The following is a 461,373-nucleotide window of genomic DNA, read 5'->3' as shown; positions in this document are numbered from 1 at the left end:
GCCTGATCCTGCGCATCGATGGCCTGCTGCTCATTTTACTCCCCGCGGTCACGCTCGTCTCGCTGGTCGCCGCCGTGTTTCCGCAGGGCTATATCGTGGCTCACGCCCATAACGACTGGCTGCGCGCGCACCTGCTCATTGCGCTGACAGCCTACGGGCTCATTACCATCGCAGCGCTGCATGCCATACTCATGATCGCGCTGGACCGCCATCTGCATCGTCCCGTCGAACAGGAAGCCAACCGCAATTTCATCAGCCGGGCGCTCGACTCCATGCCGCCCCTGCTGGTGCAGGAGCATCTGCTGTTTCGCCTGATCTGGGTAGGTTTTTTCGTCCTGACTCTGGCGGTCATTTCCGGCGCGATCGTTTCCATGGGCCTGACAGGCAAAATGTTTCCCCTGGATCACAAGACCGTATTCACCCTGTTGTCGTGGCTGACCTTCGGGGGCCTGCTGCTGGGCCGCTATGCGCGGGGCTGGCGCGGCCGCATCGCCCTGCGCTGGACCCTGGTGGGGTTTGCCTTTTTATTGCTCGCCTATACAGGCAGCCGATTCGTGCTCGAAGTCATACTGCAACGAGGTTAAAGTGGGAAAAGTATTATTCTGGATAGTGCTGATCGTCGGCGGCATGCTGCTGGCCCGCATCCTGGCGCAACACAATGCCAACAACCAGGCGGGCACCCGCCAGCCCAAGCAGGCGGCCCGCCGCGGCGCCCCGCCCATCCAGCATCCTGAATCCATGGTGCGCTGCGCCCACTGCGGCATACACATGCCGCGCTCCGAAGCCGTTCTCATCAACGGCCAGACCTGGTGCAGCCAGGAGCATGCCAAGCTGGGCGTACGCTCGTGAGTTCGCTGGCGCTGGACCGTCACGGCTGGCTGCGGCGCCATCCGAAAGTAGCCCATGCTCCCTCGCCCAACCACGATGCGCGCCCGCAAGGCATCGATCCCATCCTGCTGGTCGTTCACAATATCAGCCTGCCTCCGGGGCAATTCGGCGGCACGGAAGTGGTCGATCTATTCCTGAACCGCCTCGATTACTCCAGCCATCCCTGGCTGCCGCGCCTGCGCGGCCTGCGGGTGTCGGCGCACTTTTTCGTGCGCCGCGACGGCACGGTGGTGCAGTTCGTCTCAAGCGACCAGCGCGCCTGGCATGCAGGCGTATCGTCTTTTGAAGGCCGCGAGCGCTGCAATGATTTTTCCATCGGAATCGAGCTGGAAGGCACCGATTGCACGCCCTATACCGAAGACCAGTACCGGACACTGGCCGACTTGAATTCGGCCCTGCGCTGCCGGCATGCCCTGAAGGCGGTGCGCGGCCACGAACACATCGCCCCCGGCCGCAAGACCGACCCCGGCCCCGGTTTCGACTGGAGCCGTTTCGGGCAAGAGTGCGGCTGGTTCAAAAGGCAGATGCCACCGGTTTAATTGAATTTGTCGACAGCGCCAAGGCTGGTAAGGGCGGCCTTGCGCCCGTACACGTCACGATACGTCAACGAGCGGCGGCCACCAGGGCCGCCGCTACGGTGAATCAACAATATTCACGCATCAAGAGTAGGGGTGGGCCTTGCGCCCACCCGTTCAGGCATTGAGCAGCAAACGGTTCATGCGCTTGACGAACGAGGCCGGGTCGGCCAGGTGCGCGCCTTCGGCCAGCATGGCCTGGTCCAGCAGCAACTGGGCCCATTCGCTGAAATCGCCGTCGGCGGCATCCTGCACGCGACCGATCAAGGCGTGTTCGGGATTGATTTCCAATATCGGCTTGACCTGCGGCGCTTCCTGCCCGGCCGCCTGCAGCATGCGCATCAGGTGCGGGCTGAGCTCGTTTTCATCGACCACGACGCAGGCCGGCGAATCCACCAGGCGCACGGTCACCCGCACGTCTTTCACCCTGTCGGCCAGCGAGGTCTTCAGGCGTTCGATCAAAGGCTTGAAGGTTTCGGCGACTTCGGTCTGATGCTTTTTCTCGTCTTCGTCGGCCAGTTGATCGAGGTCCAGGCCGCCCTTGGCGATCGACACCAGCGACTTGCCCTCGAATTCGCGCAGATGCGACAGCATCCATTCGTCTACGCGATCGGACAGCAGCAGGACTTCCAGCCCTTTCTTGCGGAAAATCTCCAGGTGCGGGCTGTTGCTGGCCGCCGCGTAGGAATCGGCGCTGACGTAATAGATTTTGTCCTGCCCTTCTTTCAGGCGGCCGACATAATCGGCAAAGGACACGGTTTGCGCGGCGCTATCGGCCTGCGTGGAGGCAAACCGCAACAGCTTGGCGATGCGCTCTTTATTGGCGGCATCTTCGCCCGTACCTTCCTTGAGCACCTGGCCGAACTGTTCCCAGAACTCGGCATACTGCTCCGGCTTGTTTTCGGCCAGGTCTTCCAGCAGGGACAATACCCGCTTGGCGGAACCCTCGCGGATCACGCGCACGTCGCGGCTTTCCTGCAGGATTTCGCGCGATACATTCAAAGGCAGGTCGGCCGAATCGATCACGCCGCGCACAAAGCGCAAATACATGGGCAGGAGCTGTTCGGCATCGTCCATGATGAAGACGCGTTTCACGTACAGCTTGACGCCGCGCCGCCCTTCGCGATCCCAGAGATCCATGGGCGCATGCTTGGGGATGTACAGCAACTGCGTATATTCGCTGCGGCCCTCGACCCGGTTATGCGTCCAGGCCAGGGGGTTGTCGAAATCGTGCCCAATATGCTTGTAGAACTCCTGGTACTGCTCGTCGGTAATATCGGACTTGCTGCGCGTCCACAAGGCGTTGGCCTGATTGACGGTTTCCCATTCGGTCTTCTTGACCTGCTCGGATTTTTCGCTGTCCCATTCTTCCTTCAGCATCTGGATAGGCAGCGAGATATGATCGGAATAGCGGCGCAGCACTTCACGCAGTTTCCAGCCGCTTAGAAAGTCGTCTTCGCCTTCGCGCAGATACAAGGTAACCGAAGTGCCGCGATCGGCTTTCTCGACCTGCATGATCGAGAATTCGCCCTGGCCGTCCGATTCCCACAAGATGGCATCGGTTTCCACCGCGCCGGCGCGGCGGCTCAGCACCGACACTTTTTCGGCCACAATGAACGAAGAATAAAAACCTACGCCGAACTGGCCGATCAGTTGCGCATCTTTTTGCTTGTCGCCGGTCAGGTGCGAAAAGAATTCCTTGGTGCCCGAGCGCGCTATCGTGCCCAGGTTGGCCACCGCCTCGTCGCGCGACATGCCCACGCCGTTATCGGAAATCGTAACCGTGCGTTGCGCCTTGTCGTATTCCACTCGAATGCGCAGATCGGTATCGCCTTGCAGCAAATCCGGCTGGTCTATGGCCTCGAAGCGCAATTTATCGCACGCATCCGACGCATTGGATACCAGCTCGCGCAGGAAGATTTCCTTGTTGCTGTACAAGGAATGAATCATCAAATGCAGCAGTTGCTTGACCTCGGCCTGGAAACCCAGTGTTTCGGCGCCTTGAACGGAAGTATCGGATTCGCTCATAATCTTTGAATTAGTAAATGATTTAATGGACAGAAGCCCGCCTGGCGGGCCGAACAGGTTTGTATATGGGGGCGAAGGCGCAATTTTCAAGAGCCCATCCCCGCGCATTGCAATACCGATAATACTTCCGGCACGGCATGGTTTGCCGGCGCAACACGCTATCATGATCCGGCCCGGCTACCGCGGTACAACCCCATTTTCCGATTATCCCTATGTCCAAGACCACGCCGAACATCAATGCCGGCATCTGCTGTCTGCTCCTGGGCACCCTGGCGCTGAGCCTGAGCGACGCCGCGGTCAAATCCCTGGACGGCCGCTATAACGCCCTACAAATCCTTTTCCTGCGCTCGGCGGTCGCGCTGCCCCTGGTCACCGCGCTGGCCCTGAGCCTGGGCGGGCGCTGGACCCTGCGCACCCGCCAGTTGAACCTGCATGCCTGGCGCGGCCTGCTGAATGTGGTCGGGGCTTGCGCCTTCTATCAGGGGCTGGTGCATTTGCAACTGGCCGAAACCACCGCCATTGCCTATGCCGCGCCGGTCTTTGTCGTGCTGCTGTCCGCCTGGCTCCTGAAAGAAAAGCTCGATATCTACCGCACAATAGCCGTCGCCCTGGGCTTTACAGGCGTGCTGATCATCGTCCGCCCCGGCAGCAGCGCCTTCCAGCTTGCCTCGATCTACCCGCTGATAACGGCTCTTACCTACGCCTGCATGATGGTCAGCGCGCGGCGCATCGACGCAGGCCACAGCTTCCCCACGCTGATGTTTTATTCCGTCCTGCCCCAAGTCGTGTTCAGCATCGTCCTGATGCCGTGGCTGTGGCAACCCGTTGCCGGCGGCGACTGGATAAGCATCTTTGCCATCGGCATTTTCAGCACACTGGGGGTCAGCCTGATTTCCCAGGGTTTTCGCCTGGCCCCGGCCTCTGTGGTCGCCCCCTTCGATTACTCGGGCCTGTTATGGGCCACGTTCTTCGGCTGGCTCGTCTGGGACGAATTGCCCGACGAGTACAGCTATATAGGCGCGGTCCTGATCATAGCGGCGGGCCTGACAGGCGCCCTGCGCAAGAAGGCCTAGGGCCTGTCAACGCGAAAAGGGCAGCCGCACCGGCCCTAGGGTAATCACCAACTGTTTTGTATTGACCCTCGCGCCGATTTGCTCAAGAATTCTCATATTCGAAAATTCTCATATCAGATAATTTTCCACGCCAGCGCCACGGTACCCGCCTGCCCGGCCCCATCCAGGCATCGCCCGCCGCAGCCTCGATCAGGCGTTGAAGCCACACCACAGGACGCAACAGCCGCTTATCCATGCTCAAGCAACACTACGACTATTTAATCATCGGCGCCGGCATTGCCGGCGCGTCACTGGCCTACAGGCTGGCTGCGCAGCAGGCCAGCGTGCTGGTGATCGAACAGGAAAAACAGGCCGGCTACCATTCCACAGGGCGCTCGGCCGCCATGTTCATGGAAAGCTACGGCACGCCGACCATACAGGCCCTGACCCGGGCCAGCCGCGCCTTCCTGGAATCGCCGCCGCCTAACTTCTGCACGCACGAACTGATCAAGGATCGCGGCGTTCTCTATATTGCGCACCGGGGCCAGGAAACCCTGCTGGAGGAAACGCTCAAGGATCTGCGGGCCTGCGGGGCCAGCGTCAAGCGGGTTTCCAGCAGCCACGTCCTGGCCAAAGTCCCCTGCGTGAAAGCGCAGGACCTGATCGGCGCCATCGAAGAACCCGACGCCAAAGACATCGATGTCGACGCCTTGCACCAGGGCTTCCTGAAGGGCGCCCGGCAGGCCGGAGCCGAAATCCTGCTCGGCACGCGCGTCACGGCCGCCCGGCGCCAGGGCCAGGCCTGGAACCTCAGCCTGGCGGGCCACGGCGATCTAACCGTGTCGTCGGTCATCAACACCGCGGGCGCCTGGGGCGACAGCGTTGCCGCGCTCTTTGGCGTGCAGCCCGTCGGCCTGCAGCCCAAGCGGCGTTCGGCCTTTACCTTCAAGGCCAACGCCTACCCCGACACGGAACACTGGCCGGCGGTGGTCGATATCGACAACAGCTTCTATTTCAAGCCAGACGCCGGGCAGCTGCTGGGTTCGCCCGCCAACGAAGACCCGGTCGAGCCCCACGATGTGGTGCCCGAAGAGCTCGATATCGCCATCGGCATCGACCGCATCCAGTCGGCCACCACCCTGGAAATCCGCCGACCCGGCCATGTGTGGGCCGGCCTGCGCAGCTTTGTGCCGGACGGCGAACTTGTCATGGGCTGGGATCCTGAACAGGCCGGGTTCTTCTGGCTGGTGGCGCAGGGCGGATACGGCATCCAGACCTGCGTGGCCGCCTCGCTCCTGGCCAGCAACCTGGTGCTCGGCCAGGCGCTCGACCCATCGTTGGCCGCCGAACGGATCCGCCCCGAAATCATGTCGCCGCGCCGCTTCCGGTCGGCCCCCGTCGTTTGAACTCTTCCCCTGTTACCTGGCAGCCCAGCATGAAAATATTCACCGCAGCGATCGCAACCGAAACCAATACCTTCTCGCCCATCCCCACCGGCCTGGACTGTTTTCATGCCCGCGGCTATTTTCCCGCCGGGCAACATCCCGACCAGATGATGCATTTTGCCGGCCCCACCTGGGCAACCCGGCTGCGCGCCAAGGGCACCGACTGGCAGGTCGTGGAAGGCACGGCGGCCGGAGCCATGCCGGCGGGCCTGACCACCCGCCACGCCTACGAAACCCTACGCGATGAAATCCTGGCCGACCTTAAAAAAGCCGGCAAAGTCGATATCGTGCTGCTGGGGCTGCACGGCGCCATGGTCGCCGACGGCTACGACGACTGCGAAGGCGATATTCTCAGCCGCGTGCGCGCCATCGTCGGCAAAGAGGTGGTGATAGGCGCCGAGCTCGACCCGCACTGCCATTTCACGCCGCTCATGGCCGACAGCGCCGACCTGCTGATCTGTTTCAAGGAATACCCCCACACCGACATTCTCGATCGCGGCCTGGATCTGGTCGACCGCTGCGTGGCCATGCAGCAGGGCAAGATCAAGCCCAGCGTCGCCGTGTTCGACTGCGAGATGGCGTCCATGATGCATACCTCCCGCGAACCCATGCGCAGCTTCGTGGACCGCCTGTTCGAACTTGAAAAACAGCCCGGCATCATTTCCATTTCGATTGCCCAGAGCTTCCCCTGGGGCGATGTGCCGGAAATGGGCACCAAGGTCATTGTGTATACCGACGACAACCCCGCCAAGGCCGCCGCCCTGGCCCAACAACTGGGCCGGGAAATTATCGAATTCCGCGACCTCCTCCAGGCGCCTTACCCCAGCGTTTCGGCGGCCATCGACCAGGCCCTTGCCGGCCCGGTATTCCCCGCCATACTGGCGGACTCGGCCGACAATCCCGGCGGCGGAGCGGCCGGCGATTCGACCTTCATTCTTGAAGAACTGCTGAAGCGCCATGTCAAGGACGTGGTGCTCGGGCCGCTCTGGGATCCGGTCGCCATCCAGATCTGCCAGGACGCGGGCATGGGCGCGCGCCTGCCCTTGCGCATCGGCGGGAAAACCTCGCCCGCCTCCGGCAATCCCGTGGATGTGATGTGCATGGTCAAGGAACTGAAAAAAGAAGCCATCATGACCGGGCTGTCGGGCTCGCCGTCGCGGCTCGGCAACGTGGCGGTCATCGAAGTGGAAGGCATCACCATTGTGCTGGTCACGGCCCGGAACCAGGCCATAGGCACAGACCTGTTCACCCAGTTCGGCATCGACCTGGCCAGGCAGAAACTGATCGTGGTCAAGTCCTCGCAGCATTTCCAGGCCGAATTCTCAAAAGTCTCCGGCAACATTATTTACGTCGACTCGCCGGGGTCGGTGCCCAGGGACCTGGCCATCCTGAAATACAAGAAGGTCCGCTTCCCGAAATGGCCCGTCCGCCGGCAAGAACACTGATCGCTCCAAAACGAATATATCCAGAGAGGAATGACATGAAAGCAAAACAATACGGCTTCTACAAAAGACTGGCGCTGGGCATGCTGATAAGCGGCGCGCTGCTTGGAACCGCCTCGGCCACCACGCTGAAACTGGTGCCCAACGGCGACCTGAAGATTCTCGACCCCATGTTCACCACCGCGTACATCACGCGCAACCACGCCTACATGGTCTTCGACACCCTGTTCGCCCAGGACAGCAAAGGGGACATCAAGCCCGAAATGATCGACAAATGGTCGACTTCCGCCGACGGCAAGAAATGGTCGTTCACCCTGCGCGACAAGCTGGTGTTCAGCGACGGCACGCCCGTCACCGCCGAGGACTGCATCGCATCGATCGAACGCTGGGCCAAGAAAGATTCCCTGGGCAAGGCCATGATGAAGGCCGGCGCGCAGTTCAAGGCGGTGGACGCCAAGACCTTCGAAATGACGCTCAACGAGCCTTTCGGCTTTGTACTCGACGGCTTTGCCAAGCCCTCGGGCTATGCGCTCTTCATCATGCCCAAGCGGCTGGCCGACACCGAGCCCAGCGTCGCGATCAAGGAAATGGTCGGTTCCGGCCCCTTCCTGTTCAAGAAAGACGAATGGGTGCCCGGCAGCAAGGCGGTCTATGTGAAGAACCCCAACTACGTTCCGCGCGCCGAACCGGCCGACGGCCTGGCCGGTGGCAAGGTTGTGAAAGTCGACCGCGTGGAATGGAACTACATTCCCGACGGCAACACAGCCACGGCCGCGCTCATGAACGGCGAAGTGGACATGATCGAGCAGGTTTCGCCCGACTTCCTGCCGGTGCTGGAAGGCAACAAGGACATCACCTTGAGCACCTCGGTCTCGTCCGAAGGCCTGATGGTTCCCAACCAGTTGTTCCCGCCCTTCAACAATCCCAAGGCCAGGCAGGCCCTGTACTACCTGGTGAATCAAAACGAATACCTGGCCGCGGTCGGCGTTCCTGAAAAATATCGCGTCAAGTACTGCCCTTCGCTGTACTCCTGCGGTTCGCCCTACGCCACCGATGCCGGCGCGGCGCCCTTCAAGGACATGAATATCGAGAAGGCCAAGGAACTGCTGAAAGAAGCCGGCTATCACGGTGAAAAGGTCGTGGTGCTGCACCCCACCGACACGGTGATCGCACCCGCCACGCTGGTCATCGCCCAGAACCTGAAGAAAGCCGGCGTGAACGTCGACGTGCAATCGATGGACTGGGCCACGCTGTCGGCGCGCCGCATCAAGAAAGACGCCCCCGACAAAGGCGGCTGGAACATCTTCCTGACCCAGGCCGGCTACTTCGACGTCAACAATCCGCTGGCCAGCCCCTGGCTGGCGGCCGCCTGCGGCAACAGCCTGCCCGGCTGGCCCTGTGACAAGAAACTCGACGAACTGCGCACGCAATTCATGCAGACGGCGGACGCCGCAAAACGCAAGGCGCTGGCGGCCGACATCCAGGTCGAAGCCTACCAGACCGTGCCTTACGTCATGTGGGGCGAATACAAGCAGGTCTTCGCCACGCGCGGCCTGAAAGACTACGCCCCCATGAAATCCGGCATCGCTGTCATGTGGAACGTGGAGAAAGCCAAATAAACCGCGCCTTCGCGGCAGGACACAAAGCCACAGAAAGGAATCCATAACGTGCTTTATGTATTGAGACGACTGCTTTCAACCATACCGGTCATGCTGGTGGTGGCGGTCTTTGTGTTCCTGCTGATACACATTTCGCCCGGAGACCCCGCCGCCGTCATGGCGGGCGACCAGGCGACCGCCGACGACATACAGAAAATCAGGACCAACCTGGGCCTGGACAAGCCCCTGCTGGTGCAGTTCGGCACGTGGTCGGCGCATGTGCTGCAGGGCGACCTGGGCACCTCCATTACCACCGGCGAACCGGTGCTGAAGCTGATCGGCCAGCGCGCTGGCCCGACCCTGTCGATTGCCCTGTTCACCATCCTGTTTGCCGTATTCGCCGCCATCCCGCTGGGCATCCTGGCCGCCTGGCGGGCTGGCGCAATCACCGACAGGCTGGTCATGTTCCTGTCGGTGCTGGCTTTCTCGGTGCCCGTGTTCCTGATCGCCTACGGCTTCGTCTATGTGTTTTCCATCAAGCTGGGCTGGCTGCCGGTGCAGGGCTACCGAACCTACGCGCAAGGGCTGGGCGCCTACATCAGCCACCTGGTGCTGCCCTGCGTGTCGCTGGGCCTGATCTATATGGCGCTCATCACGCGCATGACCCGCGCCACCATGCTGGAAGCCCTGTCGGAAGACTACATCCGCACCGCCCGCGCCAAGGGCCTGGGCAGCCGGCAGATCATCTGGCACGCCTTCAAGAATGCCGCCAACCCCATCGTCACGACCGTGGGGGTGGGCATCGCCATGCTGATCGGCGGCGTGGTCGTCACCGAAACCGTGTTCGCCATTCCCGGCATCGGACGGCTGACCGTCGATTCCGTACTCAGCCACGACTACCCCGTCATCCAGGGCATCCTGCTTCTGGCATCGGCCGTGTATGTGCTGATCAACCTGGTGGTAGACCTGTCTTATCGCCTGTTCGACCCCCGCGTCGACCAATAGCGCCGCCGGATCACAGGTACCCATCCCATGAAATTGCGAACCCGTTTTTGTTATTCCTTCAGGCAGCATCCCATGATGTACCTGGGCATGCTGGTATTGCTGCTGCTGGCCTTCATTGCCGTGGCCGCCCCCTGGCTGAGCCGCATCGACCCGCTCGACATCGATCCGCTGGCGCGCATGAAGCCGCCCTCGCTGGCGCACTTCTTCGGCACCGACGGCCTGGGCCGCGACGTGTACGCCCGCACCCTCTGGGGCTCGCGCGTGTCGCTCATCGTGGGCATCGCCGTCTCGTTCATCAGCGTTGCGGCGGGCGTGGCCATAGGCATGATCGCCGGCTACTTCCGGCATATCGACATGTTCATCATGCGCATCATGGACGGCCTGATGGCCATCCCCGGAGTGCTGCTGGCCATTGCCCTGATGGCCGCCTTTCGCGGCGGCCTGGCCACCGTCATCTTCGCCATCGTGATTCCGGAAATTCCCCGCGTCGTGCGCCTTGTCAGGGCGCTGGTCATCATCATCCGCAACCAGCCCTATGTGGAAGCGGCGGTGGCGCTGGGCTCGCGTACGCCCAAGATCCTGCTGCAGCACATCCTGCCCAATCTGTTCGCGCCGCTGATGGTGCAGGCCACCTTTATCGCCGCCTCGGCCATCATCACCGAAGCGGTCCTGAGTTTCCTGGGGGTGGGCATTCCGCCGCAGATTCCCAGTTGGGGCAACATCATGGCCGAGGGCCGCAACTACCTGGCCATCGCCTTCCATATCATCCTATTCCCGGGCCTTTTCCTGGCCGTGACGGTGCTGGCCATCAATATGCTGGGCGACGGCCTGCGCGATATGCTGGACCCGAAGCTGGCCAAGAAAATATAGGATCGCCCATGCACGACACCCGCAAGAAAATACTCGATGTGCAGAACCTGAGCGTGCATTTCCAGGGGCTGGAACGCTCCGTCGTGGCCGTGAAGAATCTGTCGTTCCACGTGGGCCGCGGCGAGATCCTGGGCATTGTCGGCGAATCGGGCTGCGGCAAAAGCGTGACCTCCCTGGCCATCATGGGCCTGCTGGGCAAATCCGCCAAAATCGCCACCGGCGCCATCCTGCTCGAAGGCGAAGACCTGCTGCGCAAGCCCGAAGCGGAACTGCGCAAGATTCGCGGCAACAAGGTTTCGATGATCTTCCAGGAACCCATGACCTCGCTGAACCCCGTGTTCAGCGTCGGCCAGCAGATCATCGAACCCATTGTCCTGCACCAGAAAAAATCCAAAAACCAGGCCCGGGCCGATGCCATCGAACTGCTGAAACTGGTGCAGATCTCCGACCCCGAGCGACGCCTGAACAATTACCCCCACGAACTCTCGGGCGGCATGAGGCAGCGCGTAATGATCGCCATGGCCCTGGCCTGCCAGCCCGACGTCCTGATCGCCGACGAACCCACCACCGCCCTGGACGTGACCATACAGGCGCAGATCCTGGACATTCTGCGCGACATCCGCCAAAGGCTGGGCACCGCCATTATTCTGATTACCCACGACCTGGGCGTCGTGGCCGAGGCCTGCGAACGCGTCATGGTGATGTACGCCGGACAGAAAATAGAAGAAGGCCGCGTCGCGGAAGTGCTGTTCCAGCCCAGCCACCCCTATACCCAGGCCCTGATCCATTCCCTGCCCGCCTATTCCGACTTCCAGGGCGAAAGCACGCGGCTGGTCGAACTGCCGGGCATCGTCCCCACCATGACGCCGGACTCGCAAGGCTGCCCCTTCTACTCCCGCTGCAGCCAGGCGCTGGACGCCTGCGCCAGCCGCGCCCTGACCGAGCTGGCCGTGGGCGGCACGCACCGCATCTGGTGCCGCGACGGCCTGCCTGGCCACTAAGCGCACCCAAAGCGAGACTCCTTATGCACACACAGCCCGCCGACCACGACGCCCGCCACCCCTACGTGGAAGTCCGCGACCTGAAGAAATACTTCAAGGTCAAGAAAAGCCAGGGCACCGCCCTGCTGAAAGCCGTCGACGGCGTATCCCTGGTCGTTCGCAAAGGCGAAACCCTGAGCATCGTCGGCGAATCCGGCTGCGGCAAATCCACACTGGGCCGCTGCCTGGCGCGCCTGCTGGAATCGTCCGCCGGCGAAATCCGCTTCAACCAGCAGGACATCACCGGCCTGAAGGGCCATGAACTGCGCGCACTGAGAAAGAAAATCCAGTTCATCTTCCAGGACCCGTTTTCATCGATGAACCCCCGCATGCGCGTCGAATCCATACTGATGGAGCCCCTGCGCAACTTCAACTACGCGCGCAAAGACGCCGACCGGCGCATCGCCGAGCTGCTCAAGCTCGTCAGCCTCAAGCCCGAGGCCCTGAAAAAATACCCGCACGAATTTTCCGGCGGCCAGCGCCAGCGCATCGTCATCGCCCGCGCCCTGGCCCTGGAACCCGAATTCATCGTCTGCGACGAACCCGTGTCGGCGCTGGACGTATCGGTGCAGGCCCAGGTCATCAACCTGCTGACCGACCTGCAGAAATCCCTGGGCCTGACCTATATTTTCATCTCGCACGACCTGAGCGTGGTCAAGCACATCAGCCACCGGGTCGCCGTCATGTACCTGGGCCGCGTCGTAGAAACCGGCACCCGCGACGCCATCTTCAACCACCCCCGGCACCCCTACACCCAAGCCCTGATCGCCGCCGTGCCGCGATTTGCCGACGTTAGCGGCAAGGCCGACGCGCAGCGCCTGGAAGGCGAAATCCCCAGCCCCATGAACCCGCCCTCGGGCTGCGCCTTCCGCACACGCTGCCCCATGGCCCAGGCCCGCTGCGCCCAGGAAACACCCCTGCTTAGAACCATCGAGGGCGAGCAGCAGGCCGCCTGCCACTTTGTATAAAGCCCAACCTATACAATGCATGCCATGAGCGCGCACCCCGCCAAACCCTTTTCCGAAATCGTCTCCAAAGAAGCACTGGGCCTGCGCCTGCGCGCCATCCGCAAGAAAAAGGGCTTCACACTGAAGGCCCTGTCCGCGCAATCCGGCGTCGCGCTATCGACCCTGTCCAAGGCGGAGCTTGGGCAAACCTCGCTAAGCTACGAGAAATTCGTGGCCATTTCCTGGGCCCTGGGCGTGGACATGTCGGAACTGTTCGAGTCCAAAGGCCCCCACGACGACGCGCACGACAGCATACTGACCTCTGCCGACGCCACTCCCAAGACCTACTCCACCGACAACTACGAAATCAAGTTCCTGTTCGGCGACTCCGCCCAGCGCATCATGATCCCCATGCAGGCGAAAATCCTCTCGCGCAAGCTGGAAGACTTCGAAGACTATATTCGCCACCCCGGGCAGGAATTCGTCATGGTGCTGAGCGGCGCCGTGCAGATCCATTTCGAGAATGCCACTATCATTACCCTGAAGAAAAGCGAATCGGCCTACTTCAACAGCACCCTGGGGCACAAGTATTTGTCGATCAGCAAAGAGCCGGCCGATATATTGACGATATGCACCAATATCGACAACACCAAGGCCGTGCCGCCGCCATAGCCCCTACGAGCTGTTCGGGCTGGAAAGCGCTCCGCCAGCAACCCGCAACACCCCTCATTTCAGGAGATATTGGCTGTGGAACTACGTCATTTGCGGTATTTTCTCAGTGTGGCGGAAACGCTGAACTTCAGTCGCGCGGCGGAACGCCTGCATATTGCGCAACCGGCCCTCAGCAAGCAGATACGGAATCTCGAAGAACTGATCGGCGCTCAGCTGTTCACCCGCTCCAAGCACCAAGTCGCACTGACCAGAGCGGGCGAAGCGTTCCGGGAGCAAGCCATCCTGATCCTGGAGCAGACAAAACGGGCCTCGCATCTTGCCAGGCGGGTAGACAGCGGCGAAATCGGCCGGCTTTCCATAGGCTTCGTGGGATCGGCCAGTTATTCCTTCCTGCCCTGGGTATTGCGGGCATTTCATCAACAATATCCGGATGTCGAGCTGACCCTACGCGAAATGGACGGCCCCACCCAGGCCATATCGCTGCGCGACGGCCGCATCGATATCGGTTTTTTGCGCCTGCCGGTAACCGATAAAGACATCGCTTTCGAAACCATTTTCCAGGAGCGGTTCATATTGGCACTGCCCAGCGGCCATCGTCTTGCAACCCAGGACCTGGTATCGATGTACGACCTGAGCGAGGAACAATTCATTATGTTTCCCGAGCGAGGCGGATCGGGCTTTCGAATCCAGATCACGGACGCCTGCCAGGGTTTCGGGTTTTTGCCACGGATTGCCCAGGAAGCCGCCCCTATGCAGAATGTCATCGGACTGGTGGGTGCGGGCCTGGGGATTTCAATAGTGCCCGAGTCCGTTCAGAAGATACAAATGCCGGAAGTCGTATACAGGCCCCTGCTCGAAGAACTGCCTACGGCCGCCATTGCGCTGGCCTGGCACAAGAAGGACACCTTCAATACCATCCGGATATTCTCGGACGTGGCACGGGAAGTCGCCAGGTCCCGATCCACCACCAGCGCCGGGAACCAGCCCTAGTGTGCTGTTTGCGTAGTTCGTGTATTCAAATCAGCCGAACAGCACACCAGCAACCTTCAGGCCATGCCCACCTGCTCCAAAGGCGTCTGCCTGCAGTCTTGCGGCCGAGACGAAATCATATCGCGCATCTCTTGCCTGGCGGCCGCATACGCGGGATCATCGTAACGGTTGACCATTTCCCCCGGATCGTCGCTCAGGTCGTACAGCTCGCCCGCTTCAGAATTCAGTTCGACAGTCATTTTGCAATCGCGGGTGCGGACGGTGCGCAAGCGCAAATCCACACCGCAACGGGACGCGCGCAGATCCCACTCGTTGTAGGCAAAATCGCGCGAGCCCCGGCCCTCGATCAGCGGACGCAGGCTGCGGCTATGCAAAGGCCCTTGCGGGCTGGCCCCTGTGTAATCGCACATCGTATCCATAAGGTCCAGGGTGGAAACGGGGTCGCTTACCACATGGCCGGCAGGTATGCCAGGCCCTTTCATAATCATCCCCACCCTTAGCAGGCCTTCGTACATCATCGGCCCCTTCAGCAAAAGGCCGTGATCGCCCAGCCAATCGCCATGGTCAGTGGTGTAGATCACCAGGGTATTTTCCGCCAGGCCCAATTCCTGAAGGGCAATCATGATCCGTCCGACATTGTGGTCAATCAGGGAAATCATCCCATAATAATTGGCGATCAACTGGCGCAGTTGTTCATCGCTCTGGACGGGGATCCGGGAAAACTCTTCACGTTCCTTGCGGAATTTTTCTATGGTTACCGGCTTTCCTTCCAGGCTTGTACGATGCCACCAGGGGCGCTTGTCCAGATCCAGATTGCGATGCTGGGGGAGATCGACCTCATCCGGATGATGCAGGCGGCTCCAGGGTTCCGGCGCATCGAAGGGGTGGTGGGGATCGGGAAACGATGCCCACAGGCAAAACGGCTGGTCTTTATTGTTGCGCAGATATTCTATGGTTTGGTTGCCGATCCACGTCGAATTATGCCAAGCGGCCGGCAGTGCCGAATGCCAGGTTTGCACGGCGCTCGACAGCGGCGGCAGCCGCGTGGAGTACAGCCGTGTACGCTCGTCGCCACGGCCATCGGCATGATACCAATGCTCATAATGCTGGCCCGCCGGCGGCTTCATGGGGGGCCACTGATTGTGGCCCTCGAGCATCAATTCCACATGCTCGAACCCCATATAAGGACCGTACCAGTCGGGGCCGAAATGGGCGCTGCTGGCCCGGCACTCCGGCGTGCCGGTCGGCGCCAGCGTGTGGGAGGTGGAAAAATGCGCCTTCCCTATCAAGCCCGTTTTGTAGCCATGCGCGGCTAAAGTACCGGCGAAGCCGGCCCGGCCCGTTTCGGGCGGCAGATCTATACCGTTGTCACCCACACCATGCGTCAGCGGCAGCAAACCGGTCAACATCGATGCCCGCGATGGCTGGCACACCACATTCGGAGTGATGCACGCCGAAAAACGCGTGCCATCACGCGCCAGATCGTCCAGATGCGGTGTCTTGACCTTGCGGCCCTCGAAGCCATAGCAGTCGCCACGCTGCTGGTCCGAAGTAATAAGAAGGATATTCAGTTTCTGTTGCATGGTTTCCAGTCCACGTAAAATCATTCCAGCTTTATGCCGGAATTTTTGACTATGCTGCTCCAGCTATCGGCGTCCTGCCGGATGTATTGGGCGAATTGCTCCGGCGTATCGGCCACTACCGTTGCCCCCAGTTTCTCAAGGCTGAGCTTGACCTCCGAGTTCTTCAACACACCCACCACTTCACGATTCAGCTTCGAGATAACGGACGCGGGCGTGCCTGCCGGCGCGGCAACGCCAAACCATTGAACGGAGGAGAACCCCGGGAACCCCGACTCCGCAATTGTGGGAACATCAGGCAAAGTGGGCGAGCGCTCAATGCTGGTGACCGCTATGGCGCGCAGCTTGCCGGCCTTGATTTGCGGCAGTACCGGCGCAAGGCCGAACACGCCCACAGGCACCTGTCCGCCCAGCACATCGACCAGGGCCGGGCCGCCACCCTTGTAAGGCACATGGACCATTTCCACATGAGCAACGCGCTTGAACATTTCAACGGCAAGATGCTGCGCCGAACCTACCCCCGCCGTCGCATAATTGATAGCACCGGGCTTGGCTTTCGCCTGGGAAATCAGATCGGCAAGCGTCCGGATCGACGAGGCCGAGCTCACCACCAATACGTGCGGCCCCGTGGCGATTAGAGAAATCGGTGCAAAAGCCTTGACGGGATCATATTTCAACGAAGGATATAAACTTGGGCTGATGGTGGTGGCATCCGTCAATTGCACGAGAGTGTAGCCATCCGGCGCGGCGCGGGCGGCCATTTCAGCACCGATATTTCCACCGGCCCCCGGACGGTTCTCGACCACCACAGGCTGCGCCAGGGCCTTGCTCAGTTTATCGCTGATGATCCGGCCCACCGTATCGCTGGCCCCTCCTGGCGCCCAGGGGACCAGCCAGTACACGGCCCGGTCCGGGAAACTATCGGCAGCGGGCACAGGCGCCGCCATGGCCAGCAGGGAAAATGCGCAGAGTAGCCTGGGCAGTATTTTCATGATGTATTGCCTCCTTAGTCGATACCGCATCATTATTTGAATTTTGATAAATTCTAGGAACCATTCATCCCGCGGTCCAATACCTTAAAGTTACTGCCGCAGTATCTCTGCGCTATATATGCCGGCCCTCTATACTTGGACTACTTTTGATGGAGTTCGAGCCGGGCCAGGAAAAACTGTCCCCCTAATACACAGGCTTGCTGCGGAGACATGTTCGTGGACAAACAGGAAACCGGAATCGGGTCGCCGCCAGGCCTACCCTATCCAAGCCATGGCTCCCTGAACGAACCGGGCTTTGGATCTCGCCGGTTTCTCGTCGTGGCCGACGATCTTACCGGCGCCGCAGACGCCGCCGTCGCGCTGGCGGGCGCCAAATACTCCGCGGAAATATTCCTGGACCCCACCCTCGCGTACAACACGGACAGGGTGGTTACCGCCGTGGATCTGGACACGCGCCGCATGCCGCCCACCGAAGCGGCCCGTACCATCGCCAGTTTTTTTGCAACAAGGCAAGCAGGCGACACACTTTTATTCAAGAAACTCGACTCCACCTTGCGAGGCCATGTCGGAGCCGAACTCGACGCTCTACAACAAGCCATCGCACCGCAACGGACGCCCCAACAGCCTCCCGCGCTGTTTATCGTCGCCCCCGCGCATCCCCTGCTGGGGCGAGCCTTCATCAATGGAAAACTGGAACTCAAGGACGCATCGGCAGAACCCGGCGGACCAGGACGCGACAGCCCCCCATCCAATGAAGCCGTCTCGATCCGCTCACAACTGGAATCCTTCGGCTTCGACTGCACTTGCCTTGCGATTGAAAACCTCCAAGGCTCCGACATCCAGGAAACGGCCAAGCTTGTCCAGCACGCCGCTACCGGCCCCAAACCCGCCTTGCTTTGCGATGCCCGAACCGTAGACGATATGCGGCGAATCGTAGCGGCGGCATTGGCCGCCCGCACCCGCTGCATCTGGGTGGGCAGCGGCGGGCTCGCATCTGTATTGAGCGAATTCCTGCCCGGCCCTGACCTAGCTGAAATCCAGGCCTATCCAGGCAAGAAAACCTCGCCAGGCAGCACACTGTTCCTGGTCGGCAGCTTTTCCGCGACGGCCAGACGACAGATCCAGGAATTAAGCAAAACCACACAAGTCCAGCTCCTGCCGCTCACCATTGACGAGGTCGCCGGACACCCCGAACACAGTGCCGAACACCTGATCGACAAGGCAATCACCAACCAGCAGGACATGGCGGTATACATAGACCCCAAGCAGAGCCTACGCCCCGACCTATCGCCCGCGTACGCGGCCCGCATGGCGGCGCTGATCGCACCAAGGCTCGGACAACTGGGGGCGCTGGTTTGCTGCGGCGGAGACACCACGCGGGCCTTGTTCGATAAACTGCAACTCACCCATCTGCAAGCGCATAATACCCATGAGCCCGGCGTGACACATGTGTATTCCAGACACTGGCCGCAACTGCCCATTCTCATAAAAGCCGGCGCCTTCGGCGATGCACAAACCCTGCTGCGCCTGCGACAACACTTGGAACCCTCATGATCGAACCAGCGAGTATTGCTCCCGCACCGACAGTCATTGAAAAGGACGCGGACATGGAACCCCATACCAACGAAACAGCACAGGCGCAAAAGCGGCCCATCATCGCCATCACCATGGGCGATGCAGCCGGGATCGGCCCCGAAATCATCGTGCGCGCGCTATCAAACCCCGCTACCTATGAAGCATGCCGGCCCATCGTCATCGGGGATGCCAAAAGACTCGCCAAGGCAGCGGAAATCGTAGGCAAACACCCGTCCATTCATTGCGTTTCCGAACCCGCCCAGGCGCGGTTCATATCTGGGACCATCGATTGCATTGACCTCGAGCTGATTCCCGCCGATCAACCCTTCGGGCAACTTTCGGCCATCTGCGGCGACGCCGCCTACCAGTACGTCAAGCGCGCCGCACAGCTTTGCATGTCCCGCCAGGTCGACGCCATATGCACCGCCCCACTGAACAAAGAAGCCCTGCATGCCGGAGGCCACCGCTACCCCGGCCACACAGAACTGCTTGCCGACCTGACCGGAACCAAGGAAGTCTCAATGATGCTCTCCTCGGCCAAACTCAAAGTCATTCATGTCACCACGCATATCGGCCTGCTCGACGCCATAGAACGCATTGAACCCGGGCTAGTCGGCCGCACCATCGCACGCATACACAGCACCCTTCAGGCATCCGGCATAACCAAACCCCGCATCGGTGTTTGCGGCATCAACCCCCACGCAGGAGAAAACGGGCTTTTCGGCAGAGGCGAAGAAGCAAGCAAAATCATTCCCGCCATTCAAAAATGCATCCAGGACGGCATCGACGTCACCGGCCCGCTACCCGCGGACACCCTATTCTTTCGGGCGGCACGCGGAGATTTTGACGGAGTCGTCGCCATGTACCACGACCAGGGCCACGGCCCCGTCAAAGTCATGGGGCTGGAAGAAGGAGTCAACGTTACCATCGGCCTGCCCGTCATCAGAACATCGGTCGACCACGGCACCGCCTTCGACATCGCCGGCAAAGGCATAGCCGACGAACGCAGCCTGCTGGAAGCACTGAAACAGGCTATAGCGCTGGCGCCACAGAACTATCGATAGGCTGGGCGGCGGCGAGCTGCCAATAACAGCAAAGCTGCTATAATCACGTCCTTTCCTATCAAACGCATGGCATCAGTCATGCGTTCTGCTCCCTGGCCCGGGTGGTGAAATTGGTAGACGCAGGGGACTCAAAATCCCCCGCCGCAAGGCGTGCCGGTTCGATTCCGGCCCCGGGCACCAGCTTAAAATCTCTAGTGTTTATAAGGCTCTAGCGCGATTTATAGCTTCTACCCCAAGACTGGGGGATTTTCCAAGATTGCGAGTCAGGTACAGTTTCGGTACAGTGGTGCAGCGTTGAGCATCATTCGGAGCCTGTATGGCCACTATCGTCAAGACTCCTTCCGGTACCTGGAAGGCATTAATCCGCAAAACTGGCTGGCCTACTACCGCCAAAACTTTCCGCACTAAAAGAGACGCCGAAGACTGGGCGCGCCGTACTGAAGATGAAATGGTACGCGGCATGTACATACATCGTGCGCCGGCTGAACGAATGACTCTTGAGGCGGCGCTGAAGCGTTATTTGCGAGAAGTTACCCCAACTAAGCGCGCATCGACCCAGATTGGCGAACATAAAAAGGCCCTAGCGCTGATCAAGCATTTGGGTAAATATTCCCTGGCTGGCTTGAGCGCTGATATTGTTGCCCAGTACCGTGATGCCCGCCTGGCTGGTGATGAAGACGAGACTGGCAAGCGTGTACCGCGTAGCAATAACACTGTACGCCTGGAACTAGCCCTACTTGGCCACCTATTCACCATTGCGATCAAGGAATGGGGCATTGGGCTGCCGTTCAACCCCGTATCTAATATTCGCCGCCCCGCCCCTGGTGCGGGGCGTAACCGACGGCTGACACCGGCAGAGAATAAACGGCTACTGACAGCAGTGGATGCCTATTCCAATCCAATGTTTAGCTGGATAGTACGGATCGCGTTGGAAACCGGAATGCGCCTTTCGGAGATTGCCGGAGTGCGAGTTGGCCAGGTCGATATGCAAAAAAGAGTCGTCAGGCTGGAACATACCAAGAACTCATCGCCCCGTACCGTGCCGCTAACCAGGGCCGCGACCAGTTCGTTTCAAGATGCGCTGGATAACCCGTTGCGGCCACCGGAGACGGATCTGGTGTTCTTTGGTGAGCCAGGCCGGGATGGGGTGCGGAGGCCTTATCTTTTTGACAAGGCATGGAATGATGCGAAAAAAGCTGCCGACCTGGTGGATTTTCGGTTCCATGATCTACGGCATGAAGCGGTTAGCCGATTGGTGGAGGCCGGGCTATCAGATCAGGAAGTGGCTGCGATCAGTGGGCATAAGTCTATGCAGATGCTGAAAAGGTATACGCACTTGAGGGCCGAGGACTTGGTGGGGAAGCTGGATAAGCTTGAAAGCTGAGCGCCGTTTGTTTGCACGAGACGTCACTGATCAAATAGCAACCGTTCAATATTTGTAATATCAAACTCAAGATTTTTGTCCGATAGTTGGGCACAGTAACTTGCATACTTCAGTTCGATAAACTTGAATCCTTGCCCGACCGAGTTAATCACTCGGGGTTTAGAGGCCAGTTTTATCAAGGTTGCAAGGATGCTATCTAGATAAACATGCGTATGCTCAATTAGTGTTCTGGTGTAGTCTGGTGTTACCCCAGTATGGACGATTACATTTCGAGTTCTATAAATTCGACGAATCTGCCAATCAAGTCGCTGTTTGTGATTTTTCAATGCATCAATCACAGCCTCCGGACTGGATAATGTTGACTTAAAATACCCAACCCTATCCCTCAGAAGATGGAAGTCACGAAACGAATTTTCTAGCTGAGCGAGCTCAGCACTAAATTGTTGTAAAGCAAGTAATTTTGCGAGCTTATGCGTGAACTTCTTTCCCGGCACATTGCGCAGTGCAGTCTTCGTTGCGCGATGGTTCCAACGCAGCAAATCCCTTACCAGATTATCTAGAAGTCTCTCGATATATTCAAAATTTAAGAATGGCGTTATTGAGTTCGTGATGTGCTCGATATTGGACGTATCTGCGCTCTTGGTCTCCGAGGGCACCAGCGATTCCAGCGCGACCCAAAGATTGAGAATCTGATTTTCTTCGGTATCACTTGCGAGCGCCATCGAATGTAGTCGGGAACTGCTGATAAATTTAGCGAAAGATTGTCTTTCAAGCGAGAAATCTTGCATAAAGAGTTGGAGCTGTTTGGCAGCCAAAACTTCACGCATATCCAAACACTTATGCATCGAATTGATCGGCTGCGAGATTTTTCTTTGTTGGGAGTTCTCTTCATTTATGATAATGCTATCGGGTGACCAGCAGGCTTCCTTTTTATGATGGAATAATGAAAGAAAAGTGGATCCCATTTTCAAGCGACTTTCGGCTTCCATCCGTGCGCTATAGACATCACGCGCGGAAATCTTTTCTACAACAGCATAGATTCGTCCATGCGCCTGCGATGTGAACGCTGGCCACTTTGAGGTTTCAAAATTATCTGGCAAAGTCTCATGTATTTTCATACCGAGCGAGTCAAACGCAGTCGCTGCTCCAGCGAAGAGTTTGTCAACATGGAAAATTGCCGTAAATGAGCTATGCGCTCGAGGGATTAGCGCAAAGAATTCCATGATCGCGGCATTGTCAATGATATTGCCGGGGCCACGCCAAAAAAAATCCAGAGAAGTTTCATGTAAATATTTCTGGCTATAACCAGTTGAGACTAACGTGGTAATGTAACTTCTCGCGAGTCGTCGAATCTCAGAGTGTGCTTGTCTACCGCAGATTTCATTTGCAAGTAACTCTTCGTTTTTGTCGCGGTAAGACGTTGGCTTAAGTTGAACCAAAAGAAGCTTCAATACGTCTTTCAATTCTTTCAATGGAGTTCTGGTATTTTTTAGCTTTCCAAAAAATGCACCTGAAGGCAGCGGAACTAACGCTTGAGCGACAGAGTCTTTTTCAAAGCTTGCGCACAACTCTGAGGTTACGTGCCAGATATTTGGCTCTTTAATATTTCCCGCCTCGATGTCATCTATAGTTCTAATAGCTTCACTGCATAACGAGCCAGTTTGCATCACTGAGGCCTTATAAGTATCCAGAGAAAAGTCAAATAACAATTCCTCTAAGAGCTGCGCAAAAAAAAGCAATCCCGCTGTGTGGGCAGAGTCATTCCATTTGGATAAATTTCTGAAGCGCATGTCTTAATTCTTTCCGAAAGAACGGATGGTTAGGGGGCCGCTTTTAGCCGACAGTGGCTATTGCCACCCCACGCTAATGAATCCAACAGAATGTGTCAAGCCGTATCTCCAACAACAATTGCTTTACCGACAGACTAGCGCGCGACCCGTATGCGTCCGGTAAAACCATCTTGAGGCCGAGCGGCAGATCGTAGAGGATGGCGGCTCCACTAGTTTCTTGGTGGAGTAATTCATCCCAGTAGGTGGAGTAATGCATCCTTACGAGCTTTCCGCACAAGAAGGTCGGCGCCAACGGCGTCAGTTCAGTATCGAGTTCAAGACTGAGGTCGTCGCCAGTTGTCAGCAGCGTGGCGTTTCCGTAGCGGCTGTAGCACGGGCGCACGACCTGCATCCGAATTTGCTTCGCAAATGGATTCAGGAGCATGAGCGCTTCGGCGATCCTGAATCTGCGCCAATGCCCGCTGTGCGGCGTGATGTGGCTGCGCAGTTCATACCGCTGCAACGTGCGCAATCTGAAGCGGTACAAATCACGGCCGTAGTCCGCGAAGACATCGCGATTGAGTTCGAGCACAACGGCCTGAAGGCCACGATACGCTGGCCCATGGCTCAGTCCGAACAGTGTGCGACTTGGCTGCGCGCTGTGATGCGATGATTCGCGTCGACCAAATATGGCTAGCGGTTGAACCGATGGACATGCGCGCGGGCACCGAGATGGCCTTGGCGCGGGTGGTCAAGGTCTTCGGTGCGGCCCATCCTCACCATGCCTACCTCTTTGCGAACCGTCGGGCCAACCGCATAAAGGTACTAGTGCATGACGGCATCGGTATATGGCTGGCGGCCCGGCGGCTTAATAAGGGAGGCTTTACTTGGCCACGACTCGGTTCGCCCGACGTACCCCTGACCGATGAACAACTGCAGGCGCTGGTCATCGGCCTGCCATGGCAGCGCATCGGTCCGGGCGGGGTCATCGACGTCTTGTAATGCAATTGGGGCATCCGCCAATAGCTTACCCCTAGCAGGTCATGGCACACTGGTGGCTATGATTGCTTCTGCCCAAAACCTCGACGAACTTGATGCACACGCCTTGCGCGAGAAGGTTCGTGGCCTCATGGCCGAGCTGGGCGAGAACGAGCAGAAGCTGGCTAAAACGGCCGAGCAGTTGTTGCGCCACGAACAGGAATTGGAACAAACACGCCAGCTCTTGATGCGCCGCGAACAGATGCTCGCAGGCCACCGCGACGACATCCGCTTCAAAGATGCCAAGATCGCGCAGCTGACCCACGAGATTGCCAATCTGCGCCGCTACCAGTTCGGCAAAAAGGGGGAGCAGCTCTCGGGCGTGCAAGGCAGCTTGTTGGAAGACACGGTCGGCGCAGATATTGCGGCCATCGAAGCCGAACTCGATCTGCTACGCGGCCAACCGGCCGCCCGCTCCGTTCAGCAGCCCAAGCGTGCCGCGCTGCCCGAGCACCTGCCCCGTGTTGAGCATCGCCACGAGCCTGACAGTACAACTTGCCAATGTGGTTGCCAGCTGCAGCGCATCGGCGAAGACGTATCCGAAAAGCTCGACTACACCCCTGGCCTGTTCACGGTGGAGCGCCATATCCGTGGCAAATGGGCCTGCAAGAAATGCGAGACGCTGACCCAGGCGCCGGTGCCTAGCCACGTCATCGACAAGGGCATGGCCTCTACCGGCTTGCTGGCGCAAGTACTGGTGGCCAAGTACGCGGATCATCTGCCGCTGTACCGTCAGGAAAAAATCTTCGAGCGAGCCGGCATGAAGCTCGCCCGCTCCACCATGGCCGAATGGGTGGGCGTGTGTGGCGTGCAGCTGCAGCCCTTGGCCGATGCGCTTCGCGAAGCGATCCTCACACACCGCGTCGTGCATGCCGATGAAACGCCCGTGCAGATGCTCAAGCCTGGCACGAAGAAAACCCATCGGGCTTACCTGTGGGCCTATGCGCCGGGTGCATTCGAAGACCTGCGTGCGGTGGTCTACGACTTTACCGAAGGCCGGGCGGGCGAACATGCCCGCAGCTTCCTGGGCGATTGGCAAGGCAGTCTGCTGTGCGATGACTACGTCGGCTACAAAGCGTGCTTTACCCAGGGCATTACCGAAATAGGCTGCATGGCGCACGCCAGGCGCAAGTTCTTCGACTTGCATGTGGCGGCCAAGAGTCAGCTTGCCCAGCAAGCCGTGCACTACATGGGCCAGCTCTATGAAATCGAACGTCAGGTGAAAGACCTGACTACCGAAGAGCGAAGGCGAAGACGGCAGGAGCAGGCCAAGCCTGTGGCCGATGCCTTACAGGCCTGGATGCTGGCCCAGCGAGAGCGCGTGCCGGACGGGTCTGCCACGGCCAAGGCTCTGGACTACAGCCTTAAACGCTGGGTGGCGTTGACGCGTTACCTGGATGATGGGCAGTTGCCGATCGACAATAACTGGATCGAGAATCAGATCCGGCCGATCGCCATTGGCCGCAACAATTGGCTGTTTGCCGGTTCCTTGCGCGCGGGGAAACGGGCCGCCGCCGTCATGACCTTGATTCAGTCAGCCAAGCTCAATGGCCATGATCCGTACGCCTACTTAAAGGACGTACTCACGCGCCTGCCCACACAGCCGGCGAGCCGCATCGACGAGCTGCTGCCGCATAACTGGCGACCGACGACTGCACACTAAACGACAACGCCCGCTTTACGCGGGCGTGTCAATATGGTTTAGCCGGACGCTTACCGCGACCCCACCTATAGGTACCCCATGAACGAACCGCTCTCCGAGGTCATCCGCATCCGGGTGACCCAGTCTCATGCTGCGCGTCTAGGCGAAGCAGCTGTCCTATCCGGGTTGTCACTTTCTAACTACATAAGACGTCGGCTTTCCGCCGACGACACGCTGCAGGAAGAACTAACCCTGCTACGCCAGATCGTGGCCGACTTGGGGCAGCTACGCGATACCCGCCAGGCCGCCATCGAAACAGCTCATCTGGTGCGAGCTATGGCCAAACCTGAACAGATCGCCATCGCCCAACAATCTCTGCAGCGCCAACGCTAACCCATCCCCGGCCTGTTCCCTGGCCATCTGCTGTACCCCTTCCCCGGAGACACCTTCATGCAATCCTTTCCCGACCTGCGGGCTGGGACGCTAGCGCTCGCCTGCGTCCTGACCCCTGCCACCCATGCCGTCGCAACTGACTTGCTCACCGGCATCCCTCGTCTGGCCTGCGAAGCAACACTGTGCTTGTCCTCCGGCTTGCGGCCTAACGAATGCAGCCCATCGCTGGATCATTACTTCGACATCAAAAAGTACAGCAAACATGGCCTGGACTGGTCAGCAACCGTCGACGCCAGACGCTCCTTTCTATCTCAATGCCCAGCATCAACCGATCAGGGCATGCCAGAACGCATTGACGCCATCTCACGCGGGGCCGGGAAATGCGACCCAGAATATTTGAACCGTACCTATGCCGATACGGCCTACAAATGGCGTAAGCACGAGTACGGCGACGACAGCGGGCAGACCGTGTACGAAGTGCATCCGCTTCCCACCGTCACTCTCGACCAACTGCCCACCTATTGTGCCGTTTACAACGACCATGCCTGGACTCATGAGCTGTCTGTGCGCTACGTGGGTAGGCCAAGCATGGGCGGGCACTGGGTCGAAGCTCAGGAGTACGACGCAGCACAAGCCAAATGGGATGCCGATCATGGCGGTATTTGGGCCAGCGGCTGGAATTTCTCTCTAACGGATCCCAGACGTAAGGCCAATCACTGATAGGGGCTACTCCATGATCGCAGAACTTGCTGCCCTAGCCCTTGCCTGCGCACCCAATATTCACCCGATAACGCTACATGCTTTGATCAGTCATGAGTCTCGCGCCCGTCAGTACGCCATCGGCGTAAACCGCAAGGGCAAGCACCTGCGGCAACAGCCTCGAACGTTGGCAGAAGCCACCGAAGCAGCACAAGGCCTCATTGATCAAGGTATCGACTTCGATGCCGGTTTGGGGCAGATCAACGTACGAAACTGGGCCTGGCTAAATCTGGACACCAAAACCGTCTTTGATCCCTGCCGCAATCTTGAGGCTGCCCAGACGGTGCTTGCAGAGTGCTATGCCAGATCATTGTCTCGACACAAGGCCCCACAACAGTCCTTGCGTGCGGCACTGTCCTGCTACAACACCGGCAACTTCACGCGCGGCTTCACCAATGGGTATGTAGGCAAGGTCTTGGCCAAAGCCAACATCAAAGTACCCGCCTTGGCACCCCTGAAAGAGGCAGCGTCCCATCCCGCAAGTGAGGACGCACCAAGGAAGCCACCGTCAACACAGAGTCCAGATCCTGAACCCCCTGCACACCATCAAGGAACGCCAGACGGTTTCATTACTAATCCATCTATGGACGGCTTCGCTCAGCCTCAAGACGAAGAGTCAGAGGCAGAGCAAGGCGAGACCACCTAACGCCTGCATGGCCTAACCCACCCTATCTTCCTACCACCACCTAAGACCCCAACGCCACACCGCGTCCTGGGGCAGGAGTCCTTTCATGTCTCTACTACAGCACTTCAGAATGGCAGCACCTTTCCTGCGTGTGATAAACAAATTAGCTACGGCATGGCTGCTGATTGGTATCCATCAGGCTGCACTTGCTCAGTCCATCGGCGGCTTATCCAGGGCGCAATCCACACTACAGACACTCAAGGACAATTTGGACGTGATTCTGCCCATTGCCGCCATCATCATCGGCGTCATTATTTTCGTACTGTATTCCGCAGAGGTCATGCGCAAAGACGATGCCATCCGTTGGGGCATTGGAGTGCTGTTAGCGGGCTCTGCAGCAGAGCTGGTCATGCTGCTCTGGAAGTAAGCGATGGCTGCCAACTCCTATCCAGTCTTCAAAGGACTAGGCCGAAAGGCCACGTTTATGGGTATCCCCACCACACTGTTGCTCGGAGCCTTTGCCTGCGTAGCGATCATCGCCATGATGGCTGGCCTGTACAGTCTCTGCCCGCGCTGGGCGGGTATGTGGCCTTGGCGGGGGATTTCCCGATTGCGAGGGTGAGCTTGCCGTTCAGGACGTTTGCTGTGTCTGCAATGGCGTTTCAGGAGTTTGGGAAAGTGTTTAAGGCTGCTGCATCCATTACGGCACCATCAAACAGGTGAGGTGCCCGGCTATGCTTTTTCTTGAATGTCACAAATTGTACTAGGCAGCCACATAGAATTTTGATATTCTATCTAGTACCAATTACGCGTTTCGTTGGCTGCTGACTGAATTGTCTGTGAGCTGATAATGTCGGGCGTATCGCCAGACTGAAAAGGATTGGCAGCATTTTTGGCGCAAAGACGCTCACGCGTCCCAGCTCCTCCGCATGAATGCTCCTCCGCCGGGCCACGCGACCATCTTCGCGCCATATTTAGGTAGTTGGTATTTGTGCAACAGACTATAAAAAAATTTGCACAGTCTATTGATATCGCAAAAAGTCGAGTCTCTAGACCGTGGCATAGAATCACAGTTTTCGGGGGTGACATGGGGTCACGCCCGGAAGGTGGCTCGATTTCGCAACGTGGTGACTTTATTAACTACGTCATGGTAAATCACGCCCAATACAGTCCAATTCTTATTACACCTGAGTCCTACAAGGACTGGAACCACTTCGACGTTTACCAAGATCTATTGTCATTCGAGGAAGACTTATGCGCGTTCGTCGATGTCATCATTATATTTCTTGAAGGCGCTGGAGCAGTTGGTGAGTTCGGCGCATTCCTTAAAGATCCAAGTACGGCGAAGAAGTTAATTATTGTGATTCATGAGGATCACTGGGATACAGACTCTTTCATACGCCTTGGCCTTGTACTTAATCTTGAGATTCGGCACAAGAATGCTGCGTTTTCGGTGCCGGGAAAATTAAACAAAGAAGACGTTCATCAAATTATTGAAGAAGTTGAACTCCGTTTATCAAAACAGCCGAAAACCGAAGCGTTGGATCTCACGAATTCACGCCACTTACTTCTAACGATCGCAGATTTCGTCGAATTGATTCACGTAGCTCGTCTGACCGATATTTCAAACTTCTTGGAAGCGCTGGGCGTAACATTATCTCTTAAAAGGCTGCATCAATTAATGTTTGTTCTCGAAAGGCTGGAAGTCCTTAAGCTACGTCGGGCAGGCAATGAATCTTTCTATACTTTTCTACACTCTGGTGAACATTACGTTGAATATGGCCTAATTGAGAAACGCCTAGAACGGCCTCGGATTAAAAGCCAACTCTTTGATCAAACAGTAGCTGACCGCAGAAGGAAGGCAGCGTACGAACGATTTAGGGCTCCTGATACTGAGGTAGAAAATGTCGCTTAAGGTAGACCTTCTCCAAGCCCTCCCTTTCACAGCGCAGGAGCTGGATGTGCTGATAGCAACAGCTCCGCGGCGTTACAAAGAATATACAATTGAAAAACGAAATAAAACTGGGCGTCGAAACATTGCTCAACCAACGCCTGAAATAAAAACGTTACAACGCTGGCTGTCCAAGAACGTTCTTTCAAATTTTCCTATTCACGCCAGTGCGACGGCATATCGAACAGGCGTTGGGCTAGCACAAAATATCAGCCCCCATTTAAATAATCGATTTCTTCTTAAAATCGATTTCCAAAACTTCTTTCCATCGATCACATCAGATGACCTCCTCGCCTACCTGGAGAAAAGGAAAGAATTTACCGATGATGACCGCTACGTTTTGACGCAGATACTGTTCAAGAGGGATGCCGAAAGACGAAAGCTAACACTTGCAGTTGGTGCGCCAAGCTCGCCTCAGCTGTCAAACATTTTGCTCTTCCAGTTTGACGAAGATATTTCCGCCTTCTGCATTGAAAATAAAATTGCTTATACTCGTTATGCAGACGACTTGTCCTTCTCGACATCCACACCCGAGATACTGCGCGGCTGTCTTAATACTGTTAGACAAATTTTACGAGACTTGCAGCATCCAAGACTATTAATCAATGATGGGAAAACGGTCGAAACGTCAAAGAAACGAGGTCGGCGGATAACGGGCCTGACTATAACGAATGAAGGGGCTATCTCGGTTGGTCGTTTGCAAAAAAGGGAGCTGAGAGTGCTCATTCATCGCTTTCTAAACGGCCATCTTGATGCTTGTGAACAAGAGTCGTTACGTGGCTATTTAGCCTTCCTTTATTCGGTCGAACCCACACACATCGAGCGTCTCAAGGCGTCATTCGGCGCAAGTACCTTGGCCTCACTCTTGTAAGCTTAATCGGAACTCAGGTTAAATACGCCACGCTTTGCTCGAATCTTCGAAGCGATGAATCAGGGGCAAAAAAGGAGTCTTTTGATGCAGTTTTATGCGCTTCAGATGGCGCAATATCTGCAACCGCCGTGGTTTCCCGTATTTGGCGCGTTGCGAATTCAGTACGGCTGCTATGGGCCGCCACCTCTCGATGGACGGACATCATCCGCGCCCAATCACCTGCACATAGTCGCGACCTGCGTATAGGAGTTGTTAGCTGCCGTCCGCTATCCACAGAACCTGTGGATAAACGTGTGTAAATCCACTATCCCTCCCCTCAAGCGCTAGCACTGACGCATCCAAGCGCTCGCTGGCTAATCTCTCGCCACTACCCTCTCCCGTAGCACCCAGGACAGGCTGGCCCTTCCCATGACGCGCGAAGGCTGGGCCACAGAGGTCATACGCCTGCGCGGCCTGACCCAGGACAATGCTCGGCACCTCGTTGACCAAGCCATTGCCGAAGGACGCCTGTTGATGGAAAGCCCACGCTACGCGACTCAGAAAGCCTTTGAAGCCGAATCCAGGATACTGGCCGCCGAGCAAACAGGTCGCAGCGCCTGGCAGGCCACGATTGCCAATACCAGCACCGAAAGCAGCTTGGACACACGCCTGACGCCTGGCCAGCGCGAGGCTGTCATCCTGGTCGCGACCGGCACCGATCAGATTGCCGGCATCCAGGGTCTAGCTGGCACCGGCAAATCCTTCGCTCTGCAAAACACCCAGACCATCCTCCACCAACAGGGACACTCCATGACGGCACTGGCCCCTTACGGCGGCATGGTTCGCAACCTGCGCAAAGATGGAATACCGGCCAACACGATTGCATCAGTGCTTGCAGCTTCCGACAAACGCCCCTTCATAGACGCCCTGGGACCGAAAACCGTCGTAGTAATCGACGAGGCTGGAGTCGTGCCTGTGCGGCAGATGGACAAGCTGCTGGCCCTCATACAGCCGACAGGCGCAAAAGTGGTTTTGCTCGGCGACACCGCCCAGACCAAGGCCATTGAGGCAGGCCGCGCGTTTGCCATGCTGCAGGAAAACGGCATGAAAACTGTACTGATGGCAGACATCCAGCGCCAACGCTCTGAACGGCTGCGCCAGGCTGTGCAGTTGGCCGCAGAAGGCCAAGCCAGCCGATCCCTGCCGCTCCTGGATCAGGTGCTCACCATCCCAGATCAGTTCACTGCCGACGAGCATGGCCACAAAAGCCGGGACAGTTCCGCTCGATATGAGGCCATTGCTCAAGCCTATACGCGACTTCCAGCGGCAGACCAATCGGGCACTATCGTAGTGACTGGCACCAACGCTTCACGCGAAGCCATTAATGCACGGACCCATGCCCTGCTCGGCCTGAAAGATAAAGGACACCAATGCCAGCTACTGGCTCGCCATGACACCACTCGCGCAGAACGCAGCGTAGCGCGGTATTACACCGTGGGCGACATAGTGGTGCCCGAACGGGACTACCAGTGCGGCCTGAAACGCGGCGAGCTGTACCGCGTGACCGGCAGCACGCACCATGACCGCATCACCGTCGAACCGATCCAGCCCGACCCGTCACCCACGCAATCCGTAGAAATCATCCCGAAAACCATGAGCAAACTATCGGTCTATCACCTGAACCGGGCAGAGCTGTCTGTAGGTGACCATGTCCGCATCACACGCAACGATGCCCATAATGATCTGGTCAACGGACAACTGGCGAAGATCGCGGCGATTGATGCAACCAGCGTCACCATCGAAACCAATGGTCGCCACGTGCAGTTGACCACTGATCGACCGCTAAACATGGACTATGCCTACACCACCACAGCGCATAGCGCCCAAGGACTGACCTGCGACCGAGTGCTTTACAACGCCGAGAGCTTCAGCCGCACGACTGCACAAGACACGTACTATGTCAGTATTTCGCGCGAACGGCACGAGGTCGTTGTGTTCACAGACGATGCAAAAAAGCTGCCCGAGCGGGTGGATCAGCTGACGTACAAGGGACTGGCACATGACCTGCAGCCGGTGGTGACCCAAGACCCAATCCACGTTCAGCATGGCTACGACGTCGGGACGCAAGGGGCGGAATCAGAGCTGGAGATAGGATAACTACCCGCACCTTGTTCTCTATTCCACATACAGGCTGGTTAATCAAACAAGCACCCGCAGCTGCGCCAACGTGAATTTATTGTCATGCCCGGCAGATATTGGCCAGAAGCGGCTATTGGTGACTTGGCCTGATAGCGGACTTCCACGGAGCTTCCAGGTGTCCGCATTACTGGAGTTGTTATATCCAGAGCATAATGGGCACCTAAACATCAATTGTTATGTGGATTCGGCGGATTCATTTTCTAACTGTTGGGCATTAAGATAGCCATGGCCAAACCAAAGCGCGTACAAAGACCAAAAGACGAACTGAAGCGAGAGTTGGTCGAACAGCTTCAGCTCTTACGACACTCATGTCAAGCGTTCGATGGCGGACTTGAGGCCGTCGCGAAACATATCTCCTTGAGCTTGCGCGTACTACTTCACCACCACGGCCAGTCGCGAGCCCTTCTTGATCAGCTTGGCCTTCGTAATGGGCGTTACCTCACTTCGACTCCTCCACTGAATCCGAAAAATCTTTTGACTGAGTGTAACCTCGTGCTAATGCACCTAGGATCTACTGGCGCCCGTTACCTCCCCCTTGTCGCTGCTGGCGGCTCACCATTTCCAATGCAGCCCATTCCGTTCGTAGACTGGTGGAACAATCCGGTTCTGAAAGACAACCGTGGTCGAACGTTCTGTCGACGAGAGTTGGTACTCAACGTCACGGATACAGACGGGGGTGCTCATGTGGACCCAGAACTCGAGGAGGCCTATATGGCAATCTCTCGCGAGAACTCTCTGGGCTGGGTGTTTAGCACCGGCGCTGAAGATTCTGCGCTGGAAGGGCGTCCTGAATTAGCATGCATGCGGCAAATTGCCCACGAACTCCTAGCTACTATTCATCAGTTTGCGCCGGAGTTTAGCCAGCATGCCCAACCAGTCGTTCCAGCGGACGCGCCGCGAGCGGCGCTCCGCTGAATTCGCATTTTTAACGTCCGCTTTCCCGAGTTACGAGTTTCCGCTATGGGTCGAGTTCTGCCCTCTGGCTTTGGCTACAATCGGCCAGGAGCGGACGCTCGACGGACGGATTAGGCGTCATTTTCCGCGTGCGATGTCGATCTGCTGTTGAATATATGTGTCAAGTTGAGAGACAGATTCGTCAATTTTCGATCTGAATTCTTCGGTCTGGCGCATGAAGTCGCAGTACTTCTTCAAGGCAGCGTTCAAATCCTTCTCCGCCTTCAGTGAAACAAGGCGCTTTTGCCAGCCGCTGATTGGATCAGCTCGAACCGGCCACGGGTAGTTGGCAGAGAGCCAGTCGACATATCCGCCGACCGTGTCGGTTGGGCAGTGGTTGTTCCTTGCCCATTGCTTCCCTTCGTCCGAAAAGGCGAACGGCCACGCTTGGGCAGAAATGATCGCCTGCTTTCGGGAAGTGGTCTGCGGCGCTTCCGTTGTCAAAAAATCAATCATCTCGTCTACGCGTTCGATGGTGTTGTTCATGTCGGCTTGAAGGTCAGCGATCAATGTCTGGCCCAACGAGTTACCAACTTGCCGTAGGCGTGTGCAGGCACTTGCCATCACTTCCCGGTGCTCGAACAGCTTCGGTGAGCCAAGGTACTTGATAGCGCGATGAGAGATTTGATCTCGGCTGCCTGTAGACCACCACATTGGCTTGAAGCCCTCGAGGACGGAGCAGGCGTTCTGAAAGTAAAAAATTGCGAGGGAATGCAGGATTCCCTCGTGGCGGCGTCCCTGGTGATAGACCGTATTCCTGAAGGCGTGAAGATACTGAATGCTTTCGGCAACCTCAGCGGGAATCATCGACGTGGATCGAGCCAGACGTACCTTTGCCTCGAAGCTCTGGCCAAGCGCAGCTGCTACGACCTTCGGATCATTCTTCGGACTGGGCTCGTGCCTCCACATCTCGTTCTCACTCGCCTTCTCGCGGGCATGCCCATGAAGAGTCAACTCAACGACGTTGTCAATGAGCATCATTGCAAAGCGATCGAAGTTGCGGTCGCGGACGGCAAGTTGATCGAGTGCGAGGTCGAGTTGATCGACTTGGTCCGCGACAAACTGTAGCATTCGTGGCCGCCTAGCGGAGAAAATCCGGGCGCTCAAAGGGTGGGATAAACAAGTTTTTCATTACGTTCCCCCGCCTCGTCATTCCAAATAAGTCGCATGGGATGCTTACTTTTCGTGCCAATTGCTACCGCAGCGATCAACTCAACCGATTGATGAGTATCCAGGAGCTCCAGCGGGAACTTCGAGTCAATGTCCGACTGTATGAGGCATTCGTTCCCTTCCGGGAATTCAAGCGAGACGTTACGTGCAGACGCCTTCCCTTTGTTCCAAACTTTAAGTCTGTACTTGCTGCTGCCTAGTTTAATGAACGTAGCACCGAGATCGGCCTTCTTACTGTTAAGCGCTTCCCCTGTTTCTTTCTCCAAAAGAAGCTTATTTAAGCGATCTTGGCTATCGACAAGTTCATTCTGCCGTTCGTTAAACTTAAACGTTTTCCACGTCGCATAGCCCGACAAAAAGAGAGCGGCTAAAGCGATGCCATCACCAACGCTAATGGGGCTTTGCATTACCGTACCTTGATGTTCTTGTTGCCTCGGAAAACCCTTTTCAGCGACTCATGCAATTCTCGCTGAAGATCCTTGACAACTTCCTGACCAATTTCCTTGACGTGTTCGTCTACGTTTTCGCGGTTGGCGCGAATCAGGTCGTCCTTCGATAATTCGAGCCCACAGCCCACACATGTCACCAGCTCGCTGGTTTGGCCATCTTCCCCATCGTGCGCGAACTGGTCATTGCCGCAAGTTGGACACAGCAGCCTGATCTGCCGGTTGTACTTGTCTGATCTGAGATTCATGGTGCCTCCATGGAGTCATGCAAGAAAAGGTGAAGACATCGTGAAGCATCGGTATGCTCTTGTTATGTATAGCTACCGAACATCCGCCCTACCGCATTTGAACGGACAGCGAAATCTGCAATTAGATGGATCAATACCCGCATAAATAATACAAGATGCCACAAAATATGTCTTCTAAACAAAAATTCGAGGCAACGCCGCCTGGTACTCAACCCATGCTGTCCCCTTGAAGGACCGTTATTGCAGCAAAGCAGACTCCAGATAATGAATAGCGAAAGACTGCAATGGGTCGCTTTCTGCCCTTCAGATCTGGCAATACCAGTCTGCTCAAGTATGAATCAGTACCTCTGACAGTTCCCAGCACGCTTAATGCCACAACACTGTAAAGCCCTTGCCGCCCGCAGGTAATCATCACGCAGCACTCATGCTGTCGTCATGCAATCAAAATGCAGATGGAAGGTAGTCAGCGTGTAGTCGGTACGTTGCTAGCGGCAGGTGTCCACGCCGTCTACCAGAAACAAGAGTACAACTGTAGCCGGACATCCATTCAATAAATCAATCTCTTACACTGTTTTTTCGCTCTTTATGTCCTACAGCGCGGCTAACCGCCGTTTGCCCCCAATCCCTTGAAAACCAAACGCCTTTCCTACCCCACCAGGGGTGCGTCTTGTGTGGGACTTTTAAGGCCACAAATGAGCGCAGGCGAATTTGTGGCCTTAAAAGTCCCAGCCAGGCCGGGAACCGGGCTGGCATCGTCATCGGACAGGCTCCCAGGCCCGGCCTGGGAACATACCTTGACAGGTAATCCTGGCCCTGGTCAGGTGGTGCCAGAGCGCCAAACAAAAGAGCAACAGGAGCAATTCACAGGCCAAACACGACAGAGCCAAGAAGGCCGGGCTTCAGAAAAAGCGGTGCAGGTCAGTATCACGGGGCTAACAAACATCGGCCAATATGTATCATTTCTGTACAATACCACCGTAAAACTACTGTGCTTTGGGTTAGACAACCCAAAACCGCCTCAAAAATCCCCATAACGGTGGTGTCCGAAAAAGCCTTCCGGAAACCGCCGTACCGACCATGGCTGAACAGACCTTCTCTTATTATCAGAGAGCTCGGCCTTGAGGGGGAAGGCCTACCATGTTGGATCAGGGGACGAAGGAAGTGAGTGACCAATTTTTCAAGCAGCCTATCCTCAACTCGCCTTATGACTACCCGTTCCGGCACTGGGAGCTCGACGACAAGGGACAACCCACCCAGAAAATCGTCGAGTCACGTCGCGCATCTAGCTTTATTAGCCCGATCCCGAAGCCCCGTCGGGGTCGTAGCGAACAGGCTACTCTGGCGCTGGATGAAGTCGAGAACCTGGCTGACGACCAACAGCGTTACCAACATTCGGAACTAATCAATGCTGTGCGGCGCGAGGTCGATGCTTGGCGTCAATTGCCACCGTCACAATGGCGCGTTACGCCCGAGACAGCCCGTCTACTGGAGCACTGGCGCAATCACAAGTTCATGGGCGTACGCCCGTTCTTCTGCCAAGTCGAAGCGGCTGAAACTGCTATTTGGTTGACAGAAGTCGTCCCGCAGCTTGGAAAAAATGGTGGACGCTTTCTCGATCATTTGAAGAAGGTCAGCGATGATGCCAATCCTGGCCTGCTGCGCCTAGCGTTGAAGTTGGCCACTGGCGCAGGTAAGACCACAGTCATGGCCATGCTCATTGCTTGGCAAACGGTCAATGCTGTGCGGCACCCCCAGAGCAAGAAATTTACCCGTGGCTTTCTGCTGGTCGCCCCTGGCCTCACCATCAAGGATCGCCTGCGTGTGCTACTGCCTAATGATGCGGACAGCTACTACGGCAATCGCGAGATCGTGCCGCGCGATATGCTACCTGATCTGGACAAAACCAAGATTGTCATCACGAACTACCACGCTTTCAAACTTCGCGAGTGCATGGAGTTGTCAAAGGGAGGCCGGCGTTTGTTGCAAGGCCGGACAGGGAGCGAGCTGAATACGCTGGAAACTGAGGGCCAGATGCTCCAGCGGGTAATGCCGGAACTGATGGGGATGAAAAACATCCTCGCAATCAACGACGAGGCACACCATTGCTATCGAGAAAAGCCGCACGCTGTCGAGGACGACAAAGATCTCGATAAAGATCAGAAAGCCGAGGCCGAGGAAAACAATGAAGCTGCACGGTTGTGGATTGCTGGTTTAGAAGCTGTGAACCGGAAGCTGGGCCTGCAACAGGTGTTTGATCTTTCGGCCACGCCATTCTTCCTCGCTGGCTCTGGCTATGTGGAAGGCACTCTATTCCCCTGGACTATGAGCGATTTTTCACTGATGGACGCCATCGAATGCGGCATCGTCAAATTGCCGCGCGTGCCAGTGGCTGACAACATCCCAGGCGCGGATATGCCTATATACCGCGAACTCTGGAAGCACATCGGCAAAAAGATGCCGAAAAAGGGGCGCGGCAAGAACGCTCCGCTCGATCCATTGGCGATCCCGGTGGAGCTACAGACCGCGCTAGAAGCGCTGTACGGCCATTACCGCAAAACTTACGAAGCCTGGGAGCAAGCTGGCATTAACGTGCCGCCGTGCTTCATCGTAGTGTGCAACAACACCGCGACTTCCAAACTGGTGTTCGATTACATCTCCGGTTTCGAACGCACAAACGAAGATGGTTCCATCGCACGCGTACCAGGAAGACTAGAACTGTTCCGCAACTTTGACGAACATGGCGAGCCATTGGCGCGCCCCAATACCTTGCTGATAGACAGCGAGCAGCTCGAATCAGGGGAAGCACTGGATGACAACTTCCGAGCCATGGCCGCCGATGAGATCGAACGCTTCAAACGCGAGATCATCGAACGCACCGGAGACCGGAGGCAAGCCGAAAACCTAAGTGATAGTGAATTGCTGCGCGAGGTAATGAATACCGTCGGCAAGCAAGGTCGTTTGGGAGAGCAAATTCGCTGCGTCGTATCGGTGTCCATGCTCACAGAGGGATGGGATGCCAATACCGTTACCCACATTCTCGGTGTGCGAGCGTTTGGCACCCAGTTGTTGTGCGAGCAGGTCATTGGACGTGCCCTACGGCGCCAGTCCTATGAATTGAACGAGCAAGGCCAATTCGACGTGGAGTATGCCGACATATTCGGCATTCCTTTCGACTTCACCGCCAAGCCGGTTGTTGTCACACCGCCCAAACCTCGCGAAACCATCACAGTCAAGGCACTGCGCCCAGAACGCGATCATCTGGAAATCCAGTTTCCGCGCGTGCAGGGCTATCGCGTCGAATTGCCGGAGGAGCAACTCGAAGCCGAATTCAGCGCCGACCACCACCTCACCCTGACGCCGGATATGGTCGGCGCGACCAAGACCCACAACGCTGGAATTATCGGCGAAGCAGTGGAGCTGGACATCAAGCATCTGGGAGACGTACGCCAGTCCACCTTGCTGATGGAGCTAACCAAGCATTTGCTGTTTCAGCATTGGCGTGATCAAGGCCAGGATGCACCGATCGCTCTATTCGGCCAGCTCAAGCGCATCGTGCGCCAGTGGCTAGACGAGTGCCTGGAATGCAAGGGTGGAACCTACCCGGCACAACTGATGTATTGCGAACTGGCGGACATGGCCTGCCAGCGCATCACCAAGGGCATTACCGCGAAGGAGTTAGAGAAAGGTCGGAAAATCAAGGCCATCCTCGACCCGTTCAACCCGACCGGCAGCACCGAGCATGTGCGCTTCAACACCTCGCGCCCTAGCAGCGACCGCTGGGAAACCATCGGAGTGCATAACCAACCAAGGAACCAGGTCAACTGGGTTATTCTGGATAGTGGCTGGGAGAGCGAATTCTGCCGCGTTGCCGAATCGCACCCAAAAGTACTGACCTACACCAAGAACCACAACCTCGGCCTGGAAGTTCCTTATCGGTCCGGCTCGGCTAACCGCGTCTACATCCCGGACTTTATCGTGCAAGTGGACAACGGTTGCGGAAAGGAAGACCCGCTGAACCTGATCGTCGAGATCAAAGGCTACCGGCGCGAGGACGCTAAGGAAAAGAAGTCCACCATGGATACCTACTGGATTCCGGGCGTAAACCACCTCGGCACGCACGGACGCTGGGCCTTCGCCGAGTTCGGTGATGTATACGAAATGCAAGAAGACTTCGCCAAAAGAATAGAGGCACAGTTCAACCAATTGATCGAAACGGCTGCGCCGGGAAACAAGGAACACTGAGATGGCGACCAAGAAAACGCAAACACCCGGCAAGAGTATCGAGCAAATCACACACACCGAAGCCAAGCGCAAGAACATTCCGACGGTGGAGCACCAGTCGGTGATGCAACACCACGAGCAGGCACCGGTTCAGGTGACGTACCCGCGCGCCAACCGTCAATGGCTGGACGAATTGTGCGCCTTGCACGACACGGGCAAGATGCCTCTGGAATTCCAGCAGCGCCTTAACCGCGACCTTGACCCGCAACTTATCTGGCGTGGCAAGGATCAGCAAGACTGGTCTGATCTGGTCGTCAATGCGCCGCCGCTGTACATTCAGGAGAAGGTAAAACCCAAGGTGCTGATCGACGAACTGCGCCGCCAAACCGAAGAACAGCGCGAAGCCGTCGCGCCGCAGCCCCAGACGCTGGATTTGTTCGGTGACTTCAACGGCCTACCCGAAGGTACGGACCGCACCGAGTTTTATCAGCACGAAGGTCACTGGCAGAACCGCATGATCCTGGGTGACAGCCTGCAGGTGATGGCATCGCTGACAGAGCGCGAGGGGCTGCGCGGCAAAGTGCAGTGTATTTATTTCGATCCGCCTTACGGCATCAAGTTCAACAGTAACTTCCAGTGGTCAACCACCAGCCGCGATGTGAAGGACGGCAACGCCGCACACATCACGCGCGAGCCCGAGCAGGTAAAGGCGTTCCGGGATACTTGGCGGGATGGCATCCATACCTATCTGACCTATCTGCGCGACCGTCTGATGGTCGCACGGGATTTGTTGACCGAGTCAGGTTCTATTTTCGTGCAGATTGGAGATGAGAATGTTCATCGCGTGCGAGCAGTTCTAGACGAGGTGTTTGGTGATGCAAACTTCATATCTCTAATTACATTCACCAAGACGACCGGACACGCATCAACAACACTTCCAAATGTAACTGACTATTTGATTTGGTTTGCACGCGATCTAAAAAAATTGAAGTACAGACAGCCTTATCGAGTAAAAAATGTTGGCGGCGAGGGCGCTGCCGAATACACATTGCTGATGACTCCAGAGGGCGAGCTGAGGAATCTAACGAAAGACGAGAAGTCAGGGGCAGAGAGCATTCCTGATGGATATCGTGTATTTCGTATCGACAACTTGAGATCACAAGGTTCCACTCCAGATGGCTCTAAGCCATTCACTTTTCAAGGTGTCGAATATCCCTGTGGAAGTAACCAGCATTGGAAGACTTCGTTAGTTGGACTTAACCGTCTTTCTAATGCAGGAAGATTGTTTGGTAGAGGTATCGGGAAGACACTCACGTACTTGCGCGCAATAGACGATTTCGGTGCCTTCCCGCACGCTAATGTTTGGTCGGATGCTAGTTCTGGCGACAATCAAACATTGCAAAAACTGTATGTAGTTCAGACGCTTCCCAAGGTTATCGAAAGATGCTTGTTGATGGCTACTGACCCCGGTGATTTAATCCTTGATCCCACTTGCGGCTCCGGTACCGCCGCTTACGTCGCAGAGCAATTGGGGCGCCGCTGGATTACCATCGACACCTCGCGCGTGGCGCTGGCGTTAGCCCGTGCACGCATCATGGGTGCGCGTTACCCATTCTACCTACTCGCCGATTCCCTCGAAGGTCAGTTGAAGGAAGCCGAAATCACCCGTAGTGCGCCGGTCAGCCGGCCCACCTACGGCAATATCACCCACGGCTTCGTCTATGAGCGGGTGCCGCACGTCACCCTCAAATCCATCGCCAACAATACCGAAGTCGACGTCATCTGGGATACCTTCCAGTCCAAGCTCGAATCACTTCGCGAACAACTCAACACGGCACTAAAAACAAACTGGCAGGAATGGGAAATTCCCCGTGAAGCTGATGCCAAGTGGAGCACGACCGCCAAAAAATTGCACACTGACTGGTGGCAGCAACGCATCGCCCGGCAGAAAGAAATCGATGCCTCCATCGCCGCCAAGGCCGGGTTTGAATACCTCTACGACAAACCGTATGAGGACAAGAAGCGCGTGCGCGTGGCTGGCCCCTTTACCGTAGAATCGCTGTCGCCGCACCGTGTGCTGGGCGTCGACGAAGAAGACAACCTGATTGATCATGTAGCCGAGACGCAGGCCGAATACGGCCAGGACTTCGCCAGCCTAATCCTGGACAACCTGCGCACCGCCGGTGTGCAGCAGGCGCACAAGTCCGACAAGATCGAATTCATCTCATTAGAACCGTGGCCGGGCGAACTAGTCTGCGCCGAAGGCCGCTATCTGGAAAACGGACAGGTGAAGCGTACCGGCATTATGATCGGCCCAGAATTCGGCACTGTTACCCGCGCCGACCTGGTCGATGCTGCCCGCGAGGCGGGCGATGCCAACTTCGATGTACTCATCGCTTGCGCCTTCAACTACGACGCACCCGCCAGCGAGTTTAGTAAGCTGGGCCGCATCAATGTGCTTAAGGCGCGAATGAACGCCGACCTGCACATGGCCGAAGACCTGAAGAACACCGGCAAGGGCAACCTGTTCGTGATCTTCGGCGAGCCGGATGTGGACGTGCTGGACACCCAGGGCCGCAGCATCCGCCGATACGACGGCAAACGCGACATCATCGAGGTGCCCGCAGACGGACAACTGGTGGTGCGCATCAACGGTGTGGATGTATTCCATCCCAGCACTGGCGAAGTCCGCAGCGACGGCGCAGAAGGCATTGCCTGTTGGTTCCTGGACACCGATTACAACGAAGAGTCCTTCTTCGTACGCCATGCGTACTTCCTCGGCGCGAATGACCCATACAAAGCTCTGAAGACCACCCTCAAGTCTGAAATCGACGCCGATGCTTGGGCGACGCTCAACAGCGATACCTCGCGCCCGTTCCCGAAACCGAGCACCGGACGATTTGCGGTCAAGGTTATCAATCATCTTGGGGACGAGGTGATGAAGGTGTTCAAGGTGCAGTGATGGCGAATACAACTTGTCCGATCTGGGGAACCCCGGCCACACCTATTGATGTGGCCGGGCGTGATGGCGTCGCCGTTGATTCGCCGAGGGCTGGCGGAGAGTTCTTCATCTCTGGCACGGCGAACGCCATGCTTGCCAATCTGGACGATAAGGGGAAGGTTCTTCTGACCTCTTGGCTGATCAGGCAACATCGGCTTGGTGTCATCCGCCCGGAGATTTCCAACCAAACTCTTGAGGACTTGAAAGGCCTTAGTTTCCCAGCCGTCGACGAGAGGGCAGACGACCTGTTACGCTATCTCGCAAGCAGGAGCGAGCTACTGGGCACTGTCGTAATGTTTTGTGCGCCAGAAAAAGCCAGCAAACCGGATGACGGCAATGCACTGATGGCATGGACATCCTCTCGCAAACTTTCCGAGGTGATTACCCTCGCCGAATATGCACATACGGAAAAATGGATTGAGCAACGCGTCAAAAAACCGAGAACTCTTGACGAGGTTAGCGACACTCATGAACTAATGCTTAGACCGCCTGGGTATGCCCGGCTGGCAGCCCTAGATGGCAGCGGTACAGCATCGAGTCAAGCATTCGTTGCCATGTGGTTCGACCAGTCCATGAGCGAAGCGTATGAAAAAGGCATTGCCCCGGCCATTCGAGATGCTGGCTACGAGCCAATACGGATAGATCAGAAAGATCACAACAACAAAATTGACGACGAAATCATCGCGGAGATAAAGAGGTCGCGTTTCGTTGTCGCAGATTTCACGCAAGGAGATAGCGGTGCGCGCGGCGGGGTGTATTACGAGGCGGGTTTTGCACATGGCCTCAACATGCCAGTGATTTTCACTTGCCGCGCCGATGCGCTGAAGAATGTTCACTTCGACACGCGCCAATACAACCATATCGCGTGGGAAAATATTGATGCATTGAAAAACCAGCTTGCCCAAAGAATATCGGCCACCATCGGCGATGGGCCGAAGAGGAAGGCATGAGAATGGAATTCCGTATCGCCGACACGTTCACCACCAGCCTCGCGCGCCTGACCGGCGATGAGCAGAAGGCGGCTAAGACCACTGCCTTTGACCTGCAGATGGATCCTACCGGTAAGGGCATGAGCTTCCACAAGCTCGATAAGGCCAAAGACCCGAATTTCTGGTCGGTGCGGGTCAATCGTGACATCCGCCTGATCGTCCACAAGGCCGCCGGTAGCCTGCTGTTGTGCTACGTCAATCACCACGACAAGGCCTACCAATGGGCCGAGCGTCGCAAGCTTGAGGTGCACCCGACCACCGGCGCGGCACAACTCGTTGAAATACGTGAGCGTGTCGAGGAAATCCTTGTTCCGAAGTACGTCGATGACAGCAGGCCGTTCAAGCAGCAGGAGCCAAAACTGTTCCTGCCATATAGCGATACGCAGCTGCTAGCCTATGGCGTACCACAGGAATGGCTAGCTGATGTAAAGGTCGCCGACGAAAATTCACTGCTGGAATTGGCCGACCACCTGCCCGGCGAAGCTGCAGAAGCCTTGCTCGAACTGGCAACCGGTGGGACGCCCGCATTGCCCGAAATTGCAAGTAAGGGTGATGATCCATTCCTGCACCCGGATGCACAACGCCGTTTCCGCATCATGTCCGATACGGACGAGCTGGCTCGCGCCCTGGAATACCCATGGGATAAGTGGACAGTGTTCCTCCACCCCGCGCAGCGCCAACTGGTCGAACGCCATTACAACGGTGCGGCACGCGTCTCAGGCTCAGCAGGTACAGGCAAGACAGTAGTGGCTTTGCACCGAGCCGTGCATTTAGCACGCGAGGACGAAGACGCGCGTGTACTGCTTTCCACGTTTTCAGAAACGCTAGCCAACGCACTGCGGGGTAATTTGTACCGACTAATCTGGAACACCCCAAAGCTCGGCGAACGTATCGACGTAGTCGCGATGGATGCCATCAGCATTCGCCTGTATTCTGCGGAGTTCGGCAAGCCTGCACTCACCAGCCGCGATGAAATTTCTACACTGTTGAAGGCCGCTGCCACCCAGGTGGATGGCCTGAAAGCGAATAGCGCGTTCCTGCTATCTGAATGGAATGATGTGGTGGACGCTTGGCAAATTGACAGTTGGGAGGCCTATCGCGACGCGAAACGACTGGGCCGCAAGACGCGCCTGCCGGAAACGCAGCGCGCCTTGTACTGGCAGGCGTTCGCCACCGTAAAGGAGCAATTGAAGCTGGCTGGCAAGATCTCCGCGCCGGAAATGTTCGCCAAGCTGGCAGAATCTATGCTCAAACGCACGCACCCCGTATTCGATTACATCGTGGTGGACGAAGCGCAGGACATCGGAGTGCAGCAATTGCGCTTTCTTGCTGCGATTGCCGGCAACCGCGCTAATTCCCTGTTCTTCGCCGGTGATCTCGGCCAACGCATCTTCCAGACACCATTCTCGTGGAAATCCTTGGGCGTGGATGTGCGTGGTCGCTCACGAACGCTCAAGATCAATTACCGCACGTCGCACCAAATTCGTTCGCAGGCCGATCAGCTGCTCGGCCCTGAAGTATCCGATGTGGACGGAAATGCCGAAAGCCGCAAGGGCACGGTTTCAGTGTTCAATGGGCCGGAACCGGTCATCTGCAGTTACGCCGATGCCGAGGCGGAAATCCAAGCTGTCGGCGTGTGGTTGAAGCAATGCAACATCAGCGGCGTATCGCCGCAGGAAATCGGCGTCTTCGTCCGATCTGAAAACGAACTCTCACGCGCACAGGCGGCAGTAAAGGCTGCTGGCTTGCGGGGACGCGTGCTCGGCAAAGACATGGCGACGGAAGAGGGTTTCGTCAGCATTACCACCATGCACCTGGCAAAGGGCATGGAATTCCGTGTGGTTGCTGTGATGGCCTGCGATGATGAAATTATTCCTTCACAAGTGCGCATCGACACTGCCGCCGATGAAGCCGAATTGATTGAAATTTATAACACTGAGCGCCAGTTACTATACGTGGCATGCACCCGTGCGCGTGATCAACTGCATGTGTCCGCGATGAAACCGGAGTCAGAATTTCTGCAGGACTTGTTGCAAAAGTAGCTATGCATCTGCGGCACGCCTAAAAATGACCGGCCACATGGGCTGTATCAGCAGCAGCTCGCGTAGCGAGCAGTCAATGCACTCGATGTAAAACTGGCCGCACCGTGACCCCGGCAGAAGATAGTGATACCACAGCCCATGCAGATTGTCACAACGCCCTTGCCAAAGGCACCAACTGATAAATCCGATAAGGGTTGAATAACTCTGTGCACGATTTACTGCATACAAGCGTAGCACGGCGGCATAGCCGCATTGCTCACAGTACCAGCCTTACACTTGACCTCGCTCAGCCAACGAAGTTATTCCAGAGCCCGTCACGATGATGTGATCCAGCAAACGAACATCAATCAGCGCCAAGGCATGCTTTAAGTGGCGCGTCAGAGCCAAATCAGCCTCGCTGGGTTCGGGTACGCCACTGGGGTGGTTATGCGACATGATGATTGCAGCAGCATCAAGGCGAAGCGCTGTTTTAACGATTTCGCGCGGGTATACGCTGGCCTGCGTCAACGTGCCATGGCTCATTTCCATGTACCGGATTACCTTAAACTGGCTGTTCAAATACAGCACAGCGGCTACCTCGTGCCCCATGCCCGACAGTTTGGCCTGAAAATAATGTTTTACAGCACTCGGGTTTCCCATATCCGCCCGATCACCAATCAAGCTTTCAGCCGCAACCCTGGCGGCGGCCAATACGTGCGAATCGGTCGCGGCCTGATAGCGGCCTGACGGACTGCGCACATAAAGCGTCTGCCCTGCGTTCATGTTGTCATAGCCCAAAGCTGCATTGTGGTTAACGTGTTCCATAGTCCTATCCCTTCAAATACCGGTTGGTTTTCCTGCTGACCGGGGCCGAAGATTCCGAGCCTGATCGTAGGTTTTCGGCGTTCGCAGCAATACGGTTCCTGCGGGGTTGCCGCCGTTGCCGTGAGTTCGTCGCCTTGCCGTGCTGAACTGCTGGCCGGGGCTGATGAACAGGACCGTGGAATATATGGAGGGGACCCGCCTGGCGGGGAGGACGCCGTTTATGCCGCGAAAGCCAGGGCAGCGGACACGGTTGGCGGTACAGTCGGCGTTTTAGGCGGCGCACTCGCCGCGTATAAGTTTTTCCGATGCGCTCTTTTCTGGCACCAATGGGCTGGAACAAAACTTAGTTGTCCGGAAATTCCGGATAACTAGAGGCATCTACGTCAACAACGTGAATTGCTCGTACGACTGCCGCCGCGTAGCCTGCCTATGAAAACCCAACAAAATGATTAGATTTTGTGTTATTTTTCACTCATGGGTAGAAATACACGACATAATCTAATCAAACGGCTGCAATCCGACCTTCCACGCGGTGCGCCATTTGACTTGACCACCCTGGCCGCGCTAGGGGTGTCGCCCAAGCTCGCCGCAGACTATGCCAACAATGGATGGCTCGTGCGCTTGGCTCAAGGCGTCTACGCTTTCCCCAATGACCACTTCAGCGTCTACGGCGCATTACAGCTTCTCCAGCAACACGTGCCTGGCCTGCATGTCGGGGGCAAGAGCGCACTGGCCTTGCATGGCGTGAGGCATAACCTGGGCAGCCGCGATACGCTGATGCTGTGGGGCGACGTCCGCCACACCCTGCCCGCCTGGTTCACCGCGCGCTTTCCGGCACGCTACGTCTACGCCAGCCTTTTCGACTGGTCCGACAACGCGCTGCCTGCCAAGACCTTGGGCACGCCGCCCGGCCAACCCGATGGACTGCGCATATCGGTTGCGGAACGCGCCGTGCTGGAAATGCTGTACGACGCCGGTACCAGGCAAAGCCTGGAAGAAGCACGCAATCTTTTTGACGGCCTGCGTTCACCACGCAAGGAACTGCTCGGCCAGTTGCTAGCTTGCTGCACCAGCGTGAAAACCGTTCGCCTGTTCCTCACCTGGGCGCGGGAAACCGAGGAGGTGAACTCTGATGACCTCCTGGCTCGCTATCCCCTGCGCACGGGTAGCAACAAGCGTTGGATGAGCCAGCTCTCCGACGGCACATTATTAAGCCTGAACCCACAGGGATAAAACCTACGTTGATACGGTTCGCGTGCTGCTGGCCGTTACACCTGCCGTTTTCGACAACGATATTTTCGCGATGAAAGGCACGGCGATCAATCTTTTCATACAAGATATGCCCCGTCTATCCGTCGATATCGACGTGGTTCAATCGGCCTTGGCAAACACAACGCGATGAAGCGCTGAAAGCCATCAACGATGAACTGGCCGCTATCGCCCAACGGGTCGAACCGCTTGGAGTACAGACACGCCTGATTCGCAGCAAGGATCTGAGTGACACCAAGTTGATCGTCGAGAATGACACCAGCCAAGTCAAAATCGAAGTAAATATTGTTTTCCGAGGCACGGTGCTGCCGGTCGAACATCGCCCCTTAAGCGCCAGAGCCTGCGACCTGTTCGGTGTCGAGTTCGAGACACCTATCCTCGCTCGTGATGAACTGTACGCCGGTAAACTGGTTGCCGCCTTGGATCGCCAACATCCACGCGACTTGTTCGACATATGGCGACTGTACGAGTCGGGCGGCCTCAGCGACGACATGGCTGAATGCTTCGTGATCTACCTGGCTGGACACAATCGCCCACCGCATGAGGCACTGTTTGGCAACGACAAAGATATTACGGCAGAGTACGAACGTGCTTTTGTAGGTATGATCGAAGTGGACTGCTCGCTGGAGGTGCTACTTGAAGCACGCGCCCGGTTACGGCAAGACCTTCCCGAGCGATTGACTGACAAACACAAGCAGTTCCTGGCCGGGCTGGTGCGTGCAGAACCTGATTGGTCTTTACTGCAATGCACCCATGCTGCCGACCCTCCCGCCTTGCGCTGGAAGCTCGCCAATCTCGAAGCCCTCCGTAAACGCCAACCTAAAGATTTTTCTGTACAAGCCGATGCTTTGGTCGCTGGCTTGGATCCAGACTGGCTCCGTCTACTAACGGCAGTGGGCAGCCGACATGAATGTCCATTCCGTTAAAAAACGCAACTTAACTGATGACGCATATGAATTCACCAACAACACGATAACGATATTCGTCGTCGTTGCTAAGCTCAAGCGTAGCAAGGTTTGGATCGGTCGACCGTGGTTTCAAGCGAATTTGCTCGTGATGCCACCCCTCTTCAGTATCAATCTTGATACTTTCGTATTCCTTGACTGTGTACCGAGAGCCTGCATCACCATCTTGGGTGTCGGCGCACTCAACCAGCACGATTTTGCCGTTTCGGCTCCCGCCTGGATTCAAACGAAAAAGGCAGATTGAGCCATTAGGAATAATTTTATTCATTGATTCGCCCACAACCTGGCAGGCAAATAGGTTTTCACCCGCCACTACACCTTGTGGCACAGCAACCCAATTTTTATGCTCGACGTGCTGAAACTCGCTGAAACCGCCGGCAGCAGCCTGCAAGTCGTAGAAAGGCACGGCATTGACGTAGGGTACTAGCGTTGCAACTGGCTTGATCAACTTGCCAACGGCAGGTTTGTACACGGGTATATGCTGCTTCAAATAATCACGAAGACCATCATCACAAGCGTAAACAAAAGCACCCTTTATGCCGCGCAACATAATGGTTCGGTAAATATTCAGTATGTATTGCTTCAGCTCAGCCGGGTTTTTTATAGCTTGTTTGCCATAGCGGTCAAAATAATGGTCCTTATAAATAACAATCTGGCCGCTCTCTTTGTCATAGCGGATTTCTTTCCCAAAAATGACGCCAGTGTAGTTAAGGTCATAGCCTTGGGTAGTATGAATACAGCCAACGTCGTTTTCAGCGCCTGCGGAATTGATCCAGTCGATATTGGTGCGATTCCAGTAGAGCTGGACGCCGTCAATTTCGATATCGTGCTGATCCGGATCATCTTGTGATCGCCATTTCCACGCATAACCTGCGACCAAGCGCGCCAAACCATATTGTTTATTCCTCAGTCCGATTTGCTTCACCAGTTCGGACATGTCGTCGAACAACAAAAACTCGTATTTCTTTGAGCGGAATTCTTCGTCTATTGCCAAGCGTGTATTCAGAAGACCGTCAATGAACTCCACATAGTGCTGACCTCCCTGAACACGAAACTGGGAAACCAGAGCCATTACCTTCGATTCGGGCGACGATTTAATTTTCTGGAAATCGCTGGCATTGGCATCAGATGGTTTAATTGATTGGTTCGGGTCATAGAAGAAAACCGCCTTATCTGCCTGCTGACTTACCCAGTCAACCTCGCTGCAGGTGTGCTTATCCAGCCCAAGTGTCGTGCAGGCTTTGTCGAAGGCGCCAAAGTATGCCCCCAAGTTAACGCGCTTGCGCAACCGGTGTGACTCATCGACAAGCACAATATCGTATCGCTGCTTTGCCAGCTCCGAAGGACTGATGACCATGTCTGGATGCAAGCCAACCACATTCCTGAACGCCTTTTTCAAAGTGCTCCTGAACGAACCCATCGGTACGACCAGCGCCATGCGCGGCTTTATGTATCGTTGTTTAAGCCGCATCAGCAGGTCGCGCAGCTCAGTTTCTTCTTCAGAAAATTCGCGCAAGCTCAGGTCGGTATTATCGGAATGGATAAGCTTGAAAAGAAAGATGGCAAGAACTGACTTTCCGGTTCCCGCGCCACCTTCCACCACCAGATTCTTCAACCCAGGGTTCAGCAGGGCACGCATTATCTCTATTAAGCCTTGCCGTTGATCGACTGATAAAGATTTGTAGGGCGAGTACTTAAAGACATCAGAGTTATCGATGGCTTCGAGCGAGTGTTCTGCAACCCCTTGTGCCCGCAATTTGTTCCAGGTTTCACGAAAGATCGGCGAATAAAGCTCGTCTTTCTGGTAGTAATTGTGGTCGACCAGACCCAGATTGCCGTTCAGTAGCTTGAAGCGACCGTCGGCCGCGATATATTTAATAAGCCCCGACTCGATATCAAGCGTCGCTGATTTGTTGAAACGCTCACTGCTGATCAGGTGCACCGTAGTTAACGATTTTTTGTCTACATGCTTTAGATGCGTGCCTAAACGAGTGAGCGTGTCGGTGGTTTCGCCAACGTAGGCACGGTGCGTGATGCCATCGCTGAGTATATACACCAGAGGCCAATTATTGGTGGCGTAGGCGTTGGCCTTTATGCCGTTCAAAGTGTCGACCGAAAAACCGTATCGGTTCACTTCGACAAGATGCTGCTGACTCATAGCTCAGTATATTTTTTGGCGCTACCCTTGGCTTTATCTATAGGGTACTTTGCTTCGTTGCGCTCAATTTTATCTAAGACGATTTTTTGAACATCAAAACCGTAAGCATCGGATAGCAGCAGGGCATAGGCCAGCACATCCGCCAGCTCTTCCTTTACTTTTTCGGTATCGGCTGCTTCCGGTGCCTTCCATAGAAAAGCTTCTAACAACTCGCTGGCTTCAATGCTCAAGGCCATCGCCAAATCTTTAGGGTTATGAAATTGCTTCCAGTCGCGATCATCGCGAAACTGGCGCAACCTTTGCATGACTTGGTCCATTTGCTTAACCTGTTCTGGCTTAACCTAATAGAAGGGATAGTAACTTGCCCGAATCCAAGTTGCACTGAATAGCATCCCCTGGCGTTAGCATTGAAGGAGACACGCAGCAATTGACAGTCAGGCGAAAACACCCCATAATCACCGCATGAACTACGGTGAATATATCTGGCAATCGCCGCATTGGCCAAACTGGCAGTACGACCTTGCCGCCCTGGCTGAACCCTTGGCGGCGGTTAGCCGCGCCCAAGGACTGCTACTCGGTCGCTTGGCAGACGTGGGCATGGCCTTGCGTGCCGAAGCCAGCCTGTCTGCACTCACCCAAGATGTCGTCCAAACAAGCGCTATCGAAGGCGAAACACTGAATGTAGCTTCTGTTCGATCCTCGGTCGCTCGTCGCCTGGGCATAGACATCGGTGCTCTGGCCCCTGTAGATCGTCACGTCGAGGGCGTAGTAGATATGGTACTGGACGCAACCAGCCATGCGACCACCCCGCTAACTGCTGAGCGCCTGTTCGGCTGGCACGCCGCATTGTTTCCGACCGGCTATTCAGGCATGAGCCACATTCACGTCGGCACTTGGCGCGACGACTCCACCGGTCCCATGCAAGTAATTTCTGGCTCCATTGGTCGTGAGAAAGTTCATTTTGAAGCGCCACCGGCCAAACACCTGTCTGCAGAGATGGAGCGCTTCCTGGCTTGGCTGAATAACACCAACGTCAAAGAACCCACCCTACTGCGTGCCGGCTTGGGACACTTATGGTTCGTCACGCTACACCCATTAGATGACGGCAATGGACGGGTTGCCCGTGCCATAGGCGACCTACTCCTGGCACGGGCTGACGGAAGTACGCAGCGGTTCTATAGTCTCTCCGCGCAAATTCAGCGGGAACGCAAAGCCTATTACGACATTCTTGAACGCACGCAAAAGGGCGACATGGATGTGACTGGCTGGCTGGAATGGTTCCTGACAACTTTGCTAAAAGCAGTCGAACAAGCACATGGCACCCTGGATCAAGTGCTGGCCAAGGCGAAGTTCTGGCAACAGGCTGCGATTATTCCGATGAATGAGCGCCAAATTAAGGTGCTGAATCGGCTACTTGATGGCTTTGAAGGGAAGCTGACAACCAGCAAGTGGGCTGCGATTGCCAAGTGTTCGCAAGACACAGCACTTCGCGACATTACTGAGTTAGTGCAGTACGACGTGCTTCAGAAAACTGCCGCCGGTGGGCGAAGCACGAACTACGAAGTACGTCATTACGGTTTTCAGCGATGAAAAAAAGCCAAAGGGAACAGGGCATGAGTGAATTGATTCTGTACACCAGCGAAGACGGCCAAACCCGGCTTCACCTTCGGGTGGAGACTGAGACGATCTGGTTGAGTCAGTTGGAAATCGCCGAACTGTTTCAGACCACCAAGCAGAATGTCTCCCTGCATGCAAAAAACATATTTGAGGACAATGAGTTAGCCCCTGAGGCAACTGTCAAGGAATCCTTGACAGTTCAGTCTGAGGGTGGCCGGCAGGTCAAGCGGAAGATTACTTACTACAACCTCGACCTGATCCTGGCTCTCGGTTACCGCGTGCGTTCGCCTCGTGGCGTGCAGTTCCGCCAGTGGGCCAGCACCCACCTCAAGGAGTTTTTGCGCAAGGGTTTCGTGATGGATGACGAGCGCCTGAAAAACCCCGGCGGCTGGGATTACTTCGATGAACTGCTAGAACGGATCCGGGACATACGGGCCTCGGAGAAGCGCTTTTACCAGAAGGTTCGTGATCTATTCTCGCTCAGTTCTGACTACCGGGCTCGCGAGCGGGAAACGGCGCTGTTCTTTGCCGAGGTACAGAACAAGCTGCTCTATGCTACCACTGCTCACACCGCCGCCGAGCTGATTCTGAAACGCTCTGATCCCAGCCAGCCCAATATGGCATTGACCAGCTGGAGTGGCTCGCGGGTGCGCAAACAGGATGTCATCGTCGCCAAAAACTACCTGACAGCTGATGAGATAGACACACTGAATAGGTTGGTGGTGATCTTCCTTGAGCAAGCCGAGTTGCGAATCAAGCAGCAGAAGGAACTGACCTTGGACTTCTGGCGTAACAACATCGACAGGATGCTGGCTTTCAACGACCAGGCCGTCCTTGACGGTGCCGGCTCAGCTAGCCGCGAGAACATGGAAAAGATTGCTCGTGAGCGTTATGAGGTCTTCGATCAGCAGCGGCGTATTGCGGAAGCCAAGGCAGCGGATGCTACGGATTTGAAGGAAATCGAACAGCTGGAACAAGACCTTAAACACAAGAGTAAAAAGCACTGACAGGTATCATCCATCAGCGCTTGAAGGTCGCCGCGATTGTCGCGCAACTACTAAGGATTTCTTAGTAGTTCGAAAAGAAGGCCAACGTCAGGTTCGACGCCGCATCAAGCACTACAACCTGGATGGCGCCCATTAACCAACAGCGCGTCACAGAGATGACTGTACTGAACTGTACCTCTGCACCCTATTTCGGTACAGTACAGGTACACACATCAGTTCTTTCGGTTTTTACGAAATTACGCTAACCTGCTGATTTATAATTATTTTTAACTATATAAATCTACGCTCACTTTCACCCCGCTTCCCTACGAAAACGCCTTCGCACGCCAACTAAAAATCCCCCGCCGCAATACACACTTAACGCTGTTTCCTACCACAAAGGCCGTTGACCTCTTGTAAGCTCAAAGCCGTCAACCCCCACAACGCATCCCGGCAACACAACGCCGACCACAGGAATTGGCGACAATACCATCCTCCCATTCCCACCAATAAGACCATGCTGAACATCCTGGAAAACGATGGCGTGCGCACCCTGCATTTTGGCTCTCCCACCGTACAAGGCGCCATGCGCATCGATCACCCGGACGACATTGAACTGGAATATGTCCAGCAAATGATGATGTGGTTGCTGTTTCGCGGCAACGTCGCGCGCATTGTCCAGCTTGGCCTTGGCGCAGCGGCGCTAACAAAATTCTGCTACCACCGCCTGGCGCCGGCCACGGTCACCGCGGTCGAGCTTGATCCCGACGTCGTCGATATCTGCCGCACCCACTTCGCGCTGCCGCCCGACAATGAGCGCCTAAGCGTATTGAACATGAATGCCTTGGATTATGTGACGGACTTTTCCCGTCGCCGTTCAATCGACATTCTGCAAGTTGATTTGTACGACGCGCAAGCGAAAGGCCCGCTACTGAGCACTGATGCCTTCTATGCGGCATGCGCCAACTGCCTGACCGCCAAGGGCATGATGACTGTGAACTTGTACTGCGACTGGCCGGATCACCTGCACCATATCCAGATGATGGAAAAGTCCTTCGAGGCAGTGGCGTGGCTGCCTGAAGTACACGACGGCAACATGGTGGCGATCGCATTCAAGCAGCCACCCTCCGTAGATTTTGACGACCTCTATGCACGCGCTGTGGAAATACACGCGACGCTAGGCCTTCCGGCAGAAACCTGGGTTACCGGCCTGCATGGCTGGATGAGCCAGGACATGGAACACTCTTGACGACTGCTACATATTTGGCGCATCCGCCACGGATGGTCAAACCCCAGATCACTCATAACATGCCACACTCAGCAGGTCATAATGCGGAGCAAGCTCAATGCCCCCTTTCAATATCAGAAAGCTCAGATTTTTCAGATGAGCATCGCTATTGGCAACCTGCATTGCAGGCCAATATCCGACAAAGGCTTTTTCAATCATCAATCGTTTCATGCACAGCGTCAACACCTCGCTTCCAGTAGCTGGCTGCGCGAATACGTTTCTTGTCGATGCCGCGTTCGTCGCACAGCACCTGGCGCGCGGCGCGGATCAGGCTCGATTCTCCGGCCGCCCACACATACCCTTCCCCCTCGGGCATGGCGATCTCGCGCAGGGCTGCCAACAAGCCAGCGCCGGGAAACTCGGCTTCGCTGCGAAAGCGCCACTCCGCACTAAGATCCGCCTTTGTGTCGAATGGGATCCGAGCATCCGGCTGCCCAACTTCCATCAGCGCAATAACCCGCGTCCCCGCCGGCAATTCCTCGACACGCCGCGCAATCGCGGGCAGTGCCGTTTCATCCCCAATCAGCATATGCCAGTCAAAACTGGTCGGAATAATCATCGACCCACGTGGCCCGCCTATGCCCAGATACTGCCCCACCCGAGCTTGTGCAGCCCAGTGTGTGGCAGGCCCCGTGCCGTGCAGCGCGAACTCGATATCCAGCTCCCCCGCATCGGCGTCGTAGCGGCGCGGCGTGAAATCGCGTGACACCGGCCTGGGCTCCTGCGCGGAAAAAATCGGACCATTCGGCCCAAACACCGGCATAAGCGGTTTGTCTTCCCCGGGCACAGGAAAGAACACTTTCACATGGTCGTCGAACGACGCCGACTCGAACCCCTCAAGATCCGCGCCCGCCACGGTAACACGCAGCAAATGCGGCGTGACAGACTGCACACGCGTCGCCCGCAGCAAGCGCGCCTTCAGCGCATGCCGCACGCGCACGACGCTCAAATCCGGCTGCTGTATAGTCATGTCATTCATCGCGGTTGCCCTCCCGTGCAGGCGCGGCCACCGACTCTATCTCCGCCGTGGCTCGGGCAAGAATGCCCGCAAGCCGCCGCTGCTCTTCCGCCGAGGCGTTATCACGCAGCAGCAGCGCATGCTTCAGCGCACGCCGTGCCTGTGTGAACGCCGGCAACCATCCCCCAGGGTTGTCCGACGCATCGTCCGAACCGCTGTCGCCCGCAAAGGCACGCCGCACCGAATCCATCTTGCGCGCAAAGTGCCCCAGCTTCGCGAACATCAAATCGACCCGCTCGCGATTCGCCGCCAGATACGCCTGGCCCACCGCGGCCAGCGCATAGCGCTTGCGGTTGCCCTGCGCCTCCACGGTCACATAGTCCAGTTCTTCCATATGCGTGAGCGCCGGATACACCATGCCGGCGCTAGGGGTGTAAAAGCCGTTGGAACGCACTTCCAGTGCCTTGATCAATTCGTAGCCGTGACGCGGCTCTTCCGCCAGCAAGGCGAGCAGCAGCAACTGCAGATCGTCGGAAGTGAACTTGCGCCCGCGCGGCATGCGCCCGTCGCCCGAACCGAAACCGAAGTCGGCGCCGCCAAACGGACCACCGCCGCGCGGACCGTGGTGACCATGATGGCCGCGGCCTATGGCATGCCACAGCGCGTGCAGCGAAAAGCGATCGAGGGAAAGAAAACCGGCACCGCCGCCCTCGCGATCCGGCCGGGAATGGGAATGTTCGTATCTCATTTTGACTGTCCTTACATAAGATAATATATCGTACGATATATATCTTAAGATATAAAGTCAAGCGAAGTCATCCACGATGGTCTGCGCGCATTGCCTGCCCTCGATAAGGCGATACACGCTTGGTTAATCAACGAGGTAGCCCCACCCCATCAATTCAACCTCAACCCCGGCACCGGCCAATCATCAATGGCAATCAGGCGCCCCGAGGCACTCAAGGTCACGTACAGCGTCCTCATATCGGGTCCGCCGAAGCACATATTGGTTGGATAACGGTCTGGCAAAGGCAGGTGTTTGCAGATCAGCCCGTCGGGGGAGATGATGGTGATGCCGCCGTGCAGCAGGGTTCCTATATACAAATTGCCCAGCACATCCACCGCCATGGAATCGAAACGCTGGTACTGGCCACCAGGCGCTGCCGCCACCAGTCGGCCTCCTTGCATCGATGGCCAGGGCTCGCGCCTGACGCATCCGGGGCTTTCTATGTCGAATGCCCACAGGCGCGCCCCTTCGGTTTCCGCATAGTACAGTGTGGCCCCGTCGGGAGACAGTGCCACGCCATTGGCCGTCATGACGGGATAGGCGACGGCCTTGGGTTCGGCCCGGATTCCCGGTGCGTAAAAGACACCGCCCCAATCCAGGTTATGCGGCCTGGCCTTGCCCAGATCGGTAAAATAAAATCCTCCATGCTTGTCGAAGACGATATCGTTGGGCCCTTTAAGCCTTTCGCCCTCGACCGCATCGAACAGGCGTTCCACTCGTTTGGTGGCGAGATCGACGCGCTCGATTCGGCCGCCCGAGTAGTCTGCCGGTTCATGCCCGGGGCGCAAGGTGCCGTCGTCCAAACTTGTAAATTGCATGCCGCCGTTATTGCATATGATGACGCTGCCGTCGGGCGCGAGCGCGGCCCCATTAGGGCCTCCTCCCAATTCCACAAGGCGCTGGACCTTTCCATCTGCCGACACCCGGGTAAGCGTGCCGCCCGCAATTTCCACCAAAAGAATGGATCCGTCGTCCATGGCGATCGGGCCTTCTGGAAAGTGCAGCCCCGAGGCAATTTCACGAATTTTCATGGCTGGCGGAAGCTTATCCAAAAAAGGTTGAAGTCGGCGATTGGGCTCAAGCGGCTTGGACCAGGCGTCCAGACGGACTGCCCTTCAGTGTGGTTCGATGCATGGTGCGCCTTTCAGAATCGTCGTAGTCGGCCAGCGCGATATGCATTACACAGCGGTTGTCCCATAACACGGAGTCGCCTTTACGCCAGACGTGGCGATAAACGTTTTCATGCACGGTGCTTTGCCGATACAGGTATTCCAGGATAGGTTGGCTCTCTTCCCTGGTCAAGCCATCGATCTGGGAAGTGGTCATCTCGCTGACGTATAGCGCTTTTTTCCCTGTAGCTTCATGAATTCGACAGATGGGCTGATAGACACGGGGATTCCGCAGACGGATTTCTTCCAGTTCTGCATGCGTACGCTGTAGCTGCGTCTCGCGGGCGATGGTCATGTCGTGGATCGCGTCCCTGCCGGACAGCCATTCCTGCAACAAGGGCGACAGCCCGTCCCAGGCACGGTACATATTGCAGAACATGGTGTCCCCGCCGACCATGGGCAACTGGATCGCGTGCAGCAGCGACCCTTTGGCTGGCCGCAGGGTCGTGGAAAGATCCGAATGCCATTGGCGCCCGACGGACAGCCGCTTGTTGGTCGCCGCTTCGCGGTTGTTGACCATCAGTATCTCCGGGTGCTCGGCATGGCGAAATTTCGGGATGGCCGCATGGTCGTCCAGTTCGCCGAAATACCGGCTGAACGCAATTTGCTGCGTCGGCGTCAAGGATTGGTCCCGGAACAATAGAATCAGGTGTTCGGACCAGGCGGCAAGCAGCGCGGCGATGGTGTCGCCATCCAGTGTTTGCGTAAGATCCAGCCCTATGACTTCCGCTCCGAGTGCGGAGCCCAGTTTACGTACTTTGAAGCTCATACTTTCCCTCCCTAATAAAATCCGCGGATTGTTCAGGTGCCTGGAATCTTGTTCTGATCGGCCCAGAACAGCAGCTTTTGCTGCAGCCAGCGCATGATCAAGTGCAGTGTGATCCCTATGCTGGAAAGGCAAACCAGCACAGCGAAAACACCCGCGGTATCCAGGTTGATATTCATCTGCATGATCAGGTTCCCCAGCCCTTGCCGCGACCCCACGAACTCACCGACAATCGCGCCAAGCAGGCTGAAGATCACCGCGACCTGAAGCCCGGCGAAGATCATGGGCAAGGCGCTGGGCAGCATCACCATCTTGAAGATCTGCCAGCGAGAGGCCCGCAGCGAACGCATCAGTTCGATCCGTTGCGGGTCGGTGGAACGCAATCCGGCAATCACGTTCACCAGAATAGGGAAGAAGGCGATGATTCCCGCAATAATCACTTTGGATGAAATGCCAAAGCCGAACCAGATAATGAACAAGGGCGCGATAGCCACTTTGGGTGTGGTTTGAATCGCAATCAAATACGGGTAAATGACCCGCTCCATGAATCGCGATTGCGCAATGACACTGCCCAGGAATATGGCCAGCACGGAAGCACCCAGAAAGCCCAGAAATGCCTCGCCCAGGGTTACCAGGCCATTGGAAATAAAGAGTCCACTCGAAATCCCCCTGACCAATGACTGCCAGATGGCCGATGGCGCCGGCACGACATAGATGGGTATTTTGAGCAGTCTTACGGTTGCCTCCCAGCCGCCGACGACCACCACAAATAAAAGCGGTATGCACACCCATTCGAGCCAATTGCCACGACCACGCGGGTCGTCGGACGGCAAGGGCTCCAATGCCGCTTGTTGCGCTTGCTTGTTCACGGGTTCTCCTTGCGGAACACGGGTGTGCTTGGGTACGCTGGCGCCGCTCATTCGATAGCTCCATGTGAATTGAAGTGACGGCGTATGCGGCGAGTATAGGTGCCGAAGACATCGCTTGCGACAATATCCAGTGTGCGGTCATCGTCGAGGTCGACCTCGACAATCTCTGCGATTTGCCCTGGCCGGTTGGATAGCACCAGGACGCGGGTTCCCAGGAAAACCGCTTCTGGAATGGAATGGGTCACAAAAATCACGGTTTTCCCAGCTTCAGCCCATAAGCGTCGAATTTCAACGTTCATGTTTTCCCGGGTCATCGCATCGAGCGCGCCGAAGGGTTCGTCCATCAGCAGCGTGGAAGGCTCGTGCATCAGCGCCCGGGCAATGGCGACGCGCTGCTGCATGCCGCCCGACAGCTCATTCGGGTATTTGGCATGAAAATCGCCCAAACCCACCATGGACAAAAGGTCCAGGGCGCGAGCCTTGCTGCGGGTGGGGTCCTGCTTGTTTACCGCGGCCGGCAGCATTACGTTCTCGACCGCGGTTCTCCAGGGCAGGAGCACGGGCGATTGAAAGACCACACCGATGTCCTGCTGCGGGCCGAAGATCGCCTGGCCACGTATCCGAATGCTGCCCGAGCTTCGTTCTATGAGCCCGGCCAAAAGCCTGAGCAAGGTGGACTTTCCGCATCCGGACGGACCGACTATGGTCAGGAATTCCTTTTCGTGGATATCCAGCGTTATGGGGCCCAGCGCCCGGATGCTGCCGCCGTCCTGCGATCGATAGGATTTCTCCAGGCCTTCGATCTGAATCAGGGGCGTGGCTTGTGCCGGGTTTGGCATGGAGGCGACAGCGTGTCGATCTTTGATGTCAGGAATCATGCGAGGCTTCCATTGAGGCGGAGCGGGTGTGGCTCGTGCTTAAATAGCCCAAGCCGCCGCCGGCTTGAACGATCTGCAACAAAAAGGCCGGGAGGGGCGCTACCTCAACCTGCCGGTTGCGGCTCAGGTTGCTGATTTGGCCGGTCTCGAAATCGACACGCATCCGGTCTCCATCGTCGAACATTGTCAAAGCCTCATCGCCTATTTCCAGCAGCGGAACCCCGCAGTAAATGGCCAGGCGAAAAGGTGGGCGCAAAAGCCTGTGCGCCACCAATCCCAGCCCCATTGCTTTCATGGCCAGGAAGGGATGCGTATGCTGGCTGCCATGCGCAAATCGCTTGCCGGCGACGATGAGGTCCCCCTCCTTGGCTTCCTGCGCAAAGGCGGGGCGCAGCTCCGCCAGCAGGTGTTTGCGCAGCTGCTGGGGGTCGTACTCGAACACATGGCGCGCCGAGATCAGCTCGTCGCTGGAAACATCGGCGTCCAGTTTCCAGCATCGTCCTTCGTAAACTAGATTCATGCCCGGTCTATCCATGAGAAGAAAGGAAGGTGCGCACATCCGTGATGTGCCCGGTAAGCGCCGAAGCCGCGACGGTCAGGGCGCTTGCAAGATAGATGTTTGCGTCGGGGCTGCCCATTCGGCCGCGATCATTCCGCGTGCTTGTGCTGATGCGGACTTCGCCCGCGCCCAGCTGTGCCAGCCCGCCAAAGCATGGCCCGCAGGTGGACGGCGCCAACTGGGCGCCCGCGCGCATCAAGATACTCAGAGTGCCGTCCTGCATGGCCTGTTCATGTATCTTGCGTGTGGCGGGGATGATCAGGAGCTGGACTTCGGGATGAACGCGACGCCCGTCCAGCAATCGGGCGGCCTCCTGCAGCTCGACCAGGCTGCCGGAAGCACAGCTGCCTATATAGGCGTGGTCGATCCGCACCGCTTCCAGCTCCGTCACATCGCGAACCTGCGTGGGCGAGGGCGGAATGCTTACCTGCGGCGCCAGGCGGTTGGCGTCGATGTAGATCTCGTGGTGCACCGGCGCCGCGCTATCGCCCGCGAGTATTGCCGCATCGCTCACGCCCAACGCGCGCAAGGCCCGCACAGCGGCGGCGTCGGCCGGCACAATGCCCGTTTCCGCGCCGCAATCGATACTCAGGCCGGCGATCGTCATGCGCTCGGGAATGGACAGGGTGGGAATCGTATCGCCCACATATTCAATGACCCTGTAGTTCGCCATCTCTTCATCGATCTGTTTCAGCGCCGCCAATACAATGTCGCGCGCGCCGACGCCGGCCGGAAGCACTCCGTTCACCTGTACCCGCACGGTGCCCGGAACGCGAATCCAGATGTCGCCGCGGGCCATGGGCATGGTCACTTCCATGCCGAAGGGTATGGCCAGCGCACCGGTTCCGCCGATGCCCGAAGTATGCGTGTCCGCCCCGACGACGAACATCCCGGGAGACACCAGGCCGCGTTCGACAACGAGCGGATGCGTGATGCCCTCTCCGTCGAAAAAATGACCCACCCGGCACGACTCGGCCAACTGCCGGGTCAGGCGATTTCGCTCGGCGCCGGCCTGACTGTGCACCGGCACTTCATGGTCGATGGCCACGACGATGCGCTCGGGATAGGCAAACTTTGTTATGCCTATATCCCTCAAGCGCTTCACATAGGCGGGAAATGACACTTCGGGAACCGTGACCAGGTCTGGCTTGGCCCAGATAATTTCACCCTCTTCCACGACGGCTTTTCCACTTGCCCGTGCAAGGATTTTTTGCGCCAGCGACATTGCCATGGTTTACCCCGCCTTCGCAAGCACTTGCGATTCGAATTCAGCGTAGCGCCTGGCGCCGAGAAAATCAGAGAGCTGGGACAGGGGAAGCATGGCATCGACAAATGACGCCGTACTGCCGCGCTGCTTCAACTCGGACAGGATCGCGCGTTGCACGTGAACGATGGCCTGGATGAGCGAAATCGAGTACAACACCATGCCCAGCCCCGTCGATTCAAGTTGCGACTGGGTATAAAGCGGCCGCACGGTTTCCGCTACCGTATGCAGGACGGGTACCGGGGATGCCTGAACGACGCGCTCGATGTCCTCCAAAGAAGATAGCGAAGGCACCATGACCGCATCCACGCCGCTATCCGCCATGCTTTTGCATCGCCGGATGGCCTCCGGCAAGCCGGCGATGGTCAATGCATCGGTTCGTCCGATGATCAGCATTTCGCCGCGGGCGGCAATGGCGGCGCGCAGGCGCTGGGACATTTCCTCGTCCGAAACCAGGGACTTTGACGCCATCGCGCCGCAGCGCTTGGGGTTGAGCTGGTCTTCCAGATGCAGCGCAGCGACTCCTGCGCGCTCATAGGCTTTTACGGTCTCGGCGATGTTGCTGATGCCCCCGTACCCGGTGTCCGCATCCGCCACCACCGGCAGGGATACTATTTCGGCGATAGCCCCGGCATGCGCAGCCATTTGAGTTCCGCTGATCAAGCCGATATCGGGCTTGCCGTGGCTTGCGGCCACGGAATACCCCGACAGCGAGACAGCCTCGAAGCCCGCCTCCGCGATCAGTAACGCCCCCAAAGGGTCATGACAGCCAGGGGCCGGAACAGCGGATCGGCTTTCCAGCAGTGCCCTCAGGCGCGCCATGGGCGTCGGCGTTGCAGTTCGATTGTGCATAGACTGGACCTCTTCCGGAAGACCGCGGGATCACTTCCCCAGCGATGCCGCTTGTTGCTGGATAGACTGCGGATCAAACTTGTTGATGGCGGGAACAAACTGGTTGGTATACAGCGTTTCGGGGTCCAGCTCACCTTTCAGACGCTTGTTGGCACGCATGAAATCCACCATCACCTTTGCCGCCTTGGGAGGAAATTCACCCCAGCGCATGCCGGGCTCAAGCCGAAGGAATTCACTGCGAACCTTGATCAGATTGAGTGCCTGCTTCATGGCCTCCGCATCGCTCAGATTCGTCGGCTTGCTGCTGGGATAGACCTTCCAGTGCGCCTTGACCGCGCCTTCGGGATTGGCCAGCACCAGTGCGGAGCCTTCTGCCACGCAGCGCAGCACTTTCTCAATGACTTCCGGGTGACTTTTGACGTAGTCGTCTCGCACAAAGTAGGAACCGCCAAAAACCAGTTTCTCGGCTTCCGGGGTGGTGAAGCGGCGCAGCTTGATGCCCATGTTCTCCGCCGTTGCAATCTGCGAATCCCAGGTACCCCATACATCCACCCTGCCGCTGGTCAACGCCGCTATGGCTTGCGCGCCTGCACCGGTTTCCACAAAGGTAACATCTTTATTGGGATCCAGGCCGGCCTCCGCAAGCATGCCCTTGATGATCTCCACCAACTGCGCACCATAGGAAATCACGCCTATCGTCTTGCCCTTGAAGTCTTGAATGGATTTGATGGAGCTGGACGCGAGTACAACCGGAAACTGGAAGTTGCGGCGCATGTTCAGGTATACCGCCTTGATGGGCGCGCCTTTGGCCCGAGCGAGGATTGCGGCGCCCGGCCCCATGTTCACGAACTGTGCCTGACCCGAGAGCACGGCTTGCATGGCTGAGGACGAGTTGGTCGGCTGGATCGTCACATCCAGGCCTTCGCGTTGCCAACAGCCCGTGTAGATGGGAACAGAGGTATTGTTCGCCTGCGAGGCGTCTATGACGCTGGTGCCGATGGCGATGGTGACTTTAGTCCGCTCTGGAGCGGCCACCGCACTGCCGGCAATCAAGGCTGCCGCCAGCGCCACACATGCTGCGGGATTCCATTTTAAATTCATCACGATTTGTCTCCTTTTGTGTTTGTAAATTCAATCGCGCCGTCAATCTGCTAAAGCGGGGTGCTTGCATCCGCCCATTGGCTGAAGCGGCGCCCCACCAGCCAACCTGCAATCATTGTTCGGTGGATATCCAGCGGGCCGCCGGCAATCGAATAGCCGCGTACATATCGATAGCGGCGCTCGACGCCAAGGTCTTTGAGGTAGCCCGCGCCGCCCATTAACTGGATGGCTTCGTCCGAAACGCTCTTGGCCGTCTCATTGCCGAATACCTTGACCATCGACGACTCTTGCGCATCGGGCCAGCCCTCGCTTATACCCAATGCGTGATACAGCATCAGCCGAGCGGCCTGGATCTGGATCGCCATGTTTGCCAGCCGCATTTGCACAGCCTGGAAGGAAACAAGGCTTCTACCGAATTGTTCGCGGTGCGACACATGTTCCAGGGCCATGTCATAGGCACCGATGGCCGTTCCCAGAACCAGCGCCGTGCCGCCGCAGCGCTCCAGGTTGTAGCAATTGGTCAGTTCGGCAAACCCGCCTTCACCAACGAGCAGATTGCCGGCCGGTACTTCGCAATCCTCGAACAGCAGGTCCGCCTGGTAGCTTCCGGCCATATTCTCGCTGAGCCGGTCAATGGAAAATCCCGGGGTGCCGCGTTCGACAAGTATGGCGCCTATGCCTTTCGCGCGAGGCGCGTTGCTGACACGGCAATAAATAATGAAGAGTCCCGCATTGGGGACATTGGACACGTAGTGCTTGCGCCCATTGATGACAATGCGCTCACCCATGGCCGCGCGCGTCGTCAAGGCTGTCGAGGCAGTGCCCGCGCCGGGCTCGGTGATGCCGATGGCAACCGTGTACTTGCCGGCGCAGATTTCCGGCAAGTAGCGCCTGCGATGCTCTTCCGTGCCAAACGCGTAGATGTAATAGGCCTGGCCCAGGCTGGCCGCCGACATAAAACCGGCGGCATCCAGACTATGGCGAGCCATTTCTTCTATGCACATGGCCGCATCCAGGTGAGGCAGGCCTATGCCGCCATAGGTCTCGGGAATATCGAGCCCGAGCATGCCGGCCGATCCCAGCGCCGCCAATAATCTGGAGCCGTAGTCGGGATCATTCCTTGCTCTTTGCTCCAAGGGAAGCACTTCGCGTTGGGCAAAGCGTTTAACCTGTTCAACAAGCGCCTGTTGCTGCTCGGTGAGGCGAATAGTCATTAGATATCCTCTTTAACCTATTAAAGTGTTGATGCGTCTGTAGCCGATGGGCGGCGACCTATGACGCCCGTGCCGGCCAGCCGGGTGAGATCTTCCGCCGAATAACAAAGCAGTCCGCCCAGCACTTCGTCTGTGTGTTCGCCCAGCAGGGGCGGCCTGATATAGGTGTCGATTGGGTCGTGCGTAAACCGGATCGGATTCGCAATGACATCGAGCGGGCCACGGCCATCGTCGCGCACTGGCGCGCGCAATGTTCGGGCAGCAACTTGCGGGTCGGCAAAGGTCTGTGCCATGTTGTTGATGGCACCTGCCGGGATGTCCGCCGCCACCAGTGCCTGCAGGCATTCCGCCGCGTTGCGCTCGGCAAAATGCGCCTCCAGAATCGGAATCAGGGTGTCGCGGTTTCGGATACGCATGACGCCGGCCGAGAAGCGATCGTCGCTGGCCCATTCCGGGCAGCCCAGCGCCTGGCAAAATCGGACGAACTGCGCATCGTTGCCCACGGTGAGCATGATCGAGCCATCGCGGCACTTGAAGACCTGGGATGGCACACCGCCGTTACCCGAGTTGCCTCGGCGGGGAAGCATCTGCCCGGAGATAAGATAATGCATGGCGTAATGCGACATGGTGGCCACCGTCGAATCCAGCAGCGCGAGATCGATGTAATCGCCCTGGCCGCCGTTATGCGCACGTGCGTGCAAGGCCGCAACAATCGCCACATCGGCATACAAGCTTGTAATGACATCGGTAATGGAAAGGCCCGTGCGCAGAGGCCCGCCCGCCGGATGCTCGTCCGGGTAGCCGATGCTGCTCATCAAGCCCCCCATGGACTGGAAGATCGCGTCGTAGCCGGGGCGCCTGGCGTATGGGCCGGACTGGCCGAAACCGGTCAACGAGCAATAGACAAGCCCAGGGTTCTGCGCCGACAGGCTTGCATAATCCAGGCCGTGGCGCGCCAGCGTGCCGACACGAAAGTTTTCAATGACGACGTCTGATTTGGCCACCAACTGCTGCACGATACGGCTACCCTCAGGCTTGGAAAAATCCACGGCCACCGAGCGTTTGTTGCGATTCGCCGCCAGGAAAAACGCTGTTCCGCCTTCGTCTTCCTCCCCCAGAAAGGGCGGCCCATAGCGACGGGCCTCATCGCCCGTGCCTGGCTGCTCGATCTTGATCACCTCGGCACCCAGGTCGGCGAGCATCTGACCGGCCAGGGGGCCAGCCAGCACCCTGCTCATGTCAATAATGCGAACACCGTCCAACTTACCCATTGTCTTGCCTCCACGCATTCTTTGTCGGCCCGATCGCGCCGCGCCTTCTTTGATGAGGGAAGTTTCAATCCAACGGAGGCCCTTGTCAAATGTTATTCTTATATGAGATTATAAAATTCTCCATAGAAAATAAATATGACTAAATCTGAGATATTCGAAGGAGCGGGCCCCCTGGCCCGCACGCCGCAAGACCTGGATCTTGCCGCTGGAAAGGTGGTGGGCGCGGCCTTTCAGGCCACACGGCTCATGACCTACGCGGCCAACTGCCACGTGCCCTGGAGTGCCGCGGACGCCGCGCGCGAACTTGGCCTCAACCCCAGCACCTGCTTCAATCTGGTTCAAACCCTGCTTGCGGTGGGATGGATAGCGGGCGCCGATCTTATCGGCCCGGGAAAGCGTTATGTTCTGGGCAGCAGTTTTGTGAACCTGGCGCACCGGACAGCCTCGCGAACGGTCGATCTGCGCGAAGTTATGCCGCGTTTGCAGGGGTACGCCGATCGCTGGAAAGTCACCGCGACGATCTGGCAGCGGCAATCCTTGACGCGCATGGAATTGGTTGCCGTTGCCAGCTGCCACACAGCCGTGAATGTTCAAATGCCCATAGGCCAGCGTTTACCCATACTGATGGGAGGAATGGGACGCGTGCTGGCTCTGCAGAGCGGCCTGGAAGACGCCACGCGCGAAGCCATCTTCAATGAATTGCGATGGGATCGATCACTGACATTCGCCCAGTTCATGGCACAAGCCAGGAAAGCAAAGCGCGTAGGCTGGGGGCTGGACGAGGGGTATATGAACAGGTCGGTAACAGCATTGGCCGTTCCTGTTTCGTCCAATGCGGATCGAATCGTGGAATATGTGTGCAGTGCAACCATGTTCCGCCATCAGTACGCCACGGCGGTCTTGCCATCGTTGGCAAATGCCTTGATGCCTATTGCGAGTGGCGTATCGGAAATCGTTTATGGCAATCAGGTAGCGGGGGTTGACTGAAGCGTGAATACAGGCGAATCCAGCTTTCCAAACTAGGATTAACCCTAAATTCCCAGCAATCGTCCCCCTAAGTAAAAACCCTTAAATTTTTCATCGCCTCCTGCCACAAAGTCCTCAATCCACCTACTCTATAACCTTTTTGAATACGGTATGTAAATAAAGGACTTTGACTCATATTCTCCCCGAATCTAGCATGTGCCACTACAGCACTAAACCAACTGGATCGAGGAGACATCATGAAGCTGAATCTACTGCCCGCCCTGGCCCTGGTCGCGCTTGGCCTCTGCACCGTGCCGCCGGCACCGGCCCACGCGCAGGACACTCAACGCCCCACGCTGCGCATCAGCTCCGGCGCGGCCGATAACGCCACGCTTGACCCGCATCGCGCCACCTCCACCCATGACAAGGGCGTGGTCAGCCAGATGTTCAATGCGCTGGTTCGCTTCCCGCCCGGCAGCGCCGATCCCACCAAACTCGAACCGGACCTGGCCGAAAGCTGGGACGTGTCGGACAACAGCAAGGTCTGGACCTTTCACTTACGCAAGGGCGTGCAGTTCCACGGCGGCTATGGCGAACTGACCGCCGCGGACGTGGTTTACTCCCTGGAGCGCGCCGCCGACCCAAAGCGTTCGAGCTTTGCATCGACTTTCGTCGGCGTAGACAGGGTTGAAGCCCTGGACGACTACACGGTGCGCATCACCCTGAAGTACCCCGACGCACGCTTCCTGGGCCGCGTATCGAACTACCACGGCGGCAATATCGTCAGCAAGAAGGCCGCCGAAAAGCTGGGCACCAAGTTCGGTGCCTCGCCCATAGGCACGGGCCCCTTTGCTTTCAGCGAGCATGTTACCCAGCAGTATGTGAAGCTGCTTGCCAACGACAAGTACTACCGGGGCAAGCCGAAGGTTGCGGGCATCCTATACCGCATGATTCCCTCGGACAGCGCCCGCGAACTGGCATTCGACTCGGGCGAGGTGGATATTATCCAGGGCAAGCGCGAACAACGGTGGGTAGAGCGCGCACGCAAGCGTGGCTATGATGTTGATATTTTTGAACCGGCCGAATTCCGCATTCTGCACCTGAACCGCCACTTCAAGCCGCTGGATAATCTCAAGGTGCGCCAGGCCATCGCAGCCGCCGTCGATGTCGACCAAATCGTGAAGTATGCGGGCAAGGATGTTGCGACCAAGGGCTGCTCCGTGGTGCCCGAAGGGTACCTGGGTCATGACTGCAGCGCGGGTACCTATGTGCACGATGTAGCCAAAGCCAAGAAGTTGCTGGCCGAGGCGGGTTACCCCAACGGCATCGAACTCAAGTCTATAGTCTCGAACATTTCAGCCCAGCAGCCCATCATGGAAATCGTGCAGGCGCAACTGGCTGAAGCGGGCATCAAGCTGAATATGGAAGTGGTGGACCACGCCACCTACCAAGCGCGCAGCCGCAAAGACCAAAGCGCCATCGTCTTCTATGGCGCGGCCCGATTCCCGAACGCCGACGCCTATTTGTCCGAGTTCTTCGACTCCGCGTCGGAAATAGGTTCGCCCACCGCCATGTCGAACTTCTCGCACTGTTCGGTTGCCGATACAAGCATACGCGCCGCCCGTATCGAACCCGATCCGGCCAAGCAGCTTGCGCTTTGGAAGGACGCCCAGCGCAAGATTCATGACGATGTCTGCGGCATTCCACTGTTTGGCCTGAAGCAGGTGTGGCTTCATTCCGCCAAAGTGCACTACGGCTATGACCTGAAGGGTTCGCTGAATCTGGCGCCGCCCATCACCGAAAAGACCACGTTCGAGTCCAAGTAAGCGGAAAGCCATCACACATTATGGAACGACTCATCCGATACCTGTTGTGCCACGCTCCGGGCCACGTTCATGAAAGACTCGACCAGGTTTGCATTGCGGGTGCCTCGCCCGCGGCACAACTGAAAAGTGGCCACGATTTCCGGATCGAAACGCCGCAGAACAATGCGTTTGCCTACCCATTCCGCAAACAAAGGATGGACCAGCGACGCACCCAGGCCCGCCGCCACAAACTCGCACACCGTGGGCGCCGTCACGGCATTGAGCACGAGATTCAGGTGCGCCCCCTCGGCGCTGAAAATCTGCCTCACCAGTTTGTCTGTCAGGCTGCCAGACTCAAACGTGATGAAAGGAACGTTGTCCAGGTCGCTGGCGCGGATTACCCGCTTCTGCGTCAAGGCGTGATTCGGGGGCAGCGCGCAGAACAGAGGCGAAGAAAGCATGGGCTCCCGATCAATATAGGGGTTCTCGACAGCATTGCTGACCAAAGCCACGTCAATCTGTCTGGCTACCAGCCAGTCCGCCAGGAACTGCGAACTGCGTGCCTGTATGGACACATGGACGCCGGGATTGACCTTGAGAAAGTCCATGGTGACACGGCGCACGAACGAACCAGACAGTGCAGGCATAACGCCTATGCGCAGCTGTCTCTGCTCATCGCGGCGAATGGAATCCACCGCCACTTCGATCTGATTCAGACCGACAAATATACGGTCGATTTCTTCATACAAACGCATGCCGTGGGGCGTAGGCGCCAGCTTGCCTTTGACGCGCTCGAACAGGGCCAGGCCGGTGGCCTCTTCGAGTTTCATCAGCAGCTTGCTGACCGCGGGCTGAGACACGAACAAGGCTTCCGCCGCGCGATTGACCGTACCGTATTCGATCACGGCTTTGAAAGCCTCGACCTGGCGCAGGTTCAATGATTTTTTCATACACCCATCCAAAAGTACGCGAATGACCAAACTGGAATCTTATGACGTAATCGTAATTGGCGCCGGCATGGTGGGCGCGGCCATTGCCTACGGCCTGGCCGGGCGCGGCCGCAAAGTGCTGGTTCTGGACGGCGCCGATACCGACTACCGGGCTGCCAAGGCCAATTTCGGCTTGATCTGGGTACAGGGCAAAGGCCAGAATGCCCCCGCCTACCAGAAATTGTCGCGCCGCTCGGCACAGCTATGGCCCGGGTTTGCCCAAAGCCTGGAACAGGAAACCGGCATGGCCCTGGATTACGAAAGCCGGGGAGGCCTGCACTTCTGCCTGGGTGAACAGGATTGGACTGAACGCCAGGCCAGGTTGGACACCTGGCATGCGCAGGCCGCGGACGAACCACCCTGTACCCGCATGCTGGACCGGAATCAATTGCAGGCCATATTGCCCGGTGTGCGCCTGGGCCCCGATGTAAGCGGCGCAAGCCTGGGGCAGGCCGACGGCCACGTCAACCCTCTAAAGCTTCTCGCCGCGCTTCATCAAGGCTTGATGCTGCGCGGCGCAACAATCCTGGGTAACCGCCCTGCAACGGGTATCACAGCGCTGACGGGCGGCGGCTTCTCCGTCGCGGCCGGAGGTGAATGTTATGAAGGCGCGCAAATAATCATTGCCGCGGGACTGGGCTCCGCGAGCCTGGGCCGCATGGTGGGCCTGGATGTCCCTCTGCGCCCCCAGCGTGGCCAGCTCCTGGTCACCGAGCGCTTGCGTCCGTTGCTTCCCTTGCCGGCCAGCGGCCTGCGGCAGACAGCGGAAGGCACGGTCATGATAGGCGTGACCCAGGAAAATGTCGGCTACGACTTGCATACGACCTCCAGTGCCGCAACACGTTTGGCCCACAACGCCCTGCGCATACTACCCGACCTTACGCAGGCGCGCCTGGTGCGCCATTGGGCCTGCCTGCGCATCCTGACGCCGGACGGCTGCCCCGTCTATGCCGGCTCTGTTTCCCATCCCGGCGCCTGGATAGCGGTTTGCCATTCCGGCGTAACCCTGGCCGCGTTTCATGCGGGCCCTCTTTCGGACTGCCTGCGCGATTCGACCTTAACCGCCAATCTGGATTTCTTTCACCATGAGCGATTCGATGTTTCGACAACTGCCTGATTCCGGCGCGCAAGCGCTCACCCTTTATATCGATGGCCTGGCCGTCAAGGCACGCCCCGGCGAAACAGTCGCGGCCGTGATACTGCGCCAGGCTTCACCCGTAAGCCGTACGACGCCTGTGCTGGGCAATCCTCGCGCACCCTATTGCATGATGGGTGTGTGCTTCGAATGCCTGGCAATCGTGGACGGCGTAGCGTCAACCCAAACCTGCATGCTGCCCGTGCGCGAGGGCATGCGGGTTCAACGTCAACATGGCAAACGGAGCATCGCATGAACGAAAAGATCGACTTGCTTATTGTTGGCGCAGGCCCAGCCGGCATGCAAGCCGCGATCCAGGCCCGCGACCATGGCCTGAGCGTACTGGTGGCCGACGACCAGCCGGCCCCCGGCGGCCAGATTTGGCGTGCCGTGGAACGCGTTGCCGACCAGGCTACCGGCGCCATTCTCGGAGAAGAATATCGCGCGGGCGCGGCGGTGGCTCGCCGCTTCCGTGACTGTGGCGCGGACTACCGTCCCATGACCCAGGTATGGCAGATAGAACAGGGCTGGCATGCGTACATGACTCAGGGCGAGAAAGCGACCGTGGTGCAGGCGGACAATATTCTGCTGGCTACCGGCGCCCAGGAACGGCCCGCCCCCTTCCCGGGCTGGACCCTGCCTGGCGTCATGACCGTCGGGGCCGCGCAAATCCTGCTCAAGACATCGAACCAGGTTCCCGCGGACCCGGTATGGATTGCAGGCAGCGGCCCGCTGGTGCTGTTGTATATCAAGCAACTCCTCGAGGCGGGCGGCAGGGTAGCCGGCTGGCTGGATACGTCACCTGCGGACAGCAGGCGTCGAGGAATCCCGCATTTCCTGTCCGCCCTGCGCAACTGGCGCGACCTGCGCAAAGGCTACCGCTGGCTGCAGGCTATCCGGAAAGCGGGCGTTCCTGTCTATGCGGGCGTAGCTCAATTCCGCGCCGAAGGCGAAGGCCGTATGACAGAGATTGTCTTTTCCACCGGCAACGGCCCGGAACGACGCGTACCTGCCAAGCTGCTGCTGGTCCACGAAGGTGTGGTGCCCTCCATACATATGAGCAGTGCCATTGAATGCCAACACGCCTGGATGGACAGCCAACGCTGTTTTGCACCGCAAGTGGACGCCTGGGGCGCAACGAGCCAGCCGGGCATCTACGTAGCGGGCGATGGCGCCGGCATTGCCGGAGCGCGCGCGGCTGGCCTGCGCGGCCAGCTTGCGGGCCTTGCCATTGCAGCGCGTGCGGGCAAACTGAGCACGGCAAACGCCGATGCGCTCGCCGCGCCGCTACGCAAACAACTGCTGCGCGAACTGGCTGTGCGGCCCATGCTCGATGCCATGTATCCACCGCGCGCCAATACGGCATCGCCTTCCGACGACACCATAGTCTGCCGGTGCGAGGAGCTCACGGCCGGGGATATACGCGCCGCCGCGAAGCTGGGCCAGCCGGGACCGAACCAGATCAAATCCTTCACCCGCGCCGGCATGGGCCCCTGCCAGGGACGCCAATGCGGCTATACCATTGCCAATATTCTGGCCGAAGCCCAGCAGCGCCCGGTTCCAGAGGTGGGCTTCTATCGCATCCGTCCTCCGCTGAAGCCCCTGACGCTGGGCGAGCTGGCCTCCCTGACCGACGAGGCAGGCTCGCAATGACAGCCCCGATCTATGATGTCGCCGTCATCGGCGGCGGCCTGCATGGTTTGTCTTCGGCGCTGCACCTGAGCCGGGCCGGCAAGCGCGTGATCGTTCTCGAGCGCCACTGGTCGGGGCGCCATGCATCGGGAGCCACCGCGGCGGGCGTACGCACCTTGAACCGCGATCGCGGCGAACTGGATCTGTCCCTGGAAGCGATGGAAATGTGGCCCAGGCTGAACGAACTGGTGGGCGACGACTGTGGCTTTCATGCCAATGGGCAGGTCTGTGTGGCCGAAGACGAGGCCGCCCTGGCACAGCTGCAGGCACATGTCGATGCCCTGCGGCGCGATGGCTACACGCATGAAGAACTGCTTGGCCCGGATGAACTGCATCGCCTGCTGCCGGCGCTCAGTCCGCACTGCCGCGGCGCATCGATTGCGCGCCGCGATGGCGCCGCGGACCCGCACCGCGCATTGCGGGCTTTCCGCCTGGCGGCGCAAGCCGCCGGCGTCACCCTGCACGAGCATTGCGGCGTCAATGCCATCGAGCGGCGCGGCGCCGACTGGATGCTCATCACGGACAAAGGCAATTGGACGGTACCTGTCATCGTCAATGCCGCCGGGGCATGGTCGGCCCGCATCGCCGCCATGGTGGGGGATGATATTCCATTGCAGGCCAAATCATCGATGATGATGGTGAGCGAACGCCTGCAACCTTTTATCAAGCCCGTGGTGGCCATCGTTGGGCGCTCATTGTCATTCAAGCAGGCCGATCAAGGGACCCTGGTGATAGGCGGAGGCCTGCAAGGCATCCCCGACCTGGACAAGGAAACATCGACGGCCCGCATGCGCGTACTGGCCAAGGGTGCGCAAGCCGCCACGGATCTCTTTCCTGGTGTGAGGAATGTCCGTATCGTACGTGTGTGGGCCGGCCTGGAAGCTAAAACTGAAGATCTTCTGCCCATTGTTGGCCCTTCGCCGAATGCTCCTGGCGTGTTTCACGCTTTTGGTTTCTCCGGCCATGGGTTCCAGCTTGTGCCTATCGTCGGTGCGGTGCTGACCGACTTGATTGTACGCGGCAAAACCGACCGGGCCATAGCCGGGCTCGGCGCCCAGCGGCTGATGGGCACGCCGCCAATAAAGGAAGACACCCGATGATACGCTTTACCATCAAACGGCTGTTGCAAGCCATACCGACCTTGCTGGCCATGTTGACGGCCGTGTTCATTCTGGTGCGGCTGGTGCCGGGCGATCCCGCCGCGGTCATGCTCGGCGACCATGCAAGCGCCGAGGCGCTGCGGGCGCTGCGATTGCAATTGGGCCTGAACCTGCCCCTGCACGAGCAATACTTGAATTTCCTGGGCAATGTGCTGTCCGGCAACCTGGGGGTTTCAATGTCCACGGGCAGGCCTGTGCTGCAGGAAGTGGCGGCGGTGCTGCCCTGGACACTGCAACTGACGGCTTCGGCCATTCTGATAGGCACGATCCTGGGCCTTCCGCTGGGCGTGTGGGCGGCACTGCGGCGCAACGCATGGCCCGACTACCTGGGCCGCCTGTTGTCATTGACCGGACTCTCCTTCCCGGCCTTTGTCTCGGCCATCCTCATGCTGCTGGTCTTTGCCATTCAGCTCAAATGGTTCCCGGTCATCAGCCATGTCACGACAAACAGCTGGAAGGATCTGCTACTCAACCTCGCCTTGCCGGCGTTCAACCTGGGCTTGATCATGATGGCCTACGTCATGCGCGTAACGCGCTCGTCCATGCTCGGCGTGATGGGCGAGGATTACATCCGCACCGCGCGCGCCAAGGGAATACGCCCTTTGCGCCTGATCGTTCGCCACGGCTTGCGCAATGCGCTGATTCCCATCGTGACCGTGATTGGCCTGTATTTCGGGACACTGATCGGCAATTCCGTCCTGACCGAGATCGTGTTCAACCGCCCAGGCCTGGGCAAGTTGATCCTGGGCGCTCTGAACGTACGCGACTACACCCTACTGCAGGGCCTGATGATCGTGTTCGCCTCGTGCGTGATTTTCGTCAATCTTGCGACCGACCTGATATACGGGCTCGTCGACCCAAGGGTAAAGTATCAATGACTGCAATAGCTACCGCCGCCGCGCCGGCCGCGCCGCGCTCCAACGCCCTCTGGGCCGCACTGCGCCGCAACCGCCTATCCTGGATCGGGCTGGGCCTGCTGCTTGCCATTGTTCTGGTGGCAATTTTCGCGCCTTGGCTTGCTCCGCACGACCCGTTGAAACAGCATATTGTTTCCCGCCTGGAGCCCCCTTCTTCCGAGTTCTGGCTCGGCACCGACAGCTATGGTCGGGATGTGCTCTCGCGCATGATCTATGGCTCGCGCGTTTCACTCCTGGTGGGCTTTGTTGCCATCCTCATCGCCATGACCATAGGTTCCTGCCTGGGCGTCCTGGCCGGCTACCTGGGCGGCCTGTTCGATCGCCTGGTAATGGGCCTAGTGGACGTGCTTCTGTCCTTTCCCACTCTGGTGTTGGGCCTGATGGTGGCGGCGATGCTCGGCGCAAGCCTGGAAAACCTGATTATCGCGATTGCCATCACCGAAATAGCGCCGTTCGTGCGAGTGGCGCGCGCGCCAACCATCGCACTCAAGAACCGTGACTTCATCGAAGCGGGGCGTGCGCTGGGCTACGGCCCGCTGCGCCTCATGGGTGTGCATATCGTGCCCAACATGATTTCAGATGTCATCGTCCTGGGCTCGCTGTGGATGGCCTCGGCAATACGTACCGAAGCGTCATTGAGCTTCATCGGTTTGGGCGTACCACCTCCAACCGCGACCTGGGGCAGCATGATACGGGAAGGCTTCGAGCACATCCTGGATGCATGGTGGCTGACTGTATTCCCCAGCCTGGCGATCCTGCTGACAGTGCTGGCCTTGAACCTTCTGGGCGATGCCTTGCGCGACGCCATCGACCCCAAGCTACGTTCGGAGTAAACATGGCCACAGAAACCCCATCACTGGAGCTACGCGACCTGCGCACCGAGTTCCGCATCGGCGGAACCTGGCATGCCGCCGTGCGTGGCGTGTCGCTGTCGGTCGCCAAGAACGAAACCCTGGCCATCGTGGGTGAGTCGGGCAGCGGCAAGAGCGTGACGGCATTGTCCATACTGCGCCTGATGCCAAGCTCGGGAGCGCGGCATGGCGGCGGCCAGGTATTGCTGGAAGGCAAAGACTTGACCGGGCTTTCCGAGAGCCGGATGGCAGCCGTGCGCGGCAACGACATCGCCATGATCTTCCAAGAGCCCATGACCTCGCTCAACCCCACCATGACCATAGGCGATCAAATTGCCGAAGCCGTGCGCCAGCATAGAAAACTGGGCTGGAAAGAGGCCCGCAAGATTGCGCTGGAGGTTCTGGAGGAAGTGAAGATTCCCGCGGCGGCCCAACGCTTTAAAGATTATCCGCACCAATTCTCGGGCGGCATGCGCCAACGCGTCATGATTGCAATGGCGCTTGCCTGTCGCCCCAAAGTGTTGCTGGCCGATGAACCGACCACGGCGCTCGATGTCACCATACAAGCGCAGATCCTGACCTTGCTGGACGATTTGAGGCAGGCATATGGCATGTCGGTTGTGTTTATCACACACAACCTCGGGGTCGTGGCGCAAATCGCCGACCGGGTTGCCGTCATGTACGGCGGAGAGATCGTGGAACTGGCCGATGCCGACACCCTGTTCGCCCACCCCACCCACCCCTACACCGAAGCGCTTCTGCATGCCATGCCGCGCGTGGATACCGACTCGATCTCCTTGCAGCCCATACCCGGCAGCGTGCCGGCGATCAGCGCCATGCCCGAAGGATGTACCTTTGCGGCGCGCTGCCCGCTGCGCGAAAGCATCTGCGAAGCGGAACATCCACCGCTGGCCACGCTGGCAGACGGACGACACCAAGTGCGCTGCTTTGTGCGTGCACGCCAATCGGGAGAACAGGCATGAGCGCCCTCTTGCAAGTCAAGAACCTGGTCAAGCGCTTTGAAAGCGGCGGCGGCCCATTGGGCGGGCCGAAGCAGATAGTCCGGGCCGTCAACCATGTATCGTTCGATGTGGAGCGAGGTCAATCCGTGGGCCTGGTGGGAGAATCGGGCTGCGGTAAATCCACGGTGGCACGCACACTGCTGCGCCTGGTCGAACCCGACGAAGGCTCCATCCTGTTCGATGGCATCGAGCTGCGCAATGCCAATTCGGCGCAGATGCGCACATTGCGCCAACGCATTCAAATTGTGTTCCAGGACCCTTTCGCCTCTTTGAACCCCAGGCTTACGGTACGCCAGACGCTCTCGGAGCCCTTGCGTGTGCACAAATTGGGGACTTCACGTGAAATCGACGCACGCATCGGCCGGACACTGGATGAAGTGGGCTTGCCGCACACGTCGCTGGATCGCTACCCCCATGAATTCTCCGGCGGCCAACGCCAGCGTATCGGTATAGCGCGAGCCCTGGTGCTCGATCCGGAGCTGATTGTGGCCGATGAGCCCGTGTCGGCTCTCGATGTATCCGTGCAGGCACAGATACTGCAACTATTGGAGCGCCTTAAGCGGGAACGACGCCTGTCTTTCGTGTTTGTATCGCACGACCTGGGCGTAGTCAGGCATTTCTGCGACGAGGTCTGCGTCATGTACCTTGGCCGCATCGTCGAGCGGGGCAATACGGCGCAGGTTCTGGACTCTCCTTTGCATCCGTATAGCAGGGTGCTGCGGGATTGCTCGCCCGTACCCGACCCGGCCGCACGCATTACCCTGAGCAGGATCACCGGCGAGATACCCGCGCCCACGAACCTGCCCCCAGGCTGCACCTACCACCCGCGCTGCGCGGCAGCCCAGGCCGACTGCCGTGCTCAGGTGCCTGTGCTGAAGGAGGTTTCTCCCGGACGCGATGCCGCGTGCTTTCATCCGCTGATGAAGGCGTGAAACCCCAACCATGAAGCGGCCGGGGAGTCCGGGCGCAGCGGGAATTCAAACGCAAGAGCCGGAGTGTCTTGAAGCCATCGAAGATTTAAATTGCCCCTGACCGATGTATTCTTTAACCGCAAGGAGTCGGAAAATGGCATACGCATATAAAACGATGGATTCGCCCGTCGGGCAATTGAAGCTGGTAGCCAATGACGCAAAGCTCTGCGCCATTTTGTGGGAGCACGATAAGCCGAACCGGGTACGGCTGGGCCCCATGACCGAAGAGGTGAATAATCCGGTCCTGCTCGATACCGAACGGCAATTGAATGAGTATTTCGCCGGGAAACGAAACCGTTTCGAGCTTGAGCTGGAGTTTGCCGGAACCGAGTTTCAAAAGAAAGTCTGGGCGGCGCTGCTGACTATTCCATTTGGAGAAACGCGCAGCTACAGCGAAATCGCGGCGCAGATCGGCCACGCGAGCGCGGTGCGGGCGGTTGGCGCGGCCAACGGCAGAAATCCGATTTCGATTATCGCGCCGTGCCATCGGGTTATCGGCGCCTCGGGCAACCTGACCGGGTTTGCCGGCGGCCTCATGACCAAAAAACGGCTGCTGGCGCTGGAAAGCGATCAGGCCCCGCAAACCGCGGCCTGACTCCTGGCTGAGGAGCCGCGCGTCAACGCATAGGCGGTGTTTGACCACTCACGCCCCTATCCTGGCATTGCGGCGCACCGTCTGGGGCGGCTGGCCAAAGGCCCGCAAAAAGGCGCGGCGCATGCGCTCGCGATCGACGAAGCCGGTTTCATCGGCAATCACGTCCATCGAAAGACGGCCCTGCTCCATCAGCAGTCGCGCAGTTTCCACACGCAGGTTCTCGACCGCCTTGGCGGGCGACTGGCCCGTTTCCGCCCGGAAGGCGCGGCTGAACTGGCGCGGGCTCAGGTTTGCGGCATCGGCCAGATCGTCCACCGATAGCGTGCTTCGCAGATTCTGTTTGGCGAAATCCAGCGCCTTCTGGATGCGGTCCGATTTGGGTTCCAGTTCCAGCAGCGCCGAGAACTGCGACTGGCCGCCCGCGCGGCGATGATACACAACCAATTTGCGGGCCACCGAACGGGCGACTTCCGGCCCGAGATCCTTCTCGACCATGGCCAGGGCCAGGTCGATGCCGGCAGTCATGCCGGCCGATGTCCAGACAGGACCGTCGATGATGAAGATGCGATCCTCCTCCACCTTCAGACGGGGGAAACGCTTCTGGAGCTGGCGCGCGAAAAACCAGTGCGTGGTGGCCCGGCGGCCGTTCAGGACACCGGCTTCGGCCAAGACAAATGCCCCGGTGCAGGGCGCCGCAACGCGCCTGGAAGTTTGCATGGAACGGCGCACGAAATCCAGCAATGCCGGTGCCGAGGGTTCGATCTGTGCGCCGGCTCCGATGATGACGGTGTCAAAGACTTTTCCGTCGAAGGCTTCGGTTTCGACGGAAAAACCCGCCGAGGAGCGAACCAGCCCGCCCTGCTCGGACAGCAGACTCACGCTGTAGACGGTCTCCTGGGCGACAAAGTTGGCGACTTCGAAAACGGTGATGGCGGCAAAACCCATGACCTGGAAATTCGGGAAAACAACAAAACCTATGCTTTGCATGAGATGGCTCCTGACGATATCCTCATAATAGCAATGTCCTAAAACGTTGTATATATGACATTTGAGACAATCACCGCGGCACTTATCCTTTCTATTCCGAGACGCCGCTTCCGGCGTCGACTCAACCCGGCAAAGGAAAAAACATGGCCACTCACCCTCAACGCGGCACAGCCCTGATAACAGGAGCATCTTCCGGCATCGGTGCGATTTACGCCGATCGGCTGGCGCGCCGCGGCTACAACCTCATTCTTGTGGCACGCAATCGCGAACGCCTCGACAAGCTGGCGCGGCGCCTTGCCGATGAAACCGGACAAACGATCGAAGTCATCGCCGCGGACCTCGGCGACAAGTCCGACCTGGCCCGCGTCGAAAGCGTACTGCGGACCGATTCCAGCATCACCCTGCTGATCAACAACGCGGGCCTCGGGGCCACAGCCCCGCTTCTTGCCTCCGATATCGACAAAATGACCGCCATGATCGATCTGAACGTGACGGCGCTGACGCGGCTGACCTACGCCGCGGTTCCCGGATTCGTCGCCCGCGAAGGCGGCTCGATCATCAATATCGCTTCGATCGTCGGCATCGCGCCCGAAATCCTGAACGGCGTCTACGGCGCCACCAAGGCATTCGTTCTGGCATTCAGCCGTTCGCTGAACCATGAACTGGCAGACAAGAAAATCCGCGTCCAGGCGGTCGCGCCCGGCGCAACCGCCACCGATTTCTGGGAAATTGCCGGCATGCCGATCGAGCACGTGCCGAGCGAAATGGTCATGCGGGCGGAAGACATGGTGGATGCGGCGCTGGCCGGCCTCGACCAGGGCGAACAGGTCACCATCCCTTCGCTGCCGGACCTGGCCGACTGGGAGGCATACGAAACAGCCCGCCAGAAGCTTATGCCCAACCTGTCCAGGCAAGTGCCGGCCACGCGCTACCGCGCAGCCTGACCCGACAGCAGGGGCGAGGGAAGAAACGCCAGCGCCGCCCATCGCCTCCTGCACGCCACGTCCCTCTCCACACGCAAACCAACTGGCGCTATTGGCGCGTGCTTGTTCTTTCAGTCTTAAAAACCTATTATTAGGTCATTATGACTATTCGCCTTTCCGACCTGGCCCAGCGCTCCCATCTGCCTTTGTACGACCAGGTGGCAACTTTGATGCGCACACGCATCGAGCATCAGGAATGGTCCGTGGGCGCACAGATCCCCACTATCGACAATCTGGCCAGCGAATACGGCGTCGCGCGAATTACCATACGCCAGGCGCTGGACGACCTGGCCGGCCAGGGTTTGATTTCGCGCGGACGCGGGCGCGGCACGTTCGTGGCCAAAAACCTGGGTGACGAGCGCTGGTTCCGGCTGGCGACAAGCTGGAAAGACCTGCTGATCACCAGCGAAGGCCTGGCTCGCAAACTGCTCGAGTCCGAGCCCGTTGCCGGCATCGACCTGGTCGAGCCCGACGAAGGGCTGGCGGCCGACACCTACCAACGCATACGACGGGTGCATTCCCGTGAAAAAGTACCGTATTGCCTCATCGATATCTACGTTGCGATGGACGTGTTCGAACAGGCGCCGCATGAATTCGAAAACCAATTGGTATTGCCTTTGCTTGTCGAGCGAATGAACGAAGACCTGGCCTCGGCGTCCCAATCGCTGGTCATCGCCTCGGCCGATATGCACGTGGCCCTGCATCTGGATATCCCCGTGGGCAGCCCCATCGCACGCGTGCGGCGTATCGTGCTCGATCGCCACGGCCGGATCATCCACCTGGCCCACATCGCCTATCCCTCGCGCTTTGTACGACTGCAAATGGACCTTGACATCAACAACGCTGCGCTGCCGTGCGCATCCTGAAATCAGCCGGATTTTCCAAAGTAATTCGCAACGCGGACATCAAGCCCAACTGAAGCCCGCGCACCCAAAAGAGAACCCCGACAGACATGCACGAAAACCCATTCACCGATCTGCCCAGCCTGGCTGGCATAGAGATGGATCTGGTCCTCGCAAAGGTCGAGGCCTTTGCCTACCGCTGTTCAACGGACCGCCCCATACGCTCTTCGTTCGGTACAAAGCAGCACCGGCAGACAGTCATCGTCCGGGTCGAAGACCATTCCGGCCAGGAAGGCTGGGGCGAGGTATGGTGCAATTTCCCCCCTCACGGTGCGGAACATCGCGCCAACCTTATCGGAGCGGTCTTGCAGCCCTTGCTGATCGACCAGCCTTTTCCACATCCGTTCAAAGTATTTGAAACACTCGACGCCAAAACACACAAGCTGGCGCTCCAATGCGGCGAAAGCGGGCCGTTTGCCCAGATCGTGGCCGCGGTCGATACCGCCTGCTGGGATCTCGTAGCCCGACGCGCAGGCCGGCCGCTATGGCGCCTTCTCAATGGCGCCCCCACCGTGCCGGTTTATGCCAGCGGGCTCGAACTGCCCGACCTGCTCGAGGTCGCTTTACAGAAGTGGGAAGAAAGCTACCGGGCGTTCAAGCTCAAGATCGGCTTCGATGTACAGAGTGACCTGGCGAATCTGCGGACCCTGCGCGAATCGCTCCCACCCGAAGCACGGCTGATGGTCGATGCCAATCAGGCATGGACTATGGACGAAGCGATGAAACGAGTGCGCGAACTGGCGCCTTATCATCTGGAATGGCTGGAAGAACCTCTGGCTTGCGACCGTCCCAACCGGGAATGGCAGGCCTTGGCGGAACACTCCAAAATACCGCTGGCGGCCGGAGAGAATCTTCGCGGCCGCGCGAACTTCAATATGGCTCTGCAGGCCGGCTATCTGGACGTATTCCAGCCCGACATCGGCAAATGGGGAGGCGTAAGCGGCTGCTACGCTGTGGGAAAAATGGCTGTGGAAGCCGGCCGGAAATATTGCCCTCATTGGCTGGGCGGAGGCATAGGGCAGATGGCTTCAATGCACGTGCTGTCCGCCGTCGGCGCACCGGGGCTGCTGGAGATCGACTCCAAACCCAACCCCTTCCGCGAAGAGCTGGGCCTGGAATTCAAGGTTGAAGACGGAGCGGTGAGCCTGCCCGAGGCGCCGGGCATCTGCGGCGAAATCGACCTGACACGCATCGAACGCTTTCGCATACGGCCGTAGGATACTGTCCTGGAAATCAACGGGCGCAGACGCAGGGGCGGCCTTTACGCCACACTCATCAGGCAATAGTGTCGACCACGCCGCCATCGACTCGCAGCGCGGCGCCGGTAGTGGCCGATGCCTGCGGCGAACAAGCGTAGACGATCATGTTGGCTACCTCTTCCACGCTGGCGGGGCGTTGCAGGATCGACGATGGGCGCAGCGTCTTGACGAAATCGACGGCAACATCTTCGAGCGAGCGGCCGGTGGCCTTCACTTCATCGCCGAGCATGGCGGCCACACCTTCGCTAAGAGTCGGCCCAGGCAGCACGGCATTGACGGTGACGCCCGTGCCCGCCATGCGCTTGGCCAATCCGCGCGACACGCTCAGCAGCGCGGTTTTGGTAAAACCGTAGTGGATCATGTCGGCGGGAATATTCAGTGCCGACTCCGAAGACAGAAATACAACCCGGCCCCAGCCGCGCGCGGCCATGCCCGGCAGGTAAGCGCGCGACAGGCGCACACCCGACATCACGTTGGTTTCAAAAAAAAGGGTCCATTCGCTATCGGGTATTTCGAAGAAATCCTGCGGGCCGAAAATACCTACGTTATTGACCAGAATGTCGCAATCGGGGCATTGCGCAACAAGGGCGGCGCAGCCGGCAATATCGCCAAGGTCTGCGGCAATGCCGCTCGCCGCGGCACCTGGGACCGCCACGCGCACCGCTTGCACCGCCCGGTCGACCGCTTGCTGCGTGCGGCCGTTGACAACGACTGCGGCGCCCGCCGCCGCCAGCCCTTTGGCTGTCGCCAGGCCGATACCGGCGGTAGAGCCTGTCACGATCGCGGTCTTGCCCTTAAGATCAATATGCATATAAGGTCCTTGGTTAGTTCTGTGGTTACTTTTGCGCTGGCGGCAGCTTGCTCACAGCACTCGACCATATTGAGCACGGAGCATTAGGAAAGATTGTACTGACCACAAGATCATAAGCGCACTCCAAAAATTTGGGCAGACACATACCAAGGGGTTTTGTAGGGACGGCCCTTGCGGCCGTCTGAGCATGCCTATTGCCCGTTGACAGGATACCCACAAGAGGGGCCCTTGATGCGACGCGAAAATCCTGTGGCAAAAATTGACTCGACGCCGATCCCGGTCTATAAATACGAATCCTCGTCCGAGGACATTCAATTTACCCGGCAGTCTTCATGACTTCACTTGCGCACTCCGACTCTTGCACCACCGCAGCCGATCTGCCGGTTGGTCGCCCGTGCGCAGGCAATCCGCCCGTCGTTTCATCTGTCGCCCCTCCAGTCCGCATCGCCACAGCCGGCGCGCCTCCGCCGCCCGCTGTCGCTCATGGCTGATTTGCGGCCCATCTAGCGGCTCCGACTTCCTCTCGCCATTCCTGGCTGCCTGACGCTCACGCGCCAGGACGGCGTGCCGGAGCCTGTTGTTTCCCTGACAGGTGAATACGTATGATTTTCCACAAAACTTCCTGGACCGTTCACGGTTCAACGGCGCTTTTCGTGCTGCTCTGGAGCAGCGGTGCCATTTTTTCCGAACTGGGGCTCGAACATGCTTCGCCCTTCGCCTTCCTGGTGCTGCGCTTCGGCCTTGCGTTCAGCCTGCTGCTGACGCTTGCGCTGCGCCGGCATCGCTGGCTGCCCGCCCCGGGCTCTCGCGCACGAGCGGCGGCGACCGGCCTGGTGCTTATAGGCAGCTATCCAATCTGTTATCTGCTGGCTCTCGAACACGGCGTTACGCCTGGAGTGCTGGCCACCGTTCTGGGCGTGCAACCCATACTCACACTGGCGCTGCTCGAGCGGCACTATTCAATTCGACGCCTGCTGGGGCTCGGATTGTCGATGGGCGGACTGGTGCTGGTGGTCTATCAAAGTCTTCGGATAGCGCATTTCCCGCCAAGCGGCATGCTTTTTTCCCTGGCCGCGCTGCTCTGCATGACGGGGGGATCCATTCTGCAAAAAGGCGTCAGGCAGGCCCCCATGGATGTGCTGCCGCTGCAATACCTGGTTGCGCTGCTGCTATGCCTTGCATTCGTGCCGTTCAGGCCATTTGATGTCGACTTCAGCACGGGCTTTCTGATCGCCCTGATCTGGCTGGGGATCCTGATTTCGGTGGTGGCGCAATGCCTGTTCTACCGCTTGATCCAGGCCGGCAACCTGGTCAATGTCACGAGCCTGTTCTATCTGGTTCCCATCGTGACCGCCATCATGGATTACCTGGTGCTGGGCAACCGCCTGTCGCCGCTATCCCTGGCGGGCATGGGCGCCATTGTCCTGGGACTTATGCTGGTATTCAGAAGCCAGGCCGGCAGCCGCCATCATTAAGGCCCGGGCAAGGGCGGATCTGTTTGCCTGAATTCAAGCTGCGTAGGCCGCCTCGCTCACCCTACAGACCTTCCAGCCTGCGGACCAGGCTGGAGGTACTGCGCGGCCAGCCTACCGGGCCGAACCATGCGCCGCCGGCGATTGCGGTCGCATTGATGAGCCCATAAACAACCAAAGCGAGGGCCTGCGCCAGGAAAACACCGCCCAAGCCCGTGCCCCAGCGTATGGCCAGCCACCCCCCAAGAGCCGCCAATGCAAGCCGCGTGGTGCTGCCTATGACCGGCCAGAGCAACCGCCCCGCGCCCTGCGAGGCAAAGTACACGCTCAAGCCCAATCCGAAAAACCCATAAACCGGCCCGACGGTCCGCAAATAATGCGCACCCGATGCCAGCATCGTCGGATCGTGGCTATATAAAGACAGCCAGACATTCGGAAACGCGGCGGCGCACAGGCCTATGGTTTCAGTCATGGCAAACGCAAGCGCCGCGCCTATCCAGGTAATGCGCAAAGCCCGCTCCGTACGCCCCGCTCCCATGCATGTGCCTACCATCGCAACCATGGGCCCGCCCAGGCCGAACACGAGCGGAACCAGCAAGTATTCCAGGCGGGCACCCGTACCATACCCCGCAATGGCGGCCGGGCCGAACTCGCCCACCAGCGCCGTTGCAATACTTATCGCCAGATTAATGGCAATCGTCGAAATCGCCGCCACGAGGCCCACGCGCAAAATATCGCGAAAAAATTCACCGCGGAACTCCATATTCTTCAAAGACGGCCGCAACAGGCTTTTGCCGGAACACAAATAGGCGGTCAGGGCGATGCAGCCGAAAAGGTAATACAGCAGAAGCGCAATAGCACCCCCGGCTATGCCCAAGGCAGGGATAGGGCCCAGGCCGAAGATCAGGGTGGGCGACATGGGCACCAGCATAACGGTGCCGACGCAGGTTACCGTGGCGGGCAAAGCCATGTTTCCGGTGCCTCGTATCACGGAAGCCAGGGAATTGAACAGCCAAATCAGGGCGGCTCCGGCAAACACCCAATTGGAATACTTCATTGCCGCGTCCAGCGACGCCCCGACGCCACCCATCGCGGCGTACAGATAGCGCCCCCCGATCAAGCCCGTGACAGTAAAAAACAAACTGAACAACACGCCGATGGCCACGGCGTGCAGCACCAGCGAATTCGCATCGCCCCGCCGCCCCGCGCCCAAGGCACGGGCGATCGCCGACGAGATACCTCCCCCCATGGCCCCGCCCGACAGCATCTGCATCAACATCACAACGGGAAATACCAGCGCTACTCCAGCCAGGGCATTCGTACCCAAACGGCCGATAAAATAGGTTTCGATCAATCCCGCCGAAGCCTGTGCGGCCAGGACAAGAATATTGGGTACCGCAAGCCGCAGCAGCGTCGACGCGATGGGCGCTTCCAGGAGCAAACGCGTCCGGCGATCGGCCGATAGTACAGAACTCTCGCGCCCCTCGACGGGGGGTGGGGGTACAGCAGGCATGGATCGCTCTCAGTTTGTCCGGTGGCCATTGCGGCACGCATGCCCACCTGTTCATGATGAATGGATCGTGAATATAATAAATTATAATCATCATTTATTCAATCGGCACAGCGTAAATTTATAAAGATGGCCTGCGATTACGCAAAACACCTCAACGCAAGCGGGGGTGGCGGCCCAGGCAGGGTGGGCGAGCTTGAGTCCGCCGCGGCCCACGCCTGGATCGGGAATAAAGGGAGCGGTTGTCTGAGCGGGACGTTTGCGAACAGCCGGGGGCTGTTCGCTCCCGCGAGTTCCGCGACCGCCCGATCCAGGCGTGGGCCGCGGGCAGTCCTGGCAACGCCAGGACCGGACGATGCGAGCACCACCCTGCCTGGGCTGCCACCCCCGCGCCTTAAGAACGAGGACGACAGGCGGCCGCAATGGCCATCCCTACGCTACGGCCTATCGATTTCCGACTTGGCCTATTCCGCCCCCACAGCCACAGTCTCAGCCGCCTGCTCCACGGAGTCCTCGCTGACTGCCTTTTTCGTACGCATCAACAGCAAAAAGGGTATCGACGCCAGCGTCACCCAGAACATCAGCCGGAAATCATCCAGATACGCAATGAACGACGCCTGGTTCTGCAGCACCGCATCGAGCCCCGCCCGACCAACCGACGTGCTCATATCGAAGAACCCCGACAAAGGATCCGGACGGGACATCAACGTACCGGCCGTCACATACGCCGCCAGGGAACTATGCATAATGACCGTATTGCGGACCAGCATAGTCTGCATCACCGAAATCCCAATGCTGCTGCCTATATTGCGCGACAGGCTATAGATCGCCGTACCTTCCGGGCGCAAACGCTTGTCCAACGTAGAAAAAGTCATGGTCGTAAGAGGTACCGACGTAAACCCTATGCCCATCCCCTGGATGAACCCCGGCCAGGCCACATCCCATTCGGTGATCTGCGGCGTATACCCCGCCATCTGCCACAGCGACAGCGCCGTCAGGCCAAAACCCAGCGCAACAATCAGCCGGCTATCCATGCGCCCCACCAGACGCCCCGCACACATCATCGCCAGCATCGTCCCCAGGCCGCTGGGCGCGGTGACCAGCCCCGTGGTCATTACCGGGTAGCCCAGCAAAGTCTGCAGCAAAGGCGGCAACAGCGCACGCGTAGCGTAGAGCAGCAGCCCCAGCAGGAAATAGAACGCCAGCCCGGTCACGAAATTTTGGTCCTTCAACAGCTTCACATTGAAAAAGGAATCGCTGCCATCCGTGGCCGTATGCAGCACGAAGAAGGTGAATGCAATAAAAGCGCACACCGCCTCAACGCGAATTTCTATCGAACCGAACCAATCGGCCTGCTCGCCGCGGTCCAGCAGCAGCTGCAGCATGCCAATGGCAATCGCCAGCAGGGAAAAGCCGAACCAGTCGAAGCGCTTCGAGATCTTCGGCCCGGTTTCATGAATGTAGTAATACACCCCGGCAAAAGACAAAATGCCTACGGGCAAATTGATCAGGAAGACCCAGCGCCAAGTCATATTGTCCGTCAGCCAGCCCCCCAGAGTCGGCCCCAGGACGGGCCCGAGCATGACACCCATGCCCCATACCGCCATGGCCCGGGCATGGCGCTCGGGCGGATTTATGTCCAGCATCACGGCCTGCGACAAGGGCACCAGCGCCGCGCCGAACACACCTTGCAGCAGGCGAGCGCCCACTATCTCCAGCAGGTTTCCCGACATGCCGCACAGCAAGGAGCTCGCCGTGAAGCCGGCGATGGAAATCAGGAAGATCGTCTTGCGTCCGTAACGGCCGGACAGCCAGCCCGTGACAGGAGTGGCGATCGCCGCCGCCACAATATAGGAAGTCAGCACCCAGGTGATCTGATCCTGCGATGCGGACAGCCCGCCCGCCATATGAGGCAGCGCCACATTGGCAATAGTGCTGTCCAGCGTCTGCATGATTGTGGCAAGCATGATGGACAAGGTGATCATGAACCGTTTCGGTTCGAGGGAAGGCTCGCGGGTGTCGATCACAATGTTGCCGGCATGATAAGAGGTAATAACGTCCGTTACTATTCAGGCAAAAAAAACTAATCCAGCTTATGCAGCAGCTTGCGCAGCAGGCGTTCCAGTTCGTCTACCTCGTCCGCACTGAAGCCTTCCAGCGCCTGCTTGACATAGGCGCGACGCGGCGGCAGGAAGTCTTCCACGAAAGCAAGGCCTTTTTTGGTCAGTTGCAGGAACAACTGGCGCCGGTCGGTCTCATCGTCCACGCGGTCGACAAAACCACGCCCCGCCAGCTCGCGGGCGACGCGGGTGCTGTTGGTGCGCGAAGAGTTCATGAAAACGCTTAATTCCGATGGCTTGAGGCGATGGTCGGGGCTGGCATAAATCACCACCAGCGAGGTCCACAAGGTGGTGTTCAAGCCATGCGACTTGAACGGTTCGTCCATATAGTCGTTCAGCCGCAAGGCCACATGCTGGAACAAGCGCAAAATCACCGATTCACGCATTGCGCCGCGCGCAGAAAGGCGCCGCGACAGGCCCTGCATGGCCTGCTCGAAAGACTGAAAAGAAGATATTTTGTCCATATAGTAACGTACGTTACTACATATTCAGTGGAAAAATCCAGTTCGGCAGCAAGTCCGGCCCTATCCGCAGGGACGAGACCGCTACAATGAGGCAATAGATACCGTATTGCGCCGCAATGCAGAAAAATCCGGCCGGCTCAAAGTCGACCCAACGAGAATTTCATGAAAAAAACCGATCTGGAAAAAAACAAGGCACTCAAGCTTGTTGGAAAAATGAAGCAAAGCGCGACCCCTGGCCGCTTTGCCACCGACTCCGGCGCAGCGCTGGTCGATCGCCGCGAACAGCGCAAACTCGATCAGGCGCAGGGCCTGATTTCGTTTCCCGTGAAGATCAAGCAAGACATGGCCGAGAAAATCCGGGCGCTCGCCAAGGAGCAAGGGCTCAGCACCAATGAAATAGTGGATGGCCTGCTGGAGAAAGCCCTGAAGGCCTGATCGCACCGGAACCTCCCGGGGCTGGCGCCGGCCCCGCGCGCCAGCCTGGTGCCCTAGTGAATGATATCCGACAGGAACCTCTTTGCCCGCTCGTGCCGGGGTGCGGTGAAAAACTCCGCAGGCGTGGAGTCTTCGAGAATTTCGCCCTGGTCCATGAACCAGACGCGGTCGGCCACATCCTTGGCAAAATTCATTTCATGCGTCACGCACACCATCGTCATGCCGTCGGCAGCCAGTGCCTTCATGACGCTCAGCACCTCGCCGACCATCTCCGGATCCAGAGCACTGGTTGGCTCGTCGAACAATATGACCGGCGGTTTTTGCGCCAGGGCCCGGGCAATGGCGACCCGCTGCTGCTGGCCGCCCGACAAATTGGCCGGCATTTCATTGATTTTTGCGCTCAGGCCAACCTTGGCCAGCAACTCTTCAGCCAGCTCATAGGCCTCGGCCCTGGAATAGCCGCCGACCTTGATGGGCGACAAGGCAATGTTCTCTTTCACCGACAAATGGGGAAATAGATTGAACTGCTGGAACACAAAGCCGATTTTTGCGCGTAACTGATTGATGTTCAACTTCGCATCGGTAATATCCACCCCTTCCACCCGGATGACGCCGCTTTGAATTTCCTCGAGCTTGTTGATGGTGCGGATCATGGTGGATTTTCCGGAGCCCGACGGCCCGCAAACGACCAGCACTTCACCGGCCTTCACTTCACCGCATACATTAGTGAGCGCCTGGTATTTTTTATACCATTTGTTGACGTTTTCGAACTTGATCAATCGAGTCTCCCGAATCGGAAATCAGGCCAGGCCTATCCGTTTGTTGTCCAGGTGCGTTTCCAGCACTTTGGCGAGCTTTGAAAGCAGCGCGCACAGGAAGAAATAAAACAGCGCCAGGATCATATAGGTGCGCAAGGTGCCGGTCAGTTCGATGCTGTTGATCTGCTGCGCCGAAAACGAGGCTTCCTGTACACCGATGATGTAGGCAATCGATGTGGCCTTGATGGTCGATACGAACTGGTTCAGCAAGGATGGAATCATATTGCTCAAGGCTTGCGGCAACTGGATGGACAACAAGGTCTTGAAATACCCCAGCCCAAGCGCCCGCGACGCTTCCACCTGCCCAGCCGGCAAAGCCTCGAGGCCGGCGCGGATGATTTCAGCCAAAAACGCGGATTCATAAATGATGATGGCGCACAGCGCGGTCGAGAAGGCGGGCACCTCGGTGCCGATCAGCGTCGGCAGCAGGAAGTAGGCCCAGAAGATGATCATGATCAGGGGAATCGACCGGAACGTATACACCCACACGGTCGCGCCGATTTTCAAGGCCCTGATGGAACTTGTGCGCGCAACGCCTATCAGCAATGCGATCGGAAATGCGCCCATCAGGCCCAGGCCGGCCAGCAGCAGTGTTCCGGCGAAGCCGCCCAGCGGGCCGTGGGGCCAGGACCCCACCAGAAACATCAAGCCATACGTGCTCAGGAAATCAATCATGTCTAGCTCTTGAAGTTAGCCGGGAATTTCCTGGACACCTGGGCGCCCAGCGTGGCTATCAGCAACGATATGACCAGATAGATCAGCGTGGAAATCATGAAAATCTGAAAGGTCTGGAACGTGGTGTTCTCGATCTTCTTGACCTGGTAGGTCAGTTCGGTGACGCCAATGACCATGGCCAGGCTGGTGTCCTTGAAGACAATCAGCGAGCGATTGATAATGGGAGGAATGCTGATGCGCATGGCCTGCGGCAGAATCACGTAGCGCAGCGACTGCATCGCGCCCAGCCCTATGGATCGCGCCGCTTCGATTTGGGTCGCGGCAATGGCCTTGATGCCCGAACGAATATCTTCGTAGTAATAAGCGCTGACATTCAGCGACAAGGCAATCAGGGCAAACGAAAACTCGGTATTGCCCTGGTTTATCCATAGCCGGATCGCCTTGGGCAGCACTTCCGGCATGCCGAAGTACCAGACCATGATCTGCACCACAGTGGGCACATTCCGATGGTATTCGACATACAGGGCGATAATCCAGCGCAACAGCTTCGACGGAACCAGGTACAGGCCCGACAACAGCAGGGCAATCGTCAGCCCGCACACCAGCGCTCCGGCAAACAGCCGCAACGTTACCGACACCCCCCACATCAGCATGTGCAGGGTGTCGGGATTGGTCAGCAGGGAAAAAGAAAAATCCATAGATCAGCAGGGTTGCGCCGCAACCCTAATCCTCGAAGACTTAATTCGCTCTATCGACCGGCTGCACCTTGAAAGTACGGTTCAGCTTGTAGATGGAATCCTTGCCCATCCATTTATCATAGATTTGGCTCAGTTCACCCGACTTGTCGATTTTCTCGATCGCAACATTGATGGCATTTTTCAGATCGGTTTCGCCCTTGTTCACCACAACCCCTATGTGCTCGGTATAGGTCGGCTCGGACAGCAGTTCGGTAGGGGTGGAGGTTTTTTCCGAATCGTTCTTGAAACGCAGCAGAACGAGATCTCCGGCAGTCATGGCGGCGACCTTATCGTTTTGCAAACCCAGGTAGCACTGCGAAATGGTCTGGAAGGTAAGCACATCGGATTTTGTCAGCACCTTGGATGCAATGGCCGCCGAACTGGAACCCGACGAGGCGCACACTTTTTTTCCAGCCAGGTCGGCCAGGGTTTTGATGCCGGAATCCTTCTTGACCAACACCCCGATATTGCCTTGCAAATATTGAAGGCTGAAATCAACCTCTTTCGCACGGGTGGGCAAATAGGCCATGGAGCCCGCCACCATATCCACACGCCCCATTTTCACCTCCGGAATGCGCGCTTCGGTCGACAAGGGTTTATGGACGAGCTTCAAGCCCATTTCTTTTGCGATGGCCTTGCACATATCGACATCGTAGCCCACATATTCGCGTGTTTTCGGATCCTGGAACCCATAAGGCGAGCTGGCATTTTGCGTGCCGCACACAATGCTGCCCTTGGCCTTGACATCGTCGAGCCGATTGGCCTGTGCCGCGCCCGAAGCAAAAACGGCGGCTGTCGCCAAACCGGCCAAGATGGTACTTTTGATTATTGGATGATGCATGTTTGTCTCCCGTATAGACTAATTAATGATGCGCTTGAATCAAAAACGTATTTCTTTCCTGCTCATCGATTTGAGAAACCAGGTTGGTCTCCCACTGCAGATACTGCCGGGCGGCGGCCTTGTTGCCGTCATGCCGATCGTGCACAAAAAACAGGTAATCGATGCAGTCCTTGTCGCGCGGCATATCTTCGGTCTGCTCCAGCGGCAAGCCCGCCTGGCGTAGAACCTGGTCCGAGACCACGCAAAGATAGACATGCCGGTATTCGTGCGACTCGAGATCCTGGGCCAGCACTTGCAGGCTTTCAAGAGAGGACCCCAGCAGCAGTACCGGCGTAGCCACGCGCCCTTCAGTTCGCGACAATAGGCTGGGCCGAATTGCCCAGACCGAGCCTTCCAAATGATTCTTGCGGTACGCGACACTCTGGCGTGTATCGACGACCAGGACATCCCTGGTTCCGCGAATAAAACCGGCCAGTTCCGACGGATTCAGCACCGCCGTATTTTTCAATACGGGCGTAAACCGCTGCGGCTTGGGCAAGCCTGAAAGCGTCTCTGGATTGGGCCATAAATAGACGTCCCAGCCCAGTTGCTTCAACCAGCTTGCCACCACCGGAGCGCGGATTCCGTCGAAATCGCAAATCACCACTCTCGATTTGCGCACGCCTATGTACTGATCCGTGGCCTGTATCAACTGGCCTCCCGGCGTGTGCTGGACCAGCGCATCGGGCACATACTCCGACTCGGTGCGCACATCGCATAGAAAGGTGTTGCGGCCGTCATCGGCCACCCAGGCTTGCACTGTGGCGGTCGTAACGCCTGGCAGGTCGAATTTTTCTATCAGCCCCCCGGCCCGCTCCCGCAGGGCCGGCTTGGTGTCTTCCGGTATGGCTTCGGGATAGAGCCGATTGGACTGATGTTCGAGCGGCAGGTCGGCCAAAAACCATCCCTGGGTACCGTTTTCCAGCGCATAGACTTTGTTGGGCACATTCAGATTGATCAGTGTCTGAGCGCCGATAATGCTGCGGGTGCGGCCGGCGCAATTGACGACTATCGTGGTTTCGGCGCTGGGCACCAGGGCGCCGACACGCAAGGCCAATTCACCATTGGGGCAGCAAATCGCACCCGGGATGCTCATTTTCCGGTATTCCTCGATGGGCCGTCCGTCCAGCACGATCACATCCGTCTGGTCATCCTGAAGCATGTCATACAGCGCCGCGGCGGACACGCTTGGCGTGCCATAGGCGTGTTCGGCTATTTCCCCAAAAGTCTTGCTGGGCAGATTGACTCCGGCAAAGGTCTCGTAGCCGCTGCGCTTCCAGCTCGATATGCCGCCTTCCAGCACGTACACCTGGGTATAGCCAAGGCGAAACAGGACGCTCGCGGCAGCGGGCACGACGGCCTGGCTGCGCTCATCGGCATACACGACGATCCGGGTCGATTTGCTGGGCACCAGCCGGAAGATATTGAGTTCCAGCGTGCTGTAAGGCAGAGGCACGGCGAAGAACAGATGATCCTCGCCATATTGACCGTGCTCGCGAATATCGAGCAAGGCAAGTTCGGATGCGTCATGCACCCAGCTTTTTAATTGATGGGCGTCGACGAATTGCAAAGTGGGTTGAATCATGTAGTGGCGTAAAGAATCTGAGTGGGTGAATTATTGAACCGAGACCAGCAGAACTATTGAACCGAGACCAGCATTTTTCCCAGATCGGCCTTCAAGTCTTCCGCGTCTTCCAGGCCTATGTGCAGCCTTAGCAGATAACCGGCATCGGCATGGTCGAGCCGTGTTTTCCTGGCGTCGATCGGCAGGACCAGGCTTTCATATCCGCCCCACGAAGCCCCAATGCCGAAGATTTCCATCTGGTCGACAGCCTTTTCAATGGCATCGATGGAGAGCCCGGGCCGCAGCTCCAGCGACAGCAAGCCATTGCTGCCCTGGCAGTCCCGCTGCCACAAGGCATGGTTGCGATCGCCCGGCAATGCCGGATGAAAGACCGCGCGAACCGCCGGCTGACAGGCCAGCCAGCCTGCAAGGTTCAAGGCGCTTTGCGCATGCCGCTGCAGGCGCAGTTCGAGAGTGCGCATGCCGCGTAAAACCAAAAAGGCGTCTTCGGCGGACACTGTCTGGCCAAAATTGACACTGGCTGTCTCGATCGCCTGGAAAGCCGCCTGCGTCGTCGTTACGGCGCCCATCATCACGTCCGAGTGACCGCCCAGATACTTGGTGGCCGCGACAATCGAGATATCGGCCCCCAGGTTCAAAGGTTGGTAATTCAGGCACGAACCCCAGGTATTGTCGGCGCACAACAGAATGTTGCGCTGCCGGCATACGGCGGCCATGGCGGGAAGATCCAGCATGTCGTACAGCAGCGAACCCGGCGATTCGACATAGATCATGCGGGTATTGGTTTGCAGGCATGAGGCCCAATCGTCGTCGACGGCGCTGAAGTAGCCGAAGGTGATGCCGTAATGGGCCAACTGGGTAGTGCAGAACTTCTTCACCGGCTCATAAGCCGAGTCGGAGATCAGGACATGATCGCCCGACTTGAGGTAGGCCAGCAGAGTGATCGAAATGGCCGCCAGCCCGGTCGGGAACAACTTGGCCCGATGTCCGCGCTCCAGCGCGGCAACAGCGTCTTCCAGCGCATAGACCGTTTCGTTGCCGCGCGCCCCATAAGACAGCTGGCGCTCATGCTCGCGCTTGATCCGGGTGCTGCGCCAGTGTTCGAGGTTGTCGTATAAATACGTGCTGCCTTTGACTATCGGCGTATTGGCCCAGCCCGTGTCGGGCCGGCCAAGCCGGGTCAGCGCAGTCGCGCGGGAACGCTCCGACATTACGCAGCGCTCCGTTTGGTCTGGACGCCGACCGTCATCAGCTTATAGGTATTGTTTTCGGTGTCGAAGACCAGGCGTTCTTTCAGTTTCTCGAGCGCCAGACCATACATGTGCAGATGACGGATGCCTGTCTCGTCTTCGATCCTTACCGAATGGATATCGTCGGCCAGCAACGCAATGCCGCCACCGGGCGATACGGGGTGTTTCTTCACCAGCGACAGCTTGGCCGCGCCGGGTTGTGAGCCATCGTCGACCCGGTCGTAGAGATAATTGTTCTCGGTGCCCTGGACCGCCGCGATACAGGCCCAGGTCGTGTGGTTGTGGGGATGAATCAGTTTCCCCGGCTTCATGACATTCAGGTAAAGCGCATACGTGCTGTCGGGCTCTTCATGAATCAGGTAGCGCGCCTGCAACTCGCCCTCTTCAGGGCCTGGAAAATATTCATCCGACCACCATTTCTTGTGCGAAGCCAGATCGATCAGGGCAGTCAGGATCACGTCCAGATCCTGGCGGGTCACTTCCTTGGCGGCGGTGTGTTTTGCGGTATCGATAAAGCGGCCGACGGCGGCCGATCTTTCTGCAGCGTGAGTCATGTAGATCTCCTTTAATGAACGAAAATATAGGCGGGTATGGCTACTCTAACAAATTAATAATTATAAAAAACACATAAGTAATACTAATGTATTATCTATGAGAGGCTGTTTATATTCTTTGTTTTATAAGGGATTTCCCTATGAGAAATCTGGACCTTGATTTGTTGCGCACCTTGGTAACCATAGAAAAAGCTAATACATTTTCTGGCGCGGCAAATGAATTGTTCAAAACCCAGTCCGCCGTCACGCAGCAGATGCAGCGCCTTGAATCATTGATAGGCTTCCCCTTGTTCGAAAAAAAGGGCCGGCGCCGTGTTTTGACGCCGCAAGGCAGCAAGCTGGCCGGATACGGGCGGCGCCTGCTGGCCATCAACGACGAAGCCTTGCGCACCATAGGGCAACAGCCGATGGAAGGAGACGTACGGCTGGGTGCCCCGCAAGACGTGGCCGACACCATCCTGCCGTCCGCCCTGACTCATATTGCGCGCTACGCGCCGAAAGTGCGCCTGGAAATCCGCGTAGACCGCAGCCCATTCCTGATGAGCGCCCTGGAATCGGGCGATCTCGACCTGACCATATCCACGCGCTATCAAAAAAACCTCAATGGAATAATCTTGCGCACCTCGCCCACCGCCTGGCTGTGCGCCGCCGACTATGTCCACAACAAGCGGGCCCCCGTGCCGTTGATCCTGGCCGACGAGCCCAGCATATTCCGCAAAACCGCCCTGATGGCGCTGGAACAGACCAAGCTGGAGTGGCATATCAACTACCTGGCCCCTACCCTGATCGGCATCAAGGCCGCCGTCCGCGCGGGGCTGGGCATCACGGCCCGCAGTGTCGAACTGCTGGAAGCGGATATGCGCGTGCTGGGAGAGTCCGACGGCCTGCCGCCTTTGGCACCTGTCAGCTATTACTTGTGGACGCGCAAAGACACCATCAGCCCCTTGACCCTGCACGTCTACGAAATCCTGAAACGCAAATTCGAAGACAAAATGGAAAGCGCGCCTTGATAACCGGCGGCAGGCACTGTTGAATCATGCGTGCGGGCCGGGGCCGTATCTGTAAGGCAAGAGCCTGGCCTCTACCCCTATGCAAACAACGCCGACGGCCCAATCTGATTGGCATGCGGCACGCCGCAAAGCTGCATGGTCCGGACGAATTCCTCGCGCAGGATGTCGATGGCGCGCGCGGCGCCGCACTGGCCCGCCGCCGCAACACCATAAAGAGTCGCGCGCCCGATCAGCACTCCTTGCGCGCCCAGGGCCCGGGCCTTGAAAATATCGCTGCCGCGGCGAACCCCGCCATCGATCAGGACGGGCGTTCGCCCCTCAACGGCCCGGACAACCGCCGACAAGGCGTTCAGGGAGGCAGGGACGCAGTCAAGCTGGCGTCCGCCATGGTTGGACACAACGATGGCATCGCAACCCATCGCCGACAGCCGACGGGCATCATCGGGGCAAAGCACGCCCTTCACGATAAGCTTGCGAGGCCACGCGTCACGCAATTGCTGCAGACGCGACCAATCGAAAGAAGGATCGTAATACCGCCCTACAGACGACGCGGCTTTATTAGCGCTATCGGCCGGCGCTGGCCGCAGGTTTTTCAGATTCTCGACAACCGGCATGCCATTGCGCAGCAAGGCCAGCGACCATCGCGGGTGGCAGGCGAAATCCAGCACATTGCGCGGTGTGAAATGAAATGGGAAAGACAGATGGTTGCGGAAATCGCGCTCGCGCTTTCCGCCCACGGGCAGATCCACGGTGATCATGAGCGCTTCGTAATCGGCCGCTCGTGCCCGTTCGATCAAGCCTGCCAGCGCTGCGCCATCGCGTAGGATATAGGCCTGGAACCAGAGCCTGCCAGGCGCCTGGCGGGCCACTTCTTCAATCGAAGCCGTCGCCGAGGTCGATAAAGTATAGGGAATACCGGCGGCGACGGCAGCCCGTGCAATGGCGATATCGCCGTTCGGCCAGCCGTACCCGGCCGCACCTGTGGGCGCAACCGCCATGGGCAAAGAGGCAGAGGCGGCAAGCAGTTCCACGCCGAAGTCAATGGTCGATACATCGACAAGCGTGCGCGGCATAAGCCGGACCCGCCCAAACGCGTCCCGATTATCGCGCAGAACGATTTCGTCTTCCGCACCGCCATCGAAGAAATCGAAGATGGCGCGAGGCAGCCGCCGCTGCGCCAGGCGGCGGAGGTCGTCAATCGAACGAGCACCAGCCAGCCTTCGCGCCATCGCCCGCCCATCGCTCATTTCGCGTCGATCTTTATATCGGCCGCTTTGATAACGTGCGCCCAGCGCTCTTTATCCTTGTTGAGGTAATTGCGGAACTCTTGCGGCGTATCGCTCTGCGTGATGGCTCCCAGGTCGTGCAGCCGCTTCTGGATCTCGGGATCTTTCAGCGCTTCGACAACAGCCTTGTTCAACTGCGCGACAATCTTGGCCGGCGTCTTGGCTGGTGCCAGCAAACCCACCCACGGGGCGGTGAGTTCAAACCCCGGGAAACCTTCGTGATTCATGGTTGGCACACCGGGAAAATCGGCAAGCGGCTTGGCCGTGCCCACGGCAAGCACTCTAAGCCGTTTTTGGTTTACATAATTGGATATGCCTATGCTTGGATAGAACATGAAATCCACACGACCCGCCATGACCTCCGCCAGGGCCGGCGCATTGCCGCGAAAAGGCACATGCAGCATTTTCACCTTCGCCATAATGCCCATCATCGCCGCGGCCAGATGCGCCGAACCGCCTACGCCCGAAGACCCGAAGGTCACCGCGCCGGGCTTGGCCCGCGCCTTGTCGATCAGTTCTTTGATCGACTTGACCGGGGAGTCGTAACGCGTGACGGCAACGAGCGGCAAGGTTGCAACCAGGGAAATCGGTGCAAAATCCTTGGGATCGTAGCCAGCTTTTTCTCCCAGCAGCAGGGGATTGACGTTAAGGGACAAGGAGGTGAACAACAGCGTATAGCCATCGGGCGCCGCACGCGCCACATCGCGCGTGGCAATCATCGAAACCGCCCCGGTCCGGTTCTCGACAACGACCGACTGCCCCAGTGTCGCCGTCATGCTCTTGGCAATCAGGCGGGCGATGACATCGGTAGGCCCTCCCGCCGAGTAGCCTACGATCATGTGTATGGGTCCGTCGGGAAAATCCTTCGCACTCGCTCCGGAAGCGGATAGGCTCATGGCCAAGGTGGCCAGCAATGCAATAAGTGTCTTCATTTGTCTCTTCCTTTTGATTTAATTTATCTGCTGCTTCTTGCTAAGCAATGCTGTGTTCCAGCACACCTACGCCCGACACCTCCAGCCTGACTCGATCTCCCGCTTGCAGATATTCAGGCGGCGTACGGAAAGCGCCGCTGCCCGCGGGTGTTCCAGTCGCCAATACATCGCCTGGTTCGAGCGTCATGAAGCGCGAAATGTAGGCAACCAGCGTGGCAACCGGAAACAGCATGTCGCGCGTACCGGCCTGCTGTTTCAGCACGCCGTTTACCCAGCTCGATACCATCAATGACTGCGGGTCGCCGATCTCGTCCGAGGTAAGCAGCCACGGCCCCATCGGGCAGAAACCGTCCATGCTCTTGGCGAATGTTGTCTGCGGCGGGGAAATATCGAACTGGAATTCACGCGCACTGAGATCGTTCAACACAGAATAGCCGGCCACCCATTCCAGGGCCCGCGACTCGGGAACGCAATACCCATAGTCGCCGATGACAACCGCGAGCTCGGCCTCGAAATCCAGTTTCTTCACGCCGTCCGGACATGCGACAATCGCGCCGGGCGAGCTCAGGCATGAGGCAAGCTTGCCAATAATCCGCGGCTTCTCAAAGGGCGCAACGCCTGTCTCCTTCGCATGATCCGCGTAATTCCTGCCCACCGCCACCACCTTCCCGGGCCGCGGAACGGGCGGGTACAAGCGAACGGATTCCAGCGTTTGATAGCGGGTCGCCGCCTGGGCCTGGCACTGCTCGACGTGCACGTGAAGACTCCGCATGACGTCAGCCCCGCCTTGAAGCAGCCGAAGCATGCCGCCCGAGGCGGCCGGGTGGCCGCTGCGCAGGCAATGTTCCTGTGTGCTGCCCGATACAGCCTGGGCGGCAATCCATTCGCTCACATCAAGAATGCCGGCCTCCAGCACCACCCCTGTTCTGGGTGCCTCGCCGTCGCCCCGATAGCTGACCAGTTTCATGCCGCCTCCGGAAAGTAACGGTCGGCGGCCACCTGGCAGCGCTTGATCAAGCGGTGCTCGTCCGGCGTGTAGTCCGCAACGGCATTGTGTATCGTGCCCATGTTGTCCCACATCAGTACATCGCCGACAGTCCAGCGATGCCGATAACGAAAGGCCTCCTGAGTCTGATGGGCGAACAGGAACTCCAGCATGCGATCGCTTTCCTCTTGAGGCATTTCATTGATTCGTATCGAGTAGCCTGGATTGGCGTAGAGCACCTTCCTGCCGCTGATCGGATGCACCATGAAAATGGGATGCGAAACAGGCGGTCGCGCCAGACGCTGGGCCTCGGTCAGGGGTGGGCGGCTGCTCCCCTTTTCACGCCGCATCATTTCCCAGAACTTGTTGAAATCGTGCAGGACTGTCATGCCTTCGAGCCGTACTTTCAGCTCTTGCGGCAATGCCTCGTAGGCCGCATGCATATTGCAGAACTCCGTACAACCCAAGGGTTCGCCATCCCGATGCGGAATCTGCATGCCGTACAGAATATTCACGAAGGCAATCAGCTTGCTATACGACATATCGGTATGCCAGTCCTGCCCCGCGTCGCTCAGGCCTATCGGCTTGCCGTTTTCGACAATATTCGACAAAGTCATCACTTCGGGCAATCCCGGCTCTTGATAGCTGTTCGCAACATTTACCTCCAGCGTGCCGAAATTCTGGGCAAACGTTTTGAGCTGCACAGCCGAAATATGCTGCGCCGGAAAAAACAGGACGCCGAAAGCCCCCAGCAGTTTTTCAATTTCAGCGAAATCTTCCGGCGCAAGCGCGGCGGACAGATCGAGGCCCTCGACCCGGGCCCCCAGGCTTGCTCCGCTTTTTGTGACCTTCATGAAATACCTCCGGCTACTGCGATGGTTTGCGATGGAACGGCTGCTACCACGCGGCGTCAAGAATGGCTTCAATGTCGTCCGGCTTATTGACCGGACGCGGATTGAAAGCCAGGCCGCGCTCATGCATTGTTTTTCGCGCAATATCGGGCAATGCCTCCCGGGCCACGCCAATATCGCGCAGGCTGCCAGGCAGGCGGCATTCCGCCTGCAGATTGGCAAGCCAGGAAAATAAAAACCCGTCATCACCTGGCGGCAATGCCGATAAGGATTCACCCAGAACGGCCTCGATCGGGCTCAGGCAATCCGGCGCCGCGCTCTGATTGAAACGCACGGTGTGCGGCAGCATGACCGTATTGGCAAGACCATGAGGCACTCCGCATGTGGCTCCAATCACATGGCACACCGCATGATGCAGACAGCTGCGCGCGGAAGCCAGAACCATGCCGGATAAATGCGCAGCCACCAGCAACTCGACACGGTACTCAATTGATTCCGGATCGCGAGCCACGGCGCGCAATGCATGGTCGAACCGCCTTATCCCTTCCAACGCCAGAGAGGTGGAAATCGGCGACCGGCTTGTCGAGTACAAGCCTTCCAGGCAATGGGCCAGGCCGTTCATGCCTGTGGCCAGCATGAGCGGCGCGGGAATCGACAGATTCAGCTTCGCATCCAGCAAAATGACGCGACTGGCAAGTTGTGGATCCCAGAACAGCAGCTTTTCACCCTCGGGCGTACGCACGCCGAAAGACGGAGTCACCTCGGCGGCCGAAGCCGTCGTTGGGATCGAGATGATTGGAACCTTCGGGCGCAGCAGATCGGGCGCCACAATCGTGGCCGGCAAGATGAAGCGCGATGCCAGATCGCGCAGTGTGCCGCCTTCCGCAAACAGCAATGCCGCGGCCTTCGCGCTGTCGGATACGCTTCCCCCACCCACAGCAACCACGCAATCGGCCTCATGAAAATTCATCCGCTCTGTGACTCGGCCAATCATTTCCAGATCGGAGTGCTGGGGAATATTGTCGAATTCAGCTACCGCCACATCGGACAACAAAAGCAGAAGGTCGGCATACAAACTGTGGGCACGCATGCTTTTGCTGGTCAGTATCAAAGGTCGCCGGCACCCAAGATGCGCCAGTTCGTCGGCCAGGGCGAGGGCGGCTCCCGGTCTGCAAACCAGGCGGGTGCGAAGTGCCTGATGCGTGAAATCGACACCTGCCATCTGTCCGCGATCTCCTTTGCCGCCTGGCGCCATAGTATCTAAAATAGAAACAGTGAGACGGCAGTATAGTGACCCTATTCCTGTATGCATAGAACCAAATCAGGAATATATTATTCTTGAAATGGAAACTATGGAGCCAAAATGGATAGGCTACGCAGCATTGAAATATTTATCGAAGTGGCGCAGCAGTTGAGCTTTTCGGCGGCCGCCCAACGATTGGGAATAGCAAAGAGCAATGTCACCAAACACGTGATATGGCTGGAAAAGTCATTGGGGGTCCAGCTGCTGACCCGAACCACAAAAAGCGTAAGCCTGACCGAGGCCGGCCTGTCGCTGCTGGAGAACGGCCGAAGCCTGCTTGAACATGTCGACAGCATAGAAGCACGCTTGCAGATGTCGGTGAAGGAACTCAAGGGTACCCTGCGCGTTGGCACGCCTCCTTCATTCGGCGCCCATCATCTGGTTCCCGCCATTACCGCTTTCGCCGACGTCCACCCGGATATCCGCGTGATCATGTATCTGGACGACGGCAGGGCCGATCTGGTGACCGAAGGGCTGGATATGTTGATTCGCATTACACCATCGTTGAAGGATACCAGCCAGATCGCACACCGGCTGGCTATCGTTCCGCAAGTGCTGGTGGCTTCGGCGGGCTACCTGAAACGGCGCGGCCACCCCCAGTCGGTGCTGGGGCTGGCCAGCCACGACTGCATGGTGCATTCGCTCAAATCCCCTACCAATTCGTGGAAATTCACCGGCCCAGGGGGAAACGTAGCGGTTCAGGTGCAAGGAACCATTCGCGCCAACTTCGGCGAACCATTGCGCCACGCTGCTTTGCTCGGCCACGGCATTTCAATGCATCCCCGCTACATGGTGGACCAGGACCTGAAAGACGGCCGCCTTCAAATAGTATTGCCCGAGTATCAACCCACCGAGCTGGAAATTTATGCCGTGTTCCCCAGCCGCAAGAATATGCCCGCGCGCGTCCGGACATTTCTGGGCTTCCTGACCGACTGGCTCGGCACTATGCAATGGGCCGGAAAATCCATTTAGCGTTTCTTCCGACCCTCTTTCTTCAGGCAGTCCGGCGCCTTGCCAGGCAAGGCAGCAGGGGCTCCAGCGCCCCGGGTGCGACAGGCTTATTGCACCGATATTCCGGTTTCCGCGACGATCTCCTGATACTTCTTCATCTCGGCGCCTATGAAATCCTTGAAGGCAGCGCCTTGCAAGGGCGTAGGCGTCAGCCCCTGGTCTTCCAGAGATTTCACAAAGCCCGGATCTTTGAACACCGCCATCACATCGTCGCTGATCCTGCCGGCCAGTTCCGCCGGTAAATCCTTGGGCCCGAACACACCGAACCAGTTCGTAAGCTGCAGCCGCGGCAAACCCAGTTCCACGGCCGTGGGCACATTGGGCAATAATTTTTCACGCTTGGGCCCGGCCACCAGAATGGGCCACAGCTTGCCGGCGCGGATGTGCTGGAGCAGCGGCGGCGTGGTTGCAAAAAACAAATCGATCTGGCCACCCAGCAGATCGTTGACCGCAAGAGAAGTGCCGCGGTATGGCACATGCATCAGCGGCAGGCCAGTGAGGCGCCCCAGCATCTCTCCCGCCATGTGCTGCTGGCCGCCCACGCCCGGCGACCCATAGCTGATCTGCCGCTGCGACCCTTTGTGTGTCAGCAACTCCTTCAAGTTCCTGGCATGCAGCTTGGGCCCGCTGACAAGAACCAGGGGCGCCGAGGCAACCAGAGCCAAGGCCGACAAATCGGTGATGGGGTCGTAGTGCATGCGCTTGAACACCAGCTTGTTGAGCGAGACCTCCGGAGTGTATCCAAGCAACAGCGTGTAGCCATCAGGAGCGGCGTGGACCGTCTGTTCGGCGGCAATCATGCCGCTTGCGCCGGTCTTGTTTTCAACCACTACGGACTGCCGCCATTTTTGAGTCAGGACCTTGGCGAGCAGGCGGGCCACAATGTCGGTGGACCCGCCTGGCGCATAGCCGACCAGAAGCTTGACGGGTTTATCCGGATAAGCGGCCCGGCTGGCGGGCGAAACAAATAGCATGCCCAGCAGCAAGGCCAGGGCTATAGAACGACACTGCATAGGTATTCTCCGATAAATTGAGATCCAGTAATGCGCCTTCATTCAAGCAAAATCAACAGCAACTGCAATTCATCAGCCTTCGCGGCCTCTGCACTTTCGAGCATGTCTATTTCAGTTTCAATCGTTTGCCGCAAGCCCGAGGCCAAGTCGTGGGCAATGCAGGCCGGTGGAAGCGTTTTGAGCAGATCGAGGGCTTGCCCCGTTTTCGCACAGATCAGCGCATAGCGGTTGGCGCCGGCACTGAATACAAGCGAACCGCCCGCATTCGGGATGTTCTCTTCCAGAGCAATGCTTGCGGCGCCGGAAAGCAGTGCATTGAGCGTAGTAAAAACGCTGGCGGCAATGCGCGGATTGAAGCGCCGGTCGATAAAAGCATGCCGGGGGAAATAGCCGCGATCGACGTCCATGAACGTATCGTAGACATAGCGGATAGCCGACGAAGCCTTGGAAAGGATCATGGCCTGCGCAACACTGGCCGCCACAGCAAGATCGTCCGCGCGTTCAATGGCAAGGCTGGGGCCGCTGAGCTTGAGCGACGCAAGCACATGGCAGCCCGTATCGCGGCTGAATTCCATGAGTCGCAGGGCCGCCGGCACAAGCTCCTGATCCGCCTCTATGCGTACCGTGACCCCGTCGATATCGCCCGCATGGAGCGCGGCGACAATGAATTCGCGGTGCACGGCCAGTTCATCGAGTGTGAAACCGGCTTTGACGAAATGACTGAAATGCGTGCCATCGTAATGAGAAAGATCGGCACTGAGGATCTTCGAATAATAAATCCCGACGCCGGTCTCCGAGCGGATGGCCCGCAAGGTGCCGCGCTGCCGCTCAAAACCATCCAGCGTGGCATTGACCTCGAATGCGGCCACACCGCATGCCGCCATATCCAGCGACAAGAGACCGGGCTTGGGCGCCCCCAGCGAAGTAACGATGTATTGATGGCCCATCCGGGCCATGAGCCGCATGCGTTCCCGGGATTCAATCTCGGCCAGATCCAGATCGGGCACTTTGGAGAGGCGCGCGCCCATTTCCCACAAGGCCAGCAGCGGGTAATCGTTGCGCGCCCATTTCCGGCCGAACTCCTGCACTCCGCCCGTGGCGGTGATCTGCATGCTTTCCGCCCAGGGGTGCCGCAGTTCGACACCGACATTATTGAAGGAAGACGTCTTGGGATGCGCCAGGAAGCGGGACGGCCGGGCAATGCGGGTCGTTCCGGCTTTGGCCTGGGCGCCCATGGTGCGGATCGAATAAGCGACATGGCCGTTGGCGAATACGTCCACCACGAAATAACCGAATTTGTCGACATCGCCCCGGCCAAACTCGACACTGGGAGCCACTCGGTAGAACTCGGAAAAATCGTGGCGCAGAAAAGCAGTGGAAGGCAGCATATAGAACTCTGCCTGGCCTATTCGGTCGTACCAGAAATTATGCACATGGCCGGCGAAAACGGCTTCCACCTGAGGCTGGCGCAACAACTCGAGCAGCCAGCTCCGGCCAGGCTCATCGACATTGTCGTAGCTGCCACGCTCATCAGTGGAATAAATATAGGGCGGGTAATGCATGAAAAGAAAGACACGTTTGCCGCCGGCTTCCGTGACCTGCCGCTGGAGCCAATGTTTTTGGCGCTCTTCATCGGGCAAGCCGGAATTCAGCAATAGCGAATTGATAATGACAAAGCGCAAATCCCCCTCGTCGAACGCAAAATAATCCTGGCCGAAAGCTGCTCGATATGTCTCGAGAAACGCCTCGCACACCTGGTCCGCCGGCATCCAATCCACATGCTTGTCACCCACGTCATGGTTGCCGGGCACCAGATGCACCGGCACCGTTAGCGGACTGGCAATGTCCTTGAAGCAGGCCACGGCATCCTGGAATGTCGGCAGCGATGGTACGGGATGCACGATATCGCCCAAATGCACGACAAACTTCGGCGCCGGTTCCATGGCGGCAATGTCCAGAAAGACATGGCGCGCACGCTCATTGGCCAACTGGTTGGTGCGATACGGCGAACTGGACACGCCATCGCTCTCGTTGACGTGGGTGTCGGCGACAACGACAAAAGAAAAAAGCGGCTGGCCGCTGAAGGACGACGAAGCGGATCGATTCATATTAATTGATGCTCTACGGAGTTTAATTCCATTAATTGGAATTTAATTTCATTTATTTGAATTGAATTATTGTTGCGATTCGCTAATATGTCAAGAATCAAATCAAGGAGCCCAGATGGCGGAACAGGAAAAAGACCGGCCCGAATTTTTAGATAGCGCGGCGTTGCGGGCCCATCCACAGTTTGCGTCCACCTTGGCTAACGGGCTGGCCGTTCTGGGTTGCTTCGCCAATGGCGCGGGAACCCTGGGCAACAAGGACATCGCGGAGCAATTGGCGATGTCGAGACCCACGGTTTCCCGATTGACATTCACCTTGGTGGGGCTGGGTTATCTGCGGCGCGACCGTCAAACAAGCAAGTACTCGCTAGGACCCGCGGTATTGTCGTTGGGCTATCCCTTGCTTTCCCAACTGACAATCCGTCAGGTCGCGGCCCCCGCCATGCTGGAACTGGCCCGCTATGCCCATGGCCCGGTTTCGGTGGGTGCACGCGATCGCTTCCAAGTGGTCTACGTCGAAACCGTGCAGGACCAGGAGTCCAACGACACCAAGCCCGGCGTCGGCTCAACCCGCCCGTTCCTGCGTACGGCCATTGGCAGAGCGCTTCTATATTGCCAGGACAAGCCAGAACGGGCGCTGATCCTCAAGCGCTTGCAGCAAGCTTATCCCGACGACTGGGAAAAATTCCGCCCTGGACTGGATACCGCTTTTTCGGAAATAGATACGCTGGGGTTCTGCGTCGTAGCCGGCGACTGGAGGCCAACCCTGGCCGCCGTCGCAGTCCCCATGAAAGGAAAGGTAAACGGCATGTCCCTGGCATTCAACCTGACAGTTCCAAGCTACGCCACCGATCGGAGCCGGCTGGAAAAAGACCTGGGGCCGCGCCTGCTGGGCCTGGTGCACAATATTGAATACAAATTAGGATTGAGCAAAGACTGAACGGCGGAGCTGGCGGCCATATTTGCCCACCGCCCCGCCATCAGACGAAAAACACTGAACCCTAGAAATTGTCCAGCACCGCCCCCGTGCTGGCCGTGGATGCATTGAACGCGAACTTGGCCTGCACTCCGCGCGTATAGCGCGGTGCCGGGGCCTGCCAGGCGGCACGACGCGCCTTGATCTCTTCTTCGGGAACGTTCAGTTGCAACAGCAGCCGATGAGCGTCGATGGTAATGGAATCGCCCTCGCGCACCAGCGCTATGCAGCCACCCACGGCCGCCTCAGGCGCGACATGCCCGACCACCATGCCCCAGGTGCCTCCCGAAAAACGGCCGTCAGTGATCAGGCCCACCGAATCGCCCAGGCCGGCCCCTACCAAAGCGCCCGTGGGCGCGAGCATTTCAGGCATGCCGGGGCCGCCCTTGGGGCCGAGGTAACGCAACACCATGACATCGCCGGCCTTGATCTTGCCATCCAATATGGCCTTGAGTCCGGACTGCTCGTCTTCGAAGACCCTGGCGGGTCCGGTCATGACCGGATTTTTAAGCCCGGTAATTTTGGCCACCGCCCCTTCCGGCGACAGATTGCCCTTGAGTATGGCCAAGTGGCCCTTGGCGTACAGCGCCTTGTCCAGGGTATGAATGACGTCCTGATCCGCGGACGGCGCATCGGGTATGTCCTTCAAGGTCTCCGCCATCGTCTTCCCGGTAATCGTCATGCAGTCGCCATTGAGCAAACCCGCGTTCAACAGGATTTTCATGACTTGCGGAATGCCGCCGGCGCGATGCAGATCGACAGCCAGGTACTTGCCGCTGGGCTTCAGGTCGCAGATGACCGGCACGCGCTGGCGCACACGCTCGAAGTCGTCGATGGTCCACTGCACATCCGCCGCATGGGCGATCGCCAATAGATGCAGCACGGCATTGGTGGAGCCGCCCGTCGCCATGACGACGCTGACGGCATTCTCGATGGAGGCCCGCGTAACGATATCGCGCGGCTTGAGATCGAGCTCGATCGCACGGATCAGGGTTTTGGCCGATTCCGCCGCCGAGCCGGTTTTTTCATCGTGCACATTGGCCATGGTGGATGAATAAGGCAGGCTCATGCCCAGCGCTTCGAAGGCGGAGCTCATGGTGTTGGCGGTATACATGCCGCCGCACGAACCGCTGCCTGGTATGGCATGCAGCTCGATCTGCCTTAGCTCTTCGTCGCTCATGCGGCCCGCCGAATTCTCGCCCACCGCCTCGAATACGCTGACGATGTTCAGATCCTGGTTTTTATAACGGCCCGGAAGAATCGTGCCGCCATAGACATAAATAGCCGGTACATTGGCGCGCAGCATGCCCATCATGCCGCCCGGCATGTTTTTGTCGCAGCCGCCGATCACCAGCACCCCGTCCATCCACTGGCCCTGCACACAGGTTTCGACACAATCGGCGATGACCTCGCGCGACACCAGCGAATACTTCATGCCCTCAGTGCCCATGGCCATGCCATCGGAAATTGTCGGCGTACCAAATACCTGGGCGTTCCCGCCCGCCTCCTCGATGGCGGCAATGGCGGCATCGGCCAGCTTCTGCAAGCCGCTATTGCAAGGCGTGATGGTGCTGTGGCCATTGGCCACGCCCACCATGGGCTTGGCAAAATCCTCTTCCTTATAGCCCAGGGCGTAATACATGGAACGATTCGGCGCGCGGGCCGAGCCCTGAGTAATATTCGCGGATCGTAGACGCTTGGCTTTATTCATATTTATCTCCTGGGAGGCTAGAGTGTGGCACCGGAATGCAAGTTTTTCAAACGCGGCCTAGCCGGAACCCGGCGCGCGCAGCGCCACAGGCGGGTAACGCCGGTAGCAGGTTCGGGAGTCAAGACTCGGACTCGATCGTCGGCTCGCACATAACGGGAAAATTGACGGAATTGGCGATAAAGCAGAAATGATGCGCCCGCTCGTGCAAACTGGCCGCCAACTGCGCATTGTCGCCGCGCCGGATTCTCACCTTGGGCCTCAAGGTGATTTGCGTAAAAAAACCCCCGCGATCCGGATCTTCCTGCATGATGCCCTGCGCCTCATCGGCATAAGCCAGAACGGCAATGCCCGCATCCGCGCATAGATGCAGGTACCAAAGCTGATGACAGGCGCTAATTGAGCCGACAAGCAGGTCTTCCGGATTCCACCGCTGGGCATCGCCCAGAAAATGCGCATCGGACGAACCCGCTATATCCGGCTTTCCAGCCGAACTCAGGGTGTGGCTGCGTTCATAAGACCTATACGCGGTTGTTCCCTCGCCCTTGTTTCCAGTCCAGTTCACCTGAATGTTATAACTGTGCGTTCGACTCATTTCCATTCTCGACTCAATCGGGGTTGAATGCGGCAACAGCCCTTATGGGGGCACGCATCGGTTTTACATTACTCCTTTTCACCACGATATGCCCGGCCCACAAAGTGACCAAGGACTTGCAGGCGAATGGACTGGTCGCAGTCTGGCGGCCCGAAAGCAAGACACGAACAATGTGATGACAATGTGTTGGGGGGATCTGTTGGAATGGCCTTTATGCGATAGCTCATTGTGATATCAGCCCACAAGCACGCAAAAACGCAGGTTTGCGATCGCCCAAAAAACCCCAACGCAAGCGGGGGTGGCGGCCCAGGCAGGGTGAGCGAGCTTGAGTCCGCCGCGGCCGGCACCTGGATCGGGATGCAAGGGAGCGGTTGTCTGAGCGTCAAGGGTGTCCACAGCCCGGGGGGCTGTGGACGACGCGAGTTCCGCGACCGCCCGATCCAGGCGCCGGCCGCGGGCAGTCCTGGCGCAGCCAGGACCGGACGATGCGAGCTCCACTCTGCCCGGGCCGCCACCCCCGCGCCTTAAGAACACTAAATAACACTAAAAAACGCGAATGACGAGCAACCCACAGACCCGCCGGCGCTTACCGCCGACCGCCATTCAACTGCGACACATCCCGCACCGCGCCGCGATCGGCGGAGGTCGCCATCGCAGCGTAGGCCTTCAAGGCCTGCGACACAACACGTTCCCTATCCACCGGCTGCCAGGCCTTGTCGCCGCGGGCCTCCATTTCAGCGCGACGCCGGGCGAGCTCCTCATTGCTGATGGCCAGATTGATCGACCGATTCGGGATATCGATTTCAATCGCATCGCCATCATTGACCAAGCCAATATTGCCGCCTTCGGCCGCTTCGGGCGAAGCATGGCCAATGACCAGGCCCGACGATCCGCCCGAAAAACGCCCATCGGTAAACAAAGCCGAGCACGCCCCCAAACCCTTCGATTTCAGATACGACGTCGGGTACAGCATCTCCTGCATGCCAGGCCCACCCTTGGGCCCCTCGTAGCGAATCACCACCACATCGCCCGCCTTGACGGCGCCGCCCAGAATGCCCTCAACCGAAGCCTCCTGGCTTTCGAACACACGCGCAATGCCAGTAAACTTGAGTATGCTTTCATCGACGCCCGCCGTCTTCACGATGCAGCCCTTGGGCGCCAGGTTACCGTACAGCACAGCCAGCCCGCCATCTTGCGAATACGCATGCTCCTTGGAACGGATACAGCCCTTCTGCCGATCCAGATCCAACTGCTCGAAATGACGATTCTGGCTGAATGCCACCTGCGTGCGGACCCCGCCCGGCGCAGCCTTGAAAAACTCATGGACTTCCGCGCTGGCCGAACCGCCATTCACGTCCCAGTCGCGAATCGCCTGGCCCAAGGTGCCGCTATGCACATTGCCCGCGTCTTCGTTGAGCAGGCCGGCACGCGACAACTCGCCCAAAATACCCAATATGCCGCCGGCACGATGCACATCTTCGATATGAAACTTGTCCGTTGCCGGCGCCACCTTGCACACGCAAGGCACCTTGCGCGAAATACGATCGATATCGGACATCGTGAAATCAACACCCGCCTCTTGGGCCGCGGCCAGCAAATGCAGCACCGTATTGGTCGAACCGCCCATCGAGACATCCAGCGTCATGGCATTTTCAAAGGCCTGGTACGTGGCAATGCTGCGCGGCAATACCGACGCATCGTCCTGCTCGTAATAACGCTTGGCCAAATCGACAATCAGCGTACCGGCTTTTTCGAACAGGCTCTTGCGGCGCGCATGCGTGGCCACCACGGTTCCGTTGCCCGGCAAGGCCAGGCCCAGGGCCTCGGCCAGGCAATTCATGGAGTTCGCCGTGAACATGCCCGAGCACGAACCGCAAGTCGGACAGGCGTTGCGTTCAACCTCGGCCGCCTCGGCATCGCTCACCTTTGAATCGGCGGCCTTGATCATGGCGTCGACCAAATCGAGCTTCATCAGTACTTTCTGGGTGCCCGCTTCAACAATCTTCCCGGCCTCCATCGGGCCACCCGATACGAACACAACAGGGATATTGAGGCGCATCGCAGCCATCAGCATCCCCGGGGTGATTTTGTCGCAATTGGAAATGCACACCATGGCGTCGGCGCAATGCGCATTGACCATGTATTCCACCGAATCGGCAATAAGTTCGCGCGACGGCAGCGAATACAGCATGCCTCCGTGACCCATGGCGATACCGTCGTCGACCGCGATCGTATTGAATTCCTTGGCCACGCCGCCGGCCGCTTCGATTTGCCTGGCCACCAATTGACCCATGTCTTTCAAGTGCACATGACCCGGTACGAATTGGGTAAACGAGTTCACCACCGCAATAATGGGTTTTTCGAAATCGCCATCCTGCATGCCGGTCGCACGCCACAGAGCGCGGGCGCCAGCCATGTTGCGGCCTTGGGTCGAGGTACGGGAACGATATTGCGGCATTGAAGTTCTCTGGTAGAAAGAAAAGGAATTAAAGGCTGAATATGATAATCGTCTTGGCGCCGTTGCGCGAATCAGCCCCGAAGTACCGGCGTTTTTGAGGAAAAGGCTCAAGCTATCGTATAGTTAGCGCTTGCGCCCGGCGCCTGCTTGCATAACCCCATCCAACCAAGGAGTCCCAGTGAACTTGCCCGCCCCCAGCAACACGGAACCGTCGTCCCACTTGCGTACCGACATACGGCTGCTCGGAAAAATACTCGGCGAAGTCATTAAAGAATGTGAAGGCAAGCCAATTTACGACGTTATCGAAAGGCTGCGCCGCGCCGCCGTTACCTTTCGCCGCGAAGGCAAGACCAAAGACAGCATCCTGCTCGAAAAGCAGATACAGAAGCTGGCCAGCCAGGATGCCACCTTGGTCATCCGCGCCTTTACCTACTTCCTGCATCTGTCCAATATCGCCGAAGACCGCGATCAGAACCGGCGCCAACGCCACTACGCCCTGACCGAAAGCGCGCCGCAGCGCGGCAGCCTGCAGCATGCTTTCGAGTTCCTGAAAAGCAAAGGCGTAAGCAGCGGGAAAATCCAGCGCCACCTCAGCGACGCGTGCATCATGGCGGTACTGACGGCGCACCCCACCGAGGTACAGCGCAAAAGCACCCTGGATGTGCACCGCGAAATCGCCCTGCAGCTGAGCCGCCGCGACACCACCCTCACCTCGTCCGAAGAAGAATGGCTGCAGCAGCGGCTTACCGGCCTGGTGGAGACCCTCTGGCAAACACGCCTGCTGCGCCGGCAAAAGCTCACGGTCCTGGACGAAATAGACAACGCCCTGGGCTATTACCAAAGCACCTTCCTGAGCGCCATACCGCGCCTGTACCAGGATCTCGCTCTCAAGCTGCGACGACCAGGCCGCTCCAGTTTCGACATCAATGCCAGTCCCTTGCCGCCTTTTATGCGCATGGGCAGCTGGATCGGCGGCGACCGCGACGGCAATCCCAATGTCAACGCATCAACCCTGGAACAGGCGCTGCTGCGGCAAGCCACGGTAGTCCTGCAGCATTACCTGCAGGAAGTAAAAGACCTCGGCACCGAACTGTCGATCTCGCAAACGCTCAGCGCCGTCAGCCCGGAGCTCCTTGCACTCGCGCAGGCCAGCCAGGATGCCTCGCCGCACCGCGCCGACGAGCCTTATCGTCGCGCCTGCATCCACCTCTATGCCCGGCTCGACGCTACGGCCCAGAACATCACGGGCCGGTCGCTGGCGCTGCGCCCCACCTACCCGGCACCGGCCTACGCCGGCGCCGCCGAATTCCAGCTCGATCTGCAGGTCATCGCCGATTCGCTGGAAACGCAGCACAGCGGCCTGATCGGTCTATTGCGGCTGAACGGCTTGATTCAGGCCGTCAGCGTCTTCGGGTTTCACCTGGCGACGGTGGACCTGCGTCAGAGCTCCGATGTGCACGAACGCGTGCTCGCCGAGTTGTTCAAGGCGGCAGGAGTCCGGTTCAAGGGCCAGGCCATCGATTATCCGACGCTTTGCGAAGCGGACCGCATCGCCGTACTGCGCAATGAAATCCAGGAAATCCGCCCCCTGGTGTCTCCCTGGATACAGTATTCGGACGAAACCGAAAAAGAACTGGCCATACTGCGGGCTGCCGCCGCAGCGCGTCAACGCTACGGGCGCCAGGCCATACAACAGACCATCGTGTCGCATACCGAAACCCTGAGCGACTTGCTCGAAGTCCTGGTGCTGCAACAGGAAAGCGGCCTGATCGCTCCGGCTGCCGCCACGTCCGGACTCAATGACGGACTGATGGTGGTGCCTCTGTTCGAAACCATTCCCGACCTGGAGCGCGGGCCCGAAATCATGGCGGCATGGCTCGACCTGCCCGAGGTGGCAACGCGCATACGCCACACCCAGGGCGGAATCCAGGAGGTCATGCTGGGCTACTCGGACAGCAACAAGGATGGCGGCTTCCTGACATCGACCTGGTCGCTCTACCAGGCCGAGCGGCAATTGGTCGAGGTTTTCAAGAAGCGCAAAACCCGGCTGCGCCTGTTCCACGGCCGCGGCGGCTCGGTCGGGCGCGGCGGCGGATCAAGCTTCGACGCGATCCTAGCTCAGCCCCCGGGCACGGTCAATGGCCAGATCCGGCTTACCGAACAGGGCGAAGTCATACAGAGCAAATACAAGGACGCCGAAGTCGGGCGCTGGCATCTGGAACTGCTTGTGGCCGCCACGCTCGAGGCCAGCCTCACTCCTCATCAATCGGCCTCTCAAACCGAAGACGAAAATATGGCCCGCTACGGAACCGCACTGAGCCTGATGTCGGTCGCCGCACAAAAAGCGTATAGAGATCTGGTCTACCACACCCCCGGATTCGCGGACTATTTTTTCGCTTCGACGCCTATCCTGGAAATCGCCGGCCTGAACATCGGCTCGCGGCCATCGGCGCGCAAACCGAGCCGGCGCATTGAAGACCTGCGAGCCATACCGTGGGGGTTTTCGTGGGCCCAATGCCGGCTGATGCTCACCGGCTGGTTCGGCCTGGGTTCGGCGATTCTGTCCTACCTGGAACACAAAGGCGACGATACCCCGGGCAGCCGCGACGCGCGTCTGGCGCAATTGCGCGGCATGGCCCGCGACTGGCCGTTTTTCTATACGCTGCTGTCGAATGCCGAAATGGTGCTGGCCAAAACCGATCTGGCCATTGCCAGGCGGTATTCGAAACTTGTGCCCGACAAGAAACTGCGTGAAAAGGTGTTTGAACGCATCGAACAGGAACATGCCCTGACGCTGGAAATGTTCAAGCTCGTCACGCAGCGCGAATTGCTGGACGACAATCTGCAACTACGGGCATCGCTGAGCGAACGTTTTGCCTATATCGATCCGCTCAATCACTTGCAGGTGGAGCTGTTGCAACGCCACCGCGCGGAACGTCGCAGAACCACGGAGGCCAACGAAGAAAGCCGCAGCCAGCGCGCCATACACATGACCATCAATGGAATTGCGGCAGGACTGCGCAACTCGGGCTGAAGCCTGCCGCCCATGCCAGTGCGGGCACGGGAACTCCCCATGCCCGCACCTTGCAAGGAACCGCTATTTGGACTTCAGGCAAGTGCTCATGAAGGCTTTGCGGGCATCGCCCTTGAGCGATTTCGCGGAAGCATCCGCATTGCAGGTTTTCATACGTTCTTGCGCCGCATTTGCGGGCTTGGCCGGTTCGGTTTCGCCTTTCAGGCAGGAACTCATGAACGCTTTGCGGGCGTCGCCGGTTTTCCCGGTGGCGTCTTTGTTGCAAGTGGTCATGCGCTGCTGCTGAGCCGTTTTGGCCGTGGGAGCGGCGGATGCGGCTGGCGTGGCTGCAAAAACAGGGGCTGCGACAAAGCCGCAAAGAGCCGTGGCAGCCAGAAAGACGCGAGTCGATGCAAACATGGAACACCTCATTAGGAAGTAAGGCACAAAAGGTGTTGATATATTGAGGCCACAGGTCGTTCTGCGCAAGAGGCAAGCCCATGCTGTGTTAAAACCCCAATCAATATAACAATTAAGTATATATTTATAACCAAAAATAATTATAATAATTCCTCCTTGTACATTCTCTCCTTTCCAGATTGCACTTACATGGCCGACCGTATGGATTCTGCAATAGAGCTTGTTTGTATGCATGGGTTGGAAAATCCATGCTCCTAGTCAGTTTTCTGGGCGTTTTCATAGGCCTGGTCATGGGGCTGACGGGTGCCGGAGGAGGCATACTGTCCGTACCCGCCCTGGTCGTAGGCCTGGGTTTCAGCATGACAAGCGCCGCCCCCGTAGCCTTGATGGCCGTGGGCATTTCCGCCCTGGTCGGCACACTCGACGGCCTGAGCAAGAAAATAGTCCGCTACAAGGCAGCCCTGCTGATGGCTATTCTGGGTGCCTTGTTCTCGCATCTGGGCATTACGCTGGCCCATATCATTCCCGACCTTTTCCTCATGACGCTGTTCAGCGCCATTATGCTGCTGGTGGCCTGGCGCATGTTCCGGCAGGCCCGCCAGATCAAAAACCCGGTCCAGCCCGGGGCTTCGGAACTGAAGCCTTGCGTGCTCAATCCCACCACCGGCAAATTGCACTGGACGCGGCGCTGCGCCGCCACACTGGCGGGCATAGGGGCCTTGACCGGACTATTCGCCGGCATGCTGGGAGTGGGTGGCGGCTTCATCATCGTGCCTGCCTTCAAACGCTATACCGATATAGACATGCACAGCATCGTCGCCACATCGCTCGCCGTGATCGCCCTGGTCTCGATGAGCACGGTGGCCGGCATAGTCCTGCACGGAACCCGTATTTCCGGCATGGGCTGGAACTTTGTGGGAGCCGCCGTGGCGGGAATGATACTGGGCCGCCTCGCTTCGCCGCATATTCCCTCTCGCCTGCTGCAAATCGGCTTCTCGGGCATAGCAACGCTGGTCGCGGTAATCATGCTGGTCAAAACGTATTGGCCGGCCGCCTTTTCCTGATCGCAAACAAATGACGCAGGCCAGGGCAAAGCCCATCCGGCCCGCGGGCCTGCTTAGGGCCCGAAGGAAAATGTTTCGAATATCAATTGGCGCAGCCACTGATTGCCCGGCTCGCGGTGATTCTTGCCGTGCCACAGCACATTGATGACGATGTCGGGAATCTTGATCGGACACGGCGCAAACATCAGATCGAAAGGCTTGAGCGTGCTTTCGGCGTAGGCTTGAGGCACCACCGCAATCATGTCGGTGCTTTGCAATATGTGTCCCACAGCCACGAAATGCGGTACGCGCAAACGCACGTCATCGACCAGGCCTGCCCGCTGTATGGCCTGGTCGACCATGCCGTGCCCGGTCCCGGCCGCCACAATCATCACACGCCTGGCGGCCTTGAACGCTTTCAGGCTAACGCCGTTCGTGGCCAGCCGGTGGCCGCGGCGAAATACGCACACATAGCGCTGGCGGAACAGCCTTTGCTGAAAAAAGCCGCGGTTCAGATCAGGCAAAAAACCGATCGCCAGATCCACCTGCCCGTTCTCCATTTCATTGCGCAAACTGGTCGTGGTATCCCGCACCGTACTGATGGACACACCAGGCGCCGCTTTTGCCAATCGCCGCATCAGTTCGGGGAGAAAATAGATTTCGCCGATATCGGACATGGCAATGGTGAAATTGCGCGTACTGGTTCCAGGCTGGAACACAGGCGATGTATTAAGGGACGAATAGATTGTGCCGAGCGCCTGGGCAACGGGTTCGGCCAGCTCGCTGGCAAAGGGCGTGGGCGCCATGCCCCGCGACACCCGAACAAACAATTCATCGCCCATCGTCTTGCGCAATCGGTTCAGCGCATTGCTGATTGCCGACTGCGACAGGCCCAGTGCCTGAGCCGCCTGCGAAACACTGCGCAAACGCTGCAGCTCGTTGAAGACAAGCAGCAAATTCAGGTCTATGTCCTTGAGTTCCATGATTTTATATTATCACTAATAGTGATAGATATTATTTACGTAATTCTATTTATAAATAGATTCGAATGGTGCATTATTTCCCAAACAAGCACAACGATGCCGGAGACCACAATGCACTCACTTCCCGACGCAGCCAGTCCTGAGCTTTGCTGGAGCACAGAGGGCTCCAGCCGAATACCGTTCCGGGCCTATACCGACGACGCCTTATACCGACGCGAACTCGAGCGCTTCTTCTATACCGCCCACTGGAACTACGTGGGCCTGGAGGCCGAAATCCCCAATCCGGGCGACTTCAAGCGCACCACTATCGGCGAACGCTCGGTCATACTCGTGCGCGCCCATGACCAGGAAGTGCAGGTCGTCGAAAATGTCTGCGCCCACCGCGGCGTGCAGTTCTGCCGCGAAAAATCCGGCAATCGCCAGGACTTCACTTGCCCCTATCATCAATGGAACTATGACCTCAAAGGCAATCTGCTGGGGGTGCCTTTTCGCCGCGGGGTCAAACAGAACGGCAAGATCAACGGCGGCATGCCGGCAGATTTCGATCCCCGCGACCACGGGTTGACCAGGCTCAAGGTCGCGCTGCGCAACGGTGTGATCTTCGCCTCCTTCGACCACTCGGTCGAATCGCTGGAAGAATACCTGGGCCCCGTCATACTGGGCTACTTCGACCGGGTTTTCGACGGCCGCAAACTGACCATCCTGGGCTATAGCCGCCAAAGAATCCCGGGCAACTGGAAACTGATGCAGGAAAACATCAAGGACCCCTACCACCCCGGCCTGCTGCATACCTGGTTCGTAACTTTCGGCCTGTGGCGCGCCGACAACCAGTCCGAGCTGAAAATGGATGAAAAATTCCGCCACGCGGCCATGATTTCAACCAGGGGTACGGGCGGCAAAGGAGCCGTCACGGCAGGCGTGTCCAGCTTCAAGGAGCAGATGACCCTGCATGACGACCGTCTGCTCGATGTTGTGCAGGAAGACTGGTGGAAAGGGCCCACGGCTGTCATGCTTACCCTGTTTCCCAGCGTCATCATCCAGCAACAGGTAAATTCGGTATCGACCCGGCACATTCAGCCCGCAGGCCCCGACTCCTTCGACTTCATCTGGACGCACTTCGGCTTCGAGGAAGATACAGCCGAGATGACGCGCCGCAGGTTGCGCCAGGCCAACCTGTTCGGCCCCGGGGGCTTTGTATCGGCCGACGACGGCGAGGTAATCGAATTTTCCCAGGAAGGATTCAGGCAGAAGCCGTCGCACAGCACGCTGGCCGAACTGGGGGGCCGCACAGTTGAAAACACGGACCACATGGTGACCGAAACCCTGATACGCGGCATGTACGACTACTGGCGCAAAGTGATGGAGTGCTGAAATGATCGACTTCCCCACCTACTACGAGGTCGTATCGCTTTATGCCGAGTACGCCTCGGCGCTCGACAATAACCGCTGGAGCGAATGGCCGGAATTCTTTACCGAGGAATGCACCTACAAGGTACAGCCCCGGGAAAACTACGACCGGGGCTATCCATTGGCTACGCTGTCCTTCGAAAGCAAAGGCATGCTCAAGGACCGCATCTACGGGGCCACGGAAACCATCTTTCACGAACCCTATTACCAGCGCCATGTGATCGGCTTGCCGAAAATCGGCAAGACAAGCGACTCCCGCATCGAGGCCGAAGCCAATTACTCGGTATTTCGCACGCGCTCGGACGGCGTCTCGATTGTGTACAACGTCGGCCGCTACATCGATATTATCCAGCGCGGCAACGACGGCCTGAAGTTCGAATCGCGCCTTTGCATCTTCGATACCGAAATGATCCCGAATTCGCTGATCTATCCAATCTGAGAACCTCATGGACGAAAACTGGAACCCGGCCATCGCCGCGACCGAAGTGCCCGCCGACGATGTGGTGGCCGTAAATGTGGACGGGCGGGAAATCGCCCTCTATCAGGCCGAAGGCGAGTATTTCGCCACCGACAATATCTGCACGCACGGCCATGCCCGATTATGCGACGGCTTTCTTTACGGTCACGAAATCGAATGCCCGCTGCACCAGGGCCGATTCGATATACGCAATGGGCACGCCGTTTGCGCACCGGCCACGCAGCATATCAAGTGCTATCCGGTACGGGTTGAAAACGGCCAGGTGCTGGTGAACCTGGCTTAGAGCCCGCCTGAAACCGGTCTATCGTAGAATGTCCAGTTTGGCCGTCGAGAAAGATGCTTGTCGGGCCGGCATCGACACTTGGCAGCCAGTGAGCACTGGACATCCATGAGTGGCGACCCCACGCAATCAACCGACAGAAACTCCCGAAATGCGGCCCTGGTGCTGGGCATGTCGCTACCTGCCGATACCGTTCTTTATCTGGTGTTGCCAATTTATGCGTCGCAATTCGGTATAAGCCTGGCCGAGGCCGGCATGCTGCTGGCAGCCAATCGGCTGATTCGGATAGCGGGCTACAGCACAGTGGCCAGACTTTATGCCAAGCATGGCGACCGCGCCGCATGTACCATCGCCGCGGTCATTGCATCGATTTGCGCCCTGGGCTACTCGTTTTTTTCAGGCTTCTGGGCCCTCGTCATAGTACGATTGCTGTGGGGGCTTTCCTACGCGGCCTTGAACCTTTCCACGCAGGCGCTCGCAACGGCCGATCTGGCCGGAGCCTCGCGCAGAACCGGCCAATCGCGCGCCCTGATTGCCCTGGGGCCCATGCTGGCGCTGCCGCTCTCCGCTTTTTTCGCCGAACAGTTTTCCCCGCGGCCGTTCTTCCTGGTGCTGGCATTGATCGCACTGTGTTCGATCCCGCTGGCATTGAAGCTCCCCGCGGGCCAGGGCCATGTCAGGCCGCAAGGTCGCCGCTTCAAACTGCCCGGCAGCCTGGACATTTGGTCCTTCGTCGAAGGCCTGGTCCTGGACGGCCTTTTCATTGTCGGGCTTTCATTTCTGGGGCAAAGCATCGCGCCTACCGGAGCGGTATTGATTGCCGGCCTGCTATTGGCCTTGCGTTATCTGGCGGAAATTCTGCTCAGCCCGGTGGGAGGTCAAGTGGCCGAGAAGTACGGCCCCGAACACATGCTGATCATGCTGTCGCTGATGACAGCGATTGCATTGGTGGGCTTCGGCGCCGGCTGGCTATGGGTCTGCGCGGCCGCGGTGGTTATCCTGCGCGCACTGCAACTACCCCTGATTGCGCCTATTGTTGCTCATCGGTACCCGGGCCCGCAAAGAGTGCATGCCCTGGCTGCCCGCTCGATCTGGCGCGATATAGGTGCCGGTGTAGGGCCCATCCTGGCAGGCTTCCTGCTGCCCGTCACGCCTTCCCTTGTTCTGTACGGAGCGGCGGCGGCCTGCCTGGCAATGGCCGCCCTGGCCTGCCGCAGCGACAGGCGCTGAACGCCGATCAGCGACGATCGCCATCCCGATGCTCGCCTCGCCCCCTGGACGGCCGTTCGCCGCCAGCCTGGGAATGCCGTTCTTCCCGCTGCTGCGCCGCCGGCCGCTGCTGTTGCTGGGGTCGCTGCTGCTGTTGCGGGCGCTGCTGCTGTTGCGGCCGTTGTTGTTGCTGCGGCCGTTGCGGCGTTTCTCGAGTGCGCGCGGCGGGCGGAGGCTGTGAAATATTCCGAAACGGCGTGGCGGAATGGTTAGGCCCCGCGTCGGGCCGACGCGTGCGATTGATATTGGCGGGCGCCTCCCCGGAGGGAGTCCGATGGCCGCGCGCATTGGGCGCCTGCAAATCGCGTCCATTGCCTCCGAAACCGCCGCTATTGCGATCGCCTCGTTGAGGGGACGACAAATTCGGCGTTGCCAGGCCATTTCCCCGCGCAGCGCCATTTTGACTGCGTTCTATCGCACGCTGTGCATCCTGCCGATTATGTGGATCGTTCAGCTGCCTGCGCCCCGTATCGGCGCGGTTGCGAAACTGCTCGCGCTCGCTGGCGCGCATCCCCGAAGGGCCGCTCTGTCCAAATCGCTGGCGAGCCCCCGGATCACGATATTCCACACCCCGGCGATGCCGCGGATCGTGCTCCCAGCGATTATTGACAATATGAGTGTGATTAAAATAGTTGTAACGATTGATGTTGATATTTACATCGCGGCGATGCCAATCGACATGGCCCCACAAGGCGTTACCCACCACCAGGCCGGCGCCAAAAGAAATAAAGACTCCGGGGGCCGGATAATAGTTCGGTGGATACCAGTAAATGGGCCGATAGGCTGGATATGGCCACGGGCCGTACACCACGAGCGGATTGTAAGTAGGCACATAAATGATATCGGGCTGGACCGGCACGATCTGAATAATGGCCGGACTGCCGTCGCCGACCAGAACTCTCTGCCGGCTACCCGACCTCAGATGCCCGGTCGCCTCGGCGCGCGCCCGCAAGCGCTGCACCGCATCCATCACGTCTTGCTGTTGGCCCAGAAAAGCATCACCCAACTGCTGCGTCCAGTCGATCTTGTCGCTCATCATGAGCAGGACATCGGGAAAGGCAGTCAGGGACTTGACGCTGGGATCCCATGGCTGGCCCTGCACAGCCGCCGATAGCTGCTGATCGGACATGTTTTTGGGTTGCGCCGCACGCCACCGCTGGGCTTCAACGACATCGAGTGGATAGGTTGACGCCATCAGCACTTGCGACAGCAGCGAATCCGGATACAACGCCACCGGCGCCACCAGTTGCTCCAGTTGCGGGGGGCTGAGCAATTCATCCGCCCGCGCGGGAACAAGTGCGGACATGGTTGCAAGCATCGTCAGCGCAAGCATTACCATGGATGCCAGCTTGCGCCACGGCGCATGCAAGGCCGCCCATCCGGCAAATACGGCTTTCGGCAAGCACAAGGTATTCATACTATTGGCTCCAAAACCAGGGAACTTCACGCACCGCCCACGATGCCTCAGAGTAAGACCTTGCGGCTGCCGTTTCGTTCACGCTTCTGAAACTTAATGAAACACCTCATCATGCCACCCGATGGGGAAGCCTGGGGCTAGTGTCTGACCTTGCAGGATTTGGCCAATATATTGTTCACGGGCATAGTCTTGCCGTTGACGTCCTGCTCGCCTTGTTGCGTCAGCATATTGCCATTGGCCTGGCCGACAGTGTCCAGCGTGAATTTATCGGTAGTCCAGGTATAGCCGCTGCCCGTAAAGGCAATGCCGACCATATCGGTTTTGCTGCCGGTGTCGCGGGTCAAGTCGATAGCCTGGTTGTTGTAGATCAGCTTGGCCGTCACGGCGTCAGTGCCCTGGAAGGTATATTGCACGCTAAGCGCCTGCTGGGCCTGGGCGGAACATGAATACTCCACCGTTTTCTGCGTCAATTCGTTGGCTTTCTTTCCTTCTTGCGGCGTAGAGCATGCGGCAAGCCCGGCACACAACACCAGACCAGTAATACGAGCCAGATGGTAATTTTTCATGTTTATTCCTTTAAGATTCTAGGCATAAGCACCTACTCTTGAAGTTTTTATACCACCCGCACCAGCCAGCTCCTGTAAGAGCGCGTGTCAAATTGACTCCGACTAAAACGTCGATGCCGGCCCGCAAACAAGCCCCGCACGCCCACACAGGACGGCAATACGTTCCCTACTCGAAGTCATGGATGCGCCCTCTCGCGCGGCCGTAACGGCAGGCGATCTGCTTGCATGCTGTTTCATGTCGCTTCTTTCTGTGTTGCAAAAAGAAAATCGGCGCTTACGCACGCAGCAGAATAATGGCGCCCGATATCAGCGCAAAGATCAGTACCGCCTTGCGCAGGATTTTTGCGTTGACGCGATGATGGATCAAATGACTCACCCACATGCCGGCCAGTAGCGCCGGCATCATGACCAGCGCCGACATGAATTGATGCGGGCTCGTGCGGCCACTCAAGGCCAGTACTGCCAGCGATACGATTTGCCCTATCAGGAAGCACAGTGCCACCGTCGCACGCAAGGTGGCTACCGGCATATGCTGGCACACAATCGCCAACGGCGGGCCGCCAATGCCCGTAGCGGTTTCCGCAACACCTGTGATTGCCCCGGCGATTGCCAGTGCCTTTTTACCAGGATTGAAGGCAGGAATCAGGAACGACGCCAGCGACGCAAGAACAATAGCGATTCCGATCAGCGTGCTTAACCATGCCAGGGGAATGGCGACAAGAATCCAAACACCGCCGAATGTGCCCAGAATGCGTCCCAGCGAGATCCATTGCGTAGCGTGATAGTCGATGGCGTGCCGCTCGCGCAGCACCACATAAATATTCAAAGGCACCATCATGATCAACAGCCAGACCGGCAGCAGGCCTGGCTCAACGAACGCAATCACCGGTGCGGAAATCAATGCAAAACCCATGCTGGTAGTGCCCTGGGTCAGGGCCGCGACAAACACGGTAAGCGCTACCAGCGCAATCTGGAATTCGGTCAAATCACTTGCCTAGTCGGAATGACGCATGCCAAGGCTGCGGAAAAGGCGCAGTTTAGCATCGGTGCAACCTCTCCAGGCGGCCGGAGCTCGTTCTTCGATTCCTTGTGTCAACAAGCGAGCAGGCCACACACTGCACTTCAATGAGCCCGTGCCGCCGCCCTTTGCCTGAAAAATAAAATGCAGGTCAGCATAAAAGCAAAAAGAGCAGCCGAAGCGGAATAACGGCTCAACGCCAGGCCACCGGCGCTGAGCGGTTTATCAAGAAAATCGCCAACCACCGCTCCAAGTGGGCGAGTAAGGATGAATGCCGCCCAGAACAGCGCGGTGCGAGATATCCTGGTCCGGTAGTACGCCACAGCAATCAGTGCCAACAAGGCGCTAAATACCAAGGCACCTCCTTCGTAGCCCAGCCCGGCGGTGTCGGCGGTCCAGTCGCCTAGCGCAGTCCCCAGAGTCTGGGAAAACATGACCGTCACCCAATAAAACATCTCTGCTTTTGGAGAGCTGACGGCCTCGACCGATACAGTCCCAAGCGACCGATGCCAAATAAATAGTGACGCCATCAGCAGGATAAACAGCAAGGACGATCCCCCCGCATATCCAATTCCAAGGGAACGATCCGCAAAATCGGCCAAGGTGGTCCCCACTGTCGTCGTTGCAATAATCGTGGCCCAATAAAGAAACGGATGAAAGCGCTTTGCATTGACTTGAGCGGCCACGGCAATCAGGAAAATTACCGCAAAAATTGCCGTCCCGACAAGGTATCCAAGATTCATGGACATGGTCACCGAATCACCACCCGTTTCACCCAGCGTGGTAGCGGCGATTTTTATAATCCAGAAGATCAAAGTGACCTCCGGGACCTTGCTCAAAGCGTGTGCAGTTGAATTGTTCACATCGACTCCATTTAATTTCCATTTTGGAAGCTCGACACGAAGTCTGACACTCTAAACTTAGGCTAGACATAGGTTAAAGGCAGCGCCGTTTCGCTACCCATCTGCTTCCGCAGTGCCCGAAAGTCCCGCGGCAAGCACCCGCCCGCCCTCCGCGCTCAGATGCAAGAAGGACTTGCGTCTGTCTTTCTTGTCGGCGGTATATGTGACCAAGCCTTTTTGAGAAAGTTCATATCCAGCCCGGCTTACCTGACTGTAGTCCAAGTGCGAAAACTGAGCGATATCGCCCGACGAGGATGGGCGCCCGAGCCGGCTAAGCGCACCACAGTACCTGGAGATGGACTATGCCTACTCTTCATGAGGGGCACGCCGGTAATACACAGCACATGTCGTGTGAAAGTGGATTTCGCGCGGCCCGACGCCGGCTTTAGTCCCAATAGCGTCGAAATACGACACACCCTCGCAATAAAAAACAAAAGCCCCTGAAGTATCAGGGGCTTTTTATCGGAATATATTGGTCGGGGCGAGAGGATTTGAACCTCCGGCTCCTGCGTCCCGAACGCAGTACTCTACCAGGCTGAGCTACGCCCCGATTTAATGCCAAATGATTTGCCGTGGGCCATATTGCTGCCTTTGTACCGGGCTATGTACCCAGGACTGACCCGCCTGCGAGCAATCCGCTTACCGGCAAATCCAACGGCAAGACGAGCATTTTAGCAAAACCCGGCGATTCCGTTTGAGAGCAACTAAATAACCCCGTCCACGAACAACTTAATGATTCCGTTCGACGGCGAAAGAGCAAAATTCTAACAAAGATTCCAGCTGAACGGAAACCGGATAGGCGGCCAGGGCCTCGCGGGCCCGCCCGGCTTCGGCGACCGCCGCCTGGCGCGTGTAGTCCAGCGCGCCGGTATCGTGGATGGCCAGCGCCACGGCTTCAAAGTCGGCCTCGCCGGTTTTGATGGCGTCCCGGATCAATGTCTTCTGGGCCTCGGTACCGATCTCCATGACACGAATCAGCGGCATGGTGGGCTTGCCTTCGCGTAAATCGTCGCCCACGTTCTTGCCCAGCGCATCGACATCGCCGCTGTAGTCGAGTACATCGTCGATCAGTTGGAACGCGGTGCCGATATGACGACCATAGGCGGCCGCGGCGGCCTCCTGTTCGGGCGTAGCCCCGGCAATGACGGCGCCGACCTGTGCCGAAGCTTCGAACAGCTTGGCCGTTTTGTACCGCACCACCTGCAGGTAGCGCTCCAGCGATACCTCGGGATCGTGCACATTCATGAGCTGCAGCACCTCGCCCTCGGCAATGATGGTGGTCGCCCCCGACAAGATGGACATGACCTGCATCTTGTCGGTTTCAACCATCATTTCAAAAGAACGGGAATACAGGTAATCGCCCACCAGTACGCTGGCCGCGTTGCCGAACACCGCATTGGCCGTGCTGCGGCCGCGGCGCATATCGGACTCGTCCACCACATCGTCGTGCAGCAAAGTGGCCGTATGAATGAACTCGACGACCGCGGCCAGCAAATGATGATGCGTTCCCTGGTAGCCCAGGGCCTTGGCAATCATGAGCAACAAGGCGGGGCGCATGCGCTTGCCGCCCGCGCCCACAATATAGTCGCCGATCGTGCGTATCATGACAACGTCGGAACTCAGGCGGGAGCGAATAACCGCATCGACCGCTTTCATATCCTCTGCAATGGGGGCAAGCAACTCGGCGAGATTCAAAACAGGGTCCGGGTTTAAAGTAAGCCAAAGGGCAAAATCAACAAGGCCGCCTTTCTGCCAATCATTTGGGCCGACAGCGCCGGCACGCGCGGCGTGAACCTCTGAACAGCAAGGTACGGCCGTGCAAATCCAAACAGTTACAAAATCTGGCGGATCAAGGCTGGGATTATACGTTCTTGCGCGAACATCACACATAACACGGCCCCGGATGCCAATGCACCCAAATCGCAATTCCTGCAAGACCGGGCATAAATTGGCGATAATAGCGGTTTGCCCCAATTCCATATGGAGAACTCAGTGAGTGCCACCGACTTAAGCACGCTTATTCAACGCGCCGAACGCGTACTGGCGCAATTAGAAGCGTGGCTTCCTCCGGCACCGCCGGAAACGGATTGGTCGGCGCATGCTTTTCGTTGGCGCAAACGCAGCAATCGCGGCTGGCTCGATGCCGTCAAGCATGTATCGCTCATCAACCTTGACGACCTGCAGCATGTCGAGCGCCAGAAAGGCATTATTGATCGCAACACGCAGCATTTCCTGCAGAAAAAGCCGGCCAACAATGTGCTCATGACAGGCGCCCGCGGCACCGGCAAGAGCTCGCTGGTCAAGGCCATGCTGGCCGCCTATGGATCACGCGGCTTGCGGCTCATCGAGGTCGACAAGGCCGATATGGGCGATTTGGGCGATATCGTCGACCTGGTCGGCCAGCGCAGCGAACGTTTCATTATCTTTTGCGACGACCTGTCCTTCGAGGAAGGCGAAGCCGGCTACAAGGCGCTCAAGTCGGTGCTGGATGGTTCGATCTCATCGTCGGGCGATAACGTGCTGATCTACGCCACGTCGAATCGGCGCCATCTCATGCCCGAATACATGAGCGAGAACCTCAGCGCTCAGCATCAGTCCGACGGCGAAATCCATCCCGGCGAAACGGTTGAAGAAAAAATCTCGCTGTCGGAACGATTCGGGCTGTGGCTGTCGTTTTACCCATTCAAGCAGGACGACTATCTGGACATTGTGTATTACTGGCTCAAAGAGCTCGGCTGCACCAATGCCGATATCGAAGCCTCGCGTACCGAAGCGCTGCAATGGGCGCTCGAGCGCGGTTCGCGTTCCGGCCGCGTCGCGCGTCAGTTCGCCCGCGACTGGTCGGCCCGTCATGTCTAAACCGCTCATCAATGTCGCCGCCGGCATGATCCAGCGTGCCGACGGCTCGCTGCTGCTGGCCGAGCGCCCCGCCGACAAGCCCTGGTCGGGCTGGTGGGAACTGCCCGGAGGGAAAATCGAGCCCGGCGAAACCGTGCTCCAAGCCTTGGCGCGCGAACTGAAGGAAGAGCTCGACATCGATATCACCGAAGCCACTCCGTGGATCACTCATGTGCACGAATACCCCAAGAACATCGTGCGCCTGGCGTTTTGCCGGGTTACCGCCTGGAACGGCACGCCCGTCGGGCGCGAAGGCCAGATCCTGGCCTGGGTCGACCCCCAGCAACCGATTACCGTAGGCCAGCTCTTGCCGGCCACCGAACCGCCGCTGCGCTGGCTGCAACTTCCCGACCATTACCTGCTCACCTCCATCGAGCGCAGCGAGAATCTGCCCCGCTTCATGGACTTGCTTACCCAGGCCCTCAAGCGAGGAGTAAGGCTGGTACAGTTTCGCGAACCCGCCTGGTCGGCCCACGCCGCCGAGCACGAGGTCTACTCCGGGTTCAGGCAGGTATTGCAGCGGTGTCGTGAATTTGAAGCGCAGTGCCTCGTCAACAGCAGCCACCCGGCACCGTGGCGAACGCAAGCGGACGGCACACAGTGGCGCGCGGCAGATGCCCGGGCACTGGCCGAGTCAGGCAGCCCGGTTCCCGCACCGGGCCTGATTGGCGTATCGGCTCACACGCTCGACGACCTGGCTGCGGCGCGCGCACTGAATGCTGATTTCGCCGTCCTTGGACATGTGCTCGACACCCCTTCGCACCCGGACCGACCCGGCATGGGCTGGGAACAATTTTCCCGACTGGCCGAGCAAGCCGGACGCCCGGTATTCGCCATCGGCGGACAATCCGCCCAAACCCGGCCGATCGCACGGGAACACGGTGCACACGGCATTGCCGGCATCCGTCATTTGCTGCTCGCCTGATGATTGTCGGCCGGCTGGGGCACCTGCCAGCCGCCGCCCAGCGCGGCAATCAATTGCACGCTGGCCACCAGTCGAGCCGCTCTGAGCGCCAGCGCCGAACGTTCAGTGCTCAAGGCGGTGGTTTCAACCTGCGCAACACTCAGGTAATCGATTATTCCGGCCTGGTACTGGTTTTCCGTCAGGCGCAGGGATTCGCGCGCCGAGGCCAGGGCCCGGTCCTGGGTCTGCTGTTCCCGGGCCATCACGCTTAATTGCACCAGGTAATTTTCGACCTCCTGCAAAGCGCCCAAAACCGTCGAACGGTAGGCGGCGACTTGCGCATCGTAGGCCGCGCGCGACTGTTCAATATTCGCCTGGCGCGCACCGCCGTCGAACAGCGTCATGGCCAATGCCGGCCCCAGGGACCAGAAACTGGCCGGCGCCGCCAGCCATAGCGCCAACTGGCTATTGCTGAAGCCGCCGCTGGCGCTCAGGGTCAGGTCCGGAAACCAGGCCGCCTGGGCCACGCCGATCTTGGCATTGGCCTCGGCGGTGCGGCGCTCGGCGGCGGCCACATCAGGGCGGCGCTCAAGCAATTGCGACGGCAGGCCGACTGGAATTTCAGGCACGGTTCCCACCGTCTGGTCTGGAGCAAGCGCGAAACTCGACGGGGCCTGCCCTGTAAGCACCGCCAGCGCATGCTCGTACTGCGCGCGCTGCCATTCCAGCGCCAATGCGTCGGTACGCGCGTTCTCCAGTTGAGTGCGGGCGGCTTCCACATCGGCCTGCGCCGCCACGCCCGCATGGTAGCGGTTCTCGGTCGTCGTCAGGGAACGCTGATAGGCGGCAAGCGTCTGGACGTATAGCCGTTTCTCCGCATCCAGCGCGCGTAAATTGAAATAGGTTTGCGCCAGGGTCGATTGCATGCTCAAGCGCGTTGCCGCCACATCGGCCGCACTCGCTTCAAGGCCCGCCCGGCTCGACTCCACCGAACGCCGCACCTTGCCCCAGATGTCGGGTTCCCAGCTTACCGCGCCGCTAAGCTCCGATTGGCTGCTCTTGCTGCTGCTGGAACCCGAACCGGTGTCGGGACTGCGGCTGCCGGAGCGCGTCGAAGACAAGCCCCCCGTTACGGTCGGGAAAAAGCCGGCCCTGGCGGATTTCACCAACGCTTGCGCCTGACGGTACTGGGCCTCGGCTTGCGCAATGTTCTGGTTGGATGCGAGCAAGCCATCCATAAGCCCATTGAGCACGGAGTCGTTGTAGCTGCGCCACCAGTCGGCACGCAAGCCCGTGTCGCCAGGCTGCGCGAGTTTCCAGCCTTTTGCTTCTTTGTACCCGTTCCCCACGGAAACAGTCGGCCGCTGATAATTCGGCCCCACCGCGCACGCGCCGAGCAAAGCCGTCAGCACGACAAGCGCCGAATTTCTCAAGATTTTTTTATGCAAATTAACCATGTGCAGGCTGCCCCCGCTTGCGTTTGGCCCACAAACGGAAGCGATCCAGATATAAATAAACAACGGGTGTGGTGTAGAGCGTCAGGATCTGGCTGAGGATCAGGCCGCCGACAATGGTCAGGCCCAGCGGCCGGCGCAATTCCACGCCGGCACCCGAAGCCAGCACCAGGGGCAGCGCGCCAAACAGCGCCGATACCGTCGTCATCATGATAGGGCGAAACCGGATCAGGCACGCCTGGTATATGGCATCGCGCGAGGACAGGTTCTGCTCACGCTCGGCCTGCAGGGCAAAATCCACCATCATGATGGCATTTTTCTTGACTATGCCGATCAGCAGAAATACTCCGATCAGCGCAATCAGCGTAAATTGTTCGCCCAGCAGCATCAGGGCCAGCAAGGCACCTATACCCGCAGACGGCAAGGTCGACAGAATCGTAATGGGATGCACATAGCTTTCGTAGAGCATGCCCAGCACGATATACATGGTGACAAGCGCCGCCAGGATCAACCAGGGCTGCTGCGCCAGAGACTGCTGCAAAGCCTGCGCATCGCCCTGGAAGCCCGCCTGTATTTCCCGGGTCGGCAAGCCGCTGCGCGCCACTGCATTGTTGATGGCCTGGAGCCCCTGGTCCAATGCCACGCCGGGCGCCAGGCTGAACGAAACCGTATCCGCGGCGAACAAGCCCTGGTGCTGCACACTGAGCGGCGAATTGCCAACCTCGAAATGGGCAAATGCGGACAGCGGCACTCTGTTGCCGCCGGCCGTGACCACCTGCACCAGCTTGAGCGATTCGGCATTCTGGGCATAGCGCTGATCCAGCCCCATGACCACATGGTATTGATTCAGCCGCCCATAAATGACCGAGATCTGCCGCTGGCTGAACGAATTATTCAGCGTCGACGCAATCAGGCCCATATTGACGCCCAGGCGGGTTGCCGCGTCGCGGTCTATAACCAGATTGACCTGAGTTCCCTTGTCTTCGACGTCGGTGTCCACATCGACCAGTTCGGGCAAGCCGGCCATGATTTTCTGCACCTTGGGCAGCCAGGTCTTAAGCAGCCCCAGATCGCTGGCCATCAAGGTGTAGTCGTAGGACGCCGTGCTGGTTTGACGGCTGCCCATCCGGATGTCCTGCTGCGGCACCAGTGTCAGGCGCGCGCCGGGCACGCCCTGGAATTGGCCGCGCAGGCGATTCACAACCTGCGTTGCGCTGATCTTGCGGACATCCAGCGGCTTGAGTTGTATAAGCAGGAAACTGGAATTGCTTCCGCCGCGACCGCCGGCATAGCCGGTTACGCTTGCAACAGCGGGATCCTGCAGCAGCACTTTGCGAAAATCTTCCAGCTTGGGCAGCATGGCCGTAAAGGAGGTTCCCTGATCGACACGAAAGAATCCCAATAGCTGGCCGGTATCCTGCTGCGGGAAAAAGCCTTTGGGCACGATCTTGTACAAATACACATTGAGTCCGATCGTGATGGCCAGCAACAACATCATGAAGCGCCCATGCGCCAGCGCCCACGACAAGGATCTTTTATATCCGTCCCACAATACTTCGCCCACCGATTGAAAGGTCCGGGCCAGACGGCCCGGCGGCTTTCGAACACGTTCCTGCCGACGCAACAGGCGCGAGCACATCATGGGGGTCAGCGTCAGGGAAACCAGCAGGGACACCATGATGGAAGCCGACAGGGTTACCGCAAACTCGCGGAACAGGCGCCCGACTATGCCGCTCATGAGCAGAATGGGGATGAATACCGCAACCAGGGACACGCTCATCGCCAGCACAGTAAAGCCCACTTCCTTGAGACCGCGTATGGCCGCACGCACCGGAGGCGCGCCCCGTTCTATATGCCGGATGATGTTTTCAAGCACGACGATGGCATCGTCGACCACGAACCCCGCCGCCACAATCAAGGCCATGAGGGAAATGGTGTTGAGCGTGAAATTGAACAACAGCATCAGGCTGAAGGTGGTAATCAGCGATACGGGCACGACAATGCTGGGAATGAGCGCCGCGCGCAGATTGCGCAAAAACAGCAGCACCACCAGCACCACCAGCACCACGGCGATTACCAGAGTCAGCTCTGCCTCGTGCAGGGAAGCGCGTATGCTCGGAGTGCGGTCCTGCGCCACGGTAAGCGTGACATTGGCCGGCAGCATGGCCTGGAAGCTGGGGATCTGGGCGCGAATCGCATCGACGGTCTCGATGATATTGGCATCGGACTGCCGCCGCACGATCAGTGAAATGGCTTTCTGATTGTTGAAGAATCCGGCATTGAAAAGGTCTTCGACCGAATCCGTGACTGTGGCGACATCGCTCAGGCGTATCGGCGCGCCATTGCGCCAGGCCACGATCAGCGGCCGGTACTGCGCCGACTGGGTCAACTGATCGCCTGAATTCAGCAGCCAGTGGTACTGGTCGTTTTCGACCATGCCGTTGGGGCGCAAACCATTGGCATTCACCAGGGCGGTACGCACATCGTCCAACGCCACTCCGGCGCTGTTGAGCGCCTGGGGATTCAGGTCAATGCGTATCGCCGGCAAGGAGCTGCCCCCGACATCGACCTCGCCCACACCTGAAACCTGGGCCAGCTTTTGCGCGAGAATGGTCGACGCCATGTCATACAGCTGCCCCTGCGTTACCGTGGGCGAGGTCAGCGCCAGGACCATGATGGGCGCCGACGCCGGATTGACCTTGTGGTAGGTGGGGTTGCTGCGCAGGCTTGACGGCAGGAGTGTGCGCGAAGCGTTGATGGCGGCCTGCACATCGCGCGCGGCGCTATTGATGTTGCGGCTCAAATCGAACTGCAGGGAGACGCGGGTGGAGCCCTCGGTGCTTCTCGAGCTCATGTCCGTGACCCCGGCAATCGAACCCAGGGCCTGCTCCAGCGGGGTTGCCACGCTGGAGGCCATGGTTTCGGGGCTGGCGCCGGGCATGCTGGCGGAAACCGAAATCATCGGGTAGTCCACCTGCGGCAAAGGAGATACCGGCAGCAGGCCAAAGGCCAGCGCCCCCGTCAGCACCAGCGCCAGGCTCAATAGCGTTGTTGCGACGGGCCGCATGATGAACAGGGCCAGGAACCTCATGGCAAGGCCTCGTCCGGAGCCCTGTCAGCCGCCGGCCTGGGCCGGAAACGACGCGCCAGGCGATCGAAGGCCAGATAAATCACGGGAACAGTAAACAGGGTCAGCAACTGGCTGCACAGCAGGCCGCCTACCATCACCAGGCCCAGGGGCTGCCGCAGTTCCGAGCCTGCGCCCGTAGCCAGCATCAGCGGAATGGCGCTGAACAAGGCCGCCAGCGTAGTCATCAGGATCGGGCGGAAGCGCAGCAGCGCCGCCTCGTGTATTGCCGCCCTGGGGCTCAGGCCTCTGTGACGCTCGGCATCGAGCGCGAAGTCGATCATCATGATGGCATTTTTCTTGACGATGCCGATCAGCAGAATAATGCCGATGACGCCTATCATGTCGAGCTCGGTCCGGCTGATCAGCAGGGCCAGCAGCGCGCCGATCGCGGCCGACGGCAAGGTCGACAGGATGGTGATCGGGTGGATGTAGCTTTCGTACAATATTCCCAACACGATGTACATCGCCACCACGGCAGCCAGAAGCAGCCAAAGAGTGCTGCTCAGCGAGGCCTGGAACGCCTTGGCCGCCCCCTGGAATCGTGTATCGATAGAGGCGGGCAGGCCCATGCCGGCCTCGGCTTTCTGGATCGCATCGACCGCGTCGGACAAAGCCACGCCCGACGCCAGGTTGAAGGACACCGTCGCCGCCGGGAACTGATCCAGGCGTTCGATGGACAGCAAGGTATTGGACTCGACGACGCGCGCCAGGCTGGTCAGGGGAACCGGGGTGCCGCCTGAGGTCGGGACGTAGATCTGCGCCAGCGCCGCCGGGCTCTGGCGATACTGCGGCGCGACTTCCAGCACGACACGATACTGCGACGATTGGGTGAAGATGGTTGAAATCAGCCGCTGGCCGAAGGCATCGTAGAGGGCCTCATCGATGGCCGCAGTGGTCACGCCCAGGCGCGCCGCCGCGTCGCGATCGATGACCAGCGAGGTCTGCAGGCCGCCATTTTGAAAATCGTCGGCCACATCCGTCAGTTGCGGCAGGCCTTGCAGCTTTTGCACAACCTTGGGCACCCATGTGCCCAGCACCGCGCTATCGGGGTCCGACAAAGTCATCTGGTACTGGGTCCGGCTGACCTGATCGTCGATGGTCAGGTCCTGCACCGGCTGCATATAGACTTTGATCTCGGGTATATTTTTCAGCGCCTGATTCAGCCGCCCGATGATGGCCATGGCATTGTCGCTGCGCTCGCCCGTAGGCTTGAGGGCAATCTGCAGGCGGCCCGTATTCAAGGTTGAATTGGTGCCATCGATGCCTATGAACGAAGTCACCGTGGATACTGCCGGATCTTCCAGGATTCGATCGACCGCCTGCTGCTGCCGCCGCGCCATGGACGGAAAGGAAACCGTCTGCGGCGCCTGGCTGATGGCCTGGATCATACCGGTATCCTGTTGCGGGAAAAAACCCTTGGGCACAAGCAGATACAACAAGCCGGTCACGGCCAGCGTACCGACAGCCACCAGCAGGGTGATGCGCTGGTGCGCCAGGACGAAAGACAGGCCGCGATCGTAGCCGCGCACCAGGCCGTCGATCATGGCGCCGGTTTTACGCTGGAAACGGCCGAATTTCATCTCGGACTCGGGCTTGAGCAGACGCGCACACATCATGGGCGTAAGCGTCAGGGAGATCGCCAGCGAAATCAGGATGGCCACCGCCAGCGTAATGGCGAATTCACGAAACAGCCGCCCTATTACGTCGCTCATGAACAGAAGAGGAATCAGCACGGCGATCAGGGACAATGTCAGGGAAACCAGCGTGAATCCTATCTGGGCCGCGCCCTTGAGGGCCGCCTTCAGGGCGGTTTCGCCGGCCTCGATGTGCCGCGCGATATTCTCGATCATGACGATCGCGTCATCGACCACAAAACCCGTGGCAATGGTGAGCGCCATCAGGGTCAGGTTATTGATGCTGAACCCGGCCAGATACATGATGCCGAAGGTGCCGACCAGCGACAAAGGCACCACCACGCTGGGAATGAAGGTTGCCGTCCAGCTGCGCAAAAACACAAAAGTCACCAGCACCACCAGCACTATGGCCAGCACCATCTCGAACAGGACATGGTTGATGGAATCACGAATGGTTTGCGTGCGATCGGTCGCCACGGAGACATCGACCCCAACAGGCAGAGACTGCTTCAGGGAGGGCAGCAGCGCCTTGATGCGGTCCACCACATCGATCACATTGGCCCCGGGCTGGCGCTGGATATTCAGCAGCACCGCGGGCGTCTTGCCTACCCATGCGGCCTGGCGGATGTCCTGCGCATCCTGTACCGCCGTGGCCACATCGCGCAGACGCAGGGGAGCTCCATTCTTATAGGACAAAATCAGCGAGTCATAGTCCTTGACGGAACTGAGCTGATCGTTGGCGTTGATGGTCGTGGAGCGTTCCGGGCCATCCAGGTTTCCCTTGGGCTGATTGGTGCTTGCGCTGGTGATGGCCGTGCGCACATCGGTCAGCGTCAGATTGTGCGATGCCAGTGCCTGCGGATTGACCTGTACGCGTACGGCCGGCCGTTGCCCGCCGGCGATGCTGACCAGGCCCACACCGGATACCTGCGACAGCTTCTGCGCCACACGTATATCGATCAGATCCCGGACCTGATACAAAGGCAAGGTGGGCGAAGTAATGGCCAGGCTTATGACCGGCGTATCGGCCGGATTCACCTTGTTGTAGGTGGGCGGCGTGGGCAGATCGCTGGGCAGCAGGTTCGAAGCGGCATTGATCGCCGCCTGCACTTCCTGTTCGGCCACATCCAGCGGCAAACCCAGATCGAACTGCAGGGTAATCATCGATGAGCCGCCCGAACTCGACGAGCTCATCTGGGACAATCCAGGCATTTGTCCGAATTGGCGTTCCAGGGGCGAGGTCACCAGAGAGGTCATCACTACCGGGCTGGCGCCCGGATACAGGGTTACCACCTGAATGGTCGGATAATCGACCTCGGGCAATGCCGATACGGGCAGGATCCGGTATGCGAGTATGCCGGCAATCAGCACGGCCAGCATTGCCAGCGTCGTGGCAACCGGCCGCATAATGAAAAGGCGCGATAGATTCACGGAAATCAGTGCCCAGTGCGGGTCCGGGAGCCGGCGGGAGCCTTCGGAGCAACAGCTCCTTTGGCCGGCGTACCAGGCACGGCGGCGCCAGTCATGATCTCTACCTGGGCGCCCTCGTTCAAACGATCCAGGCCTTCTGTTACCACCTGCTGGCCGATCGTCAGGCCAGACGTGACCGCAATGCTGCCGCCGTCGACGATTCCGGTCTTGATTGGCTGGATGTGGGCCTTGTTATCCGGCTGGATCACGTAGACAAATGGCCCGATCGAACCTTGCTGCACGGCAATCGTGGGCACCACCGTCGCCTTGTCGTCGGTGCTGACCAGCAAATGCACATTGACGAACTGGTTGGGAAACAGGGACTCGTCGTCATTGTCGAATTTGGCTTTGAGCTTGAGGGTGCCCGTAGCCACGTCGATTTGATTGTCGATCGACATCAGCTCGCCGCTGGCAATCTTGACCTTGTCGTCGCGGCCGTACAAATCGACGGGAAGCTTGCTGCCTTTGTGCCATTCGGCCAGTACTTGCGGCAACTGTGCCTGCGGCAAAGTAAATACCACGGAAATCGGTTGCGTTTGTGTAATGACAACCAGACCGGGAGCGGTCGACGCGGAGATCAGATTGCCCTGATCAACCAACCGCAAGCCCAGCCGTCCCGAAATCGGCGCGGTGATTCGTGTAAAACTCAGTTGCAGCCTGGCGTTATCGACAGCGGCCTGGTCGCTTTTCTGGGAACCCATGTACTGCTGGACCAGGGATGCCTGGGTATCCACCTGCTGCTTGGCGATGGAATTCTGCTTATATAGCAGTTGATAACGCTGCAGGTCGAGGCGCGCATTCTGCAACAGCGCCTCGTTCTGCTTTTGCTGGCCCTCGGCCTGTTCGAGCGCCACCTGGAACGAGCGCGGATCGATCTGCGCAAGCAAATCGCCCTGCTGCACTTTCTGCCCATCGGTGAACGCTATTTTCTGCAGTTCGCCGGCGACGCGGCTGAGCACGGTGACGGTATTGAATGCGGTCACTGTGCCGACGGCATTCAGCGAATAATTGATGCGCCCTGTCTGGACCGTGGCTACCCGGACCGGCACCACATCGGAGGCCCCGCCTCGAGCCTTGCCGGCCGAACCGCCATGCTGTTTGTTGAAGGCCCAATACCCTCCCGCCAGCGCAACTGCAATGACAGCAACCCAAACCCAGGCTCGGGCGGGGCGATGACGATTTGGCTCGGAACCTGGCTCCAACATGCACTACTCTCCGTTTCGGGACGCGATAACCTCGCTATTCTCGCCGATTTGAAGGCTTTCCGAGCACAAATATTGGCCGCATGAAATGGAACGCAACAACTTATTTCCCTTGGCGCGACAAAGCCGTACAAAATTGCGCCCGCAGGGCCTGGCCTATACGTTGCAGCGTGACAACTTGAAAGGAATATCGCGTGTAACCGGCTGAGGCTTCAGATCGCTGTCCTGGGAAGCAAAGCGTATCCAGATCACGTACTTGTTGGCGCTCATTTCGGGGAATACCGCCAGCTCGGGATCAACCCAGACACGCAAAAGCTGAAAAGTCTTGCCGCTGAGCATTTCCTGGTAGGCCCCTTGCCGCGCTTCGAGATTGGCGACATCACTGGATTCGCGCAACAGGCGCAGATTCAGGGAAAGACCTTTGTACAGGGATAAAAACGGGCTTATCCATTGCCGCAAATCGCTCATGCGGGCTTCGTAGGGCTTGATTTGCCAGGAGAAATACGAAGGCATGTCGACCTGCGACGACCCGCCGGGCACGGATATCCGGCCACGCAAACTGGCCAGCCATTCGTTATCGCGCAGGACTTGCCCAACGCGCCCCTGGGAGCTGAGTTCGGCGCTGCTGGCCTGGATCTCGTTGAGCAGGGTGTCGAGGGTGTCGGGGTCGACCCCCGGATGCTGGCGCAGCGCATTGAGCGTGGCGCGCTGCCGCTCGAGATCTTGCAGGATGGAGCCCTTGAGATCGGTTCGATCGCAGATATCGAGCACATCGAACAGTGTCGCAACCGCCACCTGCTGATAACGCGCGTCGGAGCCTTCGGCGAAAAAAAACAGCCTGTTAAACAAATGCTCGACTCTGAGCAGAGCCCTAACGCGTTCATTGCAAGGATATTCGTAAAGAATCACGCGACCAAGAACCTTTTTAACAATCGGCACCGCTTACCGATCAATTCTGTTGTATTGCCCAAAGACACCAGCGTTCATGCACCTGGCGCGCACGCCGGGAGAGCTCTGCCAGTGTCGTCTGCGCATCGTTGAGTACGACGTCGTCGGCAAGCGCCAGCCTATCCTTACGCGAAGCTTGCGCTGACATAATACGCGCAATAGCTTCGGACGTCAGCCCATTGCGAGCCTGAACCCGTGCGATCTGGGTAGCGGGATCGCAGTCGACCACGCAAATCCGGTCGACGCGGTCGCGCCATCGCCCCGACTCCACCAACAATGGCACGACAAACACAAGATAACATCCCTGCGCCCGATCGGCACGCTCTTGTGTAACGACACTTATCATTGGATGAAGAATGGCTTCCAGCTGCCCGCGCGCGTCCGGGCTGGAAAATGCCAGTTCGCGCATTTTTTTCCGGTCCAGCGAACCGTCGGCCGCAATCATTGCCCGCCCGAACCGGCGCCGGATGGGCTCAATGGCACCTCCCCCGGGAGCCGTGAGCTCATGGGCGATCACATCGGTGTCGATGACAGCGGCGCCCCATTCCTGAAAGAAATCGGCAACGCGGCTTTTCCCGGATCCTATGCCTCCGGTCAATCCTATCTTGTACATATGGCCTGACCAGATTTTCTACCAAAAACAAGAATGTACATCAGGACGGAGTATCAGCGCGGCCGCGCCGCTGGCGGCCAAAAACGGGCCGAAGGGATAGGAGGCGGCCAGCCCGAAGCTTTTCTGGCGGCAAAATGCCCACGACACGCCCGCAATGCACGCTGCCAGCAAGACATAAGGCAAGCTGACAACACCTACCCAGGCGCCCAGGGCGGCAAGCAGCTTGAAGTCGCCATAACCCATGCCTTCGCCCCGACCCATCCAGGAAAACGCCCGGAACAACAGCCATAAAAATCCGTATCCGGCCACCGCGCCCGCAACGGAATCGTGCAGGGAAACCGCGGATCCCATCCAGGCCACCGCCAGGCCCAGCCACAGCAATGGCAGCGTGAGCGCATCGGGCAGCAGGCCTAGCTGCACATCGATGACGGCCAGGATCAGCAGCATATTAAGGGCAATGCCGACAGCCCAGAACTCGGCATCGAGCCCCACCCTGCTTTGCAAAACAGAGGTCAGCAGCGCCAGGACCGCTGCCGCGCCATAGCGCGCGCAGGCCGGCAAGCGTAAGAACCCGGGGGTTGGGCTATCCGTGCCAAAACGGGCGGCAAGACGGACACCGTAGCCACAGGCAAAGCCCGTGCTCCACCAGGCCGACAATGCGCCAGCCAGTGCGCCGGCAAGGCCGCTCCCATACCCCGCCCACACATTGCCAGGAATCGATCCCATTGCCTGCCCCCCAACAATGGCAATAAATGCGTAGAATGCTTATTGCCTCTATTCGATGGAACTTCTGTCATGCATGCCTTCGCTTCACGCAAACTGCGCCCAATTCTATATGCCCTGAGCATCACGGTATCGGCTGTGATGCTCGCCGGCTGCGCACAGCAGCGTGCCGCCGGTTTTTACGATCAACCACGCGACAACACACAGCACGATGCCGAGGCCCAGGCACAGGGCCGGGCGTACACACGGGCGCCATCGCAGATCCAATTGGGCTTTGGCAATACCCAAAAACCGAATCAAGGCGGCGAAGCCAGCCCCCAGGCCGAGTCGGCCGTTCCGGCAAGCACCAGGCCTTTGACTGAAGCCAAAACCTTTTTAGGAACCATCCCGTGCCTGGCCGACAGCAACGCCTGCTCGGCCACCCGGATCACCCTTACGCTGGCACCCAGCGGCGAATGGCGGGCCCGCACCGCATTCCTTGGCGGCGCCACCGCCAACAAGAAAATAGTTCAACAAGGCTGTTGGGAAGTCGTAGGAACCACGCCCCTGCGGATTGTGCTGCAACTGAAAAACCGCAACACCAAGGCCAACCTGACTTTCGTCACCGACAACCTGCTGCGTATCAACAGCATCGATAGCATCACACCCAATCTGGACTACCGCCTGACCCGGCAAGCCGATGTCGATGCGATCAGCGAGCTCAATAAAGAACCCGCAATGCAATGCGGCAATTGAACGATAAAGGGCACTAGGCCATGGGGGCCCGGCACACAGCCGGCCGTCCCCAAGAACTACGCCGCCAGTACGCAATGCGTCAGCTCGACGGCGTTTCTGACCTGCAGCTTCTGGAAGACCCTGGCGCGATGGGCTTCGACGGTGCGCTGAGACACGCCGAGTTCGGCGGCAATAATTTTGTTGGGCTTGCCCATTACCACATAGGCCATGACATCCCGTTCGCGGGGGGTCAGCACGGCAAAACGCTCGCTGTCTGAATCGAAAACATTATTCATGCCGGTCTCCTCTGTAAAAACATACGGAGGATTCTGTCATGAGTTTCTGGGAAAGTCGCCTGTCATTTCTTACAGAAATTCAGATTTCCAGATTGTCGATCAAGCGCGTGCTGCCCAGCCTGGCCGCCGCCAGAACCACCAGCGGTTCGCCCGCCCCGATTTCTCCAACCGTCGGGGAATTGAGGTCGCGCTGCCGGCGCAAGGATACGTAGTCGACCTTCCAGCCGCGCTCACTCAGGGCAGCGACAGCCTGCCCCTCCAGGTCGGCCTGATCGGCGCGGCCCGACTTGATTTGCGCCTGTATTTTTTGCAAGGTGGCATACAGGACATGGGCCTCGCGGCGCTCGTCGGGCTTCAGGTACATATTGCGCGACGACAGCGCGAGCCCGTCGGTATCGCGCACTGTTTCGTGGGCCAGAATGTCCACCGGCAATTGAAACTGCCGGCACATATTGCGCACCACCATGAGCTGCTGGTAGTCCTTCTTGCCGAAAACCGCGACACGCGGCTGCACACAGGAGAACAGCTTCATGACCACCGTGCTGACGCCGGTAAAAAACCCTGGACGGAAGTGGCCTTCGAGTATGTCGCCGAGATCGGCTGGAGGCTGGACCTGGTAGTTTTGCGGCTCCGGATACATTTCCCGTTCATCGGGCGCAAACAAGACATACACATCGCGCTCGCGTTCCAGTTTTTCGATATCGGACTGCAAGGTGCGCGGATAGCGATCGAAATCCTCATTCGGTCCAAACTGCAGGCGATTGACGAAAATACTCGCCACCACAGGATCGCCATGCTGGCGGGCCAGTTTCATCAGCGACAAATGGCCATTGTGCAAATTGCCCATAGTCGGCACGAACGACACTCGCAACTGGCCACGCAGTTGATCACGCAGTTCTTCAATCGTGTGAACGACTTTCAAAAGGCTCTCCGTCTTGTAAGGGTTGGGCCGGATTCATGCCTGAGCACGGGTATACGACAAACGCACATAAATCGGCGCGTACGGCGCTGCCTGAGTAATATCGAGCAGAGACTCCCGTGCCAATTCGAGCATGGCCAGAAAATGGACGACAATTATCGCCGTTGTATCGCCTTCGTGGGCCCGCTCCATGAACAACTCGGTAAATTCCATGAAACGCACATCGCTCAAGCGGCGCAGGATCTGGCTCATGTGATCGCGCACCGATAACTGTTCGCGCGTAATGTGATGATGCGCGTTCAACCGTGCACGGCTCATGATGTCCAGCCAGGCAGTGCGCAAATCGTCGGGGCTGACGTCCGGCAGCATCCGCTCCACGCTCAAGTCCATCAACGCATGCGTACGCAAGAAATCCCTGCCTATTTGCGGCAGGGCATCGAGTTTTTGCGCAGCAAGCTTCATTTGCTCGTATTCGAGCAAACGGCGCACCAGTTCGGCACGCGGATCGTCGGGCTCTTCGCCGGTATCGGTCTTCTTGACCGGCAGCAACATGCGCGACTTGATTTCGATAAGCAAGGCGGCCATCAGCAGGTATTCGCCGGCAAGCTCGAGGTTCTGGTTGCGGATCTGCTCGACATACGACAAATACTGCTTGGTGACCTCGGCCATGGGGATGTCGAGCACATTGAAGTTTTGCTTGCGTATCAGGTACAGCAGCAAATCCAGTGGCCCCTGGAAGGTTTCCAGAAATACTTCCAGGGCATCCGGCGGAATGTAGAGATCCTGCGGCATGGCAAACAGAGGCTCGCCGTACAGGCGAGCCAATGCCACGCTGTCGACGACGTCGGGAGTGCTGTCGATCACAGGCTCGACCAGGGCATCCAGGTCGCCGACCGGCACGGAAGACACGGACATCGGGACCGCTTAGTCGGTTTGATAGACGTAGGGACGCTGGGGAACGCGCGCCACCCGAAAACCGTCAAGGGTCTCCGAATCGAGCTGTTTGTCCCACAAACGAGCCCGGCCGTCGCGCTGCCGCGCCTCGGTGTCGGGATGCTCGGATTTATAGTTCTTCAGAAACTGGGTAATTTCCGATTCGTAATTCTTGGCCATAATACCTAAGGAATTTGATAATCAGGTTTCAAGTTTACTTCAGTCAAACAAAGTTAGAATCAGGCAATGGATCCCAGCCCCCGTTTTTCCCCCACACAGCCCCTTTCCGATCGCGAACGCACTGCGATTCGAATGATTCCCTTCATCGTGGGTTGCGCTCTGTTCATGCAAATGCTGGACTCCACCGTCGTGGCAACGGCGCTGCCCGTCATGGCGACTTCGCTGCATTCGACGCCTGTACAGATGAACGTGGCCATTACCAGCTATTTGCTCGCCACGGCGGTTTTTGTACCGATCAGCGGCTGGGCGGCCGACCGGTTTGGCGCCAAACGGGTATTTATGGCCGCCATTCTACTATTTACCCTGAGTTCGATAGGCTGCGCCATGTCGCATAACCTGGCGCAGCTGGTCGTAGCCCGCATTGTGCAAGGCATGGCGGGCGCCATGATGGTGCCGGTGGGCCGAGTCATCATGCTGCGCAAAGTCCCGAAAACCGAACTGCTCAAGGCAATGGCCTTTTTATCGCTGCCCGCCCTGCTGGGGCCAGTCATCGGACCACCTCTGGGTGGTTTTTTAGTGACTTATGCCTCCTGGCACTGGATTTTCCTGATCAACATCCCGGTGGGAATCCTGGGAATTGCGCTTATCCTGCACTATGTACAGGACGATTACCCCGATTCCAGACCCAAACTGGACTGGCTGGGCTTTCTTCTCAGCAGCATTTGCCTGGCGGCACTGGTTTCCGGCTTCGAAGCCATAGGCCACAGCTCCATGCCGATGGTCAATCTGCTCTTGCTGGTGGGTACGGGCCTGGTCTGCGGCCTTTTATACTGCTGGCACGCCAAACATGCCGAATATCCAATTATCGACCTGAATCTGCTGCGCACCCCCACCTTTGCCATCTCCGTCCTGGGAGGCAATTTGTGCCGGTTCGCGGTCGGCGCCACCCCTTTCCTGCTGGCCATCCTGCTGCAGGTCGGCTTTGGCCTTTCCCCCTTTTCGGCCGGCATGATCACCTTTACCAGCGCCGTGGGCGCCATGATCATGAAATTCGTAGCCACCCCCATCATCCAGCGCTTCGGCTTCAAGCGTATCCTGATGTTCGACGCGCTGATCGCGGGCGCCTTCGTGGCCTTGTGCAGTCTGTTCCGGCCCGAAACACCCATATGGATCATGATCGCCATCCTGGTCGTGGGCGGTTTTTTCCGTTCCTTGCTTTTCACCGCCGTCAATACACTGACCTACGCCGACATCAGCTCCGAAAAAATGAGCCGGGCCAGCAGCTTTGCCGCCATGGCCCAGCAACTGGGCATCAGTCTGGGAGTCGGCTGCGCAGCCGTTACGCTCAACCTCAGCATGGGCTGGCGCGGAGCTACGCACCTGGATCTGATCGACATTATCTGGGGTTTTGTAGTCATAGGCGTGCTGACCGCCCTGTCGTTCTTTTCGTTCCGGCGCCTGGCGCCCAACGCCGGCGATCACTTGCACCAAAACAAGAAACTGCCTCGTACCTCCTGAAACAGTCTCCGTATTACATGACGAATCCGCGCCCTGGCCGTTAATGCCGCCGCGGGCGGCCACAAGGGTCGCTCCCGCCGACGCCATCACGCAAGGCCCTGGCCGTCCGTCAATAAAATCACCAATTTGCAGTCCGGGCGGGTAGCCAGGCGAAACGTGATTTGCCTGTAGATCAAGGCGCCCAGCTCCGGATGCCTGAACTCGCGCCGCCCGCCCTCGCGCTCCACGACTGTCTGGCGGGTCCACCAATGGGTGAAAACCGGGCTGGTCTGCAGCAGATCGTCAACCAAGGCCCGCACATCGGGCTCGTCGGCGTGCGGGCCGGCGTCGGCGCGGAACTCGGCGACCACACGGCGCGCGCGCTGCTCCCAATCGACCACCAGATCGCGCGCCGCGGCGTCCTGGAAAATATAGCGCAGCAGATTGGGCTGCGTACTGCGGTCGGGCCAGCCGTCGAACAGGCGCAGCAAGGGCTCATTGCGCGCCAGCACATTCCAGCAGCGATCCAGGATATAAGCCGGCGCGGTAATACTGTGAACGCACTCGGTCAGGTCCGAAGGCAGCTCGCCGGGCTGTTCACGGCCATGATCGGGATCGGTACACTCGGCCAGTTCAAACAGATATTGCCGTTCGCCACGGACCAGTTGCAGGACATTGGCCAGCCGCGCCCAGACCCCCGGCGAAGCCGACACATCGCGCCCCTGTTCAATCCAGGTGTACCAGGTGACGCTGATGCCGCACAGTTGGGCCAGCTCTTCGCGCCGCAAGCCGGGAGTGCGGCGGCGCGTACCCGCCGGCAGCCCCACAGTTTCAGGCCTCACGCGCGCGCGCACGCTGCGCAGGAAGTCGCCCAGGGCGCGCCGCCGCGCGGAGCTGGCCTGGATATCGGCGGCTGCCGACGCGCCGGGCAGTTTGTCGGGCATTATGGCGCCTCGGCTATCTCAGGGTGCTGGCCAGCGTCCGGCGCACGTCTTCCTCGCTGCGGCCGCTGCGCTGAACATAATCTTTGACCTGATCATCGCCTATGGAACCCACGTTGAAGTATTGCGATTGCGGATGGCTGATGTAAAACCCCGACACGCTGGAGGCCGGATACATGGCATAGCTGTCGGTCAGCTGCATGGAAATATCTTCGCACTCGAGAACCTTGAACATTTCTTTCTTGATCACATGTTCGGGGCACGCAGGGTAGCCCGGGGCAGGCCGTATGCCCTGGTATTTTTCGGCAATGATCGATTCGTTGTCGAGGGTCTCGTCAGGCACATAGCCCCACAAGTCCTTGCGCACCCGCGCATGCAGGCATTCGGCAAAGCCCTCGGCCAGGCGATCGGCAATCGATTTGAGCATGATGCTGGAGTAATCGTCGTTATCGGCCAGAAAGGCGGCGTCGTGTTTTTCGATCCCCAGTCCGCCAGTGACTGCGAACAGGCCGATATAATCGGCCACACCGGTTGATTTGGGGGCGATGTAATCGGCCAGGCATTTATTGTCCACGCCTTCACGCTTGACCGTTTGCTGCCGCACATTGCGCCAGGTAAACAGGACGTCGGAACGAGACTCGTCGCGATATATCTCGATGTCTTCGTCGTTGACCGTATTGGCCGGATAAAACGCCACCACGCCGTTGGCAGTAAGCCAGCGGCCTTCGATGACTTTTTTCATCATGGCCTGGCCTTCGGCAAACACTTTTTTCGCCTGTTCGCCCACTACCTTGTCCTCGAGAATGGCCGGATACTGGCCAAACAGGCTCCAGGTCTGGAAAAAGGGCGTCCAGTCGATGTAATGCAGAACATCGGACAAATCGTAGTTCTTGAACGTACGGCGTCCAATGAACTTGGGACGCGGCGGCGTGTAATTGGCCCAATCGATATGCGGCTTATGAGCACGCGCCTCGGCCAAAGTGACCAAGGGCGTTGCCTTGCGGTTGGCATGGCGGGTGCGCACCAGTTCGTATTCCTCGGCCACTTCGGCCGTGTACGCATCGACCTGGTCCGACATCAGGTTGGTGGCCACCCCTACGGAGCGGCTGGCGTCGGGCACGTAAATAACCGGGCCTTCGTAATTGGGCGCGATCTTCACGGCCGTGTGCACGCGGCTGGTGGTCGCCCCGCCAACCAGCAAGGGCAGCTTGCGGCTGCGGAAATACTCGTCGCGCTGCATTTCCGAGGCCACATAAGCCATTTCTTCCAGGCTGGGCGTGATCAGGCCCGACAGGCCCACCATATTGCAATTCTCTTCCTTGGCCTTGGCCAGGATGTCGGCACAGGGAACCATCACGCCCATATTGATGACTTCGAAATTATTGCACTGCAACACCACGGTAACGATGTTCTTGCCTATGTCGTGCACATCGCCCTTGACCGTGGCGATCACAATCTTGCCCTTGGCGCGCACATCGCCGCCGGCAGCGGCAATCTGCCGTTTTTCTTCTTCGATGAAAGGAATCAGATGCGCCACGGCCTGTTTCATGACGCGGGCCGATTTGACCACTTGAGGCAGGAACATCTTGCCGGCGCCGAACAAATCGCCCACCACATTCATCCCGTCCATGAGCGGGCCTTCGATCACCTCGATGGGGCGGCCGCCCTTGTCGGCGATCTTCTGCCGGACCTCTTCGGTATCGTCGACAATGAAGGTGGTAATACCCTGGACCAGCGCATGCGAAAGACGCGCCTCCACCGGCTGATCGCGCCAGGCCAGATCTTCTTCCTTCTTGGCCCCCGAACCCTTGAACGTTTCGGCCAGTTCGACCAGACGCTCGGTCGAGGTGCGCTCATCGGCCGGGTCGGTCTTGCCCAGCGGCTCGGCACGGTCGAGCACCACGTCTTCGACATACGCCAGCAGCTTCGGGTCGACGTTCGCGTACACGCCAAGCTGGCCGGCGTTGACGATGCCCATCGTCATGCCTTCCCTGATGGCGTAATACAAGAACACAGTGTGTATGGCTTCGCGCATCAGCTCATTGCCGCGAAACGAAAAGCTCACGTTCGAGACGCCGCCCGAAATTCGCGCGTGCGGCAGGTTGTGGGTGATCCAGCGGGTCGCCTCGATGAAATCGACCGCGTAGTGATTGTGTTCTTCGATGCCGGTGGCAATGGCGAATACATTGGGATCGAAAATAATGTCTTCGGGCGGGAAGCCGACTTCGTCGACCAGCAAGCGATAGGCACGTTCGCATATCTGCTTGCGCCGCTCGATACTATCGGCCTGCCCTTGCTCGTCGAATGCCATGACGACCGCCGCGGCGCCGTATTTGCGGCAAAGCCTTGCATGATGAAGGAAAGCGTCGACGCCTTCCTTCATGGAAATCGAATTCACCACCGATTTACCCTGCACACAACGCAAGCCCGTCTCGATAACCTCCCATTTGGAGCTGTCGATCATGACCGGTACCCGGGCAATATCGGGCTCGGACGCGATCATGTTCAGGAACCGATGCATGCACGCGGCCGAATCCAGCATGGCCTCATCCATATTGATGTCGATGATTTGCGCGCCGTTTTCAACCTGCTGGCGCGCCACCGCCAAGGCTTCTTCGTACTTTTCTTCACGGATCAGGCGCAGGAACATCTTGCTGCCCGTCACATTGGTGCGCTCGCCCACGTTGACGAACAGGGAATCCTCGTCAATAGTCAAGGCTTCCAGGCCGGACAAGCGGGTCTTGACTGGAATGACCGGCACCTGCCGCACCGGCAAGCCGCTGACCCGGTCGGCAATCGCCTTGATGTGTTCGGGGGTCGTGCCGCAGCAGCCGCCGGCCATATTGACCAGGCCGGTCCTGGCGAACTCTTCGAGCAGCGACGAGGTGTCGGCCGGCGTCTCGTCAAAGCCGGTCTCGGCCATGGGGTTGGGCAGGCCCGCATTCGGGTAGACGCAAATATAGGTATCGCATATCTTGGACAGCTCGGCCACATAAGGCCGCATCAACGCCGCCCCCAGCGCACAGTTCAGGCCTATGGTAATAGGCCGCGCATGCCGCACAGAATTCCAGAATGCCTCGACCGTCTGCCCGGACAGAATGCGCCCCGACGCATCGGTGACCGTGCCCGAAACCATGACAGGCAGCCGCACGCCGCGCTCTTCGAACACGGTTTCCACCGCAAAAATGGCGGCCTTGGCATTCAGGGTGTCGAAAATCGTTTCGATCAGCACCAGATCGATTCCGCCATCGAGCAGACCGTTCATTTGCTCGGTGTACGCTGCGCGCAACTCCTCGAAGCTTACATTGCGCGCACCCGGATCATTCACGTCGGGTGAAATCGAAGCCGTTTTAGGCTGCGGGCCCAAGGCGCCCGCCACAAAGCGCGGCCTGTCCGGCGTGCTGTATTCATCGCAGGCCGCGCGCGCCAGCTTGGCCGACTCCAGGTTCAGCTCGTAGGCCAGTTCGCCCAGGCCGTAATCGCCCTGCGCAATCGAGGTCGCCCCAAAGGTATTGGTTTCAATGACATCGGCGCCCGCCGCAAGATACTGTTTGTGAATTTCCAGAACGATGTCCGGGCGCACCAGCGACAACAGCTCGTTGTCGCCCCTGACGTCTTTGTAGTGATCCGCAAAGCGACTGCCCCGGAACTCGATCTCGCTGAGCTTGTACTGCTGGATCATGGTGCCCATGGCGCCATCGAGGATCAATATGCGCGAAGCCAGAAGACGCGCGAACTCGGCGCCACGGGTGTACGAAGTGATCGGATAGGGCAATGTAGGATAGGACACGTATTTACCTGAAAGCAGAAGAAGCGGGCACATTTGCGCCGGGACGGACCATGGCCGCCCAGGCCGGATTGATCGAAATTATCCCTGTATTGTATCTATATCGTTTCCGCGGCCGAGGCAAGACCCTGTCGGCACCACGGTTCTGGCAGGAACAGAGGGGGCCTGATGTCCTCCCGGCATCGCGTTGCAGGGCCACCCGTTGAAGTGGCCGTGACATGCTCATGGCGCCAAGGGCCGCTCCTACAGATGCAGCCCTGCGGGCATTCGATCAGGCCAGTTGTTATTTTCCATAGGACTGTTCCCTTAGAAACTCACTGGCTTCCTGGGTGCATTTGATAATTTCCTGAATGATGGCCTGGTCTTGATCGCAACGGCGGGCAATCACAAAATCGAGCCGTTCCACCGCCAATTCTTTCGAAATCGACAGCAGGCGCCCGTCCTTCATATGCTGGATCACCATGCTCTCCGGCAGAACTGCGATACCCACGTCATTGGCCGCAAGCTCGACAATACTCTGCACGCTGTCCGACGTATTGATATTTTTCGGTGCCACACCATACTTGCGCAGCATTTCAACCGCCAGCGGATACATATATGAAGGCCGGGCCACACACCAAATAGGATAGCTTTCGAGAATTTCCTTTACGCTCGCACATTTCTTCTCGGCCTCCGCCAGCAGCTTCCTGCCTATCAGCCAATGCAGATCGACTCCGCCCAGGTTCGTCGCAGTGATCTGGTTGCTATCGGCCACCGCGGCAAGGATCGCTACGTCCAACTGCCCGACTTCGAGCTTGTGCCGCATGTTCACGGTAAGCCCAACTTCAATCTCATAATTTACGCCCGGCATTTTTTCTTTCAAATGCGCCATCAGCCTCGCGAGCCAGGTGACAGCGACAATTTCGCCGACTCCCATGCGAATTAGTCCAGTGGCCGCAACGGGATTCTCAAGAGAAATGACCAAGTCTTCAAGCCGATTGAGCAGCGGCTCCGCCCGCTGCACCAAGTCGCGACCCTGTATCGTGAGTTCCATGCGCCTGCCTTGTTGCCTGAATACACGTACCCCCACGGCATCTTCCAAGTCTTTGATACGCTTGGATATGGCGGGCTGGGTTAAATTGAGCCGTTCGGCCGCGGCGGTAAAAGAACCGAGCCGGGCAATCCAGCAGAGTGTTTCGAGATTGACGAGGGTTAGCCGACGCATTAATAAAAGTTATTAATAAAGCAAAAAAAATGTCATTGGTAATTATACATTGCACTCAGTAAGATTCACACACAGAAAAGAATAGTCATGCGCAATCCGCACCCATGAATCCTTGGTAATGGGCTAAGTGCAAATCTGCGCGCAGGCAGTATCCACCGGTAGCTAAGGCCAGAGGAGGCACGCTGATGACTGAGGGATGGATAGTCATTGAGAATATGCTGCAGGCGCTATACAGCGGCATTGTCGTCGGAAGTGTCTACGGTTTAATGTGCGTCGGTCTTGCGCTCATCTTCAGCGTCATGCGGGTCATCAACTTTGCCCAGGGTGAATTCCTCATGCTGGGCATGTATGGGACTCTTCTGGTTTTCACCCAGCTTGGCCTTGGAGCGACGCTCGGCCCTTACATCGGCCCTTATGTTGCGAATTTGATCTCGGCGGTGGCAATGTTCTTCATTGCCAGCTTCCTTTATGAAGTGCTCCTGAGCAGGATCACCGGCCTGCGCGCCAGCGGCACAGAAGGCGACGGGCATTACGCTCAATTGATTCTCACCCTTGGCCTGTCGCTGGTTCTGCAAAACGGCGGGCTGCTCGTCTTCGGCGCAATACCCCAATCGGTCAATACGCCGCTCTCCTCCACGGCCTGGGAAATCGGCCCGCTTCCTGGCGGCATGACACTCTTTCTCAATCAAGCTCGAATGGCCGCGTTCGTCGTTGCCGTCATTGTCATTCTGCTCGTCGCGGCTTTCATTGGCCGCACGCGCCACGGCAAGATACTGCGTGCGGCCGCCGACAACCCTGAAGCGGCTACCTATATGGGCATCCACGTACGCCGGGCACACCGGCTGGCGTTTGGCATAGGCGGGGCGGTTACAGCCGTGGCTGGCGGCCTCATTGCCACGTATTATTCGTTCCAGCCTTATGTAGGCGTGGAGTTCGTCATTATCATGTATGCGGGCGTGGTGCTGGGTGGAATGGGCAGCACCATAGGTGCATTCTGGGGCGGCATGACCATCGGCCTTGTACAGCAGCTTGCAACCCTGATACTGCCGACGCAGTTGCAGAATGCGGCAATCTTCGTCGTCTTCCTGCTTATCATTCTCGTGCGGCCTCAAGGCTTGTTCGGGCGCAGCGTGGAGCGGGCATGAAGGCATCCACGCTCCTGCGCAACAACACCATCATCGTGGGCGCCGGCCTGGCCCTGTACCTGATTGGCGCCCTCCTGCTCAAGAATTCGTACTACCAGCTCATCTTCACGCTCGTCCCGATCTGGGCAATGATGGGTGTAGCCTGGAATATCATTAGCGGCTATTCGGGTCTGGTCTCTTTCGGGCATGCCTCATTTTTCGGTCTAGGGGCATTCGCCGTTACGCTGCTTTTTGTTCACATGGGCATCACGCCGTGGCTGGGTTTGATCGGGGCGGGCGCCATAGGCGCGCTCGCGGGCCTGCTGATTGGAATCCCCACATTCCGCCTGCGCGGCCTTTACTTCGCGTTGGCGATGTTGGCGTATCCCCTTGTCCTGCTCTATGTGTTCGATTGGCTGGGCTTGAACGAAATCACATTGCCGATGCAGCGCGTGGATCCGTGGAAATACATGCAGTTCTCGGACCAACGAGTTTATATTGTGATCGGCGTCGTACTGCTGGCAGGTTCGCTGCTGGTGAATCTATGGGTCGCACGGTCCAGGTTTGGCCTGTCGCTGCTGGCCATCAAGCAAAATGAATTGGCGGCGCAGGCTGCCGGGATCAATCCTTTTGTCTGGAAGCTCAAGGCTCTTGTGCTGTCCGGGGCGATTGCCGGTGTCGCCGGTGGCTTTTATGCTGTCGTCATGCTGATCGTTACGCCCGCAAGTGTATTCGGCATGCTGGTGTCGGCCGAAGCAATGATAGTGACGCTATTTGGCGGAGCCGCCAATATTGCGGGGCCGCTAGTCGGTGCCGTAGTGCTGATTCCACTAGGCGAGATCCTCAACGCGGAGTTCGGCAACCGCTGGCCCGGCATTCAAGGCGTAGTTTACGGACTGGCAATCATTCTGGTCATTCTGATTGCGCCGCAAGGCATACTGCCTAAACTTGCCCATGCATTCCGCCGCAAGCGCAATGGGCCGGCCCGTGCTCCAAACGCCTTCCATGCCGAACCCTACATGCGTAAAGTTCAGGCATGTACTGGAACGCCTATGAGCGATGTGCTCCTCGCAGTGCGCAATCTGTCCAAGTCGTTTGGCGGGGTTGTGGCGGTGAGCGAGGTAAGCTTCGATGTATACCGGGGCGAAATTCTCGGCATCATCGGCCCCAATGGCGCGGGCAAGACAACCTTGTTCAATGTGCTCAATGGTGTGCTTTCACCTACCCAAGGCCAGGTGAGCTTTGAAGGCAAGTCGCTGGAACGCCTGCCCCTGCATGGCATCTGCCGCGCGGGCATTGGGCGAACCTTCCAAGTGGTGCGATTGTTCCCGCGCCTTAGCCTGCTCGACAACATCGTGGTAGGCGCATTTTCCGCCCACCGCAAAGACGCGGCGGCCTATGACGCCGCGCGTACGGCGCTCGTCCGCGTCGGCCTGGCCAGCCATGAGGATGAGGTAGCCACCTCTCTGACAACACTCCAGCTGCGCCTGATGGAACTGGCCCGCTCGATCGTCTCGAGGCCGCGGCTATTGCTGCTGGATGAAATCCTGGCCGGCCTGGGTTCCGAAGAAGTCGAGCATGTGCTCAAGGTAATCGACGACCTGAGGAACAGCGGCATCACCATCGTCATCATCGAACACACCATGCAGGCCATGGTGCGGCTGGCCGACCGCCTGTTGGTGCTGAATCATGGCCGCATGCTCATCTGCGGCAAGCCGGCCTTGGTCACCAGCGATCCCAAAGTCATTGAAGCATACCTCGGAAAACGGTGGGCGACCCATGCTGCGCATTGACAATCTCGCGGTCTCCTATGGCGGCCTGCATGCGCTGTCGGACGTCAGCCTTAGCGTAGGAACAGGTCAGTTCGTGGCCATCGTCGGGCCCAACGGCGCCGGCAAATCCACCCTGTTCAAAGCCATATCGGGCACCGTGCCGCTGGAGGCGGGCGCCATCCTGTTCGAGGGCCAGGACCTGGCAACCGTCCTGGCGGCGGACCGCGCCGCCCTGGGCATTGCCCACGTCCCAGAAGGCCGTCAGGTCTTCAAGAGCATGACGGTGCTCGAAAATCTCGAAATGGGCGCGCAGTCGCGTGCGGCGCGACGCCAATGGCCGCGCTCACGCGACATGATATTCGGTTTATTCCCACAGCTCGCATCGCGGCAAAAGCAATATGCCGGCACGCTCTCCGGCGGCGAGCAGCAAATGGTGGCTATTGGCCGGGGCCTTGCGTCGACGCCCAAGCTCCTGATGCTGGATGAACCCTCGATGGGACTTGCGCCAGCGATCGCCGACCAGATTTTCGAATTGATCGAGCAGATACATAAAGACCACAACCTGACGGTCCTGCTTGTGGAACAACGCGTTGCTGAAGCACTCGAGGCTTGCAGCTATGGCTATGTTCTGGAATCCGGCCGCGTCGCGCTGGAGGGGACTCATGAGATTTTAATGAGAGATGCCAAGGTCAAGCGGGCATATCTTGGGATGTAGCAGGCAAATAACGACTAAGGAGACATCATGAACATCAAGATGACACACGGTTTTGTATTTTGTGCGGCACTGGCCATGGCGGGAACGCTGGGTGCTTCGGCAAACGCCTTTGCGGAGCCGAAACCAGTGAAAGTCGCAGTGATGGTTCCGCTGTCCGGGGCCTGGGCGCGCAGCGGCGAATTTCAGGTCAAAGGAGCGGAGCTGGCGGTCGCCCACATCAATGCCGAGGGCGGCATCAAGGCACTCGGAGGCGCAAAAATGCAGCTCGTCGTGGCTGATTCGGGGGACAGCACCCAGAAGGCCAAGATCGCCGCGCAGCGCCTAGTTGCGCAAGAGCCCGACCTGGTGGGGGGCACCGGTGTGTACGTCAGTTCTTTCACGCTCGCAGTCACCGAAGTAACCGAACGCGCCAAGCTGCCATGGCTGACCCTGTCGTACTCCGAAGCCATCACCAATCGCGGCTACAAATATGTGTTCCAAACCTCGATGCCGGGCGGAGCCCAAGCCGAAAACGCACTGCCGGTGATAGCCCAGGTTGCGAAGAAGGCCACCGGCGCCGCCCCCAAGACGGTGGGCATCATCATGGACAACACAGCCTCCCCGGCCAGTTTTACAAAGCCCATGCGTGAGGGCGGCTTTGCCAAACTCGGCATGAAACTGGTGGTCGACGAAATCTACACGCCGCCGCTGTCGGATGCGACCTCAATGGTGCAAAAGGTCCGCAACGCCAAACCCGACCTGCTGCTGCTCCTGACCACCAACGTGCCCGATTCCAAACTCATTCTTGAAAAGATGAACGAAATGGGCATCGGCAAGGGCAGGATTCCTGTCCTCGCCAGCGGCAGCTCGCTAGGCATGCCGGAACTGCTGAAGGTAATGGGCAAGGATGTGATCAATGGAGTCATGCTCATTTCGGGCAATTGGGGCGGCAAGGGCGAAGAGAAAATCACCGCCGACTGGAAAAAGGCGACGGGCGAGCCATGGATGACCCAGGAAGCAATTTCCAGCTACGGCGACATGTGGATACTGAAAGACGCGCTTGAAAAAGCGGGCTCCGCCGATCGCGAAAAAGTTGCCCAGGCATTGCGTGCGATGGATACCACGGAGGGAGCGGCGCGCTTTTATCCGGGTCATCGCATCAAGTTCGATGCCGAAGGCAGGCGCGTCGGTGCCGACATGGTGCTGGTGCAATGGCAGGACGGGGAACCGAAGACGGTGTATCCGCCGGCGCTGGCAACCGCCTCCGTGATGTGGCCCAAGCATTGAATATTGATTGCAACCACCCTCGCGTGCCGAATAGCCGGCATGCAATACAGGAGTACCGAAATGTCTGATGATGTTTATGAAAGCGGACTGGCCGTTCGCAAAGCAGTGGTCGGTGTCGATTATGTCAACAAGTCGCTGGCCGAAGCCGATGATTTCACCAAGCCCCTGCAAGATCTCGTGACCACCTACTGCTGGGGCGCCGTATGGACCCGCGACGGGCTATCGCGCAAGACACGCAGCCTGCTGAATGTGGTCATGCTTACCGTGCTCAATCGACCGCATGAATTGAAGATACATGTTCGCGGCGCCTTGCGCAACGGCTGCACCCAGGAAGAGATACGCGAAGCCCTGCTGCAAGCCGGCGTATACGGCGGCGTGCCGGCCGCGGTCGACGCCTTTCGCGTCGCCAAGGAAGTGCTCGCCGAACCCGCCCCGGACAAGTAAGACGGCCTCGGCAGACATCGACAGGAGAACATCATGGACCATTACGACTTGTACCTGGACGGCAAGCCTTGCCCACCTTCCACCGGCGAGTATTTTGAATCGTTCGACCCCTACACAGGCCGGCCCTGGGCAATGGTGGCCAAGGGCGGTACGGAAGACGTTGTGCGCGCTATCGAGGCCGCTCACCGGGCCTTTGTAGCACCGAGCTGGCGCGGATTGAGCGCCAGCGCCCGCGGCAATCTACTGCGGCGCCTGGGCGACCTCATTGCCGCCAATGCAGAACGGCTGGGCAGCATCGAAACCCGCGACAACGGCAAACTGCTCGCAGAGATGCTGGGCCAGGTACGCTACATACCCCAGTGGTTCTATTATTACGGCGGGCTGGCCGACAAGATCGAAGGCTCGGTGGTCCCCAACGATAAAACCAAGATGTTCACCTATACCAAGTCTGAACCCCTGGGAGTCGTCGCGGCGATCACACCCTGGAATTCACCTCTTTTGCTGGCTGTATGGAAGCTTGCGCCGGCACTCGCGGCAGGCAACACGGTGGTGTGGAAGCCTTCTGAATTTTCATCTGTCTCCGCGCTCGAATTCGTCAAGCTGTTCGACGAAGCCGGGTTCCCGCCGGGCGTAGTCAACGTGGTTACGGGCTTCGGCGCCGATATCGGCGAAACACTGGTGACTCATCCACTGGTGGCCAAGATCGCCTTCACTGGCGGCGAATCCGCCGGGCAGCGTGTCAACGAGCTGGCCGCGCGCCACTTCAAGCGCATCACGCTGGAACTGGGTGGCAAGTCCCCGAATATCGTCTTTGCCGATGCCAATCTCGACAATGCGGTCAAGGGGGTGATCTCCGGCATCTTCGCGGCCACGGGCCAGACTTGTATTGCCGGCTCGCGTCTTCTGGTGCAGCGCAAGATCCACGACGCCTTCGTCGACAAAGTGGTCGAGTTCGCCGGCACTGCCCGAATCGGCGATCCAAGCAAGCTCGAAACCCAGGTAGGTCCGGTCACCACGCGCCCTCAGTATGACAAGGTCCTGCGCTACATCGAGACGGCCAAGAGCGAAGGCGCCACATGCCTGCTCGGCGGAAGTCCGTCCCGGCGGCCCGAGTGCGGTACCGGCTGGTTTGTGGAGCCCACCATTTTCTCCGGTGTTACACCGGAGATGCAAATCGCACGCGAAGAGGTTTTCGGTCCCGTACTCGCGGTCCTGCCTTTTGAAGACGATGAAGAGGCGGTGCATATCGCCAATAGCCTGCCGTATGGCTTGGCGGCTGGCGTGTGGACCGAGAACATCGGCCGTGCGCTGACCATGGTCGATCGGCTCGAGGCCGGCACGGTCTGGGTCAATACCTATCGCGCGGTCAGCTACATGATGCCTTTCGGCGGCTACAAGCGTTCCGGCCTCGGCCGTGAGAACGGCATGGGCATGATCAATGAATATCTGCAAACCAAGAGTGTCTGGATCGATATGGGCAACGACGTGCCCAATCCCTTCGTGCTGCGATAGACACGAGTGAGCCCCAGAGAGTCGTACAACGGAGACTGAAGCTATGACCTGCATCGGATTTATCGGCCTAGGAAATATGGGGCTTCCCATGGCTACTCGCCTGCGCAACGCCAAGTGCGCCCTGATCGTACAAGACCTGCGCCATCAGCAGGCACTTGCCTTCGCAGGGCCCGAGGCCGCGGCGCGCACCCCAAGGGAGCTTGCCGATCGGGCGGATATCGTGCTGATGAGCCTGCCCACTCCCGCATCGCTGCGCGCGGTGGTCGAAGGAGCGGACGGCCTGGCCCAGGGCCGCCGCGCCAAGCTGGCCATCGATCTGTCCACCACGGGCCCGGCTACCGCAGTGGCCGTGGCCGAGATCCTGCAGCAACGCGGCATGCGCTTCCTGGATGCGCCAGTCAGCGGCGGCGTGTCGGGCGCCGCCAAAGGCACGCTGGCGATCATGGCGTCGGGTGCGCAAGCGGACTTCGAACGCGCCCAGCCTTTCCTGGAGATGCTGGGCCGCGTCTTTCTGGTCGGCGACCGCCCCGGCCAGGGCCAAGCCATGAAGGTGCTCAATAATCTCCTGTCAGCCAACGCCATGGCCGCCACGACGGAAGTCATGGCTTTAGGCGTGAAGGCCGGATTGGACGCCAGCGTCATGCTCGATGTTCTCAATGCCAGCAGCGGCCGCAACACGGCAACCACCGACAAGTTCCCCCGCTCGGTGCTCGATCGCAGCTTCAATTTTGGGTTTCGTGCCGTCTTGCTGAACAAGGACGTGCGTCTGTGCAAAGAGTTCGCCGATGAATACGGCGTACCGTTCACCATCGGCAGAGCGGTCGCCGAAGTGTGGGAAACGGCCGCGACGGAACTTGGCGACCAGGACTTCACCCGCATCGTCGAGCTGGTCGAACGCCGCGCCGGCGTCGTCATCGAAGGCAAAGCGAAGATGCCCGCCACCGCTTCAGAAAAGGCTGAATGAGCATGATTAGCAGAACAGGGACTACGTACCGGGTCGGCGTCGATACGGGCGGAACTTTCACCGATCTCATCGTCCTCGGCGATGACGGCAGCCTGTTCAGGCGCAAGGTACTCTCGACGCCGGAAGATTTTTCGCGTGGCATTCTTGGCGCACTGACCGAAGTCTTCGGCGAATTCAAGCTGAGCGGCGGAGATCTCAATGGCTTTATCCATGGCACGACCGTAGCCACCAACGCCATTCTGGAGGGCACCGGGCCGCAACTGGGCCTGCTTACCACCAAGGGATTCTGCGACGTCCTGGAGATAGGCCGTGGAGGCTGGGGAGCGGATGTGCACGATCTTCGGTGGGTCAAGCCCGCGCCTTTGGTGCAGCGCGCGCATCGCCTGGAAATCGACGAAAGAATGTCGGCGCGCGGCGAAGTGCTGCGCGCTCCGGAACGCGCAGACATTGAACAGGCATTCAAACGCTTGCAGGCCCAGGGGATAAGCAATGTGGCGATATGCCTCATCAATTCTTATGTCGATCCCACCCATGAGCAACTCGTGCAGACTGTAGGCCAGGAGCTCTTCCCCGACATGACGATCTGCCGCTCGACCGAAGTGCTCGGCGAGGCTCGCGAGTATGAGCGCACCAGCACAACCGTCATCAACACCTACCTGATGCCGGTGGTCGACCATTATTTGCGGCAACTCCAGGAGGCCCTCATTTCGATCGCATACCGGGGCGATGTCCTGGTCATGCAGTCGAACGGTGGTCTTATTTCCGCCGAGCTGGCCCGGCAGCGGCCCGTCAACATCGTTGAGTCGGGCCCGGCCGCGGGCGTTCTGGCGGCATGCTACCTGGCACAGCAAACCGGCGAGCGTAATTTGATCGCCTTCGATATGGGCGGCACCACGGCCAAGGCGACGCTGATCGAAAACGGCAAACCGTTTGAATCCTCCGAATATCATGTCGGCGGCGGCATGAGCCACTCTGGAGGCTCGAGCGGCGGACATGTCATCCGCGTGCCATCGATTGAAATCGCCGAGGTCGGCGCCGGCGGCGGCAGCATCGCCTGGCTCGATGCCGGCGGGGCGTTGCGCGTCGGCCCGCGCAGCGCCGGCGCGGCACCCGGCCCGGCATGCTACGACCAGGGCGGCACCGAACCCACCGTCACCGATGCCTACGCCACAATGGGTTATATCAACCCCAATGCAATAGCGGGCGGAGCGAAATCCATCGTGGTCGACTTAGCACGTGAAGCAATTGCCAAGAAAATCGCCCATCCCGCAGGGCTCAGCGTCGAGCAAGCCGCCTACGGCATCTATGCGGTGGCAACGTCGAACATGATACGCGCGGTGCGGGCCGTTTCAGTCGAACGCGGCCGCGATGCCCGCGACTATACCCTCGTCGCCTTCGGCGGCGCCGGGCCCTTGCATGCTGCGGAACTGGGACGCGCGATGGGGCTGAAGCATGTCCTTGTGCCAAACTCCCCCGGACTCTTCAGCGCCCTCGGCCTGCTGATGGCAGATGTGCAGCAGAAAGGCTCGCGAACCGTATTGCAACGCGTCAACGAGATCGATGACGCCGCGGTGGAGCGTCTTAATCAAATCTTCGCGGACCTGCAGGACAGTGCAATGGCCGACCTGTTGCGCGATGACCTCCGGTCAGCCGACATCGTAATCGAGCGCAGCGCAACCATGCAGTATGTCGGCCAGTCGTTCGAACTCTTTATCGACGCGCCCCTGGGCAAGCTGGATAGAAACAGCTTCCATCGGCTTGCCGAAAAATTCTGCGAGGAACACCAGCGCACCTACGGCTATCAAGAGGATCTGACGCATGTGCAGATTGTCAGTCTGCGCATCACCGCCCGCGACATCACCAGAAAAGCCTCTTATGCCGAGGTAGGGCGTCAGAGCATGCAGGAAACGGCAAACGCCGAAACCGTTACCCGCGACGCTTACTTCGGGCCCGATGCCGGCTGGCAGAAAGCCCGGGTGATCCGCCGCAGCGCGCTGCGCACAGGTTCCGTCATTGGGCCGGCCATCGTCGAAGAGCTCGACACCACTATCGTCATTCCTCCTCAGTGCAGTGCTTCGCTGGATGATTTTGGCAACGTCATCATCGCGCTCGATACCGTTGCGGCACAGACCGCGACGAGCGCCGAGACCGCGGAAATCAACGCGATGTCGCTCGAGCTGGTCAAGAACAGCCTCGATTCGATCACCGACAACATGGCGGGCACGCTGGCGCGGACGGCCCGTTCGTTGATTGTCCGCGATTCGCATGATTTTTCCGTTGCCTTATGCAATGCCGAAGGGGAATTGGTCACAGGCGGGGTCGGCATCGCGGTGCATCTGGGATCGATTCCCAATGCACTGATGTCCTTGCCGGCGGAGATTCGCGTGACCTTGGAAGAAGGCGACCTGATCATCATGAACGACCCCTACGCCGGCGGCATGCATCTTCCGGATTTCTTTGTGTTCAAACCGATATTCCTCGACGGAAAGCTCGCCGGCTTTGCGGCAGCGGTGGCCCACATGGCGGACGTGGGCGGCCGGGTGCCCGGAGGCAACGCCGCGGACTCGACCGAGATCTTTCAAGAGGGTATCCGCATCCCCCCCTGCAAGCTGTATGCGCGCGGCATACTCGACCAGAATCTACTCAATGTGATCCGCGCCAACGTGCGGCATCCAGACATCCTCATGGCCGATCTCTATGCCGAGATCGCCGCCTGCAACACCGCCGAAGCCGAGTTCCAGGGCATTGCCCGCCGCCTTGGGGCGGAATTGCTGGGCCACTATATGCACGAGCTGATCGACTATGGGGAGCGCATGGCGCGGGCGGCTCTGCAGGAACTGAAACCAGGGCGCTATTGTTTTGTCGATTACATCGACGATGACGGAGTAGGAGGAGACCCAGTCAGAATCCAGGTCGAGGTGAATGTCAGTCCGGAAGGCATCGCGGTGGATTTCACCGGCACATCGCCGCAAGTGCGTAGTGCCATCAACGCGCCGCTTTCGATTACCCGCACCGCCGTAGCCTTCGTCGTCAAAGCCATCATTGGGCGTGAAATTCCCAACAATTCAGGCTTCCTGCATCTGCTCTCGGTGACTGCGCCCAAAGGCTCGATCGTGAACATGGCCTTTCCTGCCGCCTGTGCCGCGCGTGCAGTCACAGCGTATCGCGTCACCGACGCCCTCTTTGGAGCATTCGCGCCATTGCGCCCCGAACGCGTCCCGGCTGCGGGCGACGGCGGCCCCGCCGTGATCAGTGTCGGCGGTGAGGACCAAGACGGCGTGCCATTTGTTTTCATGGAATTGATCTCGGGCGCATTCGGCGGCAGGCCTGGCCTCGATGGCCTCGAAGGTGTGGCCTCGCCCATAGTCGATGCCCAGAATACCAGTTGCGAACTGATCGAGGCGACCTACCCATTGCGCGTCGAACATTACGGTTTTGTGCCCAATACGGGCGGCGTGGGGCAATTCCGAGGTGGCCTGGCGGTGCGGCGCGATGTACGCTTCCTTGGCCGGCGCGCTGTACTGCAAATCCGTTCCGATCGTGCTGTCATCCGGCCTTGGGGACTAGCTGGCGGGGGTCCGGGCAGTAATTCGAAAAACGCGCTTTTCTCGCAAGACGGCGCAATGCGTGATTTACCATCGAAGATCGTCACGGAAATCGAATCGGGCTCGATGTGGCGCCATGTCACTGCCAGTGGCGGAGGCTGGGGCGATCCCCACAAGCGCACACATGCGGCGATCGATCAAGACCTGCAAGATGGGAAGATGCGCGCTGATGACCCCATTGCGAGGTATGACGATCTTCCCCAGTGAGGTTTGAATGCGCCAACAAATATGGCGGAATGCCATGAACAATTTCGCCGATGCTTTGACAGGAACCATAGCGAAAGACCGTGCGAAGCCTGGCATGATCTTTGTTCACGCTCCCGCAATGGCGCCGCAACCCTTTCTGTTGCACGCCAGGGATCCGCTTTGCGCCAGCGCAGCGGCAGACCCCTGGCGCTCAGCGGATATGTTGCGGCAAAAAGGTGGCCAGATCGGGGAACACTCCGACCAGCAGCAACACGGCCGCCATAATGAAGACATAAGGCATGGTGCCGACAATAATGCGTGTAAGCGGCACATCTTCCACGACGCCTTGAACCACGAACAGGTTCAAGCCCACGGGTGGCGTAATCAAGGCCATCTCCATGTTGATCACCATGATGATGCCAAACCAGATTGGATCCCAGCCGAATGCGAGAATGATGGGGATCAGAATGGGCGCTGTAATCACGATGATCGACAGCGTCTCCATGAAGCAGCCAAGAAAGATCAACAACAGATTGATCGTGATGAATGCGATCCATGGAGGAACACTCAGCTCGGCCACGACTCGGGAAAGCGTGGGTGCGACATTGCTGGTGGTCATGGCATAACCGAAGAGCATTGCACCGCCGATGATCATAAGGACCATGACACTGCCCTTGGCCGTTTCCCGCAGGATGATCACAATCTTGGCCCAGGTCAGCTCGCGATAGATAATGCCCGAAAGCAGCAGGCTGGCCAGGACACCCAGGGCGGCCGCTTCTGTGGGGGTGGCGATGCCCTGATAAATAGTGCCGAGTATCACCCACACCAAAATTGCCACAGGCACGATATGTTTCAGCGCGGCCAGCCGCTCCCGCAGTGTTACCGGCTCATGCGTTGCGGCGGGCATTTTTTTCGCCTCGCGCCTTGCAATCCACACCTGGTAGACAATAAAGCTGCACGCCATGATGATGCCAGGAACAATGCCGGCGATAAACAGCTTCCCGATCGATTCCTGGGCGATGATGCCGTAGACGATCAGCGGGATGCTGGGAGGGATCAGAATGCCCAGCGTTCCCCCCGCCGCAACCGCACCGCAGGCGGTTTCGTCCCGGTAGCCGAAGCGGCGCATCTCGAGCACCGAAAAACGGCCAATCGCCCCCGCTGTGGCCACGCTGGAACCCGATACCGCCGCCATGATCGTACAGGCCAGTGTGGTCGCCACGGTAAGGCCGCCGGGCACCCCTGCCATCAGGGTCGCCAGCGCGCCATACAGCCGGGCTCCCATGCCCGAGGCCGAAATTATGGCCCCCATCAGAATAAAAAGCGGCACCGCGGTCAGTGTAAAACTGGCGATGGAAGACCACAGGGTGGGCGCCACCAGACCCAGTGCATCAAAGCCACCGCCCAGTATCGTAATCGACGCCATTGCGACCGCAATCAGGGCGAAGGCAACTGGAATCCCAATAAGCAACACGACCAGCAATGACACGAACATTGCCAATCCGATCCATAATTCAATCATGCAGAGTCCCTTTTATCGGTCTATCGGCGCCAATGCCGCAAGGTTTGCGTGACCAGCACCGCCAACAGCCAGACCATCCCGATAAAAAAGGACAGATAAGGAATCCACAAACTGATCGACAAAAGGGTGTCCGACACTTCGTGGCTGGTCCAGGCATCCCAAAAAAACTGGAAACTGAGCCAGGCCAGCGTCGCAACAACCAGCAGCATGATCCCATCGGTGACAAAAACGAGTACCCGCCGGGCGGTGGGAGGCATCTTTTGCACCAGCAAGTCGACGCTGACGTGCGCGCCTTCTTTAAGAACGTAGGCAGCCCCCACAAACGTGATGTAGCCCATCAGATAGGTGGTGACCTCGGTGACCCATGAGTTGGTCATCCGGAATAAGGTCCTGGCCAGAACGTCGTACGTGACGAAAATACCGATCAGAAAGGTAGCCACCCCCACGGACATTCCGGAGAGGTCCACAAGCCGGTTGAAAAGGCTACTTTTTTTCACAGGCCGGCACTCGGAGGGAATCATTTGTATAAAGCAAGGACTTCATCGAGCAACGGTGCCGCCGCAGGATTATCTTTCTTGAATTTTGGAAATGCATGCTCCTGGAACAAATCGTGCCAGCGGTTCCAGTCTTCGAGCGTCATTTGCTGAACCTTCACACCATTGTCGGCGAAGATTTTCGTCACCCGCGCATCTTCTTTTTTGGCACCCTCGAGAGCGCCTTGCTCAAGGCTTTTACCGACGTCCGACAGGATCTTCTGTTGCCCTGGGGTCAGCTTATTCCAGGTTTTCATGCTGATGGCAATAGGCTCGATGGTGTAGTAGATGCTGTATTTTTCGGGAGAAACGTAATACTTGCTGACTTCGTAGAGCCGATAGGCTCCAAACGAACTGGATGAAGTCCAGACGGCGTCAAGCAGGCCCAATTGCATGGCGCTGTAGTTTTCCGATGACGGCATGGAAACCGTGCTTGCCTTGGCCTGTTGCAACGCATACGACATGTACTTTCCCGCGGCGCGTACTTTTGCTCCGGCGACATCGGCGGGCGATGCAATGGGTTTCTTCGTCGATGCCACGCCACCGGAAATCTGGATCCAGCTAAGCGTTTTAAAACCGTAGGCTTCGGCTTTGGCTTCCAGCTTCCGCCATGGCTCGCTGGTGCGGAAACGAAACACATCGTCATGAGATTTCCATATTCCCGGCATCAGGATCAGGTTCATCTCGGGAATGGCGCCGGCGGCATAGATATAGGGATAAATGGCAAGATCCACCGTACCGTTTTTCAGGGCGGTGTGGGTATTGCTGGCCTTGACCAGCGATTCTGCCGGGAAAAACTGAATCTTGATTTCGCCTTTGGATCGTTTTTCAACCTCGTGCGCAAACTTGATGCCAGTGGCCACGACATAATCGGATTCAGCCTGCGGCCATTGATGCGCCATTTTCAGGGTGATTGTTTTGGCCGATGCAAGACCCGGCAGGCACAGAGCGGCAGCCATGCCTAAAGCCATAAATAAATTATTGTTTTTCGAGTTCATCCCTGTCTCCTGTTTATGATTTTTGTGCCAACAAATTCAGTATATGGAAAAACTATTCAATTTTATTTTACATTCAGAATGTGAGTTTGGGCAAGGACAAATTTTCGGCCGCCCCGAAGCAAATTCGAAGCAGGGTCGGCCTGGTTGATTGTTTATGTGGCGGAGGGCGAGTTCGACTCGGGCTCACGGCCCCACAGCACGTCGCCACAGCCTTCGGCCTGATTGATAATTCGAGCCAGGACGAAACACAGATCGGAGAGCCGGTTCAAATATTGCCTTACCGGTGGATTGACGGCGGCGCTCCGCCCAAGCGTGACGACTGCGCGCTCCGCCCGACGACAAATGGTGCGCGCCAGATGCGCCAATGCGGCGGCTCGCGACCCGCCGGGCAAAATGAACTCTTTAAGCGGCCCAAGCTTGGCGTTATAGCGGCGAAGATTGCCGTCCAGGTACTCTACGTGCCGCGCGGCTATGACCACATGCCCTGGAATGCACAACTCCGCCCCCAAATCGAACAGATCGTTCTGAACATGCTTGAACAAAGCGTCCAAGCCCTCGGGCAGCGGTTCTGTGCGCAACAAACCGATCATGCTGTTGAGTTCGTCCACGCTGCCCATGGCTTCGATGCGTGGCGCATCTTTATCGACACGGCTTCCATCTCCCAGGCCGGTAGTGCCCGCATCGCCGGTGCGAGTCGCAATGATAGAAAGACGAGTTGCCATTTTTTTCGATTCCTTAAAATTTAAACGCCCGCAATGCGCCGATTCTGCCTGCTCACAGGCTTTTCCCAAGCCCATCGAGCACGGTCCGGTACTGTTCAACCAGCGACGATCCCAGGCAGGAGGGCGGCAGTTGATCAACGACGCGCGCGGCCTCCCGCTCCACAAGCCGCCGGATTCGATAACGGGCTCGCTCATGGAGAAGTTTCTCACGCACGCCATCTTGCTCGAGCAATCGACAATGCCGATCGATTTCGGCGGATAGATTCCGGATGCTCTCCGAGTCATCCGCCGCGGTAAGGAGCACCTGGGGAGTCCATCCCTTCAGTATGCGCTTGCTCATGCCGACGATGCGCTTGACATCCGCCGCCATTTTTCGCGCCCCCGGCAAATCGGATTTATTCACCACGACAATGTCCGCCATCTCCATGATGCCGGCCTTCATGGCCTGAATCACATCGCCGCTATCCGGCAGCAATACAAGTACCAGGGTGTCGACCTGCGGACGAACAGCGTATTCGGCCTGCCCCACCCCGACAGTCTCGATCATCACTTCATCGAATTCAAAGGCATCCATGACTGCCATGAGTTCCGGCAGATTGTCGGTGAGTCCGTCCGTTGCCGAGCGCGAGCCGAAAGAACGGATGTAAAGATCGCTTATCCCGGCCAATTCGTCCATGCGAATACGGTCGCCAAGAATAGCCCCGCCCGATTTCGGACTGGTGGGATCGATAGCCAATATACCAAGTCGTATACCTTCGGACCGTATTTGCGCAAGACGGCCGACCAGGCTGCTTTTCCCCGCGCCGGGCGGCCCGGTAAAACCAATACGGCGTGCCGTGTGCGTGAGGCACGCCCCACTGTCGGCCGCGAGGGCATCGTTGACCGTGGCATTAGCCAGGCGCGTCAGGGTCAGGCCAAGAGACCGGCGGTCGAGATCGGCTCGCTTCAACGCCCTTCCCCCGAAAGAATGTCGCCGCGATGCTCGTCGAGCAGCGGCGGCATGACATATTCCGGTTCCGAATCGCTGAACTTGATGGGGCTTCCGATTGCCCGCAGCCGCTCGCTGCCATCGCCCAGTTGAACGATAAGATTGCGGTACAGGGTAAGGTCATTGTCAAGGGCGTCGCTCAGGGTACCGATCTCGGCGACCACAATTCCAAGCGGGGCCAGGCGCCTGACCCAGTCGCCGGCCGACGCCGTCAGCATGACTGCGCTGATGTCGGCAACAACAAGCTCACGATTTTGGCGGCGGCCCGACATGGTGGCAAAGCGCGGATCGGTCAGCCATTCGTCCTTCCCGAGTTCAACGCAGAATTTCTGCCAGAACTTGTCATGAGTGATGAACAGGGTGAGCCAGCCATCGGCCGATTTGAAAATCTGCGCCGGGACAATGTAAGGGTGCGAGGAGTTCGCCAGACGCTCCTGGCGCTCTCCGGCATTGAGCGTGGCGCCGGCCAGATAATTCAATTGCGACAGCATGACATCGTACATGGCGACATCGACCTGCCCGCCTTTGCCATGAATGATTTTTGCCAGGAGGCCCAGCGCGGCCATTATGCCGGCGGAATTGTCGACTGCCGAGTAACCCGTCTTGGTGGGAGCCGAATCCGGATCTCCGGTCAGAGCCATAATGCCGGTCATGGCCTGGATTACGTAGTCGTACGCCGGCCTTTCGGCGTAGGGGCCTTCGAGCCCATAGCCGGTCAGGGCCACGCAGACCAGGCTTTCGTTCCAGACTTTCAGCGACTCGTAGGTCAGGCCCAGCTTCTTGATTGCGCTGGGCCGAAGATTGGTGATCAACGCCTGGGACGTCTTAAGAATCCCGCCCAGCGCGGCCTTCCCAAAATCGCTGGCGAGGTCCAGGACAATACTTTTCTTGTTGCGATTCAGGCTGGCAAAGTAAGCATTGTGCAGGCCAATCTGGTGAGGACTGATGCGCCTGCCAATGTCGCCGTCCTTGGGCTCGACCTTGATGATCTCGGCGCCAAGGTCCGCCAGCAACAGCCCGCAGTAAGGGCCGGCCAGCATGTGGCCGATTTCAACGATCCGTATGCCTTCCAGGGGCCTGTTCATGACAATGCCCGGGCCAATGAAGCAACGACATCGTCAAGAGGCATATCGCTTGTATAGACGCCGGTCACTCCCAGCGATCGCAATTGCTGCTGGTCTTCCGCCGGAATCGTGCCGCCCACGAATACCTTGATATCGCTGGCATTGAGGTCTTTCAATCTGGCGAATACGTCCTCGACGAGTTCCTTGTGGCTACCCGACAGTATGCTCAGCCCCACCGCATCGACGCCTTCATCCACGGCGACGCGCGCAATTTCCTGGGGGCTGCGGCGCAAACCCGTATAGATTACCTCGGCTCCCGCATCGCGCAGCGTGAGCGCGATGATCTTTGCACCAATGTCGTGCCCATCCAGCCCAGGCTTTCCAACCAGGATACGTTTACCCAGCAATGGGCGCTTGGTATCGAGTGCGTTCATAGATTTACCGGCTCCTTGAATTCGCCCCACTGTTTCTTCAGTGTGGAAACCATCTCGCCCACCGTCGCGTAGGCATGGCAACAATCGACCAGATACGGCATGAGGTTCTCCGTATCATTTGCAGCGGCCGTGGCCAGCCTGGCCAGCGTGGTATCGACGGCGTTCTGGCTGCGCGTATCCAGCACTTTCTGGAATTTTTCCAGCGCGCGTTTCGCTACGCTGTCATCGAGGCGGAAAATCTCATTGACGCCGGCCTGCTCGCCTTCCCGGCGGAAATGATTCTGGCCGACGATGACGCTTTCGCCCGAATCGGCCTTCTGCTTGCGCTCCAGCCCGCGCTGCGCCAGCCTTAATTGCAGCCAGCCGTCTTCGATGGCGGGAATGACCCCGCCATAAGCTTCTATCTCGTTCATCACGTTGACAATGGCTTCTTCCATCCTGTCGGTGTGCTGCTCCAGGAAGTAGCTGCCGCCCAGCGGATCGACCGTACGGGCAATCCCCGTTTCGTAGGCGATCATTTGTTGCGTGCGCACGGCAATTTCAGCGGAGAACTCAGTGGGGATCTGAAAGGCTTCATCGAAAGCGCACGTAAATATGGATTGCGCCCCGCCCATTACCGCCGCCATGGTTTCAACCGCCACACGCACGATATTGTTATAGGGCTGCGGAGCTACCAGGGAAGACCCGCCGCACACAACGCCAAACCGGAAATGCTGGGCTTTGGGATCCTTGACGCCATAGCGTTCCTTCATCAGTTTTGCCCACAGCCGGCGGCCTGCGCGGAACTTCGCTATTTCGTCGAAGAAATCCATGTGCACATAAAAGAAGAACGACAGGCGCTTGGCGAATTTTTCGACATCCCCTCCACGGCTCTGCAGCTCGTCGACATAAGCCAGGCCGTTGGCCAGCGTGTAGGCCATTTCCTCGACGGCGGTCGCCCCCGCGTCGCGCACATGGGCGCCGGCAATACTGATCGCGTTGAAACGCGGGGACACGTCGTTGGAATACAGGATGGAATCCGCGATGAGACGCATGGACGGCCGGACGGGGAATATCCAGGTGCCTCGCGCCACGTATTCCTTCAGGATGTCATTCTGAATGGTGCCGGTAAGTTTTTCACGCGCCACACCTTGCTTGTCGGCCACCGCAAGATACATGGCGTAGATGATGGCCGCCGTGCCATTGATGGTGAAGGAGGTCGAGATGCGCGATAAGTCTATCCCCTGGAAAAGAATCTCGGCTTCGCTCAGGTTGGATAGAGACACCCCGACTTTTCCGATTTCCGGCCGAGCCATGGAATCCGTCGGGTCAAAGCCGCATTGCGTCGGCAAATCGAGCGCAACGGATAAGCCCGTTTGACCTTGGGCCAACAAGAACTTGTAGCGCTCGTTCGACTCTTCGGCGGTGCCGAATCCGGAGTATTGCCGGATGGTCCACAACCTTCCCTGGTAGCCGTCCGGGAATATGCCCCGGGTAAAAGGATATTCCCCGGGCTTGCCAATATTTTCCGGGTGCACTGCCGAGGCATCCACTTGCGTGGGCACTTCAATACCCGCCGGGCTGGACAGCCCGACTGCCGGCGGCGCGAGTGCGCCCGCGTTCGATGTGGTTCCGTCTCGCGTCATTTCTTGCCCTTGGAAAGTATGTGGTCCGCTGCCTGCCAGTGATCGTCGTGAGTCCAGCTGGCGATCAAATGGCGCTGTTCGGCGTCGCGACGCTCGGTATAGGAGCGCCCCGTGCGCCAGGCATTTGCCTGTTCCTTGAGCGACCGCAAGATCAGACCGGAACGTTGAAGCAGGGGCTGGAGGAACTCCCGAACGTCCTGGCCTTCGGGCCCGTCGGTAATCACGGCATCGGCCAGACCCCAGTCGAGTGCCATTTCGGCATGGATCATTTCGCATCGCGACATCATGCGCAGCGCCCGGGAGGCCCCCACCAGACTGCATAAATCGGTGCCTCCGCCCCACGCCGGCGTAATGGCAAGCCTGGCATGGATAAAGCCAATGCGGGCTGGAGCGGAGATCATGCGCATATCGCAGGCCAGGGCAAGCTCGGCCCCGCCGCCGATGGCATCGCCATTCAGATAGGCGATCACGGGGGTTTTGCAGTTGCGCACGGAATCCAGCGCGCCGCGCGCTTCGCTGCTCATGGCCCGGGTTGCCTCCGGCGTGCGTACCGACGACAAATCGACGAGATCGCCTCCCGCCGCGAAATAGCGTTCGCCCGCTCCCTGTATGACAATGAACCGGGTATCGGCATCGTCGCCATAGCGCGTCACCGTATTCGATAACTCTTCAAGTACCGAGCGCGAGAGCGCATTGTGCTTGCCGGCGCGATTGATCGTCAGCCAAATCTGGCCGCCGCCGCGGTCAGTAACGAGTATGTCTTTGTTGCTTTCCATTGAGTATGCACTTCCGGTCTATGCCGTTTGACTACGCGATCATCAAAAATTGCGGTATCAGAGCTTGATATTCTGGATGCACGACAACAACTGCGCCGGAATGTCGCCCGCCTTTTGTTCCATCCGGTTAAGCGGCCCCGCAACGGCCACCGCCAGCGTCATGGAACCCCGTTGCAAGGGAGCCGCAATCGCCATCACCTCGTCCACGTTCTCGCCTCGCGTAATGCTGTAGCCCCTGTCACGGCTTGCATCGAGATCGGCCATCAGTTTCTTTGCCGAGGTAATGGTTTGATCGGTTGCCTGAGCCAACTCGCGCGAACCCAGCCAATTGCGCAGCTCTGTTTCAGGCATCAGGCTCAGCATTACCTTGCCGATGGAACTTGAGTGCAAAGGCTTGAAGTCGCCGGCCCGCGATGAGTAGCGGATAGTCTGCTGGCTTTCGACGACCAGCAGATACAACACGCGGTCATCCTGGCGCGTGCCGAGAATGACGGTTTCATTCGTTGCATCGCGCAAAGCCGTAAGCGCCGGGAGGCAGCGCGTGGCAATAGGATCATTGGCGTTGATTTCGCGAGCCATGTCCCATAGGCGCCGCGTTGGATAGGTTTCACGCGCGGACAGGAAATATAAAAGGCCATACTGTTCCAGGGAATGAACGACGCTGTGGCAGGTCGACAATGGGATGCTGGCCAAATGTGAGATTTCGGAGAGCGTCAATGGCCTGCCGGCGGCGCGAAAAGCCTCCAGCATGTCGAAAGGTCGGAGGGCGGAGCGGCTAGGGTTGGCGATCATGGAGTATTTACCTGTTGAAAGAATGGAAATAGATGGGGCCAAAAGCCATTGCGTGTTTCATTGGCTCTAGATTACATCCGATACGGTAATTTCACAATAATGAATTAATATCTATTAATATTCCAAATAAAGAATTAGAATATATTTAGCCACTTAAAGCCCACTATTTTTCCCATATAAGGAGCGCCAACAAGCACGTTGTAGTCTTGTGCTACATTTTCACCCTGAAAGAGGTGCTTTCGGAGCAGCAACACAACATCTTGACGAAGCCAGTACAAGAGCTGCCCTGCGAAAGTTAAACGGGAAACAGACTGCATGCTCCGCCCCCACAGGGCGGCGCGCGCACAAACTGTGCTGCCCCCGCAACGGTAAACATGCCCAGGCATGCCAGCCCGACACCGGCCCCGATCACGGCATTTAGCTCATTCGCCCGCTGCGCAAAAACGCGGCAAGTGGAATGATTTGTTCACCCATCAATAACGTGCGGGGACGCGCGTTATGTTCAGGCCACATAATGGAACTCAAACTCTCCCGGCGGACACTCGCCATTCTTTCCTGCTTTTCGCCCTTTGCCGCCTCGGCTCAGTCCACTCCCCCAGTACCCCAGCTCGGCAATATCGTCGTAACGGCCAGCCGCTCTGCGCAGCTGGAAAGAAACGTACTGGGCGACGTCACAGTGATCGATCACAATGAACTGCAACAAGCCGGCCAGAGCAGTGTGGCTGAAGTCCTGGCGCGACAGCCTGGTATCGAGTTCTACAATAACGGCGGCCCGCAAACCAATACCGGAGTATTTTTACGCGGGACCAACAGCAATCAGACCCTGGTCTTGGTCGACGGCCTGCGCATCAACGGCTCGACGACGGGTAGCGTCAACTGGAACACCATCGATCCCGCGACGATAGATCACATCGAGATCGTCCGGGGCGCCGCAAGCAGCCTCTACGGATCGGACGCCATTGGCGGCGTAATCAACATCATCACGAAAAAATCGGGCGAAGACCGCCCGCTCAGCGTATACGGCAATATCGGCTACGGCACCTACGATACGTTCAAATCCAGCCTGGGCTTTTCCGGGGCCAGCGATGGCTGGGACTACAGCCTGTCATCGAGCATGGCGGAAAGCAGCGGCTTCAATGCAACCACTGCCTCGAATTTCTCGTACAACAAAGATGCGGACGGCTATTCGCAGCACACCCTGGCGGGATCGCTGGGATATCGCTGGCGGCCAGGACATCATATCGGCATTACCGCCTATAACGGCTATATCCGCGGCGATTACGATGCGGGCGGCATCAGTCCCGCCTATGCCATTACCCGCCAGCAAATCTACTCCCTGACCAGCACCGATGACGTCACCGATTACTGGCAAAGCGTCTTGCGTTTCGGCTTCAGCCGGGATCAAGGAGACGACCGGGCCTATCAGTCTATCTATGGCAGCCTGCAGCGCTCGTATTCGTGGCAAAACAACTTTCAACTAAGCAAAAACCAGCGCCTGTCGCTCATACTCGAACGCCTCGAAGAAAGAGCCATAGCCTCTACCGCCTATTCGGCCGATGCACGCAATACCAACGCCGCCGGGCTGGTTTATCGCGGCGATTTTGGACGCAACCATGTTCAGGCCAGCGTCCGCAACGACAATATATCGGGCTACGGCAACGAAACCACCGGCGGACTGGCATACGATTTTGACCTCAGCGACCAGTGGCGAGTGGGTGTGGCGGGCAACACGGGCTTCAAGGCGCCCACCTTTGCCGACCTGTATACCCCCATGGCCTTCGGCTATCAGGGCAACCCGAACCTCAAACCCGAGAAGTCCAGGAATATCGAAGCGAGCCTTCGCTATGAAACCGACACCACTCGCCTAAGCGTGGTGGCCTATCAAAACAAGGTCCGCGACCTGATCAACGGTTATGTATGCCCGGCCGACTCGGCATTCTGCACCGCTGAAAATATTGATTCGGCCACCATCCGCGGCGTAACGCTCTCGGGCCAGCGGCGCTTTGGCAATACCACGGTCCGGGCCAGCGCCGACTTCCAGAACCCGAAAAACGACGCCGACAGCAATCAGTTGCCCTGGCGTGCGCGGCAGATCTACCGGGCCAGCGCCGATCAGCGCATCGGGCAGTGGACGCTCGGCACCGAATACATGTTTGTCGGAAAACGCTACGATAACGCGGCCAACACCACCCCTCTGGGCGGCTACAGCCTTTGGAACCTGACGGCGAACTATGAATTCAATCGACACTTCACCGTGCAGCTCCGCTGGAACAATGTGCTGAACAAAGACTACGCCAATGCCTATGCTTACAACACGCCGGGCTCCAATGTGTTCGTCAATCTTGCCTGGCGCATGTAGCTGGCTGCGGCCTTGCGTGCTGGCGCTTTGCAGCATGGCGTTCGCAGCCCGGGCTGCCACCGGCACCCCGCAAGCACCGCAGAGCATCGGCGCAATATCCCCCCGACCGGCGATGCGGGCTATTACGCTTGCGCCGCACCTGACTGAGCTGATGTACGCGGCGGGCGCCGGCAACAGAATCGTCGCCACCGTGACCAGCAGCGATTACCCCGCCAGCGCCAAACTCATACCAAGGATAGGCAACGGTTTGAGCGTCAACATCGAACAGGTCCTGGCCCTCAAGCCCGATATCGTATTGGCGTGGCAGCCATCGGGAGCGGCCCAGACTCTCGCCCCTACGCTCGCGGCGCTGCATATCCCGCTGATTTACATGGCTCCCCGGCAATTGCAGGATATTCCCGCGGACATCGTGAAGCTCGGTGAACTGTTCGGCACCCAGGCCAGTGCCAGGCCTCAGGCGGCCGCATTGAGCCGGCGGCTTGCCGCGTTGGCGGCAAAGTATTCGGGGCGCCGCGTCGTTTCGGCATTCATCGAGGTTGGAACGGCACCGCTCTACACGATAGGGCACGATCCCCTGATCAACGACACCCTGCGGCTGTGCGGCGGGGTGAATGTCTATGCGCATACCGCGCTGGCAGCACCCCAGATCAGCGTCGAAAATGTGCTGGTCAAGCAGCCGGATGTCATCATCACCGCGGCGTCCCAGCCCACAAGCCAGGCACAGCGGCTTGCGTATTGGTCGCGCTTGCGATTGCCGGCCGCACTCAAGCATCATGTTTACGCGATCGACCCCGATGAACTGTTCAGGCCCGGGCCACGCCTTATCGCCGCCGGCGAAAAGCTGTGCCGGGAGCTGGATTGGGCTCGCTGAGGCTCCCTGTCCCGCGCCTTCCCGATTCAAAGCCATCTTGCCGCTGCCGTACGCCACGGCGGTAAATCGTTTATTCTCTCAGCCTTGACGCGGCAGCGCGGCTCGCCCGGCCACGGAATGCCCGATTCCTAATCCAGATAAGCAAACCACATGATCCCCAATACGCTCACCATCGCCGGCGTAGACCCCTCCGGAGGCGCCGGCATACTGGCCGACATCAAAACCATGAGTGCCCTGGGGGCCTATGGCATGGCGGTCGTGGCCGCGCTGACCGCACAAAATACCCGGACGGTTGCCGGCATTTTGCCGATCCCGCCCGCTTTCGTCGCCGAGCAAATCGACACACTATTCGCCGATGTACGCGTGGATGCCGTGAAAATCGGCATGCTGGGCCAACAAGCCGTGATACGGGCCGTCGCCGAACGGCTTGCCCATTGGCAGCCGGGACATCTGGTCATCGACCCTGTCATGGTAGCCAAAAGCGGCGATCACCTGCTGGAGCGCCAAGCGATCCACGAACTGCGCGACAATCTGCTGCCGCTGGCCACGATACTCACACCCAATCTCCCGGAAGCGGGGGTATTGCTTGGCTCCAGTGCGGTGGAAAGCCTGAAGGAAATGCGCAGGGTCGCGGAAAAGCTGCGGCGGCTGCTCAACGACCGCGGCGAGCGCTGGGTATTCCTGAAAGGCGGCCATTTGCCGGGCGATGACACCATCGATATCCTGTACGATGGCGATCGCCTGATCGAATTGCCGGGACAGCGCATCGACACACCCAATACCCATGGAACCGGCTGCACCCTGTCGGCCGCTCTTGCCGCGCTCCTGCCCCAGGCAAACGATGTGCCCGAGGCGGCGCGGCGCGCCAAAGCGTATCTCGTCGCGGCCATCGCCAAGTCCTCGGCCCTGGCCGTCGGCAAGGGGCACGGACCCGTTCATCACTTCCATGAATGGTGGTAGCCCTATAATGCGCAGCACAGCCCTCGTCCCAGACGCCGGGGGCCGGGCCCGCCGCCCGTCGATTCGCCCCAATGCCCCGCGCTTTATTCAATTTTCCCGGCATCGGGCAATGACGGCAGCGAATTAGTACAATACCGTACCTTTGATCAGCCTTGCATGCCTAGCCTATGAACGTTACAGCCCCCTCCGAAATTGAACTCGCTCGCTTCAATATGATCGAGCAACAAATCCGGCCATGGGAGGTATTGGATTCCCGCGTCCTGGAAGGGTTGTTTGCAATCCGGCGCGAACGCTTCGTTCCTCCGGCCATGCAGGGCCTGGCTTTTTCAGACGTCGAACTGCCGCTGGAAATCAATTCGGTCAACACACGGGAAACCATGCTCTGCCCCAAGGTCGAAGCACGCCTGGCCCAGGAACTGCAGCTCAAGCCCAGCGATTGCGTGCTCGAAATCGGCACCGGCTCGGGCTATCAGGCAGCCCTGCTGGGATATCTCGCCCAACAGGTAACCAGTATCGAAATCAATAGCCGCCTGGCCGCCTTCGCGCAGCAAAACCTGCAGCGTAACCACGTTACCAATGTCAAGGTCGAAACGGGCGACGGGCATGCCGGATGGGGCACTACCGAATACGACGCGATCCTGGTCACCGGTTCGGTTCCCACCGTGCCCGACGCGCTCAAGTACCAATTGTGCATCGGCGGACGCATGGTGGTTGTGGTTGGCCAGTCGCCCATCATGACAGCCTGCCGCATCACGCGCACCAGCGCCGCCAGCTTCGATACCGTGGGCATTTTCGATACCGTCATCAAGCCTCTGCGCGGTGTATCGGTATCTCAGTTCAAGTTCTAGCCGAACCAGGCACTACTTTCGAATTCGATCCACCAGTGCTGTGGTAGACCGTTCAAACTCGAAAGGAATGGCCACCGCTTTGCCGCCCCAGCTTTTGACACTGGCGGTTTCAGGCAGGGTTTCCATATCGTAATCGCCGCCCTTCACGATAATGTCGGGCTGCAACTGCTCGATCAGGGCCTGCGGCGTATCCTCGTCGAAATCGGTAACGACCGTTACGCAAGCCAGGGCCGCCAGCAGGGCCGCCCGGTCTTCCATGCGGTTGAGCGGCCGCTCTGAACCCTTGCCCAGGCGCTTGACCGAAGCGTCGGTATTCACAGCCACGATCAGGGTGGCGCCCAATTGGGCGGCCGCGTCCAGATACGCCGCATGGCCTCGATGCAGAATATCGAATACGCCGTTGGTGAAAACGAGCGGCCGCGGCAGTTTCCCGGCCCCGACAGCGGCCACGCATGCTGCGCGCCCCAGAACTTTTGAATCGAAACGTGCCGGCATGCTCTGCAACTCTATTGGATGAACTGTCGCGCGAACGCGAATCAGGCGCCTGCCGGCTGTTCGCGCAACAGCCCCTTGCGGTAACGATTAAGGTCCTGCACCGTGTTGAAGGTACTGTCCATCAACAAGGACATATTGTGCAGAATGCGCGAGCTGACCTTGTTTTCCCAGTCGTTATCGAAGCAGATCTGGTTATCGAGCCAATTCTCCAGCCAGCCTGGCGTGGGCAGCTTGGACTGAACCGTGTCGGCGGGGAACATGTCTTTGTTGACATGCAGGTTGGTGGGGTGCAAAGCCTGGGGTGTACGGTGCGCCGATGCCATCAGGACGCCGATCTTGGAAAATGCGATGCGTGCCTGATGCCCAAGCTCTTTGCCCTGGTTGATCAGGGCTCGCTTCATATAGCGCAAATAGGCCCCCGCATGACGCGCTTCGTCCTGGGAAATAATGCGGTAAATGGCCTTGATGACCGGCTCGGAATGCCAGTCGGAGGCACGGCGATACCAGTGATTCAGGCGAACCTCGCCGCAAAAATGCAGCATCAGGGTTTCAAGCGCGGGAGCGGGGTCGAACTCGAAGCGGACGTTATGCAATTCTTCTTCGGTGGGAACGAGCTCGGGGCGGAATCGGCGCAGATATTCGATCATGGCCAAAGAATGCTTTTGCTCTTCGAAAAACCAGATCGACATGAACGCGCAGAAATCGCTGTCATTGCGGTTATCGCGCAAAAACATTTCGGTAGCCGGCAAGGCCGCCCATTCCGTGATGGCATTCATCTTGATGGTATAAGCCTGTTCGTCAGACAGTTTGCTTCCGTCGAAATCGTCCCAGGGGATATCGGTAGCCATATTCCAGCGCACCGCTTCCATGGATTTGAACAATTCTGGATAAAGCATAAAAATCTCTCTTAAATTTTATCGAGACAATCTGGCGACTATCAATTCCCCGAGGCCCGCCAAACGCTACCCGCTTTTGTCGTTTCTGGCGATTGCCGCCAGAACATCTATATTAAAACTACTATTTATCAAAGATATGTCAGCGCTTGCATTATCTGGCTATAAAAATCGAAGCCTGCATATCCCGTTCAATGGCGTGTCAGCGCCCAGATGGCCACGCCCAGCGCAAGTGCCAACACACCCGCCACCGCCGCCAGCAAACGATTGGTTTGTTCCTGGGCGCGGCGCAGGCGTTCGACCTCGCTGTGCAACTGCGGCGCCATATGGGGACGCATAAGGTTCGCATGGATCAGACGCGGCAATTGAGGCAGCATTTGAGCCCATTGGCCAGCCTCTTTGTCCAGACGCTTGCGCAGGCCGGTCAGGCCGACACGTTCATGCATCCATTTTTCGAGGTACGGCTTGGCCGTTTTCCATAAATCAAGGTTGGGATCGAGATCCCGCCCCATGCCTTCGACATTCAGCAGGGTTTTTTGTAACAATACCAATTGCGGCTGAATTTCAACATTAAAGCGGCGCGAAGTCTGAAACAAACGTAATAATACCTGCCCAAGCGAGATTTCGGCCAGCGGCCGATCGAAATAGGGTTCGCAGACTGCCCGCACAGCGCCTTCGAGCTCTTCTTCGCGCGTCTGCGGCGGGACCCACCCCGACTCGATGTGCAATTGGGCCACACGTCGATAATCGCGTTGAAAGAAAGCCAGGAAATTCTGGGCCAGGTAGTTTTTATCGAACTCCGACAAAGAGCCGACTATGCCGAAATCGAGCGCGATGTAGCGCCCCAATGTCGCCGGAGCGTCCGACACATAGATGTTGCCAGGATGCATGTCGGCGTGGAAAAAACCGTCTGTGAAGACCTGCATGAAGAAGATCTCGACCCCGACGCGCGCCAACTGCTTGATATCGATGCCCGCCTCTTTGAGCCTGTCCATCTGGCTCACCGGTATGCCATGCATGCGTTCCATGGTGAACACGGTGGTCGCGCTGTATTCCCAAACAACCTCGGGGACCATGAGCAAATTTTCACGTCCGGTGCCCGGAGCGAAATTGCGCCGCAGTTGGCTGCAATTGGACGCCTCGCGAATCAGATCGAGTTCATCGTGCAGGTACTTGTCGAATTCGGCCACCACTTCGCGCGGCTTCAAGCGCCGGCCATCCGGAGCCAGGCGCTCGACCAGGCCGGCAATGGCTTTCAGCAGGGTCAGGTCTTTTTCTATGATATCCAGCATGCCCGGCCGCAAGACTTTCACAGCGACTTCACGGCCATCGTGCAGCACAGCCAGATGCACTTGCGCTATGGATGCGGATGCCACCGGATCGGTATCGAACTGCTTGAACAATTCATGCGGAGAGGCACCCAGCGCCGCCTCGACGCAAGCCGCGGCCTGATCGGAAGGAAATGGCGGCACCCGGTCCTGCAAGCTCGCCAGCTCGGTGGCGATATCCAGCGGGATCAAGTCGCGACGCGTGGAAAGAACCTGGCCGAACTTCACAAAAATAGGCCCCAAAGACTCCAGAGCCAAGCGCAGGCGTACCCCACGCGGCATTTTAGGCGGGCGCCCAAAACGCACGACACGCAACAAACCGTTGGCGATCGGATGCTTGATCCCCGACAGTACCAGCTCGTCGAGACGATAGCGCAGCGCCACAAAAATAATGCGAACCAAACGTAGAAAAGTCAGCATCGTCAGGCCCTGCGCACCGTGCCGGACACCCCGGACTCTAGCCTGGAGACACGGTGTTCGAGCACGTCAAGCCTAGCCTGCGACGCCCGCAGCCGCGCGAGCCGCTCTTCAAAAGAGGGGCGCCCCACCAGCAGCTCGCCCTCTTCAGACAAATATTCGCCCACGTTGCCCGCCAGCCGCTCGCCGGCTCTTTGCAAGCTCGCGGAAACCGACTTGAAACCGCTCACCATGCGCAAGGCCGCCACATCGCCGAACAAGCGAGCCAGGTCGGACTCCACATCCCAGCGCAGGTCGCGCGCCAGGTCGGAAACCACGTGCGCCAGTCCGGCGTCGCCCTCTACGTGCATGAGGGCCGCTATTTCGGTTGGATCGCCGGGGCGCAATACGGCCGGAAGATGGCTGAGCTTGTCTGCCGGGATCGTCAGCGTTACATCCGGCACAATGGCAGGATCGGATGCCTCGACATAGCCGTCAGCCCGCAGAGTCAGGCTCAGGCTGATTCGCCCCAGTACAAACCGCAGGGTTTTACCGGCATGGCGACTTAAACGCTCCCGCGCCCATTCTTCGCGCTGCAACAACTTGTTGAGCGTACGCGCGAAAACGGCGGCCGGGGTCAGGAAAGACGGAATTGGAAGCATGCTCGGGAACATTCGCGACATGCGCGAAGCTATTTTTGGCTGGCGAAAGCTCAAGTTTAACGGTTTTGCCATGAAAAATGCCTGAGCACGCAGCTCAGGCACTGGAAGGAAAGCAAAACGCGCTTGCGAGCCAAGCGCGCAGTGTTGGCCAAAGGCCCTTATTTAGCTGGCAAACTCCAGCGGAATCTGCTGTATGCCGGCCAACAACCAGCCGGCGTTTTCGGCTTTGTACAGATTCCAGACCTCTTCGAAGCGGAATGCCTCGGCCTCTTTGGATTCGCGCAACATGCCCGAATACCGGACGCTTGCCAGATACCCGCCCGATACCGATTCGATGCCAAGCAGTTCGGCGTTGAGCAGCACCACCTCGGTTTGCGTGGTGCCGTCGCGGGCCAGCACCTGCGGCTTAAGCTCGGCAATCAGGTCGTCGGTCAGGTAGTCGGTGAGCTTTTTGACGTCGCCGCTATCCCATACGGCTTGGATCGCCACGAACTGCGCCTTGGCCTGGGCAAGAAACTCGGGCGTGTTGAAGTCGCCCGGGATGAACCATTTTTCATCGACGGGCGCGGCCGGTGCCGGCGCAAAAGCGGCCGCAGACGGCGCCGCGGCCGCGGGTATGTCTGCCTGACGGTGCGAATCTTGCTGATTTGCGTAGCTGCGATCGGGAGGCGCGGCAGCGCCGGCCGCCGCCCTTTGCATAAGGGAATTACCCGACGCGGCACGCACGCGGCGCACAATGTACAGGACGCCAAACACCAGGATGGCGATCAGGGCAAGGCTGGAGAGCATCTCTAGAAAAGCGCCCGACAGGCCAAGATGCGACAACAGGGACGCAATGCCCAGGCCGGCGGCAATACCCGCGATGGGGCCCAGCCAGCGCGACATGCCGCTTTTGGCCGCTGTGCCGGCTGCTGCGGCACCCGCCGTGCCCGCGGCCGCTGCCGGAGCAGCCGTACGCGGCATGGCCGTTGCCGCAGGCGGCGTAACAGCCTGGCGCTGCTGCGTAACATTGGACGATTGCCGGCCGAAACTGCCGCCACCGCCCATGCGCCGGGCCTCGGCGTCGAAGGACGTCGAAAGCATTGCGCCCGCCGATACCACCAGCATGGCAATGGCCAAAAGCCGTGAAAACCGTTGAGACATTAACTGTGCTCCTGTAGGGGCCGGGCAATATACCCGGCCGATCCATTAATTTAAAACCATCATAGGGCAGGCAAAGCAAGAAACTTACTAAAACCTGAATAGCATCTTAAACTAAGACGGACCAGGGAGCAATAAGTTCCGCATGTAAAGACCGCCCTGGAAATCAATGGATGGTAGCGTACACGGGGCCGCTCTACAGCCCCTTTTCGACCATATCCAGCAGCCTCTGCCCGATGGCATTCCTTTGTACCGGGGATGCGCCATGCAAAGGCCCGTCGGCGGCAAGCAAGGCCAGGCCGTGCACCGCGGACCACGCCAGATATTCCGCGCCAGGACGGCGTTCGGGTGGCAATGCGCCGGCATCCACAAGCGCGTCCAGCGCGGTGCTCAGCAATTGAAAAGGATTCAGGCCGCTTCGCCCGGTTTTGGCGGGATCGGTATCGCCTTCGACTTCTTCCACAACCGAGAACGCCGTGTGAAACAAACCCCGTTCGGCATCGGCGAATCGCAAATAGCCAACACCCACCGCCCGTAGTTTGGCGCGCGCGGATTCGACCGCGGGCAGGCTATTGTCAATCTGGGCCAATTCGGCTTCCATGGCAACAGCCAGTTCCGACAAGGCCGCGGCACGCACTGCTTCGAAGAGGTCCTGCCTGCTCGCAAAGTGCCTGTAGGCCGCATTGGGAACCACGCCCGCCTGCCGGGTCACTTCTCGCAAAACGACAGCATCGGGGCCTCCCCTGCGTGCAAGCGCGACACCGGCGTCCAGCAGCGCGCGCCGCAGATCTCCGTGGCGATAGCTTGTGCGCCGCTGCGGTTTTTTTATTGCAACTGGCATCGTTTCTCCATGTGTACACTGTCCATTATATATGCTACATTTTTGTGTACACCGTACACAATTACAGTAGGTGCGGGCAAACCCTCGGCCAACGGAAAACATTCATGAGCTCATTATTCGCATTCCTGCACCATATTGCCGCGTTTACCCTGATATCTGCGCTGGTCGTCGAATGCGTGCTGTTACGAGAGGCCGTCACGGTTTCAGCAGCACGCAAAATATTGACTACCGACGCCATTTTCGGCGTATCCGCAGGCATCATTCTCGTTATCGGGCTGATTCGGGTTTTCTATTTCGAGAAAGGCGCAGGCTACTATTTCAGCAACGGTCCGTTCCTGGTCAAACTGACGCTCTTTGCTCTTATCGGCTGCCTGTCGATTTACCCAACAAAACAGTTCCTGTCATGGCGCCCCGCGACCAAAACCGGGCAAGCACCCGCCATCGGCAGCGGCACTCTGCGAAAATTGCGGACAACCATTTACCTGGAAATGACTGCCGCCGTTTTCCTGATTCTTTGTGCCGCGCTTATGGCGCGCGGCGTCGGCAGCTTCTGACCCGCTTCTTTCATGAAGCCGGCTATCCCTGCTCTGCGGCAAACAATTTATCGTATGCCGCCAGCAGGGTCTGGTGCATTGCGCTGCCTTGCATATCGGCGCCCAGGGTCTGCAGCCCGAAAAACCGCTCGCTGCGATCGAGCAAGGCCTCGGCTTGCCTGACTGTTTCGGCGCCATACAGCAATATCAAGGAACGGCGATAGTTTTCGATATCCTCGACATTCAGCATGCTTTCAATGCAGCGATACACCAGCCGGCGTGCCGGATCCAGATCGTTGAAGTGATGGATCCAGTCGCAGCCTTCACGAATCGCCTCTTCGTCGCCAACGGCCAGCCCCAACAGCGTTTTCAGCTCACCTATACGCAGTTGCTTCCATGGCGTGCCAAGCGGGATCGCCAGGCCGAGGATTTCCCATAACGGGCGTTCGTCGTTCAGATTCATGGTTTGCAGATCGGATAGCAGCTCGGCGGCCTCGCCGTCGCTCAGCTCGGACAGGCGCACCAGCGCAGGACGAATCGCATTGCCGATGCTGTTGTTTTCCCATTCCAGGTCTTCCACCGGGTAAATCTCGGACATGCCGGGCACCAGAATGCGGCAACTGTATGCGCCCTGCTCGCTGAAATCGGACACATAAATGTCTTTGCCTTCACCATGAATGCAATTGACCAGCCAGTGATAGTCTTCTTCGGTGGTCGTGCTGAAGTTCCAGTCCGCAAAGGGGAAATCCGGCGCATCGCCCATGAAATTCCAGCTGATTACACCGCTTGAATCGACAAAGTGGATTTCCAGGTTGGCGACAGCATTGATTTCGCTCATGTCGAAGCCAGGCTCGGGGAAGCCCTCCAGGGAATCGAGCGCACGCCCCTGCAACAATTCGGTCATGGCTCTTTCAAGCGCGATCTCAAGGCGAGGGTGCGCGCCGTAGCTGGAAAATACGCCCTGATCCTTGGGGTGTACCAGTGTCACATTCATGACAGGATAGCGGCCGCCAAGCGATGCGTCCTTCACCAGAATACCGAAGCCGGCGCGGCGCAAACCGGCGATGCCGGCCTGGATGTTCGGGAACCGCGCAAGCACATCATCCGGGACTTCCGGCAAGCACAGCCCTTCGCTGATGATGCGATACTTGATGTGCCGCTCGAAGATCTCGGACATGGCCTGGGTGCGCGCCTCCATCATGGTGTTGCCTGCCGCCATGCCGTTGCTGACATACAGATTGCCAATAATATTGACCGGAATATAAGTCTGTGCACCGTCGCGCAGGCGGGTGTAGGGCAAGGCGCAGATGCCGCGCGCCACATTGCCGGAGTTCAGGTCGACCAGCACTTCGCCATCGATGCTGCCGTCCGGGTTGTAGAAAGCGTGCAACTCCGGGTTGAGCAATTCAGCCGGCCACTTGCCGTCGGCCGTTGGAGCGAACCAGCGCTCTTGCGGATAATGCGTAAAAGGGCTGTTGGCACGGGTTTCGCCCAGATAAAAATGGGTCCAGAAATAATGAGTGCCGAGACGCTCGAAAAACTCGCCGTAGGCGCTGGCGCGCGCGGCCAGTTCCGTTGCCCCCTTGCCGTTGGAAAACAGCATTGGGCACTCATCGTCTTTCATGTGTGTCGACCAGATGCCATCGACTTCATGCAACAAGGACGACTCGTTGAGGCGAAACCCGCGCGCGGCCAGCTTTCCCCTCATGGTTTCGATGGTCGACTCGAGGGAGGCGTCTTTGCCAGGAATAAAACTTTCGGTTTTCATACGGATATCTCGGTGGGGGAAGCGGCAAATGAGCGCGAACGGCTGGCAGGCGGCCGCCAGGAGGGCGGAATCAGGAGTGCAGGGTTTCAAGGCCTTCGATTTCGGCGCGCCGCCACCACAACAGTATCAGGCCTGGCATGGCAATGAATACCGTTGTGGTGAAGAACACCGGCCACCCAAGATGCTCCACCAGCGGCGGAGTCAACGGCCCGGCCAGGTAAGTGCGGCCCACCGCCGACAGGGCCGACAGCAAGGCAAACTGCGTGGCGGAAAACTCATGCTTGCAAAGCGCCATGAGCAAGGCCACAAACGCCGCCGTACCCAGGCCGCCGCATAGATTTTCGAAGGCAACCACGGCCGCCATGGAATAAAGATGGGGCGGTGTCACCGCGAGCAGCCAATAACCGAAATTCGACACGGCCTGGAGAATCCCGAACAGCATCAGGGATCGGTACAGGCCCAGGCGCGCCATCAATGAACCACCCATCAGGGCGCCGACAATCGTGGCGATCAGGCCGAACACCTTGTTGACAGTGCCGACTTCGGAAACGCTGAACCCGGCGCCGCGCAATAAAAAGGTGGTTGACAGCGCACCCGCAAAGGCATCGCCCAGCTTGTACAGAACAATCAGCAGCAAGATTGTGATGGCGCCGCGCCGCCGGAAGAATTCGGCCAGCGGTTCCACCACCGCCAGCGCCAACGTTCTGGGCGCCCGCGCTACCTCTTCGGGCTCGGGCGCCATGAGGGTCGCACACGCGCACACAACCATGAACAGGCCCATCAGGAAATAGGTATTGCCCCAACCAAGCCACTGATCGGCAAGAACCAGGGCCAGGCCGCCAGACACGATCATGGCCAGCCGATAGCCCAGTACCTTGACGGCCGCGCCGGCAGCCCGCTCGTGTTTGCGCAGTACGTCGGTGCTATAGGCATCGAAGGCAATGTCCTGGGTGGCCGATAAAAACGCCACTACCAGCGCCAGCGCCGCCAGCGCGCCCAGATTGTTCGACGGCGAAAGCAGGCCCATGCCCGCAATGGCCAGCGCCAAAAGGAGTTGAGTGAAGAAAATCCAGCTGCGACGCCGGCCCAGCATGGGCGGCGCATAACGATCGACAAACGGCGCCCACAAAAACTTGAGCGTATAGGCCGAGCCGATCAAGGTCAGGAAGCCGATATCCTGAAGGGACACATTGGACACAGTGGCCCAGGCCTGCAAGGTGCCGCTCGTCAGGGCCAGCGGCAAACCGCTGGCAAACCCCAGAACCAGCAGGGGAATGACGCGCGGACTGGCATATACATTGGACGAAGAAACGATGATTCCCCCTGTTTTTTTCAAGCGGCCCGTTTGGGCGATTCAAACCGGTACAGGGCCAGCGTACTGCGCCAGCTCGGCAGCAAACGAACTTCTTTGTTGAAATTGAAGGTTGCCAGATGCGTAATGCGCAAATCAAGCGAAGCCGCGAGATCCTGGAAATCTTTGAGCGTGCACAAATGAATATTGGGCGTGTCGTACCACTGATAAGGCATTTCGCCGGTAACCGGCATGCGCCCGCGCAAAATCGACCAGCCATGCGGCCAGTACCCGAAATTGGGAAACGACACGATCCCGAAGCGCGCCACCCGGGCCATCTCACGCAGGATATGCTCGGTATGGTGCATGGATTGCAGCGTCTGGGACAGCACCACCGTATCGAACTGCTGGTCGTCGAACAGCGCCAGGCCTTCTTCGAGATTTTGCTGAACCACCGATACGCCACGCTGTACCGAGGCGATGAAATGCGCACTATTCAGCTCGACCCCGGCCCCTTCGACTTCTTTTTTGTCGCGCAAATAGGCCAGCAGGTCGCCGTCGCCGCAACCCAGGTCAAGCACGCGGCTTTGCGGCATGATCCAGCTGGCAATACGTGCCAGGTCGGGCCGCAAGGGGCTCTGGTCCGCGGCAGATTGAATCGTGGTCACGCTAAGACTCCGGTGGTCGAGGTGCGCTCGGGCAGGCCAAGTTTATACGCAATCCGATCGTAATAACCCTGCACCACGGCATGATAACGGGGGTCTTCAAGCAGAAACGCGTCGTGGCCGTGCGGCGCATCGATCTCGGCATACGTGACCGGCCGCTTGTTTTTAAGCAAGGCACGGACAATCTCGCGCGAACGGGCGGGCGGAAAGCGCCAGTCGGTGGTAAACGAAACCAGCAGGAAGTCGGCGCTGACCTTGTCGAGGGCCTGGGCCAGATCGCCGCCATAATTGCGCGCCGGATCGAAATAATCGAGTGCCCGGGTAATCAGCAAATATGTATTGGCATCGAAATAGCCGGAAAACTTTTCGCCCTGGTAGCGCAGATAGGATTCCACTTCGAATTCGACGTCGTAGCCATAATGGAATTCGCCTCCAGCGGCCGGCGCGCGCTGGGTACGGCCGAATTTTTCGGCCATATCGTCGTCGGACAGGTAGGTGATGTGGCCCAGCATGCGGGCGACCGACAGGCCGCGCTTGGGCACGGTGTTGTGCGCCAGGTAATCGCCGCCGTGGAAATCGGGGTCGGAAATGATCGAGCGGCGCGCCACTTCATTAAAGCCGATATTCTGGGCCGACAGGCGCGGTGTACTGGCAATGACAATGCAGTGCCCAACCCGATCGGGGCAGGTAACCGCCCAGCTCAATGCCTGCATCCCCCCCAGCGATCCCCCCATGACCGCGGCGAATTTTTCTATTCCCAATGAGTCGGCCAGCCGAACCTGGGCGCGCACCCAATCTTCGACGGTCAGAACGGGAAAAGCCGCCCCCCAGGGCTTGCCAGTATCGGGGTGAAGGCTGACAGGGCCGGTCGAGCCAAAACAGGAGCCAATGTTATTGACCCCGATCACAAAGAAACGATTGGTATCGACAGCCTTGCCGGGGCCGACCATATTGTCCCACCACCCCAGATCTTTGGCGTCGTTGGCCGCCATCCCGGCCACATGGTGCGAGGCATTCAGGGCATGGCAAACCAGCACGGCGTTGCTGCGGGCTTCGTTAAGCACTCCGTAAGTTTCAACTGCCAGTTCGTAAGACGGCAAAACCTGGCCGCTGGCAAGCGGCAATGGATCGCTGAATGTAAAAAACCGGGGAGATACAAATCCGACTGAGCCGCTGGGAATGGGGACGTCGGGGGTGGAAGGGGGAAGTATGGGCTGTACGGCAGACGCGGAAACGGGAATATGGGCCATATGGACCTCTTTAGCTGGATTTATGAGGCGCCCGCAAGCAGATCAAGCAAATCGGCGCTGAATCGATGTAGGATTTTATCACTATCCGGCTGCCCAGGCATTGTTTTGTCCTTCTGCGTTTTACCGATATGAATAAAATTGATACATTAGTTAAATAAATGTAATCAAACTTGGCATCGATGTACGGAGAACGGACGCATGAATCCTCTTACCACCAAAGAACTCACCTGCTTGCGCTGGGCGGCAATCGGCAAGACCAGTTGGGAAATGGGAGTGATTCTGGGCATCGCCGAACGCACAGTCAATTTTCATATTCACAATGCCTGCAAGAAACTCCAGGTACACAGCCGGCAGGCGGCTATTACGGCAGCGCTCCAGGCCGGCTGGCTAAACGTACTTACCGAGTCAGCACCAGCGAGCGAAAAAATTCATCCGCTTCCGGCTGCGGGTAAGATCCGGCAGCCGCTGTCACCATACCCTCGACCAGGCCCTGCGGCAGCAACCAAGCCTTAGCTTCGAGCCTGGCAGGCCCTTGAGGCGTTGTGCCGTCGATAGCAAAACGGCTGCCGAAGTCTGGAAGAACCTCGGGTACCGCCACACCCAGGCCCTGGTACAGCGAGCGGATCACCCCTTGGCCGAAATCCCGCCGCAGTTGATCGTTATCGGGCAATCCCGCGGGCAAAGACGCATAGCCCACCGCAAACACCACATCGTTGACCTTGGCAGTCGTCAGGAAAAACTCGACCTGATGGCCGGAGAACTCGAGTTTCCGCTGCTGGGTAACAGGCCTGTCGGGGAAGATCGCCTTGGCCGCGCCGCCGGCCACCCGGGCTTCCCGCCAGTTGTACTGCGGCGAACACCCTGCCAGCAAGGCAAGAAAAATGACAACGATTCCGGCATACCTGAACACGGAACCTCCCTCTGCTGTTTAATTGATGGAAGAATCAGTTTACCGTTCCCTGGCCTGTCATCGAAAGGCCTGCGCTTGACCCCTCGTGCCGTGGCCCCTCTTCACCACAAATTCCGAAACACCCGTAAAATCGCAGGCTGAATTCATAAAAATACTCCTGCGATGACTCTTAGCTCCGAACGCCACGCCGCACTGCGCCAGAACCCCAGGCTGCTCAAAGGTATCTTGCGCGGTATCGAAAAAGAGGGCTTGCGCGTCGACAATCAAGGGGTGCTGGCCACGACGCCTCATCCTGTTGCCCTGGGATCTGCGCTGACCAACCCCCGGATCACGACCGACTATTCCGAGTCCCTGCTCGAATTGATTACCGGCACCCACGACTCCGTCGCCGGCCTGCTGGAAGAGCTGGAAGACACCCACCGCTTTGTTGCGCGACAGTTGCGCGACGAGCTGATCTGGAATCAATCCATGCCGGCGCACCTGCCCGAGGAAGCCGACATTCCAATCGCCTGGTATGGCAGTTCAAACACCGGCATGCTCAAACATGTGTATCGACGCGGTCTGGCCGAACGCTATGGCAAAACCATGCAATGCATTGCGGGCGTGCACTACAATTTTTCCCTGCCCGACGAAATCTGGGAGCACTTCGGCGTCGACGGGTCTTCGATCGAAGACCGGCGTTCCAAAGGCTATCTGGCCCTGATCCGTAACTTTACGCGCTATTCCTGGCTGCTGATGTACTTGTTCGGGGCCTCGCCGGCGGTATCCCGCAAATTCTTGCGCGACGCCAAGCACTCGCTGCTGAGCCTGGACGACGACACTCTGTATCTGCCCTACGCAACGAGCCTGCGCATGAGCGATTTCGGCTATCAGAACAAGGCCCAATCGGAATTGCAGCTCTGTTACAACGATATCGAAACTTTCCTGAACCGCATGTATAACGCGGTAACCAAGCCATGGCCCGCTTATGAAGCAATAGGCACGCACCGCAACGGCGAATGGATCCAGCTCAATACCCATATCCTGCAGATCGAGAACGAGTATTACTCGACCATCCGTCCCAAGCGCACCACCGGACGCTGCGAACGTCCCGCCACCGCGCTGGCCGCGCGCGGCGTGCAGTACATCGAAGTGCGCTGCCTGGATATCGACCCGGAGTCGCCAATCGGCATTTCAGCGCAGACCAGCCATTTCATGGATGCGTTCCTGCTGTTTTGCGCGTCCGAAGACAGCCCTTTCTTCCCCGAAACGGGAATGTGCCGCAATAGCCGCAATAATTTCAGCACGGTAGTGAAAGAAGGCCGCAAGCCCGGCCTGCAACTCGTCAAGGCAGACGCAACCGAGTCAGATCAAGCCATCGGCCTGGTCCAGTGGGGCAATGAGCTGCTCGAGCGTATTTTGCCCTACGCCCAGATGCTGGATGCCGCCCATGGCGGCGGCCAGCACTATGCCCAGGCCGTGCAGGCACAGGCACCCAAGCTTCAAGACAGCGAGCAGACCCCTTCGGCCCGATTGCTGCGCGCGCTGCGTGACGAACGAATCAGCCTGCACGACTACACCCTGCGGCAGAGCCAGCGGCACCGCGACGCGCTGCGGGCCGTTGCGCTCAGCCAGTCCAAGCAGCAAGCGCTTGCCGATTTGGCGGGGCAATCCTTGCAGGAACAGGTCAGGCTGGAACAAAGCGACACCGAAAGCTTCGATGCCTACGTGGCCCGTTACCATGCCGCGCTCAAGCGCCCCTGATCCGGGCACCGTGAATCGACCTGGCCGAATGATCAATTCATCTTCAGGCCGATTCTTTTAATGGTCTTCGACCAACGGTCATATTCGCTATTGATGTAGTCCTGGCATTGTCCCGGCGTTTTCTCCATGACTTCGGCGCCCTGGAAATGCAGGCTTTTCAACACCTTCGGATCTTTCAGCGCCTTCTGCAAGGCCTGATTCAGTGTTTCCAGAATCGCGGGGTCGGTGCCCTTCGGCGCCAATACCGTCTGCCACGTACCCGCGTCGAACCCCTTCAATTGGGGAATACTTTCGCTCAGCGTGGGCACATCGGGCAAGGCAATCGAACGTTTGGCCGACGTCACCGCCAGGGCCTTCACCTGCCCACCCTTGATAAAGGGAGTCGCACTATTAAATGAGCCTGAATACATGAAATTCGTATTTCCGGCGGCCAGGTCGGTCAAGGCCGGCCCGTTTCCTTTATAGGGCACATGCTGGAATTTCAGGCCCAGGGTATGGGCTATGTCCATCGCCACCAGGTGATCGATGGAACCATTCCCCGACGAGCCCATGAAATATTTGCCGGGATTGGCCTTCAGCAATTTATAAAAGTCCCGGGCATTGCCGACATCTATCTTCTTGGATACGAGCAATATCAGCGGCACCGCCGCGGTGCAGCCTGCCGCCACGAACGCCTTCTTGGGATTCAGGTCTTCACGGCCGAACAGCGCCGGCGCGGTGGTAATGGACGAACTTCCGTACATCAGCGTGTATCCGTCAGGCTTGGCCCTGAGCAGCTCCTGCGCGGCAATATTGCCGCCCGCTCCAGGTCGGTTTTCTATCACCATGGGAACTTTCAGCTCTTCGGCCACCTTGCTGAACAGCACCCTGCCAATGGCATCGGTAGGCCCGCCTGGAGCAAAACCGATAATGACCGTTACCGCCTTATCCGGATACTTCGCCTGCGCGCAGCCCTGGAATCCCATCAGGCCCAGTCCAGCCACAGCAAGAGCCATCACCATTTTTTTAAACATTGTCTTCTCCTTTTTTATTGGCATTTGCAAAACAACTCAACAGGACAGCCACGCAGGTTCATGCGCGCCGATCGGCGCGGGCGGCAAGGACCAATAGGCCTGTGTATGGGAAAAATGGGCAACGGGCGGCAATTGTTCCAGGACACCGTAGGCCGATTGCCGCTTCTCCAGAACCGGGTTCAGATGCTCGGCAAAATGCCTGCCCCTGGCCGCTTCATCGATCTCATTTTCCAGCCCCAGGCTTTGCACCCACATGGAAGTCCTGGTCAGGGAGACTTTCACGTGATAGCTGCCGCCCTCGGTGGCCCGGCGGATCAAAGCCAGCATGACGCCGGCCGCTCCCAGATAACCTGTCAGATAGTCGTTCAACAGATACGTGGGCACCAGGCGGGGACGGCCCGACCGACTTTCTTCCAGTGCGATACCGCTGACTACCTGCCCCAGTTGTTCAAAACCGCCGCGTGTCGCCCAGGGACCTTGATCGCCAAACGCGCTGACCGAAACATAAATGATTCCCGGCCGGATCGCCGCGGCCTCTTCAGGCCCCAAGCCTCGATTCTTTAAACTCTGCGAACGCCAGGATTGAACCATGACGTCCGCCCCGACTATGAGCTGCCTGATTTTCCGGCGGTCCAGCTCCGAGTTCAGATCGATGAAGGCCGAGCGCTTGCCTATATTCGTGTCGATCGTTTGCCGGAACGGATCCTGCCGCAAGGGCGGCGACACGCGCAAAACTTCGGCGCCGTGCTCCGCCAGCGACCTGGCCACGACCGGCCCGGCGATAACGTGCCCCATGTCCAGTACGCGCACATTCTCCAACGGCCTGCTCTGCGCCCTTGAATGCTCCACGTCGCTGTCGCCTATTTTTTCGATTTCGATCACCGGTGTCCGGGACAATTGCCGGCCTTGCGGATGCCGCAGCCATTCCTCCCGGGACCGGGCGAACACGCCGGGCAGCTTTTCCCGGGCAAACGCATCTTCCAGATCCTGCGCGTTCCATTTGCGGATCGCCGCCCCCAGGGCATCGGAACTATTGGAGGATTGCAGCAAGTCCAGCACGCCATCCCTCAAATGCGGATACGAACCTATCGGGAAAAACCAGCGCTCATCGGCCGTTTTATAGAAATCGGCCTTCAATTCCGTCAATAAGGACAGAGCGGGAAGCGCATAGCCGCTCTGCTTTTGGAAATGGCCCGGATTCAGCGAACTCGCCGCCTGCATCCAGTCGATGCCAACGACCTGATGCTGGCCGCTTGTCATGTGCCACCACTTCTCGACCGCCAAGGCATAGGCGCCTATGGCACCGGCCGCCGCCACGCTGAGTTTGTGCCGGCTATCGAATGGCGGCACCGAACCAAACAGGCGCAGCCTCTTTGAAGGATCCTCAAAAGACGAATGCGATTCCAGCAATTCGGATATCGACCGGCACGCTTCCTTGTATAACGCTGCTGACTTACTCATCACTGCGCCTTATCGATGCGGGGATGGGAAAGTGTATAGCCCTTCAAAACAAGGGTCTAACATATAATTCATCGTTCTGTAAGATAAAAAATGTCTTAAATGCTAAACAGCAGACTTCTCAAGCAATTTATTGCCGTTGCCGAAGAGCTCCATTTCGGGCGCGCCGCGGAGCGTGTGAATATTGCCCAGTCGCCTTTGAGCCAGGCCATGCAAAAGCTCGAGACTTATGTGGGAACAGCGCTTTTCCTGCGCAACAAACGAGCGGTTTCCCTGACCCCCGCGGGCAAGGTTTTCCTGGACGAAGCGTACCAATGGCTGAAATACGAGCAATTGGCCATCGAGCGCGCGCAATCGGCAAAAAACGGGGAAATCGGCCATCTATCGATTGGTTTCATAGGAAGCGCCGGCTACGGCTTCATGCCTACCCTGATCAACCATTTCCGCCAAAGCCATCCCAGGATTCGGCTGCGCCTTGTAGAAATGACGACCCTGGACCAGCTCGAACAACTCAAGAACCGGTATCTGGACCTGGGGCTGCTGCGCACACCCCTGGCCCAGAAAACATCGCTTATTCAAACCCACCTTTACGCGCACGACAAGCTCATGGTGGCGCTACCCAAGAAGCACCCGCTGAGCGGCCAGAAAACGATAGGATTAAAACAGCTGGCGCATGAATCGTTTGTGGCCTTCTCGAAAGAAAAAGTACCGGCGGCGCATGCGCAAATGATCGCAGCCTGTTCGACGGCGGGCTTCTACCCGGATATCGCCCAGGAATGCAGCCAGGTCGCAAGCGTCATCTGCTTTGTGGCCGCCGGGCTGTCCATTGCCCTCATCCCCAGTAACCTTACCGCCCTTATCCACCCCAAGGTCCAGTACATTCCTCTATCGGACAAAACGCCCTTCCTGAATCAGGAAATCTCCATCGCCTGGCGAAGCAACGACGATAGCCCGGCGCTGGCGTCATTCCTGAAAGCGGCTGGGTCCTTGCAGGAACAAATCGGTACAGTTCGCAAAGAACCCGGGCTGGCGCGCCTCAACCAGGCGCATCGCGCGGAGGGCAGCGTCTAACACCGTTTTCAAACTTCAGTTATCTGGAAATGGCACATTACAGCCCCAATGTTTTGGGGCCGGCCTTTACCACGAGCGACGAAAGGTTTGACGCCTACCGCACCTGATTAAACACTGCCTGCACATCACATAATGTGCTATGACTTGGCTAAGAGGGTGTTACAGTCCATACAAAATCGCTGCGGTAGCTGATGCAGCCACGAAAGCCTTTTTAAGGCCTTGAGAAAAACGACCCTGGAGACATTGTGCGCAAATCCGCCGTCGGCTTGAGTCAGTTGGCACCGCTATTTCTCATCATACTGATCGACAGTACGGGCTACACCATCGTGATCCCGACCCTGGCGGCCTTGCTGCTCGACGAACCGCCCATGCTCATGGGTGGCGACAGCCTCGCCATGCGCTACCTGGTATACGGAATCGCCATCGGCATTTACGAACTGATCATGCTGTACATGGCACCAGTTCTTGGTGAATTGTCGGACCGGCTCGGCAGGCGGCGGATTCTTATTTTGTGCCTGGTCGGAATTGCGGCGAGCTTTCTCCTGATTGCCGGCGCCATCGCGTTCAACCTGATCTGGCTACTCATCCTGGGGCGCATCATTGGCGGCGCCACGGCGGGTAGCCAGGCGGTAGCCCAGGCGGCGGCGGTAGACAATGCGCCGCCGCAAAAACGCCCACTGACCTTGAACATATGCCTGCTGGTCTCGTCCATTGGATTCATCCTTGGCCCCCTGGTTGGAGGCTCTCTATCGCATGACAGCGCCGTACAGGTATCGGATTTCATCCTGCCCTTCCTCCTGACTGCCGCATTGGCCATGGCGGTGCTCGCGCTGTTCTGCTATATGTTCAAGGAACCGCCGGTCTCACGAGCACCCGCAAAAAAAATTGATCTATTCATGGGCGTGCATGGTTTCCGGCGCGCCTGGGGCACGCCCGCCATACAGCGATTGGCCATCATTTTCGGCTTGATGCAGTTTGCCTGGGGTACGTATTTCCTGTTCCTGCCCAGTCTTTTGATTACGCGATTCAACGAAGACACCGGCACGGTATCGCTGCTGATGAGTGCCCTGGGCATCGGCTTTTGCCTGGCTTACGGTGTCGTCCTGCCCTTCCTCCAGCGCTACGTCAGTGCCCGGCAGCTGGCGTCGTGGGGGCTATGGGGCACAGCCGCGCTCATTGCAGTGTCCATTTCTACGCACAGCATGCTGGTGCAAATGGCCATCGCCGTGCCTATCGCTGTCCTGGTATCCGTTGCTTACGGCGCCATCATCGTGCTGTTCACCCATACGGTCGATGAACAGCAGCAGGGCTGGATTCTTGGCATCACCATTTCGATCAACGCCGCCGTATGGGGGCTGGCTTCCATTGCAAGCGGCGCACTCAGCGGCATCAATCCCATCGCGCCATTCCTGTTCGCTCTCGCGGCCATGGCGGCAAGTGCCGTAGCCATGTCGCTTCCCACCAGCCGTCTGGCCCAAACCAAGCAATAGAGTGCCCGCCATGTCTGAGAACTCAAGCTCGAATCCCCCCGATCTGCTGCACCGCATGTTCGAGGCCATGGCTGGCCGCATGCCACAGGCAGTTGCCCTGATCAGTGGCAATACCCAGGTGACTTACGCCGAACTGGATGCCATGGCCAACGGCATTGCGCATGACATCCACCGGCGGCTGGGGGACGCGCCTGCCAGTCAGGCCACCCACGCTCCGCTTATCGTCGGCCTGCATCTTGCGCGCAGCATCGAAGCCGTGGCCGCGATGCTGGGCATCATGAAAGCGGGCGCCGCATGGGTCTCGCTCGATCCCGCCTATCCTATGGACCGTCTCGAATTCATGCTGAAAGACACCGCGGCGCCCATCGTATGCGCTGTCGGCAAGCAGGCATCATCGTCGGGCCTGGGGGGCAGAACGGATGCCCAGTGGATCGATGTCGCCCAGGTATCGCCCAGCACAAACCCCCTGCGCAGCGTGACAGCCGATCCCGCCGACCCCGTGGCCTATGTGGTGTATACGTCCGGCTCCACCGGGACACCCAAAGGCGTGCTCGGTACGCATCGCTCCATGCTCAGCCGCTTTGTCTGGATGTGGGAATCCTATCCGTTCAACGCCCAGGAACTCGCCTGCCTGAAAACCTCCTTGAACTTCGTCGATTCCGTCTGGGAAACCTTCGGCGGCCTGCTGCAAGGCATACCTGGCGTCCTGGTCGATGACGCGACCGCGCACGACCCCCAGGCCTTGTTGTCCTTACTGGCGGAAAGCCAAGCGACCCGGCTGGTGGCGGTGCCTTCGCTGCTGGGGGCCCTGTTCGAAGCCCACGCACAAACGGACGTCGATCTGCCGTCCTTGCGCTACCTTACATCCTCGGGAGAAGCCCTGACCGGCAAGCTGGCGGGCCAAGCTGCGCAGCTTGCGCCCAATGCCGTCCTGCTGAATCTTTATGGCTCATCCGAAATGGCCGCCGACGCAACATGCTCTGAGATTGAACGAAGCGAGCAGGAAGAAGAAGTTGCTTCCATCGGACGCCCCATAGGCCGCATGAAAGTCCATGTGTTGAACGACAAGCTGGAACCCGTCAATGCCGGCGAACCGGGCGAACTCCATGTGTCCGGCCCCGGGCTGGCCTTGGGGTACCTTCGCCGCCCCGACCTGACCGCGCAAAAGTTCATCGCCAATCCTTTCAATCATTCCGCCGACCCCGAGCACGCGAAGCTGTTCCGGTCCGGCGATATCGTACGCCAAGAGGTGGACGGCACGCTGCATTACCTGGGCCGCAGCGATTTCCAGATCAAGATCCGGGGCGTACGCATCGAGCCAGGCGAAGTAGAGACCGCCCTTGCCAAACATCCGGCCATCCGGGCTTGTGCCGTCGCGGGCCTGGACGGCGCGGCAGGCAAACAACTGGTCGCTTTCTACGAGACACGCCCCGGCACCGAACCCGCCGCAGTCATCGCAAGCGAATTACGGTCTTTCCTATCCCAAAGCCTTGCCGCCTATATGGTACCGTCGCGCTTCATCCATATAGAACAATTGCCGCAACTGCCCAATGGAAAGCTCGATCGCAATGGTCTTCGGCTTCCACAATTCTCTGCGGTCGAAGACGCTGTCCAGGTCGGCCGCACTCCCACGGAAACAGTGCTGCTTGCCATCTGGAAGGAAGTGCTGGGGCACGGCAGCATCGATATCGACGACGATTTCTTCGCCGTGGGCGGCGACTCCATACTGGTTGCACGGGTATGCACGAAATCACGCCTTGCCGGATTTTTCCTGAGCCCGCGCGACCTCTATCAACATCCCATCCTTTCCGCGCTCGCCAGGCATGCGGAAAACGCCCGGACAGCCAAATCCACCGATACAAAGACGCCGCAGGGCACGCTGCCTCTCAGCCCGATGCAGCGCTACTACTTCAGCTGGGCCAAACCCAACCCCAACAAATTCAATGTCGGTTTCATTGCGCGCTGCGGACATGTCCTGGACATCCCCACGCTCCAAAGCGCCCTGCGCCGGGTGATACAGCAGCATGATGCAATCCGGCTCAGGTTTGAGCCGGACGCGCAGGGCAACTATACCCAGCACTTCGCATCAAGCGACGACGTCTATACGATTCCCGTCGACCATTTCACGGTCCCCGACGCAGATGCCCCCACCCGGCTGGCCTTCATCGATACCAAGGTTCAACAGCTGCACGACAGCCTGGATATCGCAAGAGGGCCGGTCATTCGGGCTGCCTTCTTTGAAGACCCTGCCAGCCTCGATCATCATTTTTTCTTTACCATGCACGAATTGGTCAGCGACGCCATTTCCCTGCAAGTCACGCTGGAAGACCTGCGCACAGCCTATACGGCGCTCAGCGAAGGCCGCGAGCCGGCGTTCCCGCATAAGACGACCCCTTTCCATACCTGGGTGGAAGGCGTGATCGACTACGCCAGGCAAGGCCAGGCGGCGCAGCAACTGGACTACTGGCTGGAGCAGGCACGCGACACGGCCGAGTTTCCCGAAGACGCCCCCAACGCCGCGGCCCTGCAAAGCGACATACAAGCGCATGCCTTCCAGGTGCTGGACCAGGCCCAGGTGAGCCAAGCGCGCCAGCACTGGGGAGGCATCTTTCAGGCCACATTGGTACATGCCATCGTTGCCGCGCTGGCGATTACCGCGCACCGGATATCCGGCCAGAAAAGCCTGATCTTCCACAAAGTCGCGCACGGCCGGGAAACCTGCATCCCTGAAATGGATGTATCGCGCACGGTAGGATGGTTCATTACCCATACCCCGATCACCGTCAGGCTGGAATCAGCCTTGACCGACCAGGGGCTATCACCCGCGCGGGCCCTGTCTTCCGTATTGGAACAATATCGCGCCATTCCCGACAATGGGCTGGGGCATAGCGCTCTGCGCTATTTCAGCGACGATCCACGCGCCAGGGAGCTGGCCAGGCACGACCAGGTCAAAACACTGTTTCAGTATATCGGCGACGTCTGGGAGGACAATTACGATGGCAGCCTGTTCCTGCCCCCCGACCCCGCGCTCATGGACCTGCCCGATACGGTGGCCGCACAGAACCTTGCCGATTACCACCTGCACGTGTATGCCTACCTGATGGATGGGTGCTTCCGGATGAAGTTCTTTTATACGCGCCCGAACTACCGGCCCGATACCATACAGGCCATGGCCGAGCTATTTTCGGATGCCATCAAAAGCATGTTGCTTGGGCCTGGCTAATGCTGAGCGGCGCTGTGATTCGAGAAGTGGTGCGCCCGACAGGAATCGAACCTGTATCAAGAGCTTCGGAAACTCTCATTCTATCCATTGAACTACGGGCGCAGGGGACGTCATTGTAGCGTGTTTTCATGTCGGCTTTTTTACGCCCTCCCGCACCCTCCCGATCTGCGGGATGTATTCAAAAGAAGCGCAATTCTGCATTTAAGCAGCAGTCTCGGTATAATCGCGGACTTGGGTGGTGAAAAAGCACGTAAACGCTGCTTGCCTCTGTCTTTCAACCATAGTAACGAGCATCAGGCCACGAAGCGCCTTGAATCACGTACACGCAGGATTCGACCATGAACAACACCGAAGAGCATATTGAAGAAACTATAGAGGACCACGAAGGCCTCATAAAAACCCCCAAACAGCTTATCGTGACTGTGGTTCTGGCGTTCCTGATCCCGATCATCCTTATCATCATGCTGGCCAATCTGGTCACCTCCGGCAACAAGGTCGGCGCCGGATCCGACACGCTCACGCCCGCCGCCATCGAGGCCCGCATCAAGCCTGTCGCCAGCTTCGACCTGGTCGACGCCAACGCGCCCAAGGTGTTCAAGACCGGGCAGCAGGTTTTCGACTCGACCTGTACCGCCTGCCATACTGCCGGTGCGGCCGGCGCCCCGAAAGTCGGCGATCACGCCGCCTGGGCTCCGTTCATCAAGACTGGCTACGATGCCATGATCAAGAACGCCATACACGGCATTGGCGCCATGCCTCCGAAGGGCGGCAATCCTTCGCTTAGCGATTATGAAGTAGCCCGGGCAATCGCCTACATGGCCAACAAGTCGGGCGCATCGTTCAAAGAACCTGCGGCTCCCGCCCCCGAAGCCAAGCAAGCCGAAGCCAAGCCTGTTGCAGTAGCCGCCGCAGCACCGGCACCCGCCGCCGCGCCGGCCCCTAAAGCTGAAGCTGCCAAGGTTGCAGCGGCCCCCGCCGCCGAAGCCGCTATCGATCCAGCCGGCGAAAAACTCTACAAAGCAGTATGTTTCGCCTGCCACGCGGTGGGTGCGGCAGGATCGCCCAAGTTTGGCGACAAGGCAGCCTGGGCGCCGTTCATCGCCACCGGCATCGACGCCATGGTTCAGAATGCCATCCATGGCATCGGCGCCATGCCCCCGCGCGGCGGCTCGCAAGCCACCGACGCTGAAATGCATGCCGCTGTCGAATACATGGTGCACGCCGCCAAATAAGGCCGCCCGCAAGGGCCAATGAGTCACCCGGCAAAAAGCCGCTACTTTTCTTCGTAGCGGCTTTTTGCTTTCCGGGGCCAAGCCGCCGGAGCGTGGCCCCCATGGACCTGAAAGCCCGGCTACCGCGCCTTGCAGACGGGCTCGGCGCGCAGCGACAAACCCAGTTGTACACGACGCTGCAGCCACAGGCTGGCACGGTAGCGGTCGTCGCCCGTGACGCGATACATGGCGCGCAGGATTTCCAGCACATGCGCCGAGCCCAGGCTATCACCCATCGACAATGGCCCGCCTTGGGGGTAGCCCAGGCCCAGCGAGACGGCCAAATCGATATCATGCGGTGTGGCAATCGTTTGCTGGGCAATATCGGCCGCGACATTGATGATGGTGGCCACTATGCGCTGCGCCACAAAACCCGCCGAATCGTCGATGACTGAAACAACCGTGCCATCGGACGCAAACAGGGCGTGCGCCGCATCGCGCCACTTGGGCTGTGTAGCGGGCGAGCACATCAATACACGGCGCTTGCCCTGCTCCAGGCCAAAGAAGGTGTCCAGGGCAACCGTGCGCTCGCCATCGAGCTGATGCGAGCCGACCACCGTGGCGGTATCTTCGCCGAAGGGTGTTACCACGATCAGGGCATCGACGGGAGGATGGTCGCTGGCAATGACATTGACGCCCAGCTCTTTCAACAAGGCTGAAGCGCGCTTGTGTCCCGCCGAATGATAAGGAGCCAGCCAGACTTTCAAGCCGCCCACCGTGGGGGGCACCGCCGGCTCGGCAGGAACCTGTTTACGGCCGTCCGGATATGTATAAAAGCCTTCGCCCACCTTGCGCCCCAGCAGCCTGCCCGCAGTGCGTGTGGCCGTGATCGGCGAGGGACGGAATCGGGGCTCGTCATAGAACTGGCGGTAAATCGACTCCATGACGGGGTGCGAAACATCGAGCCCGGTCAAATCGAGCAGTTCAAAAGGCCCCATGCGAAAACCAGCCTGCTCGCGCATGATGGCATCCACCTGATAAAACGGCGCCACCGCCTCCTGGGCCAGTCGCAAGCCTTCGATGTTCATTCCTCGGCCGGCATGATTCACGATAAAACCCGGCATATCCTTGGCGCGTACCGGCGTGTGCCCCATAGCGCGGGCCAGCGCCATTAGCGCATCGCCCGCGGCGGGGTCGCTGCGCAAGCCGTCGATCACTTCGACCACCTTCATCAGCGGCACCGGATTGAAGAAGTGGTATCCCAATACCCGGTCGGGCCGTACGCAGGCGGCGGCAATGGATGTGATGGACAGAGACGAGGTGTTGGAGGCCAGCAGGCAATCTTCCGGCACGATGCTTTCAAGTTTTTGAAACAGCTCGCACTTGACGTCCAGACGCTCTACCACGGCTTCGATGACCAAATCGGCCCGACTCATGGAATGCAGATCGGTGCACGCCTGGACGCGCGCCAGCGATGCGGCGGCGAGTTCGGGGGCAATTTTCCCCTTGCCCGACAGTTTGTCCCAGGTTTGCTTCAGATTATCCCGAGCCGCCGCGACGGCTTCGGCATTCAGGTCGAACAACAGGACTTCATAGCCGGCCTGGGAGGCGATTTGGGCGATTCCACGCCCCATCGCTCCTGCGCCGACTATGCCTATGACTTTAATATTCTTCATTTGAATTCACTCCCAACGCCTCGCGCCCACGCTGGGGCGCAAAATTAACAATAATTCCGTTCTTCAACGATAGCCCAGTTTCCATGCACGCATTGCCGTAAACGGGCCATGCCGACCACCTACGGCCTGCCGATCAACTGGCGGATCTCTTCGTCCGAGCGCCCCAGGCGGTCACGCAGTACTTGCTCGGTATGTTCGCCCAGCAAGGGGGCGGCATGGCGATAATTGACAGGGCTGCCTGAAAGCCGCAAAGGGCTTGCCCCCACCGGCGCATGCCCGGCGCTGCCGTGCGGCAAAGACATGTGCATGCCGCGCGACTGGACCTGGGGGTTTTGATAAACCTGATCGATAGTGTTGATCGGCCCGGCTGGAACGCCCGCCTTTTCAAGCTCGGCCAGCCAGTAGTCGCGCGCCTGCCCTTTCATGGCCTCGACCAACATGGGAACCAGCACCTCGCGATTGATGACCCGACCGGGATTCGTTTTGAAGCGCTCATCGGCGGCCAGATCCGGGCGACCGATCACCTGGGTGTACGCCCGGAACTGGCTATCGTTGCCCACCGCTACAATCAAATGACCGTCGGTGGCGGCGAAGACCTGGTACGGAACCAGGTTTTGATGGGCATTGCCGGCCCGCCTGGGTGCCACGCCGGTGGTCAGGTAGTTCAGATTCTGGTTTGCCAGCATGGCCACCTGGCAATCCAGCAAAGCCATATCGATATGCTGGCCCAGGCCGCTGCGGGTGCGCTCGTGCAAGGCAGCCAGAATGCCCACGGTGGAATACATGCCGGTCATCAGATCGGCCACCGCCACGCCTGCTTTTTGGGGGCCGCCGCCTGGAAGATCGTCGCGCTCACCGGTAATACTCATGAGCCCGCCCATGCCCTGGATCATGAAATCGTAGCCGGGCCGGCTCGCGTAGGGGCCGGTCTGGCCGAACCCTGTAATGGAACAATAGATCAAGGCCGGATTGATGGCCTTGATGCTGTCGTAATCGAGGCCGTACTTGCGCAGCCCGCCCACCTTGAAATTTTCCACCAGGATATCGCATTGCAGGGCCAGTTCGCGAATCAGGCTGGCGCCTTGCTTGGTGGACATATCCAGTGCCACCGACAGCTTGTTGCGGTTGGCCGAGGCATAGTAGGCCGCTTCGGTGGTGTCATGGCCGTTCTGATCCTTGACGTACGGAGGCCCCCAACTGCGGGTATCGTCTCCCGAACCGGGGCGTTCGATCTTGATGACTTCGGCCCCCAGATCGGCCAGGTTCTGCGTGCACCACGGCCCGGCCAGGACACGGGTAAGGTCTAAAACACGAATTCCAGTTAGCGGGGCGGGGCGTAAAGACATAGTGGTTCGCAGATCGTCCGGTTAAAGCGACTATTGTGCACTAACTCTCAATTAAAAGTTTCAAACTGGCATCCGGCACGGCATTGAATGCAAATGCAACCCCGCTGTCTGGCCAAACAGGTTTGGTCCTAGAATATATCCGCCCATAACCGAACACGCCAGAGACAGCCTGTCATGCCACGCACCAGCGCCCCACCCGCTTACGAAAAACCGATGCGAATCTTCGTCGCCTGGCACGGCAAAGTCGGAGAACCGCATCAAAAGGCCCGGCATGATCAATCGTGAATTCCTCAACGATCCCTACCCAGCCTACCGCGCTTTGCATGCGGCCGGACCGCTGCACTGGAATAGGGAGTTCTGCGGCGGCGCATGGCTATTGGTCAGACACGCCGATGTGGCAAGCGTATTGCGCGACCCGCGCTTCTCGGTGCGCCGTGCCGGCGGCTGGGTCAATAGCAGCGGGCTGGAGGCAAGGAACGAGTTGCGCGCCTTCAAGCGCATTTTCGCTCGTTCGATATTGTTTCTTGACGCCCCACGGCATGCGCGCCTGCGGCAGATCATGAGCGCAGGCTTCAAGCCCGCGGCGTTGCAGGCATTGATCCCGCAGATTCAGGCCATCGCGGATGGCCTGCTGGATCAGATCATCGCCGGGGTTCAGTCAGGCGAAACGGAAACGCAGGGCTCCTTTGAAACAACACAATTCGACTTCATGCACGATTTCGCCAGGCCTCTGCCGGCATTGGTAATCGCCGCCATGCTGGGGATCGATGCGGCCGATCGCAACGACTTCGTGGCATGGTCCGACGATATCGCCGGCTTTATCGGCAGCCCGACGCCAAGCATCGAAACCGCCCGGCGCGCCCAGGCCGGCCTGATGGCCATGAGCGACTATTTTCGCGGCCTGCTGGCTCAACGCCGCCTGCAACCCCGCAACGACCTCATCAGCCAATTGATCGTGGCAGAGGCCGATGGCGGGATCGCTACCTCCAAGGAACTGCTGGCCCAGTGCTGCACCTTGCTGTTTGCGGGCCACGAGACAACCCGGAACCTGCTGGGCAACGGCATGCTGGCGCTGCTGGCACATCCGCGGCAATGGCAGTTGCTGCAACAGACGCCGTCCTTGTTGCCCTCGGCGCTGAAAGAGCTGTTGCGCTTTGACAGTCCGGTGCAGTACACCGGCCGCCGCCTCAAGGTCGATGTGGAAATGCACGGCCGGCTGATGAAAAAGGGCGAGCTGGTAATTCCGCTGATCGGCGCGGCCAATCGCGACCCAGCCAAATTCAGCGCGCCCGATCGACTCGACATCACACGCAATGAAGGCTCGCACCTGTCTTTCGGTTATGGCCCGCATGTGTGCCTGGGAGCAACGCTGACGTATCTGGAAGCCGAGATAGCGCTGCGCAGTGTAATGCGGCGTTTGCCGAAACTGCGGTTGGCTGGCGACGTCCAGTCCTGGGGACTCAATGCGGTATACCGCAGCCTGAACCAGTTGCCGCTGCGCTTTGAATGCCGATCCAAGACACAGGCATCGCAAGAACAGGTATCGCATGCCTGACCTGATGGCTCAGATCGGCGATCAATTGACGCAATTGCAGGAGCGCCAGCTATTGCGCAGGCGCCGGACGGTCGAGGGCCCTCAAGGGCCGATATTGAATGTCGGCGACAAGCCGTATCTGGCATTCTGCAGCAATGATTACCTGGGATTGGCCAATCACCCCGCCTTGATTGCCGCCGCGCATGCGGGGCTGGATGCCTACGGCGTGGGTGCCGGCGCCTCCGCACTGATCAGCGGCCACACACGCGCCGTCGAGGATCTGGAAACCGCATTGGCCGAATTCGTCGGTGCGCCGCGCGCCTTGCATTTTTCGACCGGCTATATGGCCAACCTGGGCATCATTCCGGCCCTGGCCGGCCCCGGAGATACGATATTTTCAGATCGCCTGAACCATGCCTGCCTGATCGATGGCGCGCGGCTGTCCGGGGCGCAGTTCAGGATTTACCCGCACGCCGATGTCGCACGGCTGGAATACCTGCTGAAAAAAAACGCCAGCCCACGAAAACTGGTGATAAGTGATGCCGTGTTCAGCATGGATGGCGATATTGCGCCGTTGCAGGAATTGCTGGCCTTATGCGAAAAATACGACGCCTGGCTGCTGGTGGACGATGCCCATGGCTTTGGCGTGCTGGGGCCGCAGGGACGCGGCAGCCTGGCGCATTTCGGCCTGGCATCGCCGCGCATCCTGTATATGGGAACCTTGGGCAAGGCCGCCGGCGTCTACGGCGCCTTTGTCGCCGGCGACGCAAGCCTGATCGAATGGCTGCTGCAACGGGCGCGCACCTATATATTCACCACTGCCAGCCCGCCTTTGCTGGCCACCACGCTATTGGCCTCGCTAGAGCTGGTGCGCACCGAGGAGTGGCGGCGGCAGCATTTGCGGCAATTGATCGAGCGGCTGCGCGCCGGGCTGGCAAGCTTGAGCTGGCCTGTGCTGCCTTCGCAAACGCCCATTCAGGCTTTGGTGGTTCAAGACAATCGACTCGCGCTGGACCTGATGGAAGGCTTGCATAAACAAGGTATCTGGGTTCCCGCGATAAGGCCGCCGACCGTACCGAAGAAAACCGCGCGATTGCGCATTTCGCTGTCGGCCGCGCATACGGCCGAGCAGATCGACCGGCTTATCGACGGGCTGCACACACTCGCCAAACATTATGGATAAATACACGCAATCGGAATCGCAGTCGGACATGGTGCAACGCAGCCTGCATAGTGTCTGGCACCCCTGCACGCAAATGCAGCATCACGAATCGGTACCGCTGGTGCCGGTCAGCCACGGTCGGGGCGCATGGCTATATGGTTCGGATGGCAAGCGCTACCTGGATGCGATCAGCTCATGGTGGGTCAATCTGTTCGGCCATGCCAACCCGCGCATCAACGCGGCATTGAAAGATCAGCTCGACAAGCTCGAGCACGCCATGCTGGCGGGCTTGACCCACGAGCCGGTGATACGCCTGTCCGAAAAGCTGGCGGCGCTGACGGGCCATGCGCTGGGCCATTGCTTCTATGCTTCGGACGGCGCCTCGGCGGTGGAGATTGCGCTGAAAATGAGCTTCCATGCCTGGCGCAATGCCGGCCACAGCGAAAAGCGGGAGTTCATCTGTCTTCAGGGCAGCTATCACGGCGAAACCATAGGCGCGCTGGCGGTTACCGACGTCGCCCTGTTCCGGGATGCGTACGGCCCGCTATTGCACGGGGCGCACGTGGCCATGTCGCCCGATGCCCGTGCCGCGCAAAAAGGCGAAACAGCCGCCGATGTGGCATACCGCGCGGCCCACGCACTGGAATTATTGCTGCAGCAACGCAGCACCCATATTGCCGCCCTGATTATCGAACCCCTGGTGCAATGCGCCACCGGCATGGCCATGCACGACCCGGTGTATCTGGCGCAGGCACGGGCCTTGTGCGACAAGTACGAAGTCCATCTGATTTTCGACGAGATCGCCGTGGGCTGCGGCCGTACGGGGACTTTTTTCGCTTCCGAGCAAGCGTGCGGCGCAAGCCCCGAAACAGCAGCGGTCTGGCCCGACTTCGTCTGCCTGTCCAAGGGTATCAGCGGCGGTTATCTGCCGTTGTCGCTGGTCATGACCACCGATGCGATTTACCAGGCGTTCTACGATGCCGACACGGCCCGGGGATTCCTGCACTCCCACTCCTATACCGGCAACCCCCTGGCCTGCCGCGCGGCGCTGGCAACCTTGGCGATTTTTGATGAAGACGATGTGCTCAATGCCAATCGCGCGCGGGCACAGCGGCTGACGGCAGCGCTGCAGCCATTGGCCCATCACGATCGAGTGCGCAATTTTCGCCAGCGCGGCATGATCTGGGCCTTCGACGCGGTGATCGACGATGCGGCGGCAAGCCGATTTTCCCGCCGCTTTTTCACCCATGCGCTGCAAAACGAATTGCTGCTGCGCCCGATCGGCCGCACCGTTTATCTCATGCCGCCTTATATTCTGGACGACGCCGAATGCGATATCCTGGCAGCCCGCACGGCTTCTGTATTCGAAAGCACGATCGGCCATGAATAGCCCCGCATGCGCTTATTTTGTGGCCGGCACCGACACGGAGATCGGCAAAACGCTGATCGCCAGTTGCCTATTGCACGCGCTGGCCGCGGCCGGTGTCGCGGCAGCCGGCATGAAACCGGTCGCCGCCGGCGCGGAATGGCGAGATGGCGCCTGGCATAACGACGATGCGGATGCGCTGGCGGCGCACGCCGGCGTGTCGCTGCCGCCGGCACTGGCAACACCGTACCTGCTGCACCAGCCCACCGCGCCGCATATCGCCGCAAAGCTGGAAAACCACCCTATCGAACTACCGCTTATTTTCGAATGTTATCAACGGATTGCCGCACTCGCCGGCGCCGTCGTGGTCGAAGGAGTGGGAGGCTTTCGGGTACCGCTGAACGACACCATGGACACGGCGGACCTTGCCCGGCAACTAGGCTTGCCCGTGGTGCTGGTCGTCGGCCTGCGCCTTGGCGCCATCAACCATGCATTATTGACGACGGAAGCCATCGCGGCGCGAGGCTTGCCCCTGGCCGGTTGGGTCGCCAATACGGTCGACCCGGACCTGCTCAACAGCGAGGCCACTGTCGCCGCGCTGGCCTCGCGCATCGACGCACCTCTGCTGGGCTGGGTGCCGCGAATTTCCGCAGGATCGGCCCCGACCGCGATTGAGCGGGTTGCCGCGGCCGCCCGCTATCTGAATTTTTCAAAACTGCCTGGCTGGCCCACCAATCCACCCTCTATATAGTGATAGAGGGATCCTGAAAGGCCCTGGCCGAACGCAGCTGCACCTAAACCGGGATTCGAAAAGTAGAGTATTTGCAACGTCCCAAAACGTATTAGGGAAAACCCTTGACTATAGATTAGGGTTTACCCTATAATGACATCTGTCAGTACAACCTATAAAGCAGGTGACCAGCATGTCCAGCATTACTTACTACCAATACACTCGTTTAAGCGACTCGCTTGAGCGCAACCTTATGCGCGATGCACTCAGCTGCAACGAGCCGGTTTCGATTATTGCCGTGGTCAAGAATGTATTTTCCAAGGCCAAGGAAGGTTTCATCGACTTCATGGATTTTTGCACGGAAGTGAACAAAGCCATGTCTGAAGCCCGCGCCCGCAGCAGCTTCTACATGGGATCGCAGTGGTAAGTCGTGCTTTGCCTCGCAAGGGTCAGCCCGGTTTTCGATAAAAACTGATCCTGGTGATCGAAAAAACCTGCCTTTAGCGGCAGGTTTTTTTATAGTATGCGCTTACCCCGATCAAGCCTTGCTCAACAGGGCCTTGAGCATGCCCAGGCGCTGCTTGGGGCTGAGCGCCTGAAGCTCGGGATCTTCCTGCAGCTTCAACTCGCCCAAGCCCATTTCATCGATAAAGCGCGAAGGTTCGCGCACCACATCTTCGCGCGCCCGGCGCCGCTTTTTACACCAGGTCAGGTGCAGGCTGCGCTGCGCACGGGTAATACCCACATACATCAGGCGCCTCTCTTCCTGTATGCGCTGCGCCAGCGACTCGGCCGCCTTGGCCGGATCGCCGTCTTCCTCGTCGCGCCCCATATGAGGCAATAAGCCTTCCTCTACGCCCGCCAGGTAGACATGCGGGTACTCCAGGCCTTTTGACGCATGCAGGGTCGACAGCTTGACCGCATCGGGCTCTTCATCCTCGCCGCGCTCCAGCATCGTGATCAGGGCCACATGCTGCACCAGCTCAAACAGGTTCAGGCCGTCTTCCTCGGCTTTGCGTTTCAGCCAGCCGATCAGTTCCAGCACATTCTGCCAGCGCGTCTGGGCCGGACGCTCTTCAAGCGTGTCATACAAGTAACGTTCGTACTGGATTGCGCTCAATAGATCGTCCAGTATCGGCCCCGCGGCCTCGGCGGACGTCACCGCCTCGCCGGCCCGGCCACGCCCGGCGCGCCACTGGATGCGCTGTATGAAAGCGCCAAATACCTGCAATGGCTCCAGCTGTTTCGCCGCCAGACGCTCGGTCGAGCCGATTTCAAACAGTGCCGAAAACAGGGAAATTTGCCGTTCCGCCGCAAATTGCCCCAGGGTTTGCAAAGTTACCTGCCCTATCCCGCGTCGCGGCGTGGTCACGGCGCGGATGAAAGCCGGGTCGTCGTCATCGTTGGCGACCAGTCGCAGATAGGCCAGAATATCGCGTATTTCAGCTTTCTCGAAGAAACTCTGCCCGCCTGAAATCGTATAGGGGATGCGCAAATTCCGCAGCGCCTGTTCCAGCACGCGCGCCTGATGGTTGCTGCGATACAGCACGGCAAAATCCCGCCATTCGGCCCGACGCTCGAAACGCGCCGCAGATATCCTTACCGCAATCGACTCGGCCTCGGCCTCGTCGCTTTCCATGGGAGTAACCTGGATGGGCTCGCCCACCCCCAGGTCGGACCACAGCTTCTTGCCAAAGAGGTTGGGATTTTTACCGATGACCTGGTTGGCCGCCGACAGAATGCGTTGTACCGAGCGGTAATTTTGCTCGAGCTTGACGATTTTCAGGGCAGGGTAATCGGTCGTCAGCTTGGCCAGGTTTTCGACCGTGGCGCCGCGCCAGGCGTAGATCGCCTGATCGTCGTCGCCTACGGCGGTAAACATGGCCCGCTGTCCGGTCAGCGATTGCACCAACCGGTACTGGCACAGATTCGTGTCCTGGTATTCGTCCACCAGCAAATATTGCACACGCGCCTGCCAGCGCTCGCGCACCTGCTGGTTTTGTTCCAGCAAAAGAGCCGGGAGGCGAATCAGGTCATCAAAATCCACCGATTGATAGGCCGCGAGTGTAGCGTTATAGCTGCGATAGACTTTGGCTGCTTCGATCTCGTTGGGGGTCGCGGCAGCGCGCTCGGCGGCATCCGGATCCATGAGGGAATTTTTCCACAAGGAAATCATTTGCTGGACGGCACGCAAACGGCCCTTGTCGGTCGTGGCCAGCATTTCCTGGATAATCGCCAGTGCGTCATTCGCATCGAGTATCGAAAACTGGGGCTTCAGGCTTAACAGTTGCGCCTCTTCACGAAGAAATCGCACGCCCAGGGAATGAAAAGTGCTGATGGTTAGGCCTTTGGCCAGTTTGGAATCAACCAGTGTTTTGACCCGTTCGCTCATTTCGCGGGCCGCCTTGTTGGTGAAGGTCAGCGCCACGATATGCCGCCCCATATAGCCGCATTCGCGCAGAAGATACGCGATTTTCTGTGTAATTACCCGCGTCTTGCCGCTGCCCGCTCCCGCCAGGACCAGACACGGGCCGTTCAGATACAGCACGGCCTCGCGTTGCATTGCATTCAAACCGGTGGCGAGGGTATGGCCAGGAGACATCGCGGGTAACAGGTGAAGGAAAGGTCAATGATACGCGACTGGCCGGCTTAAATTTCCAGCGGGTCCACCTCAAGCTGATAGCGCACTCTGGCTTTTGCCGCCAACTCGGGCAGGGCGGCCGACCATTGCGCCAAAAACACCTGGAGGGTCGGCCGATGGAGGCTTTCGACCAACAACTGCGCACGCTCGATATTGGCCACCCGCACCACTCGCAAAGGAACCGGATCATACAGAGTCAGGGCCGCGCCGCCATCGCCGATTTGTTCCTGCAACCAGACCCGCGCCTGCGCCAGGAAATCCAGAGCCAGCTTCAGTTCGCGGGCCTCGGCCGTCAAGAGCGCCTGAAAAGCACAAGGCGGTAAACCAATCGATTCACGCTCGGCCAGGCTGTACTGGGCGAATCCGGCATAATCGTGCCGCACCAGCGACTGATAAACCGGCTGGTCGGGATAGTCGGTCTGGATAATGACCTCGCCCCCCTTTACATGCCGCCCCGCTCGCCCCGCGACCTGCATAAGCTGGGAGAACAGGCGCTCCGGCGCCCGGAAGTCCTGCGCAAACAGCATGGCATCCGCATTCAGGACCCCCACCAGTCCCAGATTTACAAAGTCGTGGCCTTTGGCGACCATTTGAGTACCTACCAGCAGATCGTATTCTCCGGCATGAACCTTGGCGAACAAGGCGGCCGCACTGCCTTTCAGGCGCGTGCTGTCGGCATCGATGCGCGCGATCCGCGCCTGAGGGAACAGCTCGGCCAGATGTTCTTCGACCCGTTGCGTGCCGCGGCCCATGGGCCGCAAATCCTGATCGCCGCAATCGGGACAGGCATGAGGTGCCTGCACCTGATAGCCGCAATGATGGCATTGCAAACGATGGCGCCGGCCCGAACCCCGATGCAACACGGTATACGCGCTGCAGCGCGGGCACTGGCTGACCCACCCGCAGGACGCACAATTCAGAACGGGAGCATAACCGCGCCGATTCAAAAAAATCAGAGCTTGCTGACCCTGATCGAGACGCTCTTGAATGGCGTCGATCAATTGAGGCGAAAACCCCTGCTGCAAAACCAGCCTGCGGGTATCCACCAACCGAACCACGGGCAGTTCCACCGCGCGGGCCCGGTGCGCCAGCGACAACTTCAAATAATGACCGCGTTCGGCGTGATACCAGGATTCCAGCGATGGCGTGGCCGACCCCAGAATGACCGGCACCTGCCGGTCGTGGGCACGCCATACGGCCAGGTCGCGTGCCGAATAGCGTAAACCGTCCTGCTGCTTGTATGATGCGTCGTGCTCCTCGTCGACGATAATCAGCCCTAGCTTCGGCATGGGAGTAAAAATCGATAAGCGCGTACCCAGCAAAACCTGCGCTTGGCCGCGCTGGACGCTTAGCCAGGCACGCAAACGCTCGCCCTCGGCCAGCCCGCTGTGCAAAACGGCCAAGGCATTCGCGCCGGCCAGTGCGGCCAGGCGCGCGCGCAGCGACTGTTCGAGCTGCGGCGTCAAATTGATTTCCGGCACCATGAACAACACCTGTTGCCCGCGGGCCAGCACCGCCTGGGCCGCATGCAAATACACCTCTGTCTTGCCGCTGCCCGTCACACCATGCAGCAACAGCGTTTTATGGCCGTCAAGAGCATTGATCACCTGAACGGCGTCAGCCTGCTGCGCATTTAAAACCGGGGTCTGATCGGCGGCAATAAGCGGCAGAGCCGGCGCCTTGCGCTTGTCGAGGCGCTGTACCGGCCCGCCCGCGGAACGCTTGCCCTGATAGGCGGTCACCTTGCGCAAACCGGCAGGCAAGGCAGGCAGCATGACTTCACCCAGCGGACGCTGATAATACTGGGCGGCAAACCCGGCCAGCCGAATCCAGTCGGACGGCAAAGGCGGCAAATCGTCGAGTATCTGATCAATGGCCTTGATCTGGGCGGCATCAAACGCCGGGGTTTCCGGGGTGTCGACGACAACACCAATAAGCTTCCGGTGCCCGAACGGCACAATCACCCTCGCACCGATCGGCACCGCCCGATCGGCACGATAATCAAACAGCCCTGCCAGGGGAACGTCAAGCGCCACGCTGAGCCAATGCACTGTGATGCCGGTTTCGCTGTCGATCGCCCCGGCGGCATCTTCGATCATCGGGCCACGTCCAACTTAAAGTGTTTTCTTAAGAAATATGCCGAACACATGAGAATACGCCACCTTTGGCGTTTCAGCCCAAGCCTGTGGATAACTTTGGGGAAAAGGAATATAACAACTCTTGGAAAGTCAACCATCACATTTGCGCAAATCAGCCAAAGGCAATAAAAAAATATTTTTTATTTATATAAAACAATATGTTATGCACACAACCGAAAAAGTAACTAAGGTATGAATGACCTTTGTGCAAAGCAATAAAGTTATGTGTACAACTTCTATCTTCAGCCTATAAAACAAGCGCTTATATCCGGCTTCACCGCAGCATCGGATGATTTGAGCGGCTATAGTTGTGAACTTCATCGACCAGCACGGAAACTGCGTCGGGTGGGGTAAATCGGGAAATGCCGTGGCCCAGATTGAATACATGCCCGCCTGCTTCGACCACGCCGAAATCGTCAATGACGCGACGCGCCTGGGCACGTATGGCGCCTTCGCCGCCAAACAAGGCCATGGGATCCAGATTACCCTGAAGCGCCACGCTATCGGCGGTACGTTGACGCGCCCGGTGCAGATTGACCGTCCAGTCCAGGCCCACGGCGTCGCAGCCACAGGCCGCGATTTCTTCAAGCCACTGCCCCCCGCCTTTGGTAAATACAATAACAGGGACCGCCCGGCCTTCGCGTTGCCGGGTCAGGCCCTGCACGACCTTGCGGGTGTAAGCCAGCGAAAATTCCTGGAACAGGCCATCGGCAAGCACACCGCCCCAGCTGTCGAAAACCATGGCAGCCTGGGCTCCCGCCGCAATTTGCGCGTTGAGATACTGAATGGTGGACTGTGCATTGATGTCGAGCATGCGATGCAATAAATCGGGGCGCCCGTACAACATGCTTTTGATCAGGCGATAATCGTCGGACCCCTGCCCTTCAACCATATAGCAGCCTATGGTCCATGGACTGCCGGCAAACCCGATCAGAGGCACCTTGCCGTCGAGCTCTTTGCGAATGAGCGAAACCGCATCAAACACGTACTGCAAGCGCGACATATCGGGAACTGCCAGCTTTTGGACATCGGCTTCGGTACGCACGGGATGTGCAAACCGTGGCCCTTCGCCCGGCAAAAAATCGAGTCCCAGGCCCATGGCATGCGGGACGGTCAGGATATCGGAAAACAGAATGGCGGCATCGAGCTGAAAACGCTCGAGCGGCTGCAGCGTGACTTCACAGGCGAATTCGGGATTTTGCGCCAGCGCCATGAACGAACCCGCCCGCGCTCGAGTCTGGTTGTACTCGGGCAAATAGCGCCCCGCCTGGCGCATGAGCCAGAGCGGGGTATACGGTACAGGCTGGCGCATGAGAGCGCGCAAAAAGACATCATTTTTTAAAGAAGGCAAAGACACGGCTATCCTTATTCGGAAACAGGCCTGATTTTAACCGTCTGGAGGAATAAACGGGGAGCACTCGCCCCGATAGGGAGCCGCATCGATCTGATGTTTGCGCATGAGTGCCCAAAAAGCGCGCCGGTGTTTTTGCGCGGCGCGGGCCGCCATGGCAATATTGCCCGAATGCCGGCCCAGGGCCGCAGTGATATAGGCGCGTTCGAAACGTTCCACCACCTTGCTTTTCGCTGCCTGGAACGACTCTTTGGAAGTGGCGCAACGCGACGCGGTGGCAACCGCGTAGGCCTCGAGCTCGTGTCCGCCACGCTCGAGTATGGTGGCGCACAAGGCTTGTTCGGTTGCCGAGCCATTCAGACCCGGACCCGCCGGATACGCGGTATGCGTTTCCTTGAGCCGCGCAGCGCCCGCCGGCTCGCGCATTGGGTAACGCCGTTCATCGAGCAGTTGTTCGATTCGAACGCGCAACTCTTCGGGACAAATGGGATCGCGTACAAAATCGGCCAGGCCCAGGGCATACAGGTCATTGAGTGCCGCCGCCTTCAACTGATGGACCAGGGCCAGTACCGGTGTTTGCAAAAGCCCTTGCGCGGCCGATAAGACAGTGCGTACCCAGGCAAGATTGGATTCGGACACAGGAACCAGGCAGACGTCGAAGCGCCGCAACGGCATGGCGACGCGAGCGAGCACCTCGCAGGAATCCGCGCCGCCGGCCTGACTGTCCAGCGCCTGCACATGTACGCGACCACCCGCGTGCCTGCCCAGCCATGGGCGCACCCAGTCGCTGGTTCCTGGAGTACTCAATATTGCACAATCCAGACGTTCTCTCATGAATCCCCTCCTTGTTTGTGGACTGATGAAGCTGGCAGGAACAAGAATAATCAGGAGACCGTGGGCACGGCTATTCGTGAAAGGTAAGCGTCCGGCTAAACCATATTGACACGCCCGCGTAAAGCGGGCGTTGTCGTTTAGTGTGCAGTCGTCGGTCGCCAGTTATGCGGCAGCAGCTCGTCGATGCGGCTCGCCGGCTGTGTGGGCAGGCGCGTGAGTACGTCCTTTAAGTAGGCGTACGGATCATGGCCATTGAGCTTGGCTGACTGAATCAAGGTCATGACGGCGGCGGCCCGTTTCCCCGCGCGCAAGGAACCGGCAAACAGCCAATTGTTGCGGCCAATGGCGATCGGCCGGATCTGATTCTCGATCCAGTTATTGTCGATCGGCAACTGCCCATCATCCAGGTAACGCGTCAACGCCACCCAGCGTTTAAGGCTGTAGTCCAGAGCCTTGGCCGTGGCAGACCCGTCCGGCACGCGCTCTCGCTGGGCCAGCATCCAGGCCTGTAAGGCATCGGCCACAGGCTTGGCCTGCTCCTGCCGTCTTCGCCTTCGCTCTTCGGTAGTCAGGTCTTTCACCTGACGTTCGATTTCATAGAGCTGGCCCATGTAGTGCACGGCTTGCTGGGCAAGCTGACTCTTGGCCGCCACATGCAAGTCGAAGAACTTGCGCCTGGCGTGCGCCATGCAGCCTATTTCGGTAATGCCCTGGGTAAAGCACGCTTTGTAGCCGACGTAGTCATCGCACAGCAGACTGCCTTGCCAATCGCCCAGGAAGCTGCGGGCATGTTCGCCCGCCCGGCCTTCGGTAAAGTCGTAGACCACCGCACGCAGGTCTTCGAATGCACCCGGCGCATAGGCCCACAGGTAAGCCCGATGGGTTTTCTTCGTGCCAGGCTTGAGCATCTGCACGGGCGTTTCATCGGCATGCACGACGCGGTGTGTGAGGATCGCTTCGCGAAGCGCATCGGCCAAGGGCTGCAGCTGCACGCCACACACGCCCACCCATTCGGCCATGGTGGAGCGGGCGAGCTTCATGCCGGCTCGCTCGAAGATTTTTTCCTGACGGTACAGCGGCAGATGATCCGCGTACTTGGCCACCAGTACTTGCGCCAGCAAGCCGGTAGAGGCCATGCCCTTGTCGATGACGTGGCTAGGCACCGGCGCCTGGGTCAGCGTCTCGCATTTCTTGCAGGCCCATTTGCCACGGATATGGCGCTCCACCGTGAACAGGCCAGGGGTGTAGTCGAGCTTTTCGGATACGTCTTCGCCGATGCGCTGCAGCTGGCAACCACATTGGCAAGTTGTACTGTCAGGCTCGTGGCGATGCTCAACACGGGGCAGGTGCTCGGGCAGCGCGGCACGCTTGGGCTGCTGAACGGAGCGGGCGGCCGGTTGGCCGCGTAGCAGATCGAGTTCGGCTTCGATGGCCGCAATATCTGCGCCGACCGTGTCTTCCAACAAGCTGCCTTGCACGCCCGAGAGCTGCTCCCCCTTTTTGCCGAACTGGTAGCGGCGCAGATTGGCAATCTCGTGGGTCAGCTGCGCGATCTTGGCATCTTTGAAGCGGATGTCGTCGCGGTGGCCTGCGAGCATCTGTTCGCGGCGCATCAAGAGCTGGCGTGTTTGTTCCAATTCCTGTTCGTGGCGCAACAACTGCTCGGCCGTTTTAGCCAGCTTCTGCTCGTTCTCGCCCAGCTCGGCCATGAGGCCACGAACCTTCTCGCGCAAGGCGTGTGCATCAAGTTCGTCGAGGTTTTGGGCAGAAGCAATCATAGCCACCAGTGTGCCATGACCTGCTAGGGGTAAGCTATTGGCGGATGCCCCAATTGCATTACAAGACGTCGATGACCCCGCCCGGACCGATGCGCTGCCATGGCAGGCCGATGACCAGCGCCTGCAGTTGTTCATCGGTCAGGGGTACGTCGGGCGAACCGAGTCGTGGCCAAGTAAAGCCTCCCTTATTAAGCCGCCGGGCCGCCAGCCATATACCGATGCCGTCATGCACTAGTACCTTTATGCGGTTGGCCCGACGGTTCGCAAAGAGGTAGGCATGGTGAGGATGGGCCGCACCGAAGACCTTGACCACCCGCGCCAAGGCCATCTCGGTGCCCGCGCGCATGTCCATCGGTTCAACCGCTAGCCATATTTGGTCGACGCGAATCATCGCATCACAGCGCGCAGCCAAGTCGCACACTGTTCGGACTGAGCCATGGGCCAGCGTATCGTGGCCTTCAGGCCGTTGTGCTCGAACTCAATCGCGATGTCTTCGCGGACTACGGCCGTGATTTGTACCGCTTCAGATTGCGCACGTTGCAGCGGTATGAACTGCGCAGCCACATCACGCCGCACAGCGGGCATTGGCGCAGATTCAGGATCGCCGAAGCGCTCATGCTCCTGAATCCATTTGCGAAGCAAATTCGGATGCAGGTCGTGCGCCCGTGCTACAGCCGCTACGGAAACGCCACGCTGCTGACAACTGGCGACGACCTCAGTCTTGAACTCGATACTGAACTGACGCCGTTGGCGCCGACCTTCTTGTGCGGAAAGCTCGTAAGGATGCATTACTCCACCTACTGGGATGAATTACTCCACCAAGAAACTAGTGGAGCCGCCATCCTCTACGATCTGCCGCTCGGCCTCAAGATGGTTTTACCGGACGCATACCGTGAAAGTCTTAAATCGGGAAGTACGTATAGACGAAAGAGCGGGGACGGGGCTCCGCGGGGCCTATTGCTGTGGTTTCTTGCGAGGGCGCCTGGGGCCCTGCCGCGGCGCTTATATGCAAAGGGCGCCCACATGGGGCGCCCTTGCGAATCAACGACGGGCAAAGCCCGGCAATGCTAGTGGCGTATCTGCCTAAGCTTGCGCGCGGCCGCGGCCTGGGCTGCCAGCATGGCCAGCTCGGCTTCAACCACGGCGATATCGGCCTTGTCCTTGGTGTTGCGCAGCGCCTCTTCGGCACGATTGCGTGCTTCGATGGCCTTGGCTTCATCCAGGTCGGCGGCACGAATCGCCGTATCGGACAATACCGTGACCGTACCCGGCTGGACCTCGAGAATGCCGCCCGCCACAAAGATGTTTTCTTCGCCTTTGCCGTCAGCCAGCACGATCTTGACCGTACCGTGATTGATACGCGAGATAAGGGGAGCGTGACCGGGCAAAATGCCCAGCTCGCCCGACTCGCCAGGCAGAACCACGAATTTCGCCTCACCGGAGAAAATCGTTTTTTCCGCGCTGACCACATCAACTTGCAAGTTGGCCATGAGTAATCCTTATTGCAGTTTTTTGGCTTTCTCGAAGGCTTCGTCGATAGAACCCACCATGTAGAAAGCCTGCTCGGGCAAGGCATCGCACTCGCCGTCGACAATCATCTTGAAGCCGCGCAGGGTTTCCGTCAGGGGCACGTACTTGCCGGGCGAGCCGGTAAACACTTCGGCCACATGGAAAGGCTGGGACAGGAAGCGCTGAATTTTGCGAGCACGGGCCACAGCCTGCTTGTCTTCGGGCGACAGTTCGTCCATGCCCAGAATCGCGATAATGTCGCGCAATTCTTTGTAGCGTTGCAAGGTTTGCTGCACGCCGCGAGCCACAGCATAGTGCTCTTCACCCACGACTTGCGGATCGAGCTGGCGGCTGGTGGAGTCGAGCGGATCAACTGCCGGGTAGATACCCAGGGCGGCGATGTCGCGCGACAGCACCACGGTGGAGTCCAGATGCTGGAAGGTCGTGGCGGGGGAAGGATCGGTCAAGTCATCGGCAGGCACGTAAACGGCCTGGATGGACGTGATCGAACCGGTTTTGGTGGACGTAATGCGTTCCTGCAGCTTGCCCATTTCTTCGGCCAGCGTAGGCTGATAGCCCACCGCCGACGGCATGCGGCCCAACAGCGCGGACACTTCCGTACCGGCCAGCGTGTAGCGATAGATGTTGTCGACGAAGAACAGGATATCGCGGCCTTCGTCGCGGAATTTCTCGGCCATGGTCAAGCCCGAGAGCGCCACGCGCAGACGGTTGCCGGGAGGCTCGTTCATCTGGCCGAACACCATGGCCACTTTCGATTCGGCCAGGTTGTCCAGCTTGATGACACCGGCTTCAGCCATTTCGTGGTAGAAGTCGTTGCCTTCGCGAGTACGCTCGCCCACACCCGCAAACACCGACAGGCCGCTGTGCGCCTTGGCGATGTTATTGATCAGTTCCAGCATGTTCACGGTCTTGCCCACACCGGCGCCGCCGAACAGGCCTACCTTGCCGCCTTTGGCGAACGGGCAGACCAGATCGATAACCTTGATCCCGGTTTCCAGCAGTTCCACCGACGGCGACAATTCGTCGAAATGGGGAGCGTCCTGGTGAATCGAACGAAGCTCGGTGCTGTCGATGGGGCCCGCATCGTCGATGGGGCGGCCCAACACGTCCATGATGCGGCCCAGCGTACCCAGCCCGACCGGCACCGAGATCGGTGCGCCGGTGTCGCTGACAGCCATGCCACGACGCAAGCCGTCGGACGAGCCCATCGCGATCGTGCGAACTACGCCGTCGCCCAATTGCTGTTGCACTTCAAAGGTAAGCCCTTTTTCGGCGAATGCCGAGCTGTCGTCTGCCAGCTTGAGGGCGGCATAGATTTTGGGCATGCTATCGCGGGGGAACTGAATGTCCACCACGGCGCCGATGCACTGAACGATGGTTCCGTTACTCATGTCTAGTCCTTGCTAAATATCTTTGACGGGATGCCTTCTGCTTAAACCTTAAACAGCGGCAGCGCCCCCCACGATTTCTGAAATTTCTTTGGTAATGGCGGCCTGGCGGGTTTTGTTGTAAACCAGTTGCAGGTCACCGATGACTTTCTTGGCGTTGTCCGACGCAGCTTTCATGGCAACCATGCGAGCCGATTGCTCGGACGCCATGTTTTCTGCAACGGCCTGATACACCAAGCCCTCTACGTAACGCATAAGCAATTCGTCGATAACGGTTGTCGAATCGGGTTCGTACAGATAGTCCCAGCCGAAATTCGACTTCACCACGTTTTGCTCGTCTTCCTTGGCGGCACCTTCCGTCTGGAATGGATCTTCGAGCCCGTCAGGCAAGGGCAACAGCCGAATGAAGCTGGGATCCTGCTTCATGGTGTTCACAAAACGGTTTGTCGCGATGTACAAGGCGTCGATCTTGCCATCGACGAAAGCATCGATTTGCACCTTGATCGCGCCAATCAGGCGCTCGAGATTGGGCGCATCGCCCAATTGCACTTCCTGCGACACCAGATTCGCGCTGATACGAGCCAGTACGCCGGCACTTTTGTTGCCCAATGCCGTGGCCTGCACCTTGACGCCTTTTTGCTCGAAATCTTTCATGCGGGCAAGCACGAGGCGCATTATGTTGGTGTTCAGGCCGCCGCACAGGCCTTTGTCGGTCGAGACCACGATAATGCCAACCGCAGTCAATTTACCGGATTCGACCGTGTAAGGATGGCGGTAGTCGGGATGCGCCTGCATCAGGTGAGCAGCGATCTCGCGCACTTTAGTCGCATAGGGACGGCCGGCACGCATCCTTTCCTGCGCCTTGCGCATTTTGGAAGCAGCCACCATCTCCATGGCTTTGGTGATCTTGCGCGTGTTTTGCACGCTCTTGATCTTTGTTCGGATTTCCTTGATTCCGGCCATTACATTTTCCTGTCAGGGCGTTGTCGCGGGGTACATTTGCACCCCGCCTTACGTTTGGATAAGTGTAGCGATCGCCACATCACCCTCGCCAGTCAAACTTAAAAAGCACCGTGCTTTTTGAATTCCTGAACGGCGGCAACCAATTCGGTTTCGTCGTCTTTGGAAAGCTCTTTGGTGTCTTCGATGCGTTTGAGCATCGCTTCGTTCTTGGATTTGAGATGATCCTTCAGGGCTTTCTCGAAGCCAAGAACCTGCTCGACGGCAACGTCGTCGAGGTAGCCGTTATTGACCGCAAACAAGGTCACGGCCAGCTCCCAGACCTGCAAAGGCTGGTACTGAGGCTGCTTGAGCAGTTCGACCACACGTTTGCCGCGCTCGAGCTGACGGCGGGTCGCGTCGTCGAGGTCGGAGGCGAACTGTGCAAATGCGGCCAATTCACGATACTGGGCCAAGTCGGTACGAATACCGCCGGACAATTTCTTGATGACCTTGGTTTGCGCGGCGCCGCCCACACGCGATACCGAAATACCCGCGTTGATGGCCGGACGTACACCGGCGTTGAACAGATCGGTTTCGAGGAAGATCTGACCGTCGGTAATGGAAATCACGTTGGTCGGAACGAAGGCCGAAACGTCGCCGGCCTGGGTTTCGATAATGGGCAAGGCGGTCAGCGAGCCGGTTTTGCCCTTGATTTCGCCTTTGGTGAATTTTTCGACGTAATCGGCATTGACGCGCGCGGCACGTTCGAGCAGGCGGGAATGCAGGTAGAACACATCGCCGGGATAGGCTTCGCGGCCTGGAGGGCGGCGCAGCAGCAGCGATACCTGACGATAGGCCCAGGCCTGCTTGGTCAGATCGTCGTACACGATAAGCGCGTCTTCGCCGCGATCGCGGAAATACTCGCCCATGGTGCAGCCCGAATAAGCCGACAGGTACTGCATGGCGGCCGATTCCGACGCGCCCGCAGCCACGACTATGGTGTATTCGAGTGCGCCGAGTTCTTCGAGCTTGCGCACCACGTTGTTGATTGTCGATGCTTTCTGGCCAATGGCGACGTACACGCAGGTAACGCCCTTGCCTTTCTGGCTGATGATGGCATCGACCGCAACGGCGGTTTTACCGGTTTGACGGTCGCCAATGATCAATTCGCGCTGGCCGCGGCCGATTGGCACCATGGAATCGATAGCCTTGATACCGGTTTGCAGAGGCTGCGACACCGATTGACGGGCAATCACGCCTGGGGCGACTTTTTCGATGATATCGGTGGCTTTGGCATTGATGGGGCCTTTGCCGTCGATGGGGTTGCCCAGCGCGTCGACCACGCGGCCGCGCAGCTCCGGGCCGACCGGCACCTCAAGAATACGGCCCGTGGTCTTGACGGGGTCGCCTTCCGATATGCCGGTGTAGTCGCCCAGAATAACCGCGCCTACGGAATCGCGCTCGAGGTTGAGCGCAAGACCAAATACGTTGTTGGGAAACTCGAGCATTTCGCCTTGCATCACATCGGACAAGCCGTGGACGCGGGTAATGCCGTCGGTTACGGAAACGACCGTGCCTTGCGTACGTACGTCGGTCGACGCGCCCAAGCCTTCGATGCGGCTCTTGAGCAGTTCGCTGATCTCTGACGGGTTAAGTTGCATGTTCAGACTCCTGGAATCCTGTTATCTGGCGCGCATCAGGCGGCCAGCGTATCGCGCATGCGGGCCAACTGGGCCTGCACGGAAGTATCAAGTACTTGGTCGCCGACCATGACGCGCACACCACCGATCAGGGAGGCGTCGACAGTCACGACCGGTTTGAGTTTGAGGCCAAATTTTTTCTCGAGGCCAACAACAATTTGCTGAACCTGCGCATCGTCAAGCGCAAACGCGCTTGTGATTTCCGCAAGTGCAGTCCCATCGTGCCGGTTCTTGAGCGCATCGAACTGCTGTGCAATCTGGGGCAGGAACAACAAACGGTCGTTGCCGACCAGCAGCTCGATAAAATTACGCGCCGTCTTCGAAAGCGGCGATTTGATCAGGCCGGCAAACAGATCAGCGCGTTGGGCATCGCCCAGGCGAGGATCGGTCATTGCTTCACGCACGCTTTCTATGCTTGCCACTTGGGCAAGCTCGTTGACCAGATCCGACCACGATGCCAGGTCGGCCTGGTCGTCGCGGGCCGCAGCAAACAACGCTTCGGCGTAGGGTCTGGCGATAGTCGATAATTCAGCCATGGCTTGCCCTAATATTAGAGTTGTGCCTTAAGCTGATCCAGCAGCTCGGCGTGCACTTGTGCGTTAACTTCTCGTTTAAGAATTTGTTCCGCACCTTTGACAGCCAAAACGGCCACATCGGCACGCAAACCTTCGCGAGCGCGTTGAACCTCTTGCGCAGCGTCTTGCTTGGCTTGCGCAATGATTCTGGCTTTTTCGGCCTCGCCTTCACGGCGGGATTGCTCAATTAAAGCAGCGGCTTGCTTCTCGGCCTCTACCATGCGGGCATGGTTTTCAGTTTTCGCAGAAGCTTCTATCAGGCTGATGCGCGCCTGGGCTTGAGCCAAGTCGGCCTTGCCCTTGTCGGCGGCCGCCAGGCCATCGGCAATTTTCTGACGGCGATCGTCCATTGCTTTTGTCAGGGGTGGCCAGATGAATTTCATCGTGAACCAGCCCAGAACAAAAAACACGAGCATCTGGAAAAAGAGAGTCGCGTTTAAATTCACGGTCGTTTCCCTTTAATACTACGATTGTTCAACGCAAACACCACTAGATACATGATGTTCAAACCGTCGCATACTCATACTATGCCAAGTACAACAAACGGTGCTTGACCCGCGAATCGCGGGCAATTCCAATTACCCGACAAACGGATTGGAGAAGGCAAACAACATGGCAATACCAACACCGATCAGGAAGGCCGCATCGATAAGACCGGCCAGCAGGAACATCTTGGTTTGCAGAACATTCATCAACTCAGGCTGGCGAGCCGACGCTTCCAGATATTTGCCACCCATCAAACCGATACCGATACATGCGCCAATAGCGCCAAGACCAATAATAAGACCGCAAGCCAGAGCAACGAAAGCAACGTTGGTCATAACAACTCCTTGGTTAAAAACCGTGTAATCAAAAAGTCAAAAAAAATACACCTTGCAAGATGATCTTGCACCCCGGCCAGGCGATTAACCCTGGCCGGAAAACTATTAATGGCTTTCGTGAGCCTGACCTACATAGACCAAGGTCAGCATCATGAAAATGAACGCCTGCAACAACACGATCAGGATGTGGAAGATTGCCCACACCGACCCTGCTATTACCTGGCCGATCCCAAGCCCGAAGCTCATGCCATTAAATCCGGTCCATGCTCCGCCCAGCAGGGCGATCAGCATGAAAATCAATTCGCCGGCAAACATATTGCCGAACAACCGCATGCCCAATGAAAGCGATTTGGCGGCGTATTCGATGACATTCAGCAAAAAATTGAACGGCATGAGTACAACGCCCAAGACGCCATGCGCATGGAACGGTGCAGTAAATAAATCTTTGACGAAACCAAGGGGATGCTTGATCTTGATGCCGTAATAGAACATCAGGAGCAACACGCCCAGGGCCATGCCCATGGGTACGTTGAGATCGGCGGTAGGCAATATGCGATGGTAATAAAGTACATCGCCATGATGCGTGCCCAGGCCGGTCATTCTGAAGATCCAGCTCAGCATGTCGATAGGAACCAGATCCAGCGTGTTCATGAGAATGATCCACAGGAACACGGTCAGCGCCAGCGGTGTCATGAAACGGCGCGACACTTCGTTGGGCACAATGCTTTTGGCTTCTTCGTCGACCATGCTGGCCAGCATCTCGACCGACACCTGGAAGCGGCCCGGTACCCCGGTGGTGGCAGACTTGGCGGCGCGCCACAGCACATACACCACAATCAGGCCCATTAGAATGGCCCAGAACAGCGAGTCGTAGTTGACGATATTGAAATCGGCAATAACCGCTTGCTTGGCTCCAATATTGTTTAAATGAACCAAGTGGTGCTGAATATACTCAGACTGAGGCGAAATATCACTAGCAGCCATCTGAACCCTTATCCTGTTAGCCTATACCGAGAGCACAAGGCTCATGAAATCACTACTCGACGCTACCACCGCCTGCCCGGCAGGAGCAGCAGCACATAGCCTTTTAATACACACAGCAGCCCCAGCAAGAAGGCCGGCCAGACCAGCCAGCCGCGAGTCAAATGGACCGCAAGCCCCAGCAGCAGCAAGGTGGAAGCCAGTTTGAACGCCTCACCCAGGAAAAAGGTGAGCTCGCTCGGCTTTCCGGGGCCATACAGCCCCAATAACACCCGCACAGCAAACAACACATTGGGCACAAAGTAGGCTCCCGCCCCCATCAAGGCAGACAGCCCCGCAGCGGAGCCCGCCACCACCCACGAAAGCAAAGCCCCGAAACCGCCCATAGCAAGCTGGGCCATTAAAGCCCGCACTACCCCACGCCCGGCTCCGGTAACCAGAGCGGCGCGATCAGCTTCGCTAAGTTCGAGTTTGGCTTCTGATTCGATGCCCGGCTTAAATCCCGGGGGCATATCCTTTGAAGCCCTGCGCCCCGAATCTACATCTGCCTTGCATTCGCTTCTGTGTTCGCCGCGAGTGTGTTCACCGCCCTTCCCGCTGTTTCTTCCACTGACGTCCACTGTTTCTTCCACTGTCGCCACTGTTTAAACCCGTACCGCCCGATTCTGCCCGCGTACACACCCGCGCCGGCGGCTTTCACTAATTTTGTATTGCCGATTTCGTACTGCGTTTTACCTTGCCGTGTCATATCGTGCAGGAGGTATCTTGCACGTAATAACTTGCTTGATACTTACAGATATATAACCCGCATATGAGCCCCACATAGAAATCCAATACTTGCCAACAACACGGCCAAATATCCGGTTTTATGTGCCAAGCCGCCCGGGATTTTTATTCCGCTGGCGTCAAACTCAGAGAGTATAGCTTGATTTCAAAAGGGTAAGCAACTTGTCAGCTAGCCGTTTATGTAACCTTCACGGTAAATTTGTAGATAAACAACGCTTATATGCATTTTAGCTTTTAGCTATATAGACGGGGAAGCCGCTTACAAAAAAAAGGTCAAAAAAGCCGTCTCGCGACCGCCCCGTCAGAGGCAAGAGACTGCTGCACGATTAGCGGTTCTTGAACTTGGGCGGCCGTTTTTCGGTAAAGGCAAGCATCCCTTCCTTTTGGTCTTCGGTCGCGAACAAAGCGTGGAAATTGCGGCGCTCGAACAACAAGGCGTCGTTCAAAGGGGCCTCGTAGGCCCGATTGACACACTCCTTGGCCATAATGACCGACGACAGGGACATTGAAGCGATAATCGTGGCCGCCTCAAGCGCTTCATCGAGCACCCGTTCGACAGGCACTACCCGCGATACCAGGCCGGCTCGCTCGGCTTCGGCAGCATCCATCATGCGTGCCGTCAGCACCAGATCCATGGCCTTGGCCTTGCTGACGGCGCGCGGCAGGCGCTGCGTGCCGCCATAGCCGGGTATGACGCCAAGCTTGATTTCGGGCTGGCCGAAACGGGCATTCTCGGCGGCGATAATAAAATCGCACAGCATGGCCAGCTCGCATCCGCCGCCCAGTGCGTAACCCGCCACCGCCGCGATAATCGGTTTGCGTATGCGCTTGAGGGCCTCCCAGTTATGGCCCAGATAATCCTGCCCATAGACATCCTGAAAGGTCCAGTCTTTCATGGCGCCGATATCGGCGCCTGCGGCAAACGCCTTTGCGCTGCCGGTCAGGACCATGGCGCCGATATTGTCGTCGGCGTCGAAAGCACGCATGGCTACGGCCAGCTCGTCGATGACCTCGTTGCTTAGAGCATTCAGGGCCTTGGGACGATCAATGGTCAGCAGGCCCACACGGCCGCGAGTCTCTACTTTTACGAGCGGTGCACTCATATTGTCTCCTGCACAGTAAGATATGGAATTGAAAAACCGAACCAATACATTGCGGCCCAGGCCATCCAGTCAAGAATGAAAAAAGAACCCCTACTTTACAGCCTTAGCCCTTTCGACCCCGCCGGACATCGATTCAAGGTGCAATTAAGCATTCAACGACCCGACCCGAAAGGCCAGGAACTGACCCTGCCGGCCTGGATCCCAGGTAGCTATCTTATTCGAGATTTCTCGCGCCAGGTTCAGACCTTGCGCGCCGCCTGCAAAGGCAAAGCCGTGGCCATGCGTAAAACGGGCAACCACAGTTGGCAATGCGCGCCTTGTCAAGGACCGCTGGTAGTCGAATACCTGGTTTACGCCTGGGATCTTTCGGTGCGCGGCGCCCATTTCGACGAATCGCACGCTTTTTTCAATGGCGCCAGCGTCTTCCTGAGCGTCACTGGCCAGACGCATGAACCCTGCCTCGTCCGGCTCAATCCGCCCCCGCACGTCCGCGGCTGGAAGGTCTATACCAGCCTGCCCGCCGCCCATAACCACCCCGAAGCCGCCAGGCACCATGGCTTTGGCGTCTATCTGGCCCCCGATTACGATGCGCTGATCGATCATCCGATCGAGATGGGTACCCCGCAGGTGGCACGATTCAAAGCGCACGGCGCCGAACACGAGATGGTGTTTACCGGCGTGCTGCCCAATCTGGATCTGGAGCGCATTGCCCGCGATACGCAGAAAATCTGCGCCGCACAAATCGCCCTGTTCGAGCCCATCAGCAAAAAGGCGCCATTTCTTGACTCGGCCGAACGCTACGTCTTCATGACCATGGTTACCGGCGACGGTTATGGCGGCCTGGAGCACCGCGCCTCGACAGCGCTCATGGCCGCGCGCCAGGACCTCCCGTCTCTGGACGCCGAGCCGGGCGAAGGCTATCAGACTTTCCTGGGCTTGGTCAGCCACGAATATTTTCATACCTGGAACGTCAAGCGCATCAAGCCCGCGGCGTTTTCCCCCTACGACCTGAGCCGTGAAAACCATACTCGCCTGCTTTGGGTATTTGAAGGCTTCACGTCCTATTACGACGACCTGATGCTGCTGCGCTCGGGCGTGATCAAACCAGACGACTATCTGCGCATGCTGGGCAAAGTCATCAGTACGGTGCACCGCAGTGCCGGGCGCCACAAGCAATCCATCGCCGACAGTTCATTCGATGCCTGGACCCGCTATTACAAGCAGGACGAAAACTCGCCCAATGCCATCGTCAGCTACTACACCAAAGGCTCGCTCGTCGCACTCGGCCTGGATATTGTCATCCGCCAGGGCTCGCAAGGCGCGTACTCGCTCGACGACGTCATGCGTTTGCTGTGGGAGCGCTACGGACGCGACTTTTACACAGGCGGCGGCAAGGGCATTGCCGAAAGATCCATGACCCGCCTCATACGCGAGGCAACGGGAGTCGATGTCGCCGATTTTATCGCCCGCCATGTCGATGGCTGCGAAGATGTGCCTCTGGCTCGGCTCTTGCCCTTGCAGGGCATCGCCATGGCCTGGAAGCCGGCCTCGGGCATTCCCGCCCTGGACGTGCGCACGCGCAGCGTCAACGGCGAAACCCATATCGCCACTGTGTATGAAGGCGGGGCGGCCCATGCCGGCGGCTTGTCGGCCGCAGACGTCATCGTCGCGGTCGACGGTCTGCGGGTAGCCGAACCGGCCAGCCTGGACAAACTGCTGGCACGCCACAAAGCGGGCGACAAAGTGCTTGTCCATGTTTTCCGGCGCGACGAATTACGTGCCTTCACCGTTACCCTGGCCGCGCCCGCGGCCAGCGAATGCCGGCTCTCGTACGCTGGCTAGCGCCAGTTATCGACAATAACAGCGGCCTCGATCGGGCGATCCGCATCCAGCTGATTTTCGATACGGGCCTGTATGGCCTTGGCCGCGGTCACCCCGTCGGCCAGGGCGGTCACGACGCAGGGATGCTGCCGCTGCGCCACTTCGCCTATGGCATAGACCCCCGCACAACTGGTTTCAGCCGTTAGCGCATGCGTGTCCAAAAAACCCCGCACGGAGCGATCCAGCGCAAGATTATCGGCAAAATCCACGCAAGGTTCCCAGCCATAAAAAACCAGCAGCACATCGTACGGCCGATCATTGACCCGCAGCGCCTGGACATCGACCTTGTAGGGCCCGATCGCAATATTGGCGGGTGACACCTGGCGTACAAATTGCTGCTGCGCGCGCACGTGCCTTGCATAAATGTGCGCCGCACTGGCCCCCTTCCCCAGCGCATACAAGGCATTTTCGAAAGCATTGTCGCCGCCGCCCAGAATCGCCACCCGCTTGTCGCGGAAATCGTGCGCCACAATATGTTCGCCAGGGCCTGTCAACACCCGATCGGCGTGTCCGGAGCTGCGCGCGGCGCGATCCAGCTCAGGCAAAGAGCAAGCCTTCACGCCGCTGGCCAACACCAGATAGCGTGCGACCAGCGGCGTGGCGCCACTGCCGCGCGTCACGGCAAACCCTTGCGGGCAACGCTGTATCTGCTTCACCGGGCAAGACAGCAGGACAGGCACGGCGGCCTGCTCCAGGCTCAAGGCCAGATTGTCGGCCACCTGGGGGCCCGTCATGCCAGGCAAAGTCGCATTCCATTCATCGTAGAACGGGTTCGAACGGCATAGCCCGCCGATTTGCGCGCCCGCTTCGACCAGCAGCGGAGCCAGGCCCAAACGCGCCAGCCAGACGGCGCACGACACGCCCGCCGGGCCACCCCCGACGATGATCGCGTCAAACTCCTGAGTCTCTGCTTGCATTCCTGCTCCTGGTTCATCATCTCAAATTGTAGCGAGCCGGTGTCATTCTGGCACTACAATTCAGGCACTTGATCAAGGTTGACCCTATGCCCACCCGTCGCATTTTTTTCTCCCGGCTTGCCCTCGATGCCCATATAGGCATTCTGGAACACGAATTGCGCACCACGCAGCCTTTGCACGTCGACGCCGAATTCGATGTCAATATCACCCAGCAGGTGCACGACCAGAAACTCCAGACCGTGCTCGATTATCGGCTGCTGCGCAATGCCATCGTCGAAGAGTGCACACAGGTGCATGTGAACCTGCTCGAAACGCTGTGCGAAAAAGTGGTGGAGCGCCTGCTGCGCGACTTTCCCGACATCTGTCAGGTTAAAATCCGTATCAGCAAGCCCTTGGCCTTTTCCGACTGCGAGGCCGTAGGCATCGAGGTCCAGCGCAGCCGCTAGGCTCGCCCCTGACCGTCAAGCAACAATCATGCAAACCGATACTCTCATCAATTCCAGCCGTAGCGAACCGACTCCCGACGAACTGCGCCGCCGCGCCCATAAGCAGCGCGTCGATGACAACAAGCTCGCCAAACGCCTGATCCGCGAAACCGGGCGCGCCATCAGCGACTTCAACATGATCGAAGACGGCGATAAAGTCATGGTCTGCCTGTCGGGAGGCAAGGACTCATACAGCCTGCTCGATATCCTGCTGACGCTGAAGGCCCGGGCCCCGATCAAGTTCGACATCATTGCCGTCAATCTCGACCAGAAGCAGCCAGGCTTTCCAGAGCACGTCCTGCCCGATTACCTGAGCGCCCTGGGCGTGCCGTTTCACATCGAAACGCAAGACACCTACTCGGTTGTCACCCGGGTCATACCCGAAGGCAAAACCATGTGCTCGCTATGTTCGCGCCTGCGGCGCGGCATTCTGTACCGCGTGGCGAGCGAACTGGGCGCCACAAAAATCGCCCTGGGGCACCACCGCGACGACATACTGGGCACCTTCTTCCTGAATCTGTTCTATGGCGGCCGCATGAAAGCCATGCCGCCCAAGCTCATGTCCGACGACGGCAAGCATATTGTGATCCGGCCCCTGGCCTACGTGCCCGAAAAAGACCTGATCGCCTACGCGGCCCTCAAGGAATTTCCGATTATTCCCTGCAATTTGTGCGGCTCCCAGGAGAATCTCAAGCGCAAGGAAGTCAGCCGCATGATCGCCGACTGGGACAAGAAATTTCCCGGCCGCTCATGGAATGTATTTGGCGCCCTGTCGCGCGTCGTGCCCACCCATCTGATGGATAGCCAACTCTTCGATTTCGCCGGCCTGCAAACCACGGGCATCGCCGACGAAAATGGCGATAAGGCTTTCGATGGCGACACGTTCGGATCCCCCGCGGCCATGCCCTTCGGCGACGAAGGCGAGGAAAATTCCAACGCCCCGGCCGCAGCCAGAAAAATTACCCTGATGACAGACCTGCGCAAGTTGCCGTAGATGCCGACGGCGGCGTAGGGGTGGCCCTTGCGGCCGCCCATTGTCTATATGTACCCGCCAAAACGGGTGGGCATAGGGCCCCACCCCTACGGCTGCATTCCTTCCCAATGCGGGCCGGGCACCTGGATATCGAATAGTTCCAGCACCCTGGCCACGGTATGGTCGACCATTTCGTCGAGGGTCTTGGGATGATGATAAAACGCCGGCAGCGGCGGAAAAATGACTCCGCCCATCTCGGTAACGGCCGTCATATTGCGCAAATGGGCCAGATTGAAGGGCGTTTCCCGCACCATCAGGACCAGACGGCGGCGCTCCTTGAGCGTCACGTCGGCCGCCCGGGTAATCAGATTATCCGAAAAACCATGCGCCACCGCCGCCAGGGTACGCATCGAACAGGGCACCACCACCATGCCCGCCGTGGCAAAGCCGCCGCTGGCCAAGGCGGCGCCCACATCGCGGAAGCTGTAAACCCGATCGGCCAGGGCGTGGACGTCCTGGCGGGAAATCCCCAGCTCATATTTGATATTCAGCACGCCCGAGGGCGACACCACCAGATGCGATTCCACATCGGGTACGCCGCGCAAGGCCTGCAACAGGTGCACCGCATACGTTGCACCTGTTGCGCCGGTAATGCCTACAACGATGCGCCGGGTCATGGACAGGCCTGGGCATCAACCGCGGGATGATCGCCGACCCGTGCCTCAGGCAAGAGCCCCAGCCTCTTTGAGGGTGGAAAGCAGTTCGCCGTTTTCGCTCATTTCAGCAATGATATCGGAGCCCCCCACAAATTGGCCCGCCACATACAACTGCGGAATCGTCGGCCAATTGGAGTATTCCTTGATGCCCTGGCGTACGTCATCGTCATCCAGCACATTGACAGTCACCAGCTTGGTGACGCCCGATGACTTGAGAATCTGGATGGCGCGCCCCGAAAAACCGCATTGCGGAAATTGGGCGGTACCCTTCATAAACAATACGACCGGATTTTCGGTCACGGTTTGACGAATAAATTCTTGAACGTCGCTCATGATGCTCTCATTTCCACAAAAAAGAAGTTAAATTATAAATATCCACCGGAAACTCGCTCGATCCCGGCCAAATCCAGCCTGCTGGCAAGCCGTTTGAATCCGGCCTGCCTTAAAAACCCACGTACCGCCTCGGCCTGATCCCAGCCATGCTCCATCCATAAGGCGCCGCCCGGCTTGAGCCACTGCCCCGCACCGCCGGCTATGATCCGCAGCGCCTGCAAGCCGTCGGCGCCATCGCTCAAGGCCGCAGCCGGTTCGAAGCGCAAATCGCCCTGCTCCAGGTGCGCATCATCAGCAGCAATATACGGCGGATTGGACACAATCAGGTCAAAAGCCCCTTGCCCCAATAAGGCATCGTACCAACTCCCGCACAAAAATTCGACTCGGGCCGACAAACGCCGCGCATTGTCCTGCGCAAGATCCAACGACGCGCGGCTAAGATCGGTAGCCACCACCTCCGCTCGCGGACACGCCAGCGCGATCGACACGGCAATCGCACCGCTGCCCGTGCCCAAATCGAGCACTCGCGCACCGGGCTGCCCATTCAGATGTTGGACCGCGGTTTCCACCAATAATTCCGTGTCGGGGCGTGGAATCAATACCGCCGGCGACACGGCGAACTCGTGCCCCATGAATTCGCGGAAACCCAGCAAATACGCCATGGGTTGTCCCGCCAGGCGCTGCTCGGCCAGGCGTCGATAGGCCGTCCGGGCTTCGACCGGCAAGGGATCGGTATCATGTGCAATCAGCCACGCACGCGGTACCTGCAACACGTGCCGCAGCAGCATCTGCGCCTCAAGCCTGGGCAAACAGCTTGCCGCCAGCAGATCGCGCACGCTTTCCACGGCCAACCCTTACTCGTCGCCCAGTGCCGCCAACAGCTCGGCCTGGTGTTCGGCCAGCAATGCGCCGGTCAGTTCGTCCAGATTACCTTCCATGATTTGCTGCAGCTTGTAAAGCGTCAGGTTGATGCGATGGTCGGTCACCCGCCCCTGCGGGTAGTTATAGGTGCGGATCCGCTCCGAACGGTCGCCCGAACCCACCAGGCTCTTGCGCTGCGCCGCCTCTTTGCTGTGCTGTTCCTGCTGTTGCTTGTCTTTCAGGCGCGCCGCCAGCACCTGCATGGCTTTGTCTTTATTGCGATGCTGCGACCGGTCGTCCTGGCACTCCACCACCAGCCCCGTAGGCAAGTGAGTGATGCGCACGGCCGAGTCGGTCTTGTTGATGTGCTGGCCGCCGGCGCCGCTGGCCCGGAAGGTATCGATACGCAAATCCGAGGAATTGATGACAATATCGCTTTGCGGGTCGGCCTCGGGCAACACTGCCACCGTGCACGCCGAGGTATGAATCCGCCCTTGCGTCTCGGTTTCGGGAACCCGCTGCACGCGATGCGCCCCCGATTCGAACTTGAGGCGTCCGTACACGCCATCGCCCTCGATGCGGGCAATCACCTCTTTGTATCCGCCCAATTCCGAGGCGCTTTCGGACATGAGCTCGGCCTTCCATCCCTGTTGCTCGGCATAGCGCGTGTACATGCGCAGCAGATCGCCGGAAAACAGCGCACTTTCATCGCCGCCCGTACCCGCGCGAATCTCCAGAAACACGCTGCGGCTATCGTCGGGGTCGCGCGGCAAAAGCAGAATCTGCAACTCGTCGTCCAGCTCTTCCAGCCTGCCTTTGCCCTGCTTCAGTTCTTCTTCACCCAGGGCTTTCATTTCCGGATCGCCCAGCATTTCCTGCGCGGCCTGCATATCAGCCTCGACCGCCGTGTAGGCGGCAAACACCTCCACCACCGGGTCCAGCTCGGCACGTTCGCGCGACAGCTTGCGAAAGCGATCCATATCGCCGGCGATCTCGGGCTCGGCCAGCATCGCATCGACTTCGACTAATCGGCGGGCAAACTGCTCCAAGCGATTGCGCATGGAATTTTTCATAAATTGGAAAGGAAAGGAAAAATGAGAGATGGAAACAAACACGCGCAACAGGACACTGCGGGATCGCAGCTAACGACGGCGGTTCGTATCGGGCAGCAGGCGTGGCAGCAAGGCCAGCAATTGTTCGCGTTCGTCGCCCGCTTCGCTTTGATTCAGCGCCGCCAGGGGACCGTGCAGGTATTTTTGAGTCAGGCCATAGGCCAGTTGTTCCAGCACCAGCTCGGGCGATTCGCCGCGCGCCAGCATGCGGCGGGCGCGATCGAGCTCGGCCAGGCGAACCTGGTCGGCCGCCTGATGCAAATCGATAATGGCCGGCACGATTTCGCGATTTTGCAGCCAGTGCATGAAATTCTGCACCCGCGTCTCGATGATCGCCTCGGCCTGCACCACGGCGGCACGGCGCGCATCGGTGCCGCTTTGCACCATGCGTCCCAGGTCGTCGACTGAATACAGATACACATCGGCCAAGCGTCCGACCTCGGCTTCGATGTCGCGCGGCACCGCCAGATCGACCATGACCATGGGGCGATGGCGCCGCAAGCGCGTAGCCCTTTCCACCATCCCCAGGCCGAGGATGGGCAAGGAGCTTGCCGTACAGGAAACGATGACATCGAAATCGGCGAGCTTATCGGGGATATCGGCCAGCCTCATGGTTTTGGCCGTAAAACGCGAAGCCAGCAAATCGGCGCGCTCCAGCGTGCGATTGGCCACCACCACATGCTTGGGTTTCAGCGCCGCAAAATGAGTGGCACAGAGCTCGATCATTTCGCCCGCGCCGATGAACAGCACGCTGGCTTGCGACAGATCGCCGAACACCCGTTCGGCCAAACGCACTGCCGCCGCCGCCATCGAAACCGACTCGGCGCCTATGGCGGTTTGCGACCGGACTTCCTTGGCCACCGAGAACGTGCGCTGGAATAGCTGATGCAGCATGGTGCCCAACGCCCCGGCCTCATTGGCGGCACGCACCGCCTCTTTCATCTGGCCCAGGATCTGCGGCTCGCCCAACACCATCGAATCGAGCCCACTGGCCACGCGAAAGGCGTGGCGCACGGCTTCGTTTTGCTGATACTGGTACAAATGAGGCCGTAAACTGCCCGCTTCGAGGCGATTGAACTCCGCCATCCAGGCCGGCAACTGCTCGGAGACGTGCGGCTCCGCCGCGCAGTAGATTTCGGTGCGATTACAGGTCGATAGAATGGCCGCTTCCTTGACCGAAGCCCCGAACGCCGAGCGCAAGCCATCCAGCGCCGGCTTGAGCAGATCAAGCGGCATCGAGACACGCTCACGCACCGCCACCGGGGCGGAGACATGATTCAGGCCGAAGGTTAGGACATCAACAGACATATAATAGTGAGCGACGGTGGCAGCCCGCGCGCGTGGTGGACACAGTCCAGACAGCCTAGGATTATAAACCCCCATTGAAATTTATAGAAATTAAGGGTAAACAGGATGGAGGGGCGTTGCACGAAGCGCGGCTTATGATTTTCGTGTATCATTTCGCCTTCTTGTTGGCCTGGTAGCTCAGTCGGTAGAGCAGAGGATTGAAAATCCTTGTGTCGGTGGTTCGATTCCGCCCCAGGCCACCAACGAATTGCGCAAAGCCACTCCTTCAAGGCGTGAGAAAGCCGCTCATCAGAGCGGTTTTTTTTGGTCCACTCATCTACCCTTCAAACTCCTGCAATTCCCGCATTAACGCCGAAGACGGGCGGATGCAAGACGCACCCTTCCACAGACCCCGGCGTAAGGCGGCCAAACTACTCTACCGGCCCCGCAAACAGCGAACCTCGGCGCCATGAATAAAGAATTGCAAATGTCTATGACCCGCGATGGACGGACCTTGGGTCTGGCGGCGATAATGAGCGCCAAAGTCACAGGCACCATGGGTCCATAGGCATATAAGCAGCTTAGCGGCAATGTTTGTGGGATGGACGGACACACGAAAATCTAGCCGGGAGTATATGTATGCGTTTGCGGATGCCAGTGCCGAAACTCAGCCGACGGGCAGGCAAGATACTGGCTGGCGCGGTGTTGACGCTGCTCGTCCTGGCCGGCTTGGCTGCCTGGCTGATGCCCAAGGTGGTACACAATGCGCTGACCCAGGATGTCTCCCAGGTGCTGGGCCGCGAAGTGACGGTGGGCAAGATCACATTCAACCCTTTCACACTCGCGCTGCGAGCGAGGGGCATCACCATAGGCCAGCCCGGGGCGACGCCACTGCTGCAAATCGGCGAAGTCGACCTCCGCGTGGCCTGGCGGTCAATCGTGATGTTCGCGCCGGTCATCGACAGAATCCATATCGATCAGCCTAAATTCACGCTGGTACGGCAGGACGCCACGCATTTCAATTTTTCCGACATTGTCGACCGGATTGTCAGGATGTCGGCCGACAAACCCACCGGATCCAAGCCGGCCAAGACCGGGCTGCCGCGCTTCTCCTTGAACAATATGTCGCTGACCCGCGGCGTCATCAGCCTGGACGACCATGTCACAGGCCGCCAGCAGGTGATCGATCAGCTCACGCTGGGCATACCCTTCATCTCGTCGTTCGGCTACGCCACGCACATCGACGTGCAGCCCAAGGTGCACATGAGCATCAACGGCAGCCCATTCGACCTGACCGGGACGGCACGGCCTTTCGACAAAATTCCCGTGTCCACGCTGAACGTGGTGTTCACGGGGCTGGGACTCGCGAAGTGGGCGGATTTCTGGCCCTTGCCCCTGCCTGTCAAGGTCAAGCATGCCTTGCTCGACTCCAAGCTGCAGGTACTGTTCGAACAGCCTCCCGACGCTGCGCCGCACATTCGCGTACAGGGTGGCCTGGCGCTGCGCCAGCTCGACGTGAGCGAGGCATCGGGTGCGCCGCTGTTGGCCTGGGACGACTTGCAGGTCGGAGACATCGACATCGATCCGAGCACACGGGCCGCCTCCATCGGGACAGTGGCCCTGACAAAACCGCGCGTGGAAATGCACCGCGATGCCAGACAATGGAACTGGCAGCGCGTGGCCGAGGGCTTCGCCAAGCTGAGTGGCTCGTCCGCGCCCGCCACTTCATCACCAGCCAAAGCGGCCACCACATCCGCGTCGGGCACACCCGTGGCTGACACGGTACCCGCCGTGCCGGTCAGCGCCGCGCCTGCCGCACCATCGGCCTGGAAGATCTCCGTCGATGACGTCAAGCTCAATGCCGGCGAAGTACATCTACGCGACGACCCGATCGGCCTGGACTATCCGCTGGGCGGCGTGACCGGCGAGGCCAGGCACATCGCCATGCCGCAAACGGCGGGGCAGCCCATGGCCCTGCAACTGAGCGTGGCCAATGTTCCGGGCGGCGGCTCGCTGCAGATCCACGCACCCGTGGTGCTGCAGCCGCTCTCGGTGAACGCACAAATCCAGTTAAGCGATCTGGCCCTGGCGCCTTTCGCGGCGGCGATACGCCATGTCGCGCCCCTTACCGTGCGCGACGGTCGGCTGAACCTCGAAGGCAAGGTCAATGTGGCGAATTCGCGGATCGAAGCGCGAGACGTGAAGCTCGGTCTGCGCAAGCTCGAGGCGCGCGACGAGACCGTCAAGCCCGGCGTGAACCTGTCCATCGGCTCACTGATGCTGGAAGCCGACCGGCTGGCCCCCGACGCCACACCGACGACATTCGCCTTGCAGGCCGACGGCATTCAGAAACGTGGCACGCTGGCTCTCAAAGGGGTCCTCGTGGCGCAACCGCTGTCGGTAAAGACTTCGGTCAATCTGGCCAATTTCGACGTGGCGTCCCTGGCTCCGTATATCGCTTCCAGCCTGAATGCCACCGTGCGCAGCGTGTTGCTGGGCGCGCGTGGGAGCGCCGAATTCGCCGCGGCGCACAGTGGAAAGCCCATGAGTGTGGACTGGCGCGGCGGCGCGCAAGTCCACGATCTCGACCTCAAAGACCGCGTCAACAAGGCCGACTTCCTCAACTGGAAGCGCCTGGACCTGAGCAACATGCATGTCTCGATGGCGGGGCCGAAGCTCAGCCTGGGCCTGGGCGACATTGTTCTGGACGACTTCTACGGCAACATTCTGCTCAATAATCAGGCGCACCTGAATGTCACGGACATCATGGTCAGCAAGGGCAACGCCGCGGGCTCCATCACGCAGGATACGCAGACACGCCGCAGCGACACCGCCAAGAAAGGGCAGGCCGGGCCTGAAGAACCCAAGGCCAGGGCGGCGAAAAAATCAGTGGCAAGGCCAGAGCCCAGGCGTACCGGCGGTGAACCGGACATCTCGATCAGCAGCGTCAGACTCGAGCGCGGCCGCATGACGTTCAATGATCATTTCGTACGGCCCAATTACCGTGCCGAACTGTCGTCCATTCACGGCACGCTCACAGCCGTGTCTTCGGTCAAGCCGGCACCGGCCAAGGTCAGCGTCACAGGCCGCGTCTATAGCACGGCGCCCTTCTCGGTATCAGGCACGGTGCAACCTTTCTCGCGACATCTGGCGCTGGATATCAAGGCCTCCGCCAAGGGCGTGGACCTACCCAGATTCACGACGTATTCGTCCAAATACGTGGGCTATGCCATCCAGCGCGGCAAGCTCACCGTTGATCTGCAATACCAGATCAAGAACCGTGCATTGCAGGCCAGCAACAAGGTGCAGCTCAACCAGCTCACCTTTGGCAAACCCTCCAACAGCCCGGACGCGCTCAAGCTGCCGGTGCTGCTGGCGGTCGCGCTGCTGAAGGATTCCAACGGAAACATCGACATCGACCTGCCGATCGCCGGCTCGCTGGACGATCCGCAGTTCTCGGTGGGTGGCATCGTCGTGCGGGTGATAATGAACACGCTGGTCAAGGTGGTGTCGTCGCCCTTCAAGCTGTTGGCCTCCGCCTTTGGCGGCAGCCAGGAAGACCTGTCATACATCGACTTCGCACCGGGTAGCGCCGCGCTGGACGACAAGGCAAAGTCCAGCATCGAGACTCTTGCCAAGGCGCTCACCGACCGCCCGGCACTGAAGATGGACATCATCGGCCACGCCGATCCGAAATCCGACGAGACTGGACTGCGCCAGGCCTGGCTGGACGACCAACTGCGCAAGGCCAAGGGCACCGCCAGCCGAGGGCGAACGCCTGATCCCAAGGGTGTTGCGTTGACCGATGCCGACCGCGCCAAGTATCTGGAAAAGGTCTACCGCGATACCAACATCAAGGGCAAGCCACGCAATTTCGTCGGCATGGCCAAGTCGCAGCCCCCCGATCAGATGAAGGCCATGCTGCTCGCGGTTGCCCCCCTGGGCAGGCAGGCCCTGCACAACCTTGCCGAGGCGAGGGCTCAGGCCGTGTATGAGCAGTTGCAGGAGACCGCGCAGAATCTGACCAGCCGAGTCTTCATCGTGGCCCCCAAGCTCGATGCGAAAGACGCAAAGGACGGCGAGGCAACGCGTGTGGAGTTCGCCTTGCACTGACCCGCACTACGGATGTCGAAGTACTCGCGGCGGTCTCCATGATCCAAGGGGGCCAACATCGATCCAAGGCCAATCAGTTATTTAGCATTAAAATTGACATCAGATGATGCTATTATAAATGCGAAACTCAATGGAGGCTTTCCATGCGCACCACTCTTGCTCTGGATGATGAATTATTGGAAAAAGCCCAGGCTTTAACAGGCACGATAGAAAAGACGGCTTTGGTGCGCGAGGCACTCAAGGCCTTAATCCAGCGTGAAAGCGCCAAACGATTGGCCTTGTTGGGCGGGTCGGAGCCATTGCTCGATAACGTACCGCGACGTCAATCGGAGCCGGCGTGATTCTGGTCGATACATCAGTCTGGATCGATCATCTGCGAAAAAGTGATGGTGAACTACAAACGCTTTTGAACGCCGGCCAGGTACTCGCCCATCCCTTCGTGATCGGGGAATTGGCCTTGGGTAATCTGCGACAGCGCGATGTAGTTCTTGATGCCTTGCAAGGCTTGCCGCAAGTATCCGTGGCCACCGAAGAGGAAGTATTGCGCTTTATCGGCCAAAAAACGCTGTATGGAATTGGCATTGGCTACATTGACGCCCATCTGTTAGCAGCCCTGCGGCTTTCACCCGGTTCAAGGCTGTGGACGCGGGACAGGCGCCTGCTTGCCGCGGCAACGCGCCTGGGTTTGTCCATCAGACGAGCCCATTGACGGGACTCTTTGCCTATCAGGCATCATGCCCGGGCTCTTGCCGCCAAGGCCACAGGGCGCCGGGTGCCCAGATAGGTGCCCAGCAAAATACCCAGCAAACCGACGCCATGCCACACGGTAAACGGCTCGCCCAGCAACAGCATGGCAAATCCCACGCCGAAAACGGGAATCCAGTATTGGTACAGCGACGTACGCGCAACGCCCAGTTCGGCGATTGCCCGATTCCACAAGACATTGCACATGGCGGTGGCGATGATTCCCGAAAACACCATCAGGAGCCAGGGCCACGCTCCCGGCGCCAACAATACCGACAGGCCGAGGCCGGCCGTGCCCGACACGAACAGATGCAGGCAAAGCAGAGCCGCCCCTAGCGTGTAGACGATGCTGGTAATGACAAGCGCATTGAATTGCCGCGCCAGCGTCTGGATAAGCATGCCGCCCACGACGAAGCTCAACATGGAGCAGAAGACCTGGAGGTCGCCCCGGCCGGGCCCCGACAGCGCCGCATCCTGGCTGCCGAACACCACGGCGAACACGCCGCCGAAACCCAGGGCGATGCCAAGCAGCCGGATGCCGGTCAGGGATTCCCGAAAGACCAGGGCGGCCAGGGCAGACGCCACAAGCGGACTCAAAGCCATGATCAGCGACGAATTGGTGGCACTGGCGGCATGCATTCCCGATGTAAAGAAGACCTGGTTGCCATAGACCAGGAAGGCGGCGCACAGAACGAAACGCAGCCACTGGCCGGCCGATATGCGCAACAATTTCACGGGCCGGCGCGACCAGACCAGGCTCATGTCGATGACTGCCGCGGCCAGCACCATGCGGAAGCAGGCAATGACCATAGGATCGAAGTAATCGGTCAATACCTTGATGGCGGAAATATTCAAACCCCAGACGGCCATGGTGCCAATCAACAGCAACTGCGTTCCGATCGAATTCATTTAGGGGCTTGTGTGCGTTACGGGCTTTCCGCAAGCATATCAGGTACGCCGAGGATTGGCATGCGGACAGTCCGCGCAAAGGCAGTTGTCCGGTGGACAAGGACAGGCAGGCAAGTGTGCCGCAACGGTTTGAAACACTGGAAAATTGTCTGAAACCTTTGCGTCAGCGTCGCAGTTTCAGCCCGGCCGACATCAATTTTCTTATCAAAAAACGGGTTTAAATTAATTAGATCGGCAACCGGTCTGTTGCTAGCATTGAGGTATCTATTCAACAGGTGACAGCATGAAAAAGACAGAGCGGCTTCGCAAGCTTATCAATGCGCCGGAAATCCTGGCTCTCCCCGCGGTACACGACGGATTCAGCACGCGCATCGTCGAGCACAGCGGCTTTGCGTCGGCGTTCATCACCGGCAGCGGCGTCAGCGAGTCGCGGCTCGGCCAGCCCGATGTAGGCATTATGGGAATGGAAGAAAACGTGGCCGCGGCAAGGGCTATTGTGGCGTGTTCAAACCTGATTCTGATTGCCGACGGCGACACTGGCTACGGCAATGCCATCAATGCCTTTCATACGCTTCGCGCATTCGAGCAGGCCGGTGTCGCCGGACTGATGCTCGAAGACCAGGTTTGGCCGAAACGCTGCGGACACATGAAAGGCAAAGAGGTCATCCCACTTGATGAAATGGTCGAAAAAATCCATGCCGCGGCCGAAGCGCGCGTCGATCCGGATTTTGTAATCAAGTCGCGCACCGATTCGCTGGCCACGCACGGCATCGACGAAGCCATCAAACGCTTGAACGCCTATGCAGACGCCGGCGCCGACCTGCTGTTCGCCGATGCGCTCATAACCCGTGAGCAGATTTCGCTGGTGGCAAAGAACGTCTCGAAACCACTATGCGTAAACATGGGTTTCGGCATACGCCAACGTTCCACCACGCCCTTGCTATCGGCGGCGCAATTGGAGGAGCTTGGCGTATCCGTCGTGATTTTCCCACGGATGCTGACTGCCTGCGCACTGATGGGAATGAAACGAGGGCTGGAATTGCTGCAACAGTCGCTCAGCACCGGCGAGGTGGTCGATCGCCCCGACGCGCTGGTTTCGTTCGAAGAGTTGAACGAGATCATGGGGATGGCTCAGATCAAATCTCTTGAGGAACGGTACCTCACGCCATCGCAGAAAGCAACGAAGTATAAAGGCCAGACGGCCGGGCCGGTCAAGTGAGCGTCCAGGGACGAGAAAACCGATTGCCGCCCGGCGCGGTGGATACCCATGCCCATGTGATGCGCAGCGATGCCGAGCTGGTCGCCGAACGACATTCGGCGCCGACGCGCGACGTCACGCTCGACGATTTTGTTCAGGTGCTCGACAACCATAAGGTCAGCTTCGGCGTGCTGACGGCACCGAGCTTTTACGGCACTGACAATACGCTATTACTCGACGCGATCGCACGATCGGAGGGTCGTTTGCGCGGCACGGTCATTGTCGATCCATCCATCTCCGCCGATGCGCTCAGCCGGATGCGGGCCGCAGGTGTCTCCGGCATTCGTCTCAACTGGATCCGGCGCAAGGCAATTCCCGATACGTCGAGCCCTGAATATCAGCATTTATTTGGATTGGCCAGCGATCTGGGCTTGCACGTGGAGCTGTTTATCGAAGGCGACCTGCTACCGCTTATCCTGCGAGACATTGCCCGCAGCAAGGCGAAGATCGTCATCGATCATTTCGGCTGCCCCAACCCCGATAAAGGCGTGAACAGTCCAGGCTTTACCTGCCTGCTGGACGCCGTCAGCGCCGGCAACACGTGGGTGAAACTGTCCGCACCCTATCGCTGCGGAGGGGCCGACCCGCAAGGGTATGTCGACGCACTGCTCGCCGCCGGCGGCGGTGAACGGCTGGTATGGGCCAGCGACTGGCCATGGGTGAGCCACGAAAATACGGTAACTTATGCGCAATGCATCGATTTGCTGTGGCAATGGGTACCCGATTCGCGCATCCGCCATCGCATCCTCGTCGACACAGCGCAGCAGTTGTTCGGGTTCTAGTCTCAGCCCTCAGCCACACGCGCTACTCATGACGACAGCCTATCGACACGTTCGACCAGGCTGCGCTCATAGGCGTCCGCCCGATCTAGCCCGATCAGCGCCTGTCGCTCACCGAACGTCATCATAACGTCGAGCAGGCTCTCTGTAGTGCCGGCCGAGCGCAGCACTGCCAGACCGCGTCGGATCGCGTAGGCTCCAAGATAGAGCGCGGCGTTGGCATACAAGATGATTTGGAAACCCATGCCGAGCAACTGGTCCGCGGGCAATAGCGGGGTCTTGCTGCGTTCGACCATATTGGCAACCAATACCGTCCCCCGAAATGCTTCGCCGACCCGCTGCAATTCATCGACACTGCGCGGTTGCTCGAAAAATATGGCATCCGCACCAAGCTGCAGGTACCGTCGAGCGCGCTCCAGGGCGGCATCGAACCCCTCAACCGCCCTCGCATCGGTGCGCGCGATAATCAGGAAATCCGGATCGGTGCGCGCATCGAGGGCGGCTTGCAGCCGATACTCCATCTCGCGCGCCGGCACCACCGATTTTCCATCGAAATGGCCACAACGCTTGGGAAACAGCTGGTCCTCAATATGGAGTCCCGCCGCGCCTGCGCGCTCGTATGCGCGTACAGTACGCCGGACGTTCGCCACGCCGCCAAAACCGGTATCGCAGTCGGCAATGACCGGAACCGAAACCGCGTCGGCGATGCGCTCGACCTGGCTCGCCAGCTCGTTCAAGGTCACGAGCCCTATGTCGGGCGCTCCGAGATAGGCATTTGCCGTGCCACCGCCGGTCACATACACCACGGGGAAGCCAGCCTGCTCGATCAGCCGCGCGGTGAAACAATCGGTTGCACCCGGTACGATACCGGGGCCACCGGCCGCCAGAATCTGGCGTAACTGCGTAGTGCGCGCAATGCGCTTGTTGCCGGGCTCTGTCATGAGAACTCCTTAGTCATTATTTTTTATTGCCGATCCCGAGCTTCTTCACGACTTGCCCCATTGCCGCATATTCGGAATCGATCACCTTGCGCATTTCCGGCCCGCTAGTTCCTTGCACGTCGATGCTTTGCGCTTTCATGAAGTCGACGAAGCGCTTCGTCTGAGCGGCTTTACGAAATGCGCTTTCCAGAATGGCGAGGCGGTCGGGGGGAATGCCCTTGGGCCCGATAATTCCATGCCACAACAGTGTTTGTTCGCCCGGAATGCCCAGGTCGGTCAAGCTTGACGCTTCGGGCAACGAATCTACCCGTTTGACCGATGTGACGATCAGGCATTTCGCGGTCTTGTTGCGGACATATGGCAGAATCGGTGTGATCGAACCGCCATATATATCGATCTGGCCACCCAGGAAACTCTGCAAGGTTTGGCCTGCCCCGCCGAACGGAATCGATCGCATCTTCACGCCAAGTTTGAAGAATATGCGTTCCGCCGCAAGCTGAATCGTCGCGCCGACCCCATCGGTACCATAGGTGAACTTGTCGGGGTTCTTCTTCAAATAGTCGATAAATGCCTTACCGCTGTCGGCCGGAAAGGCGGCCTTGGCACACAATACGATCGGCGCCGAGTCGGTTAGTGAGATGGCGACGTAATCATTGGGGGTATACGGCGCAGGCAAGGTATAAGGCGTCATTGTCAATGGCGCATTCCAGATTCCACCAAGCGTGTAGCCGTCCGGTGTGGCGCGCACCACCGACCAGGTCCCGATTTCGCCGCCTGCGCCCGGGCGATTCATGATCACGATCGTCTGCCCCAGAATGCCCCCGGCAATCTGCGCCACCATCCGCAGCGCCACATCGGTACCTCCGCCCGGCGGCGTCGGAATAATGAGACTGATCGAATGAGACGGAAATTTCTCTGCGCGCGCGGCAGCAGGTAAAAACAGGTTCACCGCCAGTACGACGGATAGCAACAATATCGACTTACGCATTTGCTTGTCTCCAGTCTTGTAATTCATCATTTAGACATTGCACGGATAGTCGGTTGTCATCGATACATAGTGAATCGGGTGACAAGCGAAATCGAAAATACCTCTAATGCCGGTCAAGTTTCATCAAGGCCGCTCCGCGATCGCCGCGTTCACGGCATCGATCAACGCATCGATGCTGGGCGCATGCTCCAGACCTTCGATGGCCAGCACCAGTGCGGCCCGGGCCGCATCGGAAACACCGGCCTCCTGGCACAAGGCGCCAGCCATTCGACCCGCGGCGTCCCAGGTCAAATCGAATGTCAGGCTATTTTCCGTTTGTCCCCACTCATCCTGGGCTGCCCCATCGGGGTCAGTCAAGACGATTACCGGGTGATAAGGCGGCCGCGCAGGATCCGACACTATCCGAACCAAGCTCACTTGACGCAGAACCGCAGGGGCGGTGAATTCATGCATGCCTTCGTATCCAACGACGCCTGTCGTCCAGGCCAGCGCAGCACAAAACGGGGCACTCATGAATGTCTGCGAGAAAGTTTGAAACGGCCCAGCGAATCGCACCCCCACGAAATCGGCCTCGAATGGGTTCATGCGGATCGTCATGGCTTGCGGTGCCCAATTTGCCGCACGAGCACGCAAGGTCAGCACGCCGTGGATCACACTGCGATGGAACTGGCAGGTCGGATAAGGTTTGTAAGCAACGCGCAGCATTTCGAACTCACGTCCGAGCCCCTCTTCGATACGCTCGTCGTACCGTTTTTCCGTCCCGCCATAGCTTTGATAGAAACCTGCGGCGCCATCGAGACTACTGGCCGCGGCGGCCGCGCCAGCCGCCGCGCAATAGGCCGCGCTGATACCGTTTCGGGAGGCGAAGCCCGCGTGCAGCGTGTACTCCTCGGTGCCCGCATTGACGAACTCGCGCAAACCGCAGGCGGTGTTGGCGGCTAACGCGAGCGCGTTGTGCGTGCGCCCCTGATCCAACCGCATTAAACGCGCGGCGGCCGCCGCCGCGCCGAACACACCATAGAGCGGCGTAGTGCGAAAGCCACGCCTACTGGCGTCACCCGCGTGGTCTCGTCCGATTCGCAGCGCAACTTCATAGCCGGCAACTACGGCGCACAGCAGTTCGGCTCCACGGACACCGAGCCGTTGCGCAACAGCAAGTGCCGCCGGCATGACAGCCACACCGACGTGGCCGGCCGGATGTGCGTCTTCCTGCACCCTCGCGTGAAACAACGCCGCGTTGCAAAATGCCGCATCGCCCGCGGAGATCCGCTTTGCATCAATGAAGCGGGTCGCTCTGAAACGCATGCCGGCATCGCCTTCGCTCTCGCCATCGACCGCTGCGGCGGCGATTCGAGAACCGTCGGATTTCGTGGATGCAATGGCAACTGCCAGGCCATAAAGCAGGCAAGCCTTGGCCTGATCGATCGCCACGGCCGGCAGCGCATTGAGATCGAGTTCGGCCGTGAAACGCGCCAAGGCGGCCAGGCCTGCGCCAGGCAACAGCCGGCGTGGCGACTCAAGCGGCTGATTCATCACGCACCTCGACAATAATGTTCCTGTGCATATCCAGAGCGGCGTTGCAGCCGGGTGGCACGATGACGCTTGTATCGTATTCCTGGATGATCACTGGCCCCTGGCGCGCTTGCGCAGCCAGTGCCGCACGAGGAATCACCGCTGTACGGACAGTCCCGTGCTGCGCGCCGAAATACACATTGCGCAGCACCGGCTCGCCGACGGCCCCTGGTTCGTCCGCCCATTCTCCAAAATCCGATATAAGCCGCGACACCGATGCGATCAATCGCACGGTCACCAGTTCAAACTGCTTATGCGCAGATCGATGGCCATAAGTTCGCTCGAACTCAAGCTCAAAACGCTGCTCGACCGCGCGCAGCTCTTTTTCAGTCAAGGGCAGGCCGGCAAGCGGCAGGGTTATCTCGGACGATTGCCCCTGGTAACGCAGATCGGCAAACGGCGCTGTAATCACAGCCGTCTGGTCGTAGCCTTCCTGAGTAAGCACGCGCACCAGTTCAGCCCGCATTTCTTCAAGAACGGAATTGATGGTCGTGAGATCGGCGTTACGGGTAGACGTCAGCACAGTTCTCGCCGCATGCTGTTCCACATCGGCGCGCAACAGCCCGAACGCGCTGAATACGCCAGGTGCGGGCGGTATGATGACCCGCTTGATGCCAAGTTCACGTGCAACCCCCACTGCGTGGATCGGGCCGGCACCGCCGAACACCATCAGCACAAAGTCCCTGGGGTCGCGCCCACGTTCGACCGAAACCGATTTGATCGCGCGCACCATATTTGAATTGGCGATGAGGTGGGCGCCGTACGCCGCATCGAGCAGCGATAGTCCACTTTTCTCGGCAATGTGTGTGCGCACGGCCTGCTCAGCGAGGTCGCGTTGGATCTTCAGCGATCCTCCAGCCAGCGAATCGTTATTCAGATAGCCGAGCACGAGGTTCGCGTCAGTCACCGTCGGCAAAGTATTACCCTGCCCATAACATGCCGGCCCCGGCACCGCGCCCGCGCTGCGTGGTCCCACCCGCAGCGAGCCGCCGGCGTCGATCGCGGCGATGCTGCCGCCGCCCGCGCCGACTTCCGAAATATCGATTACGGGGATACGCAATGTATAACCGTTGCCGCGCATCAGGCGGCTGCTCACGGAAACGGCCGAACCGACCTCGTACTCCGTCGCGCGAAGAATCTCGCCCTGCTCTATGATCGATGCCTTGGTCGTGGTGCCGCCCATATCGAGCGTGATAATGTCCGGATAGCCGCAGTCGATCGCGAGCCGCGCGGCCGCGATAACACCCGCCGCGGGCCCCGACTCGATAATCGTGACAGGTCGGGACCCGGCAACGGTCGCACTGATCAGCCCGCCGTTGGACTGCATGACCAGAATTGGCGCCTTGCTGCCCAGATCGTCAAGGCGGCTGCGCAGAATCGTTAGATAGCGGGCAATCAGCGGCGCCACATAGGCATTGACGACCGTCGTACTGGTACGCTCGAACTCGAGAATCTCCGGCAATACTTCGTGTGACAGCGAAACGTATACTCCAGGCAGATGTTCGCCCAGATACTTGCCAACCGCTTTTTCATGATTTGCATTACGGTATGAGTGCAGAAAACAGACGGCAATGGCTTCGACTTCATGAGCGCGCAACTGCGCGACAAGCGGCGCCAGGTCAGCCGTGCTGAGCGCAACCAGAACGGCGCCCTGGGCATCGAGCCGCTCGCTCACGCCAAGCCGCAGTTCGCGCTCGACCAGCGGCGGCGGCTTCTGCCAGCCAAGGTCGTACGACATCGGAATGCGGATGCGGCGCAACTCAAGCACATCGCGAAAACCCTCCGTGGTCAACAACGCCGTCCGGGCGCCCTTGCGCTCGAGAATGGCGTTGGTCGCCACCGTGGTCGCATGCACCACTTCGCCAATTTTCGCAGGCGATAGTCGATATTCGGTACAGAACGCCGAAATTCCATCGATGATCGCTCTTGAATAGTCAGCGGGCGTCGACGGCACCTTACGCTTGTGCAGACTTCCGTCTGGGCACGCAAAGACCAAGTCGGTGAAGGTTCCGCCGATATCGGCGCCCACTCTCAATGGCTGGGCCTGGTTCATTGTTGAACGCCTTGCATGTCACGAACAGCATGCAGAGCGCGCCGCGCCTCACTGGTCGCCGCTTCATCGACTCGCCACGGTGTATCGCGGATGACAACACCATATGCACTTTTGGCCGCTTCGATGGATACCTTGCCGTTGCGCACGTCGAACAAGACGGCGGCAACGTCGCGTTCGAGCGGATCGCCATAGCCGCCGCCGCCCGCCGTGCGATGGCGAAAGCCCTGGCCAGACGCGAGCGAACGTGTGAACTTCGTGGCAATCTGCCGCCAAGCGCCATCTTCTTCCAGCAAATTGTTCGATGATGTTCCGGGTTGACCCGCCGCGAGCCCGAACGGCGGGTATCGGCGCCGATCCGAACGCAGCTGAAACGTCGCCCGTTGTCCAAGAAAACGCAACTGCCGTTCGATCGCAAGCCCACCGCGCCAAGTGCCCGGCCCCCCGCTGTCGGTAACGAGTTCGTAGCGCTCGATACGGATCGGCGCAGTGTTTTCGACCATTTCGATGGGCGCATTGCTGATATTGGCGGCCGGGTTTGCCACCCCGTCCACCCCTTCGCGATGAAAGCCGCCGCCCCAGGCGCCCATTACGGCCTCGCGGAACAGCACGAATTTTCCGTGTGCGTCGTAACCGCCAATGCTGTAGCTGGTGGTACCGCCCTCTCCCGCGGCACGCGGCTTGAGCGGAACCGCCTGGGCAAGCGCTCCGAAAGTTGCATCGATCAACCGGAACCCGCTGACGCCGCGCGCGGCCACAGCGCCGGGTCGTCTCGGATTGAACAGGCAGTCGTCGGGCGCCGTGACGGCGATCGGCCGCATGAAACCTGCATTATTGGGCGCGTCAGAATCCATGATCGAACGGATCGCAAAGTAGATCGCCGATTTGGCGAACGACAATGTCGAATTGATCGCGCCGCGCACCTGTGGCGAACTGCCGGTCAGATCGGCAGTCAGCGCATCACCCGCAATGTGCAGCGTGACTGTCACCTGGACCGGCTGATCCGGATCGATACCGTCATCGTCGAGAAAATCGGTGTAGGAATAGGCACCGTCGGGTATCGCCGCAATGGTTCGACGGCACTCTCGTTCCGAATAATCGAGCAATGCGTCGAAACAGCGCTCGAGCTCTTCCACCCCGTAGCGCTGCGCCAGTTCCTGCATGCCGCGCTCGGCGATCCGGCAAGCCGCCTCTTGCGCACGCAAGTCGCCCAGGATAACGTCGGGCACGCGCACGTTACGAGCGATTATCTTCAGCAGCGTCATGTTGACCATGCCCTTGTCATAAAGCTTGAGCATCGGAATCTGCAGGCCTTCCTGGAAGATCTCGGTGGAATCGGCCGCGCTGGAGCCGGGCACGCGCCCACCCATATCGTTATGGTGCGCGACCAGCACGCCGTAACCAAGCAGATGCGTGCCGATAAACACCGGCTTGAACATGAAGATGTCGGGCAGATGCATGCCGCCCTGATACGGATCATTGGTAACTACAATATCGCCGGGCGAGAGCGTAGCGCCATATTCGGCAAGCACCGCGTCCATCGCGTCGGGGATGGATCCCAGGTGCAGTGGCAGGCTCAGGCCTTGCGCGATTAGCCGGCCCTTGCAGTCACAGAAGGCGCTGGACAAGTCCATGGTGTCCTTCATGATGGACGAGTACGCAATGCGCACGACTGTCAGCACCATTTCGTCCACGATCGAACCGATCGAATTCTTGACTAGCTCAAGACGGACAGCATCGATAGGGGCGGGCGCCAGCGCCTGCGCAGTTTGAGCCCGCATGCTCTCCTCCTTTTTAGTTAACTGATTGATCTTATTCGGTTAGCATCAGGCAATCAAATAAATGTTTTGCCCAGAAAATATAGGATTCTCTTATGCGGCGATATACCCTCATCCAGCTCGATGCGCTGCGCTGTATCGTGAATCTCGGCACCTTTCAGGCCGCGGCCGATCATCTCAATGTGACGCAGCCGACGATCTCGCTACGCATCCGCGAACTTGAGTCCATCGTTGGATACCCCTTATTGCGACGATCGGGCGGAAAAGGCGAGCTGACGACGGAAGGCAGCATTTTCTATCAGTATGTCGAGCGCCTGATGAGAACGCTGGACGAGATGGACCGGCGCACGCGCACGCGCGATCCGCTCCAAGGCCTGCTGCGCCTGGGAGCTTCCGACACTTTCGCCATTAGCTGCCTGCCGGAACTGCTGTCGAAACTGGAGACGATCTACCCCAACCTGCGGGTCGAATTGACGATCAGGGACAGTACAAGCCTTGCCGAATTATTGAATGCGAAATTGCTCGACATGGCTTTCATGGCAGAGACGCCCATGGAACCGCATGTAAGGGTTCATCCGCTGGCGAATTGCCCGCTCGCCTGGTTCGGAAATACGCATCAGCGCGAATCGGACGCACCTATTACCGCAGCCGAGCTGGTCGACCGGCGCTTGATGACCCTACCTTTCAATTCGCCGCTGAATCGGATCATGGTGCGATGGTTCGAGGCCAGCAACCAGCCAATTCCACCCTTCAGCATATGCAACAGTCTTGCGATGGTATTAAGGCTCACCAATGCAAGCCTCGCATGGAGCATCTTGCCGGTATGCTTCGCACTGTCGAACGAGACAAGCATTCTTCCTGCGCCCATCAAAGTCACACCCGACCTGCCCACGCTCCGGCTATGCAGCGCCCATCTGATCGAAGGCCCGGCAGATACGCTTGCACCCGTCGTCGACCTACTTAAGGAAATTATTCTGCATAAACCGGGACTGATTCCGCTAAAATGAAAAAGGGAGTTGGGCCGCGTTCCCTTCCTTTGTTACCAATAGCGGGGCCACGACCACCGTCCATGCGTCTGTTTTATTCCGCGTCAGCACATTCTTAACGTGCCGGCATTCGCCAAGAAAAAAGCTCGGCACGAAATAGACAAACGCGCCGAAGTCGATAGCGGCAAAAGCATCGTTGACCTGGCGCGGCCATAGCGCCCCCGGGACATGCCATTAACGCAACATTGTCGACATGGCCGAGAGGCTGTTCAGCGTGCGAACGGCCGATTCGACCTTATCGGTATTGAATCGAACCACCACACCGCTTACGCGTTCGATGGACGGCAGTTGGCAGAAGAGGTCGGCCATGCCGCTCGAGGTCACGGTCAGCACACAATTGATCGGCGGCGCGATCACGAACGGCTTGAGGCTTGCGATGCGCGGCATGGCTTGTTTGGCCGCCAAGCGTATCGCCGCCTGGGCGGCGGCTGGAGTCAGGCTGCACCCACTGTTCAAGCCGAAAGCCTCTTTGGTCTGGAACCACGAGGCCGTCGCAAGCAGATCGGTATTTTCTTCGATGAAGCGGTTATCGCCCGTGCCCAGCGCCACAGGCACTCCGTATTCGCCGGCCAGGGCCGCGTACAAACCCGGTTCACCCAATTCGAGATCGTTGATGACGACGCGGGCAAACGCAAAGCTGCTGATGGTATGGGCCAAGATGCCCCGGCCCTGCGCCCTGGAATGGTAGCCGATCATGAACACGGCATCGCAGCCCTGCTCAAGGCCCGCCATCATGCCCAGATAACGCGGCTTGCCCTGTATGCAGCGTACCCGCGCATCCAGATGGTCGGGCAGCAGGTTGCGGAAATTCCCATGTGAATCGTTGACCAGCACCTCGCTTGCCCCGCCTTCGAAGGCTCCCAGGGCTGCCGCGTTGGCTTCCTGAGTCATCCACAAGCGCGCCCGTTCATATTCGGGATTGCCGGGCCGTGTTTGCTCGGCATGAAACACACCGGCCACTCCTTCAATATCCGTTGAAACCAAGATTCTCATGTCTGACCCTGTATCTGTGTCTGCTGTGTCTGCGCCAGCCAATGCGGCCAATCGGGAATGAATTCAGTGATACCCAAACGCCTATTGCCGTCTCGCCCTGTTACCGACGCGGCGCTCCATAAGGCATTCAGGATGGCCTGTTCCACGGCTTCCGCACAGGCCTGGAACAAGGGATCCAGCAAGACATCGTGCAGCATGGGCACGCCGGGCATGCCCCGTTCGGGTGTATGGGGAACGGTATAGGAGGTGGAAAAAGCCAGGGCCAGATCACCGCTGCCATGACCGAAGACCGAGCCCGTCCGGGCCAGGCCCACCCCGGCACGCAGGGACAGGCGGCGCAACTGCCGCGCATCGAGCGGAGCATCGGTAGCCACGATGAGAATGATTGACCCTTTTTCAGGGCTATCGTCGTATTGATCGGCGGCCGCTTGCAAAGTCCGGCCGACCGCCTGCCCTGCCACGGTCAGCATGGGCAGCTTGCCGAAATTGGCGAGCACCAGCGTGCCCACGGTATAGGCGGCATCCATTTCTTTAATCGGACGGGTCAAGCGCGAGGCCGAGCCTATACCGCCCTTAAGCTGGAAACACGACATCCCGCGCCCGGCACCCACCGCTCCTTGTTCGAAACCGGATTGAGCACAATGGCAGGCAGCCAGGTAATCGCGTTCGGCCACGGCCATTGCCTGGATATCGTTAAGATAGCCATCGTTGCATTCGAATACCAGGGGGTTGACCGTAGGCAGCTCCCGGCCAATTTCGGGATTGGCGGCAATGGCCTGACGGATCTGGGCCTGTGCCACGGAGGCCACGCCAAATGTATTGGTCAAGGCAATCGGTGTTTCCAGCACGCCCAGTTCGCCCAGTTGCAAAAGGCCTACGCTTTTCGCAAAACCATTCAAGACGGTCGCGGCGGCGGGAACCTTGTCCCTGAACATATCGCCGGGGTGCGGCCTGATCACCGTTACCCCGGTTTGCACCGCGGCGTCGGCCAGCGTCGCATGGCCCACCGTGACGCCGGCCACATCCGAAATCAAATTCAAGGGACCTGCCTGCAATACCCCGACGCGGGGCGCACCTGTTTTCATGTTTTTACCGAATTTCCTGCTGAGTTTCATGTATCGAGCTTGGGGTCGAGCGCATCGCGCAGGCCATCGCCCAGGAGATTAAAAGCCAGCACCGTAAAGAAAATGGCGAGCGCCGGGAAAATGGCCACATGGGGAGCCAGCACCATATCGGAGCGGGCCTCATTGAGCATGGCGCCCCATTCAGGGGTGGGGGGCTGGGCGCCCAGTCCCAGGAACGACAGGCTGGCCGCCGTGATGATCGACGTGCCCACGCGCATTGTTCCATACACGACAATAGGCGAAATCGTGCCGGGCAGGATGTGACGGAAAATAATGGTCCAGTCCGACGCCCCGACACTGCGCACGGCCTCTACATAGGTCATGTGCTTGATCGACAGGGTATTGCCGCGCACCAGCCGCGCAAACGCCGGAACGCTGAAAACGGCCACCGCGACAATCACATTGGCCATGCTCGAACCCATGGCCGCCACCACGCCGATCGCCAGAAGAATTCCGGGAAACGCCAGAAGCACATCCGCAATACGCATAGTGATGCGTTCCCACCACCCTTCATAGTAGCCCGCCATCAGGCCGAGGAAGGTGCCGACGACGCCGCCCAGCGCGACCGAAAGAAAGCCGGCCGCAAGCGAAATCCGCGAACCCATCAGGATGCGGCTGAAAATATCGCGCCCCAGGGAGTCCACCCCCAGCCAATGCAAGGCCGACGGTCCGGCATTAAGAAAATCGTAATCGAAAAAGTTTTCCGCATCGTAGGGAACGATCCACGGAGCAACGATCGCCACCAGGATCAGCAGCACCAAGAACATGCCCGCCGCCACGGCCAATTTCTGCTTGCGAAATTTCCGCCAGCATTCGGACCAGGGAGTCCTGACGGTATTGGATATCGGCGGCGGGGCCAGAATATCTTTCTGAACAATCGTGCTCATCATTGGCCTCACTTGTACCGAATGCTCGGATTAATAACGCCGTACAGCACATCCACGACTAAATTAATCAATATGAATTCAAAGGAAAACAGCAACACCAGCCCTTGTATGACCGGGTAGTCGCGCATGGTTACCGCGTCGATCAGCAGGCTGCCCATGCCTGGCCAACTGAACACCACCTCCACGACTATGGATCCGCCCAGCAGGAAACCGAACTGCAGGCCCATCATGGTAACCACCGGAATCATGGCATTGCGCAAAGTGTGCTTGATCACCACCAGGGTTTCGGACAGGCCCTTTGCTCGGGCGGTGCGCACATAGTCTTCCTGCATGACCTCGATAAACGAAGCCCGCGTAAACCGCGCCATCACCGAGGCCACGGCCGCGCCCAAAGTGATCGACGGCAAAATGTAATGGCTAGGACTGGAAGCGCCTACCGTGGGAAGCCAGCCCAGTTGCACCGAGAATATCTGCATCAGCATCATGCCCAGCGCAAAGGCTGGAAATGAAATACCCGATACCGCCAGGGTCATGCACAATCGATCGGGCCAGCGGTTGCGCCATACCGACGACACAATACCGATCACCATTCCGAAAATAACGGACCAGGCCATGCTGAGTATCGTCAGCCACAGGGTAGGCATGAAACGTTCGGCAATCACCGTGGCCACCGGACGCTTCGTACGCAATGAAGTACCCAGATCGCCGTGCAGCAGATTGTCGAAATACCTGACGAACTGTACCGGCAAGGGCTTGTCCAGCCCCAGTTCCTGGCGAACCAGGTTAACGGTTTCCTGATCGGCGTCCTGGCCAGCCGCCAGTCGGGCCGGATCGCCGGGCAGCATACGAACGAACAAAAACACCACCAGCGCAACCAACAACAAAGTTGGCAGCATGCCCAGAGTCCGTTTGACTATATAAATAAGCATCTTGGTCTCTGTGTACGGGAATCAATCCCGTACACGTATCGCAGTGACTATTGTTTCAGATCAATACCGCGGAACTCGAATGAACCATCAGGCATGGTGTACATCCCGGTCAGGTTCTTGCTTTGAGCCGATATATTGCTGGGGATGGCCAGGAAGGCCCAGGGCGCGTCCTTCCAGATCTTTTCCTGAGCATCCTTGTAGATGGCCGCTTTTTGCTTGCGGTCGGTGATGACCAGTGCTTTGGCGATATCGGCATCGACGGCGGGATTCTTGTAATAGGCCGTGTTGTTCAATACCGGAGGCCATGCGCTGGAATCGAACAGAGGCCGCAGCGCCCAATCGGCCTCGCCGGTCGACGAAGACCACCCCGCATACAATATGCGTACCTGGGCATCCTTGGGATTCTGCACCGACTGCACCTGCTGCACGCGCTGCCCCGACTCGAGCACCTGGAGCGACACCTTGATGCCGACTTGCGCCAGTTGCTGCTGCACGAACTGGACCACCTTGACCGATGTGCCATCGTTATAGGCCGACCACAAGGTGCTTGTGAAGCCCTTCGGATAACCCGCCTCTTTCAGCAGCTCGCGAGCCTTGGCCGGGTCATAAGGCCACGGTTTCATTTTCACGCCGTAATCCACGCTTTCAGGAACGACGCCTTCCATCGGGCCGCCGTAGCCGCCAAAGGCCACTTTGATCAAGGCATTTTTGTTGATGGCGTAGTTGATCGCCTCGCGCACCTTGAGGTTGTCGAACGGCTTTTGCAGCATATTGAACGACAGGTATTTCACCGAGATCGATGGGCTGTCCGTCACCGTCAACTTGGGATTTTTCTTCAGGATGATCGCCTGCTCATAAGGCACCGGGTAGACGAACTGAGCCTCGCCCGTCTGGATGACAGCGGCGCGCGTGTTGTTGTCGGTTACCGTGCGGAACGTCAAGTTGTCGATTTTCGGATAGCTTTTGTCCCAATAGCCGGCGAACTTCTTGACCTTCAGGTATTCGGACGGCTTCCAGTCCACGAATTCGAAGGGACCAGTGCCCACCGGATGAAAGGCAATGTCCTTGCCGTACTTCTTGAGCGCCGCTGGCGAAATCATCATGGCCGACGGATGCGCCAGCGAATTGATGAACGGTGAAAACGGTTCGGTAAGCGTGAACTTGACAGTGTAGGGATCGACGGCCTCAACGCTTTTAATGCGGTTGAATTGGTTGAAGCGAGCCAAGTGATTGGCCTTGTCCATTACCCGGTCGATATTCACTTTGACCGCTTCGGCGTTGAAATCGGTGCCGTCCTGGAACTTGACACCATGCTTCAGCTTGATGGTGTAGACCAGCCCATCGGCACTCACGTCGTAGCCGGTGGCCAGCAGATTGACGATTTTCAAATCCTTGTCGAAGGCGAACAGCCCCTCGTAATAGGATTTACCCACGGCCATGCTCAATGTGCTGTTCGTGTTATAGGGATCCAGCGAATCGACCGCAATCGGCACCGCTACGGTCACGTCTTTCGATGCCAGCGCGGCAGGGGCGTTGAATACGCCAAATGCCAGCGCCGCCGCGGCGATCAAGCCAGTCGGTGTAAATTTTTTCATCATCACAACTCCTCCAGAGCGTTTATCAAAAAATGACAAAAGGGGATGGCCCTCTTTTTATGAACAACTCCCGCCCACTTCGTGGCGAGCAACAAAATGGTCTGGCCCGAACTGCACCAGCGGCATGACCACGGGTTCGTCGCCCACCTTGCGTATGGGGCTCGGGATCTCTCCGGTCAACAAGGTGTGCGACATATGGCGGCGGCCGGGATCGGCAATAGGCACTGCCGACATCAGTTTTTTCGTGTAGGCATGTTGAGGATTTTCGAAAATGGCCCGACGCGGCCCTATCTCGACAATCTGCCCCATGTACATCACCGCGACGCGATGGCTGATGCGTTCGACCACCGCCATATCGTGCGAAATAAACAGGAACGCAATGCCCAGCTCGTTCTGGAGCTCGATCAGCAAATTCACGATCTGCGCCTGTATGGAGACATCCAGAGCGGAGACTGACTCATCGGCAATCACAACCTTCGGATTCAAGGCTAATGCCCGGGCGATGCAGATGCGCTGGCGCTGACCACCCGAAAACTCATGCGGGTACCGATGCGCCATCTCGGGCGGCAAACCGACCCTGCGCATCAGGCGCTCGACCGTGGCCTGCGCCTGGCCGCGCGTGGCAACCTTATGGATCAGCAAGGGCTCCATAATGGAGAATCCCACCGTAAGGCGTGGATCCAGCGACGCAAACGGATCCTGGAAAATAAACTGGATATTGCGCCGCAAGGCTTGTAATTCCGAACCTTCAAGATGGTCGATCTGACGGCCATTGAATGTGATCGAGCCCTGCTGGGTTTCCACCAGACGCAACAGCGAACGGCCAGTCGTTGATTTGCCGCAGCCTGATTCGCCTACCAAGGCCAGGGTTTCGCCCGGGAACAGATCGAAGCTCACCTGTTCGACCGCATGCACCCGGCGCTGCACGCGGCCGAACAGGCCGCCACGCACGTCGAAACGCGTAACCAGGTTGCGCACCGACAGAACCGGAACGGCCTTGTCGACAGCACCTGTCGGCTCCGCCGGCCTTTGATCCGAACCAGGCTGCGCGGCTGTGTCACCGGCCGGTTTGAGTTCAGGTTCAAGACCCGCCTGCGACTCAATATTCAACAATGGAAACGGCGCAGGGGAATCGGTGCCGTTCATGGCGCCCAGGCGCGGCACTGCCGCCAGCAGCGCCCTGGTATAGAGGTGCGCCGGCGCGGAAAAAATAGTCTCGGAAATGCCCTGTTCGACTTTATCGCCGCGATACATCACCAGAACGCGATGCGCCACTTCGGCCACCACCCCCATGTCGTGGGTGATGAATATCACTCCCATGCGCATCTCTTGCTGCAGCTCGCGTATCAGTTGCAATATCTGCGCCTGGATGGTCACGTCGAGCGCCGTCGTGGGCTCGTCGGCAATCAACAAAGCCGGCTTGCAGGCCAGGGCCATGGCGATCATGACCCGCTGGCGCATTCCTCCCGACAACTGATGCGGGTAACGACCCAGCACCGAACGGGCCTCGGGAATCCGTACCCGCTCGAGCATGCGCAGCGCCTCCGCATTGGCTGCCGCCGCATCCATGCCCTGGTGCAGACGTATCGATTCGGCAATTTGCTCGCCAACCGCAAATACCGGATTAAGAGAGGTCATGGGCTCCTGGAAAATCATCGCCATGTCCGCGCCGCGAGCGGTGCGCAAGATCGCCGGGCTGGCCGACACAAGATCGAGCACAGCCGAATTGCGCCGCCGCAATAATAAAGAGCCGCCTGTAATCCTGCCGCCGCCATGCTCGACCAGGCGCATCAGCGCCAGGGACGTCACCGACTTGCCCGACCCGGACTCACCGACGATAGCCAGCGTCTCTCCGAAATCAACATGAAAGCTCAGCTTGTTGACAGCCTGGACAGTCCGTTGAGGCGAGACGAACTCCACGCTCAGATCGTTGACCTGCAACACCCGGTTATCGGGAAAGTCGCCGCCCGTACCGGATTGAACCAAGGTGCCCTGCACAGCGTCGGCGCTCATGGCCACGGCTACCTGTAAATCGCGACGAAGGGTTCTTCGCCCTGTCGCAGATAGCCGCGGTACATTCCCTCGGTATTGAACGGCATCGTTACATTACCCTTGCCGTCCACGGCGATCAGCCCGCCCTGGCCCTGAATGGCCACCAGCTTTTCATGCACGACCTTCTCGGCCGCCTGTTCAAGGCTCAAGCCCGCGTAGTCCATCAGGGCGGCCACATCGTAGGCCGCAACGACACGGATGAACATTTCCCCCGTGCCGGTCGTGGAAACGGCGGCCGTGCGATTGGCCGCGTAACAGCCCGCGCCGATAATCGGCGCATCGCCCACGCGACCGATCTGCTTGTTGGTGACCCCCCCGGTCGAGGTGGCGGCGGCCAGATTGCCACGGACATCAATCGCCACAGCGCCCACCGTGCCGAACTTGCGATCGGGATCGAGCGGCGCCTCGGCTTGGGCCTGAACCCGAGCCGCATCGTGGTCCAGAACCGCCTGGCCTGGAAATTCGTTTACGACGCGCAGCCACTGTTCCCTGCGTTGCGGCGTGGAAAAATAATGATTCTCGACCATTTCAAGGCCTTGCGAAAGCGCAAAATCTTCGGCGCCCCGGCTTACAAAGAAAACGTGGTTGCTATGCTCCAGCACCGCCCGTGCGGCCAATACCGGATGCTTGATGTGTTCCACATTGGCAACCGCACCGCTGTTGAGCGAGGCGCCATCCATAATCGCGGCATCGAGCTCGTGCGTGCCAGCGCTGGTGAACACCGCCCCCTTGCCCGCATTGAACAAAGGGCAATCTTCAAGCAGGCAAACCGCCTGGGCCACGCAATCCAGCGCGCCGCCCCCTTTGGCCAGCACAGCGTGGGCCGCACGCAGAATGCCATCGAGCGCCGCGCGATATTGGCGTTCGGCCTCGCTGGACATGACCGCGCGCGACAGGGCGCCGGCACCGCCGTGAATGGCCAGTACGGGCTTAACCATTTGAATCTCCTTCGAATACCAGCCAGGGCATGACCGACACCGCCAAACCGGTGGCGGACTCAAGAGTATCTTTCGCCTTGTATGCGGTGGCGGCGCACAGGGCTTCCACCAAACCCAGCGCCGCCGTTTCGGAGGTGGCGCTGAAACGGCGCTCGCTGCCGGCATACAACACGACAGAAGCATCCGGCGCAAGAGGCGATGTCGGCCGGTCGGTCAACAGCAGTAACGAGGCGCCCGCTTTCTTCGCGGCACGCCCCAAGGACACGGTATCGGTCAAGTACCGCGGAAAAGTGATCGCAATGACCAGATCCCTGGACGTCAACCGGGACATCCGGCGGGCCGCATGCGAGGCGCCGCCGGCGGTAGCCAGGCATTCGACGTAATCGCAAGACGTGCACAAGCCCCTTTGCAACAGGGCCGCCAGAAAGCCGCTGCCGCCGAATCCGACCGTGAATATCCGTTCGGCCGATAGGATCAGGTCGACAGCGCGCTCGCAGACCTTGGGGTCGAGCTTGGCCTGGGTTTCCTGGAAATTATGGATGTCTTCCTGCAGCGATGCCAAAAAGACCTCGGCCACCCCGGCTGGATGCGCCAGTTCGGAGCGCAGCTTTTCGATGGGTGCCAAAGCCGCCTGGAACCCACGTGCCAGTTCGGCGCGAAAATGCGGGTAGCCCTGCAAGCCCAGATGCCGCGCAAAGCGGTTTGCCGTGGCCACCGATACCTCGACAGCACGCGCAAACTCGTCGATCGTCATGGTGGCGACCTTGAACTGATGGGATAGCACGTAATCGGCCATGCGCCTTTGCGTGCTGCTCATTGTGGCGGAAGTCTTTAGAACGCGATCCGCAATCGTCAAGGGGGTTGAAGCCATGGCGTATGAAAACCCTTGCTTTGGTTTATGTAATTTAATTTACACGAATGATAAATTAAGAAAATTCATTTTCATAATGGGGTTAACCACTAATGCCTGGCACTCTGTTTGCCTAGTTCGTATATTCAAATCAGCCAGACGGCACACTAGGCATGGGTCATGTTTTAATCCACGGCACGCTGTCGATAAACAGGAGAAATCGCAATAACCAAGAACCAGGCCCTGCGCGCCGCTTTGTCCAACGGCAGGCTTTTCACGGCAATGTCGGCGCACAACCCTCTTGCGGCGAAATTGGCCGAGGAGGCCGGCTTTGACGGTATCTGGGGCAGCGGCTTCGAGCTCTCCGCCAGCTATGCCCTGCCGGATGCCAGCATCCTTTCCATGGCAACCCATCTGGAGATGATGCGCGCCATAGCCTCCGTGGTGTCGATCCCCCTGATTGCCGACATCGATACGGGCTTTGGCAACGCTGTGACTGTCGGCTACATTGTTCCGCAGTATGAAGCGGCCGGGGCCTCCGCTATTGTCATGGAGGACAAGACTTTTCCGAAGGACACCAGCCTGCGCGCGGAGGGGCGCCAGGAACTGGTGCGCGTCGCCGAATTCCAGGGCAAGATCGCCTGCGCGATCGCTGCACGCAAAGACAAGGATTTCGCGGTGATAGCGCGAGTCGAGGCGCTGATCGCCGGCCTGGGCCAGGAAGAGGCACTCAAACGTGGCCTTGCCTATGAAGAAGCCGGCGCCGATGCGATCCTGATTCATTCAAAGCAGCAGACCCCTGACGAGATACTGGCTTTCATCCAGGCATGGCCGGGCAAGATTCCCCTGGTGCTGGTGCCCACCGCCTACCCACAGCTCACGGAAGCCGATATTGCGGCACTGGGCAAGGTTGGCATCGTGATCTACGGAAATCATGCCATCCGTGCCGCAGTGGGGGCAATGCGAGCCGTATTCGCCCAGATTCGCCGCGATGGCGGCATCCGGGAAGCGGACAAGACCCTTCCTTCGGTCAAGGAGATCATTGCCCTGCAAGGCGATGCACACATGCGCGACCTGGAGAGCAGATTCCTTCGGTAATTACCAAGCAATCATTGATCCGGCGGGATTCCCAGCCAACGCAATACGCCCAGACCCGCCGCGCGGCCGCTGGCAAAACAGGCGGTCAACAGATAGCCGCCGGTCGGGGCTTCCCAGTCGAGCATCTCGCCCGCGCAAAATACGCCCGGTAAAGCCAGCAACATGGAGTCCCGGTTCACTCCATCGAACTTCACGCCGCCGGCCGTGCTGATCGCCTCGTCCAAGGGGCGCATGCCGTGCAGCCGCACCGGCAAACACTTGATGGCCTGCGCCAGAGTTCCGGGATGATCAAAGGCCGTTCTGGGCAGGCATTCACGCAGCAAACCGACCTTGACGCCGCGCAAGCCCAGGCGGCTGCCAAGATGGCTGGACCAGGATCTCGCTCCGCGCGGCCGGGCCACTTCAGCCAGCACCTGAGCCGGATCGCGCCCCGGCAGCAAGTCAATGTGCAATACCGCGGCCTCTTTGGCCAGCACCGTGGCGCGCAATGTTGCCGACCAGGCGTAGATCAGCCCGCCTTCCAGGCCATCGGCCGTTACCATGCACTCGCCGCGGCGCATGCCGAAGCCGCCCGGTGCCATGGCAATCGACTTCAGTGGCTGGCCGGCAAACCGTTCGGCAAAATAAGGGCTCCAGTCCGCCACAAAACCGCCATTGGCAGGCAGCAGGGGCGCCACGGAAACCCCTTTCTGCGCCAGCGGCGCCTGCCAGGCTCCGTCCGACCCGAGCCGCGCCCAACTGGCTCCGCCCAAGGCCAGCACCACCGCTTCCGCACGGCGTGTCACGATACCCTGGGGCGTATCCAGTATCAGGGCGCCATCATCGGCCCAGCCGCGCCAGACATGCCGCGCATGCACCGCTGCACCGCCGGCGCGCAGCCTCTGCAGCCAAGCCCTCAGTAAGGGAGCTGCCTTCATCTCTTTGGGAAACACGCGGCCCGACGATCCGACAAAGGTTTCTATCCCCAGATCATGCGCCCATTGCCGCAAAGCGGTGGCGTCGAACTGGTCCAGCCATGCCGACACGTGCGGCGCACTGTCGCCGAACCTCGATCTGAATGCGGCATCCGATTCGCTATGCGTCAGGTTCAAACCGCCGCGGCCGGCGAGCAAGAACTTGCGGCCCACTGAAGGCATCGCATCGTAGATATCGACACGCACGCCGGCCCGGGCCAGTGTTTCGGCCGCCATCAAACCGGCGGGCCCACCGCCTATTACGGCTACGGAGCGAGAAGACATGTCATGGAAGGAAATAAGTCCGGCCAGAGAAGGCCCTGGAAAAATCGTACGGTAGCATAATAAAGCGAAAATTCGGCAGCAAGAGACGGGGTGTCGACCGCCGGCCATTTCCGTAGACTGTATGGCACTCGGAACAGATTTCAACGGAGCTCCATCCTGAACATCACAACGGCCCAAACCTTTTCTGAACGGCAGGCACTGCAAGCGATTCCCGCAGGGCAGGCCGCCGACGAAGCATTTTCCGCCGCACAGCCCAATGACATAAAGCTGCGCATCAATGCTCTCGACTGGAATGCCGCGGCGCATTCGCTGGATCAATACGGCAATGCGGTGCTGCCCCGGTTGTTGACGCCTGCGGAGTGCCGGGCGGTGGCCGCGCTGTATCCGAACGACGCCCTGTATCGATCCCGCATCGTGATGAGCCGCCATGGATTCGGCCGCGGCGAATACAAGTATTTCCGTTATCCGCTGCCTGAGCCAATAGCCCGGCTGCGCTCGGCCATCTACCCGCATCTCGTGCCGATCGCCAATCGTTGGAACGAAGCCATGCGCATTGCAGTACGCTTCCCCGATGCGCATACGGACTTCATCCGACGCTGCCACGAGGCGGGCCAGACTCGCCCGACGCCGCTGCTTCTGGAATACGGCCCGGACGATTACAATTGCCTGCATCAGGATTTGTACGGCGAACACGTGTTTCCCATACAAGTGGCGATTCTGTTATCGCAACCGGGCGAAGACTTCGAGGGCGGCGAATTCGTCATGACCGCCCAATCGTCAAGCCGGCCCGCTCGCGCCGATATCGTCGCCCTGGACCAGGGAGACGCCGTAATATTTACCGTCAACACCCGGCCGGTGCCCGGAAAACGCGGCATCAGCCGACTTGCGATGCGTCACGGTGTAAGCCGGGTGCTGTCGGGACGGCGCCATACACTCGGCATTATTTTCCATGACGCGCGGTGAGGCCGTTCGTGACACTTGATCTATTCGAATTCGACTCCACCCTTTCCGGCACCGAGTGCATGGGCAGGCAGGCCTGTGTGTTGCGCGGCTTCGCCGTGCCATGCGCGCCCGATTTGCTGTCAGCGCTGGAGACCATTCAAAAATCCTCGCCATTTCGCCATATGGTGACACCGGGCGGATACCTCATGTCGGTCGCGCTGACCAACTGCGGGGCGATGGGCTGGGCCAGCGACCGGCATGGATATCGTTACACGCGGCAAGACCCTGAGTCCCGGCAGGCCTGGCCGCCGATGCCCGACTCTTTCCTGCGCCTGGCGCGCACTGCCGCGACGGAAGCGGGATTCGCCGATTTCGAACCGGATGCATGCCTCATCAATCGCTATCTGCCCGGAACGCGCCTGTCGCTGCACCAGGACAAGAATGAAAAAGATCTCGAAGCGCCCATCGTTTCGGTATCGCTGGGAATTCCCGCTGTCTTTCTTTTCGGCGGACATGAGCGCGGCGACAGGGCCGCACGCGTGCCGCTCTTTCACGGCGACGTGGCCGTGTGGGGCGGAGTCGATCGCATGCGCTACCACGGCGTGATGCCGCTCAAAGAAGCGGACCATCCTTTACTGGGCGCCCAACGCATCAACCTCACCTTTCGCAAGGCGGCTTAGGCCTGTATGTACCACTGCGCGCAACTATCGTCCGAACTGGACAAGCAGGGCAGCGCCGTCATTCCCGGCTTGCTGACCGCTGAAGAGTGCCTGAACCTGAGCAGCCTGTACGAGCGCGCTCATTCTTTGCGCGCCCGCCCCGGACCGGCAGCCGAGGGCTTAAGCCTGGAGGAGAAATACTACTTCGATCCAGCCCTGCCCGAGCCGGTCCGCACTTTGCGCGAGTATCTCTACGAACAATTGGCGCCCATTGCCAATCGCTGGAAGACGGCAATGGGACATGCCGGAGTCTATCCGGCTCATCTGCAGGCATGGCTGGACCAGTGCCGTCGGGCGGGACAAACCCGTTCCTTGTCCGCCTTGTCGCGTCATGGCGAAGGCGATTACGAAGCACTGCATCGGAATGCAAACGGCACACTGGTGTTTCCCTTGCAAGCCGTCATCCTGCTATCGGAACCGAAACGCGACTTTACCGGCGGCGAACTCGTCATGACCGAACAGCGTCCGCGCATGCAATCGCGCCCTATTGTCTTGTCCCTGCGCCAGGGCGATGCGGCCGTGATTGCGGTGCATGACCGGCCATTTCAGGGAGCCTGCGGCATCTACCGCGTAACGCTGAAACACGGCGTCAGCCGCGTACGATCAGGCCGGCGCTATGCCCTTGATCTGTTGTTTCATGACGCGCCCTGAGGGCACTCCGCAGCCTAGGTTCGCAAAACCCGATCGCTCGCGACGGCAAAATAAAACCACTCGTTGCCCGGCAAGGCTTCCGGGTTGGGGAAAACCACAAAACCGTCGCTCGGCGCCCGAACTTCCTGGCCCGCATGCCGGCGGCCGATGAGCTGACCTTGCTCGACCGGATCGAAACTCGCCCAGGCGCGCGCGAACTCATCATCGGCATGATCGCGGTCGATCACATCCATCAGGTGCAGTATCTGGAAATCCTTGCGTGGCGGCGCCAAGGGCAGCGGTGCCATTTCAAGCAAGGCCAGGGTTTGCCGGATCGCCTGATAAGCCACCGCGGGAGCGTGCGGATCGTCGTGCTGGCCGCACTCCAGCGTAACGCCATATCCGCCCCGGGTACGCAGATATTCCACCGTGCCTGTGCCGTATGCCGCATCGAGCAATTCGGGCGACGAAGCAGGCCGCTCGTGACGGCGCCGCCGCACCCCCTGCTCGTAGGCTTCCATCCAGCCTTCCAGCACCCGCCTGGGCCCCAGGTGGGCAGCCAGGCGTTCTTCCGGCTCGGCCAGCGAAAACGGCTCAAGCGCACCGTGGTTGTTGCGCGGCCCCAGCATCACGAACGGCTGGCCGGCGGTATGGAAGGAATGCAGGTCCAGCAGTACTTCATGTGCTTCCAGCAGGGGGCACAAGGCATCGGCCACCCTGTCCTCGAAGTCTTGCGGATCGGCGCAACGGCGCAGGTTGCGATTGAGGTTGCGCTCTCCTTCGCGGGCGCCACGATGGTACGCCATGGGATTGGTGACGGGCAGCAGGCTGAGGCGGCCGCGCGTAATGGCCAATTCGCCGCTTTGCAGCTCATCGAGCACACGCTGGATGGCGCGCGTGCCACAGGTTTCATTGCCATGCACGGCGCCCAGCACCAAAAGCGATGGCCCGGGCCTCAATCCGACAAACTGGTGTACGCGCAGGTGGGTGGGTTTGGGCGGCATTGTCATGGCTCAGGCTTGTAGTTGGGAAGAATTGGGCACAGTGTCATGGTTCGGTGGCAATACGCATTTTTCAATAAACGGTAAACGGCTATTCCGGCGGGCGGGCACAAAGCCCGTCCCTACCAAAGCACTTGGCCCGGCCACGCTACCGTGTATCGAATTTTCTTAGTATACAGAGGGTCGCCGTTTAATCACATTCAGCCATGCTGGATCATAAAGCTGCCGGGTTCAGGCAAAAGATCCCGTTAAACGGCCAGGCTCCGCAATTCGTGCTGCGCCGCGGTAGCCAGGAATTGCCGCATTTTCTCCAGAAAGGCCGGCGTTGCCGTTTCCGGAACACGCCGCATCCATGCAAGGGCTTCAGGCATTCTGCCGCGCCCGGCCAGCAGGCGCGCATAGTTGAACTGGCCGCGAAAATCGCCGCCTTCGGCGGCCAGGCGGTAGTATTCAAGCGCAGTGTCCGCGTCGGGATCGGCCTCCCATCCGTCTTCGTAAAAGCCTCCCAGAATATTCAGCGATTTGACATGACCCAAATCGGCGGCCTTTTTCAGCCAGGCCAGGGCTTGCACCCGATCGGCTTTTACGCCGCGCCCCAGCGTCAGGGAGGTGGCATAGTTGTACATGCCCCAATCCAGTCCATATGCAGCCGAGCGCCGGAACCAGTATGTTGCAATGGCCATGTCGGCTTCAATTCCCCAGCCATTTTCATAGCAGCGCCCCACCAGATTCATGGCCATTGTATTGTTGCGGCGAGCGGCGGCCTTGAACCAGTGCAGCGCCTGCCCAGGGTTGGCTTCGACGCCTTTTCCTTGCAGGAGCCGCTGGCCATAATGAACCTGGGCCTCGACGATTCCATGCTCGGCGGCGGTGGCCAGCCAGCGGGCCGCTACCCGCGGCGGGCCATCGAGTATGGCGGCAAACTCTTCGGCGGTGGCCGCGTTGAATTGTTGAATGCTTATTTTTTCCATGGGAAGACCGGATAATCGCGGCGTCAATAAGCCAGGCTCACATTAAGAATCGCGGATCGCCCGGGAGCAATGCTGGCGTAGTGCGCGGCATAAGCCTGGTCGTAGTAAGTCTTGTTGAACAGGTTGAATACGTTCAGCTGTACGTTCACATGCTTGTTGACCTGATAACCCGCCATGGCATCAAAGCGCCAGTAGGCAGGGATGGACGCCGTATTGGCGGCATTGCCATATTGCTTGTCCACAAAGTACGCGCCGGCCCCTACTGTGAGTTTTGGCAGGACTTTGTACGTAGTCCACAGGCTGAAGCTGTTTTCGGGCGTGTTCGGAAAGCGATTGCCCTCGTCCATGGCGACGCCATCGTCCTTGATCTTGCTGTTCAGATAGGTATAGCCGCCGAACACATTCCATTTGGGGGTAATCGCTCCTGAAATACCCAGTTCCAGGCCATCCACCTGTTTTTTACCCGCCATGGCGTAATTGCCGTCTGGCATGGTGATTCGCGCATTGACGGTCTCTGTGCGGAAAATCGCCGCGGTCAGGCTCATGCTTTTGTTCAGCACATCCCATTTGGTGCCGATTTCGTAGGTCTTGTTCTTTTCAGGCGCAAGATCCGCAGCATTGAGCCCGACGCCATTACGGCCAGGGGTAAGGGATTGCGATTCGCTGCCCTCGCCCAGGGTCGAGTTGGCGGGCGTCGAGGAAGTCGCGTACGAAATGTAAATGCTGCCGTTCTCGACCGGCTTGTACACCAGGCCCAATTGGTAGTTGAACAGCGTGTCGTTGCGGCGGATGACGGCGAAATTATTGGCCGGAGTATTGGTGAACTCCGTTGAATAATCGTCAATCCGCGCGCCGATGCCCGCTTGCCATTGTTTGTTGAACTCAATGGTATCGAAAGCATAGATGGATTTGGTCGTGGTTTCGGATTTCGTATACGCCCCCGCTGCCCCGCCATTCAAGGTGTTTACCCATGGATCGTCCGGATTCGGACTGTACAGACTGGTGCAGTTGTAGGCCGAGGCGGCGCCGATACCGGCATTGCAGCTTGTTCCTGAGCCGCGATTGATATTAAGGCTATCTTTGCGCCCCCGCTCCTGCGACAGTTCGATACCGGTATTAAAGCTGTGCTTGAGTGATCCGGTGGAGAATTTGCCCACGAGCTCAGTCTGGTTGGCCAGGCTGTTTACATCGCTGACACGGGTATTGGCGCGGCGCCATACTTTGCCGTTCAAGACATTGCCCTGGCTGTCGTCGGGCTGCGTCCAGACATATCGCTGATCGGAATAGGTATAGCGGGTCGTGTTGCGCAATGTCAACTTGTCGGTGAAGTCGTGTTCGATCCCGATGGTGGCCATATCGCTGGTGGTTTTGCGGAAATCGCTGCTCAGTCCGTAAAAATTGTTGCGATCGACATTCGCGGGGCCGGTCTCCGAAATGCCCATATAGCTGCCGTCGCGCTTAACCTTGCCGCTGGGATACGCATACGGAATACCGCTATCGGGTACATCGTCGGTTTGCAGATGGTAATAGCTGAGCGTAACGCGGGTAGGAGTGTGCAGCCCGAACGTAATGGTGGGTGCCGCGCCCCAGCGTTTGTTATGGACCGTATCGCGGCCCGCCACATCGGCATCGTGATACATGGCGTTCAGGCGAAAGCCCGTGGTGTCGGTCAACAGCCAATTGCTGTCCACGGTGCCGCGATAATAATTGTCGGTGCCGATTCCCAGGCTTGCGTTGGTGAAATTCGCGGCCTTGGCGGTCTTGCTGATCAGGTTGATGCTTCCGCCGGCGCCACCGCGGCCGCCGTAGGCGCCGTCGGAGCCTTTGACGACTTCAACCTGTTCAAGATTGAACACCTCGCGCGTAGTCGAACCGATGTCCCGCAGGCCATCGATATATGTGCTGGCCTGCGCGTCATAACCGCGGATGAAAGGACGATCGCCCAAGGGGTTGCCGCCCTCGCCCGCTCCGAAGGTAATCCCGGGAGAATTGCGCAATACATCAGTCAATGAAGACGCAGCCTGATTCTGGATCAGCTCTTTGGGGATGATTTGAACCGATTTGGGCGTGTCGACCAGGGGCGCCGTGAATTTTTCCGAGGCTGATTGCTTGACGTCATACCCACCCGGCATGTCGCCATGCACCTGTACCGGCGACAGCTCCGCCACGTTGTCAGCCCCTGTTTTCTGGGCAATCGCCGAGAAGGAAGTCAGGAACAGGGTCGGTGTCGCAAACGCTGTGGCAAGGCCTCCCGCCATATGGGCCCGCAAGGAAGAGGGGGGACGAATCTGATCAGACACTTGGCTTTTTCCGTATTAGATATGAGAATCATTATTATTTAGAATTACGCATTCTAACGGAAAAGTCACAAAAAGTGACTACCCACTGAAAATTTTCTGAAAAATAACTGGCTGCTTCAATGCCGAGGAGAAAACTTGCCGCGGAATCGGACCAGAAAGAAGGCCTGCACAAAATCAGGGGTCAGGAATGGCCTCTCGATTCTGCAGACTAATGAACACCCGGCGAACCATTCGCAGGGGAACGCCGCAGCTCACCTGCGGGACAGGGATGCCGGCGGCTAAAGAGCCAGCCTTCGCTCCATGCGGTCCAGAGCACGGACAAATATCTCGGGCTCGTTTCGGGCACGCGCCAGCACGAGCGCCCCTTGAATGACGGCCAGGATTTCCTCTGCCAGCTCCTTGGCGACAGCATCGGCGCGGCCAGTGCGCACCAGCGCTTCGTGCAGCGAATCGGCCCAGGCGGCGAAGTATCCATCCACCTGCGCGGCAAAGCGGTCCCGCTCGCAGCCAAGCGCGAAGACGCCAACCAGGCAAACTTTGCGCCCAGCCAGGAAATAGCGCCGTACCTCGTCAAACATGGCGGCGATGCTTTTTGCCGCGTCATTGCCGGATCGCAGCGGGTCGAAAACATGGGCGCGGAACCAATCGTCGATTTCGCCGAGGACGGCGGCGGCCATTTCTTCCTTGCCACCAGGGAAAAAATGATAAAGGCTGCCTTTACCTAATTTGGTGCCTTCGGTAATCCGGGCCAGGCTGGCGCCCTCGAATCCATAAGCGCGGAAAATTTCCGCCAGTACCGGTACCACGTCGCTGCGCTCGGCGATCATTCTTGCCATGATGTGTTAGCCAAATTCCAGAGGCCGGCCTTTGCCGGACCGACTTCTTGTTGATCTGCTTCTCCGAGCGGTGCGGGAACCGCCCGGCCGCTCGAACCCTATCAAAGACCAAGTTCGCCAAGCCCAGGATGATCGACGGGGCGTGCGCCCAAAGGCCAGTGAAACTTGCGGTCCGATGCCTTGATGGGAAGGTCGTTGATGGACGCATGGCGGTTCTTCATCAGGCCGGATTCATCGAACTCCCAGTTTTCATTTCCGTATGAGCGAAACCAGTTGCCTGAATCGTCATGCCATTCGTAAGCATAACGCACCGAAATCCGGTTGCCGCCAAAAGCCCACAGTTCTTTGATCAGCCGGTAATCAAGCTCCTTGGCCCATTTTCGATTCAGAAAGCCGACCACCGCCTCGCGGCCATGGGCGAACTCGGATCGATTGCGCCAACGGGTGTCGATTGAATAGGCCAGCGAAACCTTTTCCGGATCGCGCGAATTCCAGCCGTCCTCGGCCTGCCGTACTTTGAGCGTGGCCGATTCCTGAGTAAACGGGGGGATCGGGGGACGAGTCGTCGTCATGGCATTTACCTTCCTAGTCAGTGAAAGAAAGCCAATTGTACTGATAGGTACTTATTTTACCAAATGGTACATAAATCAATTGCCGGAAACAGGATTGAGTACAAAATCGAAATCCAGCGTGTAGAACGGCTTGTCGCAGCGCTTGCCATCGGGCCCCATGCCCGCCGGGTGGCGGACCCAATCCGCAATCAGGGACGATCGCACACCGAACACGGTATCCGAATCGAGATAGTCGCCGCCACGTCTGAAGACATGCGTCACCAGCCGTTCGAAACCTGGCGCCGTAATCATGAAATGCAGGTGCGCGGGACGCCAGGGATGCCGGCCCAGGGCGTCGAGCATGCGGCCGACCGGTCCATCGTGAGGAATCGGATAGCATTCGGCCACAATCGACCTGAAATGAAAATTTCCCCGCGCATCGGCATTCAGCACACCACGTCCTTGATGCTCTTTCAGGTCCGGGTTTTGCACATCATAAAGTCCCTCTGCATCGGCCTGCCAGACTTCGAGCGTGGCATTGGGCACCCCTTGGCCATCGATGCCGACCACTCGGCCGCTGACAAAGCACGGCTCGCCTTTCATGCCATTGCCGATGTCGTCGCCCAGCGCGTAATGCGGCGCACCTTCCACATGGAACGGGCCAAACACCGTCGCTTCGGTGCAGCCGGCCGGCTTGCGGTGATTCTGCGCCGTTACCAGCGTCGACAGGCCCAGCGTATCCGAAAGCAGGATGAATTCCTGGCGCGAATCGCTGCAGGAATGCCCCACCTCGGTCAGGAACCGGATCGCGGCCATCCATTCCGGCTCTGTCAGTTGAACCTCGCGTGCAAACGAGTGCAAATGCCGCACCAGGCTGTTCATGATTTCTTTCAGCCGCGGGTCGGTGGCATTGGCCTGGCGGGCCACTACGGCTTCGGTGATGGTTTTTTCATCGAGATTATGCATGTCATTCATTCCAGAAACTTCTCATGATGATTTTTCAAGCCGGGCGCGTGCCGTCGAAGGCCGCCTGCAATAGTTCGCGGACGGCGACGCGCTCGATCGGACGCGGATTCCAGTAGGGGTTGGCCAGTGCAATATCGGCAGCCCGATCCAGGTCTTCGGCCCGCATGCCGAGAGCACGCAACGACGTAGGCGCCTGGTGCCCGCGCGCCAGATCAAACAGGGCAGCGGCAGCGGATGCGTCCGGCCGATGCAGCGCGCGTGAAATGCACCGCATGGCATCGGGTGCCGCCTGGCTGTTGTAGGCAATGGCATGCGGCAAAACCACGGTGTGGGTTTCCGCATGCGGCAAATTGAAACTGCCTCCCAGGGTATGGCAAAGCTTGTGGTGCAGGGCCATGCCCACGCTCCCCAGCACGGTGCCGCATAGCCAGGCCCCATACAGGCATTCGCCGCGCGCATCCAGATCAGTGGAAGATTTCGCGATCTGGCCCAGGCCATCGGCCATGGCGCGGATGCCTTCCTCTGCCATGAGGGACATCACCGGATTGCCATCCCGCGCATACAGTCCTTCAGCCGCATGCGCAATGGCATTGATCCCGCTCGTCACCGACAGACCCACAGGCAATCCCACGCTCAATTCAGGATCGTAGATGACGGTACGCGGCAAGACACGAACATCGCGGCCGGTTTTCTTGATGCCAGCCTCGGTCAGGCCGAAGATGGGGGTCATTTCGGAGCCAGCATAGGTAGTGGGAATAGCCAGGATCGGCAGGCCCGAATCCAGGGCAATCGCTTTCCCCAGGCCTGTCGTGGAGCCGCCACCCACGGCCACGGCACAGTCCGCCCCAAGGCGGCGCGCCGTTTCCCGCGCTTCGCGCACGGTATCCATGGGTACATGCATCACGGCCCGATCATAGATACCGGCCGCGCGAGCCCCTAGTATCTGCGCCACATGCTCGGCCTGTTTGCGCTGACCCGGCGTGCACAACACCAGCGCGCGATGCGCGCCCAGCAGATCGATTTCCTGTTCCAGCGCGCGCAAGGCACCCAGGCCGAATATCACGCGCGAGGGCTGCGAGCTATAGACAAAACTTTTCATTATCGTGCGAGGCCTTGGTTTATTTTGCTTTTTTCGCCGCCCGTTTTTGCATGAACGCCTCGACGGCCTGAGCGTGGTCTGCCGTCTTGTGCGCAATGGCTTGAAAGGCGGCCGATATCTCAAGCAGCGTATCGAGCCGACTATGCTGCCCTTCACGCAACAGGCGCTTGCTCATGCGAACCGCTTCGGGCGGGTTGGCTGCAATGCGCAACGCCATTTTGTGGCATTCGGCCAGTAATTCGCCTTCAGACACTATCTTGGAAATCAATCCCCATGCCAGGGCTTGCTGCGCGTCGATCGCGTCTCCGGTAAGCGTCATTTCGGCGGCGCGCGACATCCCGATCAGACGAGGCAGGAACCAGGCCCCGCCATCACCCGGCACAATGCCGAGTTTCACGAAACTTTCGGCGAAAACCGCCCGTTCACAGGCAATGCGAATATCGCACATGCAGGCCAAGTCAAAGCCGGCCCCGATAGCCGGCCCGTTGACCGCGGCAATCGTCGGCACTTCCAGATTGTATAAAGCCAGAGGCAATCGCTGTATGCCTTGCCGATATTCGTGGCGCAACGCAGCGCTGTCGAACTCAGGCTTGAGCTGCCGCTCCATTTCGGCAATATTCCCACCCGATGAAAAAGCCCTGCCCGCTCCGGTAATAATGACGGCGCGCACGGCCGGATCGGCCTCGATACGCTGGAATGCCGACAGGAATGCATCCACCAGCGTGTTGCCCGTCAGGGCATTGCGGGTTTCCGGATGATCCATGGTCAGTGTCACAATGCCATGGTCATCCTGCCGGAAATGGAGTATTTCACTCATGCTGAACCCTTGTATTGAAAATATAATGCGATGCTACACCTCACCGGGTAACCATGATAGATGCGCCGGACCTCATTGAAATCCAGGCGGAAGATGAAGCGCTGCGCCACGAAGTACGGGCGTTTCTGAAAGAAAGCGCAAAAGCGGTTCTATTTGCCGCGCATTTGCAAAGCCGGGGCGTTTTTCTGCAAGGCTTGAGCGAGCCTGATTCAGGCTCGAACCTGGCCGGCATCAGGACACGGGCCATCGCGAAGGAAAATGACCGGCTGTTGAACGACGCCATCGATCTGGCCGAACTTGCCGCGGCAAGTTATGCGCACTTGCCCGCCGGCCTCCCGGCCGAGGAGCCGCGGCCTAGAATCGATAACTTGCGCTGGCAACAATGCTGCGCTGTGCCCCATACCAGCAATCGCCGCGACCCAGGCAGGTACTGACATACGATTTATTGAACATGTTGTTGACGTTCAAGGCATAACGCCATGACGGGGTTTCGTAGGCAAGCATGGCATCGACCAGCGTTACCGCCGGCGTCTTCGGCGCATGACCATCCCTGAATGAGCTTAGCCAGCGCACCCCGGCACCCACCGAAAACCCGCTCACCTGAGCTATGGAGAAGCGGTACTTGCCCCATACCGAAGCCTGATGGCGAGGGATGCCCTCCAGCTTGGAATCCAGGTCTATATAGCTGTAGTTGGCAATGACGCTGAATTTGCGTCCTATTGCTGTCTTGAGCTCGAGCTCGAGGCCTGTGGTTTTGGTTTCACCGGTTTGAAGCCGATTAAGCGGATTGCCGGGGTCATTGACTTGCCGGTTCTCTTCCCGCAGTGAATAGGTGGCGACGTTGAACATTGTCTTGCCGTCATGCGACTCGTATTTCAGGCCCCCTTCGATCTGCTTGCCACGCAAGGGCTTGTAGCGCTGGTTATAAAAATCCAGCCCAGCCACCGGAGTGAACGACTCGCTATAGCTGACATAGGGCGAAAAACCATTATCGGCCGCATACATCAAGCCCAAACGCCTGGTTGTTGCGGTGCTGACTTCGTCGTCCTGACCCTCCAACGCGGCCACCGAACGGTCGTAACGCAGGCCGGCCACCACAATCCAGTTGTGGCCAAACTTCAATTGATCATGGATATACACGCCCGTATCCGTTTGCCGGGACACCGGATCGTCCGTCATCGCCGGCGGCGTGAAGCCTCCGTATACCGGGCTATATACATCGATCAACGGCACCGTCCCGCCCAGGTACACGGGTGTGTCGTAGCCCGATTGTTTCGTTTGCTTGGCGCGTGCGGCATCGAAACCCACCAGAATGTGGTGCTGAATGAAGCCGGTCTGGAATTTTCCTTCCAGGTGCTGATCGGCCGCCACCATATTGACCCGTGTCAGCGTGGCGTCGGCAAAACGCCCGAACAGGCGCTTGTTTACAGGGTCGCCAGCCCAACCTCCGGGCAAGGTAAAAGAATCGCCGTACAGGGTGCGATAGTCGACCTTGTTCTTTACCCAGCGGAAATTCTGGCGCACCGTCCAGTTGTCATTGAATTTATGCTCGAACTGCCAACCGAAGGAAGATCGCGTGGAGTTGTAGCGATCCCAGTCGGGCTCTCCGATGAATCGATGTTCGGGTATGGCGCCGTTCGGATTGTCGAGCACCACGCCTTCCCAGGGGAAAAACTGTGAACTCGAACCCGACTTGTCGCCCTGCCACAGACCCTGCAAGGTCAAGGAAGTGCTGGCACTGGGGCGCCACATAAGCGAAGGCGCGACCATCAGGCGATCATCGGGCACATAATCGACTTGTGTATCCGCTTTCCTGCCCAGGGCCACGATGCGATACAGCCATGTACCGTCATCGGTCAAAGGGCCGGTCAGATCGGCCTGTATTTGCTTGCGGTTATTGCTGCCGTAGCTGACCCCGACCTCTTTTTGTGATTCAGGCAAGGGCAGCTTGCTGACCATATTCACCACGCCCGCGGTGCTGCCCTGCCCATACAGCATGGATGCCGGGCCTCTCAGAACCTCGATACGCTCCAAAGAATAAGGCTCAGTGCGGGTTGTGCTGGTGTACCAATTGTAGTTTTGCCGCAAACCGTCCAGATAGACGCTGGGCTCCGACCCCCTGATCCGAAATGAATCGGTTCGCGAATCGAGACCATAGGCATCGGATCGCACACCCGCCGCGTAGTTCAAGGCATCCTGAAGACCTTGCGCGCCCTGATCGGCGATTTCGTCGCGGGTGACGACGGTGACGGCTTGCGGAGTCTCGATAAGCGGCGTATCGGTCTTGCTGGCTGTCACGGCATTCCTGGCGATATAGCCCGAAACCGGCGTTGTTGCGGTTTCCGGCTCGCCCTGGCCGGTAACCGTGATGGTTTGCAGCGTTGCCGTACCGCCCCTGCCTGCGGCGTCGGTGCCTTGCGCGGCAACGGGCTGGCTGAACACGGCCAGCACGGAAAAGACATTTACGGCAGCCAGGGCGACGACCCTGGATCGAACGGGGACTGCATGGCGCATCGTAATTTCCCTTTTTACCGGCTACTTTTGGTTTTGATTTTTATCAAATGATAACTATTATCATAATCATTTGCAATAATAAAACAAACAGGAGTACGACCCTCAATCGGGTATGCTTGATGTTTTGCAAACACCCATACGCCACAATCGCAACGTGAAAAGACCGGTTCCCGCCTGGATCATTCCTGTCATCGCCATCCTCGTCCTGCAGACCACGACATCATTCCTGAGCCGGCTGATACCCATTATTTCCCCTGTCCTGACCCAGGAATTCGGCTGGAACGGCAGCTTGATCGGATACCTGACGACAGCCAATACGGTCGGCGCGCTGTTGATCCTGGTGGCCGGCGCGGCCCTTATCCGCTACATCGGCGGCATCCGCACGGTGCAAATCGGCTTGCTGCTGGGAGCCATCAGCGTTGTCCTGTTTTTCTTTCCGTCCATCACTCTCGCCCTGGTTGCCAGCTTTATGATTGGCCTGAGCTACGGCGCCGCCAGTCCCGCGGGCAGCGAAATACTGCAGCGATTCAGTCCTCCGGAAAGCAGAAACCTGGTGTTCTCCATCAAACAGGCAGGAGTGCCGCTAGGCGGCGTTATTGCCGGCCTGGCAGTTCCCCCGCTGGTCGAACTGACGGGATGGCGTATCACACTGCTGATCGCCGCCGTGTTCGTGATCGGCATTACCTGCCTGACCTGGCGCCTGAGTGCTCGCGTGGACGAGCCGACCGCCACCCAAAAGACTTTCGCCTGGAGCGCCCTGCTTTCCGCCCGAAACGTTGCCATTCCCTTGCGGTCGCTGGCACGCGGACAAGGCTCGTTAAAGCTGTCAATGGCCGGCAGCCTGCTGGCTGCAACGCAAAGCTGCTGGTTCACCTTCTCGGTGATCTATCTCGTCGAGCGTCTTGACCTGTCGCTGAACATGGCCGGCCTGGTTTTCGCGGTCATGCAGGCCACGGGCGTAGTGGGCCGAATCACCTTGGGGTGGATTGCCGATCGAAGCGGATCGGCAACTCTCACCTTGTCGCTTGCCGCCATCGGTTCGAGCATCACGACCGCACTGCTGGGGTTCAGTACCTCCGAATGGCCGCTGTGGGCCATTATCGCCATAGCGGCTGCGGCCGGAGCCACGGCCGCCAGCTGGAATGGAGTCCAGATCGCCGAAGTGGCCCGCCGCTCGCCCGCCGGGATGGTGACGGAGACCGCCGCGGGATCAGCCATCCTGATTTACATGGCCAACATGATTGCTCCTGCGGCGTTTGCGGCGTTCGTGGCTGCCACCGGCCATTTTGACCAGGCCTTCCTTGCCGCGGCCGTCTGCAGCCTGCTGTCGTTGGTCTTTCTTGTGGGAGTGGACAAACAAACCAAAACCGTGGGCAACACTGCTTGACACCGCAGCACTTGAGTATTTTTGGGTTGAGTGTTTACAGCACTCGATGGATTGGTAGCTTTGGTATTTAAAGACGCCGTCTATCGGGGCTTGGGGTCAGGACCGGCACGGCGTGCTTAATCCGGATCTACCTCGTCCAGGCGGGCGTCGGGCCAAACTCGCTACGCCCCGCGGAGCGGGGCTACGCTCAAACATGGCCCGACGAAAGCCCCCGCCTTCCCTACGGTAGCATCCGGCGCACGCCTTACGCCGGTCCTGACCCCAAGCCCCGATAGACGGCTCGCGTTACGGCTTGCCTGGAATGAACTTGCCCGCCTCAACGTATACCTCGATGCATGACCTCAACGTTTCTCTCGGTGCATGTTTCTCTCGGTGCATTACCCAGCGCTGCTCTCTATGCATTGCCTCAAACGCGAGCCGCAGGGTGGGCGGTGCTGTGCAGGCCGGCGGTAGTCCAGCGCCGGGTGCTGACGAAGGGAAGGCGGGGGCTTTCGGCGGGCGCTGTCTGAGCCCGGCCTCGCGAGGCCGGGCGAGTTCGCCCGACGCCCGCCTGGACGAGGCAGACCCGGGCAGTCGGGGTGCGTAGCACCTCGACCGCTGGACGTGCCGGACTGTACAGCACCGCCCACCCTGCGGCGTCTTTATAGAACTACGTCCGCCTATACAAACAACACAGTCAAAGCGAATAGCTCAAGCCAGTAAAAAGGCAGCCCAAATTCACAACCCAAGCCTAGAAACAGCCCAAAACGAAAGCCACTAAAACACGTTCAGCCAGTAAACGCCTGAACCAAAAGTGCCCTAGCAACGCGCCGCCATCCAGAAGAACGACGCTACCGCAACGGGTATTGCCAAAGCCAGCCATGCGGCCCAGTGCCACAGGCCCGTGCCCAGCAAAGCGGCCAGCAGGCCGAACAGGGTCAGCACACCCAGCAGGACAGGTGCGGCCCACACACGCACAAGCATCGTGTACCCACTCATGACGTTTCTCGACGCATAGCGGGAAGCGCGGACTGGCGCATCAGGGCGGCAATGCGGGCATTGGTCGTCTTGCGCCGCGCCACCCACAAATAAAGCCCGCTGACCAGCACCACGATAGTCATCAAATCAAGCAAAGCCCAGAGTATCTTCAAAGGCATGCCGCCGTAATCGCCAAAATGCAGAGGCCGCGATAGCTCCAGCGCCGTCAAGTACCACGGAGGGTGCGCAATGGCCGTTATCCGCCCGCTGCCCGCATCAATCAGCACCGGTGTGAACAAGTGCGAAGTCACCGGCGTGGCGCCTTTCAGCCATACCATGTAATGGTGCGGCGTCGAGAATTTATTGCCCGGGAATTGAAGACTGATAACGGAATGCCCCGGCAGAGCGCGGCTGGCCGTATCGCGTGCGGCCTGGACCGACGTCAGTATCCGGGGCGGCGTTTCATCCTTGTAGGCAGTCAGCAGGCCGGCAACTTCCGTGGCCTGCCACAGGCTGAATAGCGGTGTCGCCAGTTCATTGATCACACCGGTTACTCCCACGATACCGCCCCATGTCAAGGTAACGATGCCCAGTAAATTATGCAGATCGAGCCATTTCAAGCGCCGCGACCGAGCCGCCCGCACCGCGCCGAACGGCAGCTTTTTCATGAACGGCCCGTAAAGCACCACGCCAGAAACTATCGCCACCACGAACAGCAGGCCCATCAAACCCAGGAACAGCTCGCCCGGCAAGCCGGTGAACCAGTCCACGTGCAGGGCCAGCATGATCCCCATGAACGTCAACTGCTCCTGAGACGCCAAAGGCCCGTCTTTCAACAGCTCGCCCGTATGCGCATCGAATTTGACGGCATGGCTCAAACCGGGGGCGGACTCGTACGACGGGGCCATCCCCACCAGCACGCGCGGCTCTTCATCATCCATAAAGACATAGTTGATGACTTCTTTCGGATACAGCGCGCGGGCTTTCTCCACGATCGGATCCAGATTGGCGGGCGCGGTGTCGGCCGGCACGACCGCATACGGCCTGCCGTCATCCAGCCAGCGATCGATTTCGTGATGAAATATCAAGGGCAGGCCCGTCAGGCAGATGACCAGCAAAAACAACGTGCAGACCAGGCTGGTCCATTTATGGATCCCATACCAAGTCTTGAGAGTGGAAGCTGTCGTCATGAACCAGGCTCGCTAAAAGTCGGTGGCCACGGATTGCGCCCGGCATGGGAAGTGGCCCGGGGCGGTTCGAACGGCGCACGCGTCATCACTGCACCATTCCCATGCTGACATTGCGCGCTGCAACCGCTCTTCGACCTCATGCCTTCCTTTTTTATAAATGCATTTGATAATCGTTCGCATTCTATTTAAAGGAAGAGCATATGTCAAACTGAGACGACAATGGCGCCTGGATCGGTATCTGCGCCCACGCAGCGGCGATCCGCGCTCGCGCTCGTCCCGCTACAATTTGCAGGCACGCCATTCTTCTACGTCCAGGCCTTTTCATGTCAATTTTGTCAAAGCAGGAATAAAGCATGACCAGCAATGCCAATATGCTTTTCGGGCGATTACGGCTCAGGCAACTGAATCTGATCATTGCCATAGGCAAGCACAACTCCTTGCGCAAGGCGGCGGCGGAATTGGCCATGACGCAATCCACCGCCAGCAAGGCGCTGCACGAGGCCGAGCTGATTCTGGGCGACAAGCTGTTCGAAAGACGGCGCGACGGCCTCTACGCCAACCGATTCGGCGAATGCGCCATCAATTACGCGCACGTCATACGCAAGGACATCACGGCCCTGTCCGATGAGCTCGCTGAAATCAAGACCGGCAGCGGCGGCAAAATCAGGGTGGGAGTCATTATGGGCGGAGTGCCTAAAGTACTTAAGGACTCCATCAATCATGTCTGCGGCATGAACAAAGACATTGTGGTCGAAATATACGAAAATACCAGCGCCATCATGCTGGCCATGCTCAACAGCGACAAGCTCGACGTGGTCATAGGCAGAACCAGTGTCAGCCAGCATGCCGACAACTACGACTACATGCACCTGGCCGAAGAAAATGTCTCAATCGTGGTGGGCAACGGCAACCCTCTGGCGCAAAAAGCGGATGTCGCCCTGCCCGACCTGAAAAACTCTCGCTGGATAGCCTATCCCAATAGAACCCCGCTTAACATTCTATTGAAGCAAGAACTCGAGCGCGCCGGCATCAATGCCTTCGCCAGTCCCATAGAAACAGCTTCCACTTTCATCACCATGACTTTACTAAGCGACAGCGACGATTTCGTGGCGCTGATCCCGACCGACGTGGCTTCGTTTTTTGCCAATCATGGCCTGATCACCATTCTGCCCATACGCCTGCCGTCGCGCTCGCAGCCTTTTGGCCTGATCACCAGAAAGCAACGCAACCAGACGCGCGCCGCCAAACTATTCATCGATGCCATCCTGCAGGCGCGCACCCTGCCCGCCGCGGCGCTTCCGGGCTGAGCACGCGCCTGGGTTTACCTGGCCCAGCGCAATACCAGCGGATCCAGTCTTTTGGCCGTTTCGATCAAGCCCGCGCGAACCTCTTCGGACATGGCGGGAAATGGATGCCTGCCGTTAGGCGCTTTGATAATGCCACCCTCATGCATCAAGGCCTTGCTGGTCAGAATCCCGCTCTGGCGGTTTTCGTAATTGATCAGCGGCAGCCATTGCTGATAGAGCGATACGGCCTTTTCCCGATTGCCGGAAAAATAACTGTTGAAAATAGTCTTTATTCCATCGGGATAGCCTCCGCCCGTCATGGCGCCCGTTGCCCCGGCATCAAGATCGGGAAGCAGGGTAATGGCCTCTTCGCCGTCCCAGGGGCCTTCAATGCTGTCGCCGCCCAAGCGTATCAATTCCCGCAGCTTGGAAGCCGCGCCGGGCATTTCGATTTTGAAATACGAAACGTGCTCGATTTCTTTAGCCATTCTGGCCAGGAATGCCGCGGACAGATTCGCACCGCTCATGGGAGCATCCTGGATCATGATGGGGATGCTGCTGGCTGCGGAAAGACGGTCGTAGAACTCGTAGATCTGCGATTCGTTACAACGTATCGTCGCTCCGTGGTAGGGCGGCAGCAACATGACCATGGCGGCGCCATGTTCTTGCGCATGCCTGTTGCGATCCCGGCAAATATCGGTGCTGTAATGGGAGGTCGTCACAATGACCGGAATACGGCCTTTGACATGAGCCAATATGGTTTCGGTAAGGATTTTTCTCTCATCATCCGTGATGGCGAACTGCTCGGAAAAATTGGCCAATATGCTCAAGCCATCGGATCCCGCATCAATCATGAAATCGACGCATCTTTTCTGCCCTTCGAGATCCAATTCCCCGTTTTCGTGAAAAATCGTAGGGACAACGGGATACACACCCTTGTAGCGGGCCTTGCTGTATTTTTTATTCATGAGAGTCGAGCTTCCAAACAATAGAGAAAAATTCAAGAGTGGCCGTAAATCCGGGCGAACCTTCAGGTAATGACGCTTAATTGCCAGGGAACGAATTCATTCTGCCCGTAGCCATGGATTTCGCTTCTGGAGCGCACGCCGGATGCGCAATCCAGGATCATCTGGAACAACTCGCGGCCCAGTTGTTCGATGCCGACACCGTCATCGATGACGGAACCGCAATTCATGTCCATATCATCTTGCTGGCGATTCCATAAAGCGGTATTGGTCGCCAGCTTCAAGGATGGCGACGGCGCGCAGCCGTAGGCCGAGCCGCGGCCGGTGGTGAAACAGATCAGGTTGGCTCCTCCAGCGACTTGGCCTGTTGCCGAAATGGGATCGTAGCCCGGGGTATTCATGAAGACCAGGCCGCTCTGCGCCACAGGTTCGGCATACTCGTAGACTTCCATCAAGCCCGTTGTACCCGCCTTGGCAACACCTCCCAGCGATTTTTCCAGCACCGTGGTCAGCCCGCCCGCCTTGTTGCCGGCCGAGGGATTGTTATCGAGAGCGGCATGATTGCGTTCGCAATAGTCTTTCCACCAGGCGATCTGATCAACCAGTTTCTGGCCCACCTGCGGACTCACGGCCCGACAGGTCAGCAAATGCTCGGCCCCATAGATTTCCGGAGTTTCGGAAAGGATCGCCGTCCCACCATGGCGAACCAGCAGATCGACCGCAGCGCCTAGAACCGGATTCGCGGTGATCCCCGAATATCCGTCGGAACCGCCGCATTGCAGCCCGACCTTGATATGGCTGGCCGGCACCGGCACCCGGGATACCTGATTAGCCGGCTCGAGCATCTCCTTGATGATCTGGATGCCTTTGGCAATGGTTTTGGTGGTTCCGCCGGTGTCCTGAATATTGAAGGTATGCAGGCGCTCGTCTTGAATCAGGTTCTGGGTTTTGACGAGCGTCGATATCTGATTGGTTTCGCACCCCAGTCCTATGATCAGCAAACTGGCAAAATTGGGGTGCCGCGCATACCCGGCCAGGGTTCTCTGCAGCACGGCCAGCCCTTCTCCACCGGGATCGACGGCGCATCCCGCCCCATGCGTAAGGGCGACCACGCCGTCGATATTCGGATAAGGCGTCAGAATTTCGGGGTGTATATCGCGCCGGAAATAATCCGCAATGGCGCGCGCCACGGTGGCCGAGCAATTGACCGAGGTCAATATGCCTATGTAATTGCGCGTCGCGACCTGGCCGTTGGCCCGGACGATGCCCTGGAAAGTGGCTTGCGGACTGGCCTTGTCCTGCGCGATGTAGTCCTGCGAAAAGCGATAGTCCTTGTCGAATTCGCCTATCGCTATATTATGCGTATGGACGTGCTGGCCGGCCGCAATGGGTTTGCTGGCAAAACCGATGATCTGGCCATAGCGCCTGACGGCCTGCCCTTGCGCGATGGGCCTGATGGCCGCCTTGTGGCCGGCGGGTATCAGGCCCGACACGGTCACTCCGTTGACAAGCGGCGCGCCCCCGATCAACTGCTCAAGAGCCACGACAACATCGTCGGCTTGATTCAACAACAGGAATTTGTTTTTTTTCGACATGATAGCGATCGCGCGTGGCGGGCATGAGCCTTGCCATCGAGGCAAGGCCCTGTCCTTTATTTCAGCATTTCTGCCGGCAGGGATTGGCCGATAAAGTATTTTTTGTAAATGTCGTTGAGCTTGCCATTCTTCAGGTTCTTCGACACCCACTGATTTATTTTTTCCTTCAATTGCGGCTCGTTCTGACGAATGCCCACGCCCATCGGAAAACTGATAGCCGTATATTTATAGACAATATCGCGCTTGGGATTGGATTTATGGATTGCCGGCAAGACGCTGCTGGCGGCAACGATATAGTCTTGCTGGCCCGTCAGCGCCGCCGTATTGGTCGTGGCATCGTCCTCGTAGCGCACAATGGACACACCGGGTACATCTTTCGTTTCTTTGGTAATGGCCTGATCACTGGTCGTGCCGCGCGTGACCGCAATCGACTTCCCAGCCAAGTCTTTTGCCGACACCACTTTTGCCGCCTTGGGCCCACCCACCACAACGGGCACCACGCCATAGGGCTCCGAGAAATCGATGACTTTTTTTCTTTCGGCTGTAATCGAAAACGACGCCATGATCACATCGACCTTGTTGGTGCGCAGGAACTGAACGCGGGTCGGCCCGGTAACCGGCACCACCTCCAGCTTGACGCCCAGATCGTGGGCGAGCAAATGAGCCGCATCGATATCGAAACCGGTTTGTTTGGCGTTGTCGTCGACCATGCCATAAGGAGGCGCGCTGATATCCACGCCGACAATGACCTTGCCCCGTTTCTGTATTGCCTCCAGGGTATTCGCCTGCACGGCGGTAACGGCCGCCATCAGGCATGACGCGCCCAATGCCCACATCGCTATTTTTTTGTTCAACATGCTTATCTCCAGATAGTAGTTAATCGCTCGTTCGGCCTTGCCCCAACACCGCATCGACCGTATACGCGAAGCTGGCAATGCGCGCGGCCGCCGCGGCGATGAAATCAAAGGCCATTGCTGATGAATTGCCTCAATTCGGGTGTTTGAGGATTTTTAAGAAGGCCGGCATCTCCCGCTTCCCATACGACGCCGTTCTTCACATAAAGGATTTGATCGGCAACCGCTTGCGCGAAAGCCATTTCATGCGTAACCAACACCATGGTCATGCCGCTGTCGGCGAGACTTTCTATCACCTTCAGGACTTCCCCGGTTATTTGCGGATCGAGAGCCGAGGTCACCTCATCGAACAACATGAGTTGCGGCTGCATCGCCAACGACCTGGCAATCGCCACGCGCTGCTGCTGACCGCCCGACAGTTGGTCGGGATAGGCCCGGGCCTTGTCTGCCAGCCCCACCTGGTTCAACACGTGCGAAGCCAGCTCCTGGGCCTCCTTGGCCTTGATTTTCTTTACCTTGCGTGGCGCGATCGTGATGTTCTGCTCGACGCTCAAGTGGGGAAACAGGTTATAGCTTTGGAACACAATGCCCACTTCCTTTCTCAAGCCGAATATGTCGCAGTCGTTCTTGTGCAGATCCCGGCCGCAGACATGCAGCTCGCCCCCGTTGATGCCCTCCAGGCCATTGATACAGCGCAGGGCCGTGCTTTTGCCGGAGCCGCTCTGGCCGATCAGCGCCACCACATTGCCTTTGAATACATCGAAGGTAATGCCTTTCAGGACTTCGTCCTTGCCATAGGATTTCTTTACGTTCTTGAAGCTGACAACGGGATTCATGTTGGGATGGCCTTTAATTGGTTTTATTTTTTAATTTTTTTTCCAAGCGATAAGACAACAGGGAAAGCGGGTAGCAGATGATGAAATAGATAAGCGCCGCCACCGTGAATACCGCAAACGGCTTGAAGGTGGAGTTATTGATGACGCGCGCCGAATACGTCAGGTCAAAAAAGCCGATCACCACCGCATACGACGAATTCTTGACAATCTGGACCAGAAACCCGACGGTGGGAGGAATCGCAACCCGGAATGCCTGGGGCAGAATGATGTAGGCCAGCGTCTGCAGGGTATTGAACGCCAGGCAATTCGACGCTTCCCATTGAGTCACGGGAATCGACTCGATACAGCCCCGCCATATTTCGCCCAGGTAGGCGCTGGAATAGAACGTCATGGCCAGGCCCGCCGCGACCAGCGCCGGCAAATCGTAACCGGCTATGCTGATGCCGAAATACACGATGAACATCATGACGGGCAATGGAATGCCCTGGATCAGCTTGACGTAAAGCCCGCTCAGCTCGCGCAACAAACGGTGTTTCGATGCCCGCGCAACGGCCAATGGCAGGCCTGCAATAGTGCCGCCGGCAAACCCCAGCAAGGACAGCACAATCGTCCAGCCCGCTCCGCGCAGAACAAAAAACCATTGGTTATAGGTAATTCCAAATATCACGACCTGTACCCCCGGCTCATTTCTTGCTGCTCTCGTTCATGCGTTTTTTCCTGGGAAAGGCAAGGTCGTGGCACAGATTCATCACAAGCCGCAACAACCACGACAGGAATAGATAAATGACCGCAATCACCAGGTAGACCTCGAAACCGCGGAAAGTCTCGCTTTGAATCTGATAGCCGATCGCCGTCAGTTCCTGCGCCGATATCTGCGACATGATCGAGGTCGCCAGCATCATCAGCACGAACTGGCTGATCAGCGCCGGATACATTTTTTCGACCGCCTGGGGCAAAACGATATATCCCAGAATCTGGCCTTTGCTCAGGCTCAGGCAAGCCGCGGCCTCTTTTTGCCCCTTGTGGATGGAGTCGATGCCTGCCCTGACGATTTCACAGGTGTAGGCGGAGGTATTGATCGTCAGCGCGACGATGGCCGCGTAAAAAGCCGGCACTCGTATCTGAATCGCCGCCAGGCCGAAAAACAGCCAGAATGTTTGTACGACCAGGGGCGTATTGCGTATCAGATCGACAAATGCCGCGGCGATTTTTTTCAGGAAATTGCCGCCTTCGGTCCTGGCCACTGCCAACGCCACGCCCACCAGAAAGCCGAGCACCAAAGAAAGCGCCGACATTTTTATGCTGAGCCAGGTGCCCTTCAATAAATCAGGCCAAAACCCGCTCAGAAAACTGAAGTCGAAACCATAATCCATATTTTTATTCGTTTGCTGCCTGTATCGTGCTTGCTGTTTGCTTACCCTGACGATTCAAGTTTTACGTATCGGCGTCTCGCCGTCTATTGAATAATTCCCAATCTGCGTTCGCTTTTTGGAATGTCTGATAATGTGCCAGTGAGCCGAATGCTGATAGCTAATTTTCCACCCCTGAACCAAGGGTTAACCATAGGATCAGACAGGCGAGGCTTTGCTTTCCTAGTACTAATACTTATTGCTTTTACTGTAGGAAGCCGCGCAAACGTGCGAGTTTCGCGTCAGGCAGGCGCCTGAATCAGGCCGCGTGCCGCCAGATTGCGGTACAAGGCCCTTACGCCGAAATTCCATGGCGCAATGGTGGTGGACAGTTGCACCGTATTGACCAGCGAGCCGAGCGACGAGGTGGCAATCGTGACGCGGTCGCCCAAGCGATGGGTGAATCCGCTGCCAACGGCGGCCCGATCCTTGATCGGCGAAAACATGGTGCCCAGGAACAGCATGAAGCCGTCGGGATACTGATGATGCGCCCCGCAAGTTTGTTGCACGAGATCCAGCGGGTCGCGGCTGATTTCCCGCATATCGCTGATCCCCTCCAGCACGAAGCCGTCGCTCTCACCTTCGATCAGCAGCGATACCCGGGCCTCGCGCACCGTATCAATCGAAAAATGGTCGTCGAACAATCGGATGAAGGGCCCGATCGCGCACGACGCATTATTGTCTTTCGCCTTGCCCAGCAGAAGCGCGCTGCGCCCCTCGATATCGCGCAGATTGACATCGTTGCCCAGGGCAGCCCCAACCACGCGGCCATGCTGGTCGACGGCCAGCACGATCTCGGGTTCCGGATTATTCCAGCTGGAATCCGGCAGCAGACCAACCTGCGCGCCAAACCCCACCGCCGACATCGGCTGCGATTTGCTGAACACTTCCGCGTAGGGCCCAATTCCGACTTCCATGTATTGCGACCAGGCATTGCGGCGCTGCAGTTCTTCCTTGAGCGCCTGAGCCTTGGCCGAACCCGGCTTGATACGCGATAAATCGCCGCCGATCAATTCCTGGATTCGCGCACGGATTTCAGCAGCATCGGCGGCATTGCCGCGGGCTTGCTCTTCGATCACACGCTCCAGCAAACTGACCGCGAACGTGACGCCGCAGGCTTTGATAGCCTGTACGTCGCAGGGTGCCAGCAAAGAAAGGCCGCGGCCGCTTTCCGTGCCCAGCAATGCCGCAATCGGCCCCAGGAACTCTCCCGAGGCGGATCGGGCCACGGCGACCGCATCGTCCCGATCAAGCAAGTCGGCCATGGTCGGCGCGTGCGAGCTGATGTCGAAGACGTCTCCGTCGCGCACGGCAATCACCGATGGCCCAGGTATCGGTCCATCGCGCCAGACTCGCCCTACCAGGGTAGCCCGGTCGGCATCGGCAGGCAGCAATTCATGCACGGAAAATTGTTTCATGGCCAAAGCAAGGATGTTCAACAACACGAAAACAGCAGAGTACTACAGCTTCCCTGCCAAGATGTGGCTGGGCGAATGCGGAGCCCGCGGCCCGCGGCCTAAACGGCGGCGACTGAACCTGCAGAACCTGCCACACGGCCTTCGATCGGCGGCGCGGTGACGATCGATTTCAGATCGGGCACCGAATGCGTGAGCCGGCTTGTATCGGGAACAGGCCGGCGCAATTCGTCGTGGCCGGCGAAAGCCTTTTCCATGGCCCTGCTGGCCCCGAGAACAAAGGCGTCGCGACGGAATTTGCCCACCACCTGCAAGCCAAACGGCATGCCCGCATGATCGACGCCACAGGGCAGGCTCAAGGAAGGCAGCGCAGTCAGGGTCACGGCATACGTAAGCGCCAGCCAGCGATAATAATTTTGCTGCTGCTCGCCGTTGACCGTCTCCGCATACAAAATGGTCCAGGGAAATGGCGTCACCGGTGTTGTAGGCGAAAGAATGATGTCGTAGCCAGAGAACGTGTCCTGGAAGCGGTTCAGGATTCGCGTTTGTTCTTTCTGTGCCCAGGCGCTGTCGAGCAGAGACATCGCCGCGCCCATCTCGTAGTTGGCCCGGGTATTGGGGCCCAGGCTGGCCGGATCTTTGTCGTATGCGTCTTGAAACCCGGCCACAAAGCTTTCGGCGCGCAGTACATCGAAGCAGCGATGCACGTCGCCCAGGTCGAACCGCAGCTCGTCGCATTGCTTGAAAAGATGCTTCATGGCGCCGATTTTTTTCTCGAAGACACGGCGTATGTCCTTGTCGACGGTGCAACAGCCAAAATCCGCGGTCCAGCCCACCTTCAACGCACCAAGATCCACCTCGGGCAAGCCGATGAATGCGAGCGGATCGAGTTCATAGCTCAGCGGGTCGCTCTCCGAAACGCCGGCGGTCGCCGCCAGTTGCAGGCACGCTTCATCGACACTGCGGCCCATGGGGCCCACCACCGATAGCGGAGTCCAGCCCAGCAGCCGGCGAGAATTCGGCACCAACCCGGGCGATGGCCGGAATCCGACCACGCCGCATTTTGCCGCCGGGATCCGCAAGGACCCACCGGTATCGGAACCGGTACAAACCGGCAACATGTCGCAAGCCAGGGCGGCCGCGGAACCGCCTGAAGAACCGCCCGCATTCAAACTTGTGTTGAATGGGTTGCCCGTGGCGCCCCAAACCGCGTTGCGCGTATTCGCGCCCGCACCCATTTCAGGCACATTGGTCTTGCCCACCACAATGGCGCCTGCCGCGCGCAGCCTCGACACCAGCACATTGTCGGCGATGGGTACATTGCCGCGGAACAAGGGCGAGCCATAGGTAGTCAACAAGCCTGCAGTCGCCTCCAGATCTTTAACCCCCATGGGCAAGCCATGCAGCAGACCAAGCTTTTCACCCTTGAGCGCCTTTGCCTCGGCCGCCTTGGCTTCTTTTCTGGCACGCTCGTAGCACGTGGCGGTAACCGCATTGACAAATGGATTGATCGCTTCGATTCTGGCAATGCAGGCTTCCAGCAATTCCACCGGGGAAATTTCCTTGCTGCCTATCAGGCGACGCAGCTCATTCGCCGACTTGCTCACCAATGTGTGATTGTTGCTCATGGTTCGATGATCCTGAAATGATGGGATATAACGGAAGCCGGCAATGCCGGATCGGCGCTTACTCTACCTTGATATGCGCTTTTTTGGCCAGATCCTTCATTTGCAGGCTCTCGCTTTTGATCAACTCGGCAAGCTGCGCCGAAGAGCTGTAGGCCGGCTCGGTGCCGACCGCAAGAAACTTGCTGCGCAATCCCGGATCGTCGAAGATTTTCGATGCCGCGGTGTCGAGCCGGGCCTTGACGTCGGCCGGCAAGCCCTTGGGAGCCACCATGGCTATCCAGGTATCCATATTGGTTGGAGCGCACCCGCTTTCGCCTACAGTAGGTACATCGGGCAGGAAGGGCGAACGCTTGCCTGACGTAACCGCGATGCCTTTCACCTTGCCCGCCTTGATTTGCGGCAAGGCAGCCGACACGGTATCGACTGAAAACGGAATCTGTCCACCGATCAGATCGGACATTTCGGGCGAGCTGCCCTTGTAGGGCACTTGCTGCATCGTAATGCCGCAAGCGTTCATGATCAGCTCTCCGGCAAAATGGGAAGTCGTACCCGTGCCGAAAGTGCCAAACGAATATTTGTCGGGCGTGGCCTTGACCGCCACAACCAGTTCTTTCAGGTTGTTGACGGGAACCTTGGGGTTGGCGAGCAATATCAGCGCGGTTCGGCCAAAAATGCCGACCGGTTCAAAACTCTTGCTTGAATCGTAAGGTAATTTGTCGTGTATGGCGGGATTGACGGTAAAGGTCGAGCCTGAACTTACCAGCAGCGTATAACCATTGGGGGCGGCATGCGCAACGTATCCAGCCCCTATGATCGTGCCGGCGCCCGCCTTGTTTTCCACGATAACCGATACACCCAGCTGGTCGCCCAGGCCCTTGGCTATCAGGCGACCCAAAGTGTCTCCGCCACCGCCGGCCGGATATGGAACAACCAAAGTTATGGGCCGCGAAGGATAATCCTTGGCCAATGCAACGCCTGCGTTAAGCAGCAAGGCACCGAGAACAACGCCCTGCAAAATACCGACACAATACCTTTTCAAAATTGGTCTCCGTTTAGCAGAATAATTGGCCGGCGCCCAAAGCGGCGCGCACGGGGTAGTCAACTTCGCAGTTTACAGGCTCGGCGGTTTCGTAGATACGGTCGCGGAAGTCAAAAGACTGTAGCGTAAAGCTGGCTTCGTAGCTGCTCATGGGTTCGCATAGAGGCGGGCGCCTTGTGCCTGTCCGCCGCGGATACGACGCCAATGGGCGCCTAATATGACAAGGGGCGCACTTGTGCGCCCCTTGTCTAACCATGAACCCAAGGAATCAGGAACATGCCTTGCCGTGGTCGGCGTGATTGCCCTGGGCCTTGGCCTGGGCTTCGGTCATGTATTCGCCCGCCTTGGTCTTCCCATACCATTTGCTGCCCGCGCAATGGTAAACCTTGCTGCTGCTGTTGACCCAGACTTTACCGGCCCCGCCGCCCGCGGCAGCTGTAGTGGGCATGGTCTTGCTGGCGGCCGTGGGCGCTTTTGGAGCTGCGGCAGGCGCTGTTGCGGCGGTGGCAGCGGCAGCACCCGCTGCGGCCGGTGCTGCGGCGCCCCACTCTTTGACGCCCTTATGGCCGCGGCATGCGCCTTTCTTGGACGTGCCGGTAAAAGGGGTGCCGTCTTTGCAAGTGGCGGTGACGGTCTCCGTGCTCGTAGCCGCCGCCTGGGTGGTAGCCGCCATGGAGGTGGACGAGAAGCCGATTGTTGCTGCAGTCAAGACCCCGGCAGCCATGGCACAGGTTTTCAGAAATGTATTCATGTTTTATAGCCTTCCAGAAAATTGATGGTGCTCTCGTTGGTCGAAACGACCACGCATATCGTATCGTAAGGCGCGCCTTGCCGTGTTACCAAAGAAGCTCAACTACGTTTAAATTGCAACACGGTGTAGCACCCGACTTCTAATGGACAAAGTGCGTATAAATGAACAGCACGATAATCGCGCCGATCACAGACAAAATAAAACCCGCCGGATGGAAAGAAGAACCTTCGGCAGGCTGGCTGAACAAGCGGCTGATGAAGCCACCGACAAAAGACCCCACAATGCCCAAAATACCTGTTAGCACAAGGCCCATATGCTCACTTCCGGGGACGACAACACGCGCTATCAAGCCGACCACAATACCGACCACGAACATCCAGATATAGTGCACCATTGTTTTTTCTCCTGATGGTTGAAAGAAAGGTATCGATGCACGTGGAATAATAAGCCCGCCAGTCAAATGATGGTATTAAAAAAAGTAAAGTTTTACTGACATCAAGCTGACAATCCCTTGCTGCCCGTTTGGCCCGGCCGGCCATCGCCAAGCCGGGCGACGGCCTTAACTCAGTACATGAACGGCCTGCCCGCCGGCCCACGCGGCAATGGCTTTGACGGCGCTCTGATAAAACGCCTCGAAGTTTTCGCGGTTTACATAGCCCAAGTGTGGCGTAAGCAGCACGTTATCCAGCCTGCGTATTGGATCGTCTGCCGCCAGCGGTTCTTCGGGGTAGACATCCAGCCCGGCGCCGGCTATGCGTTTGTCTTTCAGCATGCGATACAAGGCGCCGGCGTCGACAAGGCCGGCACGCGAAGTGTTCACCAAGAATGCTCCCGGCTTCATGGCCTGCAGCAATTGGGCATCGACCAGGCCCCGGGTGCTGTCGCTGAGGATCAGATGCAGGCTGATCACATCGGCCTGACGAAACAGATCATGCTTGTCGACGCGCGTCACACCGGCCCGCGCAGCCCGCTCATCGGTCAGGTTGGGGCTATACGCCAGCACAGCCATGCCGAATGCCTTCCCGACCGTGGCCACGGCCTGGCCCAGCTTGCCCAGGCCCACCACGCCCAAGGTTTTGCCGGCCAATATGGCGGGCATTCTGGTTTGCCACAGCCCGGCACGCATGGCCTGATCTTCGGCAACCGTATTCTTGAACAGGCCCAGAATATGCGCCCAGGCCAGTTCCGCCGTTGCATTGGCGGCCTGGAGACTTCCCGGGGCACCGCACACGACAATGCCCTGCGCAGTGCACGCCGCCATGTCTATGCTCAGATTGCGCATGCCCGTGGTAACCAGCAAACGCAGCTCGGGCAACAACCGTATCAGTTCGGCCGGAAACGGAGTGCGTTCGCGCATCGCAACGATGACCTCGAACCCCGCCAGCGCGGCCGCCCGCTCTTCCAGCCCGGCGGGCAAGAGTTCGGTAAATACAGTCAGCGCGGCGTCGTTGCCCAGCGCAGCCCAGTCTATGCCGTTTTGGGCGGCTTGCAGGTAATCGTCGAGTACAGCTATTTTCATGGTGTGGCCCGGATTGATGGCACCCGTAAGGGGTGCGGGTTTCAGTAAGAAAGGATCTACTCGGGTTTCATCCCCGATTCGCGAATAATCTTCGACCAGCGGGCGCCGTCCGCCCGCACGAACTGGGCGAACTCAGCCGGAGTATCGCCAATGGGGGTAACGCCTTCATTGTTCAGTGTCTTTGTCATGCCGGGCGAATGCACGGCTTTCACCAAGGCTTTATTCAATATATCGATAATGGGCTTGGGCGTTTTCGCCGGCGCAAAGACGCCGTACCATACGGTGGCCGAGTATCCGGGCAGAACATCGGCGATCGAAGGCAGCTTGGGCAGCTCCGGCGACCGTTCCGGCGTGGTTATGGCGACTGCCTTGAGCTGGCCGCTCTTGACGTACGGCATTCCGGAGATCACATCGGAAAAGGTCATGGTTACTTCACCACTCATGACGGCCAGGATTGCCGGCCCTGTTCCCTTGTACGGGACGTGCAGCATATTGACTCCCGCCATGATCTTCAGCATCTGCGCCGCCAAGTGCGCAGTACCGCCGATGCCGGACGACGAAAAGGTCAGTTTCCCCGGTTCGGCCTTGGCCATCGCGATAAGCTGCTGAATGGTGTTGATCTTCGATGAGGGCTTGACGAGCAAGATAGCCGGAATATTTGCGATCAGCGTAATCGGGGCCAAATCTTTCAGCGGATCGTAGCTGAGCTTTTTCATCAGATAAGGCGCGACGACGATAGGCGAGGAGGATGCCAGTATGAGCGTGTAGCCATCGGCAGCCGAGTTCACGACCGCTTCAGTGCCGGCCACGCCGCCCGCGCCCGGCCGGTTTTCCACCACCACCGACTGGCCTATCGTCTGGGATAGATACTGCGCGACCAGTCGAGCCATGATGTCGACGCCGCCACCCGGCGCATAGGGAGCAATGAGGCGGATCGGCCTGCTGGGATATTGATCTGCGAATGATGGGCTGAAGGGGCCCAGAACCAATGCGGTAAAGATTGCCACACGACCAAGCCATTTCATGCCTATCTCCTTTGCCGCCTCGCATTCCGACGCAAATCGTTGTGCCATTCTGAGGACGTTGCGGGCTTCGTTTTTATTTTATAAAACAGCCTGAAAAGTGTACTCCTTTATGTACCGTTTGAACTAAAGTAGCGAGTGCAATGCCGTGAATTTTCGCCATGCAATCCGAGACGGAATGCCAATTGCCCCGATCCGCCCAAAAAGGAGAAAAAAGTGCTTTTGATCGACAACAAGGTTGTTGAACGTGTGCTGAACATGAGCGACTGCATTGCCGCTCAGGAGGCTGCGTTCGCATCGCTGCTTACAGGCGGGGCAATTGGCCGCCCACGTATCGATATGTATGTTCCCTGCGATCAGGACAATGGCTACTATCGCTATGGCTCCGTGGAAGGCACCAGCGACGGCATACTTGCCGTGCGGCTCAAATCCGACATCCTTGTCTGGCCCAAGGCGGAAGGCAAGGCGGGCAGCGAGCAGAAATTCTGCATCGAGCCCGGAACCTATTGTGGGCTGGTGTTCCTGTTCAGTACTGGAAACGGCGCGCCGCTGGCATTGCTCAACGACGGCCACTTGCAGCATATGCGGGTGGGGGGAGCGGCGGGAATCGGCACGCGGCTCCTGTCACGAGAATCCTCGCGCGAACTGTGCATCATCGGTTCGGGCGGTATGGCCCGCACATTTTTCCAGGCGATCACGGCTGTGCGCGATATCAAACGCGTCCGCGTCTACAGTCGCACCCGCGCCAATTGCCTGCGCTTTGCAAAAGAGATGTCCGAGCATTCCGGCATCGAGGTTGTGCCCATGGATTCGGCGCGCACCGCAGTGCAAGGCGCCGACATTGTCGCAACCTGTACCGACAGCATGACCCCGGTCATAGAAGCCGCGTGGCTGGAACCCGGCATGCATGTGGTGGCACTGGCGCCTCGCGAACTCAACCAGGAAATCGTCGATCGCTTCGATGTAAAGATACAGCAAGGCCGGGAAGATTTGCCCATGCCCGAAACCGAGCGTTTCAGGAAGGGAATTTCCGGCAGCCCGGGTGCGTATGTGGCCGGCTCCGAAGAAGAGCAGATGCGCCTGCCCAAAGCCAGGCACCAGCGCATCCAGACAGAAAACTGGCCCATCTATACCGACGTGATTTCCGGCAAGGCGCCTGGCAGAGTCAGCGACGACCAGATTACCTTCTACTACACGGTTGGCAACTGGGGGGTTCAATTTTCATCCGTGGGCGGGCTGGTTTACCGCAAGGCCAAGGAACAGGGGCTGGGCACGGAGCTGCCGCTTGAATGGTTCATTCAGGACATCCGCAACTAAGCGGAACCCTGGCCCGCGGCACATAAACGGCATTCACCGCCGGCCGGGTTTTTATGCCGGCCGCATTGCCTCGGCTGCGGCACCCTGCCCCGCAATACGGCCAAATACCGCACCCGACACCAATCCCGTACCGCTAGGGTAATTGAAATAGAAAAGGCCGCCGACCATTTCACCGGCGCAGAAAAGGCCCGGCATCGGCGTCAGATTCACGTCCAGAACCTGCCCGTTGTCGGGCGATATGCGCAAGCCGCCAAAAGTGAATGTGATGCCGCAGGTGGTGGCGTAGGCATGATACGGGGGTGTATCGAGCGCTTGCGCCCAATTGGATTTCGGCGGTTCTATGCCCTGCGTTGCGCGTCCATCCTTGATGGCCGGATCGAAGGGAACATCGTCGCGAACGGACGCGTTATACGCGTAGGCCGTTTCCAGAAACGCCTTGGCGTCCACGCCTTCAAGCTTCCCGGCCAGTTCTTCCAGCGTATCGGCGCTGGCCTTGGTAATCATCTTGACGCGATATTCGGACCGCAGCAACTGATTGATCTTGGAATCGAACACCTGCCACGCGAATTGCCCCGGCTGTTTAAGCAGCTCGCCGCCGTACTTGGCATAGGTAAACGAATGAAAATCGTAGCCTTCATCGACGAAACGCTTACCTTTGGCATTGATCAGCAGCCCGAAAATATAGCTGTGCTTCTGGAATTGATCGCCTACATTGACATCGCCGAATTCGGGCGCGTTCAGGTCCCATCCGGTAGCGTGGCATCCAGACCAGTTGCCATAGGGGGCGGCACCCATGTCCAAGGCCATCTTCAAACCATCGCCCTGGTTGAAACGCGAGCCACGCACCTTGGCCAGCTCCCAGCCTGAGCCAAGATAACGCGTACGCATCTCGGGATTGGCTTCGAAGCCGCCGCAGGCCAGCACAACGGCTTTGCCCAGGAAGGTCGCGGGCCGGCCGCCCTGATTGGCCTGCACGCCGACGATGCGTTCATTTTCCATGATCAGCGATTTGGCGCGCGTGCGATAGTGGACCGCGATGCCCGCCTTGCCGGCGGCGCGGTCGAGGTACTGCACCAGGCCGGCGCCACCTCCGGACACTTCAATGGGCAGCCTGCCGAAGAACTTGCGCCGGCCATTGACCATGACCGACTGGCGGCCGTAATTGGGAACGAATTTCACGCCTTTGGTGCGCAGCCAGACCATGGTCTGGAGGCTTTGCGTAACCAGAATTTCCGACAGATGGGGGTCGGTGCGGTAATTGGTCAGGCGAAACAGATCATCGAAGAACTCGTCGGTCGTGTTGGTAAAGTAGTCGCTGCTGGCGATTTCTTCTTCGCTAAGATCGGTAACCAGCTTCAGGTCGTCCACGGATGAATAGGCAAAACGCATCACGCCGCCCGCAAAGCGGCTATTGCCGCCGGATTCGTCTTCCGCAGCCGCTTCGAGCATGGCGACGCTCGCGCCGGCGTCCCGTGCGGCAAGCGCGGCGCATAGTGCGGCATTTCCTTTACCGACGACAATCACATCGTACTGATAAGTCTGGTGTTCCAATTCAATGTCCTCATTCTATCGTTGCGCCATGAATCAGCGCGGTAATTTCGTCCACTCGGACCAGGGTTTCAACGCGCTCGACAAGATCGACAACCGCAGCAATGGCATCGTCGCGCAGGACGGTTGCGGCGCATAGGCGAAACTTCTCATGCAATCGATCTGCAGGCAGCGGGTTGGCGGAAGTGCGGCCCAGCGGCTGCTCGACCTGCGACGTCAGCACACGGCCATCGCGTAAAGTGATCCGCACCAGCCCGCCGAAATGGTTATCCGCGGCAAAGCCGCCGGCGCCGGTCTGGTCGTACGCCGCCACATGAACACGTTGCAACAGGGAGCGCACGCGAGAATCTTCGTGGGCATTGCCGTTGAAGTCGGCAACCCCGACGTGGCCATCGATCAATGCGCGGGCCAGCACGTACTGCAAACTGAATTTCGCATCCAGCGGGCCGGATGGGTCGGGCCGGTTGGTATGAGCCAACCGGCGCCCATGAATCGACGCATCGATACGGGCAACGTCATCGGGACGCGGACTGTGCAAGCGCACCAAGTCGAGCATTGCGTCGAGTGCCGGATGCGTGCTGCCGCAACAGGGGTATTGCTTGATGGCAATCCCGGGTTCGACGATATCCAGCGGATTCGCCCAGGCTGCCAGGGCGCGTTCGACATCGTAGGTGCCGGGGCCATTGAATACATCCAGAAACCCCTGCTTGTGCTCAAAGACATTGCCTGCGTTGGCGGTAAAGCCATGGCTTGCCAGGCGTGCGGCATACAAGCCATTGCGGGCGCAGTGGCCGACATGCAAGGGCTTGGTCATGGTGCCGAAATTCGCCTTGATGCCGGAGGCAAACGACGCGGCCAGCGCCAGCGCGGTGGCCGTGCCTTCGGCATCCAGGCCCATCAGTTTTGCACAGGCCGCCGCGGCGCCGAACGTGCCCATCGTGGCAGTAGGGTGCCAGCCCTTGGTGTAGTGATGAAAATTGACTGCCAGCGCAATTTTCGTTTCGACTTCGAAGCCGACCACATAAGCGGTCAGAAAGTCTTTGCCTGAACTGCCCAGATGCTCGGCCAGCGGCAACAGGGCCGACAGTACCGGGGCGGAGGGATGGCCGCCCAGCGTGTTGTTGCAATCGTCGAAATCCAGAGCATGCGACGCGGTGCCATTGATCAGGGCCGCATCGAGCATACCGACGCGGCGGGAAGTACCCAGCACCAGCGCCGGCCCTTGCGCCGGATCCAGGGCGCTTGCGGCAAGCCGGGCGGCATCTTCACGGCTGCCCGCAAGCGTGACGCCAACGGTGTCGAGAATCCCGACTTTGGCCCAATGCACGGCCATTTCAGGGACGTTTGCTTGCGAAAACGCGGAAACCCGCGCGCCAAGCTCGCGAGCGAAACCGCCCCGCGCCTGCATGCCGGCGATTGAAGGTGCTTTTTTAAGCGCACCCATCATGTATGTATTCCAAGCTGGGTAATCAATTTGCGCCACTTTTCTACCTGGGTGTGAATGTGGGCGGCAAACTGCGACGGGGTGCTGCCCACCGGATCCGAGCCATCGACCCGCATCCTCGCGGCTATGTCCGGCAGCTTGAGAATGTGGACGATTTCATGATTCAGCTTATTGATGATGGGCGCCGGCGTCCCGGCCGGGGCCAGCATGCCATACCAGTCTGTGACCTCGAAGCCCGGCACCCCCGCTTCGCTCATGGTCGGCAGTTGAGGCGATGCCGCCGATCGCTTGGCGGTCGACACGGCTATTGGCCGCAACCGTCCCGCCTCGATCAGATTGTTGGCCTGCAGGCGTGTGCTGAACAGCATATCGATTTCGCCGCTGACGACCGCTGTCATGGCGGGCGAGCCGCCCTTGTAGGGAACATGGGTCAGGGGAATCTTGGCCAGGGACGAAAACAGGGCGCCCGAAAGATGGCTCAGGCCACCGATACCCGACGATCCATAAGTCATGGGCTTGGAGCGACGCTTGGCCAGCGCGATCAGGTCCGCCACGGTTTTCACGGGCAAGGCGGGATTGACGACCAGCAGGTACGGTTGCGCGGTGATCTGGGTAATCGGGGCAAAGTCCCGAAACAGGTCATAAGGCAGCTGATGTCCCTGGAGTGTGACATTGACAGTGGCGCTGGCCGTGATCATCGTCAAGGAATAGCCGTCGGCGGGCGCTTTGGCAACCAGGGCCAGCCCTATCGTGCTATTGGCGCCGGGGCGATTCTCGGGAACAACGGATTGCTTCCAGGCTTCGGAAAGTTTCTGGCCGACCGAACGGCCAATAATGTCGGTGCCTCCGCCCGGCGCGAAAGGAATGACCAAACGTATGGGATGAGACGGATATTTCGCCGCCGCCTCCTGCGGCTGCCCGAATGCGTCCGGCATTGCGCCAGCGATTGCCAGCCCAACACCCAGTTGATTGAATTGCCGTCTGTTCATATCTATCCGCTCCTTGTCTCGTAAGTGGTTTTAATCTGTGCGGTGTGCGAAATCAGCCTGAGTCGGCCGAGTGCAAGACGATAATAGAATACCACGGTATACTATTTTTTGTGATCAGCTCTATGGCTAGCGCGATTTGCCAATGCGTTCCGTTTATTCATCTCTCACTTGACCGAGCCCATGTCTTCCAATACCACCACCCTCTCAGCAAACCCCTATACCCGGGGTATCGCCGGTTTCGTCTCAGGCCTGCAGTACGAAGCCATTCCACCGGAAGTCCTTACCCGCATAAAACTTCTGATGCTGGACTCCATCGGTTGTGCCATTTACGGCGCGAACCTGCCGTGGACGCGCATTTTGCAGAACGTATTGGGCGCGGTCGACACGACACGCCACTGCACAGTTTGGGGAACCGGCCGGAAGCTTTCGTCACCGCATGCCGCCCTGGTCAATGGCACGCAAGTCCAGGCCTTCGAACTGGACGACGTCCACCGCCAGGGCGTGCTGCACGTCGGCGCGGTGGTGCTGCCCGCCCTGCTCTCGATTGCCGAGTCGCGCCCGGGAATGACCGGCCGCGACTTCATTACCTCTGCCGTCGCCGGCTACGAAATAGGCCCGCGCGTGGGCATCTGCATGGGGCCCGAACATATCGCGCAGGGCTGGCACTCGGGGGCAACGTTGGGAGTATTCTCCGCGGCGGCCGGTGCCGCGCGCGGCCTGAAGCTGGATACGGACCAAACAGTGCACGCGCTGGGCATCGCCGGCACCCAGTCCAGCGGCTTGATGGCGGCGCAATACGGCGCGATGGTCAAGCGCATGCATGCCGGCCGCGCCTCGCAAAGCGGTCTGTACGGCGCACTATTGGCCGAACAAGGTTTCACCGGCATCGTCAATGTGCTGGAAAGCGAGTACGGCGGCTTTTGCAGCACCTTTTCGCGCTCGCAAGACCGCTTCAAGCTGGAAGAGCTCACCGCCGGACTGGGCCAGACCTGGCAGACGATGGGAGTAGCCCTCAAGTTCTACTCCTGTGTGGGAAGCAACCACAGTACCCTGGATGCAATCCGGGCCATACAGGCCCAGCGGCCGTTTGGCGAAGCCGAAGTGGAAAAGATCGTGGTGCATGGCTCGCAGGTGACGATGGATCACGTCGGCTGGAAGTACGAACCGCAGGGCCTTACCTCGGCCCAACTGAATCTGCCTTATTGCGTGGCCACCTGGCTGCTGGACGGCGACTGCTTCGTCGACCAGTTCACTGAAGACAAAGTGGCCGACCCCGAACGCATGCGGGTCGCCGAGAAAGTCCAGGTCATGCACGATGCCGCCATTACCGCGAAAGGCTCGAAATTCCGCCACATGGTGCGGGCCGAGGTCTTTTTCAAGGACGGCGCGCGCCTGGAGCACACAGTAGAAGCGGGGCGAGGCAACGAAAGAAATTTCGCCAGCGAAGCCGATATCGTCGAGAAATTCGACAAACTCGCATCGCACGTCTTGCCGAAGGCGCACATTGCGAAAATCCGCGACTGGATGCTGACCATGGAACAGCAAAGCGATGCGGCCGAACTGGCACGCCTGCTGGCCAAGCCATGACCACAGCGGCGTCGGAGCTTGCGCAATTTGCCGCCGGGCTGAGCCTTGAAGCCATACCGGCGCCCGTACAGGAGCGCGCCAGCGCCTGTATTTCCGACACCCTGGCCTGCTCGGTATACGGCAGCCGATTCCCATGGAGCGCGGCAACGGCCGGCTATGCGCGTCGATATGGCGCGGGCGGTCCCTGCACGCTGTTCGGTCTGAAAGAGAGCGTTTCCGCCCCGAGTGCGGCATTCGCCAATGCGGCGTCGGCGCATGCTTTCGAGCAGGACAGCTTGCGCTTTCCGGGGGCCGGCGTGCACCCGGGCGCGGCGCTGGTACCGGCACTGGTCGCCGCTTGCCAGGAAACGGGCGCCAATGGGGCGATGGCGCTGACCGCCTTCGTCGCCAGTTGCGAAGTGCTGTTCCGCATCGGAGCCGCCAGTCATCACAGCAGCGAAAAACTCGGTTTTCATGCGCCGGGACTGACCGGCCCTTATGGCGCCGCGATTGCCGCCGGCCTGATCTATGGCCTGAACGCCGTTCAGCTCGGCCATGCACTGGGCGTTGCAGGCTCAATGTCCGGCGGGCTGCTGGCCTTTACCAAAGCGAAGCACGGGGCGACGGTCAAACGGCTGCACATGGGGCGTGCCGCCGAAGCGGGAATTGTAGCGGCGCGTCTTGTGGCCGACGGCTACACAGGGCCGGAAACCATACTCGAAGGGCAATTCGGCTTCCTTGAAACATACTGCCGCAATGGCGATCCGGCACTTCTGACCGCCGGGCTGGGGCAGGAATGGGAAAGCCTGAAGATCTGCATCAAGCGCTATCCCTGCCACGTCACCGCGCAACCGTCCATACAGGCTTTGCGCGAACTCATGCGCGAACACGGCTTCAGCGGCGACGATGTCATTGGCTTGTCGCTATCGTGCAATGAAAAGGTGGCAAGCCATCACGATATCCGCGAACCGGGCGATGTCATGAAGGCGCAGTACAGTGTGCCGTTCTGCCTGGCCCTGGCCTTGCACAGGGATCCGGAAGATCCTGATTCCTTCGACGAATCGGCATTGGGCGATGCGTCCATCCGCCGAATATGCCGCGCAATCGAACTGCGCCCCGCGACAGGCCTGCCTTCGGCATGGAGCGCCCACCTGGCTGTTACTTTGCGCGACGGCCGCAGCTTCGAAACGCTGGCGAGCAGCTTCAGGGGCATGCCCGCGCATCCCCTGTCCGAACCCGAGCAACATCGCAGATTCCTGCTTCTGACGCAAAAAAACATGGGGGAAGCGGCCGCCTCGGCCTGGTACGGCCAGCTTGCGGCACTAGGCGCGCAGCCACGCTTTCCAGTGGGCGATCAAGCCGCGGGCATTTAAGCGCGCGGCGGCTTGGCGACGGGCCGCGGAAGGCTGCGGCGCCGAACCTCGTCGATCAAGATAGTGTGCTGCACCTTGGTTCGCGCGCGCAATGCGTTTTGTACGTGGCGCACGGCAATTTCCTTGGCAGCCGCTTCATCGCGCCGGGCAATGGCATCGCTGAGTTCGCGGTGTTCGGCCACGACCTGTTCGCGCCGCTCTTTGATAACCAGTGTCGATACATTGCGATACGCCGTTAGCGTGTCGGCCGTCAAGAGCAGGAATTTCAAGAGCAGTTGATTGTGAGCCGCCCGATAGATGACTTCGTGGAAGGTGCGATTGTGCTCGTACATTTGCTGCGGGTCTTCGGTGATCCGTGCCTCCGCCTCCACCAGATGCTGCAAGGTGGCGACCTCGGCGTCGGTGGCCTGCTTGGCGGCCATGGCCGCGGCGGCGCCTTCCAGCAATTGACGCACGGCGTAGAGTTCCTGCACCGCATTGTCGTCGATCGAAGCCACGACCAGACCTCGACGCGGATGTTGAGACAAGAGCCCTTCGTTTTCCAGACGCCGCAACCCTTCGCGAGCGGGAGTGCGGCTGATGCCCAGCCACTCGGCGACTTTGTATTCGGATACGCGCTCGCCCGGCTTGAGATCATTGGCCAGAATGGCCTCTCGCACCGACTCGTAGGCAAGGTCACCCAATAATAAATTAGCGTCGTTTACTTTCTTGATCATTGGCAAGTCAATTAAATTGGACTTCTGATTTAGTCCTGGCGGCTGCGGCGCCAAGTGCTTCACACCGGTGACCAACACATGCAACGATACACCGCTACAGCGAGAAGCATAATCGACTTTACCCGATTGCGAATTTACCGGCAGGCGCCGGCGACGGCGTAGTCAGCGGCACAAGGCCTTTTTGTGCGGCTGACTACGCTGGGGGCTGGCAAATTCTACTCTTTAAATCGGCTCGAACCAATTTGGCTGCATGCCAGCGGAGCGGCCGCTGGCCACAGCAAACGAATTCAATATTATTATTTCTTTCAGGCATCTGGCCAGTCGGAATACCGATGCCTGGTTTGCGCAAGCCCGCGGCAAACGCAAACTGGGCAGACAGCATGCGCTGTCGTTTATTCCGGCTTGAGACCCGCCGCTTGTACAACTTTTTTCCAACGAACGGCTTCATCCTCAACCAGCTTTCCATATGCAGGGCCTGATTCCGGCATAATGTCCGCGCCCAAACCTTGCAAACGTTTGATCAAGGCGGGATCTTTCATGGCCACCGCCGCCGCGCCTTCCAGCTTTTTCATGACGTCGGCAGGCGTGCCGGTGGGAGCATGCAGGCCAACCCAGCCAAATACTGTCGCTTTTGGATAGCCCAATTCGGCCACGGTAGGCACATCCGGCAACACGGACACACGCTTGGGGCTGGTGACCGCAAGAGCGTGCAATTTTCCGGCTCTCACTTGAGGGAGAGCGGATGGTAGCGACGGCGTGGCGATCTGCGCTTCACCAGTAACGGCGGCCAGAATGGCCGGCCCGGCGCCCTTGTAAGGCACATGAGTCCATTGCAGACCGGTTTCCATGCGCAATGCCTCACCGGCGAGATGCAGTGGCGAACCAATTCCACCCGAACTAAAATTGAGCTTGCCAGGCTCCTTTTTGGTCAGCGCAATCAGATCGGACAATGAATTGACCTTCAGTGCCGGAGTGACCACCAGGAGATGGGGCACCGTGACGAATAACGATACCGCCTGCAGATCCTTTAGTGTATCTATCTGCATGCGCTTGTACAGGCTGGGCGCGGTTGCCAGGCTGGCATCGCTGACCAGCAAAGTGTACCCGTCCGGCGCGGCGTGGGCCACATACGTCATGGCAATCTGGCCCCCCGCGCCGGCCTTGTTTTCCACTACGATCGACTCTCCCAACGCCTTGGACATGGCTTGCGCGATATTACGCGCCACGACATCGGTGGTTCCGCCGGGAGGATAGGGCACTACCCATGTGATCGGCCGTTCGGGGTAAGCAGCGGCCTGGGTCGCTGCGGGCACACATGCCGCAAAAGCGAACAACGCGGCACACGGCAGCAATTTCGCAAATTTGTTCATATTCTGTCTCCCAATATTATTTCGTTGCCGGCGGGCCGGCCCGATACTTCATAAAGCAGGCTGTAAATGCCGAAACCTTCTTCGCTCCAGCCCAATTCCGCAAGTGCTGTTGTGGATAAAAGCGCTGCGCGCAGCGGGAGAATCTCGGCTTGGCGTGTGGCCTCGATCAGCAGCACATAGTCAGCGGACCGATCCTGCTGCCCAACCGCGCGTACTGAATCCATGCGGGCGCGCACTTCGGGTGCGGCCTCCATCCAATGAACACCCACGATACCGTGCCGGCGCAGCAGCGCAGGCACCTGTTCATCCATGGCGGCGGCAAGCCCGGCCGGATTCGCGCCTGAGGCCTTAAGCCGCAAACTGGCCATCACAGCTCCCAAGCCCCTCCCCATGCTGGCCCTCACCCGGAAAGTGTTGCGCACGACATTGGAAAAACCGGCGCGAATACGCTGCGACTGATCGCTGATTTTCCCGACCAGGCTCAGATAGCCCTCGCTTGCCAGCGCCTCCGGCGTCGATGCCTCGAACATGGAAAAATAAGCTGGCTCCCCTTCCAGCGCCTGGTAGCGGCGAGCTCGCAGATACCCGCCAGTGTCGATCCGGTCGGGCAAATGCTCGTCGACATACCATCCATCTGTTTCACGGTCGAGTTGGGCTGCAACATCCAGCCAAAGCGCCAAAGCGCCGGATCCCATCAATGCACTCATTTCGTCTCCTTGTGCGGCTCTATGTCTTGATTCATTCGGCCTTGATTCCTGCCCCTTTTATGACCTCGGACCAGCGATCGAAATCGCTATGTATAAGAGCGGCGAATGCCTGCGGCGTCATGCTCATCGTCTCGGCACCGACCGCGGCCAGCCTTTTCTTTATGTCGGGATCGGCCACGGCCAGGAGAAGCGCGCGATGCACACGATCCACCACAGCGTCAGGAGTGCCCGCCGGCGCCAGCACACCGTTCCAGGTTGTCACGACCAAGCCCGGCATACCGGCCTCCTTGGCGGTGGGTACATCGGGCAGTGCGGGCGAGCGCCGTTCGCCGGTGACTGCCAGGGCCTTGAGCTTGCCGCCCCTGATCATGGTGATCGCCGACGGCAATGTAGCGAACATCGCATCAACCTGGCCGCCGATCAGGCCTATCAACGCCGGTCCGCCCCCCTTATAAGGGACATGCAGGATATTGACCTTGGCCAGCGACTTGAAGATTTCCGCCGTCAGGTGATTCGTACTGCCTACGCCGGACGATGCGAAAGACAGGCTTTTTTTCCGGGCCTTCGCCAGTTCGATCAACTCGGCGAACGACTTGGCGTCCGTCATGGGGCTCACCACCAGCACATTGGGAAATTCGGCAACCGGCATGATCGGCGCGAACGATTTGACCGGGTTGTACGGCAATGACTTATATAAAGTAGGACTCATTGCAATTTCATTCGTCGTACCAAACAGCAGCGTGTAACCATCGGGCTGGGAATTGGCAACCAATGCCGCGCCTATCGTTCCAGTGGCTCCCCCATGGTTGTCGACGATGACCGGCTGCCCCAGCTCCTTGCTGATCTTGTCGGCAATCGGGCGCGCGATCAGATCGGCGACGCCTCCAGGCGGGAAAGGAACAACCAAATGGATGGGCCTGGTCGGGTAGGCCTGCGCCTGACAAGCCAGCGGAGCCGCAAGCAGCGCTCCCAGCAAAGCAAAACTGCCGCAGCCGCGCCTGGAAAAAAGTCGGAACATGGATGTCTCCTTATCGCACTATGCGTTGTATGTTTTATGTTCAATTGAGAGGAAACCGAATCGGCCGGCTATGGAGCAGCCAGCAATTCGGTCAAATCACGCAAGTCGGCACAGTCCTCCAGACCGTCCACTGCATCATGCAGCGCCTGCGCGCGGCGCCGGGAAAGAACCGGTGCCGCGTAGCCGTAAAACTTGTCGGCCAACTCACCGGCATCCAGGGGAAACCGGGGGTGGCCCGGTGGATAGGGGCAACGATGACTACGCACTGTGCCATCGCGCATATGAAGATCCACGGCGCCACCCGCGGCCTGCGGCCACAAGTCATTCAAAGCGGGGTCTTCCGCCAGCTCCGTCCTGGCGAGCAATTCGCGCACCGTTGCGTCGGTCAGCCTCGCATCCGAGAATTGCGCCTCGCCGCACGCGCCGTCCAGCAGTGCGATAACCGTGCAATAGTAAAAACTGTGCTGGGCGCTTTCAATGCTGGCGGGATATCGACGCCCGGGATGGGCCGACGGAGTCCCCAGGGCAAAACCTGGTAGGTGTACGACTATTCTTTCGATATCGGCCGGGCGAGGCGCCGCGGCGCGATGCAGTTCAATCGCCGCACGTATCGGCGCCAGCGCCGTGGCGACCGCAGGGTATGGCTTGACACTGGTTTCCAGCAAATAATATCGATGACCATCTGAAACCGGCGCGGTCAGCGCCTCGAAATCCACGTGGCCGGCCACACTGGCTGCCCAGCCGTTCGCGCCTTCCATCAAGGGGAGCGGCCCTGTTACGCCATGGCCCGCCAGCAACGCGGCCTCAATGCCGGCCTTGGCGACCCAGGCTTCGGCTGTTGCCTTGATCATGGAAACCGCACCGCTTTGCAATTGCGCCAGCGTGTTCTGATGGGTGCCCGCTATGGCCATGGCGTGCGCCGTGCGCAAGGGATCGTCCCAACTGAGTCGCGCAGCCAATGCCGCTGTTGAAAACTGCGCATTGGTGCCATGATGCCAGCCGCGCCGCCACAGCGATGGTTCGCCCGCAAAATTGCATAAGCGCAAATGCACTTCGTACGCCGCCACCAGTGCGGCCAGAAGATCCTTGCCGCTGCGGTGCTCGCGTTCACCCACCGCCAACGCCACTGCCAGGTTGCCGCTGGGATGCGCCGGATCCCGCGCGAAGTAATAATCGTTGCTGTCCAAATAGCGCAGCAGGCTGCCATTGACGAAAGCGGCCAATGCCGCCGAGGTTTTTCCGCCAATTCCTATCAGCGTGGATTGCGCCGAACCGCCGCAATCGGCGGCCATGCGACGGACTGCTGTGCCGACATCGCTGTGCATGCCTCCATAGGCGCAACCGAGCGTATCCACGATCAGTGCCTTGGCGGTCGTGACGACCTCCGCGGGCAACTCGTCGTAGCGCACCGAATGCACCAGCCCAGCCAGATTCTCCAGCACCGTGGGCGCATTCAATTCGGGTTTTGTGGGCAGGGCATTCATCGTCAAAATGCGAAGCGGCTGGAGCCGCCGTCGACCGGGATGACTGTGCCGGTGACATAGCCGGCCAGGGGTGATGCCAGGAAAACCGCCACCGCAGCGATTTCCTCGGGTTCGCCGAAGCGGCCCAGGGGAATTTCAGCCTGTGCGTATTCGCGTTCGCTTTCCGCTGTGGGATAGCGCCGCAGTATTTGCTCGCTGCGGATACGTCCAGGCTGCAGGCAATTCATGGTAACGCCGTCTGCCGCGACTTCGCGCGACAGCCCCTTGGACCATACGTGCACGGCCGCTTTGGCGGTGAAGGCGGCATTCAGCATTCGCGGTTCCGACGTGCCGGTGAATGTGATAACCCTGCCCCATCCTTGCTGGCGCATGCCGGGGATGATCGCATGCGTCAGTTCCCGAATGCGGAAAAAGTTCAGTACCATGCCTTCCGTCCACTGCTCTCGAGTGGCATCGAACTGCACCGGCCGACTCGCGCCCGCCGCATTAATGAGAATATCCACATGGCCCAGCAGCCGCTGTGCCTCGGCGGCTACCCGCTCGGGAGCGTCTTCATCGTAGAAATCCGCCTCCAGGGCGGTAATCTTGCCGCGGCCTTGCCCGGCGACTTCGGTCGCGAGCTTGTCCACCAATTCCTTGCGCCGCGCCACCCCCACCACATTGACACCGGCCAGGGCCAGCATACGCGCCGTGGCCCGTCCTATGCCCTGGCTGGCGCCAGTGACCAACGCCGTGCGTCCTGCGAAGTTCAATTCCATATCCGGTTCCCTTGTTGTAATGACGCGGCGGCGTTTGAACCGCTCTGTCTCTGCTGCTATTATTTCACTATAATGTCCATTCAATGAGACAATGGTTCAATTAATGATAATTATTGACGCGATGACCTGGTTTGTCAATGCCAGGAAATGACGGTTGCATAACGAGTCCCTACAATTCGTGGAGACCAATCAAAGAGAGAGCAGGCGGTAATGGAAGAAACAGGCAAGACCAGGTCTGGCCCGGCGCGCGCAGCGTCGCCCGGCTTGGGAAATGAAGTGAAAGAAACCAGCACCGTCAAACGAATATTGCTATTGCTGCAGTGCCTGGTGGATTATCCAGGTGAAACTGCCCAGAGCCTGGCACAGCGCCTGAATTTGCCGCGCAGTTCGGTTCACAGGCTATTGGCCACTTTATGCGCGAATGAATACGCGCGTCACGAATCGGCCGGTGTGTTCGGCCCGGGCCTGGAGCTGTACCGGATGGCAGGCAAGCTCGGCACACGGATGTCGTATGGCAAGCTGGCCGAGCCCTATCTGCAGGAACTCTCGGCGCAATTTAACGAAACCTCGCTTCTGACCTTGCTGGAACGCCAGCAACTGAAAATGTTCCATGCCGCCAGCGGTTCGCCAGCCGATCCGATGCGCTACAACATCCGGCTCAACGCTTTGGAACCTCTGGTATGGGGAGCAACGGCACGGGTGCTGCTGGCACACTTGAGCGAAGAGGAAATCAGCCGGGCCATAGCCAAAAAGGAACTTTCTCCCGTACTGGGTCTGATTCCGGACGAAACCGAGATAAATGAATCGCTGCAACGCATCCGCGCAGACGGCCATGCCATTACGCACTCGCACCGCACACCCAATACGGTGGGCGTTGCGGCGCCGTTTTTCAACGGCGAGGGTGAGATAGTCGGTAGCCTGGGCTTTCTGATTCCCGAGTTTCGCTGGACAGGAGCTCACCCGGACAAGGTCGTCCAGGCTTTGCTGCATGCCGCCGCCGCGTTATCGCAGCAATTGGGATACTTGCATAAATAAACCGCGAGCCGAGGCGCCGGCAGCCTCACTGGCCTGGATCCGACACGGCGATCCAGGCGTCCATGGATACGCCGCACGGCGTATCCGAAACCGCTTACAAAATGGTCAAAGTCACATCGATATTGCCGCGTGTGGCATTCGAGTAGGGGCAAACAATATGTGCCTGCGCAACCAGCGATTCGGCCTGCGCGCGCTCCAGCCCGGGCAGCGAGATCCTGAGCTCGACCTCAATGCCAAAGCCGGTGGGAATAGGCCCTATGCCGACAATGCCGTTAACCGATACATCGGCCGGCAAGGCAATTTTTTCGCGATTCGCCACAAACTTCATGGCGCCGAGAAAGCAAGCCGAGTAGCCCACGGCGAACAGTTGCTCGGGATTCGTTCCCTTGTCTCCGGCGCCACCCAATTCACGAGGCGTCGTAAGCTTGACATCCAGTACGCCATCGGAAGAAACACCGCGGCCGTCTCGGCCTCCGGTCGCAGTGGCGTTGGAACGATAAAGGACTTTTTCGATTGACATGGTGGTGCTCCTTCAAGAGATAAAGATTCAGCCTGGATGACAGGCCGCAAACAAGGCCATTAACCGCCTATTTAAATAGCCAACAATTTAATAGCAAACTATTTAAAATTCAAAAAACAAGCAAGGACTGCAAACCCACTATCTTTCCGCCCGCACGAATCAGGGGCAGAAAAAAACGCTCATACATTTTTCACGAGCTTTTGTCGCAACGCACCCAACTGCTGCGTCATCGCCACGAGTTCCGCGGGCGAGCATTCGGTAGCGCAAATAACGCTATCGGGCACTTTCTGCGCCTTCTTGCGCAAATTACGCCCCGCCGCCGTCAAGGCCACAATGACTTGCCGTTCGTCGTTGATATCGCGCGTGCGCGAAACAAGCTTCGCCGCCTCGAGGCGCTTGAGCAAAGGCGTAAGCGTTGCAGAATCCAGAAACAGGCGCTGGCCTATATCGGATACCGTAATACCGTCGCATTCCCACAGCACCAGCATCACCAGATACTGAGGGTATGTGAGATCAAGATCGGCCAGCACCTTGCGATACACCTTGTTCATCGCCAGCACCGTGGAATACAGTGCAAAGCACAACTGGCTGTCGAGCAACAAGGACCGATCCGCACCGGATTTGGAAGACGACCTGGAAATCTGTTTCGCGCTCATGATGTCAAAATGGTAGCAATTTCACTATTTAATGTCAAGCTATTTAATAGCACACTACTCAAATGAGGGAAACGCAAAAAATTTCCAATCCACACATCTCGCCATAGACCGAAACACACCTCATCCGCATCCCGCATATCCCCCCCGCACAGCACACGCCGGCGCCAGCGGCCGTCCGGTCTGGCCAGGCGATCTTGAGCCCGCCGCGAGCGGAATCCGGGACGGGGGTGCAAGGGAGCGTTGTTTGAGCGGGACGTTTGCGAACAGCCGGGGGCTGTTCGCTCCCGCGAGTTCGCGACCGCCCCGGCCCGGATTCCGCTCGCGGGAAGTCCCGGCGAAGCCGGGACCGGGCGAGGTGAGCCGGGCCAGAACGGGCGGCCGTTGCCGCGACTCAAAATACCAGCAGCCCCCACGGAAACACAAATCAACTTACTTCAAACTAGCAAGCTTCTGCTGCAAAACATCCAGAGGCAAGGTCCCATTCACCCGAGTACCGTCGGAAAAAATAATGGCCGGAGTACCCTGCACCATCAACTTTTTACCCAGCGCCAGAATCTGGTCTATCGGCGTATCGCACTGCGCCTGCGCAGGGGCCTTGCCATCGACCATCCAGTCGCTCCACGCGGCGGCCCGGTCTTTGGCGCACCAGACATTGCGCGCCTTGTCCGCCGAATCGGGAGTCAGGATCGGCAGCAAAAAGGTATACACCGTAATGTTATCGACGCCCTTGAGTGTCTGATGCAGGCGCTTGCAATAGACGCAATTGGGATCTTCAAAAACAGCCATCTTGCGCGCACCGCTGCCCTTGACCTGTTTAATTGCCAAATCGAGCGGCAAAGACGCGAACGGAACCTCTGAAAGCTTGGCCAGGCGCTCGGACGTCAGATCGACACGAGTCTTGGTGTCGATCAGTGAGCCCTGCAGCAAATAGCTGACCTTGGCATCGGTATACACCACATCCATGCCAATCTGCACCTCGTACAAACCGTCGAACGGCGTGGCGCTGACGGCGGTCACATCCACTTCCGGGAATCGGGCGGAAAATGCCTTCTTGATATCGTCAAGCACAGCACTCCCTTGCGAGGCAGGCACCGACTCGGCCAAAGGAGCCGCTCCGGGTACCGGCGCGGCCTGAGCCTGCCCGGGCAAGCTGAACAATCCCAGGCCGCTGCATGCCACTGCGGCCAGCCAGCCCGATAAACGCATATTCATAAATTCTCCTTTCCAGCGCATCACCCGCGCCCTAAAAATTACTGACCTGACGCGCCGCCGATCAAAAGACGTTTGATGAAAGGCAAACGATCGACACACTGCATACCCGCATTGCGCATCCAGGCCGCCGACGCCGACCGGGCTGCGAACAAGCGATGCAAGCCGTCGGTCGCCAGGCTCATGGCCAGAACCGGTTCGGCACGGGCACGGCGGTAGCGTTGTAACACACGCATATCGCCGACCTGGCGATAGGCTTCTTTTTCTGCCAATACACGCAACAGCGTCTGCACATCGGCCAGGCCCAGATTCAAACCTTGCCCCGCCAGCGGATGCACGCGATGCGCTGCGTCGCCGGCCAATGCCACCCCGGGCGCAATCATGCCGCTTTGCTCCAGGAATAAAGGAAAACCCAAAAGCGCGCTGCGTACCCGCAGGCGTCCCAGACGATTGCCGCTTGCGGCCTGCAGCCGCGCTTCCAGCGCTGCGTGACGTTCAGGCTCGGGCAGTTTCTGCAATTCTTGCGCCAATCGCTGCGGCATGGACCAGACCATGGAAACCTGATGACCTTCCGCCGTATCCGGCATGGGCAGCAGAGCCAGAACCCCTTCGGCATTGAACCATTGCAAAGCAGTTTGCTGATGGGACAACTCGGCATTCAAGTGCGCCACCAGGCCGATCGCATGATAGGGCTTGGAATCGAGGTGGATGCCCGCCGCCGTGCGCACCGGCGATTTGGCGCCATCGGCCCCGATCAGCAGATCCGCGGCAAAGCGCTGGCCAGATTCGCCCAGAACCGTGCCAGCCTGCAGCTCGCGAAACTTGTCGTCATGCCAGCGTATTCCATAGACCTGCACCGCCTGTTGCAGCACACGCTCGAGTTCGCTCGATTCGACTATCCAGGCCAAAGTTGTTTGCGCCGCCTGCCAGGCCTGAAGATTTACCCGGCCATGGGCGTCGCCATATATTTCCATCGCCTCGATCGGCGTCAGGCGTCCGGCGTCAAGCATGCTCCAGACACCCAGCCCAGCCAGGAATTGCTGGCTGGCGGCGGAAATGGCATACACCCGCGGGCAGTAGACATCGGCCGCGGGCGGCGGCAGCGCTTGCCGCGGCCCGATCAGCGCGACGTCATGGCCGCCCCTGGTCAAACCCAGGGCACATGCCAGGCCGACGATACCGCTGCCGCAAACAACGATAGATTCTTTGCTCATCGTGCCGAGGGAGCTCCCGCCTGCCTGGGCCATAAAACCCACATTTCGCCGCGCTGCTTCATGCGCCCCGCCCGAGCACCGGCCTCGTCGCCAAAGCCCCAGTAAAAATCGGCGCGGCCCGCACCTTTAATGGCCGCTCCGGTGTCCTGCGCAAACACAAGGCGTTCGAGCGGACGATTCGTCGCAGGATAGCTGGTGCTTAAAAACACCGGCGTACCCAGCGGCACGAAACTGGTATCGACCGCAATCGCGCGCTCTCCGATCAAGGGAATGCCATAGGCGCCGCGCGGCCCCAGGTCGGCATCGCTTACCGCCTCTTCGTTAAAGAACACCAGCGCCGGATTGGCGTTCAGCATTTCCTGTACGCGGCCGGGATTCTGCATGGCCCATGCCTTGATGTTTTGCATCGACGCCTTGGCCAGCGGCATTTGCTTCTGGTCGGCCAGCCATTTACCTATCGAGGCATAGGGCCGGCCGTTGTGGTCGGCATAGGCCAGGCGTATGGTTTCGCCCGAAGGCAGCAAGGCACGGCCCGAACCCTGGATTGTCAGGAAAAAAGCCTCGACAGGATCGTTAACCCAGACGATGACCGGCGGCTGCCTGGCCGACGAAGCGATTTCCGCCCGGGTATCGTAGGGCACCACACGCTTGCCGACCAGCTTGCCGCGTACCCTCTTGCCGGCCAGCTCGGGGTATACCGAGCCCAGATCGATCGTCAACAGATCATCGGGCGGCGCATAAAGAGGCCATTGATACGGGCCTTCGCGGGTGCGCGAAGCATGAACCAGAGGCTCGTAGTAGCCGGTGACCGTATTGACCGCTGGGTGCCCGGTACCATCGAGCAGGCGCCAGGGCTGCAACTGGTCCTGCAAGAACCGGCGCACTTCGGCCGCGTTGGGCGTTGCCGCCGTCATGCCCGACCGCTGCGCCGCGGCGCACACCGGCTGCCAGGCGCGAGGCGTGGCGCGCGCGGGCAATGCCAAAGAGCCCGACACGGGCCGCATCAGCCCCTTGCAATTATTGACGAAGGCTTTCCATACATGGGACAGATCGTCGCTCTGCCAGCCCGGCAGGGCCGCCCATGTGGCAGGCTGGAACCTGCCCGCCAGGGCGCGGGGCGCGGTGTCGTGCATGGCAGCCAGATCCGGCACCCGCAAAGGTTGTTCCGCAATGCCCGGCGCGTGGCCGGCACCGGATACCGGCGCCTCGTTGCCGACAGGTACCGTGCTGCACGCCGCCAAAAGGGCCAGCAGGACAGAAGACAGCAGAATTCTTTTCATGAATGAACAATGACCCCAGTGATACGAAATACGATTTAATGCAAGGTGCGGGGCATGGCCAGGACGAACTCGCTTATGGCGACTTCAAAGGGAATGCCATTTTCGCCGACACAATGATAGGTGCCTCGCATCGTACCGATAGGCGTGGGCAAAGGACAGCCGCTGGTGTATTCAAATGTTTCTCCGGGTGCAAGCAGAGGCTGCTGCCCCACCACTCCCAGGCCCCGGACTTCCTGCACGCGCTGCTGGCCATCGGTGATGATCCAGTGGCGGCTGATGACCTGGGCGGCATGCTCGCCTTTATTGGTAATGCGCACCGTATAGGCAAACACGAATTGCTCTTCGCCGGGTTCGGATTGTTCCGGCAAGTAGCTGGGCGTGACGGTGACGGTCAAGTCGTAAGGTTTCACGAGTAAGTTCCGAATTAGACGATTCAGCGGTATAAAAGGGCATTCAACGCCAAGCTGCAATAATGGCACACTATTCTCGACTCCTTTTCTGAACCAGGGATTTAGTTTACGCCTATGTCTACCTCCGCCAATCGTATTGCCCCCAGCATTCTGGCCGCTGATTTTGCCCGCCTGGGTGAAGAAGTGCGAGAGGTGACGGCCGCCGGTGCCGACTTGATACATTTTGACGTCATGGACAACCATTTTGTGCCCAATCTGACCATGGGACCCATGGTGTGCGAGGCCATACGTCCCTACACCACGATCCCGATCGACGTGCACCTGATGGTTGAACCGGTCGACGCCATTATCCCGCAATTCGCCAAGGCCGGCGCCAACATCATCACTTTTCACCCCGAAGCGTCTCGCCACCCCGACCGCACATTGGCCCTGATCAAAGAGCACGGCTGCCAGGCGGGAATGGTATTCAGCCCCGCCACACCGCTGAACTGGATGGACTATGTCATGGACAAGCTGGACATGGTGTTGCTGATGTCGGTCAACCCTGGCTTCGGCGGCCAGCGATTCATTCCCAGCACCCTGGTCAAGCTTGCGCAAGCCCGGCAAAAGATCAAGGCCTGGCGCGACAATGGCGGCCAGCACATCGCCCTGGAGGTCGATGGCGGCGTCAAGATCGACAACATCGCCGCCATACGCGCGGCCGGCGCCGATACTTTTGTAGCCGGATCGGCGATTTTCGGCCACCCCGACTACCAGGCGATCATCAGCAGCCTGCGCGCGGAGATCGTCAAAGGCGAATCGCTTTCGGTCTAGGCCATCAATTCGGGACAAGGTCCCGAACAACCTCTTCGGATTGCCGCCTTGTCTCGGCAAGAACATAGTCGATCAGCAGACGCTGTTCGACAAAAAGCGAGTTCCCGGAGATTTTCTTGGCCTCGGATTTGGCCGCCGCCGCAAACTCGGCAATCTGATGGCTGGAATACGGCAGCGCCGTATTGATCTGGACGATACCCAGCGAGACTCCGACCAGACCATGAAAAACGGCAGTGCCTTGCCGGTTTTCTGTAATGTATCCACCGGCCGCCAAATGGCTGTCTTTATATAAATGCGCCGTGGCCCCGGAAAATTCACCCAGGATTTTCCGGCAACGTTCAAGCCAATCCCTGCTTTTGAACACCACAATGAAATCGTCGCCTCCAATATGCCCGACAAAATCGGCCTCGGAGTCCGTGTGTGCGCGCAGCAGGCCGGCCGTTATCCGTATGACTTCATCGCCTTTGTAATAGCTGTAAAGATCGTTGAAGGGCTTGAAGTTATCCAGATCGCAATAACACACCGCGAACGGCTCTTCGTTCAACAGCAGGGCTTCGATATGCTCGTTGATCGGCACATTGCCCGGCAATTGCGTGAGCGGATTGGCATATCGCGCCGCATGGATCTGCAACTGGGTAATTTCACGGATCAGGTCCAAACCCGTGCCCACGCCGATGAACTGGCCTTGTTCAATGATGATGAAGCCTTCGGATAAATGATGCGGATTGGCTTCCGTAAACAAATGGCCGAGATCTTGCAGACTGGTTTTATGATCGACAATCAAGGGCTGGTTTTCTATGAACTGGGCGCAAGGCTTGGCGCCATACAGTTCGCGATGATAGGGACGAGCCAGACGATCCAGCATGCGAAGACGCTGAATCAAGCCAATGGGCACACCGTCCCGAAGAACGGCCAGCACCGGCAGGTCGGGCTGCTGCTTGAAGATTTCATACACATCGTTGGTCGGGGTCGAGTCGGCAACGGCGGGAACGGCACGCAGAATCTTCCTGACGGTCGCGACGCTTTTGCCGACCTCGCTGCTCGGCGAACTCCCAACGGACCTTGCGGGCCCAAACAGGCGCAGCGTGGCGGACGGCAGGACGGAAGAGGGATTCAAGCTCGGTCGCGCCAGCAAATAACCCTGACCATACTGTATGCCCAGATCGCGCACCGCGGCCAATTCCGCATCGGTTTCGATCCCTTCGGCAATCACCATGGATCTGGATTGCCGGGCGATTTCGAAAATGGAACGGACAAACTGGCGTTTGATCGCATCGCCATCAAGGCCCTGAACAAAGTATTTATCGACCTTGACATACTCCGGCCGCAATTCGGACCACATGCGCAAGCTGGAAAAACCTTCGCCGAGATCATCGATGGCAATGCGCAAGCCCAGCCTGCGATAGTCCGAGGCGGCCTGGCGCAGCAATTGATAATTCGAAGTAGGGTCGGATTCGGTCAACTCGATGACGATATTTTCCGGAGGCATGCTGCCAAACCGAGGACCCAGCAATGCGGCGCAATCGCCGCGAGCATGCAACAGCAAGGCATCGGGACTGGCGTTTAGAAACAATTTGCCCGACAGCCCAAGCGATACGAATTTGTCGATATGGACTTTTCTGCATAGCTGCTCGAGTTCGATGGTTTTGCCGCAACCGCGCGCAACCTTGAAAAGCGTGCTGGGCGCATGCAAAGGGGAGTCGGAGGGCCCCCGAATCAATCCTTCGTATCCCATGATCTCGCCGGTACGAAGATCCACAATAGGCTGATACAGCGGCGTCAACGCCTGTTCACGCAGAACCCGGTGAAAACTTGCCAGCATTTGCACGCTCTCTTCGCGTCCGGCCCCGCTACTGGGGAAGACTGTTTCATACTTGATCAGTGTTGCTGCCATGACAATGTTGAATCAACCTTGAGAATAATCCGCCTTGCACTACCGATACACACGCCAGGCGGACAGCCCTCCGGCTACAGCAGCACCTAGACCCGCCATCCAGCAAGCCGGTATGCGAACAAGCCGCGCCACTGTAATCAGGGCTTGTTACAAAAACATGTCAATCCGGCACGTTTTCAATATTCCGGCATGGCCGCAAAGCCGCCGTCGCCCCAGACTGCGGGCAATCCCATTTACAATTAACGGCGGGATCAGCCCCGAATTTATCGATTCGGGAAAATATTTGCAGTATCGACTGTGTTTACCGGGATATTCCATGTCTTTTTCAGCAGCGCTTCTCGATCTGGACGGCACCTTGCTCGACACCATCCCCGACCTTGCCGACGCCACCAACGCCATGCGCGCCGACCTGGGCCTGGCGCCGCTACCCCAGGCCATCATCGCTACCTATGTCGGCAAAGGCACCGAAAACCTGATCCGCCGCGCCCTGTCGAATACTGCCGGCGACGAGGCAGCCACCCCGGAAAAAAATCGCCTCGGCCTGGAGTCGTTCGCGCGCCACTACCGCCAGTGCAACGGCAACAGGGCCGTCCTGTACCCCGGCGCGCTTGCAGGCCTGCGATCTTTCAGAAAACAGGGCGTAAAGCTCGCCATCGTCACCAACAAACCCACCGAATTCACACGGCCCCTGCTGGAACGTGCGGGCATTGCCGACTTTTTCGAGCATATCGTCTGCGGCGACACGTGCTCCGAGAAGAAGCCACACCCAATGCCCATGCTGCACGCCTGCAAACTGCTGCAGGTCGACCCCGCACAGGCCCTGGCCATAGGCGACTCCATCAACGACGCACAAGCCGCGCGCGCGGCAAAAATCACCGTCCTGGCCGTGCCCTATGGCTATAACGAGGGCCAGGACGTGCGAACTCTTGCAGTCGATGATATAGTGTCGTCTATCGAAGCGGCCGCCCGGTGGGCGGCTGACCACCGAAGCCAGACTCAACAACACCAAACAACATGACTGCTGCCCTGTCTTATTACCCTGCACCCAGCGCCTATTGGCGCTGGTGGTGTTTGTGTTCTGGGTGGCGGTAATCCTCTCCCGGCCTTCAAGACTCCGTCTTTTCGTGCCGACAGCATTACCCGAAAAACAAAGCCCGGAACCAGAATTGGCCGGGCTTTTTTGATTCCTGTCCGGCCTGTATGTAAAGCAGCACCACATCGAGACCAAAATGACAGAAATCGAATTCAAAGCGCTTGCCGCCCAAGGCTATAACCGGATCCCCCTCATTGCCGAGACCTATGCCGATCTGGATACGCCGCTGGCCATCTATCTCAAGCTCGCCCATGCCGGCCCCGAAGGTGGGCGTAACAGCTGCCTGCTCGAGTCGGTGGTGGGAGGCGAGCGTTTTGGGCGGTATTCATTCATAGGGCTCCCCGCCAAAACCGTGATTCGCGCCTCGGGCAACCTTACTGAAGTCCTGCACCGGGGCGAAGTGGTCGAAACGCACGAAGGCGATCCCCTGCGTTTTATCGAAAGTTACCAGCAGCGTTTCAAAGTAGCGATCCGCCCAGGAATGCCGCGCTTTTCAGGCGGCCTGGCCGGCTATTTCGGCTACGATACGGTTCGGCATATGGAGCCCAGGCTCGGACCCGCCGTCAAGCCGTTCCCGGCCGGACAAGAGGGCGGCACCCCGGATATCATGCTGCTGCATATCGACGAGCTCGTTATCGTCGACAATCTGGCCGGCCGCACCTACCTGATTGTCTACGCCGACCCGCAACAGGCCGAGAGCTATGCGCTGGCCAAACGCCGCCTGAGGGACTTGCGTGAAAAACTGCGCACGCCGGTGGTGATCCCTTATGCTTACGCCAGCATGCAAACCGATAGCCGCCGCGACTTCAAAAAACAGGACTACATCGCCGCCGTGCTCAAGGCCAAAGAATACATTGCCGCCGGCGACCTGATGCAAGTCCAGATAGGCCAGGTGATTGCCAAGCCGTTTCGCGATTCACCCCTGTCGCTCTACCGCTCCCTGCGGTCCCTGAATCCCTCGCCGTACATGTACTACTGGAATTTCGACGAGTTCCACGTCGTGGGCTCATCGCCCGAAATCCTGGTGCGCCAGGAAATCGTCGCTCAGGAAGACCACCAGAAATCCGAAGTTACAATCCGCCCCCTGGCCGGCACCCGCAAACGGGGCGCCACGCCCGAGGAAGACGCGCAGCTTGCCAAAGAGCTTCTGGCTGACCCTAAAGAGCGCGCCGAGCATGTCATGCTGATCGATCTTGCCCGCAACGATGTCGGGCGAGTGGCTGAAATCGGCTCGGTCAAGGTCACCGACACCATGGCCATCGAGCGCTACTCGCACGTCATGCACCTGGTCTCCAATGTCAGCGGCACCCTGCACGAAGGCATGAGCAATATGGACGTGCTGCGCGCCACCTTTCCGGCCGGCACACTCACGGGCGCGCCCAAAGTGCGGGCCATGGAAATCATCGACGAACTCGAACCCGTGCGTCGCGGCATCTACGGAGGGGCCGCCGGCTATCTCAGCTACGGCGGCGAAATGGATGTCGCCATTGCCATCCGCACCGGCATCATCAAGGATGGCATGCTGTACGTACAGGCAGCGGCGGGCATTGTGGCCGACTCCGACCCTGAAAAAGAATGGCTCGAAACCGAGGCCAAGGCCCGCGCCGTGCTGCGCGCCGCAGAACAAGTGCAATTCGGCCTGGACGAACCCATCTGATTGCACAGGCATCGCCTCAAGGAGAAACCACATGCTGTTGATGCTCGATAACTACGATTCGTTCACCTATAACCTGGTGCAGTATTTCGGGGAGCTGGGCGAGGACGTCAAAGTCATACGCAACGACCAGGCGACCGTCGCCGAGATCGCCACTCTTAAACCCAATCGCATCTGCGTATCGCCCGGCCCCTGCTCGCCGGCCGAAGCGGGGATTTCCATTGAACTGATCCGGCATTTCGCCGGCAAGGTGCCGGTTCTGGGCGTTTGCCTGGGGCACCAGGCCATAGGTGCGGCCTATGGCGGGAAAATCGTGCGCGCCAAGCAGATCATGCACGGCAAGACATCCGCCGTGACCCATACCGGCACCGATGTGTTCAAGGATTTACCCTCTCCGTATACCGTGATCCGCTACCACTCCCTGGCCATCGAGCGCGACACGCTGCCCGACTGCCTGCAGGTGACCGCCGAGACCGAAGACGGCGAAATCATGGGTGTGCGTCACAAAACCCTGCCGGTTTACGGAGTACAGTTCCATCCAGAATCCATCCTGAGCGAGCACGGCCACGCATTGCTGCGCAATTTTCTTACGCTATGACCCAACGGAGAACATAATCATGACCATAACTCCCGCCGAAGCGCTGGCACGCTGCATAGAGCACCGCGAAATTTTCCACGACGAAATGCTGCACCTGACACGCATGCTGATGCGTGGTGAACTGTCGCCGCAAATCGCCAGCGCCCTGCTGATGGGATTGCGCGTCAAAAAAGAAACCGTGGGCGAAATCACGGCAGCCGCTCAGGTCATGCGCGAATTTGCGTTGCCGGTCGCCACACCCGATCCGGAAAACCTGCTCGATATGTGCGGCACCGGCGGCGATGGCTCGCATACCTTCAATATTTCCACCGCGGCCATGTTCGTGGCCGCCGCCACGGGCGTCAAAATCGCCAAGCACGGCAACCGCAGCGCCTCGTCCTCATCGGGCAGCGCCGATGTGCTGGAAGCACTGGGCGCCAATATCGCGCTGAATCCCGAGCAGGTTGCCCAGAGCATTGCCCAAACCGGAATAGGCTTCATGTTTGCGCCGGCCCATCACGGGGCCATGAAAAACGTGGCGGCAGTCCGCAAGGAACTGGCGGTCCGGACAATTTTCAATATTCTCGGGCCGCTGACCAATCCGGCCAATGCCTCCAATCAACTCATGGGCGTATTCCATCCCGATCTGGTCGGCATCCAGGTGCGCGTATTGCAACGCCTGGGCTCCAAGCATGTTCTTATCGTGCATGGCAAGGACGGCATGGACGAGGCCTCGCTCGGAGCATCCACGCTGGTGGGCGAACTCAAGAACGGCGAAGTCCGCGAATATGAGATCCATCCCGAGGACTTCGGCATGTCCATGGTATCCAACCGCTCGATCAAAGTGAACAATCGCGAAGAATCCGCGCAGATGGTTCTCGAAGCCCTGGAAAACCGTGCCGGCACGGCTCGTGATATCGTAGGCCTTAATGCGGGCCTGGCCATCTATGCCGGCAACAAGGCCGATTCCATCAAGGAAGGCCTGGCTCTTGCCTTTGAAGCTATTGCCAATGGGGCGGCGCGGGCCAAACTGGAAGAGTTCTGCACCTATACACGGAAATACAGCGCATGAACGATATTCTCGCCAAGATTCTCGCCACCAAGAAAATAGAAGTCGCCACGGCGCGGCAGATGCGCAGCGAGGCGGACCTTTTGCGCGAAGCCAAGAGTCGCAAAGATTTGCGCGGCTTCGTACGGGCCATCGATGAAAAGGTCGCCCAGGGAAAGCCCGGAATCATTGCCGAAATCAAAAAAGCCTCGCCCTCCAGAGGGGTGATACGCGAGAACTTCGTCCCTGCCGACATCGCCGCCTCGTATGCCGCGCACGGCGCCGCCTGCCTGTCGGTGCTCACCGATGTGCAGTTTTTCCAAGGCTCCTACGATTACCTGCGGCAAGCCCGGGCGGCATGCTCCCTGCCGGTCCTGCGCAAGGATTTCATCATTGACCCCTACCAGATCATCCATGCCCGCGCGCTCGGGGCCGATTGCATCCTGCTGATCGTCGCCGCCCTCAGTCCGCACCTGTTGCATGAACTCGAGGGCGTGGCCATTGAGCTTGGCATGGACGTGCTGGTTGAAGTGCATGATCGTGCCGAACTGGATCTGGCGCTCGAACTGCAAACACCGCTGCTGGGCATCAATAATCGCAATTTGCGCACATTCGAGACCACCCTGCAAACCACGCTCGATCTCTTGCCGGCCATCCCCGACCATAAGCGGGTAGTCACCGAAAGCGGCATACTCACACGGGACGATGTCGCGCTGATGCGCGAACACAAGGTCGACGCGTTCCTGATAGGCGAAGCCTTCATGCGCGCCCCCGAACCCGGCATTGCCCTGCGCGACCTTTTTGCCTCGGAATAAAGAGCTGGCAATGTATATAAGCCTCGCACCGGCATAGAATGGCACATCCGCCTATAAAACACTTGGGGACATGTCCATGTTTACCGCCGCCGAATCGGATCCCAGGCTAAGCAAAGAACAGGCTGAGCCGCTTGAAGCGAAACTTCGCACGGCCTTGCTCAAGGCGCAGTATGCGCGCCTGCAAAAGACCCAGCGTTCATTGCTGATTGTGATCGCCGGCATCGATGGCGCCGGCAAAGGCGCCGCGGTCAACCTGATCAATGAATGGATGGACGCCCGTCATATCCGAACCATGGCGTTTGGCGCTCCCACACCCGAAGAACTGCGCTACCCGCCATTATGGCGCTACTGGCAACAATTGCCGGCCAAAGGCCGCACCGGTATCGTATTCGGCTCCTGGTACCAGCCATTGCTTAAAGAAGCCGCCAAAAGAAAGCCCGACCAGGGCAAAATCCAGAATCTCGCCCAGGCAATTCAGGAATTTGAATCGATGCTGGCCCAGGATGGCGTGCAAATCGTCAAGCTCTGGTACCACCTCTCGCGCAACGCCCAGAAAGAACGGACCGACAAACTCCTGGGCAGCCCGGACACCGCCTGGCAGGTTCGCCCCGGCGAACTGAAAGTCCGGAAAAAATTCAATCGCCTGCGCGGCGCCGGAGAGCTCGCCATTACCCTGACCCAGGCCGATCATGCTCCCTGGCAGATCATCCCCAGCGCCGATCCCGATGTGCGGGCCGTTGCCACCGGCCAGGCCGTCCTGGCAGCCCTCAGGCAACGGCCCGCAAGCCGCTCCGAGCCGAGTCCGCAAAAGAAAATGACCTCGGCGGCCGAGGCGGCGGCTGTGAACAAAAAAACACCTCGGCGGCTGGAAAACCTGGACTACACAGCCCGGCTCGATGGCAAGGAATATGACGAGCAGTTGGCCGCCTGGCAAAGCCGGCTGGCCGGGCTGGTGCGGCACGATAAATTCAAGACACGGTCCCTGATACTGGCATTCGAAGGCCAGGACGCAGCCGGCAAGGGCGGTGCGATCCGCCGCGTGACACACGCGCTCGATGCCCGCCAGTATCATATCCATCCCATTTCCGCCCCCAGCGACGCGGAGCTCGCCCACCCTTATTTGTGGCGGTTCTGGCGTTCCTTACCTTTGCCAGGCAGAGTCTCGGTTTTCGATCGTTCCTGGTACGGGCGCGTGCTGGTCGAACGGGTCGAGAAACTTATCGCACCGCAAGACTGGCAGCGAGCCTACTCCGAAATCAATCAGTTCGAAGCCCAGCTCAGCAATAATGGCGCCATCATCGTCAAATTCTGGCTGGCCGTGACCGCCGACGAGCAGCTCCGGCGCTTTCATGAGCGCGAAGAATCTCCATTCAAAAACTTCAAGATCACTCCCGACGACTGGCGCAACCGGAAGAAATGGCACAGCTACGTGCAGGCTGCCGACGAAATGCTGGCGCGCACCGACACACCCCAGGAGCCGTGGCACGTGCTGTCGGCCAACGACAAACAGCACGCCCGCGTGGCTGTCCTCAGACACATCGTTGAAACTCTTGAAAAAGCGCTGGGCAAGGATAAAAATTGATACCGGCAATCCTCTTGCACATCTAATTATCAGCAGCCACAAATAGCCATGACGACAACCGGCAACTGCCCCTTGTGCCGCAACCCCGGCGACGACCTGCTTTGGCAAAACGCTCAAATGCAGGTGATCTCCGTGGCCGATTCGAACCACCCCGGCTTTACCCGGGTAATCTGGCGCGATCACGTCAAGGAAATGAGCGACCTGTCCCCGCGCGAGCGCCAGGACTTCATGGAGATCGTGTGGCGGGTGGAACAAGCTCAGCGGCAATCCCTGAACCCCGACAAAATCAATCTGGCCCAATTCGGCAATATGGTGCCGCACCTGCATTGGCATGTCATCCCACGCTGGCAGGGCGACAGCCACTTTCCGGAAGCGATCTGGGCTTGCGCACCGCCTCGCACCACGGCGCAAATCGACGCCTGGCAAGAGCAAAAAAGCCGGATCGACCAGCAAATTGCCGGCTACCATGCCAGATTGATCGCCATGTTGCCCAGCAACCAGGTCGCGACGGACCCCGCAAGCATGCCCAATACCCTTGATCCCGCCCTAGCGCAAAACACGCTGGACAGTCCACTGCTGACCCATCTGCAAAACCTGGACGAGGTCTGGAAGGAAACCCTGCGCATGCCCGAGCCCAAGGCCGCCTTGCGGCAATTGTCGGCATTTCTGGCCGCCCGGCTTGCCGCGGGCGCGGAAATCTACCCACGCTATCCTTTCCACGCGCTCGATTACGTACAACCCGATACGGTCCGGGTCGTCATCCTGGGACAAGACCCCTACCACGGCCCGAACCAGGCGCAAGGTCTGGCGTTTTCGGTGCCCGATACCTGCCCGTGCCCGCCCAGCCTGCAAAACATGTTCAAAGAACTGGCTCTCGAATACCCGGGCTTCGATGGTGCCCGCAACCGCAATGCAGGCAAGACCCAGAACAATAAACCATCTGGTTCTACGGGAATGGGCCACGACCTGTCGCCCTGGGCCGAGCAGGGTGTGCTGCTGCTGAATACGGTTCTGACCGTTGAGGCGCGCCAACCGGCTTCGCACGCCAGGCAAGGGTGGGAAGCCGTGACCGACGCCCTCATCAGCCGCGTGGCCCGCAGCCCGCAGCCCAAGGTATTCATGCTCTGGGGGTCGCATGCGCAAGCCAAGCGGCAGCTTCTACCCAGCAATGGACCCCACCTGGTCCTCGCGTCCAACCACCCCTCGCCTCTATCGGCCCTGCGGCCGCCCAAGCCGTTCATAGGCTGCAATCATTTCAAGCTGGCCAATGAATGGCTGGCCCAGCAAGGCCAGCCTCCCATCGACTGGACAGGAACCGCCGCAGCGTAGGAGTACCTCTGGTGGCCGCCCGCGGCTGGCGCCTATTGTCATTACCGCAACGGGCGAGCCTTGTGCCCGCCCACCGTCCCTGAAAGGCAATCCAATTTTTTCAGGGCCGAACGTCGTGTGGTTACAACATGGGGGGTTTCCCTTATTCGCAAACACGCTTATAATTTCCGCACTGCAACATTGACGCGTCGACATTTTTTTACAGCTTAGATGCTGTGTCTCAGCAGTTGACTGACTTATCAGCACCCATGTCGAACGCCATCGCTCCCTGACCCCCGAGCCTTTCGCCGCCTGCTACTACGGTACACGCTGCACTCCAGGTTGATTCGGTCGGCACGATGCTCCAATCAACCTGCGCCATATCTCATTTGAGACGGCGCTATGTGTATGCGCCGTTCAGTCGGCAAAGGATCACACATGTCTTTCGAAACCCTGGGTCTCGTACCCAGCCTCTTGTCCGCCGTTCTGAAAGCCGGCTTCACCGAACCCACTCCAGTCCAGGCCGCCGCCATTCCCAAGGCGCTGGAAGGCCGCGACCTGATGGTCTCGTCGCAAACCGGCAGCGGGAAAACCGCCGCTTTCATGTTGCCTGCGCTTAACCGGATTTCCCTGACGCCCGCCAACAAAGGCACCGGCGTGCAGGTTCTGGTACTGACTCCGACCCGCGAACTGGCCATGCAAGTCGATGCCGCAACCCGCTCTTACGGCGCTCACCTCAAAGATCTGCGCACCACGACTGTCGTCGGCGGTATGCCCTACGGCGCTCAGCTCAAGGCCCTGTCGCGCCGCGTTGACGTGCTGGTAGCCACTCCGGGACGCCTGATCGACCATCTGCAATCCAAACGCGTCAACTTGTCGACCGTGCACACCCTGGTGCTGGACGAAGCCGACCGCATGCTGGACATGGGTTTTATCGAAGATATTGAAGCCATTGTTGCCCGTATTCCCGAAAACCGCCAAACGCTGCTGTTCTCGGCCACGCTGGACGGCACGATCGCCCGCCTGGCCGGCAAAATGATGCGCGACCCCCTGCAGATCGAAGTCTCGGGCCACAAGCAACAACACACCAACATTACCCAGAACCTGCTCTACGCCGACGACAACAGCCATAAAATGCGCCTGCTCGATCATCTGTTGCGTGACGCCAATCTGGACCAGGCGATTGTCTTTACCTCCACCAAGCGCGGCGCCGACGATCTGGCCGACCGCCTTTCAGGCCAGGGCTTTTCGGCTGCGGCATTGCATGGCGACATGAATCAGCGCCAACGTACACGCACGCTGGGCATGCTGCAAAAGCGCCAACTGCGTATCCTGGTGGCAACCGACGTGGCCGCCCGCGGCATCGACGTGCAAGGCATCAGCCATGCCATCAACTACGATTTACCGATGCAGCCTGAAGACTACACCCACCGCATTGGCCGTACCGGCCGTGCCGGCAACAGCGGTCTGGCCTTTACCCTGGCCGTTCACTCGGAACGCCACAAAATACGCCGCATCGAACATTTTATTGGCCAGCCTATTCCACCCCAGGTAATCGAAGGCCTCGAGCCCAAGAAAACCGTGCGCCCCACTTACACCGATCGCAAGAGCAACGGCAAGAGCTTCAGCGGCCGTGGTGGTTTTGGCGGTGGCAAGCCCAGCTACGATCGCAAGCCTGGTGCAAGCCGCCCTTACGGCGACAAACCGGCCTACGAAGGCAAGCCGCGTTTTGGCGACAAGCCGGCCTATGAAAGCAAGCCCCGGTTTGGCGACAAGCCCGCATACGAAGCCCGTTCGGGCTTTGGCGGCGACCGCCCCGCACGCAGCGGTAACGGCGAACGTGCCGGCTTTGCCGACCGCGCTCCTCGTAGCGAACGCCCCAGCTACAACGACCGGCCACGCGCCGACCGCCCGGCATTTGGCGCCCGCCCCGGCTCCGATGCGCCGCAACGTGAAACGCGTGCCCGCACCGATCGACCCAGCTTCGGCGACAGGCCGGCGCATGCCCGCCCCTCTTTTGGCGACCGGCCGGCCAGCGCCAATCGCGACTTCGCTCACAAAGGCGCAAGCAAGCCCGACAGCCGTCCCGGCACACGAGAGCGTGCTCCCGCCCGTCCTGGCTTCGGTGCCAGGCCAGGCGCCAGCCGCGGCAAAAGCGCCCCTGCCACAGGCGCGCATAAAGCCCGAAGCTTCAGCTAAACCACGGCGCAATGGACTCGGCGCAATCCGGGTCCGCACCGCCAAAAGGCTCCGCTCCACGCGGGGCTTTTTTTTTGCGCTATAAAATGCAAGGCAGCCAGGCCAGGCCTCCCCGGCCCGCCCACTGCATTCGATTTTTTACCGATCCCGATGAAACAGCTTGTCCGCAAACCTCTGTTATTAGCCATGCTGCTGACTCTCCCCCTGTGGATTGCATTCGGCAATTTCATCGTGGCGGTAACCATAGCGCTTCTGCTCGCCTTCCTGATTGCCATGTGCTACGCGCTCTACACCTTCAAACATTCTGCCAATAAAAGTACTCGACCGGACAACCATGACGATTAACCCTCACCCCGCCATTCCCTCGGGCCTGCCCGCGCTGGATCCCGCATCGCGCCAGCACCAGCGGGCGGTGGAGGCCTGTCTGATCCGGAACATCGAAGAAGCAACCCTGGGCTTCCTGCCGTTCGAGCAATGGATGAACCTGGCGCTATATGCCCCGGGCCTGGGCTACTACGCCGCCGGCAATACCAAGTTTTCCGGCGACCTGCCCACAGGCGATTTCACAACCGCTCCGGAACTCACCCCCCTGTTCGGCCAGACGCTGGCCCGCCAGACGGCACAAATATTGGCCGCCAGCGATTCGAACCGGGTGCTGGAGTTCGGCGCCGGCTCGGGAGCTCTGGCAGCGGCACTGATCCCCGCCTTGCGGCAGCTCGGCATCGATGTGGACTACCAGATACTTGAAATCTCAGCCGATCTGCGCGCGCGCCAGCAACAGAACCTGGCCGGATCGGGCGCACCCATTACATGGCTGGATCATTTGCCCGAAACATTCTCAGGCTGTGTCATTGCCAACGAGGTGCTCGACGCGATGCCCGCTACCTTGTTCCGCTGGGGGCAGAACGAAAAACTGTATGAAATCGGGGTCAGCCTGAGCGCCATCGACGGCGACATCAGCACCATGACGCTGGCGCAACGGGCTACCCGGCTGGCCCATGCCGGACACGCAGGAGGCACCGAACAGCCGCAATCCGGCCCATTGCCCAACGCCGATGCCCAGGCTATCAATCGGTCACCGACAGATGCGCCCCCCCCGGCGGTGCCGTTCATCTATGTCGAACGCCTTGCTTCGCAGGCCTTGCAACAGACCGTGGCACAACGCATGCCCGCCCTGGCGGGGTATCAATCGGAAATCAACCTGCAGGCCGAGGCCTGGATCCGGCAGATGGGAAGCTGGCTCGAACGCGGCGCCGCCCTGCTTATAGACTATGGCTTTCCGCAACGCGAGTACTATCATCCGCAGCGGGCGACAGGCACGCTGATGTGTCACTTCCGCCATCACGCGCATAGCGAACCATTGCTGCACGCCGGTTTGCAGGACATCACGACTCATGTCGATTTCACCGCCATGGCCGATGCCGCGTTGACAGCGGGCCTGGACGTGCTGGGCTATACGTCGCAGGCGCGGTTTTTAATGAATGCCGGCCTACCGCAGTTACTTGCCCAGCTCGATCCCAGTGATGCGCAGCAATACGCCAGGGCCATGGCGCCTGTGCAAAAACTGATTGCCGAGACTGAAATGGGGGAATTGTTCAAAGTGCTGGCCATAGGCCGCGGCGTCACCGGACCGTTGACGGGCTTCGCATCCGGCGACCGTCGGCATCGCCTGTAAATGGGCGGGTGTGGGTGGAGGCCAGGTTGAGGAGCAAAGCGACGATCTGGCCGGAATCCATACCCGCCCATCGCAGCGCACGAAGCCAAAAGCGCGCCGAACCAAACCAAGCCGCATTAAGCAACCCCCCGACTACTCTCCAGCGCTTCCAAGCGCGCCTCGCGCAATGCCGCCTTGATTTGCCCGGCCTGGCCGCCACACGCCTTCGCAATGGCTCCCGCGTCAACCGATCGAACCGCCGCCACGCGCTCTTGCCAGGCAGCCAGATCAACCATCGCCACACAGGCCGAGGCATTGAGCAGATCCAGGAAACGCGCCGGCTTGCGCAAGGCGTCGCAGTGTTCGAGGAGGTCCAGCCATCCTTCAGGAGCGCTGCCGTTTCGCGCATCATGGACCGCCGCCACTACCACAGGCAACAGGCGCGCATAGTCCCGGCATTCGGTCGGAGCGCGCAAATGTGCGGCCAGGCCCTCGGGCCGCGCCGACAAGCGGCAGAGCAAGGCAAAGCGCGAGGCAAGCGGCAAGCCCGCGCGCGCCGCCGCTGCCAGTTGCCCATCGATCTCATCGTTGAACACCAGGCCGGGCATAACCCTGGCCAGGGCGCCCGTGGACTCAAGCACCTGGAACATGCGGCCCGGATGCCCCGTCATCAGGCCCTTGACCATTTCACGCCACACCCGTTCCGGCACCAGTGCATCCACCTCGCCATCAGTCACCAGTTTGCGCGCCAGCACCAGCGTTTCAGGCGCGATGGAAAAATCGTGGAAACGCGCCGCGAAGCGGGCCAGGCGCAGCAAGCGCACAGGATCTTCCACAAAGGCCTGTCCGACATGGCGCAGTACCTTCGCCTTCAGATCCGCTTGCCCGCCCAGGGGATCCACCAGATGGCCGTCGGCCGCCTGGGCGATGGCATTGACGGTCAGGTCCCGCCGCTTCAAATCGGCATCCAGCGTGACATCGAGCCCGGCGTAGAATGTGAAACCCTTGTAGCCGCGCCCCGACTTGCGCTCGGTGCGCGCCAACGCATATTCTTCCTTGGTTTCCGGATGGAGGAAAACCGGAAAATCGCCGCCCACCGGAATGAAGCCGCGCCTGGCCATCAATTCCGGCGAGGCACCCACCACTACCCAGTCGCGGTCGCCGGCAGGCAGGCCCAGCAAGCGATCCCGCACCGCGCCTCCGACGATATAAACGTCGAGGCCCTGGGTACAAGAGTCATTGTCGGTCTGGCGTGTGCTCATTATTCAGTGGTATGTGGCGGGCGGATCCCGTAAGGCCGGCCTTGTGCCCGCCAGGTCTACGGCAAATCGACCTTCTCATTGGGCTCGGGGGAAATCACCCCCAGCCTCGCTTTCAGGGAATGCGGCTGGCCCGTGAACATGGCGGAGTAATAAGCGGCGTTGGACATCACATTCTTGACATACAAACGCGTTTCGGTGAAGGGTATGGTTTCGGCAAAGATCGCACCCTCTACAGGGCCGCTGAGTTTGGACCGCCATAGCACCGAGCGCCGGGGTCCGGCGTTATAACCCGCCGTGGCCAGCACCTGCGAGCCGTTCAGGTCTCGCAGCACCATGCTCAGGTAATTGGTGCCCAGCACCGTATTGGTGTCGAAATCGTTGACCGACGAAGGCGTAAAGTCGTTCATGCCGATCTTGCGCGCCACCCAACGGGCTGTCGCCGGCATAAGCTGCATCAGGCCCGAAGCCCCGACACTTGAGCGGGCATCGGTAATAAACCGCGACTCCTGGCGTATCAGCCCGTATACCCAGGCCGGATCCAGGTTGATCAAGCGCGCCTTTTCGGTAACACGCCCCTCGAAAGGCGCAATAAACCGCTGCTTGAAGTCGATTTCCTGTTTGGTTTTCAACGAGGTGTTCACCACCCGGTCAAAAATCTGCTCCTGGCGGGCAAGCTCGGCAGCGGCCAACAGTTGACGGTCGCTCATGCCGCGGAGCGTGTAGTTCCATTCCGGAACTGCCTCGGGACGCCATCCCAGGCGAAACAGCTTGATGGCCCGCAGCAAGCCCGTGTTGGATCTCGCGACGTTCAGCTCCAAGGGTGTTACCGCGGGCGGAGCGGGCGGAATTGGTATGGGCCGGCCCAGCTCTTCATTGGCCAATTGGCCGTAAAAATTCAAATCTTTTTCTATCGACACATAGCGCGCCTTGGCTCCCGCCTGATCGCCCTGCGCCGCCAGGGCGCGTCCGTACCAGTAGGTCCAGACCGGCTCGGCCTGCTGCGCAGCCGACATTTTACCGATAGAGCGCTTCACTCTTTGCCAATCGATTTTGCCTTGCCGCAACTCGATGCGAACTTCCCAGGCGTGGTTGTAGTCGGTCATGGGCACATTGCCCGAACGCCGATACCACTGCACAGCCTGGTTTTCGAGATTAAGCGCGGACATCAGCCCGAACTGCCCCCATACCCATTCGATATTGGCCTTGGGCAACACCCTGGACCATTTGCTTTCGACATAGTCGGCCGCGGAGTCTCGATCGGAACTGCGTGCCAGACGCGCCAGGGCCAGCGTGACAAGTTCGATTTGCGCCTGCGATCCAGGCGCCTTCTGCGAAGCGAGCCACTGCTTGGGGTTTTTCATAAGCGCCCGATACGCGACCATTTCGGACGGGGAAAACATTTCATCGGCCAGTCGCTGCGCATCGCCGGTTTTATTGTTTTCGATTGCGGCGCGCAACATGGGCTCGAGCTGCGACCATCCCACCACTTTGCTGGTAACGAGCAAATCAAGCAAAGCCCAGCAGGTGCGTCCCGGCGCGAACGCCGCCACCGCCTGTGCCGCGGACACCCGCTGCCCCGTCATGGCCTGCGCCTGCAAGCGGGCGCATTCGACTTGCGCATTACTGACCACCACAGGGCCCAGGCGATTTATCGTTGCATAGTCGCCGGTGCGGGCCGCGGCAAGAATCCAGTCGGCCTTGAGGCGATCAGCCAGATATTCATCATGGGTGGTCGACAGGAACTGCTGCAGCTCGGCGGTAGGCGCCGGTACCGTGGAATCCTGGAGTTGTTGGCGCAAATACCAGTAAGTGGGGTAATCGCCCAGCAATGGATCGCCCTTGGCCTGTGGCACCAACGCGGCGAGCCTGTCCCATTGCCGGCTCTGCATGGCGGCACGCGAATCAATCAGCGCCTGCTCGGCGCCGGGCGATGCCGCTAGTGAAGGCAAGGGCGCAGGCGCCGAGGGCAAGATCGGCTCGAGAGAGGCTTGCAAGGACGGCGGCGCCGTGGTGGCGCTGGCGGTGTTGTCGGGCAGCTTTGCACCCGCACAGCCGGCCAGACCCAACGAAAGCGCAAGCCACCAGCTCCTGCGCGACAGCGTGCGAAAGGTTATGCCGGAAAGATTTTGCTTTTTCTGATACCTTTGTCTTTGCTTCAATAACATCGTGTCCCGACCCCGATAACATCACCCATGAATAACAGCATAGAGAATACCGCAGTCCCTCTCCGGGCGCGACTAAAACAGTTGCGCACCGACATGAGTCCCATTGATCGGCATCGGGGAGCCCTGCTCATCAGAGGGCGCCTGTTTACATGGCTGGCCACAACGCGCGCCGCCCTGCGGCAGGCCAACCGGCCCGCACCCCGGCACATTGCCGCATTCTGGTCCCTGGAAGAAGAACCCGAGCTCCAACCCTTGCTGCATCAATGGGTGGAGGAGGAAGGCCTTACGGTGTCTCTGCCGGTGGTGGCTGCCCCGAACGCAGCGCTGGAATTCCGCCTGTGGACACCCGACACCCCCATGGCCACCGGATCCTACGGGATTGCCGAACCGCAGGGCGCACCCGCTCCGCCTCCGGATCTGATGCTGGTGCCGACTTTGGGCTACACCCGCCAGGGCGATCGCGTCGGCTACGGCAAGGGCTATTACGACCGCACCCTGGCCGCGCTCAAGTCGCAATCCCATCGCTGCACGACCATAGGCATTGCCTGGGCATGCGGCGACCTGTCGAACCAAAGCTATGTCCCCGCGGCACACGACATCCGGCTCGACGCCATCCTCACAGACAAAGGCTGGGCAGTACCGGCGCCTATACTGGTTTAAGACGGCCCAGAGGGGCGGCCACCAGGGCCGCCGCCCCCGCGTCTTAAGAACGGTATCTACAGTTCAGCGCAAACCGCGATGAATGGCCTGGGTTACATCGGCGTTATTAAGCGTATAAAAATGCAAACCCGGCGCCCCCTGGTCGAGCAGACGCTGGCACATCTGCGTAATCACATCGACCCCGAACGCCTTGATCGACGCACGATCATCGCCAAATTCAGCCAGGCGCAGACGGATCCAGCGTGGAATTTCCGCTCCGCACATGGTCGAAAAACGCACCAGCTGCGAATGATTGGTAATCGGCATGATGCCCGGCACAATAGGTATTGAAACCCCTTTGGCCTGTGCCCGATTCACGAAATCGAAATACGCATCGACATTGAAAAAATACTGCGTGATCGCGCTATTCGCCCCGGCCTGCACCTTGGTAACAAAATGGTTCAGATCGTCGAAAGACGTGAGCGCCTGCGGGTGCATTTCCGGATAAGCCGCAACCTCGATATGAAACCAGTCGCCGCTGTGTTCCCGGATGAAACTCACCAGATCGCTGGCATAGCGCAGTTCGCCCGCGTCGCCCCCCATGCCCGACGGAATATCGCCGCGCAAGGCCACGATGCGCCGGATTCCCGCGGCGCGGTAGGCGTCCAGGATTTCGGTCAGCACTTTGCGGCTGGAACCTATGCAAGACAGGTGCGGAGCCGCATCGTAGCCCAGGTTCTGCATCAGGCTTATCGTGTCGGCCGTACCCGAGCGGGTCGAGCCCCCGGCGCCGAAAGTGACGCTGACATAACTGGGCTGCAAGGCCAGCAACTGCTTGGCCGAGCGCACCAGTTTTTCTTGTGCCGCAATATCGCGCGGAGGGAAAAATTCCAGGCTGATGGCGTGTTTGAAACTCATTGACCCAACAACCTCGACAACAGCCCCGAAACGATGCTATAGACAAACGCCCCCAGCACAGCCCACCAGAAGCCGTTGACGTGGAAGCCTTTCAGGATTGAACCCGCAAACCAGAATACCAGCGCATTGAGCACCAGTAAAAACAGGCCCAGCGTGACTATGGTTATCGGCAGCGTCAGCAATATGAGCACCGGCTTGACCAGCGTATTGAGCAGGCCCAATACCAGCGCGGCAATGAGCGCCGACCCGAACGACGAAACAGTAATGCCAGGCAAGATATACGCCACGACCAGCAGCGCAACCGCGTTCAAAATCCAGACCAGAATGATTTCCATCTTTGACGCTCCGTTTTAAGGCATCAGCCGCAAAATGCGGCAGACAACGCCGCACCTTGGCATGAATGCCCCGAGTTTAATAACGGTAGTGATCCGCTTTGTACGGACCGTTTACCGGCACACTAATGTAGTCGGCCTGATCCGGACGCAACTGGGTCAGTTGCACACCCAGTTTTTTAAGATGCAGGCGTGCCACTTTTTCGTCCAGATGCTTGGGCAAGACATAAACCTGGCCGGTTTTATAAGCCTCGCCGCGCGTGTAGAGCTCGATTTGGGCAATGGTCTGATTGGTAAACGAGGCCGACATCACAAATGAAGGATGGCCGGTGGCGCAACCCAGGTTCACCAAACGGCCTTTGGCCAGCAAAATGATACGCTTGCCGTCGGGGAAAATCACGTGATCGACCTGGGGCTTGACCTCTTCCCATTGCAGATCTTCTATGGCTGCCACATCGATTTCATTGTCGAAGTGGCCGATATTGCAAACAATGGCCTGATCTTTCATGCGATCCATATGCTCGCGCGTAATGACGTGATAGTTGCCGGTGGCCGTCACAAAGATGTCGGCATGGCCCACCGCCTCGTCGAGCGTGACGACTTTATAACCTTCCATGGAAGCCTGCAAAGCGCAAATCGGATCGATCTCGGTAACCCAGACCTGGGCGCGCAAGGCCGACAAGGCTTGGGCGCAGCCCTTGCCCACATCGCCAAAACCGCAGACCACGGCAACCTTGCCCGCAACCATGACATCGGTGGCGCGCTTGATGCCATCGACCAGCGATTCACGGCAGCCGTAAAGATTGTCGAACTTGGACTTGGTGACCGAATCGTTCACATTGATGGCGGGAATGGCAAGCTCGCCTTTCTGGGCCATTTGGTACAGGCGATGCACGCCGGTCGTGGTTTCTTCGGTAACACCCTTGATTTCTTTCAGGCGCGTGGAATACCACTTGGGATCGGTCTTGAGCTGGGCCTTGATGGCCGCAAAAAGTACGCGCTCTTCTTCGCTGCCTGGCTTGTTGAGCACCGCCGGATCCGATTCGGCCTTGGTGCCCAGGTGCAGCAGCGTGGTGGCGTCGCCGCCGTCGTCCAGGATCATATTGGCCTGCTGGCCCGGCCATTCGAAGATTTTATGCGTGTATTGCCAGTAGTCTTCAAGCGTTTCGCCCTTGACGGCAAACACGGCCGTGCCGCCGGCGGCGATCGCGGCGGCGGCATGGTCTTGCGTTGAAAAAATGTTGCACGATGCCCAGCGCACCTCGGCTCCCAGGGCAACCAGGGTTTCGATCAGCACGGCGGTTTGAATCGTCATGTGCAAGCTGCCGGCAATACGTGCCCCTTTCAGGGGTTGCGCGCGTGCGTATTCCTCGCGGGTTGCCATCAGGCCAGGCATTTCGGTTTCGGCGATGGCGATTTCGCGGCGGCCCCAGCCTGCCAGGCCGATATCGGCAATTTTGTAATCGGAAAAAACAGTTTCAGCGACAGTGTTCATGGTTCTAATCCAATAAACCTGTACGGGGAAAGGAGCAAAGATACGGAACTGCCCACCTTCGCCTGCGGTACAGGAGATGATGAGCGCCGTTGAATCGAGAAACGTTTCCTGAGCCTAGCGGGCGTGTGGACTATGCGGCCCAGACCCGTCGCAGCGCTCCTCAGGAAAGTCGAATTGTAGCGCAGTCGCGCCGTTTTTTTCAGCCCTTGCGTCGTGGGTAGCCCTGCGCCTTGATGCGCAACCAGATCGCGCTTTTTTCCTCATCGGACAGGAAAACCCAGTTGGCGACTTCCATGGTGGTACGTCCGCAACCCCGGCATATTTCGTCATACAAGGTAGAGCACACCGCCACGCAAGGCGAATCGCTGGGCTTGAGACTACGGCTGCTATCGGGATTGAAGATCGTGTCAGCCAAAATGAAAACTCCTTCCAGGCACTGCCCGAACGCGCACCCCGACAAAGGGGTGCGCTCCGGATTACACCGCCAGCTTGATGGCCTGCTTGAGGAGCAGGACCTTGTCGGTGGCTTCCCAGCTGAATTCGGGCTCGGAACGTCCGAAGTGCCCGTAAGCAGCTGTTTTTGCATAAATGGGGCGAAGCAGATCGAGCATTTCAATAATGCCGCGCGGGCGCAAATCGAAATGTTCGCGGACCAGGCGGGCGATTTGCTCGTCGGGGATAATGCCCGTGCCTTCCGTATAAACAGTGATATTAATGGGTTCGGCCACGCCGATGGCGTAGCTGACCTGCACCTGGCACTGGCGCGCCAGGCCCGCCGCCACGACGTTCTTGGCCACATAACGCGCCGCGTAAGCCGCCGAACGGTCGACCTTGGAAGGATCCTTGCCCGAGAAAGCGCCGCCGCCATGAGGGCAGGCGCCGCCGTAGGTGTCGACGATGATTTTGCGGCCCGTCAGGCCGCAATCGCCCTGTGGGCCGCCAATGACGAACACACCGGTAGGATTGACCAGGTATTTGGTTTTGGACGTAAGCAGGCCGTCGGGGAAACTGGGCTTGATGATTTCCTCGATTACCGCCTCTTTGATCTCGCTTTGCGAAATATCGGGCGCATGCTGGGTGGACAGCACCACGGTATCGACTTCGGCGGGCTTGCCATTGACATAGCGGAAAGTGACTTGCGACTTGGCATCCGGGCGCAGCCACGGCAAACGGCCGTCTTTGCGCAACTCGCTTTGACGCTGCACCAGGCGATGCGCATACCAAATAGGGGCGGGCATGAGATCGGGGGTTTCGTCGCAGGCATAGCCGAACATCAGGCCCTGGTCGCCGGCGCCTTGGTTCAACAGCTCTTCCGGGCTGCGATCCACGCCCTGGGCGATGTCGGGCGACTGCTTGTCGTAGGCCACCAGCACCGCGCAGCCTTTGTAGTCGATACCGTATTCGGTATTGTCGTAGCCTATGCGCTTGATGGTGTCGCGCGCAACCTGGATGTAGTCGACATTGGCCGTAGTGGTGATTTCACCGGCCAGCACGACCAGGCCCGTGTTGCACAATGTTTCGGCGGCCACTCGGGCGTGAGGGTCCTGGGTAAAAATGGCGTCGAGGATGGAATCGGAGATTTGATCGGCGACCTTGTCGGGATGGCCTTCGGAGACCGATTCGGAGGTAAAGAGAAAATCAGTATTTGCCACGGCAATACGTTCCTTGAAATGGCTGCATGAACAGCCTTGAGGTTGAACGGTATGCGTTGCACCTCGGGTAGCGTATAGCATTGAAACGGGGCGCGACGCTTTAGCGGTTTTTAGGCCAGGCCATTCTTGCAAACGGCACGACCATCGCTCCGCAAGTTGTCGGTTAACTCAGCGATGAAATGTATTTTAAGCGAAAATACAGAAAAATGCGTTTTTACACTGATTCTAAAAGGGTTATTGTCGTTTTATGCTGCTGGCCTTGTTCCGCTTGCTCGCCGCCGTGCCTCTGCCCATACTGCATGGCATAGGCCGCATCGGCGGCCGCCTGGTGTATGCCTTCCCGGGAAAATACCGTCGGCGCCTGCAAAGCAATGCCCGGCAGGCAGGCTACCCGGGCGCGGCCTTCGCTCGCCAGGCTGCGGCCGAAACAGGCGCCATGATCATGGAACTGCCCAAGGTCTGGCTGCGCAACCGGCAAAGCCTCGACAAAGTGGTTACCAGCGACAACGCCGTGGTCGACGCCGCCCTGAGCGAGGGACGCGGCATCTTGTACCTGACCCCTCACCTGGGGTGCTTTGAGGTGACCGCCCGCTATCTGACGCGCCACGGCCCCATCACCGTCATGTTCAGGCCGCCGCGCAAAGCCTTTTTGGCGCCGGTCATGGAAAGCGCCCGCAATACCCCGCAGCTCAATGCCGTGCCGGCCAATCTGCAGGGCGTGCGCGAGTTCGTTCGAGCCCTGAAACGCGGCGAGGCCGTCGGCATGCTGCCCGACCAGGCACCCGGCAGCGGCGACGGGGTCTGGGCGCCTTTTTTCGGTAAACCCGCCTATACCATGACCCTGGCCGGCAAACTGGCCGTCCAGACCGGCGTGGCCGTCATCCTGACGGCGGGCGAACGCCTGCCCTGGGGCAAGGGCTGGCGCATCCACTACCTGCGGTTGCCCGAACCTTTGCCTGGCGATGCGCATGAACAGGCGGCCCTGATCAACCAAGCCATGGAAACCCTGATCCGCCGCTGTCCCAGGCAATATCTGTGGAGCTATAACCGCTACAAAACACCAAAAGGCGCCCCGCCACCCCCTCAGATCCAATGAAACATGACATTCAACAAACTGAATCTGCTGAGAGCGATTTTTTCCTATTTCGGCCGGTGCGGCAGCGCCACCCGGCGGCGCTGGGGGCTAGCCCTCGGCTGGCTCACGCCCAAACTTCTGCGATCCCGGGCTCATATCGTCAGGACCAATCTGGCCTTGTGTTTTCCCGACAGCTCCGCCGCTGAACGGGAAGCCTGGCTGCGGCGGCACTTCTATTTGCTCGCGCAGTCGGTCATTGATCGCGGCCTGTTCTGGTTCGGCCGGCCGGAAACCATTCGCGAAACCATACATATCACGGGGCTGGAACACCTGGAACAGTTGCTCGCGGCCAAACGCCGCATCATCATGCTGGCGCCGCACTTCATCGCCCTTGATGCCGCCGCCACCCGCCTGTCGGAGTTCCTGCTGCATTCCGCTACCCTGTATACGCCGCAAAGCGACAGAGACGTCGATCAACTGGTGCGCGAAGGCCGCGGCCGCTTCAACGACGTGCGCCTGGTCAGCCGCAAAGACGGCGTACGCGGCCTGATTCGACAGTTGCGCGCCGGTGTGCCAATCTATTACCTGCCGGACATGGATTTCGGCCGCCAAGGCGCCCTGTTCCTGCCTTTTTTTGGCGTCCAGGCCGCAACCATTCCAGCGACGGCGCAAATTGCCAAATCGTGGCAGGCGGCGGTCGTACCCATTGTCAGCAAGCTGGACCTCGAAACCGGCCGTTATACCGTTCAGGTGCTGCCGCCGCTCGAAGACTTTCCGGGCGAAGAAAGCCTCGAGCACGCCACGGGGCGCATCAACCACCTGATCGAAAATTGGGTCAGGCCGGACCCTCCCCAGTATTATTGGGTGCACCGACGATTTAAAACCCGCCCCGAGGGCGAAAAAAGATTCTATTAGGCGATAATCTCGAACATGATCTGGAATTTCTCGAAAATGCACGGAGCAGGCAACGACTTTGTCGTGCTCGACGGAGTGCGTCAACATTTGGAAATGACGCCCGAACGCGCGCGGGCGCTGGCCGACCGCCATTTCGGCATCGGCGCCGACCAGCTTTTGCTGGTCGAGGCGCCCAGCCACCCCGAAGCCGATTTCCGCTACCGGATTTTCAACGCCGACGGCGGCGAGGTCGAACATTGCGGCAACGGAGCGCGCTGTTTTGTGCGTTTCGTGCACGAACAGGGCCTGTCGGGGCGCAATCCGCTGCGCGCGGAAATCGCCACCGGCCTGCTCGTACTCAACCAGACCGACAATGGCGACGTTACGGTAGAAATGGGCCAGACTCGTTTCGAGCCGGAGGCTCTGCCGTTCGATACCCAGGGCCTGCAATCCGCGCCCAGCGGCATCGATACAATCTGGACGCTGCCGCTGCCCAACGGCAGCGCGGTGGAACTGTCGCTCGTGGCCATTTCCAACCCGCACGCGGTGCAGGTCGTGGCCGACGTCAATACCGCTCCAGTTGCCACCCAGGGGCCGCTTATCGAAGCGCATCCGCGTTTTGCCAAAAGAGTCAATGCCGGATTCATGCAGGTCGTAGACCGCCACACCATCAAGCTGCGGGTCTATGAGCGCGGTGCCGGCGAAACGCTGGCTTGCGGCACCGGCGCCTGCGCGGCTGTGGCGGCCGGCATACGCCGCGGCCTGCTCGACAGCCCGGTTCAGGTCCATACCCGGGGTGGGCCGCTCACGGTTGCCTGGGATGGCGCCGGACTCACCATGAGCGGTCCGGCAGTCACCGTATTCAAAGGCCAGATCGACATCGACGCCCTGACCGCCACCTTTAACTTCAAAGAGCCATCACCACTATGAGCGCCGAGAGCATTTCCGCCGAAGACATCGCCCTGTTCCTAAAAGAAAATCCCGACTTCCTTCAGGATCACGCCGAACTGTTCGCCAATCTGCGGGTACCGCATCCCCACGAAACCCGTGCGATCTCGCTGGGCGAGCGCCAGATCATGACCTTGCGCGCCAAAACCAAGGAACTTGAATGGCGGCTCTCAGGCCTGATCGGCAACGCCGCCGGCAACGAAAAGATCGGCAAATCCCTTCATTCCTGGTGCTGCAAAATGCTGGCCGAGACCGATCCGGTTCAGATCCCCGGGCACATTGTGCGCAATCTGAGCGATCTCTTCGACTTGCCCAGCGTCGCCTTGCGCCTGTGGGATTTGCCCAGGCTGGTCGACAGCGAGCTGACCCAGGACGTCGGCAACTCGATCAAAGACTATGCGGCGGCCCTGACCCGTCCTTACTGCGGTCCGCTACAAGACCAGGAAGCGGCAGGATGGCTGGGTACGGCTCCGGCATCGCTGGCTATCATCGCGCTCAAGCCGATCGGCGCCGACACCCCCTTCGGCCTGCTGGTCCTGGGCTCGGACGACCCTGCCCGCTTCACCGACGACATGGGCACATCGTTCCTGGATACCATCAACGAGCTGGCCAGCGCCGGCCTGAGTCGCCTGAAAGGCGAGGCATGAACCCCCGAGGCACTCCATGAGTCCATCGAACTTGCTTTATTCATGCGGTGCCGGGGCCTAGCCCATGTCCGCCCTGCCTGCACCCATGGAGCAATGGCTGACGCACCTGGGGGCCAATCGCCGCTATTCCTCTCATACCCTCGACGGATATCGCCACGATCTGCGCCATCTCGTCGAGTGCCTGCCCGACACGCCCATCGAACGCGTCACTGAAAGCCACATCCGGCAATCGATTGCCCGTTTGCACGGACAGGGGCTGAAACCGCGCAGCCTGGCTCGCGCGCTGGCCGCCTGGCGCGGCTTCTACCAATGGTGGTCGCCGCAATGCGGGATCGCCAGCAACCCGGTTGCCGGCATACGCGCCCCCAAGGCTCCGCGCAGCCTACCCAAAGCCCTGTCCGTCGAGCAGGCCCAGGTACTGCTGGACCATCCCGGCTTGCCCGACCCCAACACGCCCACGGAACGCCGCGACCAGGCCATGTTCGAAGTGCTGTATTCCAGCGGCTTGCGGCTGGCCGAACTGGTCAGCCTCGACGTGCGCTACACGCGGGCCGAGGGCTATGAATCGCAAAGCTGGATTCTGCCCGACGAGCACGAAGTCATCGTCAAAGGCAAAGGGGGCAAGACACGCAATGTACCCCTAGGCGGCAAGGCAATCGCCGCAATCCGCACATGGCTGGAGGTACGGCATCAGTTTGTACCGCCCGGCGCCGTTGCGCCCTTACCGGTTCGCACCAAGGATTCTGCCGCCGCACCGCGACCTTCCGGCACGGATTCCGCGACAAGCGCAGTCGGCGACGCCGCCGCCCTGTTTCTGGGCACCCGCGGCAAACGCATTTCGCCCCGGGTCGTGCAGTTGCAGCTCAATAAGCTGGCCACCAAAACTGGCCTGCCGGTACACGTGCACCCCCATATCCTGCGCCACAGCTTCGCGAGCCATTTATTGCAGTCGGCGCAAGACTTGCGCGCCGTGCAGGACATGCTCGGCCACGCCAATATTTCCACGACCCAGATTTACACCAAGCTCGATTTTCAACACCTGGCCAAGGTGTACGACCAGGCGCATCCGCGCGCCAATCGCAAGAGATAGACGCGCACAAGCCGTAGCTCCCGCGAAAAGCAAGCCTGTGGAACCTTGTCGCAAAACACCTCTACGGAATTTTTGCGACGAACCATCCCACGGAGCCCGGCATATTATTTCTGCTTGGGATCCAATGCGTAGATCAGTTTCCCCGCATTCCATTCAAACATGCCCAGGTATGTGCTGGCCGGCTGATCACCTGGGGCCAGGGCGTCGGAATACAGCACCCCGCCTATCTTGGCGCCCGTTTCGCGGGCAATCTGCCGGACCAGCTTGGGGCTTGTGATGTTCTCGACGAACACGGCGGGAATGTGATTCTTCTTGATCTGATCAATCAGCCTAGCCACCTCTTTGGCCGAGGGTTCGGCCTCGTTGGAAATGCCCACCGCCGAAATGAACTGGACGCCGTATGCCAGCCCGAAGTAGCCAAACGCGTCGTGCGATGTCACCACCTTGCGCCGCGCCTCGGGAATCGCCGCCAGCGCCTGCTTGAGCTTGGCATCCAGGCTTTTGATTCGCGCCGTATAGATCTCGGCGCGGGCCTTGTAATCGGCCGCATGCGCCGGATCGACCTTGCTCAATCCGGCGGTAATATTTTGCACATAGACAAGGCCGTTGGCCAGGCTCTGCCAGGCATGCGGGTCGATGTTGCCATAAGCCGCTTCGCGGGACGGCTCATCGTCAACCTTTTCGGCCGCATGATGCCCGTGCGCCTTGACCTTGGCATTGTGCCCGGCATGGCTCGACTTCTCACGCCGCTCTTCCGCCGCTTCGAGTGCCTGCTCGGCATCGCTCAAAGTACGCGGCGTCACCCCTTTGCTCGCCACCACCTCCAGGCCATTGAAGCCCGAGGCCTTCACGAGGCGCGGCATCCAGGTCTCAAAGCCCAGCCCGTTCACGAACAGGATCCGGGCCTGCGCCAAGGCCTTTGAATCCTTGGGCGTCGGCTCGAATGTATGCGCATCGCCATTGGGACCCACTATCGTGGTCAAAGCGATATGGTCGCCTCCGATCTCGTGCACCATATCGCCCAGCACCGAAAAACTGGCCACCACCCGAAGCGGCGCCGGTTCGGCGGCACGGGCCAGAGAACCGGCCAGCAGGGCAACACTGGCCAGCGCTGCCAGCACGCAACGGCGGCGCGCCGCGACGCGTGCATCCACTACAAGCTTTCTCGACATAAGGACTCTCCGTACTGTAAAAACAGACTGAACATCGGGCTACTCCGAAATCCGGGACAAACGGCGATGCCTGGCGCGCATTTGTCGCGCCGCCTGCAACAAACCACCCAGCGGCCCCAGGGCAACCGACAGAAAATAGATCGCGCCGGCAGACAGAATAATCGCCGGCGACGCCGGCACATTGGCGTGGTAGGAAATCAACAGACCAAAATAAGACGAAAAAGTGCCTATGGCGCCGGCCAGCACCATTTGCCGGCCCGCCGAACGCGCCCAGAAACGTGCCGCTGTGGCCGGCAGCATCATGATGCCCACGACCATCAGCGTACCCAGCACCTGAAAACCCGCAACCAGGGTCATGACCAGCAATACCAGAAACACCATATGGCTGAGCGACCCGGCGCCGCGCTCCGCGCGCAGAAAGCCCGGGTCGAGACATTCGACCACCAGCGGCCGGAAAATGATGGCCATCATCAGCAGAGTGATGCTGCTGCTGATGGTAACCAGCAGCAGGGAGGCATCGTCCAGCCCCAGGACGGTGCCGAACAAGACATGAATCAGATCCATGTTCGAACCGCGCAGCGACACCAGCAATACTCCCAGCCCCAGAGAAATCAGATAAAAGGCAGCAAAGCTGGCGTCTTCGCGCAAGGGGGTCATGCGCGCCACGGCGCCCGCCAGCATGGCCACGACCAGGCCGGTCACCATGCCCCCAATGGTCATGGCACTCAGGGACAGGCCCGCTGTCAGAAACCCCACGGCGACACCCGGCAGGATCGCATGCGCCATCGCATCGCCCATCAGGCTCATGCGACGCAACACCAGGAATACACCCAAGGGCCCCGCGGCAAACGCCAGCGCAAACGAACCCGCCAAGGCGCGGCCCATGAAGCCATACTCGACAAACGGCCTGAATAACCAGTCGTACAACCACATTTTAGTAGTCCCCCGCGCACAAATGGCGGGCCAAATGCAGGTTTTCCGGGGTCAGGACCTCGGCGGTGGCCCCCCAGGCCACCGATTGGCCCGCCATCAGCAAGGCGCGCGGGAAAGACGCCCGCACCATGTCCAGATCATGCAAGACGGCAATCACGGTGCGGCCCTCGTTGTTCCAGCGCTGCAGCAGCGCCATCAAGTCGTCGGTCGTAGACCGGTCCACGGCCGCAAAAGGCTCATCGAGCAGCAAGGTTTGCGCATCATGCAGCAACAGGCGCGCAAACAGCGCGCGTTGCAGTTGCCCACCGGACAAGGTTCCAATAATGCGTGCCCCAAAATCGGCCAGGCCGACCGTTTCAAGCGCCTGCCGCACTCGCTCGTGCTCAACGGCATCGAAACGCCCCCATGCGCCGACACGACGCCATGCCCCCATGGCGACCAGATCATACGTGCTGATGGGAAAACTCCGATCCAGCTCGCCCACCTGCGGCAGGCAGGCCATTTCGTTGCGCGCGTCGTCCATCAGGCGAATCTGGCCCCGCAAGGGGCTGAGCACGCCCATGATGCCTTTGACCAAAGTGGATTTTCCGGCCCCGTTGGGGCCTACAATCGCCGTCAGGGAGCCCCGTTCGAAAGCGCCGCTGACATCGCGCACGGCAACCCGATCGCGCCATCCCAGCGACACCTGATCCAGCTCGATTACCGTGCTCATTGCGGCGTCAACCTGGCCACCAACCCATGGCCCAGCCTGTCAGCCCCCACATGAGCACGACAACAAGGGTCACACGCGCCACACGCTCGCCGCACGACGCGAGAAGCCCCGAGCCGCGGTAGGAGGGCGGATGGCTGGAATGAACAGGAGGAGACGGCATGGCGATGCGAAGAATTGAAGAGTATGTTTGTTATGTTATAACATAACTATTCTAACACTACGCTGACGATGACACCTCAAGCACCGGATGCCCTGTCGTTCAATTCCGCGGCCGGGGCCGGTATTGCCGTCAATCCATTCCTATGCCAGATCCGCGCCTCACACCCGCCGCCATTGCCAAACAGCTGAACACAGCCGAATCCCTGTGCCTGCAACGCGGCAAACGCCTTACGCCCATTCGGCGCAAGGTTCTGGAAATCCTGTTGCGCCAGCAACGCAGCCTGAAGGCTTACGAACTGCTGGATGAAATACGGCATATACAAAGCGGCGCAGCGCCTCCCACGGTATACCGCGCACTGGATTTCCTGGTTGAAGAAGGACTGATACACCGGCTGGACGCCATCAATGCCTGGGCCGCCTGCCTGGATGCCGCCGGCGAGCCGCACGATCTGTTGATCATTTGCACCCAATGCGGTGCCGTCGCCGAACTCAGCGATCCGGCCCTGAGCCATCAACTGGCCCAGAAAGTGGCGGGCGCCGGCTTCATATTGGCCAGCCATGAAACCGAGCTGCGCGCCCTGTGCAAGCGCTGCCACACCCTGACGCCCGCCAAACCGGCGCATGCCCACTGATGTCACTAATCGCTTGATTTAATTGCATGATTTCCACTAAAGAGTAAGCAAACGGGGTTTTATTTGCTCTAAAACGCATGCTGTGCTGTAATCGCATGTTGAATTTTTTTCGCGGTACAAAATTAACGGTAGCCGCCACACTGATTTGAGCGTCTTCTATTTTTTGACCCGCGAGTAGCGAGGCCCATGATGAAAACCGCTCCCAATCCGGACAAAATGGTACCGGTTACCATTCTTACTGGTTTTCTCGGTGCAGGTAAAACCACCCTGCTGAAACGCATCCTGACCGAATACCACGGTCGCCGCATTGCGGTCATCGAAAACGAATTCGGACCCGAAAGCATCGACAACGATCTTCTGGTGCAGGATAGCGACGAGCAAATCATCGAACTCAGCAACGGCTGCGTGTGCTGCACAGTGCGCGGCGACCTGATGCGCACCCTGAACGACCTGCGCATCAAGCGTGAAGAGGGCACCGTTACGTTCGAGCGCATCGTGATCGAAACCACCGGCATGGCCAACCCAGGCCCCGTGTGCCAGACTTTCTTCATGGACGACGACATTGCCGACTACTACCGTCTGGACGCCGTCATTACCGTCGTCGATGCCAAACACGGCATGGAAACCCTCGACAAACAGGAAGAAGCGCAAAAACAGGTCGGTTTTGCCGATCGCATCCTGATTTCCAAGAAAGACCTGGTCAACGAAGTCGATTACCAGGCATTGCGCTCGCGCCTGGTGCACATGAATCCGCGCGCCTCGATCACTCCCGTCAATTTTGGCGAAACCGATATCAAGGCGCTCCTCGATATCAGCGGCTTCAATCTCAATACCATCCTCGACATCGATCCCGAGTTCCTTGCCGAAGAGCACCCGGATGCAGCTCACGATCACGATCATCACGACCATGACCATGACGACGATTGCGACGACGAGCACTGCGCACATCACCACCATGATCATCATCATGCCCACCACGATGACACCATCGGCGCCTTTGTTTTCCGCTCGAACAAGGCTTTCGATCCGGAGCGCCTGGAAGAATTCCTAAGCGGTATCGTCCAGGTTTATGGGCCTGATCTGCTTCGATACAAAGGTATTTTGTATCTTAAAGGCATCAATCGTCGTATGCTGTTCCAAGGCGTGCACATGATGATGGGGGCAGAGCCCGGAAAGCCCTGGATGTCCAGTGAAAAACCTAATACCAAAATGGTATTTATCGGCCATAAACTCCCCGAAGAAATTTTTACCCGGGGCTTAGAACAATGCCTGGCCTCATAGCGAACCACGTCGCCGGAGATAGCGACACGGGTTACGAGAGCCAACATCACATATAAAAAGGGGTACACCATGGTAAGCAAATCTGCAGCCACCGCCGTTCAGAATCACCTGCTGACAGAAAAAGAACTGTTGGCCATGCCTGAATCGGACTACATGAACGAAGCCCAGTTGGCGTTCTTCAAAGACCGCTTGCGGCAACTGGAACAAGACATCATCAGTAATGCGGGTACCACTACCGAAAACCTGCGTGAGACGCAATTCGTGCCCGATCCGGCCGATCGCGCCACGATCGAGGAAGAGCACGCGCTTGAGCTGCGCACCCGCGACCGGGAACGCAAGCTGCTCAAGAAGGTGCAACAATCGATCACGCGAATCGATTCGGGCGAATACGGCTGGTGCGAAGAAACCGGCGAGCCGATCGGGCTGGCCCGCCTGCTGGCCCGTCCCACCGCCACGCTGTCGCTCGAAGCCCAGGAACGGCGCGAAATGCGCCAAAAGCTCTACGGAGATTGATTCCGGGCGGGTTCGCATCGCTGGGGCTGATCCAGCCGGTTCGGTCCGGGGTAGTTGCGAGCTGAATATTGCTGTGTAGAACTTGCAGCGCAGGGTGGGTTTCTAAAACCGCGACCTCGGATGGAGCAGTTCCCCCCAGCTCGATGACCCACTCGCTTGCGCGCGCTGCCCCATCCTCCCCGCTCGGCCATAGACGAACGGTTATGGGCTCCTAGAGCACAAAAGGTCAGATTATCGTTCTACGCCCTGTGCCAGCTTCAATAAGAGCAAAGAGTGTGGGCGATCCCCCGGAGGTGAGTGTAGGAACCGGAGGGGGATGCTCAGCCTGGGCCGCGAATTTAGAACCCGTCCCGTCACCGGCCTCGGCCCCGTCATTACAAACCCCGCACTCGCGCAAAGCAGCGTATCGGGAAGGATCCCACCTCCCCTTGAATTTTGGGCTTTTACCCCCATCTGCTAGGTTCAAAGGAAGAAATCCATGGAACAATTTCACGCCACAACCATCATCAGCGTTCGCCGCGGCAATCAAGTGGCCTTGGGCGGCGACGGCCAGGTGACCTTGGGCAACATCGTCATCAAGGCCACCGCGCGCAAAATCCGCCGCTTGTATCACGACAAGGTGCTGGCAGGTTTCGCCGGCGCGACCGCCGACGCATTCACCCTGCAGGAACGCTTCGAAGCCAAGCTCGAAAAACACCAAGGCCACCTGATGCGAGCCGCCGTCGAACTGACTCGCGACTGGCGCACCGATCGCGCGCTGCGCCGCCTCGAAGCCATGCTGATCGTGGCCGACAGCGAACATACCCTGGTGCTGACCGGCAACGGCGATGTGCTCGAACCCGAACACGGCATGGCAGCCATTGGTTCGGGCGGCGCCTACGCGCAATCGGCCGCCCTCGCCCTGCTCCACAACACCGACATGGCGCCAGCCGATATCGTCAAGAAATCGCTCGAAATCGCCGGCGATTTGTGTATTTACACAAATCAAAACCACATCGTCGAAACCCTTTAAACGCCGAACACCTGTCACCATGTCAGCTACCACCATGACTCCCGGGGAAATCGTCTCCGAACTCGATAAAAACATCGTCGGGCAAAACCGCGCCAAGCGTTCCGTTGCCGTTGCCCTGCGCAACCGCTGGCGGCGCCAGCAAGTGCCCGAACCTTTGCGCACCGAAATTCTGCCCAAGAACATCCTGATGATCGGGCCCACCGGTGTGGGCAAAACCGAAATCGCGCGCCGCCTGGCCAAGCTCGCCAACGCGCCATTCATCAAGATCGAAGCCACCAAATTCACCGAAGTCGGTTACGTGGGCCGCGACGTCGATACAATTATCCGGGACCTGGTTGAAATCTCGATCAAGCAGACGCGCGACATTGAAATGCGCCGCGTACGCAGCCTGGCCGAAGACGCCGCCGAGGATCGCATACTCGATGTGCTGGTCTCGCCGCCGCGCAACGCCCACGGCGAACCTGAACGCGAAGACAATGCTGCGCGGCAGACGTTTCGCAAGCGGCTGCGCGAACACAAAATCGACGATATGGAAATCGAGATTGAAGTGGCTCAAATGGCGCCGCAAATGGAAATCATGGCGCCTCCCGGCATGGAAGAAATGACCGAGCAGCTCAAAGGCATGTTTGCAGGCATGGGGCGCGACAAAAAGAAATCACGCAAAATGCCCATCAAAGAGGCCTTCAAGCTATTGACCGAAGAAGAAGCTTCGCGACGCATCAACGAAGAAGATCTGCGCACGGTTGCCGTCACGAATGCCGAACAGAACGGCATTGTCTTTCTTGATGAAATCGACAAAATCGCTTCGCGCCAGGAGCACGCGGGCGGGGATGTGTCGCGCCAAGGCGTGCAGCGCGATCTGCTGCCTTTGGTCGAAGGCACCACCGTCAACACCAAATACGGCGTAGTGCGCACCGACCACATTCTGTTCATCGCTTCGGGCGCTTTTCACTTGTCGCGCCCGTCGGACCTGATACCGGAACTGCAAGGCCGTTTTCCGATCCGGGTCGAGCTCGATTCTTTATCGGCGGAAGACTTCGTGCGCATACTGTGCGACACGGACGCCTCGCTGACCAAGCAATACAGCGCGCTGATGGCCACCGAAGACGTTACGCTTACGTTCACTGACGAAGGCGTAAAAAGATTGGCCGAACTGGCCTTCGATGTCAACGAACGCACCGAGAACATTGGTGCCCGACGCCTGTATACCGTCATGGAAAAGCTGCTCGAAGACTTGTCGTTCGACGCCACCGCAAGCAGCGGCCGCAATGTCACCATCGATGCCGCTTACGTGAACGACAAGCTGGAAGAAGCCGCGAACAGCCAGGACCTGGCACGGTATGTGCTGTAGCCGATCAGTTGGATGCCTGGGTCGCCGCCCATTGCGCCGCGACGATCCAGGCACGGCGGAGGCGGGGATGATTTTTGCGGTGCCGCTTACTTCTTGATTTTCGTCACCACATATTTGCCATTGTCGCGCTTGGCGGTAAAGCTGACCTTGTCCCCCGCCTGTATGCCCTTGAGCAAGGCGGGATCGATCTGATACACCAGCGTCATGGCCGGTAATTGCAGATCGGCGATCGCACCATGCTTGATTGTGATTTTCCCTTCGGCGGCGTCGACGCGGCGCACCTCGCCCGAAGCACTGGCCTCCTGGGCGATTGCGGTCACGGAATAAGCCGAAGTCAGAACCAAACCGGCAGCGATTGCCTGCTGCCATCCACGATTCGATAAAGACATACTTTAAACTCCTTGTTGTATAAGCCATGGACGGACACAAGAGCCGCCCCTGCTATGACTCGCGCGCCGGAAAACGGTTCCCTGCCGACTCGACGAACGGAAGATCGCGCCCTTCCAATACAATAACAAAACAAGCCTCAACCCAAGCATAGCGCCAAACAAAGGAACAGGTGTGAAAGACGTAAACAGCGGTTACCAGCCTCAGGCGCCGGCCAGCTACACGCCGGCCAAGCACGGATCAATGCAGGAGCATTACCATCTGCGGCCCGCCCGCGAACAGGACATCCCTCACATACACGCGCTGATGCTCGAAATGGCCACATTCGAGAAACTGACTGAAATATTCAAAGCGAACGAAGGCAGCCTGCGCAACAGTCTTTTCGGCCGGCATCCCGCGGCGAACTGTCTGGTCATCCATGCCGAAGCCGAGCCGGACCGGCCGGTCGCCTACGTTATGTGGTTTCACAATTACTCCAGTTTTCTCGACAAACGCGGTCTCTATCTCGAAGATATTTACGTTCAACCGGCGCATCGGGGAAAAGGCCTGGGCAGCATGGCTTTAAGGCACCTTGCTCGGCTTGCCATCGAACTGGATTGCGGCCGCTTCGAATGGACGGTGTTGGACTGGAACCAGAATGCCATCGATTTCTACAAACGCCATGGCGCCGAAATCCTGCCCGACTGGCGGATCGTCAGGGTCACGGGAGACGCCCTGGGCCGCCTGGCCAAACAGTAGATACCGAGATTGATCCCTTAGCGGATCCGGGCATCGATCAACTGGAAACGCGCCGGCTCTCCGGGACGTTCATAAACCTGCCAGCGCACCGCATCGGCCCCGACGTGCATATCGGCAGTGGCCATGGTGTTTTCACCGTCGCTGTCATCGAGCGCGTTGCGATAAACAGGAAAGTCCGCGTTGCGCTGATCCGCCAGGATCGCCAGAGGATCCTGTGCCGTGTCCAGCATTGCATCGCCCGACTGCTGGCGACACAGCGACGACTTCGTAATAATCTGCGGAAAATCACGCATCGAAGCATGTATTGCATGATTGGCGTGCAAAGAGGGAATCTGCACAGGCTGGCTGGAAACACCCATCGTGCTGAACTCCACGCTTAGCAAATCCGGCTGCCCGCGCTGCGCCAGACTTAAATGGAAGCCTCCCGCCCGAGGGATGGTGCGCAACAAACTCAGCGCCGCAGGCACACTGCCCTGATCCAGCACCGCCCGTGTCAACACCATGCGCGGTACGCCCACGGCCACCTGGCGCCAGCGCAGATTATTCACCGTCATGACCAGGCCGGTTTCCGTTACCGCAAAAGTATGTCCGGGAATAGAAGCCGGATACACAAAAGACGCAAAATGCGAGCCCTGGTCGATTGCGATTTCGGCAATAGCGCAATGCCCCGCAAACGCCGGATCGCCGTCTTCATTATGAGTAATGCGCGGGCCGCACGCCAAAGGTACTTGCACCGTAGTACAGCCATCGGGAGCCATGGCCCAGACATCGCCGCGGCAATTCCACAACACCACTTCTTCGAGCGGCAGCTCAAGCCCCGCGGCCAATCCGTCGAGCTCATTCCAGATCGAAGGAAAATGTTCTCGCACCATCGCCGACATGGCGCGCGCCTGCAGCGTGCCTTTCCATGCCATTACACTTTGCCAGGCATGGGACGAAACCAGATGGGCGTGTGCCGCTTCGGCGCCGAACTTCCCCAGCGACTGGCCCACGTCATAAGGAGAACCCGACAGCTGAATCAAGGACAACATAAAAAAAAACCCGCTTGTAACCTGTAAATATTATAAATAGGCACCGGTCTGATGCAATTGTGTTTCGGCCAGCTCGATCTCGCTGACCGCCTGTTTGCCGCTTTTGACCATCAACTGTTCGATCAGCACCTCGATCAGCGCCTGCGCGGCCGCCACAGAGGGGAAGAACGATGGTGTTTCGGTTGAAAACAACAACACTCCATCAGCCTCGTGGGCCATGGGAGCAAGTACGCTATCGCATATCGCAAGCACCTTGCAACCCGCTTTGTGCGCCGCCTGCGCCACCTGCAACGCCTCTTGCGAATACGGCGCGAAACTTATCACTACGACCGCGTCCGCCGCATCCAGCGCACGGACTTCCATTTCCAGCGTGCCGGCATCGCCGCGCAACATAAGCACCGAGGGACGGAACAAGCGGTACAAATAATGGAATGCAAAGGCCGGCGCAAAACAGGATCTGAAGCCCGCCACATGCACTCGACGAGCCTTGAGCAACAAGTCGACGGCCCCCGGCAGCCGCTCGCCGTTCAATTCATCGAGCAAGGCCAGATTGCGCGCTTGCGAAGCCAAAGTCTTGCCCACCATCGTGCGCGGATTCTTGGACCGGACCACTTTCCTGGCCTGCATCGTATAAAGCTTGGGCGTTTGCCGAAAAGACTGCACAAACACCTCTTTCAAGGGTTCCCAGCCCTCGAATCCCAGATGCTGCGCCAAGCGCACCAGCGTAGCCGGCTGCACCCCCGCCTGCCCGGCAATCTTGCGCATGGAGGCGATAGGCACTTCGGCGGGAAAATCGATCAGATACTTCGCGCCCACCTGAAATTGCTGCGTCATGCGCGGGAATTCCCGCTGCACCAATGCAACCAGTTCGTCGAGATGTTGCGGTGGATTATTCTCGTTCATAAGATATGTAAAAAAACAACGGTTGGCGAAAAAACCCGGAATATCGAGCCATGGCTGTCGTCTCCATGGCAAAACCAGCCCACGCGAAAGCGGGTGCAATGAGCATGCCACGAATCGCCTGAACAGGTGCAAGCGATAGCGCTATTAGAGTCGAGCGCATAAAAATGCCGCCGTCAAAATCGTAACAACCTGCACCCGTCACTGAGCAGGCCGCATATGCCGAGGGATTAATCGTATTGATTTATTTGTTTCTTTATATATTATATAAGAAACAATTGTTGAATTCATCTTTAGAGCAAATCATGACGCACGTTTTCCACCGAAATCCCAAACAACAACTCGATTTTGCCGTTCGGGGCCAAGGTATAGAACTATTCGATCAGCACAACAGAAGCTACATCGACGCCTCCGGCGGCGCCGCGGTATCGTGCCTCGGCCACGGCCACCCCGCCGTCATCAAGGCCATCAAACAGCAGCTGGACCAGCTTGCCTACGCCCATTCCTCATTTTTCACTACGCGGCCCGCCGAAGAGCTGGCCGATTTCCTGCAACAGCACTCGCCCGGCGATCTGAACCATGTTTACTTTGTATCCGGCGGATCGGAAGCCGTAGAAGCTTCCCTCAAGCTCGCCCGGCAGTATTTTGTGGAAATCGGGCAGCCTGCGCGCAAACACTTCATCGCACGGCGGCAGAGCTATCACGGCAACACCCTGGGCGCCCTGGCCATTGGCGGCAACGCCTGGCGCCGCGAACCGTTCTTGCCACTGCTGGTTCCCGCCCATCACGTTTCGCCGTGCTACGCCTACCGCGACCAGCTCGCGACGGAAACCGAAGAGCAGTACGCCGCGCGCCTGGCCGATGAGCTGGAACAAAAAATACTTGAACTCGGCCCTGAAAACGTGGCGGCCTTTGTGGCGGAAACCGTGGTGGGCGCCACCGCCGGCGCCCTGCCTCCGGTCAAGACGTATCTGCAGCGCATCCGGCAAGTCTGCGACCACCATGGCCTCCTGCTGATTCTCGACGAAGTCATGTCCGGCATGGGCCGCACCGGCCACCTGTTTGCCTGCGCCGAAGACCAGGTCGTGCCCGACATCATCGCTATTGCCAAAGGCCTGGGCGCAGGCTATCAGCCCATAGGCGCCATGGTCGCCAGCGACCGGATCTACGACGCAATCGTCGCCGGCAGCGGCTTTTTCCAACACGGCCACACCTATATGGGTCACGCCACCGCCTGCGCCGCGGCATTGGCGGTTCAACGGGCCATACAGGCCGACAATCTCCTGGCCAACGTACAGGCACGCGGTACTCAGCTGCGCGCCGAACTGCACGACGCGCTCGATGCCCACCCCAATGTGGGCGATATACGCGGTCGCGGACTCTTCACGGGAATAGAGTTCGTGCAAGACAAAAACACCAAGGCCCCGATCGACCCGAAACAGAAACTCCATGCCCTGCTAAAAACCCAGGCCATGGCCAACGGCCTGCTGATGTATCCGTCCGGCGGCACCATCGACGGCAAACAAGGCGATCACGTATTGCTTGCCCCTCCCTTTATTTGCACCGGCGCCGACATCAGTGAAATCGTAAATCGCCTCACCCAGACGATAAAAGAAGTCTTACCGCAGAAATAAAGCCGTGCAACACGGCAACAAATCCAAAGAATTTACTTTCCGTAAAACAGGAGACAAACCATGAACGCAGCAAAATCATCCTTCAAGGCGGCATTGCTGGGCACAGCGCTAGGCCTGCTCTCCGTTGCGGCCTGCGCCCAGGCCGCGATAGATGTCAGCAAAAGCCCCACACTCAGCAAGATCAAAAGCAATAACATTCTGGTCATCGGCCACCGAACTTCGTCGATCCCCTTTTCCTATTATGACGAGAACCAGAAACCCATCGGTTTCGCGCAAGACATTTGCAACAAGATCATCGCCAAGATCAAGACCGATGTGGGCAAGCCGGACCTGCCGGTGCGCCTCATGCCGCTGACGCCCCAGAACCGCCTTACGCTGGTCCAGAACGGCACGGTCGATCTGGCCTGCGGCGTGGCAACCAACCTGAAGTCGCGCCAGGAACAGGTTCAGTTCGCCGATACCTATTTCGTCGCCGGAACCCGTCTGCTCGTCAACAAGAAAAGCGGCATCAAGGATTTCAAGGACATCCATGGCAAGTCGGTGGTGACGCTGGCTGGCACCACGTCCGAAAAGATTCTGCGCAAAATGAATGACGACGACAACGCCAACATGACCATACAGAGCGCCAAGGAATACGCCGAGGCCTTTCTCATACTGCAGTCGGGACGCGTGTCGGCCTTCATGATGGACGATGTGTTGCTGTCGGGCGCGCGCACGCTGGCCAAGAACCCCAACGACTGGGAAGTCGTGGGCACATCGCAGTCCGTCGAGCCCTACGCCTTCTTCATGAAGAAAGGCGATCCGGTCTTCAAGGAAGAAGTCGACGGCGTGATAACCGGCATGATGAAAGACGGCGAAATGGCCAAGCTGTACGACAAATGGTTCATGAACCCGGTGCCTCCGAAGGGCGTGAACTTCAATATGCCCATGAGCGATCTGGTCAAGAAAGCCTATGCCGAACCCAACGACAAAGCCGTAAACTAAACAGACGACATCCTGTCACCGGTGCCGGGCGGGTCCGGCACCGTACCGTATTGCGAGCGCACTATGTCATATCACTGGGATTGGGGTGTATTCCTGCAACACGCCTCCAAGAACCAAACTTTTCTCGACTGGATGCTATCGGGGTTCGAAGTAACCCTGGCGCTGGGCCTGTCGGCATGGCTTATTGCGCTGGCGCTGGGAACCCTGCTGGGCGTGATGCGCACTCTGCCCAGCCGCAGCTTGCGCGCAATCGGCGCTGCTTATGTCGAACTGTTTCGCAACGTGCCGTTGCTGGTGCAGTTTTTCATCTGGTACTTCGCCATTCCCGAAATCATGCCGTACGGGGTCGATTTCAAGCACTTGCCCCCTTTTACCCAGCAATTCATCGCCGCCGTCGTATGCCTGGGCGTATTCACGGCGGCACGCGTCTGCGAGCAGGTCCGGTCCGGCATCAATTCGCTGCCCCGCGGCCAGAAATACGCCGGGCTGGCCATGGGCCTGACCATGATGCAAACCTACCGCTACATACTGCTGCCCGTATCGTTTCGCATTGTCCTTCCTCCCATTACCTCCGAATTCCTGAATATCTTCAAGAACTCGGCGATCGCCTCAACCATAGGGCTCATGGAACTGGCCGCGCAAGGCCGTCAACTGGTCGATTACACCGCGCACTCATACGAATCGTTCACCGCCGTCACACTGCTGTATGCCGTCATCAGCGTATGCGTGATGGCCGTCATGTGGATGGTGGAAAGAGCGTGCCGCGTCCCTGGCATGTCGTTAAGGAAATAAACCTCGATGATTTTCGGACTCGATTTCACCTGGCTGAATCCAAACGCGTTCAACCTGCTTGGCCGCGGAATGCTGGTGTCGCTGCAGATCACCTTCGTTGCCATGGCGGCGGGCATTGTCTGGGGCACGCTGGTTGCGCTGATGCGGCTGTCCTCCTACCGAATACTGAACGTTGCGGCCGCCACTTACGTTACCGTGTTTCGCCTGGTGCCCCTGGTAATGGTGCTGCTGTGGTTCTTCCTGATCGTTCCAGACCTGTTCCAGTCGCTGCTGGGCATATCGGCCGCAACCGATATGCGCATGGTGTCGGCGCTGGTGGCCTTTGCCCTGTATGAGGCCGCCTATTATTCGGAAATAATCCGCGCCGGCATTCAAAGCGTCTCGGGCAGGCAGCAACACGCCGCCTACGCCCTGGGCATGACCTACGGGCAGTCGATGCGGCTCGTCGTCCTGCCTCAGGCCTTTCGCAACATGGTGCCGCTGCTGCTCACCCAAGGTATCATCCTGTTCCAGGATACTTCGCTGGTGTACGTGATAGCACTGGCCGATTTTTTCGGACAAACCTACGGAATCGGCGAACGCAATGGCGACGTGGTAGAGGCCCTGTTCTTCGCCGGACTGGTCTATTTCATTATTTGCTATACGGTATCCCTGGGTGTACGGCGCATACACGGCAGGGGCTGACCGGGCCGGCGCGGACCCAACGCAATCAATTCTTCTTACCCTATATATTCCCATCGAAAGGACAGACATGGCCCGCCTTCCCTATGCCGACCTCACAAGCCCGGCAGCCGCCCCACTGGTAGATCAAATCGTTGCCGAACGCGGCAGTGTCCTGCATCTGTATCAAATGCTGCTGCACAGCCCCGACATAGCACGAGGCTGGCTCAATCACCTGACAGGTATCCGGCTGCGCAATTCGATCCCGGGCCAACTGCGCGAAATGATCATCATGCGCGTGGCGCTGCTCAACGGCGCGCCCTACGAAGCCGATCAGCACGCGCCCATCGCGTTGAAAGAAGGCATGAGCCAGGCCCAGCTCGACGCCCTGAACGACTGGGAAAGCTCGACGCTGTTCAGCGAGCGCGAACGCGCGGTGCTGGCCTACACCGATGCCATGACCCGCCATGTGCAAGTGCCCAAGGAAGTCTTCGGCGCGGTCCAGCCCCATTTCGACGCCAAGCAGCTTGTGGAGCTCACCGCCACCATCGCCACCTACAACATGGTCTCGCGCTTCCTGGAAGCGCTGGATATTCATTCCGACGACAAACGATAGGCGCGTCGATGGCGGGCGACCGCAAAAAAGGTCGCCCCTTGCCAGCACATTCTCAAGATCCCCCGCGTCCCTCAATATCCTGGCGTCCAGCCTAGGGGTTTATCCCATTTACATCATTCTTTCAGGCATGAGGCTCTTCTTTTCCAGGAAATCTGGCTAAGCTTATGCTTTGCCGGCCGATTATTTAAATAACAGCGCCCAAGCGCGGACCAGTAGAAAAGGAATTGCCTTGCCATGCATATCCACAAGGCGGTAAAACTCTTTATTCGTTTCTTGCACATTATTGATTTGTTCTTTGCCCAAGGAGCCACCATGACATCCCGCAAAACCCTGCTTGCCGCATTCCTGACCTTGACGCTCGGCTGTTTTGCGGCCGTCAGCCAAGCCGCCTCCGATACCATCCGCATCGTCACCGACCCCACCTTTCCACCCATGGAATTCACCAAAGACGGCCATCGAACCGGCTTCGACATCGAGATTACCGAAGCCCTGGCCAAAGAAATGGGCAAGAAAATCGAATGGACCGACATTGACTTCAAGGGCTTGATCCCGGCGATTGTGTCGGGCCGTGCCGATGCCGCCCAGTCGGCCATCTACATTACCGACGCGCGTAAAAAGGTGGTCGATTTCACCGACCCCTATTACGCCGGCGGCCTGGTCGTTCTAACGAAAAAAGACGGCCCGATCAAAACCCTCAAAGACCTGGACGGCAAAAAAGTTTCGGTGCAGGTCGGCACCAAATCAGTGAAATACCTGCAAGACAACTACCCCAAGGTAACGCGCGTCGAGGTCGAGAAAAATGAAGAAATGTTTAACCTGGTCAATGTCGGACGCGCCGATGCCGCCGTCACCGGCAAGCCCGCGGCCAAGCTCTATGCGCAGCACAACCCCGCCCTGACGGTTCTACCCGAGCAAATCACCACCGAGGAATACGGCATCGCCGTCAGCAAAGACCAGCCCGAGCTTACCAAAAGCTTCAACGAAGCCTTGAAACGCATCAAGGCCAACGGCACCTACAAGAAAATCGTCGACAAGTGGTTCGAGGCCGCTCAATGAACTTCGACTTCACCCCGGTCCTGACCGACTGGGTATCGCTGCTGCATGGCGCCACCGTCACCGTCGAGGTCACGGTATGCGCCCTGCTGCTGTCCTGCGTGCTGGGGCTGCTCATCGGCATAGGCCATTTGAATCCGCAACGCAAGGTGCTGTACGGCGTGTGCAGCGTTTATCTGTCCTGCTTTCGCGGCACCCCCTTGCTGGTCCAGCTCTTCATCTGGTTTTTCGGTTTGCCGCGCTTCGGTATACTGCTGCCGGCCTTCGCTTGCGGGATGCTGGGACTGGGCATGTATTCCGCTTCGTATGTGTCCGAAGTCGTGCGCGGTGCGATCCAATCGGTCGACCGCGGGCAAATGGAAGCCGCGCGGTCCCTGGGCATGTCGTCGACCCAGGCCATGATGAAAATCATCCTGCCCCAAGCCTTCGTGCGCATGATTCCCCCCTTGGGCAACGAATTTATTGCGCTTATCAAGAACTCGGCACTGGTATCGCTGGTCACCATCCACGACCTGATGCACGAAGGGCAAAAGATCATCAGCGTTTCCTATCGATCACTGGAAACCTACCTGGTCATCGCCCTGGTTTACTGGGTCATGACCTCCGTCACCACCCTGGCGCTGCGCCGTATCGAACTCCACCTCAAAGCCGGAGGAATGGTGCAATGACCACGCCCGCCATGATTAAAATCAGCCAGTTGCATAAATCCTTCGGCAGCAACCTGGTACTGAAAGGCATAGACCTCGAGGTCGACCTGTCTCAGGTCGTGGTGGTCATCGGCCCCAGCGGCTCGGGAAAAAGCACCCTGCTGCGTTGCTGCAACGGCCTGGAAATCGCCCAGCAAGGCACCATCGATATCTGCGGCCAGCGCCTCACCAACAACGGCACCATGCTGGCCGAGAAAGACCTCAATCGCCTGCGCACCCAAGTCGGCATGGTATTCCAGTCGTTCAACCTGTTCCCGCATTTAAGCGTATTGCACAATGTCAGCATCGGGCCCAAGACGCTGCGCGGCATGAGCGCCGCGCAAAGCGAACAGCTGGGCGAAGCGCTGCTGGCCAAGGTCGGCCTGGCGGAAAAATCATCGGCCATGCCGGCCAGTTTATCGGGCGGGCAAAAACAGCGCGTGGCCATTGCCCGCGCCCTGGCCATGGAGCCCAAGGTCATGCTGTTCGACGAGCCCACCTCGGCGCTCGACCCCGAACTGGTGGGCGAAGTGCTGCAGGTAATGAAGCTGCTGGCCAAAGAAGGCATGACCATGATGGTCGTCACTCATGAAATGGCCTTCGCCAAAGAAGTTGCCGACACCGTAGTCGTCATGGACGGCGGACGCGTCATCGAAGCCGGCGTGCCCGACGTGATCTTCAAAAACCCCAAGGAAGCCCGCACCCGCCTGTTTCTGCAAGCCATCCTGAAAGACACCGCATAGAAGCGGGCTTGGCACCTGCGCAATCCCCTCATGGTCGCGCCAGCTTGTAAGCATGCAAAAGGTCCGCCCGTAACCATAAAAAACGCAGGTTAACGACGATACAAAAAACCTAAACGCAAGCGGGGGTGGCGGCCCAGGCGGGGTGGGCGAGCTTGAGTCCGCCGCGGCCGCAGCCTGGATCGGGATTCAAGGGAGCGGTTGTTTGAGCGGGGCGCTTGCGAACAGCCGGGGGCTGTTCGCTCCCGCGAGTTCCGCGACCGCCCGATCCAGGCTGCGGCCGCGGGCAGTCCTGGCGCAGCCAGGACCGGACGAGGCGAGCTCCACCCTGCCTGGGCCGCCACCCCCGCGCCTTAAGAACACAAATAGCCGCGACAAGACAGTCCCCCCTATAGGCGGCCACAAAGCCCCCCCACGAGACCTACGACCGCGTACCCAGCAAGCGACTGTATTCGGCAAGATAGCGTTGCGCCATGCGCGCGGAATCATGCTCCAGCATGACATAAACCTGCGCCTTATCGATAAGGCTCTTGCGCAATGCCGCGTCGTCCAGCACACGGGCCATGGCGGCGGACAGCGCCCGATAATCGCCTACTTCGCACAACAGGCCGCGTCCGCCGGCCAGACTTTCCTTCAAGCCGCCGGCATTGGTCGACACCACCGGCACCGCATACAAAAACGCATCCAGCACGCTGGTACCCAAGGCCTCCTGCCGCGAACTCAGCACAAACAGACTCATGATGCGATACAAGTCTTCGACACGCTCCTGGAAACCAGCGAACAGATAGTGCTTTTCCAGACCCAGCTCCTTCACCAGGCTGCGAGCGGCCTGTTCGGCGTCGCCGCCGGCACCCAAATGCACAAATACAAAATCGTCGCGCCGCGAACGCAAATCATGCACGGCGCGAATCAGCGTGCAAGGGTCCTTTTCACGAGTCAGGGCGGCCGCGGTAGCCAGCACACGCTTGCCCTTCAGGCCATACTGGGCGGAGAACGCCTGGACATGGGCCAGATCGAGCGTTCTGGCCATAACGGCGCTGGGGATCACGACAACATCCAGGCCAAGGCGGCGCGGCTCGGCCGCCGCCGCCGCGCTGATCGCAACCAGCCTATCGGCGCGACGCCATTTCCAGGCGGTCTTGCGAGCCCGCTTGCCCAGGTCGAAGGCAGTCCGCCGGGTAAAGACTATGGGCCGGCGCAGCCACAGCTTGAACACCGCCAGCCACGTAATGGTATTGGCCGTTTGCGCATGCAGGATGTCGAAGCGTCGGCCGCGGCTCAGCAAAAACCAGCACAGGCCCCATACATTGGCATAAGCATGCACGGCAAAGCCATCGGCCCGCGCATGGCGCGCCAGCTCGCCATTCAGGCGTGCAAGCAGCGCAACCTCGTGCCCGGCACTGCGGAATTCCTGCATGCACAGCAGAGTCTGCCTCTCGCCACCGCGCCAGCCCCGCTCGAAATTTAGTTGCAGGATACGCATAGGCCTTATAAATCCAGATCCGCAACAGGGTTCAAATGGCGCACGATATTAATGAACAAGGCCGTCACGGCACATACAATCGCCGCTACGACACCCAGCATGGCGCCATGCGCGGCGCTGGACGTGAACGCGATGGCGACCAGCGCCGTGCCGGAGCTTTGGCCAAATACGCGCGTGGTGGCCTGCATGCCGCCGGCCGCCCCACTGCGATTCCTGGGAGCCCCGGCCAACATGGCGCGATTGTTCGGAGTCTGGAAAAAGCCAAAGCCTACGCCTCCAAAGAACATGGCCCCCATGACCCAGCCAAAACCCACATGCAAAGGCAAGAGAATCGTGATTGCCAGGCCGAGCGCCATGCAGCCTGCTCCGATGGCGCACAAAATGGCTACCGGAAACCTGTCTGACATCACGCCCGCTATGGGCGCCATGATAGCCACGGCCAGGGACCAGACCCCCAACAGCACCCCCACTTCGGTATAGCTATGCCCCATGACTTTCTGGAAATAAAAAGGCAGGGACACAAAGGAGGCCATTTGCGCGGCAAACGAAAAGGCCGACGCCGCCACGGCAAAGGCCACAGGCTTGATGCGCAACAGATCGACAGGCACCAGCGGCGCCGTCTGGCCGCGCGAGCGCTGCATCAGCACCCAACCGGCCAGGCCGGCGACAGCCAGGCACCAGGCCGCATGTATTGGATCCTTGACCAGGGCGTCCAGGCCAACAATGGACAGGCCGAAGGCAAGCACGCTCAGCGCGCAAGCCACCCAGTCGAAGCGCACCTGATTGCGCGGCACATCGGGCAAGAACCGGATGCCCAGATAAGACAGCAGACAGATCGGCACATTGATCGCAAAGATCCAGGGCCACGAGGCCACGCTCAGGATAAAGGCGCCGATCGTGGGCCCCAGCACCGACATGACCCCTACCAACATGGCATTCAGGCTGATGCCGAAGCCCAGCTTGCGCAAAGGATAAATATTGCGCACCAGGCCGCCGAACAGGCACATCAGCATGGCGGCGCCCAGGCCTTGGGCAATCCGCGCGGAAACCAGGCCGACGAGCGATGTCGATAAGGCACACGCCAGTGAAGACAGCATGAACACGGTAATGCCCAGCCCGAACATGCGCCGGAATCCGATGCGTTCGGCCACCGCCGACAGCGGCAGCAAGGACACAACGACCATCAGGCTATAGGCGATGACCACCCACACCACCGACGCCGGGTCGATGGACAGTTCGTGGGCAATCGTGGGCAAAGCCACGTTGGCGACCGTCGCGTCCAGCGTCGCCACCGACATGGCCGACATCAGCGTCAATACGGCCCAGTAGCGCCTGGGCGCGTCCAGACCGTCGGCCGACGACGTTTTTTTATGAGAACCAGTAGAGTCGGCCACAATCAGGATTTTTTGCTGGGACGGGCCCAACCCGCGATGGTTTGTTGAGCCGGGCGGGAAATCGTAAGCTGCTGCGCGGGGGCATCGCGGGTCAGGGTGGTGCCGGCACCAAGCGTAGCCCCCTGCCCCACGCGCACCGGCGCGACAAGCTGCGAGTCGGAGCCGATGAACGCATCGTCTTCGATGATAGTCTGAAACTTGTTCACGCCATCGTAATTGCACGTGATGGTGCCCGCGCCAATATTGACCCGCGCACCCACTTGCGCATCGCCGATATAAGCCAGATGATTGGCCTTGGAGCCCTGGCCGAGGCGGCTTTTCTTGATTTCCACAAAATTGCCGACGTGGGCCTGCGAACCGATATCGGCCCCCGGACGCAAACGCGCATAAGGGCCAATACGCGCCTGGTCGGCGACTACCGCTTCCTGGATATGGCTGAATGCATCGATATGCGTTCCGGCTCCGATGCGCGCATCTTTAAGCACGCAATGCGGCCCGACACGCACCCCGTCGGCCAGCTCGACGCACCCTTCGAACACGCAACCCACATCGATGAAGACATCGCGTCCGCAAATCAGCGAACCACGCAAGTCGAAACGCACCGGGTCGGCCAGCGTAACACCTTGTTCAAGCTGGCGGCGCGCCTGCTCGCCCTGCCAGATGCGCTCGAGCTGCGCCTGCTGCACGCGGCTGTTGACACCCAGCGTTTCCCAGGAAGCGCCGGGCTGCGCGGCATTGACGGCGACACCGTCGTGCACGGCCAAGCCGACCACGTCGGTCAGGTAATACTCGCCTTGCGCATTTTTGTTGTCGATGCGGGACAGCCAATCTTTCAGGCGTGCCGTCGGGGCTACCAGAATCCCGGTATTGACCTCATTAATGGCGTGTTCCTGAGGGTTTGCGTCTTTGTGCTCGACAATGCGCTGTACCAGTCCCTGGGCATTGCGTACAATGCGCCCGTAGCCGCTGGGGTCGGACAAGGTTTCAGTCAGCACGGCCATGCCATCGGTGCGCGCTTGGAGCAGGCGCTGCAAGGTTTCGGTTTGCACCAGAGGCACATCGCCATACAGCACCAGGGTGGCATCGTGCGCATCGTGCTGTTCAAGCAGCAGCGGCACGGCTTGCTGCACGGCGTGGCCAGTACCTTGTTGCGGGCGCTGCAGCGCGAATTGCAGATCGGCTTGCCCGGAAAAATCGGCCTGCACCCGCTCGGCGCCATGGCCGACCACCACCACAATGCGGTCGGGGTTCAGTCGACGAGCATTGTCGAGCACATGAGCCAGCATGGGTTTGCCTGCCAGGGCATGCAAAACTTTAGGCAGGTCGGACTGCATGCGTTTGCCGAGGCCGGCAGCCAGAATAACTATATTTAGCATTGGATAAGTCGATCAATAAAAAACGAATCGTGGAAAACAAACATTAACCGATCGGGCCTGCGGACGCAGCACGCCCGCAGGCCGCATCATGTTGCCTTTGCGTATGCGGCCTTGCCGCTGCGTTACCGGCGCATCAAGGATTCGCCTTCCTGGCAGCCGCGGCGCGCTTGCGGGGTGCCCGCGGGGACGACCCCGCGGGCTTGGCTGCTGTCTTTTTGGCCGCAGGCCGATGTGCTGTTGAATCGGGCGAAGCCGCCGATGCGCCGGCCTGGGCCGCGGCAGCCTCGGCGCCCTGCATGGTTGCGGCAGTCGCCGCCGCCAGGCTGTCGAACTGTTTTTGCAGCATATTCCACCAACCCTGAGTGCTCGACTGGATGGCGGCCAGATCCGGTTGATCTGCCTGCGCCCCGGGTTCACTCTTTGCACTGTCAGCTTGGGCCTGCGGCGCGGCGGCAGGCTTGTCTTTTTCGGCAGCGGGCGCCTGGGCGGCCGACGCACCGGCCGGCTTGAGCCCCAACGCTACTTCCAGCGGTGAAGGCCCCTGTGCAGACGCGACGCCAACGCCCCCTGCATTCATAAAGGTTTTAAGAGTGGCGATGGTGGCCCGCTGCACTTCCATGCCTTGTATAGTGCTGGAAAGCATGGACAAATTCATGCGCAGCCAGTTTTCAACGGTTTGCAGATCGGCAATACGGCGATCCAGATCGTCAAGACTCGCCGGAGCCGCCATGGCGGACTGGCTCAAGCCGCCAGGACCCGACATGCCTTGCCATGCCTGCCGCATCATTTCCAGGCTGGCCATCAGGGGGTTTTTCCCCAAGTCGCCGCTCTGGCCCAAGCCAGGTAGAACAAAAGGGTTACTATTTTGCGTGGTCATGACGGCTCCTAGTCACTACAAATGCTCCCAAACAGCAGTGTCGTAAGCTTAAACTGAACTCTGCCCCAGCGTCTAATCCTTAATCTCCATGAAAACTTCCTATACTCTGGCTGAACTGGAATCGGCGATCAATTATTGGCGGACGCGCTCACCCTCGGCCGGGGACGAGCTGTCCTTGTGCCCGGAAGCATCGGCCCTGGCCGAGCCTTATGCCCTGATGATTTTCAGCGCGCAACGCGAGGTCGACACGAACACGCTGGGGGCCGCCGCCCAGAATGCCCTGGCCGTCTGGCACGAGCAGCAGGCTTCGTAAAGGGGCTTTACGCCACTCGTTCAGGCCGGTGCATCAACCGCGAAGCCCACAAGGAACGCCCCTGCCGGTGCGATAGAGCCTTGGCAGGCTCAGGCGTTGCCGATCCGCTTTTTCAAGCCTTCGAGTATGACCAGCTCAGCTTCCAGTGTGAATTCACCGGCTTTGATGAGCGACCAGATTTCGTCGACCGGGGCGTTGCGGATTTCGCTGACTTCGCCGTCCTGGTTCTCGGGCTTGACGGAATCGGCCAGAACACAATCGCTGACCAGCACGTCCTCGACCTGATAACCCTCGGGCAAGCGCCTGTGCATGCGCATGATCATGCGCAACGGCGAACGGCCCTCAAGCTCGGCGGGCACCAGGCCGGCCTCTTCGTTGCTCTCGCGCAACAAGGAATCATCCAGGCTTTCGCCGGCGCCCACCAAGCCTCCGACCAGGGTATCCCACAGTCCGGGATTCGTGGCTTTGCTAAGCGCACGACGCGCAATCCAGAGATTTCCCCTGAGCGTCCAGGCATTCAAATGCACCGCTCGCGTCAGCAGACCCAAAGGCCGCATGGCCGCTCGCTCGATCGCAGAGAGGGTGCGCCCCTCGCCCACGACATCGAGCAGCTCATCGCGCCATCCGCGCGCGCAGCCGGCGTCTCGCAAGGTGACGGCAACCCGCGCCAGTACCGCCTTGAGGGGAATGCGCTGCGATGAGGCCGCGGTGATGTGAACCGCTTCGTCTTCGACATGAACCCCGGGTAAGCCCACCAGCGCATGAGTGGCCTTTGCTGTAACCCAGCCCGATACGCGCCCCGACACGGTAAGCGGGCGCGACCCCTTTGGGGGCAATTGCTGAGCCTGATGTCCAAGCTGTTGATAACGCTCGTTAATCGCCGAAGTAAACGAGCCGACGTGTAAGTCATTCATGTAATAATTGTAGTGTAAGCGTGTTGTCAATGGCACAACTTGCATGGAATTGAAACGGGCATCCGCTGACCGGGCAACGCACGATCCTCGCATGTTCGCTATAATTCTGCGGTCTCTAAGTAATTCGAGCGGGCAGTCTGAGGCGCATCTTTTTCATGCCTGCCATCCAATCATTATGTGTTCTCCGGAAAAGCCTGTGATTGCTGCACGTCTTTTTTTGGTGAAAACACGCCGTATTTCGAGGTCAGAATGAAGAAGTTGAGAGGGTTACTGGGCACTGGCGCATTGCTGCTAGCGGGCGTTGCCAGTGCGCAGGTTAAAGATATGCCCGGCGGCCCCAAGGTCAATCAGCTCAACCTCCACCAGGGGGTAACAGAAATCGCTCACGATGTGATGTGGTTGCACTGGATGATGCTGATTATCTGTACCATCATTTTCATCGGTGTGTTTGGCACGATGCTTTATTCCATCATCATGCATCGGAAGTCGCGTGGTGTGGTAGCCGCCAAATTCCATGAAAACACAGCCATCGAAATCGCCTGGACCATCATCCCTTTCCTCATCGTTATCGGCATGGCCTTGCCTGCGACCCGCACCGTGGTCGCCATGAAAGACACCTCCAGCGCCGACCTGACCGTCAAGGTAACGGGCTACCAGTGGAAATGGGGATACGAATATACCGACGGCCCCGCCGCCGGCGTCGAGTTCCTGTCGAACCTGGCCACGCCCCGCGAACAAATACAGGGCAAGGCGCCTCGCGACCAGTTCTACCTGATGGAAGTCGACAAGCCCATGGTCGTCCCCGTCAACAAGAAAGTTCGTGTCGTGCTTACCGCGGCCGACGTGGTTCACTCCTGGGCCGTGCCAGACTTCGGCGTCAAGCAGGATGCCATTCCCGGCTTCCTGCGCGATACCTGGTTCCGTGCTGAAAAAGTCGGCACCTACCGTGGCCAATGCTCCGAACTCTGTGGCAAAGATCACGCGTTCATGCCTATAGTCGTCAAAGTCGTGTCGCAGGCAGACTACGACAAGTGGGCCGCCGACCAGAAAAAAGCCATGGCCAGCGCGGCTGACGACCCCAACAAGAAATGGACCAAAGAAGAACTTGTCGCTCGTGGCGAAAAAGTATTCGGCGCCAATTGCGTTGCGTGCCACCAGGCCAACGGCAAGGGCATCCCCGGTACTTTCCCGGCACTGGACGGCGATGCGAAATTCGTGCTCGCCCCCATGAAAGGGCAAATCCTTACCGTGCTCAACGGCCACCCCGGTACCGCCATGGCGGCCTGGCGCAACCAGCTGAGCGATGTTGAAATCGCCGCCGCAATCACCTATACCCGCAACGCATGGAGCAATGCAGGCAAAGGCCCGGATCCGGTGGTTCAGCCTGCAGACGTCAAGGCTTTGCGCTAAGCTAGCGGACGAACGTACAACAAATCGTAAGTTTATTATCGGAGCAGCCGCGACTCGGCGCTCCGGTTGAGTAGGAAGGAGTCCACCATGAGCAGTATTACTGCCGATCACATTCCAGCCAGTCATGGCCATGAAGACCATGCCCATGCCATGCCTCACGGCTGGCGGCGCTGGCTGTTCGCCACGAACCACAAAGACATCGGGACGATGTACCTGATTTTCGCGTTCTTCATGCTGCTGGAGGGCGGTACGCTGGCCTTGCTGCTGCGCACGGAATTGTTCGAGCCCGGGCTACAGTTTTTCCAGCCCGAGCTGTTCAACCAGTTCACCACCATGCACGGCCTGATCATGATCTTCGGTGCGATCATGCCGGCCTTCGTGGGCTTTGCCAACTGGATGGTTCCGCTGCAAATCGGCGCGTCCGACATGGCCTTCGCCCGCATGAACAACTTCAGCTTCTGGCTGCTGCCGGTTGCGGCCACCTTGCTGACGCTGTCCTTCTTCGCTCCCGGCGGCGCCAATGCCGCCGGCTGGACCATGTACGCACCGCTGTCGCTGCAAATGGGTCCCGGCATGGACTTCACGATTTTCGCAGTGCACATCATGGGCGCTTCGTCGATCATGGGTGCGATCAACATCATCGTCACCATCCTGAACATGCGTGCGCCTGGCATGACGCTCATGAAAATGCCGCTGTTCTGCTGGACCTGGCTGATCACCGCCTACCTGCTGATCGCCGTCATGCCCGTGCTGGCTGCAGCCGTCACCATGCTGCTGACCGATCGCCATTTCGGCACCACCTTCTTTAACGCGGCCGGCGGCGGCGACCCGGTACTTTACCAGCACGTATTCTGGTTCTTCGGGCATCCCGAGGTCTATATCATGATTCTGCCGGCCTTCGGCATCGTGTCAGAGGTCGTGCCGGCATTTGCCCGCAAGAAACTGTTCGGCTACTCGTCGATGGTGTATGCCACCGCCTCGATCGCCATCCTGTCGTTCCTGGTCTGGGCCCACCACATGTTCACGACCGGCATGCCGGTCACCGCGCAGCTGTATTTCATGTACGCAACGATGCTGATCTCGATTCCCACGGGCGTCAAGGTCTTCAACTGGGTAGCCACCATGTGGCGCGGGTCCATGACCTTCGAAACGCCCATGCTGTTTGCGATCGGCTTCATCTTCGTGTTCACGATCGGCGGCTTTACCGGCCTGATCCTGGCCATTGCGCCTATCGATATCCAGGTGCAGGACACCTACTACGTGGTGGCGCACTTCCACTACGTGCTGGTGGCGGGCTCGCTGTTCGCCATGTTTGCCGGCGCCTATTACTGGCTGCCCAAATGGACCGGCCGCATGTACGACGAAAAGCTCGGCAAATGGCATTTCTGGTCCACCATGATTTCGTTCAACGTCACGTTCTTCCCCATGCACTTCCTGGGCCTGGCCGGAATGCCGCGTCGTTACGCCGACTATCCGGCCCAGTTCACCGACTTCCACCAGGTAGCGACCATTGGCGCGTTCTGGTTCGGCCTGTCGCAACTGATCTTTCTGTACGTTGCGCTCAAGGCTTGGTCCGGACACGGCGAGCCTGCACCGGCCAAACCTTGGGAAGGCGCTACCAGCCTGGAATGGACGATACCTTCACCTGCGCCTTACCACACTTTCGTAACGCCCCCTATCGTCAAGTAAGATCATAGTCATGACTCCTGAACAACGCCGCCGCAACCGCTACACCGGACTGGCACTCGCCGCGATCGTCATTGCGATCTTCGCGTGGTGCTTCTGGCGTGGCGGCCTCATGATGATGAGCTGACAGACCGGCATGAGCAAAGATATCCACGAGCTTTCGCAGCGCAAGCTGAATTTCTTCCAGACTATCAAAGCGGTGTCCTGGGCGTTTTTCGGCGTGCGCAAAGGCAAAGATTATCACCAGGATATCGCCAACCTCAATCCGGTCCACCTCATCATCGCGGGCGCGCTTGCGGCCTTATTGTTCGTCGGGGGATTGGTCTTGATCGCCCGGTGGGTCGTAACGAGCGTGACCTAACACTTTCAGTTTTATATATTCGCATCAGGAGAAAAACCATGAGTGCAAGCCACTCGGCCCAAGGCACGGCGGCACCTTATTACTACGTGCCCCCCGATTCGGTCCACCCCATCCGGGCGGCCCTCTGTTTATTTATGGTCCTGCTCGGCGCCGCCCTCTGGATCAACAGCTATCAAACGGGCTTCTGGCTGTTCCTTGTCGGCATACTCAGCCTGTTCGTCGTGCTGTTTTTCTGGTTCGGCGACGCAATCCGCGAATCCGAAGGGGGCATGAACAGCCAGCGCGTGGATCACTCCTATCGCTGGAGCATGGCCTGGTTCATTTTCTCCGAAGTCATGTTCTTTGCGGCGTTTTTCGGCTCGCTCTGGTATGTGCGCGAAGTCACCACGCCCTGGTTGAGCAATCTTGATCATCAAACCTTCCTGTGGCCGCACTTTACCGGCGCCTGGCCCAATTTCGGGCCGGCGGGAACCATTACGCCGTTCGAATCGGTGGGCCCGTTCTGGCTGCCCACCATCAATACCGCCCTGTTGCTTACCTCGGGCCTGACGCTTACCATTGCCCACCATGCGCTGCGCGCCAGCCATCGCAGCAAGACCATCTTCTGGATGCTGGTAACCGTGATTCTGGGCTTCTCGTTCGTGGCTTGCCAGGCCTACGAATACCATCATGCCTACACCGAACTGCATCTGCGCTTCAACTCAGGCGCTTTTGGCTCGCTGTTCTACATGTTGACCGGCTTTCACGGCTTTCACGTGATTCTCGGCGCCACCATGCTGACCATCATCATGCTGCGCCTGATCAAGGGCCACTTTACGGCCGATCATCATTTCGGTTTTGAAGGCGCAGCCTGGTATTGGCACTTTGTCGATGTGGTATGGCTAGGTCTGTATTTGTTCGTATACTGGTTCTGATCGGCTAACGGCCTGAACCGCAAAAAGGGCTGGCGCTGCCGGCCCTTTTTTCTGACTTTCGGCTACCCTTACTGTTGTGGGATTCCGGTGGCTTGAATCCAGCCCATGTAGTGGGCAAACAGCACAAACAGGAATAAGGCTATCGACAAGCCGATACGCACAGTCAGGGCATTGACAGTGCGATTCGTACCGCTCTTGTCATGCATCAGATAGAACAGGGCCGAGGCCAGACTTCCCAAGATCCCCAGAAAAGCCAGGATTACTACGAAACGCATATCAGCCTCCGGTAAAACTGGAATTATTGCAGACATGGCACGCACGCACACGACTACCCATACTATTGCCACCCTTATTTTGCTGGGCGTCCTGGTTGCCGCTTTTGTTTCTTTGGGCAACTGGCAACTGCGCCGGGCAGACGAGCGGCACGCGATAAGCCAGGCCATCGACGCGGGGCGTCAACACATACCCTTGCATCTTAACGCCAATACACCCGACAGTGAATTCATCAATTGGCGCAAGATCTCGGCCAGCGGCACCTGGCTGAACTCATTTACAGTGCTGCTCGAAAACCGCAATTTCAAGGGTATGCCGGGCTACTGGGTCGCCACGCCCCTGCTGATCGATGCGAGTACCCATACAGCCGTGCTGGTATTGCGCGGATGGCTCGCCCGCCCCCTGGGCCCCGGGCAAACGCTGCCCCCCATACCCGCTCCTGAAGGCACGCATACCCTGAGCGGCGAACTGGTCGATCGGGTACCCCGGCTATTCGAGCTGTGGTCTTTCAATCACAGCACGGCGGACCGGCTTCCGGCGAAACTGCCGCTGCCCGGCCACAGCTTGCCGCAGATCCAGAATCTGGACCTGCATGCCTATGCGCAGTCCACTGGCTTAAAATTGCTGCCGACAGTCGTCGAACAGACTTCGGACGACCGCGACGGCCTTGGTCGAGAATGGCCTCAACCCTCTCTGGATGCCGACAAGAACATCGGCTATGCCATGCAATGGTTCACATTTGCCGCCATAGCGGGCATTGCGTGGCTGGTTACGGCCGTCGGCGCCCTGCGCCGCCGCAAAACGCCCGCCCCCAAAAGCCCGCCACCGGCCCAAACCTGAATATCGAATCTGAATTACTCAAGGAATCCACGTGTCTAGCTCCAACCCGATTACGCCAGCCCAACCGCTCAAGCCGCGCTCGATCAAGCCTCTGATCGGCGTGCTCCTGGTGTGTCTGGCCCCGGTTATTTTTGCCCTGCTGGCCTATTATGTTCCCGGCCTGGGCCTGCGCCCCGATGGCGAAAGCAATTACGGCACGCTGATCCAGCCGCAACGCCCTGTGCCGGCCGCAAACGATCTGTCCTTGCGTACGCTGGACGGCCAGCCCTTCGACCTGAAAAGCCTGCACGGCAAATGGGTGCTGCTCTCGGCCGACCAGGGAGCATGCCCCGAATCCTGCGTCAGGAAACTGTTCATCCTGCGCAATTCGCACGCCAGCCAAGGCAAGGAAGTGGAACGCCTGACACGCGTCTGGTTCGTTACCGACGACGCCCCCATTCCCGCAAAGATTCTTGAAGCCTACAAAGGCACTATCATCGTCCGCGCCGACCCCAAGAGCCTGGCGGCCTACCTGACGCCCAAAGCAGACGCGGCCAATGCCGGCGCCGCCTTGCAAAAGCCGATGTGGATCATAGACCCCATAGGCAATCTGATGATGGAATATCCCGATCAGGCCGATCCCCTCAAGGTGCGCGGAGACCTCAAAAAGCTTCTCGCCAACTCGCGCATCGGCTAGGCAACCATGATCGACCGCATTCAAGCCCGCTATCGAAAACTCGTTTTCATGACCTGGTTTCTGACGCTGGACCTGATCATGTTCGGCGCTTTCGTGCGCCTGACCGACTCGGGGCTGGGCTGTCCCGATTGGCCAGGCTGCTACGGAAAAATCACCCCCATCGGCGCCAGCGGCCACATCGAACAGGCCCTGCAGGCCATGCCGTACGGCGCGGTCAGTTTTTCCAAGGCCTGGATCGAAATGATCCACCGCTACGCCGGCTCGATACTCGGCATGATGATCATTGCCATTGTCTACATGGCCTGGCGCTACCGGGCACGCCTGGGCAACACGCCGCGCCTGGCCTTTGTCGCATTCTTTGCCGTCTGCATACAGGGCGCGTTCGGGGCCTGGACTGTTACTCACAGGCTCATGCCGATTGTCGTGACGAGCCATTTGCTGCTGGGCATGACCTTGCTTGCCATCATGACCTGGCTGGCCGCCCGCGAACGCGGCCACCTGCCCATTGCCATCCAGGCCCGGGCATGGCGGCCCTGGATGGCGGTCGGCTTCGCGCTACTGCTGACGCAAATCGCCCTGGGCGGCTGGGTCAGCACCAATTACGCGGCGCTGGCCTGCATGGACTTTCCCACCTGCCATGGCCAGTGGCTGCCACGGATGGACTTCGGCGACGGCTATTCCCTGGTGCGTGGCCTGGGCCTGCTTCCATCGGGCGAAATGATTTCCCAATACGCCCTCACCGCCATTCATTGGGTGCACCGCAATTTCGCCTTCGCCGTGTTTATTTACCTTGGCACGCTGGGCTGGAAAATGCGCCGCGAACCCGGGCTGCGCGGCCCCGCCCATCTGCTGCTGGGCTTGCTTCTGGCCCAGTTGAGCACCGGTCTGGCCACGATCTTTTTCCAGTGGCCATTGCTGATTGCCGTGCTGCATAACGGCGGCGCCGCCGGCCTGGTGCTGGCCAGTGTCACACTTCTGGTGCGCCTGTCGCGCGCCGGAGGGTCTAAAATACCACTATGATTACTGCTACCGCCTCCCAACCCGGCCTGTTGCGTCAATATCTGGTGCTGACCAAACCGCGCGTAACCCAGCTTGCCGTCTTTTGCGCCATCATTGGAATGTTCCTGGCCACGCCCGGCCTGCCGGCCCTGCGCAATGTGGTCGCCGGGACAATAGGCATCTGGCTGCTGGCGGCGGCCGCCTTCGCGATCAATTGTCTGATCGAACAGGAAATCGATGCGCGCATGCTGCGCACCGCCAGGCGTGCCACGGCGCGCGGCACAATTTCCAATACACAGGTGCTGGCTGGCTCCGGGCTGCTGGGCGGGCTGGGCATGGTGGTGCTGTACAACTGGGTCAATCCGCTGACCATGTGGCTGACATTCGCCACCTTTGTCGGCTATGCGATCATCTATACCATTATCCTCAAGCCCCGGACTCCCCAGAATATCGTGATCGGCGGGCTGTCCGGCGCGATGCCGCCCGCGCTGGGATGGGCGGCCGTTGCCAATTCCGTACCGGCCGAAGCCTGGATCCTGGTGCTGATCATCTTCATCTGGACGCCCCCTCACTTCTGGGCGCTGGCCCTGTACCGCAACAACGATTACATCAAATCAGGGCTGCCCATGCTGCCCGTCACCCACGGCAAGCAGTTCACCCGCCTGCACATACTGCTTTACAGCCTGGTGCTGTTTGCCACGACCCTGCTGCCTTTCGTCATCCGCATGAGCGGCCCTGTCTATCTGGCGGCGGCTGTCATTCTGAGCGGCCTGTTTGTCTCCTACGCATGGCGCCTGTACAAGGAGTACAGCGACGAGCTGGCACGCAAGCTGTTTCGTTTTTCGATCCTGTACCTGGCGCTATTGTTCGGCGCCCTCTTGCTCGATCACTGGATCAACCTGATTTAAACTGCCGGTCTCGCGCTGCGTCCTTGCGCCTTGGGCGAAGACGCCGCAGCGAACTTCCACCGGCCCTGGATTACTCATGCCCCGCTATTCAAGCCAACGCCGCACCTTTATCGCCCTGTCCGCCGCCGGCGCATTATCCCTGGCCCTGGCCGGCTGTAAAAGCGAGCCCAAATTCCAGGGCACGGACATCAGCGGCACTCATCTCGGACGCGATATGGCCATGGTGGACAGCAGCGGACAGGTGCGCACCCTGGCCGACTACAAAGGCAAGGTGGTGGTGGTGTTCTTCGGCTTTACGCACTGTCCGGATGTCTGTCCCACCGCCATGGCCGAGCTGGCTCAAACCATGCAGCTATTGAAGGACGATGCGAAAAAAGTGCAAGTCGTCATGATCAGCGTCGATCCGGAACGCGACACCGGCGCGCTCATGGGCGCATACGTCAAGGCGTTCTATCCCACCTTCGTGGGACTGACGGGCTCGGACGAGCAGTTGCATAAAACCGCGCAGTCGTTCAAGGCTTACTACGCCAAGGCGCCGGGTAAGACGCCTGGCGAATACGACATGAACCATTCTTCTTCGTTTTATATTCTCGACCAAAAGGGCGAGGCACGCGTGCTGCTCAACGGCAATGCTCCCGCCAAGGTCATTGCCGGCGATATCAGGCAATTGCTTTAAGAGATCGCATCCGTCAACAGACACGGCATTAGCGCATTTTTTGTTTAAGTGTTTGTTTATGGTATTCGGTGGATGGGTATTTAAAGACGCCATCTATCGGGGCTTGGGGTCAGGCCCGGCACGGCGTGCTTGATCCGGATCTACCTCGTCCAGGCGGGCGTCGGGCCAAACTCGCTACGCCGCTGGCGCGGCTACGCTCAAACATGGCCCGCCGAAAGCCCCCGCCTTCCCTACGGTAGCATCCGGCGCACGCCTTACGCCGGTCCTGACCCCAAGCCCCGATAGACGGCTCGCGTAATGGCATGCCTGGAATTGCATCACGGGATGCTCGGAATTTACCCGCTTGCACCTACCGTTAATGGGCCCGCACCCATAGAACCGTTAACGTGCCTGCACTCATGCCTCTATCACGTGGCCGTATCTACTTCGATTGACTTCTTGATGGATTGACGACTCGATTGGCTAAACGCGGCTTCCCCAACATATACCTCTATGCATTACCTCAACGCAAGCCGCAGGGTGGGCGGTGCTGTGCAGTCCGGCGGTAGTCCAGCGCCGGGTGCTGACGAAGGGAAGGCGGGGGCTTTCGGCGGGCGCTGTCTGAGCCCGGCCTCGCGAGGCCGGGCGAGTTCGCCCGACGCCCGCCTGGACGAGGCAGACCCGGGCAGTCGGGGTGCGTAGCACCACGACCGCTGGACGTGCCGGACTGCACAGCACCGCCCACCCTGCGGCGTCTTTATAGAACTACGTCCGCCTATACAAACAACACAGTCCAAAGCCATCGCATAAGCCTAAAAATAGCTCAAACAAAAATCACTGAAACCCGTTCAACGCCGTAAACGCTCAAACCAAAAATGCGCCAACCCGCCAGCACTTACGATGTGTCGCCAGCCGGTTTGACCGTGGGCTCCTCCGCCGGAGGATGCATCTCGGGCAAAGGCTCGTATTGGCGCTCTCCAGACTGGAATTCCTGCCACACCGCCAATGCCCGCAAGCGCTGCTTGGCGACCGATTCGATCTTTTCACGCAAAATCGCATCGCGCGCCAACAGCGCATCGAAGTCCCGCCCCATCAGCATCAACAGACGACTGTAGCCCAGCGATTGCACATTCAAGACGAATTCATTGCCTGAAATCAACGCGATTTCACCGAAAAACTCGCCCGTACCCAATTCGATGGTAGTGCGGTCGGGCAACTCGACCGATACAGCACCCGAAGCCACGAAATACATAGCGCGCATGCGCCCCATCTGCACACTGACCGGCTGATCGGGCACCGCCAGCCGCGGCTTGAGCAGCTTGCTGATCGCCTTGAGCGATTCGGGCGAAATTCCCTCGAACAAAGGCACCCGTTTGATCAGGTCGCTGGCGCTCATGGCAATGTCCAGAGCAGGCCGCTTGTCGATGTGTTCCCAGCGACTGCCGATTTGCCGGACCAGATCGGCGTAGACTTCGCCGCTGATCAGGAACTCCGACAGCATGTCGCGGTAGCGCAGCTTCTCGAGGGCGCGCGCCATGCGTCCCAGATACGATTCCTGCAGCCACATGGCAAATGAGGGATATTGCAGATTGAGCGCCTGAATCGCACTTTCAAGCAGCGCGAGGCGATGCCTGTGCGCCTCAACAATGGCCTTGGTGGCTTCCTCGCCGAGCAGGGGCTGGATTTCTGTCTGGGCAAACAGGATAAGACGTTGCGCCACCGAGCGCTTGCTCATGAGATTCATGAAACGATAGGCCAGCTCAAGCGCCAGCCAGCCCTGGAATCCAAAAATATAGTGCATGCGCAGAGACCAGCGAAACCCGGTCGAATAACGCAGATCGGCCGCTATGGCCGCCTCGAAACCGGCCAGGCCCCCGTCCCGCACCGCATCGCTCATACGCTCGGCCCGCGACATCAGGGATTCCGCCATGCGCCAATCGACGATCTGCGCCTTGAGCACGTCGAAAAACATTTCCTCTTCGCGTGCGGCGACAATGGCCAGGCCTACCGCCACCTTTTCGTCATGCGACATCTGGCGTACCTGCGCATCGTTCACACTGGCCAGGCTCGCGTCGAACACGGCGCGTATGCGGGCCTGCACTTCTGTGCCTATGTGTTCCTTCTGGGCAATCTCGTCGGTTTTGTGTTGCAAGTCTTCAAGCGCCACCACCAATGCCTGGTTGCGTATTGTGCGCTCGATGGGCGACAGCTGGTCCAGATGCAAGCGCCGGATCAGGGGCCGCAGGCTGACGCCGTTGATGAACAGGGTCATCAACACGAACCCGGTGGTGGCCACGGCAATGAACTGCCGGGCATCGTGCGGCACATTGTGCTGCTCGGTAACCGCCAGTGCCAACGCGAGAGATACGGCGCCGCGCAGCCCTCCCCAACACATGACGATGCGGTAGGAACGGCTGACCTTGGTGCCGAAACGGGTCAGGCCCAGCACCGGCAGGACGCCAAACACCATGACCGCCCGCGACGCCAGCGTGGCCACGAACAGCAACAGCACCAGCAGCACCTGCACCCAGCTGACCTCGGCCATCATCCGTGGAATCAGCATGGCCGCAAACACGAAAATCAGCGAATTGGCCCAAAAACCGAACTGCGACCAGGCGCTTTCGAGTTGTTCGAAGGTCGTCGGCGACATGCGCGTGCGGCCCGTAGACCCGACCACCAGGCCGGCAATCACTGTCGCCACCACGCCGGACACACCGAAATAATGTTCTGAAATGAAGAAGGTCAGGTAGGCGAAGGCAATGGTCAGGGTGATTTCGGCGGTAGGCCAACCACGCAACCACATGATCAGCCAACATGCGAGACGCCCCATTAGAAAGCCGATTACCCCGCCGCCGAGGAAGCTGAACAGAAAGCTCCAGAACACGGTGCCGACCGAGATATCGCCGCCGGTATATAGCGTGGTCAACAATACGGAGTACAGCGCAATCGATGCGGCGTCGTTAAACAGCGACTCACCTTCGACCAAGGTCGTCAGGCGCTTGGGCGCGCCCACTTCGCGAAAGACTCCCACCACGGCAATCGGGTCGGTGGTGGCGACGATGGCTCCCAGCATCAGGCAAACGATCAGGCCGTAATTGGATACGGCATTGACGGAAAATCCAACCACCACGGTGCACACGACCACGGCCCCAACAGCCATCATCAGGATCAGGCCGATGTCGTCGAGCAAGCGACGTACATTTAGCGCCAGCGATGTTTCAAACAGCAAAATCGGCAAGAACACAAACAGAAACGTATCGGACGATACCTCGAAATGCTGCAGCGAATCGAGGAAATCCGACATGATGACAGGAGCCCAGCTGTGCACATGAATAATGATGCCCAGCACGAATCCGACAATGGCCAGCAGTACTGAATAAGGCAGCCGCAAGCGGCCGGCCAGCGGTGGCATGAAACATACCAGAGCCAGCAGGCCTGCCAATCCGAATACCCAAAATCCTACCTGCATCTGCAATCCCTCAAACCCTGTGCTTCCGGAGCATCAGGAAGCATTCAGGGACGATTTATATGTGGTGCCATCATTCGGGCGACGCCTCCAAGGCGCGGAAAGTCGATCAAGCGCCATACGTCCGAAGTAGGATAGCGTTTTTTTTATAATTTCGATAATTGGACTGCGCTGGGCTGGGAGGCAAGGCCGCCCACCGGACTGCTCAGCTAGGCTTGGGCTATTGGGCTATTGGGCTATTGGGCTATTGGGCTATTGGGCTGTGTGGGCGCGGTGGTAGTTCTATAAAGACGCCGCAGGGTGGGCGGTGCTGTGTAGTCCGGCACGTCCAGCGGTCGGCTAGCTGCGCTAGCCGACTACCCGGGTCTGCCTCGTCCAGGCGGGCGTCGGGCGAACTCGCGTCGCCCCGCGGCGCGGGGCGACACTCAGACAGCGCCCGCCGAAGGCCCCCGCCTTCCCTTCGTCAGCACCCGGCGCTGGACTACCGCCGGACTACACAGCACCGCCCACCCTGCGGCTCGCGTTGAGGCATGCACCGAGAGAAACGGTGAGGTCATGCATCGAGGTATACCTTGGGCCGGCAAGTTCATTCCAGGCATGCCATTACGTGAGCCGTCTATCGGGGCTGGGGGCCAGGGCCGGCGTAAGGCGTGCGCCGGATTTAGCTCGGCAAGGCGGGGGTAGTCGGCGGGCGCTGTCTGAGCGTCGTCCCGCAGCGCGGGGCGACGCGAGTTCGCCCGACGCCCGCCTTGACGTGCTAAATCCGGATGAAGCACGCCGTGCCGGGCCTGGCCCCCAGCCCCGATAGACGGCGTCTTTAAATACCAAAGCGACCAAAACATCGAACGCCGTAAACACTCGAGTGCCCTAAACAACTCAAACCAAACGTGAAAAGCAAATTTGCCGACCCCACTGGATAAACGAGTCATACAGCCCGAAGAACCCCTATGGAAGAAATATGGAAACACCTATCTGCCCCATAGATCTCTATATCGGGATTGATGCATATCTCTGTTTTTAGCGCCGGCTGTCATTGGGCAATACTGTTTTCAATGCCTGCGCGCGGCGCGCATAAAAAACGGGACTCGTGGAGAGTCCCGCAAACATCCGTTTCAAAAGGGAGGGGAAAGAGGAGAAGCCGAAACGGACGACAAGAACATGAACCCGGCAGCAGGTGCCAAGTTCGCTGTCTATGGAAGATTAGTCAGGCTCTTCGGCAATAAGTTCTCGGTTTCTCCCGCCACCTTGTATCAAAATGTGTCATATCACAGCCCAAGCCGTGGCACATCGCAGACAAACGGCGCCACGGCAAGTAAAAGGAACTCAAGCCGTCAGGGCCACACGCATTTTTTTAAAAGCGGCGGCTTCGATTTGCCGCACGCGCTCGGCCGACACACCGAACTCGGCAGCCAGTTCATGCAGCGTCGCACCGCCTTCGTCCTGCAACCAGCGCGCTTCGACGATACGGCGCGAGCGGGCATCCAGGCCATCGAGTGCGCCGGTCAGGCCCGCGCCATGCAGGGTATCGTGTGCGCGGCGCTCAAGTACCCGCGAAGGTTCTTGCTGCCCGTCATCCGACAGATAGGCAATGGGTGCGTACGCATCTTCGTCGTCGCTTTGGCCATCGAGCGCCATTTCACGGCCCGAAAGCCGGACTTCCATCTCGCTGACGTCTTCGGGGCGAACGTTGAGTTCACGGGCAATGGCGCTGACCTGTTCAGTATCGAGCGTTTGTCCGTCGGGACGCATCTTGCGCAAATTGAAAAACAGCTTGCGCTGAGCCTTGGTGGTTGCCACCTTGACCAGACGCCAGTTGCGCACGATATATTCGTGGATTTCAGCCTTGATCCAGTGCACGGCAAACGACACCAGGCGCACCCCGCGATCGGGGTCGAAGCGCTTGACGGCCTTCATGAGGCCCACATTGCCTTCCTGGATAAGATCGGCATGCGCCAGGCCATAGCCCAGATACTGGCGCGACACGGACACGACCAGCCGCAAATGCGAAATAATCAGTTGACGGGCGGCATCGAGGTCGGAGTCGTCACGCAAACGCTGACCCAAAGCCACTTCCTGCTCTTGAGTGAGCAAGGGCAGGCGATTGACGGCGCTGATATAGGCTTCGATCGTGCCTAAAGCACCTGGGTTGGAAATAGCCATGGCCAAAGTGGAGTTGGACAAGGCCAAAGATTGCGAGTTTTGTGTCATCAGGCAGCAGACCCTTCAAGAAATAAGGAATAAGCAGGTTTCTATATTAGCACTCTGGTAGCGAGAGTGCTAATTTTAAGATCCGCCCTGGGGCCAAAAGTTCCTTTTCCCGGCTGCCGAATGCGCGCTACCCCAGCTTCAAGCCTGTGGCCTTGATGATTTTGCCCCATTTACCCACTTCAGCCTGGATAAACCGGCGAAACTCGCTGGGAGAGTCGCCCACCAGATTGACACCCACCGCCCTGAAACGGGAAATGACGGCCGGATCGGCCAGCACCCGGCGAACGGCCGCATTCAGTGTGTCCACCGTTTGGGCCGGCGTGCCTGCCGGCGCCACCAGGCCGAACCAGGCCTCGGACTCGAAGCCTGGAACTATTTCGGCAATGGCCGGGATATTCTTCATTTCGGGTATGCGGTGGCTGGATGCGACGCCCAGCGCGCGCATGGTACCCGCCTTGACTTGGGGCAAAGTGGTGGGCGAGTTGTCGAACATGACCTGGATCTGTCCACCGATCAGGTCCGCCGCGGCAGGCGCGCTGCCGCGATAGGGAATATGCTGCAGATCGATTCCGGCATCCAGCTTCAGCAGTTCCATGGTCAGGTGGCTGGTCGTGCCGCTACCCTGAGATCCGTACGAAAGCTGGCCCGGATGCGCCTTGGCATAGGCGATCAGCCCGGCCAGAGTGGTAAACGGCGCTTTCGGATTGCTGACCAACATGATCGGCACCGAAGCCACCAGCGACACCGGCGCGAAATCCTTGATGGGATCATAGCCCGGATTGGCATATAACTGCTGATTGATGCTGAGCGGCCCCGCACTCGATAGCAACAGCGTGTAGCCATCGGGTTTTGCGCGGGCCACTTCCGCCGCGCCGATATTTCCGCCCGCGCCCTGGCGGTTCTTGACTATGACCGATTGCTTCAATTGCAAAGCCAGTTTTTCCGCCAGCACACGAGCCACAAGATCCGTAGTGCCTCCGGGCGGAAACGGCACGACAATGCTGATCGGCTCGCTGGGATAAGCGGCGGCCTGCGAGGGTGCCGCGGGTATGGCCAGCAAGGCGGCGGCAAAAGCGAACGCCTGGAATATCTGTTTCTTCATATTAGTCTCCGTTATTTTCTGCGATGCCCTCTTTCCGGCGGCACGTGTTGCGGCAATCAGGGTCAAAAACTGTATAGCCGGGCGGGGTTGTCGACCAGCACCTTCTGTCGGGCGGCGGCATCCGGCACCCACAAGGGGATCAGGTCGACCAGATCGCCATCGTTGGGCATGGAAACCGGGCAAATGGGATGCGGCCAATTGCTGCCCCAAATGATCCGGTCGGGCCACATTTGCACGACCCGGTGAATCATCGGCAGCATGTCGGCATGCGGATAGGCTTGGGACGACAATCGATACAGGCTGGCCAGCTTGACCCAGGCATGCCCGGTGTCGAGCAGGCGGGCCAAGGTGCCGAACGCCGGGCTATCCAGCCCCTCATCTCCGCGAATGCGCGCCAGATGATCCAGCACATAGTCGACATGCTGCGCCTGTATGCGGGGAGCCAGTTCAATCAGTTCGTTCGCATGCTTGAAATGCAGTACCAGGTGCCAGCCCATCTCCTTTGCCTCGGCCGACAGCGCTTCCAACTGATCGAAACCGACGCCGCCGCCCACCACCGTCGACATGCGATAGCCCCGGATGCCAAGATCATGCATGCGGTGGCGCTGGGCGTGCGAACTGCCGGGAGGCAGGACGACGATCCCGCGCGCCCTGGCCCCCATGCGCTCAAGGGCGTTCAGGGTGACCTCGTTGTCAGTGCCGTGCGCACCGCCATGAACGATAACGGCGCGATCAATGCCCAGCGTGGCCAGGAGTCGTTCGTAATCTTCCACGGTACAGTCTTCCGGCGTATAGCTGCGCTGCGGCGAAAACGGGTAGCGCGCTTGAGGGCCGAAAACATGGGCATGGCAGTCGCATGCGTCGGGCGGCATTTGGAAACGCGGGGATTTGGTGTGACGATCGGGAGCGGGACAGTCCTGCATGAGCAATACCCTCTGAGTTGAAGAAGATAAAAACCGGCACTGCACGTGCGCGGCTACGCACCGCCCGGCTTTTGCGCTTCGCGTTCAGCGATCCGCGCCAGCAGATCGGCGCCGCGATTGGCCGCGGAAACACCCCGGAACAAGTACGCCAGGCTCACGACCGCTTGCATTTCTTCCCAGCTGGCGCCGGCACGCCGCGCCGCAATACCGTGAATGGTGGCCGCATCGCTCAGATCGACGACCAGCATGCCGAAGACCATCAACTGCACCGTCTTGGGGTCGAAGCACGCAGGATTCATGGCGTGGGAGCGAATCTGTTCCTGCAGGTCGAGCAAGACGGGATCCAGCGCACCCGTTACATGCAATCTGGCCTCCACACGCGGAGGCAGAAAGCCCAGCAAATCCCGGTATGTATCGGCCGCATGCTGCACGGCGGAGGCGCCGCCCTGCGGCTCACCCATGGATTTGCGGACAATTTCCGTATCGATTCCGGCTATGGACATACATGGTTCCTTGAGGTCTTGAATTGGTGCGCCGCTACTTCCACGTCGCTGCGAAAACGCGGTGCATGGCTTGCGACAGGCCTCAATGTTTGACTATAAAATTGCCTATGTCAATAAAAATATCGATTATTTATTTTTAATCGATTATTTATAATGCAGCTAAAATAGCCATGGAACATAATGGCGTCCGTATGAAAAATTCTTCAGACCCCCAGGCACCGGAAGCCGGAGCGTCGCTTACGGCGGCACTTGCGATTCAGATCCGCGCCGAGATCCTGCAAGGCTCGTACCCGCCCGGCACCAAGCTGCGGCTGGACGATCTGCGCCACCACTATGCGGTCAGTCTCAGTCCGCTGCGCGAAGCGCTGACTCGGCTGACCGCGGAGGGCCTGGTGCAGATCGCGGATCATCGCGGCTACCGCGTCGCCCCCGTATCGGCGGAAAACCTGCGTGAAGTCACCACCCTGCGCACGCAAATGGAAGTCATGGCCATGAACGAATCGATCCTGCACGGCGATGCAGCCTGGGAGGATGCCTTGACGGCGGCGTATTACCGCCTGGCCCGCCTGGAAGAAAAAGGGGAGCGATCCGACGAATGGGAAAAAACGCATCGCGTTTTCCACTTGACTCTGTTTTCGGCCTGCGGCATGCCTTTGCTGCTGCGCTTTTGCGGCACACTGCACGATCTGAGCGACCGCTACCGGCGGCTGTTTCTGACGCGGCATGCCCCCGACGAGAACGTTCCTGCCGAACACAAAGCCATTTTCGAGGCGGCCATGGCTCGCGACAAGGAACTCGCCGCACAGATTCTGACGCAGCATCTGCAGCGCACGGGGCGCAATGTCATGGCGATACTCGAGGAAAACGGCGAGGCCTGAAGGACGATCGTTCAATCGGGCCAGACGATTAAACTACACCCTTTCGAAAATACCTGCCGCCCCCATGCCTGTGCCTACGCACATGGTCAACATGCCGTAATCGAATTTGCGGCGGCGTATGCCATGTATGACGGTGGCGGCGCGGATGGCGCCGGTTGCACCCAAGGGATGCCCCAGGGCAATCGCCCCCCCCATTGGATTCACGATCTCGGGATTCAAGCCCAGATCGCGTATTACCGCCAGAGACTGCGCCGCGAAGGCTTCGTTCAGTTCGATCCAGCCCATCTGATCCAGCTTTAATCCGGCGTGTTTCAAGACCCGGGGGATGGCTTCCTTGGGACCGATACCCATGATCTCGGGGGGCACCCCGCGCACCGCAAACGACACAAAGCGCGCCAAAGGAGTCAGCCCATGGGTCTTGAGCGCGCGCTCGGACACCACCAGCAGCGCACCCGCGCCATCGGAAATCTGCGAACTATTGCCAGCGGTCACACTGCCGCGCGCCGCAAACACCGGCCGCAACTTTGCCAGGGCATCCAGGCTGGTGTCGGCGCGTGCGCCCTCGTCCAGGCTTACCATTTTGTGGATCTCGGCCACCTTGCCCGTGTGCAAATCGGGCACCCGGTTGATCACATCGAGCGGCAGCATTTCATCGGCAAATTCGCCGGCCTGCTGCGCGGCAATCGCCCGCTGATGCGAACGCAGCGCAAACGCATCCTGATCCTCGCGCGATACCTTCCAGCGCACTGCGACCTGCTCGGCCGTCAGGCCCATGCCATACGCAATGCCCAGGTTCTCGTCGCGCGCAAAAATAGCTGGACTGAACGACGTGCTGACGCCCATGGTCGGCACCTGGCTCATGGATTCGGTGCCGCCCGCGATGAGCACATCGGCTTCGCCCACGCGAATGCGGTCGGCGGCCATGGCGATGGCGGTAAGCCCGGACGCGCAGAACCGGTTCACGGTCACGCCCCCGACCGAGCTGGGCAGCCCCGACAGCAAGGCGCCTATGCGAGCGACATTCAGGCCCTGAGGGCCCTCGGGAATCGCACAGCCCACGATCGCATCTTCAATCGCGGCCGGGTCCAGGCTGGGCGCCTGCGCCAGCACACCCTGGATCACCCGCGCCAGCAGATCGTCGGGACGCTGGTGCGACAACACGCCGCGCGGCGCCTTGCCAATAGGCGTGCGAGTCGCCGCGACGATATAGGCTTGCTGCAAAGTGCTCATACCAAACTCCTTGACCTCGTGTGCATGGAACAAGCCGGGTACCTGCTCGTCCTGTTATTTCCCGCATGAAGGGTGGCCACAAGGGCCACTCCTACGGCTGATCCATCAATTGCGTACCGGCTTGCCGGTTTTCAATATGCCGGCAATACGTTCCTGGGTTTTGGCCTGGGTCAGCAAACCCAGGAAGGCTTCGCGTTCAAGCGCCAGCATCCAGGCCTCGTCGACCAGCGAGCCGGGGTCGACATCGCCTCCGCACATCACATGCGCCACTTTCTCAGCCACGACAAAATCGTAGTCGGAGATATAGCCTCCCACCTTCATGTTCAGCAATTGCGCCTTCAGCGTGGCCGTGCCGTCGCGTCCGGCCACCGGAAAAGTGCGTGGTATCGGGGCGCGCCAGCCGGACTCGGCCATGGCCTGCGCTTCGCGCACCGCCACATACAGCAGCTCGTAGCGGTTCATGACGACCGTATCGGACGCCTGCAAATAGCCGATCTGCCGCGCATCGAGCGCCGACCTGGACACCTGGGCGCTGGCCACCGCCAGGGCGAATTTTTTTAGGAAAGCCAGCAAGGGCGCATCCGGCGCGCCTTCAGCCTGCAACTCGGCCGCGCGGCGCGCGCAGTACGTCAGGCCGCCCGCGCCGGGCACCAGGCCTATGCCGGCCTCGACCAGGCCAATATACGTTTCAAAATGCGCGACCCGCCTGGCGCAATGCACCGAAAGCTCGCAGCCCCCGCCCAGCGCCATGCCCGCCAAAGCGGCCACCACCGGCACCTGGGCGTAGCGCAAGCGCAGGACCATGTCCTGCATCTCGCGTTCAATGGGTTCCACCGCCGCCGCACCGCCCGCGGCAAAAACCGGCAGCATGGCCTTGAGGTCGGCGCCCGCCGAAAACGGCTCGCTCAACTGGCCTATCACCAAGGCCTTGAATGAGGCCTCGGCCAGGTCGACCGCCCGCGCAATGCCGCGCACCACATCCGGACCGAGCGTGTGCATCTTGGACTTGAACGACAGGATCAACACCTCTTGCGGATGCGGCGCCGGCAGCGTCCAGCACTTGACGGCCTCGTTTTCGAAAACAACGGTGTCGTTCAGGGAATCGGGCTCGCCCACCAGGCGCGGCGCGGCGATCTGGCGGCCATACACGGGCAAGTCGCTGCGCGGCTGGAATTTCTGCGTACGCGGATTCCAGGAGCCCTCGGCAGTCTGCACGCCTTGCGCATCCCACACCGGGCCGCGGGTGACCCAGCCGGGCAGCGGCGCGCTGGACAGGGCTTTGCCCGCCTTGATATCTTCGGCTATCCAGCCGGCCACTTCGCACCAGCCCGCCGACTGCCAGATCTCGAACGGACCCTGGGCATGGCCGAAGCCCCAGGCCATGGCTTGATCGACCTGGCGCGCCGTATCGGCAATATCGGCCAGATGCACGGCACTGTAATGGAAGCCGTCGCGCAGCACCGCCCAGACGAACTGCGCCTGCGGGTGGTCCGATTCGCGCAAGGCCTTCAGGCGCTTGGCCGGATCGCGCTCGGCCAATATAGCGGCCACGCCCTCGTCGATCGTGGAATCGGCGGGAACATACTCCCCCTTGGCTGGGTCGAGCCGCAATATGGCCTTGCCTTCCTTGCGATAAAAACCCGCTCCGGTCTTTTGCCCCAGGGCGCCTTTTTCAATCAATGCCGCCACCACCGGCGGCACGCCGAAATGCGCATGAAACGGATCGTCGGGCAGTTGGTCTTGCATGGTGCGCACCACGTGCGCCAGGGTGTCCAGGCCCACTACATCGGCCGTGCGGAAGGTACCCGACTTGGCGCGCCCCAGGCGCTTGCCTGTCAGCTCATCGACCAGATCGTAGGGCAGGCCGAATTTTTCAGCCTGAGCAAACACCGACAAAATCCCGAATACGCCGATGCGATTACCCACGAAATTGGGCGTATCTTTGGCGCGCACCACGCCCTTGCCCAGTTGCGACACCAGAAAGGTTTCCAGATCGTCGAGCAGCGCCGGTTCGGTATCGGCGGTGGGAATCAGTTCGACCAGAGGCATATAGCGCGGAGGATTGAAGAAATGCACTCCACAGAAGCGGTGTCGCAACTGCTCGGGCAAGGCTTGCGACAAGGCGGTGATCGACAGGCCCGAGGTGTTGCTGGCGATAATCGCCTGCGGCTTGATCGCCGGCGCCAGTTGATGATAAAGATCGCGCTTCCAGTCCAGGCGTTCGGCAATGGCCTCGATGATCAGGTCGCAATCGGCCAGCAGGTTCAGGTCGTCCGCATAGTTGGCGGGTGTGATCAGCTCGGCCAGTTGCGGCGTGCCCAACGGCGCGGGATTCAGCTTTTTAAGCTGGGCAATCGCCCGCTTGGCAATGCCGCTTTTATCGCCCTCTTTGGACGGCAAATCGAACAACACCACCGGCACGCCCGCATTGACGCAGTGCGCCGCAATCTGGGCCCCCATCACGCCCGCACCACATACCGCCACTTTGCGAAGATGGAAAGACGCGCCCGGCCGGGCCGCGGCATCGGAAGAAGCGGTCTTGCCGCCTGCGGTGTGGGAAGAGATGAAGGAAATCGCGGACGCTGTTGCCGAAGCCACGGCCTCGCGAGCCGATTGATGTGTAGGCATGGATAACCCCGTAAAGCGCCGGAACCAGGAATATCAGGCTCCGATCAAAGAGAGTGAATCACTGCCTTAGTGTAGTACGCGCCGCAGTTGAAAAGAAATACGCTTTGCCGGGCGGCCGCGAGTGCCGCCCTACGGGCGCGGAGCGCGCTATTCCATCTTGATGCCGGCGTCCTTGATCACATGCGCCCAGCGGCCGGTCTCATCCTTTATATATTTGCCGAATTCTCCGGGCGTATTGCCGACCGGCTCCACGCCCACGGATTCCAGCTTGGATTTGACCGCGGGCTGGCGCAAGGCCTTGGCAACTTCCTTTTGGATTCTGTCTACGACCGCTGGCGGAGTGCCAGCCGGAACAGCCATGCCGAACCAGTTCGATATGGTGAACCCCGGCATGGATGCCGCCACCGTCGGCACATTGGGCAGAGCGGCCAAGGGCTTGTCGCCGGTGGTGGCAAGAGCGACAAGCTGGCCGGACTGGACGAACGGGATGCCGATGGCGGGCGCCTCGAATGTCAGCTGGACCTGGCCGGCAATAAGGCCGGCGATGCTGGGACTGCTCCCTTTATAAGGGACGTGAGTCATTTTCAGGCCAGTTGCGGAGTTGAACATTTCCCCCGCCATATGCGGCAAACCGCCATTGCCGCTGGACGAGAAGTTCAAACCGCCCGGGTGCGCCTTGCCGTAGGCGATAAGATCCTTGACAGTCTTGACAGGCAGCTTGGGATTGACATACAGGACAAAACCCGAAGCGGCCACCAGGGTTACCGGGGCAAAATCCTTCTGCACGTTGTAGGGCAGGTTCTTGATCAGGCTTGGCGCAATCGCGAAGTTGCCCATGGTGCCCATGAAAATCGTGTACCCATCCGGCTTGGCACGCGCCACATAAGCCGCACCGATGGCCCCTCCGGCGCCGGGTTTGTTTTCAATGACGATCGGCTGGCCCATGGATTCCGACATCTTGGGCCCAATGACGCGCGTAATGGTGTCGATTGCGCCTCCTGGAGGGAAGCCGATCACAATGCTGATGGGCCGGGACGGATAGGACTGCGCCATCGCGGGGGCCGCGGCCAGGGCCAGAATGCCGGCAGCCAGTGCTGCGCTCAGGTTCATCATAGTTGTCTCCTTACCTTATAAATAGTAATATTTCTCACATAGTAGAATAAATTAATCTTTCTAACAATCCATGCAATAGGCAAGGCGTCGAAAAAAATGGGTATGCGAATCGAGGTCTACGCGGGTACGGCGGGGCATTCCGCATGGTTCAGCGACGATATGGGGGAAACCTGGGTCCACCCGAACAGTCATTCCGGCATGTATCTCGAAGCACGCGTCTGGACATTCTGCGGCCATCCAAAAACGCCTGATGAGCTATACGCCGGCACAGACATGGGTTTGTTCAGGTGGAGCGAAAAAACCGTGCGCTGGACGCCCGTGGCCTCGCCCATGCACGATATATGGGCCTTGGCGCAGGATCCCGACGATCCCCGCATTCTTTATGCGGGCACGCGTCCCGCCGGCTTTTTCCGCTCGAACGACGCCGGCGCCAGCTGGCATGAACTGAACGTGCCCGGCATTTCGAAATTTTCCGAAATCAATATGGGAGCAACCCGCGTCACGCAAATCCTGGTCGAACCAGGAGATGCCCATGTCATATGGGCTACCGTCGAGATCGGCGGCATTTACCGCAGCGACGACGGCGGCCGCAGCTGGGTTCGGCGCGACGACGGCCTGATCTCGGCCGATGTGCACGGCATCGCCTGCATCAGGAACGCTTCAGGGGCGACGATCCTGTTCGCAACCACCAACCGCGGCCTGCATCGCAGCGAAGACGAGGGCCGCACATGGGTCTTTCAAGAACTCGACTCCCCATGGCAATACACGCGAGCCATCGTGCCGCGCGCCGATAGCGACGCCACTTTATTCCTGACCAACGGCGACGGGCCACCGGGTTCCACAGGAATCCTGTGGCGCAGCACCGATTATGGCGAAACCTGGAAAGATGCGGGCTTGCCTCCTGGCCTGAACAGTACACCGTGGTGCGTGGCAACGCATCCCTCCAATCCCGAGATCATTTTCCTCGCAAGCAACCTGGGGCAGATATATCGCAGCATCGATGGCGGCGACACGTGGCTGCGCTTGCCGCATGAATTCGGCGAGGTGCGATCATTCTGCTGGCGCCCCATCAACGCCGCCCCCGACCGCCCGGCCCATTCCATCACCATACGCCCGCCTGCCGGCAGCCCACCGGCCCAGCCCACAAGGACCTGATGCCATGACCTCGCCACGTTTTGCCCAGATCGAACCCGAAAACATGACAGAACCGCAACGCAAGGTTGCGGCCGAGATCGCCTCTGGCCCGCGAGGTTCGATCAGGGGGCCCTTCCTGGCCCTGATACACCAGCCTGAACTGGCAAGCCGGGTGCAAAGCCTGGGCGAATACCTGCGCTTCGGCACGCAGTTGGCTCCCGATCTGATCGAACTGGCCGTGCTGGTTGCGGCGCGACGCTGGAGCTGCCAGTACGAATGGCATGCCCATTCGCGTATTGCGCGCGAAACGACCACGCTATCGACTGCCATCATCGAGGCCATCGCCAGGGGCGAGCCGCCCGTCGGCATGAGCGGCGACCAGGCTGCGGTCTACCTTTTTTGCCGCAGCCTGCATCAGTCCGGTGAAGCCGACGATGCCACGTTCAACGATATTGCGGGCCGATTCGGCTTGCCTGGCGCGCTCGACCTGATAGCTCTTTGCGGCTATTACAGCATGCTGGCCATGGTGCTCAATACCGCACGCTTGCCGTTGCCCGCGGGCGTCGCTGCGCCACTGATGCCGCTCGACGCAAAAGGAACAGCACAATGACAAACCCTGTTCGCCTGGGCCTGATGGTGCCGGCCAATAATACGACCATGGAGCCTGAAATGCTGGACTGGCTCCCCGAAGGCAGTCTCTGCAAAACATTGCGGGTGCCGCGAGGCGAAGGTTTGCTGACGCCCGAATCGTTGCCTGCGTATAAAAAAGCAGCGGTCGAGCTCGCCGCCGCATTCACCGAGGCGCCGGTCGATGTCATCGCCTACGGCTGCACCGCGGCGGGATTCATTCTCGGCCCCGAAGGCGACGCCGCCATCGCGAAGGATCTCGCCGCAATCACCGGTCGACCGGTCGTCACCACGGCGCGAGCCATGCTCGATGCACTGCGAGAAATCGGCGCCCGCCGCATTGCGCTCCTTACTCCGTACCAGGACGATGTGAATATGCGCATTCGACGCTTCCTGGAGTCCGGCGATATCTCCGTGGATCACCTGGACAGTTTTCACGCGGCCGATGTGTCGGCGCTGGGACGCATTACCGAAGACGAAGTCGAGCAGCGGGCGCGAGCCATGATCGAGGCCGATTGCGACGCGCTGTTCATCGCCTGTTCGCAATTGCCGACTTTTCACATCCTGGATTCCCTGCAAAGCGCCTTCGGCAAGCCGGTCCTGTCTTCGATACAGTCCACCGCCCAGTATGTAATGCGGCATGCCGCAAGCCGACCGTCGGCCTGATACAGCAGGCCTGCCGGCGCGGGCTAACCTATTGCCCGCGCCGGCAAGTCCATCATGTTTTCCATGGCCGCGATGCGCGCGGAGATTTCCTGGCCGGCACGAACCACATCAGGCATCAGCGTGCGGAAATCCGCCATGTCCGAATTCTCGGCCCAGGCAACCATGGCAAGGCTGCCCAACACTTCTCCCTCTTGATTGAACAAAGGAGTGGCAATAGACATGACACCGGGGTTGTATTCACCCACCGTCATGCAGTAGCCGTCGGAGCGAATCTGCTTGAGCGCCTTTTTAAAGAATTCCCAGTCCGCACCCAGGCCGCTGGAGGCGATTTCCTTGCGGTTCTTCGCATAAATGGAACGCAGCTGGTGCATAGGCAGATGGGCCAGTATGGCCTTGGCCGAGGCCCCGGCGATCAAGGGGCGACGCTGCCCGCGGTTGAACAGTTGCGGCGGGGCCTCGCGGCTGAGCGCCTGCTGCACGCACATGACGGAGTCGCTGAACAGAATGCACAGCAGCGTGCTGTAGCCCTTTGCATCCGTCAGGTGCTGGGCAATGGATGTTCCCGCCACATAAACGGGATCGCACAGGCGTATCGTGCGATCCAGCTCAAGAATTCTCGGCCCCAGCACATACGAGCCATTGGCCACGCGCGCAAGAAACCCCGCCCCGCACAATACTTTCAGATAGCGATAGCAGGTGGAAGGCGGCGAGCCCGAATAGCGGATCAAGTCCTCCGCCGACCACACGGGAGCGGCCGGCGTGAATACATCCAGCAGGCTCAGCATTCTCTCGAGGCTGCTCATCGATCAGCACCCATATCCATGAAGCGAAGGGCCAAAGGCATGGCACAAATCATCAAAACTTCCCAATATGTAAGATAAATTATATAATTCCTGGGCAAGAATTTTAAAAAAACTTCTAATATACGGAGACATTATCATGATCTGGAAACTGCTGTCCGTTGCCTTGATCGCCTCGGCTACCTGCGCTGCGGCATCCGCGCAATCCGGCTGGCCGACCAAGCCGATCCGAATCGTTGTCCCTTTTGCGCCGGGCTCCTTCACCGACACGGCGGCACGGGTCGTCGGCAGCGAGCTGTCCAAGCAGCTCAAGCAGCCCGTCGTCGTGGAAAACCATGGCGGCGCGGGCAGCACGATCGGCACCGAAATCGTCGCCCATGCAAAGCCCGATGGCTATACGTTCCTGCTGACCGACAACTCATTCGCCGTTTCAGCCGCTCTTTATGAAAAGCTGCCATACAAACCATTCAAGGACTTCGCCCAGGTTTCCCTGGTGGCCGAAGCGCCAGCCGTACTGGTGGCACGCACCAACCTGCCCACCAAGACATTGAAGGCAACACTGGACGAGGCCCGCGCCCATCCCGACACGCTCACCTTCGGATCGGGCGGCACCGGGTCTTCGGCCCATCTGGCGATGGAATTGCTGTTGCTGCAGGCCCACGTCAAGGCCCGGCATATTCCGTATAAAGGGGTGGCGGCCTCCATCACCGATATTGTTGCGCAACGCATCGATATCGGCATCGGCAGCGTGGGCTCGACAGCGCAATACATCGTCAACGGCCGCCTGATGGGCCTGGCCGTGAGCGGAAGCAAGCGCCACCCCATGTTCCCACAGGTGCCGACCTTCGCCGAAGCGGGGTTCCCAAACTACCAGATGATGTACCGGTTCGGCGTCATGGCGCCGGCAAAAACGCCGCCAGCCATTATCGACCGCATGCAAAAGGAAATCGCCCACGCCCTGGAAAGCCCTCAGGTAAACAAGGTCTTCGGCGCCGCGGGTGTGCAGCCGACTTCAAGTTCGTCTTCGAACTATGCAAAACAGGTTAGGGACGAAAGCGCAATGTGGAAAGACGTGATCCACCGCGCCAACATTAAAATGGAGTAGTAAACAATGAGCACATTCGAAAATGGCGCGAAACGCAAGATGCTGGCAGGCCAGTTGGTGGTCTGCATGGGTTTGCGCCAGGCGAGAACCATCGACATCGCCCCCATCGTCGCCGCCTGCGGCTTCGATGCCTTGTACGTCGACATGGAGCACAGCCCCGTGTCGATGGAAACGGTGTCGGCAATCTGCACCGCCGCCGTGGGGTTCGGCATAACTCCGCTGGTCCGGATTCCGGGGCACGGCAGCGAATATCTGTCGCGGGTTCTGGACGGCGGCGCCATGGGCGTGATCGTGCCTCATGTGGAAACGGCGGAACAGGCTGCGGCGCTGGTCAATGCAGCCAAGTACCCTCCAATCGGCCATCGTTCCGTCATGGGCAGCGGGCCGTCCCTCGGCTATCGCAGCATGCCGCTGGCAGACGTCAACAGCCAGGTCAATAAGGAAACGCTGCTCGTGGTCATGCTGGAAACGCCGCTTGGCATAGCCAACGCCGATCAAATCGCGGCGGTGCCCGGCGTCGATATGCTGTTGATCGGATCGAACGATTTATGCACCGAGCTCGGCATCCCGGGCCAATTGCACCACCCCGATCTACGGGCCGCCTACCAGGCTACGGCCCAGGCATGCAAGCGCCACGGGAAAATCCTCGGTGTGGGCGGCATCCGCGCGGATATCCAGTTGCAAACCGACCTGATCGCCATGGGTGCGCGCTTTATCATCGCCGGCAGCGACGTTACCTACCTGATGGAAGCAGCTCGCAAAGACGCGGAAAAACTCAATTCTCTCAAAGCAGTTCAAAAGGAAAACGCATAGTGTCGAACCACGATATTTCGGAGACTCCCCGGTTCAAATCTCCCGCTCTCGCGTGCGATACCCATTTCCATGTATTCGGCCCCGCCGGGCAATATCCATACAGCACCGGGCTGCGGTACACGCCGCCACACGCGCCGCTGGACGATTACCTATCGCTGGCACGCCACTTGGGCATCGCACGTTTCGTGTTCGTCCAGCCCAGTGCCTATGGTCGCGATAACACCTGCATGCTCGACGCAATGCGCCTTATGGGCGGAAATTGCAAAGGGATCGTCGACATCGACGAAGACATCCCCGACCTTGAACTGAGCCGCCTGAATGCACTGGGGGTGCGAGGCGTGCGCATCAATGTCCGCCCCATCAAGCCACTGGAACCTGGATTTTCACAGACGCTCATACCCCGCATCAAACGGCTCGAGGCACGATGCGCCGAAATCGGCTGGCAGCTCGATTTTCTATTGCCGGCATGGCTTACCAGCGAACTCATGCCCACCCTGCGCGAACTGCGGGTCCCGTTCACACTCGCGCACCTCGGCATGAATCTGGCCCGCGACGGAGCCCAAGCCCCAGGCTTCCAGCAATTGCTGGACTTGCTGCGCCATGGCAACGGGTATTGCCGGGTCAAGCTGACCGGCCTATACCGTATCTCCACCGAACCCGATCTCAAAGACATCACACCCATGGTGCATGCGCTGGTCGACGCCGCGCCCGACCGGCTTGTGTGGGGCAGCGATTATCCGCATCTGTCCTTCGAGCAGCACAGTTCGGTGAATCTATTCAATATGCTGGGCGAATACGTGCCCGATGCCGCGATCAGGCAGCGGATACTCGCCGACAATCCGGCCGAACTGTTCGATTTCTAGATCTACGCGCAGGCCAGGTTCCGGGCGTTCTTTTCCTGCACCGCCAGGGGAATCGGAATGATCGCCTGGCCGATGGTCTGGCCTTTTTCAAACATGATCAACTGGCCGGCCTCGAGGCGGGTCCAGATTTCGTTGTCGGTAAGCGGCTTGGTGGCAATCACGGCCACGCAATCGCCCTCGCGGTTGACCTGCGAAAAATCAACCGTCATGTCGGCATCGATGAGATGCGCCTTGTTGAACGGCCACTCGCGAATGATGTAATACAGATTGGTCGAGCAATGCGCAAACAGGAAGCGGCCGTTCGAGATCAGGAAATTGAATACCCCATGCAAGGTAATTTCGCGAGTCAGTTCTTCGATTGCCAGGAACAACTGCTGGTTCGACGGCTCTTCGTTGCCGAAACGGTGCCGCAAACCCTGCATGATCTGGCAGAACGCCGCTTCGCTATCGGTGCAGCCCACTGGCTGATACTGGCCGTCCAGATGGGGATGATAATTTTTCAGGTCGCCATTATGCGCAAAAATCCAATGCCTGCCCCATAGCTCGCGCACGAAGGGATGGCAGTTTTCCAACTGGATGTTACCCTGCGTGGCCTTGCGTATGTGCGCAATCACGTTCTTGGATTTGATCGGGTAGTTCTTGATCAGGTCGGCCACCGGCGAGCGGCAGCAAGGCTCGTTGTCGATAAAGACGCGGCAAGCCTTGTTTTCGAAGAAGGCAATGCCAAACCCGTCGGCATGGTGATCGGTTTGCCCCCCTCGCGCCGCAAACCCTGTAAAGGAAAAGGTTATATCGGTAGGGGTAGCGCAATTCATGCCCAACAACTGACACATGATGGTTTGGTCTTAGCCATAAAAAAACAGCGCGTCATTAAGGGCGTAGGCACCTAGCGCTACGCGATGCGCTGATTAACCCCAATTCTAGTACGGGGAAATCAAAATCGCACAAAACACTGATCAATCAAACACTTATTGACGATATCGATGTGTTTTCGCAACAAAAACATAACTAATGCGAGCGGGGGTGGCGGCCCAGGCGGGGTGAGCGAGCTTGAGTCCGCCGCGGCCGGCGCCTGGATCGGGATGCAAGGGAGCGGTTGTCTGAGCGTCAAGGGTGTCCACAGCCCGGGGGGCTGTGGACGACGCGAGTTCCGCGACCGCCCGATCCAGGCGCCGGCCGCGGGCAGTCCTGGCGCAGCCAGGACCGGACGAGGCGAGCACCACCCTGCCTGGGCCGCCACCCCCGCGTCTTAAGAACGAAAGATGACGGTCGGCCACAAGGCGGCCTCCAGCAACCACCGGGCCAAGCCATCGACACTCAATCCAGTTTCAGATTGGCCTCCTTGGCCACCTTCTTCCACTTGGCGATTTCCTCATTCACAAACGCGCTCAGTTGCTCGGGGCTGGAAGCCACGACTTCGGCGCCGAGCCCTTGCAACTGTTCGCGAATCTTCGGCTCCTTCAGAACCTGGGTCACAGCCGCGGAGACCTTGTCCAGCACTGGCTTGGGCGTACCCGCAGGGGCAAATATGGCATTCCACTCATACGAGGAATATCCCGGCACACCCGATTCCGCAATGGTCGGGATAGTGGGCATCAGGTTCGACCGGCTGGTGCTGCCCACGGCTACGGCGCGCAGCGCGCCGCTCTTGATATGAGCCCACGACGATCCCAGGCTGGCGAACATCAAGGGTACCTGGCCGCCCATCACATCGACCATGGCCGGACCACCGCCCTTATACGGGACGTGCTCCAGGTGCGTGCCCGCCGTCAGATTGAAGAGCTCGCCGGCCAGATGCTGGGCCGAGCCCGGCCCCGCCGAGGCGAAATAGATAGGGTGCTGGCGATCCTTGCCCAGCTTGATCAGATCGGCCACCGAGTGGATGGGGCTTTTCGGATTCACGACCAGCACATTGGGCACCTTGAGCAGTAGGGAAACCGGGGCGAAGTCCTTCTGGACATCAATGCTCATATTGGATCGCAGCGCGGGATTCTGCGCGAAGTTGGACGCATCCAGCATCAAGGTATAGCCGTCGGGGGCGCTGCGCGACACGACTCCCTCGCCTATCATGCCGCCCGCGCCGCCCCGGTTTTCGATCACGACGGTTTGCCCCAGGGCCTTGCCGAGCTCAGGCCCGATCAAACGCGCCACGACATCCACGGTTCCTCCGGGCGGATACGTCACCAGCAAAGTGATGGGTTTGTCCGGATACGCCGCCGCTGCCACGGTGGCGGCGCCCGCCAGGCAGAGCCCCAGCAGATAGCTGACGCTTCGTTTGAATACATGCGACATTGAGAACATGGGTGTCTCCCTGGTTTTTGAACGTGTTTGAACTTGAAACTGAAACATGCGGTCTCCTTAATATTTGAATAACAGCCTGGGGGTATCCGCCAAAATGGCGGATCGATCTTGTGCGTTGGGCACCCAGTCGAACAGATGCTGCAAAGCGCGATCGAATTCGCTGGGTGCTTCATGCTGGGTGTGCGGCCAGTCGCTGCCCCACAACAGGCGCCGCGCCGAAAAGGCATCCAGCAGACGCCGGGCCGCAAGGCCGGATTGGGAAATGGTCTGCTCCGACCAAATACGGTAAGGCGCCGACAACTTCACCCACACGCGGCCTGTGTCTGCCGTACGACACAGGTAATCAAGTGCTGCCGGATCGACATCGAGCCGGTAATCCGGACGGCCGAAATGGTCGACGACAAGCTTGCAGCCGCGCGCCAGCAAAGGGGCCAGCACGTCCGGTAACTGCGAGTTTGGGCAGTGCACTTCCACGTGCCAGTCGAGCCGGTTCACGCACGACAGAAAGCTATGCCAGACGGAATCCTGGAATGCGGGAAGTAGCTGCCCGAACAGATTCAGGCGCACGCCCACCACACCCGCCGCAGCCATTTCCCGCAGCACGGCGGACGGCGTGGCCGGATCCAGGGCGACGACTCCTTTGCACTGCCCCCGGGCCTGGCCCAGACTGTCGAGCAGATAGCGGTTGTCATAGCCCAGGAAGCTGGGCTGTATCAGTACCCCGCCGGCAAGGCCATGGCCTTGCAACAGCGACAGGTAGCGTTCCAGCCCCGCGGAATAGTCCGGCGTATAGCGCCGCTTTGCCGCCATGGGCAAGCCCTGGCCGAATACATGCGCATGGGTATCGATGGCGCCGGGCGGCGGATATTCGGAAACGCTGATTGTGTTCATTGCGACGCGTGCAGATAGTAGGTGCGAGGGCCGGCAGACGTGGTTCAAGTCCGCCTTACGAATTTTCTTGCCCAGCATGCGGAAGATTTGTGATTATTCTAGGCAGGCCACACATATTCATCTATTATCCAGACAATATTTATTCATATTGAAATGATATGGAAATCAGCCAATTGCGATGCTTTCTGGCGGTCATGGACGAAGGAGCCATCGGCAAGGCGGCTCACAGGCTGGATATCGCCCAGCCGGCGCTTAGCCAGTCGATTTCCAGAATGGAAAAAAGCCTGGGCACGGTATTGTTCGAGCGTTCCCGGCGCGGCGCCCGGCCCACGGCGGCGGCGCTGGTCATGGCGCAGGATATCCGCAACGGCCTGTACCTGCTGGACGAGGCCGCCGGCAAAGCGCGGCAGGCCCAGCTAGGGCTGGCCGGCACTTTGCGCATCGGCCTGGTTTCTTCCGCCCTGTTCGAGGTCTTGCCCAAGGCCATACGCGCAATCCAGCGTCATGCTCCGAACCTCCAATTGGTCTTGAAAGAAATGAGCAACGAAGAACAGGTGCTTGCCCTGGAGGACGGCACGCTGGACGTCGGGCTGATGCATTCCCCCGTCGCGGTGAGCGGCCCCATGAGCGAACGCGTCTTGCGTAAAGACAAGCTGATCGCCGCGGTGCCCAGCGATCTGGCGTTGCGGCTGAAAAAGAAAATCTCGCTGCGGCAAATTGCCGAGCAAGGCATGGTGCTGTACCCCAAAGGCCAACTGCCGCATCTGTACGCGGGCATCACTCAGGCCATGCGCCAGGCCGGCCACGAGGTCAAGATCAACCAGCACGCCAATCGCACCATGACAGTACTGGCCTGTGTGGCGGGCGGTTGCGGTATCGGCCTGCTGCCAAGCTGGATTCAAACCATCGATTTCCCCGGGGTCACGTTCTGCCCCATTTCAGAGGGCGACGCCCTGCCCAGCTTCGACCTGGTCGCCATCTGGTCCACACGCAATAAATTCGATCTGGCCAAATTGTTCGCAGACATTTAGCGGATCGTGCGCGCGGCGCCCCATCCGTAGGGGCGGGCCTCGTGCCCGCCCGGGACACATCGCGGCATTCGCACGAGGGTGGAGTACGGCCTACCGTGCGAGCCGACTGCTCATGGCGGCAGCTTCGCCAAGAATCCAGTCTTCGAATACTTTGATGCGCGGCGGCGTTGGAGTTCCCGCACGATACGCCAGGAAATAAGCTCCCGACGTTTCCACCCTCAGGCTGAAGGGCGCTACCAGGCGACCGGCCAGCAGGTCGTCGTTGACGAAAGCCAAATGAGCCACCATCACGCCCAACTGGTCGGTTGCGGCCTGATACGCCAGCGCGGCATTCTCGAACTTCAAACCGCTATTGCCGTCCACCTGCTCGACCCCCGCGGCGGCCAGCCATGTGGGCCAATCCATCGGGCGGTTCATGGAGCACAGCAGCACCTGGTTCGCCAAATCTTCGGGCCTGGACAAGGGCGGGTCACGCGCCAGTAGTCCGGGTGCGCAGACAGGCAGCAAGGTTTCCCCAAACAGGTACAGGTATTTTGAATTGGCATCCGTGGGCGGAGAGGCTTCGGAATGAATGCTGACATCCACATCCTCGCGGTCGAAATCGGCGCGCTGGTGCGAGGTCGTGATCTGTACATCGATTCCCGAGTGCAACGCGTGAAACCTGGCCAGCCGCGGCATCAGCCAGCGAATCGCGAACGTGGGAGGGAGCTTGATGCGAAGCCGATTCTCGTCGGGGCTTTGCCGCAATTGCTGGGTACCGTACTCGATCTGGTCCAACGCATTCTTGACCGTGCGGAAATAAACATGGCCCTGGGCCGTAAGCTCGATGCCGTAGCGCCCACGGTCGAACAATTTGACCTTCAACCAATCTTCGAGCGCGGCCACATGACGGCTGACCGCTCCCTGGGTCACAAATAATTCCTGGGCCGCGCGTGTAAAGCTGGCATTGCGCGCGGAGGCTTCAAAAGCACGCAAGGCATTCAAGGGGGGCAATCGACGCGACATAGAGCACGACACCGTATGACTTTTAATCATACCTATTATGCCTTAATTGTGTTTGCCAGCGTTTCATTTTTATTCAAGAATGGCCGTACAGAACTAGATCCATAAAGGAGACAATCGTCATGAAGAAAATGCATATTTGGCTGGCCGGGATGCTGCTTGCCTGTGCCGGCATGGCACAGGCCGCCCAGCCCTACCCCAATCACGCCATCCACATGTTCCTGCCCTGGCCTCCGGGCGGCGGCGTGGACACGATGGGCCGCTTCATCGCCGACCCCTTGGCCCAGCGCCTGGGGCAGGCTGTGATAGTGGACAACCGGGCCGGCGCAGGCGGCAATATAGGCACCGCCATGGCTGCCCGCGCCGAGCCGGACGGCTACAACCTATTGATGGGTTCAATCAGCCCCAATGCCGTCAACAAGTACCTGTATTCAAACCTGGGCTTCGATCCCATCAAGGATTTCGACCCCATTGTCTTTGTATCTTCGGTCCCCAATATCCTGGTGGTGCCGGCATCGTCGCCATTCAAGACCATGCAGGATGTCGTCGCCTATGCCAAGGCCAACCCCGATAAGCTGAACTACGGTTCGGGCGGCGTCGGATCGTCACAGCATCTGGCTGCCGTGCAGTTCATGGCCGCCGCCAAGATAAAGATGGTCCATGTGCCCTACAAAGGCACCTCTCCCGCCGAGGCCGGCCTGATGGCCAGCCAGATCTCGCTCATGCTCGACACCACGACCTGCCTGCCTTTGATCTCCAGCGGCAAATTGCGCGCGCTGGCGGTGGCCTCGAAGGACCGCAACCCCGCGCTGCCCAACGTGCCCACCTTCAAGGAGCTGGGCCTGCCAATATACGCATCGTCGTGGTACGGCCTGATGGCGCCGGCCGGAACGCCCCGGCCCATCATTGAGCGGATCAATCATGAGGTCAACGATATGCTGAAAACAGACCAGAAGCTGCGGGCGCGCATGGCCGATTATGGTGCCGAAATGGGTGGCGGCACGCCGGAAGATTTCGGCGCCTTCATCGCATCGGAAATGAAACGCTACAAGACCATTGTGGAATTGTCCGGCGCCAAGCTCGACTGAATCCGATCCGACATAACCTTAATGTAGAAGCCATGTCCAACGAATCCGCGCCTCGCACCCTCTTTGAAAAGATCTGGTCGCGCCATCAGATTTTGCGTCGCGAAGACGGCCAGAGCCTGCTGTACGTCGACCGCCATATGGTGCAGGACGGCTCGGCGCCCGCGTTCGAGATGCTGCGCCAGCAGCGACGTGCGCCGCGATCTCCGCAGCGCACGTTCGCAACGCCCGATCACTATGTGCCAACCGGCAACCGCGATCTGAATAGCGTGGCCGATCCGGAAAAGCGCGCCATGGTCAATGCATTGAAGAACGACACCGCAAAGGCGGGGATCCGGTTCTTCGGCCTTGAAGACCCACGCCAGGGAATAGTGCATGTTGTCGGGCCGGAACAGGGCCTGAGCCTGCCCGGCTCTCTGATCGTCTGCGGCGACAGCCATACGTCCACGCACGGAGCCCTAGGCGCCTTGGCCTTTGGCATTGGCGCTTCCGAAGTGGCGCACGTGCTGGCAACGCAATCGATCTGGCAACGCAAGCCCGGGACAATCCGCGTCACGATCGATGGCCGGATCAAAGAAGGCGTTAGCGCAAAAGACATTATTCTCGCCATTATCAGTCGCATAGGCGCCGCCGGTGCCACCGGCCACATTATCGAATACGCGGGATCGGCCATTACCGCTCTGTCGATGGAAGGGCGGCTGACCGTCTGCAATATGTCGATCGAAGCCGGCGCGCGGGCCGGCATGATTGCGCCCGACGACACCACCTTCACATGGCTGGCGGGACGCCCCTTCGCTCCGTCGGGCACCGACTGGGACACATCGCTTGCCCGGTGGCGCGGGTTGGCAAGCGACCCTGGAGCGGAGTTCGACCAGGAAGTGCGCATGCGGGCCGACGAGATCGTGCCCATGGTCACCTGGGGCAATAGCCCCGAAGACGCGCTGCCGATTTCGGGGCGCGTGCCGGACCCGTCGCTGGCCTCAAATGCCGACAGCCAGGCCGCAATGAACAGCACGCTTGCCTATATGGGCCTGGAGCCCGGCATGCTATTGACCGATATTTTCGTCGACCAGGTGTTCATTGGATCGTGCACGAACGGCCGTATCGAAGATTTGCGCAGCGCAGCCGTGGTTGCAAAGGGACGCCATATCGCGAACGGCGTCCAGGCCTGGGTGGTACCCGGCTCCAATCTAGTCAAACTACAGGCCGAGCAGGAAGGCCTGGATAAAATATTTATCGATGCTGGCTTCGACTGGCGTTATGCGGGCTGCTCGATGTGCCTGGCTACAAACGGCGATCACGTCGGGCCGCAAAAACGCTGCGCATCAACCTCGAACCGCAACTTCGTCGGGCGCCAGGGGCCAGGTTCACGCACCCACCTGATGAGCCCCGCCATGGCGGCGGCGGCGGCCGTCACCGGCCACCTGACCGATGTTCGGCAACTCATGGAAAGAGGCTGAAAATGGAACCCTTCCTGCATCTGGATGCCGTGGCCTTGCCTATCCCGCGCTCGAATGTCGATACAGACCAGATCGTGCCCGCCCGGTATTTGCAAAAGCCGCGTTCGGACGATTTCGGCCAGTTCCTGTTTCGCGATTTGCGTTTCGACAAACAAGGGCGGGAGATTTCCGGCTTCATCCTGAATCAGCCGCCCTACCGCCAGGCGCGTGTCGTGGTTGCGCAGAGCAACTTCGGTTGCGGTTCGTCGCGCGAGCATGCGGTATGGGCTTTGCACGATTACGGTTTTCGCGCGGTGATCGCGCCCAGTTTCGGGGATATCTTCTTTTCCAATGCACTCAAAAATGGACTGCTGCCGATCGTACTGCCCGCCGAGGCGACAGCAATGCTGCTGGAAAAGGCCCAGGCAGTGCCGGGCATGCGCGTCGTTATTGATCTTCCGTCGCAGATCGTCACCGCGGCCGACGGATCGATACACGCATTCCAGATCGATGCGTTTTCCAAAAAATGCCTGATCGAAGGCTTGAACGAAATTGACTACACCCTGCAAAACGCGGATCACATTACCGCTTTCGAACGGCGGCATGCCGCAAACATCTAGAAATCGCGCATACGGCCGGCTTCTCTTTTATTGTCGAGGATTATTGAATGAAAATCGCAGTCTTGCCTGGTGATGGCATCGGTAAAGAAGTCACGGCCGAAGCCGTCAAGGTATTGCATGCCGTGCTGGGCAAGAACACGGCACTGGAGCTTATCGATGCGCCCATCGGCGCCGCCGGCATCGAGGCCGCCGGCGACCCTCTGCCGGCCAAAACATCAGAAATCGCGCGCAAAGCCGACGCTATTCTGTTTGGCGCCGCCGGCATGCCTGGCGATGAAGTCATCCCTTATGCAATGCGCCCAGGTGCCAGCTTGCTGCGCCTGCGCAAAGAGCTGGGCCTGTTCGCCAATTTCCGGCCGGCGTTCCTGTTTCCGGAGCTAATCGGCGCATCAACACTGAGGCCGGAGATTGTGGAAGGGCTCGACTTGCTGATCATGCGCGAGCTGACCGGCGACGTTTATTTCGGCGAGCCTCGGGGCATCTCCACCACGGCTTCGGGCGAACGCGAAGGCTATAACACCATGCGCTATTCGGAATCTGAAATCGAACGGATTGCGCATGTTGCGTTTCGAACCGCGCGCCAGCGCCGCCACAAAGTCTGTTCTGTAGACAAGGCAAATGTTCTGGAAACCATGCAATTGTGGCGCGAGGTCGTGACAAACGTCGGCAAGCAATACCCCGATGTGGAGCTTACACACATGTTCGTGGATGCCGCGGCCATGATGCTGATGCGAGCGCCCAAGCAGTTCGACGTGATTGTAACGGGCAATATTTTCGGTGATATTCTTTCGGATGAGGCAGCCATGCTCACCGGCTCGATCGGCATGCTGCCGTCGGCATCGCTGGCGCTCGATCACAAAGGGCTGTACGAACCAGTGCACGGCACGGCGCCCGATATTGCCGGCCGCAATCTGGCCAACCCGCTTGCGTCGATTCTTTCCATGGGCATGATGCTGAGATACTCCTTCAACCAGGCCGACAACGCCGATCGCGTCCAGCGCGCGGTGCGGGCGGTGCTGGCCGATGGCTACCGCACCGGCGACATCGCCCAGCCCGGATGCAAGCGCGTAGGCACATCGGAAATGGGCGACGCCGTGGTTGCCGCGCTAGGCCGCTGATTTGTGTAGAGGTGGGCTCGCGGCCACCCTTTGTGGAACGTCGCGACGTTTGCACGAGGACGGCCACCCGTGAAGCACCAAGGCATTCGCCAAACGCCGCCCATCAATACATGGACGACTTCCCGGTCAGGGCGACGGCGATGCGCAGCAGCAGATACGAGGCTGCGTCCACCCATCGGTCAAGCATCGAGAGCTTTTGCAAAAAAGTGTCGGTCACGCGCCTTGCATCGTTTTGCATGACCGCCGCCAGCGCCGCATTCAGGCTGGAGGCAAAATCCGCATTGTCGACAAACACGTTGGCCTCGCGCGCCAGCAGCAGGCTGAAAGGATCCAGGTTGGACGAGCCGACAGTTGCACGAGCATCGATGACAGCCACTTTGGCGTGCAGGTAGCTGGGCAGGTATTCGTAGATCTCGATGCCGTCATCGAGCAGTTTTCCGTACATGAACCGCGTGGCACGGTGCTGCATGGGATATTCGGACCGGCCCTGCAGCAACAGGCGTACACGCACCCCGCGCGCCGCGGCATGTTCAAGCGCGTGGCGCAATCGGCGGCCAGGGAAAAAATACGCGTTGGCAATCACCACATTTTCGATGGCGTGATCGATTGCATACAGGTACACATTTTCAATCGTCTGGCGGAAGCGGACGTTATCGCGCAATACCAGAGCGGCCCGCATACCCGATTCGTAGCGTGTCGATTTTTCCAGGCGGCGCTTCAGGAGCACAGCGCGCCAATTGGCCAGGCGCGCGGACACATTGGCCCAGTCACTGCGATGACGCCATCCCACGCGCAGCCACAGGCTGTTCTGGGTCGCGGTGATTTCCGGCACAAGCGGCCCTTGCACGCGCACGGCAAAGTCGAAACGCGGCCTGGGGCCCATGCCATCGTTGGGAACATCTTCCAGATCGTCCAGAATATTGATGCCGCCCACGAAGGCAATCCGCTCATCGACCACGGTTACTTTGCGGTGCAGGCGTCGCAGGCGCCTGGCACTGAACACGACGCGTCCGACGCCTTGAGGCTCGGGGTTGTATACACGATACTGCGCGCCCATGGCGGCAAGCCGCTCGCCGATTGCCTGCGCATGCGCGTAGCTGCCAAAGCCATCGACCACAACTCTTACCTTGACGCCGCGTGCGCAGGCCTGTTGCAGATGATCGAGTATGGCCAAGCCACTGCGGTCCAGATTGAAAATATACGTTTCCAGATGGACAACGGTTTGCGCCTCGTCGATAGCCTGGCACAAGGCGGGAAAGAATTGGCTACCGTTTTGCAGCAGATCGATGCGATTGCCTTCGTACCAATGCAGTCGCGATTCGGTGCGTTGCATGCGAAAGCTCTACAAACCCATCAGCTTGAAAATCGCCCGCGTCAGGGCCGACTGCGGATTGCGCAGATCCATCAGGATATTGAAATGATTGGTGCCGGCGACCTCAAGCGCCGACCCCTCATACCCCTGGGCCTGCCAGCCGTGCAGATAGTCCTGGCTTTGACGCTTGAATTCCGCTGTTTCGTATTCGCCCCAGGCCACCAGGATAGGGCACCCCTGTTGCGGCAAATGCATTGCCGGGCTGAGGCGCAGCGCCGATTTCTTGTCGAGCCTGGCCCAGGCATTGATATGCGTGTGTACGAGCGGACGCACATCGAACAGGCCGCTGATGGGGCTGGCGCTTTGCACTATATTCGAGGGCACATCGAAGGCATCGTGCCAATCGCGGGCCAGCAACATGCCTGTCAGATGGCCGCCGGCCGAACTGCCGCTGACATGCAGGCGTTGCGGATCGCCCCGATACTGACCAATGTTCTTGTATACCCAGGCCAGCGCATTGCGGCATTGCTCGACAATCGTGTCCAGCGACACCCCCGGCGCCAGCGAATAATTGACGGCCACCACGGTGGCGCCCGCGGCATGAAATGTGGGCGCCATGAACGATGAGTCGTCTTTGGACAAGGCGCGCCAATAGCCACCATGAATAAACACATAGACCGGCGCGCCGGCGTTGGCGGCAGGGAAAATATCCAGCGTTTCATCGGGATGATCGCCATAGGCTACCGACAGGCTGCCCGCGACCTGCTGCCGCGCCAGCTCGCTGTAGTCGGCATATTCCTTCAAAAATGGCAGGCAGTCGGGCACCGATGCCCGCGCATTGTATTGGCGGTCGATCTCGTCGAGCGAATAACCGACAGGGTTGAAGCTGGTGTTCATGTTTCGGTTCCTGATGTGTCGAGGCAAGTCCGGAACCGCCGCAGGCAGACCGCAAGCCCATTGGGTTCTTGTGACGATGACGCTTTTATACCAGATGAACTCCATACACGGGCGGCTCCAGGGCCGCCCCTACGACAATCGAAGCCAAATGCGATGCGTCAGGGAAGTTCGAGTTCGGCGAACAGGGGGGCGTGGTCGGAAAGTTGTTTCCAGGGCGCGCCCTGCAGCACGCGGGCATTGCGCACGGCAAAGCCGCGCTGGTAGATGCGGTCCAGGCGCAGCCACGGAAATGCGGCTGGAAAGGTGCGGGGAGGCAAGGCAAGACGGGCCGCTCCGTTCATGCTTAGCTGATGCAGCTTGCCCACGGGGAGTTCGTTCAAGGGCGCCGTATAGACGCCGTGCATGCCTAGCTCGTGCATGGATCGCGGCAATTGCAAAGGCTTGGGCAGGCTGCGCAGGCTTCTGCTCAGGCGTTTGACCGAATTACGCAGGCTGGGCGGTTCGGCGACGGGATGCTCGGGCGCGACGGCAAACACTTCGCACAAGCCCAGTTGCTGCACGAACAAAGGGGCCAGACGATTGTTCCAGTCGTTGAAGTCGCCGGCAATCAGGATAGGCTCATCGGCCGGGACCAGACGTTTGATGCGCTCCACCAGGGCTTCCACCTGGCGCGACCGGCTGCCCGCAAACAGGCCCAGGTGCACGACCAGGCAATGCACCGACGTGTTGTTGATTTCAACCTTGACATGCAGAAGCCCGCGCTGCTCAAGGCGATGGTCGGAGATATCCTGGTTTTCCTGGCTAAGGATGGGAAAGCGCGACAGCAGCGCGTTGCCGTGATCGGTGCGGTGACGCACGGCATTGCAGCCATAGGCCGTATTCATGCGCAGCGCCGCCCCCAGCGATTCGTGCTGCGCGTCGAGGCTGGAGCGGCGCTCGTTGCGACCCTGGACTTCCTGCAGAAAACATAAATCGGGGCGCAAGCCGTACAGCCCCAAACGCAAGTCTGCCATGGATTCGCGGCTGCCCGTTGCCGAGCGGCCTTTATGAATGTTGTAGCTGACTATGCGAAGTACTGACACGGACAATCTCGTTAATATTTTGACATCCCGCACCGCGCAGGCCTGTCTGTTTTGATCGTACTCTTTTCCGGGTCGAATGCGATAGGGGATAAACACTGAGGTGTAGGGACGAAAAAGGGCGGCCACAAGGGCCGCCCCTACGCCGGCATGCATTGGCTACGAAGATAATACCTGCTTGGGTTCAACGCCGCGCAAACGGATGTGCAATTCGCGCAATTGCTTTTCATCCACCGGGGAAGGAGCCTGCGTCAGCAGGTCCTGCGCGCGCTGAGTCTTGGGGAAGGCGATGACATCGCGAATCGATTCGGCGCCGGCCATCATGGTAACCAGGCGGTCCAGGCCGAACGCCACGCCGCCATGCGGAGGCGCACCGTACTGCAACGCGTCGAGCAGAAAGCCGAACTTGTTGCGGGCCTCTTCGTCGTCGATATTCAAGGCGCGGAACACCTTGTTCTGCACCTCGGCGCGGTGGATACGCACCGAGCCGCCGCCAATCTCCCAGCCATTCAGGACCATGTCGTAGGCTTTGGCCAGGGCACGGGCGGGATCGTTCTCGAGATAGTCTTCGTGACCGTCCTTGGGGCTGGTAAAGGGATGATGCGCGGCAAAGTAACGGCCTTCTTCCTGATCGTATTCGAACATGGGAAAGTCGATGACCCACAGCGGCTTCCAGCCTTTCTCGAGCAGGCCGGCCTGCTTGCCGAACTCGCTGTGGCCGATCTTGACGCGCAAGGCGCCAATGGCATCATTGACCACCTTGGTTTTGTCGGCGCCGAAAAAGATAAGATCGCCGCTTTGCGCATCGGTGCGCTCGATGAGCTGGATCAAGGCGGTGGCATGGATATTTTTTACAATAGGCGATTGCAAACCATCGGGAATCGAAGTGGCGTCGTTGACCTTGATGTACGCCAGGCCCTTGGCTCCGTAGATGCCGACGAACTTGGTGTAGGCATCGATTTCGCTGCGCGGCATGCTGGCGCCGCCAGGCACGCGCAAGGCCACCACACGGCTGCCGACATCGTTGGCGGGAGCCGAGAACACCTTGAAATCCACATCCTGCATCAGGTCGGAGATATCGGTGAATTCGAGCTTGACGCGCAGATCGGGCTTGTCGGAACCATAACGGCGCATGGCTTCATCCCACGTCATGGTGGGGAAGACCGCCGGCAGCTCGACCTTTTGCACCGCGCTGAACACGTGACGGATCATGCCCTCGAAAATCTCGCGTATCTGCTCTTCGTTGAGGAAGGAGGTTTCACAATCGATCTGTGTGAACTCAGGCTGGCGATCGGCCCGCAAATCCTCATCGCGAAAGCATTTGGTAATTTGATAGTAGCGATCGAAGCCCGCCACCATCAGCATCTGCTTGAACAGCTGGGGCGATTGCGGCAAGGCAAAAAACTCGCCCGCGTTAACACGGGAAGGCACCAGGTAATCGCGCGCGCCTTCGGGCGTGCTCTTGGTCAGCATGGGGGTTTCGATATCGATAAAACCCAGCGCATCGAGGTACTTGCGCACTTCGATCGACACCCGGTAGCGCAGCATCAGGTTGCGCTGCATTTGCGGGCGGCGCAGATCCAGCACCCGATGAGTCAGGCGCGTGGTTTCGGACAGATTGTCATCGTCGAGCTGGAAGGGCGGCGTGACCGACGGATTCAGGATTTCGATCTCGCGGCACAGAATTTCAATTTCGCCCGAAGCCAGTTCGCTATTGGACGTGCCTTCGGGGCGCAAGCGCACCAGGCCGGTTACGCGCACACAAAACTCATTGCGGATTTTCTCGGCAATTTCAAAGGCCTGAGCGTTATCGGGATCGACCACGATCTGGGCCAGACCGGCACGATCGCGCAAGTCGATAAAAATCACACCCCCGTGGTCACGACGACGATGAACCCAACCAAACAAAGAGACTGTTTGATCCAAATGGCTTCGAGAAACCTCGCCGGTGTAGCAGGTACGCATGAAGGATTACTCCGTGTAGAAAATTCTTGAAATCAGGGTTTGTCTTGCGGATTGGGACGGTCGACAGCGTCGAGCTCGGCGAAAGCCGTATCGTTGCTCTCGAGAGCCTTGCTCACGGCCGGCGCAACGACACCCATGGAAACGATGTATTTGAGCGCTGCATCGACGCTCATGTCCAGAACATATACATCTTGACGCGGCATCATTAAAAAGAAACCGGATGTGGGATTCGGTGTGGTCGGTACATACACGCTAACGTGCTGGCCCGGCAGGTGCGAGGCCACCTCGCCGCTGGGAGCACCGGTTAGAAAGGCAATGGTCCAGGAGCCCTGACGCGGATACTGCACCAGCACCGCTTCACGAAACGCCTGGCCGTTGGGAGCCAGCACCGTGTCGCTGACCTGCTTGACCGAGTTGTAAATCGAGCGCACCAGAGGGATGCGGCCCAGTAACTTTTCCCAGCGGTCGACAAAGGCACGGCCTATGAAATTGGCTCCCAGCAAGCCGGTAACCAGCACCACCACCAATACGAGCACGACCGGGAAACCCGGAATCCGTATTCCGAACAGCGATTGCGACGAAAGGAAACTGGGCACGAAACTTTCGATCGTGCGAATCAAAAGCATAATGACCCAGACCGTAATGACTAACGGAATCCAGATCAGTAGGCCGGTAATAAAGTATCGTTTGAAGATACGCATGTATGCCCTAGTTTGCCTACGTCGACGACGCAGCAGGCGTTGAAGGAGGAGAAGACGAAGCGGGTGCCGCCGCGGGAGCCGCCTTGCTCTCGGAAGATGAGGCCGGTGCCGCGGCTGCGGCGCCGTCGGCCGCTTTTGCCGCGCCCGCGGCGGAAGCGGGCTTGCCGTCGGCTGCGGGCTTGGCGCCATTGCCGCGGAAATCGGTCACATACCAGCCCGAGCCCTTCAATTGAAAGCCCGCCGCCGTGACCTGCTTGGAATAAGTGCTTTGACCACATTCAGGACACACTTTCAACAGCGGATCCGACATTTTTTGCAGCACATCCTGCTCATGTCCGCAGGCGCTGCATTTGTAAGCGTAAATAGGCACGAAAAATCCTTGAAAAGCCCGATCGGAAACTGGCTTCGCCCTCCCGCGCAAAAAGCAATACGCACGAAACAGGGCTCGCGGCGATGTCAAAAGGACTGAGGCAACGCCGAAACCGCCCTCTGCAAAGCAGCATCAAGGGCGGCGGCTCGATCAGGCTCGTTAAAACAGCCAATAATCAGAAAAACGTTTGATTTTAGCCTTTTTTGACCCACAGCGCGGCGTCACGATCCGCAGAGACCCCTTGTACGGGCCTGTCGCCACGCAAGAAAACGCAGGCCCACAAGCGTCGGCCTGCGATCTCCCAAAAGCCCGCAACACGAACGGGGATGGCGGCCCAGGCAGAGTGAGCGAGCTTGAGTCCGCCGCGGCCGCAGCCTGGATCGGACGATGCGAGCGCCACCCTGCCTGGGCCGCCACCCCCGCGCCTTAAGAACACGGATGAATACTCGCATGCTAAATCGGAATACCCGAAGCATCGACACCGCTCTGCAATTAGCCTAGGATTGAGCAAATTCCACTATAAGCAACAGCCATATCCTGCGGATAGGACAGCATGATATAAAACCCCATAGCCGGCGGCGTTTGTGAACACACAAAGAACCGACATGAAAATAGAGACAAAAGAAGTAGTTATCGATTTCCGAGACGTCGTAGTAGAGCTTGGCGGACAAAAAATATACGATCGCCTGAGCTTCCAGGTAAAAAAAGGAGAATTCGTCTGCTTGCTGGGGCCATCGGGCTGCGGCAAATCGACAAGCCTGCGGGTCATGGGCGGACTGCTGCCCATCGCAGCCGGAACCGTCCGGATCATGGGCTTGAGCCCATCCGTGGCCTGGTCCAGGATCGCGTATGTTTTCCAATCGCCCCGACTGGTGTCCTGGCGCAACGCACTGGGAAATGTACTGCTCGGCACCGAACTGCGCTTTGGCTCGAAAAACAAAAAAGCCCGCGAACAAAAAGCGCTTGAACTGCTGTCCCTGGTGGGCCTGTCGAAAGACGTACACAAATATCCCTCCATATTGTCGGGCGGCGAAAGGCAGCGAGTCTCCATCGCCAGGGCCCTGGCTGTGGATCCGGAAATCATTTTCATGGACGAGCCCTTCTCCGCCCTGGATCCCACCACCCGGAAAAAAATGCGCTCGGAAATAGAGCAAATATGGCAAAAGACCGGCAAGACCATCGTCTTCGTCACTCACGATATTGAAGAGGCATTGCAACTGGCCGACCGAATCATCCTGCTCACAAAAAAACCCACTTCGGTCAAAGAAGATTTTCCTCTGGAAGAAGCCCGGCCGCGGGATTTGTCGTCATCGACACTCGCGGTACATCGCGACCGGCTGCTTGAGACTTTCAAGGCCATCGAGTCCTGCATCGAAACCTGATCAATCGCACAGCAAGGAGCGGCACATGAACAGAAGAAATCTATTGAAAATGGCGGCCATCGCGTTTCCCAGCCTGATGACGATAGCCCGGCCGGGCTACGCCCAGGCGGCACGCAAAAAGATCACCTATGCGTACCTGCTCGACCCGGCCTATGACGCCGTGGTATGGGCGATCAATAACGGCAAAGTGAAATCGGACCTGATCGATGTGGAAACCAAGGGTCTGGCGATCCCGCAACTGCTTCAATCGACGTCGTCGAAACAGTACGACGTCATCATGACAGCCGTGATCGGCCTGCCGGCCGCAGCCTCCAGGGGTCTGGAGCTGCGCATCCTGAATACCGCATTGCGCCAATCGAAGGGTGGATTGGGCGGAGGCATCTGGGTAAAAAAAGACAGTCCCCTGCAAAACCCGAAAGAATTGAAAGGCAAGACACTCGGTTCCTATAGCCTGAAGTCGACCGGCTATACGCAAGTACGAATAGCGCTGCAAAAAAAATACGGGATCAACACCGATCTGCAAGGCGGCGACCTGAAGCAGTTGCAGATTCCCGCCTCGAACCTGCCTGCGGCCTTGTCCCGGGGAAGCGTGGACGCGGCCACCCTGATTCACAGCCAGGCGTACAAGGCAATCCGTTCCGGCGAATACCGGACCATAGCGGAAACGGCCCGGGACAACATCGAAATGTTCAAAATGCAATTTGTCAGCGCCGTCAACGTGTCGTATCCCGAGAAGCTCGGCGCCGATCCCAAAGCCTATCTGGAATTCATCAGGATGTTCGATGAATCGATCAAATATGCCTTGAGCCATCGCAAAGAGGTATTCGATTCAGTTGCACAAAAAAGCGGCCTGGACCCGGCCTTCTTCGACTGGTGGTTCGGCAATGTTTCGGAAGTGCCGGGCGATTTCACCAAAGAGCACGCCGCGGCCATCGACAAGTTCTATGAGCTTTCGGTAGAGCTGGGCGTTATAAAGAAAGCGGCCCCGGCGGAATCCTTCCTGTGGGACAAACTGACCGTCAAGGCGTAGCGGTCAGCCCGAATCACATTCACCCAAGGCCATACGGCAAAGCGCCCGCAACACCATGTCCCGAAAAACAACCGCGACCCACATGTTTACGCTTTTATGCCTTGCGGGCTGGGGCATCGTTTCGTGGGTCAGCCCCTCGTACCAGATGCCCAGCCCCGTCGCCGTGGTGCAAGGCGTCTGGAAATTCCTGTCCAACCCGAATCTTCTGGAACAGCTGGGGTTTTCGCTTTATCACGTGGGAGCGGCAATATTCCTGTCGTTCCTCATCGGCGCCTTGCTGGCCCTGATCCCCTATTACTTTCCGGTTTTCCGCTTTGCCATTCATCAACGGTTCGGCGCGTTTCTGGGGTCGTTCTCGGGGGTCGGATGGGCTCTGCTGGCCGGCATGTGGTTTGGAATCAATTCCATATCCGTCATATTTGCCATTAGCGCGGTGCTGATTCCCTTTGCTTTAATAAACCTGAGCAGCGGCCTAAAGAATCTGGATGCCGAACTGCTGGAAATGGGACGGAGTTTTTCACGCAACCACTTGCGAATTCTGCGAAAAACCATTCTGCCCTTGCTCTACCCCTACATTTTCGCCACGCTGCGGCTGATGTTCGGCGTGGCCTGGAAGGTAACGCTTGCCGCCGAACTGTTCGGCGGCAACTCCGGATTGGGGTACCTGATTAATCTGGCGCGCCAGGACTACGACACCACCACTATCTTCGTCATCATCTTTTTAATCATCGCATTTGTTTACAGCACCGAACGTTTCTTCTTTAAACCCATACAGGCCCGCTTCGACGACTATGCAAAAATCTGAGCGCCCTGAAGGCTGGCAAAGGAATGTGCTGGGGCGTTGCCTGGGCGAGTTGCTGGTTGTCCTGTTTTTGGCAATCTGGTGGATAACCGCCAAAGGCCTGCCCGATTTCGTCTTGCCGGGCCCACAGGCCGTCGCAAAAAGACTGTTCCAGCTGCTGACCGACAAAGAGTTCCTGGACAACGCTTTCGTGTCCACGGTACGCGTTGTCCTGTCTGTTTTCATTGCCTGCGCGATAGGCGGCGTACTGGCCCTGATAGCCAATACCGCCCCGGTATTCGAGGGCATCATCAGCGAGCGCATCAAGCCTTTTTTGAATTCATTTCCGTCCATAGGCTGGGCCATACTGGCCTCCATCTGGTTCAAGGCGGGCAACTTCGGCGTGGTTTTCGTACAAGTCGCCATCTTGATCCCCTTCTGCCTGATCAATATCGATCAAGGTTTCCGTTCTATAGACAAAGAACTGCTGGAAATGGGAAGAAGCTTCACGCGAGCCTCCGCCAGAGTCTGGCTCAAGATAAACCTGCGCCTGCTGATGCCGTTCATATTGGCCGCCATAAAAATATCGTACGGAATTGCCTGGAAAATCGCCCTGGTTTCAGAATTGCTGGGGGCGCCCAACGGGCTGGGATACATGATGCTGCGCGCTCAGTCGACCGCCGAAACGGTCACCTTCCTGGCCGTTTGCTTCGCTATCGTTTTTATTTTCATGCTGGGCGACCGTTTGATTCTGGCGCCTCTCGAGAAAAAATTTCCGGTCACCAAATAGGCGGCAACCATTTTTGAAACCCACTTTGAAGGCCAGCATATGGATCAGATTCAGCAAAATGCAGATTGCCACCTCATAACCCGTCTCGGCGCCATTAAAGGCAGCGTGATTGACAACGTCCGCATCTACCGGGGCGTGCCGTATGCCACACCTATGGTCGGCGAGCGACGCTTCAGCCCGCCCGACCCGATCGAGTCCTGGCAAGGGGAATACGATGCGACGCGCGACCGGCCCATTGCGCCTCAAAACAAATCCCGTCTGGCAGCCGCCATGGGCGACTTTGCATTGGAGCAGGACGAAGACTGCCTGACTCTCAACATTTGCGCTCCGAATTCACAATCCGGTAAACATCCGGTCATGGTCTGGATACACGGGGGCGCCTTTACCAGCGGCGCAGGGTCATTACCATGGTACTCGGGAGAACACCTGGCCAGAAACGGCGATGTCGTTACGGTGGGCATCAACTACCGGCTGGGAGCCCTGGGCTTCCTGTACCTTCCGGGCCTGAGCGATGGCAATCTGGGCTTGAAAGATCAACTACTGGCGCTGCAATGGGTCAAGGACAATATCGAGGATTTCGGCGGCGACCCCGATAACATTACATTGGTGGGACAGTCGGCCGGCGGCGCATCGATCGCCGCGCTGCTGACCAAACCGGGCCTGGACGGCCTGTTCAAACGAGCCGTGCTGCAAAGCGCTTCGCTCGGCAGGCTGTTCAGCCCCCCGGAAGCAGCGGAAAAGACGGCCCATTCTTTCCTGAAAATTCTCGGCATAAACCCGCAGGAAGCCCATAAGCTGAAACAGTTGCCCGTGGCGCAACTTTTGGCCGCGCAGCAATCGCTGGGCATTGCCGAGCACAGGCTCGCCCAGACCAAGCCGCCATTCTGGCTGGTTCGAGACGGAGAGTTCATTGCCAGCGAACTGCTCGACAGCCTCGATGCGGGCCGCCGCCTGAATGTGGATTTGCTCATCGGAACGACACGGGAAGAAATGGCCGCGTTCTATCATTTCGACGCGAAAATACAGAGTGCGGACAATCGGATTGTCGATGATCTTTTCCACGCGGAATTCGGCGACGATGCCGCCCATTATTTGAATTCATATCGGCAAAGGCGGGCAAAGCAGACGCCTGCCGCTCTATTGGGCGATCTGTATACCGACAAGGTGTTCCGACGCGATTCCCTGCTTCTGGCCGAACGGTTCAGTCAGAAAGGACTGGCATCGTATGTGTACGAATTCGACTGGCAGTCTCCCAATAAACTGGAAGCATGCCATTGCCTGGAAATACCATTTGTATTCAAAAACCTGGAGCATTGGGTCGGATCGCCCATGCTTGAAGGGCTAGACCGGGAAGAGTTCCATGGTTTGTCGAGCTCAATGCAGAAGGCATGGGTGGCGTTCGCTCATTGCGGCAACCCCAATCATCCGGGCATCCCTCAATGGGATCAATACACGGCAACGGGCAGGAACGTGATGCATTTCGGCAGCGTGATCGGGCCGCAAAAGGCGCACATTATCGGTGACCAGAGCGACCACACATGAGCTAGAGCATTTTTGGTCGAAGTGTTTACGGGATTTGACGGATTGGTATGTAAAGACGCCGTCTATCGGGGCTTGGGGTCAGGACCGGCACGGCGTGCTTAATCCGGGTCTACCTCGTCCAGGCGGGCGTCGGGCCAAACTCGCTACGCCGCTGGCGCGGCTGCGCTCAAACATGGCCCGCCGAAGGCCCCCGCCTTCCCTACGGTAGCACCCGGCGCACGCCTTACGCCGGCCCTGACCCCAAGCCCCGATAGACGGCTCACGTTGTAGCATGCCTGGAATGAGCTTGCCCGTACCCATGTCTCTATCACGTGGCCACTACACCACGATGTGCCAAACCATGGATTTATTAAGCGTCCGACGCTTCAACATCTCTCTCTATGCATTTCCTCAACGCAAGCCGCAGGGTGGGCGGTGCTGTGTAGTCCGGCGGTAGTCCAGCGCCGGGGGCTGACGAAGGGAAGGCGGGGGCCTTCGGCGGGCGCTGTCTGAGCCCGGCCTCGCGAGGCCGGGCGAGTTCGCCCGACGCCCGCCTGGACGAGGCAGACCCGGGTAGTCGGATAGCGCAGCTAGCCGACCGCTGGACGTGCCGGACTACACAGCACCGCCCACCCTGCGGCGTCTTTATAGAATTAACCGCCCAAAGTAATAAACTCAGACCTGAGCAGCTCAAAACGAAAGCCACTGAAACGCGTCCAGCCCCGTAAACACCTAAACCAAAAATACTCTAACTGAAGGCGTTCGGCAGCAGAAACATAAACGCGGCGACCAGCGTGGGAACCAGCGCCGAGCACAATAGCTTCAAAGGTGAAATAGCGCCATCCGGAAAGTAATTCTTGAGAATCGAAAAACCCGCGGGATTGGGTGCGTTGGCGATTACGGTCAAGCCGCCGCCGGTCACGGCGCCGGCCACCAGCATATAGCGCCATAGATCACTCGTGCCGTCGACCAGGGAACCCAGATAGGTCAGCGCCGCGTTATCGGTAATCGCCGTCAAGGCTGTCGCCCCCCAGTACAGGACCACAGGCTCGAGACCTGCCAGCAAGTCCTGCAGCCACCACTTCTGCAAGCCGCCCAACACCACCAGGCCAGCCAGGAAAAAGCCCACCATCAGGCCTTCTTTAATCATCAAAGGATTCTGGTGGCGCTTGTAGGCTTCGGTATAGCCGATAAAGAACAGCAGGAGCCCCATGAAAATAGTGGGGTGATGGGCGCCCAGCACAATGCCCAGCAGAAACAATAAATGAACCGCCATGACGGCCAAAGGCACATCGGGCCGCGCCTTCCCGGCCGCAGCGTCGACCACATCCGCACTACCGCTCGCAGCCTCGTTCGCCGCATGATTCCCCTCGATCAGGTATTTGCGGAATATCAGCGTAAGAACACCGGCATTGATAATGACCGCGCTGGCCGCGCGCCAGCCAAAATGCGTCGCCATGTGCGCGGCATCCCAGCCAAAGGTATGCGCCACCATCAGCACCGGAGGCGCCGCGTACGAGGTCAGGACCCCGCCTATCGACACATTCACAAACAATACACCCAGCGTCAGGTACTTGAACCCGGTATGCCTGGACCGCTTGAAATAGCCATCGCGCAACAGCAAGGCCGCCAGAGTCATGGCGGCCGGTTCAGTAATGAATGAACCGGACAGGGGCACCAGCGACAGGGTTACGAAAAAAGTGGCCAGCTCGGCACGCACCGGCAGGATTCTGGCCACGCCACGCACCACAACACCCACCAAATCAAGAATGGGACGACTGGCAGCCACCACCATAATTGCGAATACAAATGCAGGCTCGGTGAAGTTGCGTGTATCCATGTAGTGGACGGTATGATCGACGCCCGCCATCAATGCCATGATCACGAGCACAATAAACGCCCATACTCCGAATACCGCCTCGACTTCGGACAGCAAATGCCACAGACCGGCGTGGCGGCTGCCACGATGCGCCATTCGCGCAAAGATCGGCACGGAGAACGTATGGATGATGGCGATCGCAAACAAGATGGTTGCAACAAGCTCGATCGGATTTGGCATTACTGATAAACCTTATGGAGGGAACAGCGCAAAGCCGCACTGGCGCGGGCTGGCACACATATTGTGTATGTTTTTGGCCAGAGAAGGTTTGCAATCCGGCAAGGTACGCGGACCACATGTACAAGCATCGCGGGGCCAGAGCGAATTGTCGCACGAACATTCAGAAAATTGTCAGCCTGTCCCGCCGAACCCTTCAATTCGCGGCCAGAATAAACTGCGCGCCCTTCTCGGCAATCATGATGGTCGGCGAGTTGGTGTTGCCAGAGGTAATGGTAGGCATGATCGATGCATCGATCACACGCAGATTCTGCACGCCCAGCACGCGCAGTTCAGGGTCGACCACCGCCAGGGGATCAACGCCCATCTTGCACGTGCCCACCGGGTGAAAAATCGTGGTGCCGATCTCGCCGGCGGCCGCTTCCAGCTCGGCCTGCGTAGACATCGCCGCGCCAGGCTTGTATTCCTGCGGCTGATATTTGGCCAGCGCGGGCTGCGCCACGATCTTGCGCGTCAGGCGTATGCTGTCGGCGGCAATGCGGCGATCTTCTTCGGTTTGCAGATAATTGCACAGGATGGCGGGAGCATCGGCGGCATCCGGCGAGGTAATTTGCACATGCCCGCGGCTGGTAGGACGCAGATTGGCAACCGACGCCGTAATGGCCGGAAAGTCATGCAAGTCGTCGCCGAACTTTTCCAGCGACAAAGGCTGCACGTGATATTCGAGATTGGCACGGCTTTGATCGGGGCCGGATCGGGCAAACGCCCCCAACTGCGATGGCGCCATGGACAGGGGTCCGCTTTTTTGCAATGCATACTGCAGGCCTATCTTGGCCTTGCCCCACCATGACGACACCATGGTATTCAGCGTCTTGGCGTTTTGCACCTTGTAGATCAGGCGCAACTGCAAGTGATCCTGCAGGTTCTGGCCCACTCCCGGCGAGTCATGCACCACCGGGATTCCCAGCGATTGCAGCAAAGGCCCCGGCCCGACCCCCGATACCTGCAGCAGTTGAACCGACCCGATCGAGCCCGCCGACAGGATTACCTCGGCGCGGGCACGGGCGAAACGCTTTTCGCCGTCATGCAGGAAGCTGATGCCGTCGGCCCGGCGTTCGGCAAAGACAATGCGCTGGGCCTCGGCGCCGGTCAGCACGGTCAAATTCGGGCGGTTGGCGATGGGATGCAGAAATGCCTTGGCTGCGGTCCAACGAACACCGCGCCGCTGGTTGACCTCGAAATAAGCGCAGCCTTCGTTGTCGCCGCGATTGAAATCATCGATGGCCGGAATGTCGGCTTGCGCCGCCGCCTGGCGGAACGCGTCGAGCACCTCCCAGGACAGGCGCTGGCGCTCGACGCGCCACGTGCCGGAAGCGCCATGAAACTCGCTGGTGCCGGCGTGGTGGTCTTCAACCCGCTTGAAAACCGGCAAAACATCTTCCCAGCCCCAGCCCGCGTTGCCCAGCGCCGCCCAGCCGTCGTAATCGGCCGCCTGCCCGCGCATGTAGACCATGCCATTGATGGACGAGCTGCCACCCAGTACTCGCCCGCGCGGGTAGCCCAGAGTGCGGTTATTGATGCCCGGGTCGGGCTGCGTGCGGTAGCACCAGTCGGTGCGCGGATTGCCGATGCAATACAGGTAGCCGACCGGGATATGGATCCAGCGCCAGTTGTCGCGGCCGCCGGCCTCGAGCAGCAAGACCTTGTGCGCCGGATTCGCCGACAAGCGATTGGCCACCAGGCAGCCTGCGGATCCGGCGCCCACAATAATGTAATCAAACTCCAGATTTGTAGTTTGTGGTGCCTGAGCCACCATGACCGCGTCTCCTTGCAGTTTTCTTGTGCAGGCCATGTGCCGGCCCGGCTTATGAAATGCGATGTGCCTGTAAGGTATAACTGTAGCGCAAGCCTGCGGGCGCTACCTGACATCCAGCCGAAAGCGAACCATGCCGGGAGCGGCATGAATGCATGACCGATCCGCGTCAGGCTCGCAGGGAAGTCCTTACGGATTCGTGGAGGAGCCCCTTGCGGGCTCTCGCATATCGGCGCCGACAATGTCCACGGGATAGGCGCCGTCGACGACGGTGGCGGTATGGGCGCCGTGATGCTGGTTGAGCAGTTCGATCAGTTTGGCGGTGGCCGGCGTCAGGGATCCGTGCGGGTAGGTAAGACCCAATTTGCGCACCATGGTGGTTTCTTTCAACTTGACCTCTTTGAGCATGCCGCGAGTCTTGGGGTGCTCCAGCGTGAGCCTCGACAGGAAACACAACAGGTCCGTACTGCCTATGACGTCGTGAATCGAGGGCAGCGAATTGGTCTCGATATGAGCGCTGGGCCGTTCAAGCTTGTGCGCCAGGAAAACATTGTCCAGCCACCTCCTGCTGCCGACAAAGGTGGTGGGCAGTATCCATTGATAGTCCAGCAGATTGGGCAATTTCACACGTCCCGATCTGAAAATCGGGTGGTCCCTGCGCGCCGCCACCACCACCGTATCGTCAATGAAGGCCTGATGCCTGAATTCGTCATCGTCGGTGACCACCCCCACAATCAGGTCGAGCCGGTCGAGCTTGATCTGCTCTTTCAGGAAATAATTGGTGTTGATCATGATTTCCAGCGAAACCTGCGGAGCATGTCGCAGCACCAGGTTGCAGATGATGGGCAGCAGATAATCGGCCGTAATCGGCCCGCAGCCCACCCGCACCTTGCCTACCGAGCCGGCAATGAATTCCTTCATATCGCTTAGATAGCGGTCGCTGGCCTCGCAGATTTTCGAGGCCCGGATATAAAACTCCCTGCCCACCGCGGTCAGCTCCAGGCCCCTGCCCTTGCGCTCGAAAAGCGCCGCCCCTATTTCACTTTCCAGCCGGTGTATGCATTTGGTCAGGGCGGGCTGGCTGCGGCACAGCACATCGGCGGCCTTGCCCAAGTGCCCCAATTCGGCAATCGTCTCGAAGTAGCGAAGATCGCGAATTTCGATGTTCAATTCATAACCCATGGTAATTGATCCATCACAATTATCGAATAGACGTTTATATCAGTAATTGGATTTAATGGCCACCACGGTCCTCTTGCCTACATGAATCCAAATAATGTCCTACACCATTTTTATTACCGCGCGCACTCTTAGCCCAGAGGGCCTGGCCATCCTGGACCGGGAAGGCTGCAGGACCCTGTTTCTGGAAGGAGACGGCTCGCCCGCGGAAGTCGAACGCATTCTGCGCAGCGAAAAGGTCGACGGCGTCATTTCCAGGACCGTTGCGCTGACGCGCGAAGCGATTGCGTCATGCGACACCCTGAAGGTAGTCTCGAAACACGGAATCGGCGTCAATAATATCGATGTGGCCAGCTGCACGGCACGGCAAATACCGGTTTTTTCGACGCCGGGGGCCAATGCCCAGTCGGTCGCCGAAATGGCCGTGGGCCTGATGCTCAGCGCGGCGCGATCCATCCCTCATATGGACAGCGAAATCAAGGCGGGCCAGTGGCCGCGCCGGCAAAACGGGCTGGAACTGAAAGGCCGGACGGTGGGGCTGATAGGCTACGGGCAAATCGGCCGGATTGTGGCGCGTATTTGCCAGGCGATCGGCATGCGCGTATGCGCGTACGACCCTTATGCCAAGGCCGCCGACATGCAAGATGGCGTGGAACTGACGGCAAGCCTGGACGATCTGCTGGCCCGCGCCCAGATACTGAGCCTGCACGTTCCCCTGACCCAGGCTACGCAAGGCCTGATCGGCAAGGATCAACTGGCCCTGTTGCCCGAACAGGCTATTGTCGTGAACACGGCGCGCGGCGAAGTCGTCGATGAAATCGCCCTGATCGAGGCATTACGCAGTAAAAAGCTATTTGCCGCGGGACTGGATACCACGGCGGTGGAGCCCACGCCCGCCGACAGCCCCTTGCGGCAGATGAGCAATGTCGTGCTGACCCCGCACGTGGGTGGATCGACGCCGGCCGCCCTGGCCGCCATGGCGGTGGGCGCGGTGAACAACGCGCTGGGCTACCTGAAGCGCAATGAAATCACGGCAGCCAGCGTCGTGAACTACAGCAGCCTGAACCTCCAACACAAAGGAACGTAAATGCCCGAAGCAAGCCCTCCCGAAGCCGGCCAATGGCCGACCGGTTATCGTATTAATGAAATGCCTGCGCTCTTGAGCGACAGCCTGATTGCGTCGTTTGCCGATATTCCGGTGGCCGTTGCCGGCGATTGCATGGGGCGCATCATTGGTGCGCAAGGCTTGCGCGCCTATCACAACGATGTGCATCGAATCATGTGCGGCCGGGCGCTGACCGTGCGTGTGCGGCCAGGCGACAACCTGATGATACACAAGGCCTTCATGATGTCCCGGCCCGGCGACATTATTGTGATCGATGGCGGCGGCGATGTGTCGCAGGCTCTGGTCGGCGGCCTGATGCGCACCACGGCCCTGACCAAAAAGATAGGCGGCTTTGTCCTGGACGCCGCGATTCGCGATCTGGCCGAGTGGGCCGACGGCAAGATGCCGGTGTTCGCCAAAGGCCACACGCATCGCGGCCCCAGCAAGGACGGCCCGGGACAAATCAATATTCCCGTGGCCTGCGCGGGCATGGTCGTGCACGCAGGCGACCTGATATTGGGCGATGCCGATGGAGTGATCTGCATTCCGGCCGATGAAGTACAAGCCTTGCTGCCGCGCGTGCGTGCGCACCTGGAAAAAGAAGCGGCCATCCGCCTTTCCAACGAAAAAGGAAGCTCGGACCCAGAGCGGTTCGATGCCGTCTTGCGGGCCAAGGGCCTGCCTATTTAAGCCCGGTTGGGCGATTCATCCAGAACCCGCTGGATATTTTTATTCATAAAAAATCGAGGAGATTTCATGATTCAAACACGCACATTCCTGGCTGCCGCGTCGATGCTGGCCAGCATCCTGGTCGCGGCGCCCGGAGCCCACGCCGAAGCCTACCCCAGCCAGCCCATCAAGCTGGTGGTACCGTTCCCTCCCGGCGGCGGCACGGACACCATGGCCCGATTCCTGGGCACCGCCTTGTCGAAAAAATACGGCTGGGACGTGATTGTCGAGAATCGTCCGGGTGCGGGCGGCACGGTGGGCATGGGCGCGCTGGCCCGGTCGGCGCCCAATGGCTACACCATGGCGCTGGGCCAAACGTCGAACCTGTCGATCAACCCCTACCTGTACAAGAAAATCTCGTACAACGTCGCCAAGGATTTCGCGCCGGTCGCCTCCGTGGCTTCGCAGCCCATGGTATTGGTGGTGCGGGCCGACAAGCCCTATAAATCGGTTGCCGAACTCATCAAGTACGCCAAAGCCAATCCGGGCAAGTTGACCATAGGCAACGCCGGCACTGGTACCGTGGGCGACATCACCGGCCGCTTCTTCGCCAAGGAAGCCGGCCTGGAAGTCCTGAACGTGCCCTACAAGGGCGCATCGCCGGCCATGACCGATTTGCTGGGAGGCCAGGTCGACGCTTTCTTCGCCTCGGCGCCCGCTGCGCTGCCTCAGTTGAAAAACGCCAACGTCAGGATGCTGGCGATCACCACGTTGCAGTCCATCCCCCAGTTCCCCAATGTCCCTCCCCTGGCGAACACGCTGCCCGGATTTGAATCGGCATCGCTCACAGGTATCCTGGTGCCCGCGGGAACGCCCAAAGAAGTCATCGAATTGCTCAATTCGCATATCAATGAAGTGCTGAAAGGGCAGACTCTGCGCGACAAGATCATGGACGAAGGCAATGTGGTGCTGGGCGGATCCGTCAATGAATTTGGCAAGACGATCGAAAAGGACTCGGCCAAATGGTCCAAGATCATCAAAGAAGCTCATCTGACCATTAACAACTAAGAAACCCGGGGCGGCCTGAACCCCGCCTCACTCTGCCGATTCGGCACGGACCCGCATGTCTTCATCATGACAAAACCATTAAAAAACATCCGGGTCCTGGACCTGACCAATGTCCTTGCGGGGCCTTTCTGCGGCCATCAGCTGGCGTTGATGGGAGCTGATGTCATCAAGGTGGAAACGCCAGGCGCCGGCGACCTGGCGCGGCAACTGGGCGCCGACCCGGACCTGAACAACCGGCTCATGGGCCTTTCGTTCCTGGCGCAGAACGCCGGCAAGCGCTCCATTACCCTCAATCTGAAAAAAGCCGAAGGCAAGGAAATATTCCTGCGCCTGGTCAAGGACGCCGATGTGCTCATCGAGAATTTCAGGCCCGGGGTCATGGACCGCCTGGGGCTGGGCTTCAAGGTACTGCGCCAGCACCAGCCGCGACTGGTTTATTGCGCAATTTCAGGCTTCGGGCAGGATGGCCCTCTGAAAAACCTGCCGGCCTACGACCAGATCATTCAGGGCATGTCGGGAACGATGAGCATCACCGGAGGCCCCGACAACGCGCCGTACCGGGTCGGCTACCCGATGGCGGATACGATCGGCGGCCTGACTGCCGCATTCGCGGTGGCGGCGGCATTGGCCGATACGTCCCGCAGCGAGGCGCAATTCATCGATGTGTCGATGCTGGAATCGGTCATTGCCACGATGGGCTGGGCTGTGTCCAACTACCTGAATGCGGGGCAGGAGCCGCGGCCCATGGGCAACGAGAACATTACGGCCAGTCCGTCCGGAACCTTCAGGACGGGCGACGGCCTGCTGAATATTGCCGCGAACAAGCAGGAGCAATTCGAGGCATTGTGCGGGATTCTGGGCTGCGACGATCTGGCGGCGGACAGCCGTTTTGCGCTGAGAGAATCGCGCCTGCAGAATCGCCGGCTTTTGAAGGAACTGATTGAACAGGCCCTGGCCAGTCGACCGGCGACTGAATGGTGGCCTTTGCTGACGGCCGCCGGCATTCCGGCGGGGCCGGTCTACGAGGTCAAGGACGTGCTGGCGCACCCGCAAATAAGCGAGCGCGGCATGATTGCCAATTTCGAGAATGTGCCTGGCGTGGATCGCGATATCCGGATTGTGCGCAGCGGCATCAAGCTCGACAATAAAGCCCCGGCAGTCGATCTGCCCCCGCCTGTGCTGGGCCAGGACACTGAGCAGTTGCTTGAGCAGTTGGGCTATTCTCGCGAGGATATCGCCCGCTTCAACCAGGAAGGCATAGTATGACTACACAGACACCCGACGATGGGCAGGCCAGCAAGGATTGGTGGCGCACCGAAATCATCGATATGAAGCCCGGCAGCATCCGCTATCGCGGCTATGCGATTCAGGACCTGATCGGCAAAATCGGTTTTGCGGAAATGATCTGGCTGATGCTGCGCGGCGATTTGCCCAGCCGGGCGCAAGGCGCGCTGCTGGAGGCGGCCCTGGTATCTTCGGTGGATCATGGGCCGCAAGCCCCGAGCATTGCCATAGCGCGCATGGCGGTTACCTGCGGTGTGGGCCTGAACAATGCGATGGGTTCGGCCGTGAATGTGCTGGGCGATGTGCACGGCGGCGCGGGCGAGCAGGCGGTGGGCGTGTATCACGATATCGCGGCGCTTGTTGCCGAGGGCCAGGACGAGACCGCGGCGGTCCGGAAGGTGTTGGCGGACTTTACGGAGAACCACGGTAAATATATACCGGGCTTCGGACACCGCTTCCATCCTGTCGATCCGCGCGCGCCGCGATTGCTGGAGCTGGTGGACGAGGCCGCGGCGCAGGGCGAGGTGTCGGGGCGGTTCGCGGCGATTGCCAGGGCCGTGGAACGCGAGCTGTCGGCGCAAAAGGGCAAGCGGATTCCGATGAATATCGATGGCGCAAGCGCGGTTATCTATGCCGAGCTGGGTTTTCCGGCGCCGCTGGCGCGGGGAATTTTCTGTCTGTCGCGCTCGGTTGGGATTCTGGCCCATGCGTGGGAGCAAAGCGGGCAAGGCGGCCGCAACAAGGGGCCGATTCCGCGACAGTATCTGCCCACGTACGAGGGTGTGGCGGCACGAGAGGTGCCCAAGCGGTGACTGCCGTGGTTTGGACTTCGCAGGGGCGGTCCTTGTAGCCGCCCCATGGCCACCCTTGGTGCTTGTTATTTAATTACCCATCAGGGTGCCGCCCAGTGCAGCGATGATCATGAGCACACCCACCCAGATGTTGGCGCGAAAGAGCATGAAGTTGCGATCGGGACGGGCCAGGTCGAAGATACGCATTTGCCACGCGAAGTGCCCGGCGATGACGGCCAGGACCAGGTAGTAGCCCCAGGCCATGTGCAGGGCAATTCCGGCATACAGCCACAGCAGGACGGTAGCGATGTAAAAGCCGCTGATCCATTGCTTGCCCTTGTCCGCAAAACGCATGGCGGTGGAGTGCAGGCCCAGTTCCTTGTCGTCGCGCACGTCTACGTAGGCATAGATCGAGTCGTAGCCCACCTGCCACAGCACCGCTCCCACCCACATGGCTATGGCAGCGATGGGCACGATGTTTTGCGTGTCGGACCAGGCCATCAGCATGCCCCAGTTGAATGCAATGCCCAGCACGACCTGCGGCCAATAGGTGAAGCGCTTGCACAAGGGGTACACCACAACGAAGGGCAAGAGCAAGACGGCCAGCCAGCGGCTGTAGGCATTGACGGCAAACAGCAGCAGCGCGCACACCAGCAATTGCCCGAGCAGAAAATAGAGGGCGTTTCGCAGGGTGAGCTGGCCGCTGGTCAGGGGCCGGAAGCGGGTGCGTTCGACTTTTTGGTCGATGTCGCGGTCGAAGATGTCGTTGATGGTGCAGCCTATGCCGCGCATCAGCAAGGCACCCAGGGAAAAAATGAACAGGCGCCAGAGCGCGGGCCAGCCATCGGCGGCTTGCACCAGCGCCGCCAGGCAGGGCAACAGGGTGAGCCAGGTGCCTACGGGGCGATCCAGGCGGCACAAGCGCGCATAGGGCCCCCACGACCGCGGCAACCAACGCTCGACCCAGTCGTCGGGCCGCATGTCGGACAGATCGGGAATGGCAGGCTCAGGCGTATTCACGGCTTGTCTTGTTTCAGATTGAGATCGTCATTCGGGCCCCGGCTTGCGGCCGGGGAAAGCGGAAATGAATTTTAACCCGGCTGACGAGAGTAAGAATACGCAAGCTGTTCGCCGCCTGACTCTCCGCCGTGTACCCGCCCGCCGCGACGGCACTGTGCTGTTATTCAGCTTTCTTTGATAAGCCGGCCCAGGATCGCAATGCCTTCGCGGATCTTTTCCTCGGATACGGTCACGAAGCTGAGCCGCAGCGTGTTGTTTTGCGCGTCGTCTCCGGTGTAGAACGGCGCGCCGGGCACGAACGCGACTTTTTCCTTGATCGCCCGCGCGAGCAATTCGCTGCTGTCGATATGCCCGGGCAGGGTGACCCAGATAAACATGCCGCCTTCAGGCCTGGTCCAGGCCGCAGTCGATGGAAAATCCGCCGCCATCGCATCCAGCATATAGCCGCATTGCTGCTTGTACAACTCGCGCACGGTGGGCAAATGGGTGGTCAGGAAACCGTCTTTCACGGCCTCATGCACCGCCATTTGCGTAATCGACGCGGTATGCAGATCGGTGGCCTGCTTGATCTGCACCAGCTTGGAAATGATCTCTTTGGGCGCGGCAATATAGCCCAGGCGCAGGCCGGGCGCCAGCACCTTGGAAAACGTACCCAGGCGAATGACGGTGGCGCCCGCAGCGCGCCCCAGGCCCAGCAGGCCCGGCAGGGCTTCGCCGGCGTAACGCAAGTCGCCGTAGGGGTCGTCTTCGATAATCGGCAAGCCGACGGCTGCACAGCGTTCGACCAGCGCCTTGCGCCGCGCCAGGTTCAGGGTCAGGCCAGTCGGGTTCTGGAAATTGGGCAAGGCATAGATAAAGCGCCCGTCTTTCACGCGTTCGTCTGTCAGGCCTTCGGGAATCAGGCCACCGCCGTCGGTGGGTACGGACACATACTCGGGTTCGAACAGGGAAAACGACTGCAGCGCACCCAGGTAGCTGGGCGCCTCGACCAGTACTTTGCTGCCCGGGTCGATGAACAGCTTGCCCAGCATGTCCAGGGCCTGCTGCGAACCCGACACGATAAGGATTTCGTCGGGGGTAATATCCATGGCGCCTACGCGCTTCAGGTCTTCGGCCACCCAGGCGCGCAAAGGCGCATAACCTTCGGTAGGGCCGTATTGCAGGGCCGAACGGCCCAATTGGCTGAGGACGCGATCATACGCGGCGTTGATGACTTCTACCGGAAACCCTTTCGGAGCGGGCAAACCGCCGGCAAACGAGATGATTTCAGGCCGCTCGGTGATTTTGAGAATCTCGCGTATGGCTGAGCTTGTAAGGTTTTTCGCGCGTGATGAAAAAGTATAGGGTTGGGCAGACGACGTCATGATCCTGCGGATTTCCGGAAATAAACAAATAACTTTGTAGGTTACTGCAAGTTTCAGGAAATTGCTGGTGGAATCAGGCTATGCGTAAATTCAGGCATACCGACTACTGTCGCACAGCCCCAGGGACCTGAGCCGTGCAACAGACAAGACATAAAGCTGATTCCCGACTCATTCCAACTGGATATGAGCCGCCTTGACCACATCGCCCCATTTTTTGATTTCCGAACTTAACAACTGGTCGAATTGCTCGGGTGTGCTGGCCACGACTTCGACTCCAAGATCACCAAATTGCTTTACAACTGCGGGAGTTCGCAGCACCTGAACCACGTCTTTATTCAGCTTGGCTATCACGTTCGCCGGGGTACCTGCCGGCGCCTGGAGACCAAACCATACATTTACCTCATAGCCGGGCACGCCGGACTCTGCTACGGTAGGCACATCGGGCAATAAAGGGGAACGCTTCAAGCCAGTGGTCGCTATTGCGCGAAACTTTCCAGCGCGGATTTGCGGCAAGACATTTGGCATGTTGTCGAAGAACACATCGATATCGCCGCTCAACAACGCCACTACCGCCGGAGAGCTGCCTTTGTAGGGTATATGAGTCATTTGAGTACCCGTCATGCTCATGAAGAGTTCCATGGACAGATGGTTCGATGAGCCCGTACCAGTAGATCCATAATTGACTTTTTTCGGATTCTTCTTGGCGTAGTCAACCAGGTCTTTTACTGTCTTTATCTTGGAGTCGCTGCGCACCACCAAAACATTTTGGGTGCTGGCAGCCCACACCACAGGGTCGAAATTTTTCAATGCATCATAGGGTAGTTTCTTGCCATATAAGCCCGGCAGGGACGAAAAAGGCAAAGGCGTCACCAACAATGTATAACCATCGGGCGCTGCCCTAGCCACGAACGAATTGCCAATAATGGTGTTGCCTCCTGGCCGGTTCTCTACCACGACAGACTCTTTCCAATCTGTCGTCAAATAATGACTTATTGTGCGGGCAAACGTGTCATTGAAGCCGCCTGGGGTATAGGGCACAACAATACGGACCTCTCTATCAGGGTATTTCTGTGCTGCTTCGCTAGGGACTCCTATAGCGCCGATCAGAAGCGCGCAAATCGTTATCAGTATTTTTTTAAAATTATTCATTTTTTATCTCCTCGACTCATTTAAGCTGAAAATCAGAATTTGACAACATAGCCCGGGCCATCGACCACCGGAAATTCCTTAAAGATTGCTTCGTCGACATTGACTCCAAGGCCCGGTCCTTCGGGCGGTTCCACGCACCCGTCCGCACCGATTTCAAATGTGGCCCCGAACATATCGCGGAAGGGATTGAACTTCGAGACGCAAGCCTCGAAGTAGCCCGCGTTCTCGGTGGCGGCAAGAAAATGTAGTGTGGCCGCATGGTTGAGCCCAGTGGCGGAGCTATGGGCGTTGACAGGTATCTGGAATGCGGAAGCCAGCGCCGCGATCCGGACGCCCTCGGTGATGCCACCCGTCTTGGAAAGATCTGGCTGCCAGATTTGAACCGCCCGCGCTTCAAGCATTTGCGCAAACTCGAAACGCATGAAATGGTTTTCGCCGGCGGCTATTGGAACTAGCGGAGTAATGCGCGCCGCCTCGCGATACGATGCAAAATCATTGCAGGCAAACGGCTCTTCCAGCCAGCCGGCCTTGATATCGGCCAGCACCGGCAACACTCGCCGGGCCTGGGCGATGGTGTATGCGGTATTGGCATCGGTAAGGATGTCGATATCATCGCCCAATGCCTTGCGCAGGTGGGTTATGCGATCAATGTCGTTTTTTACTGTGTCGCCGATGCGCAGCTTTACCGCCTTATAGCCCTTATCCAGGTAGCCGCGAGCCTCGTCGGCCAAGTCTTCGGGCGGCTGGTAACCCATCGAAATACCGCCAGCATAAGCAGGAATGCGGCGCTGCCCGCCACCCAATAATTTGTATAGAGGCATATTGGCCGCCTTGCCGCGTATATCCCAGAGGGCCATGTCGATGCCGGAATAGGCCAAAGCGGCGCCGGCTCCCAGGCCGTGACTGGAGAACTGCATACGGTGCACCCGTTTCCAGGCCCCGATTACGTCGGTCGCGTCGTAGCCTACCAATAGCGGCGCAAGAGTGTTGTGTATAAGGCTGACTATGGCCCCCGGGCTACGCCCGGGATGCGATTCCCCGTATCCGGTGATTCCTTCCGAGGTTTCCACTCGGATAATGATCGCATCGCGCTTGAGCGTGCTTCCCACACCCATGGTTACTGTCTTGCCTTCAGGCAAACGGTACGACAATGGGATTGCCGTGATTTGCGTGATTTTCATTACACCCTCTCTTGGTTCATGTGGTGATGATCAGCATCCCGGCCTTGCTGGGCCGGGCGGGATGACACTCCGCTCATTTGTAAGCACGCCGGAGCCCATAATTTGTATGATAAATATATCACACAACATTTCAATGAAGTTAATTTTTTTTATTTTTCCCAGGATTCAGCTCGGAACTCGTACCGCCAAGTACGGCTCCAAGATCTGCTTTCGCCAACCGCTGCGCGGCCTTGCGGCTATCGCCGGCCCAATAGTCTTTTTCGGCGAGCTCGATACGAACCGCTGTGTTTTGCATATGGCGAAACGCAGCCGCACGCGCGGCCGCTACGTCGCGTGCCTGAATGGCTTGGCAAATTGCATTGTGCTCGTCGCGAACCTGCCCCGCCAGATCATCGCGGCGCGCCTCATTGCCTCGCGTCACCCGGATTGCGTCTTTCAGCGCCCGTGTCAGCAATCCGAGCAAGGCGGTGTAGTGCGGATTGCCCGTCGCACGCGAGATGGCCATGTGAAATTCCAAGTCTTCATCAACGCCATTGCCGCCCTCTTTGACCGTTTTATCGATTTCCTTCAAGGCACGCTTGATTTGGTTCATCTCAGCCGCCGTACGCCTTTCTGCCGCCAATGCCGCCATTTCCGCCTCGATACCGCGACGCAATTCGATGATGCGCACCACAGCCTTGGCGGGATTATCGTCTGCCCTTCCCAACCTGAATGCCTCGGAATTCTTGGGGTCCAGAACCACTGTTCCGCTACCCTGCCGAGTCTCCACCAATCCTTCGGATTTGAGCCGCGAGATGGCCTCCCGCACCACAGTGCGGCTTACACCATATTCCTCTGTCATGAATTTTTCGGTCGGCAGACGCGCATTGACCGGATAGCTGCCGCTGCGAATCTGAGAAGCAAGCAGTTCGGTAATCCGGTCGGCCAAGGTCGGCTCGGTGGCCGAAGGGCCGATGTCGCGCCCACTGTTTTGTAGAGACATATAAGCACCTGAAAGCATTGGGAAATCGGATGTCATCATAACATTCAAATAAAATTTATTGACACATTCATATTATAAATTGGTATGATAAATTAATTAAACTTTATCTCTTCAGCAAACTCAAGCATCTTATGAGCCAAATCAAGCAATCAAAGGCCTTCCTATGCCGGCGCTTCACGCCTGTAATAGAAAAACAACTGGCACAGCGCTTCAATCTGGTTTTCAACACTGACGATTGCATCATCGCTCCGGAGGAAATCATGCAGCGAGCCAAGGGTGTTGAAGTACTGTTTGTCACGGCCACCGAATTCATAGATGCAAATGTCGTGCGGCATTTGGCACCCGAACTGAAAACAATTGCGACGTTGTCGGTGGGGCACGACCATATCGACCTGGCTGCCGCAAAATCCTGCGGAGTGCGGGTCCTGCATACGCCCGATGTCCTGAGCGATGCCTGCGCCGAAATCGCCCTGCTCCTGCTACTGAATGCCTGTCGGCGCGGATTCGAAGCCGATCGCATGGTCCGCACAGGGACGTGGCCGGGATGGGCACCTACACAACTGCTCGGGAAAGGACTAGTCGGACGGCGGTTGGGGATTTTCGGCATGGGCCGCATCGGGCGAGCCATCGCAGCCCGCGCTCTAGGCTTCGGTCTTGAAATCCATTATCACAATCGCCGTCGGCTTGATGTCGGCCTGGAAAGCGGTGCAATCTACCATGACTCGCTCGGCAGCCTGCTTGGCTCGAGCGATATTCTTGTGCTGGCTGCACCAGGATCGTCGGAACTTAAAAATATCATGGACGCCCAACGCTTGGCGCTACTTCCCGCCGGGGCGGTTATCGTCAACATTTCGCGCGGTGATCTGATAGACGACAACGCTTTAATCACAGCGCTGCAAGCCGGGCACTTATTTGCCGCCGGACTGGACGTCTTTGCCAACGAACCCCATATAGATCCGCGTTATCGTAATTTAGATAATGTATTCCTGACACCGCATATCGGCAGCGCCACCGAAGAAACCCGCAACGCAATGGGGCAACTTCTGATCGATGGCCTGGTCGAGCTGGAGCAGGGCGGGACTCCTCTGAATTTACTCATTTGAACCGAATTACAAGGAACCCAAGGCTATGAATTTGCAACGTAAGGACCTCTTCCGCCAACAATGCCATATCAATGGCAATTGGACCGATGCCACAAACCGGGAAACCATTGTCGTGGTGAATCCGGCAGATGGTAAAGAAATCGGCACAGTCCCAAAACTCAATGGATCGGATGTGAGAAATGCCATCGACGTGGCTCATGACGCGCTACCTGGTTGGCGCGGCATCAGCGCAAAAGAGCGGTCCAGAATCATCCGGCGCTGGTATGACCTATGCATGAAAAATCAGGAAGACCTCGCGCTTATTCTAACTCTGGAACAAGGCAAGCCACTGCAAGAATCTCGTGGCGAAATCGCCTACGGCTCATCATTCCTTGAATGGTTTGCCGAGGAAGCCAAACGTGTCTACGGAGACATGATTCCCGCCGCCAACGCCGATCGGCGCATCGTAGTAATCAAACAGCCGGTGGGCGTTGTGGCCGCCATAACTCCATGGAATTTTCCCAATGCCATGATCACCCGCAAGGCCGGCGCGGCACTGGCTGCCGGCTGCACTATCGTTGTCAAGCCCGCCTCGGCCACTCCGTTTTCGGCCCTCGCACTGGCGGCACTAGCGGTGGAAGCGGGCGTGCCGCCAGGCGTGTTCAACGTCGTTACCGGAGCCTCCGGCGTCGTGGGCCACGAACTCGTTTCAAGCCCCTTGGTGCGCAAACTGTCTTTTACCGGATCAACAGAAGTCGGCAAGTTATTGATGGCGCAATGCGCCAGCACAGTAAAAAAAGTTTCTATGGAACTTGGCGGAAACGCACCGTTCATTATTTTCGACGATGCCGATCTGGACAAAGCAGTAGAAGGCGTCATAGCCTCGAAGTTCCGTAACGCAGGGCAGACTTGCGTATGCGCCAATCGGATTTTTGTCCAAGAAGCCGTTTATGATACCTTTGCCGCCAAACTCAAGGTGGCGGTCGATGCAATGAAAGTCGGTAATGGCCTGGACGATGGGGTGACTCTAGGGCCTCTCATCGATTCAGCGGCCATAAATAAAGTCAAAGAACATATAGGCGATGCGCTTTCGAAGGGCGCCACGGTACTGACGGGCGGGCAAGCCCACCCGATGGGAGGCTTGTTTTTTCAGCCCACTATCCTGATCAACGTCTCGCCCGATACCAAGCTGATGAATGAGGAAACGTTCGGTCCCGTGGCTCCGCTGATCCGTTTTCAATCCGACCACGACGCTATACGCATGGCGAACGACACCCCATTCGGCCTTGCCGCCTATTTCTACACCACCAACTACGAGCGTTCATGGTGGGTAGCCGAAGCGTTGGAATGCGGCATCGTCGGCTTGAACGAAGGCATTATCTCGACTGAGCTCGCTCCCTTCGGAGGCATAAAGGAATCTGGGGTGGGCCGGGAAGGCTCGAAATACGGAATCGATGATTACGTCGAAATTAAATACATATGTGCTGGCGGCCTGGGTCAAATGCGCAAGGCATAAAGTCTCAGAGGTTTGTGTTTGATCCACCGGCTTAATTTATTAATGGAAATAAATAGAATATGACAGATTCGAACATGAAGGTCGGCCTGATCGGCGTGGGATTGATGGGCCACGGCATCGCTCTCAATATTCTCAAGCATGGCTATTCAATGCTGCTTCTGGATCATCCAGGCAATCAATCTGTGGAAGATCTGCTCGGCGCCGGTGCTGTAAAAACGGATAGGGCATCTGCCGTAGCGCAACAATCCAATGTGGTGATCCTGTGCCTGACAGGCACGCCTCAGGTCGAAGATGTCGTATATAGAGCAGGCGGATTGCTCGAAGGCATGACGCAGGGCACCATCGTAATAGATTGCTCGACCGCCATTCCCTCATCGACCTTAAAGATCGCGCGGGCTATTGAAGCAGCGGGCGGCCTTTTTCTCGATGCCCCCATGACTCGCACGCCGAAAGAAGCGGCCGAAGGCCGATTGAATCTGATCGTAGGCGGAGATCATGCACTCTTTGAACGATGCAAGCCACTTTTGCAGTGCTATGCCGAAAATATCGTATTTTCAGGGCCAGTGGGCTCAGGGCATCAGATGAAGCTTATACATAATTTTGTTTCATTGGGATTTTCAGCTGTGTTGGCCGAGGCCGCCGCCTGCGCGCAACGTGCCAATATAAAGCCCGAGGTCCTGATCCAGATTCTAGCGAACGGAGGCGGTGACGGAGTGGTGCTCAATCGCCTACAGCCTTATATCGAATCCCGTGATAGCTCGGGCTTCCGCTTCTCACTTGCCAATGCGCTGAAAGACATGACTTACTACACAACAATGGCCGCAGAGATAGGTGCCCCACACGCCACGGCTGAAGCTGTCCGGCAAGCCTACGCGTATGGAAACCAACTGGGTTCGTCTCAGGCCTCCGTGCCAGAGCTCATCAGTATCTTGGCCGATTCGGACGCGATGATACGCCCATCTCTTTAATATTCCTACATTCGAGAAAATATTGTGATTATCAACAGAACCTACTCGATCGCTGTCATTCCGGGCGATGGGATCGGCAATGAAGTCATGCCTGAAGGCCTGCGAGTGCTGGATGCCATAAGCGCACGTTTCGACTTCAAGCTCAAATATACTCATTACGATTGGAACTGCGAGCGCTACAAAACAATGGGCAAGATGATGCCGGACGACGGCATCGCCCGGCTAAGCGACAACGACGCGATTCTGCTTGGCGCAGTAGGCTTTCCGGGGGTTCCGGATCATATCTCGCTTTGGAATCTGCTGATCCCGATACGGCGGGAGTTCGACCAGTATGTCAATTTGCGACCGGTAAGGCTATTACCAGGCATCCCGTGCCCTTTAGCAAACAAAAACCCTGGCGACATCGATTTTTGGATAGTGCGCGAGAATACGGAAGGCGAATATTCGCAATTGGGAGGACGCATGTTTGCAGGTACCGAACATGAGTTTGTGACGCAAGAAGCGGTGTTTACCCGGCGCGGAACCGATCGGATTCTTCGCTATGCCTTCAATCTGGCCCAGACACTGGGGCGGCCGCATGTAAGCTCGGCCACAAAATCCAATGGCATCTACCATTCCATGCCATTCTGGGATGAGCGCTTCGCTGCAATGGCTGCGAATCATCCAAATGTTCGTGCCGATCAATACCACATCGATATTTTAGCCGCTCGCTTCGTCATGTCCCCCGAACGCTTCGATGTAGTGGTAGGCTCCAATTTATTTGGCGATATCCTATCTGACCTGGGTCCGGGCATCACAGGTACCATAGCTGTGGCTCCCAGCGCAAATATCAATCCCGAACGGATACACCCCTCCATGTTCGAGCCCGTACACGGCTCCGCACCCGATATCGCGGGCCAGGAAATCGCTAATCCCGTCGGCCAGATCTGGTCGGCCGCCATGATGCTGGAGCATCTTGGCGAAACCGAAGCGGCGAAGGCCATCATGCGTGCTATCGAACTCGTACTGAGCGAAGCTGACAATCCTCGCACACCCGATTTGGGTGGCCGCGCAAAGACATCGGATCTCGGCAAGGCAATCGCTAAGATTGCGGCCGTAGCCTGACCACTTCCAAACATCTCACCTTATGCGTCCTATCGTTCTCCTGACCAATCCCATTCATCCCGCCAGCATGGCATTGCTGAGTTCACAGGCGGATGTCAGACTCGCCTCCGACACTACATTTCCCACTCTGCGAGAATTATCGCGGGACGCCGATGTAATTATCGTACGGGCAGCATTGCCGACAGATATTTTCGAAGGCACAAAGCGGCTGCGTGGCGCGATAAGGCATGGGGCCGGGCTGGACATGATCCCTGTAGAAGAGGCATCCAAGCTCGGCATAGCTGTGGCCAATACACCAGGCGTAAATGCCTTGTCGGTAGCCGAATATGTTGTGGGGCAGATGATCGCACTTGCGCGCCAATTGCATATCGTCGAAAGAAAGCTGCGATCTGATGGCTGGAATTCGGCACGTCAACTATCTGATAGCGCTACTGAGCTGACAGGTCGAACAGTGGGCATTGTCGGCGCCGGAGCGGTCGGTTGCGAGGTGGCGCGCATATGCCATTATGGACTGAAAATGAGAGGTATTGGCTATCGCAGAAACCCTCAGCATATGCCCGATTTCATTGAAAAGGCATCCCTGGATATATTGTTTAAAGAATCAGATTTCCTTGTATTGACCTGCCCTCTGAACGAACATACGCGCGGATTGGTCAATGCAGAACGGCTGGCATCAATGAAGCCCGGTGCTTATCTTGTCAATGTCGCCCGAGGAGCAGTGATAGACGAACAGGCGCTGGCAGATACCTTAATCAATAAACGGCTGGCGGGAGCAGCTCTGGATGTATTCACAGAACAGCCACTGCCAGCCGATTCGCCGCTGCTTGCGATACCGAATCTTATCCTATCCACCCATCTTGCCGGTATCACGCAACAAAGCATGCAACGCATGAGCGAACTCGCCGCTCAACAAGCTTTTTCTTTACTCAATGGAGCCCTGCCCCGTCACCTTGTAAACTCCGACGCGGAATCGCATATTCGCGCTCGCCTGCTCCGTCTACAGAAAATTTGATATCGCGAAAAACCGGGCAGAACCGGCCCCCAGAAGCATAGAATCAACACACCCTATGGCAACGGCATGATCGCAGGGCAGGCCATAAGGCCGCGTCGGCCGCTGTCTTTATCGAGGCCGATGTTCTCATTGCCGCAATACGCCCATCCAGGCTCTGCCCCGAGTCCTGGACTACAGGCCGCAGCAACTGCGGCAACTCACAGCCCGCGATTACCCTGGAACAGCGATCGGCAAAGAAACAGCCCGTGGGCAAGCGCCGGTTGCCGGGCAGCTCGGTATTGACCGCCGGACTGCCATCGACAAAGGGCTCGCCCAGCCTGGGCACCGAGTCGAGCAATAGTTGCGTATAGGGATGCCGGGGCTGGTTCAATACTTCCAACGTATCCCCCAGCTCGACGATCTGCCCCAGATACATGACCGCGACCCGATCGCACAAGTGGCGTACGACCGATACATTGTGAGAAATCAGCACATAGGTCAGCTGGTACCGCCGCTGCAGGTCTTGCAGCAGATTGAGTATCTGAGCCTGTACCGATATATCGAGCGCCGAGGTGGGCTCATCGAGCACGATGACATCGGGACTGGATGACAAGGCACGCGCAATCGCGATGCGTTGCCGCTGGCCGCCCGAAAACTCGTGCGGAAAACGATCCAGCTGCTCGTCGCGCAAGCCCACCTGCTGCGCCACCTGGGCGGCGCGGCGGCGCAACTCGTGCAGCTTGACCCCGCCGCGCACATATACGGGTTCCATAATGATCTTCCAGACGGGCAGGCGCGGATCCAGCGACGATTGCGGATCTTGAAACACGATTTGCACATTCGCCGCGGGCTTGCCGGCCTCCGGGGCTTCCCAGCGCACCGTGCCTTGCGTGGGTGTCAACAGGCCCATAAGCAGTTGCGCCAGGGTGCTTTTGCCGCAACCGGACTCCCCGACGATGCCCAGGGTTTCGCCGGCATGCACCGCCAGCGATATACCATTGATGGCGTGCGCATACGACTTGGGATGCCCCAGCCAATTCGTGGCTACGGGAAACCGCAATTCGACCTTGTCCAGCGTCAGCACGGGAATATGGCGCGGCGCGGCGTTAATCGTCATTGCCTGCCTCCGTGCAAAACGTGCCAGCACGCCGCCTGGCCGCGGCCGTCGGGCAAGCTCCGCAACGCCGGTTTGATCAGGCAGGCCTCGTCGGCACGCTCGCAGCGCGGCCGAAACGCGCAGCCGTCGGGCAGGTCGGCCAGGTTAGGCACCTGGCCCGGTATCGCCGGCAGGGCTGAACCGGGTTTTGCATTTTCCGGCAAACCTCCGAGCAGGCCCCGGGTATAGGGATGGGCGGGCCGCTCCATGACCTGGGCGGTAAGGCCCTGCTCGACCACCGATCCGGCATACATGACATACACTCGGTCGCAGAACTGCGACACGACCGCCATATCGTGTGTGATGAACAAAATGGCTGTGCCGCGCTCGCGCGCCTGTTCGCGCAGCAGCAGCAAGACCTGGCGCTGTACCGTGACGTCGAGCGCCGTAGTGGGCTCATCGGCAATCAGCAGTTGGGGATCGCAGGAAAACGCCAGGGCGATCATGACGCGCTGACGCATGCCTCCCGAGAGTTCGAAGGGGTAGCTGTGCAGAATCTGCTCGGGGTCGGCAATGTACATGGCGCGCAGCAATTTGACGGCTTTCTGCGCGGCCTGTGTTTTGGACAAGGCCCGATGACGCCGAATTACCCCGGTAATCTGATCACCCACTTTTTTGGTGGGATTGAGTGCTGTCATCGGTTCCTGAAAAATCATGGCCGCTTCACAGCCGCGCACCCGCAGCATCTCGGCCTCGGAGGCGTTCAGGATATCGTGGCCCAGCAGGTTCAGCGAGCCCCCGGTTATCACAAAGCCATCGCGCGGAAGCAATTTCAAGGCCGCCATGGCCGTCACCGATTTGCCCGAGCCGGACTCACCGACCACGCCCACCACCTCGCCGGGCCCTACTTTCAGCGAAACGCCATTGAGCGCCTTGACCGCCCCTTTATACACAGGAAACTCCAGCGCAAGATCGCGAATATCGAGGACGGGATCGCCTGGCTGCGCCACTATTTCACCTTCTGTCTTGGGTCGAGCATGTCGCGCACGCCATCGCCCAGCAAATTGAAGCCTGTCGCCGTGATCAGAATGGCAAAGCCCGGAAAGACGGCATACCACCACTGGTCCAGGAAATAATTGCGCCCGGTCGCCACCATGGCGCCCCATTCGGCAGTGGGCTGCTGCGCGCCCAGGCCGATAAAACCCAATGCCGCCGCCATGAGTATGGCGCTGCCTATGTCCAGCGTGGCCTGCACAATAATGGGCGACAGGGTATTGCGGATAATGTGCCAGAACACGAGATGCCGGCGCGTGGCGCCGAAAGTGCGCGCCGCCTTGACATACGCCATTTCGCGAACGCTGAGGGTTTGCCCGCGCGCAAGGCGCACATAAAAGGGAATCCGGACAATGGTAATGGCCAGCATGGCGTTGAACAGGCTGGGGCCGAGCGCCGCCGCCAGGGCCATGGTCAGCACCAGCGAAGGCACCGACAGCACGACATCCATGATGCGCATGATCAGGCTGTCTATGCGGCCGCCCAGCACACCCGAAAAGCAGCCGAGAATGGATCCCGCAAAGCTGGACGCAAAGGCCACGAACAGGCCCACGCCTATCGATTGCCGGCCACCATACAGCACGCGGCTGAACAGGTCGCGCCCCACTTCGTCGGTACCGAACCAATGCGCGGCCGATGGCGCGGCCAGGCGATGGATCAGGTTGATGCTGTCGGGGTTGTACGGCGCAATCCAGGGCGCGCAAAGCGCGGCCAGGCACATCAGCACAATCAGGCCCAGCCCGAACATCGTCAGGGGGCTCTTGCCAAGCTGATAGGCCATGTAGGACGAGGACTCACGCCATGGTTTTCGCGGATGCGCCGCGGGCACGCCGGCCATTCAATTCACCCCTGTAATACGCGGGTCGATCCAGCGATACAGCAGATCGACCAGCAGATTAAGTAACACATAGGCAAACGACACCACCACCGCGAAACCCATGACCGCCGGGAAATCCAGGGCCTGAATCGATTCGACTACGTAGGCCCCCATGCCGGGCCAGCCAAACACGGTTTCCGTCAGCACCGCTCCGTACAGCAAGTCGCCCATCGCCAGGCCCAGCACGGTAATAGATGGCATCAGCGCATTGGGCAAGGCATGGCGCACGATGACCGTCCAGCGCGATAGCCCGAAGGCGCGCGCCGTACGCACGTAGTCTTCGCCCATCTGCTCGAGCATGGCGGAGCGGATTTGCCGCGAGACTATGCCCAGATGCACAAACCCCAAGGTAAACGCCGGCAGGATCAGATGCTTGAGCGTATTCAGGAACACCGGGATATTCCAGGTCAGCAGGGAATCGACCAGGTAAAAGCCTGTAATGTCGCTGGGAGGGCCCAGGCCCTGGTCCAGCCTTCCTCCGCCCGGCAGCCAGCCCAGGCGACCATAAAACAAGACGATCAGGCCCAGCCCCAACCAGAATGCCGGCGTGGAAATACCCGTGACCGATAGCGTGCGCACGAACTGATCGACAGGCTTGTTGCGATACACCGCGGAAATCACGCCAAGCGGAATGCCCAGCAAAGTTGCAAGGAACAGGGCGACGATCGCCAGCTCAAGCGTAGCCGGAAAAAAGGCGCGTATGTCTTCGAGCACTGGCCGTCCGGTGCGGATCGATGTACCGAGGTCGCCGTGCACCAGGCCCACCGCATAGTGCCAGTATTGCAGGTACAGGGGCAGATCCAGTCCGAGCTTCTGGCGTATGTGCGCAACGATTTCGTCGGTCGCCCGGTCGCCGGCGATAAGGCGTGCCGGATCGCCGGGAATCAGGTGGGAAATAATGAATGTGATCAGCGAAACGCCTATCACCACCAGCACCAGGCTGAACAGCCGCTTTCTGACGATCGGCAACCAGGACATCCGGAACCTCAATTAAATTGCGGGGCCGTCCCTACTTGGTGATGTCGGCTACGTTGAATACCTGCTCGAGCATGGGGTTGAAGACGAAACCCTTGACATCGGTGCGCATGGCGGCCTGGTAATTCTTCTGGTACAGATACACGTAGGCGGCATCTTTGACGACTTGCTGCTGCACCTTGTCGTACAAGGCGATGCGCTGGTTCTGGTCGCTAAGCGTGGCGGCTTCGCGCAACCACTTGTCCACTTCGGGGTTCGAGTAGAACGAACGATTGCCGGCCAGCCCCTGCTTGTCGGAATCGAACCAGTAGCTGGTGAACATGTAGGGATCGGCGAAGTCGGGGCTCCAGTTGCCGACTGAAATATCGAAGTCGCCCTTGCCCAGTTGTTCGCGCAAGGTCGCGTTGGCCAGTTTTTCCAGCCTGACCTTGATGCCGATGGCCGCCAGGTTGGCCTGGGTGGTGAGCGCGATGGCCTCCCAGTTGGGATCCTTGGTGGAGTACTTGAGCACCAGCGTCGCCTTGGCTTCGCCGGATTTTTTGAGTTCGGCCTTGGCCGCATCGAGATTCTGCCTGGGCAAGGGCAGCTTGGCATCGTAGCCCCACATGCCCTCGGGTATGGGGCCGCGAGTTTGTTTGGCCTGCTTGAGCAGAATGCCGTCGATGACGCCGGTGTAGTCGATGGCATCGACCACGGCATGGCGCAGATCGGGATTCTTGAGCGGACCTGTCTTGTTGTTGAGATACAGGTAAGTCACGCGCAAGGAGGGATATTCCACCACCTTGACGGTGGGCGTGGACTTCAGGGCCACTATTTGGTCGACCGGCATTTCCTCGGCAATATCCAGATCGCCATGCTGCAGCTGCAAGCGGCGCGATGTTGCCTCAGGCACGATCTTGATGACCACCTTGGCCATGTGCGGCTTCTTGGTGCCGCCGTAATGGGGATTGGGTTCGAGTGTCAAGGCCTGGCCTTTCTGCCATGACACCAGGCGGTAGGGACCGGACCCCGCGGTATTGCGCGACAGGTACGCGTCGATACCGCCGTCGCGCTTGGCCGCGTCGGGGTTGATGATAGCTGCGCCGTTATTGGCCAGCGTGTATAGAAATGGGGCGAACGGTGCTTTAAGCCGGAATTGCACCGTCATGGGATCGATGACCGTCACTTCGAGCCCTTTCGGGAAAGCCTCGGACGGCCCTTGCTTGAGCCTTAGCAGGCGATCAAAGGAAAACTTCACCGCCTGGGCATCGACGGCCGCGCCATCGGCAAATTTCTGATTGGGCTGAAGCTTGAACGTCCAGGTAAGGTTGTCGGGCGATACGGTCCAGCTTGCGGCCAGGTCGCCTTCGACCTCGGTCGAGCCCTTGCCGTCGGCGGTTTGCTTGTAGCGCATCAACTTCTGATATGCCGGGTAGGTAACAGTCCAGTCGTTATTGTCGATCGTGATCGCCGGATCCAGCGTTTGCGGATCGGCCGACTTGCCGATCATCAGCGTATCTTTGGGCGCCATGGCCTGCGCCGCCGACATCAAGGCAACCATGCCCAGGCCGGCAAGCAATACCAAAGGGCGTCGATGCAGCAGAGGCAAACAGGCGAAACGGAAAGCCGACTTGAACATCACACATCTCCAGTGAGAACCATGAACACCCCCGCAACTTACACGAGTCACCCACACCTGGCAATACACCTGAACCAGGCATATATGGGCGTTCCCGCCGGCTCAAGCCGAGCGGCAGGTCGCCAGGCCTGCCGAATGCAGGCGACAACGGCCCGCCTACTTGTCTACCGCCGTGACGATAGGATCATCCAGCAGAGCATAAGACTTGGAGTCCGGCAGCTCGTAATGCCACCATTCCGTGTTGATCGAACGAAACCCCGCACGCAGCATGATTCCAAGCAAAAGGCTGCGGTTGCGTTGCACGGCGACAGGCAAATCGTCGCGATCATGGTGCGAACGATCTTCCATGGCATCGAAGCCCGTGCCCATGTCCAGGGCCACGCCTTTGTCGTCGAGCAAGGTCGCATCGACAGCGGTGCCGCGAGTATGGTTCGAGCCCAGATTCGCATCGGCGATATAGCGCGGATCGGGACACAGCGCCCAGAAAATCCGCTGGGCGCGCGGCGGACGATAGGCATCGAATACCTTTATCCGATAGCCGGCACGCTGCGCGGCTACGGCGGCCTTCAGCAAACAGGCGGCGGCCTCTGGGCGCAACGCGCAGCGCGCCGCGGCGTAAACAGGCCGGCCCGCCAGATTGTCGGCGCTCGCGTAAACCAGGTCGATATCGACGGGATAGTTTGCGGAAGTGATTTCCACCAACTCACCCGAGGCGATTGAGGGTGATCCATTTAGGTGGACAGTCAGGGGGTTGTCGAGGGAATTGATCTGGACGGCGAGGGTAGCCATGGGGTCGAGATTATTGCTATCTTTCATCGGTTCTTCTGAATGGTCGGTGAAGGCCTGTTGCGTTCGAGCATCTGTGATTCGTGTGCGACTCAAAGCCGGGTCAGGCGCCCGCCAGGCTGCGCGCGTGGCCCGGCGAGCCGTTCAATGGCTGTTGCCGCGCCGATCGCGCTTGATCAGACGCACCAGCCAAAATAATAATGTCAGGGAGCACGCTACGCCTACCCCTAGAAGCAATACCACAATAATATCGGTGCTTGTCATGGCAGACTCCTTGTCTACACGTCCTGTTTCAGGGCATAAACCCAATTTAACGCCTTATCGGGCGATCTTGCCAGAGTTTACTTATTTCAGCGTATTGCCGGGCTCGCGCCGCAACAGTGAATTGGCACATCGGCGTATCGTGCGGAAACGCCTGCCGGGCTGCCATCGCGGCAAGGCCAGATTGCTATTCCGGATCAATTGATGAATAATTGTATATACAAGCACGATCAATGAAGAAAGAAGCACCGAGATGCCGCCGAACACCGACCATGCCCCTCCTTCCATTCATGTCGACCTGATTGCGGCCGCCGACCTGCGGGCGGTGCCCTGGAAGAATGGCGGCGGCGTCACGCGCGAAATCGCCAGCCACCCCGGCAATGCTTCGTTCGAATCTTTCCTATGGCGCATCAGCGTAGCCGATGTCGCCCAGGCGGGGCCTTTTTCAACCTTTCACAATATCGACCGCACCCTGGTGGTAACGCGCGGCGGGCCGATGATTCTCATTGATGAGGCCGGCGGTGAACCGCACCGTCTGTCGCGCTGGGAGCCTCACAGGTTCTTGGGCGAAACCCCTATCCGCGCCGAATTGCCTAATGGGCCGACGCAAGACTTCAATCTTATGGTGCGGCGCGGGGCCGGCACAGGCCGGCTGGATGTGCGTGAGACGGCGCAAACCTTGACGCTGGAACCAGGCTGCACTGCTTTGCATTGCGCGGCTGGTTCATTCGGGATCCGGTCTGGAGATATGGGCTGGCGGGATGCGCCGGATATGCTGCAAACAGGCGATACTTTGATCGTGACGCTGTCGGGCGAAGCTGCCCTGCGGCTTGCCATCGAACCCGCAGGCGCCGGCGATGACCGCCTGATAGACGTGCGCATACGCCTGCAAGGAGACTTCCCATGTCGGATATAAGCCTATGGACCAATGCCAGGCTGGCTCCCACGGCGAACCCGGAAAAACTTATTGAAAATGCCACTCTGGTTGTACGCGGCCAGCGCATCGAATGGTTCGGCCCTTCGGCGCAACTGCCCTCCCCCTACCTGGATTGCCCGAAGCACGATCTGCGGGGCGCGCTGGTTACCCCGGGGCTGATCGACTGCCACACTCACTTGGTGTACGGCGGCAACCGGGCGGAAGAATTCGCGCAGAGGCTGGCCGGGGTCAGCTATGAAGAAATCGCCCGGCGGGGCGGCGGCATTATATCGACCGTACGCGCGACACGCGATGCCAGCGAAGACACACTGTTTCGCACCGCCTTGCACCGTCTCGATGCTCTGCTGGCCGAGGGCGTGACCGCGATCGAAATCAAGTCCGGCTATGGGCTGGACCTGGAAAATGAACGCAAGATGCTGCGCGTGGCGCGACGCCTGGGGCGAGCCCGCCCCGTTACGGTGCTTACCACTTTTCTGGGCGCGCATGCGCTGCCCCCCGAATACGCCGGCCGCGCCGACGACTATATCGACCTGGTGTGCGATGTCATGCTGCCCGCCCTGGTCGAGGAAAAGCTGGTCGATGCGGTCGATGTGTTCTGCGAAGGCATAGGCTTTAGCCTGGCTCAATCCGAACGGGTATTCCAGGCCGCCAGGCGTTTCGGCCTGCCGGTCAAAATGCACGCCGAGCAACTTTCACTGCTGGGCGGGACCGCCCTCGCAGCGCGTTACAAGGCCTTGTCGGCCGACCATCTGGAATTCCTCGACGAGGCCGGCGTGATCGCCATGCGCGACGCCGGCACCGTGGCCGTGCTGCTGCCCGGCGCGTATTACTTCATCCGCGAAACCCAGTTGCCGCCCATTGCCCTGCTGCGCCGGCATCGGGTGCCCATCGCGATTTCAACCGACAGCAATCCCGGCACCTCGCCCACCACCTCGCTGCTGCTCATGCTGAACATGGCCTGCACCTTGTTCAGGCTATCGGTACCTGAAGCGCTGGCGGGCGTAACGATCCATGCGGCGCAGGCATTGAACCATCCCGACATACGCGGCGAAATTACCCTGGGCGCCCCCGCCGACTTCGTGGCCTGGGACATCGAATCGCTGGCCGAGCTGGCCTACTGGAGCGGCCTGAATCGCTGCCAGCTGGTCGTGCGCCACGGCCAGATCTCCATCGACAAACGAGGAAACGCATGAGCGACAAGACACCGAGCCCGGCAGGCGGCGCTCTGTTTGCCCCCTATGCCCGTCTGCGCAGCGGCTGGCAGCCCGATGTGCTGCTGGAATGGAATGAAAACGGTACGCTTACCACCGTGCGTAGCCACATCACGGAGGAAGTTCTGGGTGAAACCCTGAATCTTCAGCGTGTTTGCGGACCGGTCCTCGCCGGCATGCCCAACCTGCATTCGCATGCTTTCCAAAGCGCCATGGCGGGCTTGACCGAATACCGCGCCAATGCGGCCGATAGCTTCTGGAGCTGGCGCGACCTGATGTACCGCTTTGCGGCCCGCCTTTCGCCCGACAGCATATCGGCCATCGCGCACTGGCTGTATATCGAAATGCTGAAGGCGGGCTATACCTCGGTGTGCGAATTCCATTACGTGCACCACCAGGCCGATGGCATGCGCCACACCCGGCCGGCCGAGTTGTCGGAACGGGTTGTCGATGCAGCGGAACAGGCCGGCATAGGCATGACCATGCTGCCTGTGCTGTACCAATACAGCGGCTTTGGAGCGCAGGCGCCGCGCCAGGACCAGCGGCGCTTCATCAATACACCCGAACAATTGCTGGACATGCTCGAGGGCCTGCGCCACGCCCGGCCGGAAAGCGCGCAACGGCGCTACGGTGTTGCGCCGCATTCCTTGCGCGCGGTTTCTCCCTCCTCGCTCAAGGCCCTGTTCAATGGCCTCGACCGGCATTTCCCAAATGCGCCTATCCATATTCATATTGCCGAGCAACTGGCTGAAGTTCAGGCCTGTGTGGAAACCGAAGGAGTCCGGCCAGTACGCTGGCTGCTCGATCATTTCAAGGTCGATCAGCGCTGGTGCCTGGTGCACGCCACCCATGTAGACGGCGACGAAACTCAAGCGCTTGCCCAAAGCGGCGCCGTGGCGGGCCTGTGCCCGATAACCGAAGCCAATCTGGGCGACGGTATCTTTCCCGCCGCGGATTACCTGTCCGCCCAAGGGCGTTTCGGACTGGGCTCCGATAGCCACATCGGCGTGGACTGGCGCTCGGAGCTGCGCCTACTGGAATATGGGCAGCGCCTGTTGCGCCATGAACGCAATGTGCTGGCCTCGCCCCGGCAGCCGCAGGTGGCCGACCGGCTCTTTGACGATGCGGCGTCCGGCGGCGCCCTGGCCAGCGGCCGCTCCATCGGATCCCTGGTCGTGGGCCGCCAGGCCGACTTCATGGTGCTCGATCCCGATCATCCACACTTGGCCGAGCAACGGCCCGACATGTGGCTATCGGGGCTCGTCTTCAGCGAGCGCAGCGCCACCACCGCCATTCGCGATGTATATGTCGCGGGCCGGCATGTCGTGCGCGAGCGGCGCCATCACGGCGAAGAACAGGCGTATGCGCGCTACCGGCTCGCCCTTACGGAATTACTACAGCAAGGATCTCGATCATGAGCACTGCCACCGATCAACCCGTCTTTACTCTTGTCCAGGGATCGATTCCACTCCTGGTGTCGATCCCGCATATGGGCACCCGCATCCCAGCCGATATCGCACGCACCATGACGCCCATAGCCCAGCGCTACGACGATACCGATTGGCATCTGGATCGCCTGTACGCCTTTGCGCAGACAATGGGGGCGTCGATATTGCAGCCCGGCTATTCGCGCTACGTCATCGACCTGAACCGCCCGCCCGATGGCGCCAATCTGTACCCCGGCCAGGACACCACGGGCTTGCTGCCTGTGGATACATTCGACAAGGAAGCGCTGTACGCCCCCGGGCACGAGCCCGGCGAAGCCGAGCAGAAGCGGCGCCTGGATCTGTACTGGCGGCCTTATCATGCGGCGCTTCAGCAAGAGATCGAACGGCTCAGGAACAAGCACGGCAAGGCGCTGCTGTGGGAAGCGCATTCAATACGCTCGCATGTACCGCGTTTTTTTGAAGGGCGGCTGCCGGATTTCAATTTCGGCACGTCCCGGGATGCGAGCGCGCCGGCCGGCCTGGCCCAGGAACTGGCCGACACGGTTACGCGCCGGGGTCGCTACACCGCGGTGGCCAATGGCCGGTTTACGGGCGGATATATTACCCGCGAGTACGGTCGCCCCTCGGAAGGCGTGATTGCGGTGCAATTGGAGCAGTCGCAAATTACCTATATGGATGAAAGCCATCCTTATGCCTATGTGGAGGACAGGGCCAAGGAGGCGGCCCCGGCCGTGCAGGCCGCGGTTGAAGTGGCCCTGGAGTGGCTGCGAAAGATTTCGTAGGGATGACCCTTGTAGCTGCCCGCAGGAGGCTGTTTCCGTGGGGCTGTTTTATAGCGGCCACCTGCGTTCTTACGACGCGGGGGCGGCGGCCCTTGTATCAATCTATACAGGTCAACTAGCGCATTTTTTTGTTCGAGTTGTTTTATGGTATTCAACGGTTTGGTATTTGAAGACGCCGTCTATCGGGGCTAGGGGTCAGGCCCGGCACGGCGTGCTTGATCCGGATCTACCTCGTCCAGGCGGGCGTCGGGCCAAACTCGCTACGCCGCTGGCGCGGCTGCGCTCAAACATGGCCCGCCGAAAGCCCCCGCCTTCCCTACGGTAGCATCCGGCGCACGCCTTACGCCGGTCCTGACCCCTAGCCCCGATAGACGGCTCACATTGCGGCATGCCTGGAATGAACTTGCCGACTCAGCGTATACCTCGATGCATGACCTCAACGCTTCCCTCTATGCATTTCCTCAACGCAAGCCGCAGGGTGGGTGGTGCTGTGCAGTCCGGCGGTAGTCCAGCGCCGGGTGCTGACGAAGGGAAGGCGGGGGCCTTCGGCGGGCGCTGTCTGAGCCCGGCCTCGCGAGGCCGGGCGAGTTCGCCCGACGCCCGCCTGGACGAGGCAGACCCGGGTAGTCGGCTAGCGCAGCTAGCCGACCGCTGGACGTGCCGGACTGTACAGCACCACCCACCCTGCGGCGTCTTAATAGAACTACGATCGCGCCTACACAGACTACACAGCAACGCACAGCCCAAATTCATCGCTCAAGCCAGTACAGCCTACCCAATCCTAAAAACGGCTAAAAACAAAGTGACTCAACAGCGTCCAGTGCCGTAAACATCTAAACCAAAAATGCTCTAAACCATGTCAGTCGCGGACCACTCCTGCCCGGCAAGCAAGGCTTCGCTGAGCACGCGCTCGGTCAGCGCATCGATGTCCGGGGCCAGCAGGCGGTCTTCCTGATAGAACGGCACGGCCGCGCGTATCAGGCTGTGCACTTGTTGCAATGGCCCCGAGGTTTTCATGGGAGCATGGAAATCGATACCCTGTGCCGCACACATCAATTCGATGGCGATAATGCTTGCCGTGTTCTGCGTCATCTCGATCAGCCTGCGGCCGGCGAAGGTCGCCATGCTGACATGGTCTTCCTGGTTGGCTGAAGTGGGCAGGCTGTCGACGCTGGCGGGATGCGCCAGGGATTTGTTTTCGGATGCCAGAGCGGCGGCCGTGACATGCGCAATCATGAAGCCCGAGTTCAAGCCGGCGGAAGGCACCAGGAACGGCGGCAGGCCGGAAATACTGGCGTCGATCAGCAAGGCCACGCGGCGTTCGGCCAGGCCGCCGATTTCAGAAATCGCCAGGGCCAGGATGTCGGACGCAAACGCCACCGGTTCCGCATGAAAGTTGCCTCCCGAAATAACCTGATCGGGCTGGCCATCCTTTCCGGGAAAAATCAGAGGATTGTCCGTCACGGCATTGGCCTCGATCAGCAAGGTATTCGAGGCCTGCTGCAATAGATCGTGCACCGCACCCATGACTTGGGGCTGGCAGCGCAGGCTGTACGGGTCCTGCACCTTGTTGTCGTTCAGCCTGTGCGATTGGCGGATTTCGCTGCCGGCCAATAAGCGGCGATACAGGTCCGCGGCATAAATCTGGCCGGCCTGGCCGCGAATTTCATGGACGCGCGGATCGAAGGGCGCGTCGCTGCCCTTGGCGGCGTCGACGCTGAGCGCCCCCGCCAGCACGGCATTGCGAAACAGAATAGTGCCCACGAACAAGCCATTCAGGGACAAGGCCGTCGACACCTGCGTGCCGTTGATCAAGGCCAGGCCTTCTTTGGCGGCCAGCACAATGGGAGCGATGCCGGCCTGGCGCAGGGCCTCGCTCGATTCCATCGACTGGCCCTTATAAAACGCCCGCCCCTCGCCGATCAGGGTCAGCGTCATGTGCGACAAGGGGGCCAGGTCGCCCGAAGCGCCCACCGAGCCTTTGGCGGGAATATGCGGCACCACGCCCGCGTTGTACATATCGAGCAGTGCCGTTACCACGGCCGGACGTATGCCCGAAAAACCGCGCGCCAGGCTGCCGATTTTCAGGGCCATGACCAAGCGTACCACTTCGGGCGAGAGGGCTTCGCCCACGCCCACCGAATGCGAAAGAATCAGGTTTTTCTGCAGGCGCTCAAGGTCTTCGTCGGGGATCCGGGTATGCGCCAGTTTGCCGAAGCCAGTATTGATGCCATACGCGGCATCGCCTTTGTCGATGATTTTCTTGACGATGGCCGAGGAAGCATTCATGGCTTCGATCGCGCTGTCGGGCAGGGCAAGATTGACTTCGTCGCGCCAGATGCTGCGAATTTCTTTCAGGCTGAGTTTTCCGGGTTGAATCAACAGGGTATGTTTCATGACTCGCTCTTGGTACGTAACAGTGTTGCAGGGGTCGGGGGGGATGAAAAAAACGGGGCCGACCTTCTTTTTCGGCTTTTCAATCGATCATCGGCAGTTTCAAACCGTATTCCCGCGCGGTCTTGATCGCCAGCTCGTAGCCGGCATCGGCGTGGCGCATGACGCCGCTGGCGCAATCGTTGACCAGCACGCGTGCCAGCCGCTCGCGCGCGGCATCGCTGCCGTCGGCCACAATCACCATGCCCGCATGCTGGCTGTAGCCCATCCCTACTCCGCCGCCGTGATGGAACGAAACCCAGCTGGCGCCCCCGGCCGTGTTGAGCAGCGCATTGAGCAAGGGCCAGTCGGAAACCGCGTCGGTACCGTCGCGCATGGCTTCGGTTTCACGATTGGGGCTGGCTACCGAGCCCGTGTCCAGATGATCGCGGCCGATCACGATGGGACCTTTCAGTTCGCCGCTCTTGACCATCTCGTTAAACGCCAGGCCGGCCACATCGCGCTCACCCAGGCCGAGCCAGCAAATACGCGCCGGCAGCCCCTGAAAGGCAATGCGCTCCCTGGCCATGTCCAGCCAGCGGTGCACGTGTTTATTGGCGGGAAACAGCTCTTTGAGCTTGCGGTCTGTTTTATAGATGTCTTCGGGGTCGCCCGACAACGCCACCCAGCGGAAGGGCCCCTTGCCTTCGCAGAACAGCGGGCGTATATAGGCCGGCACGAAACCGGGAAAATCGAACGCGTTTTGCACTCCTTGATCGAAAGCCACCTGACGGATGTTGTTGCCGTAGTCGACCACCGGCACGCCCATGCTCTGGAAATCGAGCATGGCCTGCACATGCACGGCACACGAGCGGGCCGCCTCGGCCTGTAATCCGGCATGCTGGCCTGGGTCTTTTTGCGCCGCTTTCCATTGCGCCACGGCCCAGCCTGAAGGCAGGTAGCCATTGACGAGGTCATGCGCCGAGGTCTGATCGGTGACCAGATCGGGGCGTATGCCGCCCTGCTTAACGCGCTTCACCAGTTCAGGCAGGATATCGGCCGCATTGCCCAGCAGGCCTATGGATATGGCTTCCTTGCGCGCCGTATGGTGCCCGATCAATTCCAGCGCTTCGTCCAGATCGCGTGCCTGTTTGTCCAGATAACGCGTCTTGAGACGAAAGTCGATGCTCGATTGCTGGCACTCGATGGTCAGCGAGCAGGCGCCGGCAAAGCTGGCCGCCAATGGCTGCGCGCCACCCATGCCGCCCAGGCCCGCCGTCAGGATCCAGCGCCCTTCCATGCTGCCGCTGAAATGCTGGCGCGCGGCTTCGACAAAGGTTTCGTAGGTGCCCTGGATAATGCCCTGGCTGCCAATGTAAATCCAGCTGCCGGCCGTCATTTGGCCGTACATGAACAGTCCGGCGCGGTCCAGTTCGTGAAATTTTTCCCAGGTCGCCCATTTGGGGACCAGATTGGAATTGGCGATCAGGACGCGCGGAGCGTCCTTGTGGGTCTTGAACACGCCCACGGGCTTGCCCGACTGAATGAGCAAAGACTCATCGTCTTCGAGCGTTTTCAAGGTCTCGAGTATTTTGTCGTAGCACTTCCAGTTGCGGGCCGCTCGGCCAATGCCGCCGTATACCACCAAATGCTTGGGGTTTTCGGCCACGGCTGGGTCGAGATTGTTCTGGATCATGCGATACGCCGCCTCGGTCACCCAGCTCTTGCAATGCAGTGTCGGGCCGGTGGGGGCATGGATTTCGCGGCTGGCGTCGTAACGCGGATCGTGATTGATTGTGCTTGCTGAATCTTTGGACACGTTCATCTCCAGATGTGATGGGTGCGTCGGAATTCGATCGGGCCTGGGCCGGATGTCCCGGCTTTGCACCGATTTCCGCCGACAAACTGCTTAATTTCTTGTAAGCTCAAGGTGTAATGTATAGGCAAACTTTTTATTTGTCTATACATATAAATGATATTTTTTTAAAACCCAAAAATATCAATATGTTAGGAGATGACATGCGTCACAAACGCCCCGTTCCGGAACTAAAGCCAGGTGATGTCCAGCCGGCCTATCAGCAGATCAAGAACTATGTTCTCGAACAAATTCAAAATGGGGTCTGGAAAGAGGGTGACCTGATTCCCACCGAGCTGGCCTTGTGCGAAACGTTCAACGTCTCCCGCATGACGGTCAATCGCGCTCTGCGCGAACTCACGACCGACCAACTGCTGGTGCGCTACAAGGGCTCGGGCACCTTTGTGGCGCAACCCAAATTCCAGTCGACGTTGATCGAAATCCGCAGCATCGCGCAAGACATCCGCGACCGCGGCCATCGCCATAGCAGCAAGGTCTTGCAACTGGAGTCCTTGCCAGCCAATGACATCCAGGCGCGGCGATTCCAGATTGCGCCTGAAACCAAGCTGTTCCGCTCGGTCATCGTGCATTATGAAAACGACATCGCGATCCAGATCGAAGACCGGCTGGTCGACTCCTCGGTCGCCCCGGATTACCTGGAGCAAAATTGGGAAACCCAGACACCCAACGAATACTTGATGCGCGTGGCTCCTCTGCCCAGCGGGCAATACACGATCGAGGTCAGGCTGCCTACCAAGGAAATCGCCGCGCCGCTGGATATTCCAGTGTCGCAGCCTTGCCTGGTAATGGACCGGATCACCTTCTCGAACCGCGCGTTCACGTCGAACGCCACGATGTGGCACCCAGGGAACCGATACAAGTTTGCGGGCAAGTATTGATGAGCGTCTGGGCTGGGCACACAGGCCCACCCTGGCGCCAGTGGCTACGCGGCAAGTTCTATAACGAGGGAGCCGGCGGGCCGTGAACAGCACAGCAGCACCTTGCCCTCCGGCGGCGGGTCCAGCGGAGGCTCGAAATACTCGACCTGCCCGGACACCAGGGTCGACATACATGTGTTGCATAATCCGGCACGACAATTGAAGTCGGGACTCAATCCCGCCTGCTCGGCCAGGTCCAGCAGGGACGAACAAGAGTCGTCCCAGGGCACCGTAATGCCCGTCGACCCGAAGCTGACCTGCATGCCGGCGGCGGGCGCCGCGGCGACAGCCCGCACAACACTGGGCAGGGACTCTGCGGGCGCCAAGGGCAAACCTGTTCTCTGGGTCCGGCCAGCCGTGGAGGCGGGGGAAGCCATGAGCTGACCAGGTTCCTGCGTCGCCGCGCCGGCTACTGGGTTGTCAGGCTCGCCCTCGCCCGTCTCCAGGACCGTGGCGGGCCCGAAGAACTCATAATGAATGCGCCCGGCGGCAACTCCCAGGCCGCGCAGCAGGCGCCAATTGGCCTGCATGAAGGCCGGAGGGCCGCATAGATAGACGTCGTAATCGTCCAGCGGCAACAAGGCCTGCAATACGTCGCGACCGACCAGGCCTGCGCTATGGAAATTCCGCCCGATCCGGTCATGCCCAGTGGGTTCGCGATACGCGAAATGCACCGTCACACCCTGGCGTTGCCGTGCCAATGCGGCGACTTCGTCCGAAAATGCATGCGCATTGCCGTTCTCACAAGCGTGCACAAAATACACGCGGCGATCCGATGACAGCACGAGGCGATGCAGCATGCTCATCATGGGGGTCAGGCCCACGCCGCCGCTGAACAGCAATACCGGGCGACGCGAGGTTTCATCGAGAATGAACTGCCCTATGGGCCCGGCCGCCACCAGCGTATCGCCTGCCTGCACGTGATCATGCATATGGCCGGAACCCAGCCCGGCGGGCAGATCGGGCCGATTGCGCGGAGCGGGCTCGCGCTTGACCGAAATCCGCAAGGTGCCGGGTTCGGAGGGATTGCCCGAAACGCTGTAATGCCGCAGGACCCGGGCACCGTCGATATCCAGGCGAAACACCAGGTGCTGGCCTGGGCGATAGTCGGGCACCACCCCGGAAACCGGAGCCAGGATCAAAGACGTAATGACGTCGCTTTCCCGGGTCTTGGCGACAACGATGTAGTCGAGAAACGCGCGATTGACCGCCGCGCTGCCATCGGCCATATCAGGCCTCTTGGAGAACAGGCGTCGCGGCCCTGCCACTGCCTGCCGCTTCCGAGGCAGCCTCTTGTTCAGCGTCGATCAGTTGCTTGAGCTTGCGACGAAACCGCAGCGGCCCCGAATCCAGCGGCAGATCAAGCTTCGAAGGGCTCTTGGCGATGCCCGCATGCACCGCCGCCAGCACGGCGCGGTCTTCCTGAAAGGCATGACGCACGTCTTCGGAAAACTGACGCGATATGTCCTGGTCGTCGGGGCTGAAGTTGCGCATCTGGAACCAGAAATAGCGGGTGGTGGAATCGTCGACCGGAGTCATGAAGTTATACGAGTCCATCAGGAAAACGTCCGGATGAAAGGGCTCGCTGTCGGTACCCGCGCCGGCCGGGGTGAAGATGGCCCGGATCAGCGCATGCGCGGGGAACCGCACTTCGTACTGCTGTTTGCGATCGCAATTGCCTTTGAACTTGACGAACTTGGCGTAGAACGGCGCGACTTCAACATTGCGCATCCAGCGCGATACAGTGACGCCGTTGTCCTGGACGACGGTTTGCAAGGGCTCGCCGACAATATCGGCGCTGCCGAAGGTGCTCTGGTGAACCCATGACACGTGGGAGGGATCAAGCAGGTTGTCGGTCATGTACTGATAGTTGCATTGCAATGTCATGGCGTCGCCGCGATTCATGCCCCAGGCAGGATCGCCCCAATGCTCGACCTGCATGATTTTGGCGGGATCGGCCAGGGCGGCATCGCCCATCCAGATCCACACCAGGCCATAACGCTCGACAATGGGGAAACTGCGCACAAAGGCGGCTTTCGGAATATGCGCGACACCCGGTGCGCGCACGCAACTGCCCGAGCAGTCGAACGTCAAGCCGTGATAGCCGCATTCGACCTGGTCGCCCTGCAGGCGTCCCATGGACAGCGGCAGCTTGCGGTGCGGACAGGCATCTTCGAGGGCGGCGACCTGACCGTCCTGCTTGCGATACAAGACGATATCTTCACCCAGGATCTTGGTGGCGTGCAGAGTGCGGGTGATCTCGCTTTCCAGCGCAGCGACGTACCAGGCATTATTTAAAAACATGAGAGTCTCCGTTGAATATATATACGGGCGATCATATGATCCGCACAATCGATCCGTAGAAGCAAGCACCGTGGTCACCTGCGGTTAATGCATCGCGGCCAAACGGGCGGGTACAAGGCCTGCCCCTACTGGAGCCGGGTATGGCCCTTGCCCAAGCCCCCCTATGGGCGGCCCTTGTGGTCGCCCGTGATTCGCACTGCTTCCATGCGTAAATAATAAGATAAATTTTCCTGCCGAAATAATAATTATTGTTTAGAATATCTAAATCATCAGCCGCTGTCCGGCAAACCCGGGCGGACCCATCCGCTTGAGGCCCTTATCCATGAATACGCTACCTCCTTTGCGGGCGCTGCAGATCTTCGAAGCGATCGGCCACAGCAGCAATCTGGCCGAGGCGGCCAGGCGCCTGCAGATCACACCCGGGGCCATCAGCCAGCAGATCAAACTGCTGGAAGAAGCGCTCAATGCCAGCCTGACTTTCAAGGACGGCAAACGTTTGAAGCTGACCGCGGCGGGCCTGCGCTTTCACGAATCGTGTTCGCACGCCTTCGAAATTCTGCGCGAGGCCCAAGCCGAGCTTGATCGATCCAAGAACCAGCGCAACCTGTCGATCAGCGCCCTGCCGTCGCTGCTTAAAGCCTGGTTGGCGCCGCTGGTGTTCGAATGGCAGGATGCCCATTACCCTGATCTGACCATTCAATTCAAGGGCAGTCACTCGGAACCCTCGAACGATCTGGAAGATATCGATTTCCGCATTACTTACGGCGACACAGGCGCCACGTCCCAGAACTCCCTGGATCTCTATACCGATAGCGTGGTGCCGGTATGCAGCCCGGCACTGATTGCGCCCAGGAATACGCTGCAAAGCCCGATGGAGATCCTGGACTACCCGCTGCTGTCGACCGATTGGCGGCCCAAGTTCACCTCTCCTCCGTCGTGGCAGGAGTGGTTCGCTGCTTATCTGGATGACGATGCCGGCGACGGCCATCGGACCGAGCCCAGCGGCACGCGACGCAGCCAGGCCGGCAGCCGCCATCGTCCACCCGACGGTGTCGTCATCCACAGCCATCAAATTTTTTCGCTGTCGCAAATGACGATTGAAGCGGCCGTGGCCGGGCAGGGTTTTGCGCTGGCACAATGCTCCATGATGGCGCGCGAAGTGGCCACGGGGCAATTGATCATTCCCTTCAAGCTCGCTTTACCGCTGCCCTGGCCCTATGTGTTGAAATGGAAACACAGCGCCTTCGACAGGCCGCATTGCCGCGCCTTCCACCGCTGGCTGACCGCGCGCGGAAAATCGCAGGGCGAATTGAACCGGCAGATGCTGGCCTGAAAGAGAATTCCCCGTTTCCGTAGGGGCAGGCCTTATGCCTGCCCGTTTGGCGGCGACGTATCAACCACGGGCGGCCAAGGGCCGTTACGCATAATCTGACAAGCCATCCGTACGAGTGCGACAGGCCGCCCTTACGCCTGGCCGCACCGCGCGTCGTCGTCAGACATCGATGATGCGGTTGTTGTTGAGCCCCTTGTCCGCATCCAGGGCCAGCTTGATTTGCTGCATGAGCAAGCGCTCGGTGGCGCTGCGGCTGTACTTGAGGAATGGCTTCTTGATGCGGCCTATGCCGTGCTCGGCGGAGATGCTGCCGCCTACGCGTTCGACTTCGGCATACACCAGTTCTTCGACGATCAATAGATCGGCCTCGACATGGGGCCCCGTCGACAAATGCAGATTACCATCGCCCAAGTGCCCGAAAAACAGGTTCTTGGCATTAGGATAAGCCTGCGACAAGCGGGTGCCGATGATCTCGATAAAGCTCGCCATGGACCGCAAGGGAATCCCCACATCAAAAGCCAGGTAGGGTTGGATCTCGCGCAGAATCTCGCCGATTGCGTCCCGGAACTTCCACAACAGCGCTGCCTGTTCGTGGGTCTGGGGAACAATCACATCCAGCGCCTGGCCGTTCTCGAGCAGGTCGCCCAGGAATTCCTCGAGAGCGGCAGCCGCCTGCGGTGAATCACGGCTCTCGGTTTCGAGCAGGATGTAAATCGGATACTGTGCCTGGAAGGGCGGCGTTTTTTTAAGCACCTCGCCGGCCGCAAGCAGATAGCTCTGCCACATTACCTCGAACGAGGACAGCTCGGGCAGGCGTGCGCGCGCCAGCTTCAATACCTGGGCAACCTGCTCGACATTTTGCACGGCGGCCAGCGCGCTATAGCGGCGCTCGGGTTTTGGGAACAGCCGCAGCACTACGCGCGTGATCACGCCCAGGGTGCCTTCGGTGCCTATGAACAAATGCTTGAGGTCGAGCCCGGTATTGTTCTTGAGCCCCTTGTTCAGCATGGACAATACTGTGCCATCGGCCAACACCACTTCCAGCCCCAGAACCAGCTCGCGCGTGGTGCCATAGCGCAGCACGCGATTGCCGCCCGCATTGGTGGCCACGTTGCCGCCGATCTGGCACGAGCCGCGCGCACCTAAATCCAGAGGAAAATACCAGCCCTGCTCTTCGACCAGTGCGCACAGGTTTTCCAGCACCATGCCGGCCTGCACGGTAATGGTGCCGCCCACCGTATCGAACTCTTCCACTTTGGTGAGCTGCTCCAGCGAGATCACGACATCGCCCGCATCGGGAACCGCTCCGCCGGCCAGGCCGGTGCGGCCGCCCTGGATGGTCAGCGTACGTCCTTCCTTGTGACAGGCCCGCACGATGTCGGCAAGCTGTTCGGGCGTGGCGGGACGAAACACGATGGCCGGCTCGCCCTTGGCCGGCAGGCCGCTGGCGTCCTGCAAATAACGTTGTATATCGTCATTCGGCCGCAGACTGGAAATCGAGTCCGCCAAGGTGCTCAGAGTCGGGGTGGCAGAGGTGTTTGGCATGATTTGAGTTAGTCGTTTGCGTAAAGGTATTGTGCCAGCATCGGGCGGCCACAAGGGCCGCCCCTACGTTTCGATCAGCTCCCGGAATACGCATGGCATGGGGCGCCCCTACGTCGACTCCTGCAATACGCTGGCCATGGCATCGGTGAAGTAATCGATATTGTGGGTATTCAGGCCCGGCACGCTGATACGCCCGGAGTCGATGATATACACCCCATGCGTGTCGCGCAGCGCACGCAACTGCGCAATGGACAAGCCGGTATAGCTGAACATGCCCTGTTGCGTAACAAAATAGCTTGAGTCGTAGCCGGGCAATTTGACCTTCAGTTGTTCGTGGGCTTGCTGCCGCACAAAGGCAATGCGGGCGCGCATTTCGGCCACTTCCCGCTCCCACAGGCCATATAGCTCAGGATCATTCAGAACGGTAGACGTCACCTGCCCGCCATGCATGGGCGGGTTCGAGTAGATGCGGCGCACAATGGCCTTGAGTTGCCCCAGCACGCGTTCGGCTTCATCGCGCGAGGCGCACACCACCGACAAGCCGCCGCAGCGCTCGGCGTAAAACGAAAAATTCTTGGAAAACGAATTCGCCACCAGAAACGACAAGCCCGCGTCGGCCATGGCGCGAATCGCAAACGCATCTTCCTGCAGGCCTGTGCCAAAGCCCTGGTAGGCGATGTCCAGGAAGGGGATCAGCTCGTGGGCTTCCAGCACCGGGATCAGCCGCAGCCATTGTTCCTGCGACAGATCCACGCCGGTCGGGTTGTGGCAGCACGGATGCAACAGGACAATGCTGTGCCTGGGCAAGGCGCTTAAGTCGCCAAGCATCCGCTCGAACAGCAGGGCCTTGGTTTGGGGATCGTAATAGGTGTAGGTGTGCGTCTTGATGCCCGCGCCCTGGAAAATGGCGTGGTGATTATCCCAGGCCGGATCGCTGATCCAGATCTGGCTGTCGGGATACGCGGCATGCAGGAAGTCGGCGCCCACTTTCAATGCTCCGGTTCCGCCCACGCTTTGTATGGTGGCCACGCGCCCGGAATGCAGGGCCTCGTGGCCGGCGCCAAACACCAGCTTTTGAACGGCGCTTCGATACGAAGCCAGGCCCTCGATCGGCAGATAAGGGCGCGGCTGCGGGTTGGCGATGCGCCGCGCTTCGGCCGTCTGCACTGTTTTCAAGAGCGGGATGGCGCCCTCGTTGTCGTAATACAGGCCCACCGTCAGGTTGACCTTTTGTGACCGCGGGTCTTGATGGAACTCTTCACCAAGACGAAAAATGGGATCACCGGCGTACCGCTCCAAATGCTCAAACATAACTCTCTGCTTTGTCGAAAAACGGGATATTGGGAAATCAGGCCACGATTTTGCTCGTGACCGCCTGCGGGCCTGAAGAGCGGGTCCAGAAGGCATTGCGATCGAGGTAATTCTGCAGGAACTGCTGCAGGCGCGGCTGGCTGGCATCGCGGAAAATCTGTTCCGGCGGGCCGCTGGCCGCAATCTCGCCCTTGTCGATGAACACGACCCGGTCGGCCACCTGCGCGGCAAAGCCCATTTCGTGCGTGACGACCACCATGGTCATGCCCTCGCGCGCCAGATCTTTCATGACCTGCAAGACCTCGCCCACCAGTTCGGGATCGAGCGCCGAGGTGGGCTCGTCAAACAGCATGATGTGCGGCTCCATCGCCAAGGCGCGTGCAATCGCCACCCGTTGCTGCTGGCCGCCCGACAGGCGGATGGGATAGGCGTCGGCCTTCTCGGCCAGCCCCACCTTGGCCAGCATGCGCTGGGCGCGCTCGTGCGCCTGGGCACGCGACAGTTTCTTGACCCGGACCAGCGCTTCGGCCACATTGCCGACAGCGGTCATGTGCGGCCACAGATTGAATTGCTGGAACACCATGCCCACATGGCGGCGCACCCGGTTCAGTTCCGCCAGCGACGCCTTGACGCGCTGGCCGTCTTTTTCGGCATAGCCCAGCAGCTCGCCTTCGATCAGGACTTCGCCGCCGTCGTATTCCTCCAGGAAGGCCAGGGAACGCAGCAGAGTGCTTTTCCCCGAACCGGAAGGGCCGATAATGCAGGTCACTTCGGATTTGCGCACCCCAAGCGATATATTGTTCAGCACGCGA

The 461,373-nt window shown here is 59.0% G+C and carries 412 protein-coding genes, 4 tRNA genes, 4 pseudogenes and 3 riboswitches (2 of these 423 only partly in view); of the genes and pseudogenes, 187 read left to right on the top strand and 233 right to left on the bottom strand.

From position 1 onward, the window contains the following. The 3 genes in view from LSG25_RS19095 to ampD are tightly spaced (at most 1 nt apart) and all read left to right on the top strand, a layout consistent with a single transcriptional unit that may run on beyond the window. Window positions 1-584, top strand: the 3' portion of a protein-coding gene (locus LSG25_RS19095) for an inner membrane protein YpjD (RefSeq protein ID WP_232742448.1). Its footprint begins 259 nt before the window's first position; only the last 584 of its 843 coding nucleotides appear in the window; the start codon falls outside the window, past its left edge; the stop codon is at window positions 582-584. 1 nt (window position 585) lies between these two features. Next, window positions 586-849: a PP0621 family protein gene (locus tag LSG25_RS19090; RefSeq protein WP_232742447.1), complete on the top strand. Its 264-nt coding sequence runs from the start codon at window positions 586-588 to the stop codon at window positions 847-849. Next, a complete protein-coding gene (gene ampD / locus LSG25_RS19085) occupies window positions 846-1,427 on the top strand; it encodes a 1,6-anhydro-N-acetylmuramyl-L-alanine amidase AmpD (RefSeq protein WP_232742446.1) in 582 nt (193 codons plus the stop codon). The genes LSG25_RS19090 and ampD overlap by 4 nt, the downstream gene beginning before the upstream one ends. 153 nt (window positions 1,428-1,580) lie before the next feature. Here ampD and htpG read toward each other — a convergent pair whose 3' ends face one another. Beyond that, a complete protein-coding gene (gene htpG, locus LSG25_RS19080) occupies window positions 1,581-3,491 on the bottom strand; it encodes a molecular chaperone HtpG (protein ID WP_232742445.1) in 1,911 nt (636 codons plus the stop codon). Window positions 3,492-3,703: 212 nt separating this feature from the next. On the opposite strand from htpG, the gene LSG25_RS19075 reads away from it, so the two are divergent. From LSG25_RS19075 to LSG25_RS19030, 10 genes are all read left to right on the top strand, one after another. Continuing rightward, window positions 3,704-4,564, top strand: coding sequence for a DMT family transporter (locus LSG25_RS19075; RefSeq protein ID WP_232742444.1), 861 nt, complete (start codon window positions 3,704-3,706; stop codon window positions 4,562-4,564). Between the two features lie 233 nt (window positions 4,565-4,797). After that, window positions 4,798-5,949 (top strand): FAD-binding oxidoreductase, encoded by a 1,152-nt coding sequence (locus tag LSG25_RS19070; RefSeq protein WP_232742443.1) that lies wholly within the window; start codon window positions 4,798-4,800, stop codon window positions 5,947-5,949. A 29-nt stretch (window positions 5,950-5,978) separates the two neighbouring features. Beyond that, on the top strand, window positions 5,979-7,433 hold the full coding sequence (locus LSG25_RS19065; protein ID WP_232742442.1) for a M81 family metallopeptidase: 1,455 nt from the start codon (window positions 5,979-5,981) through the stop codon (window positions 7,431-7,433). Window positions 7,434-7,468: 35 nt separating this feature from the next. Continuing rightward, entirely contained in the window at window positions 7,469-9,049 is a 1,581-nt protein-coding gene (locus LSG25_RS19060; protein ID WP_232742441.1) for an ABC transporter substrate-binding protein, read from the top strand. A gap of 48 nt (window positions 9,050-9,097) precedes the next feature. Beyond that, window positions 9,098-10,033 (top strand): ABC transporter permease, encoded by a 936-nt coding sequence (locus LSG25_RS19055; RefSeq protein ID WP_232742440.1) that lies wholly within the window; start codon window positions 9,098-9,100, stop codon window positions 10,031-10,033. Window positions 10,034-10,060: 27 nt separating this feature from the next. Beyond that, the gene (locus LSG25_RS19050; protein ID WP_232742439.1) at window positions 10,061-10,903 is read left to right on the top strand and encodes an ABC transporter permease; all 843 of its coding nucleotides are present in this window, start codon (window positions 10,061-10,063) and stop codon (window positions 10,901-10,903) included. A gap of 8 nt (window positions 10,904-10,911) precedes the next feature. Then, window positions 10,912-11,904: an ABC transporter ATP-binding protein gene (locus LSG25_RS19045; protein WP_232742438.1), complete on the top strand. Its 993-nt coding sequence runs from the start codon at window positions 10,912-10,914 to the stop codon at window positions 11,902-11,904. Window positions 11,905-11,927: 23 nt separating this feature from the next. After that, complete coding sequence (locus LSG25_RS19040; protein WP_232742437.1) at window positions 11,928-12,911, top strand: ABC transporter ATP-binding protein; 984 nt, start codon at window positions 11,928-11,930, stop codon at window positions 12,909-12,911. A gap of 24 nt (window positions 12,912-12,935) precedes the next feature. Next, on the top strand, window positions 12,936-13,562 hold the full coding sequence (locus LSG25_RS19035; protein ID WP_232742436.1) for a helix-turn-helix domain-containing protein: 627 nt from the start codon (window positions 12,936-12,938) through the stop codon (window positions 13,560-13,562). 75 nt (window positions 13,563-13,637) lie between these two features. Then, window positions 13,638-14,552, top strand: coding sequence for a LysR family transcriptional regulator (locus LSG25_RS19030; protein ID WP_232742435.1), 915 nt, complete (start codon window positions 13,638-13,640; stop codon window positions 14,550-14,552). A gap of 56 nt (window positions 14,553-14,608) precedes the next feature. Here LSG25_RS19030 and LSG25_RS19025 read toward each other — a convergent pair whose 3' ends face one another. Together LSG25_RS19025 and LSG25_RS19020 are read right to left on the bottom strand one after the other, a co-directional pair. After that, window positions 14,609-16,135 carry a sulfatase-like hydrolase/transferase gene (locus tag LSG25_RS19025; protein WP_232742434.1) on the bottom strand — a complete coding sequence of 509 codons (1,527 nt, stop codon included), beginning with the start codon at window positions 16,133-16,135 and terminating at the stop codon, window positions 14,609-14,611. Between the two features lie 20 nt (window positions 16,136-16,155). Next, window positions 16,156-17,124, bottom strand: coding sequence for a tripartite tricarboxylate transporter substrate binding protein (locus tag LSG25_RS19020; RefSeq protein ID WP_232742433.1), 969 nt, complete (start codon window positions 17,122-17,124; stop codon window positions 16,156-16,158). A 216-nt stretch (window positions 17,125-17,340) separates the two neighbouring features. Between LSG25_RS19020 and LSG25_RS19015 the strand changes: the two genes are divergently transcribed. The 4 genes from LSG25_RS19015 (at window position 17,341) to LSG25_RS19000 (ending at window position 21,147) form a co-directional block, all read left to right on the top strand. After that, complete coding sequence (locus tag LSG25_RS19015) at window positions 17,341-18,678, top strand: four-carbon acid sugar kinase family protein (protein ID WP_232742432.1); 1,338 nt, start codon at window positions 17,341-17,343, stop codon at window positions 18,676-18,678. 53 nt (window positions 18,679-18,731) lie between these two features. After that, complete coding sequence (gene pdxA / locus LSG25_RS19010; RefSeq protein WP_232744768.1) at window positions 18,732-19,763, top strand: 4-hydroxythreonine-4-phosphate dehydrogenase PdxA; 1,032 nt, start codon at window positions 18,732-18,734, stop codon at window positions 19,761-19,763. 95 nt (window positions 19,764-19,858) lie between these two features. Further along, window positions 19,859-19,943, top strand: a tRNA-Leu gene (locus tag LSG25_RS19005). A 136-nt stretch (window positions 19,944-20,079) separates the two neighbouring features. Next, window positions 20,080-21,147 carry a site-specific integrase gene (locus LSG25_RS19000; protein ID WP_232742431.1) on the top strand — a complete coding sequence of 356 codons (1,068 nt, stop codon included), beginning with the start codon at window positions 20,080-20,082 and terminating at the stop codon, window positions 21,145-21,147. 23 nt (window positions 21,148-21,170) lie between these two features. On the opposite strand, the gene LSG25_RS18995 is transcribed toward LSG25_RS19000, so the two are convergent. Continuing rightward, window positions 21,171-22,937 (bottom strand): hypothetical protein, encoded by a 1,767-nt coding sequence (locus tag LSG25_RS18995; RefSeq protein WP_232742430.1) that lies wholly within the window; start codon window positions 22,935-22,937, stop codon window positions 21,171-21,173. A gap of 250 nt (window positions 22,938-23,187) precedes the next feature. On the opposite strand from LSG25_RS18995, the gene LSG25_RS18990 reads away from it, so the two are divergent. The 11 genes from LSG25_RS18990 (at window position 23,188) to LSG25_RS18940 (ending at window position 32,331) form a co-directional block, all read left to right on the top strand. Continuing rightward, window positions 23,188-23,589: a transposase gene (locus LSG25_RS18990; RefSeq protein ID WP_232742275.1), complete on the top strand. Its 402-nt coding sequence runs from the start codon at window positions 23,188-23,190 to the stop codon at window positions 23,587-23,589. Beyond that, complete coding sequence (gene tnpB / locus LSG25_RS18985; protein ID WP_232742276.1) at window positions 23,586-23,918, top strand: IS66 family insertion sequence element accessory protein TnpB; 333 nt, start codon at window positions 23,586-23,588, stop codon at window positions 23,916-23,918. Before LSG25_RS18990 ends, tnpB (LSG25_RS18985) begins: the two co-directional genes overlap by 4 nt. A gap of 238 nt (window positions 23,919-24,156) precedes the next feature. Next, window positions 24,157-25,617 (top strand): IS66 family transposase, encoded by a 1,461-nt coding sequence (locus tag LSG25_RS18980; RefSeq protein ID WP_370636021.1) that lies wholly within the window; start codon window positions 24,157-24,159, stop codon window positions 25,615-25,617. Between the two features lie 78 nt (window positions 25,618-25,695). Beyond that, window positions 25,696-25,989: a hypothetical protein gene (locus LSG25_RS18975; protein ID WP_232742429.1), complete on the top strand. Its 294-nt coding sequence runs from the start codon at window positions 25,696-25,698 to the stop codon at window positions 25,987-25,989. A gap of 57 nt (window positions 25,990-26,046) precedes the next feature. Beyond that, the gene (locus LSG25_RS18970) at window positions 26,047-26,709 is read left to right on the top strand and encodes a TrbM/KikA/MpfK family conjugal transfer protein (protein WP_232742428.1); all 663 of its coding nucleotides are present in this window, start codon (window positions 26,047-26,049) and stop codon (window positions 26,707-26,709) included. 13 nt (window positions 26,710-26,722) lie between these two features. Next, the gene (locus LSG25_RS18965) at window positions 26,723-27,394 is read left to right on the top strand and encodes a lytic transglycosylase domain-containing protein (RefSeq protein WP_232742427.1); all 672 of its coding nucleotides are present in this window, start codon (window positions 26,723-26,725) and stop codon (window positions 27,392-27,394) included. 85 nt (window positions 27,395-27,479) lie between these two features. Continuing rightward, entirely contained in the window at window positions 27,480-27,800 is a 321-nt protein-coding gene (locus LSG25_RS18960; RefSeq protein WP_232742426.1) for a TrbC/VirB2 family protein, read from the top strand. Window positions 27,801-27,803: 3 nt separating this feature from the next. Then, the gene (locus tag LSG25_RS18955; protein ID WP_370635919.1) at window positions 27,804-27,995 is read left to right on the top strand and encodes a VirB3 family type IV secretion system protein; all 192 of its coding nucleotides are present in this window, start codon (window positions 27,804-27,806) and stop codon (window positions 27,993-27,995) included. Between the two features lie 369 nt (window positions 27,996-28,364). Next, on the top strand, window positions 28,365-29,288 hold the full coding sequence (locus LSG25_RS18950) for a retron St85 family effector protein (RefSeq protein ID WP_255696608.1): 924 nt from the start codon (window positions 28,365-28,367) through the stop codon (window positions 29,286-29,288). Then, window positions 29,278-30,195 (top strand): retron St85 family RNA-directed DNA polymerase, encoded by a 918-nt coding sequence (locus LSG25_RS18945; RefSeq protein WP_232742423.1) that lies wholly within the window; start codon window positions 29,278-29,280, stop codon window positions 30,193-30,195. The genes LSG25_RS18950 and LSG25_RS18945 overlap by 11 nt, the downstream gene beginning before the upstream one ends. Window positions 30,196-30,603: 408 nt before the next feature. Then, window positions 30,604-32,331, top strand: coding sequence for an ATP-dependent RecD-like DNA helicase (locus tag LSG25_RS18940; RefSeq protein WP_232742422.1), 1,728 nt, complete (start codon window positions 30,604-30,606; stop codon window positions 32,329-32,331). Window positions 32,332-33,405: 1,074 nt separating this feature from the next. Here the strand turns inward: LSG25_RS18940 and LSG25_RS18935 are convergent. The 3 genes from LSG25_RS18935 to LSG25_RS18925 are packed head-to-tail and all read right to left on the bottom strand — an operon-like array spanning window position 33,406 to window position 35,191. Continuing rightward, the gene (locus LSG25_RS18935; RefSeq protein WP_232742421.1) at window positions 33,406-34,398 is read right to left on the bottom strand and encodes a hypothetical protein; all 993 of its coding nucleotides are present in this window, start codon (window positions 34,396-34,398) and stop codon (window positions 33,406-33,408) included. A 32-nt stretch (window positions 34,399-34,430) separates the two neighbouring features. Beyond that, window positions 34,431-34,904, bottom strand: coding sequence for a hypothetical protein (locus tag LSG25_RS18930; RefSeq protein WP_232742420.1), 474 nt, complete (start codon window positions 34,902-34,904; stop codon window positions 34,431-34,433). Next, window positions 34,904-35,191 carry a hypothetical protein gene (locus LSG25_RS18925; protein WP_232742419.1) on the bottom strand — a complete coding sequence of 96 codons (288 nt, stop codon included), beginning with the start codon at window positions 35,189-35,191 and terminating at the stop codon, window positions 34,904-34,906. The genes LSG25_RS18930 and LSG25_RS18925 overlap by 1 nt, the downstream gene beginning before the upstream one ends. A gap of 1,161 nt (window positions 35,192-36,352) precedes the next feature. Here LSG25_RS18925 and LSG25_RS18920 point away from each other — a divergent pair. From LSG25_RS18920 to LSG25_RS18905, 4 genes are read left to right on the top strand one after another with little or no spacing between them, the layout of a single operon-like run. Further along, window positions 36,353-39,433, top strand: a complete 3,081-nt coding sequence (locus LSG25_RS18920; RefSeq protein ID WP_232742418.1) for a BPTD_3080 family restriction endonuclease — start codon at window positions 36,353-36,355, stop codon at window positions 39,431-39,433. Window position 39,434: 1 nt separating this feature from the next. Further along, window positions 39,435-42,374: a site-specific DNA-methyltransferase gene (locus LSG25_RS18915; RefSeq protein WP_232742417.1), complete on the top strand. Its 2,940-nt coding sequence runs from the start codon at window positions 39,435-39,437 to the stop codon at window positions 42,372-42,374. After that, window positions 42,374-43,363, top strand: a complete 990-nt coding sequence (locus LSG25_RS18910) for a hypothetical protein (RefSeq protein ID WP_232742416.1) — start codon at window positions 42,374-42,376, stop codon at window positions 43,361-43,363. The genes LSG25_RS18915 and LSG25_RS18910 overlap by 1 nt, the downstream gene beginning before the upstream one ends. A 2-nt stretch (window positions 43,364-43,365) precedes the next feature. After that, window positions 43,366-45,444, top strand: a complete 2,079-nt coding sequence (locus LSG25_RS18905; RefSeq protein ID WP_232742415.1) for a UvrD-helicase domain-containing protein — start codon at window positions 43,366-43,368, stop codon at window positions 45,442-45,444. A gap of 270 nt (window positions 45,445-45,714) precedes the next feature. On the opposite strand, the gene LSG25_RS18900 is transcribed toward LSG25_RS18905, so the two are convergent. Further along, a complete protein-coding gene (locus LSG25_RS18900) occupies window positions 45,715-46,248 on the bottom strand; it encodes a RadC family protein (RefSeq protein ID WP_232742414.1) in 534 nt (177 codons plus the stop codon). Between the two features lie 474 nt (window positions 46,249-46,722). Between LSG25_RS18900 and LSG25_RS18895 the strand changes: the two genes are divergently transcribed. Both LSG25_RS18895 and LSG25_RS18890 read left to right on the top strand, forming a co-directional pair. Next, the gene (locus tag LSG25_RS18895; protein ID WP_232744767.1) at window positions 46,723-47,481 is read left to right on the top strand and encodes a type IV toxin-antitoxin system AbiEi family antitoxin domain-containing protein; all 759 of its coding nucleotides are present in this window, start codon (window positions 46,723-46,725) and stop codon (window positions 47,479-47,481) included. 22 nt (window positions 47,482-47,503) lie between these two features. Continuing rightward, window positions 47,504-48,443: pseudogene (locus LSG25_RS18890) on the top strand (nucleotidyl transferase AbiEii/AbiGii toxin family protein). 10 nt (window positions 48,444-48,453) lie between these two features. Here LSG25_RS18890 and LSG25_RS18885 read toward each other — a convergent pair. Both LSG25_RS18885 and LSG25_RS18880 read right to left on the bottom strand, forming a co-directional pair. Further along, window positions 48,454-50,640, bottom strand: coding sequence for a DNA/RNA helicase domain-containing protein (locus LSG25_RS18885; protein WP_232742413.1), 2,187 nt, complete (start codon window positions 50,638-50,640; stop codon window positions 48,454-48,456). Then, on the bottom strand, window positions 50,637-50,957 hold the full coding sequence (locus tag LSG25_RS18880) for a nucleotide pyrophosphohydrolase (protein WP_232742412.1): 321 nt from the start codon (window positions 50,955-50,957) through the stop codon (window positions 50,637-50,639). Before LSG25_RS18880 ends, LSG25_RS18885 begins: the two co-directional genes overlap by 4 nt. A gap of 145 nt (window positions 50,958-51,102) precedes the next feature. On the opposite strand from LSG25_RS18880, the gene LSG25_RS18875 reads away from it, so the two are divergent. The 3 genes from LSG25_RS18875 to LSG25_RS18865 all read left to right on the top strand — a co-directional run bounded on the left by LSG25_RS18875 (window position 51,103) and on the right by LSG25_RS18865 (window position 54,492). After that, on the top strand, window positions 51,103-52,230 hold the full coding sequence (locus tag LSG25_RS18875) for a Fic family protein (protein WP_232742411.1): 1,128 nt from the start codon (window positions 51,103-51,105) through the stop codon (window positions 52,228-52,230). Window positions 52,231-52,253: 23 nt separating this feature from the next. After that, window positions 52,254-53,264, top strand: a complete 1,011-nt coding sequence (locus tag LSG25_RS18870) for a virulence RhuM family protein (protein WP_232742410.1) — start codon at window positions 52,254-52,256, stop codon at window positions 53,262-53,264. 496 nt (window positions 53,265-53,760) lie between these two features. Beyond that, window positions 53,761-54,492: a spermidine synthase gene (locus LSG25_RS18865; RefSeq protein ID WP_232742409.1), complete on the top strand. Its 732-nt coding sequence runs from the start codon at window positions 53,761-53,763 to the stop codon at window positions 54,490-54,492. Between the two features lie 48 nt (window positions 54,493-54,540). Here the strand turns inward: LSG25_RS18865 and LSG25_RS18860 are convergent, their stop codons facing one another. From LSG25_RS18860 to LSG25_RS18800, 13 genes are all read right to left on the bottom strand, one after another. Continuing rightward, window positions 54,541-54,690: a HipA domain-containing protein gene (locus LSG25_RS18860; RefSeq protein WP_370635918.1), complete on the bottom strand. Its 150-nt coding sequence runs from the start codon at window positions 54,688-54,690 to the stop codon at window positions 54,541-54,543. After that, window positions 54,683-55,510 carry a siderophore-interacting protein gene (locus LSG25_RS18855; protein WP_232742408.1) on the bottom strand — a complete coding sequence of 276 codons (828 nt, stop codon included), beginning with the start codon at window positions 55,508-55,510 and terminating at the stop codon, window positions 54,683-54,685. The genes LSG25_RS18860 and LSG25_RS18855 overlap by 8 nt, the downstream gene beginning before the upstream one ends. Then, complete coding sequence (locus LSG25_RS18850; RefSeq protein ID WP_232742407.1) at window positions 55,503-56,237, bottom strand: PadR family transcriptional regulator; 735 nt, start codon at window positions 56,235-56,237, stop codon at window positions 55,503-55,505. Before LSG25_RS18850 ends, LSG25_RS18855 begins: the two co-directional genes overlap by 8 nt. A 149-nt stretch (window positions 56,238-56,386) precedes the next feature. Beyond that, window positions 56,387-57,307: an SMP-30/gluconolactonase/LRE family protein gene (locus tag LSG25_RS18845; RefSeq protein WP_232742406.1), complete on the bottom strand. Its 921-nt coding sequence runs from the start codon at window positions 57,305-57,307 to the stop codon at window positions 56,387-56,389. A 46-nt stretch (window positions 57,308-57,353) separates the two neighbouring features. Then, window positions 57,354-58,214 carry a TauD/TfdA family dioxygenase gene (locus tag LSG25_RS18840; protein ID WP_232742405.1) on the bottom strand — a complete coding sequence of 287 codons (861 nt, stop codon included), beginning with the start codon at window positions 58,212-58,214 and terminating at the stop codon, window positions 57,354-57,356. Between the two features lie 32 nt (window positions 58,215-58,246). Further along, window positions 58,247-59,131, bottom strand: a complete 885-nt coding sequence (locus LSG25_RS18835) for an ABC transporter permease (protein ID WP_232742404.1) — start codon at window positions 59,129-59,131, stop codon at window positions 58,247-58,249. Then, window positions 59,128-59,919, bottom strand: a complete 792-nt coding sequence (locus LSG25_RS18830) for an ABC transporter ATP-binding protein (protein ID WP_232744766.1) — start codon at window positions 59,917-59,919, stop codon at window positions 59,128-59,130. Before LSG25_RS18830 ends, LSG25_RS18835 begins: the two co-directional genes overlap by 4 nt. A gap of 28 nt (window positions 59,920-59,947) precedes the next feature. Further along, window positions 59,948-60,478 (bottom strand): 3-isopropylmalate dehydratase, encoded by a 531-nt coding sequence (locus LSG25_RS18825; RefSeq protein ID WP_232742403.1) that lies wholly within the window; start codon window positions 60,476-60,478, stop codon window positions 59,948-59,950. A 7-nt stretch (window positions 60,479-60,485) separates the two neighbouring features. After that, window positions 60,486-61,748 (bottom strand): aconitase/3-isopropylmalate dehydratase large subunit family protein, encoded by a 1,263-nt coding sequence (locus tag LSG25_RS18820; protein WP_232742402.1) that lies wholly within the window; start codon window positions 61,746-61,748, stop codon window positions 60,486-60,488. 3 nt (window positions 61,749-61,751) lie between these two features. Further along, the gene (locus tag LSG25_RS18815) at window positions 61,752-62,633 is read right to left on the bottom strand and encodes an oxaloacetate decarboxylase (RefSeq protein WP_232742401.1); all 882 of its coding nucleotides are present in this window, start codon (window positions 62,631-62,633) and stop codon (window positions 61,752-61,754) included. 30 nt (window positions 62,634-62,663) lie between these two features. After that, window positions 62,664-63,734 (bottom strand): ABC transporter substrate-binding protein, encoded by a 1,071-nt coding sequence (locus LSG25_RS18810; protein ID WP_232744765.1) that lies wholly within the window; start codon window positions 63,732-63,734, stop codon window positions 62,664-62,666. Window positions 63,735-63,784: 50 nt separating this feature from the next. Further along, a complete protein-coding gene (locus tag LSG25_RS18805; RefSeq protein WP_232742400.1) occupies window positions 63,785-64,948 on the bottom strand; it encodes an acyl-CoA dehydrogenase family protein in 1,164 nt (387 codons plus the stop codon). A 20-nt stretch (window positions 64,949-64,968) separates the two neighbouring features. After that, window positions 64,969-66,219, bottom strand: coding sequence for a CaiB/BaiF CoA-transferase family protein (locus tag LSG25_RS18800; protein WP_232742399.1), 1,251 nt, complete (start codon window positions 66,217-66,219; stop codon window positions 64,969-64,971). A 135-nt stretch (window positions 66,220-66,354) separates the two neighbouring features. Here LSG25_RS18800 and LSG25_RS18795 point away from each other — a divergent pair, with 135 nt between their 5' ends. Together LSG25_RS18795 and LSG25_RS18790 are read left to right on the top strand one after the other, a co-directional pair. Next, entirely contained in the window at window positions 66,355-67,206 is an 852-nt protein-coding gene (locus LSG25_RS18795) for an IclR family transcriptional regulator (RefSeq protein ID WP_232742398.1), read from the top strand. A gap of 236 nt (window positions 67,207-67,442) precedes the next feature. Next, a complete protein-coding gene (locus tag LSG25_RS18790; protein WP_232742397.1) occupies window positions 67,443-69,011 on the top strand; it encodes an ABC transporter substrate-binding protein in 1,569 nt (522 codons plus the stop codon). 11 nt (window positions 69,012-69,022) lie between these two features. On the opposite strand, the gene LSG25_RS18785 is transcribed toward LSG25_RS18790, so the two are convergent. Beyond that, complete coding sequence (locus tag LSG25_RS18785) at window positions 69,023-69,940, bottom strand: LysR substrate-binding domain-containing protein (RefSeq protein WP_232742396.1); 918 nt, start codon at window positions 69,938-69,940, stop codon at window positions 69,023-69,025. 22 nt (window positions 69,941-69,962) lie between these two features. Here LSG25_RS18785 and LSG25_RS18780 point away from each other — a divergent pair, with 22 nt between their 5' ends. The 9 genes and pseudogenes from LSG25_RS18780 to LSG25_RS18740 all read left to right on the top strand — a co-directional run. Further along, the gene (locus tag LSG25_RS18780) at window positions 69,963-71,096 is read left to right on the top strand and encodes an FAD-binding oxidoreductase (protein ID WP_232742395.1); all 1,134 of its coding nucleotides are present in this window, start codon (window positions 69,963-69,965) and stop codon (window positions 71,094-71,096) included. Then, on the top strand, window positions 71,077-71,370 hold the full coding sequence (locus tag LSG25_RS18775; RefSeq protein ID WP_232744764.1) for a (2Fe-2S)-binding protein: 294 nt from the start codon (window positions 71,077-71,079) through the stop codon (window positions 71,368-71,370). The genes LSG25_RS18780 and LSG25_RS18775 overlap by 20 nt, the downstream gene beginning before the upstream one ends. Further along, window positions 71,367-72,767: an NAD(P)/FAD-dependent oxidoreductase gene (locus LSG25_RS18770; RefSeq protein ID WP_232742394.1), complete on the top strand. Its 1,401-nt coding sequence runs from the start codon at window positions 71,367-71,369 to the stop codon at window positions 72,765-72,767. Before LSG25_RS18775 ends, LSG25_RS18770 begins: the two co-directional genes overlap by 4 nt. Beyond that, window positions 72,764-73,906, top strand: coding sequence for an FAD-binding oxidoreductase (locus LSG25_RS18765; protein ID WP_232742393.1), 1,143 nt, complete (start codon window positions 72,764-72,766; stop codon window positions 73,904-73,906). Before LSG25_RS18770 ends, LSG25_RS18765 begins: the two co-directional genes overlap by 4 nt. Next, the gene (locus LSG25_RS18760; RefSeq protein WP_232742392.1) at window positions 73,903-74,844 is read left to right on the top strand and encodes an ABC transporter permease; all 942 of its coding nucleotides are present in this window, start codon (window positions 73,903-73,905) and stop codon (window positions 74,842-74,844) included. The genes LSG25_RS18765 and LSG25_RS18760 overlap by 4 nt, the downstream gene beginning before the upstream one ends. Then, complete coding sequence (locus LSG25_RS18755; protein WP_232742391.1) at window positions 74,841-75,716, top strand: ABC transporter permease; 876 nt, start codon at window positions 74,841-74,843, stop codon at window positions 75,714-75,716. Before LSG25_RS18760 ends, LSG25_RS18755 begins: the two co-directional genes overlap by 4 nt. 2 nt (window positions 75,717-75,718) lie before the next feature. Continuing rightward, the gene (locus tag LSG25_RS18750) at window positions 75,719-76,717 is read left to right on the top strand and encodes an ABC transporter ATP-binding protein (protein WP_232742390.1); all 999 of its coding nucleotides are present in this window, start codon (window positions 75,719-75,721) and stop codon (window positions 76,715-76,717) included. Then, complete coding sequence (locus LSG25_RS18745) at window positions 76,714-77,688, top strand: ABC transporter ATP-binding protein (RefSeq protein WP_232742389.1); 975 nt, start codon at window positions 76,714-76,716, stop codon at window positions 77,686-77,688. The genes LSG25_RS18750 and LSG25_RS18745 overlap by 4 nt, the downstream gene beginning before the upstream one ends. A gap of 133 nt (window positions 77,689-77,821) precedes the next feature. After that, window positions 77,822-78,301 (top strand): annotated as a pseudogene (locus LSG25_RS18740) (methylated-DNA--[protein]-cysteine S-methyltransferase); the annotation flags it as partial. A 69-nt stretch (window positions 78,302-78,370) separates the two neighbouring features. Here the strand turns inward: LSG25_RS18740 and LSG25_RS18735 are convergent. Then, window positions 78,371-79,309: a GlxA family transcriptional regulator gene (locus tag LSG25_RS18735; protein WP_232742387.1), complete on the bottom strand. Its 939-nt coding sequence runs from the start codon at window positions 79,307-79,309 to the stop codon at window positions 78,371-78,373. 143 nt (window positions 79,310-79,452) lie between these two features. On the opposite strand from LSG25_RS18735, the gene LSG25_RS18730 reads away from it, so the two are divergent. The 3 genes from LSG25_RS18730 (at window position 79,453) to LSG25_RS18720 (ending at window position 82,411) form a co-directional block, all read left to right on the top strand. Then, complete coding sequence (locus LSG25_RS18730; RefSeq protein ID WP_232742386.1) at window positions 79,453-80,253, top strand: SDR family oxidoreductase; 801 nt, start codon at window positions 79,453-79,455, stop codon at window positions 80,251-80,253. 140 nt (window positions 80,254-80,393) lie between these two features. Then, complete coding sequence (locus LSG25_RS18725) at window positions 80,394-81,158, top strand: GntR family transcriptional regulator (RefSeq protein ID WP_232742385.1); 765 nt, start codon at window positions 80,394-80,396, stop codon at window positions 81,156-81,158. An 86-nt stretch (window positions 81,159-81,244) separates the two neighbouring features. Next, window positions 81,245-82,411 carry a mandelate racemase/muconate lactonizing enzyme family protein gene (locus LSG25_RS18720; RefSeq protein ID WP_232742384.1) on the top strand — a complete coding sequence of 389 codons (1,167 nt, stop codon included), beginning with the start codon at window positions 81,245-81,247 and terminating at the stop codon, window positions 82,409-82,411. A gap of 58 nt (window positions 82,412-82,469) precedes the next feature. Here the strand turns inward: LSG25_RS18720 and LSG25_RS18715 are convergent, their stop codons facing one another. Then, complete coding sequence (locus LSG25_RS18715) at window positions 82,470-83,264, bottom strand: SDR family NAD(P)-dependent oxidoreductase (protein ID WP_232742383.1); 795 nt, start codon at window positions 83,262-83,264, stop codon at window positions 82,470-82,472. 602 nt (window positions 83,265-83,866) lie between these two features. Between LSG25_RS18715 and LSG25_RS18710 the strand changes: the two genes are divergently transcribed. Then, on the top strand, window positions 83,867-84,739 hold the full coding sequence (locus LSG25_RS18710) for a DMT family transporter (protein ID WP_232742382.1): 873 nt from the start codon (window positions 83,867-83,869) through the stop codon (window positions 84,737-84,739). Between the two features lie 61 nt (window positions 84,740-84,800). Here the strand turns inward: LSG25_RS18710 and LSG25_RS18705 are convergent, their stop codons facing one another. The 3 genes from LSG25_RS18705 to LSG25_RS18695 form a co-directional block, all read right to left on the bottom strand. Then, the gene (locus LSG25_RS18705) at window positions 84,801-86,249 is read right to left on the bottom strand and encodes an MATE family efflux transporter (protein WP_232742381.1); all 1,449 of its coding nucleotides are present in this window, start codon (window positions 86,247-86,249) and stop codon (window positions 84,801-84,803) included. Window positions 86,250-86,710: 461 nt separating this feature from the next. Then, window positions 86,711-88,231, bottom strand: coding sequence for a DHA2 family efflux MFS transporter permease subunit (locus LSG25_RS18700; protein ID WP_232744763.1), 1,521 nt, complete (start codon window positions 88,229-88,231; stop codon window positions 86,711-86,713). A gap of 98 nt (window positions 88,232-88,329) precedes the next feature. Further along, the gene (locus LSG25_RS18695; protein WP_232742380.1) at window positions 88,330-88,830 is read right to left on the bottom strand and encodes a MarR family transcriptional regulator; all 501 of its coding nucleotides are present in this window, start codon (window positions 88,828-88,830) and stop codon (window positions 88,330-88,332) included. Between the two features lie 162 nt (window positions 88,831-88,992). Here LSG25_RS18695 and LSG25_RS18690 point away from each other — a divergent pair, with 162 nt between their 5' ends. Beyond that, the gene (locus LSG25_RS18690) at window positions 88,993-89,265 is read left to right on the top strand and encodes a hypothetical protein (RefSeq protein WP_232742379.1); all 273 of its coding nucleotides are present in this window, start codon (window positions 88,993-88,995) and stop codon (window positions 89,263-89,265) included. Window positions 89,266-89,318: 53 nt separating this feature from the next. Here the strand turns inward: LSG25_RS18690 and LSG25_RS18685 are convergent, their stop codons facing one another. Genes LSG25_RS18685 through LSG25_RS18655 form a run of 7 tightly spaced genes read right to left on the bottom strand, consistent with a single transcriptional unit; the run spans window position 89,319 to window position 95,764 of the window. Beyond that, entirely contained in the window at window positions 89,319-90,044 is a 726-nt protein-coding gene (locus LSG25_RS18685) for an amino acid ABC transporter ATP-binding protein (RefSeq protein ID WP_232742378.1), read from the bottom strand. Window positions 90,045-90,065: 21 nt separating this feature from the next. Continuing rightward, a complete protein-coding gene (locus LSG25_RS18680; RefSeq protein WP_232742377.1) occupies window positions 90,066-90,758 on the bottom strand; it encodes an amino acid ABC transporter permease in 693 nt (230 codons plus the stop codon). A gap of 2 nt (window positions 90,759-90,760) precedes the next feature. Beyond that, window positions 90,761-91,456: an amino acid ABC transporter permease gene (locus LSG25_RS18675; protein ID WP_232742376.1), complete on the bottom strand. Its 696-nt coding sequence runs from the start codon at window positions 91,454-91,456 to the stop codon at window positions 90,761-90,763. 40 nt (window positions 91,457-91,496) lie between these two features. Continuing rightward, a complete protein-coding gene (locus LSG25_RS18670) occupies window positions 91,497-92,336 on the bottom strand; it encodes a transporter substrate-binding domain-containing protein (protein ID WP_232742375.1) in 840 nt (279 codons plus the stop codon). A gap of 22 nt (window positions 92,337-92,358) precedes the next feature. Next, window positions 92,359-93,960: a rhodanese-like domain-containing protein gene (locus LSG25_RS18665; RefSeq protein WP_232742374.1), complete on the bottom strand. Its 1,602-nt coding sequence runs from the start codon at window positions 93,958-93,960 to the stop codon at window positions 92,359-92,361. 53 nt (window positions 93,961-94,013) lie between these two features. Further along, a complete protein-coding gene (metC, locus tag LSG25_RS18660; protein WP_232742373.1) occupies window positions 94,014-95,171 on the bottom strand; it encodes a cystathionine beta-lyase in 1,158 nt (385 codons plus the stop codon). Next, a complete protein-coding gene (locus tag LSG25_RS18655) occupies window positions 95,171-95,764 on the bottom strand; it encodes a hypothetical protein (RefSeq protein WP_232742372.1) in 594 nt (197 codons plus the stop codon). The genes metC and LSG25_RS18655 overlap by 1 nt, the downstream gene beginning before the upstream one ends. Before the next feature lie 140 nt (window positions 95,765-95,904). On the opposite strand from LSG25_RS18655, the gene LSG25_RS18650 reads away from it, so the two are divergent. Next, window positions 95,905-96,774: a LysR substrate-binding domain-containing protein gene (locus LSG25_RS18650; RefSeq protein WP_232742371.1), complete on the top strand. Its 870-nt coding sequence runs from the start codon at window positions 95,905-95,907 to the stop codon at window positions 96,772-96,774. Between the two features lie 77 nt (window positions 96,775-96,851). On the opposite strand, the gene LSG25_RS18645 is transcribed toward LSG25_RS18650, so the two are convergent. The 5 genes from LSG25_RS18645 to LSG25_RS18625 are packed head-to-tail and all read right to left on the bottom strand — an operon-like array spanning window position 96,852 to window position 102,050. Continuing rightward, window positions 96,852-98,021: an alpha-hydroxy acid oxidase gene (locus tag LSG25_RS18645; protein WP_232742370.1), complete on the bottom strand. Its 1,170-nt coding sequence runs from the start codon at window positions 98,019-98,021 to the stop codon at window positions 96,852-96,854. Then, complete coding sequence (locus LSG25_RS18640; protein WP_232742369.1) at window positions 98,018-98,992, bottom strand: tripartite tricarboxylate transporter substrate binding protein; 975 nt, start codon at window positions 98,990-98,992, stop codon at window positions 98,018-98,020. Before LSG25_RS18640 ends, LSG25_RS18645 begins: the two co-directional genes overlap by 4 nt. Window positions 98,993-99,032: 40 nt before the next feature. Further along, on the bottom strand, window positions 99,033-99,959 hold the full coding sequence (locus LSG25_RS18635; RefSeq protein ID WP_232742368.1) for a fumarylacetoacetate hydrolase family protein: 927 nt from the start codon (window positions 99,957-99,959) through the stop codon (window positions 99,033-99,035). Continuing rightward, a complete protein-coding gene (locus LSG25_RS18630) occupies window positions 99,956-100,831 on the bottom strand; it encodes a TauD/TfdA family dioxygenase (protein WP_232742367.1) in 876 nt (291 codons plus the stop codon). Before LSG25_RS18630 ends, LSG25_RS18635 begins: the two co-directional genes overlap by 4 nt. Before the next feature lie 43 nt (window positions 100,832-100,874). After that, window positions 100,875-102,050, bottom strand: a complete 1,176-nt coding sequence (locus LSG25_RS18625) for an iron-containing alcohol dehydrogenase family protein (protein WP_232742366.1) — start codon at window positions 102,048-102,050, stop codon at window positions 100,875-100,877. 141 nt (window positions 102,051-102,191) lie between these two features. Here LSG25_RS18625 and LSG25_RS18620 point away from each other — a divergent pair, with 141 nt between their 5' ends. Beyond that, window positions 102,192-103,103 (top strand): LysR family transcriptional regulator, encoded by a 912-nt coding sequence (locus tag LSG25_RS18620; protein WP_232742365.1) that lies wholly within the window; start codon window positions 102,192-102,194, stop codon window positions 103,101-103,103. 86 nt (window positions 103,104-103,189) lie between these two features. On the opposite strand, the gene LSG25_RS18615 is transcribed toward LSG25_RS18620, so the two are convergent. Both LSG25_RS18615 and LSG25_RS18610 read right to left on the bottom strand, forming a co-directional pair. Beyond that, window positions 103,190-104,155 (bottom strand): tripartite tricarboxylate transporter substrate binding protein, encoded by a 966-nt coding sequence (locus LSG25_RS18615; RefSeq protein WP_232742364.1) that lies wholly within the window; start codon window positions 104,153-104,155, stop codon window positions 103,190-103,192. Between the two features lie 38 nt (window positions 104,156-104,193). Continuing rightward, window positions 104,194-106,263: a metallophosphoesterase gene (locus LSG25_RS18610; RefSeq protein WP_232742363.1), complete on the bottom strand. Its 2,070-nt coding sequence runs from the start codon at window positions 106,261-106,263 to the stop codon at window positions 104,194-104,196. A 115-nt stretch (window positions 106,264-106,378) separates the two neighbouring features. Between LSG25_RS18610 and LSG25_RS18605 the strand changes: the two genes are divergently transcribed. Next, the gene (locus LSG25_RS18605; RefSeq protein WP_232742362.1) at window positions 106,379-107,200 is read left to right on the top strand and encodes an IclR family transcriptional regulator; all 822 of its coding nucleotides are present in this window, start codon (window positions 106,379-106,381) and stop codon (window positions 107,198-107,200) included. A 61-nt stretch (window positions 107,201-107,261) separates the two neighbouring features. On the opposite strand, the gene ilvD (LSG25_RS18600) is transcribed toward LSG25_RS18605, so the two are convergent. The 3 genes from ilvD (LSG25_RS18600) to ilvD (LSG25_RS18590) form a co-directional block, all read right to left on the bottom strand. Continuing rightward, entirely contained in the window at window positions 107,262-108,947 is a 1,686-nt protein-coding gene (gene ilvD / locus LSG25_RS18600; protein WP_232742361.1) for a dihydroxy-acid dehydratase, read from the bottom strand. Window positions 108,948-109,065: 118 nt separating this feature from the next. Next, the gene (locus LSG25_RS18595; RefSeq protein ID WP_232742360.1) at window positions 109,066-109,539 is read right to left on the bottom strand and encodes an OsmC family protein; all 474 of its coding nucleotides are present in this window, start codon (window positions 109,537-109,539) and stop codon (window positions 109,066-109,068) included. 586 nt (window positions 109,540-110,125) lie between these two features. Further along, complete coding sequence (ilvD, locus tag LSG25_RS18590; RefSeq protein ID WP_232742359.1) at window positions 110,126-111,997, bottom strand: dihydroxy-acid dehydratase; 1,872 nt, start codon at window positions 111,995-111,997, stop codon at window positions 110,126-110,128. A gap of 178 nt (window positions 111,998-112,175) precedes the next feature. Here ilvD (LSG25_RS18590) and ppc point away from each other — a divergent pair, with 178 nt between their 5' ends. Next, entirely contained in the window at window positions 112,176-115,031 is a 2,856-nt protein-coding gene (gene ppc / locus LSG25_RS18585; protein WP_232742358.1) for a phosphoenolpyruvate carboxylase, read from the top strand. Between the two features lie 63 nt (window positions 115,032-115,094). Here ppc and LSG25_RS18580 read toward each other — a convergent pair whose 3' ends face one another. Continuing rightward, window positions 115,095-115,430 carry a PsiF family protein gene (locus LSG25_RS18580; protein ID WP_232742357.1) on the bottom strand — a complete coding sequence of 112 codons (336 nt, stop codon included), beginning with the start codon at window positions 115,428-115,430 and terminating at the stop codon, window positions 115,095-115,097. A gap of 248 nt (window positions 115,431-115,678) precedes the next feature. Here LSG25_RS18580 and LSG25_RS18575 point away from each other — a divergent pair, with 248 nt between their 5' ends. Continuing rightward, window positions 115,679-116,494 carry a sulfite exporter TauE/SafE family protein gene (locus LSG25_RS18575; RefSeq protein WP_232742356.1) on the top strand — a complete coding sequence of 272 codons (816 nt, stop codon included), beginning with the start codon at window positions 115,679-115,681 and terminating at the stop codon, window positions 116,492-116,494. A 53-nt stretch (window positions 116,495-116,547) separates the two neighbouring features. On the opposite strand, the gene LSG25_RS18570 is transcribed toward LSG25_RS18575, so the two are convergent. After that, complete coding sequence (locus LSG25_RS18570) at window positions 116,548-117,456, bottom strand: LysR family transcriptional regulator (RefSeq protein WP_232742355.1); 909 nt, start codon at window positions 117,454-117,456, stop codon at window positions 116,548-116,550. 111 nt (window positions 117,457-117,567) lie between these two features. On the opposite strand from LSG25_RS18570, the gene LSG25_RS18565 reads away from it, so the two are divergent. From LSG25_RS18565 to LSG25_RS18550, 4 genes are all read left to right on the top strand, one after another. Next, entirely contained in the window at window positions 117,568-118,827 is a 1,260-nt protein-coding gene (locus LSG25_RS18565; RefSeq protein ID WP_232742354.1) for an aromatic ring-hydroxylating dioxygenase subunit alpha, read from the top strand. A gap of 1 nt (window position 118,828) precedes the next feature. Continuing rightward, window positions 118,829-119,302: an aromatic-ring-hydroxylating dioxygenase subunit beta gene (locus tag LSG25_RS18560; RefSeq protein ID WP_232742353.1), complete on the top strand. Its 474-nt coding sequence runs from the start codon at window positions 118,829-118,831 to the stop codon at window positions 119,300-119,302. A gap of 7 nt (window positions 119,303-119,309) precedes the next feature. Beyond that, on the top strand, window positions 119,310-119,624 hold the full coding sequence (locus LSG25_RS18555; protein WP_232742352.1) for a non-heme iron oxygenase ferredoxin subunit: 315 nt from the start codon (window positions 119,310-119,312) through the stop codon (window positions 119,622-119,624). Window positions 119,625-119,729: 105 nt separating this feature from the next. Next, complete coding sequence (locus LSG25_RS18550) at window positions 119,730-120,851, top strand: MFS transporter (protein ID WP_232742351.1); 1,122 nt, start codon at window positions 119,730-119,732, stop codon at window positions 120,849-120,851. Window positions 120,852-120,858: 7 nt separating this feature from the next. On the opposite strand, the gene LSG25_RS18545 is transcribed toward LSG25_RS18550, so the two are convergent. The 7 genes from LSG25_RS18545 to LSG25_RS18520 form a co-directional block, all read right to left on the bottom strand. Beyond that, window positions 120,859-122,307, bottom strand: a complete 1,449-nt coding sequence (locus tag LSG25_RS18545; protein ID WP_232742350.1) for a DUF3300 domain-containing protein — start codon at window positions 122,305-122,307, stop codon at window positions 120,859-120,861. A gap of 137 nt (window positions 122,308-122,444) precedes the next feature. Beyond that, a complete protein-coding gene (locus LSG25_RS18540) occupies window positions 122,445-122,873 on the bottom strand; it encodes a hypothetical protein (RefSeq protein WP_232742349.1) in 429 nt (142 codons plus the stop codon). A gap of 274 nt (window positions 122,874-123,147) precedes the next feature. Next, window positions 123,148-123,858, bottom strand: coding sequence for a sulfite exporter TauE/SafE family protein (locus LSG25_RS18535; protein WP_232742348.1), 711 nt, complete (start codon window positions 123,856-123,858; stop codon window positions 123,148-123,150). Window positions 123,859-123,995: 137 nt separating this feature from the next. Continuing rightward, a complete protein-coding gene (locus tag LSG25_RS18530) occupies window positions 123,996-124,754 on the bottom strand; it encodes a hypothetical protein (RefSeq protein WP_232742347.1) in 759 nt (252 codons plus the stop codon). Window positions 124,755-124,847: 93 nt separating this feature from the next. Then, window positions 124,848-125,090, bottom strand: a complete 243-nt coding sequence (locus LSG25_RS20535) for a winged helix DNA-binding protein (protein ID WP_370636022.1) — start codon at window positions 125,088-125,090, stop codon at window positions 124,848-124,850. Between the two features lie 176 nt (window positions 125,091-125,266). Continuing rightward, window positions 125,267-125,343, bottom strand: a tRNA-Pro gene (locus LSG25_RS18525). 179 nt (window positions 125,344-125,522) lie between these two features. After that, entirely contained in the window at window positions 125,523-126,488 is a 966-nt protein-coding gene (locus LSG25_RS18520; RefSeq protein ID WP_232742346.1) for a polyprenyl synthetase family protein, read from the bottom strand. A 297-nt stretch (window positions 126,489-126,785) separates the two neighbouring features. Here LSG25_RS18520 and LSG25_RS18515 point away from each other — a divergent pair, with 297 nt between their 5' ends. Beyond that, complete coding sequence (locus LSG25_RS18515) at window positions 126,786-127,652, top strand: ATP-binding protein (protein ID WP_232742345.1); 867 nt, start codon at window positions 126,786-126,788, stop codon at window positions 127,650-127,652. Beyond that, a complete protein-coding gene (locus LSG25_RS18510; protein WP_232742344.1) occupies window positions 127,645-128,616 on the top strand; it encodes a Nudix family hydrolase in 972 nt (323 codons plus the stop codon). The genes LSG25_RS18515 and LSG25_RS18510 overlap by 8 nt, the downstream gene beginning before the upstream one ends. Here the strand turns inward: LSG25_RS18510 and LSG25_RS18505 are convergent. The 7 genes from LSG25_RS18505 to LSG25_RS18475 all read right to left on the bottom strand — a co-directional run bounded on the left by LSG25_RS18505 (window position 128,598) and on the right by LSG25_RS18475 (window position 139,772). Then, entirely contained in the window at window positions 128,598-130,052 is a 1,455-nt protein-coding gene (locus LSG25_RS18505) for an efflux transporter outer membrane subunit (RefSeq protein ID WP_232742343.1), read from the bottom strand. The genes LSG25_RS18510 and LSG25_RS18505 overlap by 19 nt on opposite strands. Then, complete coding sequence (locus LSG25_RS18500; protein ID WP_232742342.1) at window positions 130,045-133,140, bottom strand: efflux RND transporter permease subunit; 3,096 nt, start codon at window positions 133,138-133,140, stop codon at window positions 130,045-130,047. The genes LSG25_RS18505 and LSG25_RS18500 overlap by 8 nt, the downstream gene beginning before the upstream one ends. Next, on the bottom strand, window positions 133,137-136,244 hold the full coding sequence (locus LSG25_RS18495; protein ID WP_232742341.1) for an MdtB/MuxB family multidrug efflux RND transporter permease subunit: 3,108 nt from the start codon (window positions 136,242-136,244) through the stop codon (window positions 133,137-133,139). Before LSG25_RS18495 ends, LSG25_RS18500 begins: the two co-directional genes overlap by 4 nt. Window positions 136,245-136,249: 5 nt before the next feature. After that, window positions 136,250-137,488 (bottom strand): MdtA/MuxA family multidrug efflux RND transporter periplasmic adaptor subunit, encoded by a 1,239-nt coding sequence (locus LSG25_RS18490; protein ID WP_232742340.1) that lies wholly within the window; start codon window positions 137,486-137,488, stop codon window positions 136,250-136,252. A gap of 153 nt (window positions 137,489-137,641) precedes the next feature. After that, on the bottom strand, window positions 137,642-138,394 hold the full coding sequence (gene zapD, locus LSG25_RS18485; protein ID WP_232742339.1) for a cell division protein ZapD: 753 nt from the start codon (window positions 138,392-138,394) through the stop codon (window positions 137,642-137,644). Between the two features lie 40 nt (window positions 138,395-138,434). Beyond that, window positions 138,435-139,046 (bottom strand): dephospho-CoA kinase, encoded by a 612-nt coding sequence (gene coaE / locus LSG25_RS18480; RefSeq protein ID WP_232742338.1) that lies wholly within the window; start codon window positions 139,044-139,046, stop codon window positions 138,435-138,437. A gap of 18 nt (window positions 139,047-139,064) precedes the next feature. Continuing rightward, window positions 139,065-139,772: an A24 family peptidase gene (locus LSG25_RS18475; protein WP_232742337.1), complete on the bottom strand. Its 708-nt coding sequence runs from the start codon at window positions 139,770-139,772 to the stop codon at window positions 139,065-139,067. Window positions 139,773-139,841: 69 nt separating this feature from the next. Between LSG25_RS18475 and LSG25_RS18470 the strand changes: the two genes are divergently transcribed. Continuing rightward, window positions 139,842-140,504: a copper resistance protein NlpE N-terminal domain-containing protein gene (locus LSG25_RS18470; protein ID WP_232742336.1), complete on the top strand. Its 663-nt coding sequence runs from the start codon at window positions 139,842-139,844 to the stop codon at window positions 140,502-140,504. Between the two features lie 56 nt (window positions 140,505-140,560). Here LSG25_RS18470 and LSG25_RS18465 read toward each other — a convergent pair whose 3' ends face one another. From LSG25_RS18465 to LSG25_RS18450, 4 genes are all read right to left on the bottom strand, one after another. Continuing rightward, window positions 140,561-140,779: a response regulator transcription factor gene (locus tag LSG25_RS18465; RefSeq protein ID WP_232742335.1), complete on the bottom strand. Its 219-nt coding sequence runs from the start codon at window positions 140,777-140,779 to the stop codon at window positions 140,561-140,563. A gap of 79 nt (window positions 140,780-140,858) precedes the next feature. Next, the gene (gene panC / locus LSG25_RS18460) at window positions 140,859-141,701 is read right to left on the bottom strand and encodes a pantoate--beta-alanine ligase (protein ID WP_232742334.1); all 843 of its coding nucleotides are present in this window, start codon (window positions 141,699-141,701) and stop codon (window positions 140,859-140,861) included. Between the two features lie 33 nt (window positions 141,702-141,734). Continuing rightward, the gene (locus LSG25_RS18455; RefSeq protein WP_232742333.1) at window positions 141,735-142,613 is read right to left on the bottom strand and encodes a ScpA family protein; all 879 of its coding nucleotides are present in this window, start codon (window positions 142,611-142,613) and stop codon (window positions 141,735-141,737) included. 9 nt (window positions 142,614-142,622) lie between these two features. After that, complete coding sequence (locus LSG25_RS18450) at window positions 142,623-142,811, bottom strand: DUF3460 family protein (RefSeq protein ID WP_232742332.1); 189 nt, start codon at window positions 142,809-142,811, stop codon at window positions 142,623-142,625. Window positions 142,812-142,877: 66 nt separating this feature from the next. On the opposite strand from LSG25_RS18450, the gene LSG25_RS18445 reads away from it, so the two are divergent. After that, complete coding sequence (locus LSG25_RS18445) at window positions 142,878-144,329, top strand: DHA2 family efflux MFS transporter permease subunit (protein ID WP_370635915.1); 1,452 nt, start codon at window positions 142,878-142,880, stop codon at window positions 144,327-144,329. 86 nt (window positions 144,330-144,415) lie between these two features. On the opposite strand, the gene LSG25_RS18440 is transcribed toward LSG25_RS18445, so the two are convergent. The 3 genes from LSG25_RS18440 to LSG25_RS18430 all read right to left on the bottom strand — a co-directional run bounded on the left by LSG25_RS18440 (window position 144,416) and on the right by LSG25_RS18430 (window position 150,240). Continuing rightward, the gene (locus LSG25_RS18440) at window positions 144,416-145,252 is read right to left on the bottom strand and encodes a helix-turn-helix transcriptional regulator (protein ID WP_232742331.1); all 837 of its coding nucleotides are present in this window, start codon (window positions 145,250-145,252) and stop codon (window positions 144,416-144,418) included. A gap of 13 nt (window positions 145,253-145,265) precedes the next feature. Next, on the bottom strand, window positions 145,266-149,039 hold the full coding sequence (gene metH / locus LSG25_RS18435; protein ID WP_232742330.1) for a methionine synthase: 3,774 nt from the start codon (window positions 149,037-149,039) through the stop codon (window positions 145,266-145,268). A 280-nt stretch (window positions 149,040-149,319) separates the two neighbouring features. After that, window positions 149,320-150,240 (bottom strand): LysR family transcriptional regulator, encoded by a 921-nt coding sequence (locus LSG25_RS18430; protein WP_232742329.1) that lies wholly within the window; start codon window positions 150,238-150,240, stop codon window positions 149,320-149,322. Between the two features lie 185 nt (window positions 150,241-150,425). On the opposite strand from LSG25_RS18430, the gene LSG25_RS18425 reads away from it, so the two are divergent. Genes LSG25_RS18425 through LSG25_RS18390 form a run of 8 tightly spaced genes read left to right on the top strand, consistent with a single transcriptional unit; the run spans window position 150,426 to window position 161,849 of the window. Next, window positions 150,426-151,385 carry a branched-chain amino acid ABC transporter permease gene (locus LSG25_RS18425; RefSeq protein WP_232742328.1) on the top strand — a complete coding sequence of 320 codons (960 nt, stop codon included), beginning with the start codon at window positions 150,426-150,428 and terminating at the stop codon, window positions 151,383-151,385. Then, window positions 151,382-153,157 (top strand): ATP-binding cassette domain-containing protein, encoded by a 1,776-nt coding sequence (locus LSG25_RS18420; protein WP_232742327.1) that lies wholly within the window; start codon window positions 151,382-151,384, stop codon window positions 153,155-153,157. Before LSG25_RS18425 ends, LSG25_RS18420 begins: the two co-directional genes overlap by 4 nt. Next, the gene (locus tag LSG25_RS18415; RefSeq protein WP_232742326.1) at window positions 153,144-153,851 is read left to right on the top strand and encodes an ABC transporter ATP-binding protein; all 708 of its coding nucleotides are present in this window, start codon (window positions 153,144-153,146) and stop codon (window positions 153,849-153,851) included. The genes LSG25_RS18420 and LSG25_RS18415 overlap by 14 nt, the downstream gene beginning before the upstream one ends. Window positions 153,852-153,878: 27 nt before the next feature. Further along, window positions 153,879-155,117, top strand: coding sequence for an ABC transporter substrate-binding protein (locus tag LSG25_RS18410; protein ID WP_232742325.1), 1,239 nt, complete (start codon window positions 153,879-153,881; stop codon window positions 155,115-155,117). A gap of 60 nt (window positions 155,118-155,177) precedes the next feature. Further along, window positions 155,178-155,561 carry a carboxymuconolactone decarboxylase family protein gene (locus tag LSG25_RS18405; RefSeq protein WP_232742324.1) on the top strand — a complete coding sequence of 128 codons (384 nt, stop codon included), beginning with the start codon at window positions 155,178-155,180 and terminating at the stop codon, window positions 155,559-155,561. 33 nt (window positions 155,562-155,594) lie between these two features. After that, window positions 155,595-157,073 (top strand): aldehyde dehydrogenase, encoded by a 1,479-nt coding sequence (locus LSG25_RS18400; RefSeq protein WP_232742323.1) that lies wholly within the window; start codon window positions 155,595-155,597, stop codon window positions 157,071-157,073. 43 nt (window positions 157,074-157,116) lie between these two features. Beyond that, window positions 157,117-158,037 carry an NAD(P)-dependent oxidoreductase gene (locus tag LSG25_RS18395; RefSeq protein WP_255696605.1) on the top strand — a complete coding sequence of 307 codons (921 nt, stop codon included), beginning with the start codon at window positions 157,117-157,119 and terminating at the stop codon, window positions 158,035-158,037. Further along, window positions 158,034-161,849 (top strand): hydantoinase B/oxoprolinase family protein, encoded by a 3,816-nt coding sequence (locus LSG25_RS18390; protein ID WP_232742321.1) that lies wholly within the window; start codon window positions 158,034-158,036, stop codon window positions 161,847-161,849. Before LSG25_RS18395 ends, LSG25_RS18390 begins: the two co-directional genes overlap by 4 nt. A gap of 190 nt (window positions 161,850-162,039) precedes the next feature. Here LSG25_RS18390 and LSG25_RS18385 read toward each other — a convergent pair whose 3' ends face one another. The 10 genes from LSG25_RS18385 to LSG25_RS18340 all read right to left on the bottom strand — a co-directional run bounded on the left by LSG25_RS18385 (window position 162,040) and on the right by LSG25_RS18340 (window position 171,282). Continuing rightward, entirely contained in the window at window positions 162,040-163,350 is a 1,311-nt protein-coding gene (locus LSG25_RS18385) for a TRAP transporter large permease (RefSeq protein WP_232742320.1), read from the bottom strand. 20 nt (window positions 163,351-163,370) lie between these two features. Further along, complete coding sequence (locus tag LSG25_RS18380; RefSeq protein WP_232742319.1) at window positions 163,371-163,847, bottom strand: TRAP transporter small permease subunit; 477 nt, start codon at window positions 163,845-163,847, stop codon at window positions 163,371-163,373. 20 nt (window positions 163,848-163,867) lie between these two features. Continuing rightward, window positions 163,868-164,881 (bottom strand): TRAP transporter substrate-binding protein DctP, encoded by a 1,014-nt coding sequence (gene dctP, locus LSG25_RS18375; RefSeq protein ID WP_232742318.1) that lies wholly within the window; start codon window positions 164,879-164,881, stop codon window positions 163,868-163,870. A 152-nt stretch (window positions 164,882-165,033) separates the two neighbouring features. Continuing rightward, window positions 165,034-165,603: a cob(I)yrinic acid a,c-diamide adenosyltransferase gene (locus LSG25_RS18370; RefSeq protein ID WP_232742317.1), complete on the bottom strand. Its 570-nt coding sequence runs from the start codon at window positions 165,601-165,603 to the stop codon at window positions 165,034-165,036. A 52-nt stretch (window positions 165,604-165,655) separates the two neighbouring features. Continuing rightward, window positions 165,656-166,552, bottom strand: coding sequence for an ArgK/MeaB family GTPase (locus tag LSG25_RS18365; protein ID WP_232742316.1), 897 nt, complete (start codon window positions 166,550-166,552; stop codon window positions 165,656-165,658). After that, entirely contained in the window at window positions 166,549-167,676 is a 1,128-nt protein-coding gene (locus tag LSG25_RS18360) for a CaiB/BaiF CoA-transferase family protein (protein ID WP_232742315.1), read from the bottom strand. Before LSG25_RS18360 ends, LSG25_RS18365 begins: the two co-directional genes overlap by 4 nt. Continuing rightward, window positions 167,673-168,089 (bottom strand): cobalamin B12-binding domain-containing protein, encoded by a 417-nt coding sequence (locus LSG25_RS18355; RefSeq protein WP_232742314.1) that lies wholly within the window; start codon window positions 168,087-168,089, stop codon window positions 167,673-167,675. The genes LSG25_RS18360 and LSG25_RS18355 overlap by 4 nt, the downstream gene beginning before the upstream one ends. After that, window positions 168,086-169,714: a methylmalonyl-CoA mutase gene (locus LSG25_RS18350; protein WP_232742313.1), complete on the bottom strand. Its 1,629-nt coding sequence runs from the start codon at window positions 169,712-169,714 to the stop codon at window positions 168,086-168,088. The genes LSG25_RS18355 and LSG25_RS18350 overlap by 4 nt, the downstream gene beginning before the upstream one ends. Further along, on the bottom strand, window positions 169,711-170,490 hold the full coding sequence (locus LSG25_RS18345) for an enoyl-CoA hydratase/isomerase family protein (protein WP_232742312.1): 780 nt from the start codon (window positions 170,488-170,490) through the stop codon (window positions 169,711-169,713). The genes LSG25_RS18350 and LSG25_RS18345 overlap by 4 nt, the downstream gene beginning before the upstream one ends. A gap of 57 nt (window positions 170,491-170,547) precedes the next feature. After that, on the bottom strand, window positions 170,548-171,282 hold the full coding sequence (locus tag LSG25_RS18340) for an IclR family transcriptional regulator (RefSeq protein ID WP_232742311.1): 735 nt from the start codon (window positions 171,280-171,282) through the stop codon (window positions 170,548-170,550). Between the two features lie 249 nt (window positions 171,283-171,531). Beyond that, window positions 171,532-171,704: riboswitch (cobalamin riboswitch) on the top strand. Window positions 171,705-171,796: 92 nt separating this feature from the next. Here LSG25_RS18340 and LSG25_RS18335 point away from each other — a divergent pair. The 4 genes from LSG25_RS18335 (at window position 171,797) to LSG25_RS18320 (ending at window position 176,320) form a co-directional block, all read left to right on the top strand. Then, window positions 171,797-173,641 carry a TonB-dependent receptor domain-containing protein gene (locus LSG25_RS18335; protein WP_232742310.1) on the top strand — a complete coding sequence of 615 codons (1,845 nt, stop codon included), beginning with the start codon at window positions 171,797-171,799 and terminating at the stop codon, window positions 173,639-173,641. A gap of 34 nt (window positions 173,642-173,675) precedes the next feature. Next, window positions 173,676-174,512: a cobalamin-binding protein gene (locus tag LSG25_RS18330; RefSeq protein WP_232742309.1), complete on the top strand. Its 837-nt coding sequence runs from the start codon at window positions 173,676-173,678 to the stop codon at window positions 174,510-174,512. A 150-nt stretch (window positions 174,513-174,662) separates the two neighbouring features. After that, the gene (thiD, locus tag LSG25_RS18325) at window positions 174,663-175,472 is read left to right on the top strand and encodes a bifunctional hydroxymethylpyrimidine kinase/phosphomethylpyrimidine kinase (RefSeq protein WP_232742308.1); all 810 of its coding nucleotides are present in this window, start codon (window positions 174,663-174,665) and stop codon (window positions 175,470-175,472) included. 167 nt (window positions 175,473-175,639) lie between these two features. Next, window positions 175,640-176,320, top strand: a complete 681-nt coding sequence (locus LSG25_RS18320; RefSeq protein WP_232742307.1) for a protein-L-isoaspartate O-methyltransferase — start codon at window positions 175,640-175,642, stop codon at window positions 176,318-176,320. 12 nt (window positions 176,321-176,332) lie between these two features. On the opposite strand, the gene rfaE2 is transcribed toward LSG25_RS18320, so the two are convergent. The 6 genes from rfaE2 to LSG25_RS18290 form a co-directional block, all read right to left on the bottom strand. Next, the gene (gene rfaE2 / locus LSG25_RS18315; RefSeq protein WP_232742306.1) at window positions 176,333-176,815 is read right to left on the bottom strand and encodes a D-glycero-beta-D-manno-heptose 1-phosphate adenylyltransferase; all 483 of its coding nucleotides are present in this window, start codon (window positions 176,813-176,815) and stop codon (window positions 176,333-176,335) included. A 41-nt stretch (window positions 176,816-176,856) separates the two neighbouring features. Continuing rightward, on the bottom strand, window positions 176,857-177,711 hold the full coding sequence (locus tag LSG25_RS18310; protein ID WP_232742305.1) for a ferritin-like domain-containing protein: 855 nt from the start codon (window positions 177,709-177,711) through the stop codon (window positions 176,857-176,859). Between the two features lie 188 nt (window positions 177,712-177,899). Then, window positions 177,900-179,456, bottom strand: coding sequence for a ubiquinone biosynthesis regulatory protein kinase UbiB (gene ubiB / locus LSG25_RS18305; RefSeq protein WP_232742304.1), 1,557 nt, complete (start codon window positions 179,454-179,456; stop codon window positions 177,900-177,902). A 2-nt stretch (window positions 179,457-179,458) separates the two neighbouring features. Next, window positions 179,459-180,166 (bottom strand): SCP2 domain-containing protein, encoded by a 708-nt coding sequence (locus LSG25_RS18300; RefSeq protein ID WP_232742303.1) that lies wholly within the window; start codon window positions 180,164-180,166, stop codon window positions 179,459-179,461. Window positions 180,167-180,256: 90 nt separating this feature from the next. After that, entirely contained in the window at window positions 180,257-181,237 is a 981-nt protein-coding gene (locus LSG25_RS18295) for a Tim44 domain-containing protein (RefSeq protein WP_232742302.1), read from the bottom strand. Window positions 181,238-181,430: 193 nt separating this feature from the next. Beyond that, window positions 181,431-182,075 carry a TetR/AcrR family transcriptional regulator gene (locus LSG25_RS18290; protein ID WP_232742301.1) on the bottom strand — a complete coding sequence of 215 codons (645 nt, stop codon included), beginning with the start codon at window positions 182,073-182,075 and terminating at the stop codon, window positions 181,431-181,433. A 104-nt stretch (window positions 182,076-182,179) separates the two neighbouring features. Between LSG25_RS18290 and LSG25_RS18285 the strand changes: the two genes are divergently transcribed. Further along, the gene (locus LSG25_RS18285) at window positions 182,180-182,629 is read left to right on the top strand and encodes a DUF2214 family protein (protein ID WP_232742300.1); all 450 of its coding nucleotides are present in this window, start codon (window positions 182,180-182,182) and stop codon (window positions 182,627-182,629) included. A 22-nt stretch (window positions 182,630-182,651) separates the two neighbouring features. Here the strand turns inward: LSG25_RS18285 and ycaO are convergent, their stop codons facing one another. From ycaO to LSG25_RS18265, 4 genes are all read right to left on the bottom strand, one after another. Next, on the bottom strand, window positions 182,652-184,376 hold the full coding sequence (ycaO, locus tag LSG25_RS18280) for a 30S ribosomal protein S12 methylthiotransferase accessory factor YcaO (protein ID WP_232742299.1): 1,725 nt from the start codon (window positions 184,374-184,376) through the stop codon (window positions 182,652-182,654). Window positions 184,377-184,446: 70 nt separating this feature from the next. Continuing rightward, window positions 184,447-185,712 (bottom strand): muropeptide transporter, encoded by a 1,266-nt coding sequence (locus tag LSG25_RS18275; RefSeq protein WP_232742298.1) that lies wholly within the window; start codon window positions 185,710-185,712, stop codon window positions 184,447-184,449. After that, window positions 185,709-186,335, bottom strand: coding sequence for a methionine biosynthesis protein MetW (metW, locus tag LSG25_RS18270; RefSeq protein WP_232742297.1), 627 nt, complete (start codon window positions 186,333-186,335; stop codon window positions 185,709-185,711). Before metW ends, LSG25_RS18275 begins: the two co-directional genes overlap by 4 nt. After that, window positions 186,332-187,582: a homoserine O-acetyltransferase gene (locus tag LSG25_RS18265; RefSeq protein WP_370635914.1), complete on the bottom strand. Its 1,251-nt coding sequence runs from the start codon at window positions 187,580-187,582 to the stop codon at window positions 186,332-186,334. Before LSG25_RS18265 ends, metW begins: the two co-directional genes overlap by 4 nt. Further along, a riboswitch (SAM riboswitch) is annotated at window positions 187,572-187,650 on the bottom strand. Its footprint overlaps the gene before it by 11 nt. 130 nt (window positions 187,651-187,780) lie before the next feature. On the opposite strand from LSG25_RS18265, the gene LSG25_RS18260 reads away from it, so the two are divergent. Beyond that, entirely contained in the window at window positions 187,781-188,095 is a 315-nt protein-coding gene (locus tag LSG25_RS18260) for a helix-turn-helix domain-containing protein (protein ID WP_232742296.1), read from the top strand. On the opposite strand, the gene LSG25_RS18255 is transcribed toward LSG25_RS18260, so the two are convergent. After that, window positions 187,980-188,492 (bottom strand): hypothetical protein, encoded by a 513-nt coding sequence (locus LSG25_RS18255; protein WP_232742295.1) that lies wholly within the window; start codon window positions 188,490-188,492, stop codon window positions 187,980-187,982. The genes LSG25_RS18260 and LSG25_RS18255 overlap by 116 nt on opposite strands. 162 nt (window positions 188,493-188,654) lie before the next feature. On the opposite strand from LSG25_RS18255, the gene gshA reads away from it, so the two are divergent. Further along, window positions 188,655-190,235 carry a glutamate--cysteine ligase gene (gshA, locus tag LSG25_RS18250; protein ID WP_232742294.1) on the top strand — a complete coding sequence of 527 codons (1,581 nt, stop codon included), beginning with the start codon at window positions 188,655-188,657 and terminating at the stop codon, window positions 190,233-190,235. Between the two features lie 32 nt (window positions 190,236-190,267). Here the strand turns inward: gshA and LSG25_RS18245 are convergent, their stop codons facing one another. Together LSG25_RS18245 and LSG25_RS18240 are read right to left on the bottom strand one after the other, a co-directional pair. Continuing rightward, window positions 190,268-191,248, bottom strand: coding sequence for a tripartite tricarboxylate transporter substrate binding protein (locus LSG25_RS18245; protein ID WP_232742293.1), 981 nt, complete (start codon window positions 191,246-191,248; stop codon window positions 190,268-190,270). A gap of 36 nt (window positions 191,249-191,284) precedes the next feature. After that, window positions 191,285-192,709, bottom strand: coding sequence for a CoA transferase (locus tag LSG25_RS18240; protein ID WP_232742292.1), 1,425 nt, complete (start codon window positions 192,707-192,709; stop codon window positions 191,285-191,287). 99 nt (window positions 192,710-192,808) lie between these two features. Here LSG25_RS18240 and LSG25_RS18235 point away from each other — a divergent pair, with 99 nt between their 5' ends. The 3 genes from LSG25_RS18235 to LSG25_RS18225 all read left to right on the top strand — a co-directional run bounded on the left by LSG25_RS18235 (window position 192,809) and on the right by LSG25_RS18225 (window position 198,490). After that, window positions 192,809-193,777, top strand: a complete 969-nt coding sequence (locus LSG25_RS18235; RefSeq protein WP_232742291.1) for a LysR family transcriptional regulator — start codon at window positions 192,809-192,811, stop codon at window positions 193,775-193,777. A 245-nt stretch (window positions 193,778-194,022) separates the two neighbouring features. Next, complete coding sequence (locus tag LSG25_RS18230) at window positions 194,023-195,267, top strand: MFS transporter (RefSeq protein WP_232742290.1); 1,245 nt, start codon at window positions 194,023-194,025, stop codon at window positions 195,265-195,267. 10 nt (window positions 195,268-195,277) lie between these two features. Further along, window positions 195,278-198,490: a non-ribosomal peptide synthetase gene (locus LSG25_RS18225; RefSeq protein WP_232742289.1), complete on the top strand. Its 3,213-nt coding sequence runs from the start codon at window positions 195,278-195,280 to the stop codon at window positions 198,488-198,490. A 27-nt stretch (window positions 198,491-198,517) separates the two neighbouring features. Here LSG25_RS18225 and LSG25_RS18220 read toward each other — a convergent pair. Beyond that, window positions 198,518-198,592: transfer RNA gene (locus LSG25_RS18220), tRNA-Arg, on the bottom strand. A gap of 236 nt (window positions 198,593-198,828) precedes the next feature. Between LSG25_RS18220 and LSG25_RS18215 the strand changes: the two genes are divergently transcribed. Beyond that, window positions 198,829-199,722 (top strand): cytochrome c5 family protein, encoded by an 894-nt coding sequence (locus LSG25_RS18215; RefSeq protein ID WP_232742288.1) that lies wholly within the window; start codon window positions 198,829-198,831, stop codon window positions 199,720-199,722. 119 nt (window positions 199,723-199,841) lie between these two features. Here LSG25_RS18215 and LSG25_RS18210 read toward each other — a convergent pair whose 3' ends face one another. Together LSG25_RS18210 and LSG25_RS18205 are read right to left on the bottom strand one after the other, a co-directional pair. Continuing rightward, a complete protein-coding gene (locus LSG25_RS18210) occupies window positions 199,842-201,377 on the bottom strand; it encodes a 3-hydroxyacyl-CoA dehydrogenase (RefSeq protein ID WP_232742287.1) in 1,536 nt (511 codons plus the stop codon). A gap of 119 nt (window positions 201,378-201,496) precedes the next feature. Next, entirely contained in the window at window positions 201,497-202,723 is a 1,227-nt protein-coding gene (locus LSG25_RS18205) for a CaiB/BaiF CoA-transferase family protein (RefSeq protein ID WP_232742286.1), read from the bottom strand. Window positions 202,724-202,994: 271 nt separating this feature from the next. On the opposite strand from LSG25_RS18205, the gene LSG25_RS18200 reads away from it, so the two are divergent. From LSG25_RS18200 to LSG25_RS18180, 5 genes are all read left to right on the top strand, one after another. Further along, the gene (locus LSG25_RS18200; RefSeq protein WP_232742285.1) at window positions 202,995-204,278 is read left to right on the top strand and encodes a cytochrome P450; all 1,284 of its coding nucleotides are present in this window, start codon (window positions 202,995-202,997) and stop codon (window positions 204,276-204,278) included. Beyond that, complete coding sequence (gene bioF, locus LSG25_RS18195) at window positions 204,271-205,440, top strand: 8-amino-7-oxononanoate synthase (protein ID WP_232742284.1); 1,170 nt, start codon at window positions 204,271-204,273, stop codon at window positions 205,438-205,440. Before LSG25_RS18200 ends, bioF begins: the two co-directional genes overlap by 8 nt. Continuing rightward, on the top strand, window positions 205,433-206,809 hold the full coding sequence (gene bioA / locus LSG25_RS18190) for an adenosylmethionine--8-amino-7-oxononanoate transaminase (RefSeq protein WP_232742283.1): 1,377 nt from the start codon (window positions 205,433-205,435) through the stop codon (window positions 206,807-206,809). The genes bioF and bioA overlap by 8 nt, the downstream gene beginning before the upstream one ends. Next, entirely contained in the window at window positions 206,802-207,536 is a 735-nt protein-coding gene (gene bioD, locus LSG25_RS18185; RefSeq protein ID WP_232742282.1) for a dethiobiotin synthase, read from the top strand. Before bioA ends, bioD begins: the two co-directional genes overlap by 8 nt. A gap of 172 nt (window positions 207,537-207,708) precedes the next feature. After that, complete coding sequence (locus LSG25_RS18180) at window positions 207,709-207,942, top strand: hypothetical protein (RefSeq protein WP_232742281.1); 234 nt, start codon at window positions 207,709-207,711, stop codon at window positions 207,940-207,942. A gap of 111 nt (window positions 207,943-208,053) precedes the next feature. Here the strand turns inward: LSG25_RS18180 and LSG25_RS18175 are convergent, their stop codons facing one another. The 17 genes from LSG25_RS18175 to LSG25_RS18095 form a co-directional block, all read right to left on the bottom strand. Next, entirely contained in the window at window positions 208,054-210,117 is a 2,064-nt protein-coding gene (locus LSG25_RS18175; RefSeq protein WP_232742280.1) for a UvrD-helicase domain-containing protein, read from the bottom strand. Window positions 210,118-210,164: 47 nt separating this feature from the next. After that, complete coding sequence (locus LSG25_RS18170) at window positions 210,165-212,255, bottom strand: primosomal protein N' (protein ID WP_232742279.1); 2,091 nt, start codon at window positions 212,253-212,255, stop codon at window positions 210,165-210,167. A 313-nt stretch (window positions 212,256-212,568) separates the two neighbouring features. Beyond that, complete coding sequence (hemE, locus tag LSG25_RS18165; RefSeq protein WP_232742278.1) at window positions 212,569-213,651, bottom strand: uroporphyrinogen decarboxylase; 1,083 nt, start codon at window positions 213,649-213,651, stop codon at window positions 212,569-212,571. A gap of 30 nt (window positions 213,652-213,681) precedes the next feature. Beyond that, window positions 213,682-214,479, bottom strand: coding sequence for a hypothetical protein (locus LSG25_RS18160; RefSeq protein WP_232742277.1), 798 nt, complete (start codon window positions 214,477-214,479; stop codon window positions 213,682-213,684). A 137-nt stretch (window positions 214,480-214,616) separates the two neighbouring features. Further along, window positions 214,617-216,077 carry an IS66 family transposase gene (locus LSG25_RS18155; RefSeq protein WP_370636021.1) on the bottom strand — a complete coding sequence of 487 codons (1,461 nt, stop codon included), beginning with the start codon at window positions 216,075-216,077 and terminating at the stop codon, window positions 214,617-214,619. A 238-nt stretch (window positions 216,078-216,315) separates the two neighbouring features. Then, window positions 216,316-216,648, bottom strand: coding sequence for an IS66 family insertion sequence element accessory protein TnpB (gene tnpB / locus LSG25_RS18150; RefSeq protein ID WP_232742276.1), 333 nt, complete (start codon window positions 216,646-216,648; stop codon window positions 216,316-216,318). Next, a complete protein-coding gene (locus LSG25_RS18145) occupies window positions 216,645-217,046 on the bottom strand; it encodes a transposase (RefSeq protein WP_232742275.1) in 402 nt (133 codons plus the stop codon). Before LSG25_RS18145 ends, tnpB (LSG25_RS18150) begins: the two co-directional genes overlap by 4 nt. A gap of 278 nt (window positions 217,047-217,324) precedes the next feature. After that, window positions 217,325-217,747: a F0F1 ATP synthase subunit epsilon gene (locus LSG25_RS18140; RefSeq protein ID WP_232742274.1), complete on the bottom strand. Its 423-nt coding sequence runs from the start codon at window positions 217,745-217,747 to the stop codon at window positions 217,325-217,327. Window positions 217,748-217,756: 9 nt separating this feature from the next. Next, window positions 217,757-219,178 carry a F0F1 ATP synthase subunit beta gene (gene atpD / locus LSG25_RS18135; protein ID WP_232742273.1) on the bottom strand — a complete coding sequence of 474 codons (1,422 nt, stop codon included), beginning with the start codon at window positions 219,176-219,178 and terminating at the stop codon, window positions 217,757-217,759. 48 nt (window positions 219,179-219,226) lie between these two features. Then, window positions 219,227-220,138 (bottom strand): F0F1 ATP synthase subunit gamma, encoded by a 912-nt coding sequence (gene atpG / locus LSG25_RS18130; RefSeq protein ID WP_232742272.1) that lies wholly within the window; start codon window positions 220,136-220,138, stop codon window positions 219,227-219,229. A gap of 98 nt (window positions 220,139-220,236) precedes the next feature. After that, window positions 220,237-221,778, bottom strand: a complete 1,542-nt coding sequence (gene atpA, locus LSG25_RS18125; RefSeq protein WP_232742271.1) for a F0F1 ATP synthase subunit alpha — start codon at window positions 221,776-221,778, stop codon at window positions 220,237-220,239. Window positions 221,779-221,813: 35 nt separating this feature from the next. Beyond that, window positions 221,814-222,353, bottom strand: coding sequence for a F0F1 ATP synthase subunit delta (locus LSG25_RS18120; protein ID WP_232742270.1), 540 nt, complete (start codon window positions 222,351-222,353; stop codon window positions 221,814-221,816). Between the two features lie 14 nt (window positions 222,354-222,367). Further along, the gene (locus tag LSG25_RS18115) at window positions 222,368-222,838 is read right to left on the bottom strand and encodes a F0F1 ATP synthase subunit B (protein ID WP_232742269.1); all 471 of its coding nucleotides are present in this window, start codon (window positions 222,836-222,838) and stop codon (window positions 222,368-222,370) included. A 132-nt stretch (window positions 222,839-222,970) separates the two neighbouring features. Next, the gene (gene atpE / locus LSG25_RS18110; RefSeq protein ID WP_088603884.1) at window positions 222,971-223,213 is read right to left on the bottom strand and encodes a F0F1 ATP synthase subunit C; all 243 of its coding nucleotides are present in this window, start codon (window positions 223,211-223,213) and stop codon (window positions 222,971-222,973) included. A 105-nt stretch (window positions 223,214-223,318) separates the two neighbouring features. Then, window positions 223,319-224,197 carry a F0F1 ATP synthase subunit A gene (gene atpB, locus LSG25_RS18105; RefSeq protein ID WP_232742268.1) on the bottom strand — a complete coding sequence of 293 codons (879 nt, stop codon included), beginning with the start codon at window positions 224,195-224,197 and terminating at the stop codon, window positions 223,319-223,321. Between the two features lie 62 nt (window positions 224,198-224,259). Further along, window positions 224,260-224,706 (bottom strand): ATP synthase subunit I, encoded by a 447-nt coding sequence (locus tag LSG25_RS18100; RefSeq protein WP_232742267.1) that lies wholly within the window; start codon window positions 224,704-224,706, stop codon window positions 224,260-224,262. 600 nt (window positions 224,707-225,306) lie between these two features. Then, the gene (locus tag LSG25_RS18095) at window positions 225,307-226,083 is read right to left on the bottom strand and encodes an enoyl-CoA hydratase (protein WP_232742266.1); all 777 of its coding nucleotides are present in this window, start codon (window positions 226,081-226,083) and stop codon (window positions 225,307-225,309) included. Window positions 226,084-226,158: 75 nt separating this feature from the next. On the opposite strand from LSG25_RS18095, the gene LSG25_RS18090 reads away from it, so the two are divergent. Then, on the top strand, window positions 226,159-227,925 hold the full coding sequence (locus tag LSG25_RS18090) for a M61 family metallopeptidase (protein WP_232742265.1): 1,767 nt from the start codon (window positions 226,159-226,161) through the stop codon (window positions 227,923-227,925). Here the strand turns inward: LSG25_RS18090 and LSG25_RS18085 are convergent. Further along, window positions 227,922-228,881 (bottom strand): NAD(P)/FAD-dependent oxidoreductase, encoded by a 960-nt coding sequence (locus tag LSG25_RS18085; protein WP_232742264.1) that lies wholly within the window; start codon window positions 228,879-228,881, stop codon window positions 227,922-227,924. The two genes, LSG25_RS18090 and LSG25_RS18085, sit on opposite strands and share 4 nt — an antisense overlap. A gap of 86 nt (window positions 228,882-228,967) precedes the next feature. Between LSG25_RS18085 and folB the strand changes: the two genes are divergently transcribed. After that, on the top strand, window positions 228,968-229,327 hold the full coding sequence (gene folB, locus LSG25_RS18080; protein ID WP_232742263.1) for a dihydroneopterin aldolase: 360 nt from the start codon (window positions 228,968-228,970) through the stop codon (window positions 229,325-229,327). Between the two features lie 28 nt (window positions 229,328-229,355). After that, window positions 229,356-230,360, top strand: a complete 1,005-nt coding sequence (gene ttcA / locus LSG25_RS18075; RefSeq protein WP_232742262.1) for a tRNA 2-thiocytidine(32) synthetase TtcA — start codon at window positions 229,356-229,358, stop codon at window positions 230,358-230,360. Between the two features lie 86 nt (window positions 230,361-230,446). Here the strand turns inward: ttcA and LSG25_RS18070 are convergent, their stop codons facing one another. From LSG25_RS18070 to hemA, 5 genes are all read right to left on the bottom strand, one after another. Further along, window positions 230,447-231,016 (bottom strand): UbiX family flavin prenyltransferase, encoded by a 570-nt coding sequence (locus tag LSG25_RS18070; protein ID WP_232742261.1) that lies wholly within the window; start codon window positions 231,014-231,016, stop codon window positions 230,447-230,449. A gap of 45 nt (window positions 231,017-231,061) precedes the next feature. Then, entirely contained in the window at window positions 231,062-231,388 is a 327-nt protein-coding gene (gene grxD / locus LSG25_RS18065; protein WP_232742260.1) for a Grx4 family monothiol glutaredoxin, read from the bottom strand. Between the two features lie 32 nt (window positions 231,389-231,420). After that, on the bottom strand, window positions 231,421-232,233 hold the full coding sequence (gene prmC / locus LSG25_RS18060; RefSeq protein ID WP_255696602.1) for a peptide chain release factor N(5)-glutamine methyltransferase: 813 nt from the start codon (window positions 232,231-232,233) through the stop codon (window positions 231,421-231,423). A gap of 9 nt (window positions 232,234-232,242) precedes the next feature. After that, complete coding sequence (gene prfA, locus LSG25_RS18055; protein WP_232742259.1) at window positions 232,243-233,322, bottom strand: peptide chain release factor 1; 1,080 nt, start codon at window positions 233,320-233,322, stop codon at window positions 232,243-232,245. A 69-nt stretch (window positions 233,323-233,391) separates the two neighbouring features. Then, window positions 233,392-234,669 (bottom strand): glutamyl-tRNA reductase, encoded by a 1,278-nt coding sequence (gene hemA / locus LSG25_RS18050; RefSeq protein WP_232742258.1) that lies wholly within the window; start codon window positions 234,667-234,669, stop codon window positions 233,392-233,394. A 166-nt stretch (window positions 234,670-234,835) separates the two neighbouring features. Between hemA and LSG25_RS18045 the strand changes: the two genes are divergently transcribed. The 4 genes from LSG25_RS18045 (at window position 234,836) to LSG25_RS18030 (ending at window position 239,470) form a co-directional block, all read left to right on the top strand. Further along, a tRNA-Phe gene (locus tag LSG25_RS18045) sits at window positions 234,836-234,911 on the top strand. A gap of 376 nt (window positions 234,912-235,287) precedes the next feature. Continuing rightward, on the top strand, window positions 235,288-238,761 hold the full coding sequence (locus LSG25_RS18040) for a DUF748 domain-containing protein (protein ID WP_232742257.1): 3,474 nt from the start codon (window positions 235,288-235,290) through the stop codon (window positions 238,759-238,761). Between the two features lie 143 nt (window positions 238,762-238,904). Next, a complete protein-coding gene (locus tag LSG25_RS18035) occupies window positions 238,905-239,102 on the top strand; it encodes a type II toxin-antitoxin system VapB family antitoxin (RefSeq protein WP_232742256.1) in 198 nt (65 codons plus the stop codon). Beyond that, window positions 239,099-239,470 (top strand): type II toxin-antitoxin system VapC family toxin, encoded by a 372-nt coding sequence (locus LSG25_RS18030; protein ID WP_232742255.1) that lies wholly within the window; start codon window positions 239,099-239,101, stop codon window positions 239,468-239,470. Before LSG25_RS18035 ends, LSG25_RS18030 begins: the two co-directional genes overlap by 4 nt. A gap of 23 nt (window positions 239,471-239,493) precedes the next feature. On the opposite strand, the gene LSG25_RS18025 is transcribed toward LSG25_RS18030, so the two are convergent. Beyond that, window positions 239,494-240,414, bottom strand: coding sequence for a DMT family transporter (locus LSG25_RS18025; RefSeq protein WP_232742254.1), 921 nt, complete (start codon window positions 240,412-240,414; stop codon window positions 239,494-239,496). 283 nt (window positions 240,415-240,697) lie between these two features. Between LSG25_RS18025 and LSG25_RS18020 the strand changes: the two genes are divergently transcribed. Next, the gene (locus LSG25_RS18020) at window positions 240,698-241,633 is read left to right on the top strand and encodes an oxaloacetate decarboxylase (RefSeq protein WP_232742253.1); all 936 of its coding nucleotides are present in this window, start codon (window positions 240,698-240,700) and stop codon (window positions 241,631-241,633) included. Between the two features lie 23 nt (window positions 241,634-241,656). Then, complete coding sequence (locus LSG25_RS18015; protein WP_232742252.1) at window positions 241,657-242,454, top strand: amidohydrolase; 798 nt, start codon at window positions 241,657-241,659, stop codon at window positions 242,452-242,454. Between the two features lie 26 nt (window positions 242,455-242,480). Here LSG25_RS18015 and LSG25_RS18010 read toward each other — a convergent pair whose 3' ends face one another. The 5 genes from LSG25_RS18010 to LSG25_RS17990 form a co-directional block, all read right to left on the bottom strand. Then, complete coding sequence (locus LSG25_RS18010; RefSeq protein WP_232742251.1) at window positions 242,481-243,392, bottom strand: oxaloacetate decarboxylase; 912 nt, start codon at window positions 243,390-243,392, stop codon at window positions 242,481-242,483. Between the two features lie 16 nt (window positions 243,393-243,408). Then, a complete protein-coding gene (locus LSG25_RS18005; RefSeq protein WP_232742250.1) occupies window positions 243,409-244,380 on the bottom strand; it encodes a tripartite tricarboxylate transporter substrate binding protein in 972 nt (323 codons plus the stop codon). A 123-nt stretch (window positions 244,381-244,503) separates the two neighbouring features. Further along, window positions 244,504-245,913 (bottom strand): MmgE/PrpD family protein, encoded by a 1,410-nt coding sequence (locus tag LSG25_RS18000; RefSeq protein ID WP_232742249.1) that lies wholly within the window; start codon window positions 245,911-245,913, stop codon window positions 244,504-244,506. Further along, window positions 245,897-248,005: a hydantoinase/oxoprolinase family protein gene (locus tag LSG25_RS17995; RefSeq protein WP_232742248.1), complete on the bottom strand. Its 2,109-nt coding sequence runs from the start codon at window positions 248,003-248,005 to the stop codon at window positions 245,897-245,899. The genes LSG25_RS18000 and LSG25_RS17995 overlap by 17 nt, the downstream gene beginning before the upstream one ends. Further along, the gene (locus LSG25_RS17990) at window positions 248,002-249,783 is read right to left on the bottom strand and encodes a hydantoinase B/oxoprolinase family protein (protein ID WP_232742247.1); all 1,782 of its coding nucleotides are present in this window, start codon (window positions 249,781-249,783) and stop codon (window positions 248,002-248,004) included. Before LSG25_RS17990 ends, LSG25_RS17995 begins: the two co-directional genes overlap by 4 nt. Window positions 249,784-249,875: 92 nt before the next feature. Between LSG25_RS17990 and LSG25_RS17985 the strand changes: the two genes are divergently transcribed. After that, on the top strand, window positions 249,876-250,787 hold the full coding sequence (locus tag LSG25_RS17985; protein WP_232742246.1) for a LysR family transcriptional regulator: 912 nt from the start codon (window positions 249,876-249,878) through the stop codon (window positions 250,785-250,787). 213 nt (window positions 250,788-251,000) lie between these two features. Here the strand turns inward: LSG25_RS17985 and LSG25_RS17980 are convergent, their stop codons facing one another. The 8 genes from LSG25_RS17980 to LSG25_RS17945 are packed head-to-tail and all read right to left on the bottom strand — an operon-like array spanning window position 251,001 to window position 260,215. Further along, a complete protein-coding gene (locus LSG25_RS17980; RefSeq protein WP_232742245.1) occupies window positions 251,001-251,819 on the bottom strand; it encodes a M55 family metallopeptidase in 819 nt (272 codons plus the stop codon). Further along, window positions 251,816-252,904, bottom strand: coding sequence for a P1 family peptidase (locus tag LSG25_RS17975; protein WP_232742244.1), 1,089 nt, complete (start codon window positions 252,902-252,904; stop codon window positions 251,816-251,818). The genes LSG25_RS17980 and LSG25_RS17975 overlap by 4 nt, the downstream gene beginning before the upstream one ends. A 26-nt stretch (window positions 252,905-252,930) precedes the next feature. Continuing rightward, on the bottom strand, window positions 252,931-253,833 hold the full coding sequence (gene gsiD, locus LSG25_RS17970; RefSeq protein ID WP_232742243.1) for a glutathione ABC transporter permease GsiD: 903 nt from the start codon (window positions 253,831-253,833) through the stop codon (window positions 252,931-252,933). A gap of 5 nt (window positions 253,834-253,838) precedes the next feature. After that, window positions 253,839-254,759 (bottom strand): glutathione ABC transporter permease GsiC, encoded by a 921-nt coding sequence (gsiC, locus tag LSG25_RS17965; protein WP_232742242.1) that lies wholly within the window; start codon window positions 254,757-254,759, stop codon window positions 253,839-253,841. 47 nt (window positions 254,760-254,806) lie between these two features. Continuing rightward, window positions 254,807-256,357 carry a glutathione ABC transporter substrate-binding protein GsiB gene (gsiB, locus tag LSG25_RS17960; RefSeq protein ID WP_232742241.1) on the bottom strand — a complete coding sequence of 517 codons (1,551 nt, stop codon included), beginning with the start codon at window positions 256,355-256,357 and terminating at the stop codon, window positions 254,807-254,809. A 54-nt stretch (window positions 256,358-256,411) separates the two neighbouring features. Then, entirely contained in the window at window positions 256,412-258,367 is a 1,956-nt protein-coding gene (locus LSG25_RS17955; RefSeq protein WP_232742240.1) for a dipeptide ABC transporter ATP-binding protein, read from the bottom strand. Between the two features lie 8 nt (window positions 258,368-258,375). Continuing rightward, entirely contained in the window at window positions 258,376-259,344 is a 969-nt protein-coding gene (locus LSG25_RS17950) for an isoaspartyl peptidase/L-asparaginase family protein (protein ID WP_232742239.1), read from the bottom strand. Beyond that, window positions 259,337-260,215: a MurR/RpiR family transcriptional regulator gene (locus LSG25_RS17945; protein ID WP_232742238.1), complete on the bottom strand. Its 879-nt coding sequence runs from the start codon at window positions 260,213-260,215 to the stop codon at window positions 259,337-259,339. The genes LSG25_RS17950 and LSG25_RS17945 overlap by 8 nt, the downstream gene beginning before the upstream one ends. Window positions 260,216-260,419: 204 nt before the next feature. Between LSG25_RS17945 and LSG25_RS17940 the strand changes: the two genes are divergently transcribed. Next, a complete protein-coding gene (locus LSG25_RS17940) occupies window positions 260,420-261,292 on the top strand; it encodes a phosphonopyruvate hydrolase (protein ID WP_232744758.1) in 873 nt (290 codons plus the stop codon). Between the two features lie 11 nt (window positions 261,293-261,303). Here the strand turns inward: LSG25_RS17940 and LSG25_RS17935 are convergent, their stop codons facing one another. Next, entirely contained in the window at window positions 261,304-262,530 is a 1,227-nt protein-coding gene (locus LSG25_RS17935) for a TIGR03862 family flavoprotein (RefSeq protein ID WP_232742237.1), read from the bottom strand. A 207-nt stretch (window positions 262,531-262,737) separates the two neighbouring features. Here LSG25_RS17935 and LSG25_RS17930 point away from each other — a divergent pair, with 207 nt between their 5' ends. The 3 genes from LSG25_RS17930 to LSG25_RS17920 are packed head-to-tail and all read left to right on the top strand — an operon-like array spanning window position 262,738 to window position 264,842. Beyond that, window positions 262,738-263,493, top strand: coding sequence for a 2OG-Fe(II) oxygenase (locus tag LSG25_RS17930; protein WP_370636020.1), 756 nt, complete (start codon window positions 262,738-262,740; stop codon window positions 263,491-263,493). 8 nt (window positions 263,494-263,501) lie between these two features. Further along, the gene (gene alkB / locus LSG25_RS17925) at window positions 263,502-264,152 is read left to right on the top strand and encodes a DNA oxidative demethylase AlkB (RefSeq protein WP_255696601.1); all 651 of its coding nucleotides are present in this window, start codon (window positions 263,502-263,504) and stop codon (window positions 264,150-264,152) included. Between the two features lie 6 nt (window positions 264,153-264,158). Then, window positions 264,159-264,842 carry a 2OG-Fe(II) oxygenase gene (locus LSG25_RS17920; RefSeq protein ID WP_232742236.1) on the top strand — a complete coding sequence of 228 codons (684 nt, stop codon included), beginning with the start codon at window positions 264,159-264,161 and terminating at the stop codon, window positions 264,840-264,842. 14 nt (window positions 264,843-264,856) lie between these two features. On the opposite strand, the gene LSG25_RS17915 is transcribed toward LSG25_RS17920, so the two are convergent. From LSG25_RS17915 to LSG25_RS17880, 8 genes are all read right to left on the bottom strand, one after another. Then, window positions 264,857-265,831: a succinylglutamate desuccinylase/aspartoacylase family protein gene (locus LSG25_RS17915; RefSeq protein WP_232742235.1), complete on the bottom strand. Its 975-nt coding sequence runs from the start codon at window positions 265,829-265,831 to the stop codon at window positions 264,857-264,859. Window positions 265,832-266,070: 239 nt separating this feature from the next. Further along, on the bottom strand, window positions 266,071-266,793 hold the full coding sequence (locus tag LSG25_RS17910) for a tetratricopeptide repeat protein (protein WP_232742234.1): 723 nt from the start codon (window positions 266,791-266,793) through the stop codon (window positions 266,071-266,073). A gap of 23 nt (window positions 266,794-266,816) precedes the next feature. Then, a complete protein-coding gene (locus LSG25_RS17905) occupies window positions 266,817-269,051 on the bottom strand; it encodes a TonB-dependent siderophore receptor (protein WP_232744755.1) in 2,235 nt (744 codons plus the stop codon). A gap of 320 nt (window positions 269,052-269,371) precedes the next feature. Further along, window positions 269,372-269,929: a TetR/AcrR family transcriptional regulator gene (locus LSG25_RS17900; RefSeq protein ID WP_232742233.1), complete on the bottom strand. Its 558-nt coding sequence runs from the start codon at window positions 269,927-269,929 to the stop codon at window positions 269,372-269,374. Window positions 269,930-270,030: 101 nt separating this feature from the next. Then, window positions 270,031-270,501 carry a nuclear transport factor 2 family protein gene (locus LSG25_RS17895; protein WP_232742232.1) on the bottom strand — a complete coding sequence of 157 codons (471 nt, stop codon included), beginning with the start codon at window positions 270,499-270,501 and terminating at the stop codon, window positions 270,031-270,033. Window positions 270,502-270,576: 75 nt separating this feature from the next. After that, window positions 270,577-271,446, bottom strand: coding sequence for an intradiol ring-cleavage dioxygenase (locus LSG25_RS17890; RefSeq protein ID WP_232744754.1), 870 nt, complete (start codon window positions 271,444-271,446; stop codon window positions 270,577-270,579). 34 nt (window positions 271,447-271,480) lie between these two features. After that, window positions 271,481-272,545: a maleylacetate reductase gene (locus LSG25_RS17885; RefSeq protein ID WP_232742231.1), complete on the bottom strand. Its 1,065-nt coding sequence runs from the start codon at window positions 272,543-272,545 to the stop codon at window positions 271,481-271,483. Window positions 272,546-272,564: 19 nt separating this feature from the next. Next, complete coding sequence (locus LSG25_RS17880) at window positions 272,565-273,362, bottom strand: crotonase/enoyl-CoA hydratase family protein (protein ID WP_232742230.1); 798 nt, start codon at window positions 273,360-273,362, stop codon at window positions 272,565-272,567. Window positions 273,363-273,494: 132 nt separating this feature from the next. Between LSG25_RS17880 and LSG25_RS17875 the strand changes: the two are divergent. Then, window positions 273,495-273,610 (top strand): annotated as a pseudogene (locus LSG25_RS17875) (acyl-CoA dehydrogenase); the annotation flags it as partial. Between the two features lie 106 nt (window positions 273,611-273,716). Here LSG25_RS17875 and LSG25_RS17870 read toward each other — a convergent pair. Next, entirely contained in the window at window positions 273,717-275,876 is a 2,160-nt protein-coding gene (locus LSG25_RS17870; RefSeq protein ID WP_232742229.1) for a TonB-dependent siderophore receptor, read from the bottom strand. A 112-nt stretch (window positions 275,877-275,988) separates the two neighbouring features. On the opposite strand from LSG25_RS17870, the gene LSG25_RS17865 reads away from it, so the two are divergent. Then, entirely contained in the window at window positions 275,989-277,263 is a 1,275-nt protein-coding gene (locus LSG25_RS17865; protein WP_232742228.1) for an MFS transporter, read from the top strand. Between the two features lie 798 nt (window positions 277,264-278,061). On the opposite strand, the gene LSG25_RS17860 is transcribed toward LSG25_RS17865, so the two are convergent. Together LSG25_RS17860 and LSG25_RS17855 are read right to left on the bottom strand one after the other, a co-directional pair. Next, on the bottom strand, window positions 278,062-278,241 hold the full coding sequence (locus LSG25_RS17860; RefSeq protein ID WP_232742227.1) for a hypothetical protein: 180 nt from the start codon (window positions 278,239-278,241) through the stop codon (window positions 278,062-278,064). Beyond that, the gene (locus LSG25_RS17855) at window positions 278,238-279,410 is read right to left on the bottom strand and encodes a PepSY domain-containing protein (protein ID WP_232742226.1); all 1,173 of its coding nucleotides are present in this window, start codon (window positions 279,408-279,410) and stop codon (window positions 278,238-278,240) included. The genes LSG25_RS17860 and LSG25_RS17855 overlap by 4 nt, the downstream gene beginning before the upstream one ends. Before the next feature lie 353 nt (window positions 279,411-279,763). On the opposite strand from LSG25_RS17855, the gene LSG25_RS17850 reads away from it, so the two are divergent. Beyond that, window positions 279,764-280,717 carry a LysR family transcriptional regulator gene (locus LSG25_RS17850; protein ID WP_232742225.1) on the top strand — a complete coding sequence of 318 codons (954 nt, stop codon included), beginning with the start codon at window positions 279,764-279,766 and terminating at the stop codon, window positions 280,715-280,717. Between the two features lie 14 nt (window positions 280,718-280,731). Here LSG25_RS17850 and LSG25_RS17845 read toward each other — a convergent pair whose 3' ends face one another. The 14 genes from LSG25_RS17845 to LSG25_RS17780 form a co-directional block, all read right to left on the bottom strand. Next, window positions 280,732-281,664: a dihydrodipicolinate synthase family protein gene (locus tag LSG25_RS17845; protein WP_232742224.1), complete on the bottom strand. Its 933-nt coding sequence runs from the start codon at window positions 281,662-281,664 to the stop codon at window positions 280,732-280,734. A 62-nt stretch (window positions 281,665-281,726) separates the two neighbouring features. Beyond that, window positions 281,727-283,256: a UxaA family hydrolase gene (locus tag LSG25_RS17840; protein WP_232742223.1), complete on the bottom strand. Its 1,530-nt coding sequence runs from the start codon at window positions 283,254-283,256 to the stop codon at window positions 281,727-281,729. A gap of 56 nt (window positions 283,257-283,312) precedes the next feature. Then, window positions 283,313-284,113, bottom strand: a complete 801-nt coding sequence (locus LSG25_RS17835) for a transporter substrate-binding domain-containing protein (protein WP_232742222.1) — start codon at window positions 284,111-284,113, stop codon at window positions 283,313-283,315. A 104-nt stretch (window positions 284,114-284,217) separates the two neighbouring features. Continuing rightward, on the bottom strand, window positions 284,218-284,946 hold the full coding sequence (locus tag LSG25_RS17830; protein ID WP_232742221.1) for an amino acid ABC transporter ATP-binding protein: 729 nt from the start codon (window positions 284,944-284,946) through the stop codon (window positions 284,218-284,220). Window positions 284,947-284,959: 13 nt separating this feature from the next. Then, the gene (locus tag LSG25_RS17825) at window positions 284,960-285,613 is read right to left on the bottom strand and encodes an amino acid ABC transporter permease (RefSeq protein ID WP_232742220.1); all 654 of its coding nucleotides are present in this window, start codon (window positions 285,611-285,613) and stop codon (window positions 284,960-284,962) included. A gap of 16 nt (window positions 285,614-285,629) precedes the next feature. Further along, window positions 285,630-286,319 (bottom strand): amino acid ABC transporter permease, encoded by a 690-nt coding sequence (locus tag LSG25_RS17820; protein WP_232742219.1) that lies wholly within the window; start codon window positions 286,317-286,319, stop codon window positions 285,630-285,632. A gap of 278 nt (window positions 286,320-286,597) precedes the next feature. After that, a complete protein-coding gene (locus LSG25_RS17815; protein WP_232742218.1) occupies window positions 286,598-287,773 on the bottom strand; it encodes a fumarylacetoacetate hydrolase family protein in 1,176 nt (391 codons plus the stop codon). A 98-nt stretch (window positions 287,774-287,871) separates the two neighbouring features. Continuing rightward, complete coding sequence (locus LSG25_RS17810) at window positions 287,872-289,398, bottom strand: amidase (protein ID WP_232742217.1); 1,527 nt, start codon at window positions 289,396-289,398, stop codon at window positions 287,872-287,874. Between the two features lie 58 nt (window positions 289,399-289,456). After that, complete coding sequence (locus LSG25_RS17805; RefSeq protein WP_370635906.1) at window positions 289,457-290,437, bottom strand: Bug family tripartite tricarboxylate transporter substrate binding protein; 981 nt, start codon at window positions 290,435-290,437, stop codon at window positions 289,457-289,459. A gap of 13 nt (window positions 290,438-290,450) precedes the next feature. After that, entirely contained in the window at window positions 290,451-290,588 is a 138-nt protein-coding gene (locus tag LSG25_RS17800; protein ID WP_232742216.1) for a hypothetical protein, read from the bottom strand. Between the two features lie 117 nt (window positions 290,589-290,705). Further along, a complete protein-coding gene (locus LSG25_RS17795; protein ID WP_370636019.1) occupies window positions 290,706-291,161 on the bottom strand; it encodes a hypothetical protein in 456 nt (151 codons plus the stop codon). Window positions 291,162-291,327: 166 nt separating this feature from the next. Next, on the bottom strand, window positions 291,328-291,579 hold the full coding sequence (locus LSG25_RS17790) for a GlsB/YeaQ/YmgE family stress response membrane protein (RefSeq protein WP_232744751.1): 252 nt from the start codon (window positions 291,577-291,579) through the stop codon (window positions 291,328-291,330). A 168-nt stretch (window positions 291,580-291,747) separates the two neighbouring features. After that, complete coding sequence (locus tag LSG25_RS17785) at window positions 291,748-292,707, bottom strand: D-2-hydroxyacid dehydrogenase family protein (protein WP_232742215.1); 960 nt, start codon at window positions 292,705-292,707, stop codon at window positions 291,748-291,750. 56 nt (window positions 292,708-292,763) lie between these two features. After that, window positions 292,764-293,732: a tripartite tricarboxylate transporter substrate binding protein gene (locus LSG25_RS17780; RefSeq protein WP_232742214.1), complete on the bottom strand. Its 969-nt coding sequence runs from the start codon at window positions 293,730-293,732 to the stop codon at window positions 292,764-292,766. A 213-nt stretch (window positions 293,733-293,945) separates the two neighbouring features. Here LSG25_RS17780 and LSG25_RS17775 point away from each other — a divergent pair, with 213 nt between their 5' ends. Next, window positions 293,946-295,046, top strand: a complete 1,101-nt coding sequence (locus LSG25_RS17775; RefSeq protein ID WP_232742213.1) for an ornithine cyclodeaminase family protein — start codon at window positions 293,946-293,948, stop codon at window positions 295,044-295,046. A gap of 51 nt (window positions 295,047-295,097) precedes the next feature. On the opposite strand, the gene tcuA is transcribed toward LSG25_RS17775, so the two are convergent. Genes tcuA through LSG25_RS17760 form a run of 3 tightly spaced genes read right to left on the bottom strand, consistent with a single transcriptional unit; the run spans window position 295,098 to window position 299,027 of the window. Beyond that, window positions 295,098-296,597, bottom strand: a complete 1,500-nt coding sequence (gene tcuA / locus LSG25_RS17770; RefSeq protein ID WP_232742212.1) for an FAD-dependent tricarballylate dehydrogenase TcuA — start codon at window positions 296,595-296,597, stop codon at window positions 295,098-295,100. Window positions 296,598-296,607: 10 nt separating this feature from the next. Next, window positions 296,608-298,041 (bottom strand): MmgE/PrpD family protein, encoded by a 1,434-nt coding sequence (locus tag LSG25_RS17765; RefSeq protein ID WP_232742211.1) that lies wholly within the window; start codon window positions 298,039-298,041, stop codon window positions 296,608-296,610. Then, window positions 298,038-299,027 carry a tripartite tricarboxylate transporter substrate binding protein gene (locus tag LSG25_RS17760; RefSeq protein WP_232742210.1) on the bottom strand — a complete coding sequence of 330 codons (990 nt, stop codon included), beginning with the start codon at window positions 299,025-299,027 and terminating at the stop codon, window positions 298,038-298,040. Before LSG25_RS17760 ends, LSG25_RS17765 begins: the two co-directional genes overlap by 4 nt. Before the next feature lie 180 nt (window positions 299,028-299,207). Here LSG25_RS17760 and LSG25_RS17755 point away from each other — a divergent pair, with 180 nt between their 5' ends. Both LSG25_RS17755 and LSG25_RS17750 read left to right on the top strand, forming a co-directional pair. Beyond that, the gene (locus LSG25_RS17755; RefSeq protein WP_232742209.1) at window positions 299,208-300,614 is read left to right on the top strand and encodes an MmgE/PrpD family protein; all 1,407 of its coding nucleotides are present in this window, start codon (window positions 299,208-299,210) and stop codon (window positions 300,612-300,614) included. Beyond that, window positions 300,611-301,966 carry an MmgE/PrpD family protein gene (locus tag LSG25_RS17750; RefSeq protein ID WP_232742208.1) on the top strand — a complete coding sequence of 452 codons (1,356 nt, stop codon included), beginning with the start codon at window positions 300,611-300,613 and terminating at the stop codon, window positions 301,964-301,966. Before LSG25_RS17755 ends, LSG25_RS17750 begins: the two co-directional genes overlap by 4 nt. Here LSG25_RS17750 and LSG25_RS17745 read toward each other — a convergent pair. From LSG25_RS17745 to LSG25_RS17720, 6 genes are all read right to left on the bottom strand, one after another. Beyond that, window positions 301,963-302,682 carry a GntR family transcriptional regulator gene (locus LSG25_RS17745; RefSeq protein WP_232742207.1) on the bottom strand — a complete coding sequence of 240 codons (720 nt, stop codon included), beginning with the start codon at window positions 302,680-302,682 and terminating at the stop codon, window positions 301,963-301,965. The genes LSG25_RS17750 and LSG25_RS17745 overlap by 4 nt on opposite strands. Window positions 302,683-303,074: 392 nt before the next feature. After that, on the bottom strand, window positions 303,075-304,052 hold the full coding sequence (locus LSG25_RS17740; protein ID WP_232742206.1) for a tripartite tricarboxylate transporter substrate binding protein: 978 nt from the start codon (window positions 304,050-304,052) through the stop codon (window positions 303,075-303,077). Beyond that, the gene (locus LSG25_RS17735) at window positions 304,049-304,759 is read right to left on the bottom strand and encodes a DUF4286 family protein (RefSeq protein ID WP_232742205.1); all 711 of its coding nucleotides are present in this window, start codon (window positions 304,757-304,759) and stop codon (window positions 304,049-304,051) included. The genes LSG25_RS17740 and LSG25_RS17735 overlap by 4 nt, the downstream gene beginning before the upstream one ends. A gap of 31 nt (window positions 304,760-304,790) precedes the next feature. Next, on the bottom strand, window positions 304,791-305,777 hold the full coding sequence (locus LSG25_RS17730; RefSeq protein WP_232742204.1) for a tripartite tricarboxylate transporter substrate binding protein: 987 nt from the start codon (window positions 305,775-305,777) through the stop codon (window positions 304,791-304,793). Between the two features lie 68 nt (window positions 305,778-305,845). Continuing rightward, on the bottom strand, window positions 305,846-307,261 hold the full coding sequence (locus LSG25_RS17725; protein ID WP_232742203.1) for an MmgE/PrpD family protein: 1,416 nt from the start codon (window positions 307,259-307,261) through the stop codon (window positions 305,846-305,848). Between the two features lie 2 nt (window positions 307,262-307,263). Continuing rightward, the gene (locus tag LSG25_RS17720) at window positions 307,264-308,019 is read right to left on the bottom strand and encodes an SDR family NAD(P)-dependent oxidoreductase (RefSeq protein WP_232742202.1); all 756 of its coding nucleotides are present in this window, start codon (window positions 308,017-308,019) and stop codon (window positions 307,264-307,266) included. A gap of 276 nt (window positions 308,020-308,295) precedes the next feature. Between LSG25_RS17720 and LSG25_RS17715 the strand changes: the two genes are divergently transcribed. Then, the gene (locus tag LSG25_RS17715) at window positions 308,296-309,054 is read left to right on the top strand and encodes an IclR family transcriptional regulator (RefSeq protein WP_232742201.1); all 759 of its coding nucleotides are present in this window, start codon (window positions 308,296-308,298) and stop codon (window positions 309,052-309,054) included. 94 nt (window positions 309,055-309,148) lie between these two features. Here LSG25_RS17715 and LSG25_RS17710 read toward each other — a convergent pair whose 3' ends face one another. The 6 genes from LSG25_RS17710 to apaG form a co-directional block, all read right to left on the bottom strand. Then, window positions 309,149-309,574, bottom strand: coding sequence for an organic hydroperoxide resistance protein (locus tag LSG25_RS17710; RefSeq protein WP_232742200.1), 426 nt, complete (start codon window positions 309,572-309,574; stop codon window positions 309,149-309,151). A 179-nt stretch (window positions 309,575-309,753) separates the two neighbouring features. After that, entirely contained in the window at window positions 309,754-310,230 is a 477-nt protein-coding gene (locus LSG25_RS17705) for a MarR family winged helix-turn-helix transcriptional regulator (protein ID WP_232742199.1), read from the bottom strand. 429 nt (window positions 310,231-310,659) lie between these two features. Further along, window positions 310,660-311,442, bottom strand: a complete 783-nt coding sequence (locus tag LSG25_RS17700; RefSeq protein WP_305072053.1) for a DsbC family protein — start codon at window positions 311,440-311,442, stop codon at window positions 310,660-310,662. 38 nt (window positions 311,443-311,480) lie between these two features. Continuing rightward, window positions 311,481-312,653 (bottom strand): UbiH/UbiF family hydroxylase, encoded by a 1,173-nt coding sequence (locus LSG25_RS17695; protein WP_232742198.1) that lies wholly within the window; start codon window positions 312,651-312,653, stop codon window positions 311,481-311,483. Then, complete coding sequence (locus LSG25_RS17690; RefSeq protein ID WP_232742197.1) at window positions 312,650-313,933, bottom strand: murein transglycosylase A; 1,284 nt, start codon at window positions 313,931-313,933, stop codon at window positions 312,650-312,652. Before LSG25_RS17690 ends, LSG25_RS17695 begins: the two co-directional genes overlap by 4 nt. Before the next feature lie 35 nt (window positions 313,934-313,968). Further along, a complete protein-coding gene (gene apaG, locus LSG25_RS17685; RefSeq protein ID WP_232742196.1) occupies window positions 313,969-314,343 on the bottom strand; it encodes a Co2+/Mg2+ efflux protein ApaG in 375 nt (124 codons plus the stop codon). Between the two features lie 114 nt (window positions 314,344-314,457). Here apaG and rpe point away from each other — a divergent pair, with 114 nt between their 5' ends. After that, a complete protein-coding gene (gene rpe, locus LSG25_RS17680) occupies window positions 314,458-315,156 on the top strand; it encodes a ribulose-phosphate 3-epimerase (protein WP_232742195.1) in 699 nt (232 codons plus the stop codon). Between the two features lie 4 nt (window positions 315,157-315,160). Here rpe and LSG25_RS17675 read toward each other — a convergent pair whose 3' ends face one another. After that, window positions 315,161-317,050 carry a GGDEF domain-containing protein gene (locus tag LSG25_RS17675; protein WP_232742194.1) on the bottom strand — a complete coding sequence of 630 codons (1,890 nt, stop codon included), beginning with the start codon at window positions 317,048-317,050 and terminating at the stop codon, window positions 315,161-315,163. A 316-nt stretch (window positions 317,051-317,366) separates the two neighbouring features. On the opposite strand from LSG25_RS17675, the gene LSG25_RS17670 reads away from it, so the two are divergent. From LSG25_RS17670 to LSG25_RS17620, 11 genes and pseudogenes are all read left to right on the top strand, one after another. Next, on the top strand, window positions 317,367-318,068 hold the full coding sequence (locus LSG25_RS17670; protein WP_232742193.1) for a phosphoglycolate phosphatase: 702 nt from the start codon (window positions 317,367-317,369) through the stop codon (window positions 318,066-318,068). A 211-nt stretch (window positions 318,069-318,279) separates the two neighbouring features. Next, the gene (gene trpE / locus LSG25_RS17665; protein ID WP_232742192.1) at window positions 318,280-319,800 is read left to right on the top strand and encodes an anthranilate synthase component I; all 1,521 of its coding nucleotides are present in this window, start codon (window positions 318,280-318,282) and stop codon (window positions 319,798-319,800) included. A gap of 31 nt (window positions 319,801-319,831) precedes the next feature. Beyond that, window positions 319,832-320,395, top strand: a complete 564-nt coding sequence (locus tag LSG25_RS17660; RefSeq protein ID WP_232742191.1) for an aminodeoxychorismate/anthranilate synthase component II — start codon at window positions 319,832-319,834, stop codon at window positions 320,393-320,395. A 19-nt stretch (window positions 320,396-320,414) separates the two neighbouring features. Continuing rightward, window positions 320,415-321,446 (top strand): anthranilate phosphoribosyltransferase, encoded by a 1,032-nt coding sequence (trpD, locus tag LSG25_RS17655; protein ID WP_232742190.1) that lies wholly within the window; start codon window positions 320,415-320,417, stop codon window positions 321,444-321,446. After that, the gene (gene trpC / locus LSG25_RS17650) at window positions 321,443-322,237 is read left to right on the top strand and encodes an indole-3-glycerol phosphate synthase TrpC (protein ID WP_232742189.1); all 795 of its coding nucleotides are present in this window, start codon (window positions 321,443-321,445) and stop codon (window positions 322,235-322,237) included. Before trpD ends, trpC begins: the two co-directional genes overlap by 4 nt. A 76-nt stretch (window positions 322,238-322,313) precedes the next feature. Beyond that, window positions 322,314-323,819 (top strand): polyphosphate:AMP phosphotransferase, encoded by a 1,506-nt coding sequence (gene pap, locus LSG25_RS17645; protein WP_232742188.1) that lies wholly within the window; start codon window positions 322,314-322,316, stop codon window positions 323,817-323,819. A gap of 48 nt (window positions 323,820-323,867) precedes the next feature. Beyond that, window positions 323,868-324,155: pseudogene (locus LSG25_RS17640) on the top strand (HIT family protein); the annotation flags it as partial. Between the two features lie 186 nt (window positions 324,156-324,341). Then, window positions 324,342-325,148: a uracil-DNA glycosylase gene (locus tag LSG25_RS17635; protein ID WP_370636018.1), complete on the top strand. Its 807-nt coding sequence runs from the start codon at window positions 324,342-324,344 to the stop codon at window positions 325,146-325,148. Window positions 325,149-325,529: 381 nt separating this feature from the next. Continuing rightward, a complete protein-coding gene (locus LSG25_RS17630) occupies window positions 325,530-327,326 on the top strand; it encodes a DEAD/DEAH box helicase (RefSeq protein WP_232742187.1) in 1,797 nt (598 codons plus the stop codon). A 150-nt stretch (window positions 327,327-327,476) separates the two neighbouring features. Next, complete coding sequence (locus LSG25_RS17625) at window positions 327,477-327,671, top strand: hypothetical protein (RefSeq protein WP_232742186.1); 195 nt, start codon at window positions 327,477-327,479, stop codon at window positions 327,669-327,671. Next, window positions 327,661-329,001 (top strand): class I SAM-dependent methyltransferase, encoded by a 1,341-nt coding sequence (locus tag LSG25_RS17620; protein ID WP_232742185.1) that lies wholly within the window; start codon window positions 327,661-327,663, stop codon window positions 328,999-329,001. The genes LSG25_RS17625 and LSG25_RS17620 overlap by 11 nt, the downstream gene beginning before the upstream one ends. 116 nt (window positions 329,002-329,117) lie before the next feature. On the opposite strand, the gene LSG25_RS17615 is transcribed toward LSG25_RS17620, so the two are convergent. Together LSG25_RS17615 and LSG25_RS17610 are read right to left on the bottom strand one after the other, a co-directional pair. Beyond that, a complete protein-coding gene (locus LSG25_RS17615; protein ID WP_232742184.1) occupies window positions 329,118-330,242 on the bottom strand; it encodes a hypothetical protein in 1,125 nt (374 codons plus the stop codon). 56 nt (window positions 330,243-330,298) lie between these two features. Beyond that, window positions 330,299-332,407, bottom strand: coding sequence for a lytic transglycosylase domain-containing protein (locus LSG25_RS17610; protein ID WP_232742183.1), 2,109 nt, complete (start codon window positions 332,405-332,407; stop codon window positions 330,299-330,301). Window positions 332,408-332,434: 27 nt separating this feature from the next. Here LSG25_RS17610 and LSG25_RS17605 point away from each other — a divergent pair, with 27 nt between their 5' ends. Beyond that, the gene (locus LSG25_RS17605; RefSeq protein ID WP_232742182.1) at window positions 332,435-333,067 is read left to right on the top strand and encodes a 5-formyltetrahydrofolate cyclo-ligase; all 633 of its coding nucleotides are present in this window, start codon (window positions 332,435-332,437) and stop codon (window positions 333,065-333,067) included. A 63-nt stretch (window positions 333,068-333,130) separates the two neighbouring features. Here LSG25_RS17605 and metF read toward each other — a convergent pair whose 3' ends face one another. The 5 genes from metF to metK all read right to left on the bottom strand — a co-directional run bounded on the left by metF (window position 333,131) and on the right by metK (window position 337,443). Further along, the gene (metF, locus tag LSG25_RS17600; protein WP_232742181.1) at window positions 333,131-333,964 is read right to left on the bottom strand and encodes a methylenetetrahydrofolate reductase [NAD(P)H]; all 834 of its coding nucleotides are present in this window, start codon (window positions 333,962-333,964) and stop codon (window positions 333,131-333,133) included. Then, entirely contained in the window at window positions 333,961-334,299 is a 339-nt protein-coding gene (locus tag LSG25_RS17595) for a phage holin family protein (RefSeq protein WP_232742180.1), read from the bottom strand. The genes metF and LSG25_RS17595 overlap by 4 nt, the downstream gene beginning before the upstream one ends. A gap of 76 nt (window positions 334,300-334,375) precedes the next feature. Continuing rightward, window positions 334,376-335,791, bottom strand: a complete 1,416-nt coding sequence (gene ahcY, locus LSG25_RS17590) for an adenosylhomocysteinase (protein WP_232742179.1) — start codon at window positions 335,789-335,791, stop codon at window positions 334,376-334,378. 74 nt (window positions 335,792-335,865) lie between these two features. After that, window positions 335,866-335,959: riboswitch (S-adenosyl-L-homocysteine riboswitch) on the bottom strand. Window positions 335,960-335,990: 31 nt separating this feature from the next. Next, complete coding sequence (locus LSG25_RS17585; RefSeq protein WP_232742178.1) at window positions 335,991-336,206, bottom strand: DUF1289 domain-containing protein; 216 nt, start codon at window positions 336,204-336,206, stop codon at window positions 335,991-335,993. A gap of 61 nt (window positions 336,207-336,267) precedes the next feature. Further along, on the bottom strand, window positions 336,268-337,443 hold the full coding sequence (gene metK, locus LSG25_RS17580) for a methionine adenosyltransferase (protein ID WP_232742177.1): 1,176 nt from the start codon (window positions 337,441-337,443) through the stop codon (window positions 336,268-336,270). A gap of 247 nt (window positions 337,444-337,690) precedes the next feature. Between metK and LSG25_RS17575 the strand changes: the two genes are divergently transcribed. The 5 genes from LSG25_RS17575 (at window position 337,691) to LSG25_RS17555 (ending at window position 342,097) form a co-directional block, all read left to right on the top strand. Further along, window positions 337,691-338,539 carry a lysophospholipid acyltransferase family protein gene (locus tag LSG25_RS17575; protein ID WP_232742176.1) on the top strand — a complete coding sequence of 283 codons (849 nt, stop codon included), beginning with the start codon at window positions 337,691-337,693 and terminating at the stop codon, window positions 338,537-338,539. 3 nt (window positions 338,540-338,542) lie between these two features. Continuing rightward, window positions 338,543-339,433: a lysophospholipid acyltransferase family protein gene (locus tag LSG25_RS17570; protein WP_232742175.1), complete on the top strand. Its 891-nt coding sequence runs from the start codon at window positions 338,543-338,545 to the stop codon at window positions 339,431-339,433. 15 nt (window positions 339,434-339,448) lie between these two features. Next, on the top strand, window positions 339,449-340,342 hold the full coding sequence (gene dapF, locus LSG25_RS17565; RefSeq protein WP_232742174.1) for a diaminopimelate epimerase: 894 nt from the start codon (window positions 339,449-339,451) through the stop codon (window positions 340,340-340,342). Continuing rightward, on the top strand, window positions 340,339-341,007 hold the full coding sequence (locus LSG25_RS17560; protein ID WP_232742173.1) for a DUF484 family protein: 669 nt from the start codon (window positions 340,339-340,341) through the stop codon (window positions 341,005-341,007). Before dapF ends, LSG25_RS17560 begins: the two co-directional genes overlap by 4 nt. Window positions 341,008-341,071: 64 nt before the next feature. Then, window positions 341,072-342,097 carry a tyrosine recombinase XerC gene (locus tag LSG25_RS17555; RefSeq protein WP_232742172.1) on the top strand — a complete coding sequence of 342 codons (1,026 nt, stop codon included), beginning with the start codon at window positions 341,072-341,074 and terminating at the stop codon, window positions 342,095-342,097. A gap of 104 nt (window positions 342,098-342,201) precedes the next feature. Here the strand turns inward: LSG25_RS17555 and LSG25_RS17550 are convergent, their stop codons facing one another. Genes LSG25_RS17550 through LSG25_RS17540 form a run of 3 tightly spaced genes read right to left on the bottom strand, consistent with a single transcriptional unit; the run spans window position 342,202 to window position 344,914 of the window. Then, complete coding sequence (locus tag LSG25_RS17550; protein WP_232742171.1) at window positions 342,202-343,269, bottom strand: metal ABC transporter substrate-binding protein; 1,068 nt, start codon at window positions 343,267-343,269, stop codon at window positions 342,202-342,204. Between the two features lie 39 nt (window positions 343,270-343,308). Next, entirely contained in the window at window positions 343,309-344,202 is an 894-nt protein-coding gene (locus tag LSG25_RS17545; protein ID WP_232742170.1) for a metal ABC transporter permease, read from the bottom strand. A gap of 1 nt (window position 344,203) precedes the next feature. After that, on the bottom strand, window positions 344,204-344,914 hold the full coding sequence (locus tag LSG25_RS17540; RefSeq protein ID WP_232742169.1) for a metal ABC transporter ATP-binding protein: 711 nt from the start codon (window positions 344,912-344,914) through the stop codon (window positions 344,204-344,206). Between the two features lie 302 nt (window positions 344,915-345,216). Between LSG25_RS17540 and LSG25_RS17535 the strand changes: the two genes are divergently transcribed. The 5 genes from LSG25_RS17535 to hslU all read left to right on the top strand — a co-directional run bounded on the left by LSG25_RS17535 (window position 345,217) and on the right by hslU (window position 349,862). Then, window positions 345,217-345,705 carry a Fur family transcriptional regulator gene (locus LSG25_RS17535; protein WP_232742168.1) on the top strand — a complete coding sequence of 163 codons (489 nt, stop codon included), beginning with the start codon at window positions 345,217-345,219 and terminating at the stop codon, window positions 345,703-345,705. A 189-nt stretch (window positions 345,706-345,894) separates the two neighbouring features. Continuing rightward, window positions 345,895-346,986 carry a GTP-binding protein gene (locus LSG25_RS17530; RefSeq protein ID WP_232744749.1) on the top strand — a complete coding sequence of 364 codons (1,092 nt, stop codon included), beginning with the start codon at window positions 345,895-345,897 and terminating at the stop codon, window positions 346,984-346,986. A 69-nt stretch (window positions 346,987-347,055) separates the two neighbouring features. Beyond that, on the top strand, window positions 347,056-347,499 hold the full coding sequence (dksA, locus tag LSG25_RS17525; RefSeq protein ID WP_232742167.1) for an RNA polymerase-binding protein DksA: 444 nt from the start codon (window positions 347,056-347,058) through the stop codon (window positions 347,497-347,499). 478 nt (window positions 347,500-347,977) lie between these two features. Beyond that, on the top strand, window positions 347,978-348,511 hold the full coding sequence (hslV, locus tag LSG25_RS17520; RefSeq protein ID WP_232742166.1) for an ATP-dependent protease subunit HslV: 534 nt from the start codon (window positions 347,978-347,980) through the stop codon (window positions 348,509-348,511). A 19-nt stretch (window positions 348,512-348,530) separates the two neighbouring features. Further along, on the top strand, window positions 348,531-349,862 hold the full coding sequence (hslU, locus tag LSG25_RS17515; protein WP_232742165.1) for an ATP-dependent protease ATPase subunit HslU: 1,332 nt from the start codon (window positions 348,531-348,533) through the stop codon (window positions 349,860-349,862). Window positions 349,863-349,948: 86 nt separating this feature from the next. Here hslU and LSG25_RS17510 read toward each other — a convergent pair whose 3' ends face one another. Further along, window positions 349,949-350,251 carry a copper-binding protein gene (locus LSG25_RS17510; protein ID WP_232742164.1) on the bottom strand — a complete coding sequence of 101 codons (303 nt, stop codon included), beginning with the start codon at window positions 350,249-350,251 and terminating at the stop codon, window positions 349,949-349,951. Window positions 350,252-350,492: 241 nt separating this feature from the next. On the opposite strand from LSG25_RS17510, the gene LSG25_RS17505 reads away from it, so the two are divergent. Then, complete coding sequence (locus LSG25_RS17505) at window positions 350,493-350,987, top strand: GNAT family N-acetyltransferase (protein WP_232744748.1); 495 nt, start codon at window positions 350,493-350,495, stop codon at window positions 350,985-350,987. Between the two features lie 17 nt (window positions 350,988-351,004). Here the strand turns inward: LSG25_RS17505 and LSG25_RS17500 are convergent, their stop codons facing one another. Together LSG25_RS17500 and LSG25_RS17495 are read right to left on the bottom strand one after the other, a co-directional pair. Beyond that, window positions 351,005-352,018 (bottom strand): C45 family peptidase, encoded by a 1,014-nt coding sequence (locus tag LSG25_RS17500; protein ID WP_232742163.1) that lies wholly within the window; start codon window positions 352,016-352,018, stop codon window positions 351,005-351,007. Window positions 352,019-352,048: 30 nt separating this feature from the next. Continuing rightward, a complete protein-coding gene (locus LSG25_RS17495) occupies window positions 352,049-352,921 on the bottom strand; it encodes a MurR/RpiR family transcriptional regulator (RefSeq protein ID WP_232742162.1) in 873 nt (290 codons plus the stop codon). Between the two features lie 302 nt (window positions 352,922-353,223). On the opposite strand from LSG25_RS17495, the gene LSG25_RS17490 reads away from it, so the two are divergent. The 8 genes from LSG25_RS17490 (at window position 353,224) to LSG25_RS17455 (ending at window position 360,086) form a co-directional block, all read left to right on the top strand. Next, complete coding sequence (locus tag LSG25_RS17490) at window positions 353,224-354,552, top strand: aspartate aminotransferase family protein (RefSeq protein WP_232742161.1); 1,329 nt, start codon at window positions 353,224-353,226, stop codon at window positions 354,550-354,552. A 60-nt stretch (window positions 354,553-354,612) separates the two neighbouring features. Beyond that, on the top strand, window positions 354,613-355,536 hold the full coding sequence (locus LSG25_RS17485) for a transporter substrate-binding domain-containing protein (protein WP_232742160.1): 924 nt from the start codon (window positions 354,613-354,615) through the stop codon (window positions 355,534-355,536). Window positions 355,537-355,599: 63 nt separating this feature from the next. After that, on the top strand, window positions 355,600-356,328 hold the full coding sequence (locus LSG25_RS17480; RefSeq protein WP_232742159.1) for an amino acid ABC transporter permease: 729 nt from the start codon (window positions 355,600-355,602) through the stop codon (window positions 356,326-356,328). 6 nt (window positions 356,329-356,334) lie between these two features. Further along, on the top strand, window positions 356,335-357,012 hold the full coding sequence (locus LSG25_RS17475; RefSeq protein ID WP_232742158.1) for an ABC transporter permease subunit: 678 nt from the start codon (window positions 356,335-356,337) through the stop codon (window positions 357,010-357,012). Between the two features lie 67 nt (window positions 357,013-357,079). After that, complete coding sequence (locus tag LSG25_RS17470) at window positions 357,080-357,604, top strand: carboxymuconolactone decarboxylase family protein (RefSeq protein WP_232742157.1); 525 nt, start codon at window positions 357,080-357,082, stop codon at window positions 357,602-357,604. Between the two features lie 312 nt (window positions 357,605-357,916). Beyond that, window positions 357,917-358,660, top strand: a complete 744-nt coding sequence (locus tag LSG25_RS17465) for a transporter substrate-binding domain-containing protein (RefSeq protein ID WP_232742156.1) — start codon at window positions 357,917-357,919, stop codon at window positions 358,658-358,660. Beyond that, a complete protein-coding gene (locus tag LSG25_RS17460; RefSeq protein WP_232742155.1) occupies window positions 358,657-359,325 on the top strand; it encodes an amino acid ABC transporter permease in 669 nt (222 codons plus the stop codon). Before LSG25_RS17465 ends, LSG25_RS17460 begins: the two co-directional genes overlap by 4 nt. Further along, on the top strand, window positions 359,322-360,086 hold the full coding sequence (locus tag LSG25_RS17455) for an amino acid ABC transporter ATP-binding protein (RefSeq protein WP_305072052.1): 765 nt from the start codon (window positions 359,322-359,324) through the stop codon (window positions 360,084-360,086). The genes LSG25_RS17460 and LSG25_RS17455 overlap by 4 nt, the downstream gene beginning before the upstream one ends. A 418-nt stretch (window positions 360,087-360,504) precedes the next feature. On the opposite strand, the gene LSG25_RS17450 is transcribed toward LSG25_RS17455, so the two are convergent. From LSG25_RS17450 to LSG25_RS17435, 4 genes are all read right to left on the bottom strand, one after another. Continuing rightward, window positions 360,505-361,566, bottom strand: coding sequence for a glycosyltransferase family 4 protein (locus tag LSG25_RS17450; protein WP_232742154.1), 1,062 nt, complete (start codon window positions 361,564-361,566; stop codon window positions 360,505-360,507). 5 nt (window positions 361,567-361,571) lie between these two features. Further along, complete coding sequence (locus LSG25_RS17445; protein ID WP_370636017.1) at window positions 361,572-362,966, bottom strand: MFS transporter; 1,395 nt, start codon at window positions 362,964-362,966, stop codon at window positions 361,572-361,574. Continuing rightward, window positions 362,963-364,336 carry a bifunctional UDP-N-acetylglucosamine diphosphorylase/glucosamine-1-phosphate N-acetyltransferase GlmU gene (gene glmU / locus LSG25_RS17440; RefSeq protein ID WP_232742152.1) on the bottom strand — a complete coding sequence of 458 codons (1,374 nt, stop codon included), beginning with the start codon at window positions 364,334-364,336 and terminating at the stop codon, window positions 362,963-362,965. The genes LSG25_RS17445 and glmU overlap by 4 nt, the downstream gene beginning before the upstream one ends. Before the next feature lie 133 nt (window positions 364,337-364,469). Beyond that, window positions 364,470-365,213, bottom strand: coding sequence for a PhaM family polyhydroxyalkanoate granule multifunctional regulatory protein (locus LSG25_RS17435; RefSeq protein WP_232742151.1), 744 nt, complete (start codon window positions 365,211-365,213; stop codon window positions 364,470-364,472). 88 nt (window positions 365,214-365,301) lie between these two features. Between LSG25_RS17435 and LSG25_RS17430 the strand changes: the two genes are divergently transcribed. Then, on the top strand, window positions 365,302-365,526 hold the full coding sequence (locus LSG25_RS17430; RefSeq protein ID WP_232742150.1) for a DUF3717 domain-containing protein: 225 nt from the start codon (window positions 365,302-365,304) through the stop codon (window positions 365,524-365,526). A gap of 89 nt (window positions 365,527-365,615) precedes the next feature. Here LSG25_RS17430 and LSG25_RS17425 read toward each other — a convergent pair whose 3' ends face one another. After that, window positions 365,616-366,440 (bottom strand): NUDIX hydrolase family protein, encoded by an 825-nt coding sequence (locus LSG25_RS17425; protein WP_232742149.1) that lies wholly within the window; start codon window positions 366,438-366,440, stop codon window positions 365,616-365,618. 324 nt (window positions 366,441-366,764) lie between these two features. Here LSG25_RS17425 and coxB point away from each other — a divergent pair, with 324 nt between their 5' ends. The 5 genes from coxB (at window position 366,765) to LSG25_RS17400 (ending at window position 370,811) form a co-directional block, all read left to right on the top strand. Next, a complete protein-coding gene (gene coxB, locus LSG25_RS17420) occupies window positions 366,765-367,850 on the top strand; it encodes a cytochrome c oxidase subunit II (protein WP_370635904.1) in 1,086 nt (361 codons plus the stop codon). A gap of 87 nt (window positions 367,851-367,937) precedes the next feature. Beyond that, a complete protein-coding gene (gene ctaD, locus LSG25_RS17415; protein ID WP_232742147.1) occupies window positions 367,938-369,539 on the top strand; it encodes a cytochrome c oxidase subunit I in 1,602 nt (533 codons plus the stop codon). Between the two features lie 10 nt (window positions 369,540-369,549). Further along, a complete protein-coding gene (locus tag LSG25_RS17410) occupies window positions 369,550-369,663 on the top strand; it encodes a cytochrome oxidase small assembly protein (protein ID WP_232742146.1) in 114 nt (37 codons plus the stop codon). Window positions 369,664-369,672: 9 nt separating this feature from the next. Further along, window positions 369,673-369,897 (top strand): DUF2970 domain-containing protein, encoded by a 225-nt coding sequence (locus tag LSG25_RS17405; protein ID WP_232742145.1) that lies wholly within the window; start codon window positions 369,673-369,675, stop codon window positions 369,895-369,897. Window positions 369,898-369,935: 38 nt separating this feature from the next. Further along, a complete protein-coding gene (locus LSG25_RS17400; protein WP_232742144.1) occupies window positions 369,936-370,811 on the top strand; it encodes a cytochrome c oxidase subunit 3 in 876 nt (291 codons plus the stop codon). Between the two features lie 68 nt (window positions 370,812-370,879). Here the strand turns inward: LSG25_RS17400 and LSG25_RS17395 are convergent, their stop codons facing one another. Next, entirely contained in the window at window positions 370,880-371,086 is a 207-nt protein-coding gene (locus LSG25_RS17395) for a twin transmembrane helix small protein (protein ID WP_232742143.1), read from the bottom strand. 34 nt (window positions 371,087-371,120) lie between these two features. On the opposite strand from LSG25_RS17395, the gene LSG25_RS17390 reads away from it, so the two are divergent. The 5 genes from LSG25_RS17390 to LSG25_RS17370 all read left to right on the top strand — a co-directional run bounded on the left by LSG25_RS17390 (window position 371,121) and on the right by LSG25_RS17370 (window position 375,183). Then, window positions 371,121-371,924 (top strand): SURF1 family protein, encoded by an 804-nt coding sequence (locus LSG25_RS17390; RefSeq protein ID WP_232742142.1) that lies wholly within the window; start codon window positions 371,121-371,123, stop codon window positions 371,922-371,924. A 31-nt stretch (window positions 371,925-371,955) separates the two neighbouring features. Further along, window positions 371,956-372,600 (top strand): hypothetical protein, encoded by a 645-nt coding sequence (locus LSG25_RS17385; RefSeq protein WP_232742141.1) that lies wholly within the window; start codon window positions 371,956-371,958, stop codon window positions 372,598-372,600. Window positions 372,601-372,609: 9 nt separating this feature from the next. Next, window positions 372,610-373,620 (top strand): heme A synthase, encoded by a 1,011-nt coding sequence (locus tag LSG25_RS17380; protein WP_232744746.1) that lies wholly within the window; start codon window positions 372,610-372,612, stop codon window positions 373,618-373,620. Beyond that, entirely contained in the window at window positions 373,617-374,507 is an 891-nt protein-coding gene (cyoE, locus tag LSG25_RS17375) for a heme o synthase (RefSeq protein WP_232742140.1), read from the top strand. Before LSG25_RS17380 ends, cyoE begins: the two co-directional genes overlap by 4 nt. A gap of 76 nt (window positions 374,508-374,583) precedes the next feature. Beyond that, complete coding sequence (locus LSG25_RS17370) at window positions 374,584-375,183, top strand: SCO family protein (protein WP_232742139.1); 600 nt, start codon at window positions 374,584-374,586, stop codon at window positions 375,181-375,183. A gap of 874 nt (window positions 375,184-376,057) precedes the next feature. Here LSG25_RS17370 and LSG25_RS17365 read toward each other — a convergent pair. The 5 genes from LSG25_RS17365 to LSG25_RS17345 all read right to left on the bottom strand — a co-directional run bounded on the left by LSG25_RS17365 (window position 376,058) and on the right by LSG25_RS17345 (window position 383,364). Then, window positions 376,058-378,631 (bottom strand): cation:proton antiporter, encoded by a 2,574-nt coding sequence (locus tag LSG25_RS17365; RefSeq protein WP_232742138.1) that lies wholly within the window; start codon window positions 378,629-378,631, stop codon window positions 376,058-376,060. 1,320 nt (window positions 378,632-379,951) lie between these two features. After that, a complete protein-coding gene (gene rpoH / locus LSG25_RS17360; RefSeq protein WP_232742137.1) occupies window positions 379,952-380,836 on the bottom strand; it encodes an RNA polymerase sigma factor RpoH in 885 nt (294 codons plus the stop codon). A gap of 127 nt (window positions 380,837-380,963) precedes the next feature. Next, the gene (locus LSG25_RS17355; RefSeq protein ID WP_232742136.1) at window positions 380,964-381,938 is read right to left on the bottom strand and encodes a tripartite tricarboxylate transporter substrate binding protein; all 975 of its coding nucleotides are present in this window, start codon (window positions 381,936-381,938) and stop codon (window positions 380,964-380,966) included. A 62-nt stretch (window positions 381,939-382,000) separates the two neighbouring features. Then, entirely contained in the window at window positions 382,001-382,861 is an 861-nt protein-coding gene (locus LSG25_RS17350; RefSeq protein ID WP_232742135.1) for an amidohydrolase, read from the bottom strand. A gap of 53 nt (window positions 382,862-382,914) precedes the next feature. Then, window positions 382,915-383,364 (bottom strand): carboxymuconolactone decarboxylase family protein, encoded by a 450-nt coding sequence (locus tag LSG25_RS17345; protein WP_232742134.1) that lies wholly within the window; start codon window positions 383,362-383,364, stop codon window positions 382,915-382,917. A 191-nt stretch (window positions 383,365-383,555) separates the two neighbouring features. On the opposite strand from LSG25_RS17345, the gene LSG25_RS17340 reads away from it, so the two are divergent. Continuing rightward, window positions 383,556-384,242, top strand: a complete 687-nt coding sequence (locus LSG25_RS17340) for a GntR family transcriptional regulator (RefSeq protein ID WP_232742133.1) — start codon at window positions 383,556-383,558, stop codon at window positions 384,240-384,242. A 33-nt stretch (window positions 384,243-384,275) separates the two neighbouring features. Here the strand turns inward: LSG25_RS17340 and LSG25_RS17335 are convergent, their stop codons facing one another. The 3 genes from LSG25_RS17335 to LSG25_RS17325 all read right to left on the bottom strand — a co-directional run bounded on the left by LSG25_RS17335 (window position 384,276) and on the right by LSG25_RS17325 (window position 389,213). After that, window positions 384,276-385,472 (bottom strand): acetyl-CoA C-acyltransferase, encoded by a 1,197-nt coding sequence (locus tag LSG25_RS17335; protein ID WP_232742132.1) that lies wholly within the window; start codon window positions 385,470-385,472, stop codon window positions 384,276-384,278. A 105-nt stretch (window positions 385,473-385,577) separates the two neighbouring features. Beyond that, window positions 385,578-388,100: a 3-hydroxyacyl-CoA dehydrogenase/enoyl-CoA hydratase family protein gene (locus tag LSG25_RS17330; protein ID WP_255696600.1), complete on the bottom strand. Its 2,523-nt coding sequence runs from the start codon at window positions 388,098-388,100 to the stop codon at window positions 385,578-385,580. 147 nt (window positions 388,101-388,247) lie between these two features. Continuing rightward, window positions 388,248-389,213, bottom strand: coding sequence for a tripartite tricarboxylate transporter substrate binding protein (locus tag LSG25_RS17325; RefSeq protein ID WP_232742131.1), 966 nt, complete (start codon window positions 389,211-389,213; stop codon window positions 388,248-388,250). A gap of 96 nt (window positions 389,214-389,309) precedes the next feature. Between LSG25_RS17325 and LSG25_RS17320 the strand changes: the two genes are divergently transcribed. The 3 genes from LSG25_RS17320 to LSG25_RS17310 are packed head-to-tail and all read left to right on the top strand — an operon-like array spanning window position 389,310 to window position 391,640. Further along, complete coding sequence (locus LSG25_RS17320) at window positions 389,310-390,368, top strand: hypothetical protein (RefSeq protein WP_232742130.1); 1,059 nt, start codon at window positions 389,310-389,312, stop codon at window positions 390,366-390,368. Between the two features lie 4 nt (window positions 390,369-390,372). Beyond that, window positions 390,373-390,957, top strand: coding sequence for a carboxymuconolactone decarboxylase family protein (locus LSG25_RS17315; RefSeq protein WP_232742129.1), 585 nt, complete (start codon window positions 390,373-390,375; stop codon window positions 390,955-390,957). Beyond that, on the top strand, window positions 390,954-391,640 hold the full coding sequence (locus LSG25_RS17310) for an aspartate/glutamate racemase family protein (protein WP_232742128.1): 687 nt from the start codon (window positions 390,954-390,956) through the stop codon (window positions 391,638-391,640). The genes LSG25_RS17315 and LSG25_RS17310 overlap by 4 nt, the downstream gene beginning before the upstream one ends. A 23-nt stretch (window positions 391,641-391,663) precedes the next feature. Here LSG25_RS17310 and LSG25_RS17305 read toward each other — a convergent pair whose 3' ends face one another. After that, window positions 391,664-392,443, bottom strand: coding sequence for an IclR family transcriptional regulator (locus tag LSG25_RS17305; RefSeq protein WP_232742127.1), 780 nt, complete (start codon window positions 392,441-392,443; stop codon window positions 391,664-391,666). 136 nt (window positions 392,444-392,579) lie between these two features. Between LSG25_RS17305 and LSG25_RS17300 the strand changes: the two genes are divergently transcribed. The 3 genes from LSG25_RS17300 to LSG25_RS17290 are packed head-to-tail and all read left to right on the top strand — an operon-like array spanning window position 392,580 to window position 395,221. Continuing rightward, entirely contained in the window at window positions 392,580-393,545 is a 966-nt protein-coding gene (locus LSG25_RS17300; RefSeq protein ID WP_232742126.1) for a tripartite tricarboxylate transporter substrate binding protein, read from the top strand. A gap of 6 nt (window positions 393,546-393,551) precedes the next feature. Then, window positions 393,552-394,358 carry an HpcH/HpaI aldolase/citrate lyase family protein gene (locus tag LSG25_RS17295; RefSeq protein WP_232742125.1) on the top strand — a complete coding sequence of 269 codons (807 nt, stop codon included), beginning with the start codon at window positions 393,552-393,554 and terminating at the stop codon, window positions 394,356-394,358. Beyond that, window positions 394,358-395,221, top strand: coding sequence for an amidohydrolase (locus LSG25_RS17290; RefSeq protein WP_232742124.1), 864 nt, complete (start codon window positions 394,358-394,360; stop codon window positions 395,219-395,221). The genes LSG25_RS17295 and LSG25_RS17290 overlap by 1 nt, the downstream gene beginning before the upstream one ends. 2 nt (window positions 395,222-395,223) lie before the next feature. Here LSG25_RS17290 and LSG25_RS17285 read toward each other — a convergent pair whose 3' ends face one another. The 3 genes from LSG25_RS17285 to LSG25_RS17275 all read right to left on the bottom strand — a co-directional run bounded on the left by LSG25_RS17285 (window position 395,224) and on the right by LSG25_RS17275 (window position 398,413). After that, entirely contained in the window at window positions 395,224-396,054 is an 831-nt protein-coding gene (locus LSG25_RS17285; RefSeq protein ID WP_232742123.1) for a class II glutamine amidotransferase, read from the bottom strand. A gap of 484 nt (window positions 396,055-396,538) precedes the next feature. Beyond that, a complete protein-coding gene (locus LSG25_RS17280) occupies window positions 396,539-397,513 on the bottom strand; it encodes a tripartite tricarboxylate transporter substrate binding protein (protein ID WP_232744744.1) in 975 nt (324 codons plus the stop codon). 66 nt (window positions 397,514-397,579) lie between these two features. Next, window positions 397,580-398,413, bottom strand: a complete 834-nt coding sequence (locus LSG25_RS17275; RefSeq protein ID WP_232742122.1) for an amidohydrolase — start codon at window positions 398,411-398,413, stop codon at window positions 397,580-397,582. Between the two features lie 158 nt (window positions 398,414-398,571). On the opposite strand from LSG25_RS17275, the gene LSG25_RS17270 reads away from it, so the two are divergent. Further along, window positions 398,572-399,444, top strand: coding sequence for a LysR family transcriptional regulator (locus tag LSG25_RS17270; RefSeq protein WP_232742121.1), 873 nt, complete (start codon window positions 398,572-398,574; stop codon window positions 399,442-399,444). A 90-nt stretch (window positions 399,445-399,534) separates the two neighbouring features. Here LSG25_RS17270 and gcvA read toward each other — a convergent pair whose 3' ends face one another. Further along, window positions 399,535-400,479, bottom strand: a complete 945-nt coding sequence (gene gcvA, locus LSG25_RS17265) for a transcriptional regulator GcvA (protein ID WP_232742120.1) — start codon at window positions 400,477-400,479, stop codon at window positions 399,535-399,537. Window positions 400,480-400,568: 89 nt separating this feature from the next. Between gcvA and LSG25_RS17260 the strand changes: the two genes are divergently transcribed. Genes LSG25_RS17260 through leuB form a run of 4 tightly spaced genes read left to right on the top strand, consistent with a single transcriptional unit; the run spans window position 400,569 to window position 404,708 of the window. After that, window positions 400,569-401,534: a tripartite tricarboxylate transporter substrate binding protein gene (locus tag LSG25_RS17260; protein WP_232742119.1), complete on the top strand. Its 966-nt coding sequence runs from the start codon at window positions 400,569-400,571 to the stop codon at window positions 401,532-401,534. A gap of 32 nt (window positions 401,535-401,566) precedes the next feature. Further along, window positions 401,567-402,991 (top strand): 3-isopropylmalate dehydratase large subunit, encoded by a 1,425-nt coding sequence (gene leuC, locus LSG25_RS17255; RefSeq protein WP_232742118.1) that lies wholly within the window; start codon window positions 401,567-401,569, stop codon window positions 402,989-402,991. Window positions 402,992-402,993: 2 nt separating this feature from the next. Then, window positions 402,994-403,590, top strand: a complete 597-nt coding sequence (leuD, locus tag LSG25_RS17250) for a 3-isopropylmalate dehydratase small subunit (protein WP_232742117.1) — start codon at window positions 402,994-402,996, stop codon at window positions 403,588-403,590. A gap of 47 nt (window positions 403,591-403,637) precedes the next feature. After that, window positions 403,638-404,708, top strand: coding sequence for a 3-isopropylmalate dehydrogenase (leuB, locus tag LSG25_RS17245; RefSeq protein ID WP_232742116.1), 1,071 nt, complete (start codon window positions 403,638-403,640; stop codon window positions 404,706-404,708). 103 nt (window positions 404,709-404,811) lie between these two features. Here leuB and clsB read toward each other — a convergent pair whose 3' ends face one another. The 6 genes from clsB to LSG25_RS17215 all read right to left on the bottom strand — a co-directional run bounded on the left by clsB (window position 404,812) and on the right by LSG25_RS17215 (window position 411,032). Beyond that, entirely contained in the window at window positions 404,812-406,041 is a 1,230-nt protein-coding gene (clsB, locus tag LSG25_RS17240; protein ID WP_232742115.1) for a cardiolipin synthase ClsB, read from the bottom strand. A 9-nt stretch (window positions 406,042-406,050) separates the two neighbouring features. Next, a complete protein-coding gene (locus tag LSG25_RS17235; protein ID WP_232742114.1) occupies window positions 406,051-406,917 on the bottom strand; it encodes an alpha/beta hydrolase in 867 nt (288 codons plus the stop codon). A 158-nt stretch (window positions 406,918-407,075) separates the two neighbouring features. After that, complete coding sequence (locus LSG25_RS17230; RefSeq protein WP_232742113.1) at window positions 407,076-407,999, bottom strand: endonuclease/exonuclease/phosphatase family protein; 924 nt, start codon at window positions 407,997-407,999, stop codon at window positions 407,076-407,078. 156 nt (window positions 408,000-408,155) lie between these two features. After that, window positions 408,156-409,961 carry an aspartate--tRNA ligase gene (gene aspS, locus LSG25_RS17225; protein ID WP_232742112.1) on the bottom strand — a complete coding sequence of 602 codons (1,806 nt, stop codon included), beginning with the start codon at window positions 409,959-409,961 and terminating at the stop codon, window positions 408,156-408,158. 32 nt (window positions 409,962-409,993) lie between these two features. Continuing rightward, window positions 409,994-410,662 (bottom strand): DUF502 domain-containing protein, encoded by a 669-nt coding sequence (locus LSG25_RS17220; RefSeq protein WP_232742111.1) that lies wholly within the window; start codon window positions 410,660-410,662, stop codon window positions 409,994-409,996. Window positions 410,663-410,678: 16 nt separating this feature from the next. Further along, complete coding sequence (locus LSG25_RS17215) at window positions 410,679-411,032, bottom strand: FmdB family zinc ribbon protein (RefSeq protein ID WP_232742110.1); 354 nt, start codon at window positions 411,030-411,032, stop codon at window positions 410,679-410,681. A 605-nt stretch (window positions 411,033-411,637) separates the two neighbouring features. On the opposite strand from LSG25_RS17215, the gene LSG25_RS17210 reads away from it, so the two are divergent. The 5 genes from LSG25_RS17210 (at window position 411,638) to LSG25_RS17190 (ending at window position 416,557) form a co-directional block, all read left to right on the top strand. Beyond that, window positions 411,638-412,414, top strand: coding sequence for an ABC transporter ATP-binding protein (locus tag LSG25_RS17210; RefSeq protein WP_232742109.1), 777 nt, complete (start codon window positions 411,638-411,640; stop codon window positions 412,412-412,414). A gap of 25 nt (window positions 412,415-412,439) precedes the next feature. Further along, window positions 412,440-413,444 carry an ABC transporter substrate-binding protein gene (locus tag LSG25_RS17205; protein ID WP_232742108.1) on the top strand — a complete coding sequence of 335 codons (1,005 nt, stop codon included), beginning with the start codon at window positions 412,440-412,442 and terminating at the stop codon, window positions 413,442-413,444. Window positions 413,445-413,526: 82 nt separating this feature from the next. Next, on the top strand, window positions 413,527-414,249 hold the full coding sequence (locus tag LSG25_RS17200; protein WP_232742107.1) for an ABC transporter permease: 723 nt from the start codon (window positions 413,527-413,529) through the stop codon (window positions 414,247-414,249). Further along, a complete protein-coding gene (locus LSG25_RS17195) occupies window positions 414,236-415,015 on the top strand; it encodes an ABC transporter permease (RefSeq protein ID WP_232742106.1) in 780 nt (259 codons plus the stop codon). Before LSG25_RS17200 ends, LSG25_RS17195 begins: the two co-directional genes overlap by 14 nt. A gap of 39 nt (window positions 415,016-415,054) precedes the next feature. Beyond that, the gene (locus LSG25_RS17190; protein ID WP_255696599.1) at window positions 415,055-416,557 is read left to right on the top strand and encodes a carboxylesterase/lipase family protein; all 1,503 of its coding nucleotides are present in this window, start codon (window positions 415,055-415,057) and stop codon (window positions 416,555-416,557) included. 727 nt (window positions 416,558-417,284) lie between these two features. Here the strand turns inward: LSG25_RS17190 and LSG25_RS17185 are convergent. The 3 genes from LSG25_RS17185 to LSG25_RS17175 all read right to left on the bottom strand — a co-directional run bounded on the left by LSG25_RS17185 (window position 417,285) and on the right by LSG25_RS17175 (window position 421,587). Continuing rightward, window positions 417,285-418,595: a putative Na+/H+ antiporter gene (locus tag LSG25_RS17185; RefSeq protein ID WP_232742104.1), complete on the bottom strand. Its 1,311-nt coding sequence runs from the start codon at window positions 418,593-418,595 to the stop codon at window positions 417,285-417,287. Between the two features lie 193 nt (window positions 418,596-418,788). Beyond that, a complete protein-coding gene (locus tag LSG25_RS17180) occupies window positions 418,789-420,408 on the bottom strand; it encodes a GMC family oxidoreductase (protein WP_232742103.1) in 1,620 nt (539 codons plus the stop codon). Window positions 420,409-420,594: 186 nt separating this feature from the next. Further along, entirely contained in the window at window positions 420,595-421,587 is a 993-nt protein-coding gene (locus LSG25_RS17175) for a LysR family transcriptional regulator (protein WP_232742102.1), read from the bottom strand. A 94-nt stretch (window positions 421,588-421,681) separates the two neighbouring features. Here LSG25_RS17175 and LSG25_RS17170 point away from each other — a divergent pair, with 94 nt between their 5' ends. From LSG25_RS17170 to LSG25_RS17150, 5 genes are all read left to right on the top strand, one after another. After that, window positions 421,682-422,671: a hydroxyacid dehydrogenase gene (locus LSG25_RS17170; RefSeq protein ID WP_232742101.1), complete on the top strand. Its 990-nt coding sequence runs from the start codon at window positions 421,682-421,684 to the stop codon at window positions 422,669-422,671. Next, complete coding sequence (locus tag LSG25_RS17165) at window positions 422,672-423,379, top strand: RraA family protein (RefSeq protein WP_232742100.1); 708 nt, start codon at window positions 422,672-422,674, stop codon at window positions 423,377-423,379. A gap of 66 nt (window positions 423,380-423,445) precedes the next feature. Continuing rightward, on the top strand, window positions 423,446-424,426 hold the full coding sequence (locus LSG25_RS17160; RefSeq protein WP_232742099.1) for a tripartite tricarboxylate transporter substrate binding protein: 981 nt from the start codon (window positions 423,446-423,448) through the stop codon (window positions 424,424-424,426). A gap of 66 nt (window positions 424,427-424,492) precedes the next feature. Beyond that, entirely contained in the window at window positions 424,493-425,692 is a 1,200-nt protein-coding gene (locus tag LSG25_RS17155) for a CaiB/BaiF CoA-transferase family protein (RefSeq protein WP_232742098.1), read from the top strand. After that, window positions 425,689-426,522, top strand: a complete 834-nt coding sequence (locus LSG25_RS17150) for a citryl-CoA lyase (protein WP_232742097.1) — start codon at window positions 425,689-425,691, stop codon at window positions 426,520-426,522. The genes LSG25_RS17155 and LSG25_RS17150 overlap by 4 nt, the downstream gene beginning before the upstream one ends. Before the next feature lie 69 nt (window positions 426,523-426,591). Here LSG25_RS17150 and ubiA read toward each other — a convergent pair whose 3' ends face one another. The 5 genes from ubiA to LSG25_RS17125 all read right to left on the bottom strand — a co-directional run bounded on the left by ubiA (window position 426,592) and on the right by LSG25_RS17125 (window position 432,197). Then, entirely contained in the window at window positions 426,592-427,482 is an 891-nt protein-coding gene (gene ubiA, locus LSG25_RS17145; RefSeq protein ID WP_232744743.1) for a 4-hydroxybenzoate octaprenyltransferase, read from the bottom strand. Between the two features lie 203 nt (window positions 427,483-427,685). Then, window positions 427,686-428,885: a PLP-dependent aminotransferase family protein gene (locus tag LSG25_RS17140; protein ID WP_232742096.1), complete on the bottom strand. Its 1,200-nt coding sequence runs from the start codon at window positions 428,883-428,885 to the stop codon at window positions 427,686-427,688. Between the two features lie 168 nt (window positions 428,886-429,053). Continuing rightward, window positions 429,054-430,034, bottom strand: a complete 981-nt coding sequence (locus LSG25_RS17135) for a tripartite tricarboxylate transporter substrate binding protein (RefSeq protein WP_232742095.1) — start codon at window positions 430,032-430,034, stop codon at window positions 429,054-429,056. Between the two features lie 32 nt (window positions 430,035-430,066). Next, on the bottom strand, window positions 430,067-431,215 hold the full coding sequence (locus LSG25_RS17130) for a mandelate racemase/muconate lactonizing enzyme family protein (RefSeq protein ID WP_232742094.1): 1,149 nt from the start codon (window positions 431,213-431,215) through the stop codon (window positions 430,067-430,069). Between the two features lie 139 nt (window positions 431,216-431,354). Then, on the bottom strand, window positions 431,355-432,197 hold the full coding sequence (locus LSG25_RS17125) for a FadR/GntR family transcriptional regulator (protein ID WP_232742093.1): 843 nt from the start codon (window positions 432,195-432,197) through the stop codon (window positions 431,355-431,357). A 131-nt stretch (window positions 432,198-432,328) separates the two neighbouring features. Between LSG25_RS17125 and LSG25_RS17120 the strand changes: the two genes are divergently transcribed. The 5 genes from LSG25_RS17120 (at window position 432,329) to LSG25_RS17100 (ending at window position 437,879) form a co-directional block, all read left to right on the top strand. Then, window positions 432,329-433,300, top strand: coding sequence for a D-glycerate dehydrogenase (locus LSG25_RS17120; RefSeq protein ID WP_232742092.1), 972 nt, complete (start codon window positions 432,329-432,331; stop codon window positions 433,298-433,300). A gap of 25 nt (window positions 433,301-433,325) precedes the next feature. Continuing rightward, on the top strand, window positions 433,326-434,795 hold the full coding sequence (locus LSG25_RS17115; RefSeq protein WP_232742091.1) for an NAD-dependent succinate-semialdehyde dehydrogenase: 1,470 nt from the start codon (window positions 433,326-433,328) through the stop codon (window positions 434,793-434,795). A gap of 74 nt (window positions 434,796-434,869) precedes the next feature. Further along, the gene (locus LSG25_RS17110) at window positions 434,870-435,763 is read left to right on the top strand and encodes an NAD(P)-dependent oxidoreductase (RefSeq protein ID WP_232742090.1); all 894 of its coding nucleotides are present in this window, start codon (window positions 434,870-434,872) and stop codon (window positions 435,761-435,763) included. Window positions 435,764-435,793: 30 nt separating this feature from the next. Then, the gene (locus LSG25_RS17105) at window positions 435,794-436,867 is read left to right on the top strand and encodes a tartrate dehydrogenase (RefSeq protein WP_232744742.1); all 1,074 of its coding nucleotides are present in this window, start codon (window positions 435,794-435,796) and stop codon (window positions 436,865-436,867) included. A 22-nt stretch (window positions 436,868-436,889) separates the two neighbouring features. After that, window positions 436,890-437,879, top strand: coding sequence for a hydroxyacid dehydrogenase (locus LSG25_RS17100; RefSeq protein ID WP_232742089.1), 990 nt, complete (start codon window positions 436,890-436,892; stop codon window positions 437,877-437,879). A gap of 43 nt (window positions 437,880-437,922) precedes the next feature. Here LSG25_RS17100 and LSG25_RS17095 read toward each other — a convergent pair whose 3' ends face one another. From LSG25_RS17095 to ddpX, 6 genes are all read right to left on the bottom strand, one after another. After that, the gene (locus tag LSG25_RS17095; RefSeq protein WP_232742088.1) at window positions 437,923-438,975 is read right to left on the bottom strand and encodes an ABC transporter ATP-binding protein; all 1,053 of its coding nucleotides are present in this window, start codon (window positions 438,973-438,975) and stop codon (window positions 437,923-437,925) included. Then, a complete protein-coding gene (locus tag LSG25_RS17090) occupies window positions 438,972-439,964 on the bottom strand; it encodes an ABC transporter ATP-binding protein (RefSeq protein ID WP_232742087.1) in 993 nt (330 codons plus the stop codon). Before LSG25_RS17090 ends, LSG25_RS17095 begins: the two co-directional genes overlap by 4 nt. Continuing rightward, window positions 439,964-440,845 carry a D,D-dipeptide ABC transporter permease gene (ddpC, locus tag LSG25_RS17085; protein WP_232742086.1) on the bottom strand — a complete coding sequence of 294 codons (882 nt, stop codon included), beginning with the start codon at window positions 440,843-440,845 and terminating at the stop codon, window positions 439,964-439,966. Before ddpC ends, LSG25_RS17090 begins: the two co-directional genes overlap by 1 nt. Further along, on the bottom strand, window positions 440,846-441,862 hold the full coding sequence (locus tag LSG25_RS17080; RefSeq protein ID WP_232742085.1) for an ABC transporter permease: 1,017 nt from the start codon (window positions 441,860-441,862) through the stop codon (window positions 440,846-440,848). It lies immediately after the preceding gene. A gap of 31 nt (window positions 441,863-441,893) precedes the next feature. Continuing rightward, window positions 441,894-443,477, bottom strand: coding sequence for an ABC transporter substrate-binding protein (locus LSG25_RS17075; protein ID WP_232742084.1), 1,584 nt, complete (start codon window positions 443,475-443,477; stop codon window positions 441,894-441,896). 156 nt (window positions 443,478-443,633) lie between these two features. Next, a complete protein-coding gene (ddpX, locus tag LSG25_RS17070; protein WP_370636016.1) occupies window positions 443,634-444,194 on the bottom strand; it encodes a D-alanyl-D-alanine dipeptidase in 561 nt (186 codons plus the stop codon). A 583-nt stretch (window positions 444,195-444,777) separates the two neighbouring features. Between ddpX and LSG25_RS17065 the strand changes: the two genes are divergently transcribed. The 4 genes from LSG25_RS17065 to hutG are packed head-to-tail and all read left to right on the top strand — an operon-like array spanning window position 444,778 to window position 448,902. Continuing rightward, window positions 444,778-445,440 (top strand): HutD family protein, encoded by a 663-nt coding sequence (locus LSG25_RS17065; protein ID WP_232742082.1) that lies wholly within the window; start codon window positions 444,778-444,780, stop codon window positions 445,438-445,440. After that, on the top strand, window positions 445,428-446,654 hold the full coding sequence (gene hutI, locus LSG25_RS17060; RefSeq protein ID WP_232742081.1) for an imidazolonepropionase: 1,227 nt from the start codon (window positions 445,428-445,430) through the stop codon (window positions 446,652-446,654). The genes LSG25_RS17065 and hutI overlap by 13 nt, the downstream gene beginning before the upstream one ends. Continuing rightward, window positions 446,651-448,090: a formimidoylglutamate deiminase gene (locus LSG25_RS17055; RefSeq protein WP_232742080.1), complete on the top strand. Its 1,440-nt coding sequence runs from the start codon at window positions 446,651-446,653 to the stop codon at window positions 448,088-448,090. The genes hutI and LSG25_RS17055 overlap by 4 nt, the downstream gene beginning before the upstream one ends. Next, entirely contained in the window at window positions 448,087-448,902 is an 816-nt protein-coding gene (gene hutG / locus LSG25_RS17050; protein WP_232742079.1) for an N-formylglutamate deformylase, read from the top strand. The genes LSG25_RS17055 and hutG overlap by 4 nt, the downstream gene beginning before the upstream one ends. 849 nt (window positions 448,903-449,751) lie before the next feature. Here the strand turns inward: hutG and hutH are convergent. Together hutH and hutU are read right to left on the bottom strand one after the other, a co-directional pair. Further along, entirely contained in the window at window positions 449,752-451,299 is a 1,548-nt protein-coding gene (gene hutH / locus LSG25_RS17045; RefSeq protein WP_232742078.1) for a histidine ammonia-lyase, read from the bottom strand. 79 nt (window positions 451,300-451,378) lie between these two features. Next, a complete protein-coding gene (gene hutU / locus LSG25_RS17040) occupies window positions 451,379-453,100 on the bottom strand; it encodes a urocanate hydratase (protein ID WP_370635902.1) in 1,722 nt (573 codons plus the stop codon). Window positions 453,101-453,294: 194 nt separating this feature from the next. Between hutU and hutC the strand changes: the two genes are divergently transcribed. Next, window positions 453,295-454,029, top strand: a complete 735-nt coding sequence (gene hutC, locus LSG25_RS17035; RefSeq protein ID WP_232742076.1) for a histidine utilization repressor — start codon at window positions 453,295-453,297, stop codon at window positions 454,027-454,029. Between the two features lie 44 nt (window positions 454,030-454,073). Here hutC and LSG25_RS17030 read toward each other — a convergent pair whose 3' ends face one another. Both LSG25_RS17030 and LSG25_RS17025 read right to left on the bottom strand, forming a co-directional pair. After that, window positions 454,074-455,297 carry a 2Fe-2S iron-sulfur cluster-binding protein gene (locus LSG25_RS17030; RefSeq protein WP_232742075.1) on the bottom strand — a complete coding sequence of 408 codons (1,224 nt, stop codon included), beginning with the start codon at window positions 455,295-455,297 and terminating at the stop codon, window positions 454,074-454,076. Window position 455,298: 1 nt separating this feature from the next. Then, a complete protein-coding gene (locus LSG25_RS17025) occupies window positions 455,299-456,372 on the bottom strand; it encodes an aromatic ring-hydroxylating dioxygenase subunit alpha (RefSeq protein ID WP_232742074.1) in 1,074 nt (357 codons plus the stop codon). A gap of 322 nt (window positions 456,373-456,694) precedes the next feature. Here LSG25_RS17025 and LSG25_RS17020 point away from each other — a divergent pair, with 322 nt between their 5' ends. Further along, the gene (locus LSG25_RS17020) at window positions 456,695-457,705 is read left to right on the top strand and encodes a LysR substrate-binding domain-containing protein (protein ID WP_232742073.1); all 1,011 of its coding nucleotides are present in this window, start codon (window positions 456,695-456,697) and stop codon (window positions 457,703-457,705) included. Between the two features lie 159 nt (window positions 457,706-457,864). On the opposite strand, the gene LSG25_RS17015 is transcribed toward LSG25_RS17020, so the two are convergent. From LSG25_RS17015 to LSG25_RS17005, 3 genes are all read right to left on the bottom strand, one after another. Next, window positions 457,865-459,250, bottom strand: coding sequence for an FAD-binding oxidoreductase (locus LSG25_RS17015; protein ID WP_232742072.1), 1,386 nt, complete (start codon window positions 459,248-459,250; stop codon window positions 457,865-457,867). A 108-nt stretch (window positions 459,251-459,358) separates the two neighbouring features. Next, on the bottom strand, window positions 459,359-460,561 hold the full coding sequence (locus tag LSG25_RS17010; protein ID WP_232742071.1) for an amino acid aminotransferase: 1,203 nt from the start codon (window positions 460,559-460,561) through the stop codon (window positions 459,359-459,361). Between the two features lie 37 nt (window positions 460,562-460,598). Beyond that, a protein-coding gene (locus LSG25_RS17005) for an amino acid ABC transporter ATP-binding protein (RefSeq protein WP_305072050.1) crosses the window boundary here: on the bottom strand, window positions 460,599-461,373 show its 3' portion. Its footprint extends 86 nt past the window's final position; the window shows 775 of its 861 coding nt (coding positions 87-861); its start codon lies off the right edge, out of view; it ends in the stop codon at window positions 460,599-460,601.

The organism is Paralcaligenes sp. KSB-10 (genome assembly GCF_021266465.1).
GTDB lineage: Bacteria > Pseudomonadota > Gammaproteobacteria > Burkholderiales > Burkholderiaceae_B.
This window is presented reverse-complemented; position numbering and strand designations above follow the sequence as displayed.

Coding starts and splice junctions, on each gene's coding strand:
- htpG (WP_232742445.1), bottom strand. CDS start 3,491: ATGAGCGAATCCGATACTTCCGTTCAAGGCGCCGAAACACTGGGTTTC.
- LSG25_RS19075 (WP_232742444.1), top strand. CDS start 3,704: ATGTCCAAGACCACGCCGAACATCAATGCCGGCATCTGCTGTCTGCTC.
- LSG25_RS19070 (WP_232742443.1), top strand. CDS start 4,798: ATGCTCAAGCAACACTACGACTATTTAATCATCGGCGCCGGCATTGCC.
- LSG25_RS19065 (WP_232742442.1), top strand. CDS start 5,979: ATGAAAATATTCACCGCAGCGATCGCAACCGAAACCAATACCTTCTCG.
- LSG25_RS19060 (WP_232742441.1), top strand. CDS start 7,469: ATGAAAGCAAAACAATACGGCTTCTACAAAAGACTGGCGCTGGGCATG.
- LSG25_RS19050 (WP_232742439.1), top strand. CDS start 10,061: ATGAAATTGCGAACCCGTTTTTGTTATTCCTTCAGGCAGCATCCCATG.
- LSG25_RS19045 (WP_232742438.1), top strand. CDS start 10,912: ATGCACGACACCCGCAAGAAAATACTCGATGTGCAGAACCTGAGCGTG.
- LSG25_RS19040 (WP_232742437.1), top strand. CDS start 11,928: ATGCACACACAGCCCGCCGACCACGACGCCCGCCACCCCTACGTGGAA.
- LSG25_RS19035 (WP_232742436.1), top strand. CDS start 12,936: ATGAGCGCGCACCCCGCCAAACCCTTTTCCGAAATCGTCTCCAAAGAA.
- LSG25_RS19025 (WP_232742434.1), bottom strand. CDS start 16,135: ATGCAACAGAAACTGAATATCCTTCTTATTACTTCGGACCAGCAGCGT.
- LSG25_RS19020 (WP_232742433.1), bottom strand. CDS start 17,124: ATGAAAATACTGCCCAGGCTACTCTGCGCATTTTCCCTGCTGGCCATG.
- pdxA (WP_232744768.1), top strand. CDS start 18,732: ATGGAACCCCATACCAACGAAACAGCACAGGCGCAAAAGCGGCCCATC.
- LSG25_RS19000 (WP_232742431.1), top strand. CDS start 20,080: ATGGCCACTATCGTCAAGACTCCTTCCGGTACCTGGAAGGCATTAATC.
- LSG25_RS18995 (WP_232742430.1), bottom strand. CDS start 22,937: ATGCGCTTCAGAAATTTATCCAAATGGAATGACTCTGCCCACACAGCG.
- LSG25_RS18990 (WP_232742275.1), top strand. CDS start 23,188: ATGCATCCTTACGAGCTTTCCGCACAAGAAGGTCGGCGCCAACGGCGT.
- tnpB (WP_232742276.1), top strand. CDS start 23,586: ATGATTCGCGTCGACCAAATATGGCTAGCGGTTGAACCGATGGACATG.
- LSG25_RS18980 (WP_370636021.1), top strand. CDS start 24,157: ATGCTCGCAGGCCACCGCGACGACATCCGCTTCAAAGATGCCAAGATC.
- LSG25_RS18975 (WP_232742429.1), top strand. CDS start 25,696: ATGAACGAACCGCTCTCCGAGGTCATCCGCATCCGGGTGACCCAGTCT.
- LSG25_RS18970 (WP_232742428.1), top strand. CDS start 26,047: ATGCAATCCTTTCCCGACCTGCGGGCTGGGACGCTAGCGCTCGCCTGC.
- LSG25_RS18965 (WP_232742427.1), top strand. CDS start 26,723: ATGATCGCAGAACTTGCTGCCCTAGCCCTTGCCTGCGCACCCAATATT.
- LSG25_RS18960 (WP_232742426.1), top strand. CDS start 27,480: ATGTCTCTACTACAGCACTTCAGAATGGCAGCACCTTTCCTGCGTGTG.
- LSG25_RS18955 (WP_370635919.1), top strand. CDS start 27,804: ATGGCTGCCAACTCCTATCCAGTCTTCAAAGGACTAGGCCGAAAGGCC.
- LSG25_RS18945 (WP_232742423.1), top strand. CDS start 29,278: ATGTCGCTTAAGGTAGACCTTCTCCAAGCCCTCCCTTTCACAGCGCAG.
- LSG25_RS18940 (WP_232742422.1), top strand. CDS start 30,604: ATGACGCGCGAAGGCTGGGCCACAGAGGTCATACGCCTGCGCGGCCTG.
- LSG25_RS18935 (WP_232742421.1), bottom strand. CDS start 34,398: ATGCTACAGTTTGTCGCGGACCAAGTCGATCAACTCGACCTCGCACTC.
- LSG25_RS18930 (WP_232742420.1), bottom strand. CDS start 34,904: ATGCAAAGCCCCATTAGCGTTGGTGATGGCATCGCTTTAGCCGCTCTC.
- LSG25_RS18925 (WP_232742419.1), bottom strand. CDS start 35,191: ATGAATCTCAGATCAGACAAGTACAACCGGCAGATCAGGCTGCTGTGT.
- LSG25_RS18915 (WP_232742417.1), top strand. CDS start 39,435: ATGGCGACCAAGAAAACGCAAACACCCGGCAAGAGTATCGAGCAAATC.
- LSG25_RS18910 (WP_232742416.1), top strand. CDS start 42,374: ATGGCGAATACAACTTGTCCGATCTGGGGAACCCCGGCCACACCTATT.
- LSG25_RS18905 (WP_232742415.1), top strand. CDS start 43,366: ATGGAATTCCGTATCGCCGACACGTTCACCACCAGCCTCGCGCGCCTG.
- LSG25_RS18900 (WP_232742414.1), bottom strand. CDS start 46,248: ATGGAACACGTTAACCACAATGCAGCTTTGGGCTATGACAACATGAAC.
- LSG25_RS18895 (WP_232744767.1), top strand. CDS start 46,723: ATGGGTAGAAATACACGACATAATCTAATCAAACGGCTGCAATCCGAC.
- LSG25_RS18885 (WP_232742413.1), bottom strand. CDS start 50,640: ATGAGTCAGCAGCATCTTGTCGAAGTGAACCGATACGGTTTTTCGGTC.
- LSG25_RS18880 (WP_232742412.1), bottom strand. CDS start 50,957: ATGGACCAAGTCATGCAAAGGTTGCGCCAGTTTCGCGATGATCGCGAC.
- LSG25_RS18875 (WP_232742411.1), top strand. CDS start 51,103: ATGAACTACGGTGAATATATCTGGCAATCGCCGCATTGGCCAAACTGG.
- LSG25_RS18870 (WP_232742410.1), top strand. CDS start 52,254: ATGAGTGAATTGATTCTGTACACCAGCGAAGACGGCCAAACCCGGCTT.
- LSG25_RS18865 (WP_232742409.1), top strand. CDS start 53,761: ATGCTGAACATCCTGGAAAACGATGGCGTGCGCACCCTGCATTTTGGC.
- LSG25_RS18860 (WP_370635918.1), bottom strand. CDS start 54,690: ATGATTGAAAAAGCCTTTGTCGGATATTGGCCTGCAATGCAGGTTGCC.
- LSG25_RS18855 (WP_232742408.1), bottom strand. CDS start 55,510: ATGAATGACATGACTATACAGCAGCCGGATTTGAGCGTCGTGCGCGTG.
- LSG25_RS18850 (WP_232742407.1), bottom strand. CDS start 56,237: ATGAGATACGAACATTCCCATTCCCGGCCGGATCGCGAGGGCGGCGGT.
- LSG25_RS18845 (WP_232742406.1), bottom strand. CDS start 57,307: ATGAAAATTCGTGAAATTGCCTCGGGGCTGCACTTTCCAGAAGGCCCG.
- LSG25_RS18840 (WP_232742405.1), bottom strand. CDS start 58,214: ATGAGCTTCAAAGTACGTAAACTGGGCTCCGCACTCGGAGCGGAAGTC.
- LSG25_RS18835 (WP_232742404.1), bottom strand. CDS start 59,131: ATGAGCGGCGCCAGCGTACCCAAGCACACCCGTGTTCCGCAAGGAGAA.
- LSG25_RS18830 (WP_232744766.1), bottom strand. CDS start 59,919: ATGCCAAACCCGGCACAAGCCACGCCCCTGATTCAGATCGAAGGCCTG.
- LSG25_RS18825 (WP_232742403.1), bottom strand. CDS start 60,478: ATGAATCTAGTTTACGAAGGACGATGCTGGAAACTGGACGCCGATGTT.
- LSG25_RS18820 (WP_232742402.1), bottom strand. CDS start 61,748: ATGGCAATGTCGCTGGCGCAAAAAATCCTTGCACGGGCAAGTGGAAAA.
- LSG25_RS18815 (WP_232742401.1), bottom strand. CDS start 62,633: ATGCACAATCGAACTGCAACGCCGACGCCCATGGCGCGCCTGAGGGCA.
- LSG25_RS18810 (WP_232744765.1), bottom strand. CDS start 63,734: ATGAATTTAAAATGGAATCCCGCAGCATGTGTGGCGCTGGCGGCAGCC.
- LSG25_RS18805 (WP_232742400.1), bottom strand. CDS start 64,948: ATGACTATTCGCCTCACCGAGCAGCAACAGGCGCTTGTTGAACAGGTT.
- LSG25_RS18800 (WP_232742399.1), bottom strand. CDS start 66,219: ATGGGTAAGTTGGACGGTGTTCGCATTATTGACATGAGCAGGGTGCTG.
- LSG25_RS18795 (WP_232742398.1), top strand. CDS start 66,355: ATGACTAAATCTGAGATATTCGAAGGAGCGGGCCCCCTGGCCCGCACG.
- LSG25_RS18790 (WP_232742397.1), top strand. CDS start 67,443: ATGAAGCTGAATCTACTGCCCGCCCTGGCCCTGGTCGCGCTTGGCCTC.
- LSG25_RS18785 (WP_232742396.1), bottom strand. CDS start 69,940: ATGAAAAAATCATTGAACCTGCGCCAGGTCGAGGCTTTCAAAGCCGTG.
- LSG25_RS18780 (WP_232742395.1), top strand. CDS start 69,963: ATGACCAAACTGGAATCTTATGACGTAATCGTAATTGGCGCCGGCATG.
- LSG25_RS18775 (WP_232744764.1), top strand. CDS start 71,077: ATGTTTCGACAACTGCCTGATTCCGGCGCGCAAGCGCTCACCCTTTAT.
- LSG25_RS18770 (WP_232742394.1), top strand. CDS start 71,367: ATGAACGAAAAGATCGACTTGCTTATTGTTGGCGCAGGCCCAGCCGGC.
- LSG25_RS18765 (WP_232742393.1), top strand. CDS start 72,764: ATGACAGCCCCGATCTATGATGTCGCCGTCATCGGCGGCGGCCTGCAT.
- LSG25_RS18760 (WP_232742392.1), top strand. CDS start 73,903: ATGATACGCTTTACCATCAAACGGCTGTTGCAAGCCATACCGACCTTG.
- LSG25_RS18755 (WP_232742391.1), top strand. CDS start 74,841: ATGACTGCAATAGCTACCGCCGCCGCGCCGGCCGCGCCGCGCTCCAAC.
- LSG25_RS18750 (WP_232742390.1), top strand. CDS start 75,719: ATGGCCACAGAAACCCCATCACTGGAGCTACGCGACCTGCGCACCGAG.
- LSG25_RS18745 (WP_232742389.1), top strand. CDS start 76,714: ATGAGCGCCCTCTTGCAAGTCAAGAACCTGGTCAAGCGCTTTGAAAGC.
- LSG25_RS18735 (WP_232742387.1), bottom strand. CDS start 79,309: ATGCAAAGCATAGGTTTTGTTGTTTTCCCGAATTTCCAGGTCATGGGT.
- LSG25_RS18730 (WP_232742386.1), top strand. CDS start 79,453: ATGGCCACTCACCCTCAACGCGGCACAGCCCTGATAACAGGAGCATCT.
- LSG25_RS18725 (WP_232742385.1), top strand. CDS start 80,394: ATGACTATTCGCCTTTCCGACCTGGCCCAGCGCTCCCATCTGCCTTTG.
- LSG25_RS18720 (WP_232742384.1), top strand. CDS start 81,245: ATGCACGAAAACCCATTCACCGATCTGCCCAGCCTGGCTGGCATAGAG.
- LSG25_RS18715 (WP_232742383.1), bottom strand. CDS start 83,264: ATGCATATTGATCTTAAGGGCAAGACCGCGATCGTGACAGGCTCTACC.
- LSG25_RS18710 (WP_232742382.1), top strand. CDS start 83,867: ATGATTTTCCACAAAACTTCCTGGACCGTTCACGGTTCAACGGCGCTT.
- LSG25_RS18705 (WP_232742381.1), bottom strand. CDS start 86,249: ATGCCTGCTGTACCCCCACCCCCCGTCGAGGGGCGCGAGAGTTCTGTA.
- LSG25_RS18700 (WP_232744763.1), bottom strand. CDS start 88,231: ATGATCACCTTGTCCATCATGCTTGCCACAATCATGCAGACGCTGGAC.
- LSG25_RS18695 (WP_232742380.1), bottom strand. CDS start 88,830: ATGGACAAAATATCTTCTTTTCAGTCTTTCGAGCAGGCCATGCAGGGC.
- LSG25_RS18690 (WP_232742379.1), top strand. CDS start 88,993: ATGAAAAAAACCGATCTGGAAAAAAACAAGGCACTCAAGCTTGTTGGA.
- LSG25_RS18680 (WP_232742377.1), bottom strand. CDS start 90,758: ATGATTGATTTCCTGAGCACGTATGGCTTGATGTTTCTGGTGGGGTCC.
- LSG25_RS18675 (WP_232742376.1), bottom strand. CDS start 91,456: ATGGATTTTTCTTTTTCCCTGCTGACCAATCCCGACACCCTGCACATG.
- LSG25_RS18670 (WP_232742375.1), bottom strand. CDS start 92,336: ATGCATCATCCAATAATCAAAAGTACCATCTTGGCCGGTTTGGCGACA.
- LSG25_RS18665 (WP_232742374.1), bottom strand. CDS start 93,960: ATGATTCAACCCACTTTGCAATTCGTCGACGCCCATCAATTAAAAAGC.
- metC (WP_232742373.1), bottom strand. CDS start 95,171: ATGTCGGAGCGTTCCCGCGCGACTGCGCTGACCCGGCTTGGCCGGCCC.
- LSG25_RS18655 (WP_232742372.1), bottom strand. CDS start 95,764: ATGACTCACGCTGCAGAAAGATCGGCCGCCGTCGGCCGCTTTATCGAT.
- LSG25_RS18650 (WP_232742371.1), top strand. CDS start 95,905: ATGAGAAATCTGGACCTTGATTTGTTGCGCACCTTGGTAACCATAGAA.
- LSG25_RS18645 (WP_232742370.1), bottom strand. CDS start 98,021: ATGAGCGATGGGCGGGCGATGGCGCGAAGGCTGGCTGGTGCTCGTTCG.
- LSG25_RS18640 (WP_232742369.1), bottom strand. CDS start 98,992: ATGAAGACACTTATTGCATTGCTGGCCACCTTGGCCATGAGCCTATCC.
- LSG25_RS18635 (WP_232742368.1), bottom strand. CDS start 99,959: ATGAAACTGGTCAGCTATCGGGGCGACGGCGAGGCACCCAGAACAGGG.
- LSG25_RS18630 (WP_232742367.1), bottom strand. CDS start 100,831: ATGAAGGTCACAAAAAGCGGAGCAAGCCTGGGGGCCCGGGTCGAGGGC.
- LSG25_RS18625 (WP_232742366.1), bottom strand. CDS start 102,050: ATGGCAGGTGTCGATTTCACGCATCAGGCACTTCGCACCCGCCTGGTT.
- LSG25_RS18620 (WP_232742365.1), top strand. CDS start 102,192: ATGGATAGGCTACGCAGCATTGAAATATTTATCGAAGTGGCGCAGCAG.
- LSG25_RS18615 (WP_232742364.1), bottom strand. CDS start 104,155: ATGCAGTGTCGTTCTATAGCCCTGGCCTTGCTGCTGGGCATGCTATTT.
- LSG25_RS18610 (WP_232742363.1), bottom strand. CDS start 106,263: ATGAATCGATCCGCTTCGTCGTCCTTCAGCGGCCAGCCGCTTTTTTCT.
- LSG25_RS18605 (WP_232742362.1), top strand. CDS start 106,379: ATGGCGGAACAGGAAAAAGACCGGCCCGAATTTTTAGATAGCGCGGCG.
- ilvD (WP_232742361.1), bottom strand. CDS start 108,947: ATGAATAAAGCCAAGCGTCTACGATCCGCGAATATTACTCAGGGCTCG.
- LSG25_RS18595 (WP_232742360.1), bottom strand. CDS start 109,539: ATGAGTCGAACGCACAGTTATAACATTCAGGTGAACTGGACTGGAAAC.
- ilvD (WP_232742359.1), bottom strand. CDS start 111,997: ATGCCGCAATATCGTTCCCGTACCTCGACCCAAGGCCGCAACATGGCT.
- LSG25_RS18580 (WP_232742357.1), bottom strand. CDS start 115,430: ATGTTTGCATCGACTCGCGTCTTTCTGGCTGCCACGGCTCTTTGCGGC.
- LSG25_RS18575 (WP_232742356.1), top strand. CDS start 115,679: ATGCTCCTAGTCAGTTTTCTGGGCGTTTTCATAGGCCTGGTCATGGGG.
- LSG25_RS18570 (WP_232742355.1), bottom strand. CDS start 117,456: ATGGAACTCAAGGACATAGACCTGAATTTGCTGCTTGTCTTCAACGAG.
- LSG25_RS18565 (WP_232742354.1), top strand. CDS start 117,568: ATGCACTCACTTCCCGACGCAGCCAGTCCTGAGCTTTGCTGGAGCACA.
- LSG25_RS18560 (WP_232742353.1), top strand. CDS start 118,829: ATGATCGACTTCCCCACCTACTACGAGGTCGTATCGCTTTATGCCGAG.
- LSG25_RS18555 (WP_232742352.1), top strand. CDS start 119,310: ATGGACGAAAACTGGAACCCGGCCATCGCCGCGACCGAAGTGCCCGCC.
- LSG25_RS18550 (WP_232742351.1), top strand. CDS start 119,730: ATGAGTGGCGACCCCACGCAATCAACCGACAGAAACTCCCGAAATGCG.
- LSG25_RS18545 (WP_232742350.1), bottom strand. CDS start 122,307: ATGAATACCTTGTGCTTGCCGAAAGCCGTATTTGCCGGATGGGCGGCC.
- LSG25_RS18540 (WP_232742349.1), bottom strand. CDS start 122,873: ATGAAAAATTACCATCTGGCTCGTATTACTGGTCTGGTGTTGTGTGCC.
- LSG25_RS18510 (WP_232742344.1), top strand. CDS start 127,645: ATGTCTAAACCGCTCATCAATGTCGCCGCCGGCATGATCCAGCGTGCC.
- LSG25_RS18505 (WP_232742343.1), bottom strand. CDS start 130,052: ATGGTTAATTTGCATAAAAAAATCTTGAGAAATTCGGCGCTTGTCGTG.
- LSG25_RS18500 (WP_232742342.1), bottom strand. CDS start 133,140: ATGAGGTTCCTGGCCCTGTTCATCATGCGGCCCGTCGCAACAACGCTA.
- LSG25_RS18490 (WP_232742340.1), bottom strand. CDS start 137,488: ATGTTGGAGCCAGGTTCCGAGCCAAATCGTCATCGCCCCGCCCGAGCC.
- coaE (WP_232742338.1), bottom strand. CDS start 139,046: ATGTACAAGATAGGATTGACCGGAGGCATAGGATCCGGGAAAAGCCGC.
- LSG25_RS18475 (WP_232742337.1), bottom strand. CDS start 139,772: ATGGGATCGATTCCTGGCAATGTGTGGGCGGGGTATGGGAGCGGCCTT.
- LSG25_RS18470 (WP_232742336.1), top strand. CDS start 139,842: ATGCATGCCTTCGCTTCACGCAAACTGCGCCCAATTCTATATGCCCTG.
- LSG25_RS18465 (WP_232742335.1), bottom strand. CDS start 140,779: ATGAATAATGTTTTCGATTCAGACAGCGAGCGTTTTGCCGTGCTGACC.
- LSG25_RS18455 (WP_232742333.1), bottom strand. CDS start 142,613: ATGTCCGTGTCTTCCGTGCCGGTCGGCGACCTGGATGCCCTGGTCGAG.
- LSG25_RS18450 (WP_232742332.1), bottom strand. CDS start 142,811: ATGGCCAAGAATTACGAATCGGAAATTACCCAGTTTCTGAAGAACTAT.
- LSG25_RS18445 (WP_370635915.1), top strand. CDS start 142,878: ATGGATCCCAGCCCCCGTTTTTCCCCCACACAGCCCCTTTCCGATCGC.
- LSG25_RS18440 (WP_232742331.1), bottom strand. CDS start 145,252: ATGCCCGACAAACTGCCCGGCGCGTCGGCAGCCGCCGATATCCAGGCC.
- LSG25_RS18430 (WP_232742329.1), bottom strand. CDS start 150,240: ATGCGTCGGCTAACCCTCGTCAATCTCGAAACACTCTGCTGGATTGCC.
- LSG25_RS18425 (WP_232742328.1), top strand. CDS start 150,426: ATGACTGAGGGATGGATAGTCATTGAGAATATGCTGCAGGCGCTATAC.
- LSG25_RS18420 (WP_232742327.1), top strand. CDS start 151,382: ATGAAGGCATCCACGCTCCTGCGCAACAACACCATCATCGTGGGCGCC.
- LSG25_RS18415 (WP_232742326.1), top strand. CDS start 153,144: ATGCTGCGCATTGACAATCTCGCGGTCTCCTATGGCGGCCTGCATGCG.
- LSG25_RS18410 (WP_232742325.1), top strand. CDS start 153,879: ATGAACATCAAGATGACACACGGTTTTGTATTTTGTGCGGCACTGGCC.
- LSG25_RS18405 (WP_232742324.1), top strand. CDS start 155,178: ATGTCTGATGATGTTTATGAAAGCGGACTGGCCGTTCGCAAAGCAGTG.
- LSG25_RS18400 (WP_232742323.1), top strand. CDS start 155,595: ATGGACCATTACGACTTGTACCTGGACGGCAAGCCTTGCCCACCTTCC.
- LSG25_RS18395 (WP_255696605.1), top strand. CDS start 157,117: ATGACCTGCATCGGATTTATCGGCCTAGGAAATATGGGGCTTCCCATG.
- LSG25_RS18390 (WP_232742321.1), top strand. CDS start 158,034: ATGAGCATGATTAGCAGAACAGGGACTACGTACCGGGTCGGCGTCGAT.
- LSG25_RS18385 (WP_232742320.1), bottom strand. CDS start 163,350: ATGATTGAATTATGGATCGGATTGGCAATGTTCGTGTCATTGCTGGTC.
- dctP (WP_232742318.1), bottom strand. CDS start 164,881: ATGAACTCGAAAAACAATAATTTATTTATGGCTTTAGGCATGGCTGCC.
- LSG25_RS18370 (WP_232742317.1), bottom strand. CDS start 165,603: ATGGCAACTCGTCTTTCTATCATTGCGACTCGCACCGGCGATGCGGGC.
- LSG25_RS18360 (WP_232742315.1), bottom strand. CDS start 167,676: ATGAACAGGCCCCTGGAAGGCATACGGATCGTTGAAATCGGCCACATG.
- LSG25_RS18355 (WP_232742314.1), bottom strand. CDS start 168,089: ATGAACGCACTCGATACCAAGCGCCCATTGCTGGGTAAACGTATCCTG.
- LSG25_RS18350 (WP_232742313.1), bottom strand. CDS start 169,714: ATGACGCGAGACGGAACCACATCGAACGCGGGCGCACTCGCGCCGCCG.
- LSG25_RS18345 (WP_232742312.1), bottom strand. CDS start 170,490: ATGGAAAGCAACAAAGACATACTCGTTACTGACCGCGGCGGCGGCCAG.
- LSG25_RS18340 (WP_232742311.1), bottom strand. CDS start 171,282: ATGATCGCCAACCCTAGCCGCTCCGCCCTCCGACCTTTCGACATGCTG.
- LSG25_RS18335 (WP_232742310.1), top strand. CDS start 171,797: ATGGAACTCAAACTCTCCCGGCGGACACTCGCCATTCTTTCCTGCTTT.
- LSG25_RS18330 (WP_232742309.1), top strand. CDS start 173,676: ATGGCGTTCGCAGCCCGGGCTGCCACCGGCACCCCGCAAGCACCGCAG.
- thiD (WP_232742308.1), top strand. CDS start 174,663: ATGATCCCCAATACGCTCACCATCGCCGGCGTAGACCCCTCCGGAGGC.
- LSG25_RS18320 (WP_232742307.1), top strand. CDS start 175,640: ATGAACGTTACAGCCCCCTCCGAAATTGAACTCGCTCGCTTCAATATG.
- rfaE2 (WP_232742306.1), bottom strand. CDS start 176,815: ATGCCGGCACGTTTCGATTCAAAAGTTCTGGGGCGCGCAGCATGCGTG.
- LSG25_RS18310 (WP_232742305.1), bottom strand. CDS start 177,711: ATGCTTTATCCAGAATTGTTCAAATCCATGGAAGCGGTGCGCTGGAAT.
- ubiB (WP_232742304.1), bottom strand. CDS start 179,456: ATGCTGACTTTTCTACGTTTGGTTCGCATTATTTTTGTGGCGCTGCGC.
- LSG25_RS18300 (WP_232742303.1), bottom strand. CDS start 180,166: ATGGCAAAACCGTTAAACTTGAGCTTTCGCCAGCCAAAAATAGCTTCG.
- LSG25_RS18295 (WP_232742302.1), bottom strand. CDS start 181,237: ATGTCTCAACGGTTTTCACGGCTTTTGGCCATTGCCATGCTGGTGGTA.
- LSG25_RS18290 (WP_232742301.1), bottom strand. CDS start 182,075: ATGCCAGTTGCAATAAAAAAACCGCAGCGGCGCACAAGCTATCGCCAC.
- LSG25_RS18285 (WP_232742300.1), top strand. CDS start 182,180: ATGAGCTCATTATTCGCATTCCTGCACCATATTGCCGCGTTTACCCTG.
- ycaO (WP_232742299.1), bottom strand. CDS start 184,376: ATGAAAACCGAAAGTTTTATTCCTGGCAAAGACGCCTCCCTCGAGTCG.
- LSG25_RS18265 (WP_370635914.1), bottom strand. CDS start 187,582: ATGGCCCATATTCCCGTTTCCGCGTCTGCCGTACAGCCCATACTTCCC.
- LSG25_RS18260 (WP_232742296.1), top strand. CDS start 187,781: ATGAATCCTCTTACCACCAAAGAACTCACCTGCTTGCGCTGGGCGGCA.
- gshA (WP_232742294.1), top strand. CDS start 188,655: ATGACTCTTAGCTCCGAACGCCACGCCGCACTGCGCCAGAACCCCAGG.
- LSG25_RS18245 (WP_232742293.1), bottom strand. CDS start 191,248: ATGTTTAAAAAAATGGTGATGGCTCTTGCTGTGGCTGGACTGGGCCTG.
- LSG25_RS18240 (WP_232742292.1), bottom strand. CDS start 192,709: ATGAGTAAGTCAGCAGCGTTATACAAGGAAGCGTGCCGGTCGATATCC.
- LSG25_RS18235 (WP_232742291.1), top strand. CDS start 192,809: ATGCTAAACAGCAGACTTCTCAAGCAATTTATTGCCGTTGCCGAAGAG.
- LSG25_RS18225 (WP_232742289.1), top strand. CDS start 195,278: ATGTCTGAGAACTCAAGCTCGAATCCCCCCGATCTGCTGCACCGCATG.
- LSG25_RS18215 (WP_232742288.1), top strand. CDS start 198,829: ATGAACAACACCGAAGAGCATATTGAAGAAACTATAGAGGACCACGAA.
- LSG25_RS18210 (WP_232742287.1), bottom strand. CDS start 201,377: ATGAAGAATATTAAAGTCATAGGCATAGTCGGCGCAGGAGCGATGGGG.
- LSG25_RS18205 (WP_232742286.1), bottom strand. CDS start 202,723: ATGTCTTTACGCCCCGCCCCGCTAACTGGAATTCGTGTTTTAGACCTT.
- LSG25_RS18200 (WP_232742285.1), top strand. CDS start 202,995: ATGATCAATCGTGAATTCCTCAACGATCCCTACCCAGCCTACCGCGCT.
- bioF (WP_232742284.1), top strand. CDS start 204,271: ATGCCTGACCTGATGGCTCAGATCGGCGATCAATTGACGCAATTGCAG.
- bioA (WP_232742283.1), top strand. CDS start 205,433: ATGGATAAATACACGCAATCGGAATCGCAGTCGGACATGGTGCAACGC.
- bioD (WP_232742282.1), top strand. CDS start 206,802: ATGAATAGCCCCGCATGCGCTTATTTTGTGGCCGGCACCGACACGGAG.
- LSG25_RS18180 (WP_232742281.1), top strand. CDS start 207,709: ATGTCCAGCATTACTTACTACCAATACACTCGTTTAAGCGACTCGCTT.
- LSG25_RS18175 (WP_232742280.1), bottom strand. CDS start 210,117: ATGTCTCCTGGCCATACCCTCGCCACCGGTTTGAATGCAATGCAACGC.
- LSG25_RS18170 (WP_232742279.1), bottom strand. CDS start 212,255: ATGATCGAAGATGCCGCCGGGGCGATCGACAGCGAAACCGGCATCACA.
- LSG25_RS18160 (WP_232742277.1), bottom strand. CDS start 214,479: ATGAGAGAACGTCTGGATTGTGCAATATTGAGTACTCCAGGAACCAGC.
- LSG25_RS18155 (WP_370636021.1), bottom strand. CDS start 216,077: ATGCTCGCAGGCCACCGCGACGACATCCGCTTCAAAGATGCCAAGATC.
- tnpB (WP_232742276.1), bottom strand. CDS start 216,648: ATGATTCGCGTCGACCAAATATGGCTAGCGGTTGAACCGATGGACATG.
- LSG25_RS18145 (WP_232742275.1), bottom strand. CDS start 217,046: ATGCATCCTTACGAGCTTTCCGCACAAGAAGGTCGGCGCCAACGGCGT.
- LSG25_RS18140 (WP_232742274.1), bottom strand. CDS start 217,747: ATGGCCAACTTGCAAGTTGATGTGGTCAGCGCGGAAAAAACGATTTTC.
- atpD (WP_232742273.1), bottom strand. CDS start 219,178: ATGAGTAACGGAACCATCGTTCAGTGCATCGGCGCCGTGGTGGACATT.
- atpG (WP_232742272.1), bottom strand. CDS start 220,138: ATGGCCGGAATCAAGGAAATCCGAACAAAGATCAAGAGCGTGCAAAAC.
- atpA (WP_232742271.1), bottom strand. CDS start 221,778: ATGCAACTTAACCCGTCAGAGATCAGCGAACTGCTCAAGAGCCGCATC.
- LSG25_RS18120 (WP_232742270.1), bottom strand. CDS start 222,353: ATGGCTGAATTATCGACTATCGCCAGACCCTACGCCGAAGCGTTGTTT.
- atpE (WP_088603884.1), bottom strand. CDS start 223,213: ATGACCAACGTTGCTTTCGTTGCTCTGGCTTGCGGTCTTATTATTGGT.
- atpB (WP_232742268.1), bottom strand. CDS start 224,197: ATGGCTGCTAGTGATATTTCGCCTCAGTCTGAGTATATTCAGCACCAC.
- LSG25_RS18100 (WP_232742267.1), bottom strand. CDS start 224,706: ATGCCCCCGGGATTTAAGCCGGGCATCGAATCAGAAGCCAAACTCGAA.
- LSG25_RS18095 (WP_232742266.1), bottom strand. CDS start 226,083: ATGAGTGCACCGCTCGTAAAAGTAGAGACTCGCGGCCGTGTGGGCCTG.
- LSG25_RS18090 (WP_232742265.1), top strand. CDS start 226,159: ATGAAAAAAGAACCCCTACTTTACAGCCTTAGCCCTTTCGACCCCGCC.
- LSG25_RS18085 (WP_232742264.1), bottom strand. CDS start 228,881: ATGCAAGCAGAGACTCAGGAGTTTGACGCGATCATCGTCGGGGGTGGC.
- folB (WP_232742263.1), top strand. CDS start 228,968: ATGCCCACCCGTCGCATTTTTTTCTCCCGGCTTGCCCTCGATGCCCAT.
- ttcA (WP_232742262.1), top strand. CDS start 229,356: ATGCAAACCGATACTCTCATCAATTCCAGCCGTAGCGAACCGACTCCC.
- LSG25_RS18070 (WP_232742261.1), bottom strand. CDS start 231,016: ATGACCCGGCGCATCGTTGTAGGCATTACCGGCGCAACAGGTGCAACG.
- grxD (WP_232742260.1), bottom strand. CDS start 231,388: ATGAGCGACGTTCAAGAATTTATTCGTCAAACCGTGACCGAAAATCCG.
- prfA (WP_232742259.1), bottom strand. CDS start 233,322: ATGAAAAATTCCATGCGCAATCGCTTGGAGCAGTTTGCCCGCCGATTA.
- hemA (WP_232742258.1), bottom strand. CDS start 234,669: ATGTCTGTTGATGTCCTAACCTTCGGCCTGAATCATGTCTCCGCCCCG.
- LSG25_RS18040 (WP_232742257.1), top strand. CDS start 235,288: ATGCGTTTGCGGATGCCAGTGCCGAAACTCAGCCGACGGGCAGGCAAG.
- LSG25_RS18035 (WP_232742256.1), top strand. CDS start 238,905: ATGCGCACCACTCTTGCTCTGGATGATGAATTATTGGAAAAAGCCCAG.
- LSG25_RS18025 (WP_232742254.1), bottom strand. CDS start 240,414: ATGAATTCGATCGGAACGCAGTTGCTGTTGATTGGCACCATGGCCGTC.
- LSG25_RS18020 (WP_232742253.1), top strand. CDS start 240,698: ATGAAAAAGACAGAGCGGCTTCGCAAGCTTATCAATGCGCCGGAAATC.
- LSG25_RS18010 (WP_232742251.1), bottom strand. CDS start 243,392: ATGACAGAGCCCGGCAACAAGCGCATTGCGCGCACTACGCAGTTACGC.
- LSG25_RS18005 (WP_232742250.1), bottom strand. CDS start 244,380: ATGCGTAAGTCGATATTGTTGCTATCCGTCGTACTGGCGGTGAACCTG.
- LSG25_RS18000 (WP_232742249.1), bottom strand. CDS start 245,913: ATGAATCAGCCGCTTGAGTCGCCACGCCGGCTGTTGCCTGGCGCAGGC.
- LSG25_RS17995 (WP_232742248.1), bottom strand. CDS start 248,005: ATGAACCAGGCCCAGCCATTGAGAGTGGGCGCCGATATCGGCGGAACC.
- LSG25_RS17990 (WP_232742247.1), bottom strand. CDS start 249,783: ATGCGGGCTCAAACTGCGCAGGCGCTGGCGCCCGCCCCTATCGATGCT.
- LSG25_RS17985 (WP_232742246.1), top strand. CDS start 249,876: ATGCGGCGATATACCCTCATCCAGCTCGATGCGCTGCGCTGTATCGTG.
- LSG25_RS17980 (WP_232742245.1), bottom strand. CDS start 251,819: ATGAGAATCTTGGTTTCAACGGATATTGAAGGAGTGGCCGGTGTGTTT.
- LSG25_RS17975 (WP_232742244.1), bottom strand. CDS start 252,904: ATGAAAACAGGTGCGCCCCGCGTCGGGGTATTGCAGGCAGGTCCCTTG.
- gsiD (WP_232742243.1), bottom strand. CDS start 253,833: ATGATGAGCACGATTGTTCAGAAAGATATTCTGGCCCCGCCGCCGATA.
- gsiC (WP_232742242.1), bottom strand. CDS start 254,759: ATGCTTATTTATATAGTCAAACGGACTCTGGGCATGCTGCCAACTTTG.
- gsiB (WP_232742241.1), bottom strand. CDS start 256,357: ATGATGAAAAAATTTACACCGACTGGCTTGATCGCCGCGGCGGCGCTG.
- LSG25_RS17955 (WP_232742240.1), bottom strand. CDS start 258,367: ATGAGCGCCGACGCTGTGCAGGGCACCTTGGTTCAATCCGGTACGGGC.
- LSG25_RS17950 (WP_232742239.1), bottom strand. CDS start 259,344: ATGGTTAAGCCCGTACTGGCCATTCACGGCGGTGCCGGCGCCCTGTCG.
- LSG25_RS17945 (WP_232742238.1), bottom strand. CDS start 260,215: ATGGCTTCAACCCCCTTGACGATTGCGGATCGCGTTCTAAAGACTTCC.
- LSG25_RS17935 (WP_232742237.1), bottom strand. CDS start 262,530: ATGTCTTCTCGCTCCGTAGCCGTAATAGGCGGTGGGCCCGCCGGTTTG.
- LSG25_RS17920 (WP_232742236.1), top strand. CDS start 264,159: ATGTACCACTGCGCGCAACTATCGTCCGAACTGGACAAGCAGGGCAGC.
- LSG25_RS17915 (WP_232742235.1), bottom strand. CDS start 265,831: ATGACAATGCCGCCCAAACCCACCCACCTGCGCGTACACCAGTTTGTC.
- LSG25_RS17910 (WP_232742234.1), bottom strand. CDS start 266,793: ATGGAAAAAATAAGCATTCAACAATTCAACGCGGCCACCGCCGAAGAG.
- LSG25_RS17905 (WP_232744755.1), bottom strand. CDS start 269,051: ATGGCGGGAGGCCTTGCCACAGCGTTTGCGACACCGACCCTGTTCCTG.
- LSG25_RS17900 (WP_232742233.1), bottom strand. CDS start 269,929: ATGGCAAGAATGATCGCCGAGCGCAGCGACGTGGTACCGGTACTGGCG.
- LSG25_RS17895 (WP_232742232.1), bottom strand. CDS start 270,501: ATGACGACGACTCGTCCCCCGATCCCCCCGTTTACTCAGGAATCGGCC.
- LSG25_RS17890 (WP_232744754.1), bottom strand. CDS start 271,446: ATGCATAATCTCGATGAAAAAACCATCACCGAAGCCGTAGTGGCCCGC.
- LSG25_RS17885 (WP_232742231.1), bottom strand. CDS start 272,545: ATGAAAAGTTTTGTCTATAGCTCGCAGCCCTCGCGCGTGATATTCGGC.
- LSG25_RS17880 (WP_232742230.1), bottom strand. CDS start 273,362: ATGAGTGAAATACTCCATTTCCGGCAGGATGACCATGGCATTGTGACA.
- LSG25_RS17870 (WP_232742229.1), bottom strand. CDS start 275,876: ATGCGCCATGCAGTCCCCGTTCGATCCAGGGTCGTCGCCCTGGCTGCC.
- LSG25_RS17865 (WP_232742228.1), top strand. CDS start 275,989: ATGCTTGATGTTTTGCAAACACCCATACGCCACAATCGCAACGTGAAA.
- LSG25_RS17860 (WP_232742227.1), bottom strand. CDS start 278,241: ATGAGTGGGTACACGATGCTTGTGCGTGTGTGGGCCGCACCTGTCCTG.
- LSG25_RS17855 (WP_232742226.1), bottom strand. CDS start 279,410: ATGACGACAGCTTCCACTCTCAAGACTTGGTATGGGATCCATAAATGG.
- LSG25_RS17850 (WP_232742225.1), top strand. CDS start 279,764: ATGACCAGCAATGCCAATATGCTTTTCGGGCGATTACGGCTCAGGCAA.
- LSG25_RS17845 (WP_232742224.1), bottom strand. CDS start 281,664: ATGAATAAAAAATACAGCAAGGCCCGCTACAAGGGTGTGTATCCCGTT.
- LSG25_RS17840 (WP_232742223.1), bottom strand. CDS start 283,256: ATGTCGAAAAAAAACAAATTCCTGTTGTTGAATCAAGCCGACGATGTT.
- LSG25_RS17835 (WP_232742222.1), bottom strand. CDS start 284,113: ATGTTGAACAAAAAAATAGCGATGTGGGCATTGGGCGCGTCATGCCTG.
- LSG25_RS17830 (WP_232742221.1), bottom strand. CDS start 284,946: ATGAATCCCGTTGTCAGCTTCAAGAACGTAAAGAAATCCTATGGCAAG.
- LSG25_RS17820 (WP_232742219.1), bottom strand. CDS start 286,319: ATGGATTATGGTTTCGACTTCAGTTTTCTGAGCGGGTTTTGGCCTGAT.
- LSG25_RS17815 (WP_232742218.1), bottom strand. CDS start 287,773: ATGAAACAATTTTCCGTGCATGAATTGCTGCCTGCCGATGCCGACCGG.
- LSG25_RS17810 (WP_232742217.1), bottom strand. CDS start 289,398: ATGAGCAACAATCACACATTGGTGAGCAAGTCGGCGAATGAGCTGCGT.
- LSG25_RS17800 (WP_232742216.1), bottom strand. CDS start 290,588: ATGAGCAGCTACGAAGCCAGCTTTACGCTACAGTCTTTTGACTTCCGC.
- LSG25_RS17795 (WP_370636019.1), bottom strand. CDS start 291,161: ATGGCTGCCGGGGTCTTGACTGCAGCAACAATCGGCTTCTCGTCCACC.
- LSG25_RS17785 (WP_232742215.1), bottom strand. CDS start 292,707: ATGAAAATAGCTGTACTCGACGATTACCTGCAAGCCGCCCAAAACGGC.
- LSG25_RS17780 (WP_232742214.1), bottom strand. CDS start 293,732: ATGAAATGGCTTGGTCGTGTGGCAATCTTTACCGCATTGGTTCTGGGC.
- LSG25_RS17765 (WP_232742211.1), bottom strand. CDS start 298,041: ATGATGGGTGCGCTTAAAAAAGCACCTTCAATCGCCGGCATGCAGGCG.
- LSG25_RS17760 (WP_232742210.1), bottom strand. CDS start 299,027: ATGAACAGACGGCAATTCAATCAACTGGGTGTTGGGCTGGCAATCGCT.
- LSG25_RS17755 (WP_232742209.1), top strand. CDS start 299,208: ATGTCTTCCAATACCACCACCCTCTCAGCAAACCCCTATACCCGGGGT.
- LSG25_RS17750 (WP_232742208.1), top strand. CDS start 300,611: ATGACCACAGCGGCGTCGGAGCTTGCGCAATTTGCCGCCGGGCTGAGC.
- LSG25_RS17745 (WP_232742207.1), bottom strand. CDS start 302,682: ATGATCAAGAAAGTAAACGACGCTAATTTATTATTGGGTGACCTTGCC.
- LSG25_RS17740 (WP_232742206.1), bottom strand. CDS start 304,052: ATGAACAAATTTGCGAAATTGCTGCCGTGTGCCGCGTTGTTCGCTTTT.
- LSG25_RS17735 (WP_232742205.1), bottom strand. CDS start 304,759: ATGAGTGCATTGATGGGATCCGGCGCTTTGGCGCTTTGGCTGGATGTT.
- LSG25_RS17730 (WP_232742204.1), bottom strand. CDS start 305,777: ATGTTCCGACTTTTTTCCAGGCGCGGCTGCGGCAGTTTTGCTTTGCTG.
- LSG25_RS17725 (WP_232742203.1), bottom strand. CDS start 307,261: ATGAATGCCCTGCCCACAAAACCCGAATTGAATGCGCCCACGGTGCTG.
- LSG25_RS17720 (WP_232742202.1), bottom strand. CDS start 308,019: ATGGAATTGAACTTCGCAGGACGCACGGCGTTGGTCACTGGCGCCAGC.
- LSG25_RS17710 (WP_232742200.1), bottom strand. CDS start 309,574: ATGTCAATCGAAAAAGTCCTTTATCGTTCCAACGCCACTGCGACCGGA.
- LSG25_RS17705 (WP_232742199.1), bottom strand. CDS start 310,230: ATGAGCGCGAAACAGATTTCCAGGTCGTCTTCCAAATCCGGTGCGGAT.
- LSG25_RS17700 (WP_305072053.1), bottom strand. CDS start 311,442: ATGAATATGCGTTTATCGGGCTGGCTGGCCGCAGTGGCATGCAGCGGC.
- LSG25_RS17695 (WP_232742198.1), bottom strand. CDS start 312,653: ATGAGCAAAGAATCTATCGTTGTTTGCGGCAGCGGTATCGTCGGCCTG.
- LSG25_RS17690 (WP_232742197.1), bottom strand. CDS start 313,933: ATGAAAAGAATTCTGCTGTCTTCTGTCCTGCTGGCCCTTTTGGCGGCG.
- rpe (WP_232742195.1), top strand. CDS start 314,458: ATGTCTACCTCCGCCAATCGTATTGCCCCCAGCATTCTGGCCGCTGAT.
- LSG25_RS17675 (WP_232742194.1), bottom strand. CDS start 317,050: ATGGCAGCAACACTGATCAAGTATGAAACAGTCTTCCCCAGTAGCGGG.
- LSG25_RS17670 (WP_232742193.1), top strand. CDS start 317,367: ATGTCTTTTTCAGCAGCGCTTCTCGATCTGGACGGCACCTTGCTCGAC.
- trpE (WP_232742192.1), top strand. CDS start 318,280: ATGACAGAAATCGAATTCAAAGCGCTTGCCGCCCAAGGCTATAACCGG.
- LSG25_RS17660 (WP_232742191.1), top strand. CDS start 319,832: ATGCTGTTGATGCTCGATAACTACGATTCGTTCACCTATAACCTGGTG.
- trpD (WP_232742190.1), top strand. CDS start 320,415: ATGACCATAACTCCCGCCGAAGCGCTGGCACGCTGCATAGAGCACCGC.
- trpC (WP_232742189.1), top strand. CDS start 321,443: ATGAACGATATTCTCGCCAAGATTCTCGCCACCAAGAAAATAGAAGTC.
- pap (WP_232742188.1), top strand. CDS start 322,314: ATGTTTACCGCCGCCGAATCGGATCCCAGGCTAAGCAAAGAACAGGCT.
- LSG25_RS17635 (WP_370636018.1), top strand. CDS start 324,342: ATGCCCAATACCCTTGATCCCGCCCTAGCGCAAAACACGCTGGACAGT.
- LSG25_RS17630 (WP_232742187.1), top strand. CDS start 325,530: ATGTGTATGCGCCGTTCAGTCGGCAAAGGATCACACATGTCTTTCGAA.
- LSG25_RS17625 (WP_232742186.1), top strand. CDS start 327,477: ATGAAACAGCTTGTCCGCAAACCTCTGTTATTAGCCATGCTGCTGACT.
- LSG25_RS17620 (WP_232742185.1), top strand. CDS start 327,661: ATGACGATTAACCCTCACCCCGCCATTCCCTCGGGCCTGCCCGCGCTG.
- LSG25_RS17615 (WP_232742184.1), bottom strand. CDS start 330,242: ATGAGCACACGCCAGACCGACAATGACTCTTGTACCCAGGGCCTCGAC.
- LSG25_RS17610 (WP_232742183.1), bottom strand. CDS start 332,407: ATGTTATTGAAGCAAAGACAAAGGTATCAGAAAAAGCAAAATCTTTCC.
- LSG25_RS17605 (WP_232742182.1), top strand. CDS start 332,435: ATGAATAACAGCATAGAGAATACCGCAGTCCCTCTCCGGGCGCGACTA.
- metF (WP_232742181.1), bottom strand. CDS start 333,964: ATGAGTTTCAAACACGCCATCAGCCTGGAATTTTTCCCTCCGCGCGAT.
- LSG25_RS17595 (WP_232742180.1), bottom strand. CDS start 334,299: ATGGAAATCATTCTGGTCTGGATTTTGAACGCGGTTGCGCTGCTGGTC.
- ahcY (WP_232742179.1), bottom strand. CDS start 335,791: ATGAACACTGTCGCTGAAACTGTTTTTTCCGATTACAAAATTGCCGAT.
- LSG25_RS17575 (WP_232742176.1), top strand. CDS start 337,691: ATGCTGCTGGCCTTGTTCCGCTTGCTCGCCGCCGTGCCTCTGCCCATA.
- LSG25_RS17570 (WP_232742175.1), top strand. CDS start 338,543: ATGACATTCAACAAACTGAATCTGCTGAGAGCGATTTTTTCCTATTTC.
- dapF (WP_232742174.1), top strand. CDS start 339,449: ATGATCTGGAATTTCTCGAAAATGCACGGAGCAGGCAACGACTTTGTC.
- LSG25_RS17560 (WP_232742173.1), top strand. CDS start 340,339: ATGAGCGCCGAGAGCATTTCCGCCGAAGACATCGCCCTGTTCCTAAAA.
- LSG25_RS17555 (WP_232742172.1), top strand. CDS start 341,072: ATGTCCGCCCTGCCTGCACCCATGGAGCAATGGCTGACGCACCTGGGG.
- LSG25_RS17550 (WP_232742171.1), bottom strand. CDS start 343,269: ATGTCGAGAAAGCTTGTAGTGGATGCACGCGTCGCGGCGCGCCGCCGT.
- LSG25_RS17545 (WP_232742170.1), bottom strand. CDS start 344,202: ATGTGGTTGTACGACTGGTTATTCAGGCCGTTTGTCGAGTATGGCTTC.
- LSG25_RS17540 (WP_232742169.1), bottom strand. CDS start 344,914: ATGAGCACGGTAATCGAGCTGGATCAGGTGTCGCTGGGATGGCGCGAT.
- LSG25_RS17535 (WP_232742168.1), top strand. CDS start 345,217: ATGCCAGATCCGCGCCTCACACCCGCCGCCATTGCCAAACAGCTGAAC.
- LSG25_RS17530 (WP_232744749.1), top strand. CDS start 345,895: ATGAAAACCGCTCCCAATCCGGACAAAATGGTACCGGTTACCATTCTT.
- dksA (WP_232742167.1), top strand. CDS start 347,056: ATGGTAAGCAAATCTGCAGCCACCGCCGTTCAGAATCACCTGCTGACA.
- hslV (WP_232742166.1), top strand. CDS start 347,978: ATGGAACAATTTCACGCCACAACCATCATCAGCGTTCGCCGCGGCAAT.
- hslU (WP_232742165.1), top strand. CDS start 348,531: ATGTCAGCTACCACCATGACTCCCGGGGAAATCGTCTCCGAACTCGAT.
- LSG25_RS17510 (WP_232742164.1), bottom strand. CDS start 350,251: ATGTCTTTATCGAATCGTGGATGGCAGCAGGCAATCGCTGCCGGTTTG.
- LSG25_RS17505 (WP_232744748.1), top strand. CDS start 350,493: ATGCAGGAGCATTACCATCTGCGGCCCGCCCGCGAACAGGACATCCCT.
- LSG25_RS17500 (WP_232742163.1), bottom strand. CDS start 352,018: ATGTTGTCCTTGATTCAGCTGTCGGGTTCTCCTTATGACGTGGGCCAG.
- LSG25_RS17495 (WP_232742162.1), bottom strand. CDS start 352,921: ATGAACGAGAATAATCCACCGCAACATCTCGACGAACTGGTTGCATTG.
- LSG25_RS17490 (WP_232742161.1), top strand. CDS start 353,224: ATGACGCACGTTTTCCACCGAAATCCCAAACAACAACTCGATTTTGCC.
- LSG25_RS17485 (WP_232742160.1), top strand. CDS start 354,613: ATGAACGCAGCAAAATCATCCTTCAAGGCGGCATTGCTGGGCACAGCG.
- LSG25_RS17480 (WP_232742159.1), top strand. CDS start 355,600: ATGTCATATCACTGGGATTGGGGTGTATTCCTGCAACACGCCTCCAAG.
- LSG25_RS17475 (WP_232742158.1), top strand. CDS start 356,335: ATGATTTTCGGACTCGATTTCACCTGGCTGAATCCAAACGCGTTCAAC.
- LSG25_RS17470 (WP_232742157.1), top strand. CDS start 357,080: ATGGCCCGCCTTCCCTATGCCGACCTCACAAGCCCGGCAGCCGCCCCA.
- LSG25_RS17465 (WP_232742156.1), top strand. CDS start 357,917: ATGACATCCCGCAAAACCCTGCTTGCCGCATTCCTGACCTTGACGCTC.
- LSG25_RS17460 (WP_232742155.1), top strand. CDS start 358,657: ATGAACTTCGACTTCACCCCGGTCCTGACCGACTGGGTATCGCTGCTG.
- LSG25_RS17455 (WP_305072052.1), top strand. CDS start 359,322: ATGACCACGCCCGCCATGATTAAAATCAGCCAGTTGCATAAATCCTTC.
- LSG25_RS17450 (WP_232742154.1), bottom strand. CDS start 361,566: ATGCGTATCCTGCAACTAAATTTCGAGCGGGGCTGGCGCGGTGGCGAG.
- glmU (WP_232742152.1), bottom strand. CDS start 364,336: ATGCTAAATATAGTTATTCTGGCTGCCGGCCTCGGCAAACGCATGCAG.
- LSG25_RS17435 (WP_232742151.1), bottom strand. CDS start 365,213: ATGACCACGCAAAATAGTAACCCTTTTGTTCTACCTGGCTTGGGCCAG.
- LSG25_RS17430 (WP_232742150.1), top strand. CDS start 365,302: ATGAAAACTTCCTATACTCTGGCTGAACTGGAATCGGCGATCAATTAT.
- LSG25_RS17425 (WP_232742149.1), bottom strand. CDS start 366,440: ATGAATGACTTACACGTCGGCTCGTTTACTTCGGCGATTAACGAGCGT.
- coxB (WP_370635904.1), top strand. CDS start 366,765: ATGCCCGGCGGCCCCAAGGTCAATCAGCTCAACCTCCACCAGGGGGTA.
- ctaD (WP_232742147.1), top strand. CDS start 367,938: ATGAGCAGTATTACTGCCGATCACATTCCAGCCAGTCATGGCCATGAA.
- LSG25_RS17410 (WP_232742146.1), top strand. CDS start 369,550: ATGACTCCTGAACAACGCCGCCGCAACCGCTACACCGGACTGGCACTC.
- LSG25_RS17405 (WP_232742145.1), top strand. CDS start 369,673: ATGAGCAAAGATATCCACGAGCTTTCGCAGCGCAAGCTGAATTTCTTC.
- LSG25_RS17400 (WP_232742144.1), top strand. CDS start 369,936: ATGAGTGCAAGCCACTCGGCCCAAGGCACGGCGGCACCTTATTACTAC.
- LSG25_RS17395 (WP_232742143.1), bottom strand. CDS start 371,086: ATGCGTTTCGTAGTAATCCTGGCTTTTCTGGGGATCTTGGGAAGTCTG.
- LSG25_RS17390 (WP_232742142.1), top strand. CDS start 371,121: ATGGCACGCACGCACACGACTACCCATACTATTGCCACCCTTATTTTG.
- cyoE (WP_232742140.1), top strand. CDS start 373,617: ATGATTACTGCTACCGCCTCCCAACCCGGCCTGTTGCGTCAATATCTG.
- LSG25_RS17370 (WP_232742139.1), top strand. CDS start 374,584: ATGCCCCGCTATTCAAGCCAACGCCGCACCTTTATCGCCCTGTCCGCC.
- LSG25_RS17365 (WP_232742138.1), bottom strand. CDS start 378,631: ATGCAGGTAGGATTTTGGGTATTCGGATTGGCAGGCCTGCTGGCTCTG.
- rpoH (WP_232742137.1), bottom strand. CDS start 380,836: ATGACACAAAACTCGCAATCTTTGGCCTTGTCCAACTCCACTTTGGCC.
- LSG25_RS17355 (WP_232742136.1), bottom strand. CDS start 381,938: ATGAAGAAACAGATATTCCAGGCGTTCGCTTTTGCCGCCGCCTTGCTG.
- LSG25_RS17350 (WP_232742135.1), bottom strand. CDS start 382,861: ATGCAGGACTGTCCCGCTCCCGATCGTCACACCAAATCCCCGCGTTTC.
- LSG25_RS17345 (WP_232742134.1), bottom strand. CDS start 383,364: ATGTCCATAGCCGGAATCGATACGGAAATTGTCCGCAAATCCATGGGT.
- LSG25_RS17340 (WP_232742133.1), top strand. CDS start 383,556: ATGAAAAATTCTTCAGACCCCCAGGCACCGGAAGCCGGAGCGTCGCTT.
- LSG25_RS17335 (WP_232742132.1), bottom strand. CDS start 385,472: ATGAGCACTTTGCAGCAAGCCTATATCGTCGCGGCGACTCGCACGCCT.
- LSG25_RS17330 (WP_255696600.1), bottom strand. CDS start 388,100: ATGCCTACACATCAATCGGCTCGCGAGGCCGTGGCTTCGGCAACAGCG.
- LSG25_RS17325 (WP_232742131.1), bottom strand. CDS start 389,213: ATGATGAACCTGAGCGCAGCACTGGCTGCCGGCATTCTGGCCCTGGCC.
- LSG25_RS17320 (WP_232742130.1), top strand. CDS start 389,310: ATGGGTATGCGAATCGAGGTCTACGCGGGTACGGCGGGGCATTCCGCA.
- LSG25_RS17315 (WP_232742129.1), top strand. CDS start 390,373: ATGACCTCGCCACGTTTTGCCCAGATCGAACCCGAAAACATGACAGAA.
- LSG25_RS17310 (WP_232742128.1), top strand. CDS start 390,954: ATGACAAACCCTGTTCGCCTGGGCCTGATGGTGCCGGCCAATAATACG.
- LSG25_RS17305 (WP_232742127.1), bottom strand. CDS start 392,443: ATGAGCAGCCTCGAGAGAATGCTGAGCCTGCTGGATGTATTCACGCCG.
- LSG25_RS17300 (WP_232742126.1), top strand. CDS start 392,580: ATGATCTGGAAACTGCTGTCCGTTGCCTTGATCGCCTCGGCTACCTGC.
- LSG25_RS17295 (WP_232742125.1), top strand. CDS start 393,552: ATGAGCACATTCGAAAATGGCGCGAAACGCAAGATGCTGGCAGGCCAG.
- LSG25_RS17285 (WP_232742123.1), bottom strand. CDS start 396,054: ATGTGTCAGTTGTTGGGCATGAATTGCGCTACCCCTACCGATATAACC.
- LSG25_RS17280 (WP_232744744.1), bottom strand. CDS start 397,513: ATGTCGCATGTATTCAAACGAAGCGTCAGCTATCTGCTGGGGCTCTGC.
- LSG25_RS17275 (WP_232742122.1), bottom strand. CDS start 398,413: ATGAACACAATCAGCGTTTCCGAATATCCGCCGCCCGGCGCCATCGAT.
- LSG25_RS17270 (WP_232742121.1), top strand. CDS start 398,572: ATGGAAATCAGCCAATTGCGATGCTTTCTGGCGGTCATGGACGAAGGA.
- gcvA (WP_232742120.1), bottom strand. CDS start 400,479: ATGATTAAAAGTCATACGGTGTCGTGCTCTATGTCGCGTCGATTGCCC.
- LSG25_RS17260 (WP_232742119.1), top strand. CDS start 400,569: ATGAAGAAAATGCATATTTGGCTGGCCGGGATGCTGCTTGCCTGTGCC.
- leuC (WP_232742118.1), top strand. CDS start 401,567: ATGTCCAACGAATCCGCGCCTCGCACCCTCTTTGAAAAGATCTGGTCG.
- leuD (WP_232742117.1), top strand. CDS start 402,994: ATGGAACCCTTCCTGCATCTGGATGCCGTGGCCTTGCCTATCCCGCGC.
- leuB (WP_232742116.1), top strand. CDS start 403,638: ATGAAAATCGCAGTCTTGCCTGGTGATGGCATCGGTAAAGAAGTCACG.
- clsB (WP_232742115.1), bottom strand. CDS start 406,041: ATGCAACGCACCGAATCGCGACTGCATTGGTACGAAGGCAATCGCATC.
- LSG25_RS17235 (WP_232742114.1), bottom strand. CDS start 406,917: ATGAACACCAGCTTCAACCCTGTCGGTTATTCGCTCGACGAGATCGAC.
- aspS (WP_232742112.1), bottom strand. CDS start 409,961: ATGCGTACCTGCTACACCGGCGAGGTTTCTCGAAGCCATTTGGATCAA.
- LSG25_RS17220 (WP_232742111.1), bottom strand. CDS start 410,662: ATGCGTATCTTCAAACGATACTTTATTACCGGCCTACTGATCTGGATT.
- LSG25_RS17210 (WP_232742109.1), top strand. CDS start 411,638: ATGAAAATAGAGACAAAAGAAGTAGTTATCGATTTCCGAGACGTCGTA.
- LSG25_RS17205 (WP_232742108.1), top strand. CDS start 412,440: ATGAACAGAAGAAATCTATTGAAAATGGCGGCCATCGCGTTTCCCAGC.
- LSG25_RS17200 (WP_232742107.1), top strand. CDS start 413,527: ATGTTTACGCTTTTATGCCTTGCGGGCTGGGGCATCGTTTCGTGGGTC.
- LSG25_RS17195 (WP_232742106.1), top strand. CDS start 414,236: ATGCAAAAATCTGAGCGCCCTGAAGGCTGGCAAAGGAATGTGCTGGGG.
- LSG25_RS17190 (WP_255696599.1), top strand. CDS start 415,055: ATGGATCAGATTCAGCAAAATGCAGATTGCCACCTCATAACCCGTCTC.
- LSG25_RS17185 (WP_232742104.1), bottom strand. CDS start 418,595: ATGCCAAATCCGATCGAGCTTGTTGCAACCATCTTGTTTGCGATCGCC.
- LSG25_RS17180 (WP_232742103.1), bottom strand. CDS start 420,408: ATGGTGGCTCAGGCACCACAAACTACAAATCTGGAGTTTGATTACATT.
- LSG25_RS17175 (WP_232742102.1), bottom strand. CDS start 421,587: ATGGGTTATGAATTGAACATCGAAATTCGCGATCTTCGCTACTTCGAG.
- LSG25_RS17170 (WP_232742101.1), top strand. CDS start 421,682: ATGTCCTACACCATTTTTATTACCGCGCGCACTCTTAGCCCAGAGGGC.
- LSG25_RS17165 (WP_232742100.1), top strand. CDS start 422,672: ATGCCCGAAGCAAGCCCTCCCGAAGCCGGCCAATGGCCGACCGGTTAT.
- LSG25_RS17160 (WP_232742099.1), top strand. CDS start 423,446: ATGATTCAAACACGCACATTCCTGGCTGCCGCGTCGATGCTGGCCAGC.
- LSG25_RS17155 (WP_232742098.1), top strand. CDS start 424,493: ATGACAAAACCATTAAAAAACATCCGGGTCCTGGACCTGACCAATGTC.
- LSG25_RS17150 (WP_232742097.1), top strand. CDS start 425,689: ATGACTACACAGACACCCGACGATGGGCAGGCCAGCAAGGATTGGTGG.
- ubiA (WP_232744743.1), bottom strand. CDS start 427,482: ATGCGGCCCGACGACTGGGTCGAGCGTTGGTTGCCGCGGTCGTGGGGG.
- LSG25_RS17140 (WP_232742096.1), bottom strand. CDS start 428,885: ATGACGTCGTCTGCCCAACCCTATACTTTTTCATCACGCGCGAAAAAC.
- LSG25_RS17135 (WP_232742095.1), bottom strand. CDS start 430,034: ATGAATAATTTTAAAAAAATACTGATAACGATTTGCGCGCTTCTGATC.
- LSG25_RS17130 (WP_232742094.1), bottom strand. CDS start 431,215: ATGAAAATCACGCAAATCACGGCAATCCCATTGTCGTACCGTTTGCCT.
- LSG25_RS17125 (WP_232742093.1), bottom strand. CDS start 432,197: ATGTCTCTACAAAACAGTGGGCGCGACATCGGCCCTTCGGCCACCGAG.
- LSG25_RS17120 (WP_232742092.1), top strand. CDS start 432,329: ATGAGCCAAATCAAGCAATCAAAGGCCTTCCTATGCCGGCGCTTCACG.
- LSG25_RS17115 (WP_232742091.1), top strand. CDS start 433,326: ATGAATTTGCAACGTAAGGACCTCTTCCGCCAACAATGCCATATCAAT.
- LSG25_RS17110 (WP_232742090.1), top strand. CDS start 434,870: ATGAAGGTCGGCCTGATCGGCGTGGGATTGATGGGCCACGGCATCGCT.
- LSG25_RS17100 (WP_232742089.1), top strand. CDS start 436,890: ATGCGTCCTATCGTTCTCCTGACCAATCCCATTCATCCCGCCAGCATG.
- LSG25_RS17095 (WP_232742088.1), bottom strand. CDS start 438,975: ATGACGATTAACGCCGCGCCGCGCCATATTCCCGTGCTGACGCTGGAC.
- ddpC (WP_232742086.1), bottom strand. CDS start 440,845: ATGGCCGGCGTGCCCGCGGCGCATCCGCGAAAACCATGGCGTGAGTCC.
- LSG25_RS17080 (WP_232742085.1), bottom strand. CDS start 441,862: ATGTCCTGGTTGCCGATCGTCAGAAAGCGGCTGTTCAGCCTGGTGCTG.
- LSG25_RS17075 (WP_232742084.1), bottom strand. CDS start 443,477: ATGTTCAAGTCGGCTTTCCGTTTCGCCTGTTTGCCTCTGCTGCATCGA.
- LSG25_RS17065 (WP_232742082.1), top strand. CDS start 444,778: ATGCCGCCGAACACCGACCATGCCCCTCCTTCCATTCATGTCGACCTG.
- hutI (WP_232742081.1), top strand. CDS start 445,428: ATGTCGGATATAAGCCTATGGACCAATGCCAGGCTGGCTCCCACGGCG.
- LSG25_RS17055 (WP_232742080.1), top strand. CDS start 446,651: ATGAGCGACAAGACACCGAGCCCGGCAGGCGGCGCTCTGTTTGCCCCC.
- hutG (WP_232742079.1), top strand. CDS start 448,087: ATGAGCACTGCCACCGATCAACCCGTCTTTACTCTTGTCCAGGGATCG.
- hutH (WP_232742078.1), bottom strand. CDS start 451,299: ATGAAACATACCCTGTTGATTCAACCCGGAAAACTCAGCCTGAAAGAA.
- hutU (WP_370635902.1), bottom strand. CDS start 453,100: ATGAACGTGTCCAAAGATTCAGCAAGCACAATCAATCACGATCCGCGT.
- hutC (WP_232742076.1), top strand. CDS start 453,295: ATGCGTCACAAACGCCCCGTTCCGGAACTAAAGCCAGGTGATGTCCAG.
- LSG25_RS17030 (WP_232742075.1), bottom strand. CDS start 455,297: ATGGCCGATGGCAGCGCGGCGGTCAATCGCGCGTTTCTCGACTACATC.
- LSG25_RS17025 (WP_232742074.1), bottom strand. CDS start 456,372: ATGTTTTTAAATAATGCCTGGTACGTCGCTGCGCTGGAAAGCGAGATC.
- LSG25_RS17020 (WP_232742073.1), top strand. CDS start 456,695: ATGAATACGCTACCTCCTTTGCGGGCGCTGCAGATCTTCGAAGCGATC.
- LSG25_RS17015 (WP_232742072.1), bottom strand. CDS start 459,250: ATGCCAAACACCTCTGCCACCCCGACTCTGAGCACCTTGGCGGACTCG.
- LSG25_RS17010 (WP_232742071.1), bottom strand. CDS start 460,561: ATGTTTGAGCATTTGGAGCGGTACGCCGGTGATCCCATTTTTCGTCTT.